Below are 461,373 nucleotides of genomic sequence, written 5' to 3'. Positions count from 1 at the left end.
TGCGGTTTCGATATCGCCGACGCCGTAAACACTGTCCGCCGCCGCCCAACTGAATGGCACGCCCGCGGCAAGCGCCCGCTCGATCATTGCCACGGCGATCGAGGGTTTGGTCGCAAAGCCAACCTGCGAGGGCACATGGGCCGCAGCCATACGGTCCGCATTATCCGTCCATGCCTTCGGCAGATAAAGCGCCCGGTCGATGAAGCAATGACCATGACGCGAGACATAGGCGGCAAAGTCCCCGATCTGGCAGTTGGTGATCTTGCCCGCCGATCCCGTGTACTGACGACCAACACCGCAGGAGGCCTTGCCCTGCTTCAAGAACCCGGTCTCGTCAATGACCAGAACCGCGTCCGCGTCGGCCAAGCTCTCAAGCGCGTAATCCCGGACGATGTCGCGCAGACCGTCAGCATCCCAGTGGCCGCGGCCCAAAATGGCTTGCTGACGCCAAGGACCCGGATCGCCCGCAGCCTCCGCCCGCATCCAGCCGGTCTTGCGCCGCTCATCGCCAAGCAGACCGTCCAGAAACGCGCCGGCCGAAGCTGCTACCCGGTCCTGACTGAAAAGCGGACGCATGCGCGCTTTTACATCCCGCAAGCAAGACGCCCAAAGCTCAAGCGTCGCCTCTATCGATGTACCCGTCATTCACAACCTCCGAATCATCAAGATCCAGAGATTCAGAAGACGATAATAAATGCAACTGTAATGCTAGCATTACAGTTGCATATTGTCTGACAGTCTGAATCAATAGGTCTCCATGTCAGGAGGCCGTGGATGACGTATGGATCGATTGAGACGACGCTGGAGCTTTGGGCGTCGTCGTTGCGCGATGTGAAGGCACGAATGCGTGGATTGTTCACGCAGGAGCGCGTGGCAGCATCGGCAGGGTTGTTTCTGGACGGGTTGCTGGGCGACGAGCGGCGCAAGACGGGCTGGATGCGCGCCGAAGCGGCGGGTGATCCGGGACCGTGGCGACAGCAGGCCATCCTTGGCCGGGGCCGGTGGGAGGCCGACGCATTGCGCGATATCGTGCGCGACTATGTCGTGGAATCGCTCGGTACCGAGGATGCGGTGCTTGTCATCGATGAGACTGGCTTCCTCAAGCAGGGCAAGGGATCGTGTGGCGTTGGGCGTCAATACACCGGCTCTGCGGGCAAGATCACCAATTGCCAGATCGGCGTCTTTGCCGCTTACGTCTCGCAACACGGCCATGCCTTCATCGACCGGGCGCTGTACCTGCCGAAGAGTTGGACTGGTGATCCAAGCCGATTGACCAAAGCGCATGTTCCAACGACGATTGGCTTCGCGACCAAGCCCGCGCTGGCGCTCACCATGATCGAGCGTGCAATCGCGGCAGATGCACCGTTCGCATGGGTTGCCGCCGACAGCGTCTACGGCGTCGGCGATATCGAGCAGGCGCTGCGTCGTGCCGGCAAAGGTTATGTGCTGGGGGTGAACTCCAACCATCACTTCGGCTCGTGGGTTGGCAAGCCTGCGGTTGCGGGCACTGCAGCAGAGATCGCGCAGGATCTCGATCCTTCCGCATGGCAACGTCTCTCGGCGGGCCACGGCACCAAGGGGGCGAGGCTGCACGACTGGGCGTATCTCGAACTCGCCGACCTTGACGCGGCCGAGTACGACGAGAGCCGCCCAGGTTTATGGACACGAGGCCTGCTGATCCGGCGCCATATCTTCAATGGCGACCTGGCGTTCTTCACGACCTGGTGCCCGGCGGAAACGGGCATCGACAGGCTCATCAGCGTCGAAGGTCACCGCTGGGCAATCGAGGACAGCTTTGAAACGGCCAAGAATGAACTCGGGCTTGATCATAACGAAACCCGCTCGTGGCATGGCTGGAACCGCCACGTCTCTCTCGTTATGCTTGCCTTCGCGATGATGGCTGCCATCCGCCATAAGGCGAACCAGAAAACGCCCCCAAAAAGAATGCGCACGCAGGCCCCACACTGATCCGCTGGTCAATTCAGGAAGTACGGCGGATTGCGGTTCGGCTCGGCCAACGACGCATTGAGCCCGCTCACATTATCGCGTGGTCAATATGGCGACGAGCGCACCAAGCCGCTGCAAAACACGCACATATACAATTAAAAACGCAACTGTAATGCTAGGTTCAGGACCCGTTAATTTACGTCTTTTCATACTTGAGAAAATCAGATTCAATCTGGCAACAGATGGAGGTTTGTCATGTCTGATTTGTTTTGGTTGTCTGATCATCAGTTCGCTCGGATGCGCCCATATTTCCCCCTAGCCCATGGCGCACCCCGTGTGGATGATCGGCGAGTGATTTCGGGGATTATCTTTGTCATCAAAAATGGCCTTCGGTGGCGCGATGCACCTGCCGAATATGGCCCGCATAAGACGCTGTATAATCGCTTCGTTCGGTGGAGCCGATTGGGTGTTTTTGATCGTATCTTCAGTGCTTTGTCGGCTGAAGACGGAGAACCTGAAACCTTGATGATTGATGCGACCCACCTGAAAGCACACCGCACAGCCTGCGGTCTTTTAAAAAAAGGGATGTACCCCGTCATATCGGGCGCACGAAGGGCGGCCTGAACTCTAAACTGCATGCAGTAGTCAATGGTGAGGGGAAACCGATCATCATGGCACTCACAGCAGGCCAGGTATCTGATCACATCGGAGCCAAAATCATCTACCCTGAACTGCCAGATGCCAAAGTCATGATCGCTGATAAGGGTTATGACAGCGATGAATATCGTGCAGCACTCAAGGCTAAAGGTATTTCTTCATGTATCCCACCACGCAAGGGCCGAAACAACCCTGCGACATTCTGCAAACGCCAATACAAACAGCGTCATAAGGTCGAAAACATGTTCGGCAGGCTCAAAGACTGGCGGCGCATAGCAACCCGTTATGACAGAGGCGCAGACATTTTCATGGCTGCAATCACTATCGCAGCAATCGTCATATGGTGGATTTAATGAGTCCTGATCCTAGGTGTTCAGTCCCGTCATGTGGTGGTAATGATCTACCATCAGCTTCCGCTCCAGACGCCTTGTTTTATTCCTGTTAAAGTAGTGCTCGACATCTCATAGGGACTCTCCCCAGGTATCGGAAAGGGTAAAACCCGTCGGAAAAGGGTCTGTCGGATCAAGCCCAATTTGGCTAAAACCAAACAGCCAGCATTGTCCCGTCAAGCGAGATCGAACTGCAGAAAAAGGGCCAATTTGCTCTGTCCCGGTGATAGTCGAACTAAAGCAACTACCAATAATAGACCTGGTCACCAAAGTGTCTCCAATCGCCAAGTGATTTTGCGAAAATTCTCGCGCAATCAGAGCCGCGCTTCCTGTCCCACAGGCAGAGCGGTCTGCGCGGCCCGGTCGCAACGTGGTGCATGTCGTAATGACCCCGTTTTCGGCTTTCTTAATGAACATCGCATATGAGATAGAATTGAGTTCAGGAATCGACGGATGCTGGACGGGAATTTCGACGGCTAAAGCGTTGCGGATTTTTACGCCAGCGGTCGCTAGCGCGCGGGCGTTTTCCGGCACGATATCCAGTCCGATTTCCCCTGCGTCGACGATCGCGTAGAAAACGCCCCCAAAACAGATGTCGAGCGCTATGCTGCCTAGATCCGATACGTCAAGTTGAACGGCTGTGCGTTCAACAAAGGATGGTGGCATGTCGATGCTGACTTGTTCGACCCTGCCATCCCGACATTTCGCAATGGCTGTCACCAGCCCCGCCGCGGTGTCAAAGACGACCTGTGTCTCCGGCTCTGTCATCTTTATTGTGCCCGTTTCCAACAATGCAGTCGTAGCGCACATTGCGTTGGAGCCGGACATGGCATGGGCCGCGTCTGCAAGCAAAACAATCAACCCGACATCCGCATCAGGTCTGGTCGAGGGGACAAGCAGAACAACCCCTCCGGCAGGCCCGCTGCGCGGCTCAAGCGTCAGCAGGCGCCGCAGACTGTCGTCCACGGTGTTGATATGATCCAGTTTGGTCGCCATGGTGGCACCGGGCACATCGAGGACACCAGACATCACAACACGACCGACTTCGCCGCCGCAATGAACATCGACCAATTGTAACGTGCGTTTCCACCGCATGACGCAGCCTTAATGTTGAAGGACTTGATCGAGGAATTTGCGCGCGCGATCCGTCTGCGGCGCGTCAAAAAAGGCCTGTGGTTCGCTTTCTTCCACAATCTCACCTGCATCCATAAAAATTACGCGGTCCGCAACTTTTCGGGCAAAGGCCATCTCATGCGTTACACAAAGCATGGTCATCCCTTCGGTGGCCACTTCGACCATCACATCCAGCACTTCAGAAATCATCTCAGGGTCAAGAGCAGAGGTGGGCTCGTCGAAGAGCATGATTCGAGGTTTCATGCAAAGCGCACGCGCAATCGCGGCTCGTTGTTGCTGCCCGCCAGACAGCTGCGCGGGATACTTATTGGCCTGATCGGGGATATGAACCTTGGCGAGATATTCACGGGCAATCTCTTCGGCCGTGCCGCGATCTGTCTTGTTCACAAGAACAGGAGACAAAATGCAATTCTCCAACACAGTCATGTGGGGAAACAGATTGAAGTTCTGGAACACCATACCTGTGAGCCGCCGCATCGCGTCAATATTGGGCAATTGCGCATTGATTTGTGTTCCGAATATTTCAATGTTGCCGTTCTGATGCTCTTCCAGCTGGTTGACGCATCGGATAAGCGACGATTTACCTGATCCCGAAGGACCGCAGATGACAATCCGCTCCCCTTCACGAACACCGAGGTTAATGTCACGCAGCGCATGATAGCAGCCATAGTATTTATTAAGGTGTTCGATGGAAACCGCGAGTTGACTGTCTATTGGCATGTTTTTACGTCCGATCGCGTTTGCTGAGGCGCGTTTCGAGATACGCGCCATATCGGGACAGGCTGAGTGAGAAAACGAAGAAGATGACGCCGATGAAAATATAGACTTCCTTGGAAGCGATTCCCCATTCGGCCGTGCCAAAGGCGGCACTTCCCGAAGCCAGGACTTCGAAAAATCCAATGATGACGATAAGTGGTGTTTCAAGGAAGATGATGACGATTTGATTGATGGTTGAGGGTAAGGTCACTTTGAACGCCTGCGGGAGAATGATCCGGCTGACCCGGTGCCAGTATCCCAGACCCAGGGCTTTCGCCGCTTCGTCCTGACCAGATGGGAGGCTTAGAATACCGCCGCGCAGAATCTCCGCCTGATAGCAGCTTACATAGAGCGTGAAGCCTGCGATCACCCGAAACAGTTTCTCGCCGATCAGGAAGTCCGGCAAGCCAAAAGGCAATACAACCGCCGCAACGAACAGCACGACCAGCAGCGGAAGCGAGCGAACAAAGTCGATGATCACCTGAACCGAGTGCGAAACCAAAGGCAGGCTCGATTGGCGTAAAAGTACCAGCAGAATCGAGGTGGGCATTGTCAGGATCGTCACGCAGGAGAACACGAAAAACGTCAGGGACAACCCGCCCCACTGGCGGACCGGGATAGACTGAAGGCCGAAAATACCTCCGCTCATCAATATGGTAAACCCGCCAAAGCCCAAGATCCAAAGTGGCGCTATGCGCGAAAACCGCCAGAACACGGGCATGCAGGACAATACCCCTGTCACCAGGATGATCAAACAGGCGACGGACGAACGCCACTGTTGATCGTAGGGGTAAAGTCCGTAGATGATGATGCGCCAGCGCTCTTGGATGACGGCCCAGCACGCCCCTGCCCCTTCGACACGGCAAAGCTGAGAGTCAGGTGAGTTGATGACGCCGCGCAATACCGCCCAGTCGAAAATTCCGTAGAGTGTGCGCAGTACGACCAGGATCAGCAGCACCGAAAGAATGGTCAAGACGGGATGCTTGCGGCTGTAGGAAACGATCCGCGCAAAAAGCCCGTCTTCATTTGGCGGGTTATTCCAAAGAGTTTGGGCAACCTCTGTCATGAACCTACCTTGCCTGTTTGCGGTGTATGCGTGCACCGAAACCATTCAATATCCACACAAGCCCGTTGTTCAGGATCCAGAAGGATGCTGCCAGAATAAGAATAAACTCAATCGTCTGACCTGACTGATTGATCGATGAGACAGACACCGCAAACATGTCTGAAAACCCAACCGCAATACCAAGCGTCGTAGCTTTGATCAGCCAGACGTAAAGATTGGTCATCATGGGTAGAATGTTTTGAACGGTGATGGGCAGCTGGATTCGTGAAAAGATCATCCAGCTGCTCATCCCCAATGCGCGACCAGCTTCGACTTTACCGGGATCGACCGACAGGATGCCGCCGCGCACGATCTCGGCGACATAGGCGGAGCCGTAGATCATCGTCGCAACAAGGATTGTCAACAGCTCCGGCGTGAGGCTCATGCCACCGCGGAAGTTGAAACCTTTGAGCTCCGGAAAAGACAAAAGCCCGGTGTCGGGGATGCGGAACGCGATGCAGTGCAGAGCGATAAGCGCAGCTGCGCCGGCAACGATCTGACCAGCAAACGCCGTTTTGCGGAGCACACTGACAAATGTGAAACGCTTGCCAAAGCCTACCCAGAGAGTGAGGCCGATGGCCACCATGATGATGACGGCAATGGCGACCGTCGCATAGCCCGAAATATTTAGCGCGGGCATATAAACACCGCGAGCGGATATGAACACGCTCTCTCCAAACTGAAACGCTTGCCGGGGCGCTGGGAATGTAGAGAAGAGACCATACCAAGCAAGAACCTGAAGGATCGGGGGAATATTGCGGATCAGATCCACATAGATGAGAGCAGTCATGTTCAGCACAGGATTGCTGGAGATCCTCATTCCTGCCAATCCGACGCCGATGAAGGTTGCGAATGCCATCGCGACATAGCCCACGATGACTGTGTTCAAAAATCCCATAAGCAGCGTATACCAGTACGGATCACTTATTGAGGTCGGCAGAAAGGCAAAGCCCATGTCCCACCCGGTTCCTCGTTCCAGAAACCCGAAGCCCGAAGTGATGCCCTGCTCGCTCAAACTGTTATGCGCAGTCAGGATGAAGCCACCAAAGATCAGAATCAGCACGGATACAAAGGCTGTCTGAAGCAACCTTTTCTTCATGTATCTAGTCAAGGGAAGCCCCTATCAAACGTAGGATCCGGAGGCGCTTTTGCCTCCGGTCCTGGTGCGTCAGTCGATCGTGAATGGGAACAAAACGCCGCCGTTGTTCCATAGGTTGTTGATCCCTCGGGGAAGTTTGTAGGGAGAGTTTTCGCCCAAATTCCGATCATAGATTTCAGCGTAATTGCCGACTTGCTTGATCATGTTGTAGCCCCAGTCATTGGACAGGCCCAAACGATCGCCAAGGCCCGGGTCAACGCCCAGCATACGCGCAATCTGCGGATTGGGCGGATCAGCGCGCATGTCATCAACATTTTCAGACGACACGCCGTAATACTCAGCCGCAAGCAAAACGGTCAGCATCCAGTTGGCGGTGTCGACCATCCGGTCTTCACCCTGACGCAGCGCAATGGACTGAGGCCCCATATTAACCAGTTCAGGCAGGATCATATTCGCGTCGAGGCCGCCTTCGGCATCTGTCAGAAATACAGCCAGATTTGGCCCCCAGCCGATGAAGGCATCGCAGCGGTTGGCGTCAAATGCGGCCTGTGCTTCTTCCTGCTTTTCATACTGGACCAGGTTGTATTTCAGACCCAGACCCTCAAGATAGTTGGCCGCATGACGGACCGTCGATGTGCCTGCTTCGCCGCAGATAGTTGCGCCTTCAAGCTCCTTTGCAGACGTGATGCCAAGGTTGCGCTTTGCCGCAAACTGCGTCCCGCCCAGGAAATATGGCCGCGAGTACTGCAAGTTCAACTCCAAGTCACGCGACATTGTCCATTCCGTCAGCTTGATAATAACATCAATGTCCCCAGACTGAAGCGCCGGAAAACGCTGTGCCCAGCTGAGGGGAATGAACTCGACCGCGTCTTTGTCGCCAAGAATCTGAGCAGCCATGGCATGACACAGATCGATGTCGAGGCCACGCCACACGCCCTTGTCATCAACTTCCGCAAAACCGCGATAAGACCCGTTATGGCTCGGGCAGAGCAGTTTGCCGCGCTCAACGATGGTAGCGACGGTCGGAGCCGGGTCAGCACCCTGGGCAAGTCCCGACCCCGATGCAGCAATGCAAAACGCAACGGCAGCGCCAACATTCTTCATGTAAGTCTTCATCACTTAGTCTCTCCTGATTGGTTTTTGATTGACTGTTGGTTTTGGTGTTTCATCGGACTGCCCGCTTGTGCAGGTTGAAAACAAGGCGTGCTGCGGCTAAGTCTTCGCACGCGATACCTACGGATTTGAAAATTGTGGTTGCTGCGCGGTCAACCTGCTTGCGGCCGCCTAAGACCTCTCCGGCTTCGGCAAAGATGGACGCCCCTGAAAGTATCACGTCACCCGCCTCTTTCTGCGCTGCTTCGTATGAATCCACGATTACGGTTTCCGCCATCACCGCATCATCCAGCTCACGCCAGTCCGGACGGGGTGATCCTACCGAGTTGACATGGGCACCGGGTTTAAGCCATGCGCCTTGCAAAACCGGAGTGCGGGCGCTTGTCGCACATACGACAATGTCGGCTCCATCTACTGCATCAGCAGCCGACATCGCGCGCGCGCCGTGGGTTTCGGCAAATCGTTCAGCGTTAGAAGCTGTCTGGCTCCAGACCCGCACATCTTCGATCGGGAAAATCTCACGCAATGCGTACAGATGCGCTTTTGCCTGTACGCCGCTGCCGATCAGAGCCAGTGACCGGCTCTGCGGCGCCGCGAGCACCTGTGTCACTGCCGCTGAAGTTGCGGCAGTGCGCATTTCAGTAATCAACCGCCCGTCCAGAAACGCTAGCGGCGTGCCAAATTCCGGATCAAAGAGCGCAATGGATGCAAGATGCGTATGGCGGTCAAATTGCGCATTTTTTGGATAGAAACACACCAGCTTCGCACCCATCGCATCAGGCGTCACAGCGGGCATAATTCCCAGGTAGCGTTCCTGTTCTTCAACGACGAGCATCTGACGCACCGGTTGCAGGATCGACCCGGCGGAAAAGGCAATCAATGTCTCACGCATCAGCGGAATAAGCTGCGCATAAGTCAAAATGGAAGCCACATCCTGTTCAGAAAGGACCGGAACACTGGACGCCACAGATTCCCCATTCTCCAAAGTGCTATCTCCTTTAGCCTGCAATCGCGTCAACTCTAGCAGAGACAAGCCGTTTGTGTCAATATGCAGCATTTGTGTACTGATATACAGAACAACCAGCGTAGATGCGGTTCAATTCGCAATCTCGGCCCATCCAGCAAAGCATCGGTGCTAATGATCTCAACTTGCAGCACTTCCCGCTTGCAGGCCCTGGCAGCACGCGGCTGTCAAAAATAGCATTCATTTCTGCAAAACCGGCTCTGTCAAACGGCCGGATTTGCGCCGTGAGCATGTATTTTTATCCTGTCCCGCCTCGCTCGGCAGCGCGTCAAGGCGGGCCGGACATCGACCGTCTGCCCGGCTCACGCTGCCGACAATGTCAATCCGGCCACACAGGGATACAAGCCCTTTGTGCCAGACGAATTTTCTCGTCGCGTCTGTCTTATGCGTGTGATCAATCCTGATGTATTCCAATCAAGTCACGCCGCTCCAGCGCCTCGGATATTTCTGTCAGGATGACGGGGTCATCAATCGCGGCCGGAATTTTGAAGTTTGCACCATCGGCAATTTTCTGCATGGTGCTGCGCAATATCTTGCCCGACCGCGTTTTGGGCAGTCTCTTTACCGAAACTGCCGTCTTGAAGGCGGCAACGGCACCTATCTTGGCGCGCACGAGCCTCACAAGTTCGGCTTCTATGTCGTCCGGCTCACGGTTCGCCCCATCGTTTGTCACGTAGAACCCAAGCGGCAACTGCCCTTTCAATGGATCTGCCATGCCGACAACAGCACATTCGGCAATGTCGGGATGACCGGCGATAACCTCTTCCATCGCGCCCGTGGACAGCCGGTGGCCGGCGACGTTGATGATGTCATCAGTGCGTGCCATGATGAAGACATAGCCTTCTTCATCAATGATACCGGCATCAGACGTCGCGTAGTACCCCGGAAACTCTTCCATATAGGAACTGCGATACCGCACTTCGGCGTTCCAGAGTGTGGGAAAGCCGGAGGGAGGCAAGGGCAGTTTGCATACGATATTCCCCAGGGTACCCGGCGGCACAGGGTTGCCTTTATCGTCCAGAACACTGATTTCATAGCCCGGCATCGGTTTGCCAGGTGATCCCAGTTTGATCGGGAACGCACCAAGTCCGACAGGATTGCCCGACATGGCCCAGCCTGTCTCGGTCTGCCACCAATGGTCGATCACTGGGCGATCCAGCTTGTCCTGTGCCCATTCGATCGTCGCAGGATCAGACCGTTCACCAGCAAGAAAGAGGGTACGGAAACCGGATAGGTCATATTGACCCAGAAGCGCGCCCTTGGGGTCTTCCTTTTTTATCGCACGGAACGCCGTCGGCGCAGTGAACATCGCGACGACCTTGTGGTCTTGTATTACACGCCAAAAGGCGCCCGCGTCCGGTGTGCCGACAGGCTTGCCCTCATAAACCACAGTGGCGGCGCCGTGCAGCAAGGGCCCGTAGCAGATGTAGGAATGGCCAACCACCCAACCCACATCTGACGCAGCCCAAAATACCTCTCCCGGCTGGATGCCGTAGTGATGCTGCATGGTCCATTTGAGCGCGACCATGTGCCCGCCATTGTCGCGCACAACGCCCTTGGGCTGGCCGGTCGTACCGGATGTATAAAGTATATAGAGTGGATCGGTTGCCTCCACGGCCACGCATTCCGTTCCATCACCCGCAGACAGGGCCGTAGCAACGACCTGCTCATAATCGATATCGCGCCCTTCGGTAAGATCAGCGGTAAGCATGTCGCGTTGCAGTATCACGCAGGTCTGAGGCTTGTTTTGTGACAGCTCGATGGCTTCGTCCAGCAGCGGCTTGTAGGCAATCACCCGCCCGGGTTCAATCCCACAAGAGGTGGAAATGATCGCTTTGGGGGCCGCGTCGTCGATCCGGGTTGCTAATTCCTGCGCCGCAAACCCGCCAAAGACAACCGAATGGATCGCCCCCAGACGGGCGGAGGCCAGCATCGCAAAAACGGCCTGTGGGACCATGGGCATATAAATCACGACCCGATCCCCTTTCCCGACACCCCGCGCGCGCAACACATATGCCAGCGCGCTCACCTGATCCTGAAGCTCGGCATATGTGAAACTTTGTACCGCGCCCGTGACAGGGCTGTCATAGATCAAGGCAGTGCGGCCGCCGTGCCCAGCCTTCACATGGCGGTCGACACAGTTGTAACAGGTGTTACAGGTGGCCCCGTCAAACCAACGGCCATAGGCCCCCCTGTCCGCGTTGAAGATATGACGCGGCGGCGAAAACCAGTCAATTTCTGCGCTCGCCTCGGCCCAGAACCCAACAGGGTCTGCCTGCCATGCCGAATATACTGCGTCATAGCCAGACATCAATTCCATCCTAGCACGTGTAGTTCAGGCCAAGGCGGCCACCATCGACATAGATCGTCTCGCCTGTGACGTAGCTCGCCTTCTTCGAGCACAGGAACGCAACGACATCGCCGATCTCGCGCGCGGTCCCCATGCGCTGCAACGGCGTACGCGACATAGCCATCTTCATCGCATCAGGATTCGCATTCACACCTGCCATCATCTCAGTGTCGATAGATCCTGGCCCAACGGCGTTCACGCGAATGTTGTTCCTGGCCAGCGCCAGTGCTGCAACCTTGGTCAGTTGCATGACGCCCCCCTTGGACGCGCAATAGGCCGGAATGGCCGGGATTGCGACCTGCGCATTGATAGAGGACATGTTCACAATAGCCCCATCGATACCTGCGGCTACCATTGCTTGCGCGGCACGTTGCATTGCAATGAAAACACCGCGCAGGTTGACGTTGATCACCTTCTCAAAGGCAGCAAGATTATAACTCAGGAAATCACCGGGCATGGCGATACCCGCATTGTTGACAAGCGCATGGACCGGACCGTGAGCCGCTTCTATCTGGTCAAACATCGCCGAAATGGCACCAACGTTTTCCATGTCACAGACAATACCTGCCACAGCGCCGAGTGCCTCTGCCGCCGCCGCGACGCCTTCGGCATTGATATCGGCCAAGATCATGTCGTAGCCGTCTTCCATCAGAGCCTCAGCGCAGGCGTATCCGATTCCCTGAGCGCCGCCGGTCACCAATGCGATGGGTTTACCTGTCATAGCTTATCCTTCATATCCGTATTCTGTCTTGGCTTGTTCGGGCGTGATCAGCCCTGCTCTAAGATCGTCGGCTATCTTGGTTTTGTCACGCTCAGACGGTGTGCCGTAGCCGCCGCCTCCGGGCAGGCTTAGCTTCAGACGCTCACCTGCCTTCACCAGTTGTCTACCCTTGCTGTGCAGCCGCCTACCATCGGCCAGTTCGACGCGCCCTGCTGCACCTGCGCTGCCGCCTTCGCGTCCACGCGCGGCGTTTTCTACGCGATCGAACATGGCGTTGAAGAAAAAGTCGTATCCCTCGCGTGGCTCAATCTCGATGATCTGGCCTAGTCCGCCCCGAAACGCTCCTGCACCGCCAGAGCCGTCGCGCAGATCCTTACGCCATACGGTAACCGGGCCGACATGCTCGGTCGCCTCAACGCTCATTGTTGACACGCCGGAAGGGAATGCCGTGGCTGAGAGGCCGTCCAAACCAGGGCGCGCGCCTGTGCCGCCGGAGTTGAACATCAACACTTCCGCGTTGCGCAATCCGGTGTCAGGATCGCTGGGCCGCGCTGAAATCTGGATATTCCAAAGTGCGCTGGCCCCTTCGGCCGGTACCGTATGGGGTAGTGCCTGATGGAGCGCCCCGAGCACAACGTCCGGCACCAAATGCCCAAGCACATGGCGCACGGACACTGGAGCTGGGCGTTTGGCCGCCAGGATGCAGCCTTCCGGAGCGGTAATATCGAACGGCTCCAGAGAGCCTGTGTTGTTTGGCACGTCGGGCGCAATTGCACACTTTAGACCGTAGCAGGCGTAAGCGCGGGTATAGACCTCTGGAACATTGACACCAAAGCGGCTCATCCCTGATGTGCCGGTAAAATCAGCTTTGATCTTGTCGCCCGCGACGTCCAGTTGAACCACCATCTGCACCGGCGCTTCATAACCGTCCACCTGCATCGTATGCTGAAAGGTCCCATCCGGAACTTTCGCGATAGCAGCATGGGTCGCCTTCCGGCTGGTCTCGATCACGAAGTCGGAGAGGCTTTCAAGATCGGCAATGCCGAACTCGCCCATCATGGTCTGCAAACGCCGGTCCCCCGCCTCGTTACAGGCAGCCAGCGAATACATGTCCCCCACGACCTGATCCGGCTCGCGCACATTGGCGCGCACGATGCGGATTAAACCCTGCGAGACATCTCCTCGCACGGCAAATTTCATGATCGGAATCAACAGGCCTTCTTCGAAGACCTCCTTTCCATCCGGTCCAAAACCGCGTCCACCGATGTCAACGACATGGGCGGTACTGGCAAAAAAGCCGATGTGCTGACTATCGCGGAAGGTTGGCGAGACTACAGTGATGTCATGCAAATGCCCGGTGCCAAGCCAAGGGTCATTGGTGATAAAAACATCGCCTTCATTTATGTTTTGCACGCCAATTTCACGCACAAAATGAGTGACGCTTTCCGCCATCGCGTTGACATGCCCCGGCGTGCCGGTAACCGCCTGTGCCATCATCCTGCCTTGGCGGTCGAAAAGCCCTGCCGACAGATCGCCAGCCTCGCGGACGGATGTGGAGAAAGCGGTTCGGATTAGCGTTGTTGCCTGCTCCTCGACCACCGCAATCAAGCGGTTCCACATGATTTGATAGTCAATCGCGGTTGGGCTCATCATGCGTCGTCCTTTCGGCGCAGAAGTAAACTTCCGTCGCCCTGTCCCACGGCAAAAAAAGCGGAGGTGACAATTGTGGTGGTTTCATCTTCGACTATCACGGCAGGTCCTTGCACGCTCCGGCCTGAAGATAGCGCGCTGCGCAGGACTTCGTGTGCATCTACGGTCTTGCGCAGAGCGGCGTCATAGAATTGCCGGACCCGTTCGGCCGGCGCTGAAGTACCGCTGCTGTGCCGGATTGCCCGCACCACTTCTGGCAGAACCGAGGCCACGACCAGAGACCAGTTGGTGATTTCTATCGACAAGCCGTCAATGGTGCGCCCAAAGAGCGTCTCATAGGCGGCTTCGAATGCCGCCAAAATGTCGCCGGAATCCGCATCGACAAAGGGTTTGAAGGGCAGCGCCACGGGTATTTCCCAGCCCTGTCCCGCGTAACGCATAAAAGCGGTGAGCCGGGTGTGTGTCTCTGCATCGCTCGCACCAGCTCTGACAAACGCCTGTGCCTCGCCCTCCAGTTCCTTCAAAGCGGTGTTGACGGCCGGCGCGTCGAAGGCGTCGAGGCGCTGAAACAACCCTCGTGTCGCCTCATAGCTGAACGGTGCTTTGAGGAAGCCGATTGCGGAGCCGACTCCGGCCCCGGGCGGAATGAGAAGTTCTTTTATGCCAAGCTTTTCGCACAGGCGGCAAGCATGAAGCGGCGCGCCCCCGCCGAAGCCGATCATGGTGAAATGTTCGATGTCGCGGCCATTTTCCACTGTGTGAACACGTGCGGCATTGGCCATGTTCTCATCGACCATCTCTGTAACGCCGAAGGCCGCGTCACTGGTCTGCATGCCCAGAGCGTTCGCCAGCTTCGATGTCATCGCAGCCTCGGCGGCCTCCACGGATAACGGGATCGCCCCCCCTGCAAAGTCGTCGGGATCCAAACGACCCAGCAGCAGGTTTGCATCCGTGACTGTCGGTTCTTCTCCGCCGCGGCCATAACAGGCCGGACCAGGCTCTGAGGCTGCAGAACGCGGACCAACCTGAATACGGCCAAGCCCATCGATCGATGCGATGGAGCCTCCGCCAGCGCCAATCTCGACCATTTCGACCACCGGAGTCGAAACGGTCATGCCGGAGCCTTTCTTGAAACGATAGGTCCGGGCGACCTCAAACGTGTTCGCAGTCTTGGGTGCACCGTTTTCGATAAGGCAAATCTTGGCCGTGGTCCCGCCCATGTCAAAGGACAGGACCTTGTCCAGATCATGTGCACGGGCAAAATCAGCGGCGAAAATTGCACCGCCTGCGGGGCCGGATTCCAGCAAACGCACAGGTTGCTCCGCCGCTGTTTCGACCGAAATCAGACCGCCTGCGGAATGCAGCATAAAGACTGGCGCGCCGATATCCGCATCGCGCAGGCGCGCCACAAGATGTCCCAGATATTCGGCCACCTGAGGCTGCACATAGGCATTGGCGATGACTGTATTGAAACGCGGCAGCTCGCGCATCTGCGGCGATATCACCGACGACAGGGAGATCGACATGTCCGGTTGCGCCACCCGAAGCGCCTTGGCCATCAGAACCTCATGCGCGTCATTGGCATATGAGTGAATCAAGCCAATCGCGACTGCGTCATAATCGCCTGCCAGGACGGTCGCGACCATCGCATCCACCTCTGCCGAATCCAGCGGCAACAGAACCTCTCCCTTGGGTCCCATGCGCTCGTTCAGCGTCAGTCGGTCCTCACGCGGCACCATCGGTTTGGGCAAGGACAGGTTCAGATCATACTGCTCGAACCGGTTCTCCGAACGCATCTCGATGACATCGCGAAACCCTTCGGTGGTGATGAACGCCAGCTTCGCGCCGCGCCGTTCGATCAGCGCATTTGTCACAAGGGTAGTTCCGTGGATCACCTGGCTGATCTGATTCAGAGAAACGCCCGCTTGCTGAGCTGCTTTGGCCATCCCATCCAGGATCGCCTGCTCAGGATGCGTGTAATTGGTCAGCACCTTGCAGGTGGACAGCCCGCCAGCATGTGCCAGCGCCACATCGGTAAAGGTGCCGCCTATGTCGACGCCAACGCGATTCATGAATGATGTCATAAGCTTTTGAATATCTGATTTGCCGTAAAGGCGGTTTGGTACACTTTGGAAAAGATGGGCGCCGAGGGCACAGTGGACATTTTCGTCATCGGCAAAGGCAGGTCGGCACGGTCCGTACCCGTCAACAGGCCGGCCATGGTTTCGCCAAACATGGTGCCGGTGGTGATCCCTCGACCGTTGTAGCCAATGGGTGTGAACAAGTTGGTATCGAGTTCGTAAATACGCGGCAGATGGTCGGGAGTGAGGGCAATCTGACCGTGCCACGCATCTTCAAATTCCACCGGGCCCAGTGTTGAGAAAATGCGCGCGATCTGCTTTTTGGCCCAGCGCTGCGACAGACCGCGATCCACTCTTCCGACAACCTTGCCCATGGAGCCAATCAAAAGGCGGTCAAATGCATCGCGGCGAATATTGAACATGATCGGTCCTGTATCCCACACGCCTTGCTTTCCAGGTAAGATGTGAGCCGCTTCCGGCCCGAGCGGCTGTGTCGCCAACTGGAAATAGTGGATCATCGTAAAGATGCGTTTGAGGTCCGGCCAAAGGTCATCAGTGTAGGCATTGGTCCCCAGGACAACTGCCTTGGCCGTCAAGGTTCCGTGATCGGTTTCAACTTTCCAAATCCCGCCATCCTTGCGCAGCTTCGTGGCACGCACTCCGGTGCTGATTTTGGCGCCGGCCGCAAGTGCTGCGCGCGCCAGGCCACGGCAGTAGCCCATTGGATTTATTGTGCCTGCACGGTTATCTAGAAGACCGCCGTGAAAGACATCCGTGCCAATCAGCTCGGTCACCTGCGCGCGCGTAAGCAGATCAACCGGTTCACCCAAGCGCTGCCATTCCGCATGACGCCCTTCCAGATCGCGGAATCCGCTCGGTGCATGAGCCGCATGAATAGTGCCTGATCGCGTTACTTCGCAGCGTATCTGATGCTTTTCAATCAGGGAGAATACGTATTGGGGACCATTGCCGAACTTCTTGATGAAGCGAGGCCCATAAGTCGCGCCAAGTTGTTCGCGCACCTTTTGAGGTGGCAGCCAGAGCGCGGCATTCACCAGTCCGCAGTTGCGGCCCGATCCACCGAACCCGATTTGCTCACCCTCGATTACATGCGCGGAAAGACCTTTTTCCGCGCAATGCAACGCGGTGGACAGCCCCGTGAACCCCCCACCTATGATGGCAACATCCACGGTCGCGTCGCCGGTCATCGGAGCCTGATAATCAGGCTCCCTGGCCGAAGTATCCCAAAGCGAAATAGCATCCTGCCTTGTCACAATTCCAATCTCCACGGGTCAGATCTGATGGTCCGAAGCTGTGGTTTAAGGTTGCCCTACCTTGCCGACTGTGTCAATATACGAAATTCATGTTCTGTATGACAGCACGAGATAGCACTATGACACCACTGAAACTCTCATCCAAGAAAATGGTCGCAGATGCACGCGCCCGCATAGAAGAAATTGAATCGACTGATCTAATCACCATGCTGGACAATCCCGATGTGGTCGTCGTCGATATCCGTGATGTTCGGGAACGCCAGCGCAACGGCTACATACCTGGCAGCTTTCATGCGCCGCGAGGCATGATCGAATTCTGGGTCGATCCGGACAGCCCCTACTTCAAGGCTATTTTTGGGGAAAACAAAAAATTTGTGTTCCACTGCGCATCGGGCTGGCGATCGGCGATCACAACAGCAACGCTTCAGGACATGGGCTTCGACGCAGCGCACCTCAAAGAAGGATTTTCCACGTGGGAAAAGCACGGCGGTCCGATAGAGTTTCCAGACAGGAAAACCTAAACGCGCTCTCAGCGCTGGCTGAGCTTTTCAGATACGTTTCGGGCGGCGTGGGAAATCAGTGCGCCAATTCGCTCGACCCCATTTTCGGGAAGACTGATATCCGGCAGCGACACGCCCAATGCACCGACACCTTCGCCCCCCGGCAACTTGATGGCTGCGCCGAAACTCAGAATTCGGTCGCGGAATTCACCGGTATCGAAGGCGTATCCACGTTCTATCGTCGCTGCAATGTCCGCATCCAGCGCCGTGATCGTGGTCAATGTACGCGCAGTGTGGCGGACCAATGAATTTTTGATCTGATCGCGCAACCGCCCGTAATCTGCAGCAAGAATTGCCTTGCCCGTTCCAACACAGTGCAACGGCGCAGTGCCGCCGACGGGGTTCCACGAGCGGATCGGCTTTTGGCTGTCAATTTTGTCGATATATACAACTGACAGATTTTCCTGCACGGCCAGATAAATCGCTTCACCTGTCTCTCTGGATAAAAACGCGAGCTCGGGTGCCGCGATGTCGCGCAAATTAAGATTCTCAACAGTAGCTCTGCCCACCCGCCACGTCTTGAGCGTCGCCGCATAGGACTTGTCTTGCAGACGTTTCACATATCCCAGTGTGGTCAGCGACTGGAGCAGGCGAAAGGTATTCGACTTCGTCAGGCCCAATTCTTTTGACAACTCAGTAACGCCTTTGGCTTTTTGTGAGTTTGAAAGGTTCTCAAGGATCAACAGGCCCTTGGACAGGGTCGAATCTACTTTCGGTTCGATTGTCGCACCATCTGCCATACGCTAACTATCCTTTTCACTCCCAGTAACAGGTGTTTCCATTTTCTGAAAGCGGGGTTGTGAATGTACGGTGACAGATGGCGGCACTCCATCGAACACAGCCAGTTCAACCATTGCCGAATGGGCGGCAGGGCTTTGCGTCAGTGCAGAAGTCCGCCGATCATGAGTGAGGACGTTCGGGTTCCCATGCCTGTCCCGTGCCTGAGGCGCGTCAAAATCAGGGTCGAACCATGCACCTGTCCACAAAAATACACAGCCTTCGCTGACCTCCTCCGTCACTTTCGCACCCGCCAGACAGCGGCCTCTCGCATTGAACATTTCTACAATGTCACCGGTTACAATGCCCCGCTTCCCGGCATCATTTGGATGGATCAACACCGGTTCGCGCCCTGCGATCTTGTGGCTCATGCTATAAGCGCCATTGTCGAGCTGACTGTGCAGCCGTGTCTTGGGCTGACCTGACAGCATATAGAGGGGATGTTTTTCCCCTTGGCCTTCCGCCAGGTCGCGGGGCACGAACCACGTTGAATGGCCGGGACAATCAGTCAGGTCAAAACCGGCGATGGTCTCTGAATACAATTCAATCTTGCCGCTTGGTGTCGGCAAGGCGTTCGCGTCAGGATCAGCACGATACTCGGCAAGGAACACCTGCTCCGGGCCGGGGTCCGGGACCGAGATCACATCTCCCGCGATGAACGTGTCCCAGTCCGGCAAAGTGACGCTAACAAGGTCGCCGTTCCTGCGTGTGTCTTCCCAGATGTCTCTGATCCAAGCGTCGCTTGATTTACCCTCGGTAAAGGCGTCCTTCTTACCAAGGCGTTCTGCCAGGTCGGCGTAAATATCGTATTCGACCCGCGCCTCTGCCGTCGGCGGTATCAGGCGCGGCATCGGAATCAGGGCGTTGTCGGACTTTCCGGCTCCAAAATCGAGCCGCTCTTGCGCTGCAGCGACCGGCAGCACGATATCCGCATGGCGGGCCGTTGCGGTCCAGTTCAGTTCGTTCACGATGACCGTTTGCGGCGTTTGGAACGCGTCATGCAGGCGGTTGAGGTCCTGATGGTGGTGAAACGGATTGCCGCCCGCCCACCAGACCAGCCTGGCATCAGGGAACTTCCGGTCCTGACCCTGGTAGGAGTAGGTACCGCGGGGGTGCAAGAGCATCTCACTTATCATCGCAACAGGAATATAGTCTGACACGGGGTTCGTACCCTGCCGGATAGTTCCCGGACGGAAGAGCCGTTCCATGTTGCCGATGTTGCCATTCACGCCATAGCCAATGACATAGCCGCCTCCCGGCAGGCCGATTTGGCCCAGCATCGCCGCCAATGTGACAACCATCCACAAGGGTTGCTCGCCATAGTCAGCGCGTTGAACTCCAGCGGCCATGGTAAGCATGGTACGCCCTGTTGCCATGCGGCGGGCCAATGCGCGAATTTGACTTGCGTCAATGCCGCAGTGGCCTGATGCCCAATCTGCATCCTTGACCTGACTGTCCTTTTCGCCTTCCAGATATGCGCGAACATGATCAAAGCCGACAGTATACCGGTCCAGAAACGCCGGATCATGAAGGTTTTCGATCAACAGAGTATGCGCAAGACCCATCATCAGTGCTGTGTCGGAACCCGGTCTTGCCGGCATCCATTCAGCGTTCAGCACATCCGAAGCGTCGCTGCGCAGCGGGCTGATGTTGACAAAATCCACACCGGCTTCGGCGCAGGCAGCCAGATTGCCGGACATCCGGTGTTTGGAAACGCCGCCATCGCTGACTTGCGTGTTCCGCTCAGCCATACCACCGAACATCACCACCAGATCGCTGTGTTTGGCGATCACCTTCCAGCGGGTCGCTTGCGTGACATGTGTCCGATAAGGCCCGACAATGTATGGCATCAAACCTAGCGCTGTATTGTAACTGTAATTCCCCTCGGAGCGTACAAATCCGCCTTGGGTATTCAAGAAGCGCTTCAACTGGCTTTGCGCATGATGAAATCGCCCGGCACTGGACCAACCATATGAACCTGCAAAAATTGAAGCATTGCCAAAGGTCTCGCGGACGCGCTTTAGCTCAGCTGCCACATGATCCAGAGCCGTGTCCCAATCGACCTCTAAAAAATCATCGCGGCCTCTTTCACAGGCTTTCGGACAGCCTTCAAGCCAGCTTTGGCGTATGGCTGGACGGCGCACACGCGCATCGCCATGCAGGCTGCCCGGAATATTTTCATTAATGGGAGACGCTGCAGGGTCATCGGAATGGCCTTGCACACTGACAATCCGCCCGTCCCGGACTGTCGCAACGCCGATACCCCAATGGCTCGACGTCAGTTTGGTTCTTGGTTCCTGCATTGTTCTACCCTATTGTGCTGATATAGGAAACATATATCCCATATATTGACACATCTTTGGCGGGGTGTCATCTTCCCTTCGACCCTTGGCGAGAGATTTTAATGCCCAAAATTCCCCATGACATAACCGATTCCCTGGTTCAACTCGGCCGTCCTGAAAAGGTGCAAGGCCGGCATGTAAACCTGCCGATTGAACTCGGCTCTACCATAATATTCGATACTCTGGCAGGCTTCGAAGCGGCCCGCGATGCGCGTTACACCACAGGCACACTGTATTATGGCCGCTACGGTAATCAAGCCGGTTTCCAGTTGGAAGCAATGCTATCCGAGTTGGAGGGAGCCGATGGTGTGACGCTAACTTCCTCGGGTGTGGCCGCGATCTCTACCACTTTGATAGCGTTCTGCGTACCTGGTGCCCATTTGCTTGTTGCGGATCATGTCTATGGCAATACGCGCGCATTCTGCGACAATGTGCTGACACGCTTGGGGGTGGAGATCGAGTATTTCGATCCTATGATTGGCGTCGGTTTGTCTGATCGGATGCGTGAGACAACCTGCGCCGTAATGTTTGAGGCGCCTGGATCCGGCACGTTCGAAGTCCCCGACATACCTGCAATTGCCAAGGTCGCGCGTGATGGGGGCGTGCCCTCGATCATCGACAGTACCTGGGCCACGCCGGTCTTTTGCCGACCGCTTGCCCTGGGCGTCGATGTGGTTGTCGCGTCAATGTCAAAATACCTCAGCGGCCACTCGGATTGCATGATGGGCATGGTCGCCAGCACTGCTGAATATGTCGAACCTATCCGCAAGACAGTTATGGCCATCGGCGACAAAACCGGCGCGCAAGAAGTATTTCTCACACTGAGGGGTCTACGCACGCTGAAGATGCGGATGCACCATTTTGATCAGGCAGGCCGAGAGATGGCCAGGTGGCTAAGTGGACAACCGCAGGTCAAGTCCGTGCTCCACCCCGCCTTTGACAGCTGTCCGGGGCACGTATTCTGGAAACGGGATTTCACGGGGGCTGCGGGCCTGTTTGGCGTGCTATTCCATCCCTCTAGCGACGATCAGATCCGCGCCTTCGTTGATTCCCTGCAGCATTTCGGGATCGGGGCCAGTTGGGGCGGATACGAAAGCCTTGTCCTTCCAGTTAAACCTCAGCGCACAGCGACCGCTTGGGACATCCAGTGCCAACTGGTGCGTTTTAACATCGGACTGGAAGACCTGGGCAGACTGAAGGCCGATCTGGCCGCTGCCCTTCCTTTGTTGAACACCGCGTCGGAGTAAGCTCATGCACAACAAAATTGATCACTTTGCCATTGGCGCCGACACACTCGAACAGGGCGTGGTTGCGATGGAAGCTGCCATCGGTGTCACCGTGCCGCGAGGTGGAAAACACGACGCAATGAGTACGCATAACTGTGTGATGCAAGCTGGCAATGAGAGCTTTTTCGAACTGATTGCAATTGATCACGAGGCGCCTTCCGACCCCGGTCGCGCCAGGTGGTTCACTTTGGACGACCCAACGACGCAGGCGCGCCTTGCACAACGTCCCCGTGCGCTTTGCTGGGTTGTCAGCACGGATGATCTGGACAGTGTAATCGCGAACAGTCCCGTCGATCTGGGCGAAGTGGTATTGTTCACACGCGGTGACCGGTCGTGGCGGCTGACCGTACCCAAAGACGGGAGCCTGCCGATGGGCGGAATGCTGCCTGCGTTCATCGAATGGTCGCCCGGACCCCATCCAAGCAAAGGACAGCAGAACCTCGGCGTGACGTTGAACAAGGTCCTACTCAGCTATCCCGACAGTGCTGAGTTGTCGGAGACCCTTCAGGCCCTGCAAGTCGATCATCTGGCAGATGTCAGCAACGGCCCGGCCGCCCTTAGCTTCGCGCTCGACACACCTAAGGGGCGCGTGGTTCTGGATTGATTTAGATGAATCCATTGGATTGAGTTTCCCGGTCTGGGTTTCACATGGATGCACTGAAAAGTGGCGCAAAATGCGTTCGCGCCGGCAACGAGGACACGTCGCTGATTTCATCGCCGCCCGAATGATGAACGCGAAGTCTGACCTTGCCGGCTGTCGAGATACTTCCAAATCAGGGCCAGTCAAGCAGAAACAGGCCTTCCCGACCGGACTGTTTCGGGTGATGGGCTCTTCACGACCGTCAACAATGCGCCGACCCGGCCCGACGCTTGGGAATTTACCTCAAACGACGGCCGCATTCGTCAGTTCGATGCCAAGCCATCAGGAAGGCGTCGACTTTTTCGCTTTGGCCTGAAATTGAACGTATGCGTTCGCTACGAGCGAGATTAGGTTCGGTGACACGTCGATGGCGTAATCCCTTGGAGATGCGTGCGGATCTCGCGCACCGTCATCCCTCGCGCATATATCAAAGATGATCGTGTCGTCAAAATCGGGAAAGCGCTGCTGATATCTGGCCATTAGTTCGGGATCGAACGTAGCGCACCGTTCACGCGGAATGTTCAGCGGTACCTTCAAGCAGCCCGTCAGAATCGCCTTTTTCGACGAGCCGTTGCGGTGTTGCAAGCCGCGCTTTGATATGAATTTTCCATTCAGCCACCACTTCATTCATCGAATCTCGATCAGACCATATGAGCAACTGAAGGCCCATGCCCCTGAACAAGCTGATCGTGAGTTTCAACAGGTTGGAAAGTTCTGCTTCGGAAAGCCCACTATCCGAGAAAAACTGATGCCAAATTTCTCCAAGCGCGTCGTCATAATGTTTACGGGCTTGTTGAACCTTGGTCTTCAAATTGTCGTCGGTTCTGGCAGCGGAGAAGTAATCAAGCGTAATTGAAAATGATTCAATGGAGAAGCGCCCCCATAGCTGATCTATGAAACTGTCGACGGTGATCTTACCATTGGAATAATCTGCCGCCGCCACCCGGAGCTTCTCTGCCTCCCTCGTAAGCAACGTTTCATAGGCCGCGTAGAGAAGCTCCTGTTTCGACGGATAGTGATGGAGCATTGCGCCCCGGGAAATTCCGGCTCGCTTTGTAATATCAACCGTTGAGGTGTTTTGCAGTCCCTGCTCATAAATACAAGCAATCGTGGCTTCCAGAACTTTTTCACGTGTTCGCGCAGACCTTACATGGTTCTTGTTTTTCGTTTCGCTTGAATTAGTCATTCTTCTCATCCTTTCCGAGGCTTTTGCCATGAAAGCCTGCCGCGCGGAAGAAAAAACAGTCAGCGCTGCCTCTCATCCATATATTACAATAACAAAACAGTCTGGACTGCTTGTTATTTCGTATAATGCGAGCTATACAGAATTGTCAACGAGAAACCCGCTTATCTGAAACGGGGAAATTTCGGCAACCATCGGAGGAAAACCAATGATAAAACCAGCCAATCTAGCGACCGCAACTGCTCTTGCATTCACGCTGATGTCAGGAGCCGGAGTTCATGCACAAGAAGCTGTAGAAGTCGGCGTCATCTTGCCGCTCAGTGGCTCGAATGCTTCTGCCGGTGCGAAAACAATGCACGGCATCAATGCTGCACTTGAAGAAATAAATGCTCTTGGCGGCGTACTCGGTGGACGCGAACTCCATCTCATCATTGAGGATACAGAATCCAAACCTCAAGCTGGCATTGAAGCCGTTCGCAAGCTGGTGGACGTTAATGACGTGCCACTGGTTTTGGGCGCAATCTCTTCTGCCGTGACAATTCCGACAGGGAAGTACACGGTGTCCAAAGGCAAAAACCAGATCACAATCGCAGCGACCTCCGAAGAACAACGTGCGGTCGGTGACGGTCTTTTTACAATGCTGGCGACCAATGACATTCTTGGTGAAGGCCTTGCACAATTCGTTGCTGAAGACTCTAAACCAAAAAAAGTGGCGCTGTTTTATATGAACGACCCCTTTGGTGTGGGTATGGCAAATGCCACCGGTGAAGCGCTCAAAGAGCTTGGTATCGAGATTATCGCGGATCTAGCGTACGAGCCGGCAAAGACAGACTATCGCGCTGAACTTCAGCGCCTAAGCCAAGCAAGCCCAGATGCTGTCGTCGCAGTTTCTTTTGGTGAGACGGCACGTGTAATCTTCAAACAAGCCTATGAGTTGGGGCTGATGGAGAAAGTTCGTGGCAGATGGTATCAACCCTATGTGGCTAACCCGGCCGGTCGCTGTATTCCTGAAGCCTGCGAAGGCATAAAAGGTGTCGACATCGCCGCAGAGCCAGGGCCACGCTTTGATAACTTCATTGCGCGCATTCAAAAGCAGGTTGGTGCCGATGCACAACTCGACTGGTTCACTTCCGTTGGCTACGACGTTGTCTGGATTACTGCGCTGGCTTTGAACCTTGCCAACTCTGACGATGAGGCTGCGATCCGGGCTGCAATCCCGAAAGCAATGGAAATTTACCGTGGTGTCACCAAGTCGGATTTCTCGGTTGACGCAGATGGTATTCAGGTCAGCCAGCGCTTCGGCCGTCGTGTCTACAAGAATGGGGCGATCGTCGATTATACCGGAGATTAAATCTTCCTCTCACTGTCAATTTTGCGGGTGGTGCAAGTGTTGCGCCGTCCGCCGATATTCTGAAAGAATGAAATGCTGGAACAAGTCCTCCTCAACTCGGTCATTCGGGGTTCTGAGATTGCGACGCTTGCTGTTGGTGTCACAATTCTCTTCTCGCTGCTCCGCTTTGCCAATTTCGCTCATGGTGAATTTGCGCTGGTTGGAGCCTATTTCACTTACTTTTTTGTGTCGGATTTGGGCATGAACATCTGGATCGCTGCAGCTTTTGGCGCGGTGCTCGGTGGTGTCGTCGCCTTGCTGGCCGATGTCGCTATCTTCCGGCAATTACGACTCTCTCCCGGGGTGGTCCTTCTGATCGCATCCTTGGGGCTATCGATTTTCCTTCGAGCAATCATAGCTGTCATTTGGGGCGTCGAAGGCCGGAACTACAGCGACGAGTTGGAGAAAATTTATCGTATCGGTGATGCGGTGATAACTCACACACAAATTGTTATTGTTGTTGTCTCAGTCCTTGCCATGGCAGGTTTCTATCTGCTGCTGAACCGAACACAGCTCGGCCGTGCCATGCGCGCTATGTCCGACAACATGACGCTTGCAAAAGCACGCGGTATTGACGTCGAGGTCACAATACGGTGGATCTGGTTCATTGTCGGCAGCTATGCGGCCCTGGGCGGCACACTCATCGCAATGGATACACAGCTTTGGCCCGACATGGGTGTGCACATCATCCTGGTGGTGTTTGCGGCAACTGTTCTGGGTGGAATCGGAAACGTCTATGGGGCCGTAATCGGTTCCTTCATGATCGGTCTTCTCGAGAACGGGTCCCTGGCGATTGATTGGTCCTTTCTCGTTGCGCCGTTTGGCTACGACGGATCACTATTCTTGCCTACCGGCTACAAGTTTGCGGTGTCTTTTGCGGTTCTCATCCTTGTCATGTTGTTCTTCCCGAAAGGTATCATGAAAGGCAGCTCAGGAGATCAATGATATGATCGAGCTTAGTCTTTACTTCGGCACCCTTATCGCGATCTACGCAATCATGGCGCTTTCCTTGAACCTGCAATACGGGTTTGGCGGGTTGCTGAATTTTGGCCTGGTAGCGTTTTTCGCGATCGGAGCATATGCATCGGCAAACTTTTCGCTAACAGGAGTTCCGATCCTGTTCTCTATGGCCCTGGCCACCGTAATAGCGGGGATTGCCGGAGCTCTGGTCGCCATACCGACGATGAAGCTGTCTGTTCACTATTGGGCGATAGTCACGATCTCCATTTCTGAGTTGATCCGAGTGATCAGCACTAATGAAGAATGGCTGACAGGCGGAACATTCGGAATGAGCGACATCCCCCAACCCTTTGCCACTGTGATCCCGGTCCGTGCTTATTCAACCTTCTTTGCCCTATTCGCCTTTGGGTTTTTGGTTCTGTGTTTCTGGATTTCAAACAACATTGCCCGCTCGCCATTCGGGCGCATTCTCAAGATCATCCGTGAAGACGAAGACTTTGGACGATCTCTTGGTAAAGATGTCTCGGGGTTTAAACTCAAAACCATGACCGTGGGTGCAGCGATGGTCGGGCTGGCAGGTGCGCTTTATGCACATTTGACCACTTTCATCTCGCCCCAGGCATTTGAGCCAATCGTAACCTTCATCATCTGGGCAGCGGTTATTTTGGGCGGCAAAGGCAACCTGAAAGGCTCAATCCTGGGCGCGTTCATCATGGTCGTACTCTTTAACAGCACCCGCTTTATTGGCGATTTCCTCGATATTGAAGCTGTCATCATCGCAAATATCCGTTTGGCATTGATCGGTCTTCTGATCATCTTGACCGTTTTGTTGCGCCCCGATGGCCTGATGCCCGAACAAAAGAGTGAGTTCTGATGACTGATATATCTATCGATGTGTCAGGTATGTCGGTTTCCTTCGGCGGGTTAAAGGCGCTTGACGATGTGTCATTCCAAGTTGGAGCCGGAGAAATTGTGGGCCTTATTGGCCCCAACGGATCGGGTAAGACCACAGCACTGAACTGTCTCTCAGGTTATCTCAAGCCGAACTTCGGATTGATAAAATTCAAAGGCAAAGACATCACCGGCCTGGCTCCCGAAATCATTGCCAATCATGGACTCATGCGGACCTTCCAGGTGACCAAAATCGCACGGCGCATGACCTTAATCGAGAACATGCTGGCGGGATCAGATATTGCTTCTTCCGAAACCCTGATGTCTTCGGTTTTTCGACGACGTGCGCTGATGGCGAGACTTCCCGGGCAGGTTGAACACATACGCGAATTGCTGGCTGCAGTGAAACTTTCGCATCTTGAAAATGAATATGCCGAGGTTCTTTCCGGGGGCCAGCAGCGTCTCTTGTCAATCGCATTGGTCCTTATTCGTAAACCGGATGTCATCCTGCTCGACGAGCCAGCCGCCGGCGTTCATCCCGACCTCGCGGGGGAGTTAATCGAGATGATCAATGGCATCCGAAAAGATACCGGCACGTCCTTTCTCATCATTGAACACAATATGCAGTTTATCGCTGAGGTTTGCGACAATGTGGTCGTGCTTGATGCAGGAAAAAATTTGGCCTCCGGGCCACCGGATCTCATTCATGAGGATCCGAAAGTTCTGGAGGTCTATCTTGGAAAAACACAAGATGCTTGAACTCGTCAATTTAAAATCCGGGTATGGTGGCAGCGAGATTCTTCATGGTCTCAATCTGTCAGTTGCCAATCAGGAAATCGTGTCGATCATCGGTCCGAATGGGTGCGGTAAATCCACTCTGCTGCGATCCGTGATGGGCATGACCCCCTGGTCAACAGGCGGAGTGCGTTTTAAAGGTTCGGACATTCTGGGTTTGGAGAGCAGCAAAGTCGTTGCCACAGGCATCGGATACGTTCCTCAGCTCGAGAATGTATTCGCAGGGATGACGGTTATGGAAAACCTGCAGATCGGAGGGTATCTTCTACCTGCCGGTGAACGCAGGGATCAGATCGCGCGTATGCTGGACTTGTTTCCCCAATTCAAAAGCCGGAAGAGTCAAGCCGCAGGCACAATGAGTGGTGGTGAACGCCAGTCTCTCGCCCTTGCCATGGCAATAATGACCTCACCGGAACTTATCCTGCTTGATGAGCCCTCCGCCGGACTATCCCCCAAGGCAACTGACGAGATGTATGCGAACGTCCTTCTACTTCAAGAACAACTGGGAATGTCTGTTCTTATCGTCGAGCAGGACGTCCACGGCGTTCTGGAGATTACCCATCGTACCTATGTGCTGAAGATGGGTGAGAACGATTTTGATGCACCATCAAAAGATGTCCTGAATGATGATCGTATCCGTTCTGCCTATCTCGGTAATGTCCAAAGTGCAGGCATTGAAACAAAGCAGGAGGCAGCGACGCACTGACATGCAGCATTCTCAGTCCAATGTTAACTGCTCGGATGCGGATCACAGCTTGCCGCACATCATTGTTCCTATTTGGGAACATGCGAACAATCGCCCGGATCAATGGGCCGTCAAAGAGGATTCCCGGGCAGTCAGCTACGCACAGTTGAAAGAGATGATCGAACACCAAATGGTGGTTTTCCGAGAAGGAGGCATTTCAATCAGCGATCCCGTTCTCCTCCTCCTTGATGTCTGTATAGAATCGGTCGTCGCCTATTGGGCGTTGCACGGCATTGGCGCGATTCTTGTTATTGGTGATCCCACCGGCACACAGTCCAACATCGAACACTATCTTGATGTGAGCGGTGCCAAAAACATTGTGTGTGGCGCGCGCGCCGATACCAATATTGAGACGGCAGAAGACAAGACACGATGGGCGATTGTTGATGAAGTCACCGGACAGGATATAGGTGTTTGGCAGACCATGCATCCGGCCTCGTGTGCCAACAATGACGGATGCACGGTACTGCCTGCTGACTGTGCTCTCATCCTGTTCAGTTCTGGCACAACGAGCACTCCGAAGGCGATTGTACATAGCCGTGATGCGATGCAGGCTTTGCACAAAACACTGCTTCAGACGTGGCGTTTGTCGTCCGATGACGTGGTATTGGGAGCGTTGCCCTTTCATACTATATATGGCCTCATCTTCAGCGCAGCCTCGGCCCTCTATGCCGGCTCTACTCTTGTCTTATTGGATCGTTTCCATCCTGAACGCGCTTTGGAAGCGATAGAACGGCACAAAGTCACTACCGCAGCCTTTGTTCCGGCGATGATCATCATGATTCTGAACTTGGAGGGTAAAGAGCGCTTCGATCGTTCCACGGTTCGTATGCTCTACTCTGCTTCTGCTCCCATAAGTGAAACGGATATCAAACGGTTCGTTGCTTTTTCGGGAGCACCTGTCATTTGCAACTATGGAATGACCGAGATCCCAGGCGCTGCCGTCGAAGTTGCAGGAAACGATCATGTACATGGTTCCGTGGGACTGGTCAGCCCGGACTTTGGCGTGACAATCCGAAATGAAAAAGACCAGATTCTCCCAATCGGTGAAACCGGCGAAGTTGCTCTGCGCGGACCTACGCTCATGTTGAAATATCTTGGGGATCCAGACAAAACCGCAGACCGCGTCCGCGACGGGTGGATCTACACCCAGGACAAAGGTCGCATAGACGGCGAGGGGAATATTTTTCTGCTCGGACGCAAATCGGAAATGATAATTCGTGGTGGTCTCAATATCTCCCCATTGGAAATTGAAAGCGTCCTCTCAATACATCCCTGGGTGAGTGATGTCGCCGTTGTTGGCCCGGACGATGAAGTTTTCGGGCAAACCGTTTCGGCCTTCGTTGTGCCCAGCCTCGGATCGAAAGAACAAGGCCTCGTCGAGACGCTCATGGTTCACTGCAAAAACACACTCGCACCGCCGAAGGTACCATCCGAGTTCCTGTTTACCGACGAAATTCCACGCAATGCCGGTGGCAAAATAGACCGAAAAGCCCTTCTCGAAATGCGCAACGGAAGAATGGCGACACCAAAAGGGAAGTCATAAAATGGATGGACAAGTTAAAGCAGAAATACTTGGCCCTGGCATCGGCCTCATCACCATCGATAGACCCGCCAAACGAAATGCCATGACCCCAGAAATGGTCGATCGCATGGAGACCACCTTTTCTGATTTTGATATGGATGACGCGGTGCGCGTGATCATCATCACCGGCGCTGGAGACAAGGCATTTTGTGCTGGTCACGACATTAAAGATATACCCGAAGGCGATCTGAGCCACCTCTACGGGGAAGAACATATGAAGGTGTTCCTCCTTCCTCGTGATACTCTGAAACCGGTGATTTGCGCGGTCAATGGATCGGCCTTTGCAGGTGGTTTCTGTCTAGCTCTTGCGAGTGACTTCCGATTGGCCACACCGGAGGCGGTGTTTGCGGTGCCCGGGCCGAGGCTCGGCATCGTTCCAATTGCCGGCCAATCATCGCGTTTGCCTCGAATTTTGCCGCCTGCGATCGCAAACGAAGTCATCATGGCCGGGCGGCCTTTGAGCGCTACGCGTGCAGAGCATTTTGGCTTTGTGAACGCCGTTGTCCCCCGCGAGCAGTTGCTTGACGAGGCGATTACTTTGGCAAAGGACATTACGGGCATGTCACAATTTTCCGTCGAATCCTACAAACGCATCTCCCGTGAAAGCCTCTATCAAGGGGTCGAAGCAGCCGATGCGATGGAATACTGGCTGGCAATGGCAGCTGGCCAGGGCGAAGACGTTAAAGAGGGTCTCGCTGCCTTCGCCGAGAAACGAGCTCCCAATTTCACGTCAGGAAAGGCAAAGACGTGAGCCTCCTGACACCAGAGATAGAAGCTTGGGTTGGTCGTTCCTTTGAGTTCAAAAGCGATCCCATTTCGCTGAGCGACGCACGCGGATTTGTTGCCGCATCCGGTGACGACAATCCGCTGTATCAGCTGCCTGGTGTTGGAGAGGAGCCGCTTCAATCCATTCCAGTACCACCGATGCTTTATTACGCAGCCACCCGCCCGTTCGCACTATCTGAGGATTTCGCTGAAGACGGCACGGTTACAGAACTGCGGCCGCTCGTCGGTACAGGTCAAACGATGGGCGGCGGTGTCGAGATGGAATGGCATGAGCCATTGGTCCTTGGCGACAAGCTCAACGGAATCCGCACACTTGCATCACTGAACGAAAAGAGTGGCCGGAAACGGGACTTTGTGATCGCCGAATGGATCACCGAATACCGAGACTCTAGTGGTCGACTGAAGGTTCGCGAACGCTATGAACAGATACTTTTCTAAATCTCCACTCAAGTTTGGCAGCGCCAGTGTCGGCGATAGGCTAGAGACGCTCACCAAGCGTCCGAACCAGGTTGATGTGGTTCGGTTTTGCTCGGCCATTCGCAATTTCCACCGGTTCCACTATGATCAAGAGTTCACTGTGAGCAAAGGCAACCATGGCATCATCGTCCCCGGTTTTCTGCTGGGAAATTGGTGCATCGAGACAGTCACCCGTTCCTTCTGGCCGGGGGCGGAAATTGCAGAGCTTAAATTCCGTAACACCGCGACAGCTCCCATTGATGAGGACTACGAAGTTTCGGGTGAAATTACCTCAGACGATGCTGATGACACCAATATCATCCGCTGCTCACTCACCGTCACACAAAAAACCACTGGCACGATTGTTACAACGGCCATCGTCGGTGTCAGAGCGCAATCAGATACAAGTTAAGCCGCAATCAGCTCACCCATGGCAAATCCCGCCTCACCAAAACCTGACCTATCACCATGTTGGTCCAACGGCCAACGCGCCTTGGACCGCGCTTGCTATGGCGAGCATCACGCCCCAAGTCGCTCCCACTTATACCAACCAGCGCTAATCACCACTCATTCATCCAATTGCGCATTCCTATTGTCATGATCCAACATGGTTGTTGGATCAGTTTGTTCCACGCCTCGCAGGACAGGGCAACGATGTCGTCATAGGATTTGAAGACCCTGTTGGAGAGCCAGTTGTCCCGCATGTACTGCCAGACACGGATTGTGTGGCCATAGAGCGGCTGAAAAAGTGGTATTCCGGTGACATTCACGACAGTATGGAATCGCTTGGTTTATGGGGGTACCTTGAGGGTATTTCGCTGTTGGGAGCGCTGGAGCCGGGTGCTGGGGTCCGGCGGTAACGGTTCTCTTCAAACCCACGGACCGCATGGGCGAGCCGCAGGATGTCTATCACAACGCCATCGACAATTGTCCAACTGGCGGCATTCTTGTATGCGATGCATCATGCGCAGAAGGAAGCTGCTCGGGCGAGTTGATGTCGTCGGGAGCCAAGACAGCTGGAGCAGCGGCAACTATTGTCCAGGGCACAGTGCGCGATCTCGCCCAGCTGCGCACACTCGGTTATCCATTGTTCGGATCCTCGGCGAGCCCGGTTGGCGTGACGGGCAAAAAGGAACTCGGGGAGAGCCAGGTGCCGTTTAAGCTGGGCCGGGTTACAGTGTCGCCCAGTGATTTCATTTTCGGCAAAATCGACGGCGTAGTCGCCATTCCAAAAAGCCGGGCACGCGATGTTGCAAATGCGGCGGATGCGCTTGGCACCAACGAGACCGCTGCCCGTGATCGCATTCTTTCTGGCGAAAAATTGCAGTCGATCTGGCCGGTCTGATCTCCGGCAGAAGGGCTGTCCATCCGGGCTCTGTTCAATCTCGCGCAGCACCAGCATGCCATCATCGGACGATAGCTTTAAAAGTAGTTAAGTGATATCAGCAGGTTGTGATTCATTCGGATAGTTTGGAGATTCGAAGGAGATCACAATGGCTTGGACCAATTATGTTGTGACTATTTGTTGACTTTTGCGAGCCGGGATTGGCTCTGGTTCAGGCGATAGCTTTCGCCGTTCACAGTGTGGCCTCATTTTGCCGGACCGGAACTCTCTCGTTCCCAGATCGCATAATCCAGTTGGCGCGGTGACCAGCCAGCCCCCCTTTCGGCCAAAACCGGGATTGCGCCCTTCAGAATGGTTCTTGCCAGATCAGGTGTGACCTGATCTGGCTTCACGTCAATCGCTCTGGCTATGAGGCGCTGGACCATTCTGTCCGGTTTGATCAGGTTATCGTCACCAGCCAACATCCGGAAGTAATCGAATGATATCCCGCTTCCCTGACCGGGAATCCCACGCACCAGTTTTTCTGCGGCGGCAGGCCGGTCCCCGGTCATATCTTCGAAGTCATCAATCCCGAATTCTTTCAGCGCCGAAGCAAATCGCTGAACCGCTTCCGCCTTCAGAATTCCGGATCGGGTGGAAGTGCGTTGCCGGTTGCCGAAGAGTTCATCGGCCATCTGATCCGGTGCCAGGCCGTCAAACAAGGCCAGGAATTCCACGATCGTACGTTCACCCCGTGCCCGTGGCGCATCCGGTGCCAGTGTTCTTGTCCAGTTCTGGCGTTTGCAGTACCGGACAACGGTGTTTCGGGTCGAGGTATAGCTCACGCCAATCGAAAACACAGCGTCGATCACACAAAGCGGCAGGGAGGCGTAGAAATACTCCGGTGGCAAAGGCACCGGCTCCAAGTCAATTGCGATTATGTAGTCCGCCAGACGTTGCGCCTGCTCTTCCAATGTTTTGTCTGAATTCACCATTTTAATAGCCCTTGTCGACGATAAGTGACGTCAACAAACGCTTCTTCATTAGGGAAAGTCAACCGTAAATGTCACTGATCGACTGTAGACGGATCGACGACATTGCCGCCCTTAAAGGTGCATGGATGTTAGAGCCCGCCTCAGTGGAAACATGCGTCGGCTGCGCCAGTCAAAGGAATGGTCGCAGGAGGAGCTTGCACATCAGTCAGGGCTGCACAGAACGTATATCAGTGATCTGGAGCGCAGAGCCCGGAATCCCACCATCGAGGTAGTGGACAAAATTGCGGTGGCTCTGGGTGTTCCCTGCGGCGAACTGCTCGACTAGTCGGGTCGGGGTTTCAACCTAATTGCGCTGCCCGCCCGCAACCGCAGTTGCCTCAAAAAATGCCGTCCGGATAAGGGTCTGATTTTGCTCTAAAAACCGAAGGCAGGGCGTTTAAACGCTTAGTATCATTGAGTATTTTCTGAATTCAGGAGAATTTTTTCTTGCATCAGACTTGTAAGTATTCTATGTAATCCGCACGTTAAAGAATGCGAAGTGAGAAGGATCGGTGGTCTTCCTCTCTCACGCTGCTATAGCGGCCCTTCGCTGATGACTTACCGATGTTAGTCCGGCCTCCCATACATCACATGAACTACTGTGTCGTTTTGGCGATGCGACTACCTGTGTCGCGTCTTCTGACACACACGATCGGTATGGGCACGATCGATATGGGAAAGGAACCGCAAATGCATGAGAGTAAACTCGATCTTGAAACCTACATGGTTGCGCCGGTATTTCGCGACAGGCTTTTTCGGGTGAATCCTGCGCAGCTGACACACAACTTTCAGCCGATGGGCGAACTTGATGAAGAGGATATTTCTGAAATTGTGAAGGCGCTCTTCACACTTGGCTTCCTTACACCGGTTCTCGTCGATTCCGACGGTGTCATCATTGCCGGACAGGGACTTGTGGAAGCTGCGGTGCGGATTGGGCTGGATGATATTCCTGCGCTGAGGCTCGAGGGGCTGAATGCGGAGGAGCGCAGCATCTATTTCCGGATGACGCACCAATTCTTCAAAACCGCCGATCTGGATCGGGAGATATTTCAGATCGAAGTGCAGCACATTCTTTCCTTCACGGTGAGCGGACGTCTCACGATGGAAATCCAAGCCTCTCAACAGGCATCGTAATGAGCTGACCGAAAGAGCCCCGCATTCAGCGCGGCTCTGCAAAACAAAGCGAAGTGATCGGTGGGAGGCCTGCCGATCTGGTGCCGGAGAACCCTGGCCCTTCTCAAGGATCTGATGATCCGGTCTCTCCCTGAAACAGCGCAGACCGGCTCCGCGAGACACGCGGGCCCAGGTCCCTCTCACGGTGAGCCGGCTGCGCGGATCGAGAAAGGCCCTGAAATGGCTGATAACAAGACCGGGGCGTTGCCCCATGTTCTGCCGGACAAGATCCGGCTCAAAATCGTTTATCGTAAGATTGACGATCTCATCCCGTATGCTGGCAATGCCCGCACCCACAGCGACAAACAGATCGACCAGATTGCTACGTCGATCCGCCAGTTCGGCTTCGCCAACCCGGTGCTGATCGACAAGGACGGTGGGATCGTCGCGGGTCACGGCCGCGTGGCGGCCGCAAAGCGGCTTGGGTTCGCTGAAGTGCCGACAGTCAAGCTCGGTCATCTTTCAGCGGCCGAGAGGCGCGCCTACGTCATTGCTGACAATCGTTTGGCCGAGCTGGCAGGTTGGGATCGCGACATCCTGAAAATCGAATTCCAGGCCCTTGTAGAAATGGATATCGCCTTTGAGCTGGAAATTTCCGGTTTCGAAACCACAGAACTCGATCTGTTGCTCGACGTCAGCGTCGAAGATGGCGTTGCGGATCCAGCAGATGACACGCCAGTTCCAGAACCGGGACCTGCGGTCACCCAGCCGGGAGACGTCTGGCTCCTCGGCAGCCACCGGCTGATCTGCGGCGACGCGCGGTCGAAAGAGACCTACGCCTCACTGATGGGTGAAGACTGCGCGCGCGTGGTTTTTACCGACCCGCCTTACAATGTGAAGATCGACGGCCACGTCTGTGGCTCAGGCGCTGTAAGGCACCGGGAGTTTGCCATGGCCTCAGGCGAAATGGATACTGGCACTTTTACTGACTTCCTTGAAACCTCGCTCAGCGCCATGGCTGACGTCAGTGTTGACGGTGCGATCCATTTCGTCTGCATGGACTGGCGCCATATGGCCGAACTCCAAACTGCGGGTTTGAAGGTCTATAGCGAACTCAAGAACTTTGTGGTCTGGGCCAAGACCAACGGTGGCATGGGCACATTCTATCGTTCACGCCATGAGTTGATCTACGTCTGGAAGGTCGGGACCGCACCGCACACCAATACCTTTGGTCTTGGCGAAACGGGCCGCTACCGGACAAATGTCTGGGACTACCCGGGCGTCAACAGCTTCGGCAAAAACCAGAAGGATCTGGCTCTGCACCCTACGGTGAAGCCAGTGGCGCTGGTGGCCGATGCGATCCGGGATGTGTCGCGGCGGGGTGAGATCGTGCTGGATGGCTTCGGCGGTTCCGGCACGACGCTGATCGCGGCCGAACGCTCCGGTCGTGTGGCCCGGCTTGTCGAACTTGACCCGATCTACTGCGATGTCATCTGCCGTCGCTATGCTGCGCTGTCCGGTCAGGAGCCGGTGCTGGCGGTTTCGGGTGAGATCTTCAATACAGTAGCTGAGCGTCGGTCTGACGAACCTGTGGCCGAGATGACGGAGGCTGCGGAATGAGCGATCATGAGACACCGCCGATGGGCTACATGAATCCGCCTGTCAACAGCCGCTTCAATAAAGGAAAGTCCGGCAACCCGAAGGGCCGGCCCAAAAAGAGGCCGGATGCCTTCAACACACTTCAGAAGGTTCTGAAGCGAAAAATCAGGGCCGGCGAAGATAGCGAACCGATGCCAATCCAGGAGGCGCTTGTCCGGAAACTCCGGAATCATGCGCTGGCCGGCGATCGCCGCGCCCTCGACCTTCAGCGTCGCATTCTGGACGAAGCCGATGCCGGACGGGAAGAGCTGCACCGGCGGCTTGACGTAAAGAAAATTTTGCGGCGCCATGAGGAAAGAGTAGCCCGATTGACTGCAGATGCAGGAGAATCCAGTGAGTAGAAACTATAAGGTCGGCTACGGCTGCCCGCCAAAGCACACCCGCTGGAATAAGGGCCAGTCCGGCAACCCGAAAGGCAGGCCGAAGGCAAGGTCCGACATCGTGCAGGAGGCGGCAGATATCCTTTCCGAGCCTGTGATTGCCCGGACGCCAGCGGGACAGACCGTCTCCCTGGACGGGCTTGAGGCGGCGTATCTCGCCCTGTGCCGGAAGGGACTGAAAGGTCACGTGCCGTCGCTGATCAAGGCGATCAATATCATGCTTGAGGTCCAGCCGGTTTTGGATGATCGCGAAGACCGTGAACGCGAGAAAAAGGAAAGAGCCATCGCTATTTTCGAAAAGCTGGGTGGTCCCGCAGATAGCTTACGAAAGATTTGGCGTATGTGATCCACGGCAACAGAGACGAGACTAAGATGTGCCCTGAAGCCATTCTCACGGTTGCTGCGGAGCTAAGCTTGGATGGTGCAGACTGCGGCTCCTGGCCACCTGTGTCGCTGCCAGTGCCTCGCAGGAGCATAGACTTACTGGAAATCTGGCCGGGCATTGCTTTGCCGCTCTTGGTGGGCTTCCAGTTCGCGAGGTACGTCCGGATCGGCATGCTCAGGCTACCTCCATCTGGTGCTCTTCATGCCTTTAGCTTGCAGCCATTCACCCAACTCCCCAGAGAGTGCAGTCCTGTGTGGATGTATATGGAACCTGCCTGATTGCAACGGTCTGTTTGGTTCCGGTTCGGCGATCACGAATGCTAATGTATATCCGGCCTCTTTGAGCGGCCCGATACATCGTCGCCGCGAGCCCCGATGGATTTCCGCGCGCTTCTTCCTCATTGCTCCCAAGGCATCGGTATTGCCGTGCCAATCCACATATCAGGTTTAAGAAGCGGTTGGGGTGATCCCTTTTCCATCTCCTGGCGGTTTGTTGCAATTTCTCTGGCGATCTCCTTCGCTTCGTCTGTTTTTTCCTGCCGTTTAGGCTGCTGTGACTGACTGGCCAGGCCGATAGGCTTCTCTGCTCGATAAGACAGCCCAGGCGATGCGCGCTGTCTTGTTGGCCATCGCCACCGTGACGACCCTCGCGGGTTTGCGTTCCATAAGCGATCGCACCCAATCTCCGGTTTTTGTGGGATTGCTCCCGGCTCCTCGGATCACCGAGGTAGCGCCGACCACAAGAAGTTTTCGAAGATACCTATCCCCCATTTTCGAAATTCGCCCGAGGCGGTCCTTGCCGCCAGATGAGTTCTGCCGCGGCACCAACCCGAGGAGGGCTGCAAACTGACGGCCGGACTTGAACACTCACGGATCGGGTACACTGGCAGCCAGAGAGGTGGCGGTGATGAGACCCATATCCGGGATCGTTTCGAGCCGCCGGCTCATCGCATCCGCCCGGTGCCAAACCATGAGCCGACGCTCCAAGGCGCGGATATCACCAGTCAAGGCCTCAAGATGAGCTCCCAACGCGAGAAGGGCCGACCGCGCAATCTCCGGCAAGCTGGCATCATCTTTGTCCCGCAGTCGCGCGATCAAACCCATTACCTGACGCAGGCCCTGCGTCGCGATGATCCCGAACTCGGCCAGGTGTCCCCGGATGGTGTTGAGGAGCATCGTGCGCTGGCGCATCGAGAGATCGCGGACCCGGTGCAGGATAAGAACGCTCTGCTGCCCGACGGCCTTCACCGGCACGAAACGCATGCTGGGCCGGGTGATCACTTCACAGATTGCTTCTGCGTCCACCGCATCGTTCTTCTCTGGTTGCCGCCCCTGATGCAAGAAGCTTTCCAATCTGATGGCCGGGTGATCGAGCGCGTTCTTCTCTCAGCTGCCTAGCCGGCAGGGAGCATTAGTTTTCTTCTCGAAAACATCTTCGCTAGTCTCTCAGCTGCCTATCCGGCAGGGAGCGATGCAGCTTCTGTCGATGTCCACATGAGTTTTCTCTCAGCTGCCTATCCGGCAGGGAGCGAAACAAGCTCTTGCCGCCTGGCTTGCTGGAGTCTCTCAGCTGCCTATCCGGCAGGGAGCACCTCATCAGTCGCCGCAACCGGTGCCGTGTTTCTCTCAGCTGCCTATCCGGCAGGGAGCCAGACCGGGTGTTACAGGGCTGGTCAAAAGACTCTCTCAGCTGCCTATCCGGCAGGGAGCGTCCGATGCCGCTGCTGTGGTCCAACTGGCCATCTCTCAGCTGCCTATCCGGCAGGGAGCTGCCGCTGCGACGGCGTAACCCTTGTTCTCCATCTCTCAGCTGCCTATCCGGCAGGGAGCGATTTGAACAAGGACCTGTCCGCGCTCAATGATCTCTCAGCTGCCTATCCGGCAGCGATATATCCAAGCCAGAGTATGACGAACATCCAATGTCTCTCAGCTGCCTATCCGGCAGGGAGCTATCCGGAAGCCTGTTCATGGCCAGCGGTTCTTCTCTCAGCTGCCTATCCGGCAGGGAGCTTTTAATTTTAACCACTCACCACCATGAACAGTCTCTCAGCTGCCTATCCGGCAGGGAGCTGCGACTGACAAAAAATCTTCGCGATCCTTGATCTCTCAGCTGCCTATCCGGCAGGGAGCGTAAGCGTCACTATGCGCAGGGCATGAATGGATCTCTCAGCTGCCTATCCGGCAGGGAGCGTGAGTGACTGGATTACCTTGCGGCACCTCATTCTCTCAGCTGCCTATCCGGCAGGGAGCTGGCATGGGTCGCCATGAACGCCTAAACAGAGTCTCTCAGCTGCCTATCCGGCAGGGAGCGGAAAACCCGCGTTCGTTTTGCTGGGGCAGTTTCTCTCAGCTGCCTATCCGGCAGGGAGCACAAGGCCGCTGCAATCTTGTTTTCAGCGTAGTCTCTCAGCTGCCTATCCGGCAGGGAGCCTTTGTCATTCGCGCCAGCCATCCATACTTCCTCTCTCAGCTGCCTATCCGGCAGGGAGCTTGTCGCGCTTCCCGCAATCGCGGAATCAATGTCTCTCAGCTGCCTATCCGGCAGGGAGCTGATGCGGAGGGGTCTGTTTTTCATGCCAAATTCTCTCAGCTGCCTATCCGGCAGGGAGCGGCAAGCTCAATAATCTGCTGCCACTCGATCCTCTCTCAGCTGCCTATCCGGCAGGGAGCTCCTTCAGCGCCGACATCTCTGCAGCGGAGAATCTCTCAGCTGCCTATCCGGCAGGGAGCAATCTCATTGTTCGCTCGCAGTGCTTTTTGGATCTCTCAGCTGCCTATCCGGCAGGGAGCCATAGTTGAACACAGCACCGATGGTTTCTGCTTCTCTCAGCTGCCTATCCGGCAGGGAGCACAAGGCCTCTGCGATCTTGTTTTCAACATAGTCTCTCAGCTGCCTATCCGGCAGGGAGCGGCATCGTTTGGAGCGGGGTTCTTTCTCTAATTCTCTCAGCTGCCTATCCGGCAGGGAGCTGGCTGGTAACCTTGCCGGGCTGGCATCGTTTTCTCTCAGCTGCCTATCCGGCAGGGAGCTTTTTCGTAAGTAATGGCGAGTTTCTGACATTTCTCTCAGCTGCCTATCCGGCAGGGAGCGATGAGGAATCATACTCACACATGCGCTTTGTTCTCTCAGCTGCCTATCCGGCAGGGAGCTATCAAACCGTCCCATTTTCGCGGCAACTCTATCTCTCAGCTGCCTATCCGGCAGGGAGCATTTTCGCCGCCAGTATTGGGCTTATACACCGTCTCTCAGCTGCCTATCCGGCAGGGAGCTATATTGGGCGCTTGTCCGACTCTATGACGTGTCTCTCAGCTGCCTATCCGGCAGGGAGCGACATCCGCAATCTGATCGTTCTGATTATTGTTCTCTCAGCTGCCTATCCGGCAGGGAGCGCATTCGGATCGCTGGCGCGGCGCGGATTACTTCTCTCAGCTGCCTATCCGGCAGGGAGCGGATCTGGCCCGCTCTGCGTTTAATTCTGTGATCTCTCAGCTGCCTATCCGGCAGGGAGCGCCAACCGGGCGTTTGACCTGCCATCCGTACGTCTCTCAGCTGCCTATCCGGCAGGGAGCTATTTGTGTGTCGGGAACCGCGCCCGCCAACCTCTCTCAGCTGCCTATCCGGCAGGGAGCGAACGCCCTGCTGGCGTAACCCGATCCTTCCATCTCTCAGCTGCCTATCCGGCAGGGAGCATGAACGGCGGTGTCCGTGCTGTTCTCAACGTTCTCTCAGCTGCCTATCCGGCAGGGAGCAAAGACCCGGAACGCTGGAACCGTCCAGACCCTCTCTCAGCTGCCTATCCGGCAGGGAGCTCGATTCTGGGTAAAGAATTCTACATCCCTGATCTCTCAGCTGCCTATCCGGCAGGGAGCTAATAGCCCAGACCATTGCATCCGCCCTGTCATCTCTCAGCTGCCTATCCGGCAGGGAGCGACGGGTACGTGTTCGTGGACGCCGATCTCAATCTCTCAGCTGCCTATCCGGCAGGGAGCTGAGCCGGCCATGAACGAAACTTTCTCTAATTTCTCTCAGCTGCCTATCCGGCAGGGAGCGACAAATCCTTGTTCAAATCTGTGAACATGTCTCTCTCAGCTGCCTATCCGGCAGGGAGCGACGGCGCACCCGTTGAGGGATCGATCGTGTTTCTCTCAGCTGCCTATCCGGCAGGGAGCATGTTGAGATCGTGTTTTGAGCCACAGCCTGGTCTCTCAGCTGCCTATCCGGCAGGGAGCGAGCAAGCGCGGGAACGGCGGCGCTATATCCGTCTCTCAGCTGCCTATCCGGCAGGGAGCGAGCAAGCGCGGGAACGGCGGCGCTATATCCGTCTCTCAGCTGCCTATCCGGCAGGGAGCGCTGCGTCCTGCACCTTCTGCTTGCCGCCCTTTCTCTCAGCTGCCTATCCGGCAGGGAGCGAGCCTGCAATGAACGAAGCTTTTTGTGATTGTCTCTCAGCTGCCTATCCGGCAGGGAGCAAGTCCTTCTAGCTGGTGTCAGCGGGTTATGATCTCTCAGCTGCCTATCCGGCAGGGAGCGGGCGATGTCCGTCCCCTGGGGCTTTTCCTCGTCTCTCAGCTGCCTATCCGGCAGGGAGCGTTTAGGTTTATGCTCGTGGCGGAAGGCCATATCTCTCAGCTGCCTATCCGGCAGGGAGCGGGTCGACCAGCAACGGCGGTGCATACGTCCGTCTCTCAGCTGCCTATCCGGCAGGGAGCCGAAAACAAGCGCTAGCCGACTGGCTTGCGGGTCTCTCAGCTGCCTATCCGGCAGGGAGCCGCGGGCGCTGAGGCACATCTCTTCGTCGTATTCTCTCAGCTGCCTATCCGGCAGGGAGCTGATAGGCACGTAAACAATGCAGAGTGGTGGTTCTCTCAGCTGCCTATCCGGCAGGGAGCTTGTGGGAATGGGCGAAAGAGTATGAAGATAACCTCTCAGCTGCCTATCCGGCAGGGAGCGAGGGTCTTGATTTTGTCAACTGCGCGTATGACCTCTCAGCTGCCTATCCGGCAGGGAGCTGGTCCTTTTCCACTAAAAGAAAAGAAATATCAGCAATTTAGGTGCCAAACTTCATTTAGGCTAAATTTTCAAAGAGCGTTAATAAGTCTTTATTAACAACGGATTGTCCAAAAGGGGAAAAAAGATCATCTGACTTGCCCCGAGTGAACCCCGTAAACTCAGTATAGACCATCGGCAGGTCAACATCATTGCCATAATCAGTGACCCGCGTAGTCATCAAAGAGCGCAGATCGGCAGATGTCATGTCTGAGCGGCCTTGATTGTAGTCGAGCCAGGCGGAACACGTCAGGTCGATGAAGAGACGAGACCCAACGACATTTGAGACCTCGAGTCCTCTCTGGCTCGCGACCGCGATTGATCTTTCACGCCTGCCCGGTGCTAGATCGATATACCACTCCGCATCTGAAAGATTTTCGCCGTCCAGAAAGTAGACAACCTCGGATAGATTGGAGCGACGGAATTTTCGAGTGACCGTCATTCTTAAATTTAGACGACTATTGAGCTTCCTGATATATTTTCCGAGAGCGGCTCCTTCGCGGACGTCAATCATGGCACCACGCAGCGCCCTCTCCTCGGTCCGCAGTGGGATATCGTGTTCTTCCGAGATGATCGGACGCGCGTCAATTGCCGCAAAACGTTCCGTCCCTGCGAGATCCGTTAGGTGACGCCCCTCGAACTGTTCAAGCGATCTCCATCCCACCCCGGTATCGCCCGCAGGCTTCGTCTCGACGCCCGGCCTTGCAAGCTTGCCGCCCTGCATCGCAACAGGACTACGCCCCAAAATGAGAACATTGGGGAGCATGCCCGACTGCGCCCGGTGACGGCATACGCGTCCAGCTGACTGCACGATGGACCGCATAGAGATCGGGTCGAGGATCGCATAGTCAAAGTCGAAGTCGTTTCCGGTCTCAATGACTGGTGATGTAACCACGATAATTTCGATGTCATTGGCTGAAATCGCGGAGGCGCGCGCGAAAAGGCCTTCAGATCTGCATAGATCCCTCACGCCACCCTCGGGATCTGTGCCTTTGCGGGTCAGTGCCCGCTTTAGACGCGTCTCGATCCAGGATCTGTGAAGAAGCGGGAAGTTCGAGTGAAGACATAGGATGACACGAAGCCGACCCCGGACACTGCCGGAAGCCAACTGTGCGGCCATGGCGGAGGTGTGCGAAATCCGAGTGAGTCTGACCAGGCCGACAGAGACGCGGAAGTCTTCGATTTCGACAGCATGGGCGTCATGCATTCGGGAGCAGCCCACATCGACTTGCATAACAAGATCTTCCCAGGCATCACAGGCCGGAAGGATCTCACCGCGGCGCAACGGATGGCAGGACTCAAGGTTTTCTATGATAACGCGCTGGCTTTGAGCCACCACATCCTGCAGGCTGGCACCATTTTCATTTGTGAAACACGAGCCCAGCGCATCTCCGGTGCAGAGAAGGTTTACATGTTCCGAAATGCCCTCCGAGCGCGCAAAATCTGACCAGCCGAGGCTATACGACGCGTGTAGTGAATGGGCGATATCATCCGTCAAGGTTGCTGACATGATGATAACCCTGCGCCCGGCGGCACCGGCCTGAAAGACCAAACGCCCGATGGCCGCGATATCCTCGCCATCGAATTGGTCGATCTCGTCAAGAATGAGGTCAGACGTCAAAGTCCTGATGGATTGAATCAGGAATCTGGAATTTACCGGCGATGCGACACCCATCAAGTGGTCGATCGTGCCCACCATAATGGGAGGGGCAATCAGCCGCCTTCCCTTCGCACCGTTCTTTCCGGCCGCTTCTAGGACCAAATCGCAAAATGCAGGAAGGACACTGTCGGTGTCGAGGGAAAGCGAGCGAAGCCAGTCCGCTTCCTTCTCATCTCCCTCTTGCGGGATCGCTCCGCTTACCTTCTCGACATGCAGCCAGTCGGGGATCGTGATCAGACTCTCCGAACCGGTTGTGCTTTCGGAGGTATCAGGGTCAAATGCGAGGGGTTCCTGCCCAACAAGCACAGACACGTCTTCATCTCTAAACCCCAGGTCATCGACATATTCACGCGCGGATTGCGTTGCGAGAACCCGCAACCCCAGCGCCAGGTTCATCCGCAGATATCTCCGCTCCGGGCGCGTATCTACCATTGCCGCGTTTGCGAGAATAGTGGGTGCGCCGCGCGTCTTCCCCGTTCCGGTTCCGGACATCAGGCAAGCAAAAAAACCACCTTCGTTTCTGGCACACATCTCTTTTGCGGCATCCGCCGCCGCCGCCTGCCAGGCAAACCTCGCATCGCATGAAGTCGAAGGAAGCATCACATCGAGAGGTATGTCGTTTTCCGAGAGAGCAGGGAAGCGGTTCCTGTATCGATGCAGCATGTCAAACGAGCTGCCCGTCCGCGCGTAGACGCGCTGAACGTGTTTGGAAAGACTATCGGCCGCAACCGATCGACTGCCGCCTGAAGGATCGGCGCGGGTGTTTGCGAGGTGGTCCGGTTTTACGTCTGAAACACGACTGGCTGCAGACCCCAGGTGATCCGCAAACATGAGAGATGCGCGCAGCGCTATGTCAACGCTGGATACATGCTGATCCGGGCGCAAAAGTGCAGCGTCACGCTGCAAGCGCTTCAGCCACCATCCCTCATGCCAGAACGGGGTACCTGACGCTACCGCAAGATCGGCCCTATCGAAATCTATCTTTTCGTTGATGTGCCGGACAGGCAACATGTCCACATAGTTGCTGTCGCCTGTGGGGAGCCGGTGGTGTGTCAGGACGAGCATTCCGATGAGGTGCGACAGTGTTCCGGAGCGCTGCAAGAAAGCGAGGTCCATCTTTGAATTTGGATGGCAATGCATGCGGAAGAGACCGTCGACAGCGTGAGAACAAGCGTCATCTATCGCCACTGGCCCTACGGTCGTCAGCGCGGCGATCAGGTCGTTATCACTTGCCGACCCAAAGAGTGTGTCCCAAACGACAGCCGAGTGCAGTTCATGACGGATTGCGTCGGCTTCGGGCACCTCACCATTCAACGCACGGCTTAACTTTTTTTGGAAGAGCTTGGTCGCTTTTCCCAAATCGTGAAAAAGGGTAGCAATTTTGACCGCAGCGCCAGCACTTGATAGGGCAGAATTCGCGCTCTGTGCGCGCGCAGCCGCAGCGGGGTGTGATGAGACCGGTGTCAATCCATCTTCGGAAAACGCTGTTTTCGAACCGATGCGGATCAGTGGCATACGGCTTTCGTGAGTGCTCCTGATTTCATGAATCGCAACGGCCGTGTTGCGCGTCGCGCGATGACGAAGCTCTCTGGCAACTCTGTCGAGGCAGGCATTTGTCGCTTTTCCGCGCCACGTTCGATCTCCGATACGCCAAAAGTAGCGATCAAGCACCTGAGCAGTTCTGACGCGGGACTTCTTTCCTGACCTGCAGACAACAATGACTTCACGCATCAGCTTTTACTCCGGCGGACCCCGCCGCCAGCATCCGCTCCACCGTCCCGATTGCCTCGGAAAGGATGGCCCTGTCATCAAAAGTGCTGATCAACCTGGCGCGAAATGTCTTCTCTGGATTTTCGTCCTTCAATCTCGCGGCACTAAAAGCCAATGGTAGAACCAACGCGTCCTTGAATGAATCCGCCAGATCAAAAACGAGGCCGCCGGCACGGGTCTTCCCATGGAAAAGCGACATGTGGGGCGGGATGCCAAGGGCCCAGAGTGCCGCACCGGCCATGCCATAGCAAAGGTAATTGCCATGATCGATCAGGCGATTGATCTGTTTTATTGGATCAGATATGTCAGATTTTTTTGCTTTGGACCCTTCGCCAGCTTCACGTCTGAAAGGCGTCGCTCCTGTCACCCCGGACATTCTTGCGAATTCAGCATAGCAGGCCTTGGAGAAGTTGCCCTCGAAGCCAAGCAGCTGCTGTGTATCCCGACAGTCTTTCAGACTTCCTTCAAAGCGGGCGCAAATCTTCGAAATATGCGCCGTATCGCGCTGCTTCAGGTACCTCTGCGCACCTGCGCCACCGATCTTCTTCATCCTGGCGGATCTGTCGTGCATGGCTGCTATGGCAGCCTGTAGGGACATTTGAGGATTAAGGTACACAGGCAGCAATTCCCTGAAATGCCGGGTAGAGCTGTAGTGTGTCAAGCCTCCCATATGTAACGGTGTGCCGCCAGTGCCAGTGACTGCAAGATGCACGCCCTCTTCTCCGAGCAGGCGCATCGCATCCTGCGTTATAGATGTGCCTTGCCCGATAAAAAGTACCGCGAGGTTTACGTGAGGAATGTTGTATTCGCGCCGATTTTCATCATCTGCAATGTGATAAACGATCCGGTTACCCTCGACGTGAATTCGGGCGCGCTCGAGATAGAGCGCGCCTTCACGATCAGTCACCAGAAGACGGGGACCGCCTTTAAGTTGCATTGATGACTACGCCCGCTGAGTCGGGCATGACAGGAAGGATGGCGAGTGAGTTTGGAGAAGAAAAGCCGTAGGTACTGACCATGATTGGCCCTTCCCCGATGACGCCGAGCACTTCCCGCACATGAATGATCCCACTTCCAATTTGGAGTTTCAGGGCGGAGAGATCGTTGTCGCGTACCTTCACGGGCTGACCAACAGGTTTTCCTCGCCGTTCGGCACGCTCAATGCTCCGTCTGACCCATCCTGCAGTATGCTTTGCGCATGTGTTATCACGCACATAGGCAGCGCCGGTTTCGCCGGCGTCACTGTAGCATTCGAAGATCTCCGTTTCAGTCAACATGCCGCGTTTTTTGAGCGAAGAGATGCCATCAAGGGCCAACAGGTTCATCAATGACACCTCCGAGCCGATCAATTCGATCTCATGGCCTGGTAACATGCAATTGCGCCCCTTCCGCATGCCGGGCAGGGCAACCGCAATGAAATCGTCGATGGCTGCGTGCCTGTTGGCATGATGCACGGCGCCGAGCGCCTTTGTCATGACATCCACAGATGCGCCAAGCTCGATCACTGCCTCGACCGGCTTTATGAGAAGGCGAGTAGTGCCTTGGCACTGCCCCGTTCCAATATTAAGATCTACACTCATCCGTTGACCTCGGCCTTTTTGGAGCTGGAGCCAAAAACGCCACCGCGGACGAGGTTCGCCATTACAAAGTGGGCCTCACTGCTAATCTCCGACGCATTCGTAGCCGCGCTGACCCCTTCCAGCAGATCTGTTGCTTTGCTGCGGATGTCATAGAAGCTATTCTTCGTCTTCGGATTGCGCAGCACCGCGCCCGTCTCCTGGACGCCGCCATAAGGGTTGACCGCAATCGCGGCGCATTCGTCGCTGCCGTGCCAGACGTCGATATGGCGCAACGCCGCGCCAATCTTCTGCGAGTGCATTGAGGCCTGCTTGATTTCACGACCAGCGTAAAACGTCGGCAATTTCGCGAGGACGCGGCTCAAGTTCTTGTCAACCTTCTCTTCGCGAACGTAATCCTGAGATGGAAAGACTTCTTGACCGGGTTGCATACGGGCCGACCATACCACTCCGGCACTGAATGCGTTCTCCGATAGCCCGCGTGTCACACCAGATACCAGCGCGTCGAGATCTTCCGCGGTTCCTGCGGTCATTGCCTGCGCCAGATCGCCTGAACCCGCAGGTGCGTCGAAGCGCAACCGGAACGGATCGAACGTGATTTTCCGGCCCTCGAAGCTGATCGTCACGCTCATATCGTCCGACTGGAATCTGTTGCGCCAGGCGAAACGGGCATTCGCGATGTTCCAGATGTAGAGTTCGGCCAGAACACGGAACCCATCGGCCGCACGGTAGCTTTCAGCAAAGCGCCGATATGTTTCACCAACCTCAGTGTTACCACAAGCGTGCGGCTTCATCGCAAGGGGCATCACACGCATGACGAACGCGAGCTCGACACCGTCGCACCCCATGGGGACCACTGCGAACTCGACAGATTGCGGGTTGCTCAATCCAGGGTTCTTGGCCTTGTCTTCCGAAGACTGACCGCGAACGCCCTTTTCCAAAATCTCGATCGGCGTACGTACTGTCTCGCCATTCTCGCTGCGGGTGCCGAAGAACAAACCTTCGGTGATCTGGATGGAGCGGGCGTAAGCCAGCATGCCAGTTTCAAATGAAATATTGGATGTTGTTGGCTTAGCCATGATTTTCAACTTTCTCGATGTTGCGGTTTTCGGAGTTTTTCGCATGATAATCAGGATGCCCAAGGACATGTTTGCCTCGCGCCTCCCAGGACCAAAGCAGCGCTGAAAATTCTTCTTCTGTCAGGTTAGTCAGTCGTTGATTGCGGACCGAGACCATCTCGGCGATGCCCAGGACCGGCTCCGCGAAGACATGCGGGACGTCCCGGCTTCGCGTGCGGATCCGTTTCGGTGCCGTTTTAGGGTCTTCGATCAGGTGGTATCCAACCGAGACTGGCACAATCCATCCAGAACCTGGGGCTCTTACAGTCGGGAAAAGAGTAGCAGCAATTGAGGTGAGACCGTCCTTGTCCCCGCTGCAGATAAGGCGACGGTCATCTTGTTCAGGTCGAATCATCGCATAGCCGCGGCGCATATTGCTGAACGCAGAGCCATCCGGGGTCACACGCTCTACGGTGTAATCGTCGTTCTGAATAATGCCGCCGGCGATACGTAACTGAGGCACGACCTCACGCAGCGCGGCCTCGCTATCAAGATAGGGGATTTCGAGCAGCAGCGAAACATCGACGGTGCCTGTGAGATCTTCCATCGTCTCGATAGGCGAGAAGATGTTCGTCTTGTTCTCCATCTCTGGCTTGGTCCGGCCATCTGTGGCGTCGACACGATGAAGAATCGGAAGGGTCCTGGCACTCCAAGGCGTCAAACCCAACCGACGTACAATTGTATCGCCAAAGCCCAGAAACGAAAGCGGGCTTGGCAGACCCGCTGCAAAGTCGTTCATCAGGAGGTTCACGCGGCTGGCGCGCAAGTTCTTCAAGGCAAACAGCATGATTCAGACATCCTTCCGGATCTGTTTTTCGCGATAGTCGAAGTGAGCACCGCCAAGAACTAGCCGGGCCCTGTCAAATCCGTCCTTTTGCCACGAGCGGCGCAGAAGAACGGTTGCGGGGCGTGGTGATTTCTCAAGGCTTTCGACCGCAATATCATGAGCATTCGCCATTGAGGCGGCCTCGCGGACGATTTCTTCAGTGAAGGCCAGCGCGTCATTGATCAGACGATCGGCAAGGCGGTCCAAGCCGGCGCGCGTATCCTGGTTGTTGTATTCCTTATCCCTGTCGATGAGGTCTGCATATCGCATCACCCAGACCGCGACATCCGGGTCGCGCCATCTCGGGAAGCTGCCACCATTCACGTAACGGTAAAGTTCCGCATCATACTGCGCGAGTCCCCGCGGCATCTCTGCCAAGAAGCGGAAACGTTGGCCACCAATGGCGCCGGAGATGTTTTGCGGCTTTGAACTCACGGCCTGCTTGTGCCAGCGCCCACGCGGCACGCGAGGGGCGTCCTTGACCTGCTTCTGAAAATAGAGACCGGAAACCTCCTTGATGTCCATGAAGGCCGCGGCCGGAGAAACCGGTGTAATCTGCAAGTCACCTCCGTCGGGGGAGGGAATGAAAATGATCGGAAACTCTCCGTGTGAAAGCTTAAGGATCTCTGGTGGCGGTCCGAGAATGACCGATCTGATCGACTTCAGGACATCTGCGCCGAAGACCGAAGTGAATGCCCTTAGAACAATCTCCGAAATGTCGTCCGAATACATCACATGTTGAATGACGGACTTCGTCGGATACCCGGTGACCTCAAGAGGGCGAAACAGGATCTTCGCAAAGGGAATGTCTGGCGCATTCACTGATGGAAGGAGCTGTTGTTTGGCATTTTCGCCCTCGGCATCGACCCGCAACACAGCGTGATCACCGTCGGTTCTAGGACTGACCAATTTGATCAAATGTGTACCGCTCTTGGTGCAGACGCGCGCGGCGATCTCCGCCGTTAGCACCTTGCCACAGGCAGCAGAAATGGCCCTGAACTCTGCTTCCAATCCGCTCAAATCAAGAATTCGACCTGGCACCTTGAAGGTCAGAACGTCGTTCTTTTTGGCTTCGCTACCCTCTTCAACGTCTTCTGTCACCGTAGTCTCCACTTGATTTCAGCTAAAGCATAGGTGTTGCGATGTACGTCAAATAAACCATAGGTGTTGCCATGTGGAAAGCAAGCGACTAGCTAATCCTAAGGATAAATTATTGCAAAATGAAAGATATTTTTAGATGAGTATCAATGAAGTCAGGTTTGGTTGGATCGAAGCTGCTATCCGCTATGCCGGTGCATTTGCAGCTTATGAAAAGTCTGCGTACATGCGCATCTTTGGCGTATCTGAAGCATCGATGTCCCGGCATCAATTGCGCTTCGCAGAGGCTTTCGAGGCGGCTTGCGGGCAGGAGGTGTTCCGGAGGACGCAAACCGGCTCATTCAAAGGTGGCCGACTTTTGGTGAGTGAAAATGCTGACATTCCCAAGCGCCACGTGTTCGATACGCCGGGTCTGGATCGCTGGCTCGAGGACGCGATGGGGCGTTGCTTCGAGAAGCCGAAATCAGCTTTACGCGTCAACCCCGAACCCGCGATCCTGCGCACGATCATCGGAGCAATTACGTCGCAGCGGATCGTGCATATCGATTATTCGTCCCGGTCAGAGCGCCGCGAGCGCAGTATCTCGCCCCACACACTCGTCGACGTTGTGGGGCGGTATCACGTGCGGGCATTTGATCATTCTAAAAATCGCTTTGGCGACTTTATTCTCTCGCGGATCACTTCAGCATCGTTATTTGCTGGCCGTATGCGGTATGTCGGGAACGAAAAGGATAGCGAGTGGAACGACTGCGAGAACATTCTCATCGAGGCCAGAGAGGGTGTCCTGTCCGAGGGTGTGATCATGGATTTTGGTTTGGATGGCCACGGCCAGCGGATTCTTCGCGAACGTCGCGCCATCGTCCCTTATTTGTCCGACAATCACGCGGAAGGATACACAAGCCCAGTAAGGGTGGTTGCCTTGGCTAAGAAATTCTAGCCATCACATGCCCCTTTCAAACTATGGATTGGAGGGGTTTTGTCATGTGTGGACGTATATGTACCCCGGCTTTTTGCAACGCCTTAGGCAGCTGGATTGGCTTCACGGTTGCTGACGTATATTCGGCTTGTGAATGCGGCCCAAAATATCGTCGCCGCGAACCCGATGGATTTCCGCGTATTTCGTCCTCATTGGGCTGGTTTAAAGACTCCCTTTGGCGCAACTTTCAGCGCGCCGTGCGCCAGTAAATCAACGAGGCCACTGCACCCATTTATCGTCATTTCAAATATTTTCCCCAGGGCGAACGCACCGCGCGCATTAATGGATGGGTGGACGGTAAAATTAAACTTGTGAATCTTGCTTGTGGTTTGGAATTAGAAACAGACGAAGGGCGTGCTAACAGTCGGTGGTGGTTGTCGTCTGTTCGTTTTTGGAGCCCTCTGAGAACAATCGCCCACAACAAAACGACAAGCCCCCTAAAACACGGAACTATTACAACGCAAACTCTCAACGTCTGAATTTGAGGTATGGTGTGGCTGTGTGCATCGGATACCAACGATCGGTACATTGATTGATGAGCCTGCAGTTCATAGAAAACTCCTGTGGGTTTCATGGCAGATACGACTGGACTTGCTTGCCGAACAGAGCGGTACTGTCCGGACCGACGCACCCTGCAGCAAGGTGCCGCCTTCTCCGCCCGGCACTCCGGGCTCTCGTCAGTACCGGGACCTTGTTGGCCCAATCTGATGAAGAAGGAGAACATCATGACCAAAACGATAAATCCAAAACGAGAGAGTGCAAGAAAATCTGCTACGGCACGAGCGCCAAAACAGGTTTCTACAATTGCAAAGGTCACAAAGAAGGCAAGGCTGATCGCCCTTCTAAGCCAGAAGGGCGGAGCTGATGTGCCAAGCCTCAGCAATACTCTCGGCTGGTTACCACATACAACTCGGGCAGCCCTGACAGGCCTCCGCAAGGCGGGCCATGAGATTACTTCGGTCAAGCCTGACAATGGAAAGCCCTCGCGATACCAGATAGTCGGGCTGACCGGTGCGGAAACTGCCTGATGGCAACCGACGCTGTCATAGCGTCACGGTGGGCGGAACTGGAGGTAATGGACCGCTCCGCTCTGCGCGTCGCGTGGGCGAAAGGGTTTGGGGAGGTACCCCCACACTTCCTGTCGATGATCTTTATGCGCAAGGCGCTGATTTGGGACGCGCAATGCCGCAGGTTCGGAGGGCTGCCCCGGGACCTTAAACGCGCCCTAAAGGCAGCGGCAGGCGGTAAGTCCGTGCGTGGCTCGGCTCTGGCGATCCGCTCCGGAACGCAGCTGGTTCGGGAATGGAACGGTCGCCGGTATCAGGTTGATGCCACGGAGAACGGCTTTGTGCTGAACGGCGAGCGCTTCAAATCGCTCTCAGCCATTGCCCTGCACATAACCGGCACAAGCTGGTCGGGGCCCCGCTTCTTTGGATTGTGTAGAGCCACAGGGAGCGGCGCATGAAAAAAATCCGCTGCGCCATCTATACCCGCAAGAGTTCGGAAGACGGTCTGGAGCAGGACTTCAACTCGTTGGATGCGCAGCACGAGGCCTGTGCAGCCTACATCACCAGCCAGAAGAACGAAGGCTGGGTGCAGGTGCCGGATCGCTATGATGACGGCGGCATCTCCGGAGGTACTCTGGAAAGGCCTGGTCTGCAGCGGCTTCTGGCCGACGTTGATCGCGGGGCGGTCGATCATATCCTGGTTTACAAGATCGACCGGCTGACCCGATCGCTGGCTGATTTTGCCAAGATTGTCGATGTTCTGGATAACACGGGTGCGTCGTTTGTGTCTGTCACCCAATCGTTCAACACCGCCACCAGCATGGGGCGGCTGACACTGAATATGCTGCTGAGCTTTGCCCAGTTTGAACGCGAGGTGACTGCGGAGCGTATCCGGGACAAGATCGCTGCGTCCAAAAGGAAGGGGTTGTGGATGGGCGGCAATGTGCCTCTTGGTTATGAACCCGATGGGCGAACGCTGAAGATCACTGAGGCAGATGCTGCGACGATCCGTATGATCTATGATCTCTATGACAGGCACCGCAATGTCCGGATCGTCAAAACCGAGGCTGACAAGCGAGGGTTGAAGACAGCGATCCGTACATTGTCGTCAGGGCGGCCTAAGGGTGGAACACAGTTCAGTTTTGGCCACATCTATCACATCTTGACCAACCCGATCTACGCAGGCCGTATCAGGCACAAGGAAAAGGTCTGGCCTGGTCAGCACCCGGCACTTATTGAGCCTGCTCGTTGGGATGCGCTGCAGGAAAAACTGATGGCCGGTGCCATCCGGTCGCGCGCGGGACAAGGACGCCACAGCGATGGTCAGAAAAAGCAGGTCTCGCTCCTTGCCAGGAAGGTGTTTGACGAAACCGGTGACCGGCTGACACCCAGCCATACCAAGACCGGCAAGGGACGTAGGCTGCGCTACTATGTGTCTCATCGTCTGATCCGCAGCTCTGGCCCGAAAGACCCCAGTGGATGGCGGTTGCCCGCACCAGAACTTGAAACCCTGATTGCTACTCTTGTCAGAAAGCACCTGGGTGTTCCGACTGTGCAAACTGATATTGTCAGTCCGGCCACAACGGAAGAGATCGCATTAATCGCGCAACGGATGACGGGTTTGAGCGTTGCTGGAAGCAACACCGATGAAGAGACAAACAGGACACTTCTCAGCTTGATCGAACGTGTGCAGATCGCGCCGGGAAAGCTCGTGATCACCATCGCCGCGAAAACGATCGCCGAATATCTGAACGTCGAGCAGGAGCGCATCACTGATGAACACCTGAGCCTCGAGTCTGACTTCCGCCACCGCAAGCGCGGTGTCGAAACAAAATTGGTCCTGGCCGATGCGATCGGGGCGCGCGATGACACGCTGTTCAGAAACATTGCTTTGGCGCATCGATACTTCGAAATGATCCGATCCGGCAAAACTTATACGGAAATCGCTCAAGCTGAAGGTGCCTCGAAACGGCGGATCCAGCATCTTGTTGAACTGGCGTTTCTCGCTCCCGACGTCATCCGAGATGTTTGGCAAGGCGGGCAGCCAGTCGGCCTCACATCCCAATGGTTGAAATCCCATGCGTTCACCCCAATGTGGAACGAGCAGCGGGAACTGTTCAAGGCACTCTGAGCAGCAACCCAGACGTGCTAAGCTGTTGCAAAAGTCACAACAATCTTACCAGCAACGACCGTCAAACTGCTACCGCCGAAAAACGGTTCCCAGACTTTTGACAGAATCTGCCAATATGGGCGCAGATCGGCAGTCTGGGGTAATGTGACAACTGAGAATAACCCCGGAAACACGGCGGAAATCCGATAATTCTCCATGGTACTCAAAATGTTTTGGATGGTGGCTGGGGCGGTAGGATTCGAACCTACGGTACACGGCATCAAAAGCCGTTGCCTTACCACTTGGCTACGCCCCATCCGGTGAATGCGCGCCGTTGGGCAGACATCCTAAGCCGACCAGTCTATAGCGATGTCTTTTGGCGACCGCAAGACGCGAAAAACAGAAAATCCGCTCGCCGTTGCGGTTTTGATGCGTTGTGAGAATTTGTGAAAAACAGGTCGGAATTCCGCCCTCCCCGCGCTATAGCAAAGCAGGCAATTTCAGCCTGAAAATTGGAGACAGCATTGGAGGCAGCCATGTCCGCGTCGTTCTACAGCCAGTTGCAGCAGACACTGGATGACATTCGCAGTGAAGGCCTTGAAAAGATCGAACGGCCGCTGGCCTCCAAACAAAGTGCCCATATCGAGGTTGTCGACGGAGATACAACCCGGCGGCTGATCAATCTGTGCGCCAATAATTATCTGGGCCTGGCGGATGATGAGCGGCTGGCACAAGCCGCCATCGAGGCCATCGAAATCCATGGCTTCGGCATGGCCTCTGTGCGCTTTATCTGCGGCACACAGGAACTGCACCGGGTGCTGGAAAAGCGTCTCGCCGCCTATCTCGGCAAGGAAGACAGCATTCTGTTTGCTGCCTGTTTCGATGCCAATGGCGGCCTGTTTGAACCGCTACTGGGACCGCAGGACGCCATCATCTCCGATGCCCTCAACCATGCCTCCATCATTGACGGTATCCGCTTGTGCAAGGCGAAACGCTATCGCTATGCGAATAATGACATGGACGCCCTGGAAGACCAGTTGAAAGCGGCACGAGCCGATGGTGCCAGACACATCATGATCGCCACCGACGGCGTGTTTTCGATGGATGGCTATCTGGCGGATCTGCAAGGCATCACCCGGTTGGCAGCGCAGTACGAAGCTGTGGTAATGGTCGATGATTGTCATGCCACCGGTTTCATGGGGCCGCAGGGCCGTGGCACACCTCATCATGCCGGTGTCGCCGACCAGGTCGATATTTTGACCGGCACGTTCGGCAAAGCGCTGGGCGGCGCGCTGGGCGGCTATGTAGCGGGTCCCCAGAGTGCAATTGACTTGCTGCGCCAGCGCGCCCGGCCCTATCTGTTTTCCAATGCTCTGCCGCCGATGGTAGTCGGGGCCGCGATCAAGGCTCTGGAAATTGTCGAGGCGGGCGATGATCTGCGGCAACACTTATTCGACAATGCCACTTATTGGCGTGCGGGTCTGGCAAAGGCCGGGTTTGAGCTTCTACCGGGCGAACATCCCATCATTCCGGTGATGCTGGGAGATGCGAAGCTGGCGCAGCAAATGGCTTCGGGCCTCAATGCGGAAGGGATTTATGTCTCCGGCTTCTTCTTTCCGGTGGTGCCGAAAGGCCAGGCCCGCATCCGCACCCAGATGAATGCGGCACTGACCAGGGCCGATCTTGATAAAGCGCTTGAAGCGTTCGCCAAAGTCGGGCGATCACTCGGTATTCTGTGAAGGCAATGAAATGAAGTTTACCAACAGTACAATGCGGGCGCTGGTCAAGACCGAAGCTGCCGCCGGCCTGTCCCTGCAGAACGCTGCCGTGCCGGACATCGGCATCGACGACGTTCTGGTTAAAATCCACAAGACCGGGATTTGCGGCACAGATATGCATATCTGGAACTGGGATTCCTGGGCGGCGCGCACAGTGCCTGTTCCGTTGATCGTGGGTCATGAATATTCTGGCGAAATTGTCGCGCTCGGCTCGCATGTGCGCGATCTGGAAATTGGCCAGCGGGTGACCGGCGAAGGCCATATTGTCGGCCACCGCAGCCGGGCAGTGCGGGCCGGGAAATATCATCTCGACCCGGAGACAAAAGGTATTGGTGTCAACATTCCCGGCGCGTTTGCCGACTATCTGTCGCTGCCGGCTTTCAATGTCATCAAGCTGCCGGACGATATCGATGATGAAACCGCCGCCATTCTCGATCCGTTCGGCAATGCGGTGCACACCGCCCTGTCGTTCGATCTGGTCGGCGAGGATGTTCTGATTACCGGTGCCGGACCAATCGGCATCATGGCCGCGATGATCGCCCGGCATGTCGGTGCGCGCAAAGTTGTGGTGACGGATATCAATGCTGAACGGCTGGAGCTTGCCGGCCGCTGCGCCGATATCGTTCCGGTGAATGTCGCTGAGGAAACGCTTGCTGACGCCCGCGCCCGGCTGAATATCGGCGAAGGTTTTGACGTGGGGCTGGAAATGAGCGGAGCGCCCGCCGCATTCGACCAGATGGTCAGTCACATGATTATGGGCGGCCGAATCGCGATGCTGGGCATTCCGCCAAAGCCCACCATGGTCGACTGGACCAAAATCGTGTTCAAGGCCCTGACCATCAAAGGGATTTATGGACGGGAGATGTTTGAAACCTGGTACAAGGCAATTGCGCTGATCCAGGGCGGTCTGCCGGTGAAGCGCATCATTACCCACAGATTCGACATTGCGGATTACGAAAAGGGATTTGCCGTCATGAATGAGGGCGCATCCGGCAAAGTCGTGCTGAACTGGGCTGGATCGGACAATTCCGGCTTATAGAAGAAAAGCCCGGCACGAGGCCGGGCTTTTCGAAATTCAGCTCAGCTGGCGCGATCAGCGGCGTTTCATCCAGCCCCAAATTGCGGGGATTACGGCTGCTGCCAGAGCTATCTTGACCAGATCACCGGCGATAAACGGATAAAGACCCCACTGCAAAATGGGCTTGTCCCAGCCGGCAATTGTACCCAGCCAAAGCAGGCCGAGGGCAAAAATCAGAGCATCGGCACCCAGCATCAGCCCGAACAGTTTGAAGGGCGAACGGTCCCATCCGCGTTCCGCGAAATAACCGATAATCCCCATGGCAATAATAAATCCGACCAGATAGCCGCCGGTGCTGCCGAGCATGTAGCTCAGACCGTTATTGTCGGCGGTTGAACTGGTGAAGACATCCATGCCCAAGGCACCGATGGCAAGATAGAGAAGCACAGTTGCCAGGCCAAGGCGCATGCCATAGGCCGCGCCAAGACCCATGATCGCAAACGTCTGCAGCGTCATTGGAACCGGAAAAAACGGCACCCGGATTTTAGCCGAGATCGCCAGCAGAGCTGCTCCGATAATAGTCAGCGCAACAAAGCGCAACATGGCTTGCGTATTGCTGTCCGCTCCTGTTGGCCAAAGGGCGGTGGCAAGGGGTGTTGGAGATGTCAGACTTTGGGCGCTCATAGATGTTTTCCTTACGAGGTCTTGTAAAGGCCTGGCCGAGCCGGTGCTGCTGCGGCCAGCTTTGCTGTGGTACGACTGCTTTTAGCCGGTTGCTTGTTTTGAGACAAGTTCCCAGATAAACCGCGCTCAAGAAAACTGGCCCTGTCGGAGATACCGATGCGGTTGCGAACCGGCGGAGTTGTTGATGGCCCTGACATTCAATACAAGGTTTGACCCACGGCATGGGTCTACCGTTGAAGTGGGGTCCGGCGTGAAGCGCCTTACCGCACCCAATTCCGGGCCGTATACATTTCAAGGTACGAACACCTATCTGATCGGCACGGCTTCTCTGGCGATTGTGGATCCGGGGCCCGACGATACAGACCATTTTGACGCTCTGACCAAGGCCATTGGCGGGCGACGAGTCGAGGCCATCATCCTGACCCACAGCCATCTGGATCACACGCCTCTGACTGCCAGGCTGAAAGCGCACAGCGGAGCGCCGGTCTATGCGGCCGGGCCGCACCGGCCTTATCGGGATCTGTCTGCAGAGGAGCTGGCGCTTCTGGGGCGCAGTGCCGATCTGGCCTTTGTTCCTGACCGCACACTGACTGACGGCCAGATCATCCACGGTGCCGACTGGCAGCTTGAAACTGTGTTGACGCCGGGCCACACGGCGAATCACGCCGCCTTTGCAATTGCAGGAACCCCGATGCTGATTTCCGGAGATCACGTGATGGGCTGGTCGACTACAATTGTCGCGCCGCCCGACGGATCAATGGCCGATTATCTGCGCTCGCTCGACATTTTGCTGTCGCGTCCGGAAGCGCATTATCTGCCCGGCCATGGCGATGCAATTGCAAATGCCCTTCCTTATGTCAAAGGGTTGAAAACCCACCGCATCATGCGGGAAACGGCAATTTATGAGCAGATAGCCAATGGCACAGACAGCATTTCAGACATCGTTGCGGCTCTGTATCGGAGGGTGCCGGCGAAATTGCACGGTGCGGCGGCCATGACTGTTCTGGCGCATCTGGAATGCCTGATCGCTTCGGGCAAAATCAGCTCAAGCGATAGGCCAGTCACACTGCAATCGAAATTCAGGGTTGCTGATGGCCGATGAAGGCAGATCGGCTGGCTGATCTTACTGAACGGTGGTCGCTTTGACGGACAGATCAAGTTCCCTGAGGAACGCCTGCACCCGGCGGGCATTGGTGCCCAGATCATGATTGCCGATCCGGGATGCGGAACGCACATCAACGCTTGAACCGGTATCTGTTGCGCGCACGCGAACGACAAAATCATCGATAAAGCCCAAGACAGGCGTTTTCGCGACGGCTTCAAACACGCCTTCCGCCGAAGCTTCGGTATAGAATTTGGCGACGGTGCGCTGCATCACAGACCCATCGGCCAGGACAACCGGTTTGGGCTTCGGCCGGGCTACGCTGACGATAGACTGCTCTTCGAAATCAGCAGCTTTGGTAACGACGATCGGCGGCAATTCGAAGGTGATGGTCAAGCCAGAGCGCTGCGCCGCACTGCGCGCCAAATCGTAGGTTTGAGGTGTCGGCAGGGGAAATTCCTGCGTCCGCAACGCCGGATAGGCAGCCTTCTGCACTTCCAGAACCTGTCCATCGACCCGGCCAAAGGCGATATCCGCCAGCATCAGGGGGGGGTCCAGCGCATTCGTGGTGACTCCATTGACCTTCGGCAGATAAAGCAGGGCAAGGACCACAAGCACAAAAGGTGCAAGTGTCACAAGACTGATGACAAGGGCGCTGGCCGCACGAAAAAATCCGCGCAATCCCAATTGCCAGATGTCAATGAATGCGTTGAGGCACATGCCCACAGACAACAGCGCCAAAAACGCACCGGCACCAAGGACGGACAGCATTTCGTCAACGGGAATAAAGCCGAAGCGGTGCAGCAGGGCACCGAGCACGACGGTGGCAAAGCCCAGCGGTGCAAATTTGCGGGCCCAGATTGCGGAACGCGATACATCGGCATCGGGGCCCTGCCCTGAGCTCAGGCGTGCAAAAGAAGCTCCCTGATAACCGCTCCCCGCTTTTCCAAAGCTGTGATACTCAAAATCGACCGCAGTCATGGCAAATACACTGCCCCTAAACCCAACATTTACCGATTTTTTACCAGTGATTCCAATTAATCGCAAATCAAGTTCGGCATTATCCAGTTCTGTTGTGCAGCTTCTTCCAAACGTAAATCAGAAGGTGTTTCACGATTTTCGGCAGCAACTTGCATGAGAAAATCCCGGCGTTCCGCCGTTGATGGATGGGTGGACAGCCATCCGGCGCCTTCGTTGGTGCTTTCCAGCCTTTCCAGCACAGAAATCAGATCATCGGGCGGAATGCTCATATTGCGCAAAGTGCGGACTGCCAGCCGATCCGCCTGCCGTTCAAAATCGCGGCTGTAGGCTGTGCCGATCAGGGCCTGGCCGACAGCGACCACGGCGGCGCTGCCGGTGAAATCGCCAAGCAGAAAGCCCAGAAGCGTGGAGGTGCCGCCAATGCGCAGGCTCAGGCGCACTGCATGTCGGGCCTGAATGTGGCCGAGTTCATGGGCAAGGACCGCGATCAGTTCTTCAGGCGTTGCGCTGAGCTCCAGCAAGGACCGGGTGATGATTATGCGTCCAGCAGGCAGCGCAAAAGCGTTAGCACCGGGCATATCCATGACGCGCAGGCTGACCGGTCCGGAAAATCCGCTTGCCGCCTGCAAGGCTTCGATGAAGCCTGCCAAAACTGCATTATCCTCGGTTGAGGCGCAGATTTTCCGCGCCTCCGGATCAATCACATATGTCTCAAGCCGGTTGGCCAAAGTTGTCTCAAAACTGGCCGGAACCAGAGGTGCCAGCCGGTCGGCTGCCGCCGGTATGAGGATTGCAAATATCGATAATCCGGCGAGCACAACAGCGATACAGGCCGCAATGACGCGCAGAGGCTGGCGCGCGGCCCGGCGCCGAACGCTTGAAAGCCGGTGCAAGGCGGCCCAGGTGGCACTGGGCACTGCGGCTTTGTCAATCTGGATGCGCCGATTGTCACGGTGGTCCTGAAGGGCGATCTGGAGCTGATCTGAAGCGGTTTCGCTGCGCAGCAGATCCGCGCTGCCAAAGCCGTCAATCGCCTTGCCGCCCCTGTCGTACAGACAAAGCCTGTCGCCGAATTCCGCCATAACCGGCAGCGCTTCCGCCGATTGTCCATCGAAATAGACCGCAGCGAAGCGGTTTTCTTCCGCGGCCGCATCAGATGGCGTCAATGGATTGGTTGTAGCCATGAGACGATCTATAGCCCGCCCGCGTCCAGGGCATCCGCGATGCCCTCGCCAAATCCGTCACGGCGGCGAAGCTGCTCCGCAGGACCGGCCACAATGGCCGAGACCAGGGTGATCGGTGTAATTGACAGGGAATTACCGATCGCCTGCCAAAGCCGGTAGCGCAGGAACACAACACGGATCACCGAATAGAAGATAATGCCAAGGCTGTAATACAGGAAAAGGGCTGCAAAAAACCCGAACCGCGTCGTGGCACTGTCAATCACGCCAACAGGCAGGCCGGACTTCAGAAACCCGGCGAACAAAACCGCGCCCAGCCCCAGATAGAGCAGAGCGAAACCGGTCAGCACAATGAGAAATTTGCCCCACACCGCAATCATTGCCTGCCGGGAGAAGCTGGAATGGAGTTTCACTGAACCGAAGGTAGTGGAATTGGCGAAATGCCGAGTTTCAGCAGCAAGATAGGCAGGAACGGTGAAGGCCAGAAGGACAATCATCGCAACCCCCGAAATTCCACTGATCCGTAGCAGAGCGGTAAGCGGCACGCCGGATAGAGGATCAGATGCAAAAAGTCTGCGAAAGCTTGTGTTGAGCAGGTCCGCAAACACAAAGGTTTCAGGGACAGTTGACCAGAGACCAGCAATTTCAACGGCGGCCCAGGTGGTAATCAGGGCTATGCCCAGAAACAGCGGCCATCCGGCACGATAAAGCGGACCGAGCGCGGCTGAAAATTCCGCTTTCTGATTTCCATAGAAAGTATGGCGCATCCTGTAGCTCTGCAAAGCCCGCCTGCGCATGGGCCAGAGCGTGCCAAAACTGAGCACACCAATGCTGAACCAGACCATCGACAGGAGCGCATAGACCACTCCCGACCCGCCCTGGCGGAACCGCAACCCACGCCACAAGGTTCTGCTCAGGCGATAGTTCCGGGCCCGGTAAAGCGCGAACTGGCTGAGAAACCAGAGCATGCCGATTGCGACCAGATTTGCCGCCAGGACGCCGTAGGGCAGACCCAGCGAGATGACAAACAGGCTGAGATAGAGCGGCAGCAGAATAACGACAGCCATAAAAAACCCGGCGATCAGATCTGCCGGCTGCCCGGTGAATTCCAGTGGATAAGACCCGATCCGGGTGTGGGTCCAGAAAAAACGCCGCAGGCGCGTGACGTACCAGAACCGGTACAGCCCCAGCGTCAGCGTCAGCAAGACCATGCCGCGCAGCGCAAGCATGGCCAGATCCTTCGCGGCCGGTTCCACGGCCACCCTGCCGCCGCGTTGCTCGTCCTCACAGGAGGCCTGATGCAGCTCAGGCCGGGTGCTTTTTGCAACTGTTTGGGTCAAGCCGGTTTCCTGTGCAGAAAAAATCTGCTGATCAGTTTTGTGATGTCTGACGCATTTATGCAATTGCATGCCGCTGCCAACCAAGACAATTTGATGCTTTCGTTTAAGACTTGATTCACCTAACAGGCGCAGACTTGAAAGTAATCTGCTGATAGAGTGTGATGTCAGCGATTTTGTGACCCGTATATGAGTGTGGAGTTGCGTCATGCAATTGATGAAATCAAAAGGTTTTCGCTGCAAGGAAGATCGTGCAAAAGATCTTGAACTCACCAGACATTATGGTGCCATCGGCATCAGGTCTGTTCAAGCCGCACAAGCACTTTGCAGCAAGGCCAAGCCGGTTGAAGTGACAAAGGCAATTGCAAAGCCGTACAAAAGCGCTTAGCCAAACAGCAAAGACAGAGCCAGCGTCCACATGACGCTGCCTATCAACAGGTCGAGGACCTGCCACGCACCGCGCTGTGCGAACAAGGGCGCGAGCAAACGCGCCCCGTAGCCCAGAGCAAAAAACCAGATGAACGAAGCCGTCACAGCTCCAAGCCCGAAGGCAATGCGGCCCGGCATCGGGTATTTTGCTGAAAAACCGCCAAGCAAAAGCACTGTGTCGAGATAGACATGCGGATTGAGAAATGTGAATGCCAGCGCAGTCGCCAATGCAGCGCGCAATGTGGGTATCTGCTGGGTCGCCGCTTTTAGAGTGCCAGGTGAAAAAACCCGCTTAAAGGCCAACAAACCATAGATAAACAAGAATGCGGCGCCGCCATAGGTTACCGCTGACAGCAACACTTCCGAGCCTTGCAAAAGGCTGCCAAGCCCGGCAATACCGAGCACGATCAGCAACGCATCAGACAGCGCGCAGAGCAGACAGACGGCAAAGACGTGACGGCGCAAAAGTCCGAGCCGCAGCACATATGCGTTTTGCGCGCCAATCGCCATGATCAACCCGCTGCCCAGTGAAAAGCCGGCCACGGCAGGTGCGAGCTGGTCCATCAATATCTATTCCAGCCAGCGCGCCATGGCTGCAATTGCCCGGTCGATTGTCGCCGCATCACCGGCATAGGAAAACCGCATCATGGTCTGGCCGTTATCAGGGTCGAAATCGACCCCTGGCGTGGCCGCCACGCCGGTGCTGTCAAGCAGCGTTCGGGAAAAGTCGAGCGCATCGTTGGTGAAGCGGCGCGCATCGGCGTAGACATAGAAGGCACCGTCTGCGGGATGCAGGCTTTCAAAGCCAATCTGCGGCAGGGCGGTCAGCAGCTTCTGCCGGTTGCGTGCGTAAAGTTCTCTGATTGCATCCAGCTCCGGGGTCGCATCAAACGCCTTTATGGCGGCAATCTGTGAAATATACGGTGCTGAGATATAAAGTGATTGTGCCAGCCGCTCGACTGGCCGCACCAGATCTTCCGGCAGAATCATCCAGCCGATACGCCAGCCGGTCATGCAATAATATTTTGAAAAGGAATTGATCACAATCGACTGGTCTGTGTGGGACAAGGCAGTCTCGGCGGTCCCCTCATAGACCAGCCCATGATAGATTTCGTCGGAAATCAATCTGATATTGCACCTGTTGCAGCTTTTGATCAGGGCGGTAAAGGCCTGCGGCATCAGCATGGTCCCGGACGGATTGGCGGGACTGGCGATCAACAACCCGTCCAGCGGCGCTTGTGCATGAACAGCTTCAACATCCTGCGGCGTGATGACATAGCGGTTTTCCGCCCTCACCGGAATGGAAACGGCAACAAGTCCAAGTGCTTTCATGACATTGCGATAGGCCGGGTAGCCGGGTGCGGCCAGACCGACACGGGCCCCGCTGTCAAATGCGGACAGGAAACTGAGGATAAAACCGGCGGATGAACCGGTGGTGATGGCAATGCGCTGACGCGGCACAGTGGCACCATATTGCAGTTGATAATGCGCAGAAATGCGCTCGCGTAAAGCCGGCAGCCCAAGGGCCGGCGTATAGGAAATCCGGTCCTGATCAATCGCCGCCTTGGCGGCTTCGCGCACAATTATCGGGGCCTGATGTCCAGGCTCGCCGACTTCCATGCGCAGGACAGGTTTGCCCTCGGCCGCGCGCGACTGGGCGGCAACCATGACATCCATGGCTAAAAACGGATCGACCGCGCTGCGCAAAGACGCTGCATGTTGGAGAATTGGAGGCTTCATGAAGGTTGAATCATACCGGTTGGAGTTTTTGCAAAACAGCTTCAGCGGGTTCTTAAACCGCCATCGGTGAAGGTTCAAGAACCATACCGGCTGACGAGCGGTAGGCATTATCCGGCAAAGGCCGATTTCCAGGTGTTACAATGGTCAGGCACGGCATTTCAGCCTGTGCGCCAGATCATATCATTTGCCTTTGCGTGATAGGTGTTGAGGCTGTAAACTCGCTTCCAGAGCAGATATGACAGGGCAAACCTGATGAATGAGGATGAACAGGGTGGTGGTTCAGAACCGTGTTTTGCTCACATGGTGGTGGATGGCCACGTCGTCGATCCGGATACGGCAAGAGATGTCGCACGGTTCCGCAAAAGCGAGAGACAGCGTCTCTACGCCCTGCGCAAGGCAGTGCCGCTGGAACAGCGCAAACACATGGCTGCTGTTGTTGCTGACGGTCTGGATCGCGAAATTGCGGAGGTCGAAGGCGCGGTCATAGCGGTCTATTGGCCAATCCGCGGCGAACTGGATCTGCGCGGCTGGATGAACGAGGTTCATCTTCAGGGCGCCACTGTCGCATTGCCGGTTGTGGTTGAACGTGACCAGCCCGTCGCATTTCACCGATGGTCGCCCGACAGCACGATGCGGCGTGGCATATGGGGCATTCCTGTCCCCGAAACAGTGCACTCTGTCGAGCCCGATATTATTGTCATTCCGCTGCTGGGTGTTGACGAGAACCGGTTCCGGCTCGGCAATGGCGGCGGCTACTACGACCGCACTCTGGCGCGGATGCGCTCCGGTACCATTTGCATCGGCGTCGGTCATGATTTTTCCAAACTGAAAACCATATTTCCAATGCCCTGGGACATCCCGATGCACCGGGTGATCCTCAGCGACGGAATAGTTTGGTAAAGTATTCAGCTCAAGCTTGCGCTGATACTTGCAGTGCTGCACTTTTTGTTTGGATTGGCTGGTTCCGTCGTGAAATCCAGTTGATGGTGGATCAATTGGTCGGGTGCTCCCGCCTGATGGTTTCATGACAAAAGCTTAAATTGACCTTGCTGGCGGCAAAATTTAGGTTTGGCGCTCTTCAAACCGGCGGGAATTTGACGTGGATGGCGACACTTCAGAAACATATCAGCGAGACACCAGAGACACTCCAGAGATGGGCAGCGCCCAGCTTTATAGGCCGGAGACATTGGAGCTGACGCTCATCCTGCCCGCGCCTGTCTCCGTAGCATCGCATACAGCGCGGCTCCATGCCATGGCTGATGCGATGGTGGCCGTGACGCGCCCATCGCCAGCATTGCCGGGACCTGTCGAACAAGCTGGCGAACAGGCTGGCAGAACAGGCTAGCGAACAGGCTGGCAGAACACAGCAGAAACCGTTACATTCAATTCAAATCCATTACATCAGGACCGCACCATGCCTATTAATCTGACCTTCTCCTATCTGGCCCGAAAATTCATGCCGGCTTTGCTGCTTGTGCCTCTGATGGCGCCGGCCTCTGCCCAGACTTTTCCGGAAGCGGAAAAGGAAGAAATCCGAACCATCGTCCGCGAATATCTCATGGAAAATCCTGAGGTGATCACGGAAGCACTGGATGCGCTGGGCACCCGCCAGAAACTTGCGGAGGAAACCGCCCGACTGGATGCTGTGACCAATCTGCAGGAGCAGATTTTCGATTCTCCCTATCAGGTGGTGATGGGCAATCCTGATGGCGATGTGACGATGGTGGAGTTCTTCGATTATAATTGCGGTTTCTGCAAACGCGCCCACAAGGACATGCTGGCGCTGCTGGAAACAGACCCCGGCTTGCGATTTGTCCTGAAAGAATTTCCTGTGCTTGGGCAGGGTTCGGTTGAAGCTGCCCGCGTCAGCATAGCCGTTAACGAGCTGGCACCCGAGAAATTTGCCGAGTTCCACCTTCAGGTCCTGCTGGGGCCAGGCCAGGCCAATGCGGCGAAAGCGATCAAGGTTGCCACAAGCCTGGGGATTGATCCTGATGAACTGGAAGCGGTGACCAAATCCGATCTGGCAGCTGAAACCATTCAGGAAGTCTATATGCTGGCAGATGGACTGGGTCTGACAGGCACACCCTCCTATGTGGTTGGCAACAAAGTGCTGTTCGGCGCAGTGGGCGAACAGGAACTGCGTGACAGCATTGACGCGGCGCGCGATGAGAAGAGCTGATCAGCTCGTTTCATGATGACATTGGGCTAGGGTCTGGACTCAATTGGGAGATTGAGTTCAGACCCTAGCTGACGATTCATTATTATTGATGTGACAGGCATCTTTTAAACCGGTAAAGAGCGGCGCGCTTTCGGGCGCGTCGTTTTGTTTCCGGTTTAAGAAAAGGCAAGATCATGTCCCATGGACTCTTTCGTTCAGCAGCAATTCTCGGTCTGTTGTCGGCGGTCGGTCCGTTTGCCATCGACATGTATCTGCCTGCCTTGCCGAATGTTGCCGAAGATCTGGGCAGTCCGATTGCCGCAGCGCAGATGACGCTGACGGCCTATTTTATCGCATTTGGCCTGGCCCAGCTGATCTATGGGCCGCTGGCTGATCAGGTTGGCCGCAAGCCGCCGCTCTATATCGGCCTCGCGGTTTTCATCCTCGGCTCAATCGGCTGCACCTTTGCGCCCTCCATCGGCGCTCTGGTGGCGTTTCGCTTTGTCCAGGGAATGGGCGCCGCAGTGCTGATGGTGGTACCGCGGGCGATTATCCGTGACATGCACACCGGTGCGGAAGCAACCCGGCTGATGGCGCTGATCATGCTGGTGGTCAGCATCTCGCCAATGCTGGCGCCGCTGGCCGGCAGTGGTGTGATTTACATCGGCAACTGGCGTGCCATCTTTGCCGTGCTGGGCGTTGCCGCCGTTCTCAGCCTGCTGATGACCGGCTTTCTGCTGCCGGAAACCCTTGCAGTGGAAAAACGCGTGGCGGTGAATGTGCGCAACCTTGCCTCCGGCACAGCGCTGTTGCTGCGCGATCGCGGTTTTATAGGATTGACCTTTATCGGCGCGTTCGGACTGGCCAGTTTCTTCGTTTTCATCGCCAGCGCATCCTTTGTCTATACTGGCCAGTTCGGCCTCAGCCCGACCGGTTTCAGCATTGCCTTTGCCATCAACGCAATCGGGTTTTTTGCCGCCTCGCAACTGGCGGCACCGTTTGCGGAGCGGTTTGGCATGGTGCGCACCATCTCTGCTGCCGTCGCCGGTTTCATGGTGTTCTCGCTGCTGCTGGTGGGGCTGACACTGGCCGGTTACGGAACCCTGCCAGTGATTGTGACCTTCCTGTTTCTGGCCAATGCCTGTCTCGGGCTGGTGATCCCGACAACCATGGTGCTGGCGCTGGAAGAGCATGGCGAGATTGCAGGACTGGCGTCCTCGCTTGGTGGCACGCTGCAAATGGTGGCGGGCGGACTTGCCGTACTCGTCGCCGGACCGTTTTTCGATGGCACCGCAACACCGATGGTGATTGCCATTACCATCTGCGCGATCATTGCCTTTTTGCTGACGCGGTTTGTGCTGGTGCACCCTGCACTGGCGTCAAACGTCCAGGATGTCAGTCTCTGAAATTGTAATACCGAATCCGCTGAGGCCGACATAATGGCGTTTGCGGGAGGCCAGCAAACGGATGTCGGAGACATCCAGATCGCGCAGAATTTGAGCGCCGAGCCCGATTTCGCGCCAACTGTCCTCGCGGATTTTCGTTGAAGCGTGGCTTTCTGCCTGATCGTCAGAATGGCTCGGTCCACGCGCTCCGCGCTCGGAATCCGGGGTTACGCCGGCCGCGCCCTCACGCAGATAGACAATTATGCCCCTGCCCCCTTCGGCAATTGAGGCAACGCCGCTCTGCAAGGCCTGATTGGTGCCGAACACATCGCCCAGAACATCTTCCAAATGCAGCCGCACCGGCACCGGCTTGCCATCATGAATATTGCCGAATACCAGCGCCAGATGCTGCATCGGATCAAATGGCGTGCGATAGGAAATCGCAAGTGCTGCGCCAAAGCGTGTTTGAATACGGCGCTCGCCGACCCGCTCGACCAGCTTTTCCCGGCGCTGCCGGTAGGCGATCAGTTCGGCGACCGAAATCGACTTCAGGCCGTGCTCTGCGGCAAATTTGGCAACGTCCGGTCCGCGCTTGACGGACCCGTCATCATTGACGAGTTCGGAGATAACGCCAACTGGCGGCAGCTCCGCCAACTGGCACAGATCCACCGCCGCTTCAGTATGGCCGGACCGCGTCAGCACACCGCCCTCTTTGGCGACCAGCGGAAAGATATGTCCCGGACGCACGAAATCCGCCGCGCCGGCATTGGGATTGGCCAAAGCGCGAACCGTCGAACATCTTTCTGCAGCGGAAATACCGGTGGTGGTGTCGTGGCGATAATCCACCGACACCGTGAATGCGGTGCTGTGAGGCGCATCATTATGCGCCACCATGGGTTGCAACTGCAGGCGCGCTGCTTCCTGGCGGCTGAGCGGCGCACAGACAATGCCGCTGGTATGACGGACCATGAAGGCCATATGTTCCGGCGTACAATGCACCGCGGCAACAATGAGATCGCCCTCATTCTCGCGATCATCATCATCGGTGACGACGATCATTTCTCCAGCTTTGAAGGCCTCGATAGCCTGACGCACACGCAAATTGTCTTCACTCATAAATCTATCCGTTAATCTATCCGTTTTGGCCACGGTGACGGAGCAGATGATCGGCCAGTACACAGGCCATCATCGCCTCTCCGATGGGAACTGCCCGGATGCCGACGCAAGGGTCGTGACGCCCCTTGGTGCGCAGATCCACTTCCTCGCCGCTGCGGGTGACACTTTTGCGGGTGGTCAGGATTGACGACGTTGGTTTCATGGCGAAACGGGCGACGACCGGCTCTCCCGATGAAATGCCGCCAAGAACTCCGCCGGATTTGTTTGACAGAAACACCGGCTTGCCATCGGCGCCGATGCGCATTTCATCGGCATTGTCCTCGCCGCTCAAACGCGCAGCTTCAAACCCATTGCCGATCTCCACGCCCTTGACTGCATTGATGGACATCAGCGCAGAGGCAATATCCTGATCAAGTTTGCCATAGACCGGCGCGCCAAGTCCGGCTGGCACTGCGTCGGCCACCACTTCAATGATTGCGCCGATACTGGACCCGGATTTGCGGATGCCATCGAGATAGGATTCCCACTCCTTGGCGACCACCGGATCAGGGCAGAAAAACGGGTTATTGTCGATTTCATCCCAGTCCCAGCGGTTGCGGTCGACCGCGATTTCCCCGATCTGGACCAAAGCGCCGCGCACCCGCATCGGATTGATCACCTGGCGAGCAATCGCACCGGCAGCCACCCGCGCCGCAGTCTCGCGCGCTGAAGAGCGGCCGCCGCCGCGATAGTCGCGAATGCCGTATTTGGCGTCATAGGTAAAATCGGCATGGCCAGGCCGATAGCTTTCCTTGATTTCCGAATAATCCTTGGAACGCTGATCGACATTCTCGATCATCAGTGAAATCGGCGTGCCTGTGGTCAGCAATTCGCCGGTTTCCTCGTCGGGGAAAACGCCGGAGAGGATGCGCACCAGATCGAGCTCCTTGCGCTGGGTGGTAAAGCGCGATTGGCCGGGGCGGCGCTTGTTCATCCATTGCTGGATCATCTCTTCCGATATGACGAGACGGGGCGGACAGCCATCGATCACACAGCCCAGTCCCGGGCCGTGGCTTTCGCCCCAGGTAGTAATGCGGAACAGATGACCGAAACTGTTGTGAGACATGGAACTACGCCGCTAATTTGTGTTGTTCGGTGTTTATGTGAGTGCAGGCTTTTCGTCAAACGACACGGCGCGCTTACAACAGCACGACACGCCCGTCGACAAATTGCATGACCTGATCCTGCGGCGTCGGCAGCGAGATGATATCGGCTTCAGGCAAATTCTGCAGAATGCCGCGAAACACCCGACTGACGCCGCCATGAGATACGATCACCATATCGCTGTCGATTTCCTCAACCACAGCGCGGACCCGCTGCATCAGCATGGCATAGCTCTCGCCGTCGGGCGGCGTGAAGTGAAACTTGTCTTTGTGGCGTTTGGCAGCCAGTTCCGGCTGCTGCTGTTCAATTTCATCGGCCGTAAAGCCTTCAAATTTTCCGAAGCGGATTTCTTTCAGCCGCTCGTCAGTTGCATAATCCGATACCGGCAGACCAAGTTCGCCGCGCACAAGTTCCATGGTTTCGCTGGTGCGCTTCATCGGGCTGGCCAGAAATGGCAGGTCCAGAGAGGGCAGATGCGCCTTGAGCGTGCGTCCGTTGCGGCGCGCCTGATCCCGGCCCAGAGCATTCAAGGGAATGTCCTGCTGGCCCTGCAGCTTGCCCAGACGGTTCCAGTCCGTCTCGCCGTGGCGGACGAAATAAATGACGTGTTTCACTGCGGTCTTACTTTCTGTCGACGACGATATCAGGCGCATCAACCGCCTTCATGCCAACTACATGATATCCGGAATCCACATGATGAACCTCGCCGGTGACACCGGAGCTGAGATCCGACAACAGATAAAACGCCGAACGGCCGACCTGATCGGTCGTCACGGTCTGGCGCAGGGGCGAGTTGTTTTCATTCCATTCCAGAATATAGCGGAAATCACCGATGCCGGAGGCTGCCAGTGTCTTGATCGGCCCGGCTGACAGGGCATTGACGCGGATATTCTTCGGACCAAGATCCACCGCCAGATAGCGCACCGAGGCTTCCAGCCCGGCTTTGGCAACGCCCATGACATTGTAGTGCGGCATTACCTTTTCCGCACCATAATAGGTCAGGGTCAGGATCGAGCCGCCATCGCTCATGAGTTTTTCAGCCCGCTGGGCAACGGCAGTCAGCGAGTACACCGATATCTGCATCGTTCTCTGAAAATTTGCCTCGGACGTATCGACATAACGCCCGGTCAGTTCGCCCTTGTCGGAAAATGCAATGGCGTGCACGACAAAATCGAGCTTGCCCCAATGCTGTTCCAGATCGGCAAAAACAGCATCCATTGAAGCTGTATCCGTCACATCACAATGGCCGGCCACATGGCCACCCAATTCTGCAACCAGTGGTTCCACCCGCTTTTTCAACGCATCGCCCTGATAGGTAAATGCCAGATCCGCGCCCTGCTCGTGACAGGCTTTGGCAATGCCCCAGGCAATTGAGCGATTATTGGCAAGACCCATGATCAGGCCCTTCTTGCCCTTCATGATATTACCGGAAAAAGTGGCGGGTTGGTCAGCCATGAAAAACGTCCTTGAATAGTCTTGCAAGCAAGCCGTCGGGTGATGCAATGTCTGTGATGTTTATGGTCTGAGTCCAGACCCTGGATCGAAGCGGCTTATGCCACAGCCGCTTTGCCGCATCAAGCAATTGCAACAATCAGTCAGGCCCGGTGAAATGCAGCTATGCTAGAGGAATTCGAAAACGCACTTGGCAAAGGCGCTGTTCTCAGCAGCGCTGAAGCGATGGCACCCTATCTGAGCGAATGGCGCGGCCTGTTTCACGGCCAGGCACTTGCAGTGCTGAGACCATCCAGCACACAGGCGGTTTCAGACGCCGTCCGCCTGGCGGCACGACACCAGTTGAAGATCGTCCCGCAAGGCGGCAATACAGGGCTTGTGGGCGGTCAGATACCGGATGATGCCAAGGCACATATAATCCTTTCCGCAGAACGGCTAAGCGCCATTCGCAAGCTGGATTCAGACGGCAATTCCATCACTGTGGAAGCCGGTGTCGTGCTGGAGCGGATACAGCAGGCAGCCGATGCCGCAGAGCGGTTTTTCCCGCTGGCCCTGGGCGCGCAGGGTTCCTGTCAGATCGGCGGAAACATCTCCACCAATGCGGGCGGAACCGGCGTGCTGGCCTATGGCAATACGCGTAATCTGGTGCTTGGACTGGAAGTTGTGCTGGCCGATGGGCGAATCTGGAACGGTCTGCGCGCCCTGCACAAGAACAACACAGGTTACGACCTGAAACAATTATTCATCGGCGGCGAAGGGACTTTGGGCTTTGTCACCGCGGCCGTCCTGAAACTGTTTCCCAAGCCGAAAGGGCGGCAGGTCGCCTTCATGGGCTTCGCCTCGCCGCATGCGGCGCTGGCCACATTGAATATCGCCCAGGGCCTTGCCGGATCCAATCTCACCGGCTTTGAGCTGATGCCGCGCATCGGGGTCGAATTTACCATCCGGCATCTTGAAGGGGCACGCGACCCGTTGCAGGGCTCCTACCCGTGGTACGCCCTGGTTGAAATTTCCAGCGGCCGGTCCGAGGAAGAAGCGGAAGCGCTGATGCTCGAAGCCTTTCAGGCGGCCTCCGAAAAGGGCCATGTTGCCGATGCGGCCCTGGCCGCCTCTTCGAGCCAGCAGGCCGAGTTCTGGCGTATGCGACATGGATTGTCGGAAGTGCAGAAACATGAGGGCGGATCGATTAAACATGATGTCTCTGTGCCGGTGTCAAGAATGCCGGATTTCATTGTTGAGGCCAGTGCGGCGGTGAAAGCCATTATTGCGAACTGCCGGCCGGTCGCTTTCGGGCATCTAGGCGACGGCAATATCCATTTTAATGTGAGCCAGCCGATTGGCGGCGACAAGGAGGCGTTTCTGGCGCAATGGGACCGGATCAACACTGTGGTGCACGACATTGTCGCCGACTATAACGGCTCTGTATCCGCTGAGCACGGCATCGGCCGGCTCAAAGCCAAATTGATGCCACAGATCAAATCGGACGTTGAACTGGACCTGATGCGCCGCGTCAAACAGTGCCTTGATCCGGACGGCCTGTTCAATCCCGGGGCCCTGTTGCCGCCAGAGTTGTGAGGGCCTGGCGGGCTTTGATGCCGTATCAGCTTGTTTTCGGCCGAACCGTTAAAAGCTTGATGATATCCTTATAAAGGAACTTCTTTTCAACCAGGTCCAACCCTGCGGCCTCGAGATATTGTTCCGTGTTGCGATTGAACTCAGCGCCATATGCGAAACGCACCCAAGGTGCCCATAGCTTCATGATGGAACGACGCAGGGGATTTTCTGACAATGCGTATTCCAGAATGTGGATTGTGCCGCCCGGTCTGCAAACCCGGTTCAGTTCTTTGAGGGCGGGCAGCTGGTGCTCGGCGTCCAGAACGCAAAAAAGAAAGGTCGAGACGACAGCGTCGAAACTGTCATCGGCAAAATCCATTTCCATCACATTCATTTCACGTAAATCAACCGGCGTGCCGAGCTTATCCCTGCGTTGCCTGGCGCGCGCCAGCATGGCCGAACTGAGATCAATCCCGACGACCTTTGACCCGTTTGGGTAAAAAGGGAAATTCCGCCCTGTGCCAACGCCGGCATCGAGCAAAGCGCCATTCACTCCGTCAAACAGCACTCTTCGCAAGGGTTTGTAGCGGCCATGTTCAAATGGAAGATCCAGGATATCATAAAGCCGGGCGATACGATTGTAGGTTTTATGTTTGAGCAAAGATAACTTCCTTGAGCATGCATCCTGCATAACGAGTTGGCTATTGGAGGCAACCAGACGATCATCGCTTCTGGATGGCTGATTGCGCGGTTTTCACGGTACTAACTGCGTCAAACTCTGGCAATGGGATAACATCAACTGGCATTCCCCTTTCGGATCGCCGGCTTAATCAGACTTATATTTGGGAAATGGCAGGTTCCAACCAAAGTGAATTGCCGAGACGCGCAGCACCAGAGCGACGATCAATCCGGCAAGGCCACGCACGTCAAATCCCAGCGACGCGGGCAGCAGTATATAGACTGAAGCGCCCGCCAGCGCCGCAGTGATATAGATTTCACGACGCATGATGACCGGCACCTCATTGCAGATCACATCGCGCAACAGCCCGCCGAAACTGGCGCTCATCGCTCCAAACAGGATCGCCACCAGCGGATGCGCCCCGGCCGCTTCGGCTTTGGCTGCGCCAAGCACACAAAACAGCGCCAGTCCGGCAGCATCAGCATAGAGCAGCCACTGCATACGGCGGCCCAGCAATCTGGAATTGAGCAGGCTGACCAGTACGGCGCTGACAATGCAGATTTCAAGTTCCAGAGGCCGCACGACCCAGCTTACCGGTGTCGCACCGAGCAGAAGATCGCGCAGGGTGCCGCCGCCGACACCGGTCACCGTGGCAACGAATGAAACCCCGACAACATCCATCCGGTTGCGCAGACCGAGCAATGCACCGCTGATGGCAAACACGGCCGTACCGATCAGGGCGAAAATATTGAACGCCTGTTGCACATCAATTTCAGTCACAGCATTCAATTCCATTACTCTGCCTGTCCGATTTGGCTAACTTGCAAGGCATGCAGCATTGCGCCACCCTTTAAAACAAATCCATTTGCGAGGCCGGTGCGGCCGGTTCAGGCTTTTGCGGATTTTCCATGACGATTTCGCTCACCAGCTCAGGATCGTCATTGCGCACAGAATTGACGCGGGTGCTGACCGGCACCGCTTCGAAGAAATCATCCGATACGGGATGCAACAGCTTGTGGGCCTGTTTGGAATCCACATGGGTGACGTCGAGCCATTCGTCAAAGTGCTCTGCCGGCAGCACAACAGGCATTCTGTGATGAATTTTTGAAAGCGTTTGATTTGCCGCCTGGGTCAGCAAGGCCCCCGAATCGATCAGATTACCGTCGGGTCCGGACCATTCCGCCCACAGACCGGCCATGGCGAACACGCCGTGATGTCTGGGCCGGATATAATAGGGCTGCTTGCGCTCGCCATCGCGGCGCCATTCGAAATAGCCTGACGCAGGGACGAGGCAGCGATGATGCCGTATCGAGCCCCTGAAACTGGGTTTTTCCAGAACGGTTTCCGTTCTGGCATTGATCAGCAGGCTGAATGTCTGCGGCTCTTTGACCCATTCGGGTACCAGCCCCCAGCGCACCAGACGCAAAACCCGCCGCGCCTGTTCCACACGGATGGTGGCAATTGGCTGGGTCGGCGCGATATTGTATCGCGGCGGAAAGTCTTCCGCAGCCCGGTCTTCCTGATGATAATCAAACAGTGCGGCCACAGCCTCATTGGGATGGGTAAGTGTAAAGCGTCCGCACACCTGACGATGAACCTCCTGAAGCAGACCGGTCTGAAACGGCAACGCCGCCAGCTATACAGTGATTCAATCTGGAAATCACGGTGATGATGCGATTTACTGCGGTCAAATTCCCTGGCTGCGAACCTGGTATGTCTGGACAGTGACGATGAATGCTGAGCAATGACCCGAACGGCTGAAGCACCCCCGGTTCCGGCGGTCTGTATCGCTGTCTGGCATGACGAGATGGTGCTGCTGGTGCGCCGGGGCCGCGAGCCGAACAAGGATTTGTGGGCTTTGCCGGGCGGCAAGGTTGATCCGGGAGAGACAATCCTGGAAGCGGCAAAGCGCGAATTGTTTGAGGAAACCAATTTGCGTGCAGAGCTGCACGATATCTTTCACAGGAAAGAGATCGTCGGCGCCGGATTTCATTATCAACTGCATTGTCTCAGCGCAGTAAATCCAGCCGGGGAACTTCGGGCCGGAGATGACGCGTCCGAAGCGCGTTGGTACAGCCCTGACGACATTGCAACGCTGCAGACGGTTCCCGGACTGACCGAAATTCTTCGGCGCAGCAGAGCCGACAGCCCTCCTGCCCCGTAACATCGCAGCTCCTCACAGGTCTGTGAACAGGATTGATTTGTGATTTCAGGCATCTATGCCACTCTCGCATGAACACGGAATTACCAAAATTCTCGGAGGAATTTCAGGGAGGACAGCATGCTGAATCTGACGTTTGCCCCCATATACTGTGCGACACCTGCTGTGGCAGCGGCACCGGATGAATCTGCAACCATCAGCGCTTCGCGGCTTTGGCTCTCTCTGACCATCGTTCCGCTTCTGGCGGTTTTTGCCAGCCAGGCGCTGGCCAATCCGGATCAGTGGCGATCCGAGGGCTGGCAAACGGATTTTTCGCAGAGCAGCATCACTTTCGACGAGATATTGTCCGGCGGCCCGCCGCGGGACGGCATTCCGTCAATTGACGATCCGAAATTCGTTACGGCAAAGGATATTTCCAATCTGGGAGCCCTGGAGCCGGTCATCAGAGTTGAGATAAATGGCGATATCCGGGCCTATCCCCTGCAGGTGATGACATGGCATGAAATCGTCAACGACATCGTTGGCGGCACCCCCGTGGCTGTCACCTATTGCCCGCTCTGCAACTCGGCGCTGGTGTTTGACCGCACCAGCAACGGGCTGACGCTTGAATTCGGAACGACCGGAAAACTCAGAAATTCCGATCTGGTGATGTATGACCGTCAGACTGAATCCTGGTGGCAGCAATTTACCGGAACCGCGATTGTCGGCAAGCTGCTGGGCACCGATCTGCGGATGATCCCAAGCCGCGTGGAAAGCTTTGAGCGTTTTCTCAATGCCAACCCTGATGGCAAGGTGCTGGTGCCGAACAATCCGAAAATGCGCAGATACGGCTCCAACCCTTATGTCAGTTATGACAGCCGCAACACACCCTACCCGCTGTTCCGCGGTGATCTGCCAAATGACATAGATCCGATGCTGCGTGTTGTGGTGGTGAAACAGGACGGCGCGCCGAAGGCAACCACACTGACCCATTTGCGGGAACAAGCTTCCGTCAGGCTTGGCAATGTGGAACTGACATGGGAAAGCGGCCAGAATTCCGCGCTGGACACAGACCGAATTTCCGAAGGCCGCGATGTGGGCAACGTCACGGCTTACGAAATCAAAGCCGATGGTAGCCGGGGCGACGAGGTGGTCTATGACGTGACCTTCGCCTTTGCCTATCTGGCATTTCATCCCGGAGCAGAAATACTTCAGAAATAGGGGTAACAAGAGCAAGAAGATTCTTGAATTTTGAAAGCCTTCGCGGCACGGTGCGTTTATGATCTCCAAACGTATCCGCGCCGTCTCTTTTTTTGCTGTTTGTCTGCTGCCTGTGCTGATGATGTCAGCGCATGGGCAGGCAGCACGGCCGGGTGACGGGCAGCCGCCTTACGAAACTGACCTTTTGAGGCTCGTCAGCATCATCGGTTCGCTGGAATTTCTGCATCCGCTGTGCAAGCGGCAACCAAGCGGGGTCTGGAAGGCGCAAATGGCCGGTCTTCTGGAGGCGGAAGAACCGGTGCCTGCGCGGCGCGCCAGGATGATGGCCAGCTACAACAAGGCTTACGCATTGCTGGAGCAACTCTACCGTACATGCACGCCGGCTGCCGAACTGATCACCCAGCGTTACGAAACCGAAGCCATTGAACTGACACGGCTTATGGCGACCACCTACCGCCCGGCACAAGCTGTCGCGCCCGAAACTGCAGCTGTCATCAATGACCCTGCAACGGCCCCGGAGCCGGCACCCGCCCACACTGATTGAGCTGTTCAGGCCATTTCAGGCTTTGTTGACTATAAAGGCGTTAACTCCGCCAATTGGTTCAGCTTTGTGATAAATTCTCGACAATGTTTCCGGATAGTGAGGTTGGCAATGCAGGATCTGTGGCAAGACGAAGAAGATTTCGAAGAGGATTTCGGACTGGCGGACCGCCAGCAAACTGCCTTGAATTCACTTCAGGCCGCCTGGGAAGAGGCATTGGAACAAGGCGTTGAGCAGGACATCCTGATCGAAACATCCCTGTTTGCTGCATTGTCCCAGATTATTCTGCAAAGCAGTGAAGGTGCTGCCGCGGATTATTGCGCAAAACTGCCGGAACGCATCGAAAATGGCGAATTCACGCTGTACCGGGTATTGAACTAAATCCGTTCACCGCTGCGTTGAAACATTTGACAGATCAGGCCATGTGACCTTTAGCTGTCACCCATGATCATAAATTATCTCTCTGTCCGGCTGGTCCGGAATCTGCTGGCTTGTGCCCTGAGCTTCTCTTTCGCCCTGTCAGGACCCGCGCTTCATGCCGCCCGAACGGTTGAGACCGAAACCTTTTCCCTGAAACCGCAATCCGTTCCGCCAGCCGGTGAGCAGGGAACCATTCCCGGAGCTGACGCCGGCCAGAAGGGTCAGCCGGGGATAGCCCCGCGAATTTCCTACGATATCAGCCTGCTGCCGCAGGCAGTGCAGAAAACCCGGGCAGCTCTGATCGCCGCAGCCCGGTCGGGCAATCTGGCCGCGTTGAACTCAGTCATTTCAGCAAATGGCCAGCCACCGGTCGTCGCTTTTGACGAGATTGACGATCCGGTCGGGCATCTCAGGGAATTATCCGGTGATGAAGAGGGGCAGGAAATCCTCGCCATTCTGCTGGAAATGCTGGAAGCGGGATATGCCCGGGTCGATGCGGAGACTGAGGCAGAAATTTATGTCTGGCCGTATTTTGCCTATGTCCCTCTGGATACGCTGACGCCAGAGCAACGGGTTGAACTGTTCACCCTTGTTACCGCTGGCGATTATGAGGGCATGAAGGCGTTCGGGGCCTATAATTTCTTCCGCGTCGGAATTTCACCGGACGGTGTCTGGCAGTTTTTCCTGACAGCGGATTAGCCCGGAGGCCAATCATCGGCCGAACTGAGCGCCGAACAGGGAGATGCCGAGGCGTGCGCGCACGCCGAACGCCAGATAGATCACCCGGAAACCGATGGAAATCGAGGTTGCCACCGCAGCGCCCAGCAGGCCGAAATAGGGAATCAGCGCCAAATTGAGAACCAGATTGACCAGCAGCGCGCCGAAATAGGATGACGCTGTCATGCCCTGGTGGCCGGTCATGTTGAGCAGATCCTCGGCGGAGGAAAAGGCCGCCTGAACCAGCAGGCCCGCCATCAGCACAAGCAGAACCGGGTAACCGCTGGTAAAGCCTGCCCCGAACAGTTTCAGCAGCAACGGACCGGCCACGGCCAGACCGGCACAGGCGATGACGGACAGCCAGAAGGAAATGCGGATCGTGGCCCGGGACAATGTTTTCAACTCGTCGGTTTTTCCTTCGGCATTGAGTTTTGAAAACACATTCGCGGTTCCGGCAGAGGCAGCAAAGCGCACGAAGCCGACAATCTGAGCAATCCGCGTCGCCACGAAATATATGCCGATCTCGGTCGGGCCGACAAAAAAGCTGAGCACCAGAATATCGGAGTAGGACACCAGCAGCGAGGCACCATCCTGCAAAGCCAGCGGTGCGGAAGTCCTGAACCAAGTGCGGCGCTCATAGGCTGGGACAGTGGCAATTGGCAGAGCGCGCCGCTCGGCAGACAGCCGCCGCGCCAGGATCACCGCCTGGATGGCCAGCGACAGGCCGATCGCGGCAAAGGCAACGAGCAGCGCAGTGGTCGCTGTTGCGGCAAAGCCGGAAACAACCGCCAGAACCAGAAACAGGCCAAGCAATGCGTGGCGCAGCAAATAGGTCGGGATCAATGCCAGAAGAACCCAGTGACGGGCACGGGCGAAACTCTCCATCATGTCCTGTAGCGCAAACAGCGGCACACAGACCGCTGCCAGCATCAGTGGCAGGAGATAATAATCCGGTATCGGCAACAGGCCGGACTTCAGAATACTGACACCCAGAACCGCTGCAAGGCTGCTGAACAGCAGCGGAATGATGAGAGAAAACCGGAAAAACCCCGCCGCCAGCCGGGTTTCCCCGGTGGTCCGGTAGCGCGCGAGATAGCGGATGGCGCTCATCGAAAAGCCGAAGGTCGTTGTATGGCCAAGGATGGCGATCCAGACCCAGCCCAGAGCGAAAATCCCGTATTCAAATTCGCCCAGAAGGCGGGCAAAAATGATCTGGGTGACATAGGCAACGGCGGCATTTGCGAGGCGGATAATCAGGGCGTAGAGGCTGGCGCGCCCTGCGGAAGCCGTGTCAGAGCCAGCTTCAGGGTCTGAACCATCCTCGCCTGACGGCAGATTTCTGACAGGCCGCAGCAGGGCAAGGACTGCTTTCAGTCTGCTTTTCAACGATTTTTGTGAAGCAACAGAGTCCTGCAATGCATCATCCGATATGTTCCCTGACCGGCAGGTTTATGCCGGGTTTTCACTTAAAGAAGCATGAAAACAGATTTTCATCGGAGCCCGCCGGCAGATCGGGAAAAGACCGGTGAGCCTATAAAAAAAGGGGCGATCCGCTTTGGGACCGCCCGTTTTAATCGGCAATTCTTGAGAAACAGATCAATTGTCGCTGGCAGCCTCTGCCAAATCAGCATTCAACTTTTCAACAGTTGCTGCCAATTCTGCAAGAGTTGCGTCTCTTTCGGCATTCTCAGCCTGCAACTGTTCAATCGTTGCGCGCAGCTCGGAAATGGTCTGGTCTTTGGTCGCGACTTCCGCCTTCAGCTCATCGATCGTCGAGTTAAGGCCTGTTGTCATGTCTGCTTTCGCCGCAACTTCACTCTGCAACGCATTAACTGTGCTGTTGAGACCGCCGGCCATTTCTTCCTTGGCAGCCACTTCTGCCCGCAATGTCTCGACCCTCGCGTTCAGATCCGACGCGATTTTTTCCTTGGCCGCAACTTCGGCCTGCAATTCATCCACCTTGGCGTTGAGACTGGTCGTCATTTCCTTGCTGGCTGCCAGTTCCGACTTCAGCCCGTCAACCGCCGAGCCCAGATCGGTCGCCATGACTTCCTTGCTGGCAAGATCGGAGGTCAGAGCTGCAACCTGATCCTGATAGGCCGTCAATTCGTTTTTCAACTCGGTCGTCATTGTGCTGTCAGTCTTGGCAGCCCTCGCTTCTGCTTCAGCTTTTGCCGACATCACCGCGACCTCTGCATCCGCCTTGGCCGCAGCCTGAGCGATGGCGGCTTCGGCCCGGACTCCGTCCAGCGCAGCGGTAGCTTCTTCAGCAGCCGCCCTGGCAGCTTCGGTTTCAGCCTGCGCAGTTTCCAGAGCGGTCCGGGCTTCAGCTTGCGCGGATTCCACAGCGGCCTGGGTTTCGGACTGGGCGGCTTCCAGAGCAGCCTGTGCTTCTGTCAGCGCAGCGGCGTCCGCTTCTGCAGCTGTTTTGGTATCGCTGACCATGGTTTCCAGACCGGATGCCTTGTCAGACAGCACGGTAATTTCATCCGCAGCTTTTCTGACATTCGCATCCTGGACAAAATAGCCGCCTGCAGCGCCGACTACGAGGCCTAGAATTCCAACAATTGCTTTGTTCATGAGTAATCCCCTGGGTAGATCTGACTTGTTTTATAGCTGAATCGTGACCGTCTGCCGATCTTTACGTTTCCAATAATCCATGTGGCACAAAAAAGCACGCTAATATGTGATTCACCATAGTGTTGTGATTATCCCTCGATTTTAGAGAAATCAGCAACTGTCAGTGTCGCCTCGCGAATACGGTTCAAAAGATTGAGCCGGTTTTCACGTATGGCGGCATCATCATCATTGACCATAACCTCGTCAAAAAAAGCATCAACCGGAGTGCGCAATTGCGACAAGGCGGTCATTGCGGCCGCGAAGTCCTGGGCCTCTACCGCGGTGCGGGCCTGTACAACAGCGTTCTCGACCGCCTTCGCCAATGTCTTTTCCGCATCCAGCTGCAACAGGTTGGCGGAGACGGCACCTGTGAAGGATTTTCGCTCTTTCTTCTCCTCGGCGCGCAATATATTGGCGGCGCGCTTACTGCCCGCCAGCAGCGCCACGCCATCATCACTTTCCAGAAACGCGCCAAGCGCTTCAACCCGGCGGGCGACCAGCCGCAGATCGTCAGCGCCCTCGCCCAGCACCGCATCGATCAGATCGTGCCGGCGGCCCTGATCGCGCAGATAGACCTTTAGCCGGTCATGCAGGAAGGACAGCAGGTCGTCGGCAATCGCCGTAGCTCCCGCATCGCTGCCGCCAGATTGCCGCAGGCCGGCCTGGCGGATGACAGGCGCAAGTGAAACGGAAAAATCACCGTCCAGGATCAACCTGATCACGCCGAGCGCCGCGCGCCGCAGGGCATAGGGATCCTTGGAGCCTGTGGGCTTCTCGTCGATCAGCCAGAACCCGGCAAGCGTGTCGAGCTTATCGGCCAGAGCGACGCAGACAGACACCGGGTCCGATGGCACTGTATCGCCCGGCCCCTGCGGTCTGTAATGGTCCTGGCAGGCGGCGGCCACAGCATCGCTTTCGCCCTGCGCGCTTGCATAATAGCGGCCCATCAGGCCCTGAAGTTCGGGAAACTCGCCAACCATCTCGGTGACGAGATCTGCCTTGCACAAATCTGCCGCGCGGCCCGCTTCTTCGCGGTCGGCACCCACAATGGGTGCAAGCTCACTCGCCAGCGCCTTGATCCGGGCCACCCGTTCCAGCTGGGTTCCCAGCATTTCATGAAAAATGATATTTCCGAGTTTTTCGACCCGGTTTTGAAGGGGCGTCTTCAGATCGGTATCCCAGAAGAACATCGCGTCTGACAGGCGTGCGCGCACAACTTTTTCATTGCCCGCTGTAATTTGCCGGCCGCCATCACTGGCAAGCAGATTGGAAACCAGAATAAACCGGTTGGTCAGAGCGCCGGTTTTCGGATCGCGCAGCACAAAGCACTTCTGATTGACGCGGATGGTGAGTTGGATAACCTCATCGGGCAGCGCCAGAAAACGCTCATCGAAGGTGCCCATCAGCACCACTGGCCATTCCACCAGGCCGGCGACTTCATGCAGCAACGCGGCATCTTCAACCAGATCGAGCGTCTGCGAAAAGGCGAGATTCTTGGCTTCCTGAAGAATGATTTCCTCGCGCCGGGAGCCGTCCAGAACGACTTTGGCGGCGTTCAGCTTGTCGGTATAATCATCGAAGCGGCGGATGCGGATCGCAGCCGGTGCCATAAAGCGGTGGCCGAAGGTGCGATCGCCAGATGCGATACCGTCAACTTCAAAAGCGACGATCTCCGTGTCCTCGGCTTCAGGCCCGAAGGTACACAGGATGGAGCGCAGCGGCCGGACCCAGCGCAAGGCGTCGGGTTGCGTCGAGCGCGCGCCCCAGCGCATGGATTTCGGCCACGGGAAATTTCGGATGATGGACGGCATTATCGCGGCAATAATGTCCTGTGCCGGACGGCCGGGCTTCTCGATCACGGCGACATAGAACTCGCCCTTTTTGGGATCGCTTTGAATCTGCGCGGCGGCAATCGAGTCAAGGCCAGCGGCGCGCATAAAGCCGTCCAGCGCTTTTTGCGGCGCGCCGACTTTCGGTCCCTTGCGCTCTTCACGCGTGTCAGCAGAACGTGCCGTGAGACCGTGAACGGTCAGCGCCAGGCGGCGCGGAGTGGCAAATCCCCTGGCGCCTTCATAGGTGAGCCCGGCTTCGACAAGTTCGTTGGTGACCAGCTTGCGCAGATCCTCACTGGCGCGCTGTTGCATGCGCGCCGGGATTTCTTCGGAAAACAGCTCCAGCATGAGATCAGGCATGGACGGCCTCCCCGGCGAGCGCACCGCCCGCTTCGGTCTGCAGAAAAGCTTCGCCACAGGCTTTGGACAGGTCGCGAACGCGCAGAATGTAGCTTTGCCGCTCAGTTACTGAAATGACGCCGCGTGCATCCAGAAGGTTGAAGATGTGGCTGGCTTTGATGCACTGATCATAGGCTGGCAGCACAACCTTGTGGATGCCGTCTCCAGCCTCCTCGCGCTGGCGCGCCCCAGCGGCGAGCAATGCCATACATTCCGCCTCGGCATCCCTGAAATGTTGAAACAGTATGTCGGTGTCGGCATGTTCAAAATTATGCCGCGAATATTCCTGTTCGGCCTGCAGGAACACATCGCCATAGGAAATGCGCTCATCGCCATCGCGACCATTGAAATTCAGATCGTAAACATTATCGACACCTTGAACATACATGGCAAGGCGCTCCAGCCCGTAGGTCAGTTCGCCCGCCACCGGGCTGCACTCAATGCCGCAGACCTGCTGAAAATAGGTGAACTGGGAGACTTCCATGCCGTCGCACCAGCACTCCCAGCCTAGCCCCCAGGCCCCCAGGGTCGGGCTTTCCCAGTCATCTTCGACAAAACGCACATCATGCAGGGCGGTATCCACACCAATCGCTGCAAGACTTTTCAGGTAGAGCTCCTGAAGATCCGGCGGAGAGGGTTTCAACAGCACCTGGAACTGGTAATAATGCTGCAACCGGTTGGGGTTTTCGCCATAGCGGCCATCACCGGGACGACGCGAGGGCTGGACATAGGCCGCCCGCCAGGGTTTTGGCCCCAGCGCCCGCAAAGTGGTGGCGGGGTGAAACGTGCCCGCACCCACTTCCATATCGTAAGGCTGCAATACGACACAGCCATAATCGGCCCAGAAGCGCTGCAAAGCCAGAATCAGGCCCTGAAAGGACCGCTCCGGGCGCATATGTGGCGGCAGGTCGGCTGCCGGGAACTGCTGGTCTGGTTGCAACATGAAATGACCTGGATTGTCCGGAAGAAAGCATTGGCAATTGTGGCGCGGTGTTGCCATGACGCGGCCAACGGGTCAAGCAGTGCGATGCTCAGTTCTGGTCGCGCTTGTTTTTGCGGACCGAATAGCGGCCGGTTTCCGGGTCGTAATCCAGTTCTTCAATCGTGTTGTTTTCGCTCTTGTCAGGCTGGTCTGGCTCGCCACCGCCGCTGGTCAGATGGGCAAAAAATTTATGCCGTTTTGCCGCGATATAAACCGCCGCAATAATGCCAACCAGAATCAGAAGTTTTGCCAGCATGAGGAAATCCTACAAACCAAAGCGTGCCCAGAGGGCACGGTCTTCCAGCGAACCAACCAGGCCATCGCTGAGCTGACGCGCCAGATTATCCTGACTTGTTCCGCCAAACAGCCTGCGCATGCTGAAGCCCTTCTTGGTATCGATCAGTTTCAGCCGGGTTTTTTCACCATAGCGCTCTTTCAATGTCGAGCGAATTTCGCCTATGCCGTCAATCAATCCCAATGAAAGCGCGGTCTTGCCGGTCCAGAACAATCCGTTGAACAAGGTTTCGTCATCTTCCTTCAGCACATCGGCTCGCCGGGATTTTACTACATCGATAAAGGTTTCGTGGATTTCTTCCTGAAGCTGTTTGAGGTGGGCGACGTCTTCCTTCTTTTCCGGCAGGAACGGGTCGAGTGTCGATTTGCTCTTGCCCGAGGTATAGACGCGGCGCTCAACGCCGAGTTTGCTGATCGCCTTGTTCAAGCCGAAACTGGCGGAGATGACACCGATTGACCCGACCACCGAGGATGGATCGGCGATGATTTCATCACCCGCCACTGCAATGAAATAGCCGCCCGAAGCTGCCACGTCCTCGACAAACACCAGAACCGTTTTCTCCTTTTCCTCAGCAAGTTGCCGGATTCTCTGGAAAATCAGATTCGACTGGACAGGCGAACCGCCTGGAGAATTGACAACAATCGCCACCGCCGGCGCATCCTTGTATGAAAAAGCCTTTTCCAGCGCCGGAGCAATGGCTGCCAGGTTCAGACCGGGCCGCAAATGGCTGCCCGAGGCAATGACGCCGCTCAGCCGGATCACCGGCACAACAGGGGGCGGTGTGCGGTACTTTTCCGGAAGATAAACGCGAATTCGGTTTTTAAAGGCAGTGAACAAGGGAGAACTCCGGAAGAGAGGGGGAACAATTCTTGTTAGATGGTCTATTGCGAAGCGGATTTAAAGGGGTCACTCCAAATCCGGAAATCCCTTACCCTGCCGCAGGATCGCTTTGGCTTGTGCCGTGTTTCCGGCCTCATCATGAACGATAAAATCCGGCAGCAATGTCAGTTCGCCGCGGCTGCCCTTTTGTCCGCATACCACCACTCTGTTGGCTTTTTTTCCGGCGCGCGGATGGATCGGTCTGATCTGGATTCCACCGAACCGACCTTCGCATAGTTTAAGCACTTCAACCAGAGCATTGGCGGTGTGAATCAGCGCCATATGCCCGCCCGGCTTCAACAACATAGCGGCAAGGCGGAACCAGGTTTCCAGATCGCCCTCCCCCAGCACATGCGCCTCGCGGCGATGCGGATGTGGAGAACTGCGGACTTTCTCCTGAAGATAGAATGGCGGGTTGGCGATCACCCAGTCGGCGGAATTGGCCGCAAGTCCGGCCATTTCGCGGGCTGGTGCCGGCATCAAAATGTCAGCCTGGATGATTTGGATGCGGTCTGCGAAGCCTTTGTTTTCGGGTAATTGACGGCCTTTTTCCGCAAGCTCCAGCATGTCTTCATCGCGTTCAACCAGACATACGCTGAGACCAGGTGCGCGGGCGGCCGCACAAAACCCCGCGGCTCCGCTTCCCGCACCAAGATCATACAGAACCCCGGTCGCGTCGGCCGGAACCACTGCCGCCAGAAACACGGCATCCATACCGGAGCGGTGGCCTTCTGCACGCGGCTGCAGAACGTAGGCACCTCCGCCGATAAACTGATCTTTGGATGCTGGCGTCGTCATCCCATCGGGCCTGCCCTAATCGCTGCGCAATTCGTGACCGATACCGGCCTCATTGAACAGGCTTCGAGCTTCAGCTTCCTGCCCCTCCGCCACCAGCAGCCGCCGTGGCAGAACGCCAATCGATCCGTCCAGCACACTCATATTCTGGTCCAGCACAAGGTAATCGATTCCTGCTTCGTCAAAAAGCGATTCGACAAACGAAATCAGTACCATATCGTTTGTTCTAAGGATTTCTTTCACACCCTGGTCTCCATTGTGCGCGCCGTCGCAACCATATATGACCACAGAATTCCCGGTTCGACAAAATCTTTGCGGAAGTCGCGGTTCTGCAAGGTGACGCGAAACCGGGCGATTTAGGAATAACTGAAGCACCAGTTGTTATTGCGCGATCAAGCTTCTATCCTAAGGGCTGGTTTTTCACTAAATATCCGACACCCTCATGTCTCAATTTCAGAAAGCAGTTTAATGGGAATTGTTGTCTCCCTCGCCGCGGGAAAAGATCAGCCGCCGAGCATTGAAAATCTCGTTGCCCTGACCAAACCCGGCATGAATCAGGTCAATGACCTGATTCTTAAAATGGCGAGTGCGAATGTGGAGATGATTCCGGAAATTGCGGAATATCTGATTTCTTCGGGCGGCAAACGCCTGCGGCCGATGCTGACACTGGCTGCTGCCGAAATGTGCGGCTATGAAGGCGGCGGCCATGTCAAACTGGCGGCCTGTGTCGAGTTCATGCACACCGCCACCCTGTTGCATGATGATGTGGTGGATGAAAGCGACATGCGGCGCGGAAAAAAATCTGCGCGTATGGTGTGGGGCAACCAGGCCAGCGTTCTTGTTGGTGATTATCTTCTGGGCCAGTCGTTTCGGATGATGGTTGAGGTCGGATCGCTCGATGCGCTCGATATCCTGTCCACGGCTTCCTCGGTAATTGCCGAAGGCGAAGTGATGCAACTTGTTGCGGCCAAAAACACCGCCACCACGGAAGATGAATATCTTGATGTCATCCGGGCCAAGACCGCCGCGCTGTTTTCCGCTGCAGCAGAAGTCGGACCGGTGCTGGCGAATGCGCCTAAATCGGCCCGCTCTGCATTCCGTTCCTATGGCACCAATCTTGGTCTGGCGTTCCAGCTGATTGATGATGCGCTGGATTATGGCGGCTCGGCGGCAGACCTTGGCAAAGACGTCGGCGACGATTTGCGCGAGGGCAAAATCACCTTGCCTGTAGTCCTGTCCTACCGCAGGGGAAGCGATGCCGACAGGGCGTTCTTCGACCGGGTGCTGATGGAGGGCGAGGTGCAGGACGGCGATCTGGAAACCGCGATTGCCACCATGACCCGGCTGGACGCGCTTAAAGACACGGTGGAGCGTGCCAGCCATTACGGGGCAGTTGCCAAAGATGCCCTTGCGGCGTTTCCGGACAGCAACATGAAGAAAAGTTTATTGGAGACTGTGGAATTCTGCATCTATCGTGGCCATTAGAAGCGCCATAAAATGATCTGAAATGCATGTCAGCTGAACTTTCCGGTGATCTTGCCGGATTTGCGGCAGCACATGACGAGAGAGTCTGGACATGACGAGAGAGTCTGGCGCCCAAGACTGCAGAACCAGTCGTATTGAAGATGGAACAAATGGCATCACAAACAGCAGCTATAAATTTTTCGACCTCTGCAAACGGGCGTAAGTCCCGCGGCGTAGCGACAATGAGGTCCCTGGCTGCAGTGGTGCTGCTGGCCGGCGCCATCATCGTGCCCTCACTGCCCTCATCAGCCCGCGAAGATACCGAATCGCTGCGCTTTGCGCGCGGATTGTCCGGTAATTTCCTGGCCGCGCGGATTGCCGCCGACGACAAGGACACGCTCGCGGCAGTGCAGTTTTTTGAACGCGCGCTGGGCAAAGACCCGACCAATCCGGTCCTGATCCAGCAGGCGTTTTTCCTGCATCTCATGAACGGTGATGTTGACAGCGCGCTGCCCTACGCCGCGGAAATTCTGCAATTCGACTCGTCCAATGATCTGGCCCGCACGGTCCTCGGCATCTCGGCCCTGAAGCAGGGCAATTACGGTGAAGCGATCGACGAATTTGAGGAAGCTTCGGGAAAAACACCCCTGGAGCTGCTGACAAACCAGCTGCTGGCAGCCTGGGCGGAAGCCGGCAAAGATGATCTGACTGGCGCTTTGGCGCGCGTCGACATGCTGGAAGGCCCGGACTGGTATGAAAGTTTCCGCTCATTTCATGGCGGATTGATTGCCGATCACCTGGGAAACCGTGAGCAGGCCTTTCAGCGCATCGCCAGAGCCTATGAATATGATCAGTCAGCACTTCGTATTGTGGAAGGTTTTGCCCGCCTGCAGGCGTTGAAAAACGCTCCGGAAAAAGGCCAGGCTGCGATAAGGGCATTCAAACAACAAGCGCCTCGCCATCCCTATATGGACCGCGTGGAAGCCGATCTGGAGGCTGGCAGGCAGGTCGATCTGACGACGACGGCCAGAAATGGCGCTGCCGAGGTGCTGTTCGGATTGGGCTCGGCGCTTGGCCGCGATGGCGGCACCGAGCTGCCGAAAATCTATCTGCAGCTGTCGCTGTATCTCAATCCGCGCTCGGATCTGGCGATCATGGCACTGGTTGATATCTACAATCAGGATGAAAAATACGCCGAGGCTGTCAAACTGGTTGATGCATTGCCGCAAGAATCGGTTTTCAGCTATGCTGCAAAAGTCGAAGCGGCGCGCAATCTGGCTCGCATGGAACAGGTCGATGAGGCGATCAGGCGCCTGACCAATGTGGCGCGCGTCGCAGAAGATCCGTTTTCTGCAAATCTTACGCTGGCCAATCTGCTGCGGTTTGAAAAACGCTTCGAGGAAGCCAATGCAATCTACGACATCATAATTGAAGGCGTTGAAGAATTGGAGCAGCGGCACTGGTCGTTGTTTTATTCCCGCGCCATCACCTATGAACGCACTGACAGATGGGACGCTGCAGAGGCTGATTTCAGAAAAGCGCTGGAGCTGTTTCCCGATCAGCCACTTGTGCTGAATTATCTGGGATATTCGTTTGTCGACAAGGGGATCAATCTGGATGAAGCGCTGACGATGATCCAGAAAGCGGTTGAACAGCGCCCTGACGAAGGTTTCATTCTCGACAGTCTGGGCTGGGCCTACTACCAGCTTGGACGTTATGAAGAGGCTGTTACCGAGTTGGAGAAAGCCGCCGACAAGATGGCCGGTGATCCGCTGGTTCTCGATCATCTTGGTGATGCCTATTGGCGGGCGGGCCGAATTCTGGAGGCTCAGTTCCAATGGGCTCATGCCCGCGATCTGGAACCGGAAGACGCGGACGCACTGGCAAAAATCCTCGCCAAGCTGGAAAACGGGCTGCCGCCTCTGGCACCGACAAAAGTTGCCGCAAATGCAGGCGACACAGTGGTGGATCTGGCCAATGATGAGGGAAAAGCGCAGCAGACCCATATTGTCGCAGAAGGTGAAAGCCTTTGGGATATCGCGAAAGCTTTGCTGGGTGACGGCGATGCGTTCCTCGACATTCTGGCTTTGAACCGTGATCGGTTGCCGGAAAACGGCCCCTTGGTGGCTGGCACGGAATTGAACCTTCCAGATCGCAAATAGGCGCCGGGACCCTGATGTCCCCTATGCTTGATCCCGGCGTAGTTTGCGAAAACGCCTGGGCCAAGATCAATCTTGCTCTCCACGTCACCGGCAAACGGGATGATGGCTTGCATCTGCTCGATTCACTCGTGGTCTTCGCAAAAGCGGCCGATGTCGTGACAGTCAGCAAGGCCGGAACAACGTCACTGACGATTGCCGGCGCGCATGCTGCAGCGATTGCCGGTGAGCCCGACAACCTTGTCTTGAAGGCGGCCTATGCGCTACAGGAAAGCGCCGCGCTGCGCGGCCAGGAACCGGGCAACGCCGCCATATCCTTGCAGAAAAATCTGCCTGTCGCGGCCGGCATCGGAGGCGGTTCGGCGGATGCCGCCGCCACTTTGCGCGCGCTGAATCAATTGTGGAATCTTGAGCTGACACTGCAGGAACTGGAGCTGATAGGTGCAGGTTTGGGCGCCGATGTCGCCGCCTGTGTCGGTGCACGGGCCTGTCACATGAGCGGTATTGGTGAACGGGTTACCGCTGTCACAGCGGATCGAATTCCGGTTTTTTCAATGGTTCTGGTCAATCCCGGAACAGGTGTCCTGACAGCGGATGTGTTTGCAGCGCTGAACAAATCTGACGATGCAGGTCTACCGGCTTTACCCGAGGAAGCCAGTCTGCCGCTCTGGCTTGCCTGGTTGAAAGAGACCCGCAACGATCTGTTCGAGCCTGCCGTCACAGTTTGCCCTGACATTCTGCAGGTGGTCGGCGCACTTGAAAAGTCGGGCGCGCTGCTGGCGCGCATGTCAGGCTCCGGCGCGACGTGTTTCGGGCTGTTTGAAAATGGCGAACAATCCTCGGCTGCAGCGAACACCATTGCAGTGGCGCATCCGAACTGGTGGGTGGTCACCACCGAAACACTCTGACACGCACTGCTGATGTGCCCTGCCCTCCTGCGGCTGCGAACCATACGATTTGAAACAGTCCGCCGGCCTTCTTGTCAGGTACGGCCTTCTCGTCAGATACGGGGGCTGATAATCAAAGGGCCAGCAATTCTCGATACGGATCTGCGCAATTCCGATCATCGAATATCGTACCGATCTCGCCCTCGGGCGCGGGAAGACCACACAGGGCAGCGGCGGTTTTCAGAACGCCCTTCGCATCAGTCGCCATATCTTCATAGGTGACTATTCGAACGATATCAGGGAATTTCTCTGCCATGAGGTCCATCATTTTCTGATACCAGGCAATGTGTTCGCGAATTGTGGAAATATCGTAGGCATAGGCATTTCCACTTTGATAGCTTCTCATATAAATCCGCAACGTCAGGTCATCGATATTTCGTTTCACGAATATGAAACGACAATTCGGAATATGATCTGCAAATTCCGCGGCATTTTGCATGTAAGCCGGGTGTGTATTGGTAAATACTTTCGCAGATCCGGCCCGGCGTTGCAGTTCCTCCACATAATTCATCTGAAACTGAGGATAGAATTGGGGCGGCAAATGTTCCAGACTCCAGCTGGTGATAAGACCTGCATCCTGAAAGGTGCGATTTATGGCGTTTTCCGGGCCACTGTTTTCAAACCCTCTTTTGACCCCATCAAGCCCGAAGACAAGTCTCTCCAACGTTGTCTTGCCGGATCGTGAGGGACCGAAAATGAACAGCGTGAGAGGCACACCCCTGGTCGTGATCCCTGTACCCGGCGCGCGTTTTTCAAGCCACAAAAGACTGTATTTTTGCCGCTCCCTCATTTTCGCCAGTTGGTCCTGCAAACGGTTCGCGTAAATTCGGTTCGCAACCCGCAATTCCTCGCAGGCCTCTTCAAATTCACTCCGCCGGTCATGGGCATGAGCCTTGACGAAGGCCAGCTCTTCCGTTTTGTCGCGTCTCAGTCCGTCGTGCCGGCTGACAGGTTTTTTGACAGCGTCCATCAGATCGATGTCGATCAGATCTTCGGGAAGATGAATGACAGTGGTCAACATATCAAGCGAATGAATGCCTCGTGCCAGAAGGGGTTTGATTACTCTGGCCGCGTCCGCGTCGTCGCCGAGTGAAATATAGGTCCGGGCAAGGCCCATACTGGCATCGAGAAATTCCGGCTGCCGCTTGAGGGCTTCCAGAAAGGCATCGCGACTGAGCTCATATTCCCTTTCCTGACGGTAAATCAATCCAAGCGTTGCAAGCACAGTCGGGTCATTCGGTTTTAAAAGCCTCGCGCGCTCAAGAATTTGAGCGGCCATTTCTCCAGCGTGAAGGTTAAGGCAGACCCCACTCAGCGCCGTCAGTGTTATCCAACTGTTGGGATTCAGTGTTGCAGCCTGAAAAAGCGGGCCCAAAGCGCGGGCGCTTTCTTTCTTGTCCGCATAGGTCAGGCCCAGTGTATGAAGCGCGGCAAAATAATTCGGATGCTGGTTCAGCAAACCGATACAAATTTTCTCTGCCTGATTGTACTTACCCTGCCTGCGAAACGATTCTGCCTGTTCCAGCCTCTCACGGGCATCTTTGAACGGGTTGTCAGATGTCTGCACAAGATGTTGCTTGTTTTTGGATCCGATCTTAGCCAATGACTGTTGGTCCTTTTGTTCCTGATCTCCGATTGCTGTCATATTTCGCTGTGGTTTGGAACCGGTTATTGTTCGAGTCCCACACGTAAGAGTAGTATTTTGTGCTGTAGGCTGCCGTCATCTCCACCAGGACTCGAACATCAAGCAAATTTTCATGAATTGCGGCATTTTTGCAACAGCCAAATAATTGACGCACTGATTTTGGATTTGTGCCAACTCATCCAACGAGTCTTTTTCCCGGCGGACAGAGTCTTTCGTACGTTAATTCGTTGAAATACATCAAATTATCGCCACAATTCACGAATTCGAATATGAGATTTCCAAGAAAGGGAAGGATTTACAGGTCGGCGTCGAAGACTCGCTGGCGGGAAGTTAGACCGAAATATGGGCTTCTTTTCCAGGAAAGTGTGGAAAACCTGCCGTTGACTTCATGAGGATTTTAACGAAACTGCAAGTGAGAATCCCTATTGATCGCTAATTGCAATAATTTTGTCTGGAGAACATCTATCATGAAACGCAACCTGTTGAACGGTGTGTCTGCTTCTGCACTCGTGCTTATGCTATCAGGTCCGGTATTGGCTGCGGATTTGTATGTCGAGGAACCGCTTGTATTTGAATCGCCTCGCTGGGCTGGTCTCTATATCGGCGGACACCTTGGCTATGGCAAGGCCGATAATTACTGGTTTGATTCAACTGGTCAGCCACGTAACGACGGAAACCTTCTGGGCGGTCTGCAGGCGGGCTATAACTGGCAGAGCGGCAACGTCGTCTGGGGCCTCCAGGTGGATGGCAGCGCCACCGGCATGGAAGGTGGCGACATTGACTATATTCAGGCGGAAGTTGATTTTCTTGCCTCCCTCCGCGGTATACTCGGTTACGCGTTCGGTGATATTCTGGTCTATGGTACCGGCGGTGTCGGCGTTGTCTACGGAGCTGCTGCAAGCAGCACCAACCCGACGAACCGGGAAAATTTCGCGCGCGCAGTGCCGGTTGGCGGTGTTGGCATGCAATACGCCGTTGATGATAGAATTTCCGTCGGTATCGAGGGCCTTTATTATGGCAAAACCGACAGCTTTGGCGGCGGTGATGACAAGGGCAAAATCGAAGGAATCTGGACGGGCCGCACTACGCTGAATGTGAAACTCGGCGGAGACGGATCTGTTGCAGGTCCAATGAGTCCCGCAGATGGCGGCAGCTATGCCCGCTGGGAAGGTCTGTATGCAGGCGGACATCTTGGATACGGCAAGGTTGAGGATTTCTGGTTCGATTCCGATGGCGCAACGGGCGGACCTTTCAACGAAGGCAATTTCATCGGTGGTCTTCAGGCCGGTTATAATTGGCAAACCGGAGATATTGTCTGGGGTGCCGTGGCTGAGGCGAGTGCAACCGGCATGGAAGTCGGCGAATGGGATTATGCCTTTGCCGAGATAGACTATCTTGCCTCGTTGCGTGGCAAACTCGGATTTGCCTTTGACGAAAAAGTCGTGGTCTACGGAACCGGCGGGTTGGGCTTGGTTGTCGGTGCCGGGTTCAGTTCGACCCTGCCGAGCCAAAAGGACAATTTTGCCGAACTGACCTATGTTGCGGGTGCTGGTGTTGAAGTTGCCCTTGACGAGCGTCTCTCCATCGGTGCGGAAGGTCTGTATTATGGCGAAACCGGAAAATTCTCGGCCAGCGATGATAAAGGCAAAATCGATGGTGTCTGGACTGGCAAGATACTGTTCAACGTGAAGTTTGGTGGATAGGGAAACTGTTTCTTTCGCTCATGACATAGCGCACTGATCCACAGTTTATCCTTTTTGAGGAAAGGGCCTGTCATTTAACTATGACAGGCCCTTTTTTTTTGCCGGGCTTGTGGATTTTCAACCATCTCAACCGAAATTCAGAAGTTGCCTGTTTATTCTGGATAATTTGTCCGTGCGGGCAGGCCCGCAGAACAGAGTTTCTGATTTCCGGATGCATTGGGCCCAACACTCAAAACGCGCTCACTTCAAGCTGCGTGCGTTTCAGGAAAGCTTTTCCACGCTGAACAGATCTGGCCGGTAGGTCCTGATCGCTTCGGCAATAGGCGCGGTGCCGCCTTTGGCGAGGATTGTTGGCAGCCACAATCCTTTGGCTCCGACCATGCTCTCAATCATCTTGTGGCGCCGGTTTTTCCGGTCCAGCATCACCACCCAGATACCTTTTCCGGTGAGTTTGTCGACATCCTGCCAGGTTATGCTGTTGCGCATCAGCGGCCAGTTGAGGGCGCGCACACCGGTTTCGTCAAAACAGGCAAATGGCCGGTTCATCATCATGGCGCGGATCATTGTGTAGGCGGGTGCTGCCATTGCCAAAGCAAGCGAGCCGCCGAGAACATAACCTGCTATCAGATCCTGCACCGAAACGGCCACGCCGAATTCGTCGCGGACGGGCAGCCCAATCAGCGTCAGGGCCAGCCATCCGGACATGGCCAACAGGATGAGGGTCAACGGAATTGCAACATTGCGCGACAATTCAATCCGGATCGGCTGAACCGGCCCGCCTGTTTCTGGTGGCATCAATCGACCTTCAACCCGGCAGCAGCACGGGACGCCAGCACCTGTTCCAATGCCGGCATAAATCTATTCACCATCAATGGCGCAGACAGCGGCCCGACATGTTTGAAGGCGATCTTGCCTTGCGCATTGACAATGAAGGTCTCCGGGATGCCATAAACACCCCATTCTATCGACGAGCGGCCATCCTCATCGACCCCGACAAAATCATAAGGGTTTCCGAGCGAGCCCAGAAACCGCAGCGCGTTTTGCGGTTTGTCCTTGTAGTTGATGCCGATCATCTGAAAGCGGTCATCCTCGGAGAGTTGCATCATGATCGGGTGTTCGGCCCGGCAAGGCGCACACCAGCTTGCCCAGATATTGACGATGCTGACCTTGCCCTGCAACAGCTCGGGAGTTAATCCGGGAATCTGCTGACCATCCCTGATCAGCCCGTCCAGAGCAACCAGTTCGATCTGCGGCACGGGGGCACCAATCAGCGCCGAGGGCACGACATTACTGCCACCGCCTCTCGACAATTGGATGAAGAACAGTCCGGCCAGCCCGGCGAACAGCAGCAACGGCACAAAAGCCAGCAGTCGGCGCTTGTTCATTCCGTCACCTGTCCGGTCGTGCGCGGCGTGGCGCTGGTTTTAGACGCCGGATCAGAGCGGCGGCGCACGCCGCGCGCTTCAAGGGCGCGCAACGCATTTTTCTGTTTCCTGTTATCCAGGAACAGCCACAGCGCCATCGCCGCCATAATAGCAATCGAGGACAAATAGCTTGCCAGAATAAAGCCGAAATGCGGCATGGCTAAACTTCTCCAACTTTCGAGGCTTCAATCAACTGCAGGGTACGCACACGGCGGCGCAAAATTTCAGTGCGCATCGCCACCATATGAAGCGCCAGAAACAACACTGTCATGCCGACTGCTGTCAGCAAAAGCGGCACCAGAATGGATTCATGAATTTTGGGACCGTCAAAGCGGAACACGCTGGCAGGCTGATGCAACGTGTTCCACCAATCCACCGAAAACTTTATAATCGGGAGATTGACCGAACCGACGAGGGTCAGCACCGCAGCGGCCTTGCCGGCGCGGATCGGATCTTCAACCGCGTTCCACAGCGCGATCAGGCCGAGATACATCAAAAACAGAACCAGAAAGGATGTCAATCGCGCATCCCAGACCCACCAGGCACCCCACATCGGCTTGCCCCAGAACGAGCCGGTCAAAAGTCCAATCAGAGTAAAGGCCGCTCCCAGCGGGGCCACGGCTTTTGCCGAAACATCCGCAAGAGGATGTTTCCACACCAGCGTTCCGATGCTGGCAAGGGTCATCAGGCCGTAACTGGCCATCGCAAGCCAGACAAATGGAACATGGATGAATATAATGCGAACCGTCTGGCCCTGCTGATAGTCTTCGGGCGCCACGAAAAACGCCATGTAATAGCCGACGGCGAGGATCGCGGCCGCGATCCCCCACAGCCACGGCAACACTTTTGATGACAGGCTCAGGAACCGTGATGGATTTGCTAAATCTGAAAACCAGCTCATAAGCATCCTTTTAGCGGCGCGCGAAATTTATGCAATCAAACTTGCAGATACGGTGTCATCCTGGCCGTCACAACAGCTGTGGATGTGTATTGTGATCAAAAAATATTTACTTTCAACAGGCTCATTCCATTCATCGCATTGAAAGCCAGCGAAGCCATGCTTATAACCCCCTCAAGATATCTTTTCCGTATAAGGACAAAATTATGCCATGGAGCAACCAAACCGGTGGCGGATCGAACGGCAGTGGCGGGCCGTGGGGATCCGGCAAGAAAAATGACGGACCCAAGAATCAGGGACCGTGGGGTGGTGGCCAGAATGGCGGCGGCGATAACACGCCTGATCTCGAAGACCTCATCCGAAGGAGTCAAGAACGGCTGAAGCAGGTGCTGCCGGGCGGAGGTGGCTCTGGCGGACTTGGTGGTGCCAATCCGGTTTTGATCGGATTTGCCGCACTCGCAATCCTTGGATTTGTTCTCTACAATTTTTTCACCTTCCGCGTGGAGCCGGAACAGCAGGGCGTAGTTCTGCGGTTTGGCGAAATGCACCGAACCACCCAGCCCGGCCTGAATTTCCGCCTGCCCTATCCTCTGGAAACCGTCTATACCCCATCCGTGACCCGCGTGAACCGGGTTGATGTGGGCATGCGTGACAATGGTCCAAGATCAACCGCCATCAGCGATGTGCCTGAAGAAAGCCTGATGCTGACCGGTGATGAAAACATCGTCGATGTCGATTTCGCGGTTTTCTGGGTGATCAACAATGCTGCGGATTATCTGTTCAACGTGAAGGATGCGGACGCCACAGTGAAGGCGGTTGCGGAAAGTGCGATGCGCGAAGTGGTCGGCAGTTCTGATATTCAGCCAATCCTGACACAGGCAAGGCAGATTACCGAAGCCGCTGTTCAGGAGGTCATGCAGACCACAGTGGACAGCTACCAGTCGGGAATTCTGATTACTCAGGTGCAGCTTTTGAAAGTGGATCCACCGAGCCAGGTCATTGATGCATTCCGCGATGTTCAGGCGGCGCGTGCCGATGCGGAACGCTCGCAGAACGAAGCTCAGGCCTATCTCAACGGCATCCTGCCAAAAGCCCGAGGCGAAGCGGCGCGAATTCTTGAAAACGCTGCGGCCTATCGTGAACAGACGATCGCGGAAGCAGATGGTCAGGCGGATCGCTTCATCAGCATCTACGAGCAATATGCCCTGGCGCCTGAAGTGACGCGGAAACGCATGTTTCTGGAAACCATGGAAAAAGTCTATGCCGGAACGAATAAGGTAATCATCGAAGAAAATGCCGGCTCCGGCGTGGTGCCATATTTGCCGCTGAATGAACTGAACAGCCAGAATAAGAGAGTTACGCAATGAAGAAAAGTCTGTTCGGAGGCGCAGGCCTTGTTATCATCGGTTTGTTGTTGCTGCTCGCCTATGGCAGCTTTTTCATAGTCAATGTAACCCAGCAGGCTCTGGTGCTGCGCTTTGGTCAGCCGGTTAATGTCATCACCACACCCGGTCTCAGCTTCAAATTGCCGCTGATCGACAATGTCGAATATATTGACAAACGTATTCTCAGCCTGTCGGCACCGGCGCAGGAAATCATCGCATCGGATCAGAAGCGTATCGTTGTCGATGCCTTTGCCCGTTATAAAATCGTAGATCCGCTGCGGTTTTTCCAGGCAGCCGGTTCGGAAGCCAATGTCAACCAACGGCTTGAAACTGTTCTGAACTCGGCAACAAGGCGCGTTCTGGGTGAAGCGTCCTTTGAAGAGCTGGTGCGCGATGACCGCCAGACCCTGATGACCGGAATTACCACGTCACTGAACCGCGAAGCCAGCGACTTTGGTGTAGTGGTTGTGGATGTGCGCATTCGCCGTGCCGATCTGCCAGAGGCCAACAGCCAGGCGGTATATAAGCGCATGCAGACGGAACGTGAACGCGAGGCAACTGATATTCGAGCCCGCGGTGAAGAAGCCGGCCGGCGTATCCGGGCGAGAGCGGACCGCGACGGGATTGTGATCCGCGCCGAAGCCGAGCGGGACAGCCAGCGGGTCCGTGGTGAAGGTGATGCGAAGCGAAATGAAATCTTTGCAAATGCATTTGGCCGGGACCCCGAGTTCTTTTCCTTCTACCGCTCGATGCAGGCCTATGAACGCAGTCTTGACAGCGCAACCACGCAATTGGTGATCTCGCCCAACAGCGAATTTTTCCAGTTCTTCAGGGCACCGGGCAGTTCGAAGGTTCCAGCTGCCGCAAACGTAACCCCTGGTGCGGAAGCTGATAGTGTGGAGCAACCAGCAGCGGAAGCCGCCGGAGACCAGATAACAGATCCTCCTGCTGAACCTGCTATGCCAGAGACCGCACCGGATGCCGCTGTTACCGACGAGACCGAAACAGGAACTGCCACCACCAATTGACGGATCCTGCATGAATGATCTTCTTACCGCCCTCGGTCTCGTACTCGTGATCGAGGGCGTTTTGTATGCGCTGGCGCCTGGGGCGATGAAACGTGCGCTTCAGCAAATGATGACTGTTTCTGACAGCCAATTGCGACAGGGCGGCCTGATTGCGATGGGTCTTGGGTTTGTGATAGTCTGGCTGTTGCGGCACTAGGCCGTTTCATCCGGCTGCTGATCCAGCCCGGCCAGAGGAATCAGCCAAACGAACAGGCCAGACGAGTTGGCCGACACACCTTGCTATCAAAGCCGTATCATGAACGAAGTTTAATTCGCATTTTGGGTTAGGGGCTTGCATTCCCGGTGTCATATGACAATTCTCATGCCACAATTTTAACATAAGCAGAAAAAGAGACGATTCATGTTCCATGAAGCGGCTGTTCGGACAGTAAGACGCGGCCTCATTGCAACAGGCCTGATTGTGACCATGACATTCGCGGCTGCTGTTTCCGCGCGGACCGACCGACCCGACTCGGTCGCGGATCTGGCGGAAAAACTCCTGCCGGCCGTGGTCAACATCTCCACATCGCAAAAGGTCGAAGCCACCGACCAGCGCCGCGTACCAGTTCCCAAAGCGCCGGACGGTTCGCCGTTTCAGGAATTTTTTGACGAGTTTTTCGGCGAGCGGAATGGTGAAGGAACCGGGCCGGAGGGTGAAACCCCGCGCGGCCCGAGAAGCCGTCAGGTCCAGTCGCTCGGTTCGGGTTTTGTGATTGATCCATCCGGCATCATCATCACCAACAATCATGTGATTGATGGCGCCGACGAAATCACGATCAACTTTTCCGATGGCGCAGCACTGACGGCGACCATCATCGGCACCGATCCCAAAACCGATCTGGCTGTTTTGAAGGTTGAGACGGAAGAACCGCTGGTGTTTGTCGAATTCGGCGATTCCAAATCAATGCGGGTCGGTGACTGGGTGATGGCGATCGGCAATCCCTTTGGTCTGGGCGGCACGGTCACGGTTGGCATTATCTCGGCTCAGAACCGTGACATCAATTCTGGTCCCTATGACAGTTTCATCCAGACCGATGCCGCCATAAACCGGGGTAATTCGGGCGGACCGCTGTTCAATGCCGAAGGCAAGGTGATTGGTATCAACACAGCGATCATCTCGCCAAGCGGCGGCTCAATCGGAATCGGCTTTGCGGTCCCCTCAAACCTTGCAGCCAGCGTGTCCGAACAATTGCAGGAATTCGGTGAAACCCGCCGCGGCTGGCTTGGCGTACGCATTCAACAGGTCACGGATGACATTGCTGAAAGCCTCGATATGGGCGAGGCCCGTGGCGCGCTTGTTGCCGGTGTAACCGCCGGTGGTCCGGCCGAGGACGCCGGTATTGTTCCCGGCGATGTGGTGTTGACCTTTGATGGCAAAGACGTCTCCAGCATGCGTGAGTTGCCCCGCATTGTCGCCGATTCCGCTGTCGGCAAGGCCGTCGCCGTGACTGTTTTACGGGACGGCAAAGAGGTTGAAATCAAGGTCACGCTCGGCCGCCTGGAAGAAGGCGAAAAACTGATTGCGGCTCAGGAAGAAGACGCCAAGGAAGAGGCGGCAAAGCCGGTCGAAGTTCTTGGCATGATTCTTGGCGAAATTGATGACGCATCCCGCGAGAAATTCGAGCTTGGCGCTGATGTTGAAGGCGTTCTGATTACAGAAGTCGTGGAGAACTCCAACGCCGCTGAAAAACAGGTGCGACCGGGCGATGTTATTCAGGAAATCTCTCAGGAAAAAGTCTCCAGCGTGGAAGACGTGATTAAACGCGTCGCGGAAATGAAACAGGACGGACGCCGCTCTGTTCTGCTGCTGCTGCTGAGCGAAGAAAATGAATTGCGCTTTGTTGCCGTGCGTCTGGAAGAAGAAGACGCCAATTAAGCCATAGGCTGAAACAGCACTGACTGCTTTAATTGCAAAGACCGCGCATCGCAGATGTGCGGTCTTTTTTCAATCTGACGCCACCCATTCAGCTTCAGCATAGCCCTGCAGATACAACAGCGCCGTCAAATCATTGTGCTCAATGCGTATATCGGCCTCTGCAGCGACAGCCGGTTTGGCGTGGATCGCGACACCCAGCCCGGCGAGACGGATCATTCCCAGATCGTTGGCTCCATCGCCAACGGCCATGGCGTCGGCGGGCGTTATGCCAAGACGCGCTGATATCTGTTCAAGCGCCTCGATTTTTGCCTGACGTCCCAGGATGGGTTCTTGAACGGCGCCGGTCAGTCTGCCATCTTCCGCGATCAGAATATTGGCGCGGTTTTCATCAAACCCGATACGGTTGGCAATCTGGCTGGTAAAGGCTGTAAACCCGCCGGACACCAGCGCGGTATAGGCCCCATGATGTTTCATTGTGGCGACCAGCGTTGTTCCGCCCGGTGTCAGGGTAATGCGGTTGCGGATAACTTCATCGACAACGGATTCCGGCAATCCTTTCAGCAGGGCAACGCGCTCACGCAAGGCAGGCTCAAATTCAATTTCACCGCGCATGGCAGATGCGGTTATGGCGGCAACTTTTTCCTTCAAGCCAACTTCTGCAGCCAGTTCGTCAATGCATTCCTGTCCAATCATGGTGCTGTCCATATCGGCGATCAGCAATTTGCGGCGCCGGCTCTCCTGCAACTGAAAGCCGTAATCAATGGCGTGGCCCTGCAACGCTTGCTCTGCAGCGGCGCGCTCTGCCGGCGCCAGAACCAGATCGACCGCATGGCCCGGATGTAGCCAGACCGGGTGTTGCGTGATAGCCAGACGCTGCTGGAAAGCGGTGACAAAACCGGGAAAATCAGCAAAGTCCGGTGCAGCAATCAGCGTCAGAACAAATGACATGGAAACTCCAGGGCTTAACGGGATTGATGGCGGGACAGGATCAGGGGCCAAACAGGTGACGAAACGCGCGGTGTTGATAGCCGGACCAACGGCCAGCGGCAAGTCCGGCTTTGCCATGGCTCTGGCAAAGCGCGTCAACGGCGTGATTGTCAACGCCGATTCAATGCAGGTCTATGACGGGTTGCGAATTCTCACCGCACGCCCGACGCCGCAAGATGAGCGCACCCTGCCCCACAGATTATATGGCCATGTTGCTCCCGATACACGCTATTCGGTGGGGGCATGGTTGCGCGACATCGCCCCGGTGCTGGAGGATATCGCAACGCGCAACATGGTGCCGATTATCATTGGCGGGACCGGGCTTTACTTCAAGGCTTTGACAGAAGGAATCGCGGAAACGCCGCAGATTTCCGAGTGCGAACATGTCGATTTTATCGCCCGCCATGCTGCGTTGACGACGCCGCAACTGCAGGACCGGCTGGTCGCGGCAGACCGGGCTGCTGCCGACAGGATTGAACGCAATGACCGGCAGCGCACGCTGCGTGCCCTGATGATTCTGGAGCTGACCGGGCAAAGCCTGTCGGACTGGCAGCTCCGTGCCAGCCAGACAGCCATTCTGCCGCTGCACCATACGATTTACAGAGTGCTGATGCCGTCGGACCGCGCCTGGCTCTATGAGCGTATTGAAGAGCGGTTTGGCACCATGCTGGATGCCGGAGGCGAGCAGGAGGCACTGGCGTTGCTGCAGCGCGGGCTGGCGCCGCAACTGCCGGTCATGAATGCCATCAGCATACCGCATTATGCGGCTTATATCCGTCAGGGCGTTATTGGTGAGCGCGATGCGGTGATTGAAAAATCCGTGCGCGATACGCGGCGCTACGCCAAGCGTCAAATGACATGGTTTCGCAACCAGATGGCGAACTGGCCGCGGCTTGATCCGATGCAGTGGGCTGATGACAGCGATAAGATGTTGAAAGACCTGGATCAAATCGCGCAAGATTTGGAAAAACAGGCTTGACCCGATATCCCGCCGCCTCTAACTTGCCGACACTAGAAATGGAGCATTTGATGTTGAAGTCGGTTATTCTTGTGGTGGGGAGGCGCGTTGCCGGAGCGAATTGAAATTCGTACCGAATGGTAACGCGCATCCAAGGTCCCGAACGGGGCCTTTTTTGTTGCTCAGGAAGACCTCAGACAGAAAGCATCAGACGCTTTCAGGCGTGTAGAGATACGGGAGTATGACATCGTGACGCGCAATATGGACGGCAAGGAAATGACCGGCGCAGAAATGGTCATTCAGGCTCTGATAGATCAGGGCGTTACTGATTTGTTTGGATATCCCGGTGGCGCTGTGCTGCCGATTTATGACGAACTGCACCAGCAGGACACATTACGCCACATTCTGGTGCGCCATGAACAGGGTGCCGGACATGCGGCGGAAGGCTATGCCCGTTCGACCGGCAAGCCGGGCGTTGTGCTTGTCACATCCGGCCCCGGGGCAACCAACATGGTCACCGCGCTGACCGATGCGCTGATGGATTCCATCCCCCTTGTCTGCATCACCGGACAGGTGCCGACGCATCTGATCGGCAATGACGCCTTTCAGGAATGCGACACTGTGGGCATTACCCGACCCGCAACCAAGCATAATTGGCTGGTGCGCGATGTGAATGATCTGTCCCGCGTTCTGCATGAAGCATTTTACGTTGCCACGACCGGCCGTCCCGGACCGGTTGTCGTCGATGTGCCGAAAGACGTGCAGTTTGCGACGGGTATCTATACCGGCCCTAAAAATGTTGCCCACAAAACCTATCATCCGCAGGTCAAGGGCGAGTTGAGCGAAATCAGCCGCGCCGTCGACATGATGATGAACGCAAAGAAACCGATCCTGTATACCGGTGGCGGCGTGATCAATTCCGGGCCTGAAGCCACGCATCTGCTGCGCGAACTGGTAGGCCTGACGAATTTCCCCGTCACCTCAACGCTGATGGGCCTGGGCGCCTATCCCGCTTCCGGCGACAACTGGTTGGGGATGCTGGGCATGCACGGCACTTATGAAGCCAATATGACGATGCATGATTGCGATGTCATGGTCTGTGTCGGGGCGCGGTTCGATGACCGGATTACCGGACGTCTTGATGCCTTCGCGCCTGATGCGCTGAAAATCCATATCGATATCGATCCCTCGTCGATCAACAAGAATGTGCGTGTCGATGTGCCGATCGTCGGCGATGTCGCGCATGTTCTGGAAGATATGATCCGTCTGGTGCGCGGCAGCAGCCGGCAGCCCGACAAGGCAGCGATGAAAGCCTGGTGGAAACAGATCGACCAGTGGCGGGACCGCAATTCGCTGGCCTACAAGCCGAACCGGGATGTCATCATGCCGCAATATGCAATTCAGCGGGTTTATGAGCTGACAAAGCATCTCGACACTTACATTTCGACGGAAGTCGGCCAGCATCAGATGTGGGCAGCGCAATATTACGGCTTTGAAGAGCCCAACCGCTGGCTGACCTCCGGTGGACTGGGCACTATGGGCTATGGCCTGCCGGCCACCATGGGGGTTCAGGTGGCGCATCCTGACAGTCTGTGCGTGTGTATTGCCGGTGATGCTTCGGTGCAGATGAACATGCAGGAAATGTCCTCTGCGGTGCAGCATAATTTGCCGATCAAGATTTTCATTCTCAACAATCAGTATATGGGCATGGTGCGGCAATGGCAGCAATTGCTGCATGGTAACCGCCTGTCGAACAGCTATACCGAAGCCATGCCGGATTTCGTCAAACTGGCGGAAGCTTATGGCGCCGTTGGCATGCGGGCGGAAAAGCCGCATGAACTGGACGATGCGATCAGTGAAATGATTGCCGTGAAGCGCCCTGTGCTGTTTGACTGCCGGGTTGCCAATCTTGCCAACTGCCTGCCGATGATCCCATCGGGCAAGGCGCATAATGAGATGCTTCTACCCGACGAAGCGAGCGATGAAGCCATGGGCTCCGCGATTGATGAAGCAGGCAAGGCGCTGGTGTAAACCAGCGCTTTCGCGCTTTCTGACCCCAAGGAATCGAGACCGATATGAATGATGCAACTCCAAAAGATCAGCCTGGATCAGCCTATTTCATCCCCGAATTTGTCGATACGCTGGAAACCCACACCCTGTCTGTGCTGGTGGATAATGAACCGGGTGTTCTGGCCCGCGTCATTGGCCTGTTTTCAGGCCGGGGCTACAATATCGACAGTCTGACTGTATCTGAGACAGAGCATGCCAAGCACCTCTCGCGGATCACCATTGTGACCACTGGCACGCCGCAGGTGTTGCGCCAGATCCGCTCGCAGCTGGAACGGCTGGTGCCGATTCACCGGGTTGTGGATCTGACCCGGCTGGCAGATGAACGTGGCCATGACAAGCCGCTGGAACGCGAACTGGCACTGCTCAAAGTTGCCGGAACCGGTAACCACCGTGTCGAGGCCCTGCGTCTTGCAGATGCGTTCCGTGCCCAGGTGATTGATGCCAATATCAGTCATTTCGTGTTTGAAATCACCGGCCGCAGTTCAAAGATCGAACAATTCATCCAGATCATGAGCCCGCTCGGACTGGTCGAGGTTTCACGCACCGGCATCGCCGCCCTCAGCCGTGGTCCGGAGCCGATGTAGGGCGGCTTATTCGGCGGTGTGTTTCGCCACAAAGTCACGGATCAGTTGCACCACTGTGTCCGTCCGGGTGTGGTGCAGCGCATGGCCTGCTCCGGGCAGTTCGATCAGTTCAGCCTGAGGCACCTGGAGCACCACGCGCTCGGCGTGGTTCCAGGCCGGAACGATGGTGTCATTTTCGGCAGTGACGAGCAGCAGCGGTTTTGCAATTTCGCCATATCGCTTGCTCTGCCCATCGAGAAAGCTGCTGAGATTGCGCACATCCTCGGTGCTGGCCTGAAACGCAGCGGGACGCAAAGCCAGAACTGCACCGGTTCTGGTGCGGTAATCATCGGTCGGTTGTTCCGGTGCAAAAACCGCCTTGACCACGGTGTCAAAAACCATTTGCCCCACCGGCATGACCAAGGTTGACGTGAACAGCTTTCCCACAACCGAAACACCGGCAAGCTGTACATTGCTGCTGACGCCGCCCTCCCAGGGATGCGTAGCGCCGGCCAGAAGCACGCCGCCGGCCACCGCATCGGGATATTTCAGCAAATACGCCATCACCACCGAACCGGCCCAGGAATGGCCAACCAGTACCGGATTTTCGACGTTAAGTTTCACCAGCGCCTGATGAATGAGATCCGCCTGCACTTCCGGGTCGGACCACTGTTCGAACGAGCGGGTGCTATAGCCGTAACCCGGACGGTCGAATGCAATGACCCGGTAATCTTTCGCCAGCGGATCAAACAGACTGGCCTTGAAATCCTGCAATGAGGCATTGGCACCGTGCAGCAGCACAATGCTCTGGCCCTCACCTTTTGACAGATAGTGCAATTTCTGGCCGGCAACCTGGATAAAGGAGCCAAGAGGAGGATAGAGACGCTCCAGCCAGCGGCTTGCAGCATAGGTGTAGGCGGTCAGAACGAGCGCGAGCACGACCACCGAAAAAATAACAAATTTTAAAATGGTCACGGACAGATCATCACACGCATCAGCAGGATTGGGAGCAGGATTGGGAGCAGGATCGGGTTTTACCTGTCTCAATACGTACGGCAATGTGTTTTGGTTTTAACAAACATATCTGACAGCCTGTTGAGGCTCGTCGGCTAGCCGTGAAAAACCAGCGCCAATATCAACAATACTGCGCCCCAGACAAGTCCATTCACCAGAGAGCGCACTTGTCCGCCGTCCGCTGAGACATCGATTGATAGCGCCCTGCTTGCAGCGTTTCCGGGCCACAGGAAGAAGCCCAGCAGCTTTCTCAATACTATCATCGTATAACCCTTTATCTGGTGTCCGGCCATATGGGCGGCGTGGAGAACGGGTCGGCCTTCATGGCCAGCCAAAGGCTTGTTGCAATTCTCTCGGCAGCGGCAATAACAACCGGTTGGGCGGGAGGTGCGAAAACCTCGCGAACTGTCGCTCCGAACAGCTCCAGCCAACGCACGAAATTCTCTGTGCTGACATCCTGCATTCTGGCGTGTGCCGGAACGGGTTTTCCCTTGTACTCGCCGGTTCTCAATAAAACTGATCGCCAGAACGCTTTCATGCTGGACAAATGACCGGGCCAGTCACGGCTCATATGCCTGACAAACAAAGGCGACAATTCCCGGTCAGAGCGGACGCGGTCGTAAAACCTGTCAACCAACAGAGATATCTGCTCAGGGGTGATCGATTCATGGGCGGGCTGGCGTAACGACGCCGGCGACATTGTCTGAATTTTTTCCTGAGCGGGTTGCATGTTATTACATTCATTTAATATGTATCTATTCATGTAACAGAATTTACGATAAAAACAATAGTTTAGAGCACCTTTTTTGTATGTTGAATCAACTGGAAGGCACCTGATGCGCCTCAATCAGGCTAGCGATTTCGCTCTGCGCATTCTCATGCTGCTGGCGACGCAAGACCAGCCAGTGACCATCGATCAGGTTGCGGGTCACCTGCATCTGGTCAAATCTCACATCATGAAAATCACAGCCAAACTGGCTCAGGCGGGTTTTGTTGAAACACAGCGTGGCCGCAATGGCGGCATCCTGCTGGGCCGTCCGTCAGACCAGATCCGAATTGGGGATGTGGTTCGGCTGGTGGAAGCTGATTTCGCTATTGTCGAGTGTATGAGGGCAGAGAAATCGGCATGCACGTTCCTGCCCCGGTGTTTGCTGCGGGGAGTGGTCCAGGATGCGGCAGACGCATTTCTGGCGGTGCTGGATAATTGCACACTCGATCAGCTGGTTGCGTCCAAACCATAGTCGCTTGCGAAAACGGCCCCCTGCAGGGGGCCGTTTTCAAGCTTTCAATACTGCAAAGCCTAAGCGGCGGCTTTTACCAGATTGCGCAGAACATATTGGAGAATGCCGCCATTACGGTAATATTCCAGCTCATCTTCGGTATCGATCCGCACCAGCAATTCCACCGTTTTGGCAGTGCCGTCGGCGAAGCTGATTTCCGCGTTCAAATTCTGTCGCGGCTTCATACTGTCGAGCTCCTTGATCGTCACTTGTTCCGAGCCGGTGATGCCCAGTGACTGCCAGCTGTCACCGCCGGTAAAGACCAGCGGCAGAACACCCATGCCAACCAGATTTGAGCGGTGAATGCGCTCGAAGCTTTCGGCGATGACCGCGCGCACGCCCAGCAGACGTGTGCCCTTGGCCGCCCAGTCACGCGATGAGCCGGTGCCATATTCCTTGCCGGCAAAGACCACCAGCGGTGTGCCGGCTTCCTTAAAGGCCATGGCCGCGTCATAGATCGGCAGCGCCTCGCCATCAGGCTCCATGCGCGTCATACCGCCTTCAACACCTTCCAGCATCTGGTTCTTGATGCGGATATTGGCAAAAGTGCCGCGCATCATGATCTGATGATTGCCGCGACGCGCACCATAGGAATTGAAATCCATCGGGCGGACCTGATGCTCGACCAGATATTCGCCGGCCGGACCGTCGCGCTTGATCGAACCAGCCGGTGAAATATGGTCAGTGGTGATACTGTCGAGGAAGAGCCCGAGAATGTGGGCATTCTCGATGTCGGTAACATCCGCCGCTTCCATCTTCATATCTTCAAAATATGGCGGGTTTTGAACATAGGTCGAGCCGTCGGACCAGCCATAGGTCATGCCGCCGGAAATCTTGATGCCCTGCCACTTCTCATCGCCCTTGAAGACATCGCCATAACGCTCCTGGAACATCGAGCGGGTGATGGACGTGCGCACCAGATCGGCGATCTCCTGAGAGGACGGCCAGATATCTTTCAGATAGACCGGATTGCCGTCCTGATCCTCGCCAAGCGGTTCATTAGCGATATCGACATTCATCGAACCGGCGATGGCATAGGCTACCACCAGCGGCGGCGACGCCAGATAATTGGCGCGGACATCCGGGTTGACCCGGCCTTCAAAGTTGCGGTTTCCGGACAGAACCGATGTCGCGACCAGATTATTGTCGTTGATGGCAGCGGAGATTTCCTCCGGCAGAGGCCCGGAGTTGCCGATGCAGGTGGTGCAGCCATAGCCGACCAGATTGAAGCCCATCGCATCCAGATCGTCCTGCAGATTGGCAGCTTTCAGATACTCGGTCACAACCTGCGATCCCGGGGCGAGCGATGTCTTGACCCAAGGCTTGACCGTCAATCCTTTGGCGCGCGCATTGCGGGCCAGCAGACCGGCGCCGATCATGACGCTTGGATTGGAAGTGTTGGTGCAGGAGGTGATGGCGGCAATCACCACATCGCCATTGCCCAGATCATGATCCCGGCCCTCGACTGCGACGCGGTCGGTGCGGGCGAATTTCTTGAACTCACTATCCATGGCCTCCGCAAAGGCGGACGCGGCACGGGACAGTTCGACACGATCCTGCGGACGTTTCGGCCCGGCAATAGCCGGCACCACATCATCCATGTTCAGTTCAAGCGTGCTGGTGAATTCCGGATCCGGCGTGTCGTCACTGCGGAACATGCCCTGATCTTTGGAATAGGCTTCCACCAGGGCAATGCGGTCTTCCGCGCGACCGGAGACTTCCAAATAGCGCAGCGTGTCACTATCGACCGGGAAAAAGCCGCAGGTGGCACCATATTCGGGAGCCATATTGGCAATGGTCGCAGCATCTTCCAGCGAAATATTGGACAGGCCCGGGCCGTAGAATTCGACAAATTTGCCGACAACGCCTTTGGCGCGCAGCATTTCGACCACACGCAGTACCAGATCGGTTGCTGTCACGCCGTCGCGCAGTCTGCCGTTCAGTTTGAAGCCGATCACTTCCGGGATCAGCATGGAAACCGGCTGGCCGAGCATGGCAGCTTCAGCTTCAATGCCGCCGACGCCCCAGCCCAGAACCGCCAGTCCATTGATCATTGTGGTGTGGCTGTCAGTCCCGACAAGCGTATCAGGATAGGCAAGAGTCTCGCCATTTTCTTCCAGGGTCCAGACGGTCTGAGCCAGATATTCCAGATTGACCTGATGGCAGATGCCGGTGCCCGGTGGCACAACACGGAAATTTTCGAAGGCCTCCTGTCCCCATTTCAGGAAAGTATAGCGCTCGCCATTGCGCTCGTATTCACGGTCCACATTCTGCTGGAAGGCTTTTACGTTGCCGAAATTGTCGACCATCACGGAGTGATCAATGACCAGATCAACCGGCACCTGCGGGTTGATCTTGGCCGGGTCGCCGCCAAGCATCGCGGTTGCGTCGCGCATCGCCGCCAGATCGACAACTGCGGGCACACCGGTGAAATCCTGCATCAGCACACGGGCGGGCCGGAACGCTATTTCGCGGCTGGATTTGTGCTCAACCAGCCATTGCGCCATTGCCTTGATATCATCTGCGCTCACTGTGCGGCCATCTTCAAAGCGCAGCAGGTTTTCCAGTAGAACCTTCAGAGAGAACGGCAAACGGGAAATCCCGGTCAATCCGTTTTTCTCGGCTTCCACAAGACTGAAATAGGTGTAAGTCTTGCCTTTCACGGTAAGCTGTTTGCGCGATTTGAAGCTGTCGAGAGATTTGGCCATAGGGCGGCTCCTTTCAAGTGTTTCCAGCCAGCCCTCTCCGCCGGTGGAAAATCGATGGTGTCTCATGCGGGTTCAGGGGGTAAGAACCGCCACGGCACCATCTTAAATAATGAGAGTCGAGAGGCTTATAATGGATATCTTGCAGGCTGACCAGAGACCCTTGAGTCGCCTTCGCTGTTGCTTTTACGTCAGGAACGCTGCGAAGGCGAACAGAAAACGCGGCCAAGCCGGCCCGGTCTGCGCTGAGCGGTGCCGGGCGGCGCTGTCCGGACGGGCCTGTTGATGCGCCTGAGCATAGAAAACCTTGTCCTGAAGCGTGGCGAGAGACGCATTGTCGGTCCACTGGACCTGCAGTTGTCTGGGGGTGGCTCGGTGGCGGTGCGCGGACCCAATGGCGCAGGGAAGTCGACCCTGCTGCGCGCTATTGCCGAATTGCTGCCCGTTGACAGTGGCCGTATTCAGCTGACTGGAGATGGAATTTCCGCCGAACTGCCGCGCCGTGAAAGCTGTCATTATTTCGGCCATCTGGATGGCCTAAAAAGCGCATTGAGTGTCGCCGAAAATCTCAGCTTCTTTCAACAGCTGTATGGTTCAGAGAGCAAACTTCTGACCATCGAGGCCGCTCTGGATGCAGTGGCGCTCGGCCATACCACCGCATTACCGGTGGCCTATCTGTCAGCCGGGATGCGCAAGCGTGTCGCATTGGCCCGCCTGTTGCTCAACAAACGGCCGCTATGGCTTCTGGATGAACCGACATCGGCGCTGGATACCGCCTCTCAGGAGCGGCTTGGTACAATGATGCGTGATCACCTTGCCAGCGGCGGCATGATTGTCGCCGCAACCCATTTGCCGCTACCGGGCGGGAGCAGCGATGTGCTCGAAATCATGCCGGCGGCGGCGCAGGTTGCAGATTTTGAAGAGGCCTGGCTGTGAGTGGGTTTACGGCGATTCTCAGTCAGTCGCTGAAGCTTGCCTGGCGGGTTGGGGGCGGCGCGTTGCTCGGCCTGCTGTTTTTTCTGGCGGTTGTCGTGATCATGCCGTTTGCAGTCGGCCCGGATTTAAAGCTGCTCGCCCGCATCGGTCCGGCCATTCTGTGGATCGGAGCCCTGCTGGCAACCCTGTTCGGGCTCGACAGACTGTTTCAGGCTGATCTTGAGGATGGCGCGCTCGACATTTTGTATCTCAGTCCGCTGCCGCTTGAATTGGCGGTCCTGGCCAAAGGCCTGGGGCACTGGATCGCCACTGGTGTGCCGCTGATCATCGGGGCACCTGTCTTCTCGCTGTTTCTCAATCTGGACAGCGCCGCGATTGCCGGTGTGACGCTGACCCTTCTGGTCGGCACGCCGGCGCTTGTATTTATCGGCATCGTCGGGTCGGCGCTGATGGTGGCGCTGCAGCGCGGCGGCATGCTGCTGGCCGTACTGGTGCTGCCGCTGACAATCCCGGTGTTGATTTTCGGTGTCGCCGCCGCCAACGCACTTAACAGTGCCAGCATCACCATCTCCGCGCCGTTTTCCACACCGTTTCTGATGCTCTGCGCATTGTCCCTGTTCAGTCTGGTGGTGGGGCCGGTCGCGGGCGCTGCGGCCCTGAGGCTGGCGCGCAATTAACAGCACGCAGGCCAATTATTTGTTGCATCGCCAGCACGGCGCGTCGGAGTGGCCTGAGGAAACGCAACCTTATGGATAATAATCCACTCCAGATACGTTAAAATTGCAACCTGTCATTTACAGAAATCTAATGATTTTCTGTGAATGTTGTAATCTTCCGGACCTGCGTTTGCGGCTGTATGTATGATGCATACAGCCTTTGAAGTGGGTTTGGGATTTCAGTGTGCAAGGTCACAAGTCGAATGTTGAACCGGATGCTAAGGCAGATATTCCTTTCATTAGTGGTGGCCCTCGTCATCATTGTGGCGATTCATCTGATTCTTGGCAACATGCTTGTCAGCTGGAACAAATCTCAACTGAATGAATTGACCGAGCGCAGCATATTGCGCATGGAACTGGCAGCAGACCGCGCGGTTTCAACAATTGCGGATATCCATATCAGTGGCCTCAACAAGTGCTCGCGCGGCACCATAGAAGCCTATCGAAAACTCATTTTTTCGGTTGCCAGCATCAAGGATATCCGGCTTTGGGACGGGCAGCAGAGCTGTGCCGGATTCAACGCTGACACGGTAGCCACAGACCTGGCCGCAGACTCCGCCTGGGAAAGTGCGCGCAATCCGACATTGCAGTTTTCCGCGTCTGACAGCGCCGACAGTTCGCGCTTCAATATTCGCTGGACGGCGGAGGAGTTCGATATCGTCGCAGTGCTCAACAGCGGTGGTTTGCTCGAAGACATAATTCCGGCAGCCCTGCGAGAATCTCTCTCGGTGAAGGTCGTGCTGAACAACGGACGCAAAATTGCGTCCTATACTCCCGATAAGCCCAGCTCCGGGATACCTGCGGAATGGGAACCAGACTTTATGGTGAGTGCCAGTTCCGAGCGCTATCCAATCACGGCCTACGCACATATTCCGAGCAATATCTTATGGAGCTGGCATAATTTCCTGTCCTTGAATCTGGAAATACTCATCACCCTGTCCAGCATATTCATCGGGTTTTTGACCAGCAGGGTTGTGTTCGGGCCCCCCGATCCGGTTAACGAAATTGACCGGGCACTGGTAAACGGTGAGTTCGTGCCATTCTACCAGCCCATATTCGCGCTAAATTCAGGTGCAATGGTCGGCTTCGAAATGCTGGCACGCTGGAAGCGAAAGAACGGCGCGATGGTGATGCCGGCCAAATTCATTCCGCTGGTGGAAAACTTTGGCCGGGTAGACCCACTCACCTTTTCGCTGCTGCGCCAGGCGCGTCACGACATCGTGCCTTTGCTTCAGAAAGATCGCAGTCTGAAATTTACCTTCAATGTGACCACGGATCAGTTTCTCAGCCCAATATTCTTCATTGACCTTCAGGAAATTCTGATTGTCGGGAAATTCCCGTTGGAATGTGTGGTTCTGGAAATAACTGAACGCCAGCAGATTCTCGATCTCGATCTGGCTCGCAAAATGGTGAGCCGATATGCGGCCAAGGGCATTCGCGTGGCCATTGATGATGCGGGTACCGGCCACAACGGCCTGTCGTCCATTCAAACCCTGGAAGCGGAGATTCTGAAACTCGACAAATTTTTCATCGACGGCATTGTCGAAAACCAAAAATCCCGGCAGATGGTCGAATTGCTGTGCCAGTTGGCAAAGCAGTACAACATGGCTGTTGTCGCGGAAGGCATTGAGACTTCCGAGCAGGCCGCTGTTGCCCTGGCGATGGGTATTCATGAGGCTCAGGGTTTTTACTTCTCTCGACCTGTTCCCATTGCGCAACTGCTTGAGCAAATGACTTCTGACACGGTGAAGCGAGCGGTCAGCGCCACGCCGCGCTTGCTTGAGCCGCCACCTTGTGCTGCTCTGCCCGAGCTCGAGCTGGTCAAAGCGGGATAAATCCTCGCCGGCCGGATCAATTTCCTGCGACTATTTTCCAACTCCAATTCCAGAATATGTGCTTCAATTCAGGTTCTGGCCCGGTTCTGGCCCGGTCGTGGAGTCCTGATCGCCAAGAGGGAGATTGTGACAAGCTGTACAAATACTGACTGTTTGCACGCTCTGTTGGTTTTCCCTAAAACAGCGGGACAGTTGCGTAGAAATTTGCGCTCGGAGCAGATGCCGGAATGGATACATCTCAATCTACCAGATTGCGGCAAGCGCTGCATATCATCGCTGCAGAAATTGCGAGCCATCTGGATGTTCCGCTGTCCCTTAAATTGTGGGACGGCACCTATCTCCCGCTGGGTATTGCAGCGGTTCATGAACCCGCCAACAAGCTTGCTATCATCATCGCTGATCCTGGCGCAATTCCTGCACTGCTGCGCCGCCCGGGACTGGACCGGATTATCCGGCTTTACGCCCGTGGCGTGATTGATTTTGAAGGTGGGACGCTGATAGATATTGGCAATCTGCTGACCGACAAAAGCACCCGCAAGCGGCTGAAAGCCATATCAAAACGAAAGCTTCTCAAAACATTGCTGCCTCTTGTCACACTGCCAGGTGTTGATGTGTCCGCCTCACGGCGTTTCAAAACCGACGCGACCGGCGGCAACCGGAAAACGCCAGACAAACGCGAGACTATCGGGTTTCACTATGATGTCAGCAATGCGTTCTATGAATTGTTTCTGGATGAGGCCATGGTCTACACCTGCGCCTATTTCACAGATTGGTCGCATGAGCTCGCAAAAGCGCAATTTGACAAGCTGGATATGAGCTGCCGGAAATTGCGGCTGAAGCCCGGTGAGCGACTTCTGGATATTGGCTGCGGCTGGGGCGCATTGATTTGTCATGCGGCAAAACATTATGGCGTGCATGCCCATGGCGTAACCCTGTCGCAGGAACAATATGACTATGCTGTCAGGCGTATTGCCAGCGAAGGTCTCGGCGATCTGGTTTCAGTCGAGCTGATTGACTACCAGGACGTCAAAGGCAAATTCGACAAAATATCATCCATCGGCATGTATGAGCATATCGGTATCGCCGCCCTGCCCGATTATATGTCCAAGGTCCGGTCCCTGTTGAAACCGGAGGGATTGTTTTTGAATCACGGCATTACCCGGCGCGCCAAACGCAAAGCCACCCGGTTTGCCGACCGTCCCGAGCAGCGCGCCTTGGTGCGCTATATATTTCCGGGCGGTGAACTGGACGACATTGGCCATACGCTGCAGGAACTGGAGCGTGCCGGATTTGAAGTCCATGATGTGGAAGGCTGGCGCGAACATTATGCACTGACGACGAAAATGTGGTGCGAACGCCTGACAGCGAAGCGTGACGAGGCCGTCGCAATTGTCGGCGAAGAAACCTATCGCATCTGGGTGGCGTATCTTGCCGGCTGCTCGCTTGCATTCACGCGCGGTTCGGCCCGAATCTATCAAACGCTGTCCGGGCATAACGCCAAGGGCGCGTCCAGCGCGCCACCGAGCCGGGCCGATTTATATCAATAATGCAGATGCCGGCTTTGACCGGGACAGGCTGGGAATCATGATAACGATCTGGGGCAGAAAATCCTCGTCCAACGTTCAGGCGGTGATGTGGTGCATCGCCGAGCTTGAGTTGCCGTGTCAGCGCATCGATGCCGGATTTACCTATGGGATTGTCGACACTCCGGATTATCTGGCGATGAATCCCAATGGCACGGTGCCGACCATCAAAGACAACGACAATCCACCCTTGTGGGAGAGTGGTGCAATTTTGCGCTATCTTGCAAATGCCTATGCGCCAGACACGTTCTGGCCGGCCGATCCGGTGGCGCGGGCAAATGTGGATCGCTGGGCGGAATGGGCCAAAATCAATGTTGCGCTGAATTTCACCGCACCGGTGTTCTGGCGTATTGTGCGCACTGCCCCGCCAAAACGCGAGCCTGTGGCTATCCGGGCTGCGATGGAGCAATTGGACCGCTATCTGGATATTGCCGAAACCCAATTGCAGCGAACGCCTTACCTCGCCGGAGCCGAGCTGACCCTTGCGGATATTCAGTTCGGCCACAATCTGTATCGCTATTTCACCATTGCTATCGCGCGCCGCGACCGCCCTGCCCTGGCGGCGTATTATGAGACGCTGGTCCAAAGACAGGCATTTTCGGATCATGTGATGGTGTCATATGACGAATTGTATGCAACCGATTGAGCAGCGCCTGATTTAAATCCGAACTTGATCGAGAGGTTCGATCCATAAATCTTTCCCGGCCACACCTGCGCCAGGGGTAAAATTCCAAAATCAACTTGCATAGTACCGTACGGTACGGTACAGAATTGACTTGCACCCAATGGTGCGCCAGACACCCGATTGGCAATGCAACGTGATTTTGCAGGACGTTCCCATCATAACTGCGCCGGACAACACTTCAGAGGACCTGACCGAGCGCCAGCAACAGGTGCTGGACGCGACATTGGCCCTGCTCATCGAAAATTCTGCGAAAGTCACCATGATCAGTGTTGCCAGGCGGGCCAGCTGCTCCAAGGAGACACTGTATAAATGGTTCGGTGACCGGGACGGGCTGCTGGTGGCAACGGTGCGCTATCAGGCCTCGAAAGTGAAAGTTGGGGCTTTCAACGCAGAGGGCCTGACCGGCGCAAAGCTGAGATCAATCCTGCAGGGATTCGCCACTGACCTGTTGACCATCCAGACCGGGGAGATATCCATAGCGCTCAACCGGCTGGCAATTGCCCAGGCCCAGCAGCAGCAGGGCAGCCTTTCGGAGAAAGCCGGCAAAGATCTTGGATCGATCGTCCTGCAGAACGGGCGATTTTCCACCGGTCCGCGTCTCAAACCGGCTCTGGAAGCCGGGATGACAGCCGGTTTGCTGCGCCGCTGCGACTGCGAAGAGGCGTATCGCAGTTTCCATGGCCTTATCGTGCGCGACGTTCAGATCCGGTTGCTTCTGGGCGACACGATGAAGTTCGGCAAAACAATTATTGCTGCAGAGGCTGAGCGGGCCACAAACCAGTTTTTTACTCTCTACGGGCCTTAACAAACCATCACACCAAACCCAAACCGCAAACACGAGGAAATCCCATGCGCGTTTATTATGACAGAGATGCAGACGTTAATCTGATCAAGGAAAAGAAAGTCGCCATTATCGGCTACGGATCACAGGGCCGCGCCCATGCGCTGAACCTGAAGGATTCGGGCGCCAAAAATCTCGCCGTGGCCCTGCGCCCGGACTCAGCCACGGCCAAGAAAGCCGAAGCCGATGGCCTGAAGGTGATGACGGTTGCGGAAGCTGCCGCCTGGGCTGATCTGATGATGATGGCCACACCGGATGAATTGCAGGCGGATATCTACCGCGATCATATTGCCGACAACATCCGTGACGGCGCAGCCATTGCATTCGCTCATGGTCTCAATGTCCATTTCAACCTGATCGAGCCGAAATCCAGCATCGACGTTGTGATGATCGCTCCAAAAGGCCCGGGCCACACTGTGCGCGGCGAATATGTCAAAGGCGGCGGCGTGCCCTGCCTGATTGCGATTGATCAGGATGCTTCGGGCAATGCCCACGATCTGGCGCTGTCCTATGCGTCCGGCGTCGGCGGTGGCCGCTCGGGTGTCATTGAAACCACCTTCAAGGAAGAATGCGAGACCGATCTGTTCGGCGAACAGGCCGTTCTGTGTGGCGGCCTGGTGGAACTCATCCGTGCCGGTTTTGAAACCCTGGTGGAAGCCGGTTATGCACCTGAAATGGCCTATTTTGAGTGCCTCCACGAAGTCAAGCTGATCGTTGATCTGATTTATGAAGGCGGCATCGCCAACATGAATTACTCGATCTCGAATACCGCCGAGTGGGGCGAATATACTTCCGGCCCGCGCATTGTGACAGCTGAAACCAAAGCCGAAATGAAACGCATTCTGACCGACATCCAGAGCGGAAAATTCACCTCCGAATGGATGCAGGAATGCAAAGCCGGACAGGCGCGCTTCAAAGGCACGCGGCGTCTCAATGATGCCCATCAGATTGAAGAAGTCGGCGAAAAACTGCGCGGCATGATGCCGTGGATCAAATCCAACGCCCTGGTGGACAAAGAGAAAAACTAAGCCGTTTTCACTGCAGAACAGCGAAAGGGCGCAACCGTGGTTGCGCCCTTTTTCAGTGGCGGGCAGCTTGTGGCCCTGCCGCAGATTAAATGATTTATTGGGACGGTTGCGCCTTCAGTTCCAGACGCCGGCGGTGCAGGATCGGTTCGGTATAGCCGGAGGGCTGAACACGGCCTTCAAACACCAGATCGCACGCCGCCTTGAAGGCGATGCCATCGAAGTCCGGTGCCATCGGTGAATAGTCGGGATCACTGACGTTCTGCTCATCAACAATGGCAGCCATGCGCTGCATGGTTTCCATCACCCTGTCTTTCGAGATAACGCCATGATGCAGCCAGTTGGCCAGATGCTGAGAGGAAATCCGGCAGGTCGCGCGGTCTTCCATCAGACCGACATTGTTGATGTCGGGCACTTTGGAACAGCCGACGCCCTGATTGATCCAGCGCACGACATAGCCAAGAATGCCCTGCGCGTTGTTGTCGATTTCCGCCTTGACCTCTTCGTCGGACCAGTTTGTCCGGTCCGCCAGAGGAATGGTCAGGATATCATCCAGTTTGGCACGGCGGCCACCAGAGGCAATAGCGGCCTGAATGCCTTTGACATCGATCTGATGATAATGCGTGGCGTGCAGGGTGGCCGCTGTCGGCGAGGGCACCCAGGCGCAATTCGCGCCGGCTTTGGGATGGCCGATCTTCTGCTCCAGCATGTCATGCATCAGATCGGGCATGGCCCACATGCCCTTGCCGATCTGTGCCTTGCCCTGCAGACCACAGGCCAGGCCCGTATCGACGTTCCAGTCTTCATAGGCGGAAATCCAGGGCTGGGATTTCATATCCGCCTTGCGGATCATCGCGCCGGCTTCCATAGAGGTGTGAATTTCATCACCGGTGCGGTCTAGAAACCCGGTATTGATGAACACAACACGGTTCTTCGCGGCACGGATGCATTCTTTCAGATTAACCGTGGTGCGGCGTTCCTCATCCATAATGCCCATTTTTATGGTGTTTTGCGGCAGGCCGAGAAAGCTTTCCACCTCGGTGAAAATCTCATCGGCAAAGGCGACCTCGTCAGGACCGTGCATTTTCGGTTTGACGATATAAACCGAACCGGCAATCGAATTGGTGTTGGCGTCGCGTTTCAAATCATGAATTGCGATCAATGTGGTAATCGCAGCATCCAGCATGCCTTCCGGCGCTTCATTGCCGTCCTTGTCGAGAATCGCCGGATTGGTCATCAGATGCCCGACATTGCGCACCAGCATCAGCGCCCGCGCCTTCAGCGACACAGATCCGCCATCTGCGGTCTTGTAGCTCACATCGGGGTTGAGTTTGCGGGTGAAGCTGTTGCCGCCCTTGCTGACCTCTTCCGTCAGATCGCCTTTCATCAGCCCCAGCCAGTTGCTGTAGGCGACAATCTTGTCCGGCGCGTCAACAGCGGCAACGGAATCCTCGCAATCCATGATGGTCGAGATTGCTGATTCGAGCCGGATATCGGAAATCTGCGCCGCATCGGTACTGCCGATCGGGCTGGACGCATCAACCACGATCTCGATATGCAGACCGTTATTTTTCAGCACGACGCTGGTCGGCGCGGTTTCATCGCCCAGAAAACCCAACAGTTGACCGGGCGTTTTCAGCGCGATGTCGCCATCGCCGGTGGCAACCGACAATTGCCCCTGCTGAATGGACAGGCCGGTGGCGTTGCTCCAGTCGCCCTGCAGCGGCACCGAATCATTGAGAAAGTTACGCGCCCAGGCAATCACCCGGTCACCGCGCGCCGCATCATAGGCTTTGGCGGTCGGCAAATCGCCCATCGCGTCGGTGCCGTAAAGCGCGTCGTAAAGCGAGCCCCAGCGGGCATTGGCGGCATTCAGCGCATAGCGTGCATTCATCACCGGCACGACCAGTTGCGGACCGGCGATATCGGATATTTCGGGGTCAACAGCACCGGTTTCAATCGCAAAATCCGGTCCTTCCGGGACCAGATAGCCGATTTCAGTCAGAAACGCCTTATAGGCTTCCAGATCCAGCTTCTCGCCTTTACGGGCCAGATGCCAGGTATCAATTTCTGTCTGGAGTTCATCGCGTCTGGACAGCAACTGCTTGTTTTTCGGACCAAATTCATGAACCAGCCTGCTGAGCCCCGCCCAGAACGTTGCGCTGTCGACGCCGGTCCCCGGCAAAGCCTGGTCTTCGATGAACTGATGCAGTCTTTCGTCGATTTGCAGATCGTTTTCCGTGACACGGTGCGCCATCTAGTCTTTTTCCTATTATTGTCCTGTGCTTTGCACAGCAAGATATGGGGCTTTTTAAAGGGCGAAACGCCGCCTGACCAGACCCTATATCAAGACGGCAAATCTGAATGGTATAATGCTTCCCAATCCAGCACAGGGATATGTATGGTGACGCCATCACCACAGATTCGTGAAAGCAGCCTATCGTGAAGCAATATCTTGATCTCATGCAGCGCGTTCTGGATGAGGGAAACCGCAAGCAGGACCGCACCGGGACCGGCACACTGTCAGTGTTCGGCCACCAGATGCGGTTTGACCTTTCAGACGGCTTTCCACTGGTGACGACCAAGAAACTGCATCTGCGCTCGATAATTCATGAATTGCTCTGGTTCCTCGCCGGCGACACCAATATCGCCTATCTCAACGAAAACCGGGTTTCGATCTGGGACGACTGGGCGGATAAGAACGGCGATCTGGGCCCGGTTTACGGGCATCAGTGGCGGTCATGGCCGGGCAAAGGCGGCGAAACCATCGACCAGATTTCACAGCTGATCAATATGATCCGCAACAGCCCGGACAGCCGCCGCCTGATTGTCAGCGCCTGGAATCCGGCGGATGTGCCTGAGATGGCGCTGCCGCCGTGCCACTGCCTGTTTCAGTTCTATGTCGCCGATGGGCGGCTGTCGTGCCAGCTGTATCAGCGTTCAGCCGATATTTTTCTCGGCGTACCTTTCAACATCGCGTCCTATGCATTGCTGACGCATATGGTGGCCGAGGTCTGCGGTCTCCAGGCCGGGGACTTCGTGCACACGCTGGGCGATGCGCATCTGTATCTCAATCATCTCGATCAGGCCGGCGAACAACTCGACCGCTGCCCGCGCGCCCTGCCCCGGTTGCAACTCAAATCCGACCGCCAGTCGATTTTCGATTTTCAGTTCGAGGATTTTGAAATCACCGGTTACGACCCCCATCCCCACATCAAGGCACCGATTGCGGTATGATATTTACAATGGCATTTTAGCAGGGGTTTTCTTAATGATGTTTTTTGTCTAAGCCATTTGATGTAATCATGAGCGTGTTGCAGCTGCAAAATTGGGGTGAAATTTATGGCAAGACGAATTCGTATGCCTTCAATTTCATTTATCGTTGCGAGGTCATATCCTGACAACGTGATTGGCTGCGAAAACGAACTTCCTTGGAAACTGAAAACAGACCTAAAACGATTCAAAGAGATAACAAAAAATCATGTTATCGTGATGGGTCGAAAAACATTTGATTCAATTGGCCGCCCCCTTCCGGATCGTATTAACATTGTCCTATCCAGGGACGAAAGAGTTAGCTCGAGCAACGTCAAGTGGGTTAAAAATATTGAGTCTGCGATTTTACTTGCAGATTTTTACACACTGTCAAACTTCACAGATAAATTTTTTGTGATTGGCGGAGCAGACATTTACAAACGCTTCGAAGACCGGTTCGATAAAATTTATTTGACTGAAGTTTTCTCACCTGACGTAAAAGGGGATGCTTTTTTTAACTATGATTTTGATGACAAGAGAAAATTCAAAATTGTCACTGAACAAGAAGTCCCAAAATCAGAGTTCGACGAATTTCCCAGTAGGTTTTCGATTTTCGAACGACGAAACCAAAGCGCACGCTTTCGGTTAACTTCAGACTTTTTAACGAAATTTGACGCCGTGGCCATTAGTGAAATTGAAGCAAAGATTGAGAAGAAAGAAGAAATAGAATCGTCACCACAAAGCCAAAATCAACTCAGTCTGATTGCGTGATTCTAGATCGGGACCGAAGAGGCCAACCGAAAACTATTCGACTGCAGATGCCTGCGCGATGCTAGCGATTGTACAAACGAGGAATGAGTTTTGATCGCGTCATTCACGCCTGCGCCGCACGAGGTCGGACGGCGGTGCAAATGGCCGATGCGCAAGATATGGACCATGGTCCGAAATATATAGCGGCGGCAGCCTGCCAGTAAGCGATGCTAACCATAATATCTCCCGCCCTTCACATCAGTTCAGCGCTATTTCTACCAACTGCGCGACAGGCATGCTCGAAATTATTGATGAAACGCTGGTTATGTCCGCGAGGCTTTTGACTGGCCGAGTCGCAGAGCCAACAGCGGATGTGATTGACAACCAAAGCGTGAAAACCAACGAAGCGATGAGCCGCGCAGCTTTGATGCGCCTCTCACCGATGCTTTGCATCGTCCACTGGCAAATTGGAAGACGAACACAGGGTGCAGTACTCATCCCAATTTTCACGGGGTTCGTTTCTGGACTTCACGTGGCATGTTTCAGTTTCATGGTAGGAGATATACCACTGATCGCTTTCGCATCCATGAAATGGAACTTCCCCTGCCTTGCCTATCTGTTCGCCGATGGCGGTTATGCCGGGTAAAGGCAAGAAACTGCTCTTTAAAACATGGGTGGGCCGACCATTGAGATCGTGAAGTGCCACGATGGCACAAAAGGGTTCGTCGTTATCGCAAGGCGCTGAGTTGTCGAGCGCACATTTGCCTGGCTGGGAAGATGTCGTCGGCTGGCCAAAGACTGGGAGTAATTACTCACCCCCTTGCCAACGGTCATAATCTGTGAATCCATGTGTGCATGGATCGAGATGATTTGGAAAAGCTGAGCAAGCAGGCGCTCGTTGATATGGTGCTGAAATTGCAACGCCCTACAAAGACGTCTCGCACGTCCTCCAAACCGCCCTCTACCGATCGTAAAGCCCGCCGGGCGCATGCCAAACCGGGCGGTGCGAAGCCCGGTCATCAGGGCCATTCGCGTAGTTTGCATGAGAGCCCGGATGAGATTGTCGACCATCGGCCTGATGCGTGCCCACAATGCCATGGCCAACTTGGCGATGATCTGACGGGGAATGTGGTTGGTGAATATGATGCTATCGAGGTTCCCCCGATTGCACCGTTTGTTGTGCGCCACCGTCGGTTATGCGTGTCTTGCCCACATTGTTCATCGCGGGTGAAAGCGCCCTTGCCGGAAGCAGCGTGTAGTTCGCCGTTTGGGCTCCGGCTGCATGGGTTGGCGCTTTATCTGAAGACATTCCACGCGGTGTCCTTTGCCCGCCTTGAAGGTATGCTGGCTGATCTGTTCGGGGTCAAAGTCAGTCAGGGCGCACTGGCCAACATGCTGAAACGCTCCCATGTGCCGTTTGCAGCCCGCAAGACCGACATTGTCGCCGACCTGCGCCGCGCCGATGTGGTGGCCAGTGACGAGACAGGAATACGTATTGAGGGATTGAACGGCTATCATTGGGTGTTCATGAGCAGGCAAGCCATTGTGCATGAAGCCCAATTGTCACGGGCGGCTCAGGTCGTGCGTGATGTGATGGGCGACCATCGGCCCAAAGTCTGGTTGTCGGATGGCTATTCGGCTCAACGGGGTCATGGCGAACACCATCAGACCTGCCTCGCCCATCTAGCCCGCGATATCGCATATGCGGTGGAGGCAAGCGATGACATGGTTCCACTTCGCCTCAAGATGTGGCTGGACCGGGTGTTTCAATTGGCGTCCAATCTCACCAGCTTTGCGGCGAGCACGGTGAGAACCAAAAAACGGGTACTGGAAAATACTCTGGCCGACATTCTCGCCAGTAATCCCCAATGTGAGATTGCCGAAACCATCCGCGCCAAACTTGCCAGAGCCAGCCCACGTTTGTTGACGTTTCTCGATCATCCAGGTGTTGTCGAAGTCACCAACAACGGTTGTGAACGGGCGCTGCGACCGGCGGTGATACAACGCAAAGTCACCAACGGTTTCCGCTCCATGTGGGCAGCAGAAGGAGATTGCGCCGTAAGAGGCCAACCGAAAATTATGTTGAGTGATTTCAGCAAGTTGTGATTCTCTGTTGTTTGCAAAGACAATGGAGGATCGGATGGCTTGGACTGAAATCACTCGGAAGCAATATGACCGCAGACACTTGCGCTATGCAAGTGATTGTACGGACGAGGAATGGGCGTTGATCGCGCCGTTCATGCCTGCGCCGAGCAAGGTCGGTCGACCGCGCAAATGGCCGATGCGCCAAATATGGAACGCGATCCAGTATATAGCGGCGTCGGGTTGCCAGTGGGCGATGCTGCCAAAAGACTTCCCGCCCTTCACAACGGTCCAGCACTATTTCTACCGATTACGCGACAGCGGCATGCTCGACATCATCAACGAAACGCTGGTCATGTCCGCACGCCTTTTGGCCGGTCGAGCGGCAGAGCCGACAGCGGGTGTGATCGACAGCCAAAGCGTGAAAACCACGGAAAGCGGCGGCCCGCGCGGCTTTGATGCGGGCAAGAAGATCACAGGCCGCAAGCGTCACATCCTCACTGATACACAAGGCAATATGCTGGGCGCGATCACGCACACCGCCGATATACAGGACAGGGATGGCGCGCCGAACGCCATCGCATATACGAAAGAGAGCTTCCCCAGCCTTGCCCATCTGTTCGCAGATGGCGGTTATGCCGGGCAAAAGCTGACAACTGTTCTTCAGAACATGGATGGGCCGACCATCGAGATCGTCAAGCGCCCCGATGGCGCAAAAGGATTTGTTGTTATTGCAAGGCGCTGGGTTGTCGAGCGCACATTTGCATGGCTTGGAAGGTGTCGTCGCTTGGCAAAAGACTGGGAGGCAACCATCGCATCTTCCGAGGCCTGGCTGCTCATCGCATCCATCCGGCGCACCACCCGCCTTATCGCAAGGACTTGAAATCATTAGGTATTAATTTTGAGTCGGGCTCTAAGCTCGACTTTGTACGTTTTTGTGGTCAGGTCCAGAGCCAGAAGATGCCCTCGTTCGCTATGAACTCGAGCGCCTCGTCGAGGGGTATGACGACGCCGCCGATGTCATCGACATCCTCCCATTTGCGCCGGTGTGACCAGTATCCGAGCCGGACTTCGTTGCCGTTGCCGGTCGGCTTCAGCCGGGCAATCGGCGCCTCCGTCTCCAGCAGGTAGAGATGGTAGGCACCCTTGTCTTTGTAAAAACCGACGCCACCACCATTGGCGTCGTCGAAGGCTTCGATGCGAACGGCGATTTCGTCATGCTGCATGTGCCGATCATACATAGGAACACCTCAGGGCACGTGATTCACTTTGCCGCAGGTTTGCCTGCTTGCATGGTCAGCGACAAGGGATTCGAAACATGGGATGAAACATCATGCCCCCTTCTTGCCGCCGTCTCCGGGCGATCCCGTTCCCCAGATCCTGCGCGATTGGCTGCAGGCGCTGCGCCCGTGCTTCACGGCGCCCAGTTGGGAGCACATGCTCGTCCTGGTCATGGGGGCCGTGCTGGCCCCGGGCAAGCGCACCGTCAGCGCCTGCCTGCGGATGACCGGGCGCGCCGAGGCGAAAAACTTTTCGAGCTACCATCAGCTCCTTAACCGCGCCCGCTGGGAGTCTCGCGATATGTCTCGGCGCCTGCTGGCCATGATCATCGACCGCCTCGTGCCGGAGGGTCCCGTGGTCATCGGGATGGACGATACAATCGAGCGCCGATGGGGGCGCAAAATCACTGCGCGCGGCATCTATCGCGATCCTGTCCGCTCCAGCCATGGCCACTTCGTCAAAGCCAGCGGGCTGCGCTGGTTGAGCTTCATGGTGCTGACGCCGGTCCCTTGGGCAGGTGTTGTGAAGGCCCTCCCGGTGCTCACCCTGTTGGCCCCCTCGGAGCGCTCCGACCACCAGCGCGGACGCAGGCACAAGCTGCTGACCGACTGGGCCCGCCAAGGGGCGCTCCAGCTCTGTCGCTGGATGCCAGAGCGCGACATCGTCTTCGTGGGCGATAGCGGCTTCGCTGTCCATGAACTGGCGTACGCCATCGGCGGCCGAGCAACCCTCATCAGCCGACTGCGGCTCGACGCCAATCTCTACGCGGCCCCTCCAAAACGTGACGGCCACACCCTCGGACGCCCGGCGCAGAAGGGGCCACCCTTGCCCAAGCTGAAAACGCTGCTTTCAAACCCGACCACGCCCTGGAAAAGGATCACCGCGTCCTCCTGGTATGGGCGCAAGCACCATAAGGCACTCGAAATTACCTCGAGCACCGCATTGTGGTACCGACCTGGTACGCCGCCCAAGCCAATTCGCTGGGTCCTCGTCAGGGATCCTGACGGCCGGCGCGCTCCGCAAGCTTTCTTCAGCACCGATACAACGCTCGATCCTGCCGACATCATCGCCCTGTTCGTCCGCCGCTGGCAGGTCGAGGTCACCTTCGCCGAAACCCGCGCCCATCTTGGCGTCGAAACCCAACGGCAATGGTCCGACAAAGCTATCGCCCGCACCACGCCGGCGCTGCTTGGTCTCTACAGCCTTATCTCTTTGTGGGCGTGCGATCTGTTGTCCAAGTCGAGCATTCCTTATGCCGCAGCCTGGTATCGTAAGACCCATCTCACCTTCACCGATGCCATCGGCGCCGTAAGGCTCGCCTTATGGGTCGGAGACATTTATCAACACTCCCCGCCGCACCGGGAAAGACACAAAATCCCTCCCGACCGTCTCGTGCGTATGGCAGAGGCTCTCTGCTTCGCCGCATAATGTACAAAGTCGAGCTAAGAACCGTCGTCGATACCCAAAAACTCAACGGATCATCCCCATTTAAAACCATTTTGACTTCGCTGGCTTGAAATCAGAACGTCATATCCGAAAAAGGTAGGGGTGAGTAATTACGACTGGGAGGCAACCATAACATCCTCCGTAGCATGGCTGATCATCCCTCCATCCGGCGCACTATCAGTCTTATCGTAAAGAACCAAAATCAATGGGTATTAATTTCAGATATTATCTTAATTTTTCAAAGCATTGGTGAGCGAAAATGGAGTTCAGTTTTCTTCTGTTGATTGCGGTTGTTGCAAGCAGAATCGAAAATGACCTTGTAAAATTACAACCATCGGTTATCATTGAACTGACGATATATTATATTCTTGAAATCTGAAATTGACTAACTAGTTGATAATTATGTTTTTTCTGCGAAAGAGCTTATTCAAATGAGCAATATTAACAGGAAGTTTTTCTTCGATACGGTTCGTCTGAATCTTTTTGACGGATTCTTGCGAAAATCACAGGTTGAAGGGCTAACTACACTACTTGACTATTGGGAACGGAACTACGCTGACAAAGATGATCGGTGGCTAGCCTATGTCCTCGGCACTGCACACCTCGAGGTTGATCGCAAGATGCAACCTATTAAGGAATATGGGAGCGATAGCTACTTTTTTAAGATGTATGATGTTGAAGGCGACAGGCCGAAAGTTGCTAAACAGCTTGGAAACTTCGGTAAGGGAGACGGTGTGAGGTTCCATGGACGCGGCTTTGTGCAGATCACAGGGCGTTACAACTACGCAAATTGGGGAAATCGTTTGAATACGGACTTGACTAGCAGCAGGGCGAAGGCTGACAAGGTGCTTAATTTGGCGAGAGCAACCGAAATTATTTTCGAAGGCATGATATCTGGAACCTTCACCGGAAAGAAGTTATCCGACTACTTCCTGAATGTGAGGCAGGACTGGGAAGGTGCTCGTAAGATTGTGAATGGCTCTAATAAGAAAGCACTTATCGCCACTTATGCTAAGAACTACTATGCAGCAATTTCCTATACGATCGCATAGTTCGGCAGTTTCCCGGAGGGAAAAATGCGTCATATCAAAAGGATTATTTCAAATATTCTTTTAATAGAAATCGTTTTAGCTCTCTTTTTGTCTATATTACTTTGGTTTGTTACAAGTGTACAACCAAATGGCGAATTAAGTCAACTCGGTTATAGTGCTTCTATTTTTTTTCAAGGCTTGGAAAATAATTTTATAAAATTCATGAATACTTCTGAAGCGAGTGATTTAGGTGTCGTACCGCCTAGATCTTTTTATGAATATGCAGTTTATGATGGATTCTGTGGATTGGCATCGTTCGCGAGTGTTTATGTAAATAATAGCTCCGCTCTCAGCTACTTCGTTGTGATACCTGGTTTTCTCGTTATTATTTTTGCCTACAACAAAGCGGGCCCGGACAGTTTCAACCGCCTTTCTCGAATTATTTTTTCTATTATTGTCATAGTAATGATAATAATAGTTACGTTCAAAGTCATTGAGCTTCAGGATGTGCAATCCGCAATCGTTGCGTTGCCTTCACAAGATTACTTGGCGGAGGAATACAACTATCGCTGTGATGCCCAGATTAGTGAGTTTGATGGTGAATCGAGTGTTGCAGAATTGGCGCTTTTTTTAGGTAATCTCTCGGCATTTCTGAGTGAAATCCGGCTGTACCTTCTTGGCCTTCTGTTGTGGATTATCGGAAGGGAACACGCGGATATTCGGAGGATGCAGAGAACTGCCATTAATCCTTCGCAACAAGTGGAAGGGGATGGAAATGTTTTGGGGTAGGATTTTCATAGCGTGTCTAATTGGAATATCGATTGGGGGTGAAGCACGCAGCGATCCAATTACATTTATCGGCCAGGGGCCAGGCAGCCGCTGGTCTGTTGATGGAAAATTACTGAATGGAAGCATTTCTGCCGAATTCGTTGCAGATACCTTAATTATTGAACGAGATGATGGCGGAAGATGTGAAATAGAGGAAGATGGTTTTAGTTATTTTCCGGTGATACTCACTTATCGTATCTCAAGAAATTTTGTCGCATCGAATCGTTCTATTGTCGATCAGAAAATTTCTTTAAGGATGGTTTTTTCGAGACGGATAGATACTGAGATATACTTTAACCTTCCTAAAGATACGACTGATAATTTTAGTATCCGCAGACGTCAGTCCGACGCCTTGGATAGGCTATCTCTTAACAGAGGTGGAACCCCAGCCGCATATGTCGTTGGATTCATCAAAGCCATGTTCTCCACTAAATACTATGACCAGCTTTTGAAAAGTGCTCCTGATAGTGAAAGGAGATTGATTGAGCGTCGCAGGCTATATTTTGCGAAAATCGCTGCTAATTTCCTGTATCAGCAACACGTACAGGACACTCAAACAAACCTATTTTCAAACGACCCCATCATTTTGCCAGATGGAGACGCATATGATTTGTTACTTAAAGTTCTTTCTACTAAGGGAGATACAGCGAGAAACACTGTGCTTGGTACGAGGTATCGTAGCTTTTGGTTCATCAGAGATAGGATTGAGAAGGCAGTTGAAAGTGATTCTAGATTATCTGGTTCCCTGCTAGTCTCCGCAAAGTCAATTTCAGAATGTCTATTGAGTGACGACGGGTTGCGCCGAATTGACCCCATTCTTTTGGCTTACCTAAAAAGTAATAGGTTTCACATTCCTTCCAGCAGAGATAGGTTGTTAGAACCGGGAGAAAAAGAATCTTTCAACATGTGGCGAGTGATATACCTAAATTTAATTGGAGAGGTGCCGAGCCAATATGATTACGACACTGTGCTTTCGCAGTTATTCAATGAATAAATGTGCTCTCTTGTGAATTGGTGGATATTTCTATATTCATGGTCTAATTTGTTGTTAATCCTACTATTTCGGAATTACTTAAATTACGTTTGATTTCATGAGCATTTCAGCGCGAGACGCAGATTTGGGCCTAACAGGCTGCTGAAAAACTCGAAATCAAGTGGATAGATCGTGGTCGACACGCGACTGACGAGTTGAATCCAACCGTTTCTCGAATCAATTTTCCTCTGAACGGCACCTGGAGGAATAGATATGCTCACCTCTCGCGCCAAAAAAATCAGTAGCCTTCTGATCAGCAGATCACCAAATCAGCCAGCGTCTTCTGAAATTGGGATATTTCCAGACCTTACCAAAGACCGCTCTTGTATACACGCGCGTCGGAGCAAAATCTTCTTGTGTCGCGGGTAGGCAAGCTCAGTCGACACTATTGCATCTCCCTCACGCATTGCGAGCGCGGCACTGATCTGCGAGCACTGCGGGCTCGAATTTATGCCTGTCCCGGCACCGTTGAGGCGGAATTCAGATCGAACCGATTTCAAGGGCTTTAAAAAACCCGGTTTAGTTGCTATATCTTGGGTGTCAGCGCGAGCTGACTATGGTGATAAATGGCCTCTGTAATAAGCTTCTCGGACCCGGGGGCGGTACCCGGCGCCTCCACCAAAGCGCATTCAGCCCGACTGAGTGCGCTTCGGCGGGGGCGAAACAGCTTCGACGAGGGTGTAAAAATTGTGCTTTTGCTCGGCATGGTACCACCGATATCGGACCATTTTAGTAGTTGCAAATGACAACTATGCGGAGGTTCGTCTGGCTGCGTAATGCGGTTCGACAACTTCAACTGAAGCCCAGTTCATTCGCATGAACTGGCGGGGTCCGGAGGCACCTGGCAACAGAAGCCTCCACTTTTGCCATGTCCGGTTGCCGAGAAAACTGTCAGCTCAGCCGCGATATCTTGACAAGGCTCTTGCCCTGACCGGCAGTGACGCTTTATCACCTTACGAATTGGGCAAAGACCGGAGTTGCGATTCCTATGGCAAATGACATGATCCGTTACGATGTGCTGGCACAGGACGCTCTGCGCGGCATGTTGCGCAAGCTGCTGATGGAAGTGTCCCAGACAGGATTGCCCGGAGAACACCACTTTTTTGTCACTTTCAGCACAACGGCACTGGGCGTGCGGATTTCCAACCGGCTGAAAGCGCAATATCCCGAAGAAATGACGATTGTGCTGCAGCACCAGTTCTGGGATCTGATTATCAGCGAACAATCCTTCGAAATCGGCCTGTCGTTCAACGCCATCCCGGAACGTCTCCATGTTCCTTTCGCGGCGATCAAGGCATTTTATGATCCGTCAGTGCAGTTCGGACTGCAGTTCGATCCGGAAGTCACAAGATCCGCCGATGACGGAACCAATGATGATGTGGCAGAACCATCCCTGCCGGATGATGACGCCGTGCTGCCGACTGCCGTCGAGGAGTTGCACGCAACCCGGCCCCTGCTGCCAAGCGAGCGTGAAAAACAACGCGAAGCAGCCCGCAAGCTGGCAGAAGAAGCGGCCAGACGAGACACCGAACAAGCTGCAAGAACCACGGCTGAAGCCGACAATGATGCAGATGGCGACAGTCCGGATGATGCCGGGACCTCGCCGGATGGCAACGAACGCGCCGATGCGGAGCCCGATGGTTCAGACGATGAAGACGCCAAGGGTGCCGACGTCGTTTCGCTGGATTCATTTCGCAAAAAGAATTGATATTTCACCAGATCCGGAAATGAATGGGACAGCGCCATGAAGCAGAAGCGCACGGAAACTGATACGTTCGGGCCGATCGAAGTTCCCGGCGACCGTTATTGGGGCGCACAGGCACAGCGCTCCCTGGGCAATTTCAAGATCGGCTGGGAAAAGCAGCCTGAACCCATCATCCGGGCGCTCGGCATTGTCAAACAGGCGGCGGCGCGGGCGAATATGGCGCTGGAGCGGCTGGAGCCGAAACTGGGAGATGCAATTGTCACCGCAGCCCAGGAAGTCATCGAAGGCAAGCTGAACGAGCATTTCCCGCTTGTCGTCTGGCAAACCGGGTCCGGCACACAATCCAACATGAATGCGAATGAAGTGATCTCCAACCGCGCCATTGAAATTCTCGGCGGCGAGATGGGCTCCAAGAAGCCGGTCCATCCCAATGATCACTGCAATATGTCACAATCCTCCAATGATACATTTCCCACCGCCATGCATGTCGCCTGCGCCGAGGAAATAGAGCACCGTCTGCTCCCTGCCCTGCAGCAATTGCGCAATGCGCTGAACGACAAGGCCGAGGCCTGGAAACATATCATCAAGATCGGACGCACCCACACCCAGGATGCAACACCGCTGACGCTGGGCCAGGAATTTTCCGGGTATGTCCAGCAACTCGACAATGGCATCGAACGGATCACCAGTGCCATGCCGAAACTGATGGAACTGGCGCAGGGCGGCACCGCGGTGGGAACCGGGCTGAATGCGCCTGTCGGTTTTGCCGAACGCGTGGCCGATGAAATTGCCCGGATTACCGGCATGAAGTTCAAAACCGCGCCGAACAAATTCGAAGCGCTGGCGGCCCATGATGCGATGGTGTTTGCCCATGGCGCGATCAATACAGTGGCGGCATCGCTGTTCAAGATTGCCAATGATATCCGCTTTCTGGGATCAGGCCCCCGGGCCGGGCTTGGCGAGTTGGCGTTGCCTGAAAATGAACCCGGCTCCTCCATCATGCCGGGCAAGGTCAATCCCACCCAGGCTGAAGCGCTGACCCAGGTCTGTGTTCAGATTTTCGGCAATCATGCGGCGCTGACCTTTGCCGGCAGCCAGGGCCATTTCGAGCTGAATGTCTTCAATCCTGTGATGGCGTATAATTTCCTGCAGTCCGTGCGTCTGATGGCAGATGCGGCAGTATCCTTCTCTGAAAATTGTGTGACGGGCATTGAACCGCGGCTGGACAATATCAGGGATGGGCTGGAACGCTCGCTGATGCTGGTGACGGCGCTGGCACCTAAAATCGGATATGACAACGCCGCCAAAATTGCCAAGACGGCTCACAAGAACGGCACGACGCTGAAACAGGAAGCACTCGCCACCGGGCTGGTGACAGAAGCTGAATATGACGAGATCGTCGTGCCATCAAAGATGATCTCACCTGGATGACACGGTTTGAAAAAACACTCGATTTCCATTGAGGGCCACAGAACGAGTATTTCTCTGGAGGACGCCTTCTGGACCGGGCTGCAGGAAATTGCCCGGCTCCGGGACATATCGCTACAAGCCCTGATCAGGGAGGTGGATGAGGCAAGAACGGCCGGTCTGACCGACCTTCCATCGGAAAATCTGTCCAGTGCGATCAGAGTGATGGTCCTGAGACATTATCAGCAGCAGGGCCGGTAAGGCGCGACGTCTTTGCGAGCTACTGCGCCGAATTCCGCAACGCATCCCTGATCTGTTGTTCGATGCCAGCACCTGACCCCGGGCCATTTGTTGCTTCGCGCCGCGCTTTGCGCTCACGCAGGATGCGCAACTGGCGTCCGAACCATTCCTTTTCCAGAATATCCTGGTCCTGATTTTCGATGCGTTGCACTTCGCGCTCATACTCTCGCAGGGTGAGATAGGCGGCCAGGGTCGAGACATCAATTTCCCGGTCGGGGTTTTCCAGAGGTCCGCCAAAGCTGATGTCAATCTGAGGTGCAGCACCGGCCACGGCATCCTCTCCCGGGTCCATGCTCAGGGTCCATTCGCTTTCCATCAGGAAATTGGCCAGATCTATGGTGCCGCCGCCAAGTGCAGTTGCCGGACCGGCATCCACGGAGACAGAGCCTGCTCTGACCACACCGGAAACAATGGAAAAGACGCCTTCCGCCGAATTGAACGGCAACACTCCGGCATCGACATATTTGAGAAACTCCTGGCTGATTTTGGCTTCATCAAGTTCAAGGCCCGCATCAACAGCGCGCATGGTGCGGCGGAAGGCCAAAGGGTTGAAGTTGCGGAATTCGCCATTTTCGACAAGCAATGTGCCGCTACCGGTGAGGCTGGGCACAAGCGCGCTCATGGAATTGCCATTGCCTTCAAATTCGGCCGAAACATTCAGCGCGCCCAGAGCGGCGGCGCGGCCTTGCGGACGCCAGACCAGTTCTTCCAGCGCCGCGCCCGCCAGTGACAGACGGCCGTTCATAACCACAGAGCCGAGCGTGTTGCGGATATTGACCAGCCCTGAAAGAAGCCCGCCTGCAAAGCCTGCATCGATCACTTCCACGCCCAGATTTCCAGTGCGCGCCGTCAGCGTCACACTGGCATTTCTGGCGGTCAGTGTATCCGCAATTTCAAGCACTTGCGCGCGCAGCCCGACCGCCAGTTCCAGATTGGCCAGAGCCGTGACTGTAAAAGGGTTTTCAGACCAGATGCTCTTGTCAATGATGATCGCCAGCGGATTTTCACCAAGACCAAGAGACAGCAGCCAGGGCAGACTGAGGCGCCCAAGGGCAAAATCTCCGACCAGACTTGGCGTATCGTCAGTCAGATCCAGCCTCCCGCTTCCGCTGATGTCTGTGCCATTGATTTTGGCACTTGAAATCTCTGCATCCACCCGTCCGCCATCAAGGCTGATCTGCCCCGCCAGATCCACCGCGAGGTCCTGTACCAGGCCAAGCTCACTCTGCAGGGCACCGGCAAATGTGATGCCGCCCATCCGCAACAGCGGATTTAGGGAACCGGATTTAAGCGTCATTGATCCGTCAAAGCCAAGCGCGGCACCGTTTCCCGGCCTGATAAATCCCTCTGCATTGACCCGTGTCCCGGCAAGATCGGCCACGAAACTGGAAAAAACCCCGGCATCGAGCGAGCCCTGACCGGACAGGCTGAGTGCGCCCGGTATGGGGGTCAATGTGGGCTCAGCAGGAATAGCGAACTGACGCAGCAATCGGGCGGAATCTTCAGAATCCGCTGCCAGGGTGAATGTGATCTCGCCGCTTTCCATGACATCCGGGCGGCCAGTGAATTCAGCTTTCAGCGACAATGGAGATCCCCCGGCGGTTCCGCCGAGCTGAAGGTTGGCGCGAATTCCTTCGGGCCGCTTTTCAGAAGAAAACCTGACTGTCAGATTGGCAGGTGCCAGCGCCGGCGCAGCGATGATGATCGGGTCGTAGATCGGCAGATCTTTCATATAGGGTGATAATAATTTGACCAGACCGGACAAATTAGGCGCTTCAAGTTCAGCGGACATGCGGCCCACCGGATTGCGGAAAACATCCTCGAGGCGGCCGACAGCCGAAATATTGGCACCGGCAACGGCATCCATCTGAAAGCGCTTCAAATCCAGCACCGCATCAGACAGCGATGCTTCGACAATCACATCGCGGGCGTTGACGCCTTCGCTGACAAGGCGGGTTGCGCGCAGATTGATCGAGACATTGTCGGTAACGGCAGCCGCGGCGACCGCATCGCGGCCGGATAAAAGCCGCGTCAGATCATTAATCGCATCCAGATCAAGCCGGTCCGCATTGACGGTCATGGCCAATTGGCTGCGTGCGCCGAGCGGTGTCTTCAAATCCATCTCGCCGGACAGGGAATCCTGCCCAAGGCTGCCGGAAATACCTTCCAGCAGCAGATGTTCACGGCCAAATTCAGAGCGCGCCTGGAACCGGACTGCCGGTGGCGGTGTGCCAGGCACAGGTTGATCCGGCCGCGCCCAGACAGCAAAGCGGCCGGGCTCCAGCGAAGCGAGTTGCACCCGCCCCTTGAATTGCGGGGTTTTGGTCTGCGGATCTGTCGCCACCCGGCCGGAAGCAATAAATGCGGTGCGTCCGGGGAAACGCGCTTCAAAATTATCCACTCGCCAGCCGTCCCGATCATTGGACGCGTCAAAGGCCAGACGTTCAATAATGCTTCCGCCCAGAATAACTGAGCCGACATCAAGCCGCATGCGGCCGGCCACCCCCAGTTCGGTTGGCGTGGCCAGCGCCAGTTGGCCCAGCAGGCGCGATACCTGAGACGGTTTCGCCGGTTGCGAGGGACCACGGCCGATGGACCGGTCCAGATCTATCTGATCGGTGCGCAGGCTGATATCAAAGCGCGGCGTATCACCGAACAAAATCCGGCCGGTGCCCTCCAGTGTGGAAGCCAGACTGGGTGGGCCCATGGCAATGATGAATTCGGGCAATTCCAGATCAACCGATGTCAGGGAATAGCGCCCTTGCGAGCGCAGCGGCGGTTCCTGTATCTGCTCATCTTCCTCCGCGGAGGCGGCATAGGCATTGAATGTATAGGTCCCTTCATAGACGGGACCACCTTCTGCATTTGATAATTTGCCGTCCAAGGCCAGAGAGACCGGAGCATCTGTCGGACTGAGTTGCATAGTGACACGCAGATTGCCCAGATCGTCGGTTCGACCCGTGGCGACACGAAAACTGTTGGGCTGGCCCTGATAGCTGAAGCCGCCTTCAACACGGAACGGCCCGAGCAAAGACCGGGCACTGCCCTCGAAATTCACATTGTCCAGTTGCCAGGTATTGTCACGGCGGCCATCAGTCAGGCGCAAGGTGCCATCGGAAATCTGCACCCGGTCGAACATGACCTTGTCAGGATTGATCGCAGTCCGGTTGTCGGTCGTCAGCAGCCAGTCAAGACGCCCGGCATCGTCAATGGCACCGGATACAACCGGCCTTTCGGCAACCAGTTCGGTGATCTGAAACTCACCGCGCAACAGCGGCATGAGTTCCATCCTGATGCGGATTTCATCAATCCGCGCCAGTGCTTTACCCTCGGTCTCTCCGACCCTTACATCGGAAAAGGTAATGGCCGGCATCGGCAGAAATCGGGCGTCGGCTGCGCCGGCAACATGCACCGGATGACCCAGCGCCTTGGAGGCTTCGTCTTCAAAAATCCGCCGATAGGCAGTCCAGTCCACGAAAAACGGCCCTATCAAGCCGCCCAGCAGAACCAGAATGATCAACGTTCCGACAAAAATGTATAACTTATTCAGAACAGTGCTCCAAAAGGTGCCCGTGGCCAATGATGGCTACACGTTAAGACGCCTAAATTCGAATTCAACCGAATTCTTTGACTGGCTGCAGAGAAATCAGGTTGAGGACGCTTTGTCGCGGGTCGGCACGATCTTGCCGGGATTCATGATGTTCTGCGGGTCGATGACATGCTTGATCTGGCGGATAATATCAACGCCATGACCGATTTCCGCTTCAAGATAGGGAATCTTGCCCTGGCCGATCCCATGTTCTCCCGTGCAGGTGCCATCCATGGCAATGGCGCGTTTGTTGAGTTTTGACACAAAGCCGGCGGCGCGTGCCACTTCCTCGGCGTCGTCCATATCCACCAGCACCAGAACATGAAAGTTTCCGTCGCCGACATGACCGACAATGGGGGCTATAAATCCCAGTTCCTTAATGTCGGCTGCGGTTTGGGTGACACATTCAGCCAGCCGCGAGATTGGCACACAGACATCGGTTGAAATGCCTTCGGCACCCGGCCGCAGCCCCAGCGATGCCCAATAGGCATCGTGACGCGCCTGCCAGAGTTTTGTGCGCTCTTCAGCCTGAGCGGTCCAGACGAACTCTCCGCCGCTACAGTCTTTTGCAATCTCGCCGAACATTTCGGCCTGCTCGGCAACCCCGGCATCACTGCCGTGAAATTCCACAAACAGGGTCGGTTGTTCGCTCAGATGCAGATTGGAATAGGCATTGCAGGCTTTGACCTGAAGCGTGTCGAGAAGTTCAATTCGGGCAACCGGAATGCCGTATTGAATGGTTTGAATGACGGCATTGCAGGCGTCCTCGATGGTGGGAAACGGGCAGACACCACCGGAAATCGCCTGGGGAATGCCCTGTAATTTCAAAGTCAGTTCGGTGATGATGCCAAGCGTGCCCTCCGACCCGATCAGAAGCCGTGCAAGATCATATCCGGCTGAGCTTTTGCGCGCCCGGTTGCCGGTTTTCAGAATGCGGCCATCTGGCAGGACTGCGGTCAGATTGATGACATTGTCGCGCATGGTGCCATAACGCACCGCATTGGTGCCGGAGGCGCGGGTTGAGGCCATTCCGCCGAGACTTGCATCTGCGCCCGGATCAATCGGGAAAAACAGGCCGGTATCACGCAGATATTCATTGAGTTGCTTGCGGGTGACGCCCGGTTCGACCACGCAATCCAGATCATCAGTGTTGACAGCCAGAACACGGTTCATCTTTGACAGATCAAGCGAGATGCCGCCTTCGGGCGCATTGACATGGCCTTCCAGCGAGGTGCCGGTGCCGAACGGAATGATCGGGATGTTGTGTTCGGCGCAGATGCTTACCACAGCGGCGACTTCTTCTGTGGATTCAACAAACACCACCCCCTCCGGCGGCTGGTTTTTGATCCAGGACGTGGTGTGTCCGTGTTGCTGGCGCACCGCCGGGGCGGTCGAAAACCGCTCGCCAAAACGCTGTTTTAGAACAGCGTTGACCGTTGCGATGTCTCCGCGTGCCGTGTTCCGCTCAACAAAATCCGCTGACATTTGCTGCCTACCCTGTAAGTTGCATTTCGCTATCTGGTTAGCAAAGCAAAGCGACGATACCAAGCCATACTTGTAACGATCCGGGTATTGTCCCTTGACGCCGTCCAATTCGTCATGGTTTCTGACTGCTACACAAGGCCGGAACCCTGCTTCGGTCCGTCTGATTGGTTGGAAAAACCCTGTGGCAGCGCAGATCATACATTTCTGTTTTAACTCTGGAATCAGAGCCTTTCGCGGCTACGAAGACCGGGCCCGTCCGTGAGTGCGCAGATCAAACGCTTCTACGGGATTGCGCATGGCTGGATAGAGCCGAATTGGCGGGTGTTTACCAGTACCCGGCAGCCAGCCATATGGATTCTCGCCGTGGTCATCGGCTTTGGCGTGGCGGTGGCGGCGATTCTGTTTCGTCTGGCAATCGGGGCGTTTCAGTGGCTCTGGCTGGCGGACGCATCAGAACAGGTGACAACGGCAGCAGCACGAGTGCCGTGGTGGCTGATTCTCCTTGCGCCGGCAGCCGGCGGATTGCTGGTCGGACTGGTGTTGCAGTATTTTCACCCTGGACGGCGCACCGGAGGTGTGGCCGACGTGATCGAGGCCAGGGTGTCGGGCACAGAGAGCCTGGGGCTGAGAGCCGGTCTCAGAAGCGCGGTGCTGACAGCATTGTCGCTCGGCTCGGGTGCCAGTGCCGGGCGCGAGGGTCCTATCGTGCATCTGGGCGCAACCCTGGCGGCGGCAATTACACGTGGTCTGGGCCTGTCGGAAACCAGCCGGCGCACCCTGCTTGGATGCGGCGTTGCCAGTGCGGTTTCCGCCAGCTTCAATGCGCCTATTGCCGGGGTGCTGTTTGCCCTTGAAGTTGTTCTTGGCCACTACGCTACCACCGCCTTTGTGCCAATTGTGATTGCCTCGGTCTGCGGCACCATCCTGTCCAGACTGTGGATTGGAGATGTTGCCGCGTTTGAAATCCCGATCTATCAGATCACCTCCTATCTTGAATTTCCGGCCTTCTTCATTCTCGGCATTGTTTGTGCCCTGGTGGCAGTGATCTTCCAGTTCTCGCTGATCACCACCGACTATTTCGCCCGCCGCCTGACGGTGCCGTTTTTTATGCGCCCGGTTGTCGGCGGGTTTCTGGTGGGTGCGATTGCACTGATGTTTCCACAGGTTCTGGGCGTTGGCTATGAGGCAACCGATCAGGCTTTGAAGCAGCAATTACCGCTGTTTCTGATGCTGGCGCTGATCGTGGCCAAAACCGCAGCAACGTCAATTACCCTGGCGTCACGTTTTGGCGGTGGCATATTTTCCCCTGCGCTTTACATCGGCGCCATGACCGGCGGCGCATTCGGTATTATCGCCGCCAGCGCCTTTCCGGAAACGGCCTCCAGTCAGGGCCTCTATGCCATTTTGGGCATGGGTGCAGTGGCCGCCGCGGTCCTTGGCGCACCGATCTCGACGACGATGATCGTGTTTGAGCTGACCGGCGGTTACGGTCTGACCATTGCCTTGCTGCTGACCGTATCGGTTGCCGTTGGCCTGACGTTGGCTATTCACGGCCGCTCGCATTTCCACTGGCAGCTGGAAATGCGCGGTCTGTTCGTCAATGTCGGGCCGCATAAATATCTGGTGCAGAAGGTGCGCGTTGCTGAATTTCTGCTACCCCCGAACCTGGAAGAGGATGCCGAGTTTCTTGAAGAGGGCTACCGGTTTGACGGTGATACAAAAGTGCTTTTTCTGAAGGATACGCTGGAGAGCGCCTTGCGCACTTTTGACGAAACCGGCCAGAGCCGAATCCCGGTTGTTTCGAGCGGAAAAAACCCGTCCTTTGCCGGCTGGGCGTTGGAGGTCAAGGCGCTGGCCTATTTTAACGAAGCTATGATTGACGCCAATGTGGAAGAGCATCGCTAGCTGTCCTATCTTGACAGGATAACAACACAGCGAATCACAGCATCCATCATGGCCACACATTCCAAATCTTCTGTTACAGCGCATACGCCCAAGGCTGACGGGCTGGCTGCCCGGGCCACCGAGCGCGCTGCATCCGAACGGCCGGTGGCACCCTATCTGGACGGATTGAACGCCGAACAGCGCGATGCGGTTGAAAGCATTGAGGGGCCGCTGCTGGTGCTGGCGGGGGCGGGCACCGGAAAAACCCGGGTTCTGACCACCCGCATCGGCCATATTCTGGCGACCGGTCAGGCCCATCCCGGACAAATCCTGTCGGTGACCTTTACCAACAAGGCCGCCCGCGAAATGAAAGACCGGGTCGGCCGGCTGATCGGTGGCGCGGTCGAAGGCATGCCGTGGCTTGGCACATTTCACTCGATCGGCGTCAAACTGCTGCGGCGGCATGCCGAACTTGCCGGCCTGAAACCGAATTTCACCATTCTCGACACCGATGACCAGATCCGGTTGATGAAGCAGATCATCAAAGCGGCCAATATTGATGAAAAACGCTGGCCGGCACGCCAGCTCGCCAGCATCATCGACAGCTGGAAAAACCGCGGCTGGACACCAGACCAGGTGCCCAAGGGAAATATCGGAAGCTATGCCGACGGCAAGGCCGGTGCATTGTACAAGGCCTATCAGGACCGCCTGAAGGCCCTCAACGCGGTTGATTTCGGTGATCTTCTGCTGGAATGCCTGACACTTTTCCGCACTCATCCAGACGTGCTGAAGGACTACCACAGCCGCTTCAAATTCATTCTGGTCGATGAGTATCAGGATACCAATGTGGCACAATATATGTGGCTGCGGCTTCTCGCCCAGGGCAGTCGCAACATCTGTTGTGTCGGCGATGACGATCAGTCGATCTATGGCTGGCGGGGCGCGGAAGTTGACAATATTCTGCGCTTTGAGAAGGATTTTCCCGGTGCCAAAGTCATCCGGCTGGAACGCAATTACCGCTCCACCGGACATATTCTGGGGGCGGCTGCCGGGCTTATTGAAAACAATGAAGACCGGCTCGGCAAAACCCTGTTCACTGATACCGGCGAAATGGGACACCCGGTTATCGTCTCCAATGTGTGGGATTCCGAGGAGGAGGCCCGCGCCATTGGCGAAGACATTGAACAGCTGCAACGCGGCGGCCACGCGCTGAATGATATGGCGATTCTGGTCCGGGCGTCGTTCCAGATGCGCTCCTTTGAAGACCGCTTTGTAACCCTGGGCCTGAACTACCGGGTGATCGGCGGACCACGGTTTTACGAGCGCATGGAAATCCGCGATGCATTGGCCTATTTCCGCGCCACATTGCAGCCGGCGGATGATCTGGCGTTTGAGCGCATTGTCAACACGCCGCGGCGCGGTCTGGGAGATGCCACACTCAATTTGCTGCACGCCTTTGCCCGCAAACGGCAGATCCCGCTGATTGCGGCGGCCCATGATCTGGTTCAAACCGAAGAATTGAAGCCAAAGCCGCGCAAGGCGCTGGCCGATCTGGTGAATAATCTGGCGCGGTGGCGTGAGCAGGCAGAGCATCTGCCGCATACCGAGATCGGCGAGATTATTCTGGATGAGAGCGGCTATACGGAGATGTGGCAGAATGACCGTTCCGCCGATGCGCCGGGTCGACTGGAAAACCTCAAGGAACTGATCCGCTCGATGGATGAGTTTGAGAGCTTGGGCGGCTTTCTGGAACATATTTCGCTGGTCATGGATGTCGACACCAAAGAGGATTATGATGCTGTCAGCATCATGACGCTTCATTCCGCCAAAGGTCTTGAATTTAACACCGTGTATCTGCCGGGCTGGGAAGAAGGGCTGTTTCCTCATCAAAGAGCGCTTGATGAGTCGGGACGAAGCGGGCTGGAAGAAGAGCGCCGGCTTGCCTATGTCGGCCTGACGCGGGCCAAAAAATCCGCAAAAATCTGGTTTGTCTCGAACCGCCGCATTCACGGCACCTGGCAATCCTCGATTCCCTCACGGTTTCTCGACGAACTGCCGGAAACCCATGCCGAGATCAATGACAGTGGCTCCAGCTATGGCGGCTATGGGTCATCGGGCGCCGGATCCTATGGCGCAAGCCGGTTTGACACTCAGGATGCATTTCAAAATACCTATGCCACCCCTGGCTGGCAGCGCGCCCAGCAGCATCGCAAAAGTGACGAATTCAAACGTGGCAATAGCGGTCCGCGCACAATTGAAGGCGAGTTGGTGGCGAAAAGCGGGACTGCCGCCACCTCCGCCTTTACCCTTGGCGAACGGGTGTTTCATATCAAATTCGGCTATGGACTGATTGCCCAGATCGACGGCAACAAGCTGACGGTTGATTTCGACAAGGCCGGTCGTAAAAAAGTCGTCGACAGCTTTCTGGAAACCCACTGACCATGATCCAATCCCGAATTTCGCTGCGTCTGGACGCTCCTGAAGCCCGCCGCATCTACATCATGCTGGAAGCTCTGTTTGAAGATGACGGCTATGCGATGTCACATTTTGAAGTCGAATCGGACGCTCCGGGCCCGAATCAATGGAGCATCGATATTTATGTGCCTAAGGACGCGATTGATGAAGTTCTTGCCAGGCTGACTGACCGTCTCGGATCAGATGCGTTAGGCCTCCAATTCAACCAGGAGGATGTGGAAGATCAGGACTGGGTAGCGCTCAGCCTGGAAGGGCTGAAGCCGGTCAGTGCGGGCCGTTTTTTTGTCCATGGTGCCCATGACACAGCGCGCAGACCTGCTGGAGCAGTCAGCATTGAAATCGAGGCGGGTCAGGCCTTTGGAACCGGCCATCACGGCACGACAGCTGGATGCCTTGAGGCCTTGGAGGATTTGCTCCGGCGCAGGTCTTTCCAGAATATGTTTGATCTGGGCACGGGAACCGGATTGCTGGCGATCGCGCTGGCGAAGGCCTGCCATCAGCCAGTGCTCGCCAGTGATATTGATGCCGTGTCAGTCAAAATTGCCAGCGAGAATGCATTATTGAACCGGGTCGCCAATTGGCTCCAGATTATCGAGGCGGACGGGATGCACCACCCTGCGATTCGCGACAATGCGCCATTCGATCTGATTGTCGCCAATATTCTGGCCGGCCCCCTGATGCAGATGGCGGGTGAGATTGGCGGGCAGTTGGCCGCCGGTGGTTCGCTGGTCCTGTCCGGCATTCTGGACGAACAGGCAGACCGTGTGGTGGCGGCCTATATTGCCCGCAGGCTGAGGCTGCAGCGCCGTGCCTCACGGGAAGGCTGGACGACGCTGACCTTTCACGCTGCGCTCTGAAGACCCCTTCGGTGCGAACAGGATCAGGCATAAAAAAACCACGCCGGTCTGCCTGCTGGCAGTCCGGCGTGGCCGAAAGTCGCAGATAGACTGACTTAGAACGGGTAAATCGAAGAGCCTGCTTTTTCAAGCGCTTTGCGATTATAGCCGTGTTCGGTCAAAGTTTGGTCATCAAGTGTCAGAAGGTACCCATTGACGTAACGGGATACCTGCTTTTCCCGTGCGGAAACCATGCGGTCCATAACACGACGGAATACCGAATTTGAACCGGCGACACGAGCAGGGACATTTGTAAAAGAGGCAGTTGTAGCCATGTTCTTGGTCCTTAGCTGTCGAAAAACGTATAGAGCGACGCACTTTGTGTTGTCAGCGTGGGAGGGTCGCCGTCAACGTCTGGGAGGGAGTAAAGTGCGTCGCTCTGTTGTTGTGAATTTAGCTATCAGACCGGATATTTAAAGGCTTAATGCTGCATGCCAGCCTTGCGTTTTTTGCATATGCGAACAAATTGCGCCGCAATGCAGCATGGACTTCAGCTTTGACTTTCAATTATCGCCACGTCATACGCATCTCTAACCCCCGGAGTAGCAGGAGTTTCCATCATGTTTCAGTCCTTTGCCCGGCCTCCTGTTGAGAAGAGGCTGCTCGGCTCCAGAATGGAAAGCTTTGTCAAATGCCTGAAAGACAACGCGCTTGACGGCTATGTCATCGCTCATGCCGATGCGCATCAAAGTGAATATCTGCCTGCAGATCAGGAACGCCTGGCCTATCTGACCGGATTCACCGGCTCGGCCGGATGGGCCATCATTCACTCCGGAAAAGGCATTCTGTTTGTCGACGGGCGCTATCTGGAGCAGGCTGTGCAACAGATTGATGGCGACGTTTTCAGTATGGTAGATGTCTCTGCCACAACGCCGGCGAAATGGCTCAAATCCAATCTGAAACCCGGCCAGCGCATCGGCTATCACGGGTTTTACCTGACCATTGCGCAAGTGCGAAAGTTAAAGGAGGCCTGCCAGGCCGCCGGCGCGGAACTGGTTTCCTGTCCGGTTGATCTGGTCGATCAGAGCTGGGAAGCGGATGGACGGCCAGTGCCTGCAAAAGGCCAGGTTTTTCTGCAGGACGAGGCATTTTCCGGAGAAAGCAGCTCTGAAAAACTGAAAAGACTATCCGCCCAACTCGGCGAAAGCGGTGCTGATGCAGCGCTGCTGACGCTGACCGATTCGATTGCATGGGCGTTCAATATCAGAGGTAATGATGTGGCCCATAACCCGGTTGCCCTTGCCTTTGCGCTGTTGAAAAAAGATGCAAGACCGATCCTGTGGGTCGATGGCGAAAAACTGTCAAACTCGGTTCGCAGCAATTTGTCGCAGTCTGTCGACATTGAAGAGATTGCTGATTTTGGCCGCTCGCTGGAGGCGTTTGCGGAAACCAAGCCCGCGATCCTGATTGATCCGGACAGTTGCGCCGATGCTGTTCGCCTTGCGCTTCAGCGTGGTGGCGCAACCCTGATTGAGGGCACTGATCCCGTTGTGCCGATGAAGGCACGCAAAAATCCGGTTGAGCTGCAAGGCATGCGTCGCGCGCATCTGCGCGATGGTGCGGCGATGGTGCGGTTTCTGTGCTGGCTGGACCAGCAAGAGGCCGGCAGCGTCAGCGAAATTGATGCTGCCCGGAAGCTGGAAGACACCAGGCGTGAAACCGCCACTGCCGATGGTATGGAGCTTCGCGAGTTGTCGTTTGATACCATCTCTGCGGCCGGTGAGAACGCCGCGCTGCCGCATTACCGGGTGATGGAGCACCACAATGCGGTGCTGACAGACAATTCACTCTATCTGGTGGATTCCGGCGGGCAGTATTACGATGGTACCACCGACATTACCCGGACCATTGCCATCGGTTCGCTCGATGCGGAGCGCAAACAACGCTTTACGCAGGTGTTGCGCGGCCATATTGCCGTTGCCACAGCGCGCTTTCCCGGCACCACCACAGGGGCGCAGCTTGATACGCTGGCGCGTCTTCCGCTCTGGATGTCCGGCGCCGACTTTGCGCATGGCACCGGCCATGGAGTTGGTGCCTATCTGTGCGTCCATGAAGGCCCGGCACGGATTTCCAAAGCCGGTCATGTGGCGCTTGAACCGGGCATGATCCTGTCGAATGAGCCGGGATATTACAAACCCGGGCATTTCGGAATTCGGCTGGAAAATCTGTTGATTGTTGAAGAGGCCACAGCGGTTGACGGCGGCGATCTACCGATGATGGGCTTCGAGACACTGACTTTCTGTCCCTTCGACACGCGTGCGATAGAGCTGGATCTTCTCAGCGATCCGGAACTCGACTGGCTCAATGATTATCACCACGAGGTGTTTGAAAAGCTTATCCACATTGATCTGCTGAACCCGGAGGAAGTCGCCTGGCTGTCGCGGGCAACCTCGCCCCTGATGCGCAAAAGTTCAGAACAGATAGCGTAGTAGCGCCACTGTCGCCGTGGCAGACAGCACCACACCCAGCATGGAATAGCGCAAGCTCGCCAGAACTGCGACCGCAACTCCGGCCAGTTCCGGCAGTCCGGATGTAAAAGCAGCAGGAACCACAAGTGCGGTAATGACAGCTGCCGGAACAGCATCAAGGGCGGCTTCAAGCCGGGGGTTGATGCGTTTGAACCGGGACAAGATGACATGACCGCCAAAACGGGTCGCATAGGTCAGACCGGCTAAGGCGACAATTAACCAGATGATGTCAGACATTGCGGGCCTTGCCTGGCGTCAGGGCCAGAAGTTCCTTCGGTTTGCCACGCCACGCGGCATACAGGATGCCGGCAAACGCGCCACTTGCCACATGCCACGGCGGACCGACTGTCCAGTAAGCCAGAAGCGCTGCCAAGCCGGAAACAAGAACAACCGACAGCCAGCCATAACGCTGGCGAAAGCTCATCAGAATAGCGATGAAATATATCGGCAGGATGAAATCGAGCGCGATGACCTGCGGATTGGTCACCAGTTTTCCAAATGCTGCGCCCAGCCCTGATGCAAGCAGCCATGATATATAAAGCGGCAAAGCAAGGCCGAAATAGAACCAGGGGGTCAGTGGTTGCGACAGTGCTCGCTTCTCCGAAACCGCCCATTGCGGGTCAACCAGCAGCAGGAACGCCAACGCCTTGTTGAGCGGGCCGAAGCGGTGCATTTTGCGCCCCAGCGACGCGCTGTAGAGAATATGCCGGAAATTGACCGCAAAAACCGACAGAACAATCGTCCAGAACGGCAAAGGCGTGGCCAGCAGATCAATCGCCACCATCTGGCTTGCGCCGGCAAACACGGTGCTGCTCATGAACATTGTTTCAAACAGCGTCAGGCCCTTGGAAACAGCCGCAGCGCCATAAACTGCACCGAATGGCACCACCGCTGCGATGACCGGCAATGCCGCTTTTGCACCATCAGTGAATTCCCGGCGCTCGTTGATTTGTAGCTCACCAGCCGTCATGAAGAAAGTCCGAATAAGTCAGCAATGCTGTCTTATAGCGCTGGCCTATCGCAATTGCACACGCATTGTGCTGACAGCACCTATCAGCAAATCGAATGCGATTCGGGCGAAGGCAATCACCGCGACCGCTGCGGATATTCTATTTGCCGATCAGGGCGAGCCAGCCATCTTCATCGATTGTGTCAATTTCCAGTTCCCTGGCCTTTTTCAGCTTTGAACCTGCGCCCGGACCGGCAACCAGAAGATCAGTCTTTTTGGAAACCGATCCAGCGACTTTTGCGCCGAGCCGTTCGGCCATCGCTTTGGCCTCATCGCGGCTGAACTTCTCCAGCGCACCGGTGAACACCACTGTCTTGCCTGCCACCGGACTGTCACCCGTAGTTTTCTCCATTGGTGCCGGTGTTACCTGCTGCAGCAGGTCATCCAGGGCTTCGTCATTGTGCGGTTCGCAAAAGAATGCCAGCAGAGCCTGCGCAACGGTTTCGCCAATGCCGTCAATATTGACAAGATCGGTCCAGGCATCGGAATTTTCATCGCTGGCCGCCTTGACCGCTATGCGCAAGGCTTCAAAATCCTCATAATGGCGGGTCAGCAATTTGGCTGTGCCCTCGCCAACGTGACGGATTCCGAGAGCGAAGATAAATCTGTTCAAATCGACTGCGCGGCGCGCGTCAATTGCCTCAAACAGGTTGCGTGCCGAGGTTGCGCCCCAGCCCTCACGGTCTTTGAGGCGTTTCAGTGAGCGCCTGTCACGAGCCTGAAGGGTGAAAATATCTGCCGGCCGGGTCACCAGACCATCATGATAAAAGGCTTCCGCCTGCTTGTCGCCAAAGCCATCAATATCAAGCGCATTGCGGGAGACAAAATGTTTCAGCTTTTCCACCGCCTGGGCCGGGCAGATCAATCCGCCGGTGCAGCGCCGCACCGCATCGATCTTGCCGGTTTTCGCGTTGACCTCGCGCACGGCATGGCTGCCGCAGACCGGGCAAAGGGTTGGAAATTGAAAAGGTTCAGAGGTCTCCGGGCGGGCTGAAATATCAACATCAACAATCTGGGGAATGACATCCCCTGCCCGCTGAACCGTGACCTGATCGCCGATCCGCAAATCCCGACCATCCCGAATCGGCTCTCCATTAGCGCCGATACCGGCAATATAATCGCCATTATGCAACGTGGCATTGGACACCACTACACCGCCAACCGTCACGGGATGCAGCTTTGCCACCGGCGTCAGAGCGCCGGTTCGCCCGACCTGAATTTCTATATCCTGGAGGATTGTTGTGGCCTGTTCGGCGGGAAATTTATGGGCAATGGCCCAGCGCGGAAAGCGCGAAGCAAAGCCAAGGCGGGCCTGCAAAGCCAGATCGTCGACTTTATAGACCACACCGTCAATGTCATATCCCAGCACAGCCCGCTGCGCCTCGATGTGATTGTAGACTTCAATGAGATCTTCAACGCTGTCGCACAGCTGCATCAGCGGATTGACTGCGAAACCCCAGTCAGAAAATTTGCCGATCATCGCCATCTGGCTCTCGGCGACCGGTTCGCTGATTTCGCCCCAGGCATAGGCAAAGAATTTCAGCGACCGTTCTGCGGTGATGCGGGCATCGAGCTGGCGAAGCGATCCGGCCGCAGCGTTTCTGGGATTGGCAAATTGACGCCCGCTGTCCGATATGCGTGCATTGAGGGCACTGAAATCCTCATGCGCCATGTAAACTTCGCCGCGCACCTCGACAATTTCTGGCCAGTCGGACCCGGCCAGCTGCTGCGGGATATTTCGCACAGTGCGCAGATTTTCGGTGACAGTCTCGCCGACCTGGCCATCGCCACGGGTGGCTCCGACAATCAAACGCCCGTCCTCATAACGCAGGCTCGCGGACAGACCGTCGATCTTCGGCTCCGCGCTGATGGGAATGGAAACATCCGTGCCGAGGCCCAGAAACCGCCTGATGCGCGCAACAAAGTCCGAAACATCGTCTTGGGAAGAGGCGTTGTCGAGCGATAACATCGGTACGGAATGAGAGTGTTTTGAGAATTTTTCAGACGGCGTATATCCAACGCGCCCGCTCGGCGAATCCGAACGCACCAGTTCCGGAAACCGCATCTCGATGTCCAGATTGCGGCGCTTCAGCGTATCAAAATCCGCGTCGCTGATCTGCGGAGCGTCGTCCTGGTGATAGTGCTGGTCATGGCGCGCAATGTCAGCGGCGAGACGCTCCAGTTCAAGCGCCGCCTGTTCCAGCGTCAGAGCGTCAACCGCTATCGCCTCCAGATGTGTCATGTCCTGCCCCAAATCTAACCGCCAAATTTAACCGCTTGAGCCCGCAATCAGCTTTTCTGCAGCGGCTCGTGCTTCATTTGTAATGGTGGCACCGGCCAGCATCCGGGCGATCTCTTCCTTGCGGGCTGTTCCGCCGATGGAATGAACTGCGGTTTCAACGCGGTTCTGGCCGCTGACACCGGCTTTTTCGATCAGCAGGTGGCCGGTTGCCCGTGCGGCAACCTGAGGGGCATGGGTGACTGACAAGACCTGGACCCGCTCTGCCAGCCGCGCCAGGCGGTGCCCGATGGCCTCGGCAACGGCACCGCCGACACCTGTATCAATTTCGTCAAAAATCAAACAGGGTGCAGAGCCCTTGTCGGCCAGAGCGACTTTGAGGGCGAGCAGAAACCGCGATAATTCGCCTCCGGACGCCACTTTCCACATCGGCCCCGGCCGTGTTCCCGGGTTGGTCTGAACCCAGAATGCCGCCTGGTCGATGCCGCGCTCGCTGCGCTGCGCCTCGTCGCTGTGAAAATCAACCAGAAAACGGGCATGGTCCAGCTTCAGTGACGGCAGTTCGCTGGCCACGGCCTCTTCCAATGCGATTGCAGCGTGCTGACGCTGCCCCGACACGGCGCGTGCGGCCGAGACGAAGGCAGTTTCCGCCTTTGCGGTTTCGTGCTCAAGTCCGGCCAGGCGTTCGGCGCTGTTATCCAGCGCATCCATTTCATCGGCCATTTTGACGGCAAGAGCATTGAGATTTTCAACAGGCACGTTGAATTTGCGCGCGGCAGCGCGAAGGGCGAACAGACGTTCTTCAGAATTTTCCAGAACTGAAGCATCGAACTCGGTGGCGCGCAGGGCAATCCCCAACGCAGACGCACTCTCATCCAGTGCCAGCAGGGCACGATCCAGCGCTGCAAGAGCTTCATCGAGCAATCCGGGGGCCTGTGCCGCCTTGCGTTCCAGCCGCCGCATCAGACTGGCGATGACCGGTACCGGAGATTGCGGCCCGGCGACAGCTTCATAGGCCTCATTGATATCGCCAGCGACCTTTTCGGCCTGCATCATCGATTGACGCTTGGCGGCGAGTTCCTCTTCTTCACCCTCCTGAGGCGACAGAGTGCTGAGTTCTTCAACGCTGGCATGCAGATAATCGGCCTCTCGCGCAGCTTCTGCGACTTGCTGGCTGAGCCGTGACAGCTCTTCCTTCTTGCCGCGCCATTGCCTGAAAAGCGCAGCGACATCTGCGCAATTGTCTTCCAGACCACCAAATGCATCAAGCAGCACAAGATGGGTGGCAGGGTCGACCAGAGCGCGATCATCATGCTGCCCATGGATTTCAATGAGTTGCTCGCCGATTTCACGGAGCAAGGTCGCGCTTACCGGCTGATCATTGATGAAGGCACGCGTCCTGCCATCGGCGGATTGGACACGGCGCAGGATCAGCTCGCCCTCACTGTTGAGATCGTGTGCCCTGATGAGCGAAAAAACATGATGGGTTGGGGGCAGATCAAAGCTGGCGGTGACGGCGCCCTTTTCCTGGCCCTCGCGGACCAGGCCACCATCTCCTCTTGCGCCCAGAGCCAGCGACAATGAATCCAGCAGAATGGATTTTCCGGCGCCAGTCTCACCGGTCAGAACGGTCAGGCCAGGCTCAAAACTGATTTGCAATTGGTCGATAAGAACGATGTCGCGGATCGTAAGATTCGCCAGCATGTACCCTCGGCCCCTTCAAGCTTAAACGCAGGCGATGCAACTAGCCGGGAATAGCTGCTGCAAATGCCCTTGAAATCCAGGAGCCTTTATTATTCTGCGGCTGGTAGCCACCTGTATCAAGCAGCGCATAGGCATCCTTATACCATTCGCTATCGGGATAATTGTGCCCCAGAACGGCGGCTGCAGTCTGGGCTTCGCTGACAATACCCATCGCCAGATAGGTCTCGACAAGACGCATCAGCGCCTCTTCGACATGGCGGGTGGTCTGATAGTCATTGACCACGGTCTTGAAGCGGTTGAGGGCTCCGGGGAAATTCTTGCGCTCCAGATAATAGCGGCCGACCATCATTTCCTGGCCGGCTATCTGATCGCGCGCAGCCTGGGTTTTGCGGCGCGCATCATCAGCATATTCGCTTTCCGGATATTTCCGCACCACCTCATCCATCGCACCCAGGGCGCGGGCCGCCATTTCCTGATCGCGGGTGATGTCCGGGATCTGGCGGAAATAGCTCTCGCCGATCAGATATTGAGCATAGGCTGCATCCGGAGTAGTCGGATAAAGCGACACGTAACGCTTTCCGGATGTGACTGCACTATCATAATCTCCGGACTTGTAACTGGCAAAAGTGGACATGATCAAAGACCGCCGCGCCCAGTCGGAATAAGGATATGCCTTGTCGACTTCCTGAAACTTGTCTGCCGCCTTGCCGACCTTGCCGGAATTCAGCAGCGACAAGCCCTCATTATACGTCTTGTCCGCCGGATCGGGCTCTTCGAAAGCCAGTTCCCCATAGTCATCCGCCTTGGAGGCACAAGCTGCCACCGTGAAGCCCAGACCGGCAACCAGAATCAGGCGCGACAGCGCACGCATCGAAAGCCGATCAATGCTGGAAAACGGATGAGGCAAATTGGTAGGAGCCATAGTCAGACAGTCTCTAATACGCAGCTTAAATGAACACGGGCGGTTTATAGCTGAAATTTTCGCCAGAGACCACCATTATCAGACAGATAGGTCCGGGAAAAACAGGTTTCAGCAGGAACCCTGCAGCCTTGTTCTGGCAAGCAAGAATGGCAAAACGGTGGCCGCTGGCGGAGTTGCTCAGGCCTTGGCAGCGGCAACCGGCTGGCTGGCAGCCTGCAGACCGACGGGAGCACCCACAGGTGTTGAATACATGCCACGCTCCAAGCCACGTTCCGAGCCACGTTCCGACCCACGTTCCTCCAGGGGAACTGCATCCTCGTAACACCAGTTTTCCTCATCGGCGAACAGGGCTTCCAAAATCATGGAATTCAGCTTGTGCCCGCCGCAGACAGATTTGTATTCACCCAGAATCTGTGAGCCCGCAAGGGCCAGATCGCCAATCGCGTCAAGCAGTTTATGCCGGACAAACTCGTCTTCGTAGCGCAGACCTTCCGCGTTGAGGACACGGTCCTCGTCAATGACAACTGAATTATCGAAGGAGGAACCCTGGGCCAGGCCCATTGCCCGCAATTGCTTTGCCTCGGCGAGAAATCCGAAGGTCCGCGCCCGGGAAATATCTCTGGCAAAAACCTCTGGTGTCAGTTCGGTAATAAAACGCTGGTGGCCAATCGCTTCGGATTCAAAATCGATCTCGATATCAAACCTTGTGCCGTCATGCGGCCTGAGAACCGCATGGGCCTTGCCGTGAGATGCTTCGACCTGCCGCAACACACGAATATAACGCCGTGGCGCGGATTGTTTTCTGGTGCCGACCATGCGGATGGCTTCCACAAATGCGCCTGAACTGCCATCCATCACCGGCACTTCGGCGGCATCAATCTCGATCAGCACATTGTCCACATTCATGCCGCGCAACGCGGCCAGAAGATGCTCAACGGTCGCTACATAAAGATCCTCAGGATCGCCAAGAACCGTGCAAAGGCGGGTATCGCCAACATTGCTGACATGGGCCGGTATCAACTGATCGATCTGGTCCCCTTCCGCTCTGCGCAGAAAGATAATTCCACTGCCACTCTTGGCAGGATGAAGTATAATGCAGGACGGGTTGCCGGAATGAACTCCGATGCCTTCAAGACGGACATCGCTGTTCAATGTCGTCTGACGCGCGGATTTGAGCGCAGCACTTTTTGAGCGAACATTTTTCTGGCAAGGACCTGTCCGGGAAGCAAACTCTCCAGCCGAATGGCCATTCCGCGCAGTCATATTCACATCAAACACTGTCATGTCAGCCCCAATAAATCTGCACGCAAACTCCAACGTGCATAACAAACCCGGTCTCGGTTGCCGGTCTTCGGTCGCCTGTTCCTGATCGTCTGTTTTCGATCGTTTTTTTAACCTCTGGTATCAAGCTCCGATCCTGAACGGATTCTATCAGCTCTCTTCCAGATTCAGATCGCTCCGGTTTCCAATTGCTTCCGCTTCCAATTACTTCCATTGTCATGAACTGATTTGACTTAAATCCAACGTCTGTTTGCCGGGTCGGGTCATAGGGTCAGTTCACAGGATCAATTCATTCGGTCAGTTCATTGGGAAGCCCGGTCGATCCGCCTTGCTTTCGCCACAGACAATAGGGTTTCGGCGAGGGAAACGAAAATCACGCTTTTTATCGTTTTGTGACACAGTTGTAATATTGCGCAACATTCGCTGCTAAATTGGATTTTTGACGGAAAAACAAACAATTAACCCCGCTGTGCAGCTCACACAGCGGGGTTATTTGTTACACAAATTGATCAAGGATCAGTTAGCCTGGCGCCGCAGAAATGCGGGAATTTCCAACTGGTCATCCTCTTGTGCAGAATTTGCCTGATTGTAGCCATGATTCTGAACCGGATTAGGCGCCGGTGCCCGTCCATGCGGATCGAGCTGGCCGGACGCCGGCTGCGGTGCCGCATGGCGCGGAGCCGATTGCTGCATCACCGGCTCTGGTGCCATCTGGCGCGGCTGAGCGGGTTGTGACGACATCTGCCGGTCTGCGACAGGAACCTGAGGCTGAAGCGGTTGCTGAGGCTGACGCCGCTGTTGATGAGGCTGTTGCGGCTGGCCGGAATGCGGATGACCCTGTTCGTCGTCACTGCGTCCCAGACCGACATTTGCCAATCTGCGCAGCAAACCCATCGGACGGCGATCATCATCGCCGTGATGACGTTCATCTGCAGAACCGTCACGGGCCCGCATCTGGCGTTGAGCAACATGAGGGAAATCCTCCACCTTGGGCATACGCGGTGTTGTGCTTTCGGGGACCTGTGCAGCGGCAGGAACAAAACCGCTGGTGCGCGGCGCATCCAGTGGAGGCGCATCGTAGATCTGCTCGTGTGCTGCTTGCTGTGGCGCATGCGAGCGCAGTGGGGACAGCGTCACGTTGGGATCGGACGGAGCCTGACGGGCAGCTGGCTGGGAAGCCTGTGCCGGACGGGCAATCCGCAGTTCTTCTTCCAGCTCTTCAGCAGTTGGTGCCTGGGCACGCGGTGCGGCCTCGGAGGGCTGCTGAACCGGAGCCATGATCTGTGGCTGGGCTTCGGCTGTCTGGTTGGATGTGGTGATGGACGTACCGGCTGCACCGGCTCCACTGCGCAGCCGTTCCGTCAGTTGTGCCATACGCACGTCTGCCGGGGCGGCATTCAACTCGGCAATCGAATCAATGCCAGTGGCAACAACGGAAACGCGGATCACACCTTCCATGGTTTCATCGAATGTGGCGCCCAGAATGATGTTGGCATCGTCATCAACTTCCTCGCGGATGCGTGAAGCTGCCTCGTCGACTTCGAACAGGGTCAGATCGTTACCGCCGGTGATCGAGATGAGTAGTCCGCGCGCACCGCGCATCGAGACATCATCGAGCAACGGATTGGCGATCGCGGCTTCTGCCGCCTGAACCGCACGGCCTTCGCCGCCGGCCTCACCAGTTCCCATCATCGCCTTGCCCATTTCGCGCATGACCGAGCGAACATCGGCAAAATCGAGGTTGATGAGACCTTCCTTGACCATCAGATCGGTAATGCAGGCCACGCCGGAATACAGCACCTGATCAGCCATCCCGAACGCATCAGCGAAGGTGGTTTTTTCGTTGGCGATACGGAACAGGTTCTGATTGGGAATGACAATCAGTGTATCGACATGCTTCTGCAGTTCTTCAATGCCGGCTTCCGCCAGCGCCATGCGGCGTTTGCCTTCAAAATGGAAGGGTTTCGTCACCACACCCACTGTCAGGATACCGCATTCTCGGGCTGCACGGGCAACAACAGGCGCGGCTCCCGTTCCGGTGCCACCGCCCATACCGGCGGTAATGAAAGCCATATGTACATGGTTGAGATGATCATTGATCTCATCCATGACTTCTTCAGCTGCGGCGCGGCCCACTTCAGGCTGCGAGCCGGCACCAAGACCTTCGGTCACGGCAACGCCCATCTGAACAACGCGTTCAGCATGGGACATGGACAGTGCCTGTGAATCGGTGTTGGCAACAACAAAGTCCACGCCCTGGAGGCCGGCGCGGATCATATTATTCACGGCGTTACCACCGGCACCGCCCACGCCGAACACGGTAATGCGCGGTTTCAGTTCGGTAATTTCAGGCATTTGCAAGTTAATCGTCATTTTACCCTCGTTAATGTCTCGGTCGACCGGTTGCTATCAGGCCGCTCCATTTCTCTTTGCCGGTGGACAAAGCAGTCTGCGTTCCCGTCCGGCGACCTCGTCATCGTTATGCCTTTGAAACTACGCATCAAAAGCTCTCCTTGAACCACTGCCCGACGCGGGATAGATAGCCATCCGTGCCGTTCAGCAGAACCTTGGTTGTTGCGCGGGGGCGAAGTTGCTCCAGTTGCGCAATTTGTGGATAGATCAGAAGACCTACCGCTGCCGAGAAGGCGGGCCCTTTGGCCGCTTCCGGCAATCCGACGACGCCCAGCGGGCGTCCAAGCCTGACATTGCGTCCGATGATTCGTCGGGCAGCTTCAGTCATGCCAGTCAGTTGTGATGCACCGCCTGTCAGGACAATCCTGCGCCCGACATGGGGCGCATAGCCGGAGGCGTTGAGGCGATCGCGAATGAGTTCCAGAATTTCTTCCACCCTGGGGCGGATAATGCGGGTCAGAGTCGAACGCGGTACCTGATTGGGCACGTCATTGTCATCATCACCCACCTGGGGAATCGACAGAATGTCGCGGTCCTCGGACACACTCGGCAGGGCGCTGCCATGCAGTGCCTTGATGCGTTCCGCATCAACCATTCTCGTGGACAGGCCCCGGGCGATATCCATGGTTACGTGATGGCCGCCAACGGCGATTGCATCAGTATGGACGAAATGACCGTCGATGAAGATTGACATGGTGGTGGTGCCGCCACCCATATCAACGCAGGTGACGCCAAGTGCCGCCTCATCGTCGACCAGCGAGGCCAGGCCGCTGGCATAGGGCGTCGCAACCATGGTTTCCACACTCAGATGACAGCGATTGATGCACAGTTCCAGATTGCGCAGCGGTGCGGTATCAGCCGTCACCACATGCATGTCGACTCCCAGATCCTTGCCAATCATACCGCGTGGATCATCAAACCCGCGATTGCCATCCAGAGCGTAGCCGATCGGAAGGGAATGGATGACCTTGCGCCCCTCACTGATCGAATGCGCGCTGCCGGCCTGTAACACTTTCTGAATGTCGCTTTCCGAAACTTCATGGCCAGACAGGGCGATATTGGCGGAGTAGCCTTCACTGGCCAGCCGGCCGCAGGACAGGCTGACAATCAGGCTCTCGACTGTTATGCCCGCCATCCGTTCCGCAGCATCGACTGCCAGACGGATGGATTGCTCTGCTCCATCAAGATCAACAACAACACCGGTCTTGATGCCGCGTGACTGCTGGTGCCCGATGCCCAGCACTTCAACGGAATGGGTCCGGCCCGGGAGAACATCGACACCTTCCAGGGGACGCAGGCGGGCAATCAGACAGCACACCTTGCTGGAACCGATATCCAGCACTGACACCACGGCCGATTTCTTCGGCGGCAGGGGCCGGAAAGCATGGGATTTGGCGGAACCAAATTGCATCATCAGATAGCTCCTGCCTTCAGCTCTTTGACGCGCTCGTCAAACGACTTCTTGTAGTCTTCCATGGTCTGTTCCGGCAGACGAACTGCCATCCGCCCCGAAATGCGCAAATCAATCGTCTGAATGTCCCTGTCCAATATCTCGTCTTCTGCCTGAAGCAGTGCCACTTTGACGAGGGCCTCTTCCAGACCGGTTTCGGGAAGTTTCACTTCCAGACCATTACTCAACACCAGATTCCATCTGCGGCCGGCAACAAGCACAGCGGCCCGCACACGTGATTCGACCATGGTGTAGTTGGATAATGTCTCCAAAAAGGCAGGCCCGGCCATGTCAGCGCCCTCACCTACCAGCAGAATCAATGACGCGAATCTGTCATTCTCAAGCGCGGTGATGATGCGACCTTGCGGGTCGAGAATGGAAATATTCTGGCCGCTCTGCCACAAGGCAAATGGACGGCGTTCCTTGAGGACGATTTCAATGCTGCCCGGATAGGTCTTGCGGATGCTCGCTTCCTCGATCCACGGCATCGCCTGAATCCGGTTGCGCGCGGAAGCGGCATCAAACAGGACCATGGAGGAATGGCCTTTCAGATCCAGCGACTGGATAATTTCGCGCGCAGAAGCCTGAACCTGGCCTTTGATGCTCACTTCTTCGACCTTCAATCCGACCAGGGCAGTGGCCTGCCCGATCAGAGTGTCTGCATGGCCACCGATAATCAGCCCATAGACCGATGAGGCTGCCAGCAAACTGATGGCGGCTTTTTTGCCGAGCCACTGCGGCAGGCGAAACTGCGTGCGTGACAGAATCCGTACCGGTTTGCGCAGCAATGGCGGCAAAATGGTCTTGTCGGCCGACAGCATGCGCTGAAGGAAGGAAAAATCCAGAACCGTGTCCGAGGATCGCACAGCGGGCCGGCCGATCAGCCGGCGGATCAACGATTGCATGATGCGTCCTCCACCATCCATTGCATCAGCGCAGGAAAGCCGTAGCCGGCATAGGCCGCCATTTCCGGCACCAGTGATGTCGGCGTCATTCCCGGCTGGGTGTTGACCTCAAGACAAATCAGCTCGTCTGTGGTTTCGTCATAGCGAAAATCCGCGCGTGAAACTCCGCGGCATCCAAGCGCGTCATGTGCGGTTTGAGAATGTGTCTGCACGGCCTGGTAAACCGCAGCAGGCAACTCCGCCGGCAGAATGTGCTGGGAGCCGCCATCGGCATATTTGGCATCATAATCATAGAATGGGCTGCCCTGCGATATGATGTCGATGACATCCAGAGCCGTGTTCCCCATGACAGCGCAAGTCAGCTCGCGTCCGGCGATATAGCGCTCGACCATGACAATATCGCCATAAGGCCACTGATCGGAATACAGCTCCTGCGGCGGGTGCTCTGCCTCTGCGGACACAATCAGCACACCAAAACTGGAGCCTTCATTCACCGGCTTCACAACATAGGGCGGCGCCATGACATGGTTTTTGGCAGCATCCAGCCGGTGAACAATTTCTGAGTTGGTGACCGGCACCCCTGCGCCACCCATAACCCGTTTTGCCTTGTCCTTGTTCATGGCCAGTGCAGAGGCCAGAACGCCGGAATGGGTGTAAGGAATATTGAGTATTTCCAGGACACCCTGAATTGTTCCATCTTCGCCGAACGGGCCGTGCAGCGCGTTAAACGCGACATCGGGTTTCAGATCCGACAGAACCGATGCCACATTCCGGTCAATGTCGATTTCAGTGACCTGGTAACCGCACTGACGCAGCGCCTGCGCGCAGGGTTTGCCTGACGCAAGACTGACCGGGCGCTCTGAAGACCACCCTCCCATCAAAACAGCAATGTGCTTTGGCTTCGTCATGCAATTCCTATCAGTATGGGCTTTGAGCCCTGGCTGCGGCGCGGATGGGCGCTTCAGCAAAACCTTTGACACCCTCTGTTCCACCCCATCATGGTTAAGAACAGGTAAAGGTTTGGTTTACGAATTGCAGATTGCGTGACTGATTTACGTTTTGTGCACCAAAAGCCACGATTCAGGCCTCATCGGTGCGGCAACTACCGAGAATTATACTTAAGGAATGTTTAAGAGAGGGGCGGCAGGGGGCGAACCGACTCACCGGGCGCGAAATTGCCCAGCCGTTTGATTTCCCATTGCAGCCGGATGCCGGATTTGTCCAGCACTGCGGCCCGAACGGTCTCGCCGAGCGTTTCAAGATCATAGGCCGACGCGTTGCCGGTGTTGATCATGAAATTACAATGCTTCTCAGACATTTGCGCACTGCCGACGCGGTGCCCCCTGAAGCCGGCTTCATCAATAACCCGCCAGGCGGAATGGCCGGGGGGGTTTTTGAAAGTTGACCCGCCGGTGCGTTCCTTGACTGGCTGGACCTCTTCACGATAACGCGCCACTTCCGCCATTTCCTCAAGCAAATGCGCTGGCTCGCCCGGTGTGCCGCGATACACCGCCTTCGTGAAAATATAGTCCTGTGGGGCTGAGCAATGCCGATAGGCGTATCCCAGATCCGCATTGCTGAGAATGTGGCGCTTACCCTGGCGGTCCAGCGCATGAGCTTCAACCAGGAGGTCCCTGGTTTCACCACCATGGGCTCCAGCATTCATCCGCAACGCGCCACCAACGCAGCCGGGAATGCCACGGTAGAATGAAAAACCGGCGATTCCCGCTTCTCCGGCGGCTTTCGCCAGCCGCAAATCCGGCACCGCAGTGCCGACATGAATGGTCAGACTATCGGCAACTTCAATCTGGCCGAAACCTTTGCCTGACAAGCGAATGACAAGGCCTGGAATACCGCCATCACGCACCAGAAGATTGGACCCAAGACCCAGCACCATAACCGGCACATCTTCTCCCAGCGTTGACAGAACCAACGCCAGTTCGGCCTCATCCGCCGGCATGAACAGCGCTTCAGCAGGTCCGCCAACGCGGAACCATGTAATCTTTGACAGATCGGCCTCCGCTGTCAGCGAGCCACGAAGACCGGGAACGGATTCGCGGATGCGTTCAACGAGCGATGCTGTCACGCCTGCGCTCCATCATCAGCGAGCGCCCGTGGCAGCTCATAAGCCCATTTGGTGATCGAGCCGGCACCAAGACAGACGACCAGATCGCCCGGCACGGTGTGTTCGCGGATCAGGTCCGGAAGCTGATCGGATGAGGCAAGCTCCAGCACATGGCGATGACCGCGTACCCGCAAGCCTTCTGCCAGCGCTTTTTCATCGGCACCTTCAATCGGTTCTTCACCGGCCGGATAGACCGGAGCGACAATCACAATATCCGCATCATTGAAACAGGCGCAGAAATCCTCAAACAGGCTCTGCAGACGGCTGTAGCGATGCGGCTGGACCACTGCCACCACATTGCCCTGCGCTGCAGAACGGGCCGCTTTCAGCACGGCGGATATTTCCACCGGATGATGCGCATAATCGTCAAACACCTTCACGCCATCGACCGTCCCGGTATGGGTAAAACGCCGCTTCACGCCGGAAAATCCGGCCAGACCGTTGCGGATTTCCTCATCGGTCAGGCCAAGTTCAAGCGCAACAGCAATGGCCGCGGTCGCATTCGATACATTGTGGACGCCGGGCATCGGCAGCATCAGATTGTCAATCGTGCGCAGAGCGCCTGAACTGCTGGTCACGTCGACGGAGAAAAGCGAATTGACTTCTTTGATTTCAATGTCGCGGAACCGCACATCAGCCTGCTGGTTCTGGCCGTAGGTTACAAAGCGGCGGTCTTCAACGCGGCCGACCAGCGCCTGCACTTCCGAATGATCGGTGCACATCACCGCAAAGCCGTAAAACGGCACATTTTCAACAAACCGCTGAAACGCCTCCTTGACCTTGTCGTAGGTGCCATAGTGATCGAGATGTTCTGGATCGATATTTGTCACGATCGCAATCTCCGCCGGCAATTTGACGAAAGTCCCGTCGGATTCGTCAGCTTCGGCAACAAGCCACTCGCCATCGCCAAGACGGGCATTGGTTCCGTAGGAGTTGATGATACCGCCATTGATGACGGTGGGATCGAGATGGCCGGCTTCCAGAAGTGCCGCGACCAGAGAGGTGGTTGTGGTTTTGCCATGGGTGCCGCCAATGGCAATGGAGGATTTCAGACGCATCAGCTCGGCCAGCATTTCAGCGCGGCGCACCACGGGCAAACGATGCTCGCGTGCCGATTTCAATTCCGGATTGTCCCGCTTGATCGCCGAAGACACAACCACGACAGCCGCATGATCAATATGGGCGGCATCATGGCCGATATGGACAATAATCCCCTTGTCGCGAAGCCGCAGCACATTCGGGCTTTCAGCCATATCGGAGCCCTGAACCGTATAGCCCAGATTATGCAGGACTTCGGCAATTCCGCTCATGCCAATGCCGCCAATTCCTACAAAGTGGATTGGTCCGATGGTCAATGGCAGCTTCATATGATTACCCCGGTGAGATTCGAGAAACAGATTGTCGCGGCTTATGCCGCAATTATTGTGGCGAATCTAGAGCGAGGGCGTGTCCGGCCTATGGTTTTGCAATCCTGACAACCAGATCGGCCAGTTTGACCGTCGCATCGGGACGTCCGATGGCAACTGCGGCTGTTGCCATGCTTTCCAGTTGCTGCGGGTTGGCCGCCAGCGCGGCCAGCCTGGTGGCCAGTTGTTGCGGGGTGAGCAAGTGCTGGGCCACCACCTCTGCTCCGCCGGCCGCAGCAAGGACTGCTGCATTGGCAGCCTGATCGTGATCCAGCGCATAGGGATACGGCACCAGCAGCGAGGGCCGTCCCAGAACTGCAAGTTCAGATACGCTCGAGGCGCCTGACCGGGCAACGACAAGATGCGCATCAGCAATCCGCTCCGGCAGGTCCGGAAAAAACGGCGCCAGGTCGACCCGCATGTTGAGCGCTTGAAATTTCGCCTCGCAGGCCGCCCGGTCCTCATCGCGTACCTGCAGTGTCAGGGCCATGCGGCTGCGCAATGTGTCATCCAGCAAGGCCATGGCCTCTGGCAGAAGTTGCGAAAACACCTGTGCGCCCTGACTGCCGCCGAACACCAGCAATTTAAAAGGGTCCGCCTGTCCGGGTGCGGCAAACGGCTTGCGCGCCAGCAGAACCGCTTCGCGGACCGGATTGCCGGTTTCGCAATCTTCCGCCCTGCCAGCGAAGGCCGGGCCAGGAAGGCTGCGTGCGCCGGCAGCAGCAAAGCGCGCCAGGAACCGGTTTGCACGACCGGGCGTGGCATTGGCCTCGTGAAGCACGATTGGTACTTTCAGAAGGGCGGCGGCAACGCCGGGAGGCGTCGTTGGATAACCGCCGAAACCGACAAACACCGAGGGCTTCAGGCGCTGAACCAGCCGGAGTGCAGACCCTGTGCCGCGCGCCAGCGACAGCACTGCGCGAACTGCTTTTAACGGTGAAGCAACCGATGGCGTGGCTGATTGTATCTCGTGAACCGGAATATTTTCAAATCCGCTTAGAAAATGGCTTGCCCTGGTATCCGTTGCCAGATGCACGTCCCAGCCACGGGCCATCAGCTCGCGGCCAAGAGCCTCGGCGGGAAACAGATGGCCGCCGGTTCCACCAGCGGACAGCAGGGCGATTCTAGAGCGCATGGCGGAGTTCAAAGTCCGATCCGAATGCCAGCCGCGACGTGTCGAGACGTTTCCTGGACAAGGCCAGAACCATACCCATGCCAATGGCCACGGCCATTGTCGACGAGCCGCCATAGGACACGAAAGGCAATGTCATGCCTTTGGAGGGAATCAGATCCAGATTTACAGCCATATTGATGATCGCCTGAACCCCGAACAGCGCGATCAGGCCCGAAATCGCGAGGCGAGTGAAGGCATCATGCTGCTTCAATGCATGGCTGAAACCGCGCATCACGATGAAGGTGAACAGCGCCACCAGTAGCAAAGTGAAAATGATGCCATATTCCTCGGCCGCCACGGCGAAAATAAAATCGGTATGAGAATCGGGCAGGATGTTTTTCACTGTCCCCTCACCCGGCCCGCGGCCGAACCAGCCGCCAGTGGTGAAGGATTCCAGGGCGGTATCGACCTGGAACGTATCGGCATCTTCCGGATTGAGGAATTTGTCGAAGCGGGCTGCCACGTGAGGGATCAGAGTATAGGCGGTCAAAATTCCAACAACGCTGAGCCCGGCAAGACCTATGATGAAAAACCAGGGCATTCCGGCAAGAAAGAAAATGCCACCCCAAACCATGACAATCAGCATGGTCTGGCCGAAATCAGGCTGTAGAACAAGCAACCCGGTGACAATGACCAGCAATCCAACGGCGATGGCGTGGCCATGAATATCGGGGCGTTTCGGCCCTTCGGCAAACAGCCAGGCACAGATCACGACAAAGCCCGGCTTTACGAATTCAGAAGGCTGCAACGAGAATCCGGCAACAAACAGCCAGCGGCGCGCACCCTTGGCTTCAAACCCGACAACAAGGGTGGCGATCATCATCACAATTCCGCCGATCAGCAATAACAGAGCCAGTCGGCGCACTTGCCGCGCGTTAAGAAAGGAAATGCCGATCATGACCAGCAGGGCGGGCACGGCGAAAATAATTTGGCGGATGACAAAGTGATAATTGTCAAGTTTCAGGCGCGCTGCAATCGGCGGGCTGGCAGCAAAGGACAGCACGATTCCCGCGATCATCAAAGTCAAAAGGGCGGTCAGTAAATACCGGTCAATGGTCCACCACCAATTGGCGAAGCGGCTTGTATCGGCGCGCGAGACTTTCATGATGGGCGTCCTTGCAGGGTGTCATGGGAAAGATGGTCGAGAACTGCCGCGCGAAATGTCTCCCCGCGCTCCTCAAAATTAGCAAACTGATCAAAACTGGCACAGGCCGGAGACAACAGCACAGTGACATCTGCCGCCTCATCCCGGCGGGCATCCTCCAGCGCCGCCGCGGTCGCCGCCTGCAGGGTCTGAAACAGCGCAAACGGGACATGGCCATCCAAGCTGGCGGCAAACTCATCACGTGCATCACCGATCAGATAGGCTTTGGCAATGCGTGGAAAATGCTCTGCCAAACTGGCGATGCCACCGGATTTCGGCACGCCGCCGGCAATCCAGTAAATATGCTCAAAGCTCAGCAGCGCACGACCGGCAGCGTCGGCATTGGTCGCCTTGGTATCATTGACAACACGAACCCGGCCCTGCTGTGCAATGGTCTCCATGCGGTGCACAAGTCCGGGAAACGAAATCAACCCGGCTGTGATTTGTTGATCAGACAGGCCGCAATTCCGGCAGGCCGCAAACGCAGCCGCCGCATTTTGCGCATTGTGGGCACCACGCAGATTTTCAGCCTGCGAGAGATCAAAAACACGGCGCGTGCTGCCACCGGCCGCTTCAACCAGCCAGCCATTCTGCATCATGAAGCCATCGCTGACAGGGCTGCGAATGCCGATACGGGTCAACGGTTTGGCAGCGGCTTCCATGATGTCCGCCAGTTTCGCGCCGAACCGATCGTCTATGCCGATCACCGCAGCGCCGGACTGTTCAATCATGCGCGCCTTGATTGCAGCATAATTTTCCAGCGTGCCATGACGATCCAGATGATCCGGACTGACATTGAGAAGCACACCGATGGAAGGGGCAAGGCCGGGTGCCAGATCAATCTGATAGCTTGAACATTCGACAACGTGAATCCGCCCTGCTGCAGCAGGGGCGAGTGACAGGATCGGCGTACCGATGTTACCGCCCATTTCGACGGCCCGTCCGGCCTGATTGAGGACATGAGCAATCAACGCCGTGGTTGTGGATTTACCATTGGTTCCGGTGATGGCGATAAAAGCGCTGTCGGGAGCGTGAGCGGCGCGCTCGCGGCAGAATAATTCGATATCGCCGATGATTTCCACTCCGGCATTTCTGGCAAGATCCACCGTCCAATGCGGTCTGGGATGGGTCAGCGGAACACCGGGGGCCAGCACCAGGGCATCAAGCGCGGAAAAATCAACCTGACGCAGATCCCGAGCGGGCAGGCCTGCGTCCAGTGCCGCACTGACCCGGGCCTCATTATCGTCCCACACCACTACATCGGCACCACCGGCCACAAGGGCACTGGCCGTGGACAGGCCGGAGCCGCCAAGGCCAAAAACGGCTACCCGCTTTGCTGACATGGTGGTGACCGGGATCATCGCCTATCTCAACTTCAAGGTCGACAGACCAAGCATTGCCAGAACCACCGCAATGATCCAGAAGCGGATCACCACCTGCGGCTCGGTCCAGCCCAATTGCTCAAAATGGTGGTGGATCGGTGCCATCCGGAAGACACGTTTTCCGGTCAGCTTGAATGAGGTCACCTGGATGATGACCGACAATGCTTCCAGAACAAACAATCCGCCGATGATTGCAAGGACGATCTCATGTTTGGTTGAAACCGCAATGGCTCCGATCATGCCGCCAAGCGCCAGTGATCCGGTGTCGCCCATGAAAATCGCAGCTGGCGGAGCGTTGAACCACAGAAAGCCCAAGCCGGCACCAATCAGTGCGCCGCACAGGACGGCAAGTTCGCCAGCGCCGACAACAAAATGAATCTGCAGGTAATCGGCAAATAATCCGTTTCCTGACAGATAGGCGATCACACCGAAACTGCCTGCCGCAATCATCACCGGCACAATCGCCAGTCCGTCCAGCCCGTCCGTCAGATTGACCGCATTGCCAGCGCCGACGATTACGAAAATCGCAAAGGGGATAAAGAACCATCCCAGATTCCACAGCAGATCCTTGAAAAACGGAAATGTCAGAGAGCTGGAAAACGGTGTATCCCCGATTGACATGACCGTATATGCAGCGATCCCGGCAATGAGAGCTTCCAGCGCCAAACGCGCCTTGCCCGAAAAGCCCTTGTGGCTGGCATTGGTGACTTTCAGGTAATCATCGTAAAATCCGATTGCTCCGAACGCGATCGTTACCAGCAGGACAATCCAGACATACGGGCTGGTCAGATTTGCCCAGAGCAGTGTGCTGCTGATCAGCGCCAGCAGGATGATGAGCCCGCCCATCGTCGGCGTGCCCTGCTTGTCCAGATGTGTAACCGGGCCATCGGAGCGGATCGGCTGCCCCCTGCCCTGACGGCTGCGCAGCCAGTTGATGATCAGCGGACCAAACAGAAACACCAGTAACATGGCAGTCATCATAGCACCGCCGGTGCGCACGGTAATGTAGCGAAACAGATTGAAGACCGGAAGGAATTCCGACGTCTGGCTCAGAAAATAAAGCATATCCGTTTACGCGCCCTCATGTGTGTCTGCTTCGGCAACCGAACCGCGAACAGTCTCGGCCGGTTGGTCCGGCATTGCTGAATGAATGCGCTTTAAAGTGTCTACCAATCCGCTCATGGCCATACCGAGAGACCCCTTGACCATGACAACATCGCCAGGGGAAATTTCCGCAAGCAGTGGCGCCATCAGATCTTTTGAAGTCTCGGTGTGGACGCATTTCCGACTGTCGGCCAGAGCGTCCCAAAGATGTTTCATCTGCGGGCCGCATAACAGGACGCGATCAATCTGTGCCTGTTCAATGGCGCTATTCAGATTGACGTGAAGATGCGCACTTTCACCGCCCAGTTCCAGCATATCGCCCAGCACCACGATCTTTCGACCCCTGGTGCTGAGTTCGCCGAGCATGCCGATGGAGGCTGACATGCTGGCCGGGTTCGCATTGTAACTGTCATCGATCAAAGTGTAGCTGCCACCCTGCAGGAAAAGGGTTTCTCTGGCACCGCGACCGCCCATCAGCTCAAAATTTGAGAGCCCTTGTGCAACATCTACCGTGTCCGCACCCATGGCCTCGGCGGCGGCCAGAACCGCCATCGCATTCTCTGCCAGATAGCGGCCGCTGGTCGGCATCGTAAAGGCAAGATCATCGCCGCAGATGGTTGCGGCAACTATCGAACCGGTTTCCGAAAGCGCAAACTCCACCAGCCTGGCCTCTGCATCGCTGCCAGATCCGAAACTGATCACCCGGTCTGCGCCGGCTTTTGCCGCCTCGGCCTTGAGAAATTCGAAAAACCCATTGTCGCTGTTCAAAATAGCCGTTCCGCCCGGCTCCAACCCGCTGAAAATTTCCGCCTTTGCAGCAGCAATTTGTTCAAGATTATCAAAAAACTCCAGATGCACCGGCGCTATAGTGGTGATGATGGCGACATGCGGGCGAACCATCCTGACCAGAGGGTCGATCTCACCGGGATGGTTCATGCCGATTTCGAAGAGGCCATATTCCGCGTCGAGCGGCATTCGCGCCAGCGACAACGGCACGCCCCAGTGATTGTTGAAACTCTTGACAGAGGCATGGACACGGCCAATTGCAGACAGACCGGTTGCCAGCAATTCCTTGGTGCTGGTCTTTCCAACACTTCCGGTAACCGCAACAATACGCGCAGCGGAGCGGGCGCGCGCTGCCTTTCCCAGTTTCTGCAAAGCCTCCAGAACGTCTGCCACGACCAGAAAAGGTCCAGCTGTGCGGCCAAGAGCAGGAAGCTTGTCTTCGCTGACAATGGCCAGCACAGCACCCTGACGGAATGATTTGGTGACGAAATCATGGCCGTCAAACTTGTCTCCCCTGATCGCGAAGAACAAATCACCCGGCTGGCTGGTGCGGCTGTCAATCGACACTCCGTGCACTGCTTTGGGCTGAGACCCGAACAACCGGCCGCCCATGGCCGCTTCAAGTTCCGCAAAGGTCCACAGCGGCGGACCCTGCGGCGCGACTTTGTCGTGCTTTTTATATTCGCCGCTCGATTTTCGTGCCGCAAGTGCCTTGGCAATCTCTTCATGATCGGAAAACGGCAACACCTCTTTGCCGATGATCTGACCTTCTTCATGGCCTTTTCCGGCCACCACCAGAACGTCGTCTTCAGTCAGGATGGAGACCGCTGTGGCGATAGCCCTGGCACGATCCGCGATTTCGATCGCTCTGGGAGCGGTAGCGAGAATTTCGCTGCGAATGAGTTCGGGGTTCTCGTTACGGGGATTGTCATCCGTGACAATCACCAGATCAGCGTTTTCATGGGCAATCTGCCCCATCAAAGGACGTTTGCCCTTGTCGCGGTCACCGCCGGCACCGACGATTACAATCAGCAGGCGTTTCGGGTAAGGCCTGAGCGCCTGAAGCGTGGAGCGCAGAGCATCCGGCTTGTGGGCGTAGTCGACAAAAATCTGTCCTGGAACACCCTGCATATCAACCAGTTCCAGACGGCCGGAGACGCCTTTCAACTTGGCCAGCGCCTTCAAAACCGCGACCGGGTCGATCTTGCAGGAAATGGCCAGCCCGGCTGCCATCAAGGCATTTTCGGCCTGGAATGACCCCGGCAGAGGTAGAGTTACGTTTTTTTCTTCGCCGAAGAAGCTCAATGTCAGATCCTGCTGCGGCCCGGTTTTTCCATCACGTACCACCAACCCGGTGAGACGGATGTCTTCGCCGATCCGCAAAATGCGCAAATCAGCACTGTCTGCCAGCTCAGCCGCCTTATCGCCCCAGGGCGCATCAATATTGACAACAAAAGGTGCGCCCGTTGGCAGTAAATCTGTAATCAGGCGGGCCTTGGCGGCGAAATAGTCCGCTTCCGTTTGATGGTAGTCCATGTGGTCGCGACCCAGATTGGTAAAGGCTCCTGCGGTCAATTGCACGCCATCAAGGCGGTGCTGATCAAGGCCGTGGCTGGAGGCTTCCAAAGCAACATGATTGACGCCCTCGCGAGCCAGGCGATCCAGGGTTTTATGCAGAAAAACCGGGTCCGGCGTTGTCAGGCCGCCATAATTGACCTGGCCATCCACAATGACGCCCAACGTGCCAATACTGGCGGAGCGCAGTCCGGCGCTTTTGAACATCTGAGCGGTGAAATTGGCTACCGAAGTTTTGCCCGCGGTCCCGGTCACAGCGACAATGATCTTTGGCTGACGCGGATAAAACCGCGCCGCCAGCAGCGCCAGCGCACGCCTGGGATTATTGGACCGGATCAGTGGCACGGATAAGACTGACGGGTCCAGATCCAGTTTTTCATCTATCAGCACGGCAACGGCGCCGGCCTCCACAGCGCTGTCAATAAAGGCGGCGCCATCTGTCTGCACCCCGGAAATGGCAACGAACAGATTGCCACGCTGGACTTTGCGGCTATCGGCACAAATGCCGGTAATCCGCTGTGTCTTCATATCATCGGTCAACTCAGCACTGATCAGGGCAACCCTGTCCGGCGCATCCAGTTTCAGCAGATCTCCAAGACGCATCATTGAATGTCAGTTCCTGTTACTGGGCTGGGCTTGGGACGTCATATTGCGGAATGCCAAGAGCAACATCGCTTTCCATGCGCGGCATCACGCCCAGCATCGGCGCGGCGCGCTTGATGATGGCAGCCACTGTCGGTGCAGCATTGACCCCCGCTGTCGCCCCGCCTCCTTCTTTTTCGGGTTTCGGCTCGTCCATGACAACAAGCACAAGATATTTCGGGTCATCCATTGGAAATGCGGCCAAAAAAGAGTTGAAACGAAGTTGAGACACATATTTTCCGTTTACCACCTTTTCAGCCGTTCCGGTTTTTCCGCCAACACGATAGCCCGCAACCTCGGCCCGGCGCCCGGATCCTTTCAAAGCATTGAGGCGCATGAGATAGCGCATTTTGTCGCTGGTTTCTTCGGAAACCACGCGTTTTGCCAGTAAATCTGCCTCTGCAGAGGTACGCGGGAAAAATGTCGGCGGGATAAGCCTGCCACCATTCACCAGGGCAGAGGCGGCAACGGCTGTCTGCATCGGGGACACGGCAATACCATGACCGAACGAGATCGTGATCTGGCTGAGTTGGCTCCATTTATCGGGAAATTGCGGTGAAGCTGATTCGGGAAGCTCGGTGATCAACCGGCCCATCAGACCCATTCGCGTCAGGAATTCCTTATGGCCTTCAATGCCCACCTGCATGGCCATCTTGGCAGTGCCGATATTCGATGAATAGATGTACACTTCAGGAACCGAGAGAAGCCGCCGTTTTCCGTGAAAATCCTTGATGGTATAGCCCGAGACTCGAAGCGGCCTGCTGGCATCGAAAGTGTCCTGCATCGTTACCAGACCACTGTCCAGTGCCATGGCCGAGGTGAACGTCTTGAAAATTGATCCCATCTCGAAGACGCCGGCCGTCGCCCGGTTCATTCTCTCTTTTTCCTGAGCCTGTGTCGGAATGTTCGGGTCATAATCAGGCAGCGAAGACATCGCGATGACTTCACCTGTATTGACATCAAGCACTATTCCGATTGCCGCGATTGCCTGATAGCGCTCCATGGCCTGGCTCAACTCGTTGCGCACAATGTGCTGAACCCGCAGATCTGTTGACAATTTCACCGGCTCAAGGTTGCGCTCCATCTGCAGACCGGCATCCTGAAGATCGGAGAGCCCCTGTCCGTCAATGTATTTCTCGAGACCGGCAATGCCTTCATTATCGACATTCACCAGTCCCAATATATGCCCGGCAGTTTCCTTGCCCGGATAAAACCGACGATTCTCGTTCAAAAATCCGATGCCCGGCAGACCCATGCGATGAATCCGCAACTTCTGCTCCTGGGAGATTTCGCGTTTGAGCCACATGAAGCCGCGTTTGCTGGCAAGGCGATTGCGGTTTTTTTCAGTATCCAGATCCGGGAAAACCCGCACAAGCCCTTCCATCACTTCATCCGCATCAAGCACACGCTTGGGCTCTGCAAACATGGAAAATGTCCTGACGTCCGTTGCCAGAACTTCGCCATTGCGGTCGACCAGGTCCGGCCGGGCGGCGGATACGCCGCTGGATCCGTAAGGGTTGCCGGTGTCCAGTTCACCAAAAACGGCGATACTGACGAGGCGCATGCCGATGATTGCAAAAATTGCGGCAAATAGCGCGATTGCAAGAAACAGGCGCAACCGGGCTTCGTCGCCCCTGGCGGCAAAGGTGCCTTTAATGGCAAAATGACGCCGCACTGACGCGGGAAATGCTGCTTTTGCCCGGACCGCACCGAAGGTTTCTGAAAGCGCCATGATCAGCGTTCCTCGGAATTGATGAAATCAGCAAGACTTGGCGTGCTGGTCTGATTGATGAGCCGGGCCAGATTGCTGCTCTCATACTGGCTGTAGAGCGGCTTTTGGCGTGGCACAATGAGGGACAATGGGGATCTTTCCGGAATCTGATCGATCATCGCGACCTGGTGCGGCGCTAACGCCGACAAGGGCAGGACATCTGCATTATTTTCGACAAGCGCCTGTAATCTGGAAGGCTGGTTGAGCAGGCTCCACTGGGCATTCAGCCGGGAAATATCTTCTTCCAGACCGTTGATTTCCGATACCAGATCTTCGGCGCTCTCTGCTGCCTGTTCAGCCTGATATTTGATTTTATAGGTAACGGCCACCCCGGAAACCATGAAGAGGCAGAGAAACAGTGTCCAGGCATGTCGCAGCATTATGTGTTCCTCATGATTCTAATCCGTGCAGTCCCGGAAGAGACGGGACGCCGAGAGCGGCCATGTCCAAAGCGAAGGCGGGATGTGACGTGCGCTCGCCAACGCGCAATTTCGCTGATCTGGAGCGCGGGTTCTCCTGACACTCCGCCGCGCTGGCAGCCAGCGTTTTGCGGGACTTCAGGTGAAAACTTGGTGGTGCTATCGGGGCCGGTTCCGGTGCATGGCGCGAGCCGCCCAGCCGCGTTTCGCTGCGCGAGTTGAAGAATGTCTTGGTGATGCGATCTTCCAGAGAATGAAAGGTAACGACGACCAGGCGGCCCCCGGGTTTCAACCGCTCTTCAGAAGCAGCCAGACCCATGGCCAGTTCCTCCAGCTCGCGGTTGACGAAAATCCGCAATGCCTGGAACACGCGCGTTGCCGGGTGAATACGGTCTTTCGCCTTGCGCGGAATAATGGCTGTGACGGTGTCCGCCAGATCTGCAGTGGTTGTCAGCGGTTGGGTTGAGCGGCGCTTCAAAATTGCACTGGCTATGCGGCCGGCCTGGCGTTCTTCGCCAAGAAATTTGAAAATATGTGCAAGCTCGCCATGCGAAAGCTGGTTGACGACATCAGCCGCTGTCGGTCCCGAATTGCTCATTCGCATGTCCAGCGGGCCGTTTTGCTGAAATGAAAAACCCCGCTCAGCGGTATCGATCTGCATCGAAGAAACGCCGATATCCAGGACAACTCCGTCCTGAGCCGGTGCCCCGACGGCTTCCAGATGCGCGACCATATCTGAAAATCTGCCCTCGATCAGCGTCAACCGCCGAGGAAATTCCGCGGCCAGTTTTTGACCGGCATCTATGGCCGTGGGATCGCGGTCAAAGCCGTAGACATGAGCCGCCCCCGCCTCCAGCAATGCGCTGGTATAGCCACCGGCACCAAAAGTGCCGTCCACGAAAACACCGCCAGCAACCGGCTCCAATGCAGCCAGCACTTCAGTCAGCATCACCGGAAAATGCGGTCGCAGGTCCATCGAACCATCTTGTGAATTGTCTGCCGCGCTCATGGGTCTGCCGGTGTTGATCCAGGGTTTGTACTGCATCAGCGCGCCGGGAGCGACCTGAGGGAATGGCGTGTTTGGCAACAGCATTGCACTCCCGGTCGATCAGCGTGTGAAAACAGGATTCATCACGTTCCATAAATAGTCAGGTAACGTTAACAATCTGTTTTTGTCTTGCAGTTTGCGGGGCCCCTGTCATTTTCGGGACTTCTGTGACCGGTGGATTGCCGGAAAGAAAAAACCAGTTGGTCTGTAAGCCGGGTTCTGTGTCACATCGTGCTGTTCAGGGGCATGCCACAAGACAAGCACAATGCGCGATGGCCATTCATCTGGGACGCCTGTTGCCAGACGCCTCGTGCAACCTACCCGAATGGCTGGTTCAAAAACAAACCTGATTGAGGATATTATCCTGCAACCGCGCCATTCCTATTCGGTTTTGCTCCCGGTGGGGTTTACCATGCCAGACCTGTTACCAGAGCCTGCGGTGAGCTCTTACCTCACCTTTTCACCCTTACCTTCAGTCGAAATCCGAACGGATAACGTCGTCAGGCGGTACGCTTTCTGTGGCACTTTCCCTGAGATTTCTCTCGCCGGACGTTATCCGGCACCGTGATTCTGTGGAGCCCGGACTTTCCTCCCTGCAACGCTTTCGCACCATGCAGAGCGGCCATCCGACCAACTGGTTATGCTGATGTGGGCCATGGGGTTTTGCGGGTCAAGAGCCTTTTCACGCAAACGCGCCCGGTTTCAGCTCCGCAGCGGCGTTGCTAAGGTTCTGAATCAGATTCAACGGGACCGGCTAAGCTGCCGGCTCCGTTGTAATTTTCGCCAATGCAGTCAGGATGCCAGAGCGCGGATTTCGTCGCGGAATTCATCGACGCAAATGCGTTTGCCGGCGCGTTCCACATGCCAGTAGGTCCAGCCATTGCAGGCTTCAAAGCCCTGCACCAGGGCGCCAACCTTGTGAATCGAGCCGCTGTGAGAGCCACTGACAAGCGAACCATCCACTCTGATTGTGGCTTCGTTGCGGCCTTTGGAATCCGTCAGCTGTTCTCCAGCGGTCAGCAAGCCACTCTCTAATAGCCGGCCAAATGGAATGCGCGGAGCCGCGCGTTTGCCAGCGCTGATCACCAGGGCGTCCCCACTCAGTGGTTCGACAGCAGCAATGCGCGCAAGCGCCGCCTCGCGATAGCCGCGATCGCGTTCAATGCCGACGAAATTGCGGCCCAGCAATTTTGCCACAGCGCCAGTGGTACCGGTGCCGAAAAACGGGTCGAGAACCACATCGCCCGGTTTGGTGCTGGTCAGCAGCACACGCTGCAACAAGGATTCCGGTTTTTGTGTCGGATGGACTTTCTGGCCATTTTCATCCTTGAGACGCTCAGAGCCGTTGCAGATGGGAATGTGCCAGTCGGAGCGCATCTGCGTGCCATCATTGAGCATTTTCATGGCTTCATAATTGAAGGTGTAGCTCTTGGCTTTCTGATCGCGCGACGCCCAGATCATTGTCTCATGAGCATTGGTAAAGCGGCGGCCCCGGAAGTTGGGCATCGGATTGGCCTTGCGCCAGATGACATCATTGAGCATCCAGAAACGCAAATCCTGCATCAATGCACCAACACGAAAAATATTGTGATAGGAGCCGATCACCCAGATGGTTCCGTTCGGCTTCAGAACGCGCCGTGCCGCCAGCAGCCAGGCGCGGGTAAAGGCGTCATAGGCTTCAAATGAGGAAAACTGGTCCCAGGCATCATCGACCGCATCTACCTTGCTCTGGTCGGGCCGGTGCAGATCGCCCTCGAGCTGAAGATTATAAGGCGGATCCGCGAAGATAACATCGATCGACGCTGCAGGCAGTTTTTCCATCGACGCAACGCAATCGCCGGCGATGATTGTATTCAGCCAATCAGCCCCGGATGGCGAAACATATGAAGATGGTTGCTGAACAGGATTTTCGGCAAATGCAGTTGAAAAGGTCAAAACGCAAAACTCCAATGACACTGCCGGAGTCTGCACTGAACAGGGTAAAGACCGGGTTAGGCTTTATGGTTAACAGGATGTGTAGGCCGCATTTGTCCGGCGCGGGCCACGCCATGAGATTCGTTGCGATATCTGAACGAGCGTCCTCGCCAAGCCACAATTCACCTGTTATAGAAAGTCAAATTCAGAAACCGAGCCGTAAACCAGTTAGATTATGCGTAGATTCAAACTGCCTTTAAAACTGTCCTTGCCCGTGCTGACAATGCTGGTGCTTGCCGGTTGCAATGCTGTCAGCAGCCTGAATCCGATCAGCCGCAAGCCGGTGGTTGATCTCAGCGAGTTTGCCAGTGCCTCATCTACCTATTGTCCCAAAATAGAATTGCGCCAGGGAACAGAAAGTTTCGGCGTCTATGAACGGGGATTTGACGGGAATCGGAAAAAGCTCGTGCATCAGGCGCGGATTGAGAACACCGCTCGCGAATGCACCATAGCAAACGGTCAGTTGCAGATGCGCATCGGCATCAATGGCCGTGTTCTGGCCGGCCCCAGCAGCGCCAGTTCCAGCACAATTTCCGTGCCGATACGTATTGCTGTGGTCAGATTTCAGGACTCCGTCCTGTATTCACAAATTCATCCGGTTTCTGTACAGATTTCCGAATTTGACAAAACACCCGAATTTGTTTCCGTTGTAAATGTTACGGTTCCCTATCCCGCTGACGAGCGCGACTTCATTATTTATGTGGGCTTTGACCGCAAGGACGACGCCTGACACTTTTCCCTTACTAAAAAGACTGTTTCATGCTGATCATTTTTGACTGTGACGGCGTCCTGGTGGATTCCGAAATCATTGCCTCCGAAGTTAATCTTGAACTCGTCAAAGAGTTGGGAATGGAAATTTCGCTCGACGAGTTATCGCTGCGATTCAGTGGTCTCACCGCCACTGCCATTTTTGAACAGGTGGCTTTGGAACTGGCAAGGCCCCTGCCCGATGATATAGCGGAGCGGTCTGACCGGATGCTGGACGAAGCTTTGCAACAGTCGCTGCAGGCCGTCAGCGGCGTCCACGACATGCTCGACGCGCTGGATGGCAGTAGATGTATCTGTTCCAATTCGACCACTGCCCGGCTTGAGCAGAATCTGAAAATCACCAATCTGTATGATCGCTTCCAGCCCCATGTTTTCTCGGCCGTGGAAGTGCGCCAGAAGCTGCCCAAACCCTCGCCGGATGTTTTTCTGCATGCAGCTGAAACCTTCGGTTCCGCACCGCAGCAGACGATTGTCATCGAAGACAGCAGTCATGGCGTCGAGGGCGCTGTGGCGGCCGGAATGCGGGTTATCGGCTTTACTGGCGCCTCTCATTCCTTTGCCGGTCATGGCGAAAGGCTGATGGATGCCGGCGCTGAAACCACGGTCAGTCAGCTGGCTGATGTTCCGGCCACAGTGCAGGCGCTAAGAAGCTGGTCCGGGGTCGGGCTTTAAGACAAACAGTTGCTTGATAAGTCGCGCCTGCGGCGCAATAACGGATCACACAGGACCCTCGCAACTCGCCAGAAATCAATGAAACACGGCAGGACATGATATCGTGCAATATGTAAGCACCAGGGGTGAGGCTCCTGAACTTGGATTTCTCGATACCATTTTAACCGGGCTGGCACGCGACGGTGGACTTTACATGCCGGCAAGCTGGCCCCGGCTTTCCGTTTCCCAGATCAGGTCACTGCGCGGCAAACCTTATGAGGACGTGGCGTTTGCCATCATGTCCCCATTTGTCGATGGGGAAATTCCCGATGATGTTCTGAAACAGATCATCCACGATGCCTACGCCACATTCCGCCATCGTGCGGTGGCCCCGCTGGTGCAGACCGGCCCGGATGAATTCATTCTGGAACTGTTCCACGGACCGACCATGGCCTTCAAGGATGTCGCCATGCAATGGCTCGCCCGGGTGATGGATTATGCCCTGGCCGAGCGCGGACAGCGGGCCACAATCATCGGCGCCACATCAGGTGATACCGGCGGTGCGGCAATCGAGGCTTTCAAGGGACGCGACAATACGGATATCTTCATCCTGTTTCCCCAAGGCCGTGTTTCCGATGTGCAGCGGCGGCAGATGACGACGGTGTCTGACGCCAATGTTCATGCCTTGGCCATAGAGGGAAATTTTGACGATTGCCAGGCTCTGGTAAAGGCCATGTTCAATGATCTGAAATTTCGTGACAGCGTTGGGCTGACTGGCGTGAACTCGATTAATTGGGGCCGGATTCTGGCGCAGGTGGTGTATTATTTCACCGCGGCTTTGTCACTTGGCGGGCCGGACCGTGCGATTTCCTTTGCTGTGCCGACCGGCAATTTCGGCGACATTCTGGCCGGTTACGTCGCCAAGAAAATGGGCTTGCCGATTGACCGGCTTTTGATTGCGACCAATGTCAATGACATCCTGGTGCGCACGCTGCAGACCGGTCGTTACGAAATCACAGGTGTTACGGAAACCACCGCCCCTTCCATGGATATCCAGGTGTCCTCCAACTTTGAGCGCCTCCTGTTTGAAGCCCATCAGCGCGATGGCGCTGCGGTGCAGCGGCTGATGGACAGCCTCGCTCAGAGTGGTGGCTTTACGCTGTCGCCCCAGACTCTGGCGTTGATTGCAGAAGATTTCGATGCGGCGCGCACAACCCCGTCGCAAACCGCGCAAACCATCAAACAGGTGCTGCAGCAAAGCGGGTATCTGCTGGATCCGCATACCGCAATCGGATTGTTTGCCGCCCGCCAGCACAGCACTTCTGCCACACCGATTGTTACTCTGGGCACTGCGCATCCTGCCAAATTTCCTGATGCGGTTGAAGCCGCCTGTGGCACGTGTCCGGCCCTGCCGGCCTGGCAGGGCGAGCTGATGACGCGCGCGGAACGACAACAGACGCTTGCAAACGAGCTTCAGAGCGTGGAAGACTTCATTTCGGCCCATGCGAGAGTGACAGAAACTTAAAATGTAACCTTGGGAGGGGTGCAGTGTGCTGCAAACAGGTGACCGATGAGCGTTGAGCATACGGTCTTGAGTAATGGTATGACTGTGGTGACCCACGCCATGCCGCATCTTGAAAGTGCTGCATTGGGGGTCTGGGTCCGGTCGGGATCGCGCAATGAGACCCGACGGCAGCACGGTATCTCGCATCTGCTTGAGCATATGGCGTTCAAGGGCACCCGAAACCGGTCGGCCCGCGCCATTGCAGAAGAAATCGAAGCCGTGGGCGGCGATTTGAATGCCGCCACCAGTGTGGAAAACACGTCCTATTTCGCCAGAGTGCTGAAAGACGATGTGCCGCTGGCGCTGGATATCCTGAGTGACATTCTGTTGAATGCTCGCTTCGACGCGGATGAACTGCACCGCGAGCAGCATGTCATACTCCAGGAAATCGGTGCGACACTGGACAATCCCGAGGATCTTGTATTCGACGCCTTTCAGGAAGCGGCATTTAACAATCAGCCGATAGGGCGCACAATTCTGGGGACGGCGGAAACTGTGCAGGGCTTTTCAACAGACGATCTCAGGCAATTCCTGACGGCGCAGTACAAGCCCGCAGATATGGTGGTGTCTGCCGCCGGAGCCGTCGACCACGATGAATTCGTGCGGCAGACTGAAAAGGCATTCGGCGGATTGACCGAGCCGGACAAGCCGATCATCGAACACGAGAAAGCGGCCTATACGGGCGGACAGTTTTTCCAGCCGAAAGACCTGATGGAAGCCCATATTCTGCTGGGATTTGAAGGCCATTCCTATAAGGATGACAGGTTCTATGCGACCCAGCTTCTGGCCAGTGTTCTGGGCGGCGGCATGGCCTCGCGGCTGTTTCAGGAAGTGCGCGAAACCAGAGGCCTGTGCTATTCGATCTATTCCTTCCACTGGGGCTTTTCCGATACCGGATTGTTCGGCATTCATGCGGCGACCGGCCGCGAAGACATTCCTGAACTGGTGCCGGTGGTGCTGGACGAAATGTTGAAAGCCTGCGACGGAATTTCCGAAGCTGAGGTTAGCCGGGCGCGGGCGCAGGTGCGCGCCAGCCTGCTGATGAGTCTGGAAAGTCCGTCCTCCCGTGCGGCGCAGATTGCCCGGCAGATGCTGGTGTTCGGACGTGTCATCGATCTGAACGAACTGGTGGCGAAGATCGATGCCATTACGCCGGCGGATCTGCGGGATCTTGGCGGATCGCTGTTCACAAACAGACCACCGACACTGGCATCAATCGGCCCGATTGACGGGGTGGAATCGGTGCTTTCAACTGAAGCCATTTCGGGGCATCTTAAACGGGCTTAGATCAAAAAGTGGTTCGGCATGACATTTGCCTTTTTGCACAACACCACCCGTACGCCGAAACAGCAGACAGCACGCGGCGGCACCAAAGCGGGCGAAGGCATTTTTCTGCGGCCGCCGCAGATAACCGATTATGCAATGTGGTCGGAGATCCGTGCTACAAGCCGCGCTTTCCTGAAGCCCTGGGAGCCAAGCTGGGCGAGCGATGATCTGACGCGTAACGCCTTTCGGCGGCGAATTCGCAGATACCAGCAGGAAACACGCGAGGGCCAGGCGCACGCTTTGTTCATATTCCGCAAACACGATGAGCAATTGGTCGGCGGTCTCAACCTGTCAAATATCCGGCGCGGCGTGACCCAGGCGGTGAATCTGGGTTACTGGATGGGCGAGTCGTTTGCCGGTCAGGGCTATATGTCGGCAGCCGTCAGATCGACGCTGCCATTTGCATTCAATTCGCTCGGGCTGCACCGTGTCGAAGCTGCCTGTATTCCGGACAATCTACGTTCGATAAATCTGCTGCAGCGGCTCGGCTTTCAGCGTGAAGGCTATGCCAGAGAATATCTGTGTATCGACGGACGCTGGCGGGATCACGTCCTGTTCGCGATTTTGAAAAAAGACCTCAACAAAGACACCTGAGAAATGAGCAGAGTGGTTTTAAACACGGCATCTATCAATTAATTAAAAATGGGCCACATTTGGCTTCTATAGGCTTTGACGCCTTGTGTCCGGGGTCGGAACTCAATACTAAGATGGCACTCAAGCCTGACGGGTCACACCATGGGCCAGACGCTGATTTCGGCATCTTCCAAAGCTTGAATGATTTGTCTAAGTGCTTAACTGCTTTGGAGATACAATAGTTGCGTTGCCTGCGTTCTTTCCGTGACATTCTTGTGGTCCTGGTTGCTGCCTGGCTGAGCATGTCTGCCATGATGTTGATTTCAACACCGGCATCTGCAGTCGAGGCGGTCAGTGTGCCACTTGACGGCCGCACCTTGAATTTGCGTCCGGCAGTTGAATTCTACAGGGATTCCGGTGCCCGCCTGCAGGTCTCCACGGCGCCGGGCCCGGACGGCATCATCCGCCGCATCGAAGTTCAGTCCCGCGATCCGAACATTGCTTCAAACTGGGCAGTGTTTGCGCTTGCCAATACGGGAAATCAGCAGATTGACCGACTGTTGGTCGCGCCGCATTACTGGCTCCCCGGCTCAGGCCTGTTTGTGCCCGATCTTGGCACAATCCGCATCAGGAATATTACGCCGAGCGAAGGTTTTGCCCCGGAGCGGGTGTCCAGTAAAGAGTCGGATGTCTTTCTGATCACGCTCGACCCGGGTGCCGTTGTCACCTTCATCGTCGAAATGCAGGAGGAACGGCTGCCCAAGCTGGAGCTTTGGGAAGCGGATACCTATCGCGACAGCGTGAATAATTACACACTCTATCAAGGATTGGTGATTGGTATTGCCGGTCTTCTGGCTGTGTTTCTGACGATTATTTTCGTGGTCAAGGGTACCGCCATGTTCCCGGCCGCTGCGGGCCTGGCATGGGGCGTTCTGATTTACGTCTGTATCGATTTTGGATTCTGGAATAATTTCTTTGATCTGACGACCGAGCAAACCCAGATCCATCGTGCCGCTGCAGAGATATTCCTTGCCGCAAGTCTTGTGGTCTTCATCTACACCTATCTGAATCTGGATCGCTGGAACACGACCTACCGGATTGCTGTCATGGGCGTGCTGTTCATCATGGCGATGATCGTCGCCATTGCCATGATCGAGCCAGGCCTTGGCGCCGGCATTGCGCGGATTGCTTTTGGACTTACCGTTATCGGCGGCATGGTTCTGATCATCTGGATGAGCTGGATGGGCTACGACCGTGCCGTGATGATTATTCCGACCTGGATATTGCTGGTGTTCTGGCTGCTGGCGGCGATGTCCAGCGTAATCGGCGTTTTAAATAATGACACAGTGCAACCCGCCCTGGCCGGGGGCATGGTGCTGATTGTTCTGCTGATTGGCTTTACGTTGATGCAACATGCGTTCTCCGGCGGGACCGTGATTACCGGAGATCTTGGCGATCAGCAGCGCCGCGCCCTGGCGCTGACCGGTTCCGGTGACATGATCTGGGACTGGGACGTGATGCGGGACCGCATGGTGGTCAGCCCCGAAGTTGAACAGAAGCTCGGTTTGCGTCGCGGCACTCTGGAAAGCCATGCCCGCGACTGGCTGGAATTCATCCATCCCTCGGATCGCGATCGTTTCCGGCTGATGCTCGATACCGTGCTTGTACAACGCCGGGGCCGCATCGTTCAGGAGTTCCGCCTGCGGTCAAAGAATGATGATTTTCACTGGTTTTCGCTACGCGCCAGACCGGTCATCGGCTCTGATGGCGAAGTCGTGAGATGTGTCGGCACTCTGACGGATATTACCGAGCAGAAAAATGCACAAGAGCGGCTCATGCACGATGCAGTGCACGATAATCTGACCGCCCTGCCCAACCGCGAATTGTTCATTGACCGCCTGCAGACTGCCCTCACCCGCTCCGAGGTCGATGATGCGGGCTATCCCTCAATTATCCTTATCGATATCGACCAGTTCAGCGACATCAATGATAAATTCGGCCTCGCCATCGGGGATTCCGTGCTGCTGGCCGTATCAAGACGGCTGGCCCGCATGACGCGGCCGCAGGACACCATCGCCAGAATTGGTGGCGACCAGTTCGCGATGATGCTGATCTCGGAAGAGGATACGGAAAAAGTCGAGAACATCGCCAGAGCCATTCTGCGGATGATGAAATCGGCAATCTCGATCGGCTCCGAGGAAGTTTTCCTGTCAGGCTCCATCGGAATCGCGCATTTTGAAGAAGAGCAGATTGACGCCCAGGATTTGCTGCGTCAGGCCGAAACAGCGCTGTATGATGCCAAACGCAAAGGCGGCAATGAAATCAGCGTATTTGCCGAAGTCAGCGGCGAAGCCGTGTCCGGCAGGCTGGAAGTGGCCAGCCGTCTGCGTCAGGCGCTGGCACGCGACGAACTGGTTATGTACTACCAGCCGGTAATCCGGCTGGAGGACCGCTCGATTGCCGGATTTGAAGCTTTGATGCGGTGGGAACATCCGGAGCTTGGGACGCTGGCTCCTGCCGAGTTCATACCGATCGCCGAGGAAAGCAATCTGATTGCCGATATCGGACTGTTCGCTCTGGAAGAGGCAACTCAGCAACTGGCCGAATGGCAGCAATCTCCGCGCATTCGCACGCCCTTGTTCATGAACGTCAATGTGTCCAGCCGGCAGATTTTCCGCCAGGATCTGATCAATGATGTCAAATCGGTGTTCCTGCGCTCCCCGGTTTTGCCGGGCAGCCTGAAGCTGGAAATCACTGAATCTCTGGTCATGCAGAATCCGGAATATGCCGCACAGGTTCTGGAACGTCTGCGCGATCTGGGAACCGGTCTGGCGCTTGACGATTTCGGCACCGGATATTCATCCCTGTCCTATCTGCAGCGGTTTCCGTTCGATACATTGAAAATCGACAAATCCTTTGTTCGCCAGACTGGCCACGAAAGCCAGTTGGTGATCCTTCGCTCGATCATTGCTCTGGCCCACGATCTGGATATGGATGTGATCGCGGAAGGGGCGGAAAACGAAAGCGACGTGGTGGAACTCACTGATCAGGAATGCGAATTCGCCCAGGGTTTCCTGTTTGGTCAGCCGATGAAAGCCAGTGAAGCCGAGGAAATGCTGTTTCGCAGCACATCCTACGCAAAGAGCTGACCCGACTACGGGTTGGTAAACGGGCTCTGGTCGCCTTCCTGCTTGCAGTGCTGGCCCTCAGGCCCGGCCGCTGGTGCTGACCAGACCCGCCAGATTAATGCCTAACCGGGCAAGAGCGGCTGCATACATCTGATCCGGAACGGTCTGCAAAACCAATTTTGCGTCAGCCTTGCACACCAGCCAGGCATTCTCACGAATTTCATCTTCCAACTGGCCGGAGCCCCAACCGGCATAACCCAGCGCAATACGGGCCGCAGGCGGGCCTTTGCCCCGGGCCAGCCCCTCTATGGCTTCCATGGTTGCGCACAGTGCCAGATCATCGGTGATCTGGAGAGATCGGGCATGATCGCCCGATACCTGGTGCAGCACAAAACCGCGCCCGATCTCGACAGGGCCACCAGCCAGAACCTGGATATTGGAGGACTTCGCACCGCCATCTCCGGCAATGTGGCCGGCATCTTGTCCGGGCGAGCTGTCCGGCACGGGCAGCTTCAGCTTTGCACAAAGAGAACGAAAACCGATGCTGTTGTGAGGCCGGTTGACCACAAGCCCCATGGCACCTTCCTCGTCATGGGTGCACAGGAAGATGATTGTGCGGTGGAAGCGGGGATCTGTCATGGCCGGCATGGAAATAAGACAGGAGCCGGTCAACCAGCCGCCATCAGCATGCCCGCTGACAGGATTTGTTTTTGAATCCGGTGGTCTGGACACACTCAATTTTCCCGTATTTTCGGCGGTAACCGTGCAAATTTGCCTGCACTATGACATAGTTCAGCTTATCATAGCCATGCCATCCACTGCCTGTGTATCACGCAGATATGATCGCAACGGGCCAATGCAGTCTTTTCCGGGGCACCGGATGAAGGTAAGAACGGGCATGATACATAGATTTTTTCGATTTGCTGTGCTGTTTGCAGGATTCCTGTTGACCAGCTTCGTTGCGGCCCTGCCATCCCAGGCGCTGGAGGGCGCGTGGCAGGACTTGCCAAATGCCCGGGCGCGCCTGTTGGCCATCGGCGATCCAATGAGCGGCCGTCTGCTGGCAGGACTGGAAATCGAGCTGGACAAGAACTGGAAAACCTATTGGCGTTCGCCAGGAGATTCCGGCATTCCTCCGACATTTGACTGGTCTGGTGCCAGCAATATTGCGCAAACGCGGGCACAATTTCCCGCTCCCGTGCGGTTTACCGATGAATATGGCGAATCCGTTGGCTACAAAAAACACGTGGTTTTTCCGATTGAAATCGATCTGCAGCGTCCAGGTGTTCCAACCAATCTGGAATTGAATGTGATTTTGGGCATTTGCCGGGAGGTCTGCATCCCGGTTTCGGAGCGCTTTTCCCTGAAAATACCACCGGTTTTTGTGGCAACGAACAGTGCGAAAGAAATTCTCAACTCCGCAACCGCATCCGTACCAATTGTCGCATCGGTCACCGAACGCCCGCAGGTGTCTATCGTTGAACGCGCAGGGACGACTGCCTTGCTGACGATCCGGGTTCCGGCAGATCTGCAAATCCAGGATGTCTTTGTGGAAGGTCCGCAAACCTGGTTTCTGGGCCTGCCACAAAAACTGCAATCCTCTGGCGGCACAAACGGCAGCGAGTGGGCGCTGGCGCTGGATGGCGTGCCTCTTGGGGAAAGCCCATGGGGAGCCGCAATGCGACTGACGATGGTCGGGCCGGACCAATCCTTCGAACAGGACTTTACGCTCAGCAAGCCCTAGATGGTTTCGAGATCAATGCCTGCGACAATCCATCACATTTTCGAATGATTTCACCGTGTTGGCGCCTCCGAATCGTGAGGTTATGCCTGCCTTTCCGGTTGCATTAATCAGGATCTTAAAAAGGCTCGACAATCAAAAAATGTGCACTACATAGGATTGATATCATGACTGAATCCAGAAACATCGAAGAGATACGCATGACAATTGCCGTTGGCGAAACAATCCCATTTGCCCATTTTTTTATCAAAGCTGGCGGTAACATCGAAAGACTTTCCACCGACGATATTTTCGCCAATCGTAAAGTCGTGCTGTTTGCCTTGCCAGGTGCGTTTACACCAACATGCCATGCCGACCACTTGCCGGGTTATCTGGATCATCTGGAAACCATCAAGGCCAAAGGTGTGGACGAGGTTGCGGTTGTTTCAGTCAATGATCCGCATGTGATGGAGGCCTGGGCCAACAGCACCGGCGGCAAAGGAAAAATCCTGTTTTTGTCCGACGGAAACGCTGATTTCACCCGCGCTGTCGGGATGGACACGGATTCCTCCATTGTCGGCATGGGTGTTCGCTCGAAACGCTATTCAATGATTGTGGAAAATGGCGTTGTCACCAGTTTCAACCTGGAAGAGATGCGCGGACAAGCTATCATATCCGGTGCCGCTGCGATTATGGAACAACTCTGACGGAGCGTTCTTTCGCTAGATCGCTAGAGCGTCTGTATTCGCGTCGTGCATAGGCGATAAAAACACCGGCCAGTGTCAACGCGAGCCCGTACCAGGTGACGACATAGCCAAAATGCCTGTTGGAAAAGACTATCCGGGTTTCGCCCGCCTGCGGCAGTCCTTCACCCTGGCTGGCCTCAAGATCGATGAAGAAGGGCGCGATAAACGGGGCATCCAGTGCGCTCTGTCGTGTCATCGCCAGCGGATCGCGGACAAACCACATGGTGCCGTCAAAACCGTCCTCATTGCCGGGGGTTGCGAAATTGACTTGCTCCGGCGCGCGCATCAGTCCGGTGAGGGTGATGGCTGCTTCGCTGGCTGAAAAATCCGTGCCGATAAGCGCATTTGGCACAAACCCCCGGTTCACCCAGACAACGCTGCCACCTGTCACCTCGAATGGCGTCATGATCCAGTACCCCTGGCCACCATGGGGCCCGCCCTGAGGGGTGCTGATCACCATATAGGCCCGCTGCTGATATGACTGCAGATAGCGGCCTGTCAGTTGTACCCGGCGATACTGGTAGGCCTGCGGATCGAGCGCTTCCCATTCCACGGCGGGCGGCAGGTTATCAGGAGCCGCCTCAAGCCTTTGCGATACGCTGGCTATCAGTTTTTCTTTCCAGGCCATGCGCTGCAGCTGCCAGGTGCCAAGCGTCAGCAGAACCGCCAGAACTATGGCGGATAGCAGGGCTGGCCAGAAAAGACGCTGCCATAGAGTTCCCTGGAGCTTCGCGGGCTTCAAGCTGGCCTGGTTATCAGGCATCGCCATGCCCATCCTCGTCCTGTAAAGCGCCTTGCGCGGCCTTGCGATGATATTGCTGGGCTATCAGCAGACCCTTCAATGGTCGCAGAAAGATCAGGCAGAGAACCAGCGTCAGCGGCATCCAGATCAGCATGTTGAGCCAGATCGGCGGCGTGAAGATCACTTCCGTCATCAAGACGCCAACGACCGCCAGAAAGCCGACAATGAAAATCACAAAAACCGCAGGGCCATCGCCGCTGTCGATAAAGCTGAAATCCAGATCACAGCGCCGGCAGCGCTCGGCGGTCTGGAGAAACCCGTCAAACAAAGGGCCCTCCCCGCATCTTGGGCATTTGCCCTTCAATCCGGTCTGTCCCGCAGTCAGGACTGGATAGCGCAGCAAATCATCGGGATCGGTCAAAGCCAAAACTCATTTGATTGAAGACAAAAAGGCGCGCCCCGGAAACCGGGCGCGCCAATCCTGGACAAGTTTGCGAAATGCTATTGAGGCACCGCGCCGAGCGAACCCCAGACATATATCGACGCGAACAGGAACAGCCAGACCACATCCACGAAGTGCCAATACCAGGCCGCCGCTTCAAAGCCGAAATGCTGCTTTGGCGTGAAATCGCCTTTGACCGCCCGCACCAGACAGACGATCAGGAAGATCGTTCCGATCAGCACATGGAAGCCATGGAAACCGGTGGCCATATAGAACGTTGATCCATAAATGCTGCCGGAGAAACTGAAGGCGGCATGGATGTATTCATATGCTTGTATGGTTGAGAACAAGGCACCCAAAAGAACGGTCAGGACAAGGCCCCAGACCAAGCCACGCCGATCATTATGCAGCAGCGCATGATGCGCCCAGGTGACTGTCGTACCTGATGTGAGCAGGATCAATGTGTTGATCAGCGGCAAATGCCATGGATTCAGTACTTCCACACCGCTCGGAGGCCATTGACCGCCGGTGAATTCAACGCGCGCTACCTGTTGCGCTTCATTGACAAACAGACTGGCATCGAAGAAGGCCCAGAACCAGGCGACAAAGAACATCACTTCAGAGGCAATGAACAGGATCATGCCATAGCGCAGATGCATCTGCACCACCGGAGTGTGGTGGCCGACATGGGCCTCCTTGATGACATCGCTCCACCAGGCAATCATCGTGTAGATAACGCCGAAAAAGCCGGGCAACATCCACAGAGCCGATGCGCCGTCGAAATACGCCACCGCTCCGAATGCCAAAGCAAGAGCTGATACCGAGCCAACGAATGGCCACGGGCTTGGATCCACCAGATGGTAGTCATGATCGTTGGCATGTGTTTCAGCCATATTAGTCCCCGGTCTTTCTCGTCACTGTCATTTGCGCTTCAATAGCGCGATTTCACATTTGCTCATAGAGCTTTCTGGTGCAAATTCACTCTGGTCTAAAGCTTTTCCGGTGTTTTTTCAGACACCGGCTGTTTGACCTTCGCAACCGGCGCGGTTCCGCCGGCAGCCGGAAAAAACGTATAGGAGAGTGTGATAGTATTGACATGCTCCAGATCCTTGTCCTCGACCATCGCCGGATCGATGAAAAACACCACCGGCAATTCGACACTTTCACCGGCAGCAAGAGCCTGCTCGGTAAAACAGAAACACTCCAGCTTGTTGAAATAGGCTCCGGCTGACTGCGGCGTCACATTGAATGTGGACGTGCCGACACTTGGAGCGGCCCCGGTATTGGAAAACCGGTATGTCGCCTGCCCGGTTTCACCGATCTGCAAGACCATAGAGCGCTCGGTCGGTTTGAACGACCAGGCCAGCCCGCCAGCTACATTCGCGTCAAACCGAATGGTGATCTTGCGATCCAGAATTCTGTCAGCGCCGGTTTGCGCAATCTGCGTAGTGCCGCCATAACCGGTCACTTTACAAAACAAGTTATAAAGCGGCACTGCCGCATAGGACACACCAAGCATGCTTGCCAGAAACACCCCGCAGGCAGCTGCAGTCAGCCTGCGGCGTTTCAATGCCTGCTCGTTACCGGGTTTGATTTCCATCTGCTGGTATCCGTCCTAAAGCGGTTTATTCATCAGTTCCGGGCCGAATTTGTAGATCGTCATCAGATAGAATAATGCGACCAGAAAAATCAGCCCCAGTGCAATCGCGACCGATCGTCTGTTGCGTCTTTTCCGGTCTTCTGGAGACAGTTCCAGCCCGTCTTGTGGCCAGTCTTGTGGCCAGTCTTCTGGCCCGCCTTCTGAAATTTCCGGTTCGTTCATGGTCGTCCTCAAAAAACAAGCTGGACGATGGCTTCCAGCAGAAGCACACCGAACAGGGCGAACAGATAGATGATTGAATAGGCAAACAGGCGTTTGGCTGCGCGATTATTTTCGGCAGCTTCCGTGTCCCGGTAGACAACGACTGCACGCCAGATGAAGCCTATGCTCAGCAAAGCGGTGGTCAAGCCATAGACAAGGCCGCCAAAGCCCAGAACCCAGGGTGCCAGCGCAACGGGTGCCAGCAGAATCGAATAGATAAGAATCTGGCGGCGCGTATAGGCATCGCCCGAGACCACGGGCATCATTGGAATGCCAGCGCGCTCATAATCCTTGCTGGCAAACAGGGCCAGTGCCCAGAAATGCGGCGGCGTCCACATGAAGATGATGAGAAACAACACAAACGGCTCAATGCCGACCGAGCCGGTCATCGCAGCCCAGGCCACAACCGGCGGCAATGCGCCGGCAGCCCCGCCAATAACGATATTCTGTTGCGTGCGCCGTTTCAGCCAGATTGTATAGACAACGATGTAAAAGAAAATCGTGAAAGCCAGCAAAGCGGCAGCCAGCAGATTCGCAACAAGACCCAGAATCATGACGGACAGTGCGGCCATGAAAATGCCGAAGCCCAAAGCTTCATTACGCGAGACCCGGCCAGCCGGAATCGGTCTTTTTGCCGTGCGTTTCATGAGCCGGTCAAGATCCGCCTCATACCACATATTCAGGGCACCGGAGGCCCCGCCTCCAATGGCGATGCAGAGCAGCGCGATGGCACCGGTTACCGGCTCCAGCAACACCGTGTCCGAAGTCGCCGCCGCACTCACCATACCGACCAGCGCGGTGAAGACCACGAGCCGCATCACGCCGGGCTTCATCAGCGCAAAAAAATCCTTCGGCTCAGCCTGCGAAATCTGGTGATCCAGTGCCGGGCTGGCCAATGACTGCAACTCTGTTCTTGCTTCTATGTCTGCTGTCGACATATTCACCTGTGCTGCCTGTTGGGTCCTCTTAACAAGCTGCCAGCCTGTTCTTGCGAAAGGCCGGCAGCGCAGTTCGGGTCCGCATACTTGGGTTTGCCCGGCTGCCTATTTGATACGCGGCAGTTTCTCCCATTGATGGAACGGAGGCGGAGATGGCAATTGCCATTCCAGCGTTGTTGCGCCGACACCCCAGGGGTTCGCTCCGGCGACCCGTTTCTTCGAAAATGCTTCATAGACGCCGTAAATGAAAATCAATACCGCGAAAGCCGACAAGTAGGAACCGATCGAAGAAACGAAGTTCCAGCCGGCCATCGCATCGGGATAATCAACGTAACGGCGCGGCATGCCAGCCATGCCAAGGAAATGCTGCGGGAAGAAGATCAGGTTCACCGAAATGAAAGTGACATAGAAATGCAGCTTGCCAATGGTTTCATTATACATCAGGCCCGACATTTTCGGGAACCAGTAATACCATGCAGCGAAAATCGCAAACACCGCACCCAGCGACAGCACATAGTGGAAATGCGCGACCACAAAATAGGTGTCATGCAAGGACCGGTCGAGACCGGCATTGGCCAGTTGAACGCCGGTTACACCACCTACGGTGAACAGGAAGATGAAACCCATTGCCCACAACATCGGGGTGCGGAAATCAATCGAGCCGCCCCACATTGTGGCAATCCATGAGAAAATCTTGACCCCGGTCGGCACCGCGATAACCATAGTCGCGAACACAAAATAAGCCTGTGTATCGACATCCAGACCGACTGTGAACATGTGGTGAGCCCAGACGATGAAACCCACGACGCCAATTGCGACCATCGCATAGGCCATCCCGAGATACCCGAAAATCGGTTTCCTGGAAAAAGTCGATATTACGTGGCTGATGATACCAAAGCCCGGGAGAATGAGAATATACACCTCCGGATGACCGAAGAACCAGAACAGATGCTGGAACAGGATCGGATCGCCGCCGCCTTCAGGGGAAAAGAACGTGGTTCCGAAATTCCGGTCTGTCAGCAGCATGGTGATGGCTCCCGCCAGCACCGGCAGGGCCAGCAACAGCATGAACGCCGTAATCAGCACCGACCAGGCGAACAGTGGCATTTTGTGCAGGGTCATGCCCGGGGCACGCATATTGAAGATGGTGGTGATAAAATTGATGGCGCCGAGAATTGACGAAGCACCCGCCAGATGCAGCGACAGGATCACCAGATCCATCGCCGGTCCGGGCTGACCCGATGTCGACAGCGGCGGATAAATGGTCCAACCGCCACCCGCACCGTTTGCACCCGGAGGTCCTTCAACAAACATTGAAGTCATAAGCAGGATCAGCGCCGGCGGCAGAAGCCAGAACGAGATGTTGTTCATGCGCGGAAACGCCATATCCGGCGCGCCGATCATGATCGGCACAAACCAGTTGGCAAAGCCGCCAATGAGGGCTGGCATTACCATGAAGAAAATCATGATCAGGCCATGGCCGGTTGTGAACACATTGTAGACATGCGGATCGCTGAAAATCTGCATGCCCGGTTCCTGCAATTCCATGCGCATGGCAACGGACAGAGCGCCGCCCAGAATGCCCGAGAAAATCGCAAAGATCAGATACATCGTTCCGATATCTTTGTGGTTCGTCGAATAGACGTAGCGGCGCCAGCCTGTCGGGTGGCCGTGGGCGTCTGCATGTGCTGCCGTGCCTGCCATTTGTCCAAGTCTCCTATCTGCATCTGCCGGCCCCTGATGGAGGCCCCGGCTGGCCCTTTCGGGCTCTTACTCGTGTTTCGTCAAAGTCGCGCTCGCGCCGCGCAAATTCTAGCGTTGCGCCAGTTTTTTCTGTTCTTCGAGAAGCCCTGCCAGCATTTCGTTGGCACCTTCGACATCATCTGCAGCCATGGATGCCCATTGCTGGAACTGATCGTCACTGACAACACGGATCGCAATTGGCATGAAGGCGTGCATGACACCGCAAAGTTCGGAACACTGGCCGTAATAGATGCCTTCGCGCTCCGCCTTGAACCAGGTCTCATTCAAGCGGCCAGGCACCGCATCCATTTTCAGGCCCATGGACGGCATGGCGAAGGAATGCAACACGTCTGCAGCCGTAACCTGAACCCTTATGACCTTGCCGACGGGGACCACAATTTCATTGTCAACAGCCAGAAGGCGCGGATCGTCGGGACCACGCTCATCATCCTGCAGCATCAGGGAATCAAAGGCGATGTCATTGTTGTCAGGATATTCATAACCCCAATACCACTGATAGCCGGTCGCCTTGATGGTCATTTCCGCTTCCGGAATTTCCAGCTGGTTGTAGAGCAGACGGAAGGAGGGAACCGCCAGAATCACCAAAATCAGGACCGGCGCCACCGTCCAGACAATTTCAATCAACGTATTATGAGTGGTTTTAGAGGGTGTCGGGTTGGATTTGGAGTTAAACCGCACGGCACAAATTATCAGCAGGGCGAGAACCAGCAACACAATTGGAACGACAATCCACAATGTGAATGTGTTGAATGAGTTGATCTTTTCCATGACAGGTGAGGCAGCTTCCTGAAAGGCGATCTCCCAGGGCTTTGGTTGTGCAGCAAATGAGATTGTTGCGAACCCGAGCGACCCCGCCATACCAGCAAATAAGACCGTTGCATGCCGCTTTGCACATTTCAAAAGCGCGGACGCACTGCGCTTCAACTTCATCATAATGACAACCTTTTGCCCGTTTGCATTTTTGTGGCGCTGCCGCATTCGCGACTCCAATTCAACTCATTACCGCAGTGTCCGGCGATGATCCATCCTTGCAGCTGGAAAAAGCTGAAACCCCAATCCATTTTCCGCCCTCATATACGGGGCTTGCCATGCCGTGTCGAGAAGAACTTATGCCCAAAAGCGTGTTACTTTTCTCCGCCACATGATCAAACATTCATACAATATGAATATATAAAACACAGGCCCTGATCAAGCCTGGACCCGGTCCGACTCGTGCAATCTGGAGAATAGAGCAATCGACAAAATTGTATGTATGACAGATTATCGCCCAAATCCTCAGACATCTGATGCATCAGCCGATCTTGCCGGCAGCGGCTTCTGTTTGATTAAATTCGCGTAACAAACCGCATTTTCCGCCGGAATTCCGGACCTGACGAGACGGCAGCAACTGCGCATTGCTTGACAGCGTGTCACGCTCTGCTAGGGACGTTACAACTTTGGTTAAATGAGATGGGATCCCATGCAGGTTTCTTTCCGCCCTTTGTCATCTTTGCGAATTCTAGCCCCTCTTGTTCTGGCCGGTTTTCTTCTGGCCACCTTTGCGGCCAGCGCACAGCAGGCCCAGACCCCGTATGATGACTGGACAATGCGGTGTGAAACGCCGCCGGGAGCCCAGGGCCAGCAATGTGCACTGATGCAATATGTTGCTGCTGAAGACCGGCCCAATGTCGGCCTCAGCGTGATCGTCCTGAAAACCGCCGACGGAAAGGCCAAACTGTTGCGTGTCATTACACCTCTGGGCGTTTTGCTGCCATCGGGCCTGGGTTTGAAAATCGACAGTGAAGATGTCGGCCGGGCCGGTTTTGTGCGCTGTGTCTCTGAAGGCTGTCTGGCGGAGGTGATTATGGAAGATGCTCTGCTGGACAAGTTGCGGCGCGGAGAACAGGCTACCTTTATTGTCTTCGAGACGCCCGAAGCAGGCATCGGTATTCCGATATCCCTGTCCGGTTTCAGCGCCGGCTATGACGCCCTGCCGTAATGAGTTTGCCGCAATCCGCCAGTTACTTTGAAGGCCTTGAACTGGAGTCCCCGGTCACAAGGCGCCACATCAGTGATGCGCTAACCGGGTCGGATGATGGCGAATTATTCGCCGAATACCGCCAGCAGGAAAGCCTGAGTTTCGACAATGGCCGGCTGAAAAGCGCAACATTCGATGTGGATCAGGGCTTTGGATTGCGCAGCGTCTGCGGTGAAGCAGTCGGCTATGCTCATTCCAGTGAATTGTCCGATGTGGCGCTGGCCCGTGCGGTGGAGGCGGTAAGTGCTGTCGGCAAGGGCTATTCAGGACACTATGCCGATGCGCCGATGCGCACCAACAGAAAACTTTATGGCGAAGACAACCCGCTGAGCACACCACAATACAGCGAGAAGATTGCCCTGCTGGAAACTGTCGATGCCTATGCGCGCGATAGCGGCAGCGATATTGCCCAGGTCTCTACAGGCCTTGCCGCCAGCTGGCAGATCGTAAAAATACTGCGCGCCGATGGACACCTGGTGGAAGATATCCGGCCGATGCTGCGTTTCAATGTCTCGGTGATTGCCCGGGACGGTGCACGGCAGGAGACAGGCTCCTTCGGATTTGGCGGGCGCGACGGGTTCGACGCTTTCATCAATGAAGAAGCCTGGAAAGCCGGCGTTGACGATGCCGTACGCCAGGCCCGTGTCAATCTGACTGCAGAGGCAGCGCCCGCAGGGGAAATGAATGTTGTGCTGGGACCGGGCTGGCCCGGCATTTTGCTGCATGAAGCTGTCGGCCATGGCCTGGAAGGTGATTTCAACCGCAAGGGCACCTCAGCCTTTGCCACGCTGATGGGTGAGCAGGTTGCCTCCAAGGGCGTTACCATAGTCGATGATGGCACCCTTGCTGCACGGCGGGGCTCGCTGAGCGTCGATGATGAGGGCACTCCGACATCCAGGACGGTTCTGATTGAGGATGGCAAGCTGGTTGGCTATATGCAAGACCGCCAGAATGCGCGTCTTTCGGGCGTGGTTCCAACCGGGAACGGACGCCGTCAATCCTACGCCCATGCGCCGATGCCGCGCATGACCAATACCTGTATGCTGGGCGGCCAGGACGCGCCGGAAGAGATTATCGCCTCCCTGAAAGACGGGCTTTATGCGGTTTCATTCGGCGGCGGCCAGGTCGATATCACATCGGGTAAATTCGTGTTTTCCTGCACCGAAGCCTACCGGGTCAAAAACGGCAAAATCGGCGCGCCGGTGAAGGGTGCCATGCTGATCGGCAACGGACCGGATGCCATGCGGCGGGTCTCGATGATCGGCAATGACATGCAGCTTGACCGCGGCGTCGGCACCTGCGGAAAAGCCGGGCAGTGGGTTCCCGTTGGCGTTGGTCAGCCAACGTTGCGGATAGACGCAATTACTGTCGGCGGAACACAGACCGCAAAGCAGTAAAAAAGACCCGGCGCGAGCGGTTTATATCCAACGCCTGATATATAGTCCCAATGGTAGTCCCAATGGCGAGGAGAGCCGTTGTGGACCCGCCTCACAAAAAGGCGGATCAGCCCGCTGTCTGGCTCATGCGCCGCGCACCAGCACACCCACCAGCAGCACCACATAGGCGACGAGCAGAATTTCGAACACGTTGCCCGAAACCACAGGTATCGCGATTCCCAGATAGCGCGCGACCACCACCAGAGCAAACAGGACAACGGAAATTATGAATACAGGAAAGGAAGGACTGGTCAGTCTCATGATTTACAACTCCAAACGATTTCGCCGGAGTATGCCAGTAGATTGCTGATTCTGTAAGCGCCCAAACAACGTATTTTTCAAGCCGACCGATTTCGTGATCCGGACCAGCCATGGGACAGTGAGGACGGGGTTTGAAGGGCGGTGAACATTATGGCCTGTCGGGTCTGATTTTGAACAAGCCGCCATTTTTTTCATCTGTCAGGAACCAGATGTTGCCGTCTGCATCCACATCGATGTCGCGGATACGGCCCCAGCGCGACATGTCCCATTGTTCTTCGTTTATGACTTTCGCCACCGGTCCGCTGAGATCGATTTCAAGACGGGCAATCAGCTTGTCTTTCAGAGCGCCGACAAAGGCATTGCTGTTCCAGCTGTCAATGCCGGTCTGCCCGTAAAAGGCGAGACCGGAAGGCGCAATTGACGGGTCCCAATAATATACCGGCTGCTCAAAGCCCTCAGCGCTGGTTCCCTGGCCTATCCTGAGACCGGAATAATGCCGCCCATACGAGATTTCCGGCCATCCGTAGTTTTTTCCCGCTTCCGGCCGGTTCAGTTCATCTCCGCCGCGGGCGCCATGTTCAACGCTCCAGTACCGACCGGTTTGTGGATCAATGGCGGCACCTTGCGGATTGCGGTGGCCGATTGACCACAGCTCAGGCAGGGCATCGGGATCGTCCAGGAAAGGATTGTCCTTGGGAATCGAGCCGTCCGGCCATATCCGCACAACCGAGCCGGCATGGTCGCGCTTGTCCTGCGCCCGGTCATCTTCGCCGCGATCACCAATGGTGACGAACAGAGTACCATCGGGTGCGAATGTCAGGCGGGAGCCGAATTGGCGGTTGTTTGTTGTCTTGATGTTCTCGCGGAAAATCACTTCCTGCCGGTCAAGCTGACCTGTCAGGCCATTTTGAGTGAGACGGGCACGCATCACCGCCGTTCCGGCGCCTGCGTCGCCAGGCTCGGCGAAAGACAGATAAATCAGGCGATTGTCGGAAAAATCCGGATCAAGCGCGACATCCAGCAGCCCCCCCTGCCCGACATTATAAACTTCCGGCACGCCGTCGATGGGCGGCCCCAATTCTGCATTGCGCGCCAGTCTCAGCCGTCCGGCACGTTCTGTCACCAGAATTGTTCCATCCGGCAGGAAGCTCATGCCCCACGGATGTTCCAGACCAAGCACAACGGGAACCACTTCAACTGTGGCAGCTTTTGTGGCAAAGGACCCTGTCCAGCGCTCCAGAACCTGCTTGTCGAAAAATGTTGTGGAGGCAGCCTCCACCGGGCGCGAAATATGCAGGGTACCTGCCAGAACAAACAGGCCGAGGAAACCTCGTGTTATTCGCATTTTAAAACCATTGCAGCGCTCGCCTTAACTCAGTCAGTCAGAAATGACATGGGGCGCCACTATCGGGTCGACAAGGGAAGAATATCTTCCCTGACGAGGCCATAGAGGGTTTGCGCCTCAGCGGGCGGGGCGCAAACCTTTGTTAAATGATCTATTCGGGGGTTAAATGATCTATTCGGGGAATTTTGATCGCACTCTTTCCCGCGCCCGCTGGCGTTCCGGAATCTGCTCCCGATAGGTCTGGCGCAAAAGCAGGGCCACGGCAATGGCCATAAAACCCAGGACAAGTGTCAGCAGAACAGACAGGACACCTGCCTCGGTCAGACCCATTACGGACCCCATGGCAACTAAGTGAGACGGCATGACATGACCTTTCAATGGTGGTGAGACCTGTCATGATGATGAAACGCAAAACCGGCCGGACAACGGAAAAATTGCGGCAACCGCGTGATTTTTCGTTAATTTTTAGTCAATTACACGACAAGTTGACATGAGTGGACCCGGCACGAGTAGGTCCGGTACGAGCGGACAAAGGCCTCACCGGGACCAAGGGTCTAGAATGGCAGCGTTGCGGAAAAGCTCAGTCGCCTTCCGCCATCCGGATGAAACAGCGACAGGCTCTCGGCATGAAGCTGCAGGCGCGGCGCGCGAGAGACGATTTCCGCCGGAGCATAAAAAGAATCCCCGAGGATCGGATGTCCGATGGCGAGGCAGTGAACCCGGAGCTGATGAGTGCGGCCGGTTTTGGGATAAAGTGCAATGCGGGATGCATCGTGCTCGCGTGCCAGCACGGAAAAGCTGGTCTGCGCCGCCTTGCCGGTGGTCCAGTCGACTTTCTGCAGCGGCCGGTTCGGCCAGTCGCAGATGAGCGGCAGATTGATCTGGCCGGATGCGGTCAACACGGCTCCCGCGACGCGCGCGACATAACGCTTTTCAATATGACGCCGTTCAAATTGCAGGCCGAGATGTCTCTGTGCGGCAGTATTCATGGCAAACACCATCACGCCGGAGGTGTCGAGGTCGAGCCGGTGAACCAGCAATGCCTGCGGAAATTCGGCTTTCACCCGGGCCTCCAGGCAATCGGCGTGATGGCTGGATTTGCCGGGCACACTCAACAGTCCGGACGGCTTGTCCACCAGCAGCACATGCTGATCGCGATGCAGGACCTGCAAGCCGATGTCCGGCGGCGGCGAATAGTTGAATTGCGGAAGCATGGACGCGTTTGTTTCTGCTGAAAGCCAAGACTTCCTGATAGACGCCTTTGCAAAGCCCGGCAAGCGCTGCCAAACCCGTGGAAATGGCGCGTGGAAATGGCGCGTGGAGATAAATCCTTCCACGCGTCGAATTCCACCCTATATGGGAACAGGTCTGCAGAACTGGGCAGCACAGCGTGTGAAAGGAAGCGGTATGGCGGACAAATTGGACGAAGCAGCGCGCAACGCGGCACTGAGCGAATTGTCCGGCTGGGACCATGACGCAGCGCGCGACGCCATTGGCAAAAAGTTTACCTTCAAGGATTTTGTCCAGGCATTCGGCTTCATGAGCCAGACAGCTCTGATAGCTGAAAAAATGAACCATCATCCGGAATGGTCGAACGTTTACAAGACCGTCACTGTTACTTTGACGACACATGATTGCGACGGGCTGAGCGCGCTGGACATCAAAATGGCCAAAGCCATGGATAAACTGGCGCAGATTTATAAATCAGCTTCCTGAAGCCGCCCAAACAGGAAGCCGCAAAACAGGGGACGATTATGCCGGCAGACAGCCAGAGCAGCAAACCAAAACCGGCTCTTGATGGAGAGATCATTCTGCCGGAAAAGGTCCGTGAGCATGTCAAAGGTGGTTTCGACAGCCAGCAGAACAGCGTGCAGAAGCGCTTCTGGCCAACTGTTCGCAAGGCGCTGCGTCACATCCCTTTCATGGAAGATGTGATCGCTGCCTATTACTGCGCGATGGACCCGCAAACTCCGTTCAGGGCCCGTGCGGCGCTGATTGGTGCCCTGGCCTATTTTGTCATGCCGATTGACGCCATTCCCGACGTCCTGACAATCATCGGCTTTGCCGATGACGCCTCTGTGCTGCTCGCGGTTCTGGCCTTGGTCGGACCGCACATCAAATCTGTCCATCGCGACAAGGCCCGGGACGCTCTGCAGGAAAAATTGGATACTTAAAGGTCAATGCCGGTAACAGCTTCCAGGCAACGTCGCAGACGCGAAAACGCTAACCGGATCCGGGATTTGACAGTGCCAAGGGGCAGTTCGGTCCGCTCGGCAATCTGGCTGTGACTGAGACCATTGAAAAACGACAGGCGCACCAGCGACAACTGTTCCTCCGGCAGTTTGGCCAGGCAGGCACGCACACGGGTGTCACGCAATTCGGCATCGATCTGTTCGCCCGCGCCGATTTCCTGTTGCGGCTGCAAATAGGGATCTTCCTGATCCAGCTCGCCGCGCTTATCGCGCCGCAACGCATCAATGTGGCGGTTTCTGGCGACCCGAAACAGCCATGTCGCCAAGGAGGATTTCGCCGGGTCGAACAGATGCGATTTCTGCCACAGCGTAATCATGACCTCCTGAACCAGTTCTTCCGCCTGCCCGCCATGAGCGCCGAGCCGCAGCAGATAGGCTTTCAGACGCGGGGCAAAATAGTCGAACAGGTCTTCAAAAGCGGATTTGTCATGATCATGTCTGACCCGCGCCACAAGCGCGGAGAAAAGCTTCGCCTTTGTGGCGGAATCCGAAGGTTTCGAGATATTTATTGAGCCGCCCCCCGGTGGATCATCTGGCAGATTATCGCGCTTCATGTCAGCTGTGCCGGAACTCGCTGCTCACCCGAATATAGAAGCACGCTGGAAGAAATGGAAGATGATGCATCTTGGTCAACAGCTGATCCGTGTCCGTCATAACCGACATGCCGGCCCATCGCTACTTTATTGCTCTTAAAATTATCGTCGACCTCTGCAGATAGCGTGCGCACATGCCTGATGCAACTGCGGAATACGCTTTGTTGACTAACCTAAAAAACATGCGATTTTCTTTCTGCTATTGCAAGCAAGGCAAATACTGTCAAATTTTATTCAAAGCAAAAACCGGCTGCCTTGAATCGCAGTATCGTAATTATTTTTGGTGATGCAAATAAGGCAGACACTGCCGTTCCGTCGATTGGCAGGCCATGAACCTTTGCCTGCATCCGAGCAAAGAGGGATGATTTTCTGATCGAATTGTCGACCCGGGTTTGCATCTTACACATAATCTCGTCACAAATTGCGGTTTATGAAAAGGCAGCCTTGCTCTGCAGCTCATTTAACGCTGAAAAATGTAACTGAGTTGACTGTTTGGTGTGAAATTTATGGTTTGGTAAGGATAATCCGTCCAATCTGTCTTTGAAACGCTGGGAAATGCTGGTGGATTTGCGGGATGCGTTGCACTTTCAATTGCAATCAGATCGCGATAAAAGAGCAGACACCAGAGAATCAGGCCCGTTACGGATCAGTTTCCGGTAGGGTCTGGCAAACGAGCAGAAACAGAACAGTGGAACAGAGCAAGCCGCGAACACACGTAACTTCGTCCCTTACAGGACAGACGAAACTTAATTTAGGACATAACAGCTCATCATGATGGCAGCCATGACATTGACATCCGGATTTCACAAACTTTTCAAGACACTGATCGCAGCCGGCCTGGTTGTGCTGATGGCACTGCCAGCGGCGATTGCGCAGACACCCTCGCCGATCGGCCAGTTCACGGATTGGGCAGCATACAGCTACAATTCCAGCAACGGCCGTGTCTGCTATGCAATTACACAGCCCAAAGAAACCCTTCCGGCCGGCGTCAACAGAGACGAGATTTATTTCTTTGTCAGCCAGCGTCCCGGCGAAGGCGTTCGAAACGAAATCAGCGTCATAGTCGGCTATCCCTTTGAAGAAGGCTCGACCACCACGGTTGAAATCGGTTCTGACAAATTCAATCTTTTCACCCAGGAGGACGGTGCCTGGATACGGGACCAGACCGAGCAGGATCGTCTCGTCGAATCCATGCGTCGCGGATCGGATATGGTTGTCACAGGAACTTCGCGCAGAGGAACCCAGACAGTTGACACCTATTCACTGCTCGGCGTAACCGCAGCGCTGAATGAACTCATCAAGGTGTGCGGCAGCTGATCTGTTGAAAGCCCGTGATTTGGGGACTATGAAGGCGGGGCAATCCCCGCCTTTTTCTTTGACCGGGCCAGCTCAAATGCTATGAACGGATTGCAGGTAAGGCTGGTTGCCTTTCCAAAATCTGTGAAGCGGCAGATGGGCTTTTCTGGCAGCGTCGCTTTGCGATGAGCTTGCTCACCAATTCAACCTCCTGATTGAGTTCAGGCCTTGACACAACACTGATAAGGAAAGCCTCCAAAGGCTCCAAACATGACCGTATCTTTGAACATTGCAGCGAATAACTCCAACGCGCCTGTTGTCGCCGTGACAGCTCAGCGCGGAGTTGCCGCAGAAAAGCCGAACCTGATTGGCCTTGCCCGCGAGGAAATGATCGAGGCGCTTGTCGAGGCCGGTGTGCCTGAACGCCAGGCCAAAATGCGGGTCCAGCAGATCTGGTACTGGCTCTATGTGCGCGGCGTTTCCAATTTCGACAATATGACCAATCTGTCCAAAACGTTGCGTGGCGAACTTGCCGAGCGGTTTTCTCTTGAGCGTCCGGAAATTCTGGAAGAACAGATTTCCGTCGATGGCACCCGCAAATGGCTGTTTCGCTTTCCGCCCCGGGGCGCGGGCGCGCCGGTTGACATTGAAACGGTTTATATTCCCGAAGAAGGCCGCGGCACCTTATGCGTGTCCTCACAGGTCGGCTGCACGCTGTCCTGCACATTCTGTCACACTGGCACACAGCGTCTGGTGCGCAATCTGACGCCTGAAGAAATCGTCATGCAGGTGCTGGTCGCGCGCGAACGGCTTGGCGATTTTCCCGACAAGGAAACGCCTCCCGGCACCTACGTGCCCAGTGAGGGCCGTCTGGTCACCAATGTGGTAATGATGGGCATGGGCGAACCGCTCTACAATTTCGACCATGTGAAACAAGCGCTGCTGATTGTGTCGGATGGCGACGGTCTCGCATTGTCGAAACGCCGCATTACGCTTTCGACCTCCGGCCATGTGCCGAATATTCAGCGCACCGGCGATGAAATCGGCGTCAGCCTGGCTATTTCACTTCATGCCGTGCGCGATGAATTGCGCGACGAACTGGTTCCGATCAACAAGAAATGGAACATCGCCGCCCTGCTGGAGGCCTGCCGGAATTATCCCGGCGCGTCCAATGCCAGACGCATCACATTTGAATATGTCATGCTGAAAGGCATCAATGACAGTCTGGAAGATGCCGTCAAACTGGTCAGGCTGCTGAAAGGCATTCCGGCCAAGATCAATCTCATCCCTTTCAACCCCTGGCCCAATTCGCCCTATGAATGCTCCGAATGGGAGCAGATCGAAGCCTTTGCGGAAATCGTGAACCGGGCCGGCTATGCTTCACCGATCCGGACACCGCGCGGCCGCGATATCTTTGCCGCCTGCGGACAATTGAAATCGGAAAGCGAGCGGATGAAGAAACGCGATCGCGACGCCTTGGAATCCGCGCCAGTTCCAGGCAGCTGATTTAAATGAGCGCCCTGCTGCGTCTGGTGTTCATTGTGCCATTTGCCTATCTGGCTGCCAGTGCGGCGGCCGGACTGACTATTTACGGTGCCTGGCGCAGTTCCGATATCGTGCCGATGGACGGTCAGTTCGAACTGATCCTGGGCGGCCTGGTGGTTGCCATGGCGTTTGCTGCGCTGGCCTTTCCAGCAAGCCTGATCGGGCTGATAATCGCCGAGATCTTCAGATACCGCTCGTTTGTCGGTTATGTGCTTCTGGGCCTGCTGAACGGCACTATCCTGTCCTGGGCGATTACTGACAATCAAATGTTCAGTCAGTTCGGGGCACTGTTTCAGGACTTTTTCGGCGAGGCGTTTGTACTGCGTTTTCCGGCCAGCACCACGGCCTATCTGGCCGGAGGCAGCGCCTGGGGTCTGGTCTACTGGCTGCTGGCCGGCCGCTCATCCGGTTTCGGCGATCCCAAAAGACAAGACTGACCGGACTGACAATTTTGAAATTGCCGATTAAGAAAGTGGGGAAAGTTTAAGGCTGAGGTTCGCCTTGGCGCTCGGTCTGTAGTCAGCATCATACTGTTCCCACGCCTGTTCTGTGATTGATGAACCCTCAAAATCATCGCAGATCAGATGGATGTGAAAATCGTGCTCACGACCCACTTCTTCAAGCAGCCGTAGAGCGACCATGCCTTCTATTATGACAGGTCTATCACTTTCCATCCGGTGATCGATAATCCCCGCAATCTGATCATTTCTATAAGTAAATTTACCTTCATTGCGATGCAGGAATAGGTCTGTTTCGATTAGTGAAACGTCGAAGCGCCACGCGAGAAATCGGCCCAGAGTTGTTTTTCCGGAACCAACACGGCCATCGATTGCAACAATGACTGCGGGCAGGTCATGCAGAATTGGTTTCAACGCTTGCAATGCTGTTGCGTACTCTTCGCGAATTTGTGCGTTGCGCACTACTTCAACCGACATCATTTTACTCTGTGATAAAATCTCTTGTTTCTATTTACTCTGAGCATCATGACGAACCAAGCGCGGCTTTGTTCCGATTGGCAGCCGTTCATCGGTGTGTCGCGAACAGGAAGGTTTTTGCAACGGTATTCCGCTCCCTGCTATTTCAATGGCTTAAGTGTCGCAAATTCTTGTCGCAGAAAGACTGGCGAAATTCCGCTGTGAGCCCAGAGCGGCAATTGCAAAAAAATGAGCACTGCGTACTGTGTGAAAGGTAAATTTGCAGTCATTTTTGATTTGAAGTACCTCGGATAAAATCAGATATGAAATTCATGTTGGCCTTCCTCGATCTATTACAAACGATTTTTCGCTTTTTGGTGGTTTTTATTGTTTGTCTTAGCTTCTTCGCTCTTCCGGCATTATCGATGACATTCAAAGTGGAGCCCTCGCCCATCAATGGCGAGGTCACTCTGGTTGTTGGGAAAGGTGTTATCGCAACGGGTGACGCAGCTCGCTTCGAGGCCGCGATACGTGCATATCCGCCAAATTTTCGTGCGTTGATGGTGACGAGCGGGGGAGGCAACGTAGCCTCTGCCGTTGAGTTGGCCATTCGAATAAAGGCTCATTCATTTAGCGTCATCGCACATCAAGAATGCGCGTCAGCCTGTGCAATGATCCTTTTTCCTGCTGGGGAATATTCAATTTTGACGAAAGGCTCTATGCTGGGAATCCATTCCTGCTCCGCGTCTGGTGTTCGCCACGAACTATGCAATGAATCTATTGCCAAGCTAGCAATCTCAAACGGGTTTCCCTTTGGCACCCTCGAGAGGTTTTCCGATCTTTACGGACCGAGGGAAATGAAATGGATGACAGAAATCTCGGCTCGCTGTTTTGGCTTCTACCGTGGTAGCGACGATCCTAAGCCGATACACGGTGGCCGCAAAGCATGTGTTGATGGTGTGATCTATGCGATGGGGTCAGAAGTTCGGCCACGGCCATTTGGCCCAAGTTTCAACTGCGCGAATGCAAAAACGAAAGTAGAGCGGCTCTTCTGTATGGATAAAGAGCTTATGCAAAGTGATAGCATCCTCGGACTAGTTTATGATGCAAAAATGGCCGAGAAGAGCATCCGCGGAAGGGAAACGCTTCGCACGAACCAACACCGGTGGATTGCAGCCCGCAACGCAAATTGCGAACAACGGTTTAATTCAAGTATGGACTTCATGAACACAAGAGATGCAGCACTGTGCCTGTATAAGTACAACGAAGACAGAATTTACAGTCTGATAGACAACCCTCCATTAATTCAAAAGTAGACGACGCAAAGGGCCGCTTGGTCCCCATCTCGGCCATTCGGACTGATGGTGCAAAAACCATCCATTTACAAAAGTCGAAATCAGCAATGCGGACAAAGCAACTAAATCCGGCGTTACCGCCAATTGCTGCAATGGGCGAGCGGACATCTGTAATCACTGCCAGGCGGATGATCCCGAGCGAGATTTTTGTCACAGCGGGAGGGGCGGCGTTGGGTCATGACGTAATGTCAAATGATCGACAGTCGAGCCTTAAAACATCCTGATCTGGCACTGCCCGTTGCTCTGACCAGACCGGCTGAGACCACCTTCAATAAATATTTTCTCGCGACCAAACGGCGATCTTGATTTCGTCTGGACGCATGGACATGTGATATTGGCCGCGCTCCATATCGTGAGCGCCATGGACCCACCGACATGTTGGATTCGACCACCTCTCAAACAATTGAAGCTCCAAACGGGGCTCCCTCTTCTCCTGCAAGAATAGCACTTGTGCCAGCGGCGCTGGCAGCTCTGGGTGCGATCATATTGGTCGGCTCAGAGATATGGATTGTGGCGGTTTCCACGATCTGGGCATTGCATGGTTTGCTCGGCGCCAACCTGACCGTAGATATCATCCTGGGGATTTTACTGCTGCCTGGTGCGGTTTGGGCGACGTGGAAAACCGTAGTCCTTTCGATTGAAGCTGAACGAAAACCCGAAAACTGGTTTTAATTGAAGGGCGTCTACGGACGCTTGAGAACTATTGTGATTTCTGATTGGTTGTTCCTGCTGGGCGGCCTGGCGCTGCTCACTGTGGGTGCGGAGTATCTTGTCAAAGGGTCTGTATCGCTGGCCAACTGTCTCCGGATGCCGCCGTTTCTGATTGGCTTGACAGTCGCGGGTTTTGGCACCTCCATGCCCGAGCTGATGGTATCCCTCAAAGCCGCCCTTGATGGCGCACCGGCAATCGCTATTGGAAATGTCGTTGGTTCAAATACGGCCAATATTCTGCTCATCATCGGAGCCGCCGCTGTCATTTCACCGATCAAGGCCGAAATTCTTCAAGCCATTGTTTTTGCACTATATCCCCGCTCCCACGCCGGGGTTATAGCTTGCAAGGGTGAAGGTTGCTCAAATGGCCTTAAAGTTACTCGTCGATTTCAGCGAATGACGCTGCGGTTGGATCGCCTGGTATGCCTTGACGGCGCGTCGGCTTTATCGGGAATCACGAGATCACCCAGCCACTTCACCCCTCTCTATTGTGATGAGGTTCGCGGCTTCGGGCGAGGCGGGGGAGACGGCCATCGGGCAGGTAAAGCCGGGTATGATCTCAACGTCATAGAGCTCAGAAACTGCCCCATCGATACGAAACCAGTCGACACAGGTGCCGGTCGTCAGATCGATAATCTGGATACCGCACCAGGCTTCACTATCGGCGTCTTTCAGCTTTTGATCAAGCGCCAGCCCTTCAAAGCGTTTGTAGCGTGGTTTGGAAAGACCGACAAAGGCGTGATTGCCATGAAGAGCAAGGCCCCTCAGGAAGCCGGGGCAGAAAGTCCGGGGCTTGAATTTGCCCATTCTGCCCTGTTCTTCTGGCAACTCGATAACGCCAAGTTCACCGGTGCCAGAGTTCAGTATCCATAACTCATCCTGATAGATCCTGGGAGAATGGGGCATCGACAAGCCTTGGCAGACAATCTCATTACGATCGATATCGATAACAACTCCACCATCGGCTCTGCGATCCCGCCAGCCATCGATGGTATTGGATCGGCTAACGGCGGTTACATAACGCGGTTTATTGCCATCCATGGCCAGTCCGTTGAGATGGCATCGATCCTCATCCACCAAAGCATCGATGAACGGTGGCCTCCATACAGGTTCAAAACTGTGCCGGGAAGAAACTGTCGCCAGGCAGTTATACCGCGTGTTGACGAACAGGATGCGTCCGTTCTCATCGATCCCCACATCATGGGCATCCAGACTGCCAGTTACATGAATGGTTCGGGGAACATAACAGGCATCGAATGTTTCATTGACGCGCTGATTGGCATCGAGAACATTCTCAAATCGCATGATCTGGAAACCGCCGGTCAGCGTCAGTCTGCCCTGTCCATCAAGGCACAGGCCCATCGGCTTTGGCATGGCGGATTGATGCAGATGCGCTCCACCCTTTGGATCACGGCCCAGGAAATACAGGAGCCCGGACTGATAGGAGGAAAAAGCAATAGAGACATTCAGGCTGGCCAAACGCTGCATCAGACCGGGAGACAGGGAATAGTCGACTTTCTGCTCTTCTTTGGATGGCGGTTTGGAATCTGACCCGGTTGCCAGCTGGGTCATTCTCTCACCATTTCATCCTGATGCCGACATTCCCCTTGAAGCGGTTGGAATTGCCGGGGTTCTCAAGGCTGGTGGCTGCAGATGCTTCACTATAAAGCGAGTATTGCCCGTTACCCCACACATATGAGCCGCCAACACCAAGCTCGCCGGAAAGCCGGTCCGCAGCGCTTGAAAGCTGCGTGCTGGAAACCTCTACCCTCGTTTCTTCAATAAATTGATAGTGCAGATTGGCGAGGGTATAAAGGTTGGAACGACGGTTATCGCCATTTGCGGCCTGCCACATTCTTTCGTACTCGGTTGAAATACCGACACGTCCTTTTAAATTGTCGCCGTCCTCAAGTTCAACCGTTTCGCCAAACGGTCCGCTAAAATCGTCGAATTCGACAGAGGCCCAGACAAGCTGGGCCTGGGGTGTGATAACCCTGCCATTGCCAATTTCCATGCGCTGGCCTGCTTCGATGGACAGGGAATAGCCTGTGCCTTGCAGATCGTCGGAGAGTTCGCCAAGAATGCCGGAGGAAAGATCGCCCTCATACCAGGAATACTGGCCCTGCCCGTCCAGATAAAGACCGTTTTCCCGATACCATGTCATGGTTGCGCCAACGCCATAGCCGGTCAAATCAATGGAACCATTGCCAAAAGGCGAGTTCACGCTTGTTTGGGATGCGCCAAAGTGAGCGGTCAACCCGGCGATCAGTGCATTACCGCCGGCATCGCCCAAGACCAATCCTTCAACCCCGCCCTTCATCTGCCATTGATCGATTGTATAGTACGAGGAAGTGGTCGAACTGTCTGGATCGATCCGCTGATGTCCCGCCTCTATGCGGGCCCAGACGGCGCTGGGTTGGGTGAGCGAGGCATCGCCATCAGCGCCAAAGCCGGAGACAATTGCGCCATCGGTGCCAAGCCGCGACCCGCCATAACTCGACCAGTAGCGGTTGCCAACGCGCTGCTGCAGCGTTGGCATCGTTTCCATCGAGAGCAGTGCTGCCTGAAGCGCTTCGTAAACCGGGGCGGCCGGCTGAAAGGCTGCCGCCAGCACAAAATCCCACACGTCATTTTGAGAAGCGTCGGGATTGATCGCATAGATATCATAGGCATAAACGCCACCGGGAACAACATTCTGTCTACCGGTATCGGGGTTGCTGAAAGTATTGCCCGCCGCGCCCAGGACAAAATGCCGGGACAGCGTTCCGGTTGCCGCTGTGCTGTCTTCAAGCGGTGCCGCGTCATTGATATTGCCCTGATTGTTGCCCTCGACCTGAACGATCAAAATGCCCTCATCCGGATCGACCAAACCGTTGCCATTGCGGTCCGTCGCAGCCCCGGCTCCGCCCGTATTGTTGATGAAAACACTGGTGACGTTCGACACACTGCCCTGGACAATCATCTGGTCGGCAAAGGCCTGATCGTTTGGTTGCACGTTGGTCAAGCCGCCATCGTTCAAGACAACATCCAGCAACAGATCGGAGGCAGCAGCGTAGTTTCCGGTGATAGTCAAAACGGTATCGGCAACCAGATTGGCAGTCGACAAATCCAGAGCTCCGAAATTGTTGAAATTGCCATTGATCAGAAATGAGTTCTGGAAAAATGCTGTTGATCCATCCTCTACTTCAAAAAGCAGCACCGCGCTATTGGCATCCTGACCGATACTCGCTCCGGAAAATGTGACATTGGAATTATTGGTCAAATCGACCAATTCGAAATTGATGATTTGACCATCGAGCGCACCCGTCCAGCCATTAAAGACCAAATCGTCATCGTTTCCGGTGGTGGTAGCATCCCCGCCGTCAAGGTCGACGCCAGCGGCAACGCTTGCATCGGTATGGATGGTGATCATATCCGAGCCCGCACCCATAACAGCATCGTCCTTCAGCCCACCGTAAACGCTGAGGGAACTGGCCGCATTGCCATTGGTGCCATCGGCATTATCCTGCAATGCAACACCGCTGCCGCCGCTCAGCGAGCCACCAGACGTGATGGTGAAGGCCCCGCCTTGAGAGGAGCTCTCGTTATGAACGCCATATGTGCCGCCGTAGACAGCGCCATCCATCCTGACGAGGAGATTGCCGGAGCCCTGATGGCCAATTCTGATGCCATCCCGCCCCCCGGTTGTTTCAGCCGCATCGATGGTCAGGGAGGTGCCATCATTGCGGGCATAAATACCGTCATTAATATTGCCGGTGGTCGCGCCGCTGGTGGTGATGGAGAGCAAATCACGGCCATAATTGCGGGCAAGAATGCCAAATCTTCGCCCGGTTGTTTCAGCCGCATCGATGGTTAACGAAGTGCCATTCAAATTGCGGGCAAAAATACCGTAATCAGTTTTGCCGGTGGTCACGCCGCTGGTGGTGATGGAGAGGAACTCACTGCCATAATTGCGGGCATTAATGCCCCGTCTTTCCCCGGTTGTTTCAGCGGCATCGATGGTCAGAGACGTGCCAGTATTGCGGGCAAAAATACCCTCATCAGTGTTGCCGGTGGTGATGCCGCTGGTGGTGATGGAGAGCAAATCACTGCCAGAATTGCGGGCAAGAATGCCAAATCTTGCCCCGGTTGTTTCAGCCGCATCGATGGTCAGGGACGTGCCATTAGAATTGACGGCAAGAATACCGTCACGAGTTTTGCCGGTGGTCGCGCCGCTGGTGGTGATCGAGAGCAACTCACTGCCAAAATTGCGGGCAAAAATGCCATATCTTTCTCCGGTTGTTTCAGCCGCATCGATGGTCAGGGACGTGCCATCATTGCGGGCAATAATACCTTCATCAGTGTTGCCGGTGGTGACGCCGCTGGTGGTGATGGAGAGCAACTCACTGCCATAATTTATGGCACGAATGCCTATTTCTTGACCCGTAATTGTAGAATTGTTGATGTCTGTAAAAGTAATACTGGTCTCGGCTGCAGTGTTGACGAGGGTAAATGCATTCCCTGCAGCTGTCGTGATCCCAAATAAAGGATCGGTGCTTACGGTTAAAGCACCTAACGCAACAGGCGTCGGTGATTGCGTCACATCTCCACCGGTTGCCGGGCCATAACAACTCCAGATACCGGACCCCGCGGGTGTCTCAGCACACGTTCCGGCATGTGCCCTGCTTGCACCTGTCAAACCATCAGGCAAGAAAACCGGCCCCACCAAAAGCGCAGCGCTCAGGGCAATGGCGGAAACCGAAGATTTAAGAGGGGCCAATGCTGCCCAGGAGCCAGCCTCGGGCGCATAACTTGCCGCTTGACCGGCATGTTTGGTGATCCTGCCGCCGCATAAATTGCGCACCGCATCTGAATTCCGTTTATCGAATTTCACCATTGAACCGCCCAAGGCTTTCAAAAATCAGCAATCACCAGTAATTGGCGATCACTCGAAAAATGCGCTGCTTTACTCAAAACTTATCAAGTGCTTAACGCAAGCTAAGCAGAAATTGCCGTTTTTCATAGCGAGCCGGGGTCCTGCATGTCGGATTTCCCGGAATTGTGGCGCGAATACAACTGTAACAGGCAACCAGGCGGCACTGCCAGTAGTTGTCACCTAATTGATGTTAATTTGCATCAGAGGTGATTTGCCCGGTTGCCCCTCATAGAGACGCTGTTCAACATCGATGTGTGTCGCATAATCGGAAGTATGGAACTTTCTGGATATCCCGACACCGATTCGACTGTCACGGGGTCATCGATCACAACCATATCCGAGCCAATTTTGGCAATTGTGGCGAGGCCGCTTCGCGTGTCGTCAATGCCCAGCCTGCTCCATTCGCTTCGCTCTCGTGGTGAACATGACGAGTTTGCCACCGCCTGCACTTTTCAGCAAACCTGTATGTCAGCAACCTACGAATTCGAACGTGTCAGCAGCAGCTTGATGGCAAAGCCGCCAAGAACCGTGGCAAACAGCCAGTCGACGAAGCGCGTCGCTTTTGGCGAGCGTTTGAGAAAATCGGCAATATGGTCTGCAGACAGGATCAGTGCGCCGCAAATTGGTGTTGCGACGACGACAAACAGAGCCCCCAGGAACATCAGCTTATAGGCTGCATAAGGGTCCGCGGCACTGACGAATTGCGGCAGAAAGGTCACGAAAAAGACAATGATCTTGGGGTTCAGCAGATTGATCCAGAGCCCTTTCAGATAGACTGTGGTAACGCTTTCCTTTTTGCGCTCTGCGGTATCAACAGAAAAAGATGAGCCGTTGCGCAGCGCGTCAAAGGCAAGCCACAGCAAATACAGACTGCCGACAATTTTCAGGGTGATAAAGGCTGTTTCAGAGGCGGCCAGCAGCGCCGACAGGCCCAGCGCCACAGCAAGAGTGTGGACCAGCAGGCCGGAGGTCGCACCGAGAAACGCCGCAAAACCGGCCTTCCGCCCCTGAGCGATGGTCTTGCTGAGAAACAGCGTCATGTCCGGGCCCGGGGTCAGCGTCAGCGCAATCGCCGCGATTGAAAATGTTATCAGGACTGATATTTCCGGCAGAAAAACCAAGATCAAACCCTCCCGTTCAACCAACAGACAACGCCGGATGGTTTCAGATTTCGCGGAAAATGCTCTAACGCGAACACAATGGAAATCCAATGGGTTTGTAGCTGCCGCGAGAAGATTTCCTTGCGCCCGCCCGCCTTATTTCTATAGTGCGCCGCAAACACAAGGCACCCGCCAAAGGTGCCATGGCATCAAACCACAGACGCAAACGCGTTCAGACAATCAGGAGTTCTGCATGTCCAAGACAGGCAAGATCAAAAAAGTCGTGCTGGCCTATTCGGGCGGGCTGGATACATCGATCATTCTCAAATGGCTGCAGACAAATTATCAGTGTGAGGTGGTCACCTTCACCGCTGATCTGGGCCAGGGCGAGGAGCTGGAGCCGGCGCGCAAGAAAGCCGAACTGCTTGGTATCAAAGAGATTTATATTGAAGATCTGCGCGAGGAATTTGTCCGGGATTTTGTGTTCCCGATGTTTCGCGCCAATGCGCTGTATGAAGGCGTTTATCTGCTCGGCACATCGATTGCACGGCCTTTGATCTCCAAACGCCTGATTGAAATTGCAGCGCAAACCGGTGCTGATGCGATCTCCCATGGCGCCACCGGAAAAGGCAACGATCAGGTCCGGTTTGAACTGGCAGCCTATGCGCTGAACCCGGATATCAAGGTGATCGCGCCCTGGCGCGAATGGGACCTGACGTCGCGGACACGGCTGCTGGAATTTGCCGAACAGAACCAGATTCCAATCGCCAGGGACAAGCGCGGCGAAGCACCGTTCTCGGTTGATGCAAATCTGCTGCACACATCCTCTGAAGGCAAGGTGCTGGAAGATCCTGCGAAGGCCGCACCGGAATATGTCTATTCGCGCACGGTTGCGCCGGAAGACGCTCCGGACAAGGCCACGTTGATCGAGGTCGGATTTGAAAAGGGTGATGCGGTTTCCATTGATGGCGAGGCGCTGTCACCGGCCAGCCTTCTGACAAAACTCAACGAATTGGGTGGTGCAAACGGCATCGGACGGCTTGATCTGGTAGAGAACCGCTTTGTCGGCATGAAGTCGCGCGGGATTTACGAAACCCCCGGCGGAACCGTGCTGCTGACCGCGCATCGCGGGATTGAATCGATCACGCTCGACCGGGGCGCGGCGCATCTCAAGGATGAGATGATGCCAAAATACGCCGAGCTGATCTATAACGGGTTCTGGTTCTCGCCCGAGCGGGATATGCTTCAGGCCCTGATCGACAAAAGCCAGGAACTGGTGAGTGGCACTGTGACGCTAAAACTCTACAAGGGCAGTGTCAGCGTGGTGGCCCGCAGTTCGCCCAATTCCCTGTATGATGAGGATCTGGTGACCTTTGAAGAAGGCGCCGTTGCCTATGATCACAATGATGCTGCCGGGTTCATCCGTCTCAATGCGCTGCGTCTGCGAACCCTCGCAAACCGAAAAAAACGCGGTTGAATGGGAACGGTCGGCCGTTCGGCAACGCTGCAGGTGTAAAATCGTGTCCGCCATCTCGCGGTCAAAAGCGACTGCGCAGGCAATTCAGCGCCTGAAAAATCGAGACCGGACGCGGATTTTGGTCTCGTGGCGGGCCTGCTCGTGGCCTCAGGAAAGCAATCCCTTGCAAGACAGGGATTGCACAAGGGCGGCATGAGGGATATATCCCGCACTGCAACCGCGTCAATTGAAGTGACTTGACGCCTGATTTTTCCAAAGTTTTGAAAGCCTGAAAATGTCCCTGCGAAATATCGCCATCATCGCGCACGTTGATCATGGAAAGACCACTCTTATCGATGTGCTGCTCAAAGCCTCCGGCGCGTTTCGCGACAACCAGCAGGTTGACGAGCGTGCCATGGACTCCAACGATCTGGAGCGCGAGCGCGGCATCACCATTCTTGCCAAGGTCACATCGCTGAACTGGAAGGATTCGCGTATCAACATTGTGGATACGCCCGGCCACGCCGATTTTGGCGGCGAAGTGGAACGTATTCTGAATATGGTGGACGGTGCCATTCTCCTGGTCGATGCCGCAGAAGGCCCGATGCCCCAAACCAAATTCGTACTTTCAAAGGCCCTGAAAATCGGCCTGCGACCAATTGTTGTGATCAACAAGATCGACAAGCATGACGCGCGGCCGGACGAAGTGCTGGACGAGGTATTCGATTTGTTTGCCAGTCTGGATGCAGACGAAAATCAACTGGATTTCCCTGTGCTCTACGGATCGGCCAAACAGGGCTGGATGGCAGCCGACGCTGAAGGACCGAAAGACAATATCGGACCGCTGCTGGACCTGGTTATGGAAAAAGTTCCTGAACCTGTGGTCGAGGAAGGTGCGTTTCAGCTTCTGGCCACGACGATTGAGTCCAACCCCTATCTGGGCCGGATTCTGACCGGCCGGATTCGGGCCGGATCAATCAAGCCGAACCAGAACATCAAGGCACTCGCGGGCGACGGCACTGTGGTCGAAACCGGCCGCGTCAGCCGTGTGCTCGGATTTCGCGGCCTTGAGCGGGTGCCGGTCGATGAAGCCTTCGCCGGTGACATTGTGGCGCTGTCAGGCCTGACCATTGCATCAGTGGCCGACACGCTGGTCGACCCATCGGTCGACACACCAATTTCCGCGCAACCGATTGATCCCCCCACCCTGTCGATGACATTCCGCATTAACGATGCGCCGATTGCCGGAACTGAAGGCGACAAGGTGCAAAGTCGGGTCATCCGTGACCGTCTGCTGAAAGAAGCGGAAGGCAATGTGGCGCTGCAAGTGACAGCTGGCACCGATGGCGACAGTTTTGAAGTTGCCGGCCGTGGCGAATTGCAACTTGCCGTGCTGATTGAAACCATGCGCCGCGAAGGATTTGAACTGTCGATCGGCAAGCCGCGTGTTGTGTTCCGGCAGGATGAAGACGGCAACCGCCTTGAGCCGATTGAGGAAGTCATCATCGACGTGGATGACGAGCATTCCGGCACAGTTGTGCAGAAACTGTCTGAACGGCGGGCAGAGCTGGTGGAAATGCGCCCGTCAACTGGCGGACGCACCCGTATCGTATTGCATGCCCCGACGCGCGGCCTGATCGGATATCAGCCGGAATTGCTGTCCGATACGCGTGGCACCGGCATCATGAACCGGCTGTTTCACGAATATGCACCCTATAAAGGCTCGATTCCGGGCCGCCGCACCGGCGCACTTATTTCCAATGGTCAGGGCGAGGCAGTGGCCTTTGCACTGTGGAACCTGGAAGATCGCGGTCCGATGATTATCGAACCGGGCAATCGTGTTTATGAAGGCATGATTGTCGGCGAACACACCAAGGGCAATGATCTCGAAGTCAATGTTCTGAAAGGCAAACAGCTGACCAATATGCGGTCCTCCGGCAAGGATGATGCCGTGCGCCTGACGCCGCCGACGAAAATGACGCTTGAAAAGGCGTTGTCCTATATTCAGGAAGATGAGCTGGTGGAAGTCACACCAAAATCGATCCGTCTGCGCAAACGCCTTCTGCTGGCCCATGAGCGCAAGAAAGCATCCCGGATGTCTGCCGCCAGTTAGGTAGCTTAAGCCTGAGCCGTTGAATTCCAACCCTTTTTCATAGCGGCCGGTTACAGTAAACCGCGCTGCCCGGCCGTCGGGGCAGCGCGGTTTACGACAATTTTTTCTGTTTAGATCGCCCGTTTCAGGCGGTGCTGCACGGTTCTCGTCTCTCGGGGCCTGGAGCGCCGGAGGCCAGCCAAATTCAAGATTTCCGCGCCCGCCGGACGTCATTGCACTGCGCTTGTTGTCATCAGAACGACGGCACGAAGTGAGCCTTGCCAGCAAACCTGCAAATCCGGTCAGATGATTTAATGGAACCAGTGAACGGTCTTACCGTTTCTATCCTGCGTGCTTGACTCAATGTTGGCGAAAAACGGTTTATCGGCGGCGCATTCCGCCTCATTCCAAACGTTGTTTCCGTTCAGCCTCTGTTCAGACACGATATTGCATAGAGTGCGCAATTCACCGCCTCATCTGAGGCATTTTGCGTGAGATAACACATGGAGACGTTGCATGAATCGTTCCCGACTGACTGTAAAATCACTTAAAAACGCCGGGATTGCCTTCGCTATTGGCGCAAGCCTGGTGGGCACTCCCTCATTTGGCCAGAAAGAAGGCCTGGCGCGGGAAACTCTCGAACAACTTATTACCGTCCCGCCAAGTGAATTGAGCGACGCGGATCTCGCGTTGCGGATTCAATTGAACCGGCGGTTGCTGAATGACAATGTTGCCGAAATTGGCGGCGTCAAGCTGCGAGCTCTGCTGAAGGCTGACCGTCAGGAGTTGCGCCGCCGCGGCAAAGCTGAGGACGGCGAGCAGAACGATAATGCGCAAGCACCTGCAGCCGAACCGAAGGCTGCTGAAGACAATGCTGGAGCAAACGACCAGGCCGAAGATCGTCGCCAGCAAAGACGCGAAGAGCGCCGCGAAGCTCAGGATCAGGCCGCCCAGGAACAAGCTGCCAAAGACCAGGCAGCCCAGGAACAAGCCGCCAGAGATCAGGCCGCCAAAGATCAGGCCGCTCGTGACCAGGCCGCGCAAGAACAGGCAGCCAAAGATCAGGCCGCCAAGGATCAGGCCGCTCGCGATCAGGCAGCACAAGATAAAGCTGCACAGGATCAGGATACACGAGCTGAGCGCAGACGTAGAGAAAGAGACGACGCTGCAGCTGCTGCTGCTGCCGCAGAAACTGAAAGACAGCGCAATGCGGAAACGAGCAACACTGATAACGAAACCAACGCTAACCGGCTCGCCCGCAGATCTCTGGAAGATGACAGAGCGTCCGGCAGTCTGACTGTTGCCCAATTGCGCGAGCGCATCGGCGAGACAGAAGATATTCTGAAGCTCGACGGCCTGCGCCGTGCTCTTGAAAATGCTCTGAAAGACCGGCTCGCAGCCGACAACACCTCTCTGGAAAGCAAATTAGCCACCAGGGGAGAACGCAGAGAAGAACGGCGCGAAGAGCGTCGGGACGAACGGCGGGAACAGCGTCAGGAAGATCGTCAAGCTGAGCGCGATCAGCAGCAGCAACAGGATACAGCTGACCGCAACCCGCAGGCCAATCAGGCAGCACGCCAGCTTCTGGAAGACCAGCGCCCGGCAGCCCGTCTTGGCATGCCGGAACTGCGTGAGCGGGTTCAACGTACCCGTGATGTGCTTCGGGAAGATGGCCTGCGTGAGCGGCTGAGCCTGCAATTGCGCGAGCGTCTGGCTGAAGATCGGGAAGAATTGCGCAATCGGGTAGCCGAACGGGAAGGCCGCACCACAGATCGTGAATTGCGGGTCGAGATTCTGCAAAACCGGGCTTTGCGTGACGAACTTCTTGCAGACCGGCGTCCGTCCAGCACTTTGAATGATCGTGAACTTGACGAGCGTATCGAACATGCAAGTTCCCTGCTGGAAGAAAACCGCATGCGGCCTGCTGTCCGGGCTGGTGTTCAGCGGATGCTGGAAAATGACCGGGCGGAAAAACGCGAACGTCTGCTCGCCGCCCGTGAGGACCGCCGCCGTAAATTGCGTCGTGAGGCCCGCAGACCGGATGGGTTCAGCATTGAACTTGGAACGTCCGGGGTTCAGTTCGGCCTTGATATTATCGCTGCAGAAGAAGATCATGATACGATCCAACGGCAGCTTATGGCACCGCCAAGACGTGATATTCAGCGCCGCTATTCTCTCAGAGAATTCCAGCAACAGCCTGATTTGCGTGATGTAATGCCAGGTATTGAGCTGGATACAATCCGCTTTGGTACAAATGAAGCTTTCGTTCGTGCCGAGGAAATCTCGAACCTGGATGCGATCGGCGAAATCATCGAGGAGGTCGTCTACAATCGGCCTGAGGAAATCTTCCTGATCGAGGGTCATACCGATGCTGTGGGCAGCGACGCCTATAATCTGCGTCTGTCAGAACAACGCGCTCTGGCCGTCAAGGAAGCATTGCTGGATTACTTCAATATTCCACCGGCAAATCTGATCACCATCGGCTATGGGGAACGTTATCTGCGCATCCCCACACCTTATGCAGAACAGGAAAACCGCCGCGTCAGCGTGCGTCGTGTCACACCGTTGCTGTCACAGAACTGATCTGAAGACTATCAGATCCGACACGTCACACTGATGTGTCGGATACCCAAAGCCAGAGAGGTGAAACCGGTTCCGGACCCCCGGACAGGTTTCGCCTCTTTGTTATTCGCCTGAGCGAAGATGGCAGGTGGATCGTGAAAATTGACAGGCCGGCGAAGTGCCGGCCTTGTGCGTCTGGCGTCAATCAGCCCTTGTTCACATTGACATAGCGCAGATAAGGCTTGGCTTCTTTCCAACCCTGCGGAAACAGTGTTTTGGCATCTTCATTGGAAACCGCCGGCAGAATGATCGCATCGTCGCCGGGAGACCAGTTGGCCGGTGTTGCAAGCTTTTCTTTTGCAGTCAGTTGCAGACTGTCCAGGACCCGCAGTATTTCATTGAAATTACGCCCGGTGCTCATCGGATAGGTCAGCATCAGTTTGATCCGCTTGTCGGGGCCAATGATAAACACCGACCGCACAGTCTGATTGGTCGCAGCCGTGCGACCCTCAGAAGTGCCTTGCGTATCAGCCGGCAGCATATTGTAGAGTTTTGCGACCGCCAGTTCAGTGTCGCCGATCATCGGGTAGTTCGGTGCGGCACCCATTACTTCTGCAATATCCTTTGCCCATTCCTTGTGGTTCTCCACAGGGTCAACACTCAGGCCGATAATTCTGGTATTGCGCCGGTCAAACTCAGGCTTCAGTTGCGCCATTGTACCCAGTTCGGTGGTGCAGACCGGGGTAAAATCCTTGGGGTGGGAAAACAGAACCGCCCAGCCATCGCCGATCCAGTCATGGAAGCTGATTTTGCCTTCAGTGGTTTCCGCTTCGAAATCGGGAGCGATGTCATTTATTGCAAGAGACATGTCTGGTTTTCCTTTTCTGTAGGGGGTCCATGCATCAGCCGTGCACGCTCAACACAGATAAGCGTGCAGGCAAGGTGTTCAAGGCATCACACGCCCCTCGTCAGCCAGGCTGCATCACATCACAAATTCTGAAGAACGGAAGACATAAGCCCGGTGAAAAGGATGAAAGCACTTGAAACAGGAGAAACAGAGAACCGGGTGCAAGCGGATAGGCATCGCACATAAAAAAACCGGCCCCTGAAAGGAGCCGGAAATATGCTTGTACCTCAGTTTTAAAATTACCCGGTTTGAGAGTCACCCCTCAGGTTGGGGGGCTGATAGAATGGGGTGGTCCCAAACCGGGCTGTCTGAGGCAACACAATTAATATGGGTATTCAAGATGGCTGGCCAAGGGCTGAAACAGGGCAAAATTGTGATTTTTTGCAATAAAGTGTGATGAAAATTCGTCTGACGGTAAAAAGCCTTTTTATTTGTGCTGAGGCTGACGCCCGATAAACAGGCTGGAATCCAGGCTTGCAATACCCCGAAACTCACGTCATCCTAGGGTCACAAAACCAACAGCATGGGCGGCTTTATGGCGGACATGAATGAGAACTCCGTTGCTTCGAATCGCAAATCTACCCGTTCAGGCCAAAGCGCCGAAATTCATTCATTTCCCGATTCCGCTTCCGCTCAGCCCGCCTCTTCCGCTAGGCCTGCATCTTCCACTCGGCCCACCTCTTCCGCTAGATCTGGCACTGCCATGCCGGGCGTCAAGCCCAACCACAAGCAGGTCACGTTCAATCGGGCCGAGCTGGAAGCAATTCTGCGGATCTACGGCTTCAAAGTGGCCGGGGGAGAATGGCGCGATTATGCGATTGATCATCTGAAGGACCGCGCCGTGTTTTCGATCTTCCGGCGCTCCAGTGAAATGCCGATGTTCTATGTCGAGAAGGACCCGGCACTGGCGCGCAAACAGGGGATGTACAAGGTTGTCGCCGCCAGCGGCCACATCCTGAAGCGCGGCCATGAACTGCCGCAGGTTCTCAAAGTCCTGGAAAAGCCGTTGAAAGTCGTGTCGAAATAGCTGCCAGACAGGTTTTTTCTAAGTTTTTTTACTGTCTTCGGCGACACTGTGTTTTGAAATCAGCGGCATCTGCGCCAGGGTAAAAACCAGAGTGATAGGCATGAAGCCGAACACCTTGAAGGACACCCAGAAGTCTGTGGAAAAATTGCGCCAGACAATTTCATTGATGATGGCGAGAACAAAAAAGAAGATTCCCCAGCGAAACGTCAGTAGGCGCCAGCCTTCATCGGTCAGTTTGAAAACGCTGTCGAACACATAGCCAAGCAGCGACTTGCCGAAATACAGGCCGCCCAGCAAGATGCCGCCAAACAGACTGTTGACGATGGTCGGCTTTAACTTGATGAACAGATCGTCCTGCAGATAAAGCGTCAGGCTGCCGAAGACGAGCACCACAATGCCGGTGATCAGCGGCATCATCGCCAGCTTCCGGGTCAACACCCAGGACGTGACAAGCGCAATCGAGATGGCGACCATGAATACGGCGGTCGCGGTAAAAATTCCAAAGCGGCTATTGGCGAAGAAAAACACGATCAGCGGCCCGAGTTCCAGAGCCAGCTTGAGGAACGGGTTTATCTCCGCCTTCTGCGGATCATTGGGCTCGCGCTCAATCAGATTTGTCATACAGTCACTCCGGCAATGGCGCGGGCAAAATCTTTGGCCGCAAAACTTTCAAGATCATCGACACCTTCGCCGACGCCGATAAAATGGACAGGCATTTTATGTCTGGCCGCAATCGCGACCAGAATTCCGCCCCGGGCAGTGCCGTCAAGTTTGGTCATCACCAGGCCGGTCACGCCGGCGGTCCGGCCGAACACTTCAACCTGGTTCATGGCGTTTTGTCCGGTTGTCGCATCAAGGGTCAAGAGCACATGATGCGGTGCACTGTCATCATGTTTCTTGATGACACGTATGACCTTTTCCAACTCGGCCATCAATTCGACCCGGTTCTGCAGCCGACCGGCCGTATCAATCAGCAACACATCCGTGCCGGCGGCCTTGGCCTCCTGCATGGCATCAAACACCAGACCGGCGGCATCCGATCCCTGATCGCGCGCGACAAAGGCTGAGCCGGTCCGCTCGGCCCAGATTTTCAATTGTTCAATCGCCGCGGCGCGAAATGTATCACCGGCTGCGAGCATGACGGTTTTCCCCTCGGCGCGCAGTTTCGCCGCCAGCTTGCCGATGGTCGTGGTTTTCCCCGATCCATTGACGCCGACCATGAGAATGACCTGAGGTCTGGCTGTACCTGACAGGATCAGCGGTTGTGCCACTGGCTGCAGGACCTTTTCCACTTCTTGCGAGAGAATGGTCTTGACCTCTTCGGCCTCGATCATCTTGTCATACCGGCCTTTGGCAAGGCTTTCGGTAATGGCTGTCGCGGTTTCAATGCCCAGATCGGCCTGGATGAGAATATCCTCCAGCTCTTCCAATGTATCGTCATCAAGCTTTCGCTTGGTGAAGATTGAAGTGATGCCGCTGGTCAGCGATGTCGATGAGCGGGACAGGCCCGATGTCAGCCGCTGAAACCAGCTTTTTTTGGTGCCGGCATCAGATTTCAGCTCTGGCTCTGGCTCTGGCTCTGGCTCTGGCTCTGGCTCTGGCTCTGGCTCTGGCTCTGGCTCTGGCTCTGGCTCTGGCTCTGGCTCTGGCTCTGGCTCTGGCTCTGGCTCTGGCTCTGGCTCTGGACCAGCATCCGCCGGCTTGTCCGGCGTGGCAAGACTTTTCAGTTCTTGCGCCGGCTCGGCGGACGGTTCTTCACCAAGCGGCGGCTCAACTTCCGGTTTCTGCGGTTGCGGCGTTGTATCGGCAACGGCTTCGGCAAGCGCCTCACGATCGGCCTCACGGTCGTCTTGCTCTGCGGGCTTGCCTGGTTGCTGCTCTGTCTGCGGCGCGCTGCCGCCGAACAATTTCCGGAAAAAACCTTTTTTCTCGCCTTCCGCCACTACGCAACCTCGCCAAACAGATGGCGGCGGGAATGGCCGGTGATCCGCAGTGGCAGGATTTCGCCGGACGTTCCGCCTGCCAGTTCAACCTGGGTGAATTGCTCGGTGCGGCCAAGGCCGGGTTTTTCAATCAGCACCTGATGCTGTGACCCGACTTCGCGGCTTAAATGCTTCTGCAGGGCCTGATTGCCCTTGTCGCGCAGGCGCCCTGCCCGTTCTTTGACCAAGGTACGGTCGAGCTGCGGCATGCGTGCCGCCGGCGTGCCCGGACGGGGTGAGTACGGGAAAATATGCAAATGGGTCAGATCGCATTCGTCGACAATGGACAGGGAGTTTTCAAACATCGCATCGGTTTCTGTGGGAAAGCCGGCAATGATATCCGCACCAAAAGCTGCATCAGGGCGCAACTCGCGGACCTGATGGCAGAAATCGATGGTGTCCTGCCGCAGATGCCGCCGCTTCATCCGCTTCAAGATCATGTCGTCGCCGGACTGAAGCGACAGATGCAGATGCGGCATCAGACGCGGCTCATCGCCGATGGCGGCCATCAATTCCGGATCGACTTCAATGGAGTCAATCGACGACAGCCGCAGCCGCTCCAGCTCCGGAACATGTTTCAAAATCGCCTGCACCAAAGCCCCAAGCTTTGGCGCTCCGGGCAAATCCGCACCGTAAGAGGTGATGTCCACTCCGGTGACCACGACTTCGCGATAACCGTTCTGCGTCAGCCGCCGCACCTGGTCCACGACAGCGCCCATCGGCACGGAGCGGGAATTGCCCCTGCCATAGGGAATGATGCAGAAGGTGCAGCGATGATCACAGCCGGTCTGCACCTGGACAAAGGCCCGTGTTCGCCCTTCAAGCCCTTCAATCAGATGGGCTGCCGTCTCGCGCACTGACATGATGTCATTGACGCGGGTTTTCTCGGTGTCGTTGACGCCGAATTGCGGCAACATGCGATAGCTGGCGGCAACCAGCTTTTCCTCATTGCCAAGAACAAGGGAGACCTCTTCCATATCGGCAAACATCTGCGGATCGGTCTGCGCCGCGCAGCCGGATACAATCACCGTCTTGTCGGGGTTTTCGCGTTTGGCGCGGCGAATGGCCTGCCGGGCCTGACGCACCGCTTCCGACGTGACGGCGCAGGTATTCACCAGAATGGCATTGTTCAGGCCAGCGGCGATGGCTTCGCGCTTCATGACCTGGCTTTCCACCGTGTTCAGCCTGCAGCCAAATGTCACGACATCGATTTCGGGTGCCTTGCTCATGATGGGTTACGCCACATCTTCTATGTGGTCTGACGCGTCAAACAGTGTCACCGGCAGGCTGCCAGCATGTTCCAGCTCCCAGGGGCCTGTCATCACGACATGATCATCATCGCGCCATACCAGCCGCAACGCGCCGCCCGGCAAGTGAATGCGCACATCGCGTCCGGTGCGGCCGGAACGCGCAGCGCTGACGGCCACGGCGCAGGCTGCCGAACCGCAGGCCCTGGTCTCTCCAGCACCGCGCTCCCAAACCCTGAGGCGGATCGCCTCCGGCGAGATAATCTGTGCCAGCGAAATATTGGCCTTTTCGGGGAATAATGGATGCTGCTCCAGCTCCGGCCCGATAAGGGACAGATCATAAATCTGCGGATCATCGACCCAGAACACCGCATGCGGATTGCCCATATTCGCAACAGCCGGGTTTGAAAGCCTGACGCCATGGCCTTCATAGTCCAGCTCAATGGCGTTGGTGTCAGGCATCGGCTGCGACAGCGGGATGTCAGCCCAGCCGAATTTCGGCACGCCCATATCAACGCTGATGCCGGTGCCGGCGCGACTGGTCGGCAACAGGCCCGCCTCTGTCTCGAAACTCACGGTGTCGGTGCCAAGACGGTCCAGTTCCATGGCTGCAATACAGCGCGTGCCGTTGCCGCAGGCGCCTGAGCGCGAGCCATCATTGTTCCAGATTTCGACGAAGGCAGCGGTGCCCGCCGTTTTTGGCGGCAGCAGCACCATCAGCTGATCAAAAAACGACGCGCTGCGGGCGGCAATTGCGCGCGCGGCTTCCGGCGTGACCACAACCGATTGATCACGCAGGTCGAGCATGACAATCTCGTTGCCCGCTCCGTTCATTTTGTAATATCTGATGCCGTCCATGATGGTCTGCGTGTCAAAAGCCAATTACTGCCGCCTATATGGCGGATAGGACGGCAAAATACCAGAGATGGCGGAAAAGAACCGAATTTCTTGCATTGCTCAATACAACCTCTAAAATCACTGTCAGATGATGGAGGTTCCGGCATGTTTGCCTTTCGTGTGTTCCTGTCCTTTCTGATGATAGCGGCGCTGCCTGCCGCGCCTGGCTCTGCAGCCCCCATGGCGGAACTGCTGCAAGCCGGTAAAACACCGGTCAGCACTTGTCAGGCCATAGCGCAGAATCTGGATCAGATACCCGCCAACACCAAAGTGAATTACGTCAATTTCGATCCGCTGCGACGTCCGGGTCCACGTATTGAGACCATTTCATCCCACACCGATTTTGCAATCGATACGGATAGTGACCGTGTCCTGACGCCTTTTGAGGTGCGTATCAGCTATTTCGATCATTCGAGCTATATTATCGAAAGCGCTGCGGGCATCACTGTAGCGACCGACTATTTCGGCTATGTCCAGTACCAGGGCAGCAGCCTCATTCCGACAATTGTCACAATGAACAAAGCCCATTCCTCTCATTTTGCCGCCAGTCCGGACAGCCGCATTTCCTATATTCTGCCGGGATGGGGCGATGGTGTACCGGCAAAACATCTGATGCAGGTCGAGGATGTGCTGGTGCGCAATGTCACCACCGATATCATCCGAGGGGGCTTTCGCGAGGTCGATGCCAATTCCATCTTTATCTTCGAAGTCGCCGGACTGTGCATCGGCCATCTGGGCCATCTGCATCACGCGCTGACGGATTCGCATTATGCCAATATCGGCCGGCTTGATGTGGTGATGGTGCCGATTGACGGTGCCATGACCCTCAGCCTGCCAGGCATGGTTGAAATTGTGAAACGGCTGCGGGCCAGTGTGATCCTGCCGATGCATGCCCGAGGGTTCGCCACTGCGGACACATTGATCTCGATGCTTGGCGACAGTTTTGACAACATCCGCCTGCCCGGACAAACCATGATTTTCAGTGTGAATACTTTGCCAAGACGGCCGACAGCCGTCATCCCACAGGGTCTGTAGTCCGGTTCATGTTAGCTCAGCGTTGCGCGCGCAACTGATCGGCCTGCATCAGCGTGGCGACAAAATGGGCGCGGATTTTATCAGCCTCGCAGCCAACTGCAAAACGCACGCCAGGGCGGTTTGCTTCCGCAACGATCCGAGTGCTGCCGAGCGTGTCTCCTTCGAGAGATATTTTCACCGGCGCTTTGTGATATGAAAACCAGTCCGGATCGGTAATGGCGATCACCGCAGCCGGATCATGCAGACAGCAGCCGTCAAAGGCGCGGGCCTGCTGATAGAAGCGGATATAAAACGCTGAAACATCGCGCAGAAAACCGCCAATCTGCGGAGAAGCCGCAGCGATTTCCTCCAGATGCTGCAAACTGCACAAGATCTGCTCTGTGACATCCAAACCGATAACGCGCACATCCCAGGCCGCCGCGAACACCATTTCGGCGGCATGGGGATCGTTGTGAATATTGGCCTCCGCATAGGAATTGACATTGCCCGGCACGGTGACGGCACCGCCCATCAGAACCACACCGCCGATTTTGCCCGGCAGGGCCGGATCCAGATCCAGAGCATGAGCCAGATTGGTCAAAGGTCCGACCGGGCACAGGATCAGCTCCTTGCCGTGCAAATCCGCCATATCGCAAATAAATTGTGCTGCACTGCGCGGATCAACCGACAACACGGGTGCCGGGGCCGGCTGGTCGCCAAAGCCTTCATGGCCGTGAATGAAGTGGGCCGGGTCGCGGGACGGCTGCTGGTAGGGCTTTTCCGCACCATGGGCCACCGGAATGGCAAGGCCCGCCATCTCGACCAGATGACGTGCGTTGCGGGTAGCCTGATAGGTGTGAACATTGCCGAACACGGTGGTCAGACCCACCACCTCGAGCCGCGGATCGGCAAATGCAAGATGGATCGCCAGCGCATCATCAACGCCGGGGTCGGTGTCGATGATGATTTTCTGGCGCGAAGCAGTGGTGGGGTCTGTCATGGCAGCGTGTCTTTCTGCGCCGGAAATTGGGCCGGAAATTGGGCCGGGAATGGAGCCCGGGAATGGGGCAATAGCGTAAAACAGGTGTGTCAGGCTTGCGCCGGGGCCTGTCTTCAATCAAGACTGCATAAAGCATTTTTTATCGACCGGCGGCAACTGCAAGAATCCATGACTTTCGAGCTATTCACCTGGGAAAGAGCCGTCATGGCGCTTCTCTGCTCCCGTGTTTGACAGCATCACGCTGGTAGCTATCGGCGCAGCGTTTCTGCTCGCCGGGATTGTGAAAGGCGTGATCGGCCTTGGCCTGCCGATTGTCAGCGTGGCGCTGCTGACAGTGGTGGTCGGCCTGCCCAATGCCATGGCTTTGATGCTGATTCCGGGGTTGCTCGCCAATGTCTGGCAAGGCTCCATCGGCGGTCATGGCACGCGTGTGGTGAAGCGCATCTGGCCGTTTCTGATGATGGCAACAGTGTCGGTGTGGCTTGGCGCTCTGGGCCTGAGCCGGGTTGATCTGCCGCTGTTATCGGCTTTTCTTGGAATTGTCCTGATTGTCTATGCGGTGGTCAACATGGCCGGCCTTGGTTTCTCGATCAGCCGGTCGCAGGATCGCTGGGCCGGTCCGCTGTTCGGACTGGTCAATGGCATCGTCACCGGGTTGACCGGCACTTCGGCAATTCCGGGAGTGATTTATTTTCAGGCCATCGGGCTGCAGCGCGACGCGATGATCCAGGCGATGGGCATTCTGTTCAGCCTGTCAATTGCCGCTCTGGCGGTGGCGCTGGGCGGCAATGGCCTGCTCAACACTGAACTCGGCCTGTTGTCGGTGGCGGCGCTGGTGCCGTCGATTTCCGGCATGATGCTGGGTCAGCGAATCCGGAAATCATTGTCGGAAACCCGCTTCCGCCATGTTTTCTTCACGGCCCTGCTGCTGCTTGGGCTCTATATCATCCTGTCGGCAGCGCCGTGGAGCGGTTGACAGTCGTTGTGTCTTGACGCATCGCCGCATTTCTCCTAGAACCCGCGCATCAATCGGATTGAGACACATTCGAGCCGCCGACCGGTTTCCACAATGGGGACAGGAGGTCACCACCCGCCAGCGCGTTGCGCCCTCGGGTGTGTTTTGCGTTTGGCGGTTCGCACCCTATGTTGGACTGATCCGAAACAGATTTGGGCACGGGCGAAAATCCGTGTGATTTGAAAAGCTATGTTCGACACACTGTCAGACCGCCTAAACGGCATTTTGGACAAGCTGACCAAGCGCGGCGCGCTGAGTGACAGCGATGTCTCCGCGGCCATGCGCGAGGTGCGGCGCGCTCTGATCGAGGCCGATGTGGCGCTTGGTGTGGTGCGCGACTTTATCGCAAGGGTGAAGGAACGCGCGGTTGGCGCCGATGTCGTCAAATCCGTCACCCCCGGCCAGATGGTCATCAAGATCGTTCATGATGAACTGGTCGGCATGCTTGGCTCCGAGGCGCAGACCATTGATCTGAATGCGGCGGCACCGGTTGCCATCATGATGGTCGGCCTGCAGGGCTCGGGCAAGACAACCACGTCTGCCAAAATCGCAAAACGGTTGTTTGAAAAACAAAAGCGCAAAATTCTGATGGCATCGCTGGATGTGCGGCGCCCTGCAGCGCAGGAACAGCTGAAAGTGCTTGGCGAACAGATCGGCGTTGATACGCTGCCGATTGTGGCCGGGCAGATGCCGGTCGAGATTGCACGCCGCGCCATGAATGCAGCGCGTCTTGGCGGCTATGACGCCGTTATTCTGGATACTGCCGGCCGTACCCATATTGATGAACCGCTGATGATGGAAATGGCGGACATCAAAAAAGCCACCAACCCGCATGAAGTGCTGCTGGTGGCTGACAGTCTGACCGGTCAGGATGCGGTCAATCTGGCGACCTCGTTCAATGACCGTGTCGGCATCACCGGGCTTGTACTGACCCGTGTTGATGGCGATGGACGTGGCGGTGCGGCGCTGTCGATGCGTGCGGTCACCGGCAAGCCGATCAAGCTGATCGGCGTCGGCGAGAAAATGGATGCGCTGGAGGATTTTCACCCCAAGCGGATCGCCGACCGCATTCTCGGCATGGGCGACATTGTCAGCCTGGTGGAAAAAGCCGCTGAAAACATTGATGCGGAACAGGCGGCACGCGCCGCTGAAAAAATGCGCAAGGGCCAGTTCGATCTTCAGGACCTGTCCGACCAGTTGGGCCAGATGCAGAAGATGGGCGGCATGGGCGGGTTGATGGGGATGATGCCCGGCATTGGAAAAATGAAAAAACAGATCGCCGCTTCCGGCGTCGATGACAGTGTTTTCAAACGCCAGCAGGCCATCATTTCGTCGATGACGCGCAAAGAGCGCAGCAATCCCAAACTGCTCAACGCCAACCGCAAGAAGCGGGTTGCAGCCGGGTCCGGCACCGAAGTGCAGGACATCAACAAATTACTGAAAATGCATCGCCAGATGGCCGATATGATGAAGGCCATGGGCAAGAAGAAGGGCGGCCTGATGGGCGCTCTTGGTGGTATGATGGGTGGTGGTGGAATGCCGCCTGGCACCGGAGGCATGCCTCCCGGCGGCGGCATGGCGAATATGGATCCCAAGAAACTGGAACAGATGGCCAAGCAGATGGGCGGCGCGGCCCCCGGCGGCCTGCCCGGACTTGGTGGACCAGGAGGTCTTGGTGGCCTTGGCGGGCCAGGAGGTTTTGGCGGTGCTGGAAAGTCTGGCGGATTGCCCGGTCTGCCGGGACCCGGCAAGGGGAAGAAATCATGACACCGACACCACATGCCGACCCTAAGGCTTCGAAGGTCGCGGCTCTGCAAGAACTGGCAGCGATTCGCGGATCGATCGACAATATTGACGCCGCCGTCATTCACATGCTGGCGGAACGTTTCAAATGCACCAAGCGGGTCGGCATTCTGAAAGCGGAAAACGACCTGCCGGCCTCCGACCCGGACCGCGAACAGCAGCAGATCGAGCGGCTGCGCGCGCTGGCAGTGGAAGCTGACCTTGATGCGGAATTTGCCGAGAAATTTCTCAACTTCATCGTCCGTGAAGTGATCCAGAAACATCTGGCGCTGAGGAGCTGACAGCGGATGCAAACAATCCCTCGCCTTGAAACAGACCGGCTGGTTCTGCGCGGATGGACCGAAGCGGATTTTGCGCCGCTGGCGGCATTTTACAGCAATGAAGATTGTGTCCGCTTTCTCGGCGGCGTTTCGGAACCGTGGGAAGTCTGGCGCCGGATGGCCAGCTTTATCGGCCATTGGCAGCTGCGCGGCTTCGGCAAGTTTGCGCTGGAAGACAAGGTATCGAAAAAATTCGCTGGGTGGTGCGGCCCGTGGTATCCGGAAGGCTGGCCCGAGCCGGAAATCGGCTGGGGGCTGATGCCCGAATTTCAGGGCAAGGGGCTGATTACCGAAGCGGCCAAGCGCTGCCTGTCCTATGTTTACGATGAGCTTGGCTGGAGCACCGCCATAAGCGCCATCGCCCCCGACAATGCCGCCTCGCGGCGCGTTGCAGAACGGCTGGGGGCGCAGTTTGAAGCGCACCAGCGCGTTTGCTTTTTCACCGCCGATATCTATCGGCATCGCTCTCCACAGGATTTCAGAAAAGCTCTGACTTCATAATTTCAAAACACCCCAAAACACTCAAGGAAACATCATGTCCGTTAAAATTCGTCTTGCCCGTGGCGGCTCCAAAAAACGCCCGTTCTATTCCATCGTTATCGCTGATATCCGCGCGCCGCGCGATGGCCGCTTTATCGAGAAAATCGGCACTTTCAATCCGCTTCTGGCCAAGGATGACGAAAACCGCATCATTATGGATGTCGAGCGCGCCAAACATTGGCTCGAGCACGGCGCACAGCCGACAGACCGCGTTCTGCGGTTTCTCGATGCAGCCGGTGTCGTGAAACGCGAAGCCCGCAACAATCCCAACAAAGCCAAGCCCGGCAAGAAAGCTGAAGAGCGTGTCGCCGACAAGGCAGCTGCTGCCGAAGCCGCTGCTGCCGCTGCCGCCGCTCCTGCCGAGGAAGCGCCCGCAGAAGACGCACCGGCTGAAGAAGCCGCCGCTGAATAACGCACGATGCGCAACCACAGCCCAGCGCCGGACGGTATGGTCCTGATCGCCGAGATCGGGGCCGCCAGCGGCATCAAGGGCGAAGTGCGTATCAAACTGTATTCAAACGACCCGGCAGCCCTGACCGCCTATGGCGATTTGCAGGATGCTGCCGGGACGTCCTACCGCGTTACACGGTCACGGCCGGTCAAAGCGGTGTTTGTCTGCGCACTGCAAGGCATCAATGACCGCTCCTCAGCCGAAGCGCTGACGCGGACACAGCTTTACATCCATCGCGACAGACTTCCTGAACCTGATTCAGACGAGTTCTATCACATCGATCTGATCGGGCTGGATGTGCGGCAGGCGGATGGCGACACACTCGGCACCGTTCTGGCGATGCATGATTTCGGTGCCGGAGATATTCTGGAAATCGCCACGCCGGATGATGACAGTCTGATGATCCCGTTCAGCCTGGCAGCCGTGCCGGTGGTCGATGTTGCGGGCGGTTTTGTGCAACTGGCGGATCTGCCGGGCCTGCTTGATGATGTTGATCCGGACGATCATGGTCCGGACGATCCTGATAAGGAGCTTTGACCTTGCCCGCCTGGCATGCCTCCATCCTGACACTGTATCCCGACATGTTTCCCGGACCGCTTGGCCTGAGCCTCTCCGGCCGGGCGCTGGAGAGCGGGCTGTGGCAGTGCGATACCGTCAACATCCGCGGTTTTGCCGCCGACAGGCACCGCACGGTCGATGATACGCCAGCCGGAGGCGGGGCCGGCATGGTGTTGCGGGCCGATGTTCTGGCCAGCGCCATTGATGCGGCGGCACCGGACAATGACACCCGTCCGCGCCTGATGATGAGCCCGCGCGGCCGGCCGCTGACCCAGCGGCGTGTGCGTGAGCTGGTGGCAGGTCCGGGCGTTGTGCTGGTGTGCGGCCGATTTGAAGGCGTCGACCAGCGCGTCATCGACGGGCGCGGACTGGAGGAAGTCTCGATTGGTGATTATGTTCTGTCCGGCGGCGAAGTGGCGGCGATGGCGGTGCTGGATGCCTGCATTCGGCTGATCCCCGGAGTGATGGGCACACAGGCCTCGGGCGAGGATGAAAGCTTTGAAAACGGCTTGCTGGAATATCCGCATTACACCAGACCTGCGCTGTGGGAAGGCACTGCCATTCCCGAGGTTCTGACCTCCGGCGACCACGCCGCAGTGGCGCGCTGGCGGCATGATCAGGCGCTCCGGTTGACCCGCGAAAGACGGCCCGATTTGTTAACGGATGATGATGCGACCGGTCGGACCTCCTGAGGCTCCAGGGTCTCGACAGGATCAATCATTGTTGTAACGGAAATCTGCCCCGGTAAGCGGTCAGAACACCCGGCAGCGTTTGAAAATCAACCGTTTCAGGCAGTTCGCCGTCAGCAAAGTTGCGGCAAGACAGCGCCGCCAACCGCGTTTTGTTTCCCATCTGTCCATCGACGGGTCCCGGATCGCACCCAAGTTCTACCAGATGGGTTTGCAATTCCGCCACCAGGGTTTTCTCTTTGGGACCATAAAGTTGCACCCCTTTGGTGATAAAGAGATTCCGGATTTCCATTTTGATGGGATCGGAAAAATCGGTGAATGGTGACGGTTTACTGTATTTCTTCCATTCAGGACCAAACCCCTTCATGACCGGGCCAATGGCGAATTGCAGCCTTTTCGGGTTCATGATCTTGCCCGGTTGGCACTCATTGGTGATGAAGCAGAAATCGGGGCGATTGGTTGGCGCGCCTTCCTTTACGTAAATGACGTCGTCATTGCACTTAACCACCACCCAGCCACGATTATCATTGGCCCAGCGCGTCTTGAGGCTGAAGCTGTTCCAACCCTTCATCCGCTCAGCTGAAAAACAGGGGCGACCCAGAAAGGTGACCCCCCTGGTGCCGTCGAGTTTCAACATATAGACGAAAGATTTTCTTGCGTTTCCCTGCCACTGGGCAATGTGAAGTCGGCTGTCCTCACCGCGGGGAATGTGGCCGAAAGCATGCGAATTGGTCCATACTTTGTAAGAGACCGGATCGGGTATTCGCAGGTCAAACCGGTATTCAACCGCGTCTCCCAGCCTGTCCGAGAAGGATCCAACTATCACGGACCTGACATTTCCGTTTACACAATCATTTTCGCCACTGCCATTATTGTAATTAGCATTGGAGCATTCACGGGATGCAATCTGAAATGTGGTAATGCCATTTTCGGTGACGGGCTTTGTCGAACCATTCATCCGGTTCCCGCTCAACCCCGCCGGATATGGTTCAGCCAATGCGAGATGCGGAAACAGGACCGAAACCAGTGCAATGAGAGCGAGAACCAGTTTCATGATGAGCCTCCGGCCATTTTGCAAACAAGGGTTTCGTGTGGCTTAGCGGGTAATTTACCAGCTTCCCCTTGCACTTGCAAAGACGGTGGGTTGTGCGATGTCACAGATTCGCGCCCGTGAAGGATTGCGGAATTTTGAAAACTGACGGTCAATCCGAGAATCCTCTGTCCTCAAGAAGTTTGGTAAAGCGGCAGAATCCTTACCTTTGGTCTCGACAAAGCCGCGACACTGGTGTACATCGCGGCCATCTTTGAAACGTGCAAAGAAACCAGTCTGTGGCGAATTCGCCCGACAAGCTTGTAGATATTTGAAAAAACACTGCAAGTGAGCTGGCCTGAACCGTAAGGTTTTCAGATCAGCCGGGCGCTCTGGGTGTGGACAAGAGACAAACCAAAGCAAGATCGCAATCAACAAGGTGCTCTCATGAACATTATTGAACAGCTCGACAAAGAGCAGGCTGAGGCCATCGAAGCCCAGCGCAAGCTACCGACATTCTCGCCCGGCGACACCGTCAAGGTGAATGTCCGTGTGACCGAAGGTACCCGGACCCGTGTCCAGGCCTATGAAGGTGTCTGCATTGCCCGCAAGGGTGGCGGCATCCAGGAAACATTCACTGTGCGCAAGATTTCCTACGGCGAAGGCGTGGAACGTGTGTTCCCGGTCTATTCTCCGCTCGTTGAGAGCGTTGAGGTGGTCCGCCGCGGCAAGGTGCGCCGTGCGAAACTTTACTATCTGCGCGACCGTCGCGGAAAATCGGCCCGTATCGTCGAGGCCGGCAATGCCCGTGCCAAGAACCTCAATGAGGAACAGCGCAATCTGGCGTCCGCCGCCAAGGCTGCTGTTGCCGCTGAAAAGGCCGCCGCCAAGGAAACTGCAGCAACCGATACCGCTGCAGATTAGGCCTGTGCCCGGCCTGTCCGGTTTACCGGCGGCAGACACGAATGAAGGCGGCTCACAGGCCGCCTTTTTTATGGCTGTATTTTATCGCCGGGTCCGGCGCTAACGGCTTGACCGGCCGGGGCCATAAACCACATATAGACACAAAGCCCGCATTCGGAGACGACAGATATGAGCGCTGCTACAACCATTTATGACAAGATCTGGAATGACCATCTGGTCCATGAACAGGATGATGGCACCTGCCTGCTGTATATTGACCGCCACCTTGTTCATGAAGTGACCAGCCCGCAGGCTTTCGAGGGGCTGCGCCTGACCGGGCGCAAAGTCCGTGCGCCTGAGAAAACCCTGGCGGTGGTCGATCACAATGTGCCGACATCGGACCGCTCCAAAGGCATTGACGATCCGGAGAGCAAGCTGCAGGTCGACACGCTGGCGCAGAATGCTGCCGAATTCAACGTCGATTACTACTCCGAACGCGATATCCGCCAGGGCATTGTCCACATCATTGGACCTGAACAGGGTTTCACCCTGCCCGGCACGACGATTGTCTGCGGCGACAGCCACACCTCCACTCATGGCGCATTCGGTGCGCTGGCCCATGGCATCGGCACATCGGAAGTCGAGCATGTGCTGGCGACCCAGACCCTGATCCAGAAAAAAGCCAAAAACATGCTGGTGCGGGTCGATGGCACCCTGCCCGAAGGCGTTACCGCCAAGGACATCATTCTGGCGATCATCGGTGAAATCGGCACAGCCGGCGGCACCGGCCATGTCATCGAATTTGCCGGTGAGGCGATTCGCGCACTGTCGATGGAAGGCCGCATGACGGTCTGTAACATGACCATTGAAGGCGGTGCCCGCGCCGGGCTGATTGCACCGGATGAAAAGACATTCGAATATCTCAAAGGCCGCCCGCGCGCGCCGAGAGATGCCGAATGGGATGCGGCGGTCGCCTACTGGAAAACTCTGAAATCCGATGATGGCGCACATTTCGACAAGATCATCACCCTCGACGCGGCCAGCCTGCCGCCGATTGTCTCGTGGGGCTCCTCGCCGGAAGATGTCGTCTCGATCACCGGCGTGGTGCCGAACCCGGCCGATATTTCAGACGTCAACAAACGCACCTCCAAGGAACGCGCTCTGGCTTATATGGGCCTGACGCCGGGCACCAAGATGACCGACATCACCCTTGACCGGGTGTTCATCGGCTCCTGCACCAATGGCCGCATTGAAGATCTGCGCGCCGCCGCCTCCGTGATCGGCGGGCGAAAAGTGGCCGAAAGCGTTGATGCGATGATCGTGCCCGGCTCCGGCCTCGTCAAGGAACAGGCGGAAGCCGAAGGGCTGGATAAAATCTTCAAGGATGCGGGCTTTGACTGGCGCGAGCCGGGCTGCTCGATGTGCCTGGCGATGAATGCCGACAAGCTGAAACCGGAAGAACGCTGCGCCTCGACCTCGAACCGCAATTTCGAAGGCCGCCAAGGCTTCAAAGGCCGCACCCATCTGGTGTCGCCGACGATGGCGGCCGCAGCCGCGATTGCCGGGCATTTCGTCGATATTCGCGAGTGGAAGTAGCGGGCGGCTCGCCAGCGGGCCAGCGGGCCAGCAGGGATGATAAAAGCGCGGAGCTGCGGCTGCCGCGCTTTTTTGTGGGTGGATGCATTTGGGTGCGGTCCCCGGGTTCTGGCGGGCGTGCGCTACGACTTTTTCGGTCTCGGTTACCTGACATTTACTGAGGAAGCCCAGGATCTGACAGGCACACTTTCCAGAAACACGCCAGTTGCGGCCTGTCTTCGAGCAGCGCTGGTTTTTCAGGCCAGACTGAAATCAATCTAGCTTTGGTTCGAAAGGGCGTAGGCTCAAGCGCGCTTTTCCCGTCGTTTGGGCGCGCGCGTTTCAGATTGCTTTATTTGCCGCTTCTTTTCTTGCCACGTTCCAAGCAGCGCGGTGATATGCAAAGGGTCCTGCGGTTTGGCGAAATAGTATCCTTGAACCTGATCGCAACCTTCAGCTTGCAGAAATGATAGCTGTTCGATGGTTTCAACACCCTCAGCGGTGGTTGCTATCCCCAGGCTTTGCCCGAGGCCAACAACGGAGCGCACAATGGCGGCAGCGCTCCGGTCATCTGTCAAGGCGCTCACGAAGGAGCGGTCAATTTTGATCTTGTCAAACGGAAAACTCTGCAGATAGCCAAGACTCGAATAGCCTGTTCCGAAATCGTCCATGGCGATCTTGACACCGAGCTGTTTCACGGACAGCAACATATCGAGGGCATTGGCACTGGTGTCCATAAGCAGGCCCTCGGTGATTTCGAGTTCCAGACGTTCTGGTTGGAGCCCTGTCTGTTCAAGAGTGGCCTTGATGAAAGCCGCGAAGTCCTTCTCCTTGAATTGTACAGGCGAAATATTGACAGACAAAACGATATCCGGCCAAAGAGCGGCCTGACGGCACGATGTTTCGAGGAGCCATCGGCCCATCGATCCGATCAGCCCGCATTCCTCTGCAACAGGAATGAAGGTTGCCGGGCCTATCCACCCCTTCGTCGAATGGTTCCAACGCATCAGGGCCTCGACGCCAATAATGCGTTGCGACCTCACATCAACCAGAGGCTGATAATGCAACTCCAGCTCCCGCGCTGCAAAAGCCTGCCGAAGTTCGGATTCAAGTTCACGTCGCTGTTCGATAGCTGCATTCATTTCGGACGAGAAAAACCGATAGGTGTTTCGACCATCGGCCTTGGCTTGATAAAGCGCCGTGTCGGCATTTCTCAACAATTTCTCTGCATCTTCTCCATCGATTGGCCACATCGCAACGCCAATACTGAAAGTGGATTTCACATGTCTTCCGTCAAGTTCGATGTGTTCGTTGGATATCGCAACTATGCCTTCGCAAATTTCCTTGACATGGTTAGTGTCAGCGGTTGCGGGGATCACAAGTGAGAATTCGTCCCCGCCAAAGCGGGCCGCGATTCCGTTTGTTCCAGCGAGCAGGCGCAGACGATCGCCGATGTGCAAGAGCAGCTTGTCACCCGCTGCGTGACCAAGGGTGTCATTGACTTCCTTGAAATAGTCCATATCCAGGCAGAAGACGGTTACCTTCTCGTTGTTTTCCCGGCAGTGAACAAGAAGCTCGTCCAGTTTTTTTCCGAATGAGGCCCTGTTTGGAAGGCCTGTTAACGCGTCGTGCAGAGCAAGAAAGCGCAATTCGTTTTGGGCTTCCTTGTTGGCTGCCTCCAACCTTCCGTTGGTCTTCAGACTGTCTCTAAAAACCCGCAATGCGCGGGCCATGGAGCCGATGGAGTCCTGCCGCTTGTCAAGATCGATCTCGACCTCGGTATCTCCTGCCGCAAGCCTCTCGGTGATCAAGGACAGATGGTTTAGCGGGCGCAGTGCGAAGGTCTTCAGCAACACAAAAATTGCGGCGATCGTGAGGGCGAATATCACAAAGCCCCATGCCAAATTGTGGATGATGTTTGAGCGCCAATGGGCAAGTGGAATCGATAGATCGACCGCAGAACTGTACCCACCTATGATTTCGCCCTTCTGGATATTCATGAGGACGGTATGACACTCTGCGCATCGTGGGCTGGATGCATGCCCTTCTCCCATAATGACAGGTCGCGAGAGCCGAAACGTTGCGTTCTCGAATGCCTGTATCTCCTGACCGCTGGAGATGGTTAGCTCATCGATTGAATCGAGAGGTCTTTCTATTTCGGATTCGCCAGCTGCAATCTGGTAGTCAATGACCTTTTGCCCCATAAAAAGCCAGAGCCGGACACCTTTGCTGTCATTCGAGAATTGCTCCATACTGCCATTGAGGGTTTCGATAGCAGGATCGCCGTCCTGTGTTTGACCTCTAAAAGTCATCGACTGGATATGCACAGCTTCCAGCATATCTATTGCTGCGGTGGCCTGGCGAACTGCGGCCTGTTCGATCTCTGCGCGTCCGTCTAAAAGATTTGATACGATACCGGGCACCTGAACCGTCAACAGCACGACGCTGATTGATGCTATAATGAGGTATAGAAGCGGTATATTTTGCAGTCGACCAAACATGGATGCGTCTCCCCAGGTGAGAGAAACATATTGGAACGACCTTTTTTTAACATTAATCGATCTGAGCAAAACGCTGCTAAATGTTCACAAACCAGTGACCCGCATCGGCGCACCGAACAGCAATGCTCCGCCTGATGCACTGAGCGGCTGGCCGGGTTGAGCGATGCTGTGAAGCGTTTGTATTGCGCCACAGTGCTTGTCATCTGACGAAAAAGAACCATGTGTTGCAGAGATGACCGGCCTTTGTAAGCAGGAGCATATCATGACGAAACACAACACATCGCGCCGCAGCCTGCTTGCAGGCGTGGCGGGCCTGGTTGGGGTGAACAGCCTCGCCGGCAGGGCTGTCGCTGCCGTCATGACCCCGCGCGCTGCGGAAGGGCCCTACTATCCCACACCCGCCATGCGGACGCCTGACGTTGACAATGATCTCGTCAAGATCACCGGCCTGGTTGAAGAAGCGGGCGGTGAAATTTTTATCCTGCGCGGCACCATCCTGGACAGCAACGGGCAACCCCGTGCCGGACATCGCATCGAGATCTGGCAATGTGATATGGACGGCAATTACATGCACCCGCGCGATCGCCGCAGCGCCAATTTCGACCCGGCCTTCCAGGGCTTTGGCCAGGACATCACGGACGATACCGGACGCTATGTATTTCGCACCATAAAACCAGCGATCTATCCAGGGCGCACGCCGCACATTCATGTGAAGGTGTTTGACGGGGATCGCGAGCTGCTAACCACCCAGTTCTATATCAAGGACTATCCCGACAATGCGCGCGACGGGCTGTTCAACAGCATGTCAGAAGCCGATGCCGATGCCGTGTCGATGGATTTTGTCGAAGGTGACTCAGGGCTCGAAGCAAGCATCGAAATCGTCATCTGACTAGGAAAATTTGGTGTTCGGACGTTGTGTTCGGATAACTGGTTCAGGCTGAGGCTGTGTGAAAATTCCAATTTGCAGACCTTTGCCAGTCCACAATTTCTTGGATGGACCTATTTAACAAATTGAATCCGACAAATACGGTAAGTTCCTGCAAAAACAGAGTTTATTTAACTGCCGTTGCTGAATTTCACACTGCCTCCGTAATTTTTCCCGTGACCGGAACAAGCCCGGCATCGAACCAGAAAGAAAGCCTCTATGACCCAGTCCGAGACCAAAAACCGCAAATTCGTTCTGGCCGAGCGCCCGAAGGGTGAACCCGACGTCCATACGCTGCGCCTGGAGACCGGCGCGCTGCCGGACCCCGGCAAAGGCGAGATGCTGCTGCGTAACGAATATCTGTCTCTGGACCCCTATATGCGTGGCCGGATGAGCGATGCGCCTTCCTATGCTGCGCCGGTCGAGATCGGCGCGGTGATGATCGGCGGGACGGTGTCGCAGGTGGTGAGGTCTGAAGTCGAAGGTTTCGCAGAGGGCGACTGGGTTGTGGCGTTTGGCGGCTGGCAGGACTACGCGCTGTCCGACGGCAGGGGCGTGATCAATCTGGGCCAAAGCCCGCAAAACCCGTCCTGGGCACTCGGGGTGCTGGGCATGCCGGGCCTGACTGCCTGGGCCGGCCTGACCCAGATCGGTCAGCCGAAAAGCGGTGAAACCCTGGTGGTGGCCGCAGCCAGCGGACCTGTCGGCGCAACAGTCGGGCAAATCGGAAAGCTCCTCGGGCTGCGTGTCGTCGGCATCGCCGGGGGCGCGGAAAAATGCAGCCATGTGGTGGAGACGCTGGGCTTCGATGCCTGCATCGATTACAAGGCTGACGGCTTTGCGGACGCGCTGAAAACAGCCCTGCCGGACGGCATCGATATTTATTTCGAAAATGTCGGCGGTGCCGTGTTCGACGCGGTTCTGCCATTGCTGAACGCCCGCGCGCGCATCCCTGTCTGCGGCCTCATCTCCCAGTACAATGCCACATCGCTGCCCGACGGGCCGGACCGGATGAACTATCTGATGGGGCAGATTCTGCGCAAGCGGATGACGATGCGCGGTTTCATCGTGTTCGATGATTTCGGCCATCTCTACCCGGAGTTCGCCAGGCAGATGGGTGAATGGGTAAAGGACGGACAAATCCACTACCGCGAAGAAATGATCGCCGGTCTGGAACAGGCCCCCGCAGCGTTCATCGGCCTGCTGAGAGGCGAGGCTTTCGGCAAACGCGTCATCAAGCTGAACAACTGATTTCTATCAACAAGAAGGACACTTCAATGAAAATTCTCATGGTTCTGACATCACACGATAAGCTGGGCGACACCGGCAAGAAGACCGGCTTCTGGCTGGAGGAATTTGCCGCGCCTTATTACGTGTTCAAGGACGCCGGTGCCGAGGTAACTCTGGCCTCGCCCAAGGGCGGCCAGCCGCCGCTTGATCCCTCAAGCGACGCGGACGACGCCCAGACCGAAGCGACCAAACGCTTCAAGAGCGACGACGCCGCGCAAAAGGACCTGGCCAACACCACTGTTCTGTCCACCATCTCGGCGGACGGGTTCGACGCGATCTTCTATCCCGGCGGTCACGGGCCCCTCTGGGACCTTGCCGAAGACGGCGACAGCACAGCGCTGATCGAAACATTCGCCGCCAGCGACCGTCCCATCGGCGCGGTCTGTCACGCCCCGGCAGTGTTCCGCCATCCAAAAGGGTCGGACGGCAAACCTCTCGTCTCCGGCAAGACGGTCACCGGCTTCACCAACACCGAGGAAGACGCCGTCGGCCTGACCGACATCGTGCCGTTCCTCGTCGAGGACATGCTGAAAGCAAATGGCGGCACTTACAAAAAAGGCGACGATTGGGCGTCCTTCGTGGTCACCGACGGCAAGCTGGTGACCGGCCAGAACCCGGCTTCGTCCGAAGAAGCCGCGCGCAAGTTGCTGGCGCTGCTTTAATCACAGGATCGGGGCATGAACCCGGGGAAGATCTCATACCGAAGGACCACGAAACAGCAGCGCTTAATAATCGCCCGCTGACTTGTCATAAGGACCGACGACGGAAACTGCCGCTGTCGGCGAATTCCGGTCGCCAGATAACCATTGACACAGACGGACCCGTTACCGAAGTCCTGACTCTAGGTTTCACACTTTGGGCTGGCATAAGAAGCAACCTGTTTAACGGCCCCAATAAGGAGCCCGCCACCCTGCCGCCAATGCCTCGGCTTCGTTGCAGAATCAGCGTTCGCCTTTGTTCACGCTGATTTTCGTACCTGTATACCAAGGCGACCATGGCGCGTGGTATATTCTGCCGTTCTTTGAAATGTTGCCTTTGATCGGGCATCCTTCCGGGGGAATTACAATCGGCGTTGACAAACGTTGCGACGTGAGACTAGACCAAAAGCTGTTGTTGAGCGACTTACGCAGCTGATTTGGCCAAAAGACCAGAGTGATGCCATGATCCATTCGACTATCGACACTTATACAGACAGTTCTCCCGCAGCGACCGGGCTAGCCGCTCAGGCAGAGTGTGCATTTGAAGAATTGTCCGCTGCGTTGGGCGATCTACTACGCGACGGATCGTCTGACACTATCGTCGCGCAACAATTCGATACCGCGGTGAGCCTTCTCGTTCAGCAGCTCAGGACGGGCGACCCCGAGGCCGCTGGAGATCATGTCAGTGGCTGGCTCCGTCTTGTAAGCTTGCAGCACCCAGAGGCCTTCGCAGACCCTCCATTCAATGAAAAAGTTCTCTCCCATACTAGACCGTTGGCAGGCCTTACTGACCGATGGGGCAACACACATCGCGCTTTCCGCTGTTGACGCGTTGATTGGGCAAATGGGCAAGAAGCTGGGGCAGCGCAGCGGAAAAACGGTACGCGCTCTTTTTGTCGGAGATTGCCTTGTCTTGGATATCGCCACCCAGATCCAGATCCTGGCCCATGGCAGTGATTTCGATATCGAACCGACAGTAGTCGCGAAGCGGGTTGGTGCCGATCTGCGACGGTCCCTCAGAGCCTTTACCCCTGATCAGTTCGATTTGATTTTCTACAGCCCATTTTCCTTCGGGTTCTCCGAGGAATACGCACAATACACTACTCCAAGACGCATGCTGAGTGCGGTCGTAAAAGGTGTTGCACCGTTAAAAGAGGCGCTTGAGGAGACGTACAAGTCTATTGGGCTGATGCATCGGTATTTTGACTGCCCTTTATACATCCATAATGTTTCCGGGGTGCGCCAGAACAGAACCGGTTTTTTGGGTTGGACTATCAATCTCGCCTCTTGGCCTGCGCGACGCGGGGCTGCTACCTATCTGAACATGCAACTGTCGGCATTCATCGATGGTCTTGCTGCCGCTGGCGGCAAGCGCCCGTTGCGACGCATCGACGAAGCAGAGCCGCTGAGCAGGGTGTCTTCCTACAAACTCGGGCAACTCGGGCAGGCCACGTACGATGCCGGCGAACTACATCCAACAGCGTTAGCCCGAGAATTGGCAAGTGGCCCTTACCTGCGGGCAGGAATAGCGACGGCGCATCTGAACAAACGCAAGCTGATCGTTTGCGACCTCGACAATACGCTGTGGGACGGTGTGATCGGTGATGGACCGGTCAACCAGCATTCGGATCGACAGAAAGCCATTTTGAGGCTCAAGGACAAAGGTGTATTGCTTGCCGTTAGCTCAAAGAATGATCCTGCCAACGTACGCTGGAACGAGGCCATGGTCTCGCCTGAAGATTTCGTCATGATGGAGATCAATTGGGGCCGGAAAGCATCGAATATTCGCAAGATCGCGGACACTCTGAACCTGAACCCTAATAGCTTTGTCTTCTTGGATGACCGTCCAGATGAACGCGAGACCGTCATGGACGAGCTGCCCGGCCTGCTTGCTCTGGATCCGAACGAACCTAAAACTTGGAAGTTGATGGAAGAATGGATAGGCATTCTCGGTGAAGCCACGCTCAAAGATCGGACGGGAATGTACAAGGAGCGGGCAGAACGTCAAAGCTATCTGGACGACCAGAATGAAGGCGATGATGATGCCGATGAAGCCTATCGCAAGCTCGACTTACGACTAAACCTACGCCAAGCCACTGACGCCGACATGGACCGCGTCGTCGAGCTTATCAACCGGACGAACCAATTCAACACCACTGCCTTAAGAACCACGATGTACGAAATTACCCAGCCTGAGCCGCGTCGCAAAATCATGGTCGCCACAGCGCGGGACAAATTTGGGGATATGGGTATTATTGGCGTGCTGGTGGTGACCGACCCAACTTCACCCAGCGTCTCCCATTTCGTCTTGAGTTGCCGTGTCTTTGGCTTTGGGGTGGAGAACGCGATGCTCCAAAGTGTCCTCCTCAGCTTCGCCGATCAGACCGTGAACGCCCGGCTTGTGAAGACGCCCGTAAACGGCCCTTGCCATGAGGTTTTTGCGGCAAACGGGTTTATGCTGGATGGTGATGTTTGGGTGTCCCAAGGTGGACGTCCAAATACCGTACCGGGCTGGTTGAGCATCGAAGATAAATTCTGCGTGTCGTCCACTACGCAAGGGGCGGCCTGATTGCCGTTCCGGCTTCTTGTTTCCTGAAAGCAGTCTGATGTCTTTCCGCAAGATTCGTCTAGATATCCAAATTCTACGCGCTGTTGCAGTGTTGCTAGGGTCCGGACTTCGGTAACTGGTCCGTCTGTGTCAATGGTTATCTGGCGACTCGAGATTGTCGAAGAAGATCAAAGTTTAGCCGAAGACAGCCTTCTTTGCCCACCATCAAAGAGACTATTGATTTTCTGCGCGAGGAATAATACCTGTCGTTTCCTATAATTTTCAGGCGGTGTCCAGTAACTCAGTTAATTGCTATGAGTCAGTTTACCCCCCCCCTCACCGCTTCGCCTTGTTCCCCCTGAACCCGCCGCGCTGGCCTGGTTTGCCGCCGGATGAGCGGCCTACAGCGCCGCGGCCTCTTGGGGTGATTTCGGCGGTGGCGCCGCGGGGGCCCTTGTAGCCGCCGGTGCGGGCGTCGATGGCTTGCTGGCGGGCCAGCGGGTCGTCGCCGATGGCCAGTTCGGTTTCCTGAAGGCGCTTGATTTCGTCGCGCAGGCGGGCGGCTTCCTCGAAGTCGAGATCGGCGGCGGCATCGCGCATGCGTTTTTCGAGGTCCTGAATATGGGCTTTCAGATTATGGCCAACCAGCGGCGCTTCGGCCATGCCGGTGTCGACGGTAACATGATCGGCCTCATAAACGCTGGACAGAATGTCGACGATATTCTTCTTGATCGATTCCGGCGTGATGCCGTGCTCTTCATTATAGGCGACCTGCTTTTCGCGGCGGCGGTCGGTTTCGGCAATGGCGCGCTCCATCGAGCCGGTGATGCGGTCGGCATAGAGGATGACCCGGCCATCGACATTGCGCGCGGCGCGGCCAATGGTCTGCACCAGGCTGGTTTCGGAGCGCAAAAAACCCTCCTTGTCGGCATCGAGAATGGCGACTAGGGCGCATTCGGGAATATCCAGCCCCTCGCGCAGCAGATTGATGCCGACCAGCACGTCAAACGCGCCGAGCCGCAGATCGCGCAGGATTTCAATGCGCTCCAGCGTATCGATGTCGGAATGCATATAGCGCACCCGGATGCCGTTTTCGTGGAGATATTCGGTCAGATCCTCCGACATGCGCTTGGTCAGCGTTGTCACCAGGGTGCGGTAGCCCTGATCGGTGGTTTCGCGGATTGCGCCGAGCAGATCATCGACCTGGGTGGCGGCCGGGCGAATTTCTACCGGCGGATCGGTGAGGCCGGTGGGGCGGATGACCTGTTCGGAGAAGACGCCGCCGGTCTGGTTCATTTCCCAGCCGCCGGGGGTTGCCGAAACATAGACCGAGGGCGGGCGCATGGCGTCCCATTCCTCAAAGCGCAGCGGCCGGTTATCCATGCAGGAAGGCAGGCGGAAACCGTATTCGGCGAGCGTCGCCTTGCGGCGGAAATCGCCGCGATACATCGCCCCGATCTGCGGCACGGTGACATGGCTTTCATCGACAAACACCAGCGCATTGTCGGGCAGATATTCAAACAATGTGGGCGGCGGCTCGCCGGGGGCGCGGCCGGTGAGATAGCGCGAATAATTCTCGATGCCGGCGCAGGAGCCGGTCGCCTCGATCATCTCGATGTCGAAATTGGTGCGCTGCTCCAGACGCTGGGCTTCGAGCAGGCGTCCGGCCTTGTTGAGCTCCGCCAGCCGCATCACGAGTTCCGCGCGGATGCTTTTGACGGCCTGCTGCAAGGTCGGTTTCGGCGTCACATAATGCGAATTGGCGTAGACTTTGATCGCGTTCAGATCCTGGCTTTTCCGGCCGGTCAGCGGATCAAATTCGGTAATCGATTCTATCTCGTCGCCGAACATCGACAGACGCCAGGCGCGGTCTTCATAGTGCGCCGGAAAGATTTCCAGCGTGTCGCCGCGCACGCGGAAAGTGCCACGCTGAAACGCCTGATCGTTGCGCTTGTATTGCAGCGCCACAAGATCGGCCATGATCTGGCGCTGGTTGATGGTCTGGCCGAGCTTCATTTCAAAGGTCATCGCCGTATAGGTCTCGACCGATCCGATACCGTAGATGCAGGACACGGAGGCAACGATGATGACATCATCGCGCTCCAGCAAGGCGCGGGTGGCGGAGTGGCGCATGCGGTCGATCTGCTCGTTGACCGAGGATTCCTTCTCGATATAGGTGTCGGAGCGCGGCACATAGGCTTCGGGCTGGTAATAATCGTAATAGGAAACGAAATATTCCACCGAATTATTCGGGAAGAAACTCTTGAACTCACCGTAAAGCTGCGCCGCCAGAGTCTTGTTGGGGGCCAGAATCAGCGCCGGGCGTCCGGTTTCGGCAATGACATTGGCCATCGTATAGGTCTTGCCGGAGCCGGTGACACCGAGCAGCACCTGATCGCGTTCCAGCTCGCCGATACCGGACACCAGTTCGGCAATCGCAGTGGGCTGGTCGCCTTTCGGGTCGAATTCCGATTCCAGACCGAAGGAAATGCCGCCTTCCGATTTGGCCGGACGCTGGGGCCGGTGCGGCACCCAGACATCATCCATTTCCTTGCGCCCGGTCTCGATCAGGCGCGACAGGGCGGCGACGGTTGCGGTGACGCCGGAATTATCAATCTGGTGCGCATCTTCCAGCGAGATATCGAGCCCGGAGACGGGATTGAGACCGCCTGCAGCGCGGTCTTTGGCCGAGGCCGGTCCGCCGATGGATGTGCCGCGCGCGGTTTTCAAACCGGATTTGGAAGTGGATTTTGTGGCAGCTTTCTTTTTCGGCTTGGGTTTTGGCGATTTGGCAGGCGCGTCGGCTTCCCGGCTGATCTCGTCGGCCCAGTTCGAGATGGATCCGGAGAGCGGCGACCCGGTCAGCGGCTTTTGCGGGGCCTCGGAGAATCCATCTGATGGTTTGGTGGTTTTTGTCATCGCTGGAATATGGCGTGCCTGCTGCCCGATGTGAAGGTGCCGGGCGGCATTTACGGCAAGTTTGTCAGCCATGCTGACAGCAAGGTGTCAGCATGTCGGCCGGCAGCTGGTTTGAGCCGATGAAAACATTGCGTCCGGGCCGAATTTCGGCCGGTTGCGCTTGGGGCTGCGGCAATAGGTGTTATAGGGAGAGCATCCCACTCCCAATTTTGTGTGAAGCACCATGGCGGATATTTTTTCACTGGCGGGCCAGAACCTGCTCTCTCCCGTCGTGCTGTTTTTCGTGCTCGGCCTGGCGGCTGCCCTGGCGCGCTCCGATCTGGCAATTCCGGAGCAGGTAGCGAAAACCATTGCACTGTATCTGATGCTGGCGATCGGCTTCAAGGGCGGCGCAGGCATGGCCGCGCACGGGCTTGATGCGCGGCTCGCCGGTTCGCTGCTGACCGGTCTGGTGCTGTCGGCGGCGATCCCGTTTGTCGCCTTTGCCTATCTGCGCGCCATCAGCCGCCTGCCACGAGTCGATGCGGCGGCAGTGGCGGCCCATTACGGCTCGATTTCGATTGTCACATTCGTCGCCGCGACCGAAGCGCTGCGCCTGCTGGCGATGCCCTATGAAGGCTATATGGTTGCGGTTGCCGCAACCATGGAAGCCCCGGCGATACTGGCCGGTCTGTTTCTCGCCAAAGGCGCCGGGCGCAGGCCGCATCAATCCACTGTCTCGGGCGGCGCTGCCCCGGACAACACTATGGGGGGCATGCCGTTTCGCGAGATATTGCTGAACGGCTCGATCGTGATGCTGATCGGAGCCTTTGCCATCGGCTGGATGACCGGCGCAGAGGGTCTGCGCAAAATGGAAAGCTTCATCGTCAGCCCGTTTCAGGGCGTGCTCGCCCTGTTTCTGCTGGATATGGGCATCATTGCCGGGCGCGGCCTGCGCCAGAGCCGCAAGGTGCTGACCCTGCCGGTGGTGGTGTTCGCCATGACGATGCCTGTGATCGGAGCGCTGATCGCGGCACCTTTCGGCTGGCTGCTCGGGCTTTCGGCAGGCGGCGTTGCCCTGCTCTGCACACTGGCGGCGTCGTCTTCCTATATTGCCGTGCCCGCCGCCATGCGCGTTGCCCTGCCCGAAGCCCGGCCGAGCATCTATCTGACCCTGTCGCTGGGCGTCACATTCCCATTTAACCTGACAATTGGTATACCTTTGTACAATCTGATGGGGACCTGGATTGCGGGATGACACCATGACACAGACATTTCGCAAAAAGCGGCTGGAAATCATTGTCGAGGAGCCCATTCTGGGGCGGCTGACAGATGCGCTGATTCGCGAGAACGTCACCGGATACACCATTGTTCCGGCGCTGGGCGGCTATGGCTCAGCCGGACCGTGGCATCGCGAGAACGCTCTTTCGCGCGCCGGGCATATGGTGGTTCTGGTCTGCATTCTCGATGAACGTCTGGTGGAGAGCGTGCTGAGCGCAGCCTATGGTATTGTCTCGCGTCAGATCGGGATCGTAACGCTGTCGGATGTCGAAGTGGTGCGTCCGGACCTGTTCTGAAAAGCCGCGCTGCGGCGTCCAGACCAATCATTCCGGCTCGGTGAAGGAGCCTGTTCAGGAGAGACTTGATGGCCACACTACCGGGAAGCGAATCGCTGTTTACCGAGCCGCTTATCCTGCTTGGTGCGGCAGCGCTGGCGGTTCCGATTTTCAAACGGCTGGGGTTCGGTTCGGTGCTGGGATATCTCGCTGCGGGCGTCATCATCGGTCCGTTTTTTCAGCTCATCACCGATAGCGAATCGATTCTCAAAGTGGCAGAACTTGGTGTGGTTCTGCTGTTGTTTGTGATCGGGCTGGAACTGAAGCCATCGCGGCTGTGGAGCATGCGGCGCGACATATTCGGCCTTGGCAGCGCGCAGGTTGTGCTCACCGGCGCGGCGCTTTTCGGGCTGATCTATGCATTCGGCAAAAGCTGGCAGTTTGCGCTTGTCGTCGGGTTGGGACTGGCGCTGTCGTCGACCGCTATCGCGATGCAGACCCTGAATGAGCGCGGCGAATTGTCCCAGCCCTACGGCCAGAAAAGCTTTTCGATTCTGCTGCTGCAGGATCTTGCCATCGTGCCGCTGCTGGCGCTGGTCGCCTTCGTTGCGCCGTACCGCAATGAAAGCGGCGAGCCCCTGGGCTGGACCAGCGCCTTCATGGAACTCGGCATCATTGCCGGCAGTGTTGTCGCGCTGGTGCTGATCGGACGGCATTTGCTGAATCCGATGTTTCGCATTCTGGCCAATTCCAAGGCCCGCGAAATCATGACTGTTGCCGCGTTGCTGGTGGTGTTCGGTGCCGCCGCTCTGCTGGAATTTGCCGGCATGTCGAGCGCCATGGGGGCTTTCCTGGCCGGTGTGATGTTGGCTGAATCCTCGTTCCGCCACGAACTGGAAGCCGATATCGAGCCGTTTCGCGGGCTGCTGATGGGTCTGTTTTTCATGGCAGTCGGGATGTCGCTCGATCTTGCCATCATCTATCAGAACTGGGCGCTGATTGGCGGCACGGCGCTGTTGTTCATGATCATCAAGGGGGCCATCCTCTATGGTCTGGGGCGGATTTTCCGGCTCGGTCATGCCGTCTCGGTGCGCGTTGCAATGCTGTTGCCGCAGCACGGCGAATTTGCCTTCGTGCTGTTCACAGCCGCCGTCGCGGCCGGTCTGATGAGCCCCACGGACTCCTCCATCCTGACCGCCATTGCGACCATCACCATGGCGCTGACACCGCTGGCCTTGAGCCTTGCGCCGAGGTTGATTCCCAAGGTTGAAGGCGAGGAATATGAGGATGATTTTTCCGATGTGACGGGCAATGTCATCCTGATCAGTTTTGGGCGCTTTGGGCAGGTCGTTTCGCAATTGCTGCTGGCAGAGCGGATTGATGTCACCATCATCGACAACAATGCGGAACGGATTCGCAGTGCGGCGAAATTCGGCTTTAAAATCTATTATGGCGACGGTCGGCGGCTGAATGTGCTGCGGGCGGCGGGTCTGGACCGCGCCCGAATGGTGATCATCTGCACCGATGGATCAGCGCCAACCTCGCAAGTGGTGCGGATGGTGCAGAAACATGCGCCGCATGCCAAGGTCTATGTGCGCAGCTATGACCGGCCGCATTCGATTGCCCTGCGCCAGAACCATGTTGATTTTGAAATCCGCGAATCCGTTGAATCCGCGATGCGGATGGGAACGGAAGCGCTGAAAGGGCTCGGCGTTCCGGCAGAGCGCATTGAAGAAATTGCGGCTGATGTGCGAAAACGCGACGAGTTGCGGCTGCAGATGCAATCCGGCGGCGATCTTCAGGCCGGGCTGGACACGCTGCACACCAATACGGTCACGCCGGAGCCGCTTGTGACACCGGAGCGCTCTGCCATACCGCTGACCAAGGAGACCGGAGCGCTGGTCGACGATCAGCCGGCGGCCACGGACGAGCCGGCGAAGGTGCTTTAAGTCCGGCATGGCGAATACAAATGGACATCAAATGAGCAGCAACAAAACTGGCCCCGAACCTGCCCCTGCTCCTGCACCTGGCAAAGCCCGCTTCGTCGAAGGCTCGACGATGCGCCATGTGATCGTCATGACGGGCACCGGCTCCGTCGGCCTGATCGCGGTGTTTCTGGTCGACTTCGCCAATCTGTTCTACATCTCCCAACTCGGGCAGCAGGAACTGGCGGCAGCAATCGGCTATGCTGGCACAATCCTGTTTTTCAACATTTCGATCTGTATCGGCGTGACCATTGCGGCTACGGCGCTGGTGTCGCGCTATCTGGGTCAGGGAGACCACCAAAAAGCGCGCCAGATGGCCGGATCGGCGCTGGTCTTCATTGTGCTGGTGACGATTGTTGTCGCCGCAGTGCTGATGAGCATTGTCGGGCCCTTCCTGGCGCTGCTCGGTGCCACCGGTCAGACGCTGGAGATTGCCAGAGGGTTTTTGCTGATTGTCCTGCCCTCGATGCCGCTGATCGGGCTCGGCATGTGCCTCAGTGGCCTGCTGCGGGCGCAAGGCGATGCCAAGCGCGCCATGTATGTGACGCTTGGCGCCGGATTTGCAGCCGCGATGCTCGATCCGCTGTTCATTTTCGGATTTGACCTCGGCGTCACCGGTGCGGCGATAGCCACGGTGTGTTCGCGTGTTGTGATGGTTGCGACCGGGTTTTATGGAACGGTGATGGTTCATGACATGGTGGGCAGACCATCGCTTGAAAATCTAAAGGCGGATGCCGGCGCGCTGACCAGCATCGCAGTCCCGGCGGTGCTGACCAACATCGCGACGCCGGTCGGCAATGCCTATATCACTGGAACCATTGCGCCTTATGGTGATGATGCGGTGGCCGGATGGGCGGTTATCGGGCGGATCATCCCGGTCGCTTTCGGTGCGATTTTCGCCCTGTCGGGCGCCATTGGTCCGATCCTCGGACAGAATTTTGGCGCACGCCAGTACGATCGCGTGCGCCAGGCCATGCGCGACGCGCTGGTGCTGACCATCGCCTACTGCCTGATCGTCTGGGCGATTCTGTATCTGGCTCAGGGATTTGTCATATCGATCTTTGATGCGACGGACGAAGCCGCAGAGCTGATTTCGTTCTTCTCGACGATTGCGGCGTTCGGCTTCCTTTTCAATGGCGGGCTTTTTGTCGCCAATGCGGCCTTTAACAATCTGGGCTTTCCCACCCTGTCGACCCTGTTCAACTGGGGCAAGGCCACGCTTGGTACAATTCCCTTCGTCTGGGTCGGCAGCCTGTGGCTTGGTGCAACCGGCGTGCTGCTGGGGCAGGCTGCGGGAGCGCTGCTGTTCGGCGTAGCGTCGGTGATTGTCTGCTTCCGGGTGATGGCCACTTTGGAGACACGCGATCCCGACCAGCGCAAGCCGCCTCTGTGGCGCAGCGGAGCATCGGCATTTTCCAGCGCCAAGAGCGCAACCCTTCACAACTGACCGGCAAACCGCTATATCGCCAGTGATCACCAACGTCAGGAAACCGGCCAGAGGAGACCCCCAATGCTGGATCAGCTAACCCCGATGGGCGGCGCTTTTGCGGAGCTGCGCTATCTGGATAATGATTTTCAGGTCGTGCGTCCGGGCAGCCATGTGCGCTGTGCAATTACCGGCACGCTGATTGAGCTGGACGAGTTGAAATACTGGAGCGTCGAGCGCCAGGAACCCTATGCGACTATTGAAGCTTCTCTGCAGGCTGAACTGGCGAGGCGTCAGCGCTAAGCCCAGTTACACAGGTCAGTGTGTCTACTCCGAAGCAGGGTCCAGCGCTGCTTCTTGCATCAGGTCCTGAAGCATCCGGCTGATGCCTTCGGCCTGCGACAAATCCACCGAGATTTTCAGAACCAGGGAGACCCGACATAGTTCGGCGCGATACGAATCCTTCGGCGCGTGCCGCAGACGGGCGTGATCTTTTTCCGTGGTAATTGGGACGGCATTGAGGGAATAGCAGCGTGACAGGATTTTCTCGGCATCGGCTTCGGTATAGAGGTGATGATCGGGAAATGGCAGGGTTTTGACCACCAGACGGCCTGTGTCCGACAGCGAGGCAAAAAACTTGTCCGGCCGCCCGATCCCCGAATAGGCCAGCAGCCGGGACCCGCCAGTGCCATCCGGCAGCTTCCGGGAGATGATATGTCCGTGAAACAGTTCGACGTGGTTACGCTGCGCCACTGTGCTGATGGCGTCCAGACGTGCACCGTCACCCAGCACCACTACGGCGCTGGCCTGTCGCAACTGCCTGTCTACCGGAGCGCGCAGCGGGCCAGCGGGGAAACACATTCCATTGCCCCAGGCCGTGTCTGAATCAATCACCACAACGGACATGTCCTTGTGCAGTGCCGGATTTTGAAAGCCGTCATCCATCAGGATGACATCGACCCCGGCCTTGCTCAAAAGTGCTGCGCCTGCAACCCTGTCAGCGGCGACAACGGTCGGTCCGGCTTCGGCATAGAGCAGCGCCTCGTCACCCACCTGTGAGGCAGAATGACCGGCATTGACCAGGAGTGGTTTTTTCTGTTCGCCGCCAAAGCCGCGTAACAGAAAGCCGGTCTTGTAACCCCTGGCGCCAAGTTCCCGGGCCAGCGCCAGAGTGGTTGGCGTCTTGCCGGCGCCGCCGAGAACAAGATTACCGACACACAGAACCGGCCTGTCAGCTTTGCCCCTCGGGCGGCGTTTCATGCGCCACGCCGTGACAGACCCGTAAATCCAGCCCAGCGGGGCGAGCATGCGCGCCCTCAATGAGGGTGTTGTTTGCCACCAGAATGCCGGTGCGGACATTTTAATCAAGGACATCAGGCAGCCGTGTTGCGGGGATGGTCGACAAGATTTGCACCCTGACTGATCGCCCGTGCCAGGGTTGGCTCCAGGGCAGCCAGGCTGCGGGCCACTGCGCCGCCGACATTGTCGAGCGATTTCGTCGCATTGGCAGCCATCGATTTGGCATAGAGCGGATCTGCAAGGCAGCGCGTCACAGCGGCGGCAATCTGCGCTGCATCGGTCACGATCAGGCAGCCAGCGGCACCTTCCAGCACGCCGAACACTTCGCGGAAGTTGAAAATGTGAGGCCCGCTGAGAACAGCACATCCCTGTTGCGCCGCCTCAATCGGATTGTGGCCGCCAACCGGCAGCAGCGATCCGCCGATAAGTGCCACAGGGGCGATGCTGTAAAACAGGCCCAATTCGCCCAGTGTGTCCGCCACGTAGATTTCGCAGGATGGCGAGGGATTGCCGGAAACAGTGCGCAATTCGGTTTTTCTGCCTTCCTGGCTGGCCAGTTGCGCGACACTTTCACCGCGCCTTGGATGGCGCGGGACAATGCAGGTCAACAGGTTGGGAAGGGATTGCTGCAATATGCTGTGGGCCTGCAGAACGATCTCGTCCTCACCACGATGGGTGCTGGTGGCCAGGAACACTGGCCTTTGGCCAATTTCGCGCCGCAGCCTAGACAATTGCTCCGGATCAATTTTCGGTGCCGGCGAATCGTATTTCAGATTTCCGGTGATCGCGACCTTGCCTGCGCCCAGTTCCTGAAACCTCAACAGGTCTTCTTCGCCGCGGACCAGAACCTGATCGATCCGGCCGAACAGCGAGGGTGTGGCCGATTTGAATTTGCGCCAGCGGCGGAACGAGCGGTCAGACATGCGGCCATTGACAATTGCGGAGGGAATCGAGCGGTCCGACAGGGCCTTGATGGTCATCGGCCAGATTTCTGATTCGGCGAAAATGGCAAGACTGGGCTGCCAGTGATCGAGAAATTTCTGAACAATCGAGGGCACATCCAGCGGCGCATATTGATGCACGATTCCTGGCCGTTCGGTGGTTCTGTCAGAAACGGTTTGCGCGGCGGTTGTCGTCACCGTGGTAATCAGCACCGTAAAGCCGCGCTCGGTCAGCGCGACGCAAAGCGGCAGCACCGCATTTGTCTCACCGACACTGGCGGCGTGAACCCAGGCCAGCGGGCCTTCAGGCCGTACCGCACCGGTAAGGCCCAACCGCTCCTGATGCCGAAGTCCGTCTTCCTTGCCGGCGCGTTCCCGCCTGGCGATGAACATCGGCAGAAAAGGCCGTGCTGCCTGCATGGCAAGCCAATAGGTCTGAAGTGCCAGGTCTCCAAGCAGTCGCATCAAGAATTTCTTCCAACAATCTGATATGCTTCAGCATAGGCGCGATTGAGTGAGCTTTCCAATTCCAATCTTGCCTGTTCCTGAGTTTCCTCATTTGCATCCGCCGCGATCCGAACCAGATCTCCTGCCACGAACACGCCACGGCCGAATGGAAGGGTGACCACAGATCTGTCCCAGGTGTTCAACCGTTTGAACCGGGTTGAGGCAAACGCAACCGGCAGAACCGGCCGGCCGGAGAGGCGCGCGAGGGTGATAATGCCGGGACTGGCCTTGCGCGATCGGCCTCTTGGAATATCCGCCGTCATGCTGACACTGATTCCCGCGCTGAGCGAACGGACCATGGCGAGAAGCCCTTTGGCACCGCCCTTTGCTTCGGTTTTGCGACCCTGAGAGCGCCCCCCCGAGCCTCTGATAATTTCCATTCCCAGCATTTTTGCGGCAATGGCATTGATCTCGCCATCGCGGGCGTTGGAAATCAGAACCTGGACCCGGTGGTCTTTCCGGCGGGCGAAGGGCAGCATGAAATGCTCGCCATGCCACATCGTCACGATCACCGGCATGTCATGTTCAATCAGGCTGTAAATATTGTCCGGTACCGTGCTGATACGGTTGGTCCGGCCGACAAATAACAGATAGGTGCCGGCACACCGGCCCAGCACGGTCTGGACGATCCTTGCCTTGGTAAACCGCTTCAGCCGTTTGCGCATTGCTCAGGATACACTTTTTTCAGTGTCCGAACCGGGCGTAGCTGCCGCAGAAGTTTCGTCCAACTGGGTGTTGCAGAAAGCCGCATAAAGGCCGTTTTCCTCGATCAGTTCCGCATGGGTGCCGCTTTCGACCAACTCACCCTTATCCAGAACACAGATCAGATCAGCATCGCGCACAGTGGTCAGCCGGTGCGCGATCATCAGAACAGTACGCCCGACAAACAGGGTTTCCAGAGCCTGTTGTATTTGGCTCTCGCTGCCGGGATCAAGCGCGCTTGTCGGTTCATCAAGCAGCAGAATGGGCGCAGACTTCAACAAAGCGCGGGCAATCGCCACGCGTTGACGCTGGCCACCGGACAGCAAGGCACCAGCCTCGCCAACAGCGGTTTCATATCCGGCCGGCAATTCCTCAATGAACTCGTGTGCGGCAGCTGCGGTGGCAGCGGCGCGCAGCTGTTCTTCCGTAACGTCCGTCATACCGTATTCAATATTGGCGCGTACCGTGTCGTCAAACAGGATCGGGTCCTGCGTCAGCAATGCGGTTGCTGCCCGGACACTTGAAATGCTTTTGGTGGCGATATCCTGGCCATCCACCAGCACCCTGCCCTCGATCGGATCAAAGAACCGCATGGTAAGGTTCATAAGGGTTGTCTTGCCCGATCCGCTGGGGCCCACCAGGGCAACTTTCTTGCCGGCCGGAATGGTCAGCGAGAAATTTTTCAGAACCAGATTGGCGCCATCATAGGAATAGCTGACATTGTCAAAGGTGATTTCGCCGCGTTTGACGGACAATGGCCCGGCGCTGTTGTCATCATTGATCTCCGGTGCATGGTCGATCAACGTGAACACACGTTTGGCGGCTTCCGTGCCCTGGGTCAGTTGACCCTGCAGCGCCGCCAGCGCTTTGAGCGGCTGATAGGCCAGCATCGCCGCCGTCATGAAGCCGGAAAAGCTGCCGAGGGTCAAATTCCCGTTGATACCCTGCCAGCCGCCATACAGGATAGCTGCGGCAAAGCCGACGCCGGTCAGAGCTTCTGTCACAGGACCCATGGCGGACTGGGCGCGGGCCTTGCGCATCAAATGACTGATGATTCTGCGGATCGACTCTGAAAAACGGGCTTCTTCCTGATCTTCCTGGCCGTAGGCCTTGATAATCCGCACGCCGCGCAGCATCTGGCCGATGATCGAGGACAGATCGCCGGTTTCACGCAGCATTCCGCGTGTAGATTGGCGTATCTTGACCCGCTGCCGACCCATGAAATAAATCGCAAACGGCGCGCCCAACAACACCAGAAGCGCCAAAAACCAATCGAGTATGATCATCGCGCCAACGAGAAAGAAAGCTGTCAGGCCGTTTTTGACAAGCGATGTCAGCGTTCCTGCTGCCGCATTGTTGACCATCCCGACATCGGCCATGAAGGCCGAGACAAAGCGGCCGCTATGCATCGCCTCAAGATAGCCCAGATCCGCACGGGTGAGGCTTTGGAACATATCCACGCGAAGTGCGCCGATCACTTCGTTGGAAACTTTTGCCAGAGCAATACGGCTGACATATTCCGCACCGGCGCGCAAAAGCATAATTCCCATGACAGCGACCGGCAGAATATAGAGCAGCCGCTCATCCTTTGCGACAAACACCTTATCCATGACCTGCTGCATCAGGAAAGGCAGTGATCCAGTAGTTGCCGCCATAAAAACCATCGCGCCAAGCGCGACCATCAGAACCTTCCAAAGCGGCTTCAGATAGACCTTTGCAATGCGCTGTACCAACTCGGTTGCGGTAAAATCAACTGCGTCAAGCGCGTCAACTCCGCGGGAAAAGCGGGCGGGAGCCAGCAAATCCACGACAGGTTCCGCGGTTGCCTGCTTTTTTTTCGATTTTGCAGTCTTAGCCAAATCTACACCTGTTCCGCGCTGTGCACCTTAAGCCGCGCTTACTCTGTATCCGGATCCATCAACCGGTGCAGATGCACGATGAAGTAGCGAATCTGGGCGTTGTCCACGGTCATTTGCGCCTTGGTTTTCCAGGCGGCATAGGCGGTCGCGTAATTCGGATAGATGCCGACCACATCGAGGTTTTCCAGATCTTTGAATTCCACATCGCTTAAATCTTCCAACTCGCCACCAAAAACGAGATGCAGCAATTGCTCTTTCGTATCGTCCATTGTGCGTTGTTCCTTTTCAGTTTCCAGTGCCAGTGCAACAGCCATTTATCTGATCAGTGCCAATAATAGACTGCCAAGCGGTTCACCGGAGGCAAACAGCACTCCGTGCCTGGGTATCTGTGAATTATAGCTGATTGGCGCGCCATTCTCGCCCCAAAGCAGCCCACCGGCTTCATGCACCAGAAGATCAGCGGCAGCAAGGTCCCAATCATGGGCATTCGGCCGCGCAATGGCTGCCGACACCTGGCCCGATGCGACCAGTGCCAGACGATACGCCAATGACGGAATATGGCGGGTTCTGATCACACCCAACTGCTCCAGTTCAAGACTTCTGTACATCGGCTTTGAAATGGAAAACCGCGCGCCCGCAATTTCAGTTTCGCGTGTAGCCGCAATCCTTGTGCCGTTCAGGAAAGCCCCGCCATCCTGTTGAGCCAGATACATTTCATCGCGGCAGGGATTGAACAAGGCTGCACTGGATGGCCGCCACACCTGTCGGCCGTGGCGGTCTGCCTTGCGGTCAACCACAGCCACGCTGATGGTCCAGTCCTCAGAGCCCGCCATGAATCCTCGTGTGCCATCAATCGGATCAACCACAAACAACCGTTCGGCCACAAGGCGGGCCTCATTGTCTTCGCTTTCTTCCGACAGCCAGCCATAATCAGGGCGGGCAGGTCTGAGCGTATCGTGCAGATAGTGATTTACCGCGAAATCCGCTTCGGTCACCGGCGAGGCACCTTGTTTCATCCAGACTTGCGGGTCCTTGCCGAAAAACGCCAGGGCAACCTTCCCGGCTGCCCGGGCTGTGGTGTCCAGAAGTGCCAGGTCAGCCAGGTCCTGCGTAGTCGTATCAGCGCCCTGCAAGGGTCAGACCTTCAAGATAAAGCGACGGCGCGTTGGTCGCCCCCTTGATTTCAAGATCAGTCGCCGGAATCAGCCCGGCAAAAATAGCGGGCAAAGAGCCGGCCAGGGTCATCTCACTGACAGGAAAGGCGATTTCACCGTTTTCCACCCAGAACCCGGAGACGCCCCGGCTGTAATCCCCGGTGACAAGATTGGCCCCGTGGCCGATGAAATCAGTAACAATCAGCCCCGTTTTCATTGAGCTGATAATATCCGCCGGTGAATCTTTGCCAGGCTCCATCCACAGATTTGTCGCAGATGGCCGCGTGCCGCTGCCGGCAGCGGCAGCGCGTCCATTGGATGACAGGTTCAGCTCCCTGGCGCTGTACCCGTCCAGCAGCCAGCTTTTCAGAACGCCATCTTCCACCAGGTTCAAATGCCCCTGCGACAGACCATCGGCGTCAAATGGCCGCGAACCGCTGCGCCTTGGCAGCCGCGGATTGTCACTGATGGTAATCCCCGGTCGGAAAATCTGCTGGCCGAGCCTCTCCTTCAGGAAGCTGGAGCCGCGCGCAATAGCGGCACCGTCGACAGCGCCTGCCAGGTGTCCCAGCAGGCTGGCGGAAATGCGCTTGTCAAACAGAACCGGAACGCTCTGGGTTGTTACTTTACGTGGATTGAGACGCTGCAATGTGTATCGCGCGGCAGCCTTGCCGATGTCCTGCGCACTGCGCATGTCCGACAGGTGCGTGCGACTGTCATAATCATAGTCGCGTTCCATGGCGGTTCCTGTCCCGGCAACAACCGAAACCGAGCGTGAATGCCGCGTGCCAAGATATGCGCCGGAAAAGCCGTTCGAGGTCACCAGTACCATGCCGCCCATGCCAAAAGCGGCGGAAGCCCCGTTGGAATTAGTGATGCCGTGCGTATCGAGAGCGGCCTGTTCCAGCGTCAGGGCAACTTTGGAAAGTGCATCAGCGCCGGGATGGGCGGAATCGAACATATCCAGATCCGGCCAGCTATCGGCGAGCTGGTCCGTATCCATCAATTGCGCGAATGGGTCTTCAGGGGCCGATTTCGCCATGGCAATGGCACGCTCAATCAGGGCGTCACCCTCGGCACGGATACGTCCCGCTTTGGTGGCAATTGAGGCTACCCGCCGACCGCAGAAAACCCGCAGCGAGACGCCGTCATTCTCGGATTGATCGGTGCTTTCGATCTGCCCCAACCGCGCTGTGATACTGAACGATCTGGATTTTGAGATGACAATATCCGCCGCATCCGCACCGGCCTTTACAGACTTTGCAACGAGGGCGTTGGCATCGTCAGTCAATTGTCGAAGATCAGGCTCGACCGTTTCAATTTCGCTCATGCGCAGGGAGCACTTCTCTGGCGGTGTGATTTGTCAGCTAGTCTTTAGGGACTCAGATGGATGACTGCAAGACCACGCCAGCGATGGGGCACGCCCCAAGGCCAACCATCCCAACTTCCCAACATTACCGGTACAATTTTAGAAACTCCATACATAGACAGATAACCTATTGTAAAACAACATTTTTTTAACCAGAAAACTTAGCAACACCTGAACAGTTTTGGCGCAATTCTGGTGTCGGAAAAATCAACAATTGTTCATTCGAGGATCGCTTGTGAACGTAAGAAATTTCATTGGTATTGTTGCCGTCGACAAGGCGCATGCCAACGACAATGCCTGTGAAGGCCTCGGCGAACCGGATTACCCGATCGCAAAACCGCAATTCATGCTGCGTAACCGGATAGATCCGGGCGCCATGCCCTACAAGGGTCCGATGGACCGGCTGGGGCTGATGCATCTGGATTACGAACGCGTCATCCTGCGGCACCGCCTGAGTTGCGGGCTGGAGCTGAACGTCAATGCGGCGATCAGCAGCTATAAGATGGTGGCCGTTCGCATTCTGTCCTGTTACGATGATGATCACCGGATTTTCGCGCGGCTGGAACTGGTCCATTGCGATGCCGATCTGACTATTGTGCTGGCAGAGGCGGAATGTCCCGAACATCTGGCTGAAGACTGGTCCCAGTGGAGCGAGTTGCTGGATCTGCCGCTGCGGCTGATCGGGCTTGACGGCGACATCATAACGCCACCTGGCGCGCAGGATGTGGCGACATCGAACCCGCTGCCGCGCCGGTTCGGCAATCCTGTTGCAAAGCGCCGTACCCGGTTTCAAGTCAATCGCCAGACCGGCGTGGTCGGCTCGAATGTGGTGATGTTCTCACCTGCATCAGAGATCATTGCCCGATGCTGAATCGCTGAATCCGAACCTGCAGCTTGTCTGCTTTGTCAGTCGGCAATCGGCTGATGCTTCAGGAAGATAATCTGTGTGTCGGCCATCTCGCGCCGGTCGATGAGCTCAAATTCTGCCGAAACCGCCATATCCACGGTGCGGCGTTCTTCCAGAACGGCGATGGCTCCGGGCAGCAACCAGTTGCCTTGTGACAATGATTTCAAAGCAGCTTCACCAAAGCCCTTCCCATAAGGCGGATCGAGCAGAGCCAGACCAAACGCCCCAAGGCTTTCAGAGCCGCCAAGCGCGGTGGCGTCACGCCGGTAAATCTTGCTGCTACCGGTCTGGCCGAATGTCTCGACATTGGTACGGATCAGGGCGCGCGCTTCAGCGGCGGCCTCGACAAACAGGCAGAAAGCGGCGCCACGCGACAGAGCTTCCAGACCCAGCGCGCCGGTTCCTGCAAACAGGTCGATGGCGCGGATATTCTCAAACGACAAGCCACAGCCATGTTGCAGAATGTTGAATATCGTCTCCCTTGCACGGTCGCTGGTGGGACGGATGGCATCGGATTTCGGTTCTGCCAGACGCCGCCCCTTGAACTTACCGGCGACGATCCGCACGCGGGCCCCCTGCGGTTTTTCCGCCCCGGCTGTTGTTCGGACCAGCCTTGCCGGCACCCGGCCTTTTTCCGGCGGGCTTTGCGGGTTTGGTGGTCGTCAGCCGTTCCAGCGCTTCAGCCTGGCGATCGCGTGGTTTGGGTTTTCGCGTCTGTGGCCTGGGACCGGATCCGGCTTTGCCGGGCGCACCGGCCTTGCGGCCGGAAGCCGGTGCTGCCCTGCTGCTGCGCTTCTGTCCGGCACTGTCCGCAGGCTCTGAATCGGTTTCAGGGCCATGAAAGCTGAGGCCGATTTCCGCTACCAATGCCTCTCCAAGCTGGTCGCGCAAGGTGCGGCTTTTGATTTCCCGAGCAGAACCCGTCGCCAGATCACCAAGCTGGAAGGGACCATAAGAGATTCTGATCAACCGGTTCACAGCCAGGCCAAGATGTTCAAGGATTTTCTTGACTTCACGGTTCTTGCCTTCCCGCAATCCCAGGACCAGCCAGACATTTGCCCCCTGCTCGCGTTCAAGCTGCGCTTCAATGCCACCATAAAGAATGCCGTCAATGGCAATGCCATCGGCAAGTTTGTCGAGATCAGCCTGCGTAATCCTGCCGAATGCCCGAACGCGATAGCGCCGCAGCCAGCCGGTGCTGGGCAATTCCAGATGCCGCGCCAAAGCACCATCATTTGTCAGCAGCAGCAAACCTTCAGTGCTGATGTCCAGACGGCCGATACTGATGACACGGGGCATATCTTTGGGCAGGTTGGCAAACACGGTGGGCCGGCCTTCCGCATCCTTGTTTGAACTCACCAGACCCTTGGGTTTATGGTACAGCCACAACCGGGTGCGTTCCTTTTGCGGCAATGGTTTCTCATCGACGAGGATCAAATCCTGCGGCGCCACATTATAGGCCGGGCTGGTCAGCTTGCTGCCGTTGACCGACACCCGTCCATCTGCAATCCAGCGCTCTGCGTCCCGGCGCGAGCAAAGTCCTGCCCGGGCCATGACCTTTGCAATACGGTCGCCTTTTTCAAGATCAGATGTCATAACAGCCGGGGCTCTAAGGTTGAGAAATAACAATGTTCAACAGTTACATGGAATTGGCTTTCGAGGAAGCACAGAGCGCTGCTGATCGCGGGGAAGTGCCGGTCGGGGCGGTTCTTGTCAAGGATAATCAGGTTCTGGCCCGCGACGGCAACCGGACCCTGGAATTGCGGGACCCGACCGCCCATGCAGAAATGCTGATCATTCGCGCCGGAGCGCAGACACTTGCCAGTGAGCGCCTCACCGGCTGCGATCTTTATGTCACGCTGGAACCCTGCCCGATGTGCGCCGCCGCCATTTCCTTCGCCCGCATCAGACGGCTGTATTATGGCGCACAGGATATCAAGGCCGGAGGGGCGGAAAGCGGCGTCAGCTTTTTCTCCCACCCGAGCTGTCACCATGCGCCGGAGGTGTATGGTGGACTTGGAGCGTTGCGGGCAGCGGCGCTTTTGAAAGAGTTCTTCGAGCAGCGGCGATAGACCGCTTCATGGAGGCATGAAACCGTTCGATCGCTCGGTCCGGAATAATTTATCCTAACGCATATTCTCAAGCTTGTCGGAGATACTACGTTTGATGATGTCCCGGTCGCGGTCCGCCGCCTGCAGAATATCTTTTGCCTTCATGAATTCCAGCACGCCGAATTCCTCGATCTGGGGGCGAAACAAGATATCGGGTCGTCGACTTTTCAGCTTTTCCGCCGCAATGGACTGCATCAACAATTGTGTGACGCCGAAAATCATCTCCCGCATGGCGGGCATCGGGGCTTGCTGCCTGTCATTTTCCATTGCCGGTGCCTTGGGCCCGCCGGTCACATCAACCGCAACGCACATATTGTCCGCGCACAGATGATCGAAGGGCAGCGGATTGACGAAGCCGCCATCCACCAGAATGCGGCCGTCCACACGCACCGGCGAAAACAGCACCGGGATGGCAAAGGACGCGGCAACCGCCTGATGCAGGTCACCGGACTGGAAAACCCGCTCACTCCAGCCGTAAAAATCCGTCGCAACGACAGTCATCGGGATTTGCAGATCTTCAAATTTCGCTGGAATAAGATCTCCTACGAAGGTCTCAAGCACCACCGAGGGATCAAAGTCTGTGAAAGACAGGCGCGGCAGAACGCGCTTGCCGCGCATCTGCCAGAACAGTTGAGCAGTTTTGGAGCGTTTTGAAAATAATGCGAGGACAGCATCGCGAATTTCCTTGCCGCTGAGACCGCCGGCATATCCCGCGCCAAGGATTGCGCCAATCGATGTGCCGGCAATTTCAACCGGCTTTATGGCAAGATCATCCAGCGCTTCGAGCACTACGATATGTGCCAGACCACGGGCACCTCCGCCGCCCAGAGCCAGTGAAACCGGAACAGTCTGCTGCATTGCGGGCCTCATCAACCGTTTCAGACAGCGCGCCAGCCAATATCGCGGCGACAGAACCCCTGCGGCCAATCGATGCTGTCAACGGCGCGATAGGCGCGTTGCTGCGCGGCGCTGATCGTGCCTGCGCGCGCTGTCACTGCCAGAACCCGGCCGCCTTCGGCAACAATGCGGCCATCATGCTGCCGGGTTCCGGCGTGGAAAACCATCACATCATCCTGATTGGAGAGAAATTCAAGACCTGAAATGACGCTGCCCTTCTGATAGGGACCCGGATAGCCGTTTGCGGCCATGACCACCGTCAGCGCCGGCGCGTCATGCCAATCAATCGTGGACCCCTTGAGGCTGCCCGTTGCACTTGCCAGCAACAACGGCAGCAGATCGCTTTGCATCCGCATCATCAGAACCTGACATTCGGGATCACCGAACCGGCAATTATATTCAATCAGCTTGGGACCATCGGCATTGATCATGAGACCGGCATACAGCACGCCGCGATAGGGGGTGCCGCGCGCGGACAGGGTTTGCAATGTCGGGGCAATGATGCGGTCCAAAGTCTGCTGCAGCACAGTGTTTGTCACCACAGGGGCCGGAGAATAAGCCCCCATCCCGCCGGTGTTGGGTCCGCTGTCGCCCTCACCCACGCGCTTGTGGTCCTGAGCGCTGGCCAAGGGCAGCATGTTCTCGCCATCGCAAAGGATGAAGATGCTGGCTTCCTCGCCATCGAGAAATTCCTCAATCACGACACTGGCACCGGCATCGCCAAACTGCCCCGCAAAGCAATCTTCCAGTGCGTCTTCCGCCTCGCGGTTGGTCATCGCTACAGTGACACCCTTGCCCGCTGCCAGCCCATCCGCCTTGATGACAATCGGTGTACCTTTTTCCGCAACATAGGCTCTGGCCTGCTGCAAATCTGAAAAATGGCCAAAACCGGCGGTCGGAATTTCTGCTTCCTCGCACAGCGCCTTGGTGAAATATTTGGAGCCTTCCAGTTGTGCCGCGGCCTGGCTTGGGCCGAAAGCGGCAATGCCGGCCTCGCCCAGTACATCGACCAGACCATCGACGAGGGGCGCTTCGGGACCGACCACGACCAGATCAATGCTCTGATCTTTGCAGAATTGCACAATGGCGGCTTGATCTTCTGCACTGACGTCACTGGGCTGGCTGATGGCCAGCAATCCGGGATTGGTCCCGGTTGACCACAGCGAACTCAAAAGCGGAGACTGCGCCAATTTCCAGCCCAGCGCATGTTCACGGCCGCCATGGCCAACAAGAAAAACATTCATGACACTGATCTATCCCTTTATTGCCGCCGGACATCGGCCCACAATTGCATCAGGTCCGATTCCAGTCCGGTTCTGCGCCTAACATGCAGACCCATGCGGGTAAAGCCAGCACAAACTCGGTTAAAGCCTTGACGGATTGTTGATTGCAAGCCATGTCTCAGCGAAATGAATGAGACAACAAACCATCTGAAAAAAAGCGTTGCCGACGCGGTCAGTGGCCACTGGGTCGACACCAGAGCACCGGAATGGTTGCGGCCCTATGCACGGCTGGCCCGCTGGGACCGGCCAATCGGCTGGTGGCTGCTGCTGCTGCCGTGCTGGTGGTCGGTTGCACTGGCGGCAAATCTGGCTGGCGGTGCCGTGAATTTGTGGCATTTGTTGCTGTTCCTGATCGGTGCCGTTGCGATGCGCGGCGCGGGATGCACCTATAATGATCTGATCGACCGGGATATTGACGCCCAGGTGGCGCGGACCCGTTCGCGGCCTTTGCCGTCCGGACAGCTAACTGTCAAGCAGGCCCGGATATTCCTGCTGTTGCAGGCCCTCACCGGCATGGTGGTGTTGTTGCAATTCAACCGCTTTGCTATTCTGCTCGGGCTTGGCTCGCTGCCGATCGTCGCGGTCTATCCCTTCATGAAACGCATCACCGACTGGCCGCAAATCGTGCTCGGCCTGGCATTTTCCTGGGGTGCATTGATGGGTTTTGCCGCGCGTTTTGGCGCGCTCGACCAGGCCGCGCCCTATCTGCTTTATGCCGCCGCTATCATGTGGACCATCGGCTACGATACGATCTATGCCCATCAGGATCAGGAAGATGATGCCCTGATCGGAGTACGCTCGACTGCCCGGACCTTCGGTGCCAGTTCGCAAATCATGATCGGGCTGTTCTTCGCCGGTGCGGTGCTGTTTGCCGCCCTTGCCATCATGGCTTCGGGAGGCGGCATCTATGCAGCACTCGGCCTGACCGGCTTTGCCGTTCATCTGGGCTGGCAGGTGGCTTCGCTGCAGCCGGGAAATGCCGAACGCTGCCTGATGCAGTTCCGCTCAAACCGAAATGCCGGCCTGCTGCTGTTTGCCGGCCTGGTGCTGGAAACGCTGATTTAGAGTATCTGTTAGCCTCTGCCGATAAATGGCATATCCCTTGCCATGATATTCATGAATTGAATATTGGCGTCCAACGGCAATTCAGCCATCTGCAGAATGGCGTTGGCGATATGCATCACATTGATGGTCGGCTCCGGTTTGACCGAACCATCAGCCTGCGGCAAACCCTTGGCGAAATGCGCCGTCATGTCGGAGGCGGCATTGCCGATATCAATCTGTCCGCAGGCGATATTGTGCACCCTGCCATCCAGGGAAATGGTGCGGGTCAGGCCGGTCACCGCATGTTTGGAGGCGGTGTAACAGGCCGAACCGGGGCGCGGCACATGGGCGGAAATGGAGCCATTATTGACAATCCGGCCACCTTGCGGGTCCTGATCGCGCATCCAGCGATAGGCCTGATTTGCAACGAGAAACATGCCGTCGAGATTGATATCCATGACCTTGCGCCAATCTTCGAAATCAAGATCGCCGAAATTGATTGAGCCGCCGGAGACGCCGGCATTGTTGAACAGAACATCGAGCCTTGGCAGGCGGGCCTTCAGATCAGCAAACAGCGCTTCAACTGACGCCGGATCGGACACATCGGCAGCAGAAGCGATGATTTTTCCCGGGAGATCCGAGCCCATTTCAATGGTCTCTTCCAAAGCCTCCAGGCGCCGTCCGCAAACCGCGACCTGATACCCGGCGCCGGCCAGGGTCAATGCGGTTGCCCGTCCGATGCCGGAGCTGCCGCCGGTGATGAGTGCTGTTTTCTGTGCTGTATTCTGTTTCGCGCCGTTTGCCATATCTGCTCTCCAATTGCTGTCCCGGTGTAGCGGAAGCTATGGCCGGAACGCAAGGCCTCGACAGACAGAAGTCCTTCGATCAGCGGCGGCCGAATAGTTTCTCGATATCGGCGAGTTTCAACTCGACATAGGTGGGGCGGCCATGATTGCACTGGCCGGAATTGGGTGTGGCTTCCATATCCCGCAGCAAGGCATTCATTTCCTCGGCTCTGAGCCGCCGCCCAGAGCGCACAGAGCCGTGACAGGCCATGGTGGCAGCGACGTAATCCAGCCGCTCAGCCAGCCGTGTGGAGGCATCCAGATCGGCCAGATCATCAGCGATATCGCGCACCAGACCCGTTATATCCGTGTCGCCCAGCAGGGCCGGTGTCTCGCGAACGCAGATCGCGCCGGGACCGAAGCGTTCCAGATGCAGACCCAGATCCGCAAGTTCCCCGGAGCGCGCTTCCAGCCGGTCGACGTCTTCCTCCGGCAGATCAACGATATCCGGGATCAACAGCATCTGAGTGGCCACATTTTTGCTCGCCAGCGCGGCCTTGAGCCGTTCATAGACAAGCCGCTCATGGGCGGCATGCTGATCGACAATGACCAGACCGTCCCGGGTTTGCGCGACGATATAATTTTCATGAATTTGGGCGCGCGCAACACCAAGAGGAAGATCGGTTTCGGCCAGATCGCTCGCCGGCACCTGCATCGCTCTGGTGTCAGCTGACGGATTTCTGAAGGCTGCAAAGCTGCTGCTGCCGGAGGACGGCTGATAAGGTGTCTGCTGCGGTTCTGACATGCCGGTGTGCGGCGGCGCGGCGAGATCCGGCTCGGGTCTGAAAGCGGACTGGCGCCAGTCGGCCGGCGGTGCCGTGGCAGCCCTCGCCAGGGGACGGCGCGCCAGCAGTGCCAGTGCTTCCGTTCCCCCTGTGGTGGCCGAGCGGTGGCCTGTCCCGGCCATGGCTTCACGGATTGCACCGACAATCAGGCCGCGCACCAGCGCAGCGTCACGAAATCTGACATCGGCTTTGGCGGGGTGGACGTTCACATCGACCAGATGCGGATCAAGATCGACAAACAGCACGGCGACTGGATGACGGTGTTTCGACTGGAAATCGGCATAGGCACCGCGCAGCGCGCCGTGCAATTGCCGGTCTCTGACAGGCCGTCCGTTGACGAAGAAGAATTGCTGCAAGGTGTTGGCGCGGTTGTAGGTTGGCAGCGCTGCAAAACCGGTCAGCCGGACGCCCTCGCGCACAGCATCAATGGGCACGGCATTGTCGCGGAACTCCTTGCCCATCACCTGGGTTATGCGCGCCAGCAAAGCGTCATCGCCGGTTGCAGAGCCGTAATCCAGCGCCGTACGATCAGAGCCGTTCAGCGAAAACCGCACCTGCGGATGCGCCAGGGCAAGCCGCTTGACGACATCGGTTATGGCTGCAGTTTCGGCGCGGTCACTTTTGAGAAATTTCAGCCTTGCGGGCGTGGTGAAGAAAAGATTGCAGACTTCAACCTGGGTACCGACGTTCAGAGCTGCGGGTGTGGCCGCAGATTTGCGGCCGCCATCAATGGTAATCTGCCAGCCGGTGTCCTCATCCTGCTGGCGGCTCTTGATGGATAATTCGGCGACCGATCCAATGGACGGCAGAGCTTCGCCGCGAAACCCCAAGCTTTGAATGTCGAACAGATCATTCTCATTGAGCTTGCTGGTGCAATGACGTTCGACCGCCAGAGCAAGGTCTGCAGCAGTCATGCCAACACCATTATCGCTGACGCGCATCATGGTTTTGCCACCGGAAGCGGTGACGATATCAACACGGGTCGCCTGCGCATCGATAGCGTTTTCGACCAGTTCCTTGACGACACTGGCAGGGCGCTCCACCACCTCGCCGGCGGCGATACGGTTGATGGTTCCTTCCGATAGATGCCGGATGGTCATGAAAGGCTCCCAGCACGATGGGCCAAGGGGCAGCAACCCGGACGGCCATGGGTTGCACCCCGGAGCGCATTCAAATGCAGTCCGGTGCAAATGCATTCCGGTGATTCGGTCACCCTATTATAGAGAAATTGAGGCGATCAGTTGCGGAAGCGTTTCCACAGCGATCCAAACAGCGTCCGAGGTTCCGTATTTTCCTCAAAGCTGTCCGGCTGCGGCGCATCAGGCGATGGCGTCCGGTAATCCACCGGCGGATCGGTCAGATATTTGCGTTTGGTCGGATCGCCCGAGCTCATAGCGGCACGCTGCTCGCGAAATTTGCGTTGCGCTTCAAGCCGTTGCGCCGTGTTCATTTCGGTGACATCAATCGGGCTGACATTCGGGTCCGGCTGCGACGCGCCATGGGCAAGTCTTCCGCGGCGAAACTCTTCCGGTATTTCGCCGGAGGTATTCACCGCTCTTTTGCGGTCCGGATCATCGGGCCATGCGGCGGATTGCGCCAGGGCAGTTTTTTGTTCCGGCGGCGGCAATTGCGTATCTGGTGGCAAAACCAGCTCAGAGCGCGCCTTATATTCGATCGGATCTTTTTTCTTTTTGGAGCCGGTCAGATTGCCCGTCAGCTCCTCAATCATTGCCATTTCAGGTGCCCGCCCGGTACCGTAGGTCGGCGAACCGCAGCCCGACAACGCCAGAACTGAGGCCATCAGGCCGAAAGCGCTCATTGCCCTGGCGGCATTCTTGAAGGACTTAACGACGATCAATGCAACACCCGTTTCAACTCGTAATGAAATTTTGAACTCCTGTATTCTACAGAAATCCTTAAATAAACTTCAACTCTCCGCTGCTTTTGTGCAACCAAGATGGCGCAATTAAGACATATCCTGTTTGTGAGCAGGCTGCCCCGGCCAGATCATCTCATACAGGAGCACGACGAAACCTGCAACGATTGCGACGTCAGCAATGTTGAAGATATACCAATAAAAATCAAAAGCGTGCAGCGAAACAAAATCCGCCACCGCACCATAGACGACGCGGTCGATTGTGTTGCCAATTCCCCCGCCGATGACAAGCGTGGCGCCCAGCACGAAGCTGCGCGTCTCAACCCGGTTTGCCCAGATCCAAAGCGCAATGCAGGCAACAATGCCGACAATAACCAGCAACCAGCGGCCAATGTCACTTTGTTGCTGCAACAGGCCGTAACTGATACCCCGATTCCAGACCAGCAGCAGGTCAAAAAATGGCGTGACTGCAATCCGCTCGCCTTCCTGCAATTGAAGCCCGTACAGGATCCACAATTTGGTTGCCTGATCCAACACCAGTAGCACAAGTGACCAGCGCAGCATGAAGGCTGCGCTGGAGCTCCAAAGGGGCCATTTCTGTCCGGCAGTCATTGGCTGGCGCTCCACATCTATCTGTTGTTCCAAAGCTGACTATTGCTCCAGAAGGCCGGCATCAGCCAGTTCACGCAAGGCCTGTGCGTCGCGCGGCGTGACATCGGGATAATCCGCATCCTCGCCAATCCGGGTGGAGAATTTCCACGACCGGGCACATTTCTGCCCCTCGGCGCGGGCAAATTCCACTGCAACGCCGGGCACTTCGCCAAGTCGGAAGGCAGCAGCGGGACCGGGGCCCGGTTCCATGTCAATTCCGCTGGTGATGCAGATATCGGCAAAATCGGACTGCTGCGCAACGCCCTGATATGCCTCATCGTCCAGATAGACGCGCGGTGCGGCTTCCAGCGAAGAGCCAATGCGTTTTTCGCGGCGCTCGATTTCAAGCGCGCCGGTGACAACCATCCGAACCGCGCGAATTCGACGCCATTTTTCGGCCAGTTCATCATCCTGCCAGGCTTGCGGCAGGGGATTGAAATCCTGCAGATGCACTGAAGGCGGTATGGTATCCAGCTCCTCCCGGTCATCTTCCAGCACGTCCAGCCGGTTCTGGCGGTAAAGCCAGGATTCTTCACAAGTAAAGGGGATGATCGGCGCAAGCCAGCGCACCAGATTGTCAAAAATCTGATCGATCACCGTAAGCGCCGCCTTGCGGGTGGCACTGGACATCGGGTCGCAATACAGCGTGTCCTTGCGCACATCGAAATAAAACGCGGACAAATCTAGATTCATGAAACGCGACAAGGCGCTGAACACTTTTTTGAAATCATAGGCGTCATAGCCGTCATTGACGGTCTGCTCCAGATTGCGCAACTGATGCAGCATATAGCGCTCCAGCTCCGGCATCGCAGACGGCTCGATGCGGTCTGTCTGCGGGTCAAAATGACTGAGCGCCCCGAGCATCCAGCGGATGGTGTTGCGCAGCTTGCGGTAGGCTTCCACATTGGTCTTGATAATTTCAGGTCCGAGCCGCTGATCTTCGGAATAGTCGACCGACGCCACCCAGAGGCGCAGAATATCGGCACCGTACTGCTTGATGATGTCCTGCGGCACCACCGTGTTGCCAAGAGATTTGGACATTTTGCGGCCGTCCTGGTCCATCGTGAAGCCATGGGTCAGCACTGCTTCATAAGGTGCGCGGCCGCGCGTGCCGCAGCTTTCCAGCAGCGATGAATGGAACCATCCCCGATGCTGATCGGAGCCTTCCAAATAGAGATCGGCAGGCCATTTCAATTCCGGACGGTCTTCCAGCACATAGGAATGGGTCGAGCCGCTGTCGAACCAGACATCGAGAATATCGCTAACCGGCTGCCACTTGGCCGGATCGTGATCATTGCCGAGAAAGCGTTCTTTGGCACCCTCTTCAAACCAGGCATCCGCACCTTCGGCTTCAAACGCATCGAGGATGCGCTGGTTGACCGCATCATCATTCAGCAGATTTCCCTCCTCATCAACGAACACCGCGATGGGAACACCCCAGGCGCGCTGGCGCGATAAAACCCAGTCGGGACGGTTTTCAATCATCGCCCGCAACCGCTTCTGTCCAGCTTGCGGATAAAACCTTGTGGCATCAATGGCGGCCAGAGCGCGGGCGCGCAAAGTATCGCCCGCCTGCCCTTCTATGTCCTCATCCATGTAGACAAACCATTGCGGTGTGTTGCGGAAGATCACCGGCTTTTTGGAGCGCCATGAATGTGGATAATCATGCTTCAGGCGGCCCCGCGCGAACAGATTGTTCTGGCCGATCAGGGCAGTGATAACGCGCTGATTGGCGTCGCCTTTCTTGCCCTTGTCATCGATGATACGGGCAGCACCGCCCTCAGCATCGGGGCCGAACCCCGGTGCATCGGCGGTGAAAAATCCGGCATCATCGACGGTGAAGGGAATCGCGGTATCAATGCCAAGCGCCGCGACTTCGCGGCGTTTCGCCACCCAGTTCTCAAAGTCATCGCGGCCATGACCGGGCGCGGTATGGACAAAGCCGGTGCCTGCCTCTGCGGTGACGTGATCGCCCTGCAGCATCGGCACCAGGAACTGATATCCATCGACCCCGAGCCCGCGCAACGGATGGTGCAGGATGATGCCTTTCAAATCGTCGGCAGAGACAGCGTCCAGACGCGACAATGTGACCTTTGCCTTGGCCGCGCTTTCTGCTGCCAGCGCGTCGGCGAAGATATATTTTTCACCCGGCTGCGGGCCGAAATCCTGCTCTGCTTCCACGACTTCATAAAGCCCGTAGGCAACGCTGTCCGAATAACACACACAGCGGTTGCCGGGCATCGTCCAGGGCGTCGTGGTCCAGATTACGACCGAAGCTCCAAGCAGAGCTTCAGGTCCTTTGACAACGGGAAACTTGACCCAGACCGTATCACTTTCATAGACGTGATATTCAACCTCGGCCTCGGCCAGCGCGGTGCGCTCGACCACCGACCACATCACCGGTTTGGAACCACGGTAAAGCTGACCGGTGGTGGCAAATTTCATCAATTCACCGGCAATGCGCGCCTCGGAATGAAAATCCATCGTCTTGTAAGGGTTCTTGAAATCGCCCTGAACACCCAGCCGCAGAAACTCGGCGGATTGCTCACCGATCCAGTAGTCGGCGAAGTCACGGCACTCCTTGCGAAATTCGTTGATCGGAACCTCGTCCTTGTCCTTGCCCTTTGCGCGGTATTGTTCCTCGATTTTCCATTCGATCGGCAGACCGTGGCAATCCCAACCTGGAACATAGGGCGCATGAAATCCCTGCATCTGTTTTGAGCGGCAGATGATGTCTTTCAGAACCTTGTTGAGGGCATGGCCGATATGCAGATTGCCATTGGCATAGGGCGGGCCGTCATGCAGCACAAATTTAGGCCGCTGGCCGGGCGTTGCACCGGCCTGCTGCGGCGCATTCGTGGTCTTGCCGAGAATTCTGTCCTGCAATGAGGCGCGGTCCCAGAAAGCGAGAATTTGCGGTTCCTTCTTGGGCAGTCCGGCCCGCATCGGGAAATCTGTCTTCGGCAAAAACAGGGTTTTGGAATAATCGCGCGATGGCGCGTTGGGATTGTCAGCCATTATCAACTCTAAAATCAGGAGAAATCGTCAGAGCTGGCTCCGGACCGGTGCCTGCTCTTCGCTGCAGTGTTTTTCGGAACCCGGCTCCCCGCGCGCATACCTGCCCGCGCCTCAAAGGGAGGCCGGGCCTGTAATTCGTATTGTTCGTCTGGATATGTGGATCATCGAACCCGTGCCGGTTGCCATATGCTGGGGCTTTTAACAGCGCTTTGTCTCCGAATAAAGCTTTTGCTGCCAATGCCGTCAATTTTAGCCCTGCGTATTGAAAATACCGGCCGCCGGTATTTGAATCTTCGCAGCGGAAGCAGTTGCAGTTCCCGCGACAGGCAGCAGCGCTTGCGGCATTAAACATTCTGCTTAACCAAAGACTTAAATGCTGCTTGCCGGGTGCCTCGTAGCCTATGTAAATTGGTAAAACTGCCTTTGCTCAATTTCAGGAACGATCCCGATGTGTTTCAAATATGATCTGACCCCGTTCAAAGCGGAACTCCATACAAATGGCTATGTCCACCTGAAAGATGTGCTGAGTGACACATTCGTTGCCGAGCTCAAGGACTTTAACGAAAAGGCCATGTCACTGGCGGCTGAAGAAAACAAATCGGTACAAGTGAAGGGCAAGAAACGGCAATTCGTGTTTGGGTTCTCGTCTGACGAAACAGCTCTTGAGTTCCGAAAAGGAATTGCCTGTCTGACGTCCATGGATGAGGACAAGATCACAATCTCCGAGCGCCATCTGAAGGTCTACGATGAAAAAGCCAATCCCTGGCCATCACCGCACAAGGACAGATGCGCGTCACAAATTTCGATCGGGCTCCCGATTGCACTTTCCAAAGGTTCGACTGTTGCGGTCTTTCCAACGCTCGATCAGTCCGAGAATCCGAACGACAAAGCCATGTTTATCAGCGAGTCCGATAACATCAATTCACAGCAGGCCTATGTCGCCAACGAGGCAGTGTTGCTGAATGAGTCTGTCGGAGATCTGATCCTGTTTAACGGCTCATCGATATTTCATGAACGGGTCAAAGCGGCCGGAACATCTGTTCTCTACATCAAGATAAACGACAAGGGCGATGATCCGCTGGGTGAAAACATCTACACCCCGGCTGCCACTTCCATGGCCGTCGCCTGACATCTGCGTTAGCGGAAAACCGACACCTGATAGCCGGTTTTCCGCCTGACCAGATGATTGAGCCACAGCGACCAGAACAGTGTGGTGATGATAACAGCGGCTGCCGCGCCCTCATATTTGTATGTCGGCACAAGAAGCAGATTGCTGAGCAACAGCACGATACCACTGCAGATATAGACCGGGATTCCGGTCCGCTGATTTTCTGTAATCATCAATATCTGAATGGCCGGACCTGCGGCTGCGCGAATGATCTGCGCCAGGATCAATCCGAGCAGAGCAAAATACGCTGCCTGAAATTCTGTGCCAAAAAGGCCGAGCAGAAATCTGCCGAACAAAACCATCAGTACAAACGATGCCACGCTGGAGCCAATTGTAAACAGGTTTGCCTTTCGCATGATCTGATGCATTTGTTGGCGGTCGGCAGCAAGATGGGCGTTCGAAGCGTCACGCAATAAAATCTGATGGGTTATCTGGACGGCGAAAACCAGCAGGGCTGCGATTTTCATGGCAACGCCGAAAATGCCGGCCTCCCCGGCCGGCAAGATCAATCCGATCATCAATATATCCACATCGGCAAACATATTGACGAACAGGGTCGAGAAAATCATCGGCACAGCGAGCCGTCTCAACTTCGATGTTTCACGGGCTGATAATTGGCCGCCATCGGAGCGCGCCGCAAAGCCAAGCCCGGCATTTCTTGACAGAAAAAATGCCATCCAGATCGTCAGGGCCAGCGCTATGAAGAAGTTGATGGCGACAATCGAAACTGCGTTGAGCTGCACCGCCAGTGCGATGGCCGCGGCGACAAAAACCAGTGTCAGAACGGGCCGCACCAGCAGTTCAGGCAAATTCGCCAGCCGGAAAAACTTCATGGCATTGGCGAGGCTGCCGCAGACGCGCATGGCGGTATAGACCGGGGCCGTTGCAACGCCAATCAGCAGCGCCAAGCGTTGGTCGAGGGCTGCGCCCGGATAAAGCCAGATCAGCAGCGCTGCGGGAACTGCGAACACCACCGACAGGAGCAGAGCATCTTTGCGTACAAGCTTGAGGAAATCTGAAAGGACCGTGGCCGGTTTTTCCATCTCGCTGGCGGCAACAATCGGTGCCAAGATCCATGGATATCCCATCGACATGAATATTGAGAGGATGCCCGCGAGGCTGAGCGCCAGATAATAGGTGCCGAGCACTCCCGCGCCATAATAGCGGGCGATCAGAATCTGCAGGATTATTCCAGTGCCCGCCCCTGCCAGCCGTGCCAGCGTCAGCAGGAATGACGTGGCAAACAGGGAGGACAGAAATTTGACCAGCTTTTCAATCATCGGCTCAGAGCGTTTTCAGGTTGAAATGCCGCATAAGGAGGTCCGAAGCGAAGGCCGGTCAGCGGCGTCGGTGCGAGGCGGATTATCAAGAGGTTCTGCCCAGACATGACGGGCTCTACTTCCATGGCACCGGAACCTGGAAATTGGCCGACAGGGCGGTGAGGTCTGCCCTCACCGGCTGCGGTATTTCCAGGCCGCGTTCACTGTTCCTGCGGAAATTGGCCCAGCGGATTTCACCGGGCAGCAGGACCTCATCCACAGGATTGGAGGCCTTCAACAGCGCGATCAGGGCCTCAAACCGGGACAAGAAGTCTGCCAGCGGCATGAATTTCTCGATATCAATGGCGATCATGCAGTGGCCGCTGTCACTTTTTTCGGCAAAGTTGGAGTAGGTGGATTTAACCTGATGCGAAAACCCCGCGCCTGTGAGGATGCCGGACAGTATCTCCACCATCAAAGACAGCCCGTAGCCTTTTGCGCCGCCAAAAGGCAGCAATGTGGCCTCGCCGATAAGCGCCGGATCACGCGCCGGCGTGCCATCGGGCATGATGGCCAGACCTTCGGGCAGTTGTTTTTTTTCGGCAAGATAGGCGCGCACGGTGGACCCGGCCAGCGATGATGTTGCGAAATCGACCAGCAGATGATCGCCATTTGCGCGCGGCGCGCCAAAAGCAAACGGATTTGTCCCCAATACGGCTGACAAGCCGCCATGGGCGGCCACCTTGGGGAAGGAATTGCTTGTCACCAGAGAGATCATGCCGCTCTCTGCGGCCTGATTAGCGAAATAGGCTCCCGTGCCGAAGAAATTGCTGTTTCTGACGCCAACAATTCCAATGCCGTTGTCGCGAGCCAGTTGAATGGCATGTTTCATGGCCAATTCACCAGCGTAATAGCCAAAGCCGTTGTCACCATCCAGCAGGCCCGACCCGGTGCCCGATCTGGTAAATTGCGGATGACACACCGCATTCAACACTCCGTGCTGGAGGCGCTGCAAATGAACCGGGATGCGAATGACGCCAAAATTGGCACGCCCGACCAATTCGCTCCAGACCATGTTGTTTACCACCGAGCGGGCTTGCGCATCGTTGATGGCAACAGCATCGAACAGTCTGAGAAGATAGGCCTGCAGATCGGCAGCGCTGATCAAATCCGCGCTCACAGCAAACCCGTCACTGTCTTTTCAATGCGCGTCGTCAGGGCGGCAAGGCTGGGAAAGGGATCAGACATATTGTGCAGCGGCGATACATGTTTGAACGGAAACAGGCTGCGCAACCATTGCCCGGTTGAAATTGACCCCGCCCTGCGCATTTCCACAAATGCCAGGAAATCCCGCAAGCCGTACCACAACGTCAGATCCTGATCATATGTCTCAAAGCCAGGCGCCTTCTGTCCGGTCGCCTTGCAGTAGTAAATGAAATCAATCGGTGCGCCGGCCCGGATAATCAGTTCCTGAGCCGATGTGAAGCGGGCGTTCGACTCGATGACTTTCAGTATTTGGTCGCGCGGATCGCGTTTGAATTCGATGTTGCCGAAACCGGTAAAGCCGATGCCCTGGAAAAACTTGCTTCCCGCTTCGGCGGTTTCCGGCAGCCATTCGCTTTTATGATAACAGCCCAGGCCGCGATTTACCGGAAATCTGCGGATAACGCTTTTTGTGTAGTCGAAGGACGGCTGATGATCGGCACCGATATAGGTGTAGTAGCTGCTGAGTTGGGAGTCCGGCCCCGGAATCATCTCGATGACCATGACTTCGACGTTATTAGCCCAGGCCAATCGTACTTTTTCCGCCAATTCATCAAATTCACTGTCAATGATGAACAGCTTGAGCCCGAAGATGCTGATGAATTCGTGCGAGATGATCGGCTTGACCATCACCGGAAACTCGACCGACTGTCGCAGCGCCGCCAGATCTTCCTCATTATTGACGGTCCAGTATTGCGGTGTCGCCACCCCGGCTGATTGCGCCAGTTTCAGCGTATCGCGTTTGTCCAGCAGTGATAATTGCATGTCCGGGTCGCCATGGTCGAACTGATACAGGCTTTCAAGCTCCGTACGGTTGCGGGCGAGAAAATCGATTGCTTCATCGCTGCAGGCAATCAGCAGACTTCCATGCAACTCGGCATGCAACCCGGCATGCAAACCGGCATCTTTTCCCGACAGCAGGAGATCGTGCCAGTATTGAGCGCTGGAAATCCCGCGCGGAACGGGAAATTTTTCGCGACAGTAATGCGAGTGCATACCCCAGCAATCCGCCGGGCCGGACACTCTGGTTGCAATACCGGCAGCGCCGAAGCGGCGTACCAGCGACAGAGCATTTTCCTTACCTCCAAGGATGAGCACAGGGGTAGAAACGTCCATTTCAGTCAGATCAAAGCCTGAAAGCGATGCCTGCAGATCAGCGTAGCGCATTAGCATGGGCTTTCTTGGGAATGGATTGTATGGCGTTCTGCGGCAGTGTTCCGGCGAATGCTTCGTTCTGCCCAACAGACATAGCAGAAAACAAGTTGCTGCCACGGCCCGAGCCGGAATTCACAATGCCGATATTGTTTGCAAACAGATATTGCAATGCAATTTCAGCAACCTGATTGCCCTCTGCCGGATTGGCTATGAGATAGTGATGGTGAAGCCCAGGCGTCGTATTGATCTCCCCGACATAACAATTGTCCGATGAGAACGATCCGCCAATATCCCGGCAGATCAGATCAACGCCAGCAAATTGCACACCGAGCTTTTGCACCAGTTCAGCGCTTTTCGATACAATCACCTGACTGACCAAGTCCGTCACATTCAGATTTCCATGCTTATTGTTTTCATTGGTTGCCCGTTTGACCTGAACCAGCGCATTCGCGGCCGGAATATCAGACAGGGTCCGATGGCTGGATTTCATAAAGTTCAGCATGTCGCGGTCGATGACCAGCGGACTTAAGGCCCGTATCGGGGTTTCGTTTTCGCGCCGGGCATTCTCCGCTTTGATCAGTTGCCGGATGGTGGATCTGCCGTCGCCGATTACACAGGGCGGATCGCGTCTGATGGCATCGATAAACCTGCCATTGATGAACAGCAGTCGGTACGACTCGCCTTCAACCTGCTTTTCAACGATCAGTTTGCGACCCGAACGGGCCGCAAGCCGGGCAGCAGACCTGAGCTGCCGGTCAGTGAAAATACCAGTCGTCACACCTCTGCCGCCGCCGGTCCCGCTTGCCGGTTTCACAACAATTTCGCGGTGGCGCTGCAGAAACCGCCGGGCATCATCCAGTTCGCTCATTGAAAACAGCAGATGTGGCACAACAGGTGCCTGCAGTTTGTGCAAGAGCTGATAGGTCAGCGCCTTGTCTCCCATGATGTCGAGCATCAGGGGACTGTCAAACATCATCTGGTGCTGCCTGACGAAGGTCGTCCAACCGGCTTTGCTGATTTGCGTCAGACCGCCACTTTGGGTGTCGATTTGGGCTTCGAAATTCGCCGCCGCCTCGGTCCAGAACTGTCGATAATAGGTCTCGCGCAGTTTGCGATATTTCAGAATCCTCATGATGGATCGAACATCGGTAAAGAATTGCACCCGGTACCAGAGGGACCAGAGCCGGGCTTTGTGGTTTTGAATTGCATGAGGTGACATGGCGCGGTGCCCTGAGCTATTCGTACAGACAGCCATCAAGGCTCAGCTGCTTGTCGACCCACTCATTTGAGAATTTACCCTTTTTGACATTCGCGGTGTATTCTTCCAGGCTCTTGCGCTGGTTCCGGAGATGGCTGATGGTTTCCCCGACGAAATTCTTGTTGACCACGACGATGCCGCTGGCATCGGCGCAAATCGCGTCACCGGCAGTGACAACAATGCCGCCACAGGAAATGGCGTGGCAAAGTTCTCCCGGACCTCTGTGCAAGGGACCAAATGCGGTGATACCGGTGGCATAGACCGGAAGTCCGATTTCGCGCAGCCCGGAAATATCTCTGACCAGGCCATCAATGACAAACCCGGCGACGCCAATGTGTTTTGCCTTGTTGCCGATCATATCCCCGACACAGGCATTACGCGGCAGGCCACTGGTATCGACCACGATCACATCACCCGGCCTGGCAATATCCAGCGCCTTGTGCACCATAAGATTATCGCCGGGGTAAACCTTGACGGTAATGGCCGGTCCATACAGTGACTGTTCGTTCACCACATTTCGAATTGCCGGGTCCATGGTGAACATTCTGTTCAGCGCATCCGAAATTTCAGGCGTTTCGAACTCGGATAATTGCTCAATCTGCCGTTTTGACACGGATTCAAATTGGGTGTTGACGCGAAATCCCGGACCTCCACGTATTTCCGAGGAAGCAGGCCGCAGATTAGCGCCCTCTGCCACGGGCTCTGCCCGCATGGGCGCCATATCAGGGTTTCTGTCGCTTTCCCGGAATGCTCGTACATTATTGGGGTTGCGGAATTTGCGCCAATCCAGTTGGCCTGCAGTGTCAGGTTTATTGCTCATAATTCTCGTCCCTCGGTTGGGATGCGACTATGACAATGTTTCCGTTTATTTCGGTTTACATAATTCAGCGCAATTTTTGTTGATTTAGTGCAGGTTTTGTTAACTGTGGTTCTACCGGATCGCCAGAGCCTGATCCTGCAGTTCGTAAAAGCGCTGAAGGCAGCAGTTGCGCGATGGCAAAATCAGGGTTGAAACGACAGGCGGGCATCCAGTGGCGACAGTGGCAAGGCGGCTTGCAGAATCCTGCGGGCGGCGGCACTGTCCCTGTCCATTTGCGCGACAAGCGCATCGACCCCGTCAAACCGGGCTTCGCCACGCAGGAATTCATGAAAGGTGACCATCAAGGTCTCACCATACAGATCGTCTGAAAAATCAAACAGATGGGTTTCCAGAAGCGCTGCGCCATTGTCGAATTGCGGGCGCCGCCCGTAACTTGCAACGCTGTGGTGGAGCGTGCCGTTGTGGCGGCGCACGCTGACCGCATAGATGCCCAGCGCCAGTCTGCAATGGGGCGATAATTTCATATTGGCAGTGGGGTAACCGAGTTCGCGTCCGCGCTTTTCGCCATGAATCACGTCTGCCTGGACAAACCAGTGATAGCCCAGTTCATTATTGGCAGACCGGATATCGGCATTCATCAAATGAGTACGGATGGCGCTGGAAGACACCGCCAGACCGTCCGGCAGATTGACCTGGGGAACGACAGTGACGCCAAATCCGGCCGATTGTCCGGCGGCAAACAAGAAGGCCGGACTGCCTTCACGGCTCTTGCCGAAATGAAAATCATAGCCGACGACAACATGCGAGGCTGCCAGATGTCCGACCAGAATGTCCTCGACAAAGGTCTGGGCGCTCAAACCGGCAAATTCGCGCGAAAAATCCCAGTTCAGCACACCGCGCAGTCCGCAAGCGCGCAGCAATGAGGCTTTTTCCAGCTTTGGGCTGAGACGGAATACCGGGTCTGACGGATTAAATACGGTTCTTGGATGCGGCTCGAATGTCAGGGCCAGAACCGGAACTGCACCTGCAGCAAGATCCATTGCGTGTTGCAGAATGACCCGGTGCCCGGCATGTACACCGTCAAAATTGCCGATAACGACAATTGCACCTTTCAATTCAGGAGGAATCGTCGTGCCGCCGTCCAGCAGGCGAAAATCAGTGTCAGAATCGGGCAATAGCATAGAGGCGTTCCGGAATTGCAGGTCCTGTGTAGATGCGATCTGCAAACAGAGAACTCCAATTGCAAACGCGGCGCACACTGCAGCGCGGGCGATTTCCCGTCAAGGCACGTTTGCCGGAGTTACCGGCAAGCACAGCGCATTGGGAACCGTCGATGGCGGTCACCCCTGACGCACGCCGGGGCACCTTAACCATTGTTTTAACTTAGGTGTCTATTTTACAGGTTGAAATTCTGGCCAACCCAAAGAGATCAAGATGGCGCTAGACCATTCCATGCCTGTACTCGTTGTCGATGATTACCCCACGATGGTGAGAATCATCCGCAATCTGCTGAAGCAACTTGGGTTTCAGGACATTGATGATGCGGCAAACGGTACGGAAGCCTTTAAGAAAATAGAAAACCGAAAATACGGCCTCATCATCTCTGACTGGAACATGGAGCCGATGACCGGATATGAATTGCTGACCAAAGTGCGCAGCAATGAACGGCTGTCAAAAATTCCCTTCATCATGGTGACCGCAGAATCAAAAACCGAAAACGTGATTGCTGCCAAGAAAGCCGGTGTGAACAATTATATCGTCAAACCGTTCAATGCGCAGACTTTGAAGGGCAAGATCGAGAGTATTTTCGGGGACGCTGCCTGAAATCTCGACGTAAAATGAAGCTGTCCTGCGCAGGTGGTGACCCACCCGGTGGCCGCTGGCTTACATAAAGTTAAGTGGCCCGCAGATGCTGCCTGCTTTATGTCTCACTCTTGACCGGATGCAGATCCGGACACCACAGCGGTGCAACCGACAAGAGCGATACTTATGACCCTTTGGCTAAATTCCAGACTTTGTGCAGTGACAGTTCTCGCAGCCCTGCTTGTTCCTTTCAGCGGTCCCGGCGCACAGGCACAATCATTCCGCATTGCGCCAAACGCCCAATCGAAGATGCTTGATAACGGCTTGCAGATTGTCGTCATTCCCGACAACCGGGCACCGGTGGTGACGCATATGCTGTGGTACAAGGTGGGCTCCGCGGATGAAACACCGGGTAAAAGTGGTATTGCGCATTTTCTCGAACACCTGTTGTTCAAGGGAACAAAAGCCAATCCGGACGGAGCTTTCTCTGATCGGATTGCCGAAATAGGCGGCCAGGAGAACGCATTTACCTCCAGTGACTACACCGGCTATTTTCAGCGGGTTGCACCGACCCATCTGGCTGAAATGATGGCGCTTGAAGCCGACCGGATGCGCAATCTGGTGCTGACCGACGAAGTTGTGCTGCCAGAGCGCGATGTGGTGCTGGAAGAGCGCAGTTCGCGCACTGGCAATGATCCCTCGGCGCGGCTGAGTGAAGCCATGGATGCCTCGTTCTATAAAAATCATCCCTATCGCTTTCCCGTGATTGGCTGGGAACATGAAATCCGGCAGCTGAACCGGATGGATGCTCTGAATTTCTACAAGAAGTTTTACACGCCGGAAAACGCGATTTTGATTGTTGCCGGCGACGTGGTGCCTGCCGACGTTTATGAACTGGCGCAGGCAACCTACGGAACGGTTCCGCGCAATGGCGAGGCGCTGCCGCGTCTGCGTCCTATCGAGCCTCCGGTGGAGACCGCTCTGACTGTCACGCTAAGTCATGAACAGGTGAAACAACCCTCGGTGCGGCGTTCGTTCCTGGCCCCGTCCTATAGTACGGCCGAGGGAAAAGAGGCCTATGCGCTGGATCTGCTCGCGGAAATTCTCGGCGGCGGTTCGACCAGCCGGCTCTACACAGAGCTGGTGCTGAATGACGGGCCCGCCACCGCTGCAGGCAGCTGGTATCAGGGCACGCAACTCGATAGCGGCCGGTTTTCATTCTATGCGGTGCCGAAAGGTGCAGAAGATCTTGAAGACCTGATCGAGAAAGTTCAGGCTGTTGCCGACGCTATCAAGAGCGAAGGTGTTACCCAGGCCGAACTCGACCTGGCGCGCAACCGCATGATTGCCGATACGGTTTATGCCCAGGACAATCAGGCTTCCCTGGCCCGCATCATCGGTGTTGGTATGATGACCGGGCTTTCGCTTGAAGACATCCAGAGCTGGCCTGAGCACCTGCAGTCGTTGACCACAGATGATATTCAGAATGCTGCTCAACGCTATCTGAATGGTGCGCAGTCAATGACCGGTTATCTTCGGTCCGCCGATGCTGAAAACCCATCCTGACCCCTGATTGAGTGGATCTGACCATGTTTAAACGCACATTCTTCGTCAAAACCCTGCTGATTTGCGCATTGACGCTTCTGGCAGCGAGTTTTCTGATCCGGCCCTCAATGGCCGTCACCGTCCAGGACATCACCACACCGAAGGGGCTCAACTACTGGCTGGTTGAAGATGAGACCGTGCCACTGATTACAGTGAGCTTCTCTTTCACCGGTGGTTCAGTGCTGGATCCTGCGGACAAGCAGGGCCTGGCTGACTTGCTATCGGCAACGCTTGACGAAGGTGCCGGCGATCTGGACAGTCAGGCCTTTCAGGCCCGTCTTGAAGAAACCGCGGTGCGGCTGTCATTCAATTCCCGCGCCGAACGGTTTTCCGGCGTGATGCGGACCCTGTCGGCCAATCAGGCGGTGGCGTTTGATCTTCTGGGGCTGGCCTTGTCGCAACCGCGTTTCGATGAAGAACCGGTACAGCGGATGGTCTCCCGGCTGCAGGCACGGCTGCGCGGCGATCTCACCGACGCTGACAGTATTGCAGCCAAAACCTGGTTTGCCACAGCTTTCGCCGGCCATCCCTATGGTGCGCCGGATTCTGGAACCATTGAATCGCTGGGCCGGATCACTGGTGATGACCTGCGCCAGATTCACGGTGGGATTTTCAAGCAAAATGGTCTCAAGCTGGCCGTGGTCGGAGATATTGACGCCGCCACAGCGAGCAAATTCCTTGACGCCACTTTCGGCGCTTTGCCGCAGGGAGAAGTCCTGCCGAAAGTCGCCGCGCCGGCCTCCATTGCCGGCGACACGCTTTTCATTCCACTGGACAAGCCACAAACCACCATTCGAATGGGTGGAAACAGCATTCTGGTTGAAGACCCGGATTTCATCACTGCCTATGTGGTGAATCACATTCTGGGTGGCGGCAGCTTCACCTCACGGCTCTACAGGGAAGTTCGCGAAAAGCGGGGCCTTGCCTATTCCGTGTTCAGTTATCTTTCCGCATTTGACGAGCAGGGATTCTTCTTTGTCGGTGTCGGCACGCGCAGCGACCGCGCAGCGGAAGTGAAGGATGTCATTATCGCCGAGTTGGAGCGAATGGCTGAGGAAGGTCCGAGCAAGGCGGAATTGCGCTCTGCCAAGGACTATCTGAAAGGCGCTTATGCATTGCGATTTGACACTTCGGACAAGATTGCCACGCAACTGGTCGGCCTTCAGATTCAGGGCAGAGATATCAATTACATCAATGTGCGCAATGAGATGATTGAATCGGTGAGCCAGGAAGACGCCAAGCGTGTCGCAAAGCGCATTTTTTCCAATCCGCTCCTCACCATTATGGTAGGTCAGCCGCCAGTCGTGCAGTCGTCCGAAGACATCAAGGGCTGATCCCGCCATACCAGCAGGAGAGAAGCCATGTCAGCGAGGACAGGCTGGAAAGAAAAATACGTGTTCAGGATGCCTGGCGTGCAGGGCTGACTGAAAAGGCGAAGCCCATGGCAAACGCGGAGTTGAGTTCCAGGGCTTCCAGGACCATCGCCTCGTTTTCCAGGTCACCGATAATCAGTTCCAGACCATAGCGTGACACCAGACCCGCCAGATCGACCGGGTGCAGATCGACTTGCGGCTTCTCGCCCTTTTCGATTGCGTTCAGGGCTGCGATCAGTGGTTTTGCCGAAATGCGGATATAGCGAAAGCCCAATTCGGCAAACATGCCGTAATCCGCGGCAAGGCCAATTCTGGTATTTTTGTGCAGGGCATAAGTATAACCCCATCGGGCATAGCGCCGCAGCTTGGCGCGCAAAGCTGTGCTTTCACTGTCGCGCGCATTGGCGGCCAGCTTGCCGGTGATGGCGCGGTCTGGAAATTCGAGGATGATATTGCTGGCATTGTCACGCTGGGTTTCAAGTGCTTCTTCAAAGGCGTCAGAAAATGCATTGGGAAGCAGACTTTCCAGATTCAGCTGGCAAATCACCGGAGCCTTTTCGCCATTCGCCAGTGTGACCGGCGAGCCTTTGCCCGCCTGCGACAGGGTCAGAAGGTCGATGCATGGCAGCAAACCGTTGTCAGCGGCCAGTTGACGCAACGATTTCTGGTCACGTTCGCCCGGCACCTGAACGGATGCCCGGGTAAAGCTGGCCCAGATCTGGCGGCGCGGCAACCGCACCACGGGTTCATAATCGAACGCCACAGCATTGCCGTTGAGCGCACGCCGCAATGAGGACAGCCTGGTGGCGTTGACATTGCGGTCTTCAATCGCATCCACAGCAGATTGATCCGGATCGGGGGCCGGTTTAGCAGCGGGCACCTCTGCCTGGCGCTGGCTCGGCAAGGATGTCAGAAGCCGGCCGTGGTTCTGAAGACGTATGTCGACATCCCCCATCGCATCGACCACGTCACGAATAAGCGCGCTCAATTCGGCGATATCGGTGCGTGCCTGATAATCCGACGCAGTACCAAGCCCCTCGGCCAGAAGATCGACGCGCTCCTCGCACACTTTGAGCCGCGAATTCCAGGTCGTCCAGTTCTTGTGCGCATCTGAAACTTCATCTGCCAGATCGGCAATGTCTGTCTCCAGGCGAATATGATAGCGGCGCTGTACCGACAGCCCGTGCATCAGCGAGAAGACCAGTAAAAGAACTCCGCCAACCAGGACGGTCGGGATGATTGGAAGGTCAAATATTTCTCTGGCGCCAACCGCGACGGCTAACGCGGTTGCCAGCATAAAACAGAAAATCAATGTGGCGATGATTCGATCCATATACCGACCATAATGCTATCGCCGTTTTTGCCAAGCCGACTTGTCGACAATTCCGGCAATTGAAAGGCAAACCCACAATTCATTCATACAAATTTCCGCTGGCAACGGTTTATTTACCCTGTTGCGCGAAAAATGAGACGTAATCTTCAGCACTGATGGATTGCAGCCCTGCCGGTTTGTACCGGTGCAGCGGAAATTGCCCATCGGTTCAGCACAGGCCTGGAACGCATTATATGCAGCAAACCGCGCAGGAACCTCCCTATTCAATTCTGCTGATTGAGCGCGATGACGGGCAAAAACGTGTTATCGGAACACTTGTCCGCGACCATATGCCTCTGCATCTCAAGCGCACTGTCAAATTGGACACGGTCTGCGATCTGGAGGCAGCCCTCAATCAGGTCAACCTGGCAAGGCCCTGCCTGTTTCTGGCGGATATGGAGAGTGTCGGTGGCATTGAGGGGGTCAAAGCCCTTAAATCTGCCGCACCGGATGCGAAGCTCATCAGCCTGTCGGGACAGGGTGCATTGTCTTCTGCAATCGATGCGATGCGGGCGGGCGCCTGGGATTTCCTGATCAAACCGGTCGGGAAATCCACGTTGCAAAAGCGCGTCAGTGAGGCGTTCATCGCTTATCGCAAGGATTACAGGCAGACGCACGCATCGATTCCATCCCAGGCGCTGCGTATTGCCGCCGCTGAAAAACCCATTGATATCACGGCCGATACCGGCAGTGAGCAGAATGATGTCCCCGCCTTTGAAGGTTTTTTCGGTCGGTCAGGCTGCATGTCAGAACTCTACCGGCAAATAGAGCGTGTCGCACCCTCGGCAGCAGCCGTGTTCATCACCGGAGAGAGCGGCACCGGCAAGGAAGTCTGTGCCGAAGCGCTCCACGCGCGCTCGGGCCGCAAGAACAAGCCCTTTGTCGCACTCAATTGCAGCGCCATCCCGAAAGACCTGATGGAGAGCGAGCTGTTCGGACATTGCAAAGGGGCCTTTACTGGCGCTGTCGCCGACCATCCCGGTGCTGCGGAACAGGCCGATGGCGGTACATTGTTTCTCGATGAAATCGGCGATATGGACATGGCACTGCAGGCAAAGCTGCTGAGGTTTCTGCAAACCGGTGCGGTGCGCCGGATCGGCGATATCCGCTTGCGCCAGGTTGATGTCAGAATAGTATGTGCCACCCATCACGACCCGCACAAAGCGGTCGCGGAAAAGCGATTTCGCGAAGATCTGTTCTACCGGCTGCATGTGCTGCCAATTTTCGTGCCGCCCTTGCGCCAGCGCAACGATGATATTCTGCTTCTGGCCAACAGGTTTCTGCGCCGATATGCCCGTGAGGAAGGCCGCGCCTTCAAGACATTCTCAGCCCAGGCCGAAGCCTGTCTGCGGCATTACCACTGGCCGGGAAATGTCCGTGAGTTGCAGAATGTGGTGCGCCATACCATCGTGATGAATGACGGCAGTGCTATCGAGAGCGGTATGCTGCCTGCCTCGCTGAAGTCCAGTTCGGTTGAGACCGAGGATCTTGCTGTTCGCGCAGCAAGGTCACACGGTGCCACGGATATGATTTTGACGTCAGGCGCCAGGCCCGGAAGTCCGGATTGCCGGCCGTTCTGGCAACAGGAACAATCCATCATCGAAACGGCTTTGATGCGCTATGGCGGCAACATATCGCGCGCGGCGGCAGCGCTGGAGATCAGCCCGTCGACGATTTACCGCAAACGCCAGTCCTGGATGAGCAAGGACGGAAGCCATATATCTGCCGCATAGGCCGTGTTGGCTGCATGTGTCGGGCGGATTTTTGGAGAACAAAAGACTTGCCGGACGGCGATTTATCTGCGGCACTGTTCTGGATTTCCTCAATGTTTCACGGCGTGTTCATACCCTTCAAATTGCGGCCACTGATGGTCGCCCTCACCAGTTTTGCCATATGTTACGGGTCCGTGGGACAAGCGGCGAGCCCGAGCGATCTGGCTGCCGAGGCAGAAGCGCTGGCACGTGAAGGCAACATGCAAGCAGCTATGGAACGGATGCAGCAGGCAGCTGATGCGTTGTGGGACCTGCAACAGCTGAAAACCATCAACGCGGCGATTGTGGTCGAAGACCGCCCGGTGCAGACGATGAGCCTGAAATCCGGTGGCGATCTGACCGTGACGGCGACGCTGGGCGGTTTCGGCTATGAGGGCAGTGAAGAGGACCTGAAGGTCTCCTTCGCGGTTGACGTCGATATCCGTCACTCAAGCGGCCGGGTGCTGGCGTCTATGGCCGATTTTGCCCAGATCAATGAAGCCGTTCCGGGGCGGTTGAGCGAATTCACAATCCAGATGATCGTGACAACGCCGGCCTTGCTGGACGGTGAATATCAGGCCGCATTCACGCTGCGGGATCTGGCCTCCGGTCAGGCCACGCAATTCGCGCTTGGCTTCAGCATCGACGGGGTCGCGGAAGCGAAACCGAGCGCACAGTGACAGCGGCGACGCAATTTCGCATCGAAACAGCGAGTGATGCGGCCGGCGATGGCATTGCCACGCTGATCGCCGCCGTTTTCAGTGAATATGAAGATTGCCCGTTTGTGGAAAGTGAATTTTCCGAACTTGCCGCCGTGTCGCAATATTATCATGCTGTGGGTGGGGAAATCTGGATCGCCAGAGGCCGGACGGAACACAGCGTTGCTGATCCGGCGGACAACGATCACATTGTCGGCTGTCTTGCCATTATCCCGACACGGCAAGCAGGCGTGTTTGAGCTGTTCAAGATGTATGTCGCCCGGGAGGCACGGGGCACTGGTCTGGCACAGCAGCTTTATGGTGAGGCTGTTGGGTGGGCTGCCGCGCGTGGCATGACCACAATGCGGTTGTGGACCGATACCCGTTTTGCAAGTGGCCACCGGTTCTATGAAAAATCAGGATTCGCAAAACAGCCGCTTATTCGTTATCTGGGAGATGCTGCGGACAGTTGGGAATATCTGTTTGTGAGCCACATTCAAGCTTCATCCTGATAGGTCCTCTGTGTCCGACATCACACTCAGCAAACATGATCTGGCGCCGTTTTTCTCGATGACGATTGCAATCTTTTCGCTGTCATTGCTGGATGCCGGGATCAAGGCTGCATCGGCGGATTTGCAGACCTGGCAGATTGTCGTCATGCGATACGGCTTCGGCTGGTTGTTCGCCACCGCCTATTTTCTGCTGCTGGCGCGCCGGACGTCCCTCAAAGACAGGATGGCGCGGCTATTGTCGCGGCAGGTGCTGGCGACCAGTCTGCTGCGTTCGGTGTTTGTCGTGCTGACGGCGAGCTGTTTCTTCTTCGCCCTGTCACAGCTTCCGCTGGCGCGCACTGTGACAATCGTCTTCTCTGCCCCGCTGTTTATGGTGCTGTTTTCCAGATTGATTTTGGGCGAGCCTATACCGGCTGCAGCGCTGGCGGCCATCGCGTTCGGCTTTGGCGGCGTGCTGGTGATTTTTGGCGACGCGCTTTTTCAGCCCCTCGCCGGTGCGCTGATTCCAATGGCCAGCGCCCTGCTGGCGAGTATCTTTTATGCTCTGTCCATCGTGTTGTCGCGCAAACACACTGCCCACACCCAACCGGAAGAAATGGTGATGCTGCAATCAGGCTTTGCGCTTGTTCTGGCTCTGCCCTTCGGATTTCTACCGCTGCCACAGATGAACCTTGTCGTTCCTGATCTGCAGATCCTGTTGATGTTCAGCGGCATCGGGTTCCTCGGTACCGCCGGACATTTGATGATTGTCTGGGCCTTAAAGCGGGAAAGCGCGTCCCGGCTTGGCCCGATTGAATATACCAATCTGATTTGGGCGGTGATCTTCGGATTCCTGTTTTTTCAGGAACTTCCTTCATTGCACACTCTGGCAGGTGCCGTGCTGGTTGTGCTGGCCTGTCTGGTGGCGGGCCGCAGCAAACCGCCACGTGCGACCTGAAGCATGCTGGAATTGGATAATAGAAGCGGGCGAGGCCTTAAAAATTCTGGCTGCGAATTGTGTTTCTCTGTTGACACAAAGCCCGGCAAACACTATCTCCCGGCAGTCCGCTAGCACTCTATCAGAGTGAGTGCTAATTCATATCGAAACCAAGGTTTCGCATCCGTCATGGATGCCAAGCAGAAGGAAAAGAAGACGATGAAATTCCGTCCTCTCCACGACCGTGTGGTTGTTCGCCGCGTAGAGTCCGAGGAAAAAACCGCAGGTGGGATCATTATTCCAGATACCGCCAAGGAAAAACCGCAAGAAGGCGAAATCGTTGCCGTAGGCGCTGGCGCCCGCGACGAAGCCGGCAAGGTTCAGCCGCTCGACGTCAAAGCTGGCGACCGTGTTCTTTTCGGCAAATGGTCCGGCACTGAAGTCAAGCTTGACGGCGAAGACCTGCTGATCATGAAAGAATCCGACATTATGGGCGTGGTTGGCTAAGCCAGAGCGCTGTTCACCACTTCAGATTTTTACGACTTGAGAGAAGGATCTCAAAATCATGGCTGCTAAAGAAGTTAAATTCGGCAGCGACGCGCGCGATAAAATGCTGCGTGGCGTCGAAGTTCTCGCCAATGCTGTAAGAGTAACACTGGGCCCCAAAGGCCGTAACGTTATTCTCGACAAATCTTTTGGCGCACCGCGCATCACCAAAGATGGTGTTTCGGTTGCCAAGGAAATCGAACTGGAAGACAAGTTCGAAAATATGGGCGCACAGATGGTGCGCGAAGTTGCCTCCAAAACCAATGAAAAAGCAGGCGACGGCACAACAACTGCAACTGTGCTGGCTCATGCCATCGTCAAGGAAGGCGCCAAATACGTTGCCGCCGGCATGAACCCGATGGATCTCAAGCGCGGTATTGACATGGCTGTTATTGCAGCCGTTGCCGATCTTGAAGCCCGTTCAAAAACCATCAGCACATCTGAAGAAGTTGCCCAGGTTGGCACAATCTCCGCCAATGGCGACAAGATTGTCGGCGAGAAAATTGCCGAAGCCATGCAGACCGTCGGCAATGAAGGTGTCATCACTGTCGAAGAGTCCAAAGCGCTCGAGTTTGAACTTGAAACCGTTGAAGGTATGCAGTTCGACCGTGGTTATCTGTCGCCCTATTTCGTGACAAATTCCGAAAAGATGATCGCAGAACTGGAAGACCCGTATATTCTTCTGCACGAGAAGAAGCTGTCTAATCTGCAGGCCATGCTGCCAATCCTTGAAAAAGTTGTGCAGTCCGGACGGCCTTTGCTGATCATCGCTGAAGATGTTGAAGGCGAAGCCCTGGCAACTCTGGTTGTCAACAAACTGCGCGGCGGCCTGAAAGTGGCTGCTGTCAAGGCACCTGGTTTTGGTGATCGCCGTAAAGCGATGCTGGAAGACATTGCCATCCTGACCGGTGGTGAAGTGATTTCCGAAGATCTCGGCATCAAGCTGGAAAACATCGATATGGATATGCTCGGCACAGCCAAGCGCGTTTCCATCACCAAAGAGAACACGACTATTGTCGATGGTGCCGGTGCCAAGGAAGGCATCGAAGCACGTGTTGCCCAGATCAAAGCCCAGATCGAAGACACCACATCTGACTATGATCGCGAAAAACTGCAGGAACGCCTTGCCAAGCTGGCCGGCGGTGTTGCCGTTATCCGTGTCGGCGGTGCAACCGAAGTTGAAGTGAAAGAGCGCAAAGACCGTGTTGATGATGCTCTGAACGCAACCCGCGCTGCTGTCGAAGAAGGTATCGTACCAGGCGGTGGCGCTGCTTTGCTGCGGGCCACTGTTGCCGTCGGTAAACTGACTTCCAAAAATCCGGACATTCAGGCTGGTATCAAGATCGTTCTGCGCGCATTGCAGGCTCCGATCCGCCAGATTGCCGAAAACTCGGGCGTTGAAGGCTCTGTCGTCGTCAACAAGGTTCTGGAAGGCAAAGACCCTTACGGTTTCGATGCCCAGACCGAAGAATATGTCGATCTGATCGCAGCCGGCATTATCGATCCGACCAAAGTGGTGCGTACAGCCCTTCAGGACGCGGCTTCCATTGCCGGCCTGCTGGTGACGACTGAAGCCATGGTTGCTGACAAACCTTCCAAAGAAGGTGCCGGTGGCGGTGGTGGCGGCATGCCAGGTGGCATGGGCGGCATGGGTGGCATGGACTTCTAAAGTCCGGCATCAATCTGATCTTGAAGAAGGCGGCCATCGGGCCGCCTTTTTTGTCAAACCGGCCTGCATCTCCGGGCCGCGGCACGGCGCCGCACTAGCGCAAAAAATGGATTTTCAACCCCGCCATCAGTGAACAAACTGTTAACTTATAATAATCAAAGCAATTGAAACTTTTCCCTACCCGGATCGTTACTTTGACATGCTGAGTATAAACGATCCATTTGAATTTCAGCGAAATCAAAAAGGGAAATGATATGACTTTTATTAAGAAAATTGCCCCTATTACACTTGCTAGCTTTCTGGCGCTGAGCGCATCAGCCGCCGTCGCAACGAGCGATACTGTCACTGAGTCTACAGGCACATTCAACGCCGCAACAGACTCCTCGCCAGATGCACAGACCCCTGGTCAGACCGGTCTTGCAGAATCCAACAATGCAACAGCCGTGACAGGCGAAACCATGCTTAATTGCGAAACGTCCGGCGTGTTCAATTCAGCCAATGAAACTGCACCCGATGCCATGACACCAGGTTGCACGGGTATTGCTCTTGAAAACAATGAAACTGCAATGACCGGAGACGATGACAAAGAATCGTCAGGCGTGTTTAACCCGGCCAATGAAACGTCTCCTGATGCGCAGACTCCCGGTCAGACCGGTACTGCCTCTACAAACTAACAGATGAGCGTCAGCTGATTACGATCAGCCCTCTCACACGCGAAAGACGTATGGTGTTCCGCACCATACGTCTTTTTTGTTGTGGCGGCAGATGCGGCTCACCGTTGAGATGTGCCAAACCGGCTACGCTTTAACGCCGTTCATGCCCTCATCGTTGTATCTCGCACCGGATAAGGCTGGTTGCCGATCATCTTATCGCTGTGATTGCAGACACTGCCAACAGACTGGCTTGCGCCGCACAACCCTGATGCACGGATAGTCGCTGCCCGCGAAACTTCGGCTGTCAGCAGGAAAATATGATGTGGATTTGGCCTTCATGGGCGGTAATTCCGGCCGTTTCCCCAGATTTTTCAGGTCTTTCCCGGACACGGCCTTGTCACAAGACTACACACATTGGTGAAGCTGCATTGTGTTTTCGTGAGATCAGAAATCAAGATTCGCAGAAGTCTGCCACTTTGCCAGATCACTCTCACGGGGCTGTGAATGTTCAGCCAGGTTGAACGGATTGTTCCCGTTTAAATCGCAGACAGTATCACCTAACTTGTATTCATCGAGAGGCACACACCCCTCGCACCAGAGAGAAAACGAAAACCAATAACAAGGAATAAGAAAATGACTTTTCGTAAAATTGCAGCGCCCGTTCTGATCCTCAGTTCAATCGTTCTTGGCGCCTCAGCTGTCAGTGCCAATGTTTACAATCCGGCCAATGACAGCTCGCCTGACGCCATGACCCCTGGTTATACAGGCCTGGCGAAAGACCTTTCCGGCAAATAAGCCGGGAAAACGCAGCAACTGGTTTGTTGCGGCAAAGGATCCCGCCGCCCCACAGTGTCGCCCCTGAGCCGGGCGTCGGGATCTGACAAAGACCATCGCTGATTCCAAGGCCGCCAAAAACAACAAAAAAAATGGCCTTGGATCAAGGAACAAGTTCTCGACTGCCTACGCTTTCAACCGTCCACAAGGATGTCCATCATGTTTTTCAAACGACAAAGCTTCAGGGAGCCACCGCATGTTCAAGACATGTCGGATCGCCCCCGATACGCTCCACAATCTCTCTGGCAAGTTCCAAATTTGCCGATGTCCATGCCGCAGTTTTTGATCCAATCAAGTTGGCTTGCGATCGCAGAACCACCCCATCGGCTAAAATTTTGAGATGATTGGCCTGAAGCGTTGATCCGGTGCTGGTAATATCGACGATGATATCAGCAGACCCTGCCGCCGGAGCCCCTTCGGTCGCACCAAGGCTTTCAACAATCCGGTAGACTCCCAGTCCGTGACTGGCAAAAAAACTCTGAGTCAGCATCCAGTATTTCGTCGCAACCCGCAGGCGCCGGCCATAATGCCGCCGGAACCCGGCGGCGACATCATCCAGATCCTCCATAGTGTTCACATCAACCCAGCTTTCCGGAACGGCCACCACCACATCGGCATGGCCGAATCCAAGTGGTTTTAACAGAGCAATCTTGTCGTCCGCTTGGCGCAGGGTTTCGCGCACCAGATCCTCGCCGGTTATGCCCAGGTGAATTGCCCCGCGCATCGTCTCGCGGGCAATTTCCCCGGCCGAGAGAAATGAAATGTCGGCACTGCGTCCATTGGTAAAGCCGCTCAATCGGCCGAAATAGCTGCGCGAGGAGCCCAGCGCCTCGATGCTGAATCCGGCGTTTTTGAAAACCGCTTCGGTTTGCTCTTTAAGACGGCCCTTTGAGGGAATGGCAAGCACCAGGTCAGCCATGATCACCCTTCCCTTTCGGCATCCGGTCAAGCCACAGCGAAAACCCGACGGCCGGGACCGGCACAGCGGAGCCGAGAATCTCCATCAGCCGGTCATAACGCCCGCCGCCCGCAACCGGCTGGGTTGCGCCATTGACAAACAGTTCAAACACAAAACCGGTGTAATAATCCAAAGGCCGGGCAAAGTCTGATGCAAACACAAAACTGTCTGGCATCAAGTCCCCGGCCTGTCTGGCAAACTCCGACAGACGGTCTGAAAATTGCGTCAGCCTGGTGCCGAATTCAACCGCGTGGTGCCGCTCAAATTCAACCAGTCTGGCCGGCATTTCCAGCGCCGGGCCACTGAGTTCAAGATAATCCGACAGCACAGTTTCCAGCCGGGTCTTTGCGCCCTCGTTCAAACCAAAATCCTGCGGTCCGTAGGTCTCCAGATAGCGGGTGGCGATATCCTCCGGGCTGCGGCCTGCATGCGGCGACAGGCCCTGAGTCAGCATCATGTCGGCAACAGCTTGCCGCAGCGCCTCAGCGTCGTGCAAGCCTGCTTGCAGGCCGCCGGGCAAGGGCAATGCTTCCGCATCTCCCGGTGACAGGATGCGCTGGATCGTCGGCCTGTCAAGACCTCGGCCAAAGGCGCGGATCAAACGAAGGCGCAGGCCCGAAGGCACGTCAAGTGAGACCAGCAATTGATGAAACAGCGACGGATCGCCGAGTTTCAGTGACAGCTCTGCGTGGCTGTCGGGAATGGTGGCCGCATTGACCGCAATCGTCATGATTTCCGCATCGACAAGATGCGGCGTTTCGGTGCGGCCGAGATGCTCCACCCCGGCCTGCAGAAATTCGTTGGGGCCGGCGTCACGCTGGCGGAACACCGGGCCAAGATAACCGTAGCGGCGCGGCAGATCGATTTCAGACTGCAGATGAAACAGGCAGACCGGAATTGTAAAATCCGGGCGCAGACACATTTCCTCACCCGCCGCACCCGCCGTTATGAACATGCGGCGGCGCAGATCCTCTCCGGCTGTTTCCAGAAACGGGTCGGCCTGCTGCAAAATGGCCGTTTCAATCCGCTCGCACTGATAGCGCTCGAACAGCACGTCAAAGGCCTGTAGTGCCTTGGTCCCGACAGGGCTGGATGATGAAACGCGGGGCACCATTGATCGCGTCCCTATTCCGGCTGATACCGTGCCACGATCGCAGCGACGGCGGCTACAAGATCGGTGCGTTTAATGGTGCTCTGGCCTGGATTTTCTGCGCGCCATTGTTCGTTGTCGATAATCTGCGCCGACAAATGCTTACCCAGAAACAGATCCTTGATCTGCAACTCACCGGCGGCCCGCTCGTCTGACCCTTCAATGACCGCCACCGGCGCATTGCGTTTGTCGGCATAGGCCAGTTGCTTGCCGAAATTCTTGGGATTGCCGAGATACATTTCAGAGCGAATGCCGGCAGCGCGCAATTCGCGCGTCATGGCCTGATAGGACACCATCTGGTCGCGGTCCATGACCAGCACCACAACCGGGCCGAGCTGGTCGCGGTCCGCCAGAAGATCCTTCTGGCGCAGAGCGGTCAGCAGTCGCGACACACCGATGGAAAATCCGGTGGCTGGGACCGCTTCACCGCGGAACCGTCCGACCAGACCATCATAGCGGCCGCCGCCGGCAACAGAGCCGAACTGCACCGGCTTGCCCTTGTCGTTCTCGACTTCAAAGGTCAGCGACGCTTCATAGACCGGGCCGGTATAATATTCCAGACCGCGCACAATATAGGGCGCGATGGCGATGACGCTGCTGTCATAGCCGGCAGCCGCCGTCAGCGCGGCAATCGTCTCCATCTCCTCGACACCGGCAGCAAAATTCTGATTGTCAATGAAGCTTGATGCTTTCAGGGCCGCAAGCGTTGCCGTATTTGCCGCCGCATCGTTGCTTTCCAGGCTGCGAAAATCGACAAATCCCATAATTGTCTCTGTCTGTTCATCGCTGAGGCCAGCTCCGCTGGTAAAGTCGCCGCTGTCATCGAGACGGCCTTTGCCGAGCAGTTTTTTTACTTCACCGACTGGAAATTTGTCGAGTTTGTCGATGGCGCGCAACACCGAAAGGCGCGTTGCGGCATGGTCGAGACCAGCCAGGCCGGCGCTTTCCATGACGCCATCCAGCAGTTTCCGGTTGTTGACGTAAATTACGAATTCACGGTCCGCGCCGCTCTGCACCAGCCCCAGCCTGGCCAGAATATCCGCTGCCATCATGCAGATTTCCGCGTCTGCCGCGACCGATGCAGTGCCCACCGTGTCAGCATCGAACTGCATGAATTGACGGAAGCGGCCCGGACCCGGCTTTTCATTGCGGAACACCCACCCGGCCCGGTAGCTGCGGTAAGGTTTCGGCAGATCCTGATAGTTCTCGGCCACATAGCGGGCAAGCGGCGCAGTCAGATCATAACGCAGGCTCATCCATTGCTCATCATCATCCTGCAGCGAAAATACACCTTCATTGGGGCGATCCGTATCGGGCAGAAACTTGCCCAGCGCATCGGTATACTCAAACAAAGGCGTTTCAACAGGATCAAAGCCATACAGTTCATAGACCGCTTTGATGGTCGACATCATGGCGTCAGCGGCGCGAATGTCATGGACTTCGCGGTCTGCAAATCCGCGTGGTTTGCGGGCCTTGACCTTGTCGGCCTTCCTGTTCTGTTTCGTGCTCATGGGATGCGCAATCGGTTTGCCTGAAAAGTCTGCGATGTCCTAACCCATTGGCCCGATTGCGGCAAGCATGGATGCAGCAGACGCGGTGGCGGCATCTGCTCAAACAGGTCGTTTGAAGCTTGCCCGGGCGGTTTCGACACTGGGGCGGCAGATACAGCCCTCAAGATGATCATTGACCAGACCCATGGCCTGCATGAACGCATAGACTGTGGTCGGCCCGACAAAGGACCAGCCGCGCTTTTTCAGATCCTTTGATATGCGGGTCGATATAGCCGTCTTTCCCAGGGTCATTGCGGCAGCGTGATCCAGCTTTTTCGGACGCTCTGAAGCGGCCGGCTCGAAGCTCCAGAAATAGGCCGCCAGCGATCCGAATTCGGACTTCAGCTCCAGTGCCCGGGCGGCATTGTTGATGGTTGAACGGATTTTACCCTGATGGCGCACGATGCCGGCATCCTGCAACAGGCGCTCGACATCCTGCTCGCCGAATTGCGAGAGAATTTCCGCATCAAAATTGGCAAAGGCGGCGCGAAAATTCTCGCGTTTGCGCAGGATCGTCAGCCACGACAGGCCGGATTGAAATCCCTCCAGGCAGATTTTTTCAAACAGCCGCCGGTCATCATCAACCGGCCAGCCCCATTCGGTGTCGTGGTAAAGCAGGTAATCCGCCTGATTGCCGTGCCACCAGCACCGCACCGCACCATCGGTGCCCTCGATAAGACCATCGGCGAGGGCCTGTGCCATAAAGCGCTCTAGCGCCGTTCCAGGGTCTGGCGCACACCGCGGGCAAGATGTTGTGCCTGTTCCTCGTCAAAGCCGAAATCAATATAGCCGCCATTGGGGATTTCAATGCGCAGAAACAGATTGCGCTGGCCGTCCGAGCGGGTAGCCGCACCGACGGCAAATGTCTTGACCGGCAATGCACCTGCCGGCGAAAAGGCGCGCTGACCGGATTTTTCGCCCGCCGCCTTGGCGCGGTTGTTTTCGGCTGATGATTTGGCGGTCATCACGGCTGACAGCAAGGTCGAAGCCTGTTCCTTGGGAACCACGAGACGGACATTTCCTGCGCCAGCCAGCTGGAGTGTGACATAGGACAAATTGCCGTCGTCGCTGGCGCCGACATTGATGACTTTTTCTAGTTGATTGCCTTCGATCATGACGAACTCTCTGCTGCTGACTGAATGAATTATCAATTGCGGGCGGGTTTAGCAGAGTGGCTGCAAAGTTTCGACCCTTTATTCAGTGGCTTCAAACAAAGCTGCCGGCACAGTGTTATGCCCGGAGCCCAATTGCGGCCCGGAGCCCAATTGTGGATTGTCAAAACCCCGATCGTGCAGCAACTGCGGCATGTCGCCGCCATAGGCCCAATTCAAAAGCACCGCCGTATGCAGGATGGCAAGATCGGTGCCGCCGCCGATCTGGGTCATGCAGCCGATATTGCCGGTGGCAATGAGGTCCGGCCTTGTGCGTTCAATATTGGCAATTTTGCGGTCTCGCAATTGCCGCGCAATTACGGGCTGGAGAATATTGTAAACCCCTGCCGATCCGCAGCACAAATGTCCTTCCGGCACATCGGTGACCCGGAAACCCGCTGCCTCGAGCAGCTTTTTCGGCTGGGTCGTGATCTGCTGGCCATGCTGCATCGAGCATGCCGAATGATAGGCAACGGTCAGATCAAACCCGCGTTGCGGCTGACCAAGATCAATTGCGCAGAGATATTCGGTGACATCTTTGGCCAGCGCCGACACGCGGGCCGCTTTGTCGGCGTAATCGGGATCATGGCGCAGCATATGGCCGTAATCCTTGATCGTTGTGCCACAGCCGGACGCTGTAATGATGATAGCGTCCAGACCATCTCCCTCAATCTCGCGCCACCAGGCATCAATATTTGCCCTGGCCTGGTGATGGCTGGCTGCATCCTTGCCCATATGATGCACCAGAGCGCCACAGCAGCCCTCCCCTTTCGGCAGCACAATTTCGATGCCGGCACGGTTCAACAGCTCAACCGTCGCCTCATTGATACCCGGATTGAGTACCGGCTGAGCGCAACCGGTCAGCAGCGCGACACGGCCGGAAACCGCTTTTTGCGGCTTGAACACATCGCCGGCCGATAGCGCGCTGCGCGGTTCGATCCGCGAAGGCGCCAATTCCAGCATCGCCCCGATCTGGCGGAAGGGCCCGCCCAGCCTTTTCAGCAATCCGGCAAATGGCTTGCCGAAGAAGGCTGCCGCCAAGGCGAGGCGGAACCTTCCGGGATAGGGCAGAACACCAGCCAGCACTGCGCGCATCGCCCGCTGATGCCAGGACCTTGTATAGGTTTTTTCAATATGCGAGCGGGCATGATCGACCAGATGCATATAGTTCACGCCGGAGGGACAGGTTGTCATGCAGGACAGGCAGGACAGGCAGCGGTCAATATGCTTGACGACTTTATCATCGGCGGGCCGGTCATGTTCCAGCATGTCCTTGATCAGGTAAATCCGTCCACGCGGACTGTCGAGCTCATCACCGAGAAGCTGGTAGGTTGGGCAGGTGGCGGTACAGAAGCCACAATGCACACAGCTGCGCAGAATTTTCTCTGATGCGGCAATTTGCGGGTCCTGAAGCTGAGCTTCAGTGAAATTTGTCTGCATGGGTCAACCTGAACAAGAGTGCGCTCTATACGCCGGAATACATAAAGCCGGGATTGAAGATCCCCTTGGGATCAAATGTCTGTTTGATGCTGGAGGTGAGTTTCATCATGGGTGCTGACAAGGGCTGAAATACATCAATGCGTGCACGCAACTCGTCCGGGCCGCGCACCAGGGTGGCGTGACCGCCAGATTCAGCCAAAATTCTGTGCAGCGCCGCTGCACCGGCATCGCCATCCTCTGCCGGATCAATCGCAACCCAGATCAGCCCGCCGCTCCAGTCAAAGAAATGCCTGGTTTCGTGCTGCTCTGCGAAGCGGCGCATGATGTCCGCACCTTTGGTGGGGGCCACTGAAATTTTCCACACTGCACGGTCAAAGGGTTCGGCCAGAGGAACGACATCGCGGATATCGCGCCACAATGCCTCACTGTCCGGCCCGGCAATCTCCTCCGCCTTGCCGAATTCAGCCAGATGCCGGGCGGTCTGCTCAAAGCGATAGCGCAATTGCGTGTCAAAGCCTTCCAGCCGCACCAGCGTGCGTGCCGCATCACCCGCTATACCGGCGGGCAGATGCGCGGCCCCGGTGGGCTCGAACGGCGATGTCATCGCCCGGCAGAGCGCGGCAATCGCCCTATCATCTGCCAGTCCGCTGAGTTGCAGTGTCGTGCTGTTTGCCGGTTTCGGAAGTACCTTGAACGTGACTTCGCTGAGGACGCCAAGCGTGCCCCAGGACCCGGACAGCAGCTTGACCAGATCGAGACCGGTGACATTTTTCATGACGCGGCCGCCGTTTTTGATCATTTCGCCCCTGCCATTGACCAGCCTTATACCAATCAGACTGTCTCTGGCGGCTCCGGCGGAAATCCGGCGCGGACCGGAAATATTGCCGGCAGCAACTGCGCCGATGGTCGGCTCGCCGCTGGTTCCATACAGCGATCGATGGTCCATTGGCTCAAAGGTCAGAGCCTGGCCGTGTTCGGCCAGCGCGGCCTCCACCACGGAAACCGGTGTGCCTGCTTTGGCGGAAAACACCATCTCGGCCGGTTCCAGCAAGGTGATGCCGGACAGTTCCGCCATGCTGAGTTTTGTCGTTTCAGGAACAGTGCGGCCCAATCCGGCTCTGGAACCGCTGCCTTGAACCTGCAGCGGAGCTGTTCCGGCAATTGCCTCGCGGATTGTCTCGATCAGCTCCTCTTCACTGCCTGGCGTCACAGTTTTCATGCTGCCTGCCCTGTAATACGGCCATCCAGCGGAAACACCTTGGCCGGGTTCATCTGCCAGGCCGGATCGAAAACCGCCCGGACCAGCATTTGCTGGCGCAGATCCTCTTCGGTAAACTGGACACGCATCAGGTCGCGCTTTTCAATGCCGACACCGTGTTCACCGGTCAGGCAGCCGCCGACCTCGACACACAGTGTGAGGATCTCATTGCCGGCATCTTCCGCCTTTTGCCGCTCTGCCGGATCGTTGACATCATACAGAATCAACGGATGCAGATTTCCGTCACCGGCATGAAACACATTGGCCACGCGCAGGCCGTAATGGTCGATGATCTGGCTCATCCGCGACAGCACATAGGGCAGTTGGCCGGTCGGGATTGTGCCATCCATACAGATATAATCCGCGACCCGGCCGGTAGCGCCAAAGGCTGATTTGCGGCCTTTCCAGATGGCCGCCGCTTCCATCGCCGACTGGCTTTCCTTGATGGTCTTGACGTCGTGCTGCCTGGCAATCGCGACGATCTTGTCGAGCTGTTCACGCATCTCCGCGTTGGAGCCTTCAACCTCGATGATCAGCAGCGCATCGACGTCCATGGGATAGCCCGCCTTGGCAAAGGCTTCGCAGATTTCGATGGCCAGCTTGTCCATGAACTCCATCGCCACCGGCACCAGTCCGGCCGCGATGATGCTGGCGACACAGGCCCCGGCGCTTTCAGCGGTGGGAAAGCCGAACAGCACCGGTTGCGCGCCTTCCGGCTTGGGCAGAATGCGTACCACTGCTTCGGTGATAATGCCGATCTGACCTTCCGACCCGCAGATCAGGCCAAGCAGATCATAACCCGGTGCGTCGTGGTGTTCGCCGCCAATATCCAGCACGGTGCCATCCAGCATGACCATTTTGACGCCGAGCAGATTATTGGTGGTCACCCCATATTTCAGACAATGGGCCCCGCCGGAATTCATGCCGATATTGCCGGCAATGGTGCAGGCCAGTTGCGATGAAGGGTCCGGTGCGTAGAAAAATCCGTCCGGCCCGACATGATCGGACACCTTCAGATTGGTAATTCCTGCCTGAACTGTGGCTGTGCGATTGTCATAATTGACATTCAGCACCCGGCTCATTTTGGCAATCCCGATCACCACTGCATCCTGCTGCGGAATTGCGCCACCGGCCAGCGAGGTCCCGGCACCGCGCGGGATCACCGGCAAGCCCGCCTGGTGGCAGTATTTCAGGACGGCGGCGACTTCTTCAGTGGTTTGCGGCAACACCACGGCGAGCGGAACCCGCCGATAGGCGGTAAATGCGTCAGTTTCGTAAGGCACCAGTTCAGTCGGATCGCTGATGACACCTTCCCCGGATACCAGTTTGCCAAGATCGCGAACAATCTCGTTTCGGCGCGCCAGAATGGCCGGATCCGGTTCGGGTATTGCAATTGTGCCCATGTTTTCCTCCATAAACCGCAGTAATTCTGTCAGAGTTTTTCTAACTGGTCAATTTTTTTTACCAGCTAACCACCTGCTTCCGCGCATGAAATCAGTGTTTGGGGGTCCGGCCTTGGTAAATGGCTCGACAATCACAATATGTGCTGTGGACTTGACGCCGATTGCAATACATTCGACAACCCCATCGGGTGTGCGAACAATTCCGGGATTTGACCGGACAGGTGAAATAATTTGAGGAGAAATAAGCATGAAGAAAATTATTCTTGCAGGCGTTTTGAGCATGCTGATGCCATTTGCGGCCTATGCCGATAGCCATTCTGATGGCGATGCCGATAGCCAGGTTGAAGGCGATGCCGAGGCTGGTGAAGCTATCTTTAAAAAATGCGCGGCCTGCCACGCTGTGGGTCCTGACGCCAAGAACAAGGTTGGTCCAGTTCTGAATGGTGTTTTCGGACGCGAAGCAGGCACTGTCGAGGGATATAAATATTCCAAAGCGATGTTGGCAGCTGAGAAAACCTGGGATGAAGAAACGCTAGAGGAATTTCTTGCCAATCCGCGCAAAGCGTTGAAGGGAACCAAGATGGCATTTGGCGGTCTGAAAAAAGAAGACGACCTTGAAAATGTCATCGCCTATCTGGCGCAGTTCGATGAAGAGGGAAATATGGCTGAATAGCCAATTTCGTCGCAACATCGAGGATTTGAAGCCGCGAACACACTGTGTTCGCGGCTTTCGTCGTTCCGGGCCTGTCGTTCCGGGCCTGTTGTCAGCCGTCACTGTCGACAACAAAAATCTGCAGCGAACGCGGGCCATGGGCTCCGAGCAGTAGGGTCTGTTCAATATCGCCGGATCGCGATGGTCCGGTAATCATGTTGACGGTTCGCGGCATGCTGCCCTTGCCGTGTTTTTCGCGCACCTGGCTCCAGACGCTTTCATAATCGCCGGCAATGTCGGATGCGCGCACCACGACACAATGGGTTTCAGGCAGGAAATTCAAAGTGGTGGGATTGTCGCTGCCGGATTCCAGCATCAGTGTTCCGGATTCCGCGACCCCGGCAAAGGCGTGGGAAAGACCCACCGGATCGGTTCCGTCAGAAGCGCCTTTCGAGATTTCGAGGCCAGTCGCTTTCTCCCAACCCGCCCCGGCCAGAAGCGGTGCATCGCCCATGCGCACCCGTTTGGGCAGGTTTCGACCACGCAGATAATCGGCCAGAGCCGCCGGCAGATCGGCAATGCTGCTGATCCGGGTCACCGTGGCCTGAACCTTGACGGCCTGTTCGCAGAACAGATCGACCTGCTTGTCATGGGGTTTGCGGCCACGGGCAGGAATCAATCCGGATGGATTTTTGGCAAGCCGTTCCTTTACTCTGGCTGCGCGTGCGGGATCGTCAGCGTCCGGAATATTCTTCCGTATTCTGGCCATAATACCGCTGCGTCCACCGGCAGCTGTGCGATTGGCGGAACCTGCCCGTTCATTCATGCGCTTTGTCCCGCTTTGGAGTTTTTGTGCCGCGCTGCCCATTGTTGTTGGAAGGTCTGGCCTTCCGGGACCGGCAGGTCTCGGTGCTCGGTCCAGCCTCCTGCCATCGGCAGGGATTTGAAGGCCCCCTTGCCGTTGCCCAATACGCCGAGCAATTTGATCGCCAGTCTGGTTGCCGCATGGTAAATGACCGGTCGTTTGGCCACCCAGGCCCAGACGCCAAGGCCACGCCTCAGTCCGCCCGGCGCAATATGACGTTCAAATTCCTTTTCGCGCCAGTGCCGCATCATTTTCGGCAGTGGAATACGCATCGGGCAAACCGCTTCGCAGCGCCCGCAAAAGGTTGATGCATTGGGCAGGTGGCCGGCCTTTTCAACACCGATCAGGGTTGGCGTCAAAACCGCACCCATCGGTCCGGGATAGACCCAGCCGTAAGAATGGCCGCCGACCGCATGATAGACCGGGCAGTGATTCATGCAGGCACCGCATCTGATGCAGCGCAGCATGTCCTGAAACTCGGTTCCAAGCATGTCGGAGCGGCCATTGTCGAGCAGTACCACATGATATTCTTCCGGGCCATCAGGATCGTCCTTGCGGCGCGGGCCGGTGGAAAATGTGGTGTAGACCGACATATCCTGGCCGGTGGCGGAGCGGGCCAGAACACGCAAGATCTGGCTGACATCCTCCAGCGTCGGGACGATCTTCTCAATTGAGGCAATGACTATGTGGACCTTTGGCAATATCTGGGTCAGATCGCCATTGCCCTCATTGGTGACAATGATGGACGTGCCGGTTTCGGCGACCAGAAAATTCGCCCCGGTAATGCCCACATCAGCGGCGAGGAACTTGTCGCGCAGAACGCTTCTTGCCTCCGACAAAAGGCTGGTTGCCTCCTCCAGATTGCGGCCCGGTGGCAAATGACGGTGGACCCGGCGGAAATCCGCCTCTACCTCTTCCTTGTTGACATGCACCGCCGGCGCAATGATGTGGCTGGGCGGCTCGTTGCGCAGTTGAATGATATATTCACCCAGATCGGTTTCGATGGGTTCAATACCATTGCGTTCCAGGTGCTCGTTGATCGCGATTTCCTCGGCGATCATGGATTTGCCTTTGGTGACGGTTTTGGCGTTGGCGCGCTTGCAGATATCAAGAATGATATTGCGGGCATCCTGGGCACCAGCTGCCCAGTGGACGCGGCCGCCACTGTCCTGAACCTTGGCCTCATAGGCTTCCAGATAATGATCCAGATGGCCCAGCACATGGTCTTTGATGTCTCTCGAGCGGTCGCGCAGCGCTTCAAATTCCGGCAGATTGGCCGCAGCCTTGGCGCGTTTGTCGATGAAGCCGCGCTCCACATTGCCGAGCGCTTTCTGCAGGTTTGCGTCCTTCAGCGCTTCGGAGGATTTTTCCTTAAAATAGGGTGACGTGATCTGCATAATCGTCCTATCCCTTCTCGCTGCTTTTAGTCGGGCCGCTCGCTTCATTGCGGTTCTTGCCGATGGGCGGCACGTCGGTCATTCCAGCCAGAACTTCGGCAACATGGCGGACATCGACGCTGCTGCCCTCGCGTTTCAGCTTGCCGGCCATATTCAACAGGCAGCCGAGATCTCCCGCCAGCAGCGTACCGGCCTCTGTGGCTTCAATGTTTTTGGTTTTCTTCTGCACGATGGCATTGGAAATGTCGGGATATTTGATGCAGAAGGTGCCGCCAAAGCCGCAGCACACATCGCTGTCTTTCATTTCTTTCAGTTCCAGCCCGTCAACTGCCGCCAAAAGGCGGCGCGGCTGTTTTTCGACGCCCAGTTCGCGCAGGCCGGAACAACTGTCGTGATAGGTGACAGTACCGTCAAAATGCGCCGTCACCGGATTGCGGCCCAGAATATCGGTCAGAAAACTGGTCAGCTCGAAGGTCTTGTCAGCCAGTTTGCGGGCGCGGTCATGCCACGGCGTGCCGACTTCAAACAATTCCAGATAGTGAACCTTGATCATCGCGGCGCAGGAGCCGGAGGGTGCGACCACGGCGTCATAATCCTCAAAGGACTTGATGACCTGCATGGCAATATCGCGGGTGTCGGCCTTGTCGCCGGAATTATAGGCCGGCTGACCGCAGCAGGTCTGGGCGGGGGGCACGGAAATGGTGCAGCCGGCATCTTCCAGCAATTTGACACTGGCAAATCCCACAGAGGGTCGAAACAGATCGACCAGGCAGGTGACAAACAGGCCGACATTCCTCGGCGTTTCAATGGCACTGGTTTGGGGAGACGGGTTTGTGGCTGATTCGCTCATAATCTACTTTACTCTGGCTGGTTTGACAGCGCGTTCCGATTTTCGCTGGGTGCCGTGTTGCGCCAGGCGCATGCGGGAAACCGCTTCACGTTCCCCAACAATTTCCACGTCCTTCACCGCCTCTGCGACAAAATCCATATGGGCTTCCGCCGCGCGGCGCGCCGCCTCCGGATCGCGTTGCATGATGGCGTGATAAATCGCCTTGTGCTGGGCCAGCAGGGCATCGCGCGAGCCTTTGTGGCCATATAGCAGGCTTCGGTTGATGAAGACCCCCTGTTCCAGCAAGCGGTAGCAGGCGCGCAATGTGTGAAGCAACACAATATTGTGGGCGCATTCGCCGATGGCCTGATGAAACTCCACATCCACTGCAGCCTCGGCAGAAAAATCCTGCATGCCATGGGTTTCGGTCATAGTGCCGACCAGCCGCGTCAGCAGCTCCCGGTCTGCCTCATTGGCGCGGCTTGCCGCCATGAAGGCGGTAATGCCTTCGATCTGGCGGCGGAACTCGACATAATCGGCGGTGGCTTTGGGATGTTTGCGGATCAGCTGGACAATCGGATCGCGGAACACGGTGCCGACAACATCGGCCACAACAGTGCCCTCGCCCTGACGGGTTTCCAGCAATCCGCGCGCTTCCAGATCCTGCAAGGCATCGCGCAGAACCGGGCGCGACACATTGAGGGATTTGGACAGGCTGCGCTCCCCCGGAATTCGGTCGCCCGGCTTCAGGACGCCCTGCAGCACCAGCTCTTCAATCTGGTGCATCACCTCATCGGCGGTGCGGGAATGGGAAATTTCAGAGAATATCATGCCGGACTGATTCATTCCTTCCTCATTAAGCCGGACATTACAGCCACATCTGACGAGTGGTCAATAAAATTGCCCACCGGCAGCGTGCCGGATAATCCAAGCCTTTGCTTCGCTTTTGTGCCAAGGGTGATGATAAATCAGCCTGTCGTGCGAATCGGAGCCATCAGCATGTCGCAGATCATCACCACCCACCCGGAAAGGGCGCGGGTTCTGGGAGAAGTCCACGCACGGCCGTTCGAGCCGATGCCAACGCCGCGCGTGGTGCGCCATGTCGCTTTGCTGACCGGGGCGGAAGAAGCGGAAGCGCTGCACGAGGCCATCTCGCACTGCGCCACCGAAGCCGGTGTTGCGCCGCCAGCGCCGCAGGTGCGCTATTATGTGCTCAACGCGTTTGGCGGGCGGCTGCGTTGGGAACAACATTCCGAATTCGGCTCGCTGACCTGGGACGCCCCGCCGCGCAACGCCCATGACGGACTGGCGCTGATCATCGAACGGGCCACCAAACCGCTGGGCCAGGTGATTTCGATGACCCGGATTGACGTTCTGGAACATGACAGCGATGTCAATTTTGAAAAGATCTACGACCACCGATCGCTGTGCGTTTCAAAAGTGGAAAACGGCGTGGCCCTGATCGCCACGGATTTCCGCCAGTCCGATGATGGCGCGACGCGCATGACAATCATCAACCAGAGCGCTACAGAAATCGCTATTGGCGCGCTGGTGCAGCGGCTGCTGGAAATTGAAACCTACCGCACACTGGCATTGCTCGGCCTGCCGCTGGCGCAGCGCACCGCGCCGATTGTCAGCGGCATTGAAACCAGTCTGGCGACCATCACCGCCGATCTGAAAGACCATCCGCACGGCATCAGCGAACGCCTGCTGGATGAAATCACCCGCCTGTCAGCAGATCTGGAAGCCAATGCTGCGGCCTGCCTGTTCAGATTTGGTGCCAGCAGAGCCTATCACGAGATCGTTCGTCTGCGCCTCGATGCCATTCAGGAGGTCGGCTACGAACATCATCCCACGTTGGAAGCCTTCCTGATCCGGCGTTTGCAGCCGGCGATGCAGACCATTCATGCGCTGGAGGAACGCCAGGCAAACCTGTCGCGCAAACTGTCGCGGGCCGCCAATCTGCTGCGCACCCGCGTCGATGTGGAACTGGAGCGGCAGAACCGCGATCTGCTGACATCGATGAACCACCGCGCAAAACAGCAATTGCGGCTGCAGCAAACCGTCGAAGGCCTGTCGATTGCAGCGGTCAGCTATTATGTCGTCGGCCTGATTGCCTATCTGCTGAAAGGCATCGACACGCCGCTGCAGGCGCTGTTCGGCTATGCCTATATCAGCGCGGTTCTGACAGCGTTGTCGGTCCCGGTGGTTGTCGCGGCAATGTGGTATGTGGTGCGCCGCATCCGGCGCACGCCGCTGGATGAGAAATAGGGTCTTTTTAAACCTTTAGCTCAAGTCGTTTCCGCAAATCATGTGGGTCCGTTTTGCGGACATTCTGCCATGATACATGCGAAACCGTCAGTCCTTTCCGGTGACGCTCAGACCCAGCGTCCGCCAGACCTGCATCCCACCGCGATAGTAAGAAATACGATCTGCCGGGTATCCCGCTTCGATCATGTTGCGGATTGCCGTGGGGGATTGACCGCACCAGATGCCGTTGCAGAAAAGTGCGACACGTTTCGCATTATCGCAGATCCAACCGTCAAAGTCCGGCTCACACCCCAACTGTGCCAACTCGTCGATAATATAGGTGTAAGGAATGTTGATTGCCCCAGGGATCGTGCCGCCTTGAAACCAATCGTTGGTGCGGCTGTCGATGACGATCGCCTCTGGGTCCTGAAGCATCTCGATCAACTCCAGTTCGCCAATGGTGGTCACCCCTTTCGCGGGCGTGAAAGGCTGTATGCAAAAGTCGGGGCAAGGGCGGGAGGTTTTGGCCCATTCGCCTTGTATCTTGTTCTCGGTATCCTGAATTCTGCTGATCTCGACCGGACCGGCATTTGTTTGCACAGTGACGGACGGCATGTCCTTGGTGATGCCCACCGTGACTTCGGCCCCCGCCACGCCAGTAACAAGCATCAGCGTGATAGCCAGCACAATTATCTTCATGTTCGGTACTCCTCAATCCTGTGATCTGCAGGGTTTACCATAATCGGTAATTGAGTATGCGTCATGGCAAATCAACGCATGGGTTGGCCAGCACTTATGTGGTCGGCCTGATGGACTATCTGCTGAAAGGCATCGACACAATGCTGCAGGCGCTGTTCGGCTATGTCTATATCAGCGCGGTTCTGACAGCCTTGTGGATCCCGGTGGTTGTCGCGGGTCATGTGGTATGTGGTGCGCCGCATCCGGCGTACGCCGCTGGATGAGAATTAGAGCCGGTTTTAAACTTGGCTAAAACAGTTTCCACAAATCGTGTTGGTCCGCTTTGCGGACGAAGCGACTGGAACAAAAATGACCATCGCTTGCCGAAATGGGCGGAGAGCGGGCGTTCGGTGCAGCGCAACAGAGATTTCCAAAAACCAATGTAGCTGACATTGGTTGCTTTCAAGAGTGTCGTGGACCTATTTAAATAGGCGACTTTTAAATCTGCCATCATCGTTTTCGTCGAAAACAATTCAGTAGTGCCAAGAAGCGCGAGAATATCAGCGCTCAAATCCCTTTTTTTGAAATTATTGTAGCGCTGCCATGTAAAATTTTTCCCATAATGCTTCCTTCCATTCAGGAGAGAATATTGCACCATCAAATGCCGGGACTAAACACCTAGCGAAAATTGAGATACAATCCTTCAGGAAGACCAGCAGACACAATGGAATAGACGGATGCAGCAATTCACTACCAATACCTACTGGATGTGCCCTGAGTGTGAGAACGCCAACAACCAAAAGGTTCCTGTTCCCGAGCTAAACTTCATGGCTGAGAAGATGTCAGATATGGTTGTAGATGATTGGGTTGAAATAGAATGCGACCATTGTGAGACAGCATACAGCGGTCACGTCTTTGTAAATACTGGCGACGTCCACTTTGAGATCGAAGAGCCGCGTAAATTTGAGTTCTCCGGCGATATGCCAATGTATGAACCGGATGAGGAAGACTACGACCCGCCCGACGATCCGTATTCGGTATCCAAAGAAGCGCTTGGCTATCTTAACGGGATGGTTGGCTCACAAAGCCCAATCAATGACCCACAATTCACTAATCGCCTCATCTTCTCGGGTGCAGTATCGTCCCTGGAGGCGTATCTCGGAGACACCTTGATTAACGCTGTCCTAGGCCGTTCCGAGGTTCGCGAGCAACTTCTCAAGTCGAATAAATTGCTTGGGGAGTTGAAGTTTTCAGCCGCTGATTTGGCCAATGACCCTGAATCTGTGGCAAAGCGTGTTATAGTTGTATTGCGCGCGGTTCTTTATCACAACTTAAACGCAGTATCGGCGCTCTACAAAGATGCTTTTGGACTGGATTTAATACCTTCCAAATCACAACGCGACATTCTATTTCCTGCAATGATGTTGCGCCATCACTGCGTACACAGGAACGGTCAGGACAAAGAGGGTAACAAGCTAGGTGATTTTACTGATGATTATGTTCGACGTGTCATTGAGGCGATTGGGGAAGTCATCGACCATTTGGAAGGCAAACTGACCGAAAACTTCCCATTTTGACAGAAGTGATGCGTTCGTCGTCTAGTCCCAAGTAACGTGCTCTACGCCCTCAGTTTCGCGTGCACGGGCCATTGGACTCTCGTAGGTGCCGATGGAGATTCCTAACCGCGCATAGCGCGCCTCGAATCCACAAATGCTGCGTATTGCGAGAATGGCCGGTTTTGGGCTACTGTGACAGTTAACGGAGTTTGCGGGCGGCCAAGCTTAAAGCTCTCCCACTATTACGCGAACTTCAGTGCCAGCGCTTTCTTACCAACGGTAGTTCCGACTTCGACACGTTCACCCTTGGGATAATAAAAGCCCGATACGTATAGATCGTGATCTCCAATTGTCACCCGAACAGACAACTCTGTTCCGTCGTCCCATGTATCCCGCACGCCAGCCTCACATTTCTCGCCGCGAAGCTCAAATTCAAACTTCTCGCTACTGTTGGCCCAATTCGACACCGCGACACTTATGAGAGTAACGCCAATTGCGTTTCGCTTCTTCTCTGGAAGCATATCCAGCGACCATTCCTTGATTGGCCCGAACATGCCACTATCGTTTAGGGTCTCTAAGATTTTGCGCATATGACCTCCGGCGTGCTGATTTACAAACAGCGATGATCGAGAGCCATGCGGGACCCCAAGGATGTTCGCCCGCATATTCCACCAAGTTTCGGCAACCTGCGCGGTAAGAGCATGCTTGACCGTATGCTGCGCAAACATGGAAAGAGCGTCACGGCTGCGAATAGTTCCGTCTGCTTCCAACTCTATCTTGTCCGACACTACAACGACCGGATACGTGCCTTCGTTATATAGTGGTTCATCCATTCTGTGTGCGTGAAGACGTTCAACCCGATTTACGGCTTCCACCAATTGATCCGCAGCGCCTTCGTCATATGGACAGGTTACAAAACCGCGAACGAAGTACACTGTGTGATCACATTTTCGATACGTTTCCAGTTGGCTAATGCCGAAAACGTGTTTTTCGTAGGGCTGAGACGGATCGGTCAAGATGGGATGCCAATCGGGTAAACGCTCAACGCTGTTCCCTAACGCGTCAAGCAACCCTTGGAACTGCTCCAAACCGGCTTCCTTGTCTGTCAGGTTTTTTGTCAGGTAGTCGCAAGCAGAGGCGTTTTGCTGTGCAGCGGCCGTTGGAGCTCGAAATTCCATATATCAATGTTTCGCGTTTTACAGGAAATTCACGCAAATATATATCTTTACGTAAATAATGTAAATATTATATTTTATAAGATTGCGCTACTGACTTCGGAGCCGACGTCCGTCAACGCCTCCGGAGAATTCATCGGTTGATCCCTAAACTTGTGAATCTCAATTTCCCCGCCTAGATTGCAATGAAAATTCGTGCAGCGTGAGACTGCCATAGGAATTGGTGTGACTTTTATGGTGGGCCGGACCGCCTACATTCGGCCGCGACCTGATGTATGATCACTGCCAAATGCTGCGCAAAGAACGAACGGCTGGAATGACGCACTACAATGCAAAAGAACGAACCTCCAGCGAACGTCAGCTTTGGCCTGGTTGTTCCAATGCGGACACTTTTCTCAAGGTCTCAAGGTATCAAGCGGCTTCTAACCTGCCCTGCGAAAGCATCCTCCGATATGCTTAGAACGGACCGGCAAGCGCGCATAGGCCTTTCTTGCCAAAGCCGAAAACGACCGGCACATTTTGCGCGCTCCCCTTAAAACAATGTCCCCTGATTGCCTGGCGGTTTGGCCGGTGCGGCTTTTTTGGCTTTCGGTTTCGGCTCAGACGCCGGTCCGTCTTCAACAATAGCGGCAATGCTGGCGTCGGCGAATTCCAGGGAAATGCGCTGGTGCCTTGTGGTCTGTGACGCTGCTCTGACGGGCTGTCCGGCCTCGTCGCGCACCAGGGCAAAGCCGCGCTGCAGGACGCTTTGATAGGACACCAGCCTGAGCAATTGAGACTGGCCATCGAGTTTTTGCCGGGTTCTGTCGATGCTGGCGGCAAAGGCGCGGTGCAGGCGCGCCGTGCGCTCGTCGAGCGCAGTTCTGGCAAGCGCGGTCTGGCGGATCAGCACAGAAGGTTTCAGGGCTCCGACGCGCTTCCAGTCTTCACGCCGGCGCTCGACAATGCGTGCCATGACAGTGCCAAGACGCAGCGCCGCCTGGACCTTGCGGTCGCGGGCACGGGAAAAATGCAGCGCCAGAATGCGCGGCCGCATGTGGCTTCCTGCCGCAACCAGCCGGGTGCGGTGGGATGCGGTATTGGCCGACAAGGCGCTGGTCAGACGCTGGGCTGCGGTGTCAAATCTCTGGCGTGGCAGGCCGAACAGAGCGTCGAGCGAAGGCATCGCCCGGCTCAGGGCGCGCAGGCCATTGCGCTGCTGGTCAAGGCTGCGGCGCATGGCCTGGGCATTGCGCAGGCTCAATGTGTCGACGGTGTTTTCAAGATCGTGGCGCACCGGCACCGCCATTTCGGCGGCCCCGGTCGGGGTCGGTGCACGGCGGTCGGCAACATGATCGATCAGCGTCCAGTCGGTCTCGTGGCCAACCGCTGAAATGACCGGAATTTGCGATGCGGCCACCGCCCTTACAACGGCTTCATCGTTAAAACCCCAAAGATCTTCAAGACTGCCGCCGCCGCGCGCCACAATCAGCAGATCGGGCCTTGGAACAGCATCGCCGGTGAAGCGGTTGAAGCCATCAATCGCGCTCGCCACCTCGTGGCCGCTGGTCTCGCCCTGCACCCGCACCGGCCAGACCAGAACATGGACCGGAAAGCGGTCGCGCAGCCGGTGCAGAATATCGCGGATCACGGCCCCGGTCGGGGATGTCACGACGCCGATGATTTTTGGCAGAAACGGCAGCGGTTTCTTGCGCGCGTCGTCGAATAGGCCTTCAGCAGCGAGTTTCTTGCGGCGCTCCTCCAGAAGCGCCATCAGCGCGCCGACACCGGCCGGCTCGATGCGCTCGATGACAATCTGGTATTTCGACGAGCCGGGATAGGTGGTGAGCTTGCCGGTGGCAATCACCTCCATGCCCTCCTCCGGGCGGATTTTCAGTTTTGAGAAGACACCGCGCCAGATCACGGCCTCGAGCCGGGCGCGGTCGTCCTTCATCGAGAAATAGGCGTGGCCGGATGAATGCGGCCCGCGATAGCCGGAAATCTCGCCACGCACGCGGACATAGCCAAATGTGTCTTCAACAGTGCGTTTCAACGCGGCAGAAATCTCGGTGACCGAGAATTCGGCGACATTGCTGTCACTGGAAGAACTGTCCTGAGTAGAATCGGCTTCTGTCTTGTCTGTTTCGCTCATGGCTTGCTGTGTCCGGGTTCGGGGACGCGATTCGAAAATCTTGACCAGATAGCTATCTGTGTGTCACCCAATCGCGCAAGGCGTCAAGAAAGAGCATGATGGGCGAGCGCACCGATTTTCGAACCAAGCGGCTGTATGTCGAAGATGCGCTATTGGCGGGACAGGCCATAGAGGCGGATCGCGCCAAGGCGAACTACCTGCTGAATGTGCTGCGGCTGAAAGCCGACGATAGCGTGCTGCTGTTCAATGGAAGCGATGGCGAATGGCTGGCGGATATTGTGCCAGGCGGCCGAAAAGCCTGCTCGCTGGTGCCGCAAAAACAGCTTCGCCCGCAGCCGGAACCTTATGATCTGCAGCTTTATTTCGCGCCTTTAAAACAGGCAAGGCTGGATTATATGGTGCAAAAGGCGGTGGAAATGGGGGCCGGATATCTGCAGCCGGTCATCACCCGCTATACTCAGGTGCAAAAGCTCAATTCTGAGCGGATGCAGGCCAACATGCTGGAAGCGGCAGAGCAATGCGGCATTCTGACAGTCCCGGAGCTGGGCGCGCCGATCACGCTGGAGCGGATGCTTGAGACCTGGCTTACTGATCAGGGCAACCGGGTGCTGATTTTCTGCGATGAACTGGCGGAAGCTGCCGCCGGGGCGCAGGGGCTGACGGCCATTGACGGCCGGCCGCTGGCGGTACTGATTGGACCGGAAGGCGGATTTTCCGAAGATGAGCGGCATTTGCTGCACAGCAAATCCTTTGTTCACGCGCTGTCACTGGGGCCGCGAATCCTGCGCGCCGACACCGCTGCCGTGGCCGCGCTGGCGATCATTCAGGCTATTATCGGTGATTACCGATAAAGGGTTGCCATGCTCTGCGATGGCGCAGTATGGTCGCGCCGCTTTGGCAATAAGGAATTCGGCATATGGCCCGTGATACTGCTGACGACACGCCGCTTGACAGTCGCGCTGCACTGATTGAAGCGCTGAGCGAAGGCTGCAAGCCGAAAGACGCCTGGCGGATTGGCACGGAACACGAGAAATTCGGCTTTTACACCGATGATTATTCGCCGGTTCCCTATGAGGGCAAGCGCGGCGTCAAAGCTCTTCTGGACGGCATGAAGGCGAATCTCGGCTGGGACGGAATTTACGATCACGAGCACATCATCGGGCTGTTTGACCCTGTCGGCGGTGGTGCCATTTCACTGGAACCGGGCGGGCAGTTTGAATTGTCCGGTGCGCCATTGCAGACCCTGCATCAGACCTGCCGCGAGGTTCACGGGCATCTGGCCCATGTGCGCGAAATTTCCGATGCTTTGGGAATTGGTTTTCTGGGCCTGGGTGCCAGCCCGAAATGGACCCTTGAAGAAACACCGCACATGCCGAAATCGCGCTATGAGATCATGCGCAATTACATGCCCAAAGTAGGTCAGCACGGGCTCGATATGATGCACCGGACCTGCACCATTCAGGTCAATCTGGATTTTGCCAGCGAGGCTGATATGGTGCGCAAAATGCGCGTCGGCCTGTCGCTGCAGGCGGTTGCCACAGCGCTGTTTGCCAGTTCACCTTTTCTGAACGGCAAGCCCAACGGGTTTTTGTCGTATCGCGGCGAAATCTGGCGGGATGTGGACAATAACCGCTCCGGCCTGTTGCCATTCGCCTTTGACGAGGGTTTCGGCTTTGAATCCTATGTTGACTACGCACTTGATATTCCAATGTATTTTATCAAGCGCGGGGCTGATTATATTGATGCAACCAGCGTTACCTTTCGCGAGTATATGAATGGCAAGCGCCCGGCCGGCGCTGAAAAGGCGGATGTCACTCAGGGCGACTGGAAAAATCATCTGTCCACGGTGTTTCCGGATGTGCGGCTGAAAAGCTTTCTGGAAATGCGCGGTGCCGACGGCAATCCATGGCGCCGTATCTGCGCCCTGCCGGCGTTCTGGGTCGGCCTGCTGTATGATGAAGACACGCTTGCCGAAACCGAAGATTATCTGGCCGACTGGACCAATGAAGAACGCCAGACAATGCGTGATACAGTGCCGAAGCTGGCGCTCAACATGCCGTTCCGTAAAGGCAAATTGCTCGATGTCGCCAGGCGTGTGGTGATGCTGTCGCATCAGGGTCTGAGCCGGCGCAGCCAGATGAACGGTGCGGGGTTTGATGAAAGCCAGTATCTCACGCCGATTGATGAAACAATTGCCTCCGGCAAAACCCCGGCGGAGCTGATGCTTGGCAAATATCACGGCGAATGGGGCGGCGATATCGACCGCGTGTTCGAGGATTTCGCCTATTGAGGCGGCGACGCGGTTCTCTCCCGGTCTTCCGAGCGTCTCCCGAGCGTCTACAGCACTCCAAAGCGAAGGATTGATTTTGAACTTTCGTCCTGAAATTGTTCACAGCGATCTTGGTGCCGATTTTTTCGATGAGGTCAGCGCAGCCAGTTTTCCGCAGCACATCTTGCGCTATCGCAATCAGCGATGGGCCAAACGGGTCGGCCTCGACAAGCTCACGGATGAGGCATGGCTCAATCATTTTGGCCGGTTTGTCCCTGTTGCGGGCAGTTTTGAAAAACCTCTGGCGCTGCGCTATCACGGCCATCAGTTCCGCTCCTACAATCCTGATCTGGGCGACGGCCGCGGCTTTCTGTTTGCGCAAATGCGCGATCTGGAGGATGGGCGGCTGCTGGATCTGGGCACCAAGGGCTCCGGCCAGACGCCCTGGTCGCGCGGCGGTGATGGCCGGCTTACGCTGAAGGGCGGTGTGCGCGAGGTTCTGGCAACCGAAATGCTGGAAGCGCTCGGCGTTGATACATCGAGGACCTTTTCCCTGATTGAAACCGGCGAGGAACTGGTGCGCGGTGACGAGCCATCTCCAACGCGCTCGGCGGTAATGGTGCGCCTGTCGCACAGCCATATCCGAATCGGCAGTTTCCAGAGACAGGCGGCGCTGCAGCGGCCGGACAATCTGGAACAGCTGATGAACCACGCCATCCGCCATTACATGCCGCATGTCTGGCATGATGACCGCACTCGGCGCACTCTGGCATTCCTGACACAGGTCGCTGAAAATGTGGCCCGCACAGGGGCGGCATGGACTGCCGCCGGATTTGTCCATGGCGTTCTCAACACCGATAATATCAACGTCACAGGCGAAAGCTTCGATTATGGCCCGTGGCGGTTCCTGCCGAGCTATGATCCAGCTTTCACAGCCGCCTATTTCGACACGAGTGGGCTTTATTCGTTCGGCCGCCAGCCGGAAACATTGTTGTGGAATCTGGCCCGTCTGGCGGAATCGCTGCTGGATTTTGCCCAGCCAGACGAATTGGAACAAGCGCTGACGGGATTTTGGGACGTGTTCCAGTCGGCCCTGGCTGTCAATTTCTGCCGCCGCCTTGGCGTTGAGCCGACCGACAGCAGCAACGGTTCGGAAAGCGGCCTCTCGCTGTTGCGAGCCCTGATTGAATTCTGGACGGCGACGCAGGCACCGTTTGAACAGGTGATGTTCGATCTGCGCGGCGGCGCAACATCCTGCGGGCGATTAACCAACAGTCCCATCGCAGAGCTGTATTCCGATCCGAGTTTCGAGCCGGTCGCAGCGCTGCTGACGGAGAACTTCCGGATCACGGGCAATGCCAATCTGGATCATGCCTATTTTCAGCGCGCGAGCCCGCGCACCATGCTGATTGATGAGGTGGAAGCCATCTGGCAGCCGATTGCAGAAGCGGATGACTGGTCGTTGCTGCATTCCGCTCTCAGTGAAATTGCGGACATGCGCGACGCTTACCGGACGACCACATAGCTTCTGACATTCAATAAATAAATATTGGTGATCTTCGCGGGAGCAGAGAGCTTGCCAGAGTTGGCCGGCTTACTCCGCCAGCACCCGTGTGTTGGGGAAAATCACCCGGATCAAAGTGCCTTTGGCCGGCGTGCTTTCAATCAGAAACTGGGCGCGATTGGCTTCAACCAGAGCTTTTGTCAGCGGCAGACCAAGCCCGGTTCCCACCGAGGACTTGCGCATCCGGTCATTGCCCGGAGTGGTTTCAATCTGTTGAAGCTGCCGGAAAGGCTCCATGGCAGTCGCCAGATCGGCTTCACTCATGCCAATTCCGGTATCGCGCACACGCAGGATCAGAGAACCGTCCTTCTCGACAACGGCAGAGACGATCACCTGGCCGCCTTCGGCAGTGAATTTGATCGAGTTCGACAACAGGTTGAGAGCGATCTGGCGCAGGGTTTTGGCGTCTGCCACCACCCGCGGCAGATCCTCGCTGAAACTGGTGCGAATGATGACGCGGCCATCATTGGCCTGAGGCTGCATCAGGGCGACGCATTCTTTGAGGATTTCAACCAGATCAACAGCGGTAAAACTCATCTCCAACTGCCCGGCTTCAATTTTTGAAATATCCAGCATGTCATTGACAAGATTGATGACATGCGCACCGGAAGTGTGAATATCGTTGATGTAATCCTTGTAACGCGGATTGCCGATGGGGCCGAAACGCTCTTCTAGCATGACTTCGGAAAAGCCGAGTATGGCGTTCAGCGGCGTGCGGATTTCGTGGCTGATCTTGGCCAGAAAATCTGATTTTGCAGTGCTCGCCTTTTCTGCACTGTGGCGGGCGGCGATGAGATCATCTTCTGCGCGTTTCCACTGGGTTATGTCGCGCAACACCACACACAGGCGGGTCTCGGCGTCTTCGCCGGAGGCTTCCTCGCCGACACGGCCCATGGTCATGAATAACGGCATATAGCCGCCTTTTGCGGTCTGGCCGATGACTTCGCGGCCATCATTGAGAATCGATGCCACACCAGCACCGGTGATGCCGGCCAGATAATCATGCGCTGTCTTGTGGCTCTCCGGGGCAAGCAAAGCGGTCATGTCGCGCCCGATCAGACTGGCCTGATGCTCGTCAAAAAGCGCTTCGGCACCGTGATTCAGCGCCAGAATTCTGCCCTCGACATCGATCATCAAAACGCCTTCGGTCGCGGTATTGAGGATAGAGAGAAGTTCCTCGGCATTCCAGACTTCATCCTCCCGTCGTTCAGGCTGCGCGGCATCAACAACAGCTTCATCGGAAGCGTTGTCGACAGGCTCCACAATCAAAAGACTGGCGGGACGGCCGGCCCAGTCAATCCGGCCGATGGTGGCGCGGACACTATGGGCAATTTCGTTCCTGCCGGTAAACTGCATGACACCGCTGTCACCAACGCGGTCAAGCGAAAACCCCGACATCAGCGCAGTTGCATCTGCTGCAAGGAAGGCACCGGCATCATCATAGCCGGCCAGTCCGGCAAGTGCTTTGTTGGCAAACAGCAGCTTGTCTTCCCGGACCACCAGGATACCGGTCTGCAACTGGTCGAGCACAGTGCGCAGCGCCCTCTCGGTCGCGGCCTCGGTGTTCGGCCTGGCGGCATTCGCGGGTTGATGAGTGTGTCGATCGCTCTGTCCGACCGGCGGCGCACTGCGGGTTAGCTGGTGTGGTGGCCGACCGCTCTGATCGGCGGCCGGGGCATTTGACCGGCTGAATGGTTTTTTGCCGAGAGATTTGCCGATTTCCTCAAACGCGCGTCGTTCTTCGGCGGTCAGACCCCTCAAGCCGCTCTTCACATCGTCCGACGAGCTGGCGGGTCTTGTGTCGATAATGGCCGGAATTTCCGCTCCGGATTGCACAGAAGCGGTGTCAGCAGGATGGGTTGGTTTTGACCGGCTTGAACTGCCCACGCCGTTTTCTGCCTGATTGTCATTTTGCGACGAGCCCGGATTGGATGCGCTGTGTTCAGCCCGCAGCTGGCAGGCACCAAATCCGCGATATCCCAGAAACCGCTTTTCTGCATCGAACACCGGCATGGCAGACAGTTCGATCTCCGCCACCTTGCTGCGTTTGGGAAGCCGCCAGTCAAACTGTTTGCCGCTCCAGCTATCCTTCGAGGCAATTGCAGCCTGCACATCGCCGGACGGATCCAATTGAAAATCACCTGCCAGATCTTGCCAGCTGCGGCCTTCAAACGCGCCGCGCAAACTCACCAAAGTTTGGAATTCGGGGGATACAAAGGTAAATTTGAAAGCCTCATCCATACGCCAGACAAAGCGCATCAGATCGGGCTCGCTGCGCTTGCTGTCGCCTTCTTGCGGAAGCGGTTGGGGCGACACAGGAGTTTCCAGCGGAAGCTGCTGCGGCCTTGTGTCATTGGCGGGCGTCGGAACCCTGATCGCGGAAGCGGCCATTCTGCCCGGCTGTCCCTGCTGCACCACGCGCTGCAATGGAGTTTCTTCCGCATCGACCAGCAGCAGGAAGACCGTAGCTTTATCGACCGGCAATTTCAGCGCGGTGATGAGATGGCGCATGCCGCTCTGGATGTTGATTTGTTGCGACACCGGCGCGACACTGTCGGCGGCATCTTCCAGCAGTGTCTGCAGGGTTTCGGCGGCGTGGCGCAAATCACTGAACGCCCCTGAAGATGCGATCACATCGCCGCTGGCCGATAACAGAGCGGCATAGTGATGTCCTGATCCAAGCCAGTTGGCGAGCAGATCGGCGCGGCTATCAAAGTCGCTTGCTGCAGGCACACTCGCCGGGCGCAGCAGCACACCGGATACACCATCCATGTTCCGCAATTTGCTGACAGTGACCATTTCCAGAGGCGTTGCGGCGCTGCGGCCCAGGCGCAGGCGCTGGACCTGCTCGCGGTCACTGCGCAACCAGCCGTATAAATGCCGGATCTGTTTACGCAATGGCAGATCCTGCGGAAATTCCTCACTCAACAATGTTTCAAGGTCATCCGCACCCAGACGCTGCGCACCGGCGGGATTGGCCCAAAGCAACTGGCCGCCATCGGGTGACAGAACCAGCGCCGGCTCACCGGACAGCACCAGCGTGCTCAGCGGTTCGCAGGCGGTCCAAGCCATAAATGCCCGATTGTCACGACGTTTCGACAAGTGCTCTCCACTTTTCTCAATTGCACCGCAGTTGTTCAACGCGGCTCGACGCTCCGGATTCCAACACCGGGTTCAACGGTCAGGACCCTGGTCAATCCAATCAAAATCAGCGCCATTGTTAAGAATTTGTTAATACAAAGTGCCGAGCGGGTCCATCTATTGTGCCAAATACGGCATTTTGATTGCAAACAGAGTTAAAATCCGCGCCAATCCCCGCGTTCCACAGGGTGAGACGCGGATGCCAACAAAATGGCCCGCTGGCAACTTTTTATGTTGCACTGCACAAATTATTCACTATATATTGCATTGCAGCATAACCATTTCAAACTTGTGAAGGTAGGGACAATGAGCAAAAAATACGACATGACAGAGCAGATGCGCGCTTTTGCCGAGCAAGGCATGGATCAGGCCCGCAAAGCGTTCGACACTTACATGGAGACAATGCAGGAGACCGTTAGCAAGCTGGAAAGCTCCAGCACCGACCTGAAGTCAAAAACCAGTGAAGCCAGCAAAAAAGCGATCTCCATTACCGAGGCGCATATGAATGCAGCTTTCAGCCAGGCCGAAAAACTGGTCACGGCAAAAGATCCGCAGGAAGCGCTGGAACTGCAGACCAAATACATCCGCGAACAGATTGATGCGCTGACGAAACAGGCGCAGTCGATGGGCGAAGAAGCCGTCAACGCGGTGAAGGACATTCAGGACAAATTCAAAGCCTGAAGTCTGCAAATCCATGGTGCGATGCAAAATTATGTTGCAACGCACCATTTCTTTCCTATATAGAGACTGCAACGGCTTGCCGAGACATTATGTTTACGCTGCAGGCCAAACGAGAACCTGGAGTTATTGACATGAGCACTGCAAAAACCACTGCCAAAACGAAAACCGCAGCCAGCAAACCCGCTGCAAAACCAGCTGCAACCGAAACAGTTGCTGCACCCGTCATTCCCGGAATGCCGAATTTTGAAGCATTCAAAGTCCCTGAAATTTCTTTTGGAGACACAAATATGTTCGATCTTTCGAAATTCGACATGAAAAACTTCGACATGCAAAATTTCGAAGTCCCTGCAATGGTGCGCGATATGGCTGAAAAAGCCGTTTCCCAGAGCAAAGACGGCTATGCAAAAGCAAAGGCCGCCGCTGAAGACTCGTTCGACATGGTTGAAGAAACCCTTGAAACCGTTCGTGAAACCAGCCTGGAAGTCCAGCAGAAAGCCATGGACAATGCCAAGGCCAGCACGGATGCGGTTTATGATTTCTTCAAAGACATGTTCGGCGTGAAATCAGTGTCTGAAGCCGTTGAGCTGCAGACTTCCTTCGCCCGCCAGCAGTTCGAAATGCTGAGCGCACAGACCAAAGACATGTCCGAACTGGCTGGAAAGGCTGCTACAGAATCTTTCAAACCAGCCAAGGATGCCGCTGAAAAAGTCATGAAGACCGCTTAAACAGCAGCCCTTCTGAACTGAGTTGGAAAAACCCGGGTTTGCGTCCGGGTTTTTCTGTTTTCAAGGTTGCTTTGCCTACAGCCGGCACCGCGTGCCTGACCGGCTTGACGGAAACTGCGACCAGGCAACCGGCAGAGTTACGCCATTGGATGAATGGTAAAGTTTTGCTTGAAATGCCGTCGGCGTCGGCTTACACACGGTTTCGCCCGCGCCTGTAACAAGGACTGGCATGTGCAGCTGTAGCTCAGTTGGTTAGAGCGCCGGATTGTGGATCCGGAGGTCGGTGGTTCAACCCCACTCAGCTGTACCATTTCTTTTCGATCCCACCTGTCCTGCCAACGATCTAAAGTTGGCCGCCCCGACGTTCCTGACGTTCCCGACATTACTGGCGGTTCTGCCGGCGGGTCACATAGGATGCGATCAGCACTCCGATTGTCACCAGCGCGATCATGATGGTACTGACCGCGTTGATTTCCGGTGTCACACCCAGACGCACCTGGCTGTAGATTTTCATCGGCAATGTGGTGGCTCCCGGACCGGTCGTGAAGCTTGCGATCACCAGATCATCAAGTGACAGCGTGAAAGCCAGCATCCAGCCGGCAATAATCGCCGGTGCGATTACCGGCAGGGTTATGACGAAAAACGTCTTTGCCGGCGGACAACCCAGATCACCGGCAGCTTCTTCCAGAGACCGGTCGAAAGTCACCAGCCGGGATTGCACGACAACGGCAACAAAACACATGGCGAAAGTTATATGGGCCAGTGTGACCGCCCAGAAGCCACGGGCAAAATCAATCGCCACGAATAACAGCAGCAGCGACAATCCGGTGATGACTTCGGGCATGACCAGAGGCGCATAGATCATTCCGGAAAACAATGTGCGCCCGGCAAACCGTTTATGCCGGGACAGTGCCAGAGCTGCCATAGTGCCGAGTATGGTGGCAATTGTGGCCGACAGAACGCCGACCCGCAACGTCACCCATGCAGCATTCAACAGACCTTCATTCTGCCAGATTTCCGCATACCACCTTGTGGAAAATCCGCCCCACACAGTGACCAGACGGGACTCATTGAATGAGAATAACACAAGCAGCAGGATCGGCAGATAGAGGAACGCGAAGCCGAAGACGAGAGATGTTATGTTGAACCAAGTGGTGCGCTTCACGAGATTTTCTCCTCAGCGCGCAGTTGGGCATTTTGAAACAGAACGATCGGTATCACCAGAAGCAGCAGCAGGATGATTGCCACTGCGCTGGCCACAGGCCAGTCCCGATTATTGAAAAATTCCACCCACAAAGTTCGCCCGATCATCAGCGTTTCCGACCCGCCAAGTAAATCAGGTATGACAAATTCACCCACGGCCGGGATGAACACCAGAAAGCACCCTGCCGCGACACCGGGGAGCGAAATCGGAAAGGTGATCTTCCAGAACGCCTTGATTGGCGTGCAGCCAAGATCGGCTGCCGCTTCCAGCAGGCGCTCATCCATGCGCTCCAGCGACGCATAGAGCGGCAGCACCAGAAACGGCAGATAGCAATAGACAATGCCGATATAAACCGCCGTGTTGGTATTGAGGATCGTCAATGGCTCGGAAATCACGCCAAGTGTCAGCAGCAGCTGATTAAGCAGACCCTCCTTTTTCAGGATACCGATCCAGGCATAAATTCGGATCAAAAATGATGTCCAGAATGGCAGGATCACCAGCATCAGCAAAGTGGCGCGCCAGGAATGCGGTGCCCGCGCCATGGCATAGGCCAACGGATAGCCCACCAGCAGAGTGAGCAAAGTTGCGAAAAACGCGATGGTCACGCTCGAAAGATAGGAGCGGTAAAACAACGGCTCCTCAAATAAAAATGCGTAATTCTCCAGGCTGAACTGCTGCATCTGCTGCCACAGTGCCGACAGCCCGGCGCTGATATCCAGTTTGGGACTATAGGGCGGGATCGATATGGCCGGTTCTGACAGCGAAATTTTGAGAACAATCAGAAAGGGCACGGCAAACAGCACAAGCAGCCACAGATAGGGCACGCCGATCAACAGCAGCCGCGTGCTGAAAAACCGCTTCAGGCTCTTCACGATGTCAGCAGGATGCCGGCATCCTCTCCCCAATACAGCCAGACCTTGTCCTCCCAGGACAGGGGCCGTTCCACCAGACGGGTGGTGTTTGTCTGCGTCGCATGGATGAGGCGTCCATTGCCGATCTTGACGTGATACACCGAGACATTTCCAAGATAGGCGATGTCGTAGATCACGCCTTCAACGGCATTGACAGGATTTGCCGGATCGATGCCGTCCGGCAGGTCAAGCGACAGGTGGATTTTTTCCGGACGTATCGCAAACCATCCGGTGTCTCCGGCGGACAGACCGCCGGTGTTGTCACATTGAATGCGCAGCTCCAGCCCCTTGTCGGGGTCTGGCCCGATACCGGAACACTGCATGCTGGCCTGCTGGTCAGCAAAGCCCTCCAGCCGGCCTTCCAGCAAGTTGATGTCGCCGATAAAATCCGCCACATAACGCGACGCCGGCTGTTCATATATCTCCGATGGTGTGGCGATCTGGATGATGCGTCCCTTGTCCATCACGGCAATCCGGTCGGCAACGGTCATCGCTTCTTCCTGGTCATGAGTCACAATCATGAATGTGGTGCCGAGCCGTTCCTGCAGATCCATCAGCTCGAACTGGGTTTCCTCGCGCAGTTTTTTATCCAGCGCACCCAGCGGCTCATCGAGCAACAGCGCTTTGGGACGCTTGGCCAACGAGCGGGCAAGAGCGACCCGCTGGCGCTGCCCACCGGACAATTGGTGCGGTTTGCGCCGGGCAAAAGCCTCCAGCTTCACAAGTTCCAGCATCTCCTCCACACGGGCCTTCAGATCGGCCGCTTTCATGCCATCCTGCTTGAGCCCGAAAGCGATGTTTTTTTCAACATTCATATGGGGAAACAGCGCGTAGGACTGAAACATCATATTGACCGGCCGTTTGTGGGGCGGGATGCCGGTCAGATCGGTGCCGTCAAGCTGAATGGTGCCGCTGGTCGGTGCATCAAATCCGGCCAGCATCCGCATCATCGTTGTCTTGCCGCATCCTGACGGGCCGAGCAATGCGAAGAATTCGCGCTCATGAATGTCGAGCGTCAGATTATCGACAGCGGTGAAATTGCCGAACCGCTTGGTGACGTTCCTGAAGGAAATAAAAGGCACAGCATCAGGATCATTCCACGGCGTAAAGTCCCGCCGGACCGGCCCCAGAGTTTTTGCCATACGAGTTTCCGCTTGCACCTGTCACGGTTGTCGGACACCGGATACCAGATGCAGGATACCGGGCACAATATGAAAAAGCCCGGTCTGTCAGAACCGGGCTTTCAGGGAAATTTTACTGGCCGGTCTTGACCCTGGTCCAGGTTCGCGTCAGCAGGCGTTGTTGCTGCGGTGCGGCAGCGGTTACCGTATAGAGGTTTTCGGTGGCTTGCGGTGTCGGATAGATCGCCGGATCGGTGATGACCTCTTCATCCAGCAGCGGCTGCGAGGCTTTGTTGCCATTGGCGTAATAGACATAATTGCTCGCCTTGGCGATGACATCAGCGCGCATGATGTAGTTGAGGAATTCATGGGCTTCGGCGACGTTCGCGGCATCGGCAGGAATTGCCATCTGGTCGAACCACATCAAAGCGCCCTCTTTCGGGATCGAATATTCAACCGAAACCCCGTTTTCGGCTTCCGCAGCGCGGTCACGCGCCTGCAGAACGTCGCCGGACCAGCCGACCGCCAGACAGATATCTCCATTGGCCAGCGCATTGATATATTCAGAGGAATGGAACTTCTGCACGAAAGGCCGGATGCCGAGCAGCAGTTCCTCAGCCCTGGCAAGAGATTCGGCCTCCTTGGTGTCAGGGTCAAGTCCAAGATAATTCAGCGCAGCCGGGACCAGTTCGGTGGGCGCATCGAGAAAATGAATCCCGCAATCCTGAAATTTCGCCAGAATGGCAGGATCGAAAATCAGTTTCCAGCTGTCGACAGGGGCATCGGCCATGCGTTCAGCAATCATATCTACATTGTAGCCGATGCCGGTCGTGCCCCACATATAATTGATGGAATAGGCGTTGCCCGGATCATATTTGGCGACACGGGCCTCGATTTCAGGCCACATGTTTTTCAGGTTGGGCAGTTTTGATTTGTCCAGCTTCTGGAACACACCGGCCTCTATCTGGCGCTCCAGAAAAGTGCCGGTCGGCACGACAACATCATAGCCTGTTCCGCCGGCCAACAATTTGGTTTCAAGGACTTCATTTGAATCGAAAACGTCGTAGACAATTTTGATTCCGGTCTCAGCGGTAAAGTCCGAAAGGACTTCCTCGTCAATGTAATCGGACCAGTTAAACACATTGACGACACGTTCCTGCGCAAAGGCCGCAGTTGCGCTGATGGACAATGCGAGGCCGAACAGGCTGAATTTAAATGCTGATTTGGATCTGATCATACAATCCCTCAAAAGAAAGAACCCGAGCCGGAGCGGCTGATTGGGGTGGAAGACTGCCCCCTGGCACAAAACGATAGGAGGGAATGCGGCCTATCTCAAGATTTTTTTACCCCGACCGAGGCGTGTAAATTTCATTTCTCAACCATAGGTACTGCGTTCCAGAGGCGTGATTTCTGCTGCGAATTCATCAATCTCGGCCTGTTTCAATGCACAGATGATTTTATGGCCAAGCGGCGTGAAAGCTTCTTTGGCAAATGCGCTTTGACAAAACAGCTGCAGTGCCACATCCGGGCTTATAGGCAAGTGTCCGTCATGGGTGTCATAAGCATTTTGTTCAACCGGATTTGCAGGTTCTGCGGCCTGATTGAGGCCCTCGCGCATCGCCGCCAGCAAGGCTGTCATCACCAGATACGGATTTGCATCGGCCCCGGAAATGCGGTGTTCGAGCCGTGCCGCACTGGGCGGTGAAGCAGGAATGCGCACCGCGACAGAGCGGTTATTGCGGCCCCAGACTGCCCGCGTCGGGGCATAGGAACCCGGACGCAGCCGGCGAAATCCGTTGATCGTATTGATAAACACAAGGGTGCACTCGGCCATTGTGTCCAGAGTGCCGGCAATGGCATATCGCAACAGCGCCTCGCCTTGCGCAGTTGAGAAAATATTGCGGCCCGCATCATCCAGCAAACTGATGTGAACATGCATGCCGTTGCCAGCCTGACCGGGGAACGGTTTGGCCATGAAACTGGCTTTCAGACCATGCGCCGTGGCGCATTCGGCGATGATGCGCTTCAGCAGGACAGCCTCATCGGTGGCGCGCATGACATCGGCGCGATGGTTGAGATTGACTTCGAACTGTCCGGGCGCAGCTTCCGACACAATCGTATCCACCGCAACGCCCTGTCGCGCGGCGCTTTTAGTGATGTCGTCAAAGACTGCCGAATACTGGTCAAGCGATTGCAGCGAATACATGTTCTGGCGCTCAGGACCGGGTCCGTGACCAACCGGCAACGGCTCTCCCTCGCCGTTCAGTTTGGCTGGATCAAACAGAAAGAATTCAAGTTCGAAAGCGGCGCAGGCTGTCAGCCCCTCGGCGGTGAGCAGGTCTACCTGGCGCGCCAGAATCTGCCGTGGGTCACCCAGAAACGGCACTCCGTTTTCATCTTTCATGGTCAATATCAACTGGGCGGCATTCTGGGTGCCGATGCCACTTCGGCTCAGCGTACCGGGGACGGCAAAACAGAAACCGTCTCGGTCTCCGGTATCGATATGCAGGCCAGTATCGTTGACCTCACGTCCCCATACATCAAGCCCGAACAGGGAGAGCGGGAAGTTGACGCCTTCGCCATAGGCTTTTTTCAGAGCCGTGACAGGCGCCCACTTGCCCCGCAAAATGCCATTCAGATCAGAGATCAGAAATTCGACAATTGCGATCTCCGGATGCGCGGCAATAAAGGCGTCTGGTTCAGTGTCTGCTTGTTTCAACATAATGGCCTGGAACGCGTTTTCGACGGATAATTAGCTTCGTTTGTGACTACGCCCCGTGATACGCTTTGGCAATCTTGCAATGCATCTTACAGGTTTTTATGACGATTTCCGACACCTCCGGCACGCTGCAGATGCTGCGCGGCGTTCCCGATATGGCAGCAGCCAAAAAGTGGCTTGCCGAACGCCAGATTGAAGACCTTGAATGCATGACCTGCGATCAGGCCGGCGTTGCCCGTGGCAAGCTGATGCCGGCTGAAAAATTCTTCAATACGCCGGACATGAACATCCCCAGTTCTGTTCTGACCCAGACCATCACCGGTGATTACGCGCTGGACAATGATACATTCCAACACGATCCGGTTGACAGCGATCTGGTGCTGAAACCTGATCTGTCAACCTTGACCGTGGTGCCCTGGGCCAACGATCCGACAGGCCAGATTATCCATGATGCATATTACAAGAACGGCGATCCGGTCGATATTTCACCACGCAATGTGCTGAAAAAAATTCTGGCGATGTACGCTGATATGGGTCTGCAGCCGATCATTGCGCCCGAGCTGGAATTCTATCTGGTAAAGCCGAATACAGATCCCGATTATCCGCTGGAGCCGCCGGTCGGGCGGTCCGGGCGGTCCGAAAGCGGACGGCAATTATACTCCATTTCCGCCGTCAATGAATTTGATGATCTGTTTGACGACATCTATGATTATTCCGAAGCACAGGGTCTGGAGATCGATACGCTGGTGCATGAGGAAGGCGCCGGGCAGATGGAAATCAATCTGCGTCACGGCGATCCGCTGATGCTGGCCGATCAAGTGTTCCTGTTCAAGCGCACCATCCGGGAAGCGGCCCTGCGCCACAATATGTATGCCACTTTCATGGCCAAGCCGATTGCCGGTGAACCGGCCTCCTCGATGCATATTCACCAGTCGGTGGTCAGCATCGAGAGCGGGGACAATGCGTTTTCCGGGCCCGGCGGCGAGCCGACCGATCTGTTTTACAATTTCATTGCCGGACAGAACGCCTTTCTGCCGAATGTGATGTGCATTCTGGCGCCTTACGTGAACTCCTACCGCCGCCTGGCACGCAAAACGGAAGTTGCCGTCAATGTGAACTGGGATTATGACAACAGGACTGTCGGATTGCGCGTGCCGCTGGCCGGAGCGCAGGCCCGCAGGGTGGAAAACCGGATTCCCTGCTCCGATGCCAATCCGTATCTGTCCATTGCCGCCAGTCTGGCCTGCGGACTGATCGGGATTCAGAAGAAAATGGACCCGCCTCCGCCGCTGTCCGGGTCTGGCGAAGGCCTGCCTTACGGCGTTCCCCGCGGGCTGCTGGAAGCGGTTGACCGGTTCGAAAAATGCCCGGAACTGATTGACATGCTGGGAGCCAGATTTGTAGCCACTTTCTGTGCCATCAAGCTGGAAGAATATGAAACCTTCATGGCGGTCATCAGTCCCTGGGAACGCGAATTTCTGTTGTTGAATGTGTGACGCTTATGAACCAGTTATCCAATCATTTCCCGACCGCCGAACTGCAGAACTCCGATGCCGCACATCATCTGCACCCGTTTAGCGACCACGAGACGCTGATCCGCGAAAAAAGCCGCGTCATCGTGCGTGGCGAAGGCGTGTTTCTGTGGGATTCGGACGGCAACCGGATCATGGATGGCATGGCCGGCCTGTGGTGCGTGAATGTCGGTCACGGGCGCCGGGAAATTGCCGACGCCGTGCATGAACAGATGTTGCAATTGTCGTATTACAACACATTCTTCAAAACCACCCATCCGCCGGTGGTCGCCCTGTCGGAAAAACTGACGGAACTGTCGCCAGACGGTTTCAACCGGGTGTTTTTTGCCGGCTCCGGATCAGAGGCAAATGACACTGTGCTGCGCATGGTGCGCCATCACTGGGCGATTCTGGGCCGGCCGGAAAAATCCCACATTATCGGCCGCAAGAACGGCTATCACGGTTCGACAGTGGCTGGCGCAAGCCTTGGCGGCATGAGCGGCATGCATGCCCAGGGCGGTGTGTTGAGCGGCATCAGCCATATCCGCCAGCCCTACTGGTTTGACGAGGGCGGAGATCTCGATCCGGACGCATTCGGCCTGCTCTGCGCAAAGGCGCTGGAAGAGGAGATTGACCGGCTGGGCGAGGACAAAGTTGCCGCCTTTATTGCCGAGCCGCTGCAGGGTGCCGGCGGCGTCATCATTCCACCGCCGAGCTACTGGCCCGAGATCGGCCGGATTTGCCGGGAACGCGATATTCTGCTGGTGGCCGACGAGGTGATTTGCGGCTTTGGACGGACCGGCGCATGGTGGGGCAGCGAAACATTCGGCATCGAGCCGGATCTGATGCCGATCGCCAAGGGCCTGTCGTCAGGGTATCTGCCGATTGGCGGCGTTCTGGTGAAGGACACGGTCGGAGATGTGATCACGTCAGGAGGCGGTGAGTTTTATCACGGCTTTACCTATTCAGGGCATCCTGCCGCCTGCGCAGCCGCCCTGAAAAACATTGAAATTCTGCAACGCGAGCGGATTGTCGAGCGGGTGCACGATCATATCGGACCCTATCTGCAGGCCCGATGGGCATCGCTTGGCGATCATCCGCTGGTTGGCGAAGCCCGCATGGTCGGGCTGGTGGGCGCACTGGAACTGGTGCCGGACAAGCCCTCACGCAAGCGCTTTGCCAATGAAGGGCTGGCCGGCGGGATCTGTCGCGATCACTCCTTCAAGAACGGGCTGGTGATGCGGGCTGTGCGCGATTCGATGATCATATCGCCGCCGCTGACCATTACCGAAGAGGAAGTGGATCTGCTGGTGGCTCTGGTCGAAAAAACGCTGGATGATACGGAACATACGCTGCGCAGCACAGGACGCCTGTCTGCATGAGCGAGCAAGGCGGCTCTGCTACCGCTTATCCGCCGGACAGCTATTACACCCATTCCGCCGCCCTGCCTGAAGCCCGTCCCCCATTGGCCGGGGATTGCCGGGTCGATGTGGCGATTATCGGCGGCGGCTATACCGGCCTCAGTGCCGCGCTGCATCTGGCCCAGGCGGGTCTTCGTGTCGCTGTTCTGGAAGCAAAGCGCGTCGGATGGGGTGCTTCGGGCCGCAATGGCGGCCAGATACATTCCGGTCAGCGTCAGGACCCGGAATGGTTTGAAGCACGCTACGACGACGCGGTCGCCAGGAAATTTTTCCAGATGGGGGAAGATGCCAAAACCCTGGTGCACAGGCTGATCGAAAAACACCGCATCGCCTGCGAGTTGAAAGCCGGATTGATCCATGCCGCGCACAAGCAAAGTTTTGTGCCCCTCTATCGCGATCATGTCGCGCATATGACTAGCCGCTATAATCATCCCCTGGCGTGGCTTGACCGGGAGGAAGCCTGCCACCGGCTTGGCACGGATGCTTATTTCGGAGCTATTTATGATCCCACTGCAGGACATCTGCATCCGCTGAAATTCGCCCTCGGTCTGGCTGAAGCAGCGATTGCGGAAGGGGCGCTGATCTTTGAAAACACGCCGGTTCAGCAAATCACCGATTGGGATCAACCGACCCTTGTGACGCCGGGCGGAGTGGTGCGGGCAGACAAACTGCTGCTGTGCGGCAATGGCTATATGAGCGGTCTGGCGCCGGAGCTGGATGCCAGGGTGATGCCGATCAACAATTTCATCGCCGCGACGCGCCCGCTGAGCCCAACGGAAATTCCGCTGCCAGGTGATGAGTGCGCCTCGGACAGCCGGTTTGTGATAAATTACTGGCGTATGAGTGCGGATAGCAGGCTGCTGTTTGGCGGCGGTGAAAACTACTCCGCCAGATTTCCGCCGGATATCAAAGCCTTTGTCCGCAAGCCGCTTTCGCTGATTTATCCGCAATTCAAGGACATTGAGATTGACTATGCCTGGGGTGGCACGCTGGCGGTGACGGTTCACCGGGTCCCACTGCTGCAGCGCCTGAAAGACCGGGTCTGGACCGCCGCCGGCTTTTCCGGTCAGGGCGTTACCATTGCCCCTCTCGCGGGTCAGATTCTGGCGGAGGCCGTACTTGGCCGCCCGGACCGGCTTGAAGCCTATGCCGCTTTGCCAACACCGGCGTTTCCGGGAGGCAAACTGCTGCGGCCGGCAGTGCTTGCGCTGGGCATGGGCTGGTTCGCGCTTCGCGACCGGCTGTGAGTGCCGGGCGCCGGGCAGGCACAGGTCAGGCAGGCAAAGATCAGCCCGGCAAAGAGAAGATGTGTTCCGGCAGGCCGGCAACTTCGACATTCAGCGAAAACACACTGCCCGCGCGCAATTCTCCTGGGTGCCGCGCACTGGTCACAAACAGCGTTTTCAAATCCGGACCGCCAAAGGTGCAACTGGTCAGATTGCTGACCGGCATGTCGATGATCCGGTCAACCGAGCCATCAGGTGCCACACGGACCAGGCAGGAACCGCCGTAGCGGGCATTCCACAAATAGCCTTCACTGTCGACCGCCGAGCCGTCCGGTCTGCCGCGGTCAAAGCCGGAAAAGAATGGGCGCTTATTGGCAATTTCGCCCGTCGTTGCGTCATAGTCCCAGACAAATATCGTATTCTGCATGGTGTCACCGAAGTAAAACCGCGTCTTGTCCGGCGACCAGCACAGAGTATTTGAAATGCCCAGCTCGCGGTCTTCAACCGTTGCACTGCCATCAGCCAGAACCCGGTAAAGCGTGCCAAGATGCTTTTCGGTGACCGGAGTTGCCTGGCCGTGTTCGTCAACATTGTTCTGCATCGAACCGACCCAGAAATCGCCGAACGGGCTGGGCCGGCCATCATTCAGGCGGCTTGCCGGCCAATTCGTCTCCGGTGCCGCAAAAGGGGTTCGGCTGTCATCCGCTTGATCCCACACAATCAGCTTCGATCCCAGAGCCAGCAAAAACACGCCGGGCCGGTCGGTCAAAGCTGCAGCACAAACCGGTTCGTCAAACAGCCAATGTCTGACTGTGGCGGTTTCGGGATGATAGCGCTGCCATAGAAAGCGGTTGATATCAGTCCAGTAAAGCGCCTGATCGGCTGCTGACCAGACCGGGCCTTCGCCGCACCAGTTGGCTGCGGGAACGGCAATTTGAATGTCAGTCATTTTCTGCCCCGTTGAGGTTTGATCGCTCACAGCGAGCTACCGGATCGTTGTTCGCATGTCTATTCAAATGTCGTGTAGCCGATTGTCACAGATTTCGGCGACCCGCCGGAGAGGCGGTTGATGCGGAACTGGCTGATCCGGCCCTGGTCGGTCCGCAGGCAGACATAGGACCCGACCGGCAGGTCGCGCAGTGACACAGGTGCAGAGGCGTAACGCGCTGTGGAGCAACCTCTATGGCCGCGGTTTGAGCGGTCGCCAATAGCGAATGCAGAGCCGTTTTCCGGTGCCAGATAGAGCTGATCGTGCCCGACCGCCTGAACCCGGATATCAGCTCCAACGCTGCCGATCCTGCCACGATCCAGATCCGCCCGGTAGGTTTGCGGAATGTTGATTTCCCCTGTGGAATAAGTGCGCGGAACCGGTGCTGCGACTGTAGTTTGGCAGCGGAAACCGGCGGCGCGTGCTTCGCAATTTGCTGCATCAGGCGCATAGATTTGTATGCTTCCGGACGGACCGTAATCACACTGCAATACTGTCCGGCCACCCAGCTCAATGATCCTGGTGGTTTGCAAGGTCCAGATCTCGGGAGTGCTCCACCATCCTTCTGGCAAGGCTGACGTGACCTCGCGTCTGATTTTTTCCAGCGGACAGGAAATCGTCCGGATGGCAGCCTGTGCTACGCCGCCGGATTGCAGCACTACAGCGCTGGCCAGTCCGGTTGCAATCAGGGATGCCGCGCTGACACTGCGAATTGAGGCAGAAAGACACTTTAAAAATACGATCTTCATACTGTTTCCCTGCCAAATGATCCGGTCATCAACGCCGTCTTGATACAACGCATGTGATGGCAGAATCTGATCGGTTCACCGGCGCAATCCGCTGTGTCAATTTTACTGAACATTGTGTTCAGATTGAATTCGTCCGCCGGACGTGGCAAGCCCGTGACTGGTCAGGAAAAGTCGGAGAAATTTGTGGGTATTCTGGTAAATGGCGAGTGGCAGAGCGATGCAACTCAGAGGAAAGAATCCGGCGGAAAATTCATCCGCAAAGATGCTGTTTGCCGCAACTGGGTGACGACCGATGGCTCAGCTGGCCCTTCCGGCGAGGCGGGATTCAAGGCGGAGCCCGGACGTTATCATCTTTATGTGTCCTATGCCTGCCCGTGGGCGCACCGCACCCTGATCTACCGCGTTCTGAAAGGGTTGGAGGAGCTGATTGATGTGTCGCATGTGCACTGGTTTCTGGGAGAAAACGGCTGGACTTTTGAAGCGGATGAAGATGGCATTGTCGGCGACCGGCTGTTTCACGGTGATCGGTTGTATAAAATATATCAAAAGGCAGACCCGGAAATTTCCGGCCGGGTGACGGTTCCGGTTCTGTGGGACAAGCAACGCAGCACGATAGTTTCCAATGAATCGTCAGAGATAATCCGGATGTTCAATTCGGCGTTTGATGATGTGGGCGCAAAACCGGGCGATTTTTACCCGCAGCAGCACCGCGCGGAAATCGACCGGCTCAACGCCATCATTTATGACACATTGAACAACGGGGTCTACAAAGCAGGCTTTGCAACCACCCAGGACAGCTATGAGGAAGCGGTGGTGCCACTGTTTGAGACCCTCGACATGCTGGAAAAGATGCTCGCGGAAAATCGCTTTCTGGTAGGTGATCGACCCAGCGAAGCGGATTGGCGGCTGTTTCCCACCCTGCTGCGATTTGATGCCGTCTATCATGGCCACTTCAAATGCAACCTAGCGCGGCTGATCGATTATCCGAATCTCTGGGCCTATGCCCGCGAGCTTTACCAATGGCCCGGCATTGCCGGCACGATCAATCTGGACCATGCCAAGAAACACTATTATCAGAGCCATGAAAGCATCAACCCGACACGGATTGTCCCTGTCGGCCCGCTGATTGACTGGTCAGAGCCGCATCAGCGCGACCGTTTTGGATCTTAGAGCGAAATCACGGCTTTTCGACCAAGCATTGGCGAAAACTCTCGGCCATATTCAGGATCAGCTGGAAATACAACTCCGGCCCCTCCTCCAGATCGCTGCCAAGCGGATCGAGAACGCCGGCTTTGGCGTCCGTGCCTTCGCGGATAACATTGACGATACGGCTTTGAAACTGCGGCTCTGAAAAGACGCAGGCCGCCTCCAGTTCCTTGACCTTGTTCTTGATTTCCGTAATGCGCGCCACGCCGGGCATTGTGTCTGGATTGACTGTCAGCGAGCCGATGGCGTTCAGGCCGAAGCGATCTTCAAAATAGCGGAACCCGTCGTGGAAAACCACAAAGGGACGGTCGCGGACCGGTGCCAGCAGAGTGTTGACCTGTTCAGTCAGTTGCTGCAAGCGGTCCCGCGTGGCAGCTGCATTGGCGGCAAATTGTGCGGCATTGTCCGGATAAAGCTCCGTCAGACGTCCGGCAATATAACTCACCATTAATTCGGCATTCAGCGGATCAAGCCAGATATGCGGATCATAGGCAACAGGATTGCCCGATCCATTGTCGCCGGGCTGGGCTTGTAGTGCCGAAATTCCATTCTCCGCTGTCTTAGGGGATGCAAAAGCACCACCCTCGCGGACAGGCAGACGTTTCACGCCGGGCGTATCTTCCAGGGGCACCACGCCGGCTTCGCGGCCAAGTGTGGCCAGCGGCTTTACCAGAAACAGCTCGAGTTCCTCACCGATCCAGAAAATCAGACTGGCCTGCTGCAGACTGCGGGCCTGCGACGGCTTCAAGCTGTAAGTGTGGGGCGAGGATGCGCCATCAAGAAGAAGTTCCGGCTCCGCGACGCCGGCCAGAACGCCCGACACAAGAGCGTGCACCGGCTTGATGGAGGTGACAATATGGTCGACGCCTTCTGACGCCTCGCTTTCAAAACGACCCGAAAACGGACTGGCGAGTGCGCCGAGCAAAACTGCCAGCGCAAGAGTATGAACAATACGCATAAACCATCCTATGAGCAAAAAATGTTATAAAGTTACACTCATCAATAATGATTGAAACGAGCTGTGACAAGGGGCTTTGCAACAGGTTTTTGTAATGACCGGCAAGAGGTGCTATTTCTGCGCGGCCAGCCGGATCTGGATTCGCCGGATCTGGGATGACCGGATCTGGGATGGCCAGCATCAAAGCCAGGGCCTACGCAGGCCGGCTGCAACAGTGCGGCGGCACTGCAGAAAAAACTCAATCAGGAAAAACTCAATCAGGAACCAGTTGATATGAAGCTTAAAGTCTATTTGTCCGGTGAAATTCACTCAGACTGGCGTGAGGAAATCATGTCAGGTGCGGCGGATCTGGATGTGGCGTTTTCAGCGCCTGTCACCGATCACAGCGCCTCTGACGATTGCGGCGTGACCATTATGGGGCCGGAAGAGAACAAGTTCTGGCACGATCACAAAGGCGCAAAGCTGAATGCGATCCGCACGCGCAAGGGCATCGAGGATGCTGACGTGGTCGTCGTCCGCTTTGGCGACAAATACAAACAGTGGAATGCTGCATTTGATGCCGGTTATGCGGCGGCGCTCGGCAAATCGCTGATTGTGCTGCACGGTCCGGATCACCAGCATGCGCTGAAAGAGGTCGATTCTGCCGCGCTGGCTGTGGCAGAACAGCCCTCGCAAGTGGTCGATATTCTGCGTTACGTTCTGAGTTGAAGGCGCGCTTCCCGCCGCAGGCCGAAAGCCGCCGTGTCAGGCCAGATAGGTCTGCAGGGTGGCTTTGGTGCCGTTTTCCCACAAGGAACGTACCGACGCGGAAAACGCCCCGGCAAAGACCTCATTGTCACCCAGCGCCCCGAATATATCGCTCATTTCCAGAAAGACTGCCGGATCGCTGCGGGCGCGCAAGGCGTGGTCCGTCAGGCGCGCAGCTTTTTCATCGACAATGGCAATATTATTGCCTGCATCATCGGTCCCGGCGCAGTAGCGGCACCATAGCGCCACCTCCAGTGCCAGACCATTCACCAGCCCGCCGGCGCCCAGACTTTCTCGGATTGTCGGCAGGATGAATTTGGGTTGCCGGTTCGAGCCGTCAAGGCAAAGACGGGGAATCGTATCGGCGACGGCGGCGTTTGAAAACCGCTCCCGGACCTTGTCGAGATAGTTGAGGAAATCGACCCCGGGAACCGCCGGTACCGTGGGAATGATTTCTGTCGTCTCCAGCCGGGTCAGAAAACCGCTGACCAGCGGTTCCGCCATGGCGTCGTGGACAAATTCGATGCCCATCAGCGCGGCCGGATAAGCGATCGCGGCGTGCCCGCCATTGAGAATGCGCAATTTCATCAATTCGTAAGGCGCAACGTCGGAGACAAATTCGACACCGACTTTTTCCAGCGCCGGTCTGCCAGCGGTAAATTTGTCTTCCAGAACCCACTGGCGAAACGGCTCGCAGGCAACCGGAACCGCATCGCTGATGCCGAATTTCTGTTCAACCATGGCGCGCTCACGGTCGGAAGTTGCAGGCGTTATGCAATCCACCATACTGTTGGGAAAGGCGACATTGTTGCCAATCCAGTCTGCCAGTTCACCGGACATCTGCCCGGCCAGCCCAAGTACCGCCTGCCGGGTGATGATACCGTTTTCCGGCAGATTATCGCAGGACATGATGGTAAAGGGCACGATACCCTTCGCTCTGCGTTGCCTGATTGCAGCGATCAGTGTGCCGAAAACCGTTTCCGGCGCATCGGGATTGTTGATGTCGTGGACGATGTCGGGATGATTGGCGTCAAAGCCACCGCTGCGGGCATCGACAAAATAGCCGCCCTCGGTGATGGTCAGCGAGACGATGCGAATATCAGGCGATGTCAGCCGTTCGACGACCGCTGCAGGATCGACCTCGACAAAATCGATCATTGATCCGCAGATTTTTGCGGTGAAGCCGTCCGGGTCCAGTTCAACAATGGTCGACAGCCAGTCCTGCTGGCGCAGCCGCTCGCGCATGACCGCGTCATAAGGCTTGATGCCGGCACCAACCAGTGCCCAATCATGATCCTCGCCCAGCGAAAACAACTCGTGCAGATAGACGGCCTGATGGGCGCGATGAAAATTTCCCACACCAATATGCATGATACCGGGTGTCAGCGCGTGGCGATCATAAGAGGGAACCGCAACATTCGCCGGCAATGCCGCCAGAGCGGCTTGATTCAATTTCGTGAATGTCATCAACTCATCCAGTTTCCACCATCGACATTTTATGTCTGTGCTACCGTAAATATACTGTCAGAACTTCCCGGGAACTCGGCCAGGAACTCGGCCAGAAACACGGCCAAAAACGGCCATGCCAGTCAGATTTTCAGCCGTTCCCATGCGCCTGAAAGGGACGCGCGAGGACCTGTCCTGGTTCCCCAGAGGCAGCTGTTGTTATCTGGCGAACAGACCATTGATCACTGCGCAAGGCCGGCTTTATCGAATTTGTGGATGCGGTTGACATCCGGCGTCAGGTAGACCTCATCACCATGATGCAGATCGACATCGCCCTCGGTCCGCACTGTCAGCATTTCCATACCGTCAACATGAACCCGCAGGAACGTGTCGGAGCCGAGATGCTCGGACACACCGACCTTGCCCTTCCAGCTTCCTTCCTGTTTTGAGATCAGGATATGCTCCGGGCGAACGCCAATCGTATGGGCGCCCATCTTGTCCGCTTCCGGACCGGAAATCAGATTCATTTTCGGCGAACCGATAAAGCCTGCGACAAACACATTGACCGGGCTGCGATACAGTTCCATCGGCGAGCCAACCTGTTCGATATGGCCGTCATGCAGCACCACAATCTTGTCGGCCATAGTCATGGCCTCGACCTGATCGTGGGTCACGTAAATCATCGTCGTTTTCAGACTTTGATGCAGTTCGGTAATTTCCAGACGCATATTGACCCGCAGAGCTGCATCCAGATTGGACAATGGCTCGTCGAACAGGAACGCTTCGGGTTCGCGCACAATGGCGCGGCCGATGGCGACACGCTGACGCTGGCCGCCGGATAATTGTCCCGGACGGCGTTCCAGATAATCCGTCAGGTTCAGCACCTTGGCCGCACCCTCGACCTTGCGATCACGCTCTTCGGCATCAAGACCGGCCATCTTCAGCGGAAAGGCAATGTTTCTGCGCACCGACATATGCGGATAAAGCGCATAGGACTGGAACACCATCGCCAGTTTGCGTTTGGCTGGGGGCAGCGATGTTGCGTCATTGCCGTCAATTTCGATTACGCCGCTGCTGACATCTTCCAGTCCGGCAATGAGCCGCAACAAGGTCGACTTGCCGCAGCCCGACGGTCCGACAAAGACAACAAACTCGCCATCCAGGATTTCCAGATTCAAAGGCGGAATGACTTCGGTGGTGCCGAAAGTCTTCGTAACCTGCTTAAGTGTAATATTACCCATGTTCGAATTCCCCATTAAACCCTATTTCACTGCGCCGAAGGTCAGGCCGCGCACCAGTTGTTTCTGGCTGAACCAGCCAAGAATGACGATGGGCGCGATGGCCATTGTCGATGCGGCTGACAGTTTGGCGTAGAACAGCCCTTCAGGGCTGGAATAGCTGGCAATGAAGGCTGTCAGCGGCGCCGCCTTGGACGCTGTCAGATTGAGCGTCCAGAACGCTTCATTCCAGGCCAGAATGACATTCAGCAGAAGCGTGGAGGCAATGCCGGGCACCGCCATCGGTGTCAGCACGTAAAGCACTTCCGACCACAGGCCTGCACCATCCATTCGTGATGCCTCGAGAATTTCTCCGGGAATTTCCTTGAAGTAGGTGTACAGCATCCAGACGATGATCGGCAGATTGATCAAGGTCAGCACCAGTACCAGACCGACACGCGAATCCAGCAGGCCGGTATCGCGGAAAATCAGGTAGATCGGGATCAGCACTCCGACCGGCGGCAACATCTTGGTAGACAACATCCACATCAGAACGTTTTTAGTGCGTTTGCTGGGAACAAATGCCATCGACCAGGCTGCCGGAATGGCAATCAGCAGCCCCAATAGCGTTGAGCCCAGGGAAATGATGACTGAATTCATGAAGTGACGCGGATAGTTCGACCGCGACTGGACTTCCGAATAATTTTCCGTGGTCCATTCAAAGAACAGGAAAGACGGCGGCGAGGCAATCGCTTCAGCCTCGGTTTTGAAGCTTGTCAGAAAGGTCCACAGGATCGGGAAAAAGATCGCCAGTCCAATGGCCCAGGCGACAAGCGTCACGATGAGTTTGCGTTGGTTGGTAACAGCACGTGCCATGATCTCATGCCTCCAGGTTTTTGCCGATCATCCGCATCAGGAAGATCGCAACAATGTTAGCGAGAATGACCGCTATGATTCCGCCTGCTGACCCGCCGCCAACATCGAACTGCAGCAGAGACTGCGCGTATACCAGATAGGTGATGTTGGTCGAGGCGGTGCCGGGCCCGCCATTGGTCGTGACAAGAATTTCAGCGAATATCGAGAGCAGGAAGATTGTCTGGATCAGCACAACAACTGTGATGGCCCGGGACAGATGCGGCAGCACCATATACATGAAACGGCTTGTCGAGCTGGCACCGTCCATCTCTGCCGCCTCAAGTTGTTCCTGATCCAGGGATTGCATGGCGGTCAGCAGAATGAGGGTAGCGAAAGGCAGCCATTGCCAGGCCACAATCAGGATGATTGAGGCCAGCGGCGCCTGACTCAAGAACTCGAATGGCGGCAGACCGATCGCCTTGGCGGCGTGGGCGAACAGTCCGTTGACCGGATCCATGAACATGTTCTTCCAGACAAGGGCGGACACGGTCGGCATGACGAAGAAGGGCGCGATCACAAGGATGCGGACAATCCCCTGGCCCCACATCGGCTGATCCAGCAGCACTGCCAGCGCGATTCCGAGCACAACAGTGATGATCAGAACACCGCAGACCAGAATGATGGTGTTGAAAAATGCGTCAAAAAAGGCCGGGTCGGTGAGGAAATAGCGATAATTTGCAAATCCTGTGAAGGTTTCCTCACCCGGAGACAAAAGGTTGTAGCGCAGAAACGAGAAGTAAATCGTCATCGCCAGCGGGACGATCATCCATGCCAGCAGCACCAATACTGCCGGTGAAATCATTAAGCGCGCAGCGGTTCTGGAATGTGCAGTAGCCATGACAACTCCCCCCATTTGTCAGGATCAATTAAATCAGCTTATCGCAAATCAGATCGACAATGCAATGTGCGTGCCCTGATGCAAACAGGGCCGGAATATTGCGAACGGGGCCGGCCGGGAAAGCCGGCCCCGAGGAAGGCAGTTACTTGATGTAACCGGCCTTCGTCATCTCACGCTCGGTGAGGTTCTGAGCGTTCTGAAGGGCGTCGTCGACAGAGGTCGATCCAGCCAGAGCAGCTGAAAACTGCTGCCCGGTGGCAGTTGCAATACCCTGGAATTCAGGAATGGCAACAAACTGAACACCGACATAAGGAACCGGATCCACAGTCGGGTTCTTCGGATCAGCCGAATTGATGCTCTCGAGTGTCATTTTGGCAAATGGCACTTTGGCATATTCGGGATTCTCGTAAAGCGAGGTGCGGGTGCCTGGAGGCACATTTGCCCAGCCTTCGTTTTCGGCGACCAGCGCCAGATAGTCTTTCGATGTTGCCCAGGCGACGAATTTCTTCGCTGCATCAGCTTTCTGTGTGCCGGACGGGATGGCCAGAGACCAGGCCCACAGCCAGTTGCCACGCTTGCCAAGGCCGGTGTCCGGTGCAAGAGCAAATCCAACCTGATCAGCCACTTTGCTGTCATTCGGGTTTGTGACAAAGGAAGCTGCAACAGTCGCGTCAATCCACATGCCGCATTTTCCGGTCTGGAACAGCGACAGGTTTTCATTGAAGCCGTTGTTGGAAGCGCCAGGGGGGCCAGCATCATTCAGCAGGTTGACGTAGAAGGTGATGGTTTCTTTCCACGCATCGCTGTCGAATTGCGGCTTCCAGTCCATATCGAACCATTTAGCCCCGAACGAATTGCCCATTGCGGTGAGGAACGCCATGTTCTCACCCCAGCCAGCCTTGCCGCGCAGGCAGACACCGTAGATTTCATTGTCCTTGTCCGTCATGGCACGAGCGGCTTTGCCAATGAAGTCCCAGGTTGGAGCGTCCGGCATTTCCAGACCGGCTTTTTCCATCAGGTCCTTGCGGTACATGACCATGGAGCTTTCGCCGTAAAATGGCGCGGCATACAGCTCGCCATCAACAGTCAGACCGCCACGAATGGCAGGAAGAATATCATCGACATCATAGGATGCCGGCAGATCGTTTAACGATACGAGCCAGCCTTTGCCGCCCCAGATCGGAACTTCGTAAGTGCCGATAGTCATGACATCATACTGCCCGCCTTTGGTGGCAATATCTGTGGTGACACGCTGGCGAAGAATGTTTTCTTCCAGAGTGACCCACTCAAGTTCGATGTCGGGATTTTTGGCTGTGAAGTCACCGGCCAGCTTCTGCATCCGGATCATATCGCCATTATTGACGGTTGCGATTGTCAGCGTCTCGGCGAGAGCCGGAGATGCCAGCAAGGCAAGCGCAGATACGCCCACCAGGGCACGTGAGAAAAATTTCATAAGGTCCTCCCAGAACCAGTTTGAGCATTTGCTTATTAAGCGGGCAAATGTTCACACAAACTGTTCTGAATGTCAAGAGGGATGTTAAATTTTTCCTAACAACTCAAGATTAAAAGAGAAAAAATTGTTATATTTCAATGTATTAACATAATGGGCATTTGCTCATTAATTGAGCAATAGTTCGGCTGTCGCCTCATTCGTAATCAATGCATTGATCAAACGCCCGCGCAAGGCGCCCCGGATAGCAGCGACCTTGGGCTCGCCGACGGCAATTCCGAACACCGGATGATCCTGATCGGCATGCAATGGCGCGCTGGCGACGCGGTCATTGATGAGGCCATCAATCAGTTTGCCGTCCTTGTCGTAAACCCAGCTGGTGATTTCTCCGATGGCACCCAGCCGGTTGAGGGATTTCGCCTCCTCTCTGGTGACGAACCCGTCGACAACGAGTTGTGCACTTTCGTTCATCTGGCCAATGCCGACAAAGGTCACATCAGCCTGTCGGGCCAGCTCAAGAATATTGTGGACCGGTGCCTGCCCGTGCAACAGCTTCCTTTCTTCCGAATTCGTCGCAAATACAGGCAGTGGCATGGGGAAATGCCGGGCATTGACGCGGTCTGCCATGCGGATGATCACATTATAGGCGGTCGCCGAGCCGTCCGACATCATGTTGCCCAGCAGCGAGACGATACGGTGCTGGGGGCAATCCATGGCGGGGAGTTGTTCCACACAGGCCCGTAACGCGCGGCCGGTTCCAATGGCGATGATCCTGGGCTGGCTGGATTTCAGATGGCGCTCCATTTCAGCCGCGCCGGCCTGAGCGATCCCGACCGTCGATGCCGGGGCTTCCGGATCGCTGGGAACTACCTCACAAGCCATCAGATCAAAGCGCTCGGTCAGTTTTTTGCCAAGTTCCATGCATTTGGCGATCGGATGATCCACGCGAACCTTGATCAGGCGCTCGCTGACTGCCAGCGACACCAGCCGCTGTGCCGACTGGCGCGAAACACCCAGTTTGCGGGCGATTTCATCCTGCGTGTTGCCAGCCACATAATATAGCCATCCGGCTCGCGCGGCCTCGTCAAGGCGGCTGAATTCATTGTCGGATTTAGCGGCCACTTATGTCCCCGATACTCTGTTCGTGCAGTTTCAATTGAGGGGCCATTTCAAAGAATTCCGCCCAATTGTCAAAATTCGTTACGTCAGCAAACCGGCAATCGTCCTCGACCGGCATGTCTATCAGATGGCTGCCTCCGGTATATCGCCAGACAATCATGCCGGCTGCAAGGGCTGCTTCCAGGCCGGGTCCACTGTCTTCAATGACCAGACATCTTTCCGGCTCCGCCTGCATCTGCCGCGCCGTATGATAAAACAGATCCGGGGCCGGCTTGCCGAATTTCACTTCCGAGGCGGTAAAAACATTATCGCCAAAAAACCCTGTCAGCCCGGTCAGTTGCAATGATTTTTCAACACGTGCCGGCGTGCTGCTTGTTGCCACGCAGGCGGGCCGTGCCAGATTTGCAAGAATGTCGGTCACTCCCGGCGTCGTTTTCAGCTCGCTGCTGAAGGCCTGGAATAATCTGTTGCGATAGGATTCCTCAAAATCCGGCGGCAACGCCACATCGAATGTCCGGCGCACAGATTCCGCAACCTTGGGAAAGCTGCGTCCCAGAAACCAGCGTCGAAAATAATCAAACGTGACGGAGATACCGGCTGCTTCCAATTCAGAAATCAAAATGGCAGAACTGATCATCTCACTGTCAATGAGCACGCCGTCGCAATCGAAAATGACAAGATCTATCTCAGGGTTCTGCATGTTCGGGCACAATCGGGAGCATTCGCAGGAGACTAGAACACATTCTATAAATGTCGAGTCATTTGGCTTCGTAACGCATGCTGCCCAACAGGGCTTGACCTTCCAGCTACTGTAAGCCTTACATAGTTGATTCTGAAAGTCATTGCCCGCCGCAAAACGGGCTCAACCAAGGTATGATGACGCATGGACCAAAAGCACAGCGATCACGGACACAGCGATCACGGGCACAGCGATCATGGGCACAGCGATCATGGGCACAGCAGCACTTGCACCCACGATCACGCTGCAGAGCATGCACATGACCCGCATGGGGACAGCGCACAGACAGATGGCAACGCCGCAACCAGCATTGACCCTGTGTGCGGAATGACTGTCAAACTCAATGCGGGAAAACCGAACCTCACCCATGGCGGCACGGACTACCATTTCTGCAGTCCCAGGTGCAAAGATCGTTTTCAGGCAGATCCGGTATTCTATCTGTCGGGTAACAACAAGAAAAAGCCCAAGCCGGCTGCCAAAAACGCCATGTATACCTGCCCGATGGACCCGGAAGTGGTTCAGGAAGGCCCCGGCACCTGCCCGATATGCGGCATGGCACTGGAACCAATGGATGGGGTCGCTGACGGGCCGAACCATGAATTGCTGGATTTCACGCGGCGGCTATGGGTCAGCGCTGCTGCGGCGATTCCACTGCTGATTCTGGCCATGGGACCGATGTTTGGCCTGCCGATCCGGAACTGGATCGGCGAAACCACCACACTCTGGCTGGAACTGGCGCTGGCCACTCCGGTGGTGCTGTGGGCGGCGGCTCCGTTTTTCCACCGCGGCTGGACCTCGGTGCGCACCTGGAAGCTGAATATGTGGACGCTGATCATGCTCGGCGTCGGCGCTGCCTATCTGTACAGTGTGGTGGCAGTGCTGTTCCCCGGCCTGTTTCCGGAAGCGCTTCTGACGGAAGGCCACGCGCCGGTCTATTTCGAGGCAGCGGTGGTCATTATTGCCCTTGTGTTTGTCGGACAGGTGCTGGAATTGCGGGCACGCGAGCGCACCGGAGACGCTATTCGCTCGCTACTCGACCTGGCCCCGAAAACAGCGCGCCGGATCAATCCGGACGGATCGGAATATGATGCGCCGCTGGAGAATATTCTGACCGGCGACCGTTTGCGCGTAACCCCGGGCTCCAGCGTACCGGTGGACGGCATCGTTCTGGAGGGCCATTCTGTCATTGATGAAAGCATGATTACCGGCGAGCCGCTTCCCGTGGAAAAAGGCCCGTCTGACGTCGTCACCGGCGGGACGATCAATAAAAATGGCAGTCTGATTGTTGAAGCCAGACATGTCGGCGAAGATTCAATGTTGGCGAAAATCGTCCAGATGGTGGCCTCGGCCCAGCGCTCGCGTGCGCCGATCCAGGGCCTGGCCGACAGAGTCGCCTCGTATTTCGTTCCCACGGTGGTTCTGATCGCGATAGCTGCAATGATAAGCTGGATCGTCTGGGGGCCGGAACCGGCCTTTGTGTTTGCCATCGTCTCAGCGGTTTCGGTTCTGATTATTGCATGTCCCTGCGCACTTGGACTTGCAACACCGATGTCGATCATGACAGCTACCGGCCGGGGCGCACAGGCAGGCGTGCTAATCAAGGAGGCGTCCGCGCTGGAACGCCTTGCCAAGGTTGATGTCGTCATTGTCGACAAAACCGGCACATTGACCGACGGCAAACCGACACTGACAGATGTCATTGCCCTGTCGGACCGGGATGAGGCAGCATTGCTGTCACTGGCAGCCTCTCTTGAAAAAGCCTCTGAACACCCGCTGGCCGATGCTATTGTCGAAGGTGCGGATCAGCGCCAGCTCGCACTGCTGCCGGTGGAGGATTTCAATGCGGTGACCGGCAAAGGCGCTTCAGGCGTGGTTGGCGGGCATCGCATCAGCCTTGGCAACAGTGCCATGGTTCGCGATCTGGGTGTAGATACGGCTGCGGCCGATACCAGGGCCAATACGCTTCGCCAGTCTGGCAAGACGGTGATGTATATGGTTGTCGATGGAGAATTGGCAGCTCTTATCGCGGTCGCAGACACGATCAAGAAGTCCACGCCGGAAGCTATCCGGGCCCTGCATGCGGCCGGCCTGAAAGTCATCATGGCGACGGGCGACAATGAAATCACGGCAGCAGCTGTGGCCGCAGAATTGGGCATAGATGAAATTCGTGCCGGCGTGCTGCCACAGGACAAGCAGGCACTGGTGGCGGAACTGAAGGCCAAAGGCCATGTTGTGGCGATGGCCGGTGACGGGGTGAATGACGCGCCTGCCCTGGCTGAAGCCGATGTCGGCATTGCCATGGGTACGGGAGCCGATGTTGCTGTGGAAAGTGCCGGCATAACCCTGCTGACAGGAGATTTGGCCGGTATTGCACGAGCCCGAAACCTGTCTGTTTCAACCTTGCGCAATATCAAGCAGAACCTGTTCTTTGCGTTTGTCTATAACACCGTGGGTGTACCTGTGGCGGCTGGCGTTCTGTATCCTTTCACCGGGGTGTTGTTGTCGCCGATGCTGGCTGCTGCAGCCATGAGCCTGTCTTCAGTTTCGGTAATCTCCAATGCCTTGCGATTGCGCAGACTTAAACTTTAGACACAAAGCTGCAATTTCGTGGCAGGTCATTTGGAAAAAATGTTAGATCGTTTGTGTCTGCATTGAAACGTTTGGCCGAGTTTGCACGTCTACCGGTCAGGCCCACTCCTCTTGTGGTCTTCAAGACCACAAGAGGAGTGAAACGACGTTCGGCGGGCGTGCAGTGCTGCCCTTCAGTGCTCCAGATAAGCCCACCGGCGGGCGTTGACCAACCGGTACGTGCGCCGCTGGAAGAACGGATCTGTAACATCAATGGTTCAATGCAACCATGAAACGATATAGAGGACCAGAATGAATATTGGACAGGCATCGCTGGCATCGCATTTGCCAACAAAGACTATTCGGTATTATGAGGAAATCGAACTCATCCGGCCAACGCGCGCCGGCAATGGTTATCGCACCTATTCTGAAACGGATGTGCATCGCCTGCGCTTCCTGCAACGCGCCAGAAGCCTGGGGTTTTCGATTGACGAATGCCGCCTGCTGCTGTCGCTTTATAAAGATCGCAACCGGGCCAGCGCCGATGTCAAAAGGCTGGCGCTGGAGAAAATCACTGAAATCGAACGCAAATTATCGGAATTGAATTCATTGAAATCGACATTGTCAGCGCTGGCCGAAAACTGCCACGGTGACGATAAACCGGAATGCCCGATCATTGACGATCTGGCCGGAGGATTGAAACATTGAAAAAGCATTTTAAGACCATATTGATTGGCGGAATTATCATCGCTCTGGCGTTGTGGCGGTTTCTGGCTTCGGACGGAAGCGGTGGCACAGGCGAAGCCCTGGCTGAGGTCAAAGTTCCAGAGCTTACTGCTGCTGAGACGGCCGGCAAGGCTGTGTTTGATAATAATTGCGCCGCATGCCATGGCGACAATGCTGCCGGCAAGGATGGTTTCGCGCCGCCACTGGTGCACCGTATCTATGAGCCAAATCATCATGCTGATGTCGCCTTTCAACGTGCGGCCCAACTCGGCGTCAGGGCGCATCACTGGACCTTCGGCAACATGCCTCCTGTCGAAGGCGTCAGCGAGGAAGATGTCAGCCAGATCCTCACCTATGTGCGGGCGCTGCAACGCGCCAACGGCATTAATTAGTGAAGCGGACTGTCTTCCAATATTTTACGAGCCTGAGCCTGCTGTCTAACCGGCCGGATTCGACGATAGTTTTGGATCAGGAGTTCAAACAATGACGATCAACAGACGACAATTCCTCAAGACCAGCGCTGGCGGAGCAGCTTTTGCGGCATTGCCGATCAGCTTTCACGCCGCATTCGCCGCTGACGGATTTCTGGAAATTACCGCAGCGCCATCGCAGCAATCGCTTTACTCAGACACAGCACCGGCATCGGATCTGTGGACCTATAATGGTACGGCTCCGGGACCTGAAATCAGGGTCAAACGCGGAGACCGCGTCAAGGTCCGGCTCATCAACCGCCTTGACGAGCCGACCTCTATTCACTGGCACGGTATCCGCATCGCCAATGCGATGGATGGCGTAGCCCGCCTGACCCAGGATGCAGTGGAGCCGGGCGGCAGTTTTGATTATGACTTCATCGTGCCTGACGCGGGAACCTATTGGTATCATGCCCACAACCGAAGCTGGAATCAGGTTGCCCGGGGTCTGTATGGTGTGCTGATCGTGGAAGCGGATACAGCCGAATTTGATGCTGAACATGACCGCACACTTGTGATTGATGATTGGCGTTTGGACCAACAGGGTAAACTGGACACTGCCAGTCTCGGCAGTTTGATGGACTGGACCCATGGCGGGCGTATCGGAAACTGGCTGACGGTCAATGGCAAAAGCCTGCCGCGATACAGCCTGAATGCAAATGAAGCCTACCGGTTGCGCCTGATCAACGCCTCAAATGCCCGTGTGCTGGGGCTTGACCCGACACAATTCGGCGGTAAAATCCTGGCCTATGATGGACAGAGCCTGCCGCAACCGGCTGAGCTGACCTACCAGCCGCTGTTGCTTGGCCCGGCGCAAAGGGTTGATCTGCTGGTGGTTCCCAAAGCCGGAGAACCCATCGAACTCAACGAAGTCTCCGGAAACCAGCCCTTTGCCTTTGCCAATTTCGACGTGGCGGAAAAGCCGGACAGCAAGCTGGTTACGCCAGCGCTGATCCCGAACCGCCTGCCGGAACCCGATCTTGCGAAGGCGCGCAGCTTCCGGCTCGACATGACCGGCGGCGCAATGGGGCAGATGGTTGATATGGTCTATAATGGCAAAAAGCTGGAAGGCAACGATTTCAGAGACACCGCACAGGTCTGGGCGTTCAACGGCATAGCCAATCTGGCCACGGAGCCGTTCTTTTCCGTCGAGCGCGAGGAAACGGTTGTTGTGGAAACCATCAATCGCACAAGCTTTATCCATGCCATGCACGTCCATGGGCACCATTTTCGCATTCTGGAACGCAGCGGCAGCGATATCGATGAGGGGCAACCATGGCGGGATACCTTCCTGATCGGCCCTGAACAAACCACAAAGATAGCGTTCGTTGCCGACAATCCCGGCAAATGGTTGCTGCACTGCCACATGCTGGAACACGCAGCGGCGGGAATGATCACCTGGTTTGAGGTGGGCTGAACTCACGGCAAGGTGAACATTCGGGTCTGGATTTTCGCGCAGCTTGTAGGTATGAGAGCACTATGAGGAATGTAATTGTTCTATGTCTGTTACTGTTATTCGCTGGCAGCCAGGGGTTGTTTGCGAATAGTGCCTCGACTGCCGGAATCCTGGATGTGGCGATCCCGACGGGACAACGTCTGTTTGCTCCGGTGAATACGCTCGATAATGCCGATGTTACCAGGGTTGCCATGGTTGCCATGGTTGAAAGATGCTGCAGTCAGGATGACGCGCCGCAGAGCACAAACAGTGCCACACCCTGTATCTATGATTGTACAATCATGACTGCGGATTTTGGTTTGGCTATCGGGTTCAGCGCGCGGAACCTTGGCAGTGAAGCAAAGAAAAACCAGAATACAGCATTTGGAAATGCGCCGTTTAGGCCTCCGATAGTCTGACACAACTCTTTAATCCGGCAATTTTGCTGTGGTGCGGATTGCTCTTTCTGTCAGATAATTTACGAGGCATATAATGCTCTCCAGACAAAATTTTCTAATTGGTAATGCTACTGGTGCCCGGACGGTGCCTGAGCCGGATTGTGTCATTAAACAGAAAAACGACAGAGCCGGTTTGCTCTATCTGGCAGATGATTTGCAGCAGAATGGCGGAATTACTGGAACTATTGCGGTCGACGCGCGTAATCAATTGTCAGGTCCTATATCAAAACCGGCCCCGGCCCGGAGTCGCGGATTGATCGCAGACAAACCGGCTTTGAGATTCAGGGGGGCAGTCATGGGGCTGTGGAGAAATTCACGAAAACGCAGATTGCCGCCGCTTGTATCCGCCACATCGGTGAACCGCCTGGCTCTCAAACACCCTCAACGATGCGCTGTCGGCATGACGTTGAGAATTCATGGCATGAAAACGCCATGGCCCGGCAGCAGAAATTTTTCGAACGGATGTATCCGTATGGTTAATAAATGTGTGCAAGAAGTTGATGAACACATCCAAATTTGTCCAAAGGTAGTGGTAATATGAGTTTCGATGATCAGACAATTCGCAGGCCGTCGCGACGCGCCTTTGTTCTTGGCAGTGTCGGTGTTATGGGGCTGGCTGTGTCGGCTTGTTCAACAGCGGCAACCCGAACTGTAGTTATCAGCGATCCTGCTGAGGCCCGGCAATTCGCCTTGATGTACGGCCCCATGCCGGACGAACAATTTCCCATTCCGGGGATTGAAATCGATAAAGTTCCACCAAGGTTCCGGCGCCAGCGTGTTGATTTCGACACAGCGGAAAAACCGGGCACGATCATCGTGAACACGAATACATTCTACCTGCATCTCGTCGAGCCAGGCGGCAAGGCAATGCGTTACGGGGTAGGTCTTGGACGGGCCGGATTTGACTGGTCAGGCCGGGCCAGAGTGGGCTGGAAGCGGCCATGGCCAACATGGACGCCGCCATCGGAAATGATTGCCAGACAACCGGAGCTGGAAATATACAGCGCCAAAAACGGCGGCATGCAACCCGGTCTCAACAACCCGCTCGGCGCCCGCGCATTGTATATTTTCCAGAATAACAAGGACACCTTATATCGTATCCACGGCACGCCAGAATACTGGACCATCGGTAAAGCGGTCTCCAGCGGATGCGTACGGATGATCAATCAGGACGTGATTGATCTGTATACGCGGGTGCCGCCAAAAGCACCGATTCTGGTGATCTAAGCGCGGTCATGGCAAAACCTGGACCTGTCTTGTGGGTGCTTGGATTGATTGTTGTTGGCGGTGGTGCCTATGTGCTTGCCGCACAGAACAATTTTTTCGGTGCCGGCAGGTCAGCTGGCCTTTTCAAGCCGCGGGATTCAGCCATTGTCGAACGCGGCAGCGCAGTGTACACGGCCAATTGCGCCTCCTGCCACGGCAAAGATCTGGAAGGCCAGCCGGACTGGAAAAGCCCCGGCGAAGACGGCCTTCTGCCAGCGCCGCCACATGACGAAAACGGCCATACCTGGCACCACGGCGATGACGTGCTGTTTGGCATTACCAAATATGGCGTTGCAGAATTTTCCGGCCTGGACGGCTATCAGAACGCCATGCCGATCTTCGAAGACGTTCTGAGTGATGACGAGATCATTGCGGCCCTGTCATACATCAAGTCACGCTGGCCAAAGGAAATGCAGGCCAGGCACGACGACATGAACCGGATTGCCGAGCAGAACAAAACCCGGCAATAAACCGTTTCACGCCCACAAACATGTTCTATCTGTTAACCTCGCCGCGCGGGTCGAGCAGCGCTGACAGCACGCTTTCCTGGGTGATCTCGCCGACAATGACGCCGTCTTTCTCGACCCCGACGCTGGCGCCGTTGGTTTTCATCTGTTCCATGACGTTCTGAATCATTTCCGCGCCCGTCACGGTGACAATCGGTGGTTTGCCCTGCAAGGGCCGCATCACATCCTGTGCACACAGCACATTGAGCGGGTTCATGTGGGCGACAAAATCGGCGACATATTCATTGGCCGGATCGGAGAAAATCTGCTGCGGCGTGCCGCACTGGATAATGCGGCCGCCTTCCATGATGGCAATCCGATCACCAATCTTGAAAGCTTCGTCCAGATCGTGGCTGACGAAAATGATGGTGCGTTTGAGGCTGCCCTGCAAATCCAGCAATTCGTCCTGAAGCCGGGTGCGGATCAGCGGATCGAGCGCGGAAAACGGTTCGTCCATCAGCAGGATCGGCGCTTCCGTCGCAAACGCCCTGGCCAGTCCGACACGCTGCTGCATGCCGCCTGACAGTTCTGCGACGCGGCGGTCGGCCCATTCGGTCAATCCGACCAGAGCGAGTTGCCTGTCGACCTGCTCATTGCGCTCTGCAAGGGCCATGCCGCCAAATTCCAGGCCAAGACCGACATTTTCGCGCACGCTGCGCCACGGCAGCAGACCGAATTGCTGAAACACCATGGCGACGCGCTTCAGGCGTATTTCGCGCAGGGTTGCAGCATCTGCGGAGGTAATATCGACCATGCGGCTGCCATCATTGACCCGCACCGAACCGCGCACCACGCGATTGAGACCGTTAACCGCGCGCAACAGGGTGGATTTTCCGGATCCGGACAGACCCATCAGAACCAGAATTTCACCGGCTTTCACGGTCAGCGAACAGTCATGCACGCCGAGGACCTGACCGCTGAGCTCCTGAACCTCGGCTCGGGTTTTGCCCGCATCCATATAAGGCAAGGCGGTGTCGGGTTTGGGTCCAAAGACAATCGAGACCTTTTCAAATTCGACTGCATTGCTCATTTGCGGCGCTCCACACGCAGCATGCGGTCGAGCATGATTGCAACGACAACAATGACAAAACCGCTTTCAAATCCAAGTGCGGCATTGACCTGGTTGAGCGCCCGGACAACCGGCACTCCCAGACCGTCGGCACCGACCAGCGCGGCAATCACAACCATCGACAGCGACAGCATGATGGTCTGGTTGAGACCTGCCATGATCTGCGGCACAGCATAGGGCAACTCGACTTTCCACAATTTCTGAAAACCGGTCGCGCCGAAAGCATCTGCGGCTTCCAGCAATGGCTGCGGCGTGGAGGAAATACCCAGATGAGTCAGCCGGATCGGGGCCGGCACCACGAAAATGACAGTGGCCATCAAGCCCGGCACCATGCCGATGCCGAAAAACACGATGGCCGGGATCAGATAAACGAATGTCGGCAGCGTCTGCATCAGATCCAGAACCGGACGCATGAAGCGGTAAAGCGCCGGCCGATGGGCTGCTGCGATACCAATCGGAACTCCGACGGCCATGCAGACCATACAAGCCGACAGAACCAGAGTGAGGCTTTCCGTGGTTTCTTCCCAGTAATCCTGATTGAGAATGAACAGAAACCCCAGCAGAATAAGCAGGCAGGTTTTCCACGAACGCTGCAGATACCAGGTCAGCCCAACAAAAAAGGCAATGATGAAAAGCGGGTGCGGTGTCTGCAATACCCAGAGTATGCCATCAATCAGGGTTTCCAGACCGAGTGCCAGACCGTCGAAGAACCAGGCAGCATTGGCCTGAAGCCAGTCGAATACTGACTGTGCCGACTTGCCGACCGGAATTTTATTCGCTGTCAGCCATTCCATTGTTGCTCAAGCCCGCCCATGATGAATGTTGCCCCATTTTTTCATCTCCGCATCTGCCACCTCCCGATCTGCAACGCAGGCCGGGAGATGTTTGCAATGCCGGCCCCGCTGGCCGGATTTTACATCTTTTACAGACCGAGTTGTTTCGTCACGGCGGCCAGAGCGTCGCCGCCATCTTCAGTTGTCACGTCATTCAGCCAGCCGGCCAGAACATCCGTATTGGCTTTCAGCCAGGCAGTTGCCGCGTCCTGGGGGTCCTCGCCATCATTCAGAATAGCACCCATGATCTCATTTTCCATGGCGAGGGTGAATTTCAGATTTTTCAGAAGCTGGCCGACATTCGGGCACTCGGACGCATATCCAGCGCGGGTGTTAGTGTAGACCGTAGCGCCGCCCAAATCTGGACCGAAATAATCATCGCCGCCCTGCAGATAGGTCATATCGAAATTGGCATTCATCGGATGCGGCTCCCAGCCGAGGAAGACCACCGGCTCGTCGCGTTTGTCGGCGCGGCCGACCTGGGCAAGCATGCCCTGCTCGGATGATTCAGCGACCTCAAAACCTTTCAGACCAAAGGCATCTGCTTCAATCATGTCAATGATCAGCCGGTTGCCGTCATTGCCCGGCTCGATGCCGTAAATCTTGCCCTCCAGAGCATCTATATTTTTGGCGATGCTGGCGAAATCGGTGATGCCAAGCTTGGCGCCGGCAGCATTTGTCGCCAGAGTATATTTAGCGCCCTCAAGGTTTTCCCGAACCGTATCGACAGTGCCGGCCTCGCGGTAAGGCGCAATATCCGCCTCCATGGTCGGCATCCAGTTGCCGAGGAAAACGTCGATATCGCCGCGCTCCATGGATTTGTAGGTGACCGGAACGGACAGAACCTTGATATCTGCCTCATAGCCCAGTGCTTCCAGCAAAACGGCGGTGGTTGCGGTGGTCGCGGTGATGTCGGTCCAGCCCACATCCGAGAAGGTCACTGTGCTGCAATCCGCCTGGGCGGCCGTGGATAGAGCGCCGAGCACAAGCAGGCTGGCGGCTGTCGTCCTGAAGAGTTTCATGATGGGTCCCCGTGAATTCGTATGATTGATGGCTGCAAAATTCAGAATTATTTTTAATTGACGAGTCAATTAAAAACATATTCCCTGAACATAGCAAGCCCTCGCCCTGAAAGGCACCATGCGCAAAACTCAAAGAGGACTATCATGCCGAAGGTCGGAATGGAGCCGATTCGCAGACAGGCTCTGATTGATGCGACCATTCTGGAGATCGGAGAGGTCGGATCTCTGGAGGTGACAGTCGGACGAATTGCCAAGCGCGCCGGCGTTTCCAGCGGGTTGGCGCATCACTATCTTGGCGGCAAAGACCAGATATTGCTGGCGGCGATGCGTCACATCCTGAAAATTTTCGGCGACCATGTGCGCCACGAATTGTCACTGGTGGATACGCCACTGGACCGGCTGGAAGCGATCATCACCGCAAGTTTCCACCCGCGTAATTTTGCCGCAGAAGTGGTTGCGGCCTGGCTTGCCTTCTATGTTCAGGCCCAGACTTCGAAAGAGGCACAGCGGCTGCTGCAGGTCTATGCAAGGCGGCTGCACTCCAACCTGCTGTTCAGCCTGCAGCAATTGACCGATCCAAGCCGGGCGGAACACATTGCCCAGGGTCTGGCAGCGATGATCGACGGATTTTACATCCGCAAGGCGCTGCAGGATATCGCCCCCAGCCGGTTGGACACGATGGCCATGGTGGCTGAATATCTGCATTTGCAATTAAGACACAAAGCCCAGCCCGCCGGAGGCCTTTCATGAACGCACAACCACCTGCCAGCCATTTCATCAATGGTGGCTATGTTGAAGACACGGCCGGCACGCCGATTGATGTGATCTATCCGGCCAGCGGTGAAAAAATCGCAAAGGTGTATTCAGCCACGCCCGCCATTGTCGATCAGGCGCTGGCCGCCGCTCAGGCCGCACAAAAGAGCTGGGCGCGGACCAGCGGCACCGAGCGCGGCCGGGTGTTGCGGCGCGCGGCCGATCTCATCCGCGCGCGCAACCGCGAGCTCAGCACACTGGAAACTCTGGATACTGGCAAGCCGTTGCAGGAAACCCTGGTGGCGGATGCGACGTCCGGGGCGGATGCGCTGGAATATTTCGGCGGCCTCGCCGGTGCACTGACGGGGGAACATATTTCTCTGGGAACGGATTTTGTCTATACGATCCGAGAACCGCTTGGTGTCTGTGTCGGCATTGGTGCCTGGAACTACCCGACCCAGATTGCCTGCTGGAAAGCTGCCCCTGCCCTGGCCTGCGGCAATGCGATTGTCTTCAAACCATCCGAGACCACGCCTTTATGCGCCCTGAAAATTGCCGAAATTCTGGTCGAGGCCGGTCTGCCGGCCGGGCTTTACAATGTGGTTCAGGGGCTGGGCGATGTGGGATCGGCACTGGTGTCTGATCCACGGGTCGACAAGATCTCCCTGACCGGCTCGGTTCCGACCGGGAAAAAAGTCTATGCCGCAGCCGGGGCCGGGGTGAAACATGTCACCATGGAATTGGGCGGCAAATCTCCGCTCATCGTGTTTGACGATGCCAATCTGGAAGACGCCGTCGGCGGTGCCATGCTGGGGAATTTCTATTCCTCCGGCCAGGTCTGTTCAAACGGCACACGGGTGTTTGTGCAAAACGGCATCCTGCCCGGCTTTCTGGAGCAATTATCGGCCAGGACCGAAGCAATCCGGCTGGGCGATCCGCTCGACGAAGCCACGCAGATGGGGCCGCTGGTATCGGAAGCGCAGATGGACAAGGTGCTGTCCTATATCGAAATTGGCAAGGCAGAAGGCGCAAGACTGGTCACCGGGGGAAACCGGATTGAAGGCCGCAACGGCTTCTATCTGGAACCGACCGTATTTGCCGATGTCACCGATGATATGCGCATTGCCCGTGAGGAGATTTTCGGGCCAGTGATGTCAGTGCTGAGTTTCAGCGACGAGGCCGAGGCCATCACCCGTGCCAATGCCACTGAATTCGGCCTGTCAGCCGGGGTCTTCACCCGCGATCTGACCCGCGCTCACCGCGTCATTGCCGAGTTGGAGGCCGGGTCCTGCTGGATCAACACTTATAATCTGGCTCCGGTGGAAGCACCCTTTGGCGGCGTCAAACAATCCGGCGTCGGACGGGAAAACTCGAAAGCGGCGATTGAGCATTATAGCCAACTCAAATCCGTCTATGTTGCCATGGGTCCGGTTGAGGCACCGTACTGATGCAGGCTGATTTCGTCATCATCGGTGCTGGCTCCGCCGGGTGTGCCATGGCTTACCGCCTGTCTGAAAACGGCAAGCACTCGGTGCTGGTGATCGAGTATGGCGGCACCGATGCAGGTCCGTTCATTCAAATGCCCGCCGCGCTGTCCTATCCGATGAATATGAAACGCTATGACTGGGGCTACAAGTCGGAACCGGAGCCCAATCTGGGCGGACGGCAACTGGTGGTTCCCCGCGGCAAGGTTATCGGCGGATCGTCGTCGATCAACGGCATGGTCTATGTGCGCGGCCATGCCAGGGATTTTGACCACTGGGCCGAGAGCGGCGCCGATGGCTGGGCCTATGCCGATGTGCTGCCCTATTATAAACGGATGGAGCACTGGCATGATGGCGGCCATGGCGGAGATCCGGCGTGGCGCGGCACGGACGGACCGCTGCATGTGACGCGCGGACCGCGCAAGAACCCGCTGTTTCAGGCCTTTGTCGATGCTGGCCAGCAGGCAGGCTATCCGGTCACCGGGGATTATAATGGCGAGCAGCAGGAAGGTTTTGGCCCGATGGAACAGACCGTGTGGCGCGGCCTGCGCTGGTCTGCCGCCAATGCCTATCTGAAACCGGCTCTGAAGCGGCCAAATTGCAGCCTCATCCGCGCCATGGCGCAAAAAGTTGTGTTTGAAAACGGCCGCGCCACAGGTGTGCAGATCATGCGCGGCGGCAAGCTTCAGACCGTCAGGGCCAACCGCGAGGTGATTGTCGCGGCCTCCTCCATCAACTCGCCGAAACTTTTAATGCTGTCCGGCATCGGGCCGGGCGCGCATCTGGCCGAACACGGAGTGCCAGTGATTGCTGAGCGGGCCGGCGTCGGCCAGAACCTGCAGGATCATCTGGAGCTGTATATTCAGATGGCAGCAAGCCAGCCGATCACGCTGTTCAAATACTGGAACCTGTGGGGCAAAGCGCTGATCGGAGCGCAATGGCTGTTTACAAAAACCGGAATGGGCGCCTCCAACCAGTTTGAATCCGCAGCTTTCATCCGCTCAAAAGCCGGGGTTGACTATCCTGATATTCAATATCATTTTCTGCCGATGGCAGTGCGCTATGACGGCCAGGCGGCGGCAGAAGGCCATGGCTTCCAGGCCCATGTCGGCCCGATGCGATCCGCCTCACGCGGCGCTGTAACACTGCGCTCCGGCAATCCGGATGATGCGCCGAAAATCAGCTTCAATTATATGAGCCATGACAGCGACTGGGCGGATTTCAGAACCTGCATCAGATTGACACGTGAGATTTTCGCGCAGCCGGCATTCCAGCCCTATGTGTCTCATGAAATCCAGCCCGGCAAAGCGCTGCAGAGCGACGCGGAGCTGGACGGTTTCGTTCGCGAGCACGCTGAAAGCGCCTATCACCCGTGCGGAACCGCGAAAATGGGACGGGCGGATGATCCAATGGCTGTGGTCGATCCGGCCTGCCGTGTCATCGGTGTCGACGGGCTGCGGGTTGCCGACAGTTCGATCTTTCCGCGCATCACCAACGGCAATCTGAACGCGCCCTCGATCATGGTCGGCGAAAAGGCAGCGGATCATATTCTCGGCAAAACACCGCTCAGCCGCTCCAACGCCAAGCCGTGGCTGCATCCCCACTGGAAAACCGCCCAACGCTGAGTTTTGGCCTTACCTGGTAATCATGAAACGCGACGAGACTTGTATCCGGGTTGGCGGCGGATGGCGCTACCTTTGGCGTGCAATTCGGGGCCTACCGGCACGATTCCGCTCGGGTTCAGCGCCTTGATCGAGTAGTAGCCGCGCTTGATGTGGTCGATATTGACCGTCTCGGAAACGCCGGGGATCGCCAGGATGCGGGCCTGATAGGCGCAGAGGCCGGGATAATCCGCGATGCGCTTGCGGTTAGTCTTGAACAGGCCATGATAAGCCACATCAAAGCGGATCAGCGTCACGAAGAGTCGGATATCGGTCTCGGTGAAGCGCTCGCCGAGAAGATAGCTGCGCTCGTCACCGAGCCGCGCTTCCAACTCGTCCAGCATCGCGAAGACCTGGACGAACGCCTCTTCGTAGGCCAGTTGCGTGGTCGCAAAGCCAGCGCGGTAGACCCCATTGTTCAGCGCGGGATAGATGCGCGCGTTGAGCGCGTCAATCTCCGCCCGCAGGTCGAAGGGGTAAAGCTCGATGTGCGCATCGGCGAGATCGCCGAAGCCGGAGTTCAGCATCCTCAGGATGTCAGCGGACTCGTTGTTGACGATGGTCCCACGCTTCTTGTCCCACAGCACCGGCACCGTCGCCCGGCCGCTGATCGCGGGGTCGGCGCGGGTATACAGCTCATGCATGTAGCTCGCGCCGTTCAGCGTGTCGCGATCTGCGCCGGGGTAATCGCCGAAGCGCCAGCCCTGCTCGGACAAGGCCGGCTCGACGACGGACACCGAAATCACGTCCTCAAGCTTCTTGAGCTTGCGCCCGATCAGCGTGCGCGATGCCCAGGGGCAGATCAGCGCGACATAGAGGTGGTAGCGACCGGCCTCAGCCGTAAAGCCGCCTTCGCCGGTCGGACCTGCGCTGCCATCTGGCGTGACCCAATTGCGGAAGCTCGAGGTTTGCCGCACGAAGCCACCCTTTTCGTCCTTGGCCTGAACCGGCTGCCAGTCGGCCATCCATTGTCCGTTTACAAGCATGATCGTCTCCTCAAACTTTCAGTATGATGGCGGTGCTCCAGGGGTCATGCAGAGTGGTGCCGCCATTGTGTTCGGTGATTGCGATGCCGGCGCTGTCAGCGCGTGCGGAAATCTCTGCAAGATCTAAAGTGTCGCGCAGGATAACCGCCACCGCGTCGAGCCCGGCCATGTTGTCCGGCCTTGTCCCGGCGTGGCGGCTGTTCCAGATATTGCCAGCGATCTGGTGGTGATATCCGCCACTGCCGTAGAAGCTTGCGCCTGGATAAGTCGCGGCGATGTCAAATTTGAGAACATCGCGGTAGAACCGGTCCGCGGCCCCGGTGTCACCCACTTGCAGGTGTACATGGCCGATGATGCCGTCCTGCGGAAAGCCCGACCAAACGCTGCCGCCTGCGGCCTTCAGCAGATCCTCCACATCGAGCGGTTCTGTCGATATCCGGATCTTGCCGTTCGGACTGCGCCAATGGGCGAGCGGGCGGTCGGCATAGACCTCGATGCCGTTGCCTTCCGGATCGGCGAGGTAGATCGCCTCGCTTACGATATGATCGGAGGCGCCCTGAAGCGGCACCTCGGCGGCTACCGCATGGGCGAGCCAGCGGGCAAGATCTGCGCGCGACGGCATCAGAAACGCAGTGTGAAACAGCCCGGCCTGCCGCCGGTCATGCGGGGCGAGCGCGGGGTCGCCCACGAGTTCAAGCAGCGGCGTCGAGCCAGTGCCGAGTGTGATGCGGCGGTCATCGGTGTTGAGCGGGGCAAGCCCGAGGACCGACTGGTAGAAAGTGGAAACCGCTTCCAGCTCGCGTACTTTCAGTCGTGCGCTCCCGATCCGCATCGGCGCGGCGGTCATGTCGAAATATTTGGTCGCAGTGGTCATGGCGGTACTCCTTGACTGGAAAGACTTGTGGCCGCGGGACTATCCCCGCGGCCGGATAAGGCGGTTCAGGCCCGGTCGCGCTTCAGCGCAAAAGCGCCGTCACCGAGCAATGCCTGCACGATCAGGGTCACCGCCCAGAAGGCGGGGAATTCCCAGCCGCCACCTTCGTTCGAGAAAATGAAGCCGGCCGCACCGTGCGGGACATAGATCGACCCGAGCAGGATCGGCACCAGTGCAAGTGACACCCAGCGGCTGTAGACGCCGAGGATCAGGGCAATGCCGCCGAAAAGTTCGGCCGCGATGACGAGATAGGCGAGCGGTCCGGGCAGACCGAGGCTGGCGAAATAGCCCGCTGTCCCGGCCGGGGTAAAGACGAACAGTTTCAGCCCGGCATGGGCGAGAAACAGGACGCCCAGCGACACGCGCAGGACAGTCGCGGCGAGATCCGCATTTGCCACACCCGGAAGGAGAGCGGGAGGGGCAGAGTTCTGAACGGTTGAGATGGTCATAATTGTGTTCCTTGTTGACGGGAGGTGCCATGGCCCAACGTGATGAGGGGCGCATTTTGCGTCTTCGAGAACAATATGGGCCTTTTCGCTTTCGGCGATAATCCACGAAACGGGAAGATGATTGCTTCCATTATGGAAGTAGTCTTACCATCCCGCCTCCCAATGAGGCCGATCCTTGTAGCGTTCGACAAGGGCATCGACGAGCAACCGCACCTTGGCGGCGAGATGGCGGCTGTGGGGATACAGCACATGCACATCGTAAGGCTCGGTTTCAAAAGATTGTAAAATCCGGATCACACGGCCGGAGCGGATGGCGTCGCCGGCGACAAAGCCGGGAACGCAGGCCAGACCCAGACCCGCTTCGGCGGCCAACAGACAGGCCTCGGCATTGGAAAAGCGGATGCGGCCATCAATGCTCACATTCTCCGGCTGACCGCTCGCATTTCTGAAAGGCCATTTTTTGGGATCACCAAAGTTGGTATCGATGATGCAGCCATGGTGCCTCAAATCTTCGGGCGCTTGTGGCACGCCGTGCTGCTCAAGATAATCCGGCGCACCGACAACCACGATGCGCACGGCGCACAGCTTGCGGATGATCAGGCTGGAATCCCCCGGTCGGCCGACCCGAACTGCCATGTCGAAGCCTTCATCCACCAGGTTTGTCAGCCGGTCCGAGAAACTCACATCGAATTCAATATCAGGGTACTGAGCGGCGAACTGAGTGAGGACCGGCGCAAGCTCAAGGATGCCGAAAGTGAGCGGCGCGGTCAGACGAAGCCGCCCGCGTGGCGATTGCGAGATGTTGCGGATGTCGAGGTCCAGCGTATCGATTTCATCAATCAGCGGGCGCAGACGGTCGTAATAGGCCCGTCCTGCCTCGGTGGGCGAGACCGAGCGTGTTGTGCGGTTCAAGAGCCGCACGCCAAGATCGCTCTCCAACCGTGAAAGCAGCTTGGAGGCCTGACCCGAACTGGTCTTCAACCGTTCCGCTGCGCCAACGAAGCTGCCGGTCTCCATGACGGCGATGAACATCCGGTCACACTCGAGACGATCCATTTCTTCCTCCGGAGACGCAATCGATGCCAAGGGCGGCTGATTGTAGTTTGATTGGGCTGCAATGACCAGAATTCTGGCGCAAAGTGGCGGTGGAAGTTTTCATTGTTATACCGGGGCCTTCTGAATGGCCCCAAAGCCCCCGGAGCTGCTGGTGTTTGGTCCGGCGGGTCCTCCGAATTTCATGGCGTTGCCGGGGCCGGCATGTCGAGGAACCTTTTCAGGACAGAATTGTGGTGTAAAACATACTCACGGAACAGGCAGGAATGCCGATCAGGAGAGTGAATGAATGACGGCCAAGGGGGAGGTCGCTATTGGAAAGGCATTTGTGCACCATAAATCTTTTTCCCGAGCAATTCTTCTTTGCGCCGCTTTCCTGCTGCCGGTAGCAGCTAATGGTCAGTCAGGAGAAGATCGATCAGCCAAAATCTCAGGCGATGCCTTCGTGAGAGCGTTTTTGAGTGATTGCGCAACCAGCATTGGTGATTACGACCGCATCGTCGCCGCGTCCAAAGCTCTCGGCTACGCTGCTTTATCTGAGGAAGCAAAGTCGGTCCCAAGGCCCCAAGACCCAAATGCCGAATTTATAGGCTTCTACGCACATACAGGCGAAGCCGCTCCCTATGCATTGGCTCTGTCGAAGACTGTCATGGACGGTCAATTTTATACGGTCTGCTATATTATTAACCCGTTCGTTAACGTCGCCGAGGTCGTAGCGGCATTACAACCAATTGTGCAAACTGGAATCCTGGAAAATGACGCGACAGCATTGGATCAAAGGTTCAGAGTCTGGTTTGTCGATGAGTGGTCGAAAGGTGCCTATATTTCACTGATGAGCGGGGAACTTTTGGAGTCTGGCGGGGCTATACTTACATTGATGGCTCCTGCGAAAAATTGAGACGGGTCTGTTGAAAACTGACGTCAACCCGACGCTGCATTCTCGAACAATTTAATACCCCCCGGAACGGTCTAAGGCGTGGGAACGGCGAGATAGGTCTGCTTGTCGATACAGACCAGATCCCGGAGGCCAAGGGCGCTGCGGTCTTCTTCGGACAGGTCCTGGACGGCCTGTCGCACGGCCTGAAAAATAGCCAGATGATTGGCATTTGCCGCCGAAATATATGGCAGGCCGGGCGTCGGTGTGGTCCAGTCCAGAACTTTCAACTCGCCGCTCAACGGCTCATATTCCTGCATCAGCCGCCAAGACACCGCATCCAGCGCTGCCAGATCGGCCCTGCCTTCGGCCACGGCCCGCGCCGAGTTGAGATGCCCGCCTGTTGCCTGACGGTTTTCAAACCAGAATCCGCGGGCTTTGACATGCCAGTAGGGCGCGGCATACCCTGATTGGGAGCCGGTCTGATTATAGGCAAACACCGCGTCACGGAACTCAGCAATCCGCGTTCGCCGTTCGGATTTGCGCACCACGATGGCGCTGCGGTAATAGCCCGGCGCGCAGCCCTCAACCGCAAAATCCGGTGTGCCGATCAGGCTGACCCTGTGATGCAATTCTGTCCGGTAGGGCAGACCGCAGGTCTGGCTCAAAACAAGTCCAGGATCGGTCCATACCGACATGTCGTCGGCTTGCTGTGCCAGAACCGGCGGGCTGTCCATGCCGGCGGCCGCCAGATGCTGGCGGATCAGAGCCCAGTAATTATCATGTGCTGACGCCAGTTGCGGGCGTTGATACATCGTCAGACTGGCAATCATGACTGGTCTCCGGGTTCAACAACAGCAGGGATGGCCCTCCCCGTGTCTGTCCTCGGGCAGCATCGCATTTTCTGGCCCTCAGCCTCAATCAGGGAATTATGCGCTGGTATTCACTTTTGGGGTAGGTGCAGGCCAGACACTCGGCTAAAATCGGACAGGGCGATGGCCAGCCGGCCATCCAGTTTCCCGTCAATTCAAGCCTGTCAGGATCCCTGTCATGAATCCGTTACGCGGCATTTTGCTGAAACTCATGTCCGTCACCGTGTTCGTCGCAATGATCACCTGCATCAAGACGGTCGCAGATACGGTGCCACCGGGCGAGACGGTGTTTTTCCGGTCGCTGTTTGCCATTCCGGTGATTCTGGCCTGGCTGACGTGGCAGCATAATCTGGCCCACGGGCTGAAGACCAAAAACCCGATGGGCCATGTCTGGCGCGGTCTGGTGGGAACTGCAGCGATGGCGATGAGCTTTACCGCGGTGGGGCTGCTGCCGCTGCCGGAGGTCACCGCGATCGGCTATGCCGCGCCGGTGCTGACAGTGATTTTCGCAGCCATGTTTCTGGGTGAAGAAGTGCGCGCCTTTCGCCTGTCCGCAGTGGCGCTTGGCCTGCTGGGCGTGATTGTCATTCTGACACCGCGGCTTACGGTCTTGAATATTGAGACGGTCGACAAGCTGGAAACCGCCGGGGCCTTTCTGATGCTGATGGGCGCTGTGTTCGTTGCCCTGGCACAGGTGTTTGTGCGCAAACTCGTCGGCACTGAAAGCACGGCGGCAATCGTATTTTATTTCTCCGTAACGGCGACGCTGCTGTCCTTGCTGACACTGCCATTCGGCTGGGTTGTTCCTAACCTGGGTGATACCGCATTGCTGATCCTGGCAGGTCTGCTTGGCGGCGTCGGGCAGATTCTCCTGACCCTGTCATACCGTCATGCGGATACATCGGTGATTGCACCGTTTGAATATCTGTCGATTTTGCTGGCTGTCATTGTCGGCTATTTCATCTTTGACGAAACCCCGACGAGTTTTACTGTTGCAGGGGTGGCTCTGGTCATTCTGGCAGGTCTGATCATCATTTACCGGGAACGGAAACTGGGCTTGGAGCGCGCCGGCCAGCGGGAGGTCATGACACCTCAGGGTTAGACCGCTCGAGCTAGCAGGTTGCTGAAAAACCCTCTCGCCAATCCGGGCTGATTGTGATTCTGTTGTTGTGGATAAAACGGAGGGATTTGTGGTGCGTGGTATCGAGAATTCTGACGCTGGTCTGTTTTCCTATATCCGGCTTGAGGAGCGTGTTCCTGCCGATCATCCGCTGCGGGCGATCCGGGCGTTGGTTGATGAGGTTGTCGGCGGCCTGAACGCACGCTTTGAGCAGCTTTACTCGAAGGTTGGCCGTCCCTCGATCCCGCCGGAATATCTTTTGCGCGCGACGCTGCTGCAGGCTTTTTATTCGGTGCGCTCGGAACGGATGCTGATGGAGCAGATTGATTACAATTTGTTGTTCCGCTGGTTTGTCGGGCTGCCGATGGATGGCGCAGTCTGGCACCCGACGGTGTTCACCAAAAACCGTGACCGTTTGCTGGAAGCGGATGTGGCGCGAGACTTTCTGATGGCGCTGCTGTCGCTGCACAAGGTCAAGCGGCTGCTGTCGGACGAGCACTTTACCGTTGACGGCACCCTGATCGATGCATGGGCCTCGATGAAGAGCTTTCGGCCAAAGGATGGCTCCGGTGAACCGCCTGCGCCGGGCCGCAATGGCGAACGCAACTTCCGCAAGGAGAAGCGTTCCAACGAAACCCATGCCTCGACCACCGATCCGGACGCACGGCTGTTTCGCAAGGGCAATGGCCAGAGCGCGCGGCTGTGTTTCATGGGCCACGCGCTGATGGAGAACCGCAACGGGCTGATCGTTGACACGGCATTGACCCTCGCCAACGGCACTGCGGAGCGTGAAGCCACATTGGCGATGCTCGATCGTCGCAAGCATGGCCAGCGTATCACACTTGGAGCCGACAAGGCGTATGATGTGACCAGCTTCATCGGCGATCTGCGCAAACGCAAGGTGACGCCGCATATCGCAGTCAACGGCACGCTCAGCAAGCTGGGCAAGCCGCGCAAGACGGCCATTGACGGGCGCACGACGCGCCATTGCGGCTACGCCATCAGCCAGCGCATCCGCAAACGTATCGAAGAGAGCTTCGGCTGGACCAAGACGCAAGCCGGATATGGCAAGGTGAAGCTTCGCGGCCGACACAAGGTCGAAGCCGTCTTCACCTTCGCCATCGTCGCCTACAATCTGATCCGAATACCGAAGCTCTTAAATGAGGCTGCGGCGACATAGAAAAACAACCGGCGAAAGGCCGAAAACAGCATCACGAAGCCATACTATCAGACCCGAAGATCGTAAAAAAAACCGCCAGATCACACAAAACCACACCAAACGCCCAACCGGAAGAAAACAAACCTGTTTTTCAGCAACCTGCTAGACCGTGCAGGGCCTCTCCCGGTCATTGCGGGCAAGAAACACTTGAATTGAAACTGCATTCAGGGTCGACTGGCCAGACATATAAGCGGAGAGACAAAATGAACCCGGATGCTGTCATTATAGGCTGGGCGCACAGCCGTTTCGGGAAAAGCGAGGCAGCGGATGTGGAAGCCCTGATCGCGGAAACCGGCAGTGCGGCTCTGGTCCATGCCGGGATCGATCCGCAGGATGTGGATTTTGCCTCGGTCGGCGTATTCAACAACGGATTTTCGCGGCAGGGCCTTGAAGCCGGGCTGATCAGTGTGGCGGTTCCGGGTCTGGAACATACGCCGGCGCAGCGCAGCGAAAACGCCTGCGCCACAGGTACGGCCGCTTTGTACAGTGCCGCCGATTTCATCGCCAGCGGACGCGGCCGCATTGCGCTGGTGGTGGGCGCTGAAAAAATGACTGCCAGCACAAATGCTGAAATCGGCGATATTCTGCTGAGTGCGTCCTATCGCAAGGAAGAGGCCGATGTCAGCGGCGGTTTCGCCGGTATTTTTGCCCAGATCGCGCAGTCCTATTTTCAGCAAAATGGCGACCGCAGCGCGGAAATGGCGATGATTGCCGCCAAGAACCACGCCAATGGCGTGCACAATCCCTATGCGCATCTGCAGCGCGATTTCGGTTTCAGTTTCTGCAACACGGTGTCTGACAAAAATCCGCTGGTGGCCCCTCCCCTGCGCCGCACCGACTGTTCGCTGGTGTCCGATGGTGCGGCGGCGCTGGTGCTGGCCGATCGGGAGATGGCACAGGAACTGGCGCGCGCTATCGGTTTTCGTGCCCGAGCCCACCGCAATGATGTATTTCCCCTGTCGCGCCGCAATATCACCGCGTTTGACGGCGCGCGCAAAGCCTGGGATGCAGCCAAATCACTTGCCGGAATTGATCTGAAAGACCTCGACTTTGTTGAAACCCATGACTGTTTCACGATTGCCGAAATGATCGAGTATGAGGCGATGGGACTGACGGCGCGCGGCGAAGGCTGGAAGGCGGCACGCGAAGGCTGGACCCGCAAGGATGGCATTTTGCCGGTCAACCCTTCGGGCGGTCTGAAATCGAAGGGCCACCCGATCGGGGCCACCGGCGTTTCGATGCATGTCATGGCGGCCATGCAATTGATGGGAGAAGCCGGCGGCATGCAGATCGCCGACGCTGAACTGGGCGCTGTGTTCAATATGGGAGGCGCTGCCGTGTCGAATTATGTGTCCGTTCTTGAGCGCATTCACTAAATCGCTGCAGCGGTGCATTGAACCATGAAGCCATCCCGGAGTTCTCCAAAGTGAAGCGTGTCTCAAGCCGGGTGATGACACAGGTTGCATTCCGAAACTACCGGAAGGTCCAGGCAAAACTACAAGGATTGGACTGGGACCAAAGGGGACGATGCATCTGACACCGGACCAGCAGGCAAGCCTGCACCGACAAGTTCGATCCGTCTGCGCGGGGCAACAGATCCGGAACGGCGCAAAGCATCGTCGACAAGGCTGTAGACCTCATCTCGGCAGTCGATGTCGCGGTCAAAGCGCGATAGCCAGTAGCGCAGAGCGTAGGTAATGCCTGCTTCCTCATAAGCCAGTACGCGCACGTCGGGCGCGGGATCCGACTGGATCAATTTCGCGCCCTTCAGCGCGTTCAGCATGACTTCGCGCGCCTGAGTGATCGGCAGGGTATGGTCGAGCGTGATGCTGACCTGCGCACGGTATTGCGGCTTGGGCGCGGAATAATTCGTGATCCGTTGACGCGCAATCTGGCTGTTGGGCAGGATCAGGTACGTGGCATCGCGGGTCAGAACCCGTGTCGTGCGCCATCCGATCTCGATCACCCGGCCGCGCGCGAGCCCGTCTATGTCAACCCAGTCGCCGATGCGAAACGGACCCTCAACACCAAGGGCTATGCCTGACAGCGTATCGGCCACAACGTTGCGGATGGCGAAGCCCAGCATCGCCAGGATCAGACCCGACCCAGCCAGCGCGCCGACGGCACCTTGACCCATGAACAGCGATACCGTCGCTGCGAATGCGATCAGGAACAGCAGAGCTGCGATCAGATCCCGCAATAATCGCGGATAGGGTCGGCGTCGTGCTGCAGTCTGATCGAATGCCAGCGCCAGAACGCGGCTGACGATCCATGCGGAGGCGAAATAAGTCAGCGCCGTGACGCTGAGCGACAGCGTTTCGCTATAACCGAAGAGATTGGTGAGGCTGGATGGAAACAGGACCAGAGCCAGACTCAAAAGCAGCAGGACGGTCGGCCAAACAAGGCGCCTTGCATGTTGTTTCACAGTCATTGCCAGCGCCTTCCCTGCGCAACTGCACAAGAGGGACATTTACCCGCATGGGCTCGGGGGATTGAACTTTTACAGCGTTGACAGACTGTATCAAAGCCGGTGGTCATCCGCGAAGTCGATGCCAGGCAATGCGGACAGCGACGGAGGGCGGCGCGGGGCAGAATCACATTGCAGGCCGGGCAGATATAACGGTCAAAAGGCGTGGACATCGGCATTCTCCTACAGATAACGAGCCGGCATAGTGGCAACTGCCAGTCACCCGGAGGACGCGCTTTGACGGTCTCACGTCATTGCAATGTTCCCTCCGGGACTGGCAAGTGGGGTCGGATTGATCTTTGTCGGTCTGATCTCCGTCAAATCCGCGCGTCTTCGGCTGTCGATGGTTGTTCGACTCCGATCACCGTCAGCACCCGCCGTTGGTTGAAGCGTGTGTCCCAATAAAAGGCCGCGCCCTCAGCAAGGCCCAGAAGCGCCACGCCAATCGGGGTCATCACCGAAACCCGCTGATGCGCGATGTCCGCATCTTCGGGATATACCAGCGTCACGGTCTTTTGCTGACCCGTGGTTTCATCCCGATAGGTTACGACACTGCCAATCGAAACCACATTCTTCGGCATTCTCGCCGACTTGACGATGCGGGCGCGTCCGATCTCGTCCAGCAGACGGTTGGCCAATGCGGGGTTGCGCTGTAGCGCGCTTTCCGCCAGCGCTTCAATATGGGCCAGATCATCCGCATTGATGACGATCTTCGGGGCGCGTTCGCGGCGATGCTTCATGGTATTGGTCATAGGGGTTGTCATGGCTTGCCTCCTTGATTGGCTGTGGGAAAGAAAACGGCTGCAGGATGCGAGGCCCTGGGGTCTCAAGCAATGCGTTGTAGGTTCAGGACGGCTGGTCGACACCAGCGAGCGAGGTCGTGCCGATTGTGCCATCCTCAGACAGAAGAGGCGCGCGCGGCCCAAGGTGGAGGAATGCATTGCTCACCGGTTCTGTCGTCATGGTCGTGTGATGTGGAACAAGTGCGAGCAACGGCCCGGCTGTTTGCCGCGCCGTTTCGCGCCGTTCCAGATGCAGTTGAAGCTGCGGGCAGTCGGCGTCATGCAGCAACGCTGGCCTTCGGCGGTGTGCACCTGGACCAGGATGAATTTTGATGACGGACAGATGAGTTTCGTTGATGTTGGTCATGTTCTCCCCTCGGACGATCAGATCGTCGCGAATTCACTTTTCAGACTGTGAAGAGACCCCGGGAGGTATGGCAGGCGCGGATGCGCCTAAACCGCCCGGGGATACGGGCGGTTCAGCAGAAGAAAGCGGAAATGATCTGCATATACCAACATGCCATAGATTTAGGTACGCGGCGTTCGTTCGTCAACTGCCAATGGTCGCACTGCGACCGCCGTTGCGCGAAATACCGGAAAATGATCCTTCAATGGGCGCTTTCGCGCAGAAAGACCGCGACCGGGGGCGGCAGGATTGAATGCCCGCCCCTCAATGCCCATATCCAGCTCATGATTAAGTTCAGACTTCATACGAGGTTCCTGCTCTTTGCAGGAAATCTACTGAACCGCCAGTAACCCCGGGGCGGTGCCGGCGATCTGTGCCGGCTCCGGCCTCGGGGTTCTTCCTGATTGCTCATCGATCAAATGAAACGACGGAGGCGCTTACGCCGCCCGGCCGACAAGCGCGCGCAACTGCCTGTCGATCACCGAGCGGAATAGCTGCCAAAGTCATGGCTTCAGTAATCCTGGAATTGGAGGATGACATGCACCCCTACATCACAAAACGGATGCTCGACCAGACGCCACCGCACAAGAGCGAACCAAAGCGAAACGGCTTGTTTCGTAAGTGGATGGTTTTGGCCAAGCAGCAATGGCAACGGCGCAAGATGATCGCTGCGCTCGAGGCTATGGATGACAGGCTGCTGCGGGACATCGGAATATACCGCGGTGACATCAAACGCGTCGTGGACGGGTTCGACGACCGCGAGTTGCGAATGGTTCCGCTGGCAGCGTCAACAACGGTCTCGCGGTTGGACCTTGATACCTACCAAAAGGCGGCATGATGCCATTGCGAATTTTTGGTCGCGTCATCAGCATCTGAAAGCGCGACCAATTCTGAACACAGGAAACGACCAACCAATCAGAGGAGCCGGGCCATGATTAGTAAAGCTGACTTCGAAGAGCTGTTTCCCGCGATATTCGCGCCGGAACAACTTGCTGAAATGCCAATAGCAACCCCAGGGCCAGGTGCAACCTGCCTTGCGCGATGGGAGGATGACGGAGGCAAGACACCACTCCTCCCACCGCGACGTGGTGCCCAGGTTGCAAGGCTCGGCCTGTATGGCCACAGATTACCTGACCCGGCACAAACAAGTATGATCCTGGCGATGATTCCCGTCATTACGGCCGTTGGTGCCGCCTATGCGATGATGACAGTCTGGGAACGGCAAATCGATAAGTGAAGCTGGTCACCTGAATCTAAAGTTGGCACATGGATTTTTCTGCGTTCGTTGGCAGAACAATCCATGTGGCAAGAATTTCGTCGATGGATTTGACCCATTTGTATGGTTTCGAGTTTCGTTGTGTGCTGGGACGAAGGCTATGATATGAACCTTCAACCCAGCGACCAATCGGTGGACGCCACGTTGCAATTGCTTGCGGGTCAGCTCTGCAAACCAGCGCTCCACCCGGTTAATCCATGACGCCGAACACGGTGTAAAGTGTACTTGCCAATGCGGGTACGGGCATATGTGTGTCCGGCGCTCGGCCGTTGCACGCCATATTTGATGTAACGAGCAGTGGCTCATTGTTCGCACAAGAGCCGGCAATAGCATAAGACAAGTGTTTCATTGTTGTGGTGTCTGATGAAACCAGCCTGGAGTTATCCATCGTGAAACGAGTCTCGAACCGGGTGATGAACCTGGCGCATTTTCTGGAGCAGTCGGCGCGGCGGCTACCGGACCGGCCGGGGCTGATATGGGGTGAGACCGAGTGGAGTTGGGCTGCCCTCAATATCCGCGTCAATGCGCTGGCAAAAATCCTTGCGGATAGCTATGGCGTGCGCAAGGGCGACCGGATTGTGGTGCAGTCGCCGAACTGCAATCAGCTGCTTGAATCGGCCTTTGCCTGCTGGCGTCTTGGCGCGGTCTGGGTTCCGGCAAATTTTCGCGGCACTGCCGAGGATCTGGCCTGGATCGTGGAATCCAGCGGTGCCACCGGGCTGATTATTGATGCCGACCATGCCGGACATGCCCGCCATTGTACCGATCATCTGCAATTCATCATCTCCATCGGTGCCTCTGATTTTGCCGCCGATTATGACGCGCTGATTGCCAATCCCACCGGCCCGGCTGTGCCGCTCGCAGATGTGGATTATGACGATCCCTGCTGGCTGTTCTATACATCGGGCACAACAGGCAATCCCAAAGCCGGAGTGCTGACCCACGGCCAGATGGCCTTTGTGGTGAATAATCATCTCTGCGATCTTGTTCCGGGTACCATCGAACAGGATGCCTCAATTGCTGTTGCGCCGCTGTCCCATGGCGCCGGTATTCATGCCGTGCTGCAGGTGGCGCGCGGTGCGACCACCGTGCTCCCCGCGTCGGCGCGGTTTGATGCCGGCGAAATCTGGCAGCTGATCGAGCGCTGGCATGTCAGCAATCTGTTTACAGTGCCGACAATTTTGAAGATGCTGGTGGAACATCCGGCGGTCGATCAGGTCGATCACAGCTCGCTGCATCATGTGATTTATGCCGGCGCACCGATGTACCGCGCCGACCAGCTGTTTGCGCTCGATAAACTTGGACCGGTGCTGGTGCAGTATTTCGGGCTCGGCGAAGTCACCGGCGCGATTACGGTGCTGCGCCCGGATCAGCATGAAACCGGTCCTGAAGCCGCCATCCGGGAAGGCAGCTGCGGCATTGCCAGAACCGGTATGCAGGTGCAGATTCAGGATGATGCAGGCGAGGAATTGCCCGCCGGAGACACCGGCGAATTCTGCGTTACGGGACCGGCCGTCTTTGCAGGTTACTGGAACAACCCGGACGCCAACGCCAAGGCGTTCCGCAATGGCTGGTTTCGCACCGGCGATGTCGGCCATATGGATGCAGAGGGATTTTTCTACCTGACCGGCCGGCAATCCGACATGTATATTTCCGGCGGCTCGAATATTTATCCGCGTGAAATTGAGGAAAAAATCCTGCTGCACCCGGCTGTGTCCGAAGTCGCGATGTTTGGTCTGCCGGATGAAAAATGGGGCGAGGTTGGCATTGCGGTCTGTGTGGCCAAACCCGGCGGTGAGATCGAACCGGCGGCGCTGCGTGACTGGCTGGTGCCGAAAATCGCCAGCTATAAAATGCCAAAAAAAATTGTGTTCTGGGAGGCTCTGCCGAAATCCGGCTATGGCAAAATTACCAAAAAGCTGGTGCGCGCCGAATATGAGCGCAGGCTGCTCGGCGGGGATGCCGGTTGATGATGCGCTTTATCCAGCAACCAGGTCCGGCAGTGCGCCAGCGTCACTTGGTCAGCACCACAAGAGCCGTGGAAATCAGCATTGCGCTGCAGGCCGGAGACACGCTGTTATCGAGTGTGGCAGCGGCACTTGAGGCGCAGGGCAGCAATTCGGCCTATCTTACCATGAGCAACGCTGCGGTAAGCCAGCTGGACTTCGTAATTCCCGCGCCCTCGCCCGACGTGGAGCATGCGGCATGGTGGAGTGACACACGGACACTTGCCGGACCGGGCGAAGTGGTCGAAGCCGGTCTGGTGTTCGGGCGGCGCGATGGCGAGGCTTTCATTCATTGTCATGGCGCATGGCGGGACCATGACGGAAACCGCTCTGCCGGACACATGCTGCCGGACAGGTGTATCCTGAAAAACCCTACTACGTTGCAGGGTTGGGTGTTTCCTGACGCGCGGTTTGAAGGCAGCTTTGATGCGGAAACCAATTTCACCCTGTTTCAACCCAGCGGCACAGGACCAGCAACTCCGCATGACGCCGCCCTTGTGCGGCTGCGGCCGAATGTCGAAATCGGCCAGGAACTGGAGAAAATCTGCTGCGAACTCGGCTGGTCCGGCGCGGAACTGCACGGAATTGGCAGCCTGATTGGTGCAAGGTTTGACGACAGGCGGACATTGCAGAGCTATGCCACCGAATTTCTGATCCAACGCGGCCGTATTGCTGTGAACGATAAAGATGCAAAAACGCAAATCGACATTGTGATTGTCGGGCTGGATGGCGAGATATATCAGGGCCGGTTGCAACCGGATGAAAACGCCGTGCTGATGACCTGCGAACTGGTGCTGTTGCGGCGTGACTGAGGCTGAGCAATCAGACCCGTCTCCTTACTTCATTTAGTTGAATGACTCATAATCCGAAGAGACGTCAAATGTTACCGGCTCTGAACGCCGGTGTCGGTCAGTTGCATGCGGCTCATGGCATGATGGGCGAATGACATGCGATGGTCGAGCATGAGGTTGGCGTAGTGCAGAAGATGATCGCGGTGCGAGGGCAACGCGGCAAGGTCGGTCAGTTCATGCGGATCGGCTTTCAGATCGAACAGCAGTGGCGGCAGTCCGCCATTGAAATGGACATATTTGAAGCGCTCATCACGCAGCACGGCAAAATTGCTCTGAAACTGTGACAGGTGCAACTCTTCCTGAAATCGCGTTGGTGTCAGCGCGTCGCCAAAATCGACTTCGCAGAATATCGAACTGCGCCAGTTTTCAGGCGCATCGCCGGTCAGAAATGGCAACAGCGATTTTCCGTTGAAGCTGATATCGGGTTTCCTCCCGGCCCAGTCGACAAGGGTTGGTGCAATGTCGATGGATTCGGTAAAATGATCGACTGCGGTGCCATGGCCTTGCGGCGCGCGCGGGTCGCGGATGATCAGCGGCACATGCAACGCCGCTTCAAACGGTGCCTCCTTGCCCCACATATAGTGGTCGCCAAGCATTTCACCGTGATCGGCAGTGACAATAATCAGGGTGTCGTCATACTGGCCGCTGTCTTTCAGATAATCCATCACCCGGCCGATATGGTGGTCCACTTCCATGGCCAGTCCGGCATAGACGGCGCGCAGTTCCGCAATATCCGCATCCGGCATATCCTGCGGGCGGCCGTCAAAACCGATATAAAGATGGCTGTTGGACGTGCGTGAAAAATCGGCTGCGAAATAGGGGTGCATGGCGGTATGTTGTGCCACGCTTTCGGGTCTGACCGGGGCGGGCAGGTCTGCCGCCGCCACCATTTTATTGTAAGGCACCGGTGCCACAAGCGGCGGATGCGGGCGGATATAGGTCAGCAGTGAAAACCAGTCCTGATCCTCTCTTGCGCTCAGTTCTTCAAGGGTCCGGTCGGTCAAAAAGGCGGTATCGCTATCTGCGGCACTGTAAAGTGCCGGGTCGGAAATCGCCGGGCCGTGGCCGCCATGGGCAGCGACCGGCTTGAACAAATCCCAGTATTCCTGTGGCAGTTGATAGCCTTTGCCCTTGAGATAACCGATCCAGGAAGAATTACTGTCGAGCCGCATTCTGACGATTTCCGAAAACCCTGGCGCAAGCCCTTCATAGGTCTTCAGATCGGGATCATTCGGGTGGCGGTTCTGCGGATCTGCGCTGACATCGGTGTAGCCGAACAGCATCGGCTCGTACCCGGCCTTGCGAAGCTCCGAGGCCATTGTGGGATGCTGCTGCGGCAAAGGGGTGCCGTTGCGGATTGAGCGGTGGTTCATGGCATAGAGCCCGGTCAACAGGCTGGCACGCGAGGGCCCGCAGGGCGAGGTTACTGTATAATGGCGATTGAAAGTTACACTTTCGCGCATCAACTGGCGCAGATGCGGCATTCTGAATTGCTCTGAAAATGCGCCATTGAGGCAATCTGCTCGGAACTGATCAAGGACGATCAGCAGAATTTTGTTCTTCAAGGTCCACTCCGAAATGCGCAATCATTGAGGCTGCAGCGGCATGCCGCCCCGGGTCGGCAGAAACATAATGGTTTCGTCAAGCAGGCAACCATCAGATTTTTTTATTCTTCGATAAGAAGAAACGATTTCACTGATAATTCCACCGTTCGTACGCTTTCCCAGATCATAGCAGAAGCCGTGATCGTTTTGAGGTCGGGATTTGGGATAGTCAGAATCGAATGCATTTGACGGGCACCTGCAAAGGGGCTTTGATGATGGCCGGGTTGTAAAAGCTTCATCCAGAAGAGCTAATGACAAAAGGTCTGACAACACCCTAAGGAGAGGAATTCCATGAGACAATTATTTTTAACCAGTGTTGCGCTTGCCGCGCTGACTGGCACCGCCTTTGCAGGCGGATGCCCGGAAGCGACGGTTGCGGACATGAACGGCGTTGCGGCAGGAGAGTTTCCGCAACAGTTTGAGCTGGCCGAGTTTGAAGCGGCAGGAAATTGCACGCTTTCCTTCCAGGAAAACCCGGCAATCGGTGAGTTGAACTCGAAAATTCAGGGCAATCCCGAGCTGCCGCCTTTGGCTGACCGGATGCCTTCAGAACCACTGGTCGTCGCACCATACGACATGATCGGCAAATATGGCGGAACGCTTGACGCCCTGTCGAACGCCACGGAAGCCGGCACCTCTGATTTCCTGTCTGTCAGACACGTCAATCTGGTGCGTTATTCCGACGATCTGCAGACCATCGTGCCCAATGTTGCGAAAAGCTGGTCATGGAATGACGATTACACCGAAGTGACCTTCTCGCTGCGCAAAGGCCATAAATGGTCTGACGGCGTGCCATTCACAGCCGAAGATGTGAAATTCTGGTACGATAATCTGGCGCTTGATCCAAAGGTCAATGAAAAACCCAAAGATTATGTGCTGGTTGGCGGCGAACGCATGACGGTTGAAGTCATCGATCCGCAAACCGTGAAGTTCATCCTGCCTGCACCAAAGCCGGGCCTGATCGCTCACTTTGCAACGTCTTTCGCACAGGGCTTTCAGCCAAAGCATTTCCTTGGCCAGTTTCATCCCGATATCAATCCGGATGCTGATGCGAAAGCCAAGGAACTGGGTTTTGAAAGTGGCTATGACGTCATCAAAGCCTATTTCGGCAATTCCGACTGGACTGATACGCCTTCACCTTTGCTGAACAGCCCCGACAAGGTGGCGAACATGCCTGCTGCTGTCCAGCCGACGCTGGAAGCCTTCATAACGGTTTCTGACACCACAGAGGGCCGGCGCTACGTCGCCAATCCCTATTTCTACATGGTGGATACGGCCGGCAACCAACTGCCTTACATCAATGAGCAGGACGAGGTTTACGCCAATGACAATCAGGTGCGTTTGCTGAAACTGGTCAATGGAGAGGTGGATTACAAAGCCCAGTCACTGCAATTGTCTGATGCGCCGCTGCTGCTGCAAAATCAGGAAAAAGGCGGCTATACCATCCAGCTCAAGCCAAAAATCGCGATGCATGCGATTTCATTCAACGTTACATCGGCTGATGAAGAAAAACGCAAAGTCTTCGGTGATCTCAATTTCCGCAAGGCGATGTCGATTGCGATCAACCGGGAAGAACTCAACGAAGTGGCTTATTTCGGCCAGGGCACGATCCAGCAATATACCGGATTCTCGCCGGTGCCGGATTTTGTCGATGACAAATGGAAAACCTTTGCCACTGAATTTGATCCCGATGAAGCCAACCGGCTGCTCGATGAAGCCGGTCTTGTTGACAAGGACAATGACGGATTCCGCGATCTGCCAGGTGGCAATTCTCTGGTTCTGAACCTGCAATTCGCAACACAGGGCATCGCCGGACAGGTGGTTGAGCTGGTGGGTCAGTACTGGGCGGATGTCGGCATCAAGACCACTGTCAAAGAAGTGACACCGGATGAGTACCGTTCGGCACAATCTTCCAATCAGCTCGATGTCGGTCTTTGGGAAAAGGGCCAGCCGCTTGGCATCATCCTGGGCAATAATGAGCTCTGGGTGCCGCCCTTTGAAAACTATTTCGCACACCGCGTTGGAATGCTGTGGGCTGAATATGTCGATACCGACGGTGCCAAAGGCGTCGAGCCTCCCGCCTATGTCACTCAACTGATCGATGACGTGAATGCGTTTCAATCAGAACCGGTTGGCACAGACAAATCGAAGGAACTCGGTGCGCGGTTGGTCGAAAACATGACCAGCAATCTGTTGTTCATCGGAACGGCGCTGACGCCCGATCCGATCTATGTGAACAACAAGCTGAAAAACGTGCCGGAATTCAAGACCGCCTCCTATGAGTATTACCGGACCTACCCATATCGCGGACCACAGTGGTTCCTCGACGAATAGTCACGAATTGAAAGGCGCTGGCAGCGGTCACTCTACTGCCAGCGCCATTCAAAACAGCAGAGCCATGCTGTCAAGCAGGTTCCGGGATTTGGGGTAGGTTGGATATATGGGGCGGTTCTTACAGTTCACACTGATGCGGGCGGTGATGGCGATCTTTACGCTGCTCACGGTTTCCCTGATTGTGTTCACACTGATGGAACTGGTGCCGGGCAGCTGTGCCGAGCGCTATCTTGCCTTCAAGAACACCCAGGGCGCACAAATTTCCATCGACGATATCAAGGCCGAAGAGCGGCGCCTTGGCCTCGACCGCCCTTTCGTGGTGCGGTGGGTCAGCTGGGTTGGCAATGTGACGCTGCGCGGTGAGTTCGGCGACAGTTGTATCCTGCGTCTCGATATCAACCAGCTGCTCAGTGACAAATTCTGGATCAGCCTGGCGATATGTCTGTCTGCCCTGTTTGTCGCCTATCTGATCGCCATTCCGATAGGAATCATTTCAGCTTCATCAAAAAACGCATTTGCCAATAATTCGCTGAGATTTGTTTCCTATCTGGGCCTCGCCTTGCCGAATTTTCTGCTGGCACTGATAATCATGCTGATCTCAACCGTGTTCTTTGGCGATTCGCTGACCGGGCTGTTTTCGAAAGAATACCGGGATGCGGCATGGTCTATGGCCAAATTCTGGGATTTTTTGTCTCGCGCCTGGCTGCCGATTTTTATTCTCGGATGGTCGGCCACGGCTTTTGCGCTGCAGACCGTCAGAGCGCTGATGCTGGATGAATCGGGCAAACTCTATGTGACCGCAGCCTCGGCGCGCGGAATTGCCGGCTGGAACCTGCTGTGGCGTTATCCGGCACGCCATGCGCTGGGACCGGTGATCAACTCGCTTGGCTTTGATCTCAACCGGATTTTCAACGAATTGCCGATCATTGCCCTGATTCTCACTCTCACAGAAGCAGGTGCCCTGTTGATTGAAGCTCTGGCGCGCTCAAACGACCAGCAGCTGGCCGGCGCAATCATCTTTCTTCTGACGGCAACAATTGTCGCCCTGAATTTTGTCACTGACATTCTTCTGGCGCTGATGGACCCGCGCGTGCGCCGCGGGCTGATGGGGTAGATGATGACAACAGTTGCACACACCAAAGACCTGGACAAAGCCGCCAAGCTGAAAGAGGACTATTTCACAGCATCGCAGGGGCAACTGATCTGGGCCCGATTCAAAAGCAGCCGCTCTGCGATGATTGCGCTGTGGGCGTTGATCATCATGGTTTCAATGGGGATTTTTGCACCCTTCCTGTCGCCGTATAATCCCACCATTGCCGGGCGCGACAAGGATTACGAAAACGGCGCGCCGCAAATCCCCAAATTCTGGGACGAGAACGGCTTTTCGGCACGGCCTTTCATTTATTCATCGACCCGCGAGCGCTCCATCAAGACCAATTTCCGCTGGGTCACGACAGTGGATCGCGATGAGCGGCGCTACGTCGAATTTTTTGTCAAAGGCTGGCGATACAGTCTCATCGACGTCGAATGGGACCTGCCCGGTTCACTGCTTGATATCAATGTTGAAACACTGACATTTGAAACCCATCTGTTCGGAGTTGCCGAAGGCGGCATTCATCTGTTTGGAACCGATGCCAGCGGCAAGGATATCTTTGGTCGAACGCTGCATGCAATCTGGACATCTCTGGCGGTCGGCACGCTCGGCGTCCTGATCTCGTTCGTTCTGGCTCTGGTGATTGGCGGTGTGTCAGGCTATTTCGGCGGCTGGATCGACTCGTCGCTGCAAATGCTGACAGACGCCATTCGAACGGTGCCGCCCATTCCGCTGTTTATGGCGCTGGCCGCGTTCATGCCGGATTCGTGGAGTTCGGAAACCCGCTTCTTTTTCATTTCCATCATTCTGGGACTGATCGGCTGGCCGACACTGGCGCGCCGCATCCGCACCCATTTGCTGACCGAACGCAGCCAGGAATATGTGCTGGCGGCGGAACTGTGCGGTGCCTCGTCAGGGCACATTATCCGCAAGCATCTGCTGCCCAGTTTCACCAGCTATATCATCGTTGATCTGATGATTTCATTTCCCTATATGGTGCGCTCTGAAACTGCCCTGTCCTTCATTGGTCTGGGCCTCAAGGATCCGGTCAATTCGCTCGGCTCAATGATGCAGAATGTGTCGCAGGCTGACGTTTTGCTGAACTACCAATGGTATTTCATTCCTGTCCTGTTTTTCGTTGCTCTGGTGCTGGCATTTGTATTTGTCGGCGATGGATTGCGCGATGCTGCTGATCCTTATTCGAGCGTGAAAAAATGACACTGCTGTCCGTTGAAAATCTGACACTGCAATTCGATACCGATGAAGGCCGCATCACGGCGGTGGACGACGTCTCGTTTGAGGTGAATGCCGGTGAGGTTCTGGGCCTGGTGGGGGAGTCCGGCTCGGGTAAATCAGTGACTGCCAAGTCTTTGATGCGGCTTAATCCGGACAATGGAATCTACAGCCCGCAAAGCAAAATCACGCTGTCTCTGGATGAGGGCGAAATTGATGTCCTGACGCTGAAAGACAACAAATCCCTGCGGGTCGTGCGCGGCGGCGCGGTATCGATGATCTTTCAGGAACCAATGGCCAGTTTTGCACCGGCGATTACCATTGGCGACCAGATGGTGGAACAACTGGTGCTGCACAAAAGAATTTCGAAGAAGCAGGCCAAATCCATTTCCGTGGATATGCTGGAACGGGTCGGCATATCCGATGCGGACAAACGGTTCGACCAGTATGCCTTCGAATTGTCCGGTGGCATGCGTCAGCGCGCGATGATCGCGATGGCCCTGTCAACCAACCCCAAGCTGCTGATAGCGGATGAGCCGACGACCGCGCTGGATGTGACGATTCAGGCTCAGGTTATCGATCTGATGAAAGACCTGGTGACCGAGTTCAACATGGGTATCATCTTCATCACCCATGATCTGGGCGTGATTGCGCAAACTGCCGACAAAGTTGCGGTGATGTATCTGGGCAAGATTGTCGAGCACGGGCCAGTGCGCGATGTCATCCGTACACCGGTGCACCCCTATACGATAGGTCTGATCAACGCGATTCCGAAACTTGATGATCTGGATGCGGAACTGACCCCTATTGCCGGTGATATTCCCAGTCCTCTGGAACGGCCGCCGGGATGCGTGTTTCACACACGTTGCCCGGTTGCCGAGCCGATTTGCAGCGCCCAGGTTCCCGCCATGACGGAATTTGACAGTGACCATAAAGCTGCCTGCTTTGTCGCAGCACGCGAGCGGAGTGCTGCATGACCGACCAGCCGATCATTTCAGCCCGAGATCTGTCCGTGCATTTCGCCCTGCGTGGCGGGGCGCTGTTCAAGATCCAGACCCTGAAAGCGGTTGAGGGGGTCAATCTTGATATCCCCAAAGGTTCGTTCTTCGGTCTGGTCGGGGAAAGCGGCTCAGGCAAAACGACGCTCGGGCGGGCGTTTTTGAAGGCACTGACCATCTCTCGCGGTGAAGCGCGCTATAATGATGGCGAGGTGGATTATGATCTGGTCACCCTGCCAAAGGACAAGCTGCGGGATTATCGCACACGGGCGCAATTGATCTTTCAGGACCCCTATGCCGCCCTCAGTCCGCGCATGACGGTTCGCGATATTATCGCTGAACCGCTGGAGGTGATGGGACTGACCTCCTCGCGCGAAGAAACCGATGAGCGGGTGCGGGCCATTGCCGCCAAATGCCGACTCAATCTGGAGCATCTGCGGCGCTTTCCCCACGCATTTTCGGGCGGCCAGCGCCAGCGGATTTCGATTGCGCGGGCGCTGGTTTCCAATCCGCGCTTTGTGGTCGCTGATGAGAGCGTCGCGGCGCTGGATGTATCGATTCAAGCCGATATTCTGAACCTTCTGAAGGATCTGCAGACGGAACTCGGTCTGACCTATCTGTTTATCAGCCATGATCTGTCAGTGGTGGCGCACATCTGCGACCATGTGGCGGTGATGTATCTCGGCCGGCTGGTGGAAACCGCACCAACTCGCGAATTGTTTGCCGCGCCGCGCCATCCCTATACCAAGGCGCTGTTGTCAGCGATCCCCTCGCTAGATCCAGATACGCGCGGCAACAAGCTGAAGCTGGAGGGCGAAATTCCCTCGCCGACCAATCCGCCATCAGGCTGCAAATTCCATACGCGCTGTCCCTATGCGATTGATATCTGCAAGACAGAAGAGCCGGAACTGACACATTCGGGAATGGAACATGATGTCGCCTGTCACCGCTGGGAAGAGCTGGCAGAGGACGCCTGAGGCCAACATCGCAGCTGTTGTCGCTGCAGCCCGCCTGTGGCCCTGTGCCGCTGCCAATCCGCCAAGTCAGTGCTATGCAATCGTTCCGAATTACGGGTAGTCTTGACCTTCTGCGGAAAGGAATTTGAATGGAGCTGCCTGCCAGTCTGCAACCCTATCTGGATCAGATGTCGGAGTTCATTCAACGCGCGACCGGCACCTGGGTGATTTATCAGGGCGTTGCCATTCTGGTGGCTGCGTTGTGTTCCTATCTGTTCGCCAAAAGCCTCTCGCGACGGCTGAAAACCTATCTCGGCAGCCATGAAGGGCACTGGCTGCGCAGTTGGAAGCGTGAAATCCTGGAGCGGGTCTCTCCGGCGATTTTCCTGGTTGCCATCTGGCTGCTTCTGGCGCTGTTCCGCAGTATGACATGGTCGGGAAATACGCTGATCCTTTCTACCGTTGCCAAGCTGACCACCGCCTGGATCATCATCAACATTCTTGCCACAGTCATTCGCAACCGGCTTCTGTTCCGGATGGTCTCGATCACGTTGTGGATCATTGCATCGCTGTCTATCCTGCGGGTTTTGCCGCAAGTGGTGGTGTGGCTGGACGGGATGGCTTTCAGCTTTGGCGAATCCCGGCTGTCTGCCCTTGTTGTCATGAAGGCAATCGCAATTCTGGCGATCCTTGCCTGGGGCGTTGGCCTGTTTGGCAGACTGGCCGACAGGGGCGTTGCCGCCAGCAAGGATATCTCGCCATCGATGAAAGTGCTGATCAGCAAGCTGGTGCGCATTTTCCTGGTCGCGGCAGCTTTTTTGCTGACCCTGTCTTCGGTCGGCATTGATCTGACAGCCTTCGCCATTTTCTCCGGTGCTGTCGGCGTCGGTGTCGGGCTTGGTCTGCAGAAAACCGTTTCCAATTTTGTCAGCGGCATTTCGCTGCTGCTCGACAAATCCATCAAGCCGGGAGATGTCATTTCGGTCGGTGACACGTTTGGCTGGATCACCCAGCTCAACACCAGATACACCTCCGTTGTCACCCGCGATGGCCGCGAACACCTTATTCCGAATGAGAATCTGATCACTCAGGAAGTGGTCAACTGGTCCTATTCCAACCGCAATATCCGGCTCGAAATTACGTTCGGAGTTAGCTATGACTGCGATCCGCATGAGGTCAAGAGACTTGTGGAAAGCACGGTCGGCGCACATCCGCGCGTCCTCGCCTCGCCAGCGCCAATCGTGCAATTCGTTCAGTTCGGGGAAAGTTCGCTGGACATGGCCTACCGGTTCTGGATTCAGGACCCGGCTGGCGGACTGGCCAACATCAAAAGCGATATTCTGTTCGCGATCTGGGATGTGCTGAAAGCCAACAATATCGAAATCCCCTATGCCAAGCGCGATCTTTACATTCCCGATGGCATCAAGGTCGATATTTCCAGATCAAAGCCGCAGCCGGAATCATGAGACGCAGGCAGCGGGTCCGGCAGTCCGGCCCGCTGCGAATTTGTTTGACAGATGCTGATTTCAGACCGAGGCGCAGATATATTTCATTTCCAGATAATCATCGATGCCATGATGGCTGCCTTCGCGGCCAAGCCCGGACTGTTTGACGCCGCCGAACGGTGCGACCTCGGTGGAAATCAGACCGGTGTTGATGCCGACCATGCCGTATTCCAGCGCTTCGGCAACTTTGGTGACGCGGGACAGATCATTGGCGTAGAAATAGCAAGCCAGCCCGAAAATTGTGTCATTAGCCAAATCGATGACCTCGTCGACAGTATCGAATTTGAACAGTGGTGCCACCGGACCAAAAGTTTCCTCTGTGGCAAACAGCATGTCCTTGGTCGCCCCGGTGATGATGGTCGGTTCAAAGAAAGTGCCGCCAAGGGCATGCGGCTTGCCGCCGGCCAGAACCTTGCCGCCTTTGGATTTGGCATCGGCAATGTGTTCCTTGACCTTGTCGACCGCATCGGAATTGATCAGCGGGCCAAGTTGCGTGCCTTCGCTCAGACCATCGCCAACCTTCATCTTGCCAACAGCTTCGGCAAGTTTTTTGGCAAACGCATCATAGACCCCGGCTTGCACATATAACCGGTTGGCGCAGACGCAGGTCTGTCCGTTGTTGCGGTATTTTGAAATCATCGCGCCTTCGACAGCTGCATCAATGTCGGCATCGTCAAACACGATAAAAGGTGCGTTGCCACCAAGCTCCATGGAGCATTTCATGATCTGGTCCGCTGCCTGTTTCAGCAGAATGCGGCCGACCTCGGTGGAGCCGGTAAAGGTCAGTTTGCGGACCGACGGATTCTCGCAGAACTCTTTCCCGATATCAGAAGAACGCGAGGAGGAGATGATCGACAAGATGCCCTTCGGCATGCCGGCACGTTCTGCCAGAACGCCAAGTGCCAGCGCCGACAGTGGCGTCTCCGCCGCCGGTCTTGCTACAAAGGTGCAGCCGACCGCAAGGGCCGGGCCGACTTTGCGGGTGATCATGGCATTGGGAAAGTTCCACGGTGTGATCGATGCGGCAACGCCAATGGGCTGGCGGATGACGGTGATGCGCTTGTCGCGTTGATGGCCGGGAATGGTTTCGCCATAAACCCGTTTGGCTTCCTCGGCGAACCATTCGATGAAGGACGCGCCATAGAGAACTTCACCCTTGGCCTCGGCATGGGGCTTGCCCTGTTCTGCGGTCAGAATAGTACCGAGATCATCGGCATTTTCGACCATCAGCTCATACCATTTGCGCAAAATGGCGGAGCGTTCCTTGCCGGTCTGCCGGGCCCACTCCCGCTGGGCTTTGGCGGCCTTGGCAATCGCCTCACGCGCTTCAGCGCGGCTTAAATCCGCCACACTGGCAATGACCTTGCCAGTAGCCGGGTTGGTGACATCGAAGGTCTTGCCGTCAGCGGCGTCCACCCAGTCGCCGCCGGAAAAGGCCTTTGTCACCAGCAGAGACGGATCTGCCAGCATGTCTGCCAGTTTTGAGGATGAATTGGTCATTATAGTTCTCCTTCATCGCAATGTCTGTGTGTGTAACATCGACTTAGATTATTCGGCGGGGATTTGCCAGCCGCTTGCCGCACCGCTTTCACAACAAGGGCGAGCAGGAATGCATTACGGTCAGCGCCTGCCCACCGCCCTGGTTCCAGATCGCGGCCTCTTCCGGTCCGGCAGGCCGGTGATGGCAGGACAAAACACAACCGCCTCAGAAACTACTTGATTGATCGATAGCTGGGAGCCTAAATCCAGGCTTCCGCTGATCCCTTCAATTCCTGCAAGGATATTTTCACTGATGCAGACACTGCGTCATCATTTAAGAACATCGACGAGGATGGAGCATGAACGGCTGGATGCAGCGTTCAGCACGCTTGATCTGACACGCCGGGACGGCTTGTCGCGATTCCTGTTAAGTCATTTCATGGCGCTGTCCGGTTGCCATGCCCGGCTCGACCAGCTCGACGATCTGCCGGCCATGCTTCGACCACCTTCACTGTTGCCGGAAATCCAGGCGGATTTGCAGGTGCTTGGCGTCAGTCGTCGCGAGCCTCAGGGCCTGAAATTGACCGGGCAGATGAGCAGTTTAGGCATATGTTATGTTATTGCCGGATCGCGGCTGGGTACAAAATTGTTGCAACGCAGATGGGCACAATCACACGACCCACAGGTGCTGAGGGCGGGTCAGTATCTGAGCAGCGGCACCTATGATAATTATTGGCCACAATTCGTGAAATACCTTGATGGAATGCTGGCCCCGGACGACAATCGGGCCGCCATAGAACGGTCAGCAAGGTTGACTTTTCGCCTGTTTGGTGACGCACTTGAATGGGCAAATACGGAACTCGACTATGATAAAACAGAATTTGACGTCAGCCATTCCGGCTGACTCAGAGATTGATCTTACCAATTGCGAGCGTGAGCCGATTCACATTCTGGGCCACGTCCAGTCTTTCGGCTGCCTGATTTCCGTTTCCAATGACTGGATCATCAATCACGCCTCGCTCAATACCAATGACATCCTGGGCATTGATCATGGCGATCTGATTGGCGACCCGTTCAATAATTATGTTCTGCCGGATTTTGTGCACACGATTCGTGGCCGCCTCCAGATGTTGTCTCATGCCGACGCGGTTGAGCGGATTTTTGGACTGAAGGTGGTGGCAAATGGCGGCTTGTTTGATGTCGCGCTGCATCGCTCGGGACATTCCATTGTTATGGAATTCGAGCGATCAGATGCCCACGATGTTACCGACTATGCCGGCTATATGCGACCCATGCTTGACCGTGTGCAGACGGCTTCATCCATTGAGGCTATGTGCACCGTCGCTGCCCGGCAAATCAAGGCGATTACCGGGTTTGACCGGGTTATGGCCTACCGCTTTGCACCAGACGATTCCGGTGAGGTGATTGCCGAGGCAAGAATGCCCGATATGGAACCGATGTTGGGACTGCATTTCCCCGCATCTGATATTCCGGCGCAGGCACGCGCGCTTTATAAGCGCAGTCTGTTGCGCATCATCAGTGAGGTCGACGGAGAGACTGTCCCGATTCTGCCGCCGGCGAGCCCGGAAGGCGTGCCGCTTGATCTGAGCCTGAGCAGTCTGCGTGCGGTCTCGTCGATACATCTGGAATATCTCAGAAATATGGATGTATCCGCCTCGATGTCGGTCTCGATCGTGGTTCGTGGCAAGCTTTGGGGATTGTTCGCCTGCCATCATCGCAGCCCCAATATCCTGTCCTACAAGGCCAGAACAGGAACCGAGCTGTTTGCCCAGATGTTTGCATACGTGCTTGACCAGAGACAAGGCGATCTGGAACGCAGTGAAGCTGAACTGGCACGGCAGATGCACGACGATCTGATGGCCCGCCTTGCCGATGGCCAATCCATTGTCGAAAATTTTAGCACCATCGCCGATGCTGTCAGCAGTGTGATTGCCTGTGACGGTATTGCGACATGGATCGACGGTGAATTCAAATCCCAGGGCCGAACGCCCTCCAGAGAAGAAATACTGCCGCTGCTGCGTTTTCTGAACACCACAGCTGCAAGCCGCATTTTTGCGACCGATCGCCTGTCTGACAGCTATCCTGCGGCGCAGGAGTTTTCGGACTGTTCAGCGGGAATACTGGTGCTGCCTGTATCGCGCTCGCCGCGGGATTATCTGATCCTGTTCCGTCAGGAAATTTCCCGCGCCGTGCTTTGGGCCGGCAAGCCGGAAAAGCCGGCTGAGCCCGGCCCAAACGGGACGCGACTGACGCCCCGAAAGAGTTTCGAAACCTGGAAGGAAATTGTCAGAAATCAGAGCCAGCCATGGTCCGAATCGGAAATTCGGGTGGCTAATTCTCTCAGAATGACGCTTCTGGAAGTGGTCTTGCGGGTCACGGATGCGGCCAGCAGGGATCGTGAGCGCGCCAGCGATCATCAGGAATTGCTGATCGCAGAATTGAACCACCGGGTTCGCAATATTCTCAATCTGATTCGGGGACTGGTAGCGCAAAGCGGTTCGGAAGCACGCAACATTGCCGATTTTACCGGCAATGTCGGCGGGCGGATCGACGCGCTGGCGCGCGCTCATGACAAGATTACACGTGAAAACTGGAATGCAGCCTCTCTGCATGATTTGCTGGCCACTGAAATCGATGCGTATCTGGGATCGAATCGCGACCGTCTGGTGCTGACGGGTCCCGACGCACTGTTGCAGCCGGAAGCGTTTTCAACACTGGCTCTGGTCATGCATGAGATGATTACCAACTCGGCAAAATATGGTGCCATAGGCGAGGCTGGCGGGCGCATCGAAATTGAGCTTGTGGCCGAGGAAGATGGCGCATTGCGCATTAAATGGCAGGAAATCGGCGGCCCACCGGTTCGCGCGCCCAAGCGCAGAGGTTTTGGCAGCACCATCATCGAGCGGTCCATTCCCCATGAGTTGAAAGGCACAGCGAAGCTGAAATATGACATTGCCGGATTGCGGGCTGACTTTATGGTCCCGGCCAACTGCGTCGCCGAATTCATCGACCCGGCACAGGTGAAAAGCAAACAATCCGCAGACAAAGCTGACTATCATATGATGGCGCTGTCCGGCCATGTCCTCGTTCTGGAGGACAATCTCATAATAGCAATGGATGCCGAAGATATAGTGCTTCAACTCGGTGCTCAAAAAGTCAGTCTTGCGTCACGTGTCGATGAGGCCGAGCGACTGATGTCGGAGCAAAAATTTGACTTTGCCATCCTGGATGTGAATCTCGGCTCGCAGACCAGTGAACCTATTGCCGAAGAGCTGCAAAAAGCCGGTATACCATTCGCTTTTGCCACCGGTTACGGCGAGGGGACAAGTTTTTCCGCGAAATTCCCAAACATTGTTTTCATCCAGAAACCCTACAGCAAGGAAAGCATGCAGCGGGCGCTGGCCGTTATGGCTCTTTCTAGCTAGAGCTGATTTGGAGCAGCGGCTGCCAAATCTTCCATTATGCAGGCCTGCTGAATTTGGGCGCTTTCAATGATCGCCTCCAGAGAGCAGGCAGCTGCGATATTGCGGGCCTGCTGAGCCGGTACATGCTGCTCAAGTACATGCTGCTCAAGAAATTCGGCCAGGCCATCGGTGGAAATCCGCTCTGCCAAAGCGGCTTTGACAATCGATTTGGCCTGGTCCCGCCCGACAACAGCTGACAGGGCCGTGAACAGCCGGTCCGACACAATTGCCAGACCATGATGTGTGACATTGTCGTGCATGCGCTGTTCTTCGACCACCAGTGTTTCGATGAGTGTGCCAAAGCTGAGAATTTGCGCATGGACGCATTGGAACATGGCTGCCATGCCGACCCATTCGGCCATCCAGCTGTCACCGGATCTGTGATGCAGGGTCTGAGTTGCGCTCATCAGGTTGAGAAGAATACCGTCAATCTGACCGGACAGCATGATGATGCGTTCCGCCTGGCGCGGATTCTGCTTGTGCGGCATGGCGCTGCTGCCGCCCGGCTGGGCCTCGGCAAGCTCGCCTGTGGCATCGGACTGCAGATGGCTTATGCTGCGCGCCATGCGTCCCAGCCCTTTGGCCAGCAGGCCAACGGAGAACAACAGATCGACAATTTGGTCGCGTGGCGCAGAGCGCATTTTCGGATCATAGCTCAGACCAAGGTCAGCCGCTGTGCGGTGGCGCACGGCATCTGATTTTTCTGCAAACGGCTCTGAAAGCCCGACGGCGCCGGACAGAATCACCGTCTGTGCCGCCATATGCCGCTGTCGAATGCGGCCGCAATTGCGCTGAAGTTCGGCGCAGCCTTCGGCAACAAACAGGCCGAATGTGATCGGTGCCGCCGCCTGAAGATTTGTCCGCCCCAGCATCACTGTCGTGCTGTGGCGGGCAGCAAGGTGCTGCAAATTCTCCCGGCATTTTTCGGCGTCTGCCAGAATTGTTTGGATCGCCTGACCGCGCAGCAGGGTCAGCGCGCCATCGATGATGTCCTGGGTGGTCAACCCCAGATGCAGAACCTGCTGGAGACGATCTGATGCATTTTCCAGCAAGGCATCGACCAGCGGCGCAACGGGCCGACCGGTTGACAGCGTGCCGGCCAATACGGATGCCGGGTTGGTCCGAACATTTTCAATGGCCGCGTCAAGTTCGGCTTCGACACTGTCCGGCGCAAAGCCTTCTGCGACAGCGGCCATGACCCAGCAGCGCTCTATTTCCATACTGGCATTGAGGAAGGTCTCGTCGCACCAGATCCTGTCCATCGCCGCACTGCTCGGCGGAATGTTCAGCAAGGATAGTCCGGTCACGGGTTTTCGGCCATGCGTTGGCCATGCTGCTCGGGTCTGTATTTTCCGCGCAGCGCATCAAAACTCAGACCCAGTTCCGCCAGCCTGTCCAGACCAATCGCCGTGACGATTTCGGACAGGTAAATCTCGTGCAGGATCATGGTTTGAATGACATAGACAAGAGTTGGATTCTCCGCCGAATATCCACGGTAAAGCGGCTTCATCGTGCCGACAAAACTGGCTGCTGCATCGGCGACAACGGTCATTGCGACATCATTGGCCCGGCTTGGTGCCGAGCCGCTGCCTTCATGGGGCACGATGCGTGCGCCGGCATCACCCAGCGTGGTCCATGCCTCGCCGGTGGCAACGATGGTAACGCGGACACCGCGTTTCATGACCTCAAGAATAGCATCCTCGAACGGTTTGATGAGCTGGTCGGACACCTTGAAATGCAAATCCGTTTTGGCGCGGGCAATCAGCGAACGGACCTTGTCCTCGACCGCGAGACGGCCTTCAGAAACCTCGACGAAATCAGACCCCATCGGAGCATAAGTGCGCAGCACCTGATCCTGAATCTGCGATGCCGTGTGTTGCACCTCGTCAGCAATGCTGGCGAAGAAATGCTGCGGCGAGGTTATGGCATAGCGGACCGGATGTGAGGACACTGGCTGAATCGCCCCTTTCAGCACCAGATTGGTAACCGAATTATAGGAGTTGGCCCGCGCCAGACCGGAGGTTTTCGCCAGTTCATAGGCCGTCGCGGGCTGCACCTGGATCAAGGCTTCATAGGTGCGCGCTTCAGGAGCGGTGAAACCAAGCCGCGCCAGATTATCGAGCAGCGTTGCATCGCCCTCTTTTGATTTTGCTGTTGTCAGCGATGTCTGCATTTCAACCCCCTGAAGGTGCCTTTGGCCCCTAGTTCTGGCCCCTTATTGTGGCCCCTTATTCTGGCCTCTTATTCTGGCCTCAAATCCGGCGAACCCGGCCAAAGCTGTGCTTCAGACGACAAGCGCTGCTGCACAAATGCAAGCCTCTCGCCAAGCTTTGACCCTAACCAAGAATGACAGATATTGCCATAGTAGTCAAAATATGACTACTATAGTGAAGAGGACATCAAACTGACGTTTAACGGGAGGAATATATATGAAACTGACACGTCGCCAATTCGGCACATTCACCGCCACAGCTGCGCTTCTCGCCAGCACATCGCAGCTGTTTGCGCAAAGTTTTCCGTCCAAGGAAATTACCCTTCTGGTCAATTATGGCGCCGGTGGCGCTGTCGACCGCACGGCACGCGCCATCCAGCCGTTTCTGCCGGACGCGCTTGGCCAGAATGTCATTGTTGAAAATATCGGCGGAGCCGGTGGCAAGACCGGGCTGAAGAAATTCATGGAAGCGGAGCGCGATGGCTACACCATTCTCACTGCGTTTGCGCCAGCCACGACCTATGCCAAATTTACCGATCCGGACATTTTCAGCCTGTCTGATCTGGCCATTATCAATGTGATGTGGACCGATCCTGCAATTCTGCTGGCCCAGAAGGATACCGGCTGGACTTCGCTGGCTGACATGATTGCCTATGCCAGGGAAAATCCGGGCAAGGTGACGTTCGGGTCGTCCGGCAAAGGCTCAGTGGGACCGATTCTGGCGCGGGCGATGTTCGATGAACTGGAGCTCGATATCAAGATTGTGCCCTACAAGGGTGGCGGCGCGGCGCGCAAAGCCTTTGCATCCGGAGAGATCCAGTTGACCGCTGCCGGTGCCGGCGGTGCAACGTCGATCAAGGATGATGCGGTGGTCCTGGGACTGTTCAGTGATGCAGGGACGGCCCCGGACTGGCCGGATGCGCCATCCATCAATGCGGAACTTGCCGCGATGAACGTGTCGGTGCCCGAAGGTGGGGCCTACCGTTTCTTTGCCGTCCACAGCGATGTGAAAAACAACCATCCGGACCGGTTTGAAACTCTGGTGAAAGCTTTTGAGCAAACCATCAACACCAATCAGGCCTTCAAGGATGCGGCCGCCAAAAGCGGCGTTGGCACAGACTGGCAGGGTGCAGAGGCGGCTCAGGCCCTGATTGAAGAAGTCGATGCGCGCTTCACCAAAATTCTGCAAGACGAGGCTGACGGATAATGTCGCTTGTCTCTGCGGATGAAGAGACAGGCGATGCTGGCAGCACTGGCAACACTGGCAGCATGGGCGGATCGCGGCAGATAGACTGGGTCAGCATTGCGCTGACCCTTGTCGCGCTCGCCTGGGCCAGCTGGTATGTCTGGTCGACCCGGACCAATCCGGATGATGAAGCGGAAGCTGCCTGGCTGATCACCCCCATTCTGATTGCGGCATGGGCTACTGCGCCCTTTGTCATCTGGTCGGCCATCGGTCCGTTTCCGCAGCGGCTGCAGCTTGACCGGGACGAGGGTCTGGGTGTTCCGGCGCGCTACCGATTTGTTCTCAGCCTGCCGGTTCTGGCCGGGCTGATCTGGCTGCTCGGCTTTATCGCCGCCACGATCATCTATCTGCCGGCGCTCATTCTCATTTCCGGTGAAAGACGTCCGCTGCTGATCATAGCCATGACCCTTGGTATGCTGGCGCTGATTTATATCGGCTTTGACCAGGCGCTCGGTGTCAAACTGCCGCTCTGGCCGATGGGGCTGTAAATGCTCGATTTCGATCTGATCGCAGAAGGCGCTTCGCTGCTCTGGACCTGGCAGATGCCGCTGGCGATTTTCGGCGGCATGCTGCTCGGCCTGGTGATCGGCGCGATACCCGGCATGACAGCCGCACTTGGACTGGCAGCCATACTGCCACTGACATTCCAGCTTGATGCATTGACCGCTCTGGTGCTGATGACATCGGTCTATACCGGATCGCTGACAGGCGGCGGGTTTCTGGCAATTCTCATCAACACACCGGGCACGCCGGGTGCCGCAGCCACCACATTTGACGGCTACCCGATGGCCAAGGCCGGCCGCCAGAATGAGGCGCTGGGCCTGCAGATTGCCGCATCGGTGATCGGCGGCGCGATCAGCTATCTGATCCTGCTGGTTTTCATCCAGCCGATGGCCCAGTTTGCGCTGCTGTTCGGCTCTGCGGAAATGCTGTTTCTGACGATTTTCGTGATGCTGCTGATTGCAACCCTGCAGCGCCGCAGCTTTGCCCGGACAATTTTTGCCGGCCTGATCGGGCTGTTGCTGTCGACCATCGGCACAAGTGTCACCACCGGGGTGGCGCGCGGCACACTGGGGCTCGATGCGCTTGAGGACGGGCTGCCGATCATTTTGAGCGTGATCGGCATGTTTGCCATTCCCGAACTCATTTCGATTGTGGCGCGCCCGTCAATCGCAACCGGCACGCAAGGCTCGTCGAGCGATCTGCGCGCCCTGTTGCGAGGCGTCAGACAGGCCACGCGCGAGGTTGGAACATGGCTACGCGGGTCCCTGATCGGCACCTTTATCGGCCTGCTGCCTGCCGCCGGTGCAACCATTGCCTCGTTGCTGTCCTACGCCACCGCCTCAAAGCGCGCACGGCCGGGCGACAGATTCGGCGAAGGCGAGCCAAAAGGTGTGGTCGCGGCTGAAAGCGCCAACAATGCCTCGGAAGGCGGCGCGATGGCGATCCTGATGTCACTCGGCATTCCCGGCAGTGCGTCAACAGCGGTGATTTCCGGGGCATTTCTGTTGCATGGTCTGGTGCCGGGGCCACGGCTGTTCATCGATAATGGTGTGATGGTCTATGGCCTGATCCTCGGCAATCTGGCGCAAATGGCGGTGCTTGGCCTGTTTGCCGTGGTTGTCGCCAGCCAGGTGGCACGGATTGTAACGGTTCCCTCGCGCCTGCTGGCCCCGGTGCTGGCGATCATACTGGCGCTCGGAGCCTACAGCTATCGCGGCTACTGGGAAGATATCGTCATTACATTCCTGTTCGGCCTGATCGGTTATTTTTTCCGGCGGCATCATTTCACCCTGATTTCGCTGATGATCGGGCTGTTTCTGGGACGCCAGATTGATGAGGATTTCGTGCGCTTTGTTATTCTGTATAGCGATGACCCGGCTGCCCTGTTGAGCAAACCGATTGTCGCCGTCTTTGCCATTCTGTCGCTCGGCCTGCTGCTCTGGCAGGTCCGCTCGGCCTGGCGCAGTGAGCGCAGATGAGCGAGCTACCGCTTACACCTGCACGCATCGACGTGTTTCACCTTGAAGCACCGCTGAAGACCCCGCGCTCCAACGCCTTTGGCACCATGTATGCGCGGCCCGCGCTGCTTGTGCGGCTGACCGATGCTTCCGGTCATGAAGGCTGGGGCGAGGTTTTCTGCAACTGGCCGGCTTTTGCCGCCGCGCACCGCAAAAAGATCATCGAGCAGATTCTGGCGCCCAAACTGATCGGGCAAAGTTTTGCCGGCCCTTCGCAGATGTGGCAGTTCCTGACCGAAGACACCCATGCGCTCGCGCTTCAGGCCAATGAACCCGGCCCGTTTGAGCAATCCATTGCCGGACTGGACATCGCCGCCTGGGATATGACGGCGCGGCGCGAGGACCGGCCACTTTACGATGTACTGGCGCCGGGCAGTAAACATGATGTTCCGGCCTATGCCAGCGCCCTCACCGCGCAGACACTGGACACACTGGTGCCGGCGCTGACGCAAACCGGCTGGCGGGGATTCAAGGTCAAGGTCGGATTTGGTGCAAATGCTGACAGGGCTGCGTTGGACAGCCTGCGCCGGCTTGTCGGCGATGCAGCCGTCATGGTTGATGCCAATCAGGCCTGGACGCCGGATGAGGCGATTGCTGCGGGACAGGCCCTGGCCGAATTTGAACTGCTGTGGATCGAGGAGCCGATTGCGGCCGACCGTCCCCACCAGGACTGGCATCAGGTCGCCAATGCACAGCCGGTGCATCTGGCCGCCGGCGAAAACCTGCGCAAGGTCGAGGCCTTTCGCGCTGCGGCCAACAGCGGAGTCGCCATTTTGCAACCCGACGCAATCAAATGGGGCGGGCTGTCCGGCCTGATCGCGATCCACCAGGTGGCTGCCGCAACCAGCGCGGCCTTCGCGCCGCATTTTCTCGGCAGCGGCATCGGCCTTGTCGCAACCGCCCACGCCGCCATTGCCCTCGGCGCAAGTTGGCTGGAAGTCGATGTCACCGAGAACCCGTTGCGAGTGGCGTTTTCAGCAGGGGCGTTTGACGTGGAAAACGGACTGGCAAGCGTAACTGACCGCCCCGGACTTGGCATCGTGCCTGATGCGCAGAAACTGTCGGCCTTCAGCGCCCGGTCCTGACAGTTCCGGCGTTGCCGGTTCAGCCGAGTACTATCTTGGGCACCTGAATGGTGCCGTTAGAGCGGGAAATATAGAACTCTCTTTTTGATGGTTTGGAGAAATGCGACACTATCCATCGGCGGGAAGGGTTCGCAGAGTTTATTGCCAAACCAGCACCTCTGCGATGGCATTGCCTATGAGTTCTGCAACGCCTGGCAAAGACAAACCCATTGCTATCGGCCTGGCGCTTGACGAATGGCGCGCGCCGTGACGTAAACCATGCGCATGACGGAGCAAACAGTACGGACGAGATTATTGGAGCGGCCAAATCGATAGAGCGCACGGATCTCGGGCTGAGTCTATGATGAGAGATCATCATCCCAATTCTGACCGCCGTAAAACAATCGCAGGAGTGTCACTGTGTTGTCAGACACAATGAAGGCAATGGCCAAACGGCGGTCGAAGCCGATAATGCGCAAGCCTTGACGGATATCTTCGCGGGACCGCCCTCTTTGGGACGCAAGATCGAAATCGTTGCAGTAGGTCTCGATGCGCTCGATATAGCCAAGGGCGATCCTGGGACTGGCTTTGGCACTAATCCATTCATAGAGCGCGAACAAATCTTCCCGCGCCTCGGGCGCAAATTCAACGACGCGCCGCTTCACGCAGGGCCTTTGGTTTTCTCAATATGAAGCGCGCGAATACCATCAAACACGGACCGGGACGAAACGACGCGTTCGGGGGTTTCCATCATCGCATCATATGTCGGAGCAACCTGATTATGAAGCCAGTTTTCAACGGCGCGGTCGCGTTCCTGCAATGCGCGAAGACCCGCACGTACAACTTCACTCGCCGATGCATAGTCACCAGAACTGACCTTCTGGTCGATGTAACGGGCATGTTCATCAGGCAGACTGACGGTCCTTTTGTCCATGGTTTACTCCTTCGTATCTCAGGAATACCGCAAAGTATGAATAAATCATACTAAAATAACGATGTGCCTGATTAACCCCTACTATCCCACTGGCTACTGGTGAGTTGCGTTTGTGGGGTATTGAATTCCAAAACTACCTTACCTTTCAAGGCGTCAGATGGAATTAGCGGCAACGAAAACAAGATCGTGTCGAGTGTTTATGGGCAATCCCATGCTGGTTCCTTCTGCAATCGGCAGTTCTACGAAATTTTCTTGCAATCAGCCGTCAGGCGGTAAATGGTTGTTAGAAAGCAACAACATAAATGGAGCATGGGCGCATTTTGTGCCCGAAATGGGCTAAAAATAGATGGCCAGTAGACTGTATTTTAGTAAGTCGATTAAAGAGCTGGAAGAGATTTTTAAGAACAATCAAGGTGATAGCAAAACACTGAACGACCTGCTGAACGAACTTGGATTTCGCGGTACACAGCGTGCGCTCGCTCTTAAAAAACAAGTTCTGGCAGCCAACGGACCGCCGGCCCCAAAAGTTGCCCCCGCGAAAGTAGTCTGGAGATCCGCCAACAAAGCCGAGCAAAACGAGCCGGCCTTGCCGTTCGATACGCCTCCAAAATTGGTAGAACCAATCGCGCCGGTTGCGAAGCCTGTCGCCAAACCTCCGGTGACAGACGATGCCCAGAACATTCTGCGTGCATGGACAGCGTTGGAAGTTTTGTCACCGCAGGCGTATCGGCGGGAGACGGATCTTGTTTCTGGAGATCGGTCACGTATTGCCCGCTTTGATGAGGGCTTGCTTCCATGGGCGGTGGGAGAAAAATCACGCCCCAAGAAGCGGCTCTATTATGAGCTAATTCTCGGTGCAATTGAACTTGCTCCGGCAGTGGAATTACTCCTTACGGTCTATGCCGACAAACGGCCGGACAAGCCTAGCATGAGAGGTTACAGCGCTATCGCTAGTATCCTTCTGGATAAAGAGGGACGGCCTCTGGAAGAAGAAACGAGCGCTGCGATATCCAGCTTCGCTTGGAGCGTCCCCATCGCCCTTCGAGGGGATTTAAAGAGGCTCGCGGATTGGCCAACGCAGCAAAGGCTTTTGATGGCCGCTTTCCGAAAACTTCTGATCAAACGGGATCGGAATAATGAGGTTATTCCCCTTACAAAGCGGCATATTAAGGAGCTATTTGACCATCTCGTTGCGGCGCTCACTCTTCAGGGGCACGCGATCAAAGCGCCATATTTTGCGCTACGGCGTTATGAGTTCTTTGCAAGTAAAACGCCGCCGGAACCTATGCTATTAAATTCTTTCTTTCTGGAAGATCTCGCCGCAGCACGCTCGCTCGCTAAAGACGGCAAGCTGCCGCATGCGCTTCAACATTATCTTGGCATAAAGAAACCATCGCAGCGTACCAACTTGTTGGAAGAAGACATCGGCCTGCAAGACTTGTTGCAACCCGCTCTGACACCATTTGCAAAATGGCCGGGTAATGGGCGCTTCCCGCTTGCCCTTTTGCAACAGGCCGCTGTTAATGCGACAAACGCTGCCCGGCTTAAAACCGGTATCCTTGCAGTGAACGGTCCACCCGGTACAGGCAAGACAACATTGTTGCGCGATGTCGTTGCTGCGCGTCTTGTTGAGCGTGCGACTGTGATGAGCGAATATGACCAGCCTTCGAAGGCGTTCACGCCCACCAACCAGAGCCTACAAAGGAGCGGCGCAAAGATCACGCTCCATAGACTCGATGAGCGTCTGAAGGGCTTTGAGATGATCGTCACCTCATCCAACAACAAAGCCGTTGAAAATGTGAGCGCCGAACTGCCCGCTTTGGATGCAATTGCCGTTGATGCGCCGGAATTACGATATTTCAAAACAATCTCGGACAATGTCTTGGAACGTGACACATGGGGAGTAATCGCCGCTGTCCTGGGGAATTCGTCAAATCGCTATTTATTTGCGAAAGGCTTCTGGCGTGATAAAGAAAACGGTCTTTCAACCTATCTCAACCACGCCAGCGGTATTCCGCAGATTGTTTCAGAGCCGCAAGAAAGTGGCCCTCCGCTTAAAAGACGGCGTGAAATCGTAGTTCGTGAAAATCCCCCGGCAAATGACTGTGAAGCTTCCGCACGATGGGAAAAAGCCCGCACAAACTTCTTGGGCAAATTGGAGTGTTTCAAACAAACTCAGGCGAAGCTGCAAAAACTGCATGTTCAGCTTCTTCGCTTCGTCACTGTCTCGGCCGAGATCAACGAACTGGCATTCAAACAACCTGCTCTCGAAGCGGAAGCGCAGGGGCTTGAGGCCAACCTGTCGGCTGCCAAGCGAAATCTAGGGCTAATTGAAGAGCAGTTAAACACCGCGAGTCAAACACAAATCGCTCATTTTACACAGCGTCCGGGGTTTTTTGTGCGGCTATTTCGAACTAGGCATTTCCAAGAATGGCAATCATTACATCAAACTTTGGCAAAAGAAACCTCTCAAGACCGTCAGCTGTTTCTGAGCCGAAATGAGGCGTTTGCCCGTCTTTGTTCCCAACTTGCGGCGAAGAAGAAACTGATCGGCCAATCACAGCAAAAGCGCGAAACACTGCGTGCCGAAAAATCCGAACTGAATGCAATCCTACAACTCGCGCGCTCGCAATCAGAGGTGCTTATGCCGGATGCTGGCTTTTTTGCAGGAAAGCACGAAGACATACAGATGGCCAGCGTGTGGTTTGACACGGCGGCAAATCTGCAGCGTGATGACGTGTTTGAAGCATCAATTCAGCTTCACCGGGCGTTTATAGATTGCGCGGCCGATCCGCTGCGGCAAAACCTTTCGATCTTTGTAGAAACCTTCGGCACGCGTTCACTCGGCACACCGCAAAAGGATGCTCTAATCGCCGATCTTTGGGCGTCGTTTTTCCTCGTTGTACCGGTGGTATCCACGACTTTTGCTTCTGTGAACCGGATGTTCTCGCGCCTACAACCGGAAACACTGGGGTGGCTGCTTGTCGATGAAGCCGGACAGGCTGTGCCGCAGGCTGCGGTTGGCGCGATGATGAGAACAAAGCGTTCAATTGTCGTTGGTGATCCGTTGCAGATCGAACCTGTGGTCACACTCCCGAATAGCCTGACAGAGGAAATATGCGCGTTCTTTGGTATTGACCCGCTGAAATACAATGCGCCAGAGGCATCAGTTCAAACGGTAGCGGATGCTGCCAGTATGTATTGTGCGCGTTTTCCCATAGGCAGCGGGCATCGGGACGTAGGCGCACCATTGCTGGTGCATCGGCGCTGCGACAGCCCGATGTTCGATATTTCGAACGAGATTGCCTATTCAAACCTCATGGTGCAGGCAAAAAAAACATCGAATGTTACTCCGATCCTTGGGCCTTCGTCATGGATTGATGTAGTCGGGAAACCTGGCCCCGATAAATGGTGCGCGGATGAAGCGACAGTTCTCATTGAAATGCTGCGCAAATTGCGGGAGAGTGGTGGAGAAGCCGATCTTTATGTCGTGACACCATTTGTCATTGTGCAAGACAATCTCCGTCAGCAACTATTGCGCAGCGGTGTTCTGGACGATTGGGTCAGCAATCCGAACGCATGGGTGTGGGAGCATGTCGGAACGGTACACACCGTTCAGGGGCGTGAAGCTGGAATCGTCTTTTTTGTGCTCGGCGCTCAAGAATCCACGCAAACCGGGGCCCGCGCTTGGGCAGGTGGAAGGCCCAACTTGGTCAACGTCGCCGTCACACGCGCGAAGGCATCCATTTATGTAATTGGCAATCACTATCTTTGGAAATCTGCCGGCGTGTTTGCAATGCTTGACCATTTTCTGCCTAAAGCCAACGCCATCTCAACTAGTTCCTGTATGTCGGGGGACAATCAGGAGAGCATGAATTAACGGCCTCCTTTGCAAGTGGTTTATGACCTCGCCTCCACCCCGCATGTCTGTATTGGATCTATTGTGGAGCGGTATATTTTGCTACGTCGCTAGTGTCAAAGAAGTGAACTACAATACACTGTTTTAAGTGAGAAGAATGGTGCTGCAGGGGAGGATTGAGCTCCCGGCCTCGTCAATACCAACGAAGCGCTCTGCCACCGAGATACTGCACATCTTCCGACCGGACACACCTCGCGCCATGGTGCCGATAACCACAAGCTGCGTGTAGCGAGATCCAGCGGGCGCGCAAACCCGGTCTTCAGAGCTGCGGAGCCGTGACCGATTATGGCTTGTCGGCAAACTGGCTCTCAAACTGCGTCTTCAAAGACTACACCGCTATCGTCGATGCAGCATGCGATGCATGGAACAATCTCATCCGACATCCGGAAGCCAACACATCAATCGGAATGAGAAACTGGGCTCATGTGGGTCAGTGATTTCTGACTTTGGTATTAGAGCTGGCGGATGCGGTGCTGGATTTGGCTCTTTTTAACACAGTCATCGACAGTAAGTTTCTGGGGTGCGGCCTTGCCATGCTGACGCACGCAGATGTGTTCAGCGCGGGTGCAGTGAAGGAACGCACTTCAATCATGCAAAGCAAATCGAAGACGCCAGTTCGTTTCGAATTTACCGAAGGAACTCGTAAATCGTTGGTGGTTTGGATTAGCCATCCACTGATGACTGACCATGAATATCTATGGCCAGCAACCAGCGGCGTGTAACGACTTCCGGCGAGCGTGCAGACCCGGCATTCGGTGCTCCAGATCATCCCAGCGGACAGCGTTTAGCAACTCTTGCGATCTCGAATGGCGGTGAACGGATAATAAAACTCGGTCAAAACCTCGCAGCACACCCGCATTGAAATGCACTCATTTCACCAGTTTTTTCCTGGCGTCATGCGCAACACCGGCAATGCGGGCGGCCCCGGGAGGTTACGGTTCGCCCGGCAGGGTCAACCCTGCATTGCGGGCATAGACCTTAGCGACGGCCGCATCGTCTTCGCCGCCATGCCCCATGCCTGCAGCGGCAATAAATTGCTGAAGCGCGGCGGCGGTAATCGGTGCGCTGAAGTGCGATGCCCTGGCGATATCGAGGACAATTCCCAGATCCTTGGGCCAGATATTGACCGAACTCAGTGGTGTATAATCTCCGGCAACAACATGCGGTGCACGATTTTCCAGCATCCAACTGGTGCCGGCGCATTTGCTGATCACCTCAACGAATTTTCCGGGCGCTACACCCTGGGTCATGCCAAAGGTCAGCGCCTCGGCCATGGCCGCGATATGGACGCCCGCCAGGAGCTGGTTCACCGCTTTCATCGCTGACCCGGCACCTGCCGCATCGCCTAGTTCAAAAACGGTTTCGGCTGTGGCATCGAGGGTCGGCCGTGCCGCGGCAAATGCCTCGGGCGTGCCGGAAGCCATGATGCTGAGCCTGCCCTGTGCCGCTTTCGCGGCACCCCCGGATATCGGCGCATCGAGATAATGCACGCCGGTTTCTGCACAGCGCCCCGACATGGCACGCGCAAAATCCGGTGCAACCGTGGCACAAGCCAGAACAACCGCCCCGGGTTTGAGATGCTGCACAATGCCAGCGTCACCGAATAAAACGCTTTCCGTCTGCGCCGAGTTGAGCACGACAACAACCACTGCATCAAGCGTGCCCATCACATCCGCAATGGGATCAGAGCGGCCGCCATCTGCTCGGAACCGATCCATAGCTGCAGGGTTAATATCGACGCCCCAGGTCGGATGCCCGTTACGCAAAACCGATGATGCAATTCCGTAGCCCATAGAGCCAAGGCCGAAAATCGCAACTTTTTGAGTCATTTTTCTCATTGCATCTGAACTCTATTGTTGCTGCACACAAAGGCGCTCAAAGGCCTCAGCGGGAGCTTCATTTGCGCGCATGACATCCACCATGCCTGCGACCAGCCGGGCAACGACATCAGGCGCGTCGATTGGCGTTTCCTGTCCCGGATCAGTTTCCAGATCGAACAGCCGGGAATCAGTATCTGCGTAAGGTCCCTGGCTGGCGTGGCCGCAGGGCTGCCCTGCTGCGTTCTTGAGGGCCGGCAATTTCAGCACCGGATAGCCATTGGTGTACTCAAATGCGCGAGTGAGTTCAGCCCCGTCAAATTCCGCTGCGCTAAAGAGCTTTTTCTGGCGCATGGGCATCAGCGTATATTCATACAGATCGACCGCCAGCATATCCTCCGGGTAGTTGAAATAGGTGTATCTCCCGTCAGTGACGTTGGTCGATGATCCAAACATCCCAAACACTGCGACCTCCCGCTGCGGCGCATCGTTTTCCAGCACCGGATTCAACGATTTTGCGTCCAGACCCTGTGGCACCGGCACCCCGTGCCATTCCAGGAAAGTCGGCATCAGATCGACGGTCTGGGTCAGAGCAGACCGCCGTTCGCCGGCACGACTGGCATGATCCGGATGATAGATGATTAGCGGAATATGGGCGATTTCATTGTAAAACGGCATCCGGTTTTTTTGCCACCACTCATGCTCGCTGAGCAGGATGCCATGATCGGTAGACAGGACAATTGCCGTGTCCTTCCACATGTCATGTGTGTCCATATAATCCAGCAGCCGGCCAAAATATTCGTCACACATCGCCACCAGTGCCGCGTAATTCGCCCGTAATTCTGCGATCTCACCGGGCGTTTCCTCGACTTTTTTGTAGCGCGGCCAGTTCAGGATCGGCCCCTCGTAATCAGTGGGGAACATAGACTTGAACCGCTCTGGTGCGGCAAACGGCTCGTGCGGATCGAAAAGTTCCAATTGCAGAAACCAGTTGTCGGCTTCGCGATTGCTGTCGAGGAATTCAAAGGCCGCCTGATAGGTGCGTGGCGTACAGAAATCAGATTCGTCACGAATTGAATCGCGGTTGATCAAATGTTGTAACCGGCCATCCGCGCGTGATTCCGAGAATTGCAACGGATGGTAATTCGCCTTGTAATCTTCGACCGGCGGCTCAACCCGGGCTTTCCATTTGTCCCATTCCTGACCGCGAATGAAATCATAGCTGTTATAGCGATTGTGATATGTCGAACCGCCGTCCTCGAAGTAGTGATAGTGATCAGTCACCAGGTGGGAGTAGACGTTGTGTTGCTGCATCAATTCCGGTGCAGACAGATCAAACGGCTCCAGAGGCCCCCATGACCGGTGAAAGAAATTGAGGCGTCCGGTGTGTAATTCACGCCGCGCGGGCATGCAGGGCAGCGACCCGACATAATGCCTATCAAACGAGATCCCCCGGGCCGCGAGACGATCAAAATTCGGCGTCGGGATTTTTGTGCCGCCATAAGAGCCCAAAGCCGCGCGCACCAATGAATCCTGCATGACGAAAATTGTTTTCATTTCTCTTTACCTATCATCGCATTTGACGGTCGCATATGTGCTGCTATTGATCTTAATCGAAACTATATTTGATCAAAAGTAAAGAAATATATTGACTTTTTGAGCATTTTTCGCTTTGATTTGATCAAATAATGAGCGTCAAATATGACGCCTATGGAGGACGAGGAGGGAAGGTATGGGGAATAACAAGGTATTTCAAATGCCAATCGCCTGGCGATGTTATCCCTGCTGACGACAGATGAATCATCAAACCGGAGGATAGTTATGAATAGAAGAATTTTTACAGCGTTGCTTGCAGCGGGAAGCCTTGCTCTGAGCATTACATCCGCAGCTGCAGAAGAGTATCCAAGCGCGCCGATCAAAGTGATTGTGCCCAATGGCGCAGGTGGCGGTACAGATGTGACGACCCGGCAGGTCGCCGAAGTGCTGGGGAAAAAGCTCGGTGCTGATCTGGCGATCATCAATATGGGCGGCGGCGGCACTTCAATTGGCGCGATGGAAGCTGCCAATGCGGATGCGGATGGCTATACATTGTTGTCGACACATGAGGCGTTCCTCACATCGTCTGCAACCGGTATTAATACGATGGGCCCATCGTCGATGATCCCTGTCGCACAAGTCGCCAAGGAAGTCATCGTCCTGACCGTGCCCAGCGGGTCACCTTATACGAACCTCGAAGAATTCTACGCTGCCGCCAAGGGTGGTGACAGGAAACTGAAACTGGGTGTGAACCCTGGCGCGGCCAACCACTTCTTTTTCCTGAACGCATTGTCTCCCATCGACCATAATGTGACATTCGTGCCCACAGGTGGCGGTGCCGATACAATGAAAGCATTGCTGAGCGGCACTATCGATGCAGGTATGTTCGAAGTCTCTGCGGCTTTGGATTCGATCACAGCCGGGGATATTGTCCCCTTGGCCGTGTTTGATGCCGATCGCCAGCCTGTGCTGGCAGACGTTCCAACCGCCAAGGAACAGGGATATGATGTAAGCGTTGGTCTGCACTACATTTGGTATGTTCCAGCAGGAACCGATGCGGAAATCATTGCGCATCTGGCGAAGGCGTTTGCAGAAACCGTCAACGATGCGAAGTTTCAGGAAACCATGATGAAGCGCAACATTACGCCTGCGCTGATCACGGGCGACGAACTCGTCACGACACTGGATGCTCGTTTTGCGGCGATCCAGGAAGCAGCAAATAAATATATTCTGGGCAAATAAGCATTACAGAATAAGGGAGCGGACCAGTGAGACCTGGCAAAAGTGATGTTTTGCTGGTCATTGCCAGCATCGTGCTTGGAGTGACTGTTTATTGGTCCGCTGACCAAATACCACCCTCGCTGATGTCCAACATCAGCGCGGGACTTGTCCCGAAGATTATCGCCATCGCAATGATCGCTCTGGCGATTCTGTTTCTCCTGCTCACCTATTTGAACTCACCAGGCGGTGCCTCAACACCGCCTGGTGCACCTGTGCGCTGGATTTCGGGCCTGAAAGCGCCCGGCGCGTCCCGTCCGATCTGGATCACATCAGCTCTTCTGTTGGTGTTTTTGATGGCGATTGAATGGAAGGTGTTGCCGTTCTGGTTGTCGGGAGGCCTGTTTTGTTTTCTGGCGGTTCTGGCCCTGTCCAGTTTTAGCCTTAAGAATATCGCCATTTCTGCTGCAGTGGCGGTGCTGAGCATAATTGTGACACTGATTGTGTTCACCCGTGTCTTTACGGTGATCCTGCCATGATACTTGATCTCCTCGCATCGTTTGGCAGCATGCTGCAGCCTGGCCCGTTCATTTTGATCTTCGTCGGCGTGCTGTCTGGAATTGTTGTCGGAGCTATCCCCGGTCTGAACGGTGCCATGCTGGTCGCGCTGTCGCTGCCACTTACCTATGGCTGGGAACCTCTTGACGGAGTTGCTCTGCTCGTGGGCCAATATGTCGGCTCTATCGCCGGGGGGCTTGTCTCGGCGACGCTTCTGAGCATTCCAGGCAGCGCATCCAGCATGATGACCACACTGGACGCCGCGCCAATGGCGCAAAAAGGGCGGCCGGACCGCGCCTTGCAACTTGGCATCATTGCCTCCTTCATCGGTGGGCTTGTGTCGTGGCTGGCACTGGTTTTCTTGTCCCCTCCTCTGGCAAAGCTTGCTCTGAAATTCGGCCCGCATGAATATTTTGCTTTGGTCCTCGCGGCGCTGATGCTGATCTCTTCGCTCAGCGAAGGCTCAATGATCAAAGCGCTGCTTTCAGCCTGTTTGGGGATGCTGGTCGCAATTCCGGGGATCGATACGATCACAGCCCAACCCCGTTTGACCTTTGGGCTACCACAGATGAATGCCGGGTTCAGCCTGCTCGCTGTATTGCTGGGCATTTTTGCGATTACCCAATTACTTGCTGATAGCGCGAACACCGGGGACGGCGCGAAACGGCTGAAACTCGGTGCCAAGATGTCGTGGGTCAAAGTATCGGATTTCACCTCTCAATGGTTCAACGTGATCCGGTCGTCCCTGATTGGCACATGGATCGGGATACTGCCCGGTGTGGGTGGCTCTGTCGGAGCCATCGTGTCCTATGTGACGGCCAAGAACTCGTCCAAAACGCCCGAGATGTTCGGCACCGGTTGTGACGAAGGTATTGTCGCCTCAGAGGCTGCAAATAGCGCGACCGTTGGTGGTGCCCTTATTCCGATGATAACAATGGGCATTCCCGGATCGATCATCGACGTAATTCTCATCGCCGCACTGACATTGCACTCGGTCCGTCCTGGGCCCCTCCTGTTCCAAAACGAACCTGAGATTGTCTATGGCTTCATGTCGGTGATGTTCATTGCCAACCTGTTGATGCTGGTTCTGATGCTTGCGGGCATCCGGTTCTTCGCCAAATTAATTGACCTGCCCTCCAGATATCTCGTGCCGGTTCTGCTTTTGCTTTGCGTCGTCGGTGCCTATGCCGTGAATAACCGGGTCTTTGACATTTGGGTGATGTTTGCTTTTGGTTTGTTGGGTCTCTTGTTCCGTGCGTGGAAAATCCCGGTAGCGCCATTTGTGATTGGCTTCATCCTGACGCCTATCGCCGAAAGGAACTTCCGTACAGCACTGATCATCAGTGAAAATAATTTGGCCGATTTCCTGACCAGGCCTATCACGCTGATCTTTCTCATCGTGTCGATTGCGGTCCTGTTCATGCCCCTGATCAGCAAACGACGGCAGCGTTCGGGGACGGCAATTTGACTGTCGGCTGCAGAGCCATGTTCTTTTATGTGGCAGTTTCATTTGACGGGTGTTGTAATGGTCAACCGCCAAATTATCAGGGCAAGGCATGCATCGATGAAACTTAGCGCCAATGTCACCGAACGGATAAGGAATGATATTGTCGAGGGCGTGTTTGATCTTGGAGAACATCTTTCGATCAACAGGCTGGCGGCGCGCTATGAAACCAGTCACATGCCGATACGTGGTGCCCTGCGCGAGTTGGCTGGCGACGGTATCGTCATTTTTGAACCGAACAAGGGTGCCCGCGTGCGGGCACCGGACAAGAATTTTATCGTTGATCTGATGGAGATGCGGGCAAGCATTGAATCCGTTCTGGCCAGACGTGCGGCAGAGCGCGCTGTTCCGGCAGATATCAAAAAACTTGAGGAAATTCAGTCCAGAATGGAAACAGCACTGGATGCTGCGGAATATGATCAAGCGTTGAGTGCAAACCATACGTTTCACAATACCATCAACGAAATCGCCGGAAGTAAAGATGCGGCATCAATCGTTTCACGGAATTGGCTGCTTCTTGCAACGCTTTGGCAAAAATTTGGTTACGACAATGATCGCTTTGTCGGTGTCGTCAATGATCATCGACAGATCATTGCTGCGCTGGCCGCTGCAGACTCTCTCGCTGCGGAAGCCATCATGGCCGCACATGTTCACAAGTCGAAACTGGATCTCATCAAGGTGATGTAGACCATCAAAGCGCTGTGCCACCGAGATACTGCGCGTGTGCCGGCAACGCATACCTCGCGCCGTGGTGCAGATGACCACAAGCTGCGTGTAGCGAGATCCAGCGGGCGCACAAACCCGGTCTTCAGGGCTGCGGAGCTGTGACCGATTATGGCTTGCCGGCAAACTTCTGCGCCAGCGCTTCTGCGCCGTTCAGCAGCACTGCCATATCATTGCCGACAGCCGTGAAGCGTGTTCCGAGATCCATGCAGCGCTGGGCGAATTCGACATTGGGTGTCAGAATGCCGGCCGGCTTTCCGGCAGCGGTGATACGGGCAATTGCGGATTCGACGGCTTCCACGACTTCGGGGTGAAACGGGTCGCCGCGATGGCCAAGGCTGGCGGCCAGATCGGATGGTCCGACAAAGATGCCATCCACGCCATCGACGGCGGCAATCGCTTCAATATGCTCCAGCGCACCTCTGGTTTCGACCTGCACCAGCAAGCACAATTCCTCTTCGGCGCGTTGCAGATAGTTCTCGGCACGGCCAAAGCGGGTGGCACGGGTCATCCCGGCCACTCCGCGCACACCTGCGGGCGGATAACGCATCGCAGACACTGCTGCTCTGGCTTCCTCAGCCGACTGGATCATCGGCAACAGCAATGTCTGAGCGCCGATATCGAGATATTGTTTGATCAACACCGTATCATTCACCGGGGGACGCACAACCAGCGCGCTGGGGCCAGCGCGTCCGACCTGCAACTGCACCATCATGGAGCGGATATCAGTGGGTGAATGTTCGGCATCCAGCAACAACCAGTCAAAGCCGGCAGTGGACAGAATTTCGGTCAGATAGGGGTCCGGCATAGTGCACCATAGGCCGATTTGTTGGCGGCCTTCGCGCAGCGCCTTTTTAAAGGTATTCTTCGGCATTTCCATCGTCATCCCCTCCCCTCAATCAGGTGTCGCATCATGTCATCCTCTTCCCCGGTCAGATCGATCAAAGGGCTTCGTACATGGCCCGCTGCAAAGCCGCGAATGCGAACACCCGCCTTGATGGCAGATACCTCATATCCGGTCTTGCGATCTCGAATGGCGGTGAAGGGATAATAAAATTCGGTCAGAAGCTTGTTGCAGGTGGCATCATCGCCAGCGACAAAGGCCTTGTGAAAGCTCAGTGCCGTTTCGGGAACGAAATTGAACACAGCCGAGGAATAGGTTGCCATTCCGGCCCCGCGATAGGCCTGAGCAAATAATTCATGGGTCGGCATACCGCCGATATAGGCCAGACGATCACCCATTTTCAGGGTCACACGGCGCACCGTGTTGATGTCGCCCGTGCCGTCCTTGAAGCCGATCAGGTTGGGGCATTCATCGCACAGCTGCTGCAGAGTTTCGACCGACACACGGCTTGCCCCCCGGTTATAGACAATGACCGCCATTTTTGTGGATTTGCAGACCGCGCGTATCCGCGCCTCGATGCCATCCTGGGGTGCTCCGATGAGGTAGTGCGGCAATAGAAGGATACCGTCTCCCCCTGCCGCTTCAATTCCCTGCGCCAGTTCACATGCCATTTTGGTGCCATAACCACAGCCCGAGATGATCGGTGCATCGCCGCAAACAGATTTGGCGGTTCGCACGATTTGCACAATTTCGGCGGGGGTCAGCGAGAACATCTCGCCTGTCCCGCCGGCGACAATCAAGCCGGCTACGGGATAGCCGGACAACCACTCCAGATGTGATCTGAAGGCGGCAAGGTCAACATTGTCATCGGCATCAAACGGGGTCACCGGAAACGACAGCAAACCGGTACGGATGATGGATTTCAGCTCATCTGGAGCGATCATTTCAAGTCCAACTCATAGTTTGGGAACGCCAGAAATCAGGCAATATCCTGCGGTAAAACATCGTGTGGAATATTCTGATAACTGACAGGGCGCAGGAAACGGCGGATAGCCATGGTGCCCACTGACGTGGCACCAAAATTGGTGGAAGCTGGGTAAGGCCCGCCATGCACCATGGCATCGCAGACTTCGACACCCGTCGGAAAGCTGTTGGCCAGCACCCGGCCAGCCTTGCGTTCCAGGACCGGCATCAGACGCCGCGCAAGATCGGTATCACCTTTGTCCATATGCAAGGTGCAGGTCAGCTGCCCGACCAGGCTTTTTGCAATCGTCAGCATTTCGTTCCCGTCAGCCACACGCACAATCAGACCAAGCGGGCCGAAGACCTCTTCACCCAGAGTGTGGTTTGCAAGCCAGTTTTCTCCAGTTGTCTCAAACAGGTAAGGCGTGGCGTTGCGCAGATCGCAGACACTGGTGAGAACGTCCTGCACCCCTGCTGACTGGGCAATTGTATCGCGGCCGGCGCGATAGGCCTCAGCCATCCCGTCCGTCAGCATCACCTGCGGCCCGACCTTTGCCAGCGCTTCTTTGGCAGCCTCAACATAGGTGTCCGCTGCAGGTCCATCGACAATCACACTGATGCCGGGATTGGTACAGAACTGTCCCGCACCCATCGACAGCGAGCCAGCCCAGCCGGTGCCGATTTCGGCGCCTCGCGCGGTCACCGCATCGGGCAGAAGGAACATTGGATTGACCGATCCGAGCTCGCCGAAAAACGGTATTGGCTCTGGCCGTGCGGCGCACAGGTCGAACAAAGCGCGCCCTCCGGCCAGACTGCCGGTGAAACCGACGGCCCTGATCAGCGGGTGCTGCACCAGCGCGGTGCCGACGTCGCGCCGTCCACCCTGGATCAGGCTGAAGACGCCGGGATGCAGATCAAGTGCCGTGATCGCGGCGTCGATTGCCTCAGCGACGATTTCGCTGGTGCCGGGATGGGCGGAATGGCCCTTCACAACAACCGGGCATCCTGCAGCAAGTGCGGCGGCGGTATCACCGCCGGCAGTGGAAAATGCGAGCGGGAAATTCGATGCACCGAACACAGCGACGGGACCTATCGGACGCTGCATCAGGCGGATCTCGGGGCGCGGCAATGGCTGACGATCCGGCAGCGCGGCATCGGTGCGGCGATCAAGATAGTCGCCCGCTTCGATATGGCTGGCAAACAGCCGCAACTGGGCGGTGGTGCGTCCGCGCTCGCCCTGAAGGCGCGCCTCGGGCAAGCCGGTCTCCTGGGTGCCGATCTGGGTAATGGCGTCTGCACGAAGGTCTATTTCGTCGGCAATGCGGTTGAGGAAAACCGCGCGCTCACTGCGCGTGGAATAACCATAGGACCAGAAAGCATCTTCGGCGGCGCTACAGGCGGCATCAACGTGGCTCAGAGTGCCAACAGAAAAATTATGCGCCGGACCATGCGCAGGCGAGGATGAAAACTGCTCCGTCCCTGAAACCCATTCGCCTGCGATCAGGTGTTTGCCGTGCGGTTCAAATGTCATTATTTACTCCCGTGGCGCTCGGCCAGTTGATTGGTCGCCGTGGCGGTCCCGCGCTTGCAGGTTTCGCGGTCCGGCGTTGCGTGGTGTCAGCGGCCTTTTGCGGCGCGCCATTGTGCGAATAATTCCAGGTTCTTGTCCTCGGTCGCCGGGTAGAGCCCGATGATGGTCGCACCTTCCAGCACCTGCTCGGAAACAAAGTCCTCATAGACCGTCATCTCGACTGCCTCGTCAGCGACTTCGTCAACAATATGCGCCGGGATCACAATGATGCTGTCATCATCGCCCACAAGCGTATCACCTGGAAACACGGCGACGTCGCCGCAGCCGATCGGACCATTAATCTCGATCGCCTCATGCAGTGTCAGATTGGTCGGACTGGACGGGCGTGAATGATAGGCCGGCATGTCCAGTGCGCCGATAACCATGCTGTCGCGGAACCCGCCATCAGTGACGACACCAGCACACCCACGCACCATCAGCCGGGTGATCAGGATGTCCCCTGACGAGGCCGCACGAGCATCCTTGCGACAATCCATGACCAGCACAGACCCCGGGGGGCATTGTTCAACCGCCTGACGCTGCTTGTGCATCGGATTGCGGAACTCGGCCAGTGTGTTGCGATCTTCGCGGGCGGGCATATAGCGAAGGGTAAAGGCCGGTCCGACCATATTGTGACCTTTGCGAGCCACCGGGCGCACATCCTGGATCACCTGATTTCGCAGACCCCTTTTATAGAGCGCCGTTGCAAGCGTCGCGACCGATACGTGCATCAGCTTTTGTTTGGTCTCGGCAGACAGATTTACAGCCATTTCGGTCCTCATTATTTTTCGGATATCAGGATCTGGATTTTTCTGATGTCAGGATCCGGGTCAATTTATTTCAGGCTCAGGCACGGGACGGCCGAACTTTGAGGTGAGAAAATCGAAATCGCAGCCCTTGTCGGCTTGTTCCACATGCCTGGAGAACACATAGCCATAGCCGCGTTCATAACGTGGTTCCGGGGCAACCCAGGCAGCGCGCCGCCGCGCAAGTTCGTCATCAGGCACGCGCATATTCAGACTTCGAGCCGGAATATCCAGATCGATGATGTCGCCGGTCTGCAAAAGGGCCAACGGCCCGCCAACAAAGGACTCGGGCGCCACATGCAGCACACAGGCTCCGTAAGAGGTTCCAGACATGCGCGCATCGCTTAATCTGACCATGTCGCGGTGGCCATCCTTGAGGAGCGCCTTGGGCATCGGGATCATGCCCCATTCCGGCATACCCGGCCCGCCCTGCGGTCCCGCATTGCGCAGAACCAGCACAGTGTCCGGTGTCATGGGATAATCCGCATCATCTATGATGGCTTTCATGTCGGCGTAACTGTCAGCCACCAGGGCAGGACCGGAATGGCGGTAGAACTTCGCGTCGCAGGCAGCGGGCTTGATAACCGCACCATCAGGGGCAAGATTTCCCCTCAACACCGCAAGCGAGCCTTCGTGGTAAACCGGGTTTGACAGCGGCCGGATGACATCGTCATTGTAGACGCTAACCTCGTCCAATCCCTCACCAATCGGCTGGCCCGAAACGGTAATTGCCGAGCCGTCCAGTCGATCACCAAGTTGCTTCATCAGGGCGCGCAATCCTCCGGCATAATAGAAATCTTCCATCAGATAACCCTTGCCGGAAGGGCGCACATTGGCCAGCACAGGCGTCGTGCGGCCTGTCTGATCCAGATCATCCAGATCAAGCGGCACATTGGCGCGGCGCGCCATAGCAATCAGATGGATGATCGCATTGGTCGAGCATCCCGTAGCCATGGCAACGGTGGCCGCATTAGCGACAGCGGCCGGTGTGATGATTTTGTCGGGCGTCAGATCTTCCCAAACCATTTCGACCAGCCGACGGCCGCAGGCTGCCGACATTCTCTGGTGGTTGGCATCAGCCGCCGGGATCGACGATGCCCCAGGCAGGCTCAGCCCCATGGCTTCGGCAATGGCGGTCATGGTGCTTGCCGTGCCCATGGTCATGCAATGACCGTAGGACCGGGCAATTCCGCTTTCCACCCCGTTCCATTGCTCCTCGGACACCGTGCCGGCCCGGCGCTCATCCCAGTACTTCCACATATCGGTTCCGGACCCCAGTGTCTGGCCGGCATAATTGCCACGCAGCATGGGGCCTGCTGGCAGAAAAATAAACGGCAGTCCCATGGATGTGGCGCCCATAATCAGCGCCGGTGTGGTTTTGTCACAGCCACCCATCAAGACGACGCCATCGACCGGATGTGATCGCAGCTGTTCTTCGGTCTCCATCGCCAGGAGGTTGCGATACAACATGGTGGAGGGTTTCATGAATGTCTCTGAAAGCGACAATGCGGGCAGTTCCATCGGGAAGCCACCAGCCTGCAGAATACCGCGTTTCACCCATTCCGCCCTGTCGCGGAAATGCATGTGGCAGGGCTGCGCTTCGGACCAGGTGTTGATGATTGCGATGACAGGCTTGCCTTCCCAATCCTCGGGACCATAGCCCATTTGCATGGCCCTGCTGCGATGACCGACCGAGCGCAAATCCTCAGGCGCGAACCAACGCGCAGACCGTAAGCTTTGATAGGTTTTCCGTGTCATGGTGTTTTTCCGAAGGGGTCGCAATATTTCGTGATAAGTTGGTCTTGTGTTTCAACCGCACAATGCACTAATATATTAGTGCTTTAGTAAAGACAACAAAAAACCGGTCTGACATTGATTTGTTTTGGATGATTGCGGTATGGGGCAGACAAAAGGAATTGGCATGAATTTCCCGACCTTGGATATGCAGACCTTGCCCTATACGGCGTCAGCCGGGGGGTCGGCTGCATCCCGGATTTATCTGGACCTTCGGCAGAGGATCATTGATCTCCATCTGCCGCCGGATACGACACTTTCACGCGCTGACCTGACTGACCGGTACAAGGTCAGTCAGACGCCCGTGCGCGAAGCATTGCAGCGGCTGGAACAGGACGGGCTGGTCAAGATTTTTCCCCAGTCGCGCACCGTTGTGACGCGCATTGATGAACCTCAGATGTTCGAGGCCTATTTTCTGCGGGTCGCCGTTGAAACCGAAGTTGTTCGCCGTCTTGCCAATCAATGTGATCCATCGGTGCTGTCAAAGGCAAAGTCGTTGCTGCGCATGAAGCATACCATCGTGCACGATGCGGAGCAGATCGACATGTTCTATGATTTTGACGAGGCCTTCCACAAGACGCTTTTCGACGGCGTTGGACAAAGTGGACTTCACCAATTGCTGCAGTCCAAATCAGGCCATCTGGGCCGCATCCGACGGCTTGGCCCACCGCCTGAGGGGAAATTCGAGCTTATCCTCGAGGGGCATGCCAACATTATTGCAGGGATTGAGTCCGGCGATGAAAATCAGGCGATTGCGGCCATCAGAGATCATCTGAAAGACACAGTATCAATCTCACGCGTCGAAGCACTTCGCCGTCAGTTTCCAGACTATTTCAACGACGCCTGAATTGTTTGTAGCGCGACCTGATCAGTCAGTGACCGGGTGCCTGTTGTAGCGGATCGACGAATAGAGCGATGCGGCAATCAACCCGGCCCCCAACGCTCCGGTTACAAACTCCGAAATGTCAAATAATGATTGGGCGAACATGATGATTGATAGCGCCAGAATCGAATAAAACGCCCCGTGCTCGAGATAACGGAATTGTGCCAGTGTTTTCCGTTCCACCAGCATGATGGTCATGGAGCGAACATACATCGCACCGATCCCCAATCCGATGGCGACCAGAAACAGGTTCTGCGTCAAGGCAAAGGCGCCAATCACCCCGTCAAAACTGAAACTGGCATCAAGCACCTCAAGATACATGAATGCGCCCAACCCGCCGACGCGCGCCGTAGCGCGGACTTCCTGCGAGGCGTCGAGCACATGGCCCAGCAGATCAACTGCCGTAAATGTCAGCAATCCCAACAGAGCAGAGAACAGGAAAGTTATCGCCTCGTCCTGCGGCAGGGAACTGGCGAAAACCATCACCAGAATGAGAACGAAGCCGACCTGCAGCCCGCGCAACGAAGCGCATCTGCGCAATCGGCATTCCAGCGCGCAAAACCAGTCCACTTCCTTACTGTCATCAATGAAATAGGTCAGCCCGACCATCATCAGGAATGTCCCGCCGAAAGCCGAAATCGACAAATGTGCTTCGCCTATCAGACGGGCGTATTCAGTTGGGTCCGTGGCGGCTAGATGGATGGCAGCAAATGGCCCGATGCGGGCCGCAATCGCGACAATGGCGAGCGGAAACACAATACGCATCCCAAACACCGCGATCAGGATACCCCAGGTTAAAAACCGTTTCTGCCAAAGCGGCGACATGTCCTTCAGTTTGTTCGCATTGACGATGGCGTTGTCGAAACTGAGAGATATTTCCAGCACTGCCAGGATAGCGCCAATCAGAAAAAATGTCATGGCGCCGGAACCCGTTCCAGTGGCTTGCCATCCCAGCCAGAAAGCCAGCGCAAGTCCCAGAGCCGTTACCAGAAACGGCCAGCGAAAAAACCAAAGTGTCGTCGCCATGTAGCTTCCTCTGTGAGCTTTTCAGTTAACCGGAGTCAGCACGGGCTGACCTTGGAAAAAGGCTGCCAGATTATCGACAACCAATTGCGCCATGGCACCGCGGGTTTCAAACGTACCCGATGCATGGTGTGGATAAAGGACGGTGTTTTCCAGCTGGCGAAATTCCGGGTCGATGTCGGGCTCGTTGCAGTAGACATCCAGTCCGGCCGAACCCAGATCGCCAGAGCGTAGCGCCGCGATCATCGCCTTTTCATCGACGACGCTGCCGCGCGCAATATTGATCAAGGTAGCCTGTGGCCCGAGTGCGGAAATGATGTCGGCTCCGATAAGCCCGCGCGTCTGCGGACCGCCCGAGGTGGCGACCACCAGAATATCCGCCCAGCGGGCCAGACTTTTAAGATCAGGTTCGAAGCTGTAGGCAATTTCAGGCTTTGCGGTTCTGCCGGTATAGGCAATCTCGCAACCCATTGGTTCCGCACGTGCAGCGATCGCCTGCCCGATCCGCCCAAGCCCGACAATTCCAAGCCGTTTGCCGCGCATTGCTGACAACAATGGATATGGACCGTTGCGCCCCCAGTCGCCGCTGCGCACATAGCGGTCGGCCAGCACCAGTTGACGACGCGCTGCCAGCAGCAGCATGATGGCTGTGTCGGCTACGTCATCGGTCAGGACATCGGGCGTGTTTGTCACCACAATGCCGCGTTCAGTACATGCAGCAATGTCGATTGTATCATAGCCGACACCCGATGAAGCCACGATCTTGAGATTGGGCAGTTGCCGGATCAGCTCTGCATCCAACCCCTTGCCACCGGTTGTGACAACCGCTGTGATCTGATCTGAAACCCTGGCCAGCAAGGCCCCAGGATCGGAGGCAAGATCAAGCCGGTGCAGGGTATAGGCCGCATACAGCATGGCCATTTGTTCCGGCCGGTTCGGCCAGATAACCAATATGTCAGGCTTCATGGCTGCATTGCCTCCAGTTCAAGACGGGCAGCGCGGCGTTTTGCCTGGACGGCCGGGTCGGGGTCCAGGCTGGCGGCCAGCAAGGCGCGTGTGTAGTGATCGCGCGGGGTCTCAAATATCTCGCGCACCGTGCCCTCTTCGACAATCCGCCCTTCTTGCATAACCACAACCCGATCGGCAAAATCCCGTACCACTGGCAGGTCATGAGCGATGAAGATGTAGGACAGCCCCAGATCGCGGCGCAAACCGTCAAGCAGATCAATCACCTGGGCCTGAATGGAGACATCCAGCGCCGACACTGCTTCGTCAAACACTACCAGTTTGGGTTCCAGCGCCAGCACCCGTGCAATGGCGATGCGTTGCCGTTGACCGCCGGAAAACTGGTGCGGATAGCGCCGCGCGTGTTCGGCCGACAGGCCGACGAGTTGCAGAAGTTCGCTCACACGGTCCCGCCATTTCGGCTTCGGCAGAATCTCGGGATGGATGGCCCAGGCCTCGGAAATCAGCTGATAGACCGACATGCGCGGATTAAGTGACTGCGTGGGATCCTGAAATACCATCTGGATTTCGCGGCGAACCCCAAAAAGCTCCGCCGGCGACATCTTGAACAAATCGCGGCCTTTGTAGAAGGCTGCACCGCCTGTCGGTTCTTCCAGCCGCAAAAGGGTTTTCGCCAGTGTGGATTTGCCAGATCCACTTTCCCCGACAATCGCGACAATCTCGCCCGGCATGACGTTCAGGCTTGCGGCCTTGAGCGCCTCGAATTTCCCGAAGGTCTTGGAGACGTTCTCCAGTCTCAACAACGGCTCGCCGAGCGCTGCAACGGGTTCGGCCATCTGTCCACGCCCCGGTGCCGAAGCGATCAGGCGCTTGGTATAAGGATGCTGCGGATTGGCATAGACATCCGCGGCCCGGCCAGTTTCGACGATCTCTCCGGCATTCATGACAACAACGTTGTCAGCGACCTCGGCGACGACGCCCAGATCATGGGTTATCAACAGCAATCCCATGCCGGTTTCGGCCTGCAATTCCTTCAGCAGTGCCAGAATCTGTGCCTGGACCGTGACATCAAGTGCGGTGGTCGGCTCATCGGCAATCAGGATATCGGGTTTCAATGCCAGAGCCATGGCAATCATCAGACGCTGACGCTGGCCACCGGAAAACTGATGCGGATAGGCCTTCATTCTGGTTTCCGGGTCGGGGATCCCGACACGCTTCAACAATTCGATGGCGCGTTGCCTGGCCCGATCAGACGGCATGCCGTGGGTGGTCATCATCTCTATGATCTGCCAGCCGACACTGTATACCGGATTGAGATGGGCCAGCGGGTCCTGAAAGATCATGGCGATCTTGGCGCCGTTGATGGCGCGCCGCTCTTCGCCGGCCATCTGCAGCAGGCTGCGGCCCCGGTACAGAACCTCGCCGCTGGTAATTTCGCCAGGTGGCATGTCGATCAGGTTCATCACCGCTGACGCCGAGACCGACTTGCCCGATCCGCTTTCGCCGAGGATGACCAGTGTTTCGGCGGGATCGAGGTGAAAACTGACACCCTGAACCGCTTTCACCTGGCCCTGCAATGTATGGAACTCAACCGACAGGTTGCGAACTTCCAGCAGATGCGCGCTCATTGTTTTTTGCCTCTTATTTCCAGACGCCAGCGCTGCACCGGGTCAAGCGCAACACGCATCCAGTTTGAAACAAGGTTCAGGCTGAGCGTGGTCAGGATGATCGCAAGGCCGGGCCAGAAAGACAGCCACCAGGCATTTGTCAGATAGGGTCTGCCCTGCGCGACCATAAGTCCCCAGGTGATCTCGGGTGGCTGAATGCCAATGCCCAGAAACGAAAGTGCACTTTCAGCCAGCATCACAAAGGCGAAATCCAATGTCGCAATGGTCAGCAGCGTCGGTAACACCATCGGCAGAATGTGACGAAATATGATCCGTTTATCTGACGCACCCATGACGCGAGCGGCCTGAACGAACATCCGTTCGCGTATTTCCAACACTTCGGCACGGGTGGTCCGCAGATAAATGGGAATTCTGGTGATTGCCAGAACGATGATGATGTTGCTGACCGACGGAGACAGCATATAAAGCACAATCACTGCCAGCAGCAACGAGGGGAACGACATGATGACATCGGCAAACCGCAGGATGATCTGGCTTGCCCTTGTCTTGGTGTAACCGGCAATCAGGCCAAGGGTACTGCCAACAACCATCGAGATGAGCACTGCGCCGGTTGCCACCATGATAGTGTTGCTCGCGGCAACAATGATGCGCGGCAATAATGGCCGGCCCAGAGCATCGCCGCCCAGTACAAACAGCCACCCTTTGGCCAGATCAAAAGGCAGGGAATTGCGCCCGCGCAAATTTTGTTTGGTTGCCGCTGCATCCAGCAGCGATGGCCCAAAGATGGCGCAGAGCGCTATAATGATCAGGAAGATCACAGCCACCAGTGCAATTTTGTCATGCCACAGCATGCGCAGCATCTGGGCAAAGACATTCGGGGCTTTATTGAGTGATGCGTCAGGAGCCTGGTCGGTACCGGTCATGCGTTTCCCTTAATACCGAATGCGAGGATCAAGCACCGAATAGGCAATGTCGATCAGAAGGTTCATGAGAAAAATAGCCATGGCTGACACCATGATTGCCGCCAGCACAACGGTAAAATCACGCTGCAGAATGGAGTCAATCATCAGCTTGCCAACGCCGGGGAAGCCAAAGATCGTTTCGACCACCACAGCGCCATTCAGCATTCCTGCAGACAGATCGCCGATCACGGTGATCACCGGAAGCAAAGCATTGCGCAGCGCGTGGACAAAAATAATCGGGCGGGTCCGCACGCCCTTGGCGCGGGCGGTCTTAACATAGGGCGAGGACAATGCCGTCATCATCGAGCCACGAACGACCTGCAGAACCAGGCCGAAGGGACGAATGAAAAGAACCGAGACCGGCATGATCCAGTGCCAGATTGTTCCGGTTCCCGAGGTCGGCAACCAGCCCAGATTTACGGAAAACAGAACGATGGCGACGATGGCAATCCAAAAGTCCGGCGCGCTGGCACCGATCAGCGACAGAAAAGTGGCGACACGATCAAACACGCCACCGGCATAGAATGCGGCCAGAGAGCCCATGATGATGGCAGCGACTGTAACGAGGAAAATAGTGGTCAACGCCAATATCAGCGTCCATTGAAAGGCCTGAAGAACCACCTCAAGGGCGGGTCGTGCCTTGCGAATTGAATCGCCGAAATCAAGGTTCAGAACATTCCAGACATACTCGCCGAACTGAACCAGTATCGGGTCATTCAGGCCGTGCAGTTCGCGGAACCGTTCACGGCTGTCCAGCGAAGCGTCGAGTGGCAGAAACAGCGCAGTCGGATCACCGGTGAGCCGGGACAGAAAGAAAACCAGGACGATGAGGCCAACGAGCGAAAGTGCGCTTGCAAAGGCTCGTTTTCCAATGAAATGCCGCATGTCCAACCTTCCCGCAGGCGCACGTTAAGTCAAGGGGGCAGACGCGCTGCCCCCTTGTTCAATCAATGCCTATTTGAAGCGAATTTGCGAGAGTTGAATTTCGCTGTTGGTGGCGATGGTCGGTTTGAAGTCAAGCCGTTCGCTGACCCGGCTGAAGCCAACCATGTGGAACAGCTGAACATCTGCTGTGATTTCATCATGCAGATATGCGAACAGTTTTGACCATATGGCAGCTCGGTCATCTCCGGTTGCAGCAGTGGCATCCGCGATCATCTTGTCCACGGCAGGATCACGCAAGGCTGATTGCAGCCCTTCGGAATCATATTTGAAATACATCGAGAACACCGGATCACCTTTGGCGTTGTCGTGCATCGCCTCGATAATCTGCGGTCCGCGATCCTCGGCAAATGGCTGTGAGTAGAAATCAAGCCACTCCGCCACTTCATACATTTCCAGCTTCATGTTAAAACCGGCGTCCTGATACATCGCCAACAGCGCTTCCATCACCTCAGTGACATTGGCAAAGTTGTTGGTTCTGCCTATCAACGTGATTTCCGCATCCACGGGCACGCCATCGGCCTTGGCCTCGGCCAGAAGTGCACGGGCTTTTTCCAGATCAAATGCCGGCACCTTCAGATCAGGGTTCCAGCCGATTGTTGATGGCGGCACAATTGCAGTGGCCAGAATTGCCTCAGCGGAGATGATTGTTCCGATAAAGGCTTCGCGGTCAATTGCAAGGTTCATTGCCTGACGAACGCGGACGTCATCCAGCGGAGGCGTCATTGTGTCGAGACGCAGATACACTGTTTCCGAGTTGGGATAGGCAAAATCGGTTGCCGGATTTGTTGCATCCAGTTCCGAGATTTTCGGAGCAAAATCCGCCTCCCCGGTTGCAACCATGGCAGCGCGCACGGAATCGTCCGAGCGGAAAACATAAGTTGCCTTGGTGACAGAAGGGGTTTCGCCCCAATAGTCGTCACGGCGGGTCAGAATGACATTGCGGCCGACATTCCATTCGGACAGGACATAAGGCCCGGTTCCGATTGGCTCACGTGTGTATTCCATCAGTGTTTCAGCTGGAACGATTGTGAGGCCTGACAATTGCAGCGGCATGATCGGCTGCGCCGGATCAGACGTAATTTCGATGGTGTGCTCGTCGATGATTTCTGTGGTGATCGTCGAACCGCCAAAATATTTGGCTCCGATCTCGCAGACCAGTTCTTCGGCAACAACGCGCTTCAGCGAATGTGCGACATCCTCGGCGCCAAAGCTCGTGCCGTCCGAGAACGATACGCCCTTGCGCAGATTGAACCGCCAGGTGTCATCATCGACCGCTTCCCAACTCTCGGCCAGGCGCGGTTTCAGACCGGCACCGCTGACATCAAGTTCGGTCATTGTTTCAGAAATATTTTGCAGAACGACGCGGCCGATATTGGACTGCGATGCCATGCAGGGATCAATCAGATCCAACTCCTCGCTCAGCACGATGGTTATGTCCGTGCTCTGTGCAAAGACAGGTGACATCATCGTCATCGCGAGTGACGCTCCCAGCAAACCTACAGACAGTTTACGCATGAATTCCTCCTTTTCAGTGCAGCTTTTGTGGTGAGATGGCGAGCTGCTGCGAACGCGCCGTCTGATTCCTGTTGAGGGATATGAGTTTCTTCCTCAAAGTGATCCTCTAATATATTAGTGTATTTGTCAATCAAGAATCTGTGATTGGTTTTTGACGCGGAAGCTTTTTGCGTCCGGTCCGGCAGGTAGGGTAAAATGCTGATAACATGGAGTTATTTTCTGCGTTTCCAGCCTGCACCGCCAGCTACTATCAAGGTGGACAGAAAGATCACGCTTGCACCAATCCAGGTTTCAACGCTGGCCAACTCATCAAAAAACAAAAAGGCAAAAATCGCAACAACGGGCAGGCGGACAAAGTCCAGTGGTGCCAACAAGGACGCATCGGCCATGCTGAGCGCCCGGGTGACGAGGGACATGTTCAGCGCGCCCAGGATGCCCTGCACCGCCAACAGACCGAGTTGCGGGAGTGTTGGCGTGGTCCAGAAATACAGTGCCGGTATAAAGGCCAGCGGCACCATCAGAACCAGATTCCATGATACCAGAGTTTGCGTGCTGTCATGCCTTGCCATCTTCTTCAGCATCAATTGAATTGCAGCGGTCAGTGCGGAGCCGATCAGTGCATAGGCCAGCGCCCAGCTCATATCGCCTCCCGCCGGACTGATCACAATGATGACGCCGACAAACCCCGCCAGCACCGCAATCAACCGGGCCATCGAATATTTCTCGCCAAAGATCAGCCATCCGCCGAGTGTCAGGAAAATCGGCGCTGTAAACATGATGGCCGTCACATCCGCCAATGGCGCCAGGGCAAAGGCGAAGAAGAAACAGGCCAGCGCGGCGATCTTCATGGCCGCGCGCAGAAAGTGCATCACACGATAGTGCGACGTCATTTCGTGGCGGCGTGCAACGATCCAGGGCAGCACAATCATGAGGCCGAACACGCTGCGGAAAAACACGATTACGAAAGGGTGGACCTGTTGCGCCAACAACCGGACGAGCACCGCGTCAAATGCTAATATTACGGCTCCAACCAGCATGAAGATTGCTGCCAACATTGCATTGCCGCCTCGCAAATTGGCACCAGGGCTGCCCACAGACATCGACACTCTCACTCAATTTCAGGAACCTGACCGGCATGGTCGATGTGCAGGACGGCTCGGACATGCACACAGCGCATATAATTCTAATGCGCTAATACATCAATTTATTTCATGTGGCGATTGAAGTCGAACTTTTACAATGCGCTGCTTGGGGTATAGGCCCGCCATGCGGGCGGGAGCATCCTCGTGAGACATTGCGCCAGGATTTCGGCGAGACCCGGGCCAGATGAGAACGGGACATTTGGAAACAATGGTGCCGGAGGGAAGGATGGAACTCCAGATCCGGTCATACCCAATGACGAGCCTGATGTTCCCCACCCAGAAGTCTAATACTGAGTGTCGATCAAGTTGTATCTCACGCTTTCCAGGTGCGAGCGCATTGCCGCACCCGCCGCGTCGGCATCGCGGTTTTCAAGCGCCAAGATGATGCGCTCATGTTCCACGATGGCCTGAAGCCGCCGTTCGGGTTTGCGACGCGCCACGCTGGCTTTCAGTTTGCGCCAATCAGAATTCCGGCGTGCACTCAGTATTCGTTCCGCCAGATCCATCAATAATGTGTTGCGCGCCGCGACGGCAATCGCCCGATGCAAAGCAATATCGCCGGCTTCAAATTCCAGGGCCGGTCCCGCGCACTTCTGCTGTTCGACAAGATCACGCAGCTTTCGAATGTCGCCATCTGTAGCATTCAGCACGACAAGCTTTACAAGAGCGGGTTCAAACAACTCGCGGGCTGTCATCAGCTCGGACGGACTGGCATCGGATTGAACGGTACCTGCCGGAACTGAGGTGAATATCTGCTCCGGCAAAATAAACGTGCCCCGCCCCACCTTGCGGACGACAATTTTTTCCATTTCCAGCACCGCCAGTGCCTGCCGGATGGCTGATCGTGAGGTTCCGAACATGTCGGCCAGATCGCGTTCCGGCGCAATACGATGACCTGTCCCGTAAGAACCGTGTTCCAGCCCTTCGCGGACATGATCACGAAGTAGAGATAGCGTATCCACAGCTTTTCCCTTGAGGGTTTTCCAAGGCAAAATATTACAACATGCACGTAGTTAATACAATGGTCGCCCAATTTCATAATTTAGTTAATATTTTCAGTGCTTATTTTCAATTTTCCGTTTTGATGGAGCAATTGGTTGACCGGTCGCCCATTTGTGAATTATGACTTTGTGACAGAACGAAGAGGTCAGTATGCAACTCGGAACAATCTCGACGAATGACAATCCACAGCCCCGACTGGCTCTTCGTGTCGGAAAAGACCAGGTCCTGGACGTGCAAGCCGCCTTGGAAATTGCTGGCCTCGGCACCCCGATGTCAAGTTCGCTCAGGTGGCATATCGAGAATCAGGATGTCGAGCGCGAGGCGCTTGAGCGCCTGGCCACATGGGCTCAGGGGCTTACCGGCGAAGACGCCAGAAAACTGCTCCTCAGTGAGACAGACATCCGTTTTCATCCACCTGTGCCAGACCCTGTGAAGTTCCTTTGTGTTGGCAAGAATTACGCGGCGCATCTGGATGAGTTGGCCCGCACCGAACTCATCAACGAATTGCCGGACGAACCAACGGGCTTCGTGAAGCTGAACGAGGTCCTGTGTGGCCATGGCAGCTCTGTCGCGCGACCGAACGGTATTGTGAAGTTTGACTACGAGCCCGAAGTGGTCTTCGTAATTGGCAAACCCGCCTATAGGGTCAGTCGCGAAAACGCGCTCGACTACGTGTTCGGGATGACGCTGTTCAATGATCTCACTGCGCGCGAGATACAAAAAAGGGAAGTTCGGTCAGGAACGCGCTTCTGGACGGCCAAGAATATGCCCGGATTCGGCCCTTTGGGCCCGTGGGTTATGACGCTTGACGAGATCGCGGATGTCAATGATCTGAAAATTGAGTGTCATGTGAATGGTGAACGTCGCATGGGTTACAACACGCGCGACCAGATCCATAAACTGGCCGATATTATCGCACATTTCTCGAAATACATGCCGCTCCATCCTGGGGATCTTTTCGCGATGGGATCGGCTGCCGGCGTGGCTGTCGGGCAACCTAATGCCGACAAGTTGTTCCTGCGGCCGGGCGACAGGGTGGACGTCACCCTTCAAGGCGTCATGACCCTATCAACCGAAATCACCTGAATGGAACGGTGAAACCATCCGAACCCGTAGACCGGGCGCGGCCAAACACTAGTACTGGGAGAAAAGTATGAAACTGATCACAAAACTTGCAGCAGGCGCTCTGAGCCTGGCTCTGTTGACGGGAACCGGGGTTCAGGCTCAGGAGTTTCCGAGCAAGACCATCACCTTGACCGTGCCGTTCAATGCCGGGGGTGGAACCGACACTCTTGCGCGCATCATCCAGGCAGCGCTCGAAGAAGCCTGGGGACAGACAGTGGTTATCGAAAACAAGCCCGGGGCCTCCGGCCTGGTTGGCGCGATGGCCTATTTGCGGGATTCCAGCGACGGCCACGAGATCCTGATGGCTTCTACCGGATCGGTGTTGTCTCTGGCACGTGAGGACCAGGGGATGGTGGATGACAAATTCCAGGTGGAAAAGGTATTGAGACCCATCTCACAGGTGTCTCAACCACCGTATATCGCCACCGTTCACCCCAGCCTTAACGTGTCGTCCATTCAAGAATTGATTGATTACGCGAAGGCCAATCCGGGCAAAGTGACTTTCGGCTCCTCCGGTGTGGGCGCCGCGTCGCACCTGACCGGTGTCCTGTTTGAAGAGAAAGCAGGAGTTGATCTGAACCACGTTCCCTACAACGGCATGGGCGAAGCGGGCCCTGCCCTGCTGGGTGGGGAAATTGACCTGCTGTTCGCGCCGGCACCCGTGGTTCAGGGCTACTTCGATGATGGCAGCCTTATCCCGCTCGCGGTGACCACCGGCGAACCAACGTCGCTGTTTCCCGATCTGCCAACAGTGTCAGAAACGCTGGAAGGTTTTTCGATCGCAGGTTGGTTCGGCCTCTTTGGCCACCCGGACACCTCTGACGAGCGTATCGAGATGCTTGGCGCGACAATCCGCGAAGTGCTCGGAAGGGACGATGTCAAAGCGAAAATGGCTGCGCAGGGCGGTGAACCGCGCCCGATGACGCCAGGCGACTATCAGACGTTTGTCAACAGTGACATCGCCACCTGGCGCGAGCTTCAGGCTATCGTCGACGCGAACTGACCACCTGCAACGGGAAGAGCAGAGAACCCCTGTATGCCTCGACGCCCCTACGCAGCAACTTGACGCGCGGGGGCGTATGGCAGGGGCGCATTATTGAAAGACTGGCTCAGATACATGGATAGAAACCTGAAAGATGTGATCGGCGGGGCGTCTTTGGTTTTGCTGGGTCTCAACGTGGCAATATCAGCGTTCGGGTTTGGGCTTGGTACGGCCTCGCGCATGGGTGCCGGGTACTATCCGCTCTTGCTGGGTCTTTCCGCCGTGCTGGTCGGAAGCGCCATCGGCGCTATCGGGTGGCGGCAGAGTGCAGAGAAACCACGTATCGAACGATCCACCTTCTTGTTTGTCATTGGGGGCCTCACCGCTTTTGTGCTGCTTGTCGAGCGGGCCGGTCTGATCCCGGCAATCTGGGGGCTCGTCTGCCTCTCGGCGATGGCAGATCGGGATATCACTGCGCAGGAGATCATAGGTCTGGCTTTGGTGTCTTCAATCGTCGGCTGGTTCGTCTTCGTGCTCCTGCTTCAGCTCCCGCTCAGCGGGATAGAAGGATTGTTCTGATGGAACTCTTCACGATCGGCTTCCCGACGGCGCTAACCTGGACCAACATTCTCTATTGTTTTGTCGGGGTCTTTCTTGGGACCTTTGTTGGCGTTCTGCCTGGGATCAGCGGTCTGACGGCCGTGGCCTTGTTGCTTCCGCTCTCCTTTCATCTTGAACCCGCAACGGCCATCATCATGCTGGGCGGGCTCTACTATGGGGCTGAGTATGGCGGCTCCACTGCCTCCATCCTTCTAAACCTCCCAGGCACAGCTTCCAACGCGGTGACCTGCCTCGATGGATACCCCATGACGCAGCAAGGAAGGGCGGGACCAGCGCTTTTCATCACCTCCATCGCATCTTTCGTCGGCGCGGCGATTGGAACGATCCTGATGGTGTTGCTGGCTCCACCGCTGGCCCGTTTTGCGCTGTCATTCCAGTCGTCGGAGTATTTTTCCGCCATGCTCTTCGGTCTTGTTGCAGCGGGTACTATCGGCAGAGGCCCAAGGATTAAAAGCATCGCCATGGTTATCCTCGGCATGACGTTTGGATTGATCGGGATCGACACCAACACCGGCGTGTTTCGATTTACGTTCGGGTCTCCGAACCTCTACGATGGATTTCCAATCGTCATTCTGGCGATGGGAATGTTCGGGATTTCCGAGGTCATCGCCTCGGTCAACCGGCTCAAATATGTCACTGATCCAGGGCAGATCACAGTTCGTTCGCTGCTCCCGACCCGCGACGACATGCGCCGTATTGTGAAGCCGATGATGCGCGGCGCGGCAGTTGGAAGCTTCTTCGGACCATTGCCGGGTACCGGCCCGACTATCTCGTCATTTATGGCCTATGCCCTGGAGAACCGTGTGCAAGGGTCTCGAAGAAAGCTCGGCACCGGCATGGTTGAAGGAATCGCTGCTCCTGAAACCGCCAACAACGCCGCCGTTCAAACGTCATTCATCCCTACGCTTACATTGGGTATTCCCGGTTCTGCAACAATGGCAATCATGCTTGGAGCTCTGCTCGTTCATGGAATTCAGCCAGGCCCGCGCTTGATCACCCAAGAGCCAGAGCTGTTCTGGGGTGTGATCGCGAGTTTCTGGATTGGAAACATATTCCTTCTGATGCTGAATATTCCGTTCATCGGCCTGTGGGTGCGCATTTTGCATGTCCCCTACCGGTTCCTTTATCCGATGATCCTTTGCCTGATCTGTATCGGGGTCTGCAGTGTCAATAACAGCAGCTTCGATGTTGGGCTGGTAATCCTGTTCGGGATACTGGGCTACGGTCTCAAGCTTCTCGACTTCGAACCTGCACCCATGCTGATCGGCTTCATCCTTGGGCCAATGGTAGAGCAGAACTTCCGGCGCTCGCTGGTACTCACTCAGGGAGATTTCGCGGAGTTGTTCACCCGTCCTGTCACCGCATTTTTCCTGATCGGCACGGCAATATTGCTGTTGTGGATGGTGATTTCCGGGCTTTTATCGGCACGCAAGAAGACGTCCGAGACGATAGAAAAGAATATTCAAGACGGGTAATGTCCCACTCATCAGCCAACATGGCCGCGACAGAGCCCGTGATACATGAAGCAAAAGAAGTAGTCCTGATGGCAGCAACGGCCCAAAATCTGCGAGAGCTCGCCAAGCTTGTCCCACTCCCGACGTACGAAAGCGATCGAAACAATAGTGGCCAAATGCCGGACGCCGATCTGATAGTTGCCCAGAAGAGACCTCGCGATGCGTCAACGCAAATCTCAAACTTGACGAAATCTTTGCCGCATTTTGTGGTTGGTTCGCACCCCCATCAAAACGGATAACCACATCATCTCGCAGGAGATGCAATGCTGCTGATCCAGTTCGCGGGGAAAGCAGCCGTGTCAGATTAAATTGAGTCTCTTACAATTCATGTGTCCATGTCTGTGCCGGCTCGTCAGTCCCGGAGCACCGCCATGCTGTCAGTGTCCCAACCTATCCAGACAAGGTCTGAGCCAATCGACTGACCGGTTTCGGCATCGACAAAAGCCCGCAAAATTGCACCTTGTGCTTCTTCCACGGCGAGATCTACAGCCAAGCGACTTCCGAGAAATGTTTTTGCCACGACTTTGCCCTGAACCGCATTCGCAGAGGCGGGCCGATCGGGGTAAAAACCCAGTTTTTCGAGGCGAACCGAAGCTGTGATGGTCTCTCCAACATCTGGAACGCCGCCTGGTGCCCGGCCGCTCAATGTCTGACCGAACCAATTCATCATCACCTTGTCGCCATCCTTGCCACGCATCTCGCCGGATAACAGATTGGTCTCGCCAATGAATTCGGCAACAAATCGGGTGGCGGGATGAAAATACAACTCTTCCGGCGTGCCATCTTGCTCGACCCGGCCACCGTTCATCACAACAATACGATCGGACATAGTCAGCGCCTCTTCCTGATCGTGCGTGACAAAGATAAAGGTTTTATTTGTGCGACGCTGGATTGACTTGAGTTCCAGCTGCACTTGTGCACGCAGCTTTGCGTCAAGCGCACCCAAAGGTTCATCCAGCAGCAACAGCGCCGGGTCCGGCGCCAGCGCCCGGGCGAGCGCGACCCTTTGGCGTTGCCCGCCCGATAGCTGGCCAGGATAACGATCGCCATATCCATCGAGTTCGAGAAACGCCATGATTTCGTCCTGACGACGCCCGATGCCTTCGCGGTCCATGCCCATCAGTTCAAGACCGAACGAAATATTCTGCCGCACCGTCATGTGCGGGAACAGCGCGTAGTCCTGAAACACCATATTGACATGGCGTTTTTCCGGCGGCTGCAAGGTTACATCCTCGCCGTCCAGAATGATGCGACCGGATGATGGGCGTTCAAACCCGCCGAGTATTCTCAACGTTGTAGACTTGCCGCAGCCGGACGGACCAAGAAAGGTCACGAACTCGCCGCGTGCAATATCCAGGGTTAGATTGTCCAGCGCTACAGTACCACCGAAGTGCTTTGAAACGCCCTCGATACGGACCAGTGCAGTTGAGCCTGTCATGTATTGGTTTCCTTCTTCATACGGCGCGTAAATCTTTCTGCCCAAATGCCCAAGGCGGCTGTCAGGACCAGTGCAACGGTCGCAATTGCATTGATTTCGGGCGACATGCCCGATCTCAGTTTGGCAAAGATCAGGACCGGCAATGTCGGCTCGTAACCACCAAGGAAGAAAGAGCGGACAAAATCGTCAAAGCTGAGAAGCAGACAAAAGATGCTGGCCCCCAAAATGGCCGGGACCAGATAAGGCAGCGTGATGCGCAAAAACGCGATGATCGGATCGGCGCCCAGATCGCGCGCGGCCTCGATCTGGCTTTTTGGCAATGTCGATAGCCGTGCCATGACCACAAGTGCAACAAAGGGAACATTGTGCACAGCGTGCGACCAGACAATGGCTCCCATGCCGGGTTCGATCCCAAGCCAGCGCGCATAAATTCGAAATGCAATAGCAGAGATAATTCCCGGAATCAGAGCAGGTAGTATTGTCAGCCCAAAAATGGCCGTGCGCCCAAGAAATTTGCGACCTTCGAGCAGAACCGCAATCCACGTGCCAACTGCGACTGAAATCAGTGTCGAGAGCACTGCGATGGCCATCGAGTAGCCCAATGTCGAGACCACATCTGCATCAGAAAACACGCCTGTGTACCAATCCAGTGTCCAGGATCTGATCGGAAATCCGATGAATTTGCTGTCCTTGAACCCCATCAGGATCATCAGAAGCAACGGGACAAATACATACAGGACAAATGCCCAATAGGTGCACGCCAGCAGAATTCGGTTGCCACGATTCATTTTGTATCTCCCTTACGCAACGCGTACATCAATTTTTGGAATATTGCTGTCAGAAGCATCGCCGCGAGGAACATGATGGTCGCAAAGGCCGCACCTGTCGGCCATTCGTCCCCGGCAGTGTGGAAGAAGCCTGCTATGGTTTCGGAAAACACAGTGGTTGATGGTCCTCCCAGCAAAACAGGTGTGGCGTAAAAGCCTGTCGATATCAGGAACACCAGAGTACACCCCGAGGAAATCCCTTCGAGTGTCAAAGGCAAAGTTACACGACGAAACCGGGTCCAGGCGCCTGCCCCAAGATCGGCCGCCGCTTCATGATAGCTCTTGGGAAGTTTTTCCAACGCAGAATACAGCGGTAGAAGCATATAGAGCGCCGTCAGATAAACGATGCCAATGCTCATAGAAAAGCTTGTGTACATGAACGGGATGGGTTGCTCGATTAGCCCTAGCCATTTCAACGCCTGATTCACTGCGCCGGTGTTTCCCAGAAGGATCATAATGGCATATGTGCGAACGATTTCGCCGACCCAAAACGGGATCAGCAACAACAGCAACATCAGCATCTGGTTCTGCCGGCTGACATGGCGCGCCAGAAAGTAGGCTACCGGGTATGTCAGGACCAAAGTGCAAAAGGTCAGAACCCCTGAAAAGGCCAGGGTGCGGAAAAATGGTTGCCAGAAAATACGTTCCCCGAAGAAGCGCATGTAATTATCAAGTGTGAAGTGCTGTTCAACGCCCACGGCAACCGGATAGGCATCGGTCAGACTCACACGCAGCATCTGCAGCATTGGCCCCAAATGCTGGGTCAGAACCCACAGGAGCGGCAAAGAAGCAAGGATCAAGAATTGGCGGCGTGGCGAGGCTGTCACCAATCGAACGAGTGAGCGGTACGGTGTCCAAATCGCCAGACGACCCCAAAATGTGCGGTCCGCCTTTCCCCGTGCGACGGCAACGCGGTCCGCGCTCGCGGTTGCGTCATTTCTCATTCGCGATTTCCTCATGCCAATATATGGGGCACCTTGTCCGCCAGAATTGGCGAACAAGGATATGTTTATGCGGCTCAGGCTGCTTTGATTGCTTCCACAGCCGGATCAACAAGCCCATATTTCATCTCGTTCGCTTCGGCGCGGAAGAACTGAAGATTCGACAGTTCTTCATCCGTGAACGACGTCGATTTCTTCTCAAGATCGGTGAGAAATTCTGTCGCGCCTTTGTAAGTCGAGATAAACCCTGAAGCCTTGGTCATCGACGCACCAATCTCAGGCGATGCCAGAATAGCATCCAGGAACGTATAGGCGTTGTCCTCGTTGGGCGCATTGTTGGCGATATTGTAAGTGTAAACAAAGCCGTATGACCCTTCGCGGGGAATCGTCATTGCAAGCGGGAAATTATCATTGATCAAAGCCGCGGCAGGGCCGTTCCAACTGTGACCGAGTGCAATATCCTGGTTGACGAACATTTGCTGAATTTCTGCACCGCCGTCGTAGTATTTGCGGACATACGGTTTCTTTTCGATCAGGAATTGCTTGGCTTCCTCAACAATTGCAGCCGCCTTGTCCGGGTCGTCCATATACGCGACCATGTTACCATCATAGCCAAGCTTAAGCATGATGATCGACATCATATCCTGAATGATATAGGCGTTTTTCTGTTTGTACTTCTCTGAGAAAAGCACGTCCCAGCTCTTGGCTTCCTCTGCATCGACAAGATCGGTGTTGTAAGCCAGGACTTCCATTCCCGACAGGATTGGAGCACCCCATTTGTTGCCATTGATGGTGGACCAGTCGCCGTCCGAAAATGTCGGGTTGATGTTGCCCCAGTTACTCAGGCGATCGGTATCCAATGGTGCCAGAAGTTTGTTTTCAATGAACTGCAAAAAGCGGTGTCCCGCGACGGTCATGATGTCCACTGTGGGGTTAGGCGCTTCTGCAGCAAGCAAATTGAACTGTTTGCCCTGATCATCGACCAGACGGACGTTCACCTTGATGCCGGTTTCACTCTCGAACTGTTCCTTGAACGCCTTAGGGACGAAGTCATTATAGGTCCAGATGTTCACTTCACCGCCCGCGGCATAGGCGCGGCGCAGATAGGCAGGGCTGGCCAGTACGGCGCCGGTCATGGCAGCGGTGCTCAAGAAGCGGCGGCGGTTGAAAACTAGTTTGGTCATATTGCGTGTCTCCCAGTTGAGTCAGGTTGGTTCCGTATCATTCAGTCTTGGGACACCGGTTCAGGTGTCACCAGCAACAAGCCGGTACGGGCTGCTCGTTGCAGGTCGTTCAGGTCGAAGCGGTTGAGCTCCAGCGCATTCAAAATGGTGTTTTCATTGGTGAAGTCCCGGCCATACATTGCAGAGAATATATTTATGCCTGCCTCGTGCAGTGTGGCGGGTTGACCAACCAGTCTTCCCAGAACTGCAGTTAACTGCAGTCCGTAAGGTACATCTTCCGTCACGTAGCGACTGTCAGCGCTCGCTGGACCCGTGCCTCCATTGCCTTGGGCGTGCATCGCTTGATTCATCTCTGAAATAGACGCGACAGGAACGTGAAAACTTAAATGGAAATGCTCGAAAATTGTTCTTACATCCAGATTCAGTGCTTTGGCGATGGCAAGGCGTTCCAGGTCCAGTTGCTCAAGCAACCGCCCAACATTGGGTGTCACATTTTGACCTTGGCTCCAGACCTCGCCGCGCTCCATCCGGGTGATGTTACCCAATGCAATCCCCAAATGGTTTTGCGGATTTAGATTGGACAGCGAAATCGCCAGCAGACCGTCGCGTTGCTGGAAGCAATCGCCGAAAAGGTGTCGACAAAACGTGACACCATTCACGTCCGCAGCTGCGTCCTGCACAGTACATAAATCGATCAGGCTCCGCACAGTGTTAATCTTTACCGACGTGCCACTTTGCTTTCGTCCCGTGATTGCCGTGGTGCCCCAGGCGGTGATTGGGGCGCGGACATTCCGGGCTGCCAAAACCTGCGTGAGGTAAACAGCGCCCAAGGACGCGTGAGATGAAATAATGATGTGTTGTCCATTGCGCACATGTGGTGCCAGCGCGTCCATTACCGCTTTATGGCCATATGCAGGAAGCGCAACGATCAAAGCATCGTTTTCCTCCGCCAGTTGTTTTGCGGATTGCGCAATCCGCACCCTGAATTCTGTTGTGATTGCGCCATCAGCGCAAAGTGGCGCTGCCTCCAGCGCTGCAGTGCCAGCTCCGGAGGGAGACCAGAGCATCGGTACATGGCCGTGCTGGTGCAAAAGCGCAGCGGTGCCAAACGCGATAGATCCGGCACCTGCTATGCCTATACGTTTGCGGTCACTCATGAAGTGCCTTTCTGGCGCACGGGATCGCCAAGAACATGCATCAACCGGTTAGCCCAGCCAAAAAGCGCTGACGAAAGGATCAGATCAAGAATTTCGTCGTTCGACAGACCCGCTGTGCGCAAGGCATCCATGTCTTCAGGACCGGCGGTCGGTGGAGCTTCCGCGGATTTTCGGGAAAAGTCAAAAATCGCACGATCTCTGGGGTTCAATTCGGCCTTTTCGCCATAGGCAAAAAGCTGGTCAGTCACTGCCGTATCCTTTTTCAACTTTGCATGCCGATCCGCATGCACAGCTGAACAATATATACAGCGATTTACCAGCGACGCGCCCAATGCAGCCAGTTCGCGCTCGGCGCGCGACATCCCGCCAGGATCATACATGATGGCGTTGAACAGTGGCGTTCTGACGGTCAGGCTTTCAACGTCATGTGCCAATGTCAGAACATATTCTGAAACCTTCGTGTTGGAAGGCGTTACCTGAAGTGCATCCAGTTGCGCCTGCGTGGCCTCTTCCAGTTTGACCGGCTCAACGCGGGGCTGCCAATGCGGCACGTTGCGGGTAAATTTGTGTATGATCTGGCTCATCCAGCGCTCCTTTGCATAAGTCGCAGTCCCGCAATGACCCGAACCTGGTAGGCAAGAAACGCAACAAGTTCGCAAAGACGTACAATATCTGCATCCGACATTCCCGCAGCCTGCAACTGGACGACGTCGTCAGCGACAACGTCACGGGTTCGATTTGCAACTTTGTCGACGAACGCGACCACTGTTTCCAGCTGATGTGCCTTTCCTGTCTCGGCAGGGTCGGCCAGGTCAGTCTTGTCGCCTGCACCCGAAAGATAATGCTCAGCCAGAATGTCATCTGCAGCAAATCGGGCGACACGTGCAGCCAGTGCAGCACGCAAATCATGTTCGAAAGCCCCAAAGTCCTTTGGTCGCAACACTGCGTCCTCGGCAGCCTGAGACAAGTGAATGATATTTGCGCGACGCATCGCTGTTTTTACCACATCCCCATCCGGACGAAGGCCGGTCTTGCTTAGAATAGTTGTCTCAGTGGGGTTCATGCGACCTTGCCTTCTTTAGTCCGTGCGCTTGTCTCCAGATCGGTAGCCTCCCATTCATCGCCCAATAATTCTGGAGTGTCATAGTCCTGCATGCCCTGCCAATGGGACTGCACATCTTCGGCGTAGAGGGTGGCGGCAACGGAGCGCGCCAACCATGCAGCGCCCTGACTGATACCGGGAATGTCACCACTTACCTTGCCCAGACTTGCTGACGCTCCGTAATTGAAACAATAGACATTGTTCAGCCAGGGGGCCGCACCGGGTCGTCTCTCCTGGAATGTGAAATCAGTGTTGAGATATGGAAAACGCCCCAGATCGGCGGACTCTTCTCCTTGCGGCGGTGAATAGACATCTTTCCACAGAAGAATTTCGCCTGCGACATCTCCGAACTCGGTCCGCGCCATAGGGTCGATGACAAAGCCTGTGCCAAGGATCACATAGTCAGCCTCATAAGACGTGCCATCGGCAAAATGGATGACGGCACCATCACCGGACTTTTCAATGCGTGTGGTGGCCTTTCCAAAATGAAAATAGGCATTTGAATGACGGCTGACACGCAGCGTCGAACCGCGCGGTGACGGCGTCTGCGTGGAAAAACTGTATTGCATGAATCGCCAGCGCCACTCATCCGGCAGACCTGCGAAGCCTGCGGTGAATCCATAGCTGCCAATGCCCATCATTTTATTGACCGTAGGCATGTCCTTGCGACGGATCAGGTGGCGCACTTCCGCGGCTCCATGTTCCAGGGCTTCTGCCGAGTTGTCGACTGCGGAGGCGCCAACGCCAATGACTGCAACCCGCTTGCCCCGCAACGCCGAAAAGTCAATTTCGTCGGCGCTGTGTGCCCAAAGATGGCGCGGCAAATCTTCGATGAATTTCGGAATATTCGGACCGCCTGTGCCGTCCCGCCCTGTCGCAAACACCAATTTTCGGGTCAGGATCGTGCCGGTTTGCGCGCCGGAAACCGTGAGACGCAACAGATCGCCTTCCGGTTCGACCTGGTCGACCGAGATGTCATTTTCCACGGGAATATCAAGCACATCACGATACCAGCAAAGATATTCCATCCACATGGGGCGCGGGATCTTGTCGAGTTTCTGCCAGGCCTGTGTACCAAATTGGGCGCGATACCAGGCCTGAAATGTCAATGCTCCATGGCCGAATGCTGGGCCAGTCAGCACTTTTGGGGAGCGAAGCGTTTCCATCCGCGCATAGCTGAGCCACGGACCTTCACGACCTTTAGCCGCGCGGTCCAGTACGCGAATGTTTTTCATGCCCCCAGTGGAAAGTGCCAGCCATGCAACCATCCCGCACATGCCGCCGCCAATGATGACGACATCGCTCACACCGTCCTTCTGTGGCACCCAACTGGCCCCCGGATAGCATAGAAATGCCAGATCTTCTTTGATCTGCTCTTCAAGAGCAGGCAGGCCACGGCCATCAATCGGCGAAAGGTCCTTATTTTGCATTCAAACCGTCCTACAGAATATCTGGGAAAAGGTCAGCATCGGGCTGCCCCCTGGCCCCAGGTCGAGTGTAAATCGTCGATGCGAAATGCATGGACATGCTGATGCTGCGCGCCAATGGCAGGCACGGTAATCAGGTGTGGGTGATTGGTGGGCAGATCTGGATGGCTATGTGGTCGTTCTTGCGGATCATTTGCGGGCCAGACGACAAGCGCAGCGATCGCAACTGCAGCACACAATACCGACAATATGAGAAGAGCAAGTTCCAGTGATGTATAGCCAGCCAGCCACCCAGCCAACGGATAGGCAAACATCCATCCGGCATGGCTCAACGAAAATTGCGCTGCAAATACCGCTGGCCGATCTCGCGAGGTGGCGGATCGGGCTATCACCAGCCCTCCAGGGGTCAATGTCAAAGACGAAGCTATGCCGAATACGAGCCAGATCAGACCCAATGCCGGAAGGCTTGAAGGCGGTAACAGCGCAAAAATTGCCCCTGCCACTGCAAAGCCGAATGTTCCGGTGAACATTGTCGTGCGATCACTGCTTTTGCGTACCATTTTTGGAACAAGGACGGCGCCCAGCACAGCGCCAGCTCCGTAGCACGCCATGAGAATGGGGAAAAATTCATCCGCATCGCCGAGGCGTGCTCCGGCATAGACGACGGAATTTACTAGCACCCAGGCCATTGCAAGCGACAGCGCAAATTTCAGAAGAACCAGTCCGCGCAACCTTGGTGTGTGCCAATGAACCCAAAGTCCGTATCCTGTGCGTTTCAGAAGCGTTCCTCCGCGGCTGGTGAAAATGGCTTGGGGCAGACGCGCCAGGAGCAGCGCCAGAACCGACCCCGAAAAGGCGAGTGCAGCTGCGTAGAATAGCACTTCACCGGTTACCACATTCAGCAGCGTTGCAGCGATGACCGGACTTAGAACCGCTTCCAGTGTGTAGGCTATGCGTGACCATGAGAGCGCCAGAGTATAGTCGTTTTCATCGGGCAGCAGATCAGGGACCACCGACTGAAACAGCGGCGTGAAACCTGCCGACAATACAAAAAATGCAAAGGCCAGCGCTCCAATTTGCCAGACCTCGGTGGCAAAGGCCATCGGCAACAGCAATAGCATCCTGCCGAAATCGAGCGAGACCATCACATTTTTTCGGGATATTCCGGCTGATAAGGTTTCTGCTAACGGCGCCAGAAACACATAGGCTACCATTTTCAATGCCAATACCAGCCCAAGCACCTGGCCGCCTGCCGTTGTGCCACCGATACGAAAAGCCAACAAGGAAAGTGCAACTGTCAGCAACCCGACGCCCAGCAACGAGCAAATCTGCGCCGCAAATAGAAGGCGAAATGATTTATTTGCAAACGGGCCGGTCAAAACGAGCGACACCAATTGCCAGTCGATGCCGACCGGGCGTCTGGCGTCAGAATTTGACAATTTGAATGGTGATCGGGGGTCACAGTCGAGCGCTCAAATACACAATCGATGATGCCAGCTTTCAACCCAAAATGACCCGGTGACCAATTGGATAATGTGATGGTTTCTGCATTCGAAACATGTTTGGATTTTCGCGCAGGTAGCAACGCTGCGCAAACCGGATCTGTCTGGCCGGCCTGACGCGTCCGCTGTTTAGTGCCAATGGCGTTCTCGAACGACACTGCCTTACCCCCTACCAATGGTCCCTTGGATTGCTATGCGTTTTACGTATAGTATCGCCTTCAGAATGACTCATTGTAATTTTGGCTTCGCAAATATGTCAACAAAGAATAATGAACGTCCGGATATACGCACACTGGAAGCCTTCACAGCCGTTGTGAGTTGTGGCTCGATGACTGGCGCAGCACAGATGCTTCAAATCAGCCAGCCAGCCGTAACGCGAATGATCCGGGTTCTCGAGAATCAGGTTGGCTTCAATCTGTTTGAACGCAACGGACCCAAGATATCGCCCACAGATAAGGGAATGCTGTTTTTCGAGGAATCCAGGCGTGTTATTGCCAATCTCACACATCTCACCAATCGCGCTCATGCAATACGGGATGGCAGAATCGCAGCGATCGACATTGTAGCCACACCGACCATGTCCGCAGGGCTGGTTGCCTCCATCCTGGCTCGGGTCAAGAACGTTCTGCCTGATTTCGTCCATGTCGAAACGACCTCCGCCGAACGGGTGGTTCATGCTCTGCGACAGCGGACCGCTGATCTTGGTTTTTCTGCATTTCCGTTGGAACATGAGCGTTTGGAATGCCTGGAGCGGTTTGAATCAACTTTGGTCGCTCTGGTTCAAGAAGGCGGCCCCCATGACATCCCGGAACCGCTGTCTTTGACTGTTTTTGCCAAAGAGCGGCTCGCAACGGTTGGCAATAGTTACCGGATTCGACATGCCATAAACCGGTCCCTGGATGATCAAGGCGTGACACCGGCGTATGAATTCGTAACGAACTCTTCGATCAACGCGGCGATGGCCGCGCGTGCCGGATTGGGAATAGGTATCTGTGATCCGGTCACGGCATATGGTGTCCCGATTTCAGGCGTTTCGATTCGACCCATCGCCAAGCCCATTCCCTACAGCTGGGGGTTATTTGCCGCCGATGCCAAAATTCTGGGTGATCAGCTGAATCTGGTGACCGAGGCTTTCGCCATAGAAAGCAAAGAGATTATTCGCAAAGTTGAGGGTCTCCCCGTTTGTTGGAAAAGTTCCTAGAGATTTTTACGGTTACATTGAACCATAAAACGCACTAGTCAGGCATGGGCAATTGCGGTGCCCGTCCGACCCGTTCGGCCAATTTTGTCACGGTCAGCCCCTGCACAATGATCGAAAAAATCACCACGATATAGGTTGCGGTCAGGATCGCCGGCTTCCATTCGCCCTCGGGCAAGGACAGCGCCAAGGCCACAGAAATACCGCCCTTCAATCCGCCCCATGTCATGATCGGAATGACGCCGGCGCTGAACTGACGAAACGGTTTCAGCATCAAAACCGGCACCGATACAGCGATCAGCCGTGCCAGCAACGACAACAAAATTGCCATCAGGCCAGCCATCAGCAAATCAGCTTCGAATACCACTGCAAAGACTTCGATCCCGATCATCAAAAACAGGACGGCATTGAGGATTTCATCGATCATCTTCCAGAACGCGTCGACATATCGGCGGGTTTCTTCAGACATGCCGTGCTTTGCCCCGATGTCGCCGATCAAAAGCCCGGCACAGACTGCCATGATGGGCGCCGAAACATGGAGCGCCACAGCCAATTCATAACCCCCGAAGGCGAGGCCAAGGGTGATCAGCACTTCCAGTGAATAATCGTCGATCAGACGCATCACCCGGAAGGTGAGCCAGCCAAGAACAAGCCCCAGGACCGCCCCGCCCAGTGCCTCCTGCGCAAACAATCGCGCGGCATCCGCAAGGCCCGAATCAGAGCTGGTCGAGGGAAATGCAAGCCCGACAAGAACAAGGAAAACCACGTAGCCGACACCGTCATTAAACAGGCTTTCTCCGGCAATTTTGGTTTCCAGAGATTTCGGCAACTCCGCCTCACGCAACACGCCCAGCACCGCAACCGGGTCGGTGGGCGAAATCAAGGCACCAAACACCAGAGCAATCATCAGGGGCATGCCGGTGAACCAGCTGAAGCCGAAGCCGACAATGGCGGTCGAAAGGCCGATACCGACAGTCGCCATCAGAGAAATCACCAGCCAGGCCTTGCGCAAATCCGAAAGCTTGACATGCAAGGCCCCGGCAAACAGCAACAGGCCCAGCATCCCTTCCAGCAACGCATCGGAGAATTCCAGCTCCAGCACCTGCGCGCGGATCTGTTCTTCCACTGTCAGCGCCGGAAACAGCGCATCGGAGGCAATCACAGCGAATGAAGCAAACAGCGCCACCACAAGAATGCCGATGCTCGATGGCAGCTTCAGAAACAGGTAGTTGATGGCGCCAAAGGCCCCTGCCAGCACAATCAAAAGCGATGCAATTTGAAGAAGTGACATGCGGGTCCTGCCTGGTCAGTTGAAGAGCACAAATCTATATGCGCAAACGTCCGGCGAAAAAGCAAAATCTGCGCCCTCGATCACAGGGGAAGCGGAGCGCAGCGGCTGTGCGGTGAAGGTCTTTGAAAGGCCCTTAGCTGCCGTTCCTGTCAACCGCAGCGAAAAGCTGCAAGGAGCACAAATCTACAAAATTAGACGGTGCGACGCATTGCCACTTTTGAAATTTCGGGCTTCCGGCGGGTTACCCGGCCACTCTCGGGGCTGGGCAAAACCGCCAGTAAATCTGTTGCGCTCAGCGCCAACACAAAGCCTCTGAACCGTTGCGCAAAACAGAAAATTCGTGGGATCAGCTCGCCTTGCCAACGTGCCGAACAGATAAGACTTGCCCAATCTTGCGGATTTCAAACCGGTTAAGACTGCCAATAAGATCGCTGAGTTTTCTGTACCCGTAAGTGCGCGTATCAAAATCTGAGTTTGCAGCCATGATGTGGCTGCCCAGAGCGGAAAGCGTATACCAGTCATCATCCTGTTCAATTTTCTCCATTGCAGCAATAATCAGTGGAGCCGCATTTTTTGCGGGAAGCTTGTTGCTTTTGTTCTGTATCCCATCCCTGGCGAGGGCCGGTTCGTCGATTATATTTTCGATCAGCACAAACCGGTTACAGACATTGCGAAGGCTTTCAGGAGTCTTGCGTTCACCAATGCCAATTACCTCCAGGCCCTGTTCACGTATACGGTTGGCAAGCGCTGTAAAGTCGCTGTCAGAACTCACCAGAACAAACCCATCGAAACGGCCTGCATGTAAAATATCCATCGCATCTATTACCAAGCCAATATCACTGGCATTCTTGCCTTTTGTATTGGCTGTTTCCTGATGTGCAACCAGGCCGTGTTCACGAACGGTTTCGGCCCAACTTCGAAGTTTCTCGCTGGACCAGTCACCATAAACGCGTCGCAACGCCAGTTCACCGAGCGTGGCAATCTCTTTTAAGATTGGTTCAGCATGTTTTGCTGGAATGTTGTCTGCGTCGATCAGGACTGCATAAAGCGGGCGGTTTCGTGTGAGCATTTGAGTTCCCCAAGCAACATCCCCGATGCGGGGAATCTTATCCCATGTTTCCCTTTTTTCGTCATGCCTTCAAGCCCGGCAGCAGTGCAATCCGCACCGAAAGTTCCGGGCCCAAGCTATGAGAGGAAAGTGCGCTGACGGTCGGGGCCGCGCTTGGACCCGCCACAGCAGGAAATGTGTATCGATTCAGGTGGCGAGTGCGCGGTCTTCGGCGGACAGATTGTCGGGCAGATCGTCGAAGCTGGCATAGTTGAGTTGATAGAGTTGCGCGTAAAGGCCACCATGCTGGATGAGTGTATCGTGGTCGCCCTGCTCTATCAGCCGGCCCTGCTGCAGCACCAGGATGCGGTCGGCATTGCGGATAGTGGCGAGACGATGGGCGATGACCAGGCCGGTGCGCCCTTCCAGCAGCCGCTGCAGCGCTTTTTGAATCTGCATTTCGGTATAGCTGTCGATGTTGGCGGTAGCCTCGTCCATTATCAGAATTTTCGCATCGGTCAGCAGCGCCCGGGCAAAACTCAGCAGCTGGCGTTGCCCAAGGCTCAAATTGCTTCCACGCTCTGCCAGCATTGTGTCGTAACCCTGTGGCAGGGCCTCGATAAAATCATGGGCGCCGACGGCACGTGCAGCTTCAACCACTGCCGCCTCATCAGCCCAATGGGTGGCGTAGCGGATGTTTTCCCGCACTGTGCCGGTGAACAGATAGGGCTCCTGCAGCACCATTGCGATATGGCGTCCAAGGCTCTGTTGTGTGACGTCCCGCACATCGCGCCCGCCAACCAGAACCGCACCGTCCTGGACGTCATAGAACCGGTGTATCAGCGCCATCGAGCTTGATTTTCCGGACCCGGTAGGGCCGACCAACGCCACCGTCTCCCCGGAATTCACCCGGAAACTGACATCTTTGAGCACGGGATGCTGCGGATTGTAGCCGAAGGTCACATTGCGGAATTCGACCGAACCATCGTCGCCATCCCCAAGCGGCGTCGCATCGGGGGCGTCATTGACATCGACTTCGACGTCGAGAACCTCGGTCAGCCGGTGACCGGAGGCCATGGCGCGCTGCATCACCGAATATTGCATTGTCAGCGAGCGGATCGGGTCAAAGAAGCGCTGGATGTAGAACAGGAACGCCACCATGACGCCGACCTCGATCCGCCCCGACACCACCATCAGGCCACCGGCCAGGGCCACAACGGCCATCGCGCTGCCTGTCAGAGTGTCGACAATCGGGATCATGATCTGCGACAGTTTTGAGGCCCTTAACTGGGCCTTGTAAGTGGTGTCAACGAGTTGCCCGTAAAGTTCGGCATTCAAATTGGCGCGGTCCATAGCCTGAACGGCACGCACGCCGTGAATCGCCTCGGCCAGGGCACCATTGGTGATGGAGTTTGCCTCATGGGCGGCCATGAAAGCGGCGCGGGCCCGGGTCAGCCACAGGATGCGAACCGCGAACAGGACCGGGATCACCGTCAGGACCATCAACGCCAGTTGCCAGTCGAGCCAGAGCATCACCGCCACGATCCCGAACAGGAGCAGCAGATCACCTATCGCCAGCACCGAGGTTTCAAGAAATTCCTGCATCGAGTTCACATCGCCCTGCAAACGCGACATCAGCCGCCCGACCTCGGTTTTGTCCATGAATGAGAGTGACACGCGTTGCAAATGGCCGAACATGGCGCGCCTTATATCGAACAGAACGTCCTCGGCCATTCTGCCGGTGACGAGTTCCTGGACACGCGAGGCGATAAAATTGATGGCGACGATGATGGCAAAGAGTGCGACGATTCCAAGCAATATTGATGGCGGCGCACCCGGTGCCATTCCATTGTCGATGGCATAGCGGATCAACAGCGGGATTGTCAGCTGAGAGCCGGTAAATGTAACGACGGCGGCAACGGAAATGATCACATTGCGCTTGTAGGGACGGACAAACTGCAAGATCCGCTGAGTGACCTTGCCGTCGAACACCCGTCCGAAGATCTCTTCCTCGATGCGGTCCGATCCGACAACTGCGCGCATACGCGGGCTTTCATCGTCGTGCGGGTCGAGCGCTTCACCGGGTTTTTTCTCGCTTCCGGGATTTGTCTGGCTCATCATATATCCATCTTCCCGGCCAGCATCTCGGCATTGGGGCGCATCTGCAAATCGTGCAAGTCGCGATAGCGCCCTCCCAGTTTCAGCAATTCCTCATGACTGCCTTGTTCAATGATCCGGCCCTTTTCCAGAAACAGAATTCTATCGGCGTGCATCAGGCTGGCCAGCCGATGGGCCACGATCAGGGTGACGCGATCTTTTGCATATGCCTTAAGTGCGGTGCGGATACGGTTTTCTGTGCCGGCATCAATTGCAGCTGTTGAATCGTCAAAGATCAAGACCGCCGGCTTCATCATCAGCGTACGCGCGATCGATAGACGCTGGCGCTGACCGCCGGACAGGGACACACCGCGTTCGCCGACAATGGTGCCGTAACTGCCCGGTAAACCCAGGATGTAGTCATGCAGTTGCGCGGATTCTGCGACACCGCGGATCTCGCGCGTCTCGGTGAAGGGACTGGCATAGGCGATGTTGTTCTCGATTGACGTGGTGAACAGGAAGCTGTCCTGCTGAACAACAGCGACAGCCTGACGCACCGACGACAGGGTGGCGCCGCGAATGTCCTGCCCGTCAATGCTGATGCAGCCATGTGTGGGATCGTAGAACCGTGGGATCAGATGCATCAAAGTTGATTTTCCCGAGCCGGGCGGGCCGACAATGCCGACCGTCTCGCCCCGATGCGCCTCGAAGCTGATGCCAGAAACTGCCTGCAGGTCTGTGTTCCCCTCATAGGCAAAGCTGACATTTTCAAGCTTCAGCGTGCCGTTGGTGATCTTCAGATCCTGCGCGCCCGGTGCGTTGTCGATTTCGGCTTCGTGATCGATCAGGGCGAACAGTCGCGCGCCACAGGTTGATGCGCGCGCGTAGCCATTCACCATCATGCCCAACTGGCGTACCGGCATCTGCAGGATGGTCATGAAGGTCAGGAAAGTGGCCAGAGTGCCCAGCGTGATGTCTCCTGATGCGACCTGGCGTCCGCCGAAATACAGCACCAGTCCCATGGAGACAAAGAATGCCAGCGTCATCGCAGCTGTGTTCTTGACGCGGGTTTCGATCCTTTCATGGCTGAGTTCCAGCGCTGATCTGGACGCCACCTCAAACTTTTCCATTTCAAACTGTGACGAGGCAAAGGCCCGCACCACGCGAATACCGGCCAGGTTTTCCTCCATCACCTGGCTGAGAACGCCCAGCCGTTCCTGTAACAAAAGCCAGGTCCGGCGCAGAGCCAGCCGCATGACCGTGCTGCGCCAGCCCGCAAAAGGCACGAATGACAGTGCCAGCAGGCCGAGCGTCAGATCAGTTGAGAGCAGCAGCGTTGCCCCAAGCCCGATCAACAGGCCCAGCAGAACAGTGCGCACCAGCGCGGTTGAAAAAAACATCCGCACGCCTTCCAGATCCAGCATGCCGACGGTGATCAGATCGCCCGAATGGGTGCGGTCGTGAAACGAAAACGGCAGGCTCTGGATTTTTCCATAAACCGCATTTCGGATGTCGCGCGCCAGCGCATGTCCGACGGCTTCCGCAGTGTAGTTCTGGACAAGGGTGAATATCCCGCGTGCGACGCTGGCAATGAACAAAAGCAATGCAATCGGGTAAAGTGTTTCAGGCTCGGCCCTGGCCGCAGCCACTGCCTGGGTCTGATCCACCGCGCGCCCGAGGATGACAGGGATCGACAGCTGCATCACAACCGCCGCCACAGTTGCCGCCAATGCCAAACCTGCGCTGACGCGGTAGCGAAACGCCATCCGCGTGATGCGGGCGATGGCACCAAGGCCTGCCCGCGGATCAACACTGGCTGTGCGGCGAAACATCCGGCCGGAACCAGCATCGCGACCGGATTGAGCTTTTTCTGTCATTTTATTGTCGCCGCAGAATGAACGTCGTGGCCTCCATATGGGTCGACTTAATAGTCTATTGTCGCAGAGACTGGCAATGTTTGATTATGCAACCTCCTTCTCCGCTGAAAACTCGGCCAGTAGATGAGTCTCGAGAGAGGGTATCGAGGGAATGTGGATGGTCTGGAAACGACAGTCAGACGAAGATATACTGAAGCTGCTGGGCGAAATTGAGCTGAAGCTGACGCAAGGCCACGACGTGCAGTCAGCCTATGGTAGCGTCGGCATCAGTGACGCCAGCCATTATTCCCGTTTTCATCTTTTGTTGTGAGTCCGCTTTGAGGATACACATCCGTCAGACTGGCGCGTGCAGCGAAAGCCCGCTTCCCTGAAGGTTTTTCGATGCGGACCGAAGTCGCAAGTGCGATAAAGGTTTTTGAAGGGCTCATAGCCGCCGATTCCCGTACCGCAACATCCTTTACGGTAATCAGAATTGCCTGATTAGATTCGGGCCTGAGCCGGGCGTTCGCAGATATTTGTGATGCTGTTGCCCCACAAATCAGCAGTAGTTGACTTTCTGTTTCAAAAATATTATCTGTGAAACAGAAAGGTTGACACCATGAGCGTTATCGAATTCCCAAAGCAGACATCCGTGTTTCAAAACATCGCCCAATATGTGCGTTTGGGTGAATTAAGTTATCGCAAGGTTGCAGATCTCGCTGCAGCGCGCGTCATTCAGAGCCGCAGGTTTGTCGTCGATGCATCAAAGATCGCCTATCAAAAGGATATCATTCAGATGCTGCAGGGGCTTGAAACCGAGATCGTGCTCGATCCCCGAACTATTGAATTGTCTTCGCGTCGCAAGTGTAAGGGGCTTGCTTCAACCGCGCCTTGGGCTCCTCTAGAACGCGGATCACCGCTAACTCCGGACATTTTCCGCGCAAAGCATCCAACTGATATTTACGGAGCAATCGCTCGATGCGCGGTGCAGAACGGTGTCAGCGCCGTCTTGTCTCCAACCCATTTCTTGGCTGATCCAGGTTTCGACGGATGGTATGAGATTGATCGCCAAGGGTGTCACCTATTGCGAAAGGCCCTGGATGATGAAGGCGGCAAAGCAATTGTCATCGACTATCTCATCGCAGCCCGATTGGCCGATTTCAATGACGAAGCCTTTCAGGCTAAGATCATGCCCGTGCTTGCGGACTTGCCGTACGAGAATTTGTGGGTCCGTTCTTCAATGTCATCGCCCGATACCGGGCCAACAAACGCACAGCGCCTCGTAAGAACCCTAGCGCGCTGGCACAATATGGGCAGGCCAATCGTTATGGACTACATGGGTGGGCTCACCGGCGAAGCGCTGTTGGCCATGAACGTTGTATCAGGCATTGCCCACGGGTTCGGTGAACAATCCACGTTTACAACTTCAAAGTGGACGAATTCGCCTGAAGAGCGTGACAAAGATAAACGGGGTGGCCGCGCGACACGCATTGGGCTTACGTCCTTGGGTCGCACAGTGACCACCGCTGAGCTTGAAGTGCTGCTGTCCGCACATGGGGCAAAAAGTGCGTTGCTGCCTAATGACAGATCAATCTTGCCAAATGGGGTCGATGACCTCCGAAATGATCCACGTCGTTTCAACGTTTGTGATGCGCAGCGACGTATCGCTGCGATTTCTGGCGTTCCAACCGTCAATCGCCCCGATCATTTCGCCGACAAACGGATGCGTGAAGTTGTGGCTACAGCGAAAAAAGCCGCCAAACTCAATCCGAAACCAGAATTGGCTGCTGACAAGAAGGTCGACTTAGGGCAACTACGAGCTCGGCTGGTTAGGCAAAGTAACATGACAGAAAAACTCAGGGAGACATATGAAAATCTTGCACGAGAGCGAACCGAACAGGTGGCAACAGTGAGAGCAATTGGCGAAATACGCCGCAGCACTCCATTGAACCGAACTGGGACAGAATGATGGAAACGACAGCTATCGCAAGGAGCATAAATGATCTTCAAACAATAGGCGGGCTAAACGGAACTGACATTGCCAATGTAACCGATGTTTCAAAAGCGACGGTCTCACGTTGGCGTAATGGCACGAAGCGCCCCCAGCCGACGAATGAGCGGGTTCTGTCCGATCTCATCTATGTGGTTAAGCGTCTCGAAGACTACTACTCAAATGATGAAATCAGGCTCTGGCTCTATGCCCGGCATCCGCAACTGGAAGGGCAAAGAGCTATCGATCTCATCCATGATGGACGCGTTGTCGAAATTTTCCGGGTATTAGACCGCCTCGACTCTGATGGGTATCTCTAGAGTATGATTGAAGGACCCAGGGATCGAAAGCTCATAGACACTCTGGAAGTGCTCGACGCCCAGACCTTCGAAGGAATTGTTTGGCGTGTTACACGTGACGGACGCGATCCAACACTCTTTTTCGGTGGGGGTAACCGTTGGGACGATGGGACATTCGACGTCCTTTACACCTCCTTAGACAAAGAAGGAGCGCTCGCGGAAATGAAGTTTCACGTAAGCCGCGGGCAGCCCATCACACCTACAAAGATCAAGTTTCGGCTTCATGAACTGAAGGTGCGCGTGGATGGGCTGTTGGATCTGACCGCCGCTTCCCTGCTCGCAAACCTTGGCGTTGATCGCACCACTTTTGGGAAACTGCCTTACCTTGATCGCCACGGTGAATATGAGACCTGTCAGAAGATTGCGGAAACAGCACATTTTCTCGGATCAGATGACCCCGATGATCCCTCAGGCATTCTTGTACCGAACGCACGTCACAAAGGGAACAATCTGGTTATATTTGGCGACTATGTAAGTCCAGAGGACATCGTACACACCGAGGATCATGGTGTTATTGACTGGTCGACGGTCTGACAAACTTGCATGGCCACAAGCCAACGCACAACACACTGTCTTCATTTGGAAAAAATGGTGCCCGGGGAGATACAAACCTCGAACACAATTTTGGATACTTTAGAGGAATGGAACCAGTACCTCAAACAGGAGAACATTGATTTAGACCAACTATCCTCAGAGCCAGAAAAGCAGGCTCGCCCTCGTGTGCAACACCCGAGGCTGTCGATATGATGGAGAGCAAAAAGCTTCAGGAAAACAAGGCCGCTGGCAAGGCTTTCGCGGGGGCTTCTGCACCGAGGGATGAAGCGCCAGCCAAAGCGCCACGTGTGACATTGCGCCTAACGGAAGATGAATTGGCGCAACTAAAACACTTATCGGCGGGAATGTCGGTGAGCGCCTATATTCGCAAGTGTCTGTTTGGCGGGGATGGTGCGCCACGCAAGATAAGACTTCGCGCTCCCGTCAAAGATCAGGAGGCTTTAGGACGAGTGTTGGGATTGTTGGGGCAATCGCGGATTGCCAATAATCTGAACCAACTTGCCTATGACGCCAATAGCGGCACGTTACTGCTGGATCAACAGAGCGAAGACCAGATTAATGAAGCCTATGCCTATGTGCGCTCGATGCGGCTTGATCTGACGCAGGCGCTCGGTATCGGCGGGCAGACGCAACATTGATTTTAAAGGGCAATGAACGTGGTGGTGCTGTGCAATTGGCGCGGCATCTTTTGAACACGCGTGAGAATGAGCATGTCCGCGTGCATGAAATTTCTGGATTTGTATCTGATGATCTGACGGAAGCTTTAACAGAAGCCTATGCGGTGAGCCGAGGGACGAAGTGCAGGAATTTCATGTTCTCGCTGGTCTTAAGTCCGCCGGAAACGGAGAATGTTTCTGTCGAAGCATTTGAGCAAGCCATTGCCGGAATTGAAGCGAAACTTGGATTAACCGGCCAACCCCGAGCAATTATCTTTCACGAGAAGAAAGGCAGACGGCACGCGCATTGTGTGTGGTCACGCATTGATATTGTCCGTATGCGCGCGCTGAATGTCTCGCTTTACAAGCGAAAATTACAAGAGCTATCGCGGGAGCTATTCCTTGAACATGGTTGGCAAATGCCACGCGGTTTGATGAACAGTGAGGAACGCGACCAACTCAATTACTCACAAGTAGAACACCATCAAGCAAAAAGGGTTCAACGTGACCCGAAGGAATTAAAAAGCCTTTTGCTGGGTTGCTGGGCAGGCTCTGATTCAAAGGCCGCCTTTGCCACTGCCTTGTCTGAACACGGCTTGACGCTCGCCAAGGGTGACAGGCGCGGCTTTGTTGCGGTTGATGGTCAGGGTGAAGTCTATTCGCTGTCGCGCTGGCTTGGCGTGAAGACCAAAGAATTACGCGCGCGCCTTGGTGACATTGACAAGCTGCCTTCTGTTGATGATGTCCAATTGCATATCACAGAACGCTTTGCTGATAAGGTGGGCGCTCCGTTTGATGCCGCCTTTGCAGAAGCAGAAACACTCTTTCAGATAACAACTGATGCCGCTGAATCAAAACGTCGCGTTCTTGTCGGTGGTCATAGACAAGCGCGTCTAGCATTGGAGGCAGCACAAGAGGCGCTCAGGATTGAAGTCGTTAAATCCCGCGTCTCGCTTTTGCCGACAGGTGTAAAAGCTCTCTGGGCAAGGCTTTCCGGCAGATACGACATTATGCGTGCTGAACACACGCAGGCCGCAGAAGCGGATAAAATCCGTGACCAGGCGGAACTGCAAAAACTGATTGAATGGCAACTCGGTGAAAGACGCGGCTTAGAGGAAGAGTTTTGCACCCTCAAAGAACAACACGCGGTTCGTCTGGCGAAACTGCATCGCGAGAATGCTTTTGACCTTAACGAACAGGTGCTTGGTGTCGATCTGTTGGCAGATCCTGCCCAAGCGCTTTTACTGCCCGAAGAAGACCAACTCTATACGGCGCAACAAGTCCGGCAATCGCCGATTAAAATTCTGGATATTATCACTGATAAAAAGTCCGAGTTTAACCGCCGTGATATCCTGCGCGGGCTGGCGAATTATATCGATGATCCGTTAGCCTTACGCACCGCCTCCGATGCGGTTTTGCGCTCGAAAGAACTAGTCGAGATTAAAAGTGATCCGCTACCGATTTATTCAACGCGGGAAATGGAGGGGCTTAAAAGCGGGCTCACGCATGACACAAAAAGCATGGTCGATGAAAACACTCATGGCGTGAAACCTGCCCACACGCATGACGCCATCAAACGCCAAAATGCGATTTTGCAAAAACTGCACGGGGCAAGCCTGAGCGATGAACAACACGCGGCGATAATTCATATTCTAAATCCAGAACGAATAAGCGCCGCTATCGGTCTGGCCGGGACCGGCAAAAGCACCATGCTTGCCGCCGCGCATGAGGCTTGGGCAAAACAAGGCTATCAGGTTTTTGGTGCGGCATTGTCCGGTAAAGCTGCCGATGGTCTGCAAAATGCCTCCGGCATTATCAGCCGCACCTTGGCCTCGATGGAAATGAGCTGGAAGAACGGCTACAACCAATTAAAACCTGGCGATGTTCTGGTGATTGATGAAGCCGGAATGATTGGCACACACCAAATGAACCGTATTGTCGAGCACACCAAGAAATACGGTGCAAAGCTTGTTCTTGTCGGCGATCCAGAACAATTACAGCCCATCAATGCCGGAACACCGTTTAAAGATATTGCTGAAAACATTGGCGCGGCAAAACTCACAGAAATCCGCCGCCAGAAATCAGACTGGCAGCGCCAAGCCTCGCTTGATCTGGCAACGGGCAATACCGGAAAGGCGATAGATGCCTATCAAAAGCACGGCGCGGTCAAAACGACCAAAAGCCAAGATGACGCCATTGCCGCGTTGGTGCAGGATTATATGGTTGATATCGAAACACGCGGCGACAACGCCTCACGGCTGGCCTTCGCCCATCGCCGCAAAGATGTACATGCTATCAATCAGGCTGTTCGTATGGCGCGCAAATCAAGCGGTGAACTGGTCGATGAGCATTATTTTAAAACCACTCATGGCAAGCGCGCCTTCGCCCCGAATGATCGCATTATCTTCACCAAAAACGATACTGACCTTGGCGTAAAGAATGGTGCGTTAGCGACGATTGAAAAAGTCACCAAAGACAAAATATTCGTTACCCTTGATGGTTCCAGCAACGGCAAACCGCGCCGCCTGACCTTTTCGCCAAATCAATACGCATCCATTGATCACGGCTACGCCACCACCATCCACAAAAGCCAGGGCGCAACCGTGGATAGGTCATTAGTCTTATCGTCGCGAACGCTGGATAAACACCTAACCTACGTCGCCCTCACAAGGCATAAACACGAAACTCGCATCTATGGTGACGGCGACAATATGCCAAGAATGAAGCGGGAGCAGAGGCCGGATAGAGGAGGGATTTTACGGTTGGATCGGTAATTGCAATGCAAAACCTATACACAAGTTGAGACCAACCAATTGTGAACGATTCGGTTTATCGCAGTCATATTCATCACAAGGGCAGACACAACAAGCCCCTCACCGCGAGGCAGATGAAAGCCAACAAGAACCGCTCGAAGGTCCGGGTTCGTGTCGCGCATGTGTTCGGTTTTCAGCAACGCTCCATGGGCGGCAAGTTCATCCATACGATTGGTATAGCGCAGGCAAAGAAAAAGACAAAGATCGGCATTATGAACCTCGTTTACAACATGAGCCGCCTGGTCCAGTTCGAGCACGGGGCAACAGCGCCTAGGTAAGTGGTATACGGGTGAAGTGCGCCTGAAGTCTGCAAAATCGCCTTGAAACCGGCGAATATCCCGACAACGATCCCTATCAGCAAGGTTGTTGGGTGGTCAAAACCGCTGAGCCAGCCAGAAATGACCAACCCGAGGGATTTATAGAGACTCTCGCAGGGGATTAAAATCAATGGGTATTAATTTTGAATCGGGTTCTTATACCAACGGCGATATTTTCTGACCTTTTATACATGCGCCCAGTCTCTCGTTCCGATTGAGGCGATAGTTTGCGGTTGTTCGATGAGGGCATTCTACCAACATCAGCAAATTCTGACTCACGTGGGATTGAACTAACCCGCGTGAGTCAGAAAATGGCACCGTTGGTATTAGGCTTAGAGCGAAAACCGACGAATTCTACTCAAAATTGGAGAACTTTTCAGGGCTCGAATCATTGAGTTTCTGTGAATTCCCACGGCTTGCTTTGCTCAGGAATATTAAATACTGTATCATCTCGCTTAATGTAATCTCTATAGCCAGTTGGATAGTGCGAAAGACTGGCCATATCTTCATAAATGGTGCTTTTTGACAAAATTATCGTTGTGACTCCCGTTCGAGTAATACAATAACTGCAGTCAAAAAACACCTCTGAGCGGTTCGATTTGGAAATTTTTGAATTAATATTGTTACTCTGGTCAATTCCAGTCCTTCGAATAAGACGCATCCCGCGCAACGTCTCAATTATTTCCCTAAATTCGCGATTTGTATATACTGGAGATTGTGAATCAATTCGCCTAATTTCTGAATTCCACTGGGATAATACCTGGTCATCGATTGGAACTGGCCGATTGAGCTTGCTAAGGATAAAATAGACTATCGGAATTCGGTCCGCAGCCTTTGTTCGAGCAAATATATCACATACGAATCCGAAGTTACCGCCTTGATGGTCATCCTTCTTGGCAGAGAGTAATTGTTCGCCGATCATAACCTGTATCAGGTCATTCTTATTCGAAGTCGGTATTTCGACCGGCCTCATGAAGGGCCTTTTAATGAATAGATCGGCCAATATTTTCAATCCCAACGCGATATTACCATCGATAAAATTATCCAGTAGATCGAATGCATCGTCATCAAGAAACTTTCCTGCGACGTCTGGGTCATTGGAAACAGGCAAAAACCTGCCGACAATCACATCCTTAATCGACAAGTAAGGTAAATGATGCAGCAGATGAGTGGTCGTACCGAAAAACTGTCGCGGGTTAACTCTAGCCATCATCGTAACGAACGGTCGGCCACAAACTATGAATATTACCTTCCGATTTTTCTGACTGAGGGCACCGACAATTCTTATGATCCGGAATTGTTCTGCTGCGTCTATGAAATCTATATTATCGATGAATATGTATATGTACTCATCGATATCTCGAACTATTAGATTAGACAAAACATCAATTACATAGTCATCAATCTCAAAATAATTATTAATATTTTGGCTGATATTCAATTTACTCGCCTGCTCGGAACGATTTTCTCTCAACCCGTAAACTATAGATTTTTCCAAATGAGATGCAAATCTCATTATGTGATGGTTCGTAAGATCAATATTGAAATTATATTCAAATGCTGGACTATAATCGAATAAAGATATATAATATGATTTACTTAATTGGGATGCAAGAAATCTAATAAATGTAGACTTTCCCACACCAGGTGAAGCAGAAATTAAAAGAACTTGATTTGGGGATAGCTGTGTAAATCTTTTTATAATTTTCGCTGTAAATATTATATCTTCATTTTTTCTTGCTATAAAGCTGATTCTATCTGTTTCAAGATTGGGTTCAAGTTCTTCGAAATTAGGAGTCCTAGACAATTCTAACGCGTCAAGGTACTGATCGTCTATGTCCTTTTCTAAATTTTTAGACATTTTTCCCTCCCCCCCGCTTCAAAAGTATGTCGCTGACAATCAAAAAATAACCGCTGACCCTCTTCCTCATTGGATAATACAAATGTCGAATAAGGAAGCCAATCATGATTCCTAAGAATATAACGCCAACTACGATAATAACGTTTTGCGATTGTTCAGATGTAGCTGATAATTTGTCCTTTATCATGTAACCTAAGATAAAAAGACAAACTGAAATAAAAATACTGGAGAGTTGTCTCAGTAACCCGTTTGTTTCAGATTCGTATCTATTCGCATTTCTGTATCTCCGCAAGGCAGTCGCTCTTACCAAATCTAGCGCTTCCTTATGTGTCTTCGAGCTCACCACCTCTTCATCTCGTTGGTGCAAAACGCAGAAAGCGACGCAATATTTTACATACTCCCGGGGATCCGCCCCTCCTAATTTTTCATCATATTCATCGATTTTTTTTGTAAGTTCACCAGACAATTTGTCAAAACGTCTCGAGCCAGATGCCATCTGCTCCCAACCTCCCAGATTGCGCTACTCTCAATAATTTCTATCTAAAATCAAAACTGGCGGAAATCAGTCCATCTTCCATAGACTCACAAGTTTTAATATAATTATTAAATACTTGCGATTCCTTCAGAAGACGCAACATTTCTTTTGCGCCCTTTGAATCGATGCCTGCTTTTTTAATTTCGTCTTCCAGTGCTCGAAAATTAAATTCGGACTCCAGACCCACTGTATCGTTATACATATTTAATTCTTTATTATCATTATTTGAAACTATACCAAAAACTAAATCATACGGAATTGTTCCAGAATATGTACTATTAATAGCATAATCATATACTTTATCAATATAAAAAAGAGCTTTATTTTTATTACTAAAAGATTCTATAATACGATAAGAACTTTGCTCCATTAATCTTGGTCCGAGATAATGTTCTATAGATTTAGTCTGAAAACGTTTTGATATAACTGAATCTGTTGATATCTTCAAACTTCTATCGCCGTCTATCGCTACAATGTCCGTTAATTCACCTCTATATTCCGACTGCCGCATTGCCAATCGTAGTTCGGGTGACACAATGATACAGAAATTCCAATTCGTTAGATTATGCCCCAGAGAACCGAACAAATTTAACACATGCTTAAATTGGAACACGTCTAATTTATCTAAATTATCTATTATATAAGTTCCATGAATAATTTCGAAATTATTCTTAATGCCGCAGATCGATGAAAATTCTTCGATGAGATAATTGATGAACTGAGTTTCGTCTGATATTGTCTTGATGCGTGATTTGCTGGCCAATACGTTTGATAAGTAATTAGTTGTGTCACCACATCCGTTATTTTCGATATACTCGGAAAATAAACTGCACACTTTCCAAATAAAATTTGCAGAGTCGTGATCATTTTTGTATTTATCAGATATATCAAGGAAGTCTATCACATGAAAATCGTCGTTAAACAGAGCGAGGGTATTTGAGAGCGTCGATTTTCCGCTCCCCGAGGGACCTGTCAGGCAGGTGATTGACTGTTTTTTGAGTTTGTGTGCTGTTCTAATTTGGCTCCTAATTCGCTCTAGATCAGCTTGATCGAATAATAGATCACTGAGATGTTTTGTATCCGAAAAATTTATGTGACCAAAATTCGGTTTTTCCAGTAACCCCCATTTTTCGGAAGCGGTTGTTTTTAACATGCGGATCCCCAGTCTCAGGAAAAGTGTGAACAGAAATTTTCAATTCTTAATCATGGGAGGGTACATGATTGGAATGGAATTTCTAGAGTTTTCTCAGACTCTAGTGGATTGCCCGAGACAAAAGAGTCTTGAAGGGGATTCCGGTTCGCCTGTTTTTGTGCGAGTATTGTGGATGCTTGCAGGAATATCATTCACGGTTTCTGCCGCCGGCCGCAAGCGGCTTGAGCGGATCATTGCCGATCCGAGATCACCACAGAAACACGTTTGGCGCGCCAGGATCATTGAGGCGTGTGCAGATGGTCTTGGCACCAACGCTATTATGGCGGTGACGGGGAAGTCCAGGACCTGTGTGTGGCGTTGGCAGGAGCGGTTCATGCAGGAAGGTGTTGACGGCCTTTTGCATGACAAGACACGCCCGCCGGGTACACCGCCGATCGCACCTCATCGTGTCGAGGAGATCATCGCGCTGACGCTCAAGCCGCCGCCGCATGAAGCAACGCACTGGACGGTGCGGGCGATGGCCAGGGTGGCAGGTATTGCAGCCTCGACGGTGCAGACGATCTGGAAGGCCCACGGTCTTGCTCCACACCGGTTTCGCCAGTTCAAACTGTCCAACGATCCGCGGTTTGTCGAAAAACTGCATGATATTGTTGGGCTTTACGTCTCCCCATCGGCGATGTTTCTGCGGATCAAAAGACCTCGTGCCTACAAGCCAGACCGGCGTTCATCATACTCGTCAGCGTCAAGGTCAGCCAGTTCGAGATAGGCCCAGTCATGAAGCCGCGCGCCTTTTGTGCCCTCAGCAGCCGACAGAGACTACAATTACCAACGCCCACACTCGGCGTTGGGCTATGAGACACCGGCAGCATATGCCGACAAACTTAATTCAGGAGAGGCAATCGCCAAGCTTGAACCAACCGCGCCAACTGGCGTAAGATAATCCATGGCTCTAAATCGGGTTGGATGAAAAATCAGTGGCAGGTCACCTGGGCCGAAATCACCCGGAAACAATATGACCGCAGACACCTGCGCTTTGCAAGCGATTGTACGGACGAGGAATGGGTGTTGATCGCGCCCTTCACTCAATGGGCCAGAGGGATGCAACGGGAGAGCGCAGCGTCTACCTTGCCAAGTGGTGTTGTCTGACAACACACATCTTGCGCTCTGCGTTATTTCTTCTTTCTCGGCTCATTTCCACTTTCGTAGCGGTCATGACCCGTCGCAAATTTGCTTCACAGAGTTCCAATGTTCTCTTGAAAATCCATTGTGCGAAGCCAATAGGGAATGGGGTTTTTCTAAATTCAAGTGTCTTTCGCACGAAGGGAAATTCCCTTACGAGACCTATTGCAATGCAACAAACGGCGAAGTTGGGCGGGAAGCAGACCTTCGCTGCGTCAAGCGCCGAGGCCTGCTGTGTGGACAAAGCGGCCTCTGGTATGTTTTGTAATTCACAGTGTCAGGTTTGGGCTGTTGTACAATTGCATTTTGTCTGCTGACTCTGAGACGCGAAATGACATGCTAGCAGCTCAACGAGGGATTGGTAATGGAGATAGGAAAGTTTCGGTTCTGGATCGGATCCGAAACCGAGAGGCTTTCATCTGTTTGGGTCATTTGGGACCACGCGGGCCAAGTATATATGACTTCAAAGGGCGTCGGTGGAGCGATAAAGCTCTCCGTACATGCCGCGATCAAAGGTAACCCGTCCTCGGACTTCGTTTGCCAGTTTGGTCTCACAGCTGAGTACCGGATGGGCCAAGATGCGGTTCGAGTGGGCACGACGCAACCCAATGTCCTTCGGTGGAAGAGGAAGCAGGCGACAGAGGGAGACGCGCACGTACTAGCCAGACTGCTCTTCCCCACCAACTATTTGTTAAATGCACAAGCTGCTCCAAAGAATAGACGGAAAAAGTTCCAGGCATTTTTCGAGTCTGCTCCTGCAGGGAGCTGCGTGTTGATACAGCTGATCGCACTGCCGAAACCGGAGGTCGACGGTGAGTACTGGAAGGCAAACGAGCCTGCCAGAACCATCATACACATGCCGCTTGGGCGTGCCGAACAGTGCGTCGTGGTCGGACAGAATGTTGAATTTGACCCAGGCTTGCCAATTGGGAAGCAGATCAGTTTGCCTCAAGATCACCTGCACCCGAGGCTTCAATCATTTGAGCCTGAGGAGGTAACGCGAGAACTTGGCGCAATTTTTCATTCGAGCCCCGAAGACTATGAATGCATAGACATTACGGATACTTCTGGGTTGCCAATGACAATGAACCTGCGGAAAGGTGCAGGGGACGAGACTACCATTCAGTCAAACGACCAATAAGGGCTTACTCTGGGGCCGCGAGGCCCCCAACAAAAAAGGGGAAGGTGTCAGCTCATCGGGATTGGCCGAAACTGCGCAAGGGATGGATGCCAAATGACCGAGACCGCGTTTCAGCGGGCTCGGTTCACGGCAGCGCGGCCCGAAGGCACGAGCCTAACAGAGAAATTTAGAGATAGGAAACCTGGCCTTCATCAAAAAGTCCTTGATCAATCAACTCGTGACCGGCAGCCCGTGCATCTTTTGAAAACAGTAAAATTCTCAGATTCTCTTCCGCTCTTGAGAAGCAGACATAAGCCAATTTCCGGGTAAAATCCATTTGTCGATCTGTCGGATTACCGGCGACCCCGGGCGTCAGAACTTTAGAGAAACTGTAGGCATTCCATGCAGCTTCGATGTCATCGATCATAACCAGCACATTTTTATACTCTTCGCCCTTCGAACCATGTTGGGTGCTGAAAGGCGAGTTCTCATCAAGGAATTCGATATAATTCTCCAGCTCGGCAGCTTTGAGAATGAAGAACTCATCCGCCAACCAGTCTCCCTTGTCGCGCTGATGTTCGTCGCTATCGCGATCAAACTCTCCCCGTTGTTCGCGGTTCAACTGATAGACAAGGCGCTCCGATAGTGGATAAAGGCCATGAGCTTCGCAGTACTTGAGGATATCCCTCATGGAGCCGTTTTCCCAAAGCTCATCAAGTTCACTTCCGTGCTGCGAAGCCCGGTCTAACATCTCTTTGAGAGATTTGGCCTTGTTCTGACCATCATCATCGAAGGCTGGACTAACCCTTCGGAGCGTCTCGATTGTCTTTTTGACATTATTGCTTCTAGAGGCTTGAACGAGATCAAATAATCCATCAATAAACGGCTTAAGCAAGTAGTGCGAACCTTCCTCATAATCTGACTGTGACCGCGAAGACGAAAAATCGCCGGTGAACAGTTTGTGCAACGTCACAAACCCCAGACGTCGGGCTATCATTCGCCGTGCCAAGAACAGTTGTTTGACAGGGGAGACATCTTTCCATTCCCACGCTGCCAATGCTTCGGAAAACTTCGCAGCAACTTCATCCAACTGCTCTGCCGTATAGGTCTTTCTCGGTCCTTCAGGGTCTGGAGCCTGTGCAACAGTGATAAAAACACTGCCTTCAATTCGTGCGTTCTCATCACCCGGCACCTGCTTTAGATCCACTCTAAACCTGTTGAGAAGATCAATGACGGAAGTGGAGCAGCGAAAATTCTCTTCCTTCGATATCTCGATGGAACCCTGCGGTCCCGCGAAGTTTTCCACGCGCTTATCGTAAATTTGCTGCATCGGATCACCAAAATATCCTACAATCGGCAACCCCGCTTTGGCACACACAGCGTTCAATGCCTCGACAACATGTGGAAACGTATCTTGCGCCTCGTCTACGAAAATATAGGGGTACTTGAAGCCAAGCCCTTTTTGCAGGATCGGCCTATTTGAAATTAGATAAGCAGCCACGTCGATCACATCGTCATGGTTCAAGATACATTTCGAATAATCGCTGATGACAGTTTCTTCGTATTTAACCGGGGGGCTTTCACCAAGAGCTTCCAGCTCCTGTTCCAGTCTAGCTAATTTTAAGCGGGCCTTTTTTGCCGTCTGGGATTGACCACCTTTATCATTACTTCGGGCATTTTCCATGTGCTGAGGTATTACGAACTCGCGCAGCGCCTCACGAATGGCATCCTGGAATCTAGCTATCTCATCCCAAAGGAAACCGTGTAGAGTTGAAACGTGAAACAGTTCATCAAAGCCAAGTCGCTTGGAAATCACATCGACTGCGCGATTGGTGTAGATGATACAGACAATGCGCTGCCCATTCTTGCGCATTTCTTTGGCCCGCTTTGCCTTGATTTTCTTAAGGGCTTCCACCAGAGAGGTTGTTTTTCCCGAACCGGCACCGGCAACGACAGAGAAGGACGTTTCGTTATCAATGCACCCGGCAATCTTTTTGTCGGCCTCTGTTGGTTTGAGAACCTTCTTCATTCGTCGGCACCTTGGCTTTGAGAAATACACTCATCAAGCCAACGCAAACCCTCAGCAATGTAGTGAGGCACAATCCATGATGCAATCTCAGCACTATTAGGGGCAGCTTCACCTTCCTCCTGTGGGGCTGGCGGCTCATAGGCCAGCACATCCATGGCAAATTCTGTTTTTTTGAATGTGGAGCTCTTAACTCTTTCCCACACAGCTCTGTGCAATTCCTCGGAGCCCTCAGGCAGATCAATGCCTATGCTCAACCCTCGCGGATTGAAGTGATTAAGATTCTCATAAACAAAAGCTTCTTCTAGCGTCCGCCCGTGGAAAATATGGTCTTCGCTATTCCAGTTCAGGGTCATGGGTTTTTGATAGGCTATGAAACGCATTCCATTGGCCTGCTGGCAATCATCAAAACCTTTCGCAGAAAGCTCACGCACTCCAGCTTCATCGAAGAAATATCTCAGCGTTGCGTTCGAAGACACAGCGCCGTCAGTTGTTGCAATGCAATTCTTTCTGTTATCTTGCGGGTCTACCGAGTCGATATCCGTGATAACCAAATAAGGGATTTCCAAAAATTCCAGAAGCCCGGCGAAGCGCATTCCGTATGCACCACCGACCTCCAGAACGGTGAGGTATTTCGTGTTGAGGGAACTCGCCGCCAGATCAATCATTCTTGGCAAAAGTAATTTTTCAACAGAACCTTCAACGAGCACTACCGCATCGGCAAAGAACAGATCGCAGTGCGTGAGCCTTAAATACTTCTTCAGAAATGATAGAGCCGCCAAAGGTTCAACGACTTGCCCATCGACGTCAATTGGATCGGGTTGGAATTGCCCTAAACTATGCACGGTGGTTCCGTGAAAGGTGTGACCATCTTCGCCATTGTCCAACGGTTTTCGCCGGAAATACCTTATCTTCGAAAAATCAACGGCATCAAGGATATGAGACGAATGTGTTGTAATCGTAAGTTGGGGCTTGGATTCCTCCTCGGGGGCACCAGCTGCCAAAACTTCCCACATCTGGCGAATGAACGTCTGTTGGACCTGCGCATGCAAGTGAACCTCGGGCTCCTCAACAAAAATTATCTGACACAATGGCCGATTGTCTTCGGTCGCTAGCCACTGTCGGTAGAAATGATCGATCTGAATAGCCATGAACACGAGATTCTTAAAACCTAGCCCATTGTATGCTTCGGGAAGCTCATGACATGTGCTTGCGTCAACGTAGAAGAGTTCGGTGCTCCCCCGTAGCGCCGATTCCGAACTGAGCGTCGAGACAACTTTCATGGCGCGATCATTATCGGAAGGTAGCCCAAGACCTCCAATCATCGCCATCAAGGGCTCGAATCGCTCACCGTAGTGCAGTGTCAGCCTTTCATTGTTCGCCTCGATCACCGCGACCGCTTCTTCGGCTAACTCCGCTTGTTCGAGGTTTCGCCGGTAATAAGTCGCAAATGCCTCAGACAACTTATTGCTTCTAGTGGCGTTTTCATCATCGATGTTTCTCTGCGCGTCAACACAGTCCACGCGGAGCAACGAGCTTAGAATCTTTTTCCCTTCTTTGGAATCGACAGGTGTCGCAGAAACGTTTTCACCGTCGCGCTCCAATGATGCAATCTTCACACTGAAGTGTTTCTTCAGATTTCCCTCTAGCTCAAGGAAGTGGCTCAATGCCCGCTTACGGTTGCCATCGTCCATTTTTGGAAAGGTGTTATCGAATTGCTTCCAGAGTTCTGCGGAGTCATCTACCGAAAATGAACACTGCACACCAATTTCAGAAAAATTAGCTGAAAGGTCTGTTGCGAGGGCAAAAACGCGTCCGAATGCGATAGACTCCGGATCGACATGGAACCAGAGATCAAGCTCAATACTAGGGAGATTGGAATCCTGTTCTGGATCGAAAGCATCAATTCCAGAGACACAATACACGGAGAAGTCATGGATTTTGAAGTCCCGGTTTCCGAGAAAACTCCGCATAATAGCAGTTGCTGATGTTTTCCCGCTGTTGTTCGGACCGACAAAGACAGTTTCCCGATCCCCAAAATCAATCGATACATCCTTTAGGCGACGAAAGTTCCTGACGGAAATACTGTTTAAGCGCATTTAATACCTCGTAATCTTTTGAAAAGATTAGCATTCTGGGGCGTGCTTTCAAAGATGTTTCACGTGCTATGCGCTGCTTTTGGTTGTTCGTTCCGTGGTGGTTGGATGGCGTGATGCTGTTTCGACCCCGGATGGGGCAGATCAGGCGCCAGTACGGGCGGAGAGTGGCGGGCTTGTTAGGGGCGTGACGCGTCTTTCGCGTGTCCGCTTTGGTGACACTGCGGCGCGGTGTTAGATCGCGTCGTGAAAGTCCGTTAAGGGGGGCCGAAAGTGATCAGGCAATTCTGATTATCTCGCAGGATGCTGCGGTATTTTCTTTCGTGCTAGGAGAAGTTGTGTCGTGAGGCGCATTAAGCATGGGTCATGGATCACCAAGTGTCACGGTGCGCCATGTCTGGATATGTTTGACTTCATCGGGTCGGCGAAGCTTCAAATGTCCATAATCGCCCATTGCAGGAAATCGCAACGTCACATTGATATAATCTGTTTTACCGCATTTCGAGCACGGAAACGGGACGTTGCGGGCGGTGTTGTCCGGGTTTAGTACATTGACCAGATCAGACGCTAAAAAATAGATGGCCCGTCGGCATAAATTGCATTTTACCAGTATCAACTGCCCCGCCTTGGCAGCATCACACAAGCGATGCTCCTTCTTGCCAGGATGGCTATGTTCACGTCGATAAGAGGGAGGCATTCATGCGCCGAGTCATTGGAGTTTCACATAAGAACAAAGAAGGAACATTGCATGCCTTGCGAGGCCGCGCAAGAACGCGTAGATTTTCTCTATGTGCAAT

General features: G+C 55.8%; 406 protein-coding genes, 2 tRNA genes, 2 other RNA genes, 7 pseudogenes and 1 CRISPR repeat array (2 of these 418 cut by a window edge). Of the genes and pseudogenes, 198 read left to right on the top strand and 219 right to left on the bottom strand.

Features of this window, described 5'->3' with window-relative positions:
* Positions 1-645 carry the 5' portion of an IS701 family transposase gene (locus RAL88_RS18520; RefSeq protein WP_371932115.1) on the bottom strand. It extends 558 nt beyond the left edge of the window, so 645 of the gene's 1,203 nt are visible here — the first part of the coding sequence; it begins with the start codon at positions 643-645; its stop codon lies off the left edge, out of view.
* A 129-nt stretch (positions 646-774) separates the two neighbouring features.
* Here RAL88_RS18520 and RAL88_RS18515 point away from each other — a divergent pair, with 129 nt between their 5' ends.
* Both RAL88_RS18515 and RAL88_RS18510 read left to right on the top strand, forming a co-directional pair.
* The gene (locus RAL88_RS18515; RefSeq protein WP_306265486.1) at positions 775-1,968 is read left to right on the top strand and encodes an IS701 family transposase; all 1,194 of its coding nucleotides are present in this window, start codon (positions 775-777) and stop codon (positions 1,966-1,968) included.
* A gap of 234 nt (positions 1,969-2,202) precedes the next feature.
* Positions 2,203-2,957 (top strand): IS5 family transposase gene (locus RAL88_RS18510; protein WP_306265485.1). Its coding sequence is split into 2 segments (ribosomal slippage): positions 2,203-2,536 and positions 2,536-2,957, totalling 756 coding nucleotides; the frame shifts between segments, so codons are not numbered across the junction.
* Positions 2,958-3,065: 108 nt separating this feature from the next.
* On the opposite strand, the gene RAL88_RS18505 is transcribed toward RAL88_RS18510, so the two are convergent.
* The 11 genes from RAL88_RS18505 to RAL88_RS18455 form a co-directional block, all read right to left on the bottom strand.
* Positions 3,066-4,088: a proline racemase family protein gene (locus RAL88_RS18505; protein WP_306265484.1), complete on the bottom strand. Its 1,023-nt coding sequence runs from the start codon at positions 4,086-4,088 to the stop codon at positions 3,066-3,068.
* A gap of 9 nt (positions 4,089-4,097) precedes the next feature.
* On the bottom strand, positions 4,098-4,847 hold the full coding sequence (locus tag RAL88_RS18500) for an amino acid ABC transporter ATP-binding protein (RefSeq protein ID WP_306265482.1): 750 nt from the start codon (positions 4,845-4,847) through the stop codon (positions 4,098-4,100).
* Positions 4,848-4,851: 4 nt separating this feature from the next.
* Entirely contained in the window at positions 4,852-5,994 is a 1,143-nt protein-coding gene (locus RAL88_RS18495) for an amino acid ABC transporter permease (RefSeq protein ID WP_306265481.1), read from the bottom strand.
* Positions 5,954-7,051, bottom strand: a complete 1,098-nt coding sequence (locus RAL88_RS18490; RefSeq protein ID WP_306265480.1) for an ABC transporter permease subunit — start codon at positions 7,049-7,051, stop codon at positions 5,954-5,956. The genes RAL88_RS18495 and RAL88_RS18490 overlap by 41 nt, the downstream gene beginning before the upstream one ends.
* A gap of 105 nt (positions 7,052-7,156) precedes the next feature.
* Entirely contained in the window at positions 7,157-8,203 is a 1,047-nt protein-coding gene (locus tag RAL88_RS18485) for a transporter substrate-binding domain-containing protein (RefSeq protein WP_306269753.1), read from the bottom strand.
* 49 nt (positions 8,204-8,252) lie between these two features.
* Positions 8,253-9,167, bottom strand: a complete 915-nt coding sequence (locus tag RAL88_RS18480) for an ornithine cyclodeaminase family protein (protein WP_306265479.1) — start codon at positions 9,165-9,167, stop codon at positions 8,253-8,255.
* A 451-nt stretch (positions 9,168-9,618) separates the two neighbouring features.
* Positions 9,619-11,538 (bottom strand): propionyl-CoA synthetase, encoded by a 1,920-nt coding sequence (locus RAL88_RS18475; RefSeq protein ID WP_371932194.1) that lies wholly within the window; start codon positions 11,536-11,538, stop codon positions 9,619-9,621.
* A gap of 7 nt (positions 11,539-11,545) precedes the next feature.
* Positions 11,546-12,295, bottom strand: coding sequence for an SDR family NAD(P)-dependent oxidoreductase (locus RAL88_RS18470; protein ID WP_306265475.1), 750 nt, complete (start codon positions 12,293-12,295; stop codon positions 11,546-11,548).
* A gap of 3 nt (positions 12,296-12,298) precedes the next feature.
* Positions 12,299-13,945, bottom strand: a complete 1,647-nt coding sequence (locus tag RAL88_RS18465) for a hydantoinase B/oxoprolinase family protein (RefSeq protein ID WP_306265473.1) — start codon at positions 13,943-13,945, stop codon at positions 12,299-12,301.
* A complete protein-coding gene (locus RAL88_RS18460; protein ID WP_371932114.1) occupies positions 13,945-16,017 on the bottom strand; it encodes a hydantoinase/oxoprolinase family protein in 2,073 nt (690 codons plus the stop codon). The genes RAL88_RS18465 and RAL88_RS18460 overlap by 1 nt, the downstream gene beginning before the upstream one ends.
* 8 nt (positions 16,018-16,025) lie before the next feature.
* Entirely contained in the window at positions 16,026-17,234 is a 1,209-nt protein-coding gene (locus tag RAL88_RS18455; protein ID WP_306265470.1) for an FAD-binding oxidoreductase, read from the bottom strand.
* A gap of 185 nt (positions 17,235-17,419) precedes the next feature.
* On the opposite strand from RAL88_RS18455, the gene RAL88_RS18450 reads away from it, so the two are divergent.
* Positions 17,420-17,821 (top strand): rhodanese-like domain-containing protein, encoded by a 402-nt coding sequence (locus RAL88_RS18450; RefSeq protein ID WP_306265469.1) that lies wholly within the window; start codon positions 17,420-17,422, stop codon positions 17,819-17,821.
* A gap of 8 nt (positions 17,822-17,829) precedes the next feature.
* On the opposite strand, the gene RAL88_RS18445 is transcribed toward RAL88_RS18450, so the two are convergent.
* Together RAL88_RS18445 and RAL88_RS18440 are read right to left on the bottom strand one after the other, a co-directional pair.
* Complete coding sequence (locus tag RAL88_RS18445) at positions 17,830-18,600, bottom strand: IclR family transcriptional regulator (protein ID WP_306265468.1); 771 nt, start codon at positions 18,598-18,600, stop codon at positions 17,830-17,832.
* Positions 18,601-18,603: 3 nt separating this feature from the next.
* Positions 18,604-20,940: a molybdopterin-dependent oxidoreductase gene (locus RAL88_RS18440; RefSeq protein WP_306265467.1), complete on the bottom strand. Its 2,337-nt coding sequence runs from the start codon at positions 20,938-20,940 to the stop codon at positions 18,604-18,606.
* A 101-nt stretch (positions 20,941-21,041) separates the two neighbouring features.
* On the opposite strand from RAL88_RS18440, the gene metC reads away from it, so the two are divergent.
* Both metC and RAL88_RS18430 read left to right on the top strand, forming a co-directional pair.
* Positions 21,042-22,226: a cystathionine beta-lyase gene (gene metC / locus RAL88_RS18435; RefSeq protein ID WP_306265466.1), complete on the top strand. Its 1,185-nt coding sequence runs from the start codon at positions 21,042-21,044 to the stop codon at positions 22,224-22,226.
* A 4-nt stretch (positions 22,227-22,230) separates the two neighbouring features.
* Positions 22,231-22,869, top strand: a complete 639-nt coding sequence (locus RAL88_RS18430; protein WP_306265465.1) for a VOC family protein — start codon at positions 22,231-22,233, stop codon at positions 22,867-22,869.
* 354 nt (positions 22,870-23,223) lie between these two features.
* Here RAL88_RS18430 and RAL88_RS18425 read toward each other — a convergent pair.
* Positions 23,224-23,481, bottom strand: a pseudogene (locus RAL88_RS18425) (transposase); the annotation flags it as partial.
* The gene (locus RAL88_RS18420; protein ID WP_306265464.1) at positions 23,414-24,091 is read right to left on the bottom strand and encodes a TetR/AcrR family transcriptional regulator; all 678 of its coding nucleotides are present in this window, start codon (positions 24,089-24,091) and stop codon (positions 23,414-23,416) included. The gene RAL88_RS18420 and the pseudogene RAL88_RS18425, both read right to left, overlap by 68 nt.
* Positions 24,092-24,296: 205 nt before the next feature.
* On the opposite strand from RAL88_RS18420, the gene RAL88_RS18415 reads away from it, so the two are divergent.
* The 10 genes and pseudogenes from RAL88_RS18415 to RAL88_RS18370 all read left to right on the top strand — a co-directional run.
* On the top strand, positions 24,297-25,439 hold the full coding sequence (locus RAL88_RS18415; protein WP_306265463.1) for an ABC transporter substrate-binding protein: 1,143 nt from the start codon (positions 24,297-24,299) through the stop codon (positions 25,437-25,439).
* A 72-nt stretch (positions 25,440-25,511) separates the two neighbouring features.
* The gene (locus tag RAL88_RS18410; RefSeq protein WP_306265462.1) at positions 25,512-26,423 is read left to right on the top strand and encodes a branched-chain amino acid ABC transporter permease; all 912 of its coding nucleotides are present in this window, start codon (positions 25,512-25,514) and stop codon (positions 26,421-26,423) included.
* Between the two features lies 1 nt (position 26,424).
* Complete coding sequence (locus tag RAL88_RS18405; protein ID WP_306265460.1) at positions 26,425-27,312, top strand: branched-chain amino acid ABC transporter permease; 888 nt, start codon at positions 26,425-26,427, stop codon at positions 27,310-27,312.
* Entirely contained in the window at positions 27,312-28,088 is a 777-nt protein-coding gene (locus RAL88_RS18400; protein WP_306265458.1) for an ABC transporter ATP-binding protein, read from the top strand. The genes RAL88_RS18405 and RAL88_RS18400 overlap by 1 nt, the downstream gene beginning before the upstream one ends.
* A complete protein-coding gene (locus tag RAL88_RS18395) occupies positions 28,066-28,830 on the top strand; it encodes an ABC transporter ATP-binding protein (protein WP_306265456.1) in 765 nt (254 codons plus the stop codon). Before RAL88_RS18400 ends, RAL88_RS18395 begins: the two co-directional genes overlap by 23 nt.
* Entirely contained in the window at positions 28,748-30,415 is a 1,668-nt protein-coding gene (locus tag RAL88_RS18390; RefSeq protein WP_306265455.1) for a class I adenylate-forming enzyme family protein, read from the top strand. Before RAL88_RS18395 ends, RAL88_RS18390 begins: the two co-directional genes overlap by 83 nt.
* Position 30,416: 1 nt before the next feature.
* On the top strand, positions 30,417-31,205 hold the full coding sequence (locus RAL88_RS18385) for an enoyl-CoA hydratase/isomerase family protein (RefSeq protein ID WP_306265453.1): 789 nt from the start codon (positions 30,417-30,419) through the stop codon (positions 31,203-31,205).
* Positions 31,202-31,678: a MaoC family dehydratase N-terminal domain-containing protein gene (locus tag RAL88_RS18380; RefSeq protein ID WP_306265451.1), complete on the top strand. Its 477-nt coding sequence runs from the start codon at positions 31,202-31,204 to the stop codon at positions 31,676-31,678. Before RAL88_RS18385 ends, RAL88_RS18380 begins: the two co-directional genes overlap by 4 nt.
* Positions 31,659-32,108, top strand: coding sequence for a hypothetical protein (locus RAL88_RS18375; RefSeq protein ID WP_306265450.1), 450 nt, complete (start codon positions 31,659-31,661; stop codon positions 32,106-32,108). Before RAL88_RS18380 ends, RAL88_RS18375 begins: the two co-directional genes overlap by 20 nt.
* Positions 32,109-32,549: 441 nt before the next feature.
* Positions 32,550-33,041 (top strand): annotated as a pseudogene (locus RAL88_RS18370) (RraA family protein); the annotation flags it as partial.
* Positions 33,042-33,286: 245 nt separating this feature from the next.
* Here RAL88_RS18370 and RAL88_RS18365 read toward each other — a convergent pair.
* Positions 33,287-34,015, bottom strand: coding sequence for a hypothetical protein (locus RAL88_RS18365; protein ID WP_306265449.1), 729 nt, complete (start codon positions 34,013-34,015; stop codon positions 33,287-33,289).
* A 121-nt stretch (positions 34,016-34,136) separates the two neighbouring features.
* On the opposite strand from RAL88_RS18365, the gene RAL88_RS18360 reads away from it, so the two are divergent.
* The 5 genes from RAL88_RS18360 to RAL88_RS18340 all read left to right on the top strand — a co-directional run bounded on the left by RAL88_RS18360 (position 34,137) and on the right by RAL88_RS18340 (position 37,552).
* A complete protein-coding gene (locus RAL88_RS18360) occupies positions 34,137-34,340 on the top strand; it encodes a helix-turn-helix domain-containing protein (RefSeq protein ID WP_306265448.1) in 204 nt (67 codons plus the stop codon).
* 371 nt (positions 34,341-34,711) lie between these two features.
* On the top strand, positions 34,712-35,188 hold the full coding sequence (locus RAL88_RS18355) for a ParB N-terminal domain-containing protein (protein WP_306265447.1): 477 nt from the start codon (positions 34,712-34,714) through the stop codon (positions 35,186-35,188).
* 219 nt (positions 35,189-35,407) lie between these two features.
* Entirely contained in the window at positions 35,408-36,787 is a 1,380-nt protein-coding gene (locus RAL88_RS18350; protein WP_306265446.1) for a DNA methyltransferase, read from the top strand.
* Positions 36,784-37,167: a DUF5681 domain-containing protein gene (locus tag RAL88_RS18345; RefSeq protein ID WP_306265444.1), complete on the top strand. Its 384-nt coding sequence runs from the start codon at positions 36,784-36,786 to the stop codon at positions 37,165-37,167. Before RAL88_RS18350 ends, RAL88_RS18345 begins: the two co-directional genes overlap by 4 nt.
* A complete protein-coding gene (locus RAL88_RS18340) occupies positions 37,160-37,552 on the top strand; it encodes a DUF5681 domain-containing protein (protein ID WP_306265443.1) in 393 nt (130 codons plus the stop codon). The genes RAL88_RS18345 and RAL88_RS18340 overlap by 8 nt, the downstream gene beginning before the upstream one ends.
* 581 nt (positions 37,553-38,133) lie before the next feature.
* Here the strand turns inward: RAL88_RS18340 and RAL88_RS21745 are convergent.
* From RAL88_RS21745 to RAL88_RS18305, 8 genes are all read right to left on the bottom strand, one after another.
* Positions 38,134-38,457 carry a transposase gene (locus RAL88_RS21745; RefSeq protein WP_371932113.1) on the bottom strand — a complete coding sequence of 108 codons (324 nt, stop codon included), beginning with the start codon at positions 38,455-38,457 and terminating at the stop codon, positions 38,134-38,136.
* Positions 38,458-38,943: a hypothetical protein gene (locus tag RAL88_RS18335; RefSeq protein WP_306265442.1), complete on the bottom strand. Its 486-nt coding sequence runs from the start codon at positions 38,941-38,943 to the stop codon at positions 38,458-38,460.
* 29 nt (positions 38,944-38,972) lie between these two features.
* Positions 38,973-42,600: direct repeats of the CRISPR family, unit length 28 nt; unit sequence TCTCTCAGCTGCCTATCCGGCAGGGAGC.
* A gap of 56 nt (positions 42,601-42,656) precedes the next feature.
* Positions 42,657-46,028: a hypothetical protein gene (locus RAL88_RS18330; RefSeq protein WP_306265440.1), complete on the bottom strand. Its 3,372-nt coding sequence runs from the start codon at positions 46,026-46,028 to the stop codon at positions 42,657-42,659.
* Positions 46,021-47,004, bottom strand: a complete 984-nt coding sequence (gene cas1f, locus RAL88_RS18325) for a type I-F CRISPR-associated endonuclease Cas1f (protein ID WP_306265439.1) — start codon at positions 47,002-47,004, stop codon at positions 46,021-46,023. Before cas1f ends, RAL88_RS18330 begins: the two co-directional genes overlap by 8 nt.
* Positions 46,994-47,647: a hypothetical protein gene (locus RAL88_RS18320; RefSeq protein WP_306265438.1), complete on the bottom strand. Its 654-nt coding sequence runs from the start codon at positions 47,645-47,647 to the stop codon at positions 46,994-46,996. Before RAL88_RS18320 ends, cas1f begins: the two co-directional genes overlap by 11 nt.
* Complete coding sequence (gene csy3, locus RAL88_RS18315; protein WP_306265437.1) at positions 47,644-48,723, bottom strand: type I-F CRISPR-associated protein Csy3; 1,080 nt, start codon at positions 48,721-48,723, stop codon at positions 47,644-47,646. The genes RAL88_RS18320 and csy3 overlap by 4 nt, the downstream gene beginning before the upstream one ends.
* Positions 48,716-49,549 carry a type I-F CRISPR-associated protein Csy2 gene (locus RAL88_RS18310; protein ID WP_306265435.1) on the bottom strand — a complete coding sequence of 278 codons (834 nt, stop codon included), beginning with the start codon at positions 49,547-49,549 and terminating at the stop codon, positions 48,716-48,718. Before RAL88_RS18310 ends, csy3 begins: the two co-directional genes overlap by 8 nt.
* Before the next feature lie 3 nt (positions 49,550-49,552).
* Positions 49,553-50,689: a hypothetical protein gene (locus tag RAL88_RS18305; protein ID WP_306265434.1), complete on the bottom strand. Its 1,137-nt coding sequence runs from the start codon at positions 50,687-50,689 to the stop codon at positions 49,553-49,555.
* 136 nt (positions 50,690-50,825) lie between these two features.
* Here RAL88_RS18305 and RAL88_RS18300 point away from each other — a divergent pair, with 136 nt between their 5' ends.
* The 4 genes from RAL88_RS18300 to RAL88_RS18285 all read left to right on the top strand — a co-directional run bounded on the left by RAL88_RS18300 (position 50,826) and on the right by RAL88_RS18285 (position 54,800).
* Positions 50,826-51,623: a WYL domain-containing protein gene (locus RAL88_RS18300; RefSeq protein ID WP_306265432.1), complete on the top strand. Its 798-nt coding sequence runs from the start codon at positions 50,826-50,828 to the stop codon at positions 51,621-51,623.
* A 764-nt stretch (positions 51,624-52,387) separates the two neighbouring features.
* Positions 52,388-52,690, top strand: coding sequence for a DUF3489 domain-containing protein (locus tag RAL88_RS18295; protein ID WP_306265430.1), 303 nt, complete (start codon positions 52,388-52,390; stop codon positions 52,688-52,690).
* Positions 52,690-53,127 (top strand): DUF2924 domain-containing protein, encoded by a 438-nt coding sequence (locus tag RAL88_RS18290; RefSeq protein WP_306265428.1) that lies wholly within the window; start codon positions 52,690-52,692, stop codon positions 53,125-53,127. Before RAL88_RS18295 ends, RAL88_RS18290 begins: the two co-directional genes overlap by 1 nt.
* Positions 53,124-54,800 carry a recombinase family protein gene (locus RAL88_RS18285; RefSeq protein ID WP_306265427.1) on the top strand — a complete coding sequence of 559 codons (1,677 nt, stop codon included), beginning with the start codon at positions 53,124-53,126 and terminating at the stop codon, positions 54,798-54,800. The genes RAL88_RS18290 and RAL88_RS18285 overlap by 4 nt, the downstream gene beginning before the upstream one ends.
* A 220-nt stretch (positions 54,801-55,020) precedes the next feature.
* On the opposite strand, the gene RAL88_RS18280 is transcribed toward RAL88_RS18285, so the two are convergent.
* A tRNA-Gln gene (locus RAL88_RS18280) sits at positions 55,021-55,095 on the bottom strand.
* 220 nt (positions 55,096-55,315) lie between these two features.
* Between RAL88_RS18280 and RAL88_RS18275 the strand changes: the two genes are divergently transcribed.
* Together RAL88_RS18275 and tdh are read left to right on the top strand one after the other, a co-directional pair.
* Positions 55,316-56,518, top strand: a complete 1,203-nt coding sequence (locus RAL88_RS18275; RefSeq protein WP_306265426.1) for a glycine C-acetyltransferase — start codon at positions 55,316-55,318, stop codon at positions 56,516-56,518.
* Positions 56,519-56,549: 31 nt separating this feature from the next.
* Entirely contained in the window at positions 56,550-57,596 is a 1,047-nt protein-coding gene (gene tdh / locus RAL88_RS18270; protein WP_306269752.1) for an L-threonine 3-dehydrogenase, read from the top strand.
* A gap of 54 nt (positions 57,597-57,650) precedes the next feature.
* On the opposite strand, the gene RAL88_RS18265 is transcribed toward tdh, so the two are convergent.
* The gene (locus RAL88_RS18265) at positions 57,651-58,259 is read right to left on the bottom strand and encodes a biotin transporter BioY (protein ID WP_306265424.1); all 609 of its coding nucleotides are present in this window, start codon (positions 58,257-58,259) and stop codon (positions 57,651-57,653) included.
* A 184-nt stretch (positions 58,260-58,443) separates the two neighbouring features.
* Here RAL88_RS18265 and RAL88_RS18260 point away from each other — a divergent pair, with 184 nt between their 5' ends.
* Positions 58,444-59,361 (top strand): MBL fold metallo-hydrolase, encoded by a 918-nt coding sequence (locus RAL88_RS18260; RefSeq protein WP_306265423.1) that lies wholly within the window; start codon positions 58,444-58,446, stop codon positions 59,359-59,361.
* A 21-nt stretch (positions 59,362-59,382) separates the two neighbouring features.
* Here the strand turns inward: RAL88_RS18260 and RAL88_RS18255 are convergent, their stop codons facing one another.
* Genes RAL88_RS18255 through RAL88_RS18245 form a run of 3 tightly spaced genes read right to left on the bottom strand, consistent with a single transcriptional unit; the run spans position 59,383 to position 62,863 of the window.
* Positions 59,383-60,342, bottom strand: coding sequence for a DUF1499 domain-containing protein (locus RAL88_RS18255; protein WP_306265421.1), 960 nt, complete (start codon positions 60,340-60,342; stop codon positions 59,383-59,385).
* Between the two features lie 56 nt (positions 60,343-60,398).
* Positions 60,399-61,526 carry a M48 family metallopeptidase gene (locus RAL88_RS18250; protein ID WP_306265419.1) on the bottom strand — a complete coding sequence of 376 codons (1,128 nt, stop codon included), beginning with the start codon at positions 61,524-61,526 and terminating at the stop codon, positions 60,399-60,401.
* A gap of 8 nt (positions 61,527-61,534) precedes the next feature.
* Positions 61,535-62,863: a DUF898 family protein gene (locus tag RAL88_RS18245; RefSeq protein WP_306265417.1), complete on the bottom strand. Its 1,329-nt coding sequence runs from the start codon at positions 62,861-62,863 to the stop codon at positions 61,535-61,537.
* 205 nt (positions 62,864-63,068) lie between these two features.
* Here RAL88_RS18245 and RAL88_RS18240 point away from each other — a divergent pair, with 205 nt between their 5' ends.
* Complete coding sequence (locus RAL88_RS18240) at positions 63,069-63,248, top strand: hypothetical protein (protein ID WP_306265416.1); 180 nt, start codon at positions 63,069-63,071, stop codon at positions 63,246-63,248.
* Here the strand turns inward: RAL88_RS18240 and RAL88_RS18235 are convergent.
* Together RAL88_RS18235 and RAL88_RS18230 are read right to left on the bottom strand one after the other, a co-directional pair.
* Positions 63,245-63,853: a LysE/ArgO family amino acid transporter gene (locus RAL88_RS18235; RefSeq protein ID WP_306265415.1), complete on the bottom strand. Its 609-nt coding sequence runs from the start codon at positions 63,851-63,853 to the stop codon at positions 63,245-63,247. The two genes, RAL88_RS18240 and RAL88_RS18235, sit on opposite strands and share 4 nt — an antisense overlap.
* 6 nt (positions 63,854-63,859) lie before the next feature.
* Positions 63,860-65,029 (bottom strand): pyridoxal phosphate-dependent aminotransferase, encoded by a 1,170-nt coding sequence (locus tag RAL88_RS18230; RefSeq protein ID WP_306265414.1) that lies wholly within the window; start codon positions 65,027-65,029, stop codon positions 63,860-63,862.
* Between the two features lie 252 nt (positions 65,030-65,281).
* On the opposite strand from RAL88_RS18230, the gene RAL88_RS18225 reads away from it, so the two are divergent.
* The 4 genes from RAL88_RS18225 (at position 65,282) to RAL88_RS18210 (ending at position 68,596) form a co-directional block, all read left to right on the top strand.
* Entirely contained in the window at positions 65,282-65,929 is a 648-nt protein-coding gene (locus RAL88_RS18225) for a 5-formyltetrahydrofolate cyclo-ligase (RefSeq protein WP_306265412.1), read from the top strand.
* Positions 65,930-66,128: 199 nt separating this feature from the next.
* Complete coding sequence (locus RAL88_RS18220) at positions 66,129-66,374, top strand: hypothetical protein (protein WP_306265410.1); 246 nt, start codon at positions 66,129-66,131, stop codon at positions 66,372-66,374.
* A gap of 69 nt (positions 66,375-66,443) precedes the next feature.
* A complete protein-coding gene (locus RAL88_RS18215; protein WP_306265408.1) occupies positions 66,444-67,211 on the top strand; it encodes a DsbA family protein in 768 nt (255 codons plus the stop codon).
* A gap of 173 nt (positions 67,212-67,384) precedes the next feature.
* Positions 67,385-68,596, top strand: a complete 1,212-nt coding sequence (locus tag RAL88_RS18210; RefSeq protein WP_306265406.1) for a multidrug effflux MFS transporter — start codon at positions 67,385-67,387, stop codon at positions 68,594-68,596.
* Here RAL88_RS18210 and ribB read toward each other — a convergent pair.
* The 4 genes from ribB to fabI all read right to left on the bottom strand — a co-directional run bounded on the left by ribB (position 68,570) and on the right by fabI (position 72,253).
* Entirely contained in the window at positions 68,570-69,691 is a 1,122-nt protein-coding gene (gene ribB / locus RAL88_RS18205; RefSeq protein ID WP_306265404.1) for a 3,4-dihydroxy-2-butanone-4-phosphate synthase, read from the bottom strand. The genes RAL88_RS18210 and ribB overlap by 27 nt on opposite strands.
* 16 nt (positions 69,692-69,707) lie before the next feature.
* Positions 69,708-70,796 carry a chorismate synthase gene (gene aroC / locus RAL88_RS18200; RefSeq protein WP_306265402.1) on the bottom strand — a complete coding sequence of 363 codons (1,089 nt, stop codon included), beginning with the start codon at positions 70,794-70,796 and terminating at the stop codon, positions 69,708-69,710.
* Between the two features lie 73 nt (positions 70,797-70,869).
* Positions 70,870-71,448, bottom strand: coding sequence for a histidine phosphatase family protein (locus RAL88_RS18195; protein WP_306265400.1), 579 nt, complete (start codon positions 71,446-71,448; stop codon positions 70,870-70,872).
* A 7-nt stretch (positions 71,449-71,455) separates the two neighbouring features.
* On the bottom strand, positions 71,456-72,253 hold the full coding sequence (gene fabI, locus RAL88_RS18190; RefSeq protein WP_371932193.1) for an enoyl-ACP reductase FabI: 798 nt from the start codon (positions 72,251-72,253) through the stop codon (positions 71,456-71,458).
* Between the two features lie 198 nt (positions 72,254-72,451).
* Between fabI and RAL88_RS18185 the strand changes: the two genes are divergently transcribed.
* Positions 72,452-73,861: an FAD-binding oxidoreductase gene (locus tag RAL88_RS18185; protein ID WP_306265397.1), complete on the top strand. Its 1,410-nt coding sequence runs from the start codon at positions 72,452-72,454 to the stop codon at positions 73,859-73,861.
* 25 nt (positions 73,862-73,886) lie between these two features.
* Here RAL88_RS18185 and RAL88_RS18180 read toward each other — a convergent pair whose 3' ends face one another.
* The 3 genes from RAL88_RS18180 to RAL88_RS18170 form a co-directional block, all read right to left on the bottom strand.
* A complete protein-coding gene (locus RAL88_RS18180) occupies positions 73,887-74,501 on the bottom strand; it encodes a class I SAM-dependent methyltransferase (RefSeq protein WP_306265395.1) in 615 nt (204 codons plus the stop codon).
* A gap of 165 nt (positions 74,502-74,666) precedes the next feature.
* Complete coding sequence (locus tag RAL88_RS18175) at positions 74,667-75,314, bottom strand: trimeric intracellular cation channel family protein (protein ID WP_306265394.1); 648 nt, start codon at positions 75,312-75,314, stop codon at positions 74,667-74,669.
* Between the two features lie 55 nt (positions 75,315-75,369).
* Positions 75,370-76,104 (bottom strand): SOS response-associated peptidase, encoded by a 735-nt coding sequence (locus RAL88_RS18170; protein ID WP_306265392.1) that lies wholly within the window; start codon positions 76,102-76,104, stop codon positions 75,370-75,372.
* 159 nt (positions 76,105-76,263) lie between these two features.
* Between RAL88_RS18170 and RAL88_RS18165 the strand changes: the two genes are divergently transcribed.
* From RAL88_RS18165 to RAL88_RS18145, 5 genes are all read left to right on the top strand, one after another.
* Positions 76,264-76,683, top strand: a complete 420-nt coding sequence (locus RAL88_RS18165; RefSeq protein ID WP_306265389.1) for an NUDIX hydrolase — start codon at positions 76,264-76,266, stop codon at positions 76,681-76,683.
* 117 nt (positions 76,684-76,800) lie between these two features.
* Positions 76,801-77,880, top strand: coding sequence for a DUF3179 domain-containing protein (locus RAL88_RS18160; protein WP_306265387.1), 1,080 nt, complete (start codon positions 76,801-76,803; stop codon positions 77,878-77,880).
* 58 nt (positions 77,881-77,938) lie between these two features.
* Entirely contained in the window at positions 77,939-78,424 is a 486-nt protein-coding gene (locus RAL88_RS18155) for a TIGR02301 family protein (RefSeq protein WP_306265386.1), read from the top strand.
* A gap of 108 nt (positions 78,425-78,532) precedes the next feature.
* A complete protein-coding gene (locus RAL88_RS18150) occupies positions 78,533-78,802 on the top strand; it encodes a hypothetical protein (RefSeq protein ID WP_306265385.1) in 270 nt (89 codons plus the stop codon).
* A 63-nt stretch (positions 78,803-78,865) separates the two neighbouring features.
* A complete protein-coding gene (locus RAL88_RS18145; RefSeq protein ID WP_306265384.1) occupies positions 78,866-79,540 on the top strand; it encodes a hypothetical protein in 675 nt (224 codons plus the stop codon).
* Positions 79,541-79,552: 12 nt separating this feature from the next.
* On the opposite strand, the gene RAL88_RS18140 is transcribed toward RAL88_RS18145, so the two are convergent.
* The 8 genes from RAL88_RS18140 to RAL88_RS18105 form a co-directional block, all read right to left on the bottom strand.
* Entirely contained in the window at positions 79,553-80,974 is a 1,422-nt protein-coding gene (locus RAL88_RS18140) for a lipopolysaccharide biosynthesis protein (protein WP_306265383.1), read from the bottom strand.
* Positions 80,975-81,154: 180 nt separating this feature from the next.
* Positions 81,155-82,138: a hypothetical protein gene (locus tag RAL88_RS18135; protein ID WP_306265381.1), complete on the bottom strand. Its 984-nt coding sequence runs from the start codon at positions 82,136-82,138 to the stop codon at positions 81,155-81,157.
* A gap of 128 nt (positions 82,139-82,266) precedes the next feature.
* Positions 82,267-84,369, bottom strand: coding sequence for a glycine--tRNA ligase subunit beta (gene glyS, locus RAL88_RS18130; RefSeq protein WP_306265379.1), 2,103 nt, complete (start codon positions 84,367-84,369; stop codon positions 82,267-82,269).
* Positions 84,362-85,351 carry a glycine--tRNA ligase subunit alpha gene (locus RAL88_RS18125; RefSeq protein ID WP_306265378.1) on the bottom strand — a complete coding sequence of 330 codons (990 nt, stop codon included), beginning with the start codon at positions 85,349-85,351 and terminating at the stop codon, positions 84,362-84,364. Before RAL88_RS18125 ends, glyS begins: the two co-directional genes overlap by 8 nt.
* 88 nt (positions 85,352-85,439) lie before the next feature.
* Positions 85,440-85,646: a hypothetical protein gene (locus RAL88_RS18120; protein ID WP_306265376.1), complete on the bottom strand. Its 207-nt coding sequence runs from the start codon at positions 85,644-85,646 to the stop codon at positions 85,440-85,442.
* Between the two features lie 9 nt (positions 85,647-85,655).
* The gene (locus RAL88_RS18115) at positions 85,656-86,522 is read right to left on the bottom strand and encodes a S49 family peptidase (RefSeq protein WP_306265374.1); all 867 of its coding nucleotides are present in this window, start codon (positions 86,520-86,522) and stop codon (positions 85,656-85,658) included.
* 69 nt (positions 86,523-86,591) lie between these two features.
* Positions 86,592-87,362: a tRNA1(Val) (adenine(37)-N6)-methyltransferase gene (locus tag RAL88_RS18110; protein ID WP_306265372.1), complete on the bottom strand. Its 771-nt coding sequence runs from the start codon at positions 87,360-87,362 to the stop codon at positions 86,592-86,594.
* A gap of 15 nt (positions 87,363-87,377) precedes the next feature.
* Positions 87,378-87,602, bottom strand: coding sequence for a DUF2007 domain-containing protein (locus tag RAL88_RS18105; RefSeq protein ID WP_306265371.1), 225 nt, complete (start codon positions 87,600-87,602; stop codon positions 87,378-87,380).
* Between the two features lie 225 nt (positions 87,603-87,827).
* Here RAL88_RS18105 and RAL88_RS18100 point away from each other — a divergent pair, with 225 nt between their 5' ends.
* The 3 genes from RAL88_RS18100 (at position 87,828) to RAL88_RS18090 (ending at position 91,890) form a co-directional block, all read left to right on the top strand.
* Positions 87,828-88,844 (top strand): polyprenyl synthetase family protein, encoded by a 1,017-nt coding sequence (locus tag RAL88_RS18100; RefSeq protein WP_306265369.1) that lies wholly within the window; start codon positions 87,828-87,830, stop codon positions 88,842-88,844.
* A gap of 221 nt (positions 88,845-89,065) precedes the next feature.
* Positions 89,066-90,985 (top strand): tetratricopeptide repeat protein, encoded by a 1,920-nt coding sequence (locus RAL88_RS18095; protein ID WP_306265367.1) that lies wholly within the window; start codon positions 89,066-89,068, stop codon positions 90,983-90,985.
* Positions 90,986-90,999: 14 nt separating this feature from the next.
* On the top strand, positions 91,000-91,890 hold the full coding sequence (locus RAL88_RS18090; RefSeq protein WP_306265366.1) for a 4-(cytidine 5'-diphospho)-2-C-methyl-D-erythritol kinase: 891 nt from the start codon (positions 91,000-91,002) through the stop codon (positions 91,888-91,890).
* 112 nt (positions 91,891-92,002) lie between these two features.
* On the opposite strand, the gene RAL88_RS18085 is transcribed toward RAL88_RS18090, so the two are convergent.
* Positions 92,003-93,496 carry a tetratricopeptide repeat-containing sulfotransferase family protein gene (locus RAL88_RS18085; RefSeq protein WP_306265365.1) on the bottom strand — a complete coding sequence of 498 codons (1,494 nt, stop codon included), beginning with the start codon at positions 93,494-93,496 and terminating at the stop codon, positions 92,003-92,005.
* Positions 93,497-94,041: 545 nt separating this feature from the next.
* Here RAL88_RS18085 and RAL88_RS18080 point away from each other — a divergent pair.
* Positions 94,042-95,277: an outer membrane protein gene (locus tag RAL88_RS18080; protein WP_306265363.1), complete on the top strand. Its 1,236-nt coding sequence runs from the start codon at positions 94,042-94,044 to the stop codon at positions 95,275-95,277.
* A gap of 261 nt (positions 95,278-95,538) precedes the next feature.
* Here the strand turns inward: RAL88_RS18080 and RAL88_RS18075 are convergent, their stop codons facing one another.
* From RAL88_RS18075 to RAL88_RS18060, 4 genes are read right to left on the bottom strand one after another with little or no spacing between them, the layout of a single operon-like run.
* Positions 95,539-96,072, bottom strand: a complete 534-nt coding sequence (locus RAL88_RS18075; RefSeq protein ID WP_306265362.1) for a hypothetical protein — start codon at positions 96,070-96,072, stop codon at positions 95,539-95,541.
* Positions 96,072-96,662, bottom strand: a complete 591-nt coding sequence (locus tag RAL88_RS18070; RefSeq protein ID WP_306265360.1) for a DsbE family thiol:disulfide interchange protein — start codon at positions 96,660-96,662, stop codon at positions 96,072-96,074. Before RAL88_RS18070 ends, RAL88_RS18075 begins: the two co-directional genes overlap by 1 nt.
* The gene (gene ccmD / locus RAL88_RS18065; RefSeq protein ID WP_306265359.1) at positions 96,659-96,859 is read right to left on the bottom strand and encodes a heme exporter protein CcmD; all 201 of its coding nucleotides are present in this window, start codon (positions 96,857-96,859) and stop codon (positions 96,659-96,661) included. Before ccmD ends, RAL88_RS18070 begins: the two co-directional genes overlap by 4 nt.
* Before the next feature lie 2 nt (positions 96,860-96,861).
* The gene (locus RAL88_RS18060) at positions 96,862-97,602 is read right to left on the bottom strand and encodes a heme ABC transporter permease (RefSeq protein ID WP_306265357.1); all 741 of its coding nucleotides are present in this window, start codon (positions 97,600-97,602) and stop codon (positions 96,862-96,864) included.
* A 203-nt stretch (positions 97,603-97,805) separates the two neighbouring features.
* On the opposite strand from RAL88_RS18060, the gene hflK reads away from it, so the two are divergent.
* The 4 genes from hflK to RAL88_RS18040 all read left to right on the top strand — a co-directional run bounded on the left by hflK (position 97,806) and on the right by RAL88_RS18040 (position 101,927).
* Positions 97,806-98,966 carry an FtsH protease activity modulator HflK gene (gene hflK / locus RAL88_RS18055; protein ID WP_306265356.1) on the top strand — a complete coding sequence of 387 codons (1,161 nt, stop codon included), beginning with the start codon at positions 97,806-97,808 and terminating at the stop codon, positions 98,964-98,966.
* Entirely contained in the window at positions 98,963-100,012 is a 1,050-nt protein-coding gene (gene hflC, locus RAL88_RS18050; protein ID WP_306265354.1) for a protease modulator HflC, read from the top strand. Before hflK ends, hflC begins: the two co-directional genes overlap by 4 nt.
* A gap of 10 nt (positions 100,013-100,022) precedes the next feature.
* Complete coding sequence (locus RAL88_RS18045; RefSeq protein ID WP_306265352.1) at positions 100,023-100,208, top strand: DUF2065 domain-containing protein; 186 nt, start codon at positions 100,023-100,025, stop codon at positions 100,206-100,208.
* A gap of 204 nt (positions 100,209-100,412) precedes the next feature.
* Positions 100,413-101,927, top strand: a complete 1,515-nt coding sequence (locus tag RAL88_RS18040) for a DegQ family serine endoprotease (RefSeq protein WP_371932112.1) — start codon at positions 100,413-100,415, stop codon at positions 101,925-101,927.
* Positions 101,928-101,996: 69 nt separating this feature from the next.
* On the opposite strand, the gene serB is transcribed toward RAL88_RS18040, so the two are convergent.
* Positions 101,997-102,875, bottom strand: coding sequence for a phosphoserine phosphatase SerB (gene serB, locus RAL88_RS18035; protein ID WP_306265350.1), 879 nt, complete (start codon positions 102,873-102,875; stop codon positions 101,997-101,999).
* Here serB and miaA point away from each other — a divergent pair.
* From miaA to ilvN, 3 genes are all read left to right on the top strand, one after another.
* Positions 102,874-103,893: a tRNA (adenosine(37)-N6)-dimethylallyltransferase MiaA gene (gene miaA / locus RAL88_RS18030; protein WP_306265348.1), complete on the top strand. Its 1,020-nt coding sequence runs from the start codon at positions 102,874-102,876 to the stop codon at positions 103,891-103,893. The two genes, serB and miaA, sit on opposite strands and share 2 nt — an antisense overlap.
* Positions 103,894-104,148: 255 nt before the next feature.
* Complete coding sequence (locus RAL88_RS18025) at positions 104,149-105,903, top strand: acetolactate synthase 3 large subunit (protein ID WP_371932192.1); 1,755 nt, start codon at positions 104,149-104,151, stop codon at positions 105,901-105,903.
* A 44-nt stretch (positions 105,904-105,947) separates the two neighbouring features.
* Positions 105,948-106,526 carry an acetolactate synthase small subunit gene (gene ilvN, locus RAL88_RS18020; RefSeq protein WP_306265346.1) on the top strand — a complete coding sequence of 193 codons (579 nt, stop codon included), beginning with the start codon at positions 105,948-105,950 and terminating at the stop codon, positions 106,524-106,526.
* 6 nt (positions 106,527-106,532) lie between these two features.
* On the opposite strand, the gene RAL88_RS18015 is transcribed toward ilvN, so the two are convergent.
* The 3 genes from RAL88_RS18015 to RAL88_RS18005 form a co-directional block, all read right to left on the bottom strand.
* Positions 106,533-107,480, bottom strand: coding sequence for an alpha/beta fold hydrolase (locus RAL88_RS18015; RefSeq protein WP_306265344.1), 948 nt, complete (start codon positions 107,478-107,480; stop codon positions 106,533-106,535).
* Positions 107,481-107,614: 134 nt separating this feature from the next.
* Entirely contained in the window at positions 107,615-107,782 is a 168-nt protein-coding gene (locus RAL88_RS18010; protein WP_306265342.1) for a hypothetical protein, read from the bottom strand.
* Positions 107,783-107,793: 11 nt separating this feature from the next.
* Positions 107,794-108,219, bottom strand: a complete 426-nt coding sequence (locus RAL88_RS18005; RefSeq protein ID WP_306265340.1) for a group III truncated hemoglobin — start codon at positions 108,217-108,219, stop codon at positions 107,794-107,796.
* Positions 108,220-108,355: 136 nt separating this feature from the next.
* Between RAL88_RS18005 and RAL88_RS18000 the strand changes: the two genes are divergently transcribed.
* Positions 108,356-108,760 (top strand): Rrf2 family transcriptional regulator, encoded by a 405-nt coding sequence (locus tag RAL88_RS18000; RefSeq protein ID WP_306265338.1) that lies wholly within the window; start codon positions 108,356-108,358, stop codon positions 108,758-108,760.
* 59 nt (positions 108,761-108,819) lie between these two features.
* Here RAL88_RS18000 and acnA read toward each other — a convergent pair whose 3' ends face one another.
* A complete protein-coding gene (gene acnA, locus RAL88_RS17995) occupies positions 108,820-111,507 on the bottom strand; it encodes an aconitate hydratase AcnA (protein WP_306265336.1) in 2,688 nt (895 codons plus the stop codon).
* 282 nt (positions 111,508-111,789) lie between these two features.
* On the opposite strand from acnA, the gene ccmA reads away from it, so the two are divergent.
* From ccmA to ilvC, 7 genes are all read left to right on the top strand, one after another.
* The gene (gene ccmA / locus RAL88_RS17990) at positions 111,790-112,440 is read left to right on the top strand and encodes a heme ABC exporter ATP-binding protein CcmA (RefSeq protein WP_306265335.1); all 651 of its coding nucleotides are present in this window, start codon (positions 111,790-111,792) and stop codon (positions 112,438-112,440) included.
* Positions 112,437-113,117, top strand: a complete 681-nt coding sequence (ccmB, locus tag RAL88_RS17985) for a heme exporter protein CcmB (RefSeq protein ID WP_306265334.1) — start codon at positions 112,437-112,439, stop codon at positions 113,115-113,117. Before ccmA ends, ccmB begins: the two co-directional genes overlap by 4 nt.
* Positions 113,118-113,371: 254 nt before the next feature.
* Entirely contained in the window at positions 113,372-114,991 is a 1,620-nt protein-coding gene (locus RAL88_RS17980) for an EAL domain-containing protein (protein ID WP_306265333.1), read from the top strand.
* A 227-nt stretch (positions 114,992-115,218) separates the two neighbouring features.
* Positions 115,219-116,538 (top strand): cyclopropane-fatty-acyl-phospholipid synthase family protein, encoded by a 1,320-nt coding sequence (locus tag RAL88_RS17975; RefSeq protein WP_306265332.1) that lies wholly within the window; start codon positions 115,219-115,221, stop codon positions 116,536-116,538.
* A gap of 37 nt (positions 116,539-116,575) precedes the next feature.
* Positions 116,576-117,220 carry a glutathione S-transferase family protein gene (locus RAL88_RS17970; RefSeq protein WP_306265331.1) on the top strand — a complete coding sequence of 215 codons (645 nt, stop codon included), beginning with the start codon at positions 116,576-116,578 and terminating at the stop codon, positions 117,218-117,220.
* Between the two features lie 139 nt (positions 117,221-117,359).
* Positions 117,360-118,064 (top strand): TetR/AcrR family transcriptional regulator, encoded by a 705-nt coding sequence (locus RAL88_RS17965; RefSeq protein ID WP_306265329.1) that lies wholly within the window; start codon positions 117,360-117,362, stop codon positions 118,062-118,064.
* A gap of 44 nt (positions 118,065-118,108) precedes the next feature.
* A complete protein-coding gene (ilvC, locus tag RAL88_RS17960; RefSeq protein ID WP_306265328.1) occupies positions 118,109-119,128 on the top strand; it encodes a ketol-acid reductoisomerase in 1,020 nt (339 codons plus the stop codon).
* Between the two features lie 94 nt (positions 119,129-119,222).
* On the opposite strand, the gene RAL88_RS17955 is transcribed toward ilvC, so the two are convergent.
* Positions 119,223-121,382, bottom strand: coding sequence for a malate synthase G (locus tag RAL88_RS17955; RefSeq protein ID WP_306265326.1), 2,160 nt, complete (start codon positions 121,380-121,382; stop codon positions 119,223-119,225).
* A gap of 185 nt (positions 121,383-121,567) precedes the next feature.
* On the opposite strand from RAL88_RS17955, the gene RAL88_RS17950 reads away from it, so the two are divergent.
* The 5 genes and pseudogenes from RAL88_RS17950 (at position 121,568) to RAL88_RS17930 (ending at position 126,092) form a co-directional block, all read left to right on the top strand.
* Positions 121,568-122,362 carry a thymidylate synthase gene (locus RAL88_RS17950; RefSeq protein ID WP_306265325.1) on the top strand — a complete coding sequence of 265 codons (795 nt, stop codon included), beginning with the start codon at positions 121,568-121,570 and terminating at the stop codon, positions 122,360-122,362.
* Positions 122,363-122,467: 105 nt separating this feature from the next.
* On the top strand, positions 122,468-123,148 hold the full coding sequence (locus RAL88_RS17945) for a dihydrofolate reductase (protein WP_306265324.1): 681 nt from the start codon (positions 122,468-122,470) through the stop codon (positions 123,146-123,148).
* A gap of 274 nt (positions 123,149-123,422) precedes the next feature.
* Positions 123,423-123,773 carry a hypothetical protein gene (locus RAL88_RS17940; RefSeq protein ID WP_306265323.1) on the top strand — a complete coding sequence of 117 codons (351 nt, stop codon included), beginning with the start codon at positions 123,423-123,425 and terminating at the stop codon, positions 123,771-123,773.
* A gap of 209 nt (positions 123,774-123,982) precedes the next feature.
* Positions 123,983-125,191, top strand: a pseudogene (locus RAL88_RS17935) (IS66 family transposase); the annotation flags it as partial.
* Positions 125,192-125,267: 76 nt separating this feature from the next.
* On the top strand, positions 125,268-126,092 hold the full coding sequence (locus RAL88_RS17930; RefSeq protein WP_306265322.1) for an IS5 family transposase: 825 nt from the start codon (positions 125,268-125,270) through the stop codon (positions 126,090-126,092).
* A 58-nt stretch (positions 126,093-126,150) separates the two neighbouring features.
* Here RAL88_RS17930 and RAL88_RS17925 read toward each other — a convergent pair whose 3' ends face one another.
* The gene (locus tag RAL88_RS17925) at positions 126,151-126,450 is read right to left on the bottom strand and encodes a hypothetical protein (RefSeq protein WP_306265320.1); all 300 of its coding nucleotides are present in this window, start codon (positions 126,448-126,450) and stop codon (positions 126,151-126,153) included.
* Between the two features lie 82 nt (positions 126,451-126,532).
* On the opposite strand from RAL88_RS17925, the gene RAL88_RS17920 reads away from it, so the two are divergent.
* The 8 genes from RAL88_RS17920 (at position 126,533) to RAL88_RS17885 (ending at position 134,201) form a co-directional block, all read left to right on the top strand.
* On the top strand, positions 126,533-127,918 hold the full coding sequence (locus tag RAL88_RS17920; protein WP_306265319.1) for a transposase: 1,386 nt from the start codon (positions 126,533-126,535) through the stop codon (positions 127,916-127,918).
* A 449-nt stretch (positions 127,919-128,367) separates the two neighbouring features.
* Positions 128,368-128,988: a hypothetical protein gene (locus tag RAL88_RS17915; RefSeq protein ID WP_306265317.1), complete on the top strand. Its 621-nt coding sequence runs from the start codon at positions 128,368-128,370 to the stop codon at positions 128,986-128,988.
* Positions 128,989-129,012: 24 nt separating this feature from the next.
* Entirely contained in the window at positions 129,013-129,756 is a 744-nt protein-coding gene (locus tag RAL88_RS17910; protein WP_306265316.1) for a hypothetical protein, read from the top strand.
* Positions 129,737-130,789: a hypothetical protein gene (locus RAL88_RS17905; protein ID WP_306265315.1), complete on the top strand. Its 1,053-nt coding sequence runs from the start codon at positions 129,737-129,739 to the stop codon at positions 130,787-130,789. The genes RAL88_RS17910 and RAL88_RS17905 overlap by 20 nt, the downstream gene beginning before the upstream one ends.
* A 539-nt stretch (positions 130,790-131,328) precedes the next feature.
* Positions 131,329-131,690: a transfer-messenger RNA gene (ssrA, locus tag RAL88_RS17900) on the top strand.
* Positions 131,691-131,816: 126 nt separating this feature from the next.
* Positions 131,817-132,536 carry an SspB family protein gene (locus tag RAL88_RS17895; RefSeq protein ID WP_306265314.1) on the top strand — a complete coding sequence of 240 codons (720 nt, stop codon included), beginning with the start codon at positions 131,817-131,819 and terminating at the stop codon, positions 132,534-132,536.
* A gap of 36 nt (positions 132,537-132,572) precedes the next feature.
* Positions 132,573-133,964, top strand: a complete 1,392-nt coding sequence (fumC, locus tag RAL88_RS17890) for a class II fumarate hydratase (RefSeq protein WP_306265313.1) — start codon at positions 132,573-132,575, stop codon at positions 133,962-133,964.
* Positions 133,965-133,970: 6 nt separating this feature from the next.
* Positions 133,971-134,201, top strand: coding sequence for a ribbon-helix-helix domain-containing protein (locus RAL88_RS17885; RefSeq protein WP_306265312.1), 231 nt, complete (start codon positions 133,971-133,973; stop codon positions 134,199-134,201).
* 19 nt (positions 134,202-134,220) lie between these two features.
* Here RAL88_RS17885 and RAL88_RS17880 read toward each other — a convergent pair whose 3' ends face one another.
* Both RAL88_RS17880 and RAL88_RS17875 read right to left on the bottom strand, forming a co-directional pair.
* Positions 134,221-137,820: an AsmA family protein gene (locus tag RAL88_RS17880; protein WP_306265310.1), complete on the bottom strand. Its 3,600-nt coding sequence runs from the start codon at positions 137,818-137,820 to the stop codon at positions 134,221-134,223.
* 66 nt (positions 137,821-137,886) lie between these two features.
* Positions 137,887-139,314 (bottom strand): FAD-binding oxidoreductase, encoded by a 1,428-nt coding sequence (locus RAL88_RS17875; protein ID WP_306265309.1) that lies wholly within the window; start codon positions 139,312-139,314, stop codon positions 137,887-137,889.
* Between the two features lie 258 nt (positions 139,315-139,572).
* Here RAL88_RS17875 and RAL88_RS17870 point away from each other — a divergent pair, with 258 nt between their 5' ends.
* The 3 genes from RAL88_RS17870 to RAL88_RS17860 are packed head-to-tail and all read left to right on the top strand — an operon-like array spanning position 139,573 to position 144,530.
* Complete coding sequence (locus RAL88_RS17870) at positions 139,573-141,219, top strand: chloride channel protein (protein WP_306265308.1); 1,647 nt, start codon at positions 139,573-139,575, stop codon at positions 141,217-141,219.
* Positions 141,220-141,267: 48 nt separating this feature from the next.
* Positions 141,268-143,637: an ATP-dependent helicase gene (locus RAL88_RS17865; protein ID WP_306265307.1), complete on the top strand. Its 2,370-nt coding sequence runs from the start codon at positions 141,268-141,270 to the stop codon at positions 143,635-143,637.
* 2 nt (positions 143,638-143,639) lie between these two features.
* On the top strand, positions 143,640-144,530 hold the full coding sequence (locus tag RAL88_RS17860) for a 50S ribosomal protein L11 methyltransferase (protein WP_306265306.1): 891 nt from the start codon (positions 143,640-143,642) through the stop codon (positions 144,528-144,530).
* A 95-nt stretch (positions 144,531-144,625) separates the two neighbouring features.
* Here RAL88_RS17860 and RAL88_RS17855 read toward each other — a convergent pair whose 3' ends face one another.
* Positions 144,626-144,844 (bottom strand): hypothetical protein, encoded by a 219-nt coding sequence (locus tag RAL88_RS17855; RefSeq protein ID WP_306265304.1) that lies wholly within the window; start codon positions 144,842-144,844, stop codon positions 144,626-144,628.
* 285 nt (positions 144,845-145,129) lie between these two features.
* Between RAL88_RS17855 and RAL88_RS17850 the strand changes: the two genes are divergently transcribed.
* Complete coding sequence (locus RAL88_RS17850; protein ID WP_306265303.1) at positions 145,130-146,998, top strand: aminopeptidase P family protein; 1,869 nt, start codon at positions 145,130-145,132, stop codon at positions 146,996-146,998.
* Here RAL88_RS17850 and RAL88_RS17845 read toward each other — a convergent pair.
* The 22 genes from RAL88_RS17845 to RAL88_RS17740 form a co-directional block, all read right to left on the bottom strand.
* Entirely contained in the window at positions 146,981-147,274 is a 294-nt protein-coding gene (locus tag RAL88_RS17845) for an AzlD family protein (RefSeq protein ID WP_306265302.1), read from the bottom strand. The genes RAL88_RS17850 and RAL88_RS17845 overlap by 18 nt on opposite strands.
* A complete protein-coding gene (locus RAL88_RS17840) occupies positions 147,267-148,007 on the bottom strand; it encodes an AzlC family ABC transporter permease (protein WP_306265301.1) in 741 nt (246 codons plus the stop codon). Before RAL88_RS17840 ends, RAL88_RS17845 begins: the two co-directional genes overlap by 8 nt.
* A 139-nt stretch (positions 148,008-148,146) precedes the next feature.
* Entirely contained in the window at positions 148,147-150,288 is a 2,142-nt protein-coding gene (ligA, locus tag RAL88_RS17835) for an NAD-dependent DNA ligase LigA (protein WP_306265299.1), read from the bottom strand.
* Between the two features lie 27 nt (positions 150,289-150,315).
* Positions 150,316-151,989 (bottom strand): DNA repair protein RecN, encoded by a 1,674-nt coding sequence (gene recN, locus RAL88_RS17830; RefSeq protein WP_306265297.1) that lies wholly within the window; start codon positions 151,987-151,989, stop codon positions 150,316-150,318.
* Positions 151,990-152,029: 40 nt separating this feature from the next.
* Positions 152,030-152,911 carry an outer membrane protein assembly factor BamD gene (locus RAL88_RS17825; RefSeq protein WP_306265296.1) on the bottom strand — a complete coding sequence of 294 codons (882 nt, stop codon included), beginning with the start codon at positions 152,909-152,911 and terminating at the stop codon, positions 152,030-152,032.
* Positions 152,912-153,088: 177 nt separating this feature from the next.
* Entirely contained in the window at positions 153,089-154,063 is a 975-nt protein-coding gene (gene lpxC / locus RAL88_RS17820) for a UDP-3-O-acyl-N-acetylglucosamine deacetylase (protein ID WP_306265295.1), read from the bottom strand.
* A 645-nt stretch (positions 154,064-154,708) separates the two neighbouring features.
* Positions 154,709-156,565: a cell division protein FtsZ gene (ftsZ, locus tag RAL88_RS17815; RefSeq protein WP_306265294.1), complete on the bottom strand. Its 1,857-nt coding sequence runs from the start codon at positions 156,563-156,565 to the stop codon at positions 154,709-154,711.
* Between the two features lie 127 nt (positions 156,566-156,692).
* Positions 156,693-158,018 carry a cell division protein FtsA gene (gene ftsA / locus RAL88_RS17810; protein ID WP_371932111.1) on the bottom strand — a complete coding sequence of 442 codons (1,326 nt, stop codon included), beginning with the start codon at positions 158,016-158,018 and terminating at the stop codon, positions 156,693-156,695.
* The gene (locus RAL88_RS17805; protein WP_306265293.1) at positions 158,018-158,959 is read right to left on the bottom strand and encodes a cell division protein FtsQ/DivIB; all 942 of its coding nucleotides are present in this window, start codon (positions 158,957-158,959) and stop codon (positions 158,018-158,020) included. Before RAL88_RS17805 ends, ftsA begins: the two co-directional genes overlap by 1 nt.
* The gene (locus RAL88_RS17800; protein WP_306265291.1) at positions 158,947-159,867 is read right to left on the bottom strand and encodes a D-alanine--D-alanine ligase; all 921 of its coding nucleotides are present in this window, start codon (positions 159,865-159,867) and stop codon (positions 158,947-158,949) included. Before RAL88_RS17800 ends, RAL88_RS17805 begins: the two co-directional genes overlap by 13 nt.
* Before the next feature lie 221 nt (positions 159,868-160,088).
* Complete coding sequence (murB, locus tag RAL88_RS17795; RefSeq protein WP_306265290.1) at positions 160,089-161,045, bottom strand: UDP-N-acetylmuramate dehydrogenase; 957 nt, start codon at positions 161,043-161,045, stop codon at positions 160,089-160,091.
* Positions 161,042-162,451 (bottom strand): UDP-N-acetylmuramate--L-alanine ligase, encoded by a 1,410-nt coding sequence (gene murC / locus RAL88_RS17790; RefSeq protein WP_306265289.1) that lies wholly within the window; start codon positions 162,449-162,451, stop codon positions 161,042-161,044. Before murC ends, murB begins: the two co-directional genes overlap by 4 nt.
* 88 nt (positions 162,452-162,539) lie before the next feature.
* Positions 162,540-163,637 (bottom strand): undecaprenyldiphospho-muramoylpentapeptide beta-N-acetylglucosaminyltransferase, encoded by a 1,098-nt coding sequence (murG, locus tag RAL88_RS17785; protein WP_371932110.1) that lies wholly within the window; start codon positions 163,635-163,637, stop codon positions 162,540-162,542.
* The gene (gene ftsW, locus RAL88_RS17780) at positions 163,615-164,769 is read right to left on the bottom strand and encodes a putative lipid II flippase FtsW (RefSeq protein WP_306265285.1); all 1,155 of its coding nucleotides are present in this window, start codon (positions 164,767-164,769) and stop codon (positions 163,615-163,617) included. The genes murG and ftsW overlap by 23 nt, the downstream gene beginning before the upstream one ends.
* The gene (gene murD / locus RAL88_RS17775) at positions 164,766-166,169 is read right to left on the bottom strand and encodes a UDP-N-acetylmuramoyl-L-alanine--D-glutamate ligase (protein ID WP_306265283.1); all 1,404 of its coding nucleotides are present in this window, start codon (positions 166,167-166,169) and stop codon (positions 164,766-164,768) included. Before murD ends, ftsW begins: the two co-directional genes overlap by 4 nt.
* A 3-nt stretch (positions 166,170-166,172) precedes the next feature.
* Positions 166,173-167,255, bottom strand: coding sequence for a phospho-N-acetylmuramoyl-pentapeptide-transferase (gene mraY / locus RAL88_RS17770; RefSeq protein WP_306265281.1), 1,083 nt, complete (start codon positions 167,253-167,255; stop codon positions 166,173-166,175).
* A 6-nt stretch (positions 167,256-167,261) separates the two neighbouring features.
* A complete protein-coding gene (locus tag RAL88_RS17765) occupies positions 167,262-170,261 on the bottom strand; it encodes a UDP-N-acetylmuramoyl-L-alanyl-D-glutamate--2,6-diaminopimelate ligase (RefSeq protein WP_306265279.1) in 3,000 nt (999 codons plus the stop codon).
* A 16-nt stretch (positions 170,262-170,277) separates the two neighbouring features.
* Positions 170,278-172,029, bottom strand: coding sequence for a penicillin-binding protein 2 (locus RAL88_RS17760; RefSeq protein WP_306265277.1), 1,752 nt, complete (start codon positions 172,027-172,029; stop codon positions 170,278-170,280).
* 2 nt (positions 172,030-172,031) lie between these two features.
* A complete protein-coding gene (locus RAL88_RS17755; RefSeq protein WP_306265276.1) occupies positions 172,032-172,448 on the bottom strand; it encodes a hypothetical protein in 417 nt (138 codons plus the stop codon).
* Between the two features lie 10 nt (positions 172,449-172,458).
* The gene (gene rsmH / locus RAL88_RS17750) at positions 172,459-173,496 is read right to left on the bottom strand and encodes a 16S rRNA (cytosine(1402)-N(4))-methyltransferase RsmH (protein ID WP_306269745.1); all 1,038 of its coding nucleotides are present in this window, start codon (positions 173,494-173,496) and stop codon (positions 172,459-172,461) included.
* A 231-nt stretch (positions 173,497-173,727) separates the two neighbouring features.
* An RNA gene (gene rnpB / locus RAL88_RS17745) (RNase P RNA component class A) lies at positions 173,728-174,173 on the bottom strand.
* 154 nt (positions 174,174-174,327) lie between these two features.
* Complete coding sequence (locus RAL88_RS17740) at positions 174,328-175,470, bottom strand: site-specific DNA-methyltransferase (protein ID WP_371932109.1); 1,143 nt, start codon at positions 175,468-175,470, stop codon at positions 174,328-174,330.
* A 214-nt stretch (positions 175,471-175,684) separates the two neighbouring features.
* Here RAL88_RS17740 and RAL88_RS17735 point away from each other — a divergent pair, with 214 nt between their 5' ends.
* The 6 genes from RAL88_RS17735 to RAL88_RS17710 all read left to right on the top strand — a co-directional run bounded on the left by RAL88_RS17735 (position 175,685) and on the right by RAL88_RS17710 (position 183,540).
* Positions 175,685-176,239 (top strand): hypothetical protein, encoded by a 555-nt coding sequence (locus RAL88_RS17735; protein WP_306265274.1) that lies wholly within the window; start codon positions 175,685-175,687, stop codon positions 176,237-176,239.
* 29 nt (positions 176,240-176,268) lie between these two features.
* Positions 176,269-176,949 carry an HAD family phosphatase gene (locus RAL88_RS17730; RefSeq protein ID WP_306265273.1) on the top strand — a complete coding sequence of 227 codons (681 nt, stop codon included), beginning with the start codon at positions 176,269-176,271 and terminating at the stop codon, positions 176,947-176,949.
* A 103-nt stretch (positions 176,950-177,052) separates the two neighbouring features.
* Positions 177,053-178,453 carry a threonine synthase gene (thrC, locus tag RAL88_RS17725; RefSeq protein ID WP_306265270.1) on the top strand — a complete coding sequence of 467 codons (1,401 nt, stop codon included), beginning with the start codon at positions 177,053-177,055 and terminating at the stop codon, positions 178,451-178,453.
* Between the two features lie 45 nt (positions 178,454-178,498).
* The gene (locus RAL88_RS17720; protein WP_306265268.1) at positions 178,499-179,779 is read left to right on the top strand and encodes a pitrilysin family protein; all 1,281 of its coding nucleotides are present in this window, start codon (positions 178,499-178,501) and stop codon (positions 179,777-179,779) included.
* Between the two features lie 18 nt (positions 179,780-179,797).
* Positions 179,798-180,412 carry a GNAT family N-acetyltransferase gene (locus tag RAL88_RS17715; protein WP_306265267.1) on the top strand — a complete coding sequence of 205 codons (615 nt, stop codon included), beginning with the start codon at positions 179,798-179,800 and terminating at the stop codon, positions 180,410-180,412.
* 281 nt (positions 180,413-180,693) lie between these two features.
* Positions 180,694-183,540, top strand: a complete 2,847-nt coding sequence (locus RAL88_RS17710) for an EAL domain-containing protein (protein WP_371932191.1) — start codon at positions 180,694-180,696, stop codon at positions 183,538-183,540.
* Between the two features lie 57 nt (positions 183,541-183,597).
* Here RAL88_RS17710 and RAL88_RS17705 read toward each other — a convergent pair whose 3' ends face one another.
* Positions 183,598-184,251 carry a YqgE/AlgH family protein gene (locus tag RAL88_RS17705; protein ID WP_306265265.1) on the bottom strand — a complete coding sequence of 218 codons (654 nt, stop codon included), beginning with the start codon at positions 184,249-184,251 and terminating at the stop codon, positions 183,598-183,600.
* Between the two features lie 166 nt (positions 184,252-184,417).
* Between RAL88_RS17705 and RAL88_RS17700 the strand changes: the two genes are divergently transcribed.
* Together RAL88_RS17700 and RAL88_RS17695 are read left to right on the top strand one after the other, a co-directional pair.
* Positions 184,418-185,263: a protein-disulfide reductase DsbD domain-containing protein gene (locus tag RAL88_RS17700; RefSeq protein WP_306265264.1), complete on the top strand. Its 846-nt coding sequence runs from the start codon at positions 184,418-184,420 to the stop codon at positions 185,261-185,263.
* Between the two features lie 197 nt (positions 185,264-185,460).
* On the top strand, positions 185,461-185,946 hold the full coding sequence (locus RAL88_RS17695) for a peroxiredoxin (protein WP_306269742.1): 486 nt from the start codon (positions 185,461-185,463) through the stop codon (positions 185,944-185,946).
* Here the strand turns inward: RAL88_RS17695 and RAL88_RS17690 are convergent.
* The 8 genes from RAL88_RS17690 to coxB form a co-directional block, all read right to left on the bottom strand.
* Positions 185,930-186,754 (bottom strand): SURF1 family protein, encoded by an 825-nt coding sequence (locus tag RAL88_RS17690; protein WP_306265263.1) that lies wholly within the window; start codon positions 186,752-186,754, stop codon positions 185,930-185,932. The genes RAL88_RS17695 and RAL88_RS17690 overlap by 17 nt on opposite strands.
* Positions 186,741-187,148, bottom strand: coding sequence for a DUF983 domain-containing protein (locus tag RAL88_RS17685; protein ID WP_306265262.1), 408 nt, complete (start codon positions 187,146-187,148; stop codon positions 186,741-186,743). The genes RAL88_RS17690 and RAL88_RS17685 overlap by 14 nt, the downstream gene beginning before the upstream one ends.
* 80 nt (positions 187,149-187,228) lie before the next feature.
* Positions 187,229-188,062: a cytochrome c oxidase subunit 3 gene (locus RAL88_RS17680; protein ID WP_306265261.1), complete on the bottom strand. Its 834-nt coding sequence runs from the start codon at positions 188,060-188,062 to the stop codon at positions 187,229-187,231.
* A 95-nt stretch (positions 188,063-188,157) separates the two neighbouring features.
* Positions 188,158-188,769, bottom strand: coding sequence for a cytochrome c oxidase assembly protein (locus tag RAL88_RS17675; protein ID WP_306265260.1), 612 nt, complete (start codon positions 188,767-188,769; stop codon positions 188,158-188,160).
* 15 nt (positions 188,770-188,784) lie between these two features.
* Positions 188,785-188,991, bottom strand: coding sequence for a hypothetical protein (locus tag RAL88_RS17670; protein ID WP_306265258.1), 207 nt, complete (start codon positions 188,989-188,991; stop codon positions 188,785-188,787).
* Between the two features lie 8 nt (positions 188,992-188,999).
* The gene (locus tag RAL88_RS17665; protein ID WP_306269740.1) at positions 189,000-189,968 is read right to left on the bottom strand and encodes a heme o synthase; all 969 of its coding nucleotides are present in this window, start codon (positions 189,966-189,968) and stop codon (positions 189,000-189,002) included.
* A 105-nt stretch (positions 189,969-190,073) separates the two neighbouring features.
* A complete protein-coding gene (gene ctaD / locus RAL88_RS17660; protein WP_306265257.1) occupies positions 190,074-191,672 on the bottom strand; it encodes a cytochrome c oxidase subunit I in 1,599 nt (532 codons plus the stop codon).
* 108 nt (positions 191,673-191,780) lie between these two features.
* On the bottom strand, positions 191,781-192,662 hold the full coding sequence (gene coxB / locus RAL88_RS17655) for a cytochrome c oxidase subunit II (RefSeq protein WP_371932190.1): 882 nt from the start codon (positions 192,660-192,662) through the stop codon (positions 191,781-191,783).
* A 529-nt stretch (positions 192,663-193,191) separates the two neighbouring features.
* Here coxB and RAL88_RS17650 point away from each other — a divergent pair.
* Both RAL88_RS17650 and tldD read left to right on the top strand, forming a co-directional pair.
* Entirely contained in the window at positions 193,192-193,710 is a 519-nt protein-coding gene (locus RAL88_RS17650; RefSeq protein WP_306265256.1) for an invasion associated locus B family protein, read from the top strand.
* Entirely contained in the window at positions 193,710-195,146 is a 1,437-nt protein-coding gene (gene tldD / locus RAL88_RS17645) for a metalloprotease TldD (protein ID WP_306265255.1), read from the top strand. Before RAL88_RS17650 ends, tldD begins: the two co-directional genes overlap by 1 nt.
* 123 nt (positions 195,147-195,269) lie before the next feature.
* Here tldD and RAL88_RS17640 read toward each other — a convergent pair whose 3' ends face one another.
* The 4 genes from RAL88_RS17640 to RAL88_RS17625 form a co-directional block, all read right to left on the bottom strand.
* Positions 195,270-195,446 (bottom strand): hypothetical protein, encoded by a 177-nt coding sequence (locus tag RAL88_RS17640; protein WP_306265254.1) that lies wholly within the window; start codon positions 195,444-195,446, stop codon positions 195,270-195,272.
* Positions 195,447-195,594: 148 nt separating this feature from the next.
* Entirely contained in the window at positions 195,595-196,791 is a 1,197-nt protein-coding gene (locus RAL88_RS17635) for a PQQ-dependent sugar dehydrogenase (protein ID WP_306265252.1), read from the bottom strand.
* Positions 196,792-196,962: 171 nt separating this feature from the next.
* Positions 196,963-197,154 (bottom strand): hypothetical protein, encoded by a 192-nt coding sequence (locus RAL88_RS17630; RefSeq protein ID WP_306265251.1) that lies wholly within the window; start codon positions 197,152-197,154, stop codon positions 196,963-196,965.
* Between the two features lie 191 nt (positions 197,155-197,345).
* On the bottom strand, positions 197,346-198,005 hold the full coding sequence (locus RAL88_RS17625; protein ID WP_306265249.1) for a pseudouridine synthase: 660 nt from the start codon (positions 198,003-198,005) through the stop codon (positions 197,346-197,348).
* Between the two features lie 193 nt (positions 198,006-198,198).
* Here RAL88_RS17625 and RAL88_RS17620 point away from each other — a divergent pair, with 193 nt between their 5' ends.
* Together RAL88_RS17620 and RAL88_RS17615 are read left to right on the top strand one after the other, a co-directional pair.
* Entirely contained in the window at positions 198,199-198,507 is a 309-nt protein-coding gene (locus tag RAL88_RS17620) for a 4a-hydroxytetrahydrobiopterin dehydratase (RefSeq protein ID WP_306265247.1), read from the top strand.
* A 38-nt stretch (positions 198,508-198,545) separates the two neighbouring features.
* The gene (locus tag RAL88_RS17615; protein ID WP_306265246.1) at positions 198,546-198,965 is read left to right on the top strand and encodes a YkvA family protein; all 420 of its coding nucleotides are present in this window, start codon (positions 198,546-198,548) and stop codon (positions 198,963-198,965) included.
* Here the strand turns inward: RAL88_RS17615 and RAL88_RS17610 are convergent.
* The gene (locus RAL88_RS17610; protein ID WP_306265244.1) at positions 198,962-199,597 is read right to left on the bottom strand and encodes a sigma-70 family RNA polymerase sigma factor; all 636 of its coding nucleotides are present in this window, start codon (positions 199,595-199,597) and stop codon (positions 198,962-198,964) included. The two genes, RAL88_RS17615 and RAL88_RS17610, sit on opposite strands and share 4 nt — an antisense overlap.
* A gap of 822 nt (positions 199,598-200,419) precedes the next feature.
* Between RAL88_RS17610 and RAL88_RS17605 the strand changes: the two genes are divergently transcribed.
* The 3 genes from RAL88_RS17605 to RAL88_RS17595 all read left to right on the top strand — a co-directional run bounded on the left by RAL88_RS17605 (position 200,420) and on the right by RAL88_RS17595 (position 202,914).
* Positions 200,420-200,953, top strand: coding sequence for an invasion associated locus B family protein (locus tag RAL88_RS17605; RefSeq protein WP_306265242.1), 534 nt, complete (start codon positions 200,420-200,422; stop codon positions 200,951-200,953).
* Between the two features lie 249 nt (positions 200,954-201,202).
* Positions 201,203-202,438 (top strand): 23S rRNA (adenine(2503)-C(2))-methyltransferase RlmN, encoded by a 1,236-nt coding sequence (gene rlmN / locus RAL88_RS17600; RefSeq protein ID WP_306265240.1) that lies wholly within the window; start codon positions 201,203-201,205, stop codon positions 202,436-202,438.
* Positions 202,439-202,443: 5 nt separating this feature from the next.
* Positions 202,444-202,914 (top strand): hypothetical protein, encoded by a 471-nt coding sequence (locus RAL88_RS17595; RefSeq protein ID WP_306265239.1) that lies wholly within the window; start codon positions 202,444-202,446, stop codon positions 202,912-202,914.
* A 27-nt stretch (positions 202,915-202,941) separates the two neighbouring features.
* Here the strand turns inward: RAL88_RS17595 and RAL88_RS17590 are convergent, their stop codons facing one another.
* A complete protein-coding gene (locus RAL88_RS17590; protein ID WP_306265238.1) occupies positions 202,942-203,412 on the bottom strand; it encodes a hypothetical protein in 471 nt (156 codons plus the stop codon).
* Between the two features lie 302 nt (positions 203,413-203,714).
* On the opposite strand from RAL88_RS17590, the gene RAL88_RS17585 reads away from it, so the two are divergent.
* The 3 genes and pseudogenes from RAL88_RS17585 to RAL88_RS17575 all read left to right on the top strand — a co-directional run.
* Positions 203,715-204,707 (top strand): lysozyme inhibitor LprI family protein, encoded by a 993-nt coding sequence (locus RAL88_RS17585; protein WP_306265236.1) that lies wholly within the window; start codon positions 203,715-203,717, stop codon positions 204,705-204,707.
* Between the two features lie 414 nt (positions 204,708-205,121).
* Positions 205,122-205,418, top strand: a complete 297-nt coding sequence (locus RAL88_RS17580; protein ID WP_306265235.1) for a hypothetical protein — start codon at positions 205,122-205,124, stop codon at positions 205,416-205,418.
* Between the two features lie 33 nt (positions 205,419-205,451).
* Positions 205,452-205,730 (top strand): annotated as a pseudogene (locus RAL88_RS17575) (sodium:calcium antiporter); the annotation flags it as partial.
* A 189-nt stretch (positions 205,731-205,919) separates the two neighbouring features.
* Here the strand turns inward: RAL88_RS17575 and RAL88_RS17570 are convergent.
* From RAL88_RS17570 to RAL88_RS17560, 3 genes are all read right to left on the bottom strand, one after another.
* Positions 205,920-207,029 (bottom strand): TIGR03032 family protein, encoded by a 1,110-nt coding sequence (locus RAL88_RS17570; RefSeq protein ID WP_306265234.1) that lies wholly within the window; start codon positions 207,027-207,029, stop codon positions 205,920-205,922.
* A gap of 4 nt (positions 207,030-207,033) precedes the next feature.
* On the bottom strand, positions 207,034-209,838 hold the full coding sequence (locus RAL88_RS17565) for an autotransporter outer membrane beta-barrel domain-containing protein (RefSeq protein ID WP_306265233.1): 2,805 nt from the start codon (positions 209,836-209,838) through the stop codon (positions 207,034-207,036).
* A 1,010-nt stretch (positions 209,839-210,848) separates the two neighbouring features.
* Positions 210,849-211,493 (bottom strand): LysE family translocator, encoded by a 645-nt coding sequence (locus tag RAL88_RS17560; RefSeq protein ID WP_306265231.1) that lies wholly within the window; start codon positions 211,491-211,493, stop codon positions 210,849-210,851.
* 232 nt (positions 211,494-211,725) lie between these two features.
* Here RAL88_RS17560 and RAL88_RS17555 point away from each other — a divergent pair, with 232 nt between their 5' ends.
* The 3 genes from RAL88_RS17555 (at position 211,726) to RAL88_RS17545 (ending at position 217,603) form a co-directional block, all read left to right on the top strand.
* Complete coding sequence (locus tag RAL88_RS17555; RefSeq protein WP_306265228.1) at positions 211,726-212,949, top strand: argininosuccinate synthase; 1,224 nt, start codon at positions 211,726-211,728, stop codon at positions 212,947-212,949.
* A 274-nt stretch (positions 212,950-213,223) separates the two neighbouring features.
* Complete coding sequence (gene typA / locus RAL88_RS17550) at positions 213,224-215,041, top strand: translational GTPase TypA (RefSeq protein WP_306265227.1); 1,818 nt, start codon at positions 213,224-213,226, stop codon at positions 215,039-215,041.
* Between the two features lie 495 nt (positions 215,042-215,536).
* Complete coding sequence (locus RAL88_RS17545) at positions 215,537-217,603, top strand: OmpA family protein (RefSeq protein WP_306265226.1); 2,067 nt, start codon at positions 215,537-215,539, stop codon at positions 217,601-217,603.
* A 184-nt stretch (positions 217,604-217,787) separates the two neighbouring features.
* Here RAL88_RS17545 and RAL88_RS17540 read toward each other — a convergent pair whose 3' ends face one another.
* The gene (locus RAL88_RS17540) at positions 217,788-218,450 is read right to left on the bottom strand and encodes a peroxiredoxin (protein ID WP_306265225.1); all 663 of its coding nucleotides are present in this window, start codon (positions 218,448-218,450) and stop codon (positions 217,788-217,790) included.
* Between the two features lie 742 nt (positions 218,451-219,192).
* Between RAL88_RS17540 and RAL88_RS17535 the strand changes: the two genes are divergently transcribed.
* Positions 219,193-219,516: a DUF2794 domain-containing protein gene (locus RAL88_RS17535; protein WP_306265224.1), complete on the top strand. Its 324-nt coding sequence runs from the start codon at positions 219,193-219,195 to the stop codon at positions 219,514-219,516.
* An 18-nt stretch (positions 219,517-219,534) separates the two neighbouring features.
* On the opposite strand, the gene RAL88_RS17530 is transcribed toward RAL88_RS17535, so the two are convergent.
* From RAL88_RS17530 to dapF, 4 genes are read right to left on the bottom strand one after another with little or no spacing between them, the layout of a single operon-like run.
* Positions 219,535-220,137, bottom strand: a complete 603-nt coding sequence (locus tag RAL88_RS17530; RefSeq protein WP_306265222.1) for a septation protein A — start codon at positions 220,135-220,137, stop codon at positions 219,535-219,537.
* The gene (gene ftsY, locus RAL88_RS17525) at positions 220,134-221,459 is read right to left on the bottom strand and encodes a signal recognition particle-docking protein FtsY (RefSeq protein WP_306265220.1); all 1,326 of its coding nucleotides are present in this window, start codon (positions 221,457-221,459) and stop codon (positions 220,134-220,136) included. Before ftsY ends, RAL88_RS17530 begins: the two co-directional genes overlap by 4 nt.
* Positions 221,459-222,727: a tRNA (N(6)-L-threonylcarbamoyladenosine(37)-C(2))-methylthiotransferase MtaB gene (mtaB, locus tag RAL88_RS17520; protein ID WP_306265218.1), complete on the bottom strand. Its 1,269-nt coding sequence runs from the start codon at positions 222,725-222,727 to the stop codon at positions 221,459-221,461. The genes ftsY and mtaB overlap by 1 nt, the downstream gene beginning before the upstream one ends.
* Positions 222,728-222,733: 6 nt before the next feature.
* Entirely contained in the window at positions 222,734-223,627 is an 894-nt protein-coding gene (dapF, locus tag RAL88_RS17515) for a diaminopimelate epimerase (protein WP_306265217.1), read from the bottom strand.
* 120 nt (positions 223,628-223,747) lie between these two features.
* Between dapF and RAL88_RS17510 the strand changes: the two genes are divergently transcribed.
* Positions 223,748-224,677 (top strand): MBL fold metallo-hydrolase, encoded by a 930-nt coding sequence (locus tag RAL88_RS17510; RefSeq protein ID WP_306265216.1) that lies wholly within the window; start codon positions 223,748-223,750, stop codon positions 224,675-224,677.
* Positions 224,678-224,693: 16 nt separating this feature from the next.
* Here RAL88_RS17510 and RAL88_RS17505 read toward each other — a convergent pair whose 3' ends face one another.
* A complete protein-coding gene (locus RAL88_RS17505; RefSeq protein ID WP_306265215.1) occupies positions 224,694-225,656 on the bottom strand; it encodes a nucleoside hydrolase in 963 nt (320 codons plus the stop codon).
* Positions 225,657-225,879: 223 nt separating this feature from the next.
* Here RAL88_RS17505 and RAL88_RS17500 point away from each other — a divergent pair, with 223 nt between their 5' ends.
* From RAL88_RS17500 to trmD, 7 genes are all read left to right on the top strand, one after another.
* Positions 225,880-226,632: a sulfite exporter TauE/SafE family protein gene (locus tag RAL88_RS17500; protein WP_306265214.1), complete on the top strand. Its 753-nt coding sequence runs from the start codon at positions 225,880-225,882 to the stop codon at positions 226,630-226,632.
* 228 nt (positions 226,633-226,860) lie between these two features.
* Complete coding sequence (ffh, locus tag RAL88_RS17495) at positions 226,861-228,438, top strand: signal recognition particle protein (protein WP_306265213.1); 1,578 nt, start codon at positions 226,861-226,863, stop codon at positions 228,436-228,438.
* The gene (locus RAL88_RS17490) at positions 228,435-228,755 is read left to right on the top strand and encodes a chorismate mutase (RefSeq protein ID WP_306265212.1); all 321 of its coding nucleotides are present in this window, start codon (positions 228,435-228,437) and stop codon (positions 228,753-228,755) included. Before ffh ends, RAL88_RS17490 begins: the two co-directional genes overlap by 4 nt.
* A gap of 6 nt (positions 228,756-228,761) precedes the next feature.
* Positions 228,762-229,295 carry a GNAT family N-acetyltransferase gene (locus RAL88_RS17485; protein ID WP_306265210.1) on the top strand — a complete coding sequence of 178 codons (534 nt, stop codon included), beginning with the start codon at positions 228,762-228,764 and terminating at the stop codon, positions 229,293-229,295.
* 34 nt (positions 229,296-229,329) lie between these two features.
* The gene (gene rpsP / locus RAL88_RS17480) at positions 229,330-229,746 is read left to right on the top strand and encodes a 30S ribosomal protein S16 (protein WP_306265208.1); all 417 of its coding nucleotides are present in this window, start codon (positions 229,330-229,332) and stop codon (positions 229,744-229,746) included.
* 6 nt (positions 229,747-229,752) lie between these two features.
* On the top strand, positions 229,753-230,322 hold the full coding sequence (rimM, locus tag RAL88_RS17475; protein ID WP_306265206.1) for a ribosome maturation factor RimM: 570 nt from the start codon (positions 229,753-229,755) through the stop codon (positions 230,320-230,322).
* A 2-nt stretch (positions 230,323-230,324) separates the two neighbouring features.
* The gene (gene trmD / locus RAL88_RS17470; protein ID WP_371932108.1) at positions 230,325-231,035 is read left to right on the top strand and encodes a tRNA (guanosine(37)-N1)-methyltransferase TrmD; all 711 of its coding nucleotides are present in this window, start codon (positions 230,325-230,327) and stop codon (positions 231,033-231,035) included.
* A gap of 25 nt (positions 231,036-231,060) precedes the next feature.
* Here the strand turns inward: trmD and RAL88_RS17465 are convergent, their stop codons facing one another.
* Positions 231,061-231,603, bottom strand: a complete 543-nt coding sequence (locus RAL88_RS17465; protein ID WP_306265202.1) for a peptidoglycan-binding protein — start codon at positions 231,601-231,603, stop codon at positions 231,061-231,063.
* A gap of 906 nt (positions 231,604-232,509) precedes the next feature.
* Between RAL88_RS17465 and rplS the strand changes: the two genes are divergently transcribed.
* Both rplS and leuC read left to right on the top strand, forming a co-directional pair.
* Positions 232,510-232,986, top strand: a complete 477-nt coding sequence (gene rplS, locus RAL88_RS17460) for a 50S ribosomal protein L19 (RefSeq protein ID WP_306265200.1) — start codon at positions 232,510-232,512, stop codon at positions 232,984-232,986.
* 168 nt (positions 232,987-233,154) lie between these two features.
* Positions 233,155-234,561, top strand: a complete 1,407-nt coding sequence (gene leuC, locus RAL88_RS17455) for a 3-isopropylmalate dehydratase large subunit (RefSeq protein WP_306265198.1) — start codon at positions 233,155-233,157, stop codon at positions 234,559-234,561.
* 284 nt (positions 234,562-234,845) lie between these two features.
* Here the strand turns inward: leuC and RAL88_RS17450 are convergent, their stop codons facing one another.
* Entirely contained in the window at positions 234,846-237,041 is a 2,196-nt protein-coding gene (locus RAL88_RS17450) for a bifunctional diguanylate cyclase/phosphodiesterase (RefSeq protein WP_306265197.1), read from the bottom strand.
* 262 nt (positions 237,042-237,303) lie between these two features.
* Between RAL88_RS17450 and RAL88_RS17445 the strand changes: the two genes are divergently transcribed.
* The 3 genes from RAL88_RS17445 (at position 237,304) to RAL88_RS17435 (ending at position 239,918) form a co-directional block, all read left to right on the top strand.
* Complete coding sequence (locus RAL88_RS17445) at positions 237,304-237,930, top strand: protocatechuate 3,4-dioxygenase (RefSeq protein ID WP_306265195.1); 627 nt, start codon at positions 237,304-237,306, stop codon at positions 237,928-237,930.
* 255 nt (positions 237,931-238,185) lie between these two features.
* The gene (locus RAL88_RS17440; protein ID WP_306265194.1) at positions 238,186-239,217 is read left to right on the top strand and encodes an NADP-dependent oxidoreductase; all 1,032 of its coding nucleotides are present in this window, start codon (positions 238,186-238,188) and stop codon (positions 239,215-239,217) included.
* A 26-nt stretch (positions 239,218-239,243) separates the two neighbouring features.
* The gene (locus tag RAL88_RS17435; RefSeq protein WP_306265192.1) at positions 239,244-239,918 is read left to right on the top strand and encodes a type 1 glutamine amidotransferase domain-containing protein; all 675 of its coding nucleotides are present in this window, start codon (positions 239,244-239,246) and stop codon (positions 239,916-239,918) included.
* Positions 239,919-240,197: 279 nt separating this feature from the next.
* On the opposite strand, the pseudogene RAL88_RS17430 reads toward RAL88_RS17435, so the two are convergent.
* Positions 240,198-240,311 (bottom strand): annotated as a pseudogene (locus RAL88_RS17430) (thermonuclease family protein); the annotation flags it as partial.
* Between the two features lie 388 nt (positions 240,312-240,699).
* Between RAL88_RS17430 and RAL88_RS17425 the strand changes: the two are divergent.
* On the top strand, positions 240,700-242,523 hold the full coding sequence (locus RAL88_RS17425) for an HAD-IIIC family phosphatase (RefSeq protein ID WP_306265190.1): 1,824 nt from the start codon (positions 240,700-240,702) through the stop codon (positions 242,521-242,523).
* 315 nt (positions 242,524-242,838) lie between these two features.
* Here the strand turns inward: RAL88_RS17425 and uvrB are convergent, their stop codons facing one another.
* The gene (uvrB, locus tag RAL88_RS17420; protein ID WP_306269737.1) at positions 242,839-245,421 is read right to left on the bottom strand and encodes an excinuclease ABC subunit UvrB; all 2,583 of its coding nucleotides are present in this window, start codon (positions 245,419-245,421) and stop codon (positions 242,839-242,841) included.
* A gap of 223 nt (positions 245,422-245,644) precedes the next feature.
* Between uvrB and RAL88_RS17415 the strand changes: the two genes are divergently transcribed.
* The 5 genes from RAL88_RS17415 to RAL88_RS17395 all read left to right on the top strand — a co-directional run bounded on the left by RAL88_RS17415 (position 245,645) and on the right by RAL88_RS17395 (position 250,670).
* A complete protein-coding gene (locus RAL88_RS17415) occupies positions 245,645-246,658 on the top strand; it encodes a sodium-dependent bicarbonate transport family permease (RefSeq protein ID WP_306265189.1) in 1,014 nt (337 codons plus the stop codon).
* Between the two features lie 4 nt (positions 246,659-246,662).
* Entirely contained in the window at positions 246,663-246,977 is a 315-nt protein-coding gene (locus RAL88_RS17410; protein ID WP_306265187.1) for a DUF190 domain-containing protein, read from the top strand.
* A gap of 68 nt (positions 246,978-247,045) precedes the next feature.
* Complete coding sequence (locus RAL88_RS17405) at positions 247,046-248,905, top strand: monovalent cation:proton antiporter-2 (CPA2) family protein (RefSeq protein WP_306265186.1); 1,860 nt, start codon at positions 247,046-247,048, stop codon at positions 248,903-248,905.
* Positions 248,906-248,936: 31 nt separating this feature from the next.
* Positions 248,937-250,388 carry an MATE family efflux transporter gene (locus RAL88_RS17400; protein ID WP_306265185.1) on the top strand — a complete coding sequence of 484 codons (1,452 nt, stop codon included), beginning with the start codon at positions 248,937-248,939 and terminating at the stop codon, positions 250,386-250,388.
* Between the two features lie 63 nt (positions 250,389-250,451).
* Positions 250,452-250,670 carry a DUF2093 domain-containing protein gene (locus tag RAL88_RS17395; protein WP_306265184.1) on the top strand — a complete coding sequence of 73 codons (219 nt, stop codon included), beginning with the start codon at positions 250,452-250,454 and terminating at the stop codon, positions 250,668-250,670.
* Between the two features lie 24 nt (positions 250,671-250,694).
* Here the strand turns inward: RAL88_RS17395 and lpxK are convergent, their stop codons facing one another.
* From lpxK to RAL88_RS17360, 7 genes are all read right to left on the bottom strand, one after another.
* Positions 250,695-251,675 (bottom strand): tetraacyldisaccharide 4'-kinase, encoded by a 981-nt coding sequence (gene lpxK / locus RAL88_RS17390; RefSeq protein WP_306265183.1) that lies wholly within the window; start codon positions 251,673-251,675, stop codon positions 250,695-250,697.
* A 65-nt stretch (positions 251,676-251,740) separates the two neighbouring features.
* Entirely contained in the window at positions 251,741-253,072 is a 1,332-nt protein-coding gene (locus tag RAL88_RS17385; protein ID WP_306265181.1) for a 3-deoxy-D-manno-octulosonic acid transferase, read from the bottom strand.
* Positions 253,072-253,779 carry a lysophospholipid acyltransferase family protein gene (locus RAL88_RS17380; protein ID WP_306265179.1) on the bottom strand — a complete coding sequence of 236 codons (708 nt, stop codon included), beginning with the start codon at positions 253,777-253,779 and terminating at the stop codon, positions 253,072-253,074. Before RAL88_RS17380 ends, RAL88_RS17385 begins: the two co-directional genes overlap by 1 nt.
* Before the next feature lie 3 nt (positions 253,780-253,782).
* Complete coding sequence (locus tag RAL88_RS17375; RefSeq protein WP_306265177.1) at positions 253,783-255,675, bottom strand: ABC transporter ATP-binding protein; 1,893 nt, start codon at positions 255,673-255,675, stop codon at positions 253,783-253,785.
* Positions 255,676-255,713: 38 nt separating this feature from the next.
* A complete protein-coding gene (locus RAL88_RS17370; RefSeq protein ID WP_306269736.1) occupies positions 255,714-255,944 on the bottom strand; it encodes a DUF4170 domain-containing protein in 231 nt (76 codons plus the stop codon).
* A gap of 45 nt (positions 255,945-255,989) precedes the next feature.
* Positions 255,990-256,808, bottom strand: a complete 819-nt coding sequence (locus RAL88_RS17365) for a 3'(2'),5'-bisphosphate nucleotidase CysQ (RefSeq protein ID WP_306265176.1) — start codon at positions 256,806-256,808, stop codon at positions 255,990-255,992.
* Positions 256,795-258,159: a TldD/PmbA family protein gene (locus RAL88_RS17360; RefSeq protein WP_306265175.1), complete on the bottom strand. Its 1,365-nt coding sequence runs from the start codon at positions 258,157-258,159 to the stop codon at positions 256,795-256,797. The genes RAL88_RS17365 and RAL88_RS17360 overlap by 14 nt, the downstream gene beginning before the upstream one ends.
* Positions 258,160-258,433: 274 nt before the next feature.
* Between RAL88_RS17360 and RAL88_RS17355 the strand changes: the two genes are divergently transcribed.
* A complete protein-coding gene (locus RAL88_RS17355) occupies positions 258,434-259,069 on the top strand; it encodes a DUF6101 family protein (RefSeq protein ID WP_306265174.1) in 636 nt (211 codons plus the stop codon).
* A 35-nt stretch (positions 259,070-259,104) separates the two neighbouring features.
* Here the strand turns inward: RAL88_RS17355 and rsmD are convergent, their stop codons facing one another.
* Both rsmD and RAL88_RS17345 read right to left on the bottom strand, forming a co-directional pair.
* Positions 259,105-259,671: a 16S rRNA (guanine(966)-N(2))-methyltransferase RsmD gene (rsmD, locus tag RAL88_RS17350; protein WP_306265173.1), complete on the bottom strand. Its 567-nt coding sequence runs from the start codon at positions 259,669-259,671 to the stop codon at positions 259,105-259,107.
* Positions 259,652-260,701, bottom strand: a complete 1,050-nt coding sequence (locus RAL88_RS17345) for a pseudouridine synthase (protein ID WP_306265172.1) — start codon at positions 260,699-260,701, stop codon at positions 259,652-259,654. The genes rsmD and RAL88_RS17345 overlap by 20 nt, the downstream gene beginning before the upstream one ends.
* A 32-nt stretch (positions 260,702-260,733) precedes the next feature.
* Between RAL88_RS17345 and RAL88_RS17340 the strand changes: the two genes are divergently transcribed.
* The gene (locus RAL88_RS17340) at positions 260,734-261,177 is read left to right on the top strand and encodes a nucleoside deaminase (protein ID WP_306265170.1); all 444 of its coding nucleotides are present in this window, start codon (positions 260,734-260,736) and stop codon (positions 261,175-261,177) included.
* Positions 261,178-261,231: 54 nt separating this feature from the next.
* Here RAL88_RS17340 and RAL88_RS17335 read toward each other — a convergent pair whose 3' ends face one another.
* Positions 261,232-262,074: a patatin-like phospholipase family protein gene (locus RAL88_RS17335; RefSeq protein ID WP_306265169.1), complete on the bottom strand. Its 843-nt coding sequence runs from the start codon at positions 262,072-262,074 to the stop codon at positions 261,232-261,234.
* A gap of 20 nt (positions 262,075-262,094) precedes the next feature.
* Entirely contained in the window at positions 262,095-263,357 is a 1,263-nt protein-coding gene (gene purD, locus RAL88_RS17330; RefSeq protein ID WP_306265168.1) for a phosphoribosylamine--glycine ligase, read from the bottom strand.
* A 165-nt stretch (positions 263,358-263,522) separates the two neighbouring features.
* Here purD and ubiA point away from each other — a divergent pair, with 165 nt between their 5' ends.
* A complete protein-coding gene (gene ubiA / locus RAL88_RS17325; RefSeq protein WP_306265167.1) occupies positions 263,523-264,461 on the top strand; it encodes a 4-hydroxybenzoate octaprenyltransferase in 939 nt (312 codons plus the stop codon).
* 8 nt (positions 264,462-264,469) lie between these two features.
* Here ubiA and RAL88_RS17320 read toward each other — a convergent pair whose 3' ends face one another.
* The 5 genes from RAL88_RS17320 to ileS all read right to left on the bottom strand — a co-directional run bounded on the left by RAL88_RS17320 (position 264,470) and on the right by ileS (position 271,615).
* The gene (locus tag RAL88_RS17320; RefSeq protein ID WP_306265165.1) at positions 264,470-265,246 is read right to left on the bottom strand and encodes an SDR family oxidoreductase; all 777 of its coding nucleotides are present in this window, start codon (positions 265,244-265,246) and stop codon (positions 264,470-264,472) included.
* A 79-nt stretch (positions 265,247-265,325) separates the two neighbouring features.
* Positions 265,326-267,170 (bottom strand): DNA mismatch repair endonuclease MutL, encoded by a 1,845-nt coding sequence (mutL, locus tag RAL88_RS17315; RefSeq protein WP_306265163.1) that lies wholly within the window; start codon positions 267,168-267,170, stop codon positions 265,326-265,328.
* Between the two features lie 137 nt (positions 267,171-267,307).
* Positions 267,308-267,928 (bottom strand): hypothetical protein, encoded by a 621-nt coding sequence (locus RAL88_RS17310; protein WP_306265161.1) that lies wholly within the window; start codon positions 267,926-267,928, stop codon positions 267,308-267,310.
* A gap of 108 nt (positions 267,929-268,036) precedes the next feature.
* Positions 268,037-268,591: a signal peptidase II gene (gene lspA / locus RAL88_RS17305; protein WP_306265159.1), complete on the bottom strand. Its 555-nt coding sequence runs from the start codon at positions 268,589-268,591 to the stop codon at positions 268,037-268,039.
* Positions 268,592-268,597: 6 nt separating this feature from the next.
* A complete protein-coding gene (ileS, locus tag RAL88_RS17300; protein ID WP_306265157.1) occupies positions 268,598-271,615 on the bottom strand; it encodes an isoleucine--tRNA ligase in 3,018 nt (1,005 codons plus the stop codon).
* Positions 271,616-272,063: 448 nt separating this feature from the next.
* On the opposite strand from ileS, the gene RAL88_RS17295 reads away from it, so the two are divergent.
* A complete protein-coding gene (locus RAL88_RS17295) occupies positions 272,064-272,744 on the top strand; it encodes a hypothetical protein (protein WP_306265156.1) in 681 nt (226 codons plus the stop codon).
* Positions 272,745-272,752: 8 nt separating this feature from the next.
* Here RAL88_RS17295 and RAL88_RS17290 read toward each other — a convergent pair whose 3' ends face one another.
* From RAL88_RS17290 to RAL88_RS17265, 6 genes are all read right to left on the bottom strand, one after another.
* On the bottom strand, positions 272,753-274,063 hold the full coding sequence (locus RAL88_RS17290) for an oligosaccharide flippase family protein (protein WP_306265155.1): 1,311 nt from the start codon (positions 274,061-274,063) through the stop codon (positions 272,753-272,755).
* 115 nt (positions 274,064-274,178) lie between these two features.
* Positions 274,179-275,222, bottom strand: coding sequence for an Ldh family oxidoreductase (locus RAL88_RS17285; protein ID WP_306265154.1), 1,044 nt, complete (start codon positions 275,220-275,222; stop codon positions 274,179-274,181).
* Positions 275,219-276,478, bottom strand: a complete 1,260-nt coding sequence (locus tag RAL88_RS17280; RefSeq protein ID WP_306265153.1) for a hypothetical protein — start codon at positions 276,476-276,478, stop codon at positions 275,219-275,221. The genes RAL88_RS17285 and RAL88_RS17280 overlap by 4 nt, the downstream gene beginning before the upstream one ends.
* Positions 276,459-277,679 carry a hypothetical protein gene (locus RAL88_RS17275; protein ID WP_306265152.1) on the bottom strand — a complete coding sequence of 407 codons (1,221 nt, stop codon included), beginning with the start codon at positions 277,677-277,679 and terminating at the stop codon, positions 276,459-276,461. The genes RAL88_RS17280 and RAL88_RS17275 overlap by 20 nt, the downstream gene beginning before the upstream one ends.
* A gap of 16 nt (positions 277,680-277,695) precedes the next feature.
* Positions 277,696-278,538, bottom strand: a complete 843-nt coding sequence (locus tag RAL88_RS17270; protein WP_306265151.1) for a hypothetical protein — start codon at positions 278,536-278,538, stop codon at positions 277,696-277,698.
* 182 nt (positions 278,539-278,720) lie between these two features.
* Complete coding sequence (locus RAL88_RS17265; RefSeq protein WP_306265150.1) at positions 278,721-279,719, bottom strand: bifunctional riboflavin kinase/FAD synthetase; 999 nt, start codon at positions 279,717-279,719, stop codon at positions 278,721-278,723.
* 253 nt (positions 279,720-279,972) lie between these two features.
* Here RAL88_RS17265 and RAL88_RS17260 point away from each other — a divergent pair, with 253 nt between their 5' ends.
* The 3 genes from RAL88_RS17260 to RAL88_RS17250 all read left to right on the top strand — a co-directional run bounded on the left by RAL88_RS17260 (position 279,973) and on the right by RAL88_RS17250 (position 283,280).
* Positions 279,973-280,362: a response regulator gene (locus tag RAL88_RS17260; RefSeq protein WP_306265149.1), complete on the top strand. Its 390-nt coding sequence runs from the start codon at positions 279,973-279,975 to the stop codon at positions 280,360-280,362.
* A gap of 165 nt (positions 280,363-280,527) precedes the next feature.
* The gene (locus RAL88_RS17255; protein ID WP_306265147.1) at positions 280,528-281,907 is read left to right on the top strand and encodes a pitrilysin family protein; all 1,380 of its coding nucleotides are present in this window, start codon (positions 280,528-280,530) and stop codon (positions 281,905-281,907) included.
* 23 nt (positions 281,908-281,930) lie between these two features.
* Positions 281,931-283,280 carry a pitrilysin family protein gene (locus RAL88_RS17250; protein ID WP_306265146.1) on the top strand — a complete coding sequence of 450 codons (1,350 nt, stop codon included), beginning with the start codon at positions 281,931-281,933 and terminating at the stop codon, positions 283,278-283,280.
* Positions 283,281-283,344: 64 nt separating this feature from the next.
* Here the strand turns inward: RAL88_RS17250 and RAL88_RS17245 are convergent, their stop codons facing one another.
* On the bottom strand, positions 283,345-284,652 hold the full coding sequence (locus tag RAL88_RS17245) for an EAL domain-containing protein (RefSeq protein ID WP_306265145.1): 1,308 nt from the start codon (positions 284,650-284,652) through the stop codon (positions 283,345-283,347).
* A gap of 233 nt (positions 284,653-284,885) precedes the next feature.
* Here RAL88_RS17245 and RAL88_RS17240 point away from each other — a divergent pair, with 233 nt between their 5' ends.
* From RAL88_RS17240 to RAL88_RS17205, 8 genes are all read left to right on the top strand, one after another.
* Complete coding sequence (locus tag RAL88_RS17240) at positions 284,886-286,424, top strand: sigma-54 dependent transcriptional regulator (protein ID WP_306265144.1); 1,539 nt, start codon at positions 284,886-284,888, stop codon at positions 286,422-286,424.
* A 47-nt stretch (positions 286,425-286,471) separates the two neighbouring features.
* The gene (locus RAL88_RS17235) at positions 286,472-287,122 is read left to right on the top strand and encodes a hypothetical protein (protein ID WP_306265143.1); all 651 of its coding nucleotides are present in this window, start codon (positions 286,472-286,474) and stop codon (positions 287,120-287,122) included.
* A complete protein-coding gene (locus RAL88_RS17230; RefSeq protein ID WP_306265141.1) occupies positions 287,119-287,652 on the top strand; it encodes a GNAT family N-acetyltransferase in 534 nt (177 codons plus the stop codon). The genes RAL88_RS17235 and RAL88_RS17230 overlap by 4 nt, the downstream gene beginning before the upstream one ends.
* 10 nt (positions 287,653-287,662) lie before the next feature.
* On the top strand, positions 287,663-288,589 hold the full coding sequence (locus RAL88_RS17225) for a DMT family transporter (RefSeq protein ID WP_306265140.1): 927 nt from the start codon (positions 287,663-287,665) through the stop codon (positions 288,587-288,589).
* Positions 288,590-288,787: 198 nt separating this feature from the next.
* Complete coding sequence (gene groES / locus RAL88_RS17220) at positions 288,788-289,075, top strand: co-chaperone GroES (protein WP_306269734.1); 288 nt, start codon at positions 288,788-288,790, stop codon at positions 289,073-289,075.
* Positions 289,076-289,133: 58 nt separating this feature from the next.
* Positions 289,134-290,783 (top strand): chaperonin GroEL, encoded by a 1,650-nt coding sequence (groL, locus tag RAL88_RS17215; protein WP_306265139.1) that lies wholly within the window; start codon positions 289,134-289,136, stop codon positions 290,781-290,783.
* A gap of 254 nt (positions 290,784-291,037) precedes the next feature.
* Positions 291,038-291,457 carry a hypothetical protein gene (locus RAL88_RS17210; RefSeq protein ID WP_306265138.1) on the top strand — a complete coding sequence of 140 codons (420 nt, stop codon included), beginning with the start codon at positions 291,038-291,040 and terminating at the stop codon, positions 291,455-291,457.
* 612 nt (positions 291,458-292,069) lie between these two features.
* On the top strand, positions 292,070-292,231 hold the full coding sequence (locus RAL88_RS17205) for a hypothetical protein (RefSeq protein ID WP_306265137.1): 162 nt from the start codon (positions 292,070-292,072) through the stop codon (positions 292,229-292,231).
* A 220-nt stretch (positions 292,232-292,451) separates the two neighbouring features.
* Here the strand turns inward: RAL88_RS17205 and hisG are convergent, their stop codons facing one another.
* From hisG to RAL88_RS17165, 8 genes are all read right to left on the bottom strand, one after another.
* Complete coding sequence (hisG, locus tag RAL88_RS17200; protein ID WP_306265135.1) at positions 292,452-293,189, bottom strand: ATP phosphoribosyltransferase; 738 nt, start codon at positions 293,187-293,189, stop codon at positions 292,452-292,454.
* Positions 293,182-294,342: an ATP phosphoribosyltransferase regulatory subunit gene (locus RAL88_RS17195; protein WP_306265133.1), complete on the bottom strand. Its 1,161-nt coding sequence runs from the start codon at positions 294,340-294,342 to the stop codon at positions 293,182-293,184. Before RAL88_RS17195 ends, hisG begins: the two co-directional genes overlap by 8 nt.
* Before the next feature lie 11 nt (positions 294,343-294,353).
* Complete coding sequence (hisS, locus tag RAL88_RS17190; protein WP_306265132.1) at positions 294,354-295,889, bottom strand: histidine--tRNA ligase; 1,536 nt, start codon at positions 295,887-295,889, stop codon at positions 294,354-294,356.
* 99 nt (positions 295,890-295,988) lie between these two features.
* Positions 295,989-296,630, bottom strand: coding sequence for a DNA-3-methyladenine glycosylase I (locus tag RAL88_RS17185; protein ID WP_306265130.1), 642 nt, complete (start codon positions 296,628-296,630; stop codon positions 295,989-295,991).
* An 8-nt stretch (positions 296,631-296,638) separates the two neighbouring features.
* The gene (locus tag RAL88_RS17180) at positions 296,639-297,043 is read right to left on the bottom strand and encodes a hypothetical protein (protein WP_306265128.1); all 405 of its coding nucleotides are present in this window, start codon (positions 297,041-297,043) and stop codon (positions 296,639-296,641) included.
* A 78-nt stretch (positions 297,044-297,121) separates the two neighbouring features.
* Complete coding sequence (gene glcF, locus RAL88_RS17175) at positions 297,122-298,519, bottom strand: glycolate oxidase subunit GlcF (RefSeq protein WP_306265127.1); 1,398 nt, start codon at positions 298,517-298,519, stop codon at positions 297,122-297,124.
* A gap of 25 nt (positions 298,520-298,544) precedes the next feature.
* Entirely contained in the window at positions 298,545-299,738 is a 1,194-nt protein-coding gene (locus RAL88_RS17170) for an FAD-binding protein (protein WP_306265126.1), read from the bottom strand.
* The gene (locus RAL88_RS17165; protein ID WP_306265125.1) at positions 299,735-301,180 is read right to left on the bottom strand and encodes an FAD-binding oxidoreductase; all 1,446 of its coding nucleotides are present in this window, start codon (positions 301,178-301,180) and stop codon (positions 299,735-299,737) included. The genes RAL88_RS17170 and RAL88_RS17165 overlap by 4 nt, the downstream gene beginning before the upstream one ends.
* A gap of 247 nt (positions 301,181-301,427) precedes the next feature.
* Between RAL88_RS17165 and RAL88_RS17160 the strand changes: the two genes are divergently transcribed.
* On the top strand, positions 301,428-301,853 hold the full coding sequence (locus RAL88_RS17160; RefSeq protein WP_306265123.1) for a cytochrome c family protein: 426 nt from the start codon (positions 301,428-301,430) through the stop codon (positions 301,851-301,853).
* A gap of 91 nt (positions 301,854-301,944) precedes the next feature.
* On the opposite strand, the gene RAL88_RS17155 is transcribed toward RAL88_RS17160, so the two are convergent.
* From RAL88_RS17155 to RAL88_RS17140, 4 genes are read right to left on the bottom strand one after another with little or no spacing between them, the layout of a single operon-like run.
* Positions 301,945-302,658 carry an LUD domain-containing protein gene (locus RAL88_RS17155; protein WP_306265121.1) on the bottom strand — a complete coding sequence of 238 codons (714 nt, stop codon included), beginning with the start codon at positions 302,656-302,658 and terminating at the stop codon, positions 301,945-301,947.
* Positions 302,655-304,094 (bottom strand): LutB/LldF family L-lactate oxidation iron-sulfur protein, encoded by a 1,440-nt coding sequence (locus tag RAL88_RS17150; RefSeq protein ID WP_306265119.1) that lies wholly within the window; start codon positions 304,092-304,094, stop codon positions 302,655-302,657. The genes RAL88_RS17155 and RAL88_RS17150 overlap by 4 nt, the downstream gene beginning before the upstream one ends.
* Before the next feature lie 7 nt (positions 304,095-304,101).
* Positions 304,102-304,944, bottom strand: a complete 843-nt coding sequence (locus RAL88_RS17145; RefSeq protein WP_306265118.1) for a (Fe-S)-binding protein — start codon at positions 304,942-304,944, stop codon at positions 304,102-304,104.
* A gap of 3 nt (positions 304,945-304,947) precedes the next feature.
* A complete protein-coding gene (locus tag RAL88_RS17140; protein ID WP_306265117.1) occupies positions 304,948-305,754 on the bottom strand; it encodes an FCD domain-containing protein in 807 nt (268 codons plus the stop codon).
* A gap of 168 nt (positions 305,755-305,922) precedes the next feature.
* On the opposite strand from RAL88_RS17140, the gene RAL88_RS17135 reads away from it, so the two are divergent.
* Positions 305,923-307,194, top strand: a complete 1,272-nt coding sequence (locus tag RAL88_RS17135) for a DUF3422 family protein (protein ID WP_306265116.1) — start codon at positions 305,923-305,925, stop codon at positions 307,192-307,194.
* An 87-nt stretch (positions 307,195-307,281) separates the two neighbouring features.
* Here the strand turns inward: RAL88_RS17135 and RAL88_RS17130 are convergent, their stop codons facing one another.
* Positions 307,282-307,872: a rhodanese-like domain-containing protein gene (locus tag RAL88_RS17130; protein WP_306265114.1), complete on the bottom strand. Its 591-nt coding sequence runs from the start codon at positions 307,870-307,872 to the stop codon at positions 307,282-307,284.
* Positions 307,873-307,928: 56 nt separating this feature from the next.
* On the opposite strand from RAL88_RS17130, the gene RAL88_RS17125 reads away from it, so the two are divergent.
* On the top strand, positions 307,929-308,135 hold the full coding sequence (locus tag RAL88_RS17125; protein WP_306265113.1) for a hypothetical protein: 207 nt from the start codon (positions 307,929-307,931) through the stop codon (positions 308,133-308,135).
* Here the strand turns inward: RAL88_RS17125 and RAL88_RS17120 are convergent.
* On the bottom strand, positions 308,090-308,509 hold the full coding sequence (locus RAL88_RS17120; protein WP_306265111.1) for a hypothetical protein: 420 nt from the start codon (positions 308,507-308,509) through the stop codon (positions 308,090-308,092). The genes RAL88_RS17125 and RAL88_RS17120 overlap by 46 nt on opposite strands.
* 79 nt (positions 308,510-308,588) lie before the next feature.
* Between RAL88_RS17120 and RAL88_RS17115 the strand changes: the two genes are divergently transcribed.
* On the top strand, positions 308,589-309,428 hold the full coding sequence (locus RAL88_RS17115; RefSeq protein WP_306265110.1) for a hypothetical protein: 840 nt from the start codon (positions 308,589-308,591) through the stop codon (positions 309,426-309,428).
* A gap of 221 nt (positions 309,429-309,649) precedes the next feature.
* Here RAL88_RS17115 and RAL88_RS17110 read toward each other — a convergent pair whose 3' ends face one another.
* Both RAL88_RS17110 and xseA read right to left on the bottom strand, forming a co-directional pair.
* The gene (locus RAL88_RS17110) at positions 309,650-310,585 is read right to left on the bottom strand and encodes a hypothetical protein (protein WP_306265108.1); all 936 of its coding nucleotides are present in this window, start codon (positions 310,583-310,585) and stop codon (positions 309,650-309,652) included.
* Positions 310,586-311,114: 529 nt separating this feature from the next.
* A complete protein-coding gene (gene xseA / locus RAL88_RS17105; protein WP_306265107.1) occupies positions 311,115-312,713 on the bottom strand; it encodes an exodeoxyribonuclease VII large subunit in 1,599 nt (532 codons plus the stop codon).
* Positions 312,714-312,811: 98 nt separating this feature from the next.
* Between xseA and RAL88_RS17100 the strand changes: the two genes are divergently transcribed.
* From RAL88_RS17100 to RAL88_RS17090, 3 genes are all read left to right on the top strand, one after another.
* Positions 312,812-313,564 (top strand): 16S rRNA (uracil(1498)-N(3))-methyltransferase, encoded by a 753-nt coding sequence (locus RAL88_RS17100; RefSeq protein ID WP_306265106.1) that lies wholly within the window; start codon positions 312,812-312,814, stop codon positions 313,562-313,564.
* 65 nt (positions 313,565-313,629) lie between these two features.
* Positions 313,630-315,003 carry a glutamate--cysteine ligase gene (locus RAL88_RS17095; RefSeq protein ID WP_306265104.1) on the top strand — a complete coding sequence of 458 codons (1,374 nt, stop codon included), beginning with the start codon at positions 313,630-313,632 and terminating at the stop codon, positions 315,001-315,003.
* A 73-nt stretch (positions 315,004-315,076) separates the two neighbouring features.
* Entirely contained in the window at positions 315,077-316,507 is a 1,431-nt protein-coding gene (locus RAL88_RS17090; protein ID WP_371932189.1) for a protein adenylyltransferase SelO, read from the top strand.
* A gap of 69 nt (positions 316,508-316,576) precedes the next feature.
* Here RAL88_RS17090 and RAL88_RS17085 read toward each other — a convergent pair whose 3' ends face one another.
* The gene (locus tag RAL88_RS17085) at positions 316,577-319,648 is read right to left on the bottom strand and encodes a PAS domain-containing hybrid sensor histidine kinase/response regulator (protein WP_306265101.1); all 3,072 of its coding nucleotides are present in this window, start codon (positions 319,646-319,648) and stop codon (positions 316,577-316,579) included.
* 345 nt (positions 319,649-319,993) lie between these two features.
* Here RAL88_RS17085 and RAL88_RS17080 point away from each other — a divergent pair, with 345 nt between their 5' ends.
* From RAL88_RS17080 to RAL88_RS17070, 3 genes are all read left to right on the top strand, one after another.
* Positions 319,994-320,368, top strand: a complete 375-nt coding sequence (locus RAL88_RS17080; RefSeq protein ID WP_306265100.1) for a phasin family protein — start codon at positions 319,994-319,996, stop codon at positions 320,366-320,368.
* A 131-nt stretch (positions 320,369-320,499) separates the two neighbouring features.
* Entirely contained in the window at positions 320,500-321,093 is a 594-nt protein-coding gene (locus RAL88_RS17075) for a phasin (protein ID WP_306265099.1), read from the top strand.
* Between the two features lie 233 nt (positions 321,094-321,326).
* A tRNA-His gene (locus tag RAL88_RS17070) sits at positions 321,327-321,403 on the top strand.
* Between the two features lie 72 nt (positions 321,404-321,475).
* Here RAL88_RS17070 and RAL88_RS17065 read toward each other — a convergent pair.
* From RAL88_RS17065 to RAL88_RS17045, 5 genes are all read right to left on the bottom strand, one after another.
* The gene (locus RAL88_RS17065; RefSeq protein WP_306265098.1) at positions 321,476-322,258 is read right to left on the bottom strand and encodes an ABC transporter permease; all 783 of its coding nucleotides are present in this window, start codon (positions 322,256-322,258) and stop codon (positions 321,476-321,478) included.
* Positions 322,255-323,169 carry an ABC transporter permease subunit gene (locus RAL88_RS17060; RefSeq protein WP_306265096.1) on the bottom strand — a complete coding sequence of 305 codons (915 nt, stop codon included), beginning with the start codon at positions 323,167-323,169 and terminating at the stop codon, positions 322,255-322,257. Before RAL88_RS17060 ends, RAL88_RS17065 begins: the two co-directional genes overlap by 4 nt.
* Positions 323,166-324,350, bottom strand: coding sequence for an ABC transporter ATP-binding protein (locus RAL88_RS17055; protein ID WP_306265094.1), 1,185 nt, complete (start codon positions 324,348-324,350; stop codon positions 323,166-323,168). The genes RAL88_RS17060 and RAL88_RS17055 overlap by 4 nt, the downstream gene beginning before the upstream one ends.
* 112 nt (positions 324,351-324,462) lie before the next feature.
* Positions 324,463-325,566 carry a polyamine ABC transporter substrate-binding protein gene (locus RAL88_RS17050; protein ID WP_306265092.1) on the bottom strand — a complete coding sequence of 368 codons (1,104 nt, stop codon included), beginning with the start codon at positions 325,564-325,566 and terminating at the stop codon, positions 324,463-324,465.
* A gap of 138 nt (positions 325,567-325,704) precedes the next feature.
* A complete protein-coding gene (locus RAL88_RS17045; protein WP_306265090.1) occupies positions 325,705-327,051 on the bottom strand; it encodes a glutamine synthetase family protein in 1,347 nt (448 codons plus the stop codon).
* Positions 327,052-327,149: 98 nt separating this feature from the next.
* Here RAL88_RS17045 and RAL88_RS17040 point away from each other — a divergent pair, with 98 nt between their 5' ends.
* The 3 genes from RAL88_RS17040 to RAL88_RS17030 are packed head-to-tail and all read left to right on the top strand — an operon-like array spanning position 327,150 to position 331,227.
* Positions 327,150-328,544, top strand: coding sequence for a glutamine synthetase family protein (locus RAL88_RS17040; protein WP_306265088.1), 1,395 nt, complete (start codon positions 327,150-327,152; stop codon positions 328,542-328,544).
* Positions 328,545-328,549: 5 nt separating this feature from the next.
* Entirely contained in the window at positions 328,550-329,941 is a 1,392-nt protein-coding gene (locus tag RAL88_RS17035) for an aspartate aminotransferase family protein (protein WP_306265086.1), read from the top strand.
* Positions 329,938-331,227 carry an FAD-binding oxidoreductase gene (locus RAL88_RS17030; RefSeq protein WP_306265084.1) on the top strand — a complete coding sequence of 430 codons (1,290 nt, stop codon included), beginning with the start codon at positions 329,938-329,940 and terminating at the stop codon, positions 331,225-331,227. Before RAL88_RS17035 ends, RAL88_RS17030 begins: the two co-directional genes overlap by 4 nt.
* 40 nt (positions 331,228-331,267) lie before the next feature.
* Here RAL88_RS17030 and RAL88_RS17025 read toward each other — a convergent pair whose 3' ends face one another.
* Entirely contained in the window at positions 331,268-332,155 is an 888-nt protein-coding gene (locus RAL88_RS17025) for an SMP-30/gluconolactonase/LRE family protein (protein WP_306265082.1), read from the bottom strand.
* 59 nt (positions 332,156-332,214) lie between these two features.
* On the bottom strand, positions 332,215-332,943 hold the full coding sequence (locus RAL88_RS17020) for a hypothetical protein (RefSeq protein WP_306265080.1): 729 nt from the start codon (positions 332,941-332,943) through the stop codon (positions 332,215-332,217).
* 183 nt (positions 332,944-333,126) lie between these two features.
* On the opposite strand from RAL88_RS17020, the gene RAL88_RS17015 reads away from it, so the two are divergent.
* Positions 333,127-334,113 (top strand): glutathione S-transferase family protein, encoded by a 987-nt coding sequence (locus RAL88_RS17015; protein WP_306265078.1) that lies wholly within the window; start codon positions 333,127-333,129, stop codon positions 334,111-334,113.
* Positions 334,114-334,120: 7 nt separating this feature from the next.
* Here the strand turns inward: RAL88_RS17015 and RAL88_RS17010 are convergent, their stop codons facing one another.
* The gene (locus RAL88_RS17010) at positions 334,121-335,107 is read right to left on the bottom strand and encodes a zinc ABC transporter substrate-binding protein (protein WP_306265076.1); all 987 of its coding nucleotides are present in this window, start codon (positions 335,105-335,107) and stop codon (positions 334,121-334,123) included.
* Between the two features lie 273 nt (positions 335,108-335,380).
* Here RAL88_RS17010 and RAL88_RS17005 point away from each other — a divergent pair, with 273 nt between their 5' ends.
* Positions 335,381-335,815, top strand: a complete 435-nt coding sequence (locus RAL88_RS17005; protein WP_306265074.1) for a YtoQ family protein — start codon at positions 335,381-335,383, stop codon at positions 335,813-335,815.
* A 36-nt stretch (positions 335,816-335,851) separates the two neighbouring features.
* On the opposite strand, the gene RAL88_RS17000 is transcribed toward RAL88_RS17005, so the two are convergent.
* The 7 genes from RAL88_RS17000 to RAL88_RS16970 form a co-directional block, all read right to left on the bottom strand.
* On the bottom strand, positions 335,852-337,321 hold the full coding sequence (locus tag RAL88_RS17000; RefSeq protein ID WP_306265072.1) for a mannitol dehydrogenase family protein: 1,470 nt from the start codon (positions 337,319-337,321) through the stop codon (positions 335,852-335,854).
* A 221-nt stretch (positions 337,322-337,542) separates the two neighbouring features.
* The gene (locus RAL88_RS16995; protein ID WP_306265070.1) at positions 337,543-338,541 is read right to left on the bottom strand and encodes an ABC transporter ATP-binding protein; all 999 of its coding nucleotides are present in this window, start codon (positions 338,539-338,541) and stop codon (positions 337,543-337,545) included.
* Between the two features lie 21 nt (positions 338,542-338,562).
* Entirely contained in the window at positions 338,563-339,393 is an 831-nt protein-coding gene (locus tag RAL88_RS16990; RefSeq protein WP_306265068.1) for a carbohydrate ABC transporter permease, read from the bottom strand.
* A 4-nt stretch (positions 339,394-339,397) separates the two neighbouring features.
* The gene (locus RAL88_RS16985) at positions 339,398-340,270 is read right to left on the bottom strand and encodes a carbohydrate ABC transporter permease (RefSeq protein WP_306265066.1); all 873 of its coding nucleotides are present in this window, start codon (positions 340,268-340,270) and stop codon (positions 339,398-339,400) included.
* A gap of 142 nt (positions 340,271-340,412) precedes the next feature.
* On the bottom strand, positions 340,413-341,723 hold the full coding sequence (locus RAL88_RS16980; protein WP_306265065.1) for a sugar ABC transporter substrate-binding protein: 1,311 nt from the start codon (positions 341,721-341,723) through the stop codon (positions 340,413-340,415).
* 165 nt (positions 341,724-341,888) lie between these two features.
* On the bottom strand, positions 341,889-342,842 hold the full coding sequence (locus RAL88_RS16975) for a sugar-binding transcriptional regulator (protein WP_306265063.1): 954 nt from the start codon (positions 342,840-342,842) through the stop codon (positions 341,889-341,891).
* A complete protein-coding gene (locus tag RAL88_RS16970; protein WP_306265062.1) occupies positions 342,832-343,539 on the bottom strand; it encodes an HAD family phosphatase in 708 nt (235 codons plus the stop codon). The genes RAL88_RS16975 and RAL88_RS16970 overlap by 11 nt, the downstream gene beginning before the upstream one ends.
* Before the next feature lie 183 nt (positions 343,540-343,722).
* On the opposite strand from RAL88_RS16970, the gene RAL88_RS16965 reads away from it, so the two are divergent.
* The 7 genes from RAL88_RS16965 to RAL88_RS16935 all read left to right on the top strand — a co-directional run bounded on the left by RAL88_RS16965 (position 343,723) and on the right by RAL88_RS16935 (position 350,971).
* A complete protein-coding gene (locus RAL88_RS16965) occupies positions 343,723-346,167 on the top strand; it encodes a heavy metal translocating P-type ATPase (RefSeq protein WP_306265061.1) in 2,445 nt (814 codons plus the stop codon).
* Positions 346,168-346,458: 291 nt separating this feature from the next.
* Positions 346,459-346,854, top strand: a complete 396-nt coding sequence (gene cueR, locus RAL88_RS16960) for a Cu(I)-responsive transcriptional regulator (protein ID WP_306265060.1) — start codon at positions 346,459-346,461, stop codon at positions 346,852-346,854.
* Entirely contained in the window at positions 346,851-347,264 is a 414-nt protein-coding gene (locus tag RAL88_RS16955; RefSeq protein WP_306265059.1) for a cytochrome c, read from the top strand. The genes cueR and RAL88_RS16955 overlap by 4 nt, the downstream gene beginning before the upstream one ends.
* Positions 347,265-347,355: 91 nt before the next feature.
* Positions 347,356-348,759: a multicopper oxidase family protein gene (locus RAL88_RS16950; RefSeq protein ID WP_306265058.1), complete on the top strand. Its 1,404-nt coding sequence runs from the start codon at positions 347,356-347,358 to the stop codon at positions 348,757-348,759.
* A 510-nt stretch (positions 348,760-349,269) separates the two neighbouring features.
* The gene (locus RAL88_RS16945) at positions 349,270-349,776 is read left to right on the top strand and encodes a L,D-transpeptidase (protein ID WP_306265057.1); all 507 of its coding nucleotides are present in this window, start codon (positions 349,270-349,272) and stop codon (positions 349,774-349,776) included.
* On the top strand, positions 349,773-350,462 hold the full coding sequence (locus tag RAL88_RS16940; protein ID WP_306265056.1) for a L,D-transpeptidase: 690 nt from the start codon (positions 349,773-349,775) through the stop codon (positions 350,460-350,462). The genes RAL88_RS16945 and RAL88_RS16940 overlap by 4 nt, the downstream gene beginning before the upstream one ends.
* 8 nt (positions 350,463-350,470) lie before the next feature.
* Positions 350,471-350,971 carry a cytochrome c gene (locus RAL88_RS16935; RefSeq protein WP_306265055.1) on the top strand — a complete coding sequence of 167 codons (501 nt, stop codon included), beginning with the start codon at positions 350,471-350,473 and terminating at the stop codon, positions 350,969-350,971.
* Between the two features lie 25 nt (positions 350,972-350,996).
* Here the strand turns inward: RAL88_RS16935 and choV are convergent, their stop codons facing one another.
* The 3 genes from choV to RAL88_RS16920 all read right to left on the bottom strand — a co-directional run bounded on the left by choV (position 350,997) and on the right by RAL88_RS16920 (position 353,931).
* Positions 350,997-352,037 carry a choline ABC transporter ATP-binding protein gene (choV, locus tag RAL88_RS16930; protein WP_306265054.1) on the bottom strand — a complete coding sequence of 347 codons (1,041 nt, stop codon included), beginning with the start codon at positions 352,035-352,037 and terminating at the stop codon, positions 350,997-350,999.
* On the bottom strand, positions 352,034-352,870 hold the full coding sequence (gene choW, locus RAL88_RS16925) for a choline ABC transporter permease subunit (RefSeq protein WP_306265052.1): 837 nt from the start codon (positions 352,868-352,870) through the stop codon (positions 352,034-352,036). The genes choV and choW overlap by 4 nt, the downstream gene beginning before the upstream one ends.
* 128 nt (positions 352,871-352,998) lie before the next feature.
* Complete coding sequence (locus RAL88_RS16920; RefSeq protein WP_306265051.1) at positions 352,999-353,931, bottom strand: choline ABC transporter substrate-binding protein; 933 nt, start codon at positions 353,929-353,931, stop codon at positions 352,999-353,001.
* Between the two features lie 144 nt (positions 353,932-354,075).
* Here RAL88_RS16920 and betI point away from each other — a divergent pair, with 144 nt between their 5' ends.
* From betI to betA, 3 genes are read left to right on the top strand one after another with little or no spacing between them, the layout of a single operon-like run.
* Positions 354,076-354,681, top strand: a complete 606-nt coding sequence (betI, locus tag RAL88_RS16915) for a transcriptional regulator BetI (protein WP_306265049.1) — start codon at positions 354,076-354,078, stop codon at positions 354,679-354,681.
* Positions 354,678-356,132: a betaine-aldehyde dehydrogenase gene (gene betB / locus RAL88_RS16910; protein ID WP_306265047.1), complete on the top strand. Its 1,455-nt coding sequence runs from the start codon at positions 354,678-354,680 to the stop codon at positions 356,130-356,132. Before betI ends, betB begins: the two co-directional genes overlap by 4 nt.
* Positions 356,132-357,793: a choline dehydrogenase gene (betA, locus tag RAL88_RS16905; RefSeq protein ID WP_306265045.1), complete on the top strand. Its 1,662-nt coding sequence runs from the start codon at positions 356,132-356,134 to the stop codon at positions 357,791-357,793. The genes betB and betA overlap by 1 nt, the downstream gene beginning before the upstream one ends.
* Positions 357,794-357,813: 20 nt before the next feature.
* Here the strand turns inward: betA and RAL88_RS16900 are convergent, their stop codons facing one another.
* The 4 genes from RAL88_RS16900 to RAL88_RS16885 all read right to left on the bottom strand — a co-directional run bounded on the left by RAL88_RS16900 (position 357,814) and on the right by RAL88_RS16885 (position 361,254).
* Positions 357,814-358,815, bottom strand: coding sequence for a glutathione S-transferase family protein (locus RAL88_RS16900; RefSeq protein ID WP_306265043.1), 1,002 nt, complete (start codon positions 358,813-358,815; stop codon positions 357,814-357,816).
* 10 nt (positions 358,816-358,825) lie between these two features.
* Positions 358,826-359,689, bottom strand: a complete 864-nt coding sequence (locus RAL88_RS16895) for a VOC family protein (protein WP_306265041.1) — start codon at positions 359,687-359,689, stop codon at positions 358,826-358,828.
* 65 nt (positions 359,690-359,754) lie between these two features.
* Positions 359,755-360,198 carry a DoxX family protein gene (locus RAL88_RS16890; RefSeq protein ID WP_306265039.1) on the bottom strand — a complete coding sequence of 148 codons (444 nt, stop codon included), beginning with the start codon at positions 360,196-360,198 and terminating at the stop codon, positions 359,755-359,757.
* A gap of 144 nt (positions 360,199-360,342) precedes the next feature.
* The gene (locus RAL88_RS16885; RefSeq protein WP_306265038.1) at positions 360,343-361,254 is read right to left on the bottom strand and encodes a LysR family transcriptional regulator; all 912 of its coding nucleotides are present in this window, start codon (positions 361,252-361,254) and stop codon (positions 360,343-360,345) included.
* 286 nt (positions 361,255-361,540) lie between these two features.
* Here RAL88_RS16885 and RAL88_RS16880 point away from each other — a divergent pair, with 286 nt between their 5' ends.
* A complete protein-coding gene (locus tag RAL88_RS16880) occupies positions 361,541-362,149 on the top strand; it encodes a hypothetical protein (protein ID WP_306265037.1) in 609 nt (202 codons plus the stop codon).
* 71 nt (positions 362,150-362,220) lie between these two features.
* On the opposite strand, the gene RAL88_RS16875 is transcribed toward RAL88_RS16880, so the two are convergent.
* The gene (locus RAL88_RS16875; protein ID WP_306265035.1) at positions 362,221-362,958 is read right to left on the bottom strand and encodes a phosphate/phosphite/phosphonate ABC transporter substrate-binding protein; all 738 of its coding nucleotides are present in this window, start codon (positions 362,956-362,958) and stop codon (positions 362,221-362,223) included.
* Positions 362,959-363,175: 217 nt separating this feature from the next.
* Between RAL88_RS16875 and RAL88_RS16870 the strand changes: the two genes are divergently transcribed.
* The 3 genes from RAL88_RS16870 to RAL88_RS16860 all read left to right on the top strand — a co-directional run bounded on the left by RAL88_RS16870 (position 363,176) and on the right by RAL88_RS16860 (position 366,712).
* Positions 363,176-364,099, top strand: a complete 924-nt coding sequence (locus RAL88_RS16870) for a DMT family transporter (RefSeq protein WP_306265034.1) — start codon at positions 363,176-363,178, stop codon at positions 364,097-364,099.
* A gap of 91 nt (positions 364,100-364,190) precedes the next feature.
* Positions 364,191-365,297, top strand: a complete 1,107-nt coding sequence (locus tag RAL88_RS16865; protein WP_306269732.1) for an IS5 family transposase — start codon at positions 364,191-364,193, stop codon at positions 365,295-365,297.
* Positions 365,298-365,539: 242 nt separating this feature from the next.
* On the top strand, positions 365,540-366,712 hold the full coding sequence (locus tag RAL88_RS16860) for an acetyl-CoA acetyltransferase (RefSeq protein ID WP_306265032.1): 1,173 nt from the start codon (positions 365,540-365,542) through the stop codon (positions 366,710-366,712).
* A 119-nt stretch (positions 366,713-366,831) separates the two neighbouring features.
* Here the strand turns inward: RAL88_RS16860 and RAL88_RS16855 are convergent, their stop codons facing one another.
* The 4 genes from RAL88_RS16855 to RAL88_RS16840 all read right to left on the bottom strand — a co-directional run bounded on the left by RAL88_RS16855 (position 366,832) and on the right by RAL88_RS16840 (position 369,296).
* Positions 366,832-367,767, bottom strand: a complete 936-nt coding sequence (locus tag RAL88_RS16855) for a mechanosensitive ion channel family protein (RefSeq protein WP_306265030.1) — start codon at positions 367,765-367,767, stop codon at positions 366,832-366,834.
* A gap of 353 nt (positions 367,768-368,120) precedes the next feature.
* A complete protein-coding gene (rnk, locus tag RAL88_RS16850) occupies positions 368,121-368,567 on the bottom strand; it encodes a nucleoside diphosphate kinase regulator (RefSeq protein WP_306265028.1) in 447 nt (148 codons plus the stop codon).
* An 82-nt stretch (positions 368,568-368,649) separates the two neighbouring features.
* A complete protein-coding gene (locus RAL88_RS16845) occupies positions 368,650-368,952 on the bottom strand; it encodes a hypothetical protein (RefSeq protein WP_306265027.1) in 303 nt (100 codons plus the stop codon).
* Between the two features lie 161 nt (positions 368,953-369,113).
* Positions 369,114-369,296 (bottom strand): hypothetical protein, encoded by a 183-nt coding sequence (locus tag RAL88_RS16840; RefSeq protein ID WP_306265025.1) that lies wholly within the window; start codon positions 369,294-369,296, stop codon positions 369,114-369,116.
* A gap of 200 nt (positions 369,297-369,496) precedes the next feature.
* Between RAL88_RS16840 and RAL88_RS16835 the strand changes: the two genes are divergently transcribed.
* From RAL88_RS16835 to RAL88_RS16815, 4 genes are all read left to right on the top strand, one after another.
* A complete protein-coding gene (locus RAL88_RS16835; protein WP_306265023.1) occupies positions 369,497-369,829 on the top strand; it encodes a DUF1127 domain-containing protein in 333 nt (110 codons plus the stop codon).
* Positions 369,830-369,922: 93 nt separating this feature from the next.
* A complete protein-coding gene (locus tag RAL88_RS16830; protein ID WP_306265021.1) occupies positions 369,923-370,228 on the top strand; it encodes a hypothetical protein in 306 nt (101 codons plus the stop codon).
* A 428-nt stretch (positions 370,229-370,656) separates the two neighbouring features.
* Entirely contained in the window at positions 370,657-372,237 is a 1,581-nt protein-coding gene (locus RAL88_RS16820) for an acyl-CoA synthetase (protein WP_306265020.1), read from the top strand.
* Positions 372,237-373,085, top strand: coding sequence for a hypothetical protein (locus RAL88_RS16815; protein ID WP_306265018.1), 849 nt, complete (start codon positions 372,237-372,239; stop codon positions 373,083-373,085). The genes RAL88_RS16820 and RAL88_RS16815 overlap by 1 nt, the downstream gene beginning before the upstream one ends.
* A 71-nt stretch (positions 373,086-373,156) precedes the next feature.
* Here the strand turns inward: RAL88_RS16815 and RAL88_RS16810 are convergent, their stop codons facing one another.
* Entirely contained in the window at positions 373,157-374,689 is a 1,533-nt protein-coding gene (locus RAL88_RS16810; protein ID WP_306265016.1) for an alkaline phosphatase family protein, read from the bottom strand.
* Positions 374,690-375,019: 330 nt separating this feature from the next.
* Between RAL88_RS16810 and RAL88_RS16805 the strand changes: the two genes are divergently transcribed.
* The 6 genes from RAL88_RS16805 to RAL88_RS16780 all read left to right on the top strand — a co-directional run bounded on the left by RAL88_RS16805 (position 375,020) and on the right by RAL88_RS16780 (position 382,808).
* A complete protein-coding gene (locus tag RAL88_RS16805) occupies positions 375,020-377,062 on the top strand; it encodes an ABC transporter substrate-binding protein (RefSeq protein ID WP_306265014.1) in 2,043 nt (680 codons plus the stop codon).
* A gap of 106 nt (positions 377,063-377,168) precedes the next feature.
* Positions 377,169-378,176: an ABC transporter permease gene (locus tag RAL88_RS16800; RefSeq protein ID WP_306265012.1), complete on the top strand. Its 1,008-nt coding sequence runs from the start codon at positions 377,169-377,171 to the stop codon at positions 378,174-378,176.
* Between the two features lie 3 nt (positions 378,177-378,179).
* Positions 378,180-379,373: an ABC transporter permease gene (locus RAL88_RS16795; RefSeq protein ID WP_306265011.1), complete on the top strand. Its 1,194-nt coding sequence runs from the start codon at positions 378,180-378,182 to the stop codon at positions 379,371-379,373.
* Positions 379,370-380,365: an ABC transporter ATP-binding protein gene (locus RAL88_RS16790; RefSeq protein WP_306265010.1), complete on the top strand. Its 996-nt coding sequence runs from the start codon at positions 379,370-379,372 to the stop codon at positions 380,363-380,365. Before RAL88_RS16795 ends, RAL88_RS16790 begins: the two co-directional genes overlap by 4 nt.
* Entirely contained in the window at positions 380,362-381,363 is a 1,002-nt protein-coding gene (locus RAL88_RS16785) for an ABC transporter ATP-binding protein (RefSeq protein ID WP_306265009.1), read from the top strand. The genes RAL88_RS16790 and RAL88_RS16785 overlap by 4 nt, the downstream gene beginning before the upstream one ends.
* A 128-nt stretch (positions 381,364-381,491) precedes the next feature.
* Positions 381,492-382,808 (top strand): mechanosensitive ion channel family protein, encoded by a 1,317-nt coding sequence (locus RAL88_RS16780; protein WP_306265008.1) that lies wholly within the window; start codon positions 381,492-381,494, stop codon positions 382,806-382,808.
* Between the two features lie 60 nt (positions 382,809-382,868).
* Here the strand turns inward: RAL88_RS16780 and RAL88_RS16775 are convergent, their stop codons facing one another.
* The gene (locus tag RAL88_RS16775; protein WP_306265006.1) at positions 382,869-384,347 is read right to left on the bottom strand and encodes an NAD-dependent succinate-semialdehyde dehydrogenase; all 1,479 of its coding nucleotides are present in this window, start codon (positions 384,345-384,347) and stop codon (positions 382,869-382,871) included.
* A gap of 292 nt (positions 384,348-384,639) precedes the next feature.
* Here RAL88_RS16775 and RAL88_RS16770 point away from each other — a divergent pair, with 292 nt between their 5' ends.
* Both RAL88_RS16770 and RAL88_RS16765 read left to right on the top strand, forming a co-directional pair.
* Positions 384,640-385,230 (top strand): biliverdin-producing heme oxygenase, encoded by a 591-nt coding sequence (locus RAL88_RS16770; protein WP_306265004.1) that lies wholly within the window; start codon positions 384,640-384,642, stop codon positions 385,228-385,230.
* Positions 385,193-387,772, top strand: coding sequence for an HWE histidine kinase domain-containing protein (locus RAL88_RS16765; protein WP_306265002.1), 2,580 nt, complete (start codon positions 385,193-385,195; stop codon positions 387,770-387,772). Before RAL88_RS16770 ends, RAL88_RS16765 begins: the two co-directional genes overlap by 38 nt.
* On the opposite strand, the gene RAL88_RS16760 is transcribed toward RAL88_RS16765, so the two are convergent.
* Together RAL88_RS16760 and RAL88_RS16755 are read right to left on the bottom strand one after the other, a co-directional pair.
* Entirely contained in the window at positions 387,769-389,118 is a 1,350-nt protein-coding gene (locus RAL88_RS16760; RefSeq protein ID WP_306265000.1) for a lyase family protein, read from the bottom strand. The two genes, RAL88_RS16765 and RAL88_RS16760, sit on opposite strands and share 4 nt — an antisense overlap.
* The gene (locus RAL88_RS16755; RefSeq protein ID WP_306264998.1) at positions 389,115-389,984 is read right to left on the bottom strand and encodes a TrmB family transcriptional regulator; all 870 of its coding nucleotides are present in this window, start codon (positions 389,982-389,984) and stop codon (positions 389,115-389,117) included. Before RAL88_RS16755 ends, RAL88_RS16760 begins: the two co-directional genes overlap by 4 nt.
* Positions 389,985-390,240: 256 nt before the next feature.
* Between RAL88_RS16755 and RAL88_RS16750 the strand changes: the two genes are divergently transcribed.
* Genes RAL88_RS16750 through RAL88_RS16735 form a run of 4 tightly spaced genes read left to right on the top strand, consistent with a single transcriptional unit; the run spans position 390,241 to position 394,375 of the window.
* On the top strand, positions 390,241-391,230 hold the full coding sequence (locus RAL88_RS16750; protein ID WP_306264996.1) for a tripartite tricarboxylate transporter substrate binding protein: 990 nt from the start codon (positions 390,241-390,243) through the stop codon (positions 391,228-391,230).
* On the top strand, positions 391,230-391,757 hold the full coding sequence (locus tag RAL88_RS16745) for a tripartite tricarboxylate transporter TctB family protein (RefSeq protein WP_306264995.1): 528 nt from the start codon (positions 391,230-391,232) through the stop codon (positions 391,755-391,757). Before RAL88_RS16750 ends, RAL88_RS16745 begins: the two co-directional genes overlap by 1 nt.
* Entirely contained in the window at positions 391,758-393,251 is a 1,494-nt protein-coding gene (locus RAL88_RS16740) for a tripartite tricarboxylate transporter permease (protein WP_306264993.1), read from the top strand.
* Complete coding sequence (locus RAL88_RS16735) at positions 393,248-394,375, top strand: mandelate racemase/muconate lactonizing enzyme family protein (RefSeq protein ID WP_306264991.1); 1,128 nt, start codon at positions 393,248-393,250, stop codon at positions 394,373-394,375. Before RAL88_RS16740 ends, RAL88_RS16735 begins: the two co-directional genes overlap by 4 nt.
* 338 nt (positions 394,376-394,713) lie before the next feature.
* Here the strand turns inward: RAL88_RS16735 and RAL88_RS16730 are convergent, their stop codons facing one another.
* Both RAL88_RS16730 and RAL88_RS16725 read right to left on the bottom strand, forming a co-directional pair.
* On the bottom strand, positions 394,714-395,019 hold the full coding sequence (locus RAL88_RS16730; protein WP_306264989.1) for a type II toxin-antitoxin system RelE/ParE family toxin: 306 nt from the start codon (positions 395,017-395,019) through the stop codon (positions 394,714-394,716).
* Complete coding sequence (locus tag RAL88_RS16725) at positions 395,016-395,288, bottom strand: type II toxin-antitoxin system ParD family antitoxin (RefSeq protein ID WP_306264987.1); 273 nt, start codon at positions 395,286-395,288, stop codon at positions 395,016-395,018. Before RAL88_RS16725 ends, RAL88_RS16730 begins: the two co-directional genes overlap by 4 nt.
* Positions 395,289-395,634: 346 nt before the next feature.
* On the opposite strand from RAL88_RS16725, the gene RAL88_RS16720 reads away from it, so the two are divergent.
* On the top strand, positions 395,635-399,168 hold the full coding sequence (locus RAL88_RS16720; protein WP_306264986.1) for a DEAD/DEAH box helicase: 3,534 nt from the start codon (positions 395,635-395,637) through the stop codon (positions 399,166-399,168).
* Positions 399,169-399,653: 485 nt separating this feature from the next.
* Positions 399,654-399,929: a hypothetical protein gene (locus tag RAL88_RS16715; RefSeq protein ID WP_306264985.1), complete on the top strand. Its 276-nt coding sequence runs from the start codon at positions 399,654-399,656 to the stop codon at positions 399,927-399,929.
* 210 nt (positions 399,930-400,139) lie between these two features.
* On the opposite strand, the gene ltnD is transcribed toward RAL88_RS16715, so the two are convergent.
* Both ltnD and RAL88_RS16705 read right to left on the bottom strand, forming a co-directional pair.
* Positions 400,140-401,036 carry an L-threonate dehydrogenase gene (gene ltnD, locus RAL88_RS16710; protein ID WP_306264984.1) on the bottom strand — a complete coding sequence of 299 codons (897 nt, stop codon included), beginning with the start codon at positions 401,034-401,036 and terminating at the stop codon, positions 400,140-400,142.
* Positions 401,037-401,057: 21 nt separating this feature from the next.
* Positions 401,058-402,581 carry a sulfatase gene (locus RAL88_RS16705; RefSeq protein WP_306264983.1) on the bottom strand — a complete coding sequence of 508 codons (1,524 nt, stop codon included), beginning with the start codon at positions 402,579-402,581 and terminating at the stop codon, positions 401,058-401,060.
* A gap of 264 nt (positions 402,582-402,845) precedes the next feature.
* On the opposite strand from RAL88_RS16705, the gene RAL88_RS16700 reads away from it, so the two are divergent.
* From RAL88_RS16700 to RAL88_RS16685, 4 genes are all read left to right on the top strand, one after another.
* The gene (locus tag RAL88_RS16700) at positions 402,846-403,802 is read left to right on the top strand and encodes a tripartite tricarboxylate transporter substrate binding protein (protein ID WP_306264982.1); all 957 of its coding nucleotides are present in this window, start codon (positions 402,846-402,848) and stop codon (positions 403,800-403,802) included.
* A gap of 26 nt (positions 403,803-403,828) precedes the next feature.
* Positions 403,829-404,317: a tripartite tricarboxylate transporter TctB family protein gene (locus RAL88_RS16695; protein WP_306264981.1), complete on the top strand. Its 489-nt coding sequence runs from the start codon at positions 403,829-403,831 to the stop codon at positions 404,315-404,317.
* Positions 404,314-405,804 (top strand): tripartite tricarboxylate transporter permease, encoded by a 1,491-nt coding sequence (locus tag RAL88_RS16690; RefSeq protein ID WP_306264980.1) that lies wholly within the window; start codon positions 404,314-404,316, stop codon positions 405,802-405,804. Before RAL88_RS16695 ends, RAL88_RS16690 begins: the two co-directional genes overlap by 4 nt.
* 96 nt (positions 405,805-405,900) lie before the next feature.
* Positions 405,901-406,527, top strand: coding sequence for a GntR family transcriptional regulator (locus RAL88_RS16685; RefSeq protein WP_306264979.1), 627 nt, complete (start codon positions 405,901-405,903; stop codon positions 406,525-406,527).
* A 145-nt stretch (positions 406,528-406,672) separates the two neighbouring features.
* On the opposite strand, the gene RAL88_RS16680 is transcribed toward RAL88_RS16685, so the two are convergent.
* From RAL88_RS16680 to araD, 5 genes are all read right to left on the bottom strand, one after another.
* Entirely contained in the window at positions 406,673-407,443 is a 771-nt protein-coding gene (locus tag RAL88_RS16680) for an aldolase/citrate lyase family protein (protein ID WP_306264978.1), read from the bottom strand.
* 2 nt (positions 407,444-407,445) lie between these two features.
* Positions 407,446-408,351, bottom strand: a complete 906-nt coding sequence (locus RAL88_RS16675) for a 5-dehydro-4-deoxyglucarate dehydratase (RefSeq protein WP_306264977.1) — start codon at positions 408,349-408,351, stop codon at positions 407,446-407,448.
* Positions 408,352-408,386: 35 nt separating this feature from the next.
* Positions 408,387-409,901, bottom strand: a complete 1,515-nt coding sequence (locus tag RAL88_RS16670) for an aldehyde dehydrogenase (NADP(+)) (protein ID WP_306264976.1) — start codon at positions 409,899-409,901, stop codon at positions 408,387-408,389.
* A gap of 86 nt (positions 409,902-409,987) precedes the next feature.
* Positions 409,988-410,710: a ribonuclease activity regulator RraA gene (locus RAL88_RS16665; protein ID WP_371932107.1), complete on the bottom strand. Its 723-nt coding sequence runs from the start codon at positions 410,708-410,710 to the stop codon at positions 409,988-409,990.
* Between the two features lie 60 nt (positions 410,711-410,770).
* The gene (araD, locus tag RAL88_RS16660; RefSeq protein ID WP_306264975.1) at positions 410,771-412,504 is read right to left on the bottom strand and encodes an L-arabinonate dehydratase; all 1,734 of its coding nucleotides are present in this window, start codon (positions 412,502-412,504) and stop codon (positions 410,771-410,773) included.
* A gap of 163 nt (positions 412,505-412,667) precedes the next feature.
* Here araD and RAL88_RS16655 point away from each other — a divergent pair, with 163 nt between their 5' ends.
* Positions 412,668-413,387 (top strand): GntR family transcriptional regulator, encoded by a 720-nt coding sequence (locus tag RAL88_RS16655; RefSeq protein WP_306264974.1) that lies wholly within the window; start codon positions 412,668-412,670, stop codon positions 413,385-413,387.
* Between the two features lie 21 nt (positions 413,388-413,408).
* On the opposite strand, the gene RAL88_RS16650 is transcribed toward RAL88_RS16655, so the two are convergent.
* The 8 genes from RAL88_RS16650 to RAL88_RS16615 all read right to left on the bottom strand — a co-directional run bounded on the left by RAL88_RS16650 (position 413,409) and on the right by RAL88_RS16615 (position 422,566).
* Positions 413,409-414,449 carry a DUF475 domain-containing protein gene (locus tag RAL88_RS16650; RefSeq protein WP_306264973.1) on the bottom strand — a complete coding sequence of 347 codons (1,041 nt, stop codon included), beginning with the start codon at positions 414,447-414,449 and terminating at the stop codon, positions 413,409-413,411.
* Between the two features lie 21 nt (positions 414,450-414,470).
* A complete protein-coding gene (locus RAL88_RS16645) occupies positions 414,471-415,412 on the bottom strand; it encodes a 2-hydroxyacid dehydrogenase (RefSeq protein ID WP_306264972.1) in 942 nt (313 codons plus the stop codon).
* Positions 415,409-417,040, bottom strand: a complete 1,632-nt coding sequence (locus RAL88_RS16640; protein WP_306264971.1) for an ABC transporter ATP-binding protein — start codon at positions 417,038-417,040, stop codon at positions 415,409-415,411. The genes RAL88_RS16645 and RAL88_RS16640 overlap by 4 nt, the downstream gene beginning before the upstream one ends.
* Positions 417,037-417,900 carry an ABC transporter permease gene (locus RAL88_RS16635; protein ID WP_371932188.1) on the bottom strand — a complete coding sequence of 288 codons (864 nt, stop codon included), beginning with the start codon at positions 417,898-417,900 and terminating at the stop codon, positions 417,037-417,039. The genes RAL88_RS16640 and RAL88_RS16635 overlap by 4 nt, the downstream gene beginning before the upstream one ends.
* A 72-nt stretch (positions 417,901-417,972) precedes the next feature.
* Entirely contained in the window at positions 417,973-418,887 is a 915-nt protein-coding gene (locus RAL88_RS16630) for an ABC transporter permease (RefSeq protein WP_306264969.1), read from the bottom strand.
* A gap of 69 nt (positions 418,888-418,956) precedes the next feature.
* Complete coding sequence (locus RAL88_RS16625; protein WP_306264968.1) at positions 418,957-420,462, bottom strand: ABC transporter substrate-binding protein; 1,506 nt, start codon at positions 420,460-420,462, stop codon at positions 418,957-418,959.
* 212 nt (positions 420,463-420,674) lie between these two features.
* Complete coding sequence (locus RAL88_RS16620; protein WP_306264967.1) at positions 420,675-421,562, bottom strand: DMT family transporter; 888 nt, start codon at positions 421,560-421,562, stop codon at positions 420,675-420,677.
* A 326-nt stretch (positions 421,563-421,888) separates the two neighbouring features.
* Positions 421,889-422,566 (bottom strand): FadR/GntR family transcriptional regulator, encoded by a 678-nt coding sequence (locus tag RAL88_RS16615; protein ID WP_306264966.1) that lies wholly within the window; start codon positions 422,564-422,566, stop codon positions 421,889-421,891.
* A 190-nt stretch (positions 422,567-422,756) separates the two neighbouring features.
* On the opposite strand from RAL88_RS16615, the gene RAL88_RS16610 reads away from it, so the two are divergent.
* From RAL88_RS16610 to RAL88_RS16595, 4 genes are all read left to right on the top strand, one after another.
* The gene (locus tag RAL88_RS16610; protein WP_306264965.1) at positions 422,757-423,692 is read left to right on the top strand and encodes a fumarylacetoacetate hydrolase family protein; all 936 of its coding nucleotides are present in this window, start codon (positions 422,757-422,759) and stop codon (positions 423,690-423,692) included.
* A 67-nt stretch (positions 423,693-423,759) separates the two neighbouring features.
* Positions 423,760-424,734, top strand: coding sequence for a tripartite tricarboxylate transporter substrate binding protein (locus tag RAL88_RS16605; protein ID WP_306264964.1), 975 nt, complete (start codon positions 423,760-423,762; stop codon positions 424,732-424,734).
* Between the two features lie 114 nt (positions 424,735-424,848).
* A complete protein-coding gene (locus RAL88_RS16600; protein ID WP_306264963.1) occupies positions 424,849-425,292 on the top strand; it encodes a tripartite tricarboxylate transporter TctB family protein in 444 nt (147 codons plus the stop codon).
* Positions 425,292-426,809, top strand: coding sequence for a tripartite tricarboxylate transporter permease (locus RAL88_RS16595; RefSeq protein ID WP_306264962.1), 1,518 nt, complete (start codon positions 425,292-425,294; stop codon positions 426,807-426,809). The genes RAL88_RS16600 and RAL88_RS16595 overlap by 1 nt, the downstream gene beginning before the upstream one ends.
* A gap of 391 nt (positions 426,810-427,200) precedes the next feature.
* Here RAL88_RS16595 and RAL88_RS16590 read toward each other — a convergent pair whose 3' ends face one another.
* The 9 genes from RAL88_RS16590 to RAL88_RS16550 all read right to left on the bottom strand — a co-directional run bounded on the left by RAL88_RS16590 (position 427,201) and on the right by RAL88_RS16550 (position 436,363).
* Entirely contained in the window at positions 427,201-428,286 is a 1,086-nt protein-coding gene (locus tag RAL88_RS16590; protein ID WP_306264961.1) for an ABC transporter ATP-binding protein, read from the bottom strand.
* A complete protein-coding gene (locus RAL88_RS16585; protein WP_306264960.1) occupies positions 428,283-429,074 on the bottom strand; it encodes an ABC transporter permease in 792 nt (263 codons plus the stop codon). Before RAL88_RS16585 ends, RAL88_RS16590 begins: the two co-directional genes overlap by 4 nt.
* A complete protein-coding gene (locus RAL88_RS16580) occupies positions 429,071-430,057 on the bottom strand; it encodes an ABC transporter permease (RefSeq protein WP_306264959.1) in 987 nt (328 codons plus the stop codon). The genes RAL88_RS16585 and RAL88_RS16580 overlap by 4 nt, the downstream gene beginning before the upstream one ends.
* A gap of 74 nt (positions 430,058-430,131) precedes the next feature.
* A complete protein-coding gene (locus RAL88_RS16575; protein ID WP_306264958.1) occupies positions 430,132-431,238 on the bottom strand; it encodes a PotD/PotF family extracellular solute-binding protein in 1,107 nt (368 codons plus the stop codon).
* A gap of 41 nt (positions 431,239-431,279) precedes the next feature.
* The gene (locus RAL88_RS16570; protein WP_306264957.1) at positions 431,280-432,395 is read right to left on the bottom strand and encodes an NAD/NADP octopine/nopaline dehydrogenase family protein; all 1,116 of its coding nucleotides are present in this window, start codon (positions 432,393-432,395) and stop codon (positions 431,280-431,282) included.
* A complete protein-coding gene (locus RAL88_RS16565) occupies positions 432,392-432,979 on the bottom strand; it encodes a peroxidase-related enzyme (RefSeq protein WP_306264956.1) in 588 nt (195 codons plus the stop codon). The genes RAL88_RS16570 and RAL88_RS16565 overlap by 4 nt, the downstream gene beginning before the upstream one ends.
* On the bottom strand, positions 432,976-433,386 hold the full coding sequence (locus RAL88_RS16560) for a hypothetical protein (RefSeq protein ID WP_371932187.1): 411 nt from the start codon (positions 433,384-433,386) through the stop codon (positions 432,976-432,978). Before RAL88_RS16560 ends, RAL88_RS16565 begins: the two co-directional genes overlap by 4 nt.
* Before the next feature lie 68 nt (positions 433,387-433,454).
* On the bottom strand, positions 433,455-434,927 hold the full coding sequence (locus tag RAL88_RS16555) for an NAD(P)-binding domain-containing protein (RefSeq protein ID WP_306264954.1): 1,473 nt from the start codon (positions 434,925-434,927) through the stop codon (positions 433,455-433,457).
* 32 nt (positions 434,928-434,959) lie between these two features.
* On the bottom strand, positions 434,960-436,363 hold the full coding sequence (locus RAL88_RS16550) for an MFS transporter (protein ID WP_306264953.1): 1,404 nt from the start codon (positions 436,361-436,363) through the stop codon (positions 434,960-434,962).
* Positions 436,364-436,679: 316 nt separating this feature from the next.
* On the opposite strand from RAL88_RS16550, the gene RAL88_RS16545 reads away from it, so the two are divergent.
* The gene (locus RAL88_RS16545; RefSeq protein ID WP_306264952.1) at positions 436,680-437,627 is read left to right on the top strand and encodes a LysR family transcriptional regulator; all 948 of its coding nucleotides are present in this window, start codon (positions 436,680-436,682) and stop codon (positions 437,625-437,627) included.
* Positions 437,628-437,661: 34 nt separating this feature from the next.
* On the opposite strand, the gene RAL88_RS16540 is transcribed toward RAL88_RS16545, so the two are convergent.
* The 4 genes from RAL88_RS16540 to RAL88_RS16525 form a co-directional block, all read right to left on the bottom strand.
* A complete protein-coding gene (locus tag RAL88_RS16540; RefSeq protein ID WP_306264951.1) occupies positions 437,662-438,915 on the bottom strand; it encodes a sodium:proton antiporter in 1,254 nt (417 codons plus the stop codon).
* A 346-nt stretch (positions 438,916-439,261) separates the two neighbouring features.
* The gene (locus RAL88_RS16535; RefSeq protein ID WP_306264950.1) at positions 439,262-439,984 is read right to left on the bottom strand and encodes an NYN domain-containing protein; all 723 of its coding nucleotides are present in this window, start codon (positions 439,982-439,984) and stop codon (positions 439,262-439,264) included.
* A gap of 186 nt (positions 439,985-440,170) precedes the next feature.
* Positions 440,171-442,081, bottom strand: a complete 1,911-nt coding sequence (locus RAL88_RS16530) for an ABC transporter ATP-binding protein (protein WP_371932106.1) — start codon at positions 442,079-442,081, stop codon at positions 440,171-440,173.
* Positions 442,081-443,892, bottom strand: a complete 1,812-nt coding sequence (locus tag RAL88_RS16525) for an ABC transporter ATP-binding protein (RefSeq protein ID WP_306269726.1) — start codon at positions 443,890-443,892, stop codon at positions 442,081-442,083. Before RAL88_RS16525 ends, RAL88_RS16530 begins: the two co-directional genes overlap by 1 nt.
* A 202-nt stretch (positions 443,893-444,094) precedes the next feature.
* Here RAL88_RS16525 and RAL88_RS16520 point away from each other — a divergent pair, with 202 nt between their 5' ends.
* The 7 genes from RAL88_RS16520 (at position 444,095) to RAL88_RS16490 (ending at position 450,567) form a co-directional block, all read left to right on the top strand.
* Positions 444,095-444,247 (top strand): hypothetical protein, encoded by a 153-nt coding sequence (locus RAL88_RS16520; protein WP_306264949.1) that lies wholly within the window; start codon positions 444,095-444,097, stop codon positions 444,245-444,247.
* 288 nt (positions 444,248-444,535) lie between these two features.
* Entirely contained in the window at positions 444,536-445,885 is a 1,350-nt protein-coding gene (locus RAL88_RS16515; RefSeq protein ID WP_306264948.1) for a hypothetical protein, read from the top strand.
* Entirely contained in the window at positions 445,885-446,226 is a 342-nt protein-coding gene (locus RAL88_RS16510; RefSeq protein WP_306264947.1) for a hypothetical protein, read from the top strand. The genes RAL88_RS16515 and RAL88_RS16510 overlap by 1 nt, the downstream gene beginning before the upstream one ends.
* 3 nt (positions 446,227-446,229) lie before the next feature.
* Positions 446,230-446,799, top strand: coding sequence for an RES family NAD+ phosphorylase (locus RAL88_RS16505; RefSeq protein WP_306264946.1), 570 nt, complete (start codon positions 446,230-446,232; stop codon positions 446,797-446,799).
* A 209-nt stretch (positions 446,800-447,008) separates the two neighbouring features.
* Positions 447,009-447,458: a plasmid mobilization relaxosome protein MobC gene (mobC, locus tag RAL88_RS16500; RefSeq protein WP_306264945.1), complete on the top strand. Its 450-nt coding sequence runs from the start codon at positions 447,009-447,011 to the stop codon at positions 447,456-447,458.
* Positions 447,455-450,250: an AAA family ATPase gene (locus RAL88_RS16495; protein WP_306264944.1), complete on the top strand. Its 2,796-nt coding sequence runs from the start codon at positions 447,455-447,457 to the stop codon at positions 450,248-450,250. The genes mobC and RAL88_RS16495 overlap by 4 nt, the downstream gene beginning before the upstream one ends.
* A gap of 41 nt (positions 450,251-450,291) precedes the next feature.
* Positions 450,292-450,567 (top strand): hypothetical protein, encoded by a 276-nt coding sequence (locus tag RAL88_RS16490; protein ID WP_306264943.1) that lies wholly within the window; start codon positions 450,292-450,294, stop codon positions 450,565-450,567.
* 427 nt (positions 450,568-450,994) lie between these two features.
* On the opposite strand, the gene RAL88_RS16485 is transcribed toward RAL88_RS16490, so the two are convergent.
* Genes RAL88_RS16485 through RAL88_RS16475 form a run of 3 tightly spaced genes read right to left on the bottom strand, consistent with a single transcriptional unit; the run spans position 450,995 to position 454,155 of the window.
* Positions 450,995-452,467 carry an ATP-binding protein gene (locus RAL88_RS16485; RefSeq protein WP_306264942.1) on the bottom strand — a complete coding sequence of 491 codons (1,473 nt, stop codon included), beginning with the start codon at positions 452,465-452,467 and terminating at the stop codon, positions 450,995-450,997.
* Positions 452,460-452,963 (bottom strand): hypothetical protein, encoded by a 504-nt coding sequence (locus tag RAL88_RS16480; protein WP_306264941.1) that lies wholly within the window; start codon positions 452,961-452,963, stop codon positions 452,460-452,462. Before RAL88_RS16480 ends, RAL88_RS16485 begins: the two co-directional genes overlap by 8 nt.
* Positions 452,964-453,003: 40 nt before the next feature.
* Positions 453,004-454,155, bottom strand: coding sequence for an AAA family ATPase (locus tag RAL88_RS16475; protein WP_306264940.1), 1,152 nt, complete (start codon positions 454,153-454,155; stop codon positions 453,004-453,006).
* A 172-nt stretch (positions 454,156-454,327) separates the two neighbouring features.
* On the opposite strand from RAL88_RS16475, the pseudogene RAL88_RS16470 reads away from it, so the two are divergent.
* The 3 genes and pseudogenes from RAL88_RS16470 to RAL88_RS16465 form a co-directional block, all read left to right on the top strand.
* Positions 454,328-454,831 (top strand): annotated as a pseudogene (locus tag RAL88_RS16470) (helix-turn-helix domain-containing protein); the annotation flags it as partial.
* Positions 454,832-454,948: 117 nt separating this feature from the next.
* Positions 454,949-455,041: pseudogene (locus RAL88_RS21740) on the top strand (integrase core domain-containing protein); the annotation flags it as partial.
* A 657-nt stretch (positions 455,042-455,698) separates the two neighbouring features.
* Positions 455,699-456,475 (top strand): hypothetical protein, encoded by a 777-nt coding sequence (locus tag RAL88_RS16465; protein ID WP_306264939.1) that lies wholly within the window; start codon positions 455,699-455,701, stop codon positions 456,473-456,475.
* Between the two features lie 166 nt (positions 456,476-456,641).
* Here RAL88_RS16465 and RAL88_RS16460 read toward each other — a convergent pair whose 3' ends face one another.
* From RAL88_RS16460 to RAL88_RS16450, 3 genes are all read right to left on the bottom strand, one after another.
* Positions 456,642-458,483, bottom strand: a complete 1,842-nt coding sequence (locus RAL88_RS16460) for a UvrD-helicase domain-containing protein (RefSeq protein ID WP_306264938.1) — start codon at positions 458,481-458,483, stop codon at positions 456,642-456,644.
* Positions 458,480-460,579 carry an ATP-dependent endonuclease gene (locus tag RAL88_RS16455; RefSeq protein ID WP_306264937.1) on the bottom strand — a complete coding sequence of 700 codons (2,100 nt, stop codon included), beginning with the start codon at positions 460,577-460,579 and terminating at the stop codon, positions 458,480-458,482. Before RAL88_RS16455 ends, RAL88_RS16460 begins: the two co-directional genes overlap by 4 nt.
* A gap of 361 nt (positions 460,580-460,940) precedes the next feature.
* Positions 460,941-461,219, bottom strand: coding sequence for a hypothetical protein (locus RAL88_RS16450; protein ID WP_306264936.1), 279 nt, complete (start codon positions 461,217-461,219; stop codon positions 460,941-460,943).
* Between the two features lie 145 nt (positions 461,220-461,364).
* Here RAL88_RS16450 and RAL88_RS16445 point away from each other — a divergent pair, with 145 nt between their 5' ends.
* Positions 461,365-461,373: the start of an SOS response-associated peptidase gene (locus RAL88_RS16445; protein ID WP_306264935.1), read on the top strand. 678 nt of this gene lie beyond the right edge of the window; only the first 9 of its 687 coding nucleotides appear in the window; it begins with the start codon at positions 461,365-461,367; its stop codon lies off the right edge, out of view.

This window comes from Pararhizobium sp. IMCC3301 (genome assembly GCF_030758315.1).
Lineage (GTDB): Bacteria > Pseudomonadota > Alphaproteobacteria > Rhizobiales.
This window is presented reverse-complemented; position numbering and strand designations above follow the sequence as displayed.

Coding starts and splice junctions, on each gene's coding strand:
- RAL88_RS18515 (WP_306265486.1), top strand. CDS start 775: ATGACGTATGGATCGATTGAGACGACGCTGGAGCTTTGGGCGTCGTCG.
- RAL88_RS18505 (WP_306265484.1), bottom strand. CDS start 4,088: ATGCGGTGGAAACGCACGTTACAATTGGTCGATGTTCATTGCGGCGGC.
- RAL88_RS18500 (WP_306265482.1), bottom strand. CDS start 4,847: ATGCCAATAGACAGTCAACTCGCGGTTTCCATCGAACACCTTAATAAA.
- RAL88_RS18495 (WP_306265481.1), bottom strand. CDS start 5,994: ATGGTTTCGGTGCACGCATACACCGCAAACAGGCAAGGTAGGTTCATG.
- RAL88_RS18485 (WP_306269753.1), bottom strand. CDS start 8,203: ATGAAGACTTACATGAAGAATGTTGGCGCTGCCGTTGCGTTTTGCATT.
- RAL88_RS18470 (WP_306265475.1), bottom strand. CDS start 12,295: ATGACAGGTAAACCCATCGCATTGGTGACCGGCGGCGCTCAGGGAATC.
- RAL88_RS18465 (WP_306265473.1), bottom strand. CDS start 13,945: ATGAGCCCAACCGCGATTGACTATCAAATCATGTGGAACCGCTTGATT.
- RAL88_RS18460 (WP_371932114.1), bottom strand. CDS start 16,017: ATGAATCGCGTTGGCGTCGACATAGGCGGCACCTTTACCGATGTGGCG.
- RAL88_RS18455 (WP_306265470.1), bottom strand. CDS start 17,234: ATGACCGGCGACGCGACCGTGGATGTTGCCATCATAGGTGGGGGGTTC.
- RAL88_RS18450 (WP_306265469.1), top strand. CDS start 17,420: ATGACACCACTGAAACTCTCATCCAAGAAAATGGTCGCAGATGCACGC.
- RAL88_RS18445 (WP_306265468.1), bottom strand. CDS start 18,600: ATGGCAGATGGTGCGACAATCGAACCGAAAGTAGATTCGACCCTGTCC.
- RAL88_RS18440 (WP_306265467.1), bottom strand. CDS start 20,940: ATGCAGGAACCAAGAACCAAACTGACGTCGAGCCATTGGGGTATCGGC.
- metC (WP_306265466.1), top strand. CDS start 21,042: ATGCCCAAAATTCCCCATGACATAACCGATTCCCTGGTTCAACTCGGC.
- RAL88_RS18430 (WP_306265465.1), top strand. CDS start 22,231: ATGCACAACAAAATTGATCACTTTGCCATTGGCGCCGACACACTCGAA.
- RAL88_RS18420 (WP_306265464.1), bottom strand. CDS start 24,091: ATGACTAATTCAAGCGAAACGAAAAACAAGAACCATGTAAGGTCTGCG.
- RAL88_RS18415 (WP_306265463.1), top strand. CDS start 24,297: ATGATAAAACCAGCCAATCTAGCGACCGCAACTGCTCTTGCATTCACG.
- RAL88_RS18410 (WP_306265462.1), top strand. CDS start 25,512: ATGCTGGAACAAGTCCTCCTCAACTCGGTCATTCGGGGTTCTGAGATT.
- RAL88_RS18405 (WP_306265460.1), top strand. CDS start 26,425: ATGATCGAGCTTAGTCTTTACTTCGGCACCCTTATCGCGATCTACGCA.
- RAL88_RS18400 (WP_306265458.1), top strand. CDS start 27,312: ATGACTGATATATCTATCGATGTGTCAGGTATGTCGGTTTCCTTCGGC.
- RAL88_RS18390 (WP_306265455.1), top strand. CDS start 28,748: ATGATGATCGTATCCGTTCTGCCTATCTCGGTAATGTCCAAAGTGCAG.
- RAL88_RS18385 (WP_306265453.1), top strand. CDS start 30,417: ATGGATGGACAAGTTAAAGCAGAAATACTTGGCCCTGGCATCGGCCTC.
- RAL88_RS18375 (WP_306265450.1), top strand. CDS start 31,659: ATGAACAGATACTTTTCTAAATCTCCACTCAAGTTTGGCAGCGCCAGT.
- RAL88_RS18365 (WP_306265449.1), bottom strand. CDS start 34,015: ATGGTGAATTCAGACAAAACATTGGAAGAGCAGGCGCAACGTCTGGCG.
- RAL88_RS18360 (WP_306265448.1), top strand. CDS start 34,137: ATGGATGTTAGAGCCCGCCTCAGTGGAAACATGCGTCGGCTGCGCCAG.
- RAL88_RS18355 (WP_306265447.1), top strand. CDS start 34,712: ATGGGCACGATCGATATGGGAAAGGAACCGCAAATGCATGAGAGTAAA.
- RAL88_RS18350 (WP_306265446.1), top strand. CDS start 35,408: ATGGCTGATAACAAGACCGGGGCGTTGCCCCATGTTCTGCCGGACAAG.
- RAL88_RS18345 (WP_306265444.1), top strand. CDS start 36,784: ATGAGCGATCATGAGACACCGCCGATGGGCTACATGAATCCGCCTGTC.
- RAL88_RS18330 (WP_306265440.1), bottom strand. CDS start 46,028: ATGCGTGAAGTCATTGTTGTCTGCAGGTCAGGAAAGAAGTCCCGCGTC.
- cas1f (WP_306265439.1), bottom strand. CDS start 47,004: ATGCAACTTAAAGGCGGTCCCCGTCTTCTGGTGACTGATCGTGAAGGC.
- RAL88_RS18320 (WP_306265438.1), bottom strand. CDS start 47,647: ATGAGTGTAGATCTTAATATTGGAACGGGGCAGTGCCAAGGCACTACT.
- csy3 (WP_306265437.1), bottom strand. CDS start 48,723: ATGGCTAAGCCAACAACATCCAATATTTCATTTGAAACTGGCATGCTG.
- RAL88_RS18310 (WP_306265435.1), bottom strand. CDS start 49,549: ATGCTGTTTGCCTTGAAGAACTTGCGCGCCAGCCGCGTGAACCTCCTG.
- RAL88_RS18300 (WP_306265432.1), top strand. CDS start 50,826: ATGAGTATCAATGAAGTCAGGTTTGGTTGGATCGAAGCTGCTATCCGC.
- RAL88_RS18295 (WP_306265430.1), top strand. CDS start 52,388: ATGACCAAAACGATAAATCCAAAACGAGAGAGTGCAAGAAAATCTGCT.
- RAL88_RS18290 (WP_306265428.1), top strand. CDS start 52,690: ATGGCAACCGACGCTGTCATAGCGTCACGGTGGGCGGAACTGGAGGTA.
- RAL88_RS18285 (WP_306265427.1), top strand. CDS start 53,124: ATGAAAAAAATCCGCTGCGCCATCTATACCCGCAAGAGTTCGGAAGAC.
- RAL88_RS18275 (WP_306265426.1), top strand. CDS start 55,316: ATGTCCGCGTCGTTCTACAGCCAGTTGCAGCAGACACTGGATGACATT.
- tdh (WP_306269752.1), top strand. CDS start 56,550: ATGCGGGCGCTGGTCAAGACCGAAGCTGCCGCCGGCCTGTCCCTGCAG.
- RAL88_RS18265 (WP_306265424.1), bottom strand. CDS start 58,259: ATGAGCGCCCAAAGTCTGACATCTCCAACACCCCTTGCCACCGCCCTT.
- RAL88_RS18260 (WP_306265423.1), top strand. CDS start 58,444: ATGGCCCTGACATTCAATACAAGGTTTGACCCACGGCATGGGTCTACC.
- RAL88_RS18255 (WP_306265421.1), bottom strand. CDS start 60,342: ATGACTGCGGTCGATTTTGAGTATCACAGCTTTGGAAAAGCGGGGAGC.
- RAL88_RS18250 (WP_306265419.1), bottom strand. CDS start 61,526: ATGGCTACAACCAATCCATTGACGCCATCTGATGCGGCCGCGGAAGAA.
- RAL88_RS18240 (WP_306265416.1), top strand. CDS start 63,069: ATGCAATTGATGAAATCAAAAGGTTTTCGCTGCAAGGAAGATCGTGCA.
- RAL88_RS18235 (WP_306265415.1), bottom strand. CDS start 63,853: ATGGACCAGCTCGCACCTGCCGTGGCCGGCTTTTCACTGGGCAGCGGG.
- RAL88_RS18230 (WP_306265414.1), bottom strand. CDS start 65,029: ATGAAGCCTCCAATTCTCCAACATGCAGCGTCTTTGCGCAGCGCGGTC.
- RAL88_RS18225 (WP_306265412.1), top strand. CDS start 65,282: ATGAATGAGGATGAACAGGGTGGTGGTTCAGAACCGTGTTTTGCTCAC.
- RAL88_RS18215 (WP_306265408.1), top strand. CDS start 66,444: ATGCCTATTAATCTGACCTTCTCCTATCTGGCCCGAAAATTCATGCCG.
- RAL88_RS18210 (WP_306265406.1), top strand. CDS start 67,385: ATGTCCCATGGACTCTTTCGTTCAGCAGCAATTCTCGGTCTGTTGTCG.
- ribB (WP_306265404.1), bottom strand. CDS start 69,691: ATGAGTGAAGACAATTTGCGTGTGCGTCAGGCTATCGAGGCCTTCAAA.
- aroC (WP_306265402.1), bottom strand. CDS start 70,796: ATGTCTCACAACAGTTTCGGTCATCTGTTCCGCATTACTACCTGGGGC.
- fabI (WP_371932193.1), bottom strand. CDS start 72,253: ATGAAGGGCAAGAAGGGCCTGATCATGGGTCTTGCCAATAATCGCTCA.
- RAL88_RS18185 (WP_306265397.1), top strand. CDS start 72,452: ATGCTAGAGGAATTCGAAAACGCACTTGGCAAAGGCGCTGTTCTCAGC.
- RAL88_RS18175 (WP_306265394.1), bottom strand. CDS start 75,314: ATGGAATTGAATGCTGTGACTGAAATTGATGTGCAACAGGCGTTCAAT.
- RAL88_RS18165 (WP_306265389.1), top strand. CDS start 76,264: ATGACCCGAACGGCTGAAGCACCCCCGGTTCCGGCGGTCTGTATCGCT.
- RAL88_RS18160 (WP_306265387.1), top strand. CDS start 76,801: ATGCTGAATCTGACGTTTGCCCCCATATACTGTGCGACACCTGCTGTG.
- RAL88_RS18155 (WP_306265386.1), top strand. CDS start 77,939: ATGATCTCCAAACGTATCCGCGCCGTCTCTTTTTTTGCTGTTTGTCTG.
- RAL88_RS18150 (WP_306265385.1), top strand. CDS start 78,533: ATGCAGGATCTGTGGCAAGACGAAGAAGATTTCGAAGAGGATTTCGGA.
- RAL88_RS18145 (WP_306265384.1), top strand. CDS start 78,866: ATGATCATAAATTATCTCTCTGTCCGGCTGGTCCGGAATCTGCTGGCT.
- RAL88_RS18135 (WP_306265381.1), bottom strand. CDS start 82,138: ATGAACAAAGCAATTGTTGGAATTCTAGGCCTCGTAGTCGGCGCTGCA.
- glyS (WP_306265379.1), bottom strand. CDS start 84,369: ATGCCTGATCTCATGCTGGAGCTGTTTTCCGAAGAAATCCCGGCGCGC.
- RAL88_RS18125 (WP_306265378.1), bottom strand. CDS start 85,351: ATGTTGCAACCAGACCAGCAGTTCCCGGCAGCCGACCTGCCGCCACAT.
- RAL88_RS18120 (WP_306265376.1), bottom strand. CDS start 85,646: ATGCTGGCAAAACTTCTGATTCTGGTTGGCATTATTGCGGCGGTTTAT.
- RAL88_RS18110 (WP_306265372.1), bottom strand. CDS start 87,362: ATGACGACGCCAGCATCCAAAGATCAGTTTATCGGCGGAGGTGCCTAC.
- RAL88_RS18100 (WP_306265369.1), top strand. CDS start 87,828: ATGGGAATTGTTGTCTCCCTCGCCGCGGGAAAAGATCAGCCGCCGAGC.
- RAL88_RS18095 (WP_306265367.1), top strand. CDS start 89,066: ATGAGGTCCCTGGCTGCAGTGGTGCTGCTGGCCGGCGCCATCATCGTG.
- RAL88_RS18090 (WP_306265366.1), top strand. CDS start 91,000: ATGTCCCCTATGCTTGATCCCGGCGTAGTTTGCGAAAACGCCTGGGCC.
- RAL88_RS18080 (WP_306265363.1), top strand. CDS start 94,042: ATGAAACGCAACCTGTTGAACGGTGTGTCTGCTTCTGCACTCGTGCTT.
- RAL88_RS18075 (WP_306265362.1), bottom strand. CDS start 96,072: ATGCCACCAGAAACAGGCGGGCCGGTTCAGCCGATCCGGATTGAATTG.
- RAL88_RS18070 (WP_306265360.1), bottom strand. CDS start 96,662: ATGAACAAGCGCCGACTGCTGGCTTTTGTGCCGTTGCTGCTGTTCGCC.
- ccmD (WP_306265359.1), bottom strand. CDS start 96,859: ATGCCGCATTTCGGCTTTATTCTGGCAAGCTATTTGTCCTCGATTGCT.
- RAL88_RS18060 (WP_306265357.1), bottom strand. CDS start 97,602: ATGAGCTGGTTTTCAGATTTAGCAAATCCATCACGGTTCCTGAGCCTG.
- hflK (WP_306265356.1), top strand. CDS start 97,806: ATGCCATGGAGCAACCAAACCGGTGGCGGATCGAACGGCAGTGGCGGG.
- hflC (WP_306265354.1), top strand. CDS start 98,963: ATGAAGAAAAGTCTGTTCGGAGGCGCAGGCCTTGTTATCATCGGTTTG.
- RAL88_RS18045 (WP_306265352.1), top strand. CDS start 100,023: ATGAATGATCTTCTTACCGCCCTCGGTCTCGTACTCGTGATCGAGGGC.
- RAL88_RS18040 (WP_371932112.1), top strand. CDS start 100,413: ATGTTCCATGAAGCGGCTGTTCGGACAGTAAGACGCGGCCTCATTGCA.
- miaA (WP_306265348.1), top strand. CDS start 102,874: ATGGAAACTCCAGGGCTTAACGGGATTGATGGCGGGACAGGATCAGGG.
- serB (WP_306265350.1), bottom strand. CDS start 102,875: ATGTCATTTGTTCTGACGCTGATTGCTGCACCGGACTTTGCTGATTTT.
- RAL88_RS18025 (WP_371932192.1), top strand. CDS start 104,149: ATGACCGGCGCAGAAATGGTCATTCAGGCTCTGATAGATCAGGGCGTT.
- ilvN (WP_306265346.1), top strand. CDS start 105,948: ATGAATGATGCAACTCCAAAAGATCAGCCTGGATCAGCCTATTTCATC.
- RAL88_RS18010 (WP_306265342.1), bottom strand. CDS start 107,782: ATGATAGTATTGAGAAAGCTGCTGGGCTTCTTCCTGTGGCCCGGAAAC.
- RAL88_RS18005 (WP_306265340.1), bottom strand. CDS start 108,219: ATGTCGCCGGCGTCGTTACGCCAGCCCGCCCATGAATCGATCACCCCT.
- RAL88_RS18000 (WP_306265338.1), top strand. CDS start 108,356: ATGCGCCTCAATCAGGCTAGCGATTTCGCTCTGCGCATTCTCATGCTG.
- acnA (WP_306265336.1), bottom strand. CDS start 111,507: ATGGCCAAATCTCTCGACAGCTTCAAATCGCGCAAACAGCTTACCGTG.
- ccmA (WP_306265335.1), top strand. CDS start 111,790: ATGCGCCTGAGCATAGAAAACCTTGTCCTGAAGCGTGGCGAGAGACGC.
- RAL88_RS17980 (WP_306265333.1), top strand. CDS start 113,372: ATGCTAAGGCAGATATTCCTTTCATTAGTGGTGGCCCTCGTCATCATT.
- RAL88_RS17975 (WP_306265332.1), top strand. CDS start 115,219: ATGGATACATCTCAATCTACCAGATTGCGGCAAGCGCTGCATATCATC.
- RAL88_RS17970 (WP_306265331.1), top strand. CDS start 116,576: ATGATAACGATCTGGGGCAGAAAATCCTCGTCCAACGTTCAGGCGGTG.
- RAL88_RS17965 (WP_306265329.1), top strand. CDS start 117,360: ATGGTGCGCCAGACACCCGATTGGCAATGCAACGTGATTTTGCAGGAC.
- ilvC (WP_306265328.1), top strand. CDS start 118,109: ATGCGCGTTTATTATGACAGAGATGCAGACGTTAATCTGATCAAGGAA.
- RAL88_RS17955 (WP_306265326.1), bottom strand. CDS start 121,382: ATGGCGCACCGTGTCACGGAAAACGATCTGCAAATCGACGAAAGACTG.
- RAL88_RS17945 (WP_306265324.1), top strand. CDS start 122,468: ATGGCAAGACGAATTCGTATGCCTTCAATTTCATTTATCGTTGCGAGG.
- RAL88_RS17940 (WP_306265323.1), top strand. CDS start 123,423: ATGCTCGAAATTATTGATGAAACGCTGGTTATGTCCGCGAGGCTTTTG.
- RAL88_RS17930 (WP_306265322.1), top strand. CDS start 125,268: ATGGCTTGGACTGAAATCACTCGGAAGCAATATGACCGCAGACACTTG.
- RAL88_RS17925 (WP_306265320.1), bottom strand. CDS start 126,450: ATGTATGATCGGCACATGCAGCATGACGAAATCGCCGTTCGCATCGAA.
- RAL88_RS17920 (WP_306265319.1), top strand. CDS start 126,533: ATGAAACATCATGCCCCCTTCTTGCCGCCGTCTCCGGGCGATCCCGTT.
- RAL88_RS17915 (WP_306265317.1), top strand. CDS start 128,368: ATGAGCAATATTAACAGGAAGTTTTTCTTCGATACGGTTCGTCTGAAT.
- RAL88_RS17910 (WP_306265316.1), top strand. CDS start 129,013: ATGCGTCATATCAAAAGGATTATTTCAAATATTCTTTTAATAGAAATC.
- RAL88_RS17905 (WP_306265315.1), top strand. CDS start 129,737: ATGGAAATGTTTTGGGGTAGGATTTTCATAGCGTGTCTAATTGGAATA.
- RAL88_RS17895 (WP_306265314.1), top strand. CDS start 131,817: ATGGCAAATGACATGATCCGTTACGATGTGCTGGCACAGGACGCTCTG.
- fumC (WP_306265313.1), top strand. CDS start 132,573: ATGAAGCAGAAGCGCACGGAAACTGATACGTTCGGGCCGATCGAAGTT.
- RAL88_RS17875 (WP_306265309.1), bottom strand. CDS start 139,314: ATGTCAGCGGATTTTGTTGAGCGGAACACGGCACGCGGAGACATCGCA.
- RAL88_RS17865 (WP_306265307.1), top strand. CDS start 141,268: ATGGCCACACATTCCAAATCTTCTGTTACAGCGCATACGCCCAAGGCT.
- RAL88_RS17860 (WP_306265306.1), top strand. CDS start 143,640: ATGATCCAATCCCGAATTTCGCTGCGTCTGGACGCTCCTGAAGCCCGC.
- RAL88_RS17855 (WP_306265304.1), bottom strand. CDS start 144,844: ATGGCTACAACTGCCTCTTTTACAAATGTCCCTGCTCGTGTCGCCGGT.
- RAL88_RS17850 (WP_306265303.1), top strand. CDS start 145,130: ATGTTTCAGTCCTTTGCCCGGCCTCCTGTTGAGAAGAGGCTGCTCGGC.
- RAL88_RS17845 (WP_306265302.1), bottom strand. CDS start 147,274: ATGTCTGACATCATCTGGTTAATTGTCGCCTTAGCCGGTCTGACCTAT.
- RAL88_RS17840 (WP_306265301.1), bottom strand. CDS start 148,007: ATGACGGCTGGTGAGCTACAAATCAACGAGCGCCGGGAATTCACTGAT.
- ligA (WP_306265299.1), bottom strand. CDS start 150,288: ATGACACATCTGGAGGCGATAGCGGTTGACGCTCTGACGCTGGAACAG.
- recN (WP_306265297.1), bottom strand. CDS start 151,989: ATGCTGGCGAATCTTACGATCCGCGACATCGTTCTTATCGACCAATTG.
- RAL88_RS17825 (WP_306265296.1), bottom strand. CDS start 152,911: ATGGCTCCTACCAATTTGCCTCATCCGTTTTCCAGCATTGATCGGCTT.
- ftsZ (WP_306265294.1), bottom strand. CDS start 156,565: ATGACGATTAACTTGCAAATGCCTGAAATTACCGAACTGAAACCGCGC.
- ftsA (WP_371932111.1), bottom strand. CDS start 158,018: ATGATGCAATTTGGTTCCGCCAAATCCCATGCTTTCCGGCCCCTGCCG.
- RAL88_RS17805 (WP_306265293.1), bottom strand. CDS start 158,959: ATGCAATCGTTGATCCGCCGGCTGATCGGCCGGCCCGCTGTGCGATCC.
- RAL88_RS17800 (WP_306265291.1), bottom strand. CDS start 159,867: ATGACGAAGCCAAAGCACATTGCTGTTTTGATGGGAGGGTGGTCTTCA.
- murC (WP_306265289.1), bottom strand. CDS start 162,451: ATGAAGCTGCCATTGACCATCGGACCAATCCACTTTGTAGGAATTGGC.
- ftsW (WP_306265285.1), bottom strand. CDS start 164,769: ATGAAAGTCTCGCGCGCCGATACAAGCCGCTTCGCCAATTGGTGGTGG.
- murD (WP_306265283.1), bottom strand. CDS start 166,169: ATGATCCCGGTCACCACCATGTCAGCAAAGCGGGTAGCCGTTTTTGGC.
- mraY (WP_306265281.1), bottom strand. CDS start 167,255: ATGCTTTATTTTCTGAGCCAGACGTCGGAATTCCTTCCGGTCTTCAAT.
- RAL88_RS17765 (WP_306265279.1), bottom strand. CDS start 170,261: ATGATGCGTCTTGGAGATCTGCTGAAACTGGATGCGCCGGACAGGGTT.
- RAL88_RS17760 (WP_306265277.1), bottom strand. CDS start 172,029: ATGGCGCTTTCAGAAACCTTCGGTGCGGTCCGGGCAAAAGCAGCATTT.
- RAL88_RS17755 (WP_306265276.1), bottom strand. CDS start 172,448: ATGCTGCGACATGCCTGGACACTGTTTCTCTGCCTCTTCATGGTTTCC.
- rsmH (WP_306269745.1), bottom strand. CDS start 173,496: ATGAGCGCGGCAGACAATTCACAAGATGGTTCGATGGACCTGCGACCG.
- RAL88_RS17735 (WP_306265274.1), top strand. CDS start 175,685: ATGCGTAGATTCAAACTGCCTTTAAAACTGTCCTTGCCCGTGCTGACA.
- RAL88_RS17730 (WP_306265273.1), top strand. CDS start 176,269: ATGCTGATCATTTTTGACTGTGACGGCGTCCTGGTGGATTCCGAAATC.
- RAL88_RS17720 (WP_306265268.1), top strand. CDS start 178,499: ATGAGCGTTGAGCATACGGTCTTGAGTAATGGTATGACTGTGGTGACC.
- RAL88_RS17715 (WP_306265267.1), top strand. CDS start 179,798: ATGACATTTGCCTTTTTGCACAACACCACCCGTACGCCGAAACAGCAG.
- RAL88_RS17710 (WP_371932191.1), top strand. CDS start 180,694: ATGTCTGCCATGATGTTGATTTCAACACCGGCATCTGCAGTCGAGGCG.
- RAL88_RS17700 (WP_306265264.1), top strand. CDS start 184,418: ATGATACATAGATTTTTTCGATTTGCTGTGCTGTTTGCAGGATTCCTG.
- RAL88_RS17695 (WP_306269742.1), top strand. CDS start 185,461: ATGACAATTGCCGTTGGCGAAACAATCCCATTTGCCCATTTTTTTATC.
- RAL88_RS17690 (WP_306265263.1), bottom strand. CDS start 186,754: ATGGCGATGCCTGATAACCAGGCCAGCTTGAAGCCCGCGAAGCTCCAG.
- RAL88_RS17680 (WP_306265261.1), bottom strand. CDS start 188,062: ATGGCTGAAACACATGCCAACGATCATGACTACCATCTGGTGGATCCA.
- RAL88_RS17675 (WP_306265260.1), bottom strand. CDS start 188,769: ATGGAAATCAAACCCGGTAACGAGCAGGCATTGAAACGCCGCAGGCTG.
- RAL88_RS17670 (WP_306265258.1), bottom strand. CDS start 188,991: ATGAACGAACCGGAAATTTCAGAAGGCGGGCCAGAAGACTGGCCACAA.
- RAL88_RS17665 (WP_306269740.1), bottom strand. CDS start 189,968: ATGTCGACAGCAGACATAGAAGCAAGAACAGAGTTGCAGTCATTGGCC.
- ctaD (WP_306265257.1), bottom strand. CDS start 191,672: ATGGCAGGCACGGCAGCACATGCAGACGCCCACGGCCACCCGACAGGC.
- coxB (WP_371932190.1), bottom strand. CDS start 192,662: ATGAAGTTGAAGCGCAGTGCGTCCGCGCTTTTGAAATGTGCAAAGCGG.
- RAL88_RS17650 (WP_306265256.1), top strand. CDS start 193,192: ATGCAGGTTTCTTTCCGCCCTTTGTCATCTTTGCGAATTCTAGCCCCT.
- tldD (WP_306265255.1), top strand. CDS start 193,710: ATGAGTTTGCCGCAATCCGCCAGTTACTTTGAAGGCCTTGAACTGGAG.
- RAL88_RS17640 (WP_306265254.1), bottom strand. CDS start 195,446: ATGAGACTGACCAGTCCTTCCTTTCCTGTATTCATAATTTCCGTTGTC.
- RAL88_RS17635 (WP_306265252.1), bottom strand. CDS start 196,791: ATGCGAATAACACGAGGTTTCCTCGGCCTGTTTGTTCTGGCAGGTACC.
- RAL88_RS17630 (WP_306265251.1), bottom strand. CDS start 197,154: ATGCCGTCTCACTTAGTTGCCATGGGGTCCGTAATGGGTCTGACCGAG.
- RAL88_RS17625 (WP_306265249.1), bottom strand. CDS start 198,005: ATGCTTCCGCAATTCAACTATTCGCCGCCGCCGGACATCGGCTTGCAG.
- RAL88_RS17620 (WP_306265247.1), top strand. CDS start 198,199: ATGGCGGACAAATTGGACGAAGCAGCGCGCAACGCGGCACTGAGCGAA.
- RAL88_RS17615 (WP_306265246.1), top strand. CDS start 198,546: ATGCCGGCAGACAGCCAGAGCAGCAAACCAAAACCGGCTCTTGATGGA.
- RAL88_RS17610 (WP_306265244.1), bottom strand. CDS start 199,597: ATGAAGCGCGATAATCTGCCAGATGATCCACCGGGGGGCGGCTCAATA.
- RAL88_RS17605 (WP_306265242.1), top strand. CDS start 200,420: ATGACATTGACATCCGGATTTCACAAACTTTTCAAGACACTGATCGCA.
- rlmN (WP_306265240.1), top strand. CDS start 201,203: ATGACCGTATCTTTGAACATTGCAGCGAATAACTCCAACGCGCCTGTT.
- RAL88_RS17595 (WP_306265239.1), top strand. CDS start 202,444: ATGAGCGCCCTGCTGCGTCTGGTGTTCATTGTGCCATTTGCCTATCTG.
- RAL88_RS17590 (WP_306265238.1), bottom strand. CDS start 203,412: ATGTCGGTTGAAGTAGTGCGCAACGCACAAATTCGCGAAGAGTACGCA.
- RAL88_RS17585 (WP_306265236.1), top strand. CDS start 203,715: ATGAAATTCATGTTGGCCTTCCTCGATCTATTACAAACGATTTTTCGC.
- RAL88_RS17580 (WP_306265235.1), top strand. CDS start 205,122: ATGTTGGATTCGACCACCTCTCAAACAATTGAAGCTCCAAACGGGGCT.
- RAL88_RS17570 (WP_306265234.1), bottom strand. CDS start 207,029: ATGACCCAGCTGGCAACCGGGTCAGATTCCAAACCGCCATCCAAAGAA.
- RAL88_RS17555 (WP_306265228.1), top strand. CDS start 211,726: ATGTCCAAGACAGGCAAGATCAAAAAAGTCGTGCTGGCCTATTCGGGC.
- typA (WP_306265227.1), top strand. CDS start 213,224: ATGTCCCTGCGAAATATCGCCATCATCGCGCACGTTGATCATGGAAAG.
- RAL88_RS17545 (WP_306265226.1), top strand. CDS start 215,537: ATGAATCGTTCCCGACTGACTGTAAAATCACTTAAAAACGCCGGGATT.
- RAL88_RS17540 (WP_306265225.1), bottom strand. CDS start 218,450: ATGTCTCTTGCAATAAATGACATCGCTCCCGATTTCGAAGCGGAAACC.
- RAL88_RS17535 (WP_306265224.1), top strand. CDS start 219,193: ATGCCGGGCGTCAAGCCCAACCACAAGCAGGTCACGTTCAATCGGGCC.
- RAL88_RS17530 (WP_306265222.1), bottom strand. CDS start 220,137: ATGACAAATCTGATTGAGCGCGAGCCCAATGATCCGCAGAAGGCGGAG.
- mtaB (WP_306265218.1), bottom strand. CDS start 222,727: ATGAGCAAGGCACCCGAAATCGATGTCGTGACATTTGGCTGCAGGCTG.
- RAL88_RS17510 (WP_306265216.1), top strand. CDS start 223,748: ATGTTTGCCTTTCGTGTGTTCCTGTCCTTTCTGATGATAGCGGCGCTG.
- RAL88_RS17505 (WP_306265215.1), bottom strand. CDS start 225,656: ATGACAGACCCCACCACTGCTTCGCGCCAGAAAATCATCATCGACACC.
- ffh (WP_306265213.1), top strand. CDS start 226,861: ATGTTCGACACACTGTCAGACCGCCTAAACGGCATTTTGGACAAGCTG.
- RAL88_RS17490 (WP_306265212.1), top strand. CDS start 228,435: ATGACACCGACACCACATGCCGACCCTAAGGCTTCGAAGGTCGCGGCT.
- RAL88_RS17485 (WP_306265210.1), top strand. CDS start 228,762: ATGCAAACAATCCCTCGCCTTGAAACAGACCGGCTGGTTCTGCGCGGA.
- rpsP (WP_306265208.1), top strand. CDS start 229,330: ATGTCCGTTAAAATTCGTCTTGCCCGTGGCGGCTCCAAAAAACGCCCG.
- rimM (WP_306265206.1), top strand. CDS start 229,753: ATGCGCAACCACAGCCCAGCGCCGGACGGTATGGTCCTGATCGCCGAG.
- RAL88_RS17465 (WP_306265202.1), bottom strand. CDS start 231,603: ATGAAGGGTTGGAACAGCTTCAGCCTCAAGACGCGCTGGGCCAATGAT.
- rplS (WP_306265200.1), top strand. CDS start 232,510: ATGAACATTATTGAACAGCTCGACAAAGAGCAGGCTGAGGCCATCGAA.
- leuC (WP_306265198.1), top strand. CDS start 233,155: ATGAGCGCTGCTACAACCATTTATGACAAGATCTGGAATGACCATCTG.
- RAL88_RS17450 (WP_306265197.1), bottom strand. CDS start 237,041: ATGTTTGGTCGACTGCAAAATATACCGCTTCTATACCTCATTATAGCA.
- RAL88_RS17445 (WP_306265195.1), top strand. CDS start 237,304: ATGACGAAACACAACACATCGCGCCGCAGCCTGCTTGCAGGCGTGGCG.
- RAL88_RS17440 (WP_306265194.1), top strand. CDS start 238,186: ATGACCCAGTCCGAGACCAAAAACCGCAAATTCGTTCTGGCCGAGCGC.
- RAL88_RS17435 (WP_306265192.1), top strand. CDS start 239,244: ATGAAAATTCTCATGGTTCTGACATCACACGATAAGCTGGGCGACACC.
- RAL88_RS17425 (WP_306265190.1), top strand. CDS start 240,700: ATGAAAAAGTTCTCTCCCATACTAGACCGTTGGCAGGCCTTACTGACC.
- uvrB (WP_306269737.1), bottom strand. CDS start 245,421: ATGACAAAAACCACCAAACCATCAGATGGATTCTCCGAGGCCCCGCAA.
- RAL88_RS17415 (WP_306265189.1), top strand. CDS start 245,645: ATGGCGGATATTTTTTCACTGGCGGGCCAGAACCTGCTCTCTCCCGTC.
- RAL88_RS17410 (WP_306265187.1), top strand. CDS start 246,663: ATGACACAGACATTTCGCAAAAAGCGGCTGGAAATCATTGTCGAGGAG.
- RAL88_RS17405 (WP_306265186.1), top strand. CDS start 247,046: ATGGCCACACTACCGGGAAGCGAATCGCTGTTTACCGAGCCGCTTATC.
- RAL88_RS17400 (WP_306265185.1), top strand. CDS start 248,937: ATGAGCAGCAACAAAACTGGCCCCGAACCTGCCCCTGCTCCTGCACCT.
- RAL88_RS17395 (WP_306265184.1), top strand. CDS start 250,452: ATGCTGGATCAGCTAACCCCGATGGGCGGCGCTTTTGCGGAGCTGCGC.
- lpxK (WP_306265183.1), bottom strand. CDS start 251,675: ATGCTCGCCCCGCTGGGCTGGATTTACGGGTCTGTCACGGCGTGGCGC.
- RAL88_RS17385 (WP_306265181.1), bottom strand. CDS start 253,072: ATGCGACTGCTTGGAGACCTGGCACTTCAGACCTATTGGCTTGCCATG.
- RAL88_RS17380 (WP_306265179.1), bottom strand. CDS start 253,779: ATGCGCAAACGGCTGAAGCGGTTTACCAAGGCAAGGATCGTCCAGACC.
- RAL88_RS17370 (WP_306269736.1), bottom strand. CDS start 255,944: ATGGACGATACGAAAGAGCAATTGCTGCATCTCGTTTTTGGTGGCGAG.
- RAL88_RS17360 (WP_306265175.1), bottom strand. CDS start 258,159: ATGAGCGAAATTGAAACGGTCGAGCCTGATCTTCGACAATTGACTGAC.
- RAL88_RS17345 (WP_306265172.1), bottom strand. CDS start 260,701: ATGACATCTGATCTTGAAAAAGGCGACCGTATTGCAAAGGTCATGGCC.
- RAL88_RS17340 (WP_306265170.1), top strand. CDS start 260,734: ATGTTCAACAGTTACATGGAATTGGCTTTCGAGGAAGCACAGAGCGCT.
- RAL88_RS17335 (WP_306265169.1), bottom strand. CDS start 262,074: ATGCAGCAGACTGTTCCGGTTTCACTGGCTCTGGGCGGCGGAGGTGCC.
- purD (WP_306265168.1), bottom strand. CDS start 263,357: ATGAATGTTTTTCTTGTTGGCCATGGCGGCCGTGAACATGCGCTGGGC.
- ubiA (WP_306265167.1), top strand. CDS start 263,523: ATGAATGAGACAACAAACCATCTGAAAAAAAGCGTTGCCGACGCGGTC.
- RAL88_RS17320 (WP_306265165.1), bottom strand. CDS start 265,246: ATGGCAAACGGCGCGAAACAGAATACAGCACAGAAAACAGCACTCATC.
- mutL (WP_306265163.1), bottom strand. CDS start 267,170: ATGACCATCCGGCATCTATCGGAAGGAACCATCAACCGTATCGCCGCC.
- ileS (WP_306265157.1), bottom strand. CDS start 271,615: ATGGCTGACAATCCCAACGCGCCATCGCGCGATTATTCCAAAACCCTG.
- RAL88_RS17295 (WP_306265156.1), top strand. CDS start 272,064: ATGTGTTTCAAATATGATCTGACCCCGTTCAAAGCGGAACTCCATACA.
- RAL88_RS17290 (WP_306265155.1), bottom strand. CDS start 274,063: ATGATTGAAAAGCTGGTCAAATTTCTGTCCTCCCTGTTTGCCACGTCA.
- RAL88_RS17280 (WP_306265153.1), bottom strand. CDS start 276,478: ATGCTAATGCGCTACGCTGATCTGCAGGCATCGCTTTCAGGCTTTGAT.
- RAL88_RS17275 (WP_306265152.1), bottom strand. CDS start 277,679: ATGTCACCTCATGCAATTCAAAACCACAAAGCCCGGCTCTGGTCCCTC.
- RAL88_RS17270 (WP_306265151.1), bottom strand. CDS start 278,538: ATGAGCAATAAACCTGACACTGCAGGCCAACTGGATTGGCGCAAATTC.
- RAL88_RS17265 (WP_306265150.1), bottom strand. CDS start 279,719: ATGCTATTGCCCGATTCTGACACTGATTTTCGCCTGCTGGACGGCGGC.
- RAL88_RS17260 (WP_306265149.1), top strand. CDS start 279,973: ATGGCGCTAGACCATTCCATGCCTGTACTCGTTGTCGATGATTACCCC.
- RAL88_RS17255 (WP_306265147.1), top strand. CDS start 280,528: ATGACCCTTTGGCTAAATTCCAGACTTTGTGCAGTGACAGTTCTCGCA.
- RAL88_RS17250 (WP_306265146.1), top strand. CDS start 281,931: ATGTTTAAACGCACATTCTTCGTCAAAACCCTGCTGATTTGCGCATTG.
- RAL88_RS17245 (WP_306265145.1), bottom strand. CDS start 284,652: ATGGATCGAATCATCGCCACATTGATTTTCTGTTTTATGCTGGCAACC.
- RAL88_RS17240 (WP_306265144.1), top strand. CDS start 284,886: ATGCAGCAAACCGCGCAGGAACCTCCCTATTCAATTCTGCTGATTGAG.
- groES (WP_306269734.1), top strand. CDS start 288,788: ATGAAATTCCGTCCTCTCCACGACCGTGTGGTTGTTCGCCGCGTAGAG.
- groL (WP_306265139.1), top strand. CDS start 289,134: ATGGCTGCTAAAGAAGTTAAATTCGGCAGCGACGCGCGCGATAAAATG.
- RAL88_RS17210 (WP_306265138.1), top strand. CDS start 291,038: ATGACTTTTATTAAGAAAATTGCCCCTATTACACTTGCTAGCTTTCTG.
- RAL88_RS17205 (WP_306265137.1), top strand. CDS start 292,070: ATGACTTTTCGTAAAATTGCAGCGCCCGTTCTGATCCTCAGTTCAATC.
- hisG (WP_306265135.1), bottom strand. CDS start 293,189: ATGGCTGACCTGGTGCTTGCCATTCCCTCAAAGGGCCGTCTTAAAGAG.
- RAL88_RS17195 (WP_306265133.1), bottom strand. CDS start 294,342: ATGGTGCCCCGCGTTTCATCATCCAGCCCTGTCGGGACCAAGGCACTA.
- hisS (WP_306265132.1), bottom strand. CDS start 295,889: ATGAGCACGAAACAGAACAGGAAGGCCGACAAGGTCAAGGCCCGCAAA.
- RAL88_RS17185 (WP_306265130.1), bottom strand. CDS start 296,630: ATGGCACAGGCCCTCGCCGATGGTCTTATCGAGGGCACCGATGGTGCG.
- RAL88_RS17180 (WP_306265128.1), bottom strand. CDS start 297,043: ATGATCGAAGGCAATCAACTAGAAAAAGTCATCAATGTCGGCGCCAGC.
- glcF (WP_306265127.1), bottom strand. CDS start 298,519: ATGCAGACAAATTTCACTGAAGCTCAGCTTCAGGACCCGCAAATTGCC.
- RAL88_RS17170 (WP_306265126.1), bottom strand. CDS start 299,738: ATGAAAACTGTGACGCCAGGCAGTGAAGAGGAGCTGATCGAGACAATC.
- RAL88_RS17165 (WP_306265125.1), bottom strand. CDS start 301,180: ATGGGCACAATTGCAATACCCGAACCGGATCCGGCCATTCTGGCGCGC.
- RAL88_RS17160 (WP_306265123.1), top strand. CDS start 301,428: ATGAAGAAAATTATTCTTGCAGGCGTTTTGAGCATGCTGATGCCATTT.
- RAL88_RS17155 (WP_306265121.1), bottom strand. CDS start 302,658: ATGAATGAACGGGCAGGTTCCGCCAATCGCACAGCTGCCGGTGGACGC.
- RAL88_RS17150 (WP_306265119.1), bottom strand. CDS start 304,094: ATGCAGATCACGTCACCCTATTTTAAGGAAAAATCCTCCGAAGCGCTG.
- RAL88_RS17145 (WP_306265118.1), bottom strand. CDS start 304,944: ATGAGCGAATCAGCCACAAACCCGTCTCCCCAAACCAGTGCCATTGAA.
- RAL88_RS17140 (WP_306265117.1), bottom strand. CDS start 305,754: ATGATATTCTCTGAAATTTCCCATTCCCGCACCGCCGATGAGGTGATG.
- RAL88_RS17135 (WP_306265116.1), top strand. CDS start 305,923: ATGTCGCAGATCATCACCACCCACCCGGAAAGGGCGCGGGTTCTGGGA.
- RAL88_RS17130 (WP_306265114.1), bottom strand. CDS start 307,872: ATGAAGATAATTGTGCTGGCTATCACGCTGATGCTTGTTACTGGCGTG.
- RAL88_RS17125 (WP_306265113.1), top strand. CDS start 307,929: ATGCGTCATGGCAAATCAACGCATGGGTTGGCCAGCACTTATGTGGTC.
- RAL88_RS17120 (WP_306265111.1), bottom strand. CDS start 308,509: ATGGTGCAATATTCTCTCCTGAATGGAAGGAAGCATTATGGGAAAAAT.
- RAL88_RS17115 (WP_306265110.1), top strand. CDS start 308,589: ATGCAGCAATTCACTACCAATACCTACTGGATGTGCCCTGAGTGTGAG.
- RAL88_RS17110 (WP_306265108.1), bottom strand. CDS start 310,585: ATGGAATTTCGAGCTCCAACGGCCGCTGCACAGCAAAACGCCTCTGCT.
- xseA (WP_306265107.1), bottom strand. CDS start 312,713: ATGAGCGAAACAGACAAGACAGAAGCCGATTCTACTCAGGACAGTTCT.
- RAL88_RS17100 (WP_306265106.1), top strand. CDS start 312,812: ATGGGCGAGCGCACCGATTTTCGAACCAAGCGGCTGTATGTCGAAGAT.
- RAL88_RS17095 (WP_306265104.1), top strand. CDS start 313,630: ATGGCCCGTGATACTGCTGACGACACGCCGCTTGACAGTCGCGCTGCA.
- RAL88_RS17080 (WP_306265100.1), top strand. CDS start 319,994: ATGAGCAAAAAATACGACATGACAGAGCAGATGCGCGCTTTTGCCGAG.
- RAL88_RS17075 (WP_306265099.1), top strand. CDS start 320,500: ATGAGCACTGCAAAAACCACTGCCAAAACGAAAACCGCAGCCAGCAAA.
- RAL88_RS17055 (WP_306265094.1), bottom strand. CDS start 324,350: ATGGCAAAAACTCTGGGGCCGGTCCGGCGGGACTTTACGCCGTGGAAT.
- RAL88_RS17050 (WP_306265092.1), bottom strand. CDS start 325,566: ATGATCAGATCCAAATCAGCATTTAAATTCAGCCTGTTCGGCCTCGCA.
- RAL88_RS17045 (WP_306265090.1), bottom strand. CDS start 327,051: ATGTTGAAACAAGCAGACACTGAACCAGACGCCTTTATTGCCGCGCAT.
- RAL88_RS17040 (WP_306265088.1), top strand. CDS start 327,150: ATGACGATTTCCGACACCTCCGGCACGCTGCAGATGCTGCGCGGCGTT.
- RAL88_RS17035 (WP_306265086.1), top strand. CDS start 328,550: ATGAACCAGTTATCCAATCATTTCCCGACCGCCGAACTGCAGAACTCC.
- RAL88_RS17030 (WP_306265084.1), top strand. CDS start 329,938: ATGAGCGAGCAAGGCGGCTCTGCTACCGCTTATCCGCCGGACAGCTAT.
- RAL88_RS17025 (WP_306265082.1), bottom strand. CDS start 332,155: ATGACTGACATTCAAATTGCCGTTCCCGCAGCCAACTGGTGCGGCGAA.
- RAL88_RS17020 (WP_306265080.1), bottom strand. CDS start 332,943: ATGAAGATCGTATTTTTAAAGTGTCTTTCTGCCTCAATTCGCAGTGTC.
- RAL88_RS17010 (WP_306265076.1), bottom strand. CDS start 335,107: ATGCGTATTGTTCATACTCTTGCGCTGGCAGTTTTGCTCGGCGCACTC.
- RAL88_RS17005 (WP_306265074.1), top strand. CDS start 335,381: ATGAAGCTTAAAGTCTATTTGTCCGGTGAAATTCACTCAGACTGGCGT.
- RAL88_RS17000 (WP_306265072.1), bottom strand. CDS start 337,321: ATGACATTCACGAAATTGAATCAAGCCGCTCTGGCGGCATTGCCGGCG.
- RAL88_RS16995 (WP_306265070.1), bottom strand. CDS start 338,541: ATGGGTAATATTACACTTAAGCAGGTTACGAAGACTTTCGGCACCACC.
- RAL88_RS16990 (WP_306265068.1), bottom strand. CDS start 339,393: ATGGCACGTGCTGTTACCAACCAACGCAAACTCATCGTGACGCTTGTC.
- RAL88_RS16985 (WP_306265066.1), bottom strand. CDS start 340,270: ATGGCTACTGCACATTCCAGAACCGCTGCGCGCTTAATGATTTCACCG.
- RAL88_RS16980 (WP_306265065.1), bottom strand. CDS start 341,723: ATGAAATTTTTCTCACGTGCCCTGGTGGGCGTATCTGCGCTTGCCTTG.
- RAL88_RS16970 (WP_306265062.1), bottom strand. CDS start 343,539: ATGCAGAACCCTGAGATAGATCTTGTCATTTTCGATTGCGACGGCGTG.
- RAL88_RS16965 (WP_306265061.1), top strand. CDS start 343,723: ATGGACCAAAAGCACAGCGATCACGGACACAGCGATCACGGGCACAGC.
- cueR (WP_306265060.1), top strand. CDS start 346,459: ATGAATATTGGACAGGCATCGCTGGCATCGCATTTGCCAACAAAGACT.
- RAL88_RS16950 (WP_306265058.1), top strand. CDS start 347,356: ATGACGATCAACAGACGACAATTCCTCAAGACCAGCGCTGGCGGAGCA.
- RAL88_RS16945 (WP_306265057.1), top strand. CDS start 349,270: ATGCTCTCCAGACAAAATTTTCTAATTGGTAATGCTACTGGTGCCCGG.
- RAL88_RS16940 (WP_306265056.1), top strand. CDS start 349,773: ATGAGTTTCGATGATCAGACAATTCGCAGGCCGTCGCGACGCGCCTTT.
- RAL88_RS16935 (WP_306265055.1), top strand. CDS start 350,471: ATGGCAAAACCTGGACCTGTCTTGTGGGTGCTTGGATTGATTGTTGTT.
- choV (WP_306265054.1), bottom strand. CDS start 352,037: ATGAGCAATGCAGTCGAATTTGAAAAGGTCTCGATTGTCTTTGGACCC.
- choW (WP_306265052.1), bottom strand. CDS start 352,870: ATGGAATGGCTGACAGCGAATAAAATTCCGGTCGGCAAGTCGGCACAG.
- RAL88_RS16920 (WP_306265051.1), bottom strand. CDS start 353,931: ATGAAACTCTTCAGGACGACAGCCGCCAGCCTGCTTGTGCTCGGCGCT.
- betI (WP_306265049.1), top strand. CDS start 354,076: ATGCCGAAGGTCGGAATGGAGCCGATTCGCAGACAGGCTCTGATTGAT.
- betB (WP_306265047.1), top strand. CDS start 354,678: ATGAACGCACAACCACCTGCCAGCCATTTCATCAATGGTGGCTATGTT.
- betA (WP_306265045.1), top strand. CDS start 356,132: ATGCAGGCTGATTTCGTCATCATCGGTGCTGGCTCCGCCGGGTGTGCC.
- RAL88_RS16900 (WP_306265043.1), bottom strand. CDS start 358,815: ATGCTTGTAAACGGACAATGGATGGCCGACTGGCAGCCGGTTCAGGCC.
- RAL88_RS16895 (WP_306265041.1), bottom strand. CDS start 359,689: ATGACCACTGCGACCAAATATTTCGACATGACCGCCGCGCCGATGCGG.
- RAL88_RS16890 (WP_306265039.1), bottom strand. CDS start 360,198: ATGACCATCTCAACCGTTCAGAACTCTGCCCCTCCCGCTCTCCTTCCG.
- RAL88_RS16885 (WP_306265038.1), bottom strand. CDS start 361,254: ATGGATCGTCTCGAGTGTGACCGGATGTTCATCGCCGTCATGGAGACC.
- RAL88_RS16880 (WP_306265037.1), top strand. CDS start 361,541: ATGACGGCCAAGGGGGAGGTCGCTATTGGAAAGGCATTTGTGCACCAT.
- RAL88_RS16875 (WP_306265035.1), bottom strand. CDS start 362,958: ATGATTGCCAGTCTGACGATGTATCAACGCCCGCAACTGGCGTCAGCA.
- RAL88_RS16870 (WP_306265034.1), top strand. CDS start 363,176: ATGAATCCGTTACGCGGCATTTTGCTGAAACTCATGTCCGTCACCGTG.
- RAL88_RS16860 (WP_306265032.1), top strand. CDS start 365,540: ATGAACCCGGATGCTGTCATTATAGGCTGGGCGCACAGCCGTTTCGGG.
- RAL88_RS16855 (WP_306265030.1), bottom strand. CDS start 367,767: ATGACTGTGAAACAACATGCAAGGCGCCTTGTTTGGCCGACCGTCCTG.
- rnk (WP_306265028.1), bottom strand. CDS start 368,567: ATGACAACCCCTATGACCAATACCATGAAGCATCGCCGCGAACGCGCC.
- RAL88_RS16845 (WP_306265027.1), bottom strand. CDS start 368,952: ATGACCAACATCAACGAAACTCATCTGTCCGTCATCAAAATTCATCCT.
- RAL88_RS16840 (WP_306265025.1), bottom strand. CDS start 369,296: ATGAAGTCTGAACTTAATCATGAGCTGGATATGGGCATTGAGGGGCGG.
- RAL88_RS16835 (WP_306265023.1), top strand. CDS start 369,497: ATGGCTTCAGTAATCCTGGAATTGGAGGATGACATGCACCCCTACATC.
- RAL88_RS16830 (WP_306265021.1), top strand. CDS start 369,923: ATGATTAGTAAAGCTGACTTCGAAGAGCTGTTTCCCGCGATATTCGCG.
- RAL88_RS16815 (WP_306265018.1), top strand. CDS start 372,237: ATGATGCGCTTTATCCAGCAACCAGGTCCGGCAGTGCGCCAGCGTCAC.
- RAL88_RS16805 (WP_306265014.1), top strand. CDS start 375,020: ATGAGACAATTATTTTTAACCAGTGTTGCGCTTGCCGCGCTGACTGGC.
- RAL88_RS16800 (WP_306265012.1), top strand. CDS start 377,169: ATGGGGCGGTTCTTACAGTTCACACTGATGCGGGCGGTGATGGCGATC.
- RAL88_RS16795 (WP_306265011.1), top strand. CDS start 378,180: ATGACAACAGTTGCACACACCAAAGACCTGGACAAAGCCGCCAAGCTG.
- RAL88_RS16790 (WP_306265010.1), top strand. CDS start 379,370: ATGACACTGCTGTCCGTTGAAAATCTGACACTGCAATTCGATACCGAT.
- RAL88_RS16785 (WP_306265009.1), top strand. CDS start 380,362: ATGACCGACCAGCCGATCATTTCAGCCCGAGATCTGTCCGTGCATTTC.
- RAL88_RS16780 (WP_306265008.1), top strand. CDS start 381,492: ATGGAGCTGCCTGCCAGTCTGCAACCCTATCTGGATCAGATGTCGGAG.
- RAL88_RS16775 (WP_306265006.1), bottom strand. CDS start 384,347: ATGACCAATTCATCCTCAAAACTGGCAGACATGCTGGCAGATCCGTCT.
- RAL88_RS16770 (WP_306265004.1), top strand. CDS start 384,640: ATGCAGACACTGCGTCATCATTTAAGAACATCGACGAGGATGGAGCAT.
- RAL88_RS16765 (WP_306265002.1), top strand. CDS start 385,193: ATGATAAAACAGAATTTGACGTCAGCCATTCCGGCTGACTCAGAGATT.
- RAL88_RS16755 (WP_306264998.1), bottom strand. CDS start 389,984: ATGCAGACATCGCTGACAACAGCAAAATCAAAAGAGGGCGATGCAACG.
- RAL88_RS16750 (WP_306264996.1), top strand. CDS start 390,241: ATGAAACTGACACGTCGCCAATTCGGCACATTCACCGCCACAGCTGCG.
- RAL88_RS16745 (WP_306264995.1), top strand. CDS start 391,230: ATGTCGCTTGTCTCTGCGGATGAAGAGACAGGCGATGCTGGCAGCACT.
- RAL88_RS16740 (WP_306264993.1), top strand. CDS start 391,758: ATGCTCGATTTCGATCTGATCGCAGAAGGCGCTTCGCTGCTCTGGACC.
- RAL88_RS16735 (WP_306264991.1), top strand. CDS start 393,248: ATGAGCGAGCTACCGCTTACACCTGCACGCATCGACGTGTTTCACCTT.
- RAL88_RS16725 (WP_306264987.1), bottom strand. CDS start 395,288: ATGGACAAAAGGACCGTCAGTCTGCCTGATGAACATGCCCGTTACATC.
- RAL88_RS16720 (WP_306264986.1), top strand. CDS start 395,635: ATGGCCAGTAGACTGTATTTTAGTAAGTCGATTAAAGAGCTGGAAGAG.
- ltnD (WP_306264984.1), bottom strand. CDS start 401,036: ATGACTCAAAAAGTTGCGATTTTCGGCCTTGGCTCTATGGGCTACGGA.
- RAL88_RS16705 (WP_306264983.1), bottom strand. CDS start 402,581: ATGAAAACAATTTTCGTCATGCAGGATTCATTGGTGCGCGCGGCTTTG.
- RAL88_RS16700 (WP_306264982.1), top strand. CDS start 402,846: ATGAATAGAAGAATTTTTACAGCGTTGCTTGCAGCGGGAAGCCTTGCT.
- RAL88_RS16690 (WP_306264980.1), top strand. CDS start 404,314: ATGATACTTGATCTCCTCGCATCGTTTGGCAGCATGCTGCAGCCTGGC.
- RAL88_RS16685 (WP_306264979.1), top strand. CDS start 405,901: ATGAAACTTAGCGCCAATGTCACCGAACGGATAAGGAATGATATTGTC.
- RAL88_RS16680 (WP_306264978.1), bottom strand. CDS start 407,443: ATGGAAATGCCGAAGAATACCTTTAAAAAGGCGCTGCGCGAAGGCCGC.
- RAL88_RS16675 (WP_306264977.1), bottom strand. CDS start 408,351: ATGATCGCTCCAGATGAGCTGAAATCCATCATCCGTACCGGTTTGCTG.
- RAL88_RS16670 (WP_306264976.1), bottom strand. CDS start 409,901: ATGACATTTGAACCGCACGGCAAACACCTGATCGCAGGCGAATGGGTT.
- RAL88_RS16665 (WP_371932107.1), bottom strand. CDS start 410,710: ATGGCTGTAAATCTGTCTGCCGAGACCAAACAAAAGCTGATGCACGTA.
- araD (WP_306264975.1), bottom strand. CDS start 412,504: ATGACACGGAAAACCTATCAAAGCTTACGGTCTGCGCGTTGGTTCGCG.
- RAL88_RS16655 (WP_306264974.1), top strand. CDS start 412,668: ATGAATTTCCCGACCTTGGATATGCAGACCTTGCCCTATACGGCGTCA.
- RAL88_RS16650 (WP_306264973.1), bottom strand. CDS start 414,449: ATGGCGACGACACTTTGGTTTTTTCGCTGGCCGTTTCTGGTAACGGCT.
- RAL88_RS16645 (WP_306264972.1), bottom strand. CDS start 415,412: ATGAAGCCTGACATATTGGTTATCTGGCCGAACCGGCCGGAACAAATG.
- RAL88_RS16640 (WP_306264971.1), bottom strand. CDS start 417,040: ATGAGCGCGCATCTGCTGGAAGTTCGCAACCTGTCGGTTGAGTTCCAT.
- RAL88_RS16635 (WP_371932188.1), bottom strand. CDS start 417,900: ATGCTGCGCATGCTGTGGCATGACAAAATTGCACTGGTGGCTGTGATC.
- RAL88_RS16630 (WP_306264969.1), bottom strand. CDS start 418,887: ATGCGGCATTTCATTGGAAAACGAGCCTTTGCAAGCGCACTTTCGCTC.
- RAL88_RS16625 (WP_306264968.1), bottom strand. CDS start 420,462: ATGCGTAAACTGTCTGTAGGTTTGCTGGGAGCGTCACTCGCGATGACG.
- RAL88_RS16620 (WP_306264967.1), bottom strand. CDS start 421,562: ATGTCTGTGGGCAGCCCTGGTGCCAATTTGCGAGGCGGCAATGCAATG.
- RAL88_RS16610 (WP_306264965.1), top strand. CDS start 422,757: ATGCAACTCGGAACAATCTCGACGAATGACAATCCACAGCCCCGACTG.
- RAL88_RS16605 (WP_306264964.1), top strand. CDS start 423,760: ATGAAACTGATCACAAAACTTGCAGCAGGCGCTCTGAGCCTGGCTCTG.
- RAL88_RS16600 (WP_306264963.1), top strand. CDS start 424,849: ATGGATAGAAACCTGAAAGATGTGATCGGCGGGGCGTCTTTGGTTTTG.
- RAL88_RS16595 (WP_306264962.1), top strand. CDS start 425,292: ATGGAACTCTTCACGATCGGCTTCCCGACGGCGCTAACCTGGACCAAC.
- RAL88_RS16590 (WP_306264961.1), bottom strand. CDS start 428,286: ATGACAGGCTCAACTGCACTGGTCCGTATCGAGGGCGTTTCAAAGCAC.
- RAL88_RS16585 (WP_306264960.1), bottom strand. CDS start 429,074: ATGAATCGTGGCAACCGAATTCTGCTGGCGTGCACCTATTGGGCATTT.
- RAL88_RS16580 (WP_306264959.1), bottom strand. CDS start 430,057: ATGAGAAATGACGCAACCGCGAGCGCGGACCGCGTTGCCGTCGCACGG.
- RAL88_RS16575 (WP_306264958.1), bottom strand. CDS start 431,238: ATGACCAAACTAGTTTTCAACCGCCGCCGCTTCTTGAGCACCGCTGCC.
- RAL88_RS16570 (WP_306264957.1), bottom strand. CDS start 432,395: ATGAGTGACCGCAAACGTATAGGCATAGCAGGTGCCGGATCTATCGCG.
- RAL88_RS16565 (WP_306264956.1), bottom strand. CDS start 432,979: ATGAGCCAGATCATACACAAATTTACCCGCAACGTGCCGCATTGGCAG.
- RAL88_RS16560 (WP_371932187.1), bottom strand. CDS start 433,386: ATGCGTCGCGCAAATATCATTCACTTGTCTCAGGCTGCCGAGGACGCA.
- RAL88_RS16555 (WP_306264954.1), bottom strand. CDS start 434,927: ATGCAAAATAAGGACCTTTCGCCGATTGATGGCCGTGGCCTGCCTGCT.
- RAL88_RS16545 (WP_306264952.1), top strand. CDS start 436,680: ATGTCAACAAAGAATAATGAACGTCCGGATATACGCACACTGGAAGCC.
- RAL88_RS16540 (WP_306264951.1), bottom strand. CDS start 438,915: ATGTCACTTCTTCAAATTGCATCGCTTTTGATTGTGCTGGCAGGGGCC.
- RAL88_RS16535 (WP_306264950.1), bottom strand. CDS start 439,984: ATGCTCACACGAAACCGCCCGCTTTATGCAGTCCTGATCGACGCAGAC.
- RAL88_RS16530 (WP_371932106.1), bottom strand. CDS start 442,081: ATGAGCCAGACAAATCCCGGAAGCGAGAAAAAACCCGGTGAAGCGCTC.
- RAL88_RS16525 (WP_306269726.1), bottom strand. CDS start 443,892: ATGTTTCGCCGCACAGCCAGTGTTGATCCGCGGGCAGGCCTTGGTGCC.
- RAL88_RS16520 (WP_306264949.1), top strand. CDS start 444,095: ATGGTCTGGAAACGACAGTCAGACGAAGATATACTGAAGCTGCTGGGC.
- RAL88_RS16515 (WP_306264948.1), top strand. CDS start 444,536: ATGAGCGTTATCGAATTCCCAAAGCAGACATCCGTGTTTCAAAACATC.
- RAL88_RS16510 (WP_306264947.1), top strand. CDS start 445,885: ATGGAAACGACAGCTATCGCAAGGAGCATAAATGATCTTCAAACAATA.
- RAL88_RS16505 (WP_306264946.1), top strand. CDS start 446,230: ATGATTGAAGGACCCAGGGATCGAAAGCTCATAGACACTCTGGAAGTG.
- mobC (WP_306264945.1), top strand. CDS start 447,009: ATGATGGAGAGCAAAAAGCTTCAGGAAAACAAGGCCGCTGGCAAGGCT.
- RAL88_RS16485 (WP_306264942.1), bottom strand. CDS start 452,467: ATGTCTAAAAATTTAGAAAAGGACATAGACGATCAGTACCTTGACGCG.
- RAL88_RS16480 (WP_306264941.1), bottom strand. CDS start 452,963: ATGGCATCTGGCTCGAGACGTTTTGACAAATTGTCTGGTGAACTTACA.
- RAL88_RS16475 (WP_306264940.1), bottom strand. CDS start 454,155: ATGTTAAAAACAACCGCTTCCGAAAAATGGGGGTTACTGGAAAAACCG.
- RAL88_RS16465 (WP_306264939.1), top strand. CDS start 455,699: ATGGAGATAGGAAAGTTTCGGTTCTGGATCGGATCCGAAACCGAGAGG.
- RAL88_RS16460 (WP_306264938.1), bottom strand. CDS start 458,483: ATGAAGAAGGTTCTCAAACCAACAGAGGCCGACAAAAAGATTGCCGGG.
- RAL88_RS16455 (WP_306264937.1), bottom strand. CDS start 460,579: ATGCGCTTAAACAGTATTTCCGTCAGGAACTTTCGTCGCCTAAAGGAT.